Source organism: Vibrio algarum, assembly GCF_028204155.1.
Taxonomy (GTDB): domain Bacteria; phylum Pseudomonadota; class Gammaproteobacteria; order Enterobacterales; family Vibrionaceae; genus Vibrio; species Vibrio algarum.
The window spans coordinates 979,438-1,440,810 of the sequence record NZ_JAQLOI010000001.1 but is presented as its reverse complement, the minus strand read 5'-3'; the positions used below and the strand labels follow the sequence as shown (position 1 = coordinate 1,440,810).

The following is a 461,373-nucleotide window of genomic DNA, read 5'->3' as shown; positions in this document are numbered from 1 at the left end:
CAGTGACTCCCAAAAGTTTTCACTTCTTAACACTTCTAGCCAAAAGTCACGCTTGCATAATCATGCAGGCTTACTTGAGAAAATTATTCGCTTCTGGACAGAGTGAGCTAGGATCTTTGGATAAAATGACCTTTCGGATAGTTTTTCCCTTGTGGTCATCCAAAATCCATCAGGACCCGCTTTGATCTGTTTCTTCTGACTATTTGGACTCTTAACAAAACTGTACCATACATAGAAAGTCAGGATTAGATTCACCATTTTTAAGCAGGTATCTACCTTTACGCGCAGCCCTGATAACTTATCATCAACAATACTCATATTCACACCAGTTATACATGTCAACGGAGATACCAATGAGTCAGAAACTGGAAAACGCATCGAACCTTTATTTAGAAGGCATACGTGACGGAAATGCTCGTCAGGCAGTAACTAAATATACCGGTAGACGATATACCCAACACAGCACTGGTGTACGAAATGGCATCGAAGGTTTCGTAGAGTTTTTCGAACCTTTTATAGAGCGCTGTAAGGTCAGAGACATTCGTATAGCCCGTTCTGTCGTAGATGGGCAATATGTCTTTGTGCAGGCTTATCAGGATATCAATAATGGTGATGCTAAATGGGTAACGACAGATCTATTTGACACGGACAGTGATGACAAGATTATCGAACACTGGGATGTTATTGCTGCATTTGAAACTAAACCGGGTTCAGAAATAGATCAAATCAGCGGACCAGTGGAAATAGTTAGCCCTGAATCAACTGAAGATAACAAAGAGATTGTCCGTAACTTTATCTGTGATGTAATGATTCTTGGTCAGAAAGAAAAGTTCGCATCTTTTGTAGATAGTAGCACTCTGATTACTCACACCTCTTCAGAAGTTGAGCCTCTTGAAAACTATCAGGGGGCCTATGATCAGATCGTGAGAGTTATCGGCCAGGGCAATACCGTTGTCGCTTATAGCCGCGTTGTCTATAAAGAGCAGGAAATAGCCCGTTTTGATATTTTCAGAGTTGAAGATGGAAAAATCGTAGAAATCTGGGTCAATCAAGAATCCGTCCCACCAAAAGCTGAATGGGTAAATGGTGGCAAGTTCTAAAATATGCTGCTCTATAGTGAGAAGAGCTAGCTATAGCTGATCGTCGAATAGGATGGTGATAAATGTGTTGCCATCGTGGCGTGTCATCGACAATGAATAAAGTTGATATACCATCCCTAAAGCTTAGGGCCCCCCACAAATTTACGTCAAACTCTCATGACCTATAGCCGGCTCCGATAGCTGGCTAAAGACAAACACCAGTATCTATTCATCCGGACAATATCGCCCATAATCAATGACCTCCTTTCCAAGATATACGTATGATAATACTCTGCGCTTTTTCACAGTATTTGCTTAAAGTAAGCGAGATTGATTTAACTGGTCTGAGGCATATCCTAAGCTCCATAAAATGAATAAAATCAACGCTGCTACCAAGAGAAGGTTATCGTACCTTTCAGCACTTTTTGAATTTGTATACCCCAGTCCGATGCCAAGATGTTCATTTTTCTTATCCCTAAAACATTCCTCTATCTGCATGCGCTGCTTGTACATTTTGACCACTTTCCGGCCCGTTACGTTGAATGATTCCGGTTAGTTAAACATAATAAACCATGGTTCATTTGCCTTCTGTTGTTGGCTAGTTCAAGCCAGTAGCCACACCTTTCCCGGGAATATTAGACTCCCAACATGGAGTATCTTCTCCAATAGAATTTCGGACTGCATCCAAAAACAGGCGTGTACGCATCGACATGTCACGGTGAGGATAAACGGCGTAAAATGGGTTGTAATATGGTATTTTCAAATCTGTCAGAATGGGCACTAATTTTCCTGACAAAACTTCATCTCGGATATGAACAGCAGGGAACTTACAGTAAATACGACCAGAAAGTGCTTGTTGTACAACAAGATCAATATCATTTCCAAAGTACGCACAGTCCATAGGCATTGTTTGAACTTGATTCTGGACGTCAGTATATTTTAGTTCGCTAATACGAAAAGTGTCCGTGGCAAATCCTCCGACAGGAAGCTTTTGCAGATCTTCCATAGTGTCTAGTTTACCATATCTGATTAGATATTCTGGTGACGCTACCAATACGGAGCGATTCCGGGCCAAGTAACTAGCAATAAAAGGTGAATCTTGAAATTGCCCAGAGCGGAATACGATATCAAAACCTTCTCCGACAATGTCAACTAAGTGACTGTTAATGTGAACCTCAATAATTACTTCAGGATAAAGCTCCTGAAACTTATTAATGACGGATTGCAGAGCGTTCTTAGTAAATGATTCCATGGCCGTGTTTTTTAACAGTCCTTTGGACTCTGCATGAAAACTGTGTGCAGCCTGAATTGTTTCCCTTAATTCTTCACGCAATGCTTCTGCTTTGCGCTTTGCGCTTTGCCTTTATACCAGCAGAGGTAAGAGAAAGCGTTCGAGGAGAGCGGTTCAGCAACGTTATGTCCTTTTTCAGTCACTTGTTTAACGGCTTCAATCTTGCATTCTTCGGGATATCTTTTTCTGCTCATAGGCACCTCTCTGTTTGTCATTTTGTCTAACTAAAAGGCGTCCAACAAGTTAGTGGCGATTCAGATGTAGGGAGAAATAAATCACTCCCTACAATTAAGTAAGGTGCCTTTAATTACAGACTTAATCGCGCTTGTATGTTGCCTCAATCGTCACCGATTCAATCGTATATGCTTTGATCATGTAACCAGCCATAGCGCCGGAAGCATTCGGGGGTAGTTGTAAACCCTTTGTAGCGAGTGCATAGAGAGTAAACTGATAACGGTGTGCGTTTTGTCCTTTCGGGGGACATGCTCCACCATAGCCTTTTTCTCCCTTGTCATTTTCAATATGCATGCTACCTTCAGGAGCAAGGTTTTCTGTCGTGCTGCCAGCGTTAGCTGGTAACTCAGTAATATCCGCTGGAATATTAACAAGTTGCCAGTGCCACCAACCACTGCCTGTAGGTGCATCAGGGTCATATGCGGTAACAGCAAAGCTCTTGGTTCCTTCCGGAACACTCGACCACTTAAGATGTGGAGAATGATTACTGCCGTTGCAACCCGCGCCACTAGACTCTTGTTTGGAAGTCATAAGCTTTCCTTGCCCGATATCTTCGCTGGTCAGTTTTAGTGTTCCAGCAAAAGCAGGTAAGGCAAAAATGAGCGGTAGTGTAACAAGAATTTTTTTCATTAAACCAGACCTTATGAGGCGAACGTAATAGGGAAGTCGCAGTCTTTTGGAAGTAGCGAATGAGTAATTGGAGCGCCTTGTAACACAGTAAATGTGTTCCCTTCTGCGGTGCAAATCCTGATAAAGTCTTCCAGATAGTTGCCATCCATACACTCTGCGTAGTGTTTTTTCAGGCCTTCAAGATGTCTGTACACTTCGTGGATCACATAAACAATTCGATCCGTTGTTTCACCATTTTCTGGTTTCAGTGGATACTTCAGCTCCTTATGTTTCGCAACGGTGTACGAAACCATGCCCCAAGGGCCGTGAGTTTCTTTCAGCCATTTTTTATGTCGGTCCCAAACATCATCGGTTTCTTTTTCCATTTCTTGTTTAACGATCAATACCGTACAGACAGCAATGTTTCCTTCGTAACCTTCAGGGGTAACACTCGGTTGGTTGTCTTTGTCAGCTGATAGCGGCTTGTCTTGCGCAAAAGCATTTGAACTACCTACTACCGATGCAAGACCAAGGCCGGCTGCAAATTTTCCAAAATCCCGGCGTGACAGGGATGACTTGGTTTCTGTCGCATCTTCTACAGAAAGCGGTGGGTTAACGGAATGATCGTCCTGTTTAATTGATTTCATCTTTGCTCTCCGGTCTTTACTTGTCTAAATTTGTAGGTACTTTGGCCATTTGGTCTATCTTGATTGATTGCAGGAACTGCTTTTGTGCCTGTTCAAAGTATTTGTTTACCGAATCGGTTTGATTACCGAGACCAGACGGGTCAACCATAGTACGTAGAGGGCGTTTACCATAAGGTATTTCCAGTAGCTCAACGATGGCATCAGAAATCATCGTAGGAGAGTTATTAACCCAGGTATCTTCAATCAACGCCATAAATGCAGGCATCATTGGTTCCATACAAGCAAGTGTCTTGCCGTAACCATTCACCCGCTCCACATCTTCCGGGCCAGTTCCTTTAGCCATAATTCCGGTATTAAATGCACCCGGCTGGAAGATAAGGACTTCAATGCCAAGTGGAGCAAGCTCATAGGCATAGCTTTCTGTCAGACTTTCCAGTGCCGCTTTGCTAGCAACGTAATTGCCGCTTCCCGGCATAGGGAATTTGTTCGCACTGCTTGTAACGTTGATAATCGTGCCCTTACCTTGTTCACGTAAAGTAGGCAGAACAGCACGCATTACACGCAGTGGGCCGAAGGTGTTCACATTGAACATATCTTGACCTTGAGACACCGTAAATGCCTCATTCAGACCGCCGACAAAGCTACCCGCATTGTTAATCACTACATCCAAGATGCCTGCTTGATTAGCTAGCACTGTCGAAACGGCTTCTTCAACCGACTCATCGTTAGTCACATCTATTTCTAGTGGGATGATCTGACCGTGGAGGGTTGCTGACAAAGCCTTGAGTTCGTCTGCACTGGATTGGTTTTTGTCCTGTATACCTCGCATTCCAGCGTAGACAGAGTGGCCTAACGTAGCAAGAGCAATGGTCATCTCTTTACCAAAGCCGCTGCTTGTACCCGTAATTAATATATTCACCTTTTGATCTCCTGTACTAAGTATTCTCCACAAACATTAAGAGAGTTCGATGCTTGTTTTTTCAGCAATAATACGGAGGTTTGTAGTGCTTAAATAGCCTTGCAATGGAATTTCTACAATGCTAATTTGGCATTGTTATTACGTCAGACTAAGGGATTAAAGTGGATACAACCAGTCGGCTATTGTTATTTCTTGATGTAGCAGAGCGAGGATCTTATGGTAAAGCGGCAGAGCGTCGTAATATCGACCGTTCAGTAGTTTCAAAGCAGATATCGAAACTTGAAAAAGATCTGGAAGTCAGATTGTTAAATCGCTCCCCTAGAACACTTTCACTTACTGCGGCTGGTGTAGAAGTAAAACGTAAAGCAGAAACATTACGGGAGAGCTTAAGGCAAACCATTCAGGTAGCACAGAACTTCCATACAGAGCCAAAAGGACTACTAAAAATAACGGCAATAACGTCACTGACTAAGAATATACTGCAACCTGTTATTGAAAATTTTCAGGAGTGTTACCCTGAGGTTGTTATTGAACTCCACATGAATAACCGTTTGGTTGATGTTATCGGGGAGGGCTTTGATATCGCATTTCGAACCGGACAGCTTCAAGACTCGTCTATGGTTGCTCGCCACTTAGCCCGCAACCGGTCAGTGCTGGTTGCTTCTCCTGAATATCTGCGCAGATATGGTGAACCTCAATCCATTGAAGAGCTCGAACAGTTGCCCGCCGGAGGCTTTGCTACAGATACTTTTCGGATCACCGAATTAAGATATATCAATGACCAAAAGCAGGTTCAAACTATGTCTATGAATTGCACCTATTTGGGAAGTGATATTGATCTTGTTGTTCAAATGGCTCTTGCAGGACGAATTTACTGTAAGATCCCCTCAGTCCATATCCGAGATGAAGTATCGTCGGGTAAACTGGTACCCATAATGACTGATCTGAAGCTAGCTTCTTATAGCTCGTTCTACGCAGTCTATCCACATCGTGAAATGCCAATGCGTACACGCTTGTTCCTTGACGCTGTTAAAGACTACATTGGAGAAGGAACTCCATGTTGGGAGTCAAATATCCCAAAATTTGAAGAGATGTACGGGAACAACAATCGAAGTGAATGGGAGTTACCGTAAGTAGCGACCAATACAGTGCAATTGCCTGCCGATGCGGGCAATTAAAAATTAAGTTGCTTAGTTCAGCAGCTTTAAAAGCCCCCTCTTACTACTAATAACCAGCTCGTAATATCCATAGAAACCTTTTCGAAGCAACAGTAACCATGCCAATTCGGCATTATATAAATGCCACTCCAAGTCTGTTTAGGCGACATTAATGTTTGTAAGATTGTTGAAAAAACAAACAAAGCATTTCCTAACATTTCTGAATGGTGGTGCGTTGACTGGAAAGAGAATATGAACTCAGCAATGGATGAAAGCGGTATGATGAAAAGTGTTTTGATTACAGGTGCAAATGGCGGCCTTGGTAAAGAGTGCGCTCGCCAGTTAGCACTGCAAAATGGCATCGAGAAAATCTATTTGGGGTGTAGAAGTGAAGATAAGGCGATAGGTGCAAAGAAAGATTTAGAGGCTTCTACCGGGAAAAATATTTTTGACATCTTTCTTATTGATGTGTCTGACCTGAGTTCTGTACACCGGGCAATAGAGTCCCTGAAGAATCCGATTGATGCTCTCGTCATGAATGCAGGTGGTTGGGGAGGAGAAAACCCTTTAGCACTAACGGATGACGGGGTAACCAATGTATTTGCCGTGAATGTATTGGGGCATGCGCTGCTTGCAGAGGAACTGCTGAAAAGAGGTATGCTAACAAAAGTGGGATTATACGTTAGCTCGGAAGCGGCAAGGGGAATACCGGGAATGGACGAGCGTCCGGAATTAACCACATCTTCAATAGATGAGTTTGTATCGATTGCAGACGGTACTTTTTTTACTGAACGCTCAGATTCAACCAAACCGTATGCCCCAGTGAAATATACGGGTGCAATGTGGCTTTCTTCGCTTGCCCGTCAGTACCCATCAGTAAGACTTATTACGATGAGTCCGGGTGGAACGGCAGGGACAGAGGTAACAAGTTCCTCGTCATTAATCAAAACTTACATATTCAAGGCAGTAATGAGTGTGATGTGCCTGATGGGGAAAATGCACCGACTGGAAACCGGAGCAAAGCGATTTGTTGATGGCTTGCTGGATGAGTCATATCAAAGTGGCGTGTTCTACGCGAGTGTTGAAGGTATCACGGGGCCGGTTGGTGACCAGACGGAAATATTTTCTGATTTAGGTGATGAAACTTATCAGGACAATGCCAGAGCAGCGATTCGTCAATTTCTTTCGTAACCCGCTTAATATGACGCATCAAAGAAAGTTGGGAGTTAAACGTAAAACTCCCTATAGGAAAACCATGTCCAAGTTATTAAAACCCGCTATTCTTTCACTGTCTTTACTTACAGTGATGTCAGGAGCGGCTGTTGCTCCGGCACTGGCAGAGATTCAATCGGCATTTCCTGATACAAGCCAAACCACAATTAAGCTCATCCTTACTGTTCCTGCAATATCCATAATTATTTTTTCGCTGGTATCCGGGCGCTTAAGCCGAACTCTTTCAAAACGCACTCTTTTATTTATAGGGATATTCTTTTACCTTCTTGGTGGATTAGGAGGTGGTTTAGCTAACTCTATTGAAATGCTACTGGCGTTTAGAGCAGTACTTGGTATCGGTGTAGGGCTAATCATGCCTATGTCGACCGGGCTTATCGCCGATTTATTCTCAGATAAAGAAAAAGCCACAATGATGGGATACTCAACGGCGTCAAGTAACCTTGGTGGAATAATTGCGACACTTCTTGCCGGAGTTCTTGCATCTGTACATTGGCGTTATTCCTTTGGTGTTTATTCTATTGGATTGTTAGTATTTTCCCTTGTTTTTATCTCAATTCCGGAGACTCGGCGAAAGATAAACAGAGAAGGAATTTCATCCGGTATGCCTCTTGTGGTTTTCTGCTGGGCTGTAGCAACCTTTTTCCTGTCAATGACCTTTTACACTTTACCCGTAAATTTGGCGATTTATATTAAGGAAAGCGGTATGGGGAGTTCAACTGCCGCTGGGGTGGCCTTATCAGTCTCTACAGGAAGTGGATTTGTTGCGGGTATTCTGTATTCCAAGGTAAAAGTGTTGCTAGGCAGATTTCTTCCTGCTTTTCTTTGTGGCTTGATGGCTACGGGCTTTTACCTTCTTTCCTTTGTCGATAGCTATTCTCTAGTCTTAATGGCTGTCATGGTAGTCGGATTTGGATTGGGGTGGAGTATGCCAACGCTGTTTATGGGAGCAACAAAAGCAGGCGGGGAAGGAAATGGTGTCCAGACAATGTCTGTCGTCTCCAGTACGGCTTTTTTGGGGCAATTTATGTCTCCCGTTGTATTCGATTACTTAGGTAAATTGGCAGGCAACGACTCTATCCAGTTTACGTTCAGTAGTATCGCCATTTTATTTACATTCTTTTTTGTAGTTTGTCTGACATCCTTATATTACATACGTTCACCAAATCAAGAGGCTGCCTAAAGATTGCATTTATCAACATTCTGTTCCTGATTGGCACTTGCTAAATAGGAACAGACTCTCTCAGATACTAAACATTCCCATTATAAGTGACCTTAGCATAAGGGGCGTACTGAATACTTACTTATAAATAACACATAAAGTAAATCTAATTATACGGTTCGCTAGTGACAGTTTTTGTCCAGAACCTCGCAAACAGGCCACCGCTAGAAGTACGGTGGTCTTTTCATTTTTTGCAGCTCGGTAGGTAGATGTTGTCCGTAATACCAAACTCATTAATAAGATGGTACGCCCCACCCACACGCTAAACTTAACATTGTTAGGTTCAGTTAAATAAAGGTGACCATCATGACTACTATTCGCGTTATCGGCATCGATTTAGGAAAAAATACATTTCACCTTATCGGCCATGATTATTCAGGCAGAGAAGTCTTCAGGAAGAAGCTTAACAGACAAAAATTACTTCAATTATTATCCGTTCATGAGCCCGTTATTGTTGCGATGGAAGCTTGTGGTGGTGCTCATTGGTTGGCGAGACGGTGCGAGTCTTATGGGCATCAAGTTAAGTTGGTTCCTGCTCAGTATGTTAAACCTTACGTAAAAACAAACAAAAATGATTTCATTGATGCTGACGCAATTGCAGAAGCGTCAATGCGTCCAAATATGCGTTTTGTTTCTCCAAAAAGCGAATTAGCACAAGTGTGTACTGTTGTTCGTAAAATCAGAGCAGGTTATATCAAGGAAAGAACAGCATGCATGAATAGGATAGGTTCAATTCTTCTGGAGTTTGGAATAAGTTTTCCGAGAGGGCATCACAACATGAAGAACCTATTTCAGTATCTAGCCGACAATAAAGAACCCGTTCCACCAATGTTAGTTTTGGAGCTTAGAGATCAGTTAGATCATTACAATCAGTTGAATACATGGATTAAAGAGCAGGAAAAGAAATTAGAAAACTTGCTGAAAGATGATGAATTGTTATCTCTTTTACAAAGTGTTCCAGGAGTTGGGCCAATGACCGCATCTTGTTGTTTGTCAGCGGTTGTGAACCCTCACGATTTTGCTAATGGTCGTAATTTTGCCGCTTGGATTGGTTTAACCCCGCATCAATATTCTACTGGTGGTAAATCAAGAATGCTTGGGATATCCAAACGAGGAAACAAAGAGCTCAGAGAATTATTTGTCCATGCAGCTAGAGCTGTTATCTGGAGGGATGGGACGGCGGAACGTAACTTTGGCTCTTGGCTCATTGATCTGAAGCAACGCAAGCCATTCAATGTTGCACTTGTAGCTTTAGCAAACAAATTAGCTCGGATAGCATGGTCAGTAATGGTTACCCATAAAGCTTTTGAAGTAAGAGTTTAAATCAGATTTGCAGATGATATATAAAGATGACAAAACGGTTAGACCACCAGATTGAAGACCTGATGGACAGAACAGCAACATAGAATGCTTTCACGCTTTTGAGGACAATCTGGCGCGGATCTCATCGTGGAGCTGGGGCTAAAGAAAAAGTCTCAATTAGACTCCGAATACATTAGCGCAAACCAGCTCCGTTATTTTTGATTTATCATTTGCAAAAACGGGGCGTACCATACATTCTGTCCAAAAGTGTGCCAGTTGTTCAGTTATGCTTGGAAGGTTAGTAAGTTAATAAGTTCAGTAACTAACTTACTAACCTAACGCTATGAGGTAAATCGTCGGATTTATCTTGACGCTAAGCTATGAAGTGGGCTTTAATCTGTACCAGACAGATGACTAAATTGATTTTCTTGAAAGCTAGATAAGTAATTGTAAAATAATCGTATTTTTATTGTGGCCGTTGGGTTCAAATCCCTATCTCTCCGCCACTTCGTAATGAAAGCGGGCACCACATTAGTGGTGCCCGCTTTTGTTTTTGAGATTATGGATAGTAACACAAGTTTCGAACCTGACATTTCAACTTGATCAGTATTTACCTTTACTTCTCCCAAAATCTGCAAAAACAGAGCTTTTTTCGCTTCTTCATCTGACTCAGAAATTAATTGTCTCAGTGTATCAACGAAACACCCGATTTGCTTTTCTCCGAAGTTTTTTAAAGGAAGTCGGGTTTCTGCATTTTTAGCCTTAATTTTTGACTTAACATCTACTAGTTGCTTTTGCATGCTCGAAACAAAAGCAGCATAGGAATCGTCAATTAAATCCTGGCGTAATGATAATTGCTCGTAGATATTACCTAGCTTTTCTTCGATAGTTCTTTTCTTTCGTGACAACACTAACATTTCAAGTTTAGAGTCTTCTTTTTTGCCAATAATTTGCATTTTGACATCCCCTAGAATCTCTTGAATATATTCCCGCTTAAGAATTCTAGTAAGCACTGTTTCTTCTACCAAGCTGTCTAGCGCCTCTTTAGGCACCCATTTTGAATTACACGACTTGACGTTCTTTTTAAGCTTAGTAGCACACGCATAATAGCTGTAACGCCCAGATTTTCCGCTACATACATGCATACCAGCGCCACAGGAACCACATTTGACGATACCAGTTAATAAGCTTGTAGATCGAACAGATTTGGTATGTATATGTGCTACATCTCGTTCTTCTAGCGCATATTTAACTTGTTCAAAGATTTCTTTAGTTATGATAGGAGGCACAGGTACTATTATCGGTAATTTCCCTTTTTCTTTAGCCCCTTTCCTGAACAAAAACTCTCCGTAATATGTCGTAGAACTAAGAATACGGTGCAAACTGTTAATAGACCACTTAGATGTTCGATTCGTTAAACCCTTATCGTCTAAGTGCTTTGCGATAGCTTTAATCCCTAACCCTTTTCCGTTAGTTCCATGAAGGGACAATCGAAAAATTTCTCTAACTACCGCTGCTTCGTCTTCTTTGACTATTAATTTTTTCTTTTGCGTTTCGTGTCTTCTTGACAAGTTATAGACTCATATCCAAACGGAATCGGCCCTCCTGTGTAGTAACCTTGTTTTGCAGTTTGCTCTAATCTTGAGCGAACTATCATAGCATTTTGTTCGCTGTTCATTTCGTTGATTAAGCCTGTAAAAACACTCGTTAATTTAAAACCTAACCTGTCTTCAGGTAAATTTTCTGCTACCGATATGAGTCTAATACCGCTATCTTGAAGCTTTTTTACCGATGATAGTTGCATCAGTAAATCTCTTGCGAATCGGGATAAACTATAGACGACTACGCCCTGTACATCGAAGACGCCTGAAGTGACTTCTGTAATCATTTGTTGAAAAACGTGACGACGATGCCCTCTAAAAGCGGAGTTCCCCTCGTCAATGTATTCATTAACGATTGTATAACTTTGTTGTTCGCAATATTTTCGTAGGTCTTGTAGCTGACCTTCAAGCGAAAACCCTTCTTCAACCTGTCTCTGTGATGAAACGCGTACATATAAGACCACATTCATAATTTTCCTCTAATTTATCTAAGTTGTTAATTTATGGTCAACTACGCAAGTGAGTTCTATTACTTGGTGTTTAACTAGATGCCGATTTTTACCTTGAACTAAACGACACCATACCGAAGCTAGGTAAGCCAACAAATTGTGACTCATTAACGTAGATAACTGATTGTCTTCAGGAAAGCACGCCTAACTGCACATCCCATATCAAACAACATTTATACTCGGTAGTACCATAAGGAAAGGTGGTTTCTAATATGGATTGAAACTTCGCGTTGTTCTTCCTAAGCGTCTCTAGAAAGTAAAACATAATAAGTATATGTCTTATCGTTGGACTTAATTTGTGAACTAAAAGAGACTGGGCTTGCAAAAGCCCGCCATTATTCACTTGCAAAAGCGTTTTATGATGACCCCTGTTGAAGTTCGAGATTACTATTTCCATATGCCTTCGGATCATTTCACACACATTATCGTGAGGGTACTTCGATTCGTCATTGTTCTGATATACACATGTGGGAACCGAGTTGCTCACCCATGCTTGGTGAGCATATAAAACTATCTTCATTTTGATTTATCCTTTTGTAATCTGTTTCTAAAAATGAATATAAATCTTCTATTGTTCATTTCGATAAAATTCACCAAGCTAGATTCAATTCTTTTAGAATCATAAAATTTAGTATCTACAGTTGGTTCGTGCTTTGATTTTTTAATGTTCATATCTCTATCCGTAATTCACTTTAAATAAATTTAAGATCCTACTTAAAAATAATTCAAGTTGATTTATTTTTAAGGAAGGAATTTATATACGTTATATTAATAAGCACGGAACAGAGCAATTAATTATTATAATGAAAACATTTTAATATTCTTATGCTTAACAACTGCTTATTAAGAAATATATTATCACCGATATAATGCATTTATTTTTCGAATAATAATGTCGGGTGTTACTTATAACAGTAAGAGGATGTAAGCGAATTCTTATGAAAAATTGATATAAAAAGAGAAAGTTTTCTATAATCAATAATGTTATAAGTGCTCTAATAAAATTGTTAAAAAGGAATAACAACTGTGATATAGAGCAAGAAAAGATGCCCTATGGAAGATTATTCTAAATTAGCCTATAGTTATTTATGACGAAACTTTAGGGAAAACCCCATCATGTTCTGTATTCTTCCCGAAACACTAATAGAAAATGCTTGGAAATTGTCGTTAAAGATAATCAGCATAGACGATAAAATAGTAAGTGAATCCTACCTAACTAAGCTAGAAAAAATTGCTTTAACCAAAAATATCGATTTCTATTGTATAAACTTTGATGAACATGAATCGCTCAAGAAAACTCTATTGTTACCAAATAATAGGGCAGCTATAAGTGCTATTGAAAAATCAAATAAACCTACAATAGTTTTATTTAAAAACATAAATGTACTAGTTAAGGAGAGTAATATAGAAATTTTCTGGTTACGTTCTACTATAACAACACAACTAGATGACAATTTGGTTTGCATATTTTACGCCAGTAAATTTTCTATAGAATCACTATTTAATGATGAAAGCTCTCCTTTTTACCACAGCAATATTAACATTATGCGATAATGTTCTATTAGCGCTTATATATAATAAGCGCTATATAATTTAGTCTTTCAGTTCCGAAACTAATTTTTCATTATCGGAATCTATCTCTATTTCGTTGAATTCAGTAAGGTTGTTCGTTATAGCGTCTAGAGATATTTTCTGCTCTTCTTTGGTATCGTTATATCCCTTAGTGAACTTTGATATGGCGAGTATAATTTGTTTATTCTTCTTATTTTCAGCTAATTCAAGTAACTTAGACATCGAGTCTAAGCTCATAGCATGCTGGCCTGGTTCATCAAAAATTAAAATTCCTGGATGAACTTGTGACTTATCAAGAAGCGCTAGATAAAATGCCCATTCAGAACGTATAAAATCACTTGCTGAGGATGCTAAACGTATTGGTTGAGCACTTCCTGCTGAAGCATTATAAACACTTGGAAATGCTTTAAGAGGCTGCCTATTATTAATCTTAACGCGAAAAACTTCATTACTTGTATAGTGAAAATCACCCAAATAATTTCTGAATGTTTCTTGAAAACTTTTAATTATTTCATCGTCACTACTAAATGATTGATTTATATTTCTTATCCTAGTATCAATATTAACGATTTGCGTGTTGATGTCATTAACAGTGGTCTTAAAACTATCAAATTGTTCTTCTAAAATTATTAATTTATCTAATAAGTTTGATTTAATAATTTCAGCATGAATCTGTGCTCTTGAATCACTTAGGCTGGCATTTGAATTTAGATCTCGATCCAGATTAGAAATCTCAGTTCTAGTTTCAAAAATCAAAGAATCATAATAGTTGGAATCCTTTGTATATTCATCGTCATAATTACTGAAGCTTTGAATATAGCTACTAATCATGGAAATTTTACTATCTATGAACTTGAGCGAGTTATCGTAATCTGTGGAAGTAACGACTTTTTCGTCGGATATTATTTCTATTGTACTATCACATAGTGGACAATGCTCTGATGAAGTTAACTCACTTATTAATGCGTCAACTTTTCTTGCGCCTATGATATTTGATCTCTCTTCACTTAATCTATTTAGATGTTTCTCATAGCTATTAATCTTATATTTTTCAGTAGTATAAGCTCTATCTAATGATGACTTAACACGATTAAAATTTAGTAGTTTCATCTTAAGATCTTTTCTTTTTTCACTCAGTTCTGTCAGATCTTTTCTTTTTTCCGACTTTCTATTTAATTTTCTAATTTTCGTCAGTTCTTTTCCTACTGATTTTTTTGCAGTATTAATATCTATCCACTCAGAATCAATATTAATTTTTAACTGTAGTTTCAATAATGAGTCAATGCTAGACCTTTCGAACTTATTAGCTAAGCCATTAACTTTGTATGACAGCGCAAAATCAACACGTTCAAAATTCTTTACTGAATGAAACCAAGAATCTACTAATGAAGCTCTTTCGTTGGTCAATTTATCCTTTTCTATATCGTTGTCTAAACATTCTAGAGATAGAAGGTATTCTACTAATTTTTTCCTGGCATTTTTTATGTTAAATGATGGCATTTGAGACATAAAATCTGACCAGCCTTTAGTTTGCTCTATAAAGCAGCTAGAAAATACATTCTGTAGATATAAAGTGTTTTTGCCTGTCTCATTATCTCTAGGTAGTTCTATTCCTATAAATTCTTGTAACCATGAATAAAACCCATGTTTATGTGAATGATCTTTTATCGCATGCAAATAATACTTATCCGCACCTTTTTTACTATGAACTATGATAGTATTCTTGGCATCTTCTATCGGTGAAACAGCAGAGCGTTCTAGCAATACCACTTCACCTTCGTCGTTTTCAATCTCTAAATATATGGAGGATTGAGTAACACTATGGGTAGTGTCCTGATATATAAACTCACTAGTCAAACATTTATCCAATAGGCTCGATTTTCCTGTACTCATTCCGAGTAGTTGTTCCATTCCAAGATTGTAATAAATGCAAGATAGGATACTTGATTTACCTGATGAGTTTTGTCCTTTAATGATATTTAAGCCATTATCAAAGCTATATTTAAAGCCATAGTGCTTATTACTATCTTCAACTCGAATATCTGACGATACAAAATTTATCTTGAACATTAAAATATTACCTTTGACTTTTCGAACATCGTTTTTGTTGTAGTACTGGCTAAAGTTTGTGCTTTGTCTCTTATAGTAGATAGTTCTTCAATTTGTTCAAACTGCTGGACTATATTGAAACCTTCATCAGTTAATGAATATCTAACTTTATTCTGTTCAAAAGACTCACAAATAAGTCCATTTTTTGATAAGACTATCAGTTTATTTTTCAAATCTTTGTCTATATTCCAAGGTGGAATTGTAAACTTAGGAAAGCCATCGAGAGTTTGGTCGCAAATTAGCAGATCAAACAAAAAATGCAATTTGTTGATATATATATAATTTGCACGACCATTAGTAGAGTAAGCAATCAACATTAATATCGATGCAATTTGAAAGCTATCCAACCCTCTAGCTGAGATGAAGCTTTTATACGAAAGTTTTTTTATTAGAATACTCATTTAATTTCAAATCTCAAATTGCAAACAGCCATCCAAGTAGCAATATTATACTGTGCTATTTTACGTTTATCAGTTCTACTCAGCTCATATTTACTCAGATCGTCATTAATATATCTAAGGTGATTTTCATACACATTCTGATAATGTCCCAACGCTTCGGATCTAGTCGATACGTGTTTTTCCATCTTATCTCTTTCAGCAGTTTCTACAATATCTTGGTAGCTATCATAAAGCGTAGAATTTTTTTCAATTACATTCGTAAAACATTCATCACCTATCATGATTTTTTCTAATTCTTTATGTAGTTCAGCGTGAAAGTCTTCACCATGTATAGCTCTTAACTTTTTCACTAAATTATTGTAATAATCCTTATTTAAAGGTAATTCTTTCCATGCATCAACCCAATTATTGAATTTCTCTTTTTCAAATAATTTGCTATTAAACCTGATCAGTTTGTGGCTAGAATCGAATTCATCCCTATCATAAAACTCTATCTCGGCAATTAAATCCTTTAAAGGTAAAAGACTTCTTGCATCAATAAAATCACCGACACCTTTATTAGGTATTTTAGTCACTATTCCGTGAAAAACGATTGTATTATCCCATGAGCATAGAACTATTGGGCTTCCAGAAATACCTTCCATTGCTTCAGCGCCGTGTTCATCATCTTGAAAGTTACTAAAGGAATTTGCTTTCGTACTATACCTGATTATATTATCATCAAGTTCGTCATTGAATTTTATTATGTCCAAAAAGAAGGGATCAGAGAGAGTTGATGACTTCATATATGAAATTGAAAGTAATTTGCTATTTACAATACTTCTACACATTCTTACTTTATTAATATTTGAAATATCTTCGTATACCTTATAGAGTGCTAAATCATAATTTTTAGCAAAGGTAATATCTGACATTCGTTCTATTTTCTCTAATTTATTGTTATTGATGTCAAAAAAATCTATATTTCTCTCTTTATCAAATCTCTTTCCAAACACCACGTGACCAGCGGTTACACAGTAAGTCTCTTCGTTAACGTCAAATATAAACCCGCAGCCTACACTAACATCGTTACTTTTTAAATGTACAAAATTGCACTTAGTTTTATTTTTTAGTTCTATCATTAGACATTTATCGATTTGGAGTAAATTAAATTAACGTTAACGCATTTAGGCACGTTACGGAGGACAATGCGGTCTTTTACTTTTTCGTAGTTGAAGTAGATATTACAATCAGAAAATCCATGATATATACATGAGTGTATTAGCCGCACGATTGTTTCTGCATGAGGATGCCCGTAGCTGCGCGGCCCGTTTGTAGAAATAATGAATTTATTGCATACCACTTTCTTTAGTAATTCCATACTCGTATTATTCTTACTACCATGGTGTGATACTTTTACAATATTAAATTTTTGCTTCTTTTCCAATCTAGCGTTTATAGTCTCTGGTAAAGAATCAGAAAGGAAAAGAATACTCTCATTCATATAAGAAAGGATAAATGATAGTGATGATGCATTGACAATATCATCCTTTAAAGAAGTGATAGGCTCTTTAGGAATAACCGAGCAATCAACATCGATTGGATCGCTACAAACAAGACCTTCATCATGTTTTTCCCATTTTTGGTATAAGCTCGTGAGCAGCAGTTTCTCAGGAGATAAAATCTTAACTCCCACATCACAAATATCTATCTTTTGTCCAGAAACAACTTGTTCCAAATTGTAATCATACGCATCCAGAATAGATTTGAGGTCATTTCCATCTTCATACGTAACTAGACCAGACTCATCGCTAATTGCGTGGGCTAATTCAGGGTGGTTCATGTAGATTTGCACGCTTTTAGGTACATACTGACTAAAATGAGAGAAGAGTTTTACTATTCCACCGACATGATCTCTATCTACATGGCTTACGAAAATAGCTCTCAACTGGACGAAATTTGCGCTCTTTAAATACCTCTTAAGTATCTTTGCAACACTACGAGTTCCTCCATCCACAATGATACCAATATTTCCACATTCAACTATGAATGAATCTCCCGTTTTTGCTTCTAAGAGGTGAATCTTAAAACTATGTAGCATGTCAGATAACCTTAAAAACACTCCGTGATGTTTCAACATCACACATTAAGAGTGTTATGTCCATATATGCATAGTAATTTATTGATTTAAAACACTATTAATATAGTTGTTCGGTAACTAGAGCTTCGAATCTAGAACCAGATAGTAATGATATTTTAATCAGTTACTAAACGAAGTTTGAGCTGCTTCTTTCGAATAGTATTGGATCGAAGCTCATCGCATTCTTCTCGCTACTGCTGGTTGTAGAGTAATTGGGGGCGAATTTAAGACATATCTAACTAATTATATGAATTTAAAGACAAAATAACTTGCAAATGATAACATCTAGAATTATGCCACTTGGTGCATTTCAATAAGCGTATTCTGATATTCAAAGGTATTATTAATGGGTATTAAATCTATTAGGGTAAAAAATTTACTATCATTTAAAGATTTTGCTATTCAAAACTTTTCGGATATTAATTGCATCATAGGTAAAAATAATGTCGGCAAATCTAACTTACTGAAAGTATTAGATTTCTACTTTAAAGCACTCATCAATGAATCTCCTAAAAATTTACAGCTCCATTCTAATTACTCGAACCACGGTGAAATATCTATCGTTTTCGATACTAGCAGACTTGAAGATGTCATTAGAACAAACAAAGATCGTAGTTCTTACCAACGTCATATCTACAAATCTATGTTTAAAAGTGAACTAGATCAATGGGAATATCTATTTAGAAAAACAAAAAGAAAGGACTATTTACTCTTACGCTGAGAGTACATAAAAACAACTCTCTTACTTGGTCTGATTCTGATAGTGCCGTTCGAGAGATCATACATCGAATTTATCCATTCTTCTCGATAGATACTAGACGGCTTGATTTATATGATTGGAAATATTTGTGGAATGTAGTGACTAAGTTGAAATTCCTCAACACTAAGCATCTAACTAGAGACAAAATTATTGAGTTCATAGATCAGAATGTATCCAATAAAAGCAACTCATATAAAGACTACGTAGAGACAATTGGAACTATAACCAAAGCTACTCCATACGAATATCAAGATCTTTTGCTGAACTATATTAAAGTTGGTCTTCGTGGACATAAGTTTAACATTGATGGTTTTGACCTGGTTACACAATCTGATGGTACGAATTCACATAAGTTCCTAGAGATATTTCTCAACCTTTTAATCACTTTAACTCGCAGGGAATTTATTACACCGACGATATTTATAGATGAACCAGAAATTGGTTTACATCCTAAGAGAAGTGAAGAACTAATCGATAATCTTCATCAACTTTATAGAAGCTTGAAAAGCGACTCTTCAGAATGGGAGCGTGGTAAGTATAAAACACCTTACCCAAAAATAATATTTTCCACTCACTCTCCCAACGTACTGAAAACGATTGTAAAACAATTCAATAATACTGACGAACATAAGGTTTATCATTTCACTTCAGTTAATAATAAAATTACTTATTGCTCTCTTATGAATTCGTATTTTGAAGATAGCAGGTTCGTTAATGTCTTTAATGACAATGAAGCAAGACTCTTCTTTAGCAATTTTATATTGTTTGTTGAAGGAGAGACAGAACTGGAATTATTTGGCAATCTGAACCTAAGACGGTTATTCCCAAAACTAAACAAAATCGACGTATATAAAACTAACGAAGTGATGTTAAAAGCTATAAATCCTTCTAACTCTAATGTATCTATTCCTTATTTGGTTCTATACGATGCAGATAAAATGATTGATATAAATCCAAACACAGGTGCTATTAGTTTTTTATCTAAGGAAGTAAACATACGTTCCATTCGAGATAAATACAAAAAAGGGTTCTGGGGTTCAACACGTCGAGATTATTATGTACGATTAAATAATATACTAAAAATCGATGGTATCCCTCATGAGTTCAATGGATTTAAAACATCTTTTAAGAACACGGACATAGTGAGGTTAGTAAATAGAATTAATAATGTAATAACAAAATCGGAAAGAGTAAAGATAGCGCCAAATACAATTGAAGGATATTTATTAAATACGAATAGTATTAAACTATTTGTACGTTGGCTACTTACTGAGTTTGACAAACATGTGCAAGTTGGTTCTAAAGGTGACCCTAACAGAGTCATAGACTCGCATAGAAACCGTTATCCTCAGAATTTCAATGTTATATCCAGTTTTAATGCGATCTTTAACCAAAACATTTCTGACATTGAACTTTCTAATGATAATAAAAATTTTGCAAAATTAGTAAAGGAAAAGTATTTAAGGTATATTTTAAGAGAGTTTGTAAAGCTTAATATTACAAAAGAAGATAAGGTTATTATATTTAGAATTGCGTTCGAAGGTAAGTCTGATACCTTGTGTAGTAAAGAGAACAAAAACTACAAACAATTAATCGATCAAACCGCGAGAGACCTGGTTCTAATTATCAAAGATAGAATAATAGATAAATTGCCATACGGTGGTTCAAAAACTGGTGGTTGGGTGTCGAATTTCTTAGATTTTGCACTAACTGAGATCAAAACGAGTTCTGAAAATGACGTTGAAGCAGTGTTAACTTTTAAGCGTACATTTCCAGATTTATATAGTACAATCGAAGAGGTTTCTTCTTCGATAGACTAAGGGAACCTGCTTTGCAGGATGAAGCCTGGAGCTTCCTAGCCCTGATATGTGCTTGCACTGTGCCACTATATCACTAGTTGTACTTTTAAGGCACGTAAACGTGAAAAGACGTTCTTTGTGTCCAAGAAGGGATTTGTATGAAAAAGTATTCTCTGTCTTCAATCATTCTCGATTTGTTGAAAGAGTATAAGTACTACACAGATGGCGGAGGAGTTGCTCCTCTGCCGTCGTCTAGCATTCGCGAGTTAAAAATCGGCAAAAAGTTTGCATATAGCCTAGCTGGTGATATAAAAGATGTACACACTCATATATCTAAAGTCATATTTAAACAATATCTTTCTAAAATTCCTATTAATCAATCTGCGAAAGCTTATATAGTCGGAAAATCCTATTACGATTTTCTTGAGCCACACAGAAATAACTATTTTTTCTTACGTTTGGATCTAAAAAATTTTTTTCACTCGATTAAATCTGAAGTTGTTATGGATAATCTTTTAGATTATTTTTCTAGTGAAAAGATATCTGAAAATTGTGAACAGTCACACGCTTCTGCTATTTATAATCTCATTATGTATAAAATTGATAGCACTAGTAATAACTCTGTATTCTCTGATAAAGAAGTTCTCCCGATGGGCTTTCCTCTATCACCCCACGTATCTAACATAGTCTTCCGTAAAATAGATCTATTAATAGAGAAATTTTGCGACATTCATAATGTCACGTATACCAGATACGCAGACGACATGCTTTTTTCATCTAAAGGGAAGGTACTACCACGTCCTATATTTCGCCCGCTTAATGGTACAAAACTACAGACTCATGAATCACCGTTCTTACATTCAAATCGATTCTATGATGAAATTTCATTCTTAGTTGGTTTGGATGGATATAAGATAAATGATTCTAAAATAAAAAAAGCAGTCCACACAATATCTCTAAACGGATACACTATAGTTGGTAGTAATTATTCTGATATAAAAGGTGAACTTAAACTTTCAAATAAAAAAACGAAAATAATTCGCAAGCTTATATATGAACTGAATTCCAACAAACATGATACTGCTATATTTAAAAAGTGTTTTAAAAAAGACATGTTTAAACCGAGGTATCAGGAAGGAGCTAGAGAATTTTTAGATGAATTTTGTACTAACCAAATCAATAATAAACTTCTTGGCTACAAGTCGTATATACTATCTATAGTTAAATATGATAGTGACCGAGACTGCTGTAATACTGAGACAACAGAAAAATTTCAAAGTCTATTAGTCGAACTTGATGCGTGTATCGACAAACGTATTGGCTAATAAATATGTGGACTGCGACATGCCATAGCCGCAGTCTTAATACGCACCCAACGGTATTTTTACTAACTCTAGCGGAAGAGATGATGTAACGTATTGATTTTCCAGTGCCCATATTCGTCCTGTTCAGCCCGCCACATTGAAAACAAAAAAACCGTTGATTATTCAACGGTTTTTTTGTTTCTGAAGGGTGCTAAATTAAACCAATCGGATTGATTGAGGCAATGTACCTTTTAAAAGCTGTCCGCCATAACTACTACACCTGTATTTGCCGCCCCAAGAACTGTCGTGATAGAGGGTTCTCATTCGACCTAAATGTTTCACAACTAACAAAGAACCGTCGCTTGGCGTAATTACATAATCGAACTTTTGCTAAGACCTTTTCTATCGCTCAACATCTAAATACGGCTTATCCAAACATTATCTCATTTGCGTAACAAGTCGAACTCTCCTAACCTTTCCATATAGCATATGAAACGTAAACCTACGAGCAAAACTTAGTTACTATGCTCCTCCTATTTTAGTGTCGACTAGTAATACGCGACCAAAATTTACACAAGCCGTAAACGCACGTGATATTAGAGAGTTACTTTATTGACAAAAGAGTCTGTATGTTAGGAATCTCGCAAAAAAGAGAGAAATTATTCGTTCTTATATTGGCAGAACTTGTATCCGTTCTGGCGATGGTATTCCTTTCCATTTACTTATTGAGAATGCAAGCTGTTGGCCAGGATAGTTATAAGTCAGCGACAGAACTTCGTTATGAATCGTACTTACTTGCAGACCAACTTAGACAAAGCTCCGATGATCTAACACGCATGGTTCGCTCTTATGCTGTTTCAGGAAACAGCCAATTTGAGCAGTATTTTTGGGATATCCTATCTATTAGGGATGGTAAAAAAAATCGGCCTAATTATTACGAACGGGTCTACTGGGACTTTATGACCGTTTCCAATCCAGAGCCTCCATTTGATGATGGTAATAAAGCCCCACTAGAAGAACTTATGCGTTTGGCTGGATTTACCCCAAATGAATTTCAGTTACTTAGTCAGGCTCAACGAAACTCTGATGATTTAGTGCATTTAGAGCAAGTTGCTATGAATGCAATGATTGGGAAATTTCAAGATTCAGACGGTCAATTTAACATTCAGAAGAAACCTGATCCGATATTCGCACAAAACCTCTTATTTGGTGACAAATACCATGAGGCAAAAAAATATAATGAAACCTATCAATGAGTTCTTAGAAGCGATTGATAAAAGAACAGGAGAAAATGTTCATGACGCTGCATCATTGGTCATTTTTTACCATGTTGCATTAGGCGTTGTTTTTAGTGTACTGATAGCTACGGGTATCTTACTTTTCTTCACATTACAGCGATATCAGAAACTTGTGCTCACAAACCTTAAAAGTGCTATTCGAGACCAACAAGAAGAGCTTAGAGAGCGTAAGAGGGTCGAAAGTGAGCTAGAGGAAAAGAATGAGCAACTTAAGTACCTAAGTCGAATTGATGGATTGACTGGAATTTTCAATCGTCGTCACTTTAATAATTTATTAAAAAAAGAGTACGCAAGGCATTTACGCAATAAAAAAACGCTTTCACTACTTCTAATCGATGTGGACTATTTTAAAAAATACAACGACTACTACGGCCACATTATGGGGGATGAGTGTTTAATTAAAATAACCAAGCTTATTTCTGAAAGTATACTTCGTCCCGCAGATGCGGTTGCTCGCTTTGGTGGAGAGGAATTCGTTTGTATCCTACCTGAAACGAGTTTAGAGGGTGCGATTAAGGTTGCGAATAAAATCATGCTTCACATACGAGAATATGGTATTGCACATTACGGGACTGAAAAAGGCTATGTTACTGTAAGCATTGGCGCAGCCTGTTCAGAAGATCTACCTCGAGGCACAGAACATGATCTGCTTAGCAAAGCAGATGAGCTATTATACCTTGCCAAAAGTTTAGGCAGAGATAGAGTTGCCTATTTTTAGTGCTACAACTTTATCTCATCACAACAGATCTTTCTTATGCTTCTGACGTAAAAACTGGTACCAAGCCTCAACTTGTTCGCGATCTGACTGAGTTTTTGCTATTTCTCTGATACTTTTAGCTTCAATAAGTGCGTTATTATGCTGACCTAGCTTGTAATACGCGCGGACTTTAGCCAAAGCAATATCCGTTACGCTATGCGGTGATGCATTTTTATCAATTTTATATAATTGAGCCAGAGCCTTTGAGTAGTTACCTTGTTGACTCAGCAATAAAGCAGCGTTCCAATAATATTGACTGTCTTGTTTTGCTGCGATGAGCCAAATATCAACGGCATTGCTCCACTCTTTAGCATATTGCCAATATGTGGCTTGTTCGACGAGAAGTGCCACATCCGTATACGCTCCGTTCAATTGACTAATTTCGATTGCAGCGCGTTCTGGTATCCCTCGTTGAGCATAAAGCTGTGCCAACAGTCTTTTCTCAGAATCAGTAAGTTCTACCTTCTGTAGTTTGGCGAGCGCGAGCGTATCAAGAGCCTGGTTATTTCGGCTTAGCTTTAACTGTAAACTTACCATTTGACGCCACCAGTTAAGTTTATTTGGTTCTATTTCTATAAGCGCTTCTAGCGTCGGGATTGCTTGCTCCCATCGTTTGAGCTGTAGTTGAGAGCCCAGTTTTAAAGATAACTGCTGAGAACCCATCTTGCCTTGTGACGTTTGATACTTCGAAAGTGATGTTAACACCTTTGACCATTCAGATTGTTGGTAGTGAGATTGTGCAAGTCTAAGCCAAATTTCAGACGCATTTTGGTTATCAGGAACGAATTCGACTATTTTGTAATAATGACAGATGGCATTTATCGCCATGGTCGTTGCACAAGACACCGATTATATCTTTCTCGATGAACCCCTAAACAATCTCGATATAAAACACTCTGTTGATATCATGGCGACATTAAAAAAACTGGCCGATGAACACAACAAAGCGGTCGTCATTGTCATTCACGATATTAATTTTGCCTCTTGTTACTCTGATAATATTGTTGCAATGAAACGTGGCGAAGTGATCAAAAGCGGCCGTGTTATGGAAGTGATCAAAGAAGAGGTGTTGAGTGAAATATATGAAATCCCATTTCAGGTTCAACAAATAGATGGGAACAATATATCACTATACTACCGCAGATAATTAATCATCTGGGTCAATGAGATACCAGCCTAGCTCTTTCGAGTATTAAACCGAACGCAGGGTTAAAAACTAAAATCTCCGAACGCATAGCTTAACCAGATGTTTTTGCTATGCTTACAATCAGTCAATGGTGCGAACTTAGGTATATTAATGATTGATTACATTCAAGATAACGAGTTAATAAAACAAATTTTTATTGGGATATTGTTGGTAGTCGGGTTTCGCCTATTCAAAAATGTTATTCATCGCTGGCTTGAAAAACTAGCAGATAAAAAACAAGTTTCGTTACAAAGAAAACAGTTCATCGTCAAATCATTTAATGTTGCGTCATTAGGTTTGTTTGGTGCGATTTTTACCATTATTCTCGGAATAGGTTTTGGCGATATTTCTCTTTTCTTATCGTCCATTTTCGCGGTTCTTGGCGTTGCTCTCTTTGCGCAATGGTCTATCTTAAGTAATCTAACCGCGAGCATACTTATCTTTTTCGTATTCCCGTACCGAATAGGAGATATGATAAAAGTTGCTGAAAAAGACGCTGACGTCAGTGGCGAACTGATCGACATAACAATGTTTCACGTATTAATACGTCATGATGACGGGAATATTATCACGTACCCAAATAATCTAATTTTACAAAAAGGGGTGACCAAATTGCTGAACCACCCAAGTAAAACAGTAGAAACAGGTGATTAAGTGAGTAAGAGGACCTGAGTATAAAAATACACCCAGCGTATAACACACCATCTAAAACATTGACTAACTGGTGAGAGATATAAATGCAAAAAATAACTCGCTTTTCTTTTATTCTTGCTGCAATAGTTACGCTCACCATCGTGGGATGTCGAAATGCACCGAGTGACCCAAGCTATAGTACATCTGAATCTTTACCACTCTATACCCAGCCGAGTTTTGAACAGTATATTGAAGAAACGCAATTATGGATCAAAGAACATAGAGTTTTCGTTACCGATGATCGAGATAAAGAAGTTGCGGCCAACGCTCCCTATGAAATCAGGCCAGCACAACCAAATGGTCAAGCCGTTTTATTAGTGCATGGGCTTGGGGATTCTCCTTATTCGTTTGTCGATATTGCCAAGCACCTTGCAGAACGAGGCTATTTAGTTCGTACCGTACTACTACCAGGGCATGGCAGTAAAGTTGGAGACCTCATTTTACCAACACTGTCTGATTGGCAAGGTGTGGTCGAACATCATACAGACTTACTTAAGCAAGAATATGATTCAGTCTGGCTTGGCGGGTATTCCACAGGGGCAAATTTAGTGACGTCAGTAGCAATGAATGACCCATCAATAAAAGGATTACTGCTCTTTTCTCCCGCCTTTCAACCAAGATCATCCGTGGTTAAATACGCAGAGTTTGCGAGTAACTTCTTTACTTGGGCTGACCAAGACCCCGAAGACAATTATCTTCGGTATAACTCGTTACCGATGAACGGTGCTGCTGTATATTATCAGACCTCTGAAGTCGTACGCCAAAATTTACAACAAACCAACTATACAAAACCCGTATTTGTCATAATGAGTGAAGGTGACAGTGTCATTGATACTCAATTTGTACAATCTACATTTGCTAATAAACTAATTAACCCAAATAATCGTATGATTTGGCAAGGGGAGAAACCTCTAAAGGAAAGCCGTTCTATTCAACTGACGATGAAATTAGAGCAAGAAAAAATCTCTAATGGCTCTCATATGGGGCTACTTTTTTCCCCTAAAAATCCAGATTATGGAGTAAACGGGGACAAACGTATTTGTAGCAATGGTCAAACCGAAGAGGGCGAGGCTTCTTGTTTAAATGGCGACAATGTTTGGTATTCTGCATGGGGTTATCGTCAAGAAGGAAAAGTATTCGCTAGACTGACATACAATCCCTACTTTACTCAAACTATGCAGGTCATCGATCAAGTCATGTCTGACAATCTTTAGTTTTTATGTTCAACATTTCGCAGATTCATCGCTGTCTAACATAGTAATTTTTCACCAAGCAATCTAAATACCTTTCGGCTTTAGTATGTCTGAACTTTAACGGCTCAGATAATTCACCAAAGAGAGGTACGCCACCACCGAGAACAATTGGTATAGTGGTTATAATTAACTCATCGATCAAATCTTCTTTTAAGAAGTTCTGTATTGTAATACCACCGTCGATATAAAGGCGCTCATAACCCTTTTCATTAAGCGATAGAACCACGTCTTTAAGTTCATCTTTTACAAGAAAAACCTTGTCTTCATAGCCTTTCGGCACATTTTTTAACGTATTACTAAGAACAAAAACAGGTTTGGAATAAGGCCACTCACAATCAAAGCTCAATACTTTCTCTAACGTATTTCTTCCCATCACTAAAGCGTCAACACCATTCATAAGTTCAGCAAAACCAAGGTCTGAACCATCTGGGTTCGGAATGTCGTGTAACCAATCGATACTATTATTTTTGTCTGCTATATAGCCATCGATACTGGTTGCGATATAAACGATATTTTTCATAGCATTACTCCTTAAAGACTTTGTGACGAAAAGCCGAGGGATCTGAATTAAATAGCGCAACACAAGCGCTGCATACGCAAGATTTACGTTGCAGTTCAATTGGAACCAATTTTTGTAATTCGATGGGTACTTTTACCGAATTGCACCAGCACTCGCTTGGGGATGTCATAGCCATGCAACGGTTGTCTTTTTTACAAAACGGGCATAATTTATCATTGATTTCGTTCGACATTATCTAAGTACACTTTCGGCTTCTAATCATCACTAGACACTATCATCTACACTTATAGTTGCCAATGCTAAACAAATAATTGCCAATGCTAAACAAACACGGAAAACACTCGATGAACCATAACCCCTATCCTATTTTATACTCTTTACGGCAGTGCCCTTATTGCATTAGAGCTAGAATAGCGCTGTTGTTAGCCAATCAGACGGTCTTGATTCGTGAAATAGAAACGAAGAATAAACCAGAGGAAATGCTTGCCGTCTCTCGAAAGGGTACGGTTCCAATACTAAACCTTCCAGATGGAACCACAATCGATGAAAGCATCGATATTATGATTTGGGCGCTAACGCAGGATGACCCTAATGATTTGCTCTTACAAAACCACAAAGACGCCCTAGATGACATGACCGTTTTAATCAACCAAACTGATACCCAATTTGTGAACACATTGAACGCTTATAAAGCGGCCTCTCGATATCATGACGCTTCAGAAACTGAAAACAGGCAGCAATGTGAAGGTTTTATTGGGGAGTTAGAACATCGCCTAGCAGGTCAACGTTATTTGATGAGGAACGAACCTAGCTTAGCGGATTACGCGATTTTGCCTTTTGTTCGCCAGTTTTCCCGTGTAGACCGAAAATGGTATAGCAATGCGCCCTATCCAAACTTACAACGCTGGCTAACAGAGCATTACAACAACCCACTCTATGCGAAAACAATGACGAAATACCCAAAATGGCTCAATAGCCGAAAAGCTATGTTGTTTGAACCTTAGCCGTATACCTTACATTCATTATAAAAACCACAATAACCGCTAATACAAACGGCAATACATAGATGTTTAAGCTTTGCCAACCAACAGTAGATTCCAACCAACCAGAAAGCAGAGCAGTAAAAGTGACGCAGCCAAACACCATAAACTCATTAAATGCCTGTGCTTTAGGCTTATTATGGGCCTCATATGACTGGCTAAATAACCCCGTAGCCGAAATGAACATAAAGTTCCACCCTACCCCTAATAACACTAACGCGGCTCTAAAATGCCAAATTGATTGACCATGGATGTTAATAGCGATGCAAGCAACAAATAACACACTACCCGTTAATATCATTGTTCTCGCACCAAATTTTTCGATTAAACGCCCTGTAAAAAATGCAGGAACAAACATACCCAAAACGTGCCACTCTATAACACCAGCCGCCTTAGTAAAGTTAAACCCACAACCAATCATCGCTAATGGTGTCGCTACCATTAATATATTCATTACGGCATACGCAATCACCGCAGCAAACACAGCGATTAAAAAGTTGGGCCGGTTAATGATGAGCTTTAAAGGGTCTGATTTTATATTTCGAACGCTTAAATTGGGCTTAGGGAATTGAATGGTTTGCAGAATACCCAGTGCCAGTATGTTTAACACGATAAGTGCTGCAAACGCGCCGACGTAAAGTCCATTTTCAGACCAACTTTGAGATGCTATGGCAAGGTTTGGGCCCAAAATCGCAGCCAACACTCCCCCGCCATAGAAATAGAAATGGCGCGGTTTCTAACGCTTTCATCACACACTTCAATAGCTGCAAACCGATAAAGAGTGCCAAATCCAATGCCAACCCCTAATAAAAACGTCGCCACACAGAAGAGGGAGAAATTTTGAGTGTAAAGTGAAAATGTAGCTAAACCAGCCCCTGAAATCCCAACTATATTACCAATGCTAAAACCGCGTTTTCTGCCAAGCTTACCCATGATTAAAGATGCAGGAATAGTGGCCGCCATTAGCCCCAAAAACTGAAGTGCTACAGGCATAGTGATCATACTTTGGCTAGGTGCAATCTCTTTACCAATTAAGCCAATAACAGAGATAAGCAATATGTTTCCAGTCATAAGTAATGCTTGGCAAAGCGAAAGAAGCCAGACGTTTCTGTTCATTTAAAACTCACAACATGAAATCTAAATTAGAACCATACGCATTTAGTAATTAATGGTCAATGATACTGGTCATCAACTTTAAGTGCTGAAAGTGATTAATCATTCGCCAATTTAGTATCAGTCTTGCCAGAATTATCATGGAGTACATATCATTAATGCTAAATGTCTCGTTTAATGCAACCGCCCTATTTTGAGATAAAGTGCGACTGATAATACTTAGGTATAACCGCTAGCTTCTTTTTAAATTGTCTTTGAAGGTGGGCCTAATCCGAGAAGCCAAGGTCGAACGTAACTTTAGTAGTCCTTTTTACTCATTTCAATACTCTCGATTACACCAAACTAAAAACCACCTATACAATAAAAGCCAAATAAAACACCAATTCAGCTGAGGGCCTAATCAAATAAAAAGAAAATAGTCTACCTTTGTCACAAATGATAAACTCAACAATGTAAACGTTACCACTAATTGTAGTAACACGTTACTATTATATTGAAGACTAAATCAGTGAAATAAAGTTGGTAGCTATTATGTTTCGAGATTTGAAATTAAGTGTGAAAATTGGATTAGGATTTACTCTCGTTTTTGTCCTTCTTTCCGTTGTTCTAGGAGTTGGGATTAACGCGTTGCACAAGGCCGACGATGGTATTAGTACTTATCAACATCAAGCAAAAACGGTCATTTTATCAGGGCGTTTACAGGCTCTAATGTTGCAGGCAAACTCTAAAGTTAAAGATTACCTCATCACTAATAACCAAAGTGATTTCCAGCAGTATGAACAAAACATAGCTAGTTTATTTTCAACGCTAGACGAAGCTAAACAACAGATATCTGACTCGTCTAGGAAGGCCTATATACACCAAATCGATGAGTCAGTTGGTCGGTACCAAAGTACGTTTAATGAAGTCGTCGCACTTACCCAACAAAAAAATGAACTAACAAGCGGAGTTCTAACGCCGAAAGGGTTAATTATGCAGGAGTCCATCTCTTCAATAATTAATCAATCCTATCTTGAAAAAGACACTCAAGCTGCCTACTTGGCCTCTCAGGTTCTTGAAAAACTATTACTTGGACGCTTATATGTGGTTTCGTATATTCAAACAAGTCAGCAACAAGATTATGATGTCGCAATCTCCTATTTACGACAAGATCTCAAAGACGCCATCTCCGATTTAAGCGTATCTCTCAATGGTGATGAAAATCAGGCTTGGTTAGATGTTTTCTATGACGCTCATAGCGAATACGTTGACGGAATCAATACTATCCATTCTGTTATCGCATCGAGAGACGACCTGATTATCAATCATCTAAATGTTGAAGGACTTGAGGTTGAAAGCAATCTAGAAGAAATGAAGCGCTCGATTATTCGAGACCAAGAAACACTGGGACCTCAGCTTAAACAATCAACAGACAATAGTATCAACTTAACGTTAATTTTATCTGTTGCTGCTATTTTGTTGGGTAGTGGTGCTGCATTTTTACTCACGACAAGTATAACCAGACCAATAAAACAAGTGATGGCAGCCGCCAATCAACTTTCTGACGGCGACTTAACGGTTAATCTAGAACAAAAAGGCAATGACGAAATTGGCCAGTTACTTAATTCTATTCAAGTCACGGCAAATAATTTAAGGCATATGATTATTACTATCTCAGATGCTAGCCTCAACCTTACCTCTGCGTCACATGAACTGTCCGATATCACAGAAAAAAGTAGTCAAAGCATCCTACGTCAGGAAACAGAAACCGACATGGTAGCAACGGCCATCAATGAAATGACCGCTACCGTTCGAGAAGTAGCATCCAATGCTTCGCAAGCCGAATCAACCGCTCAAGAGGCAAACCAACAAGCAACGTCTGGGCAATCCATTGTCCAGCAGACAATCGATACTATCCATGAACTAGCAGAAAACGTCCAAAGCTCCTCTGAAAAGCTCCATGATGTTGAAGTCGAAACAAATAACATAGGTGGCATACTCGATGTGATTAGAGGCATCGCTGACCAAACTAACCTATTGGCTTTGAACGCCGCGATAGAGGCCGCTCGCGCAGGGGAACACGGTCGAGGTTTCGCTGTTGTCGCAGACGAAGTTCGTTCATTGGCGCAACGCTCTCAAGAATCGACCCAAGAAATACAAACGCTAATCGAACAGCTACAAACTGGCACTAAAAACGCAGTATCAGTGATGGCAATCAGTAAAAAACAAGCTGATGTCAGTGTCAAACAAGCCAGTGAGGCTGGTTCTGCATTACTATCGATTACCAATTCTATTTCTGTTATTAACGATATGAATATGCAAATCGCTACTGCTTCTGAAGAGCAAAGCTCGGTAGCAGAAAGCATTAATGAAAACATTGTCAACGTAAGAGAAATTGCTAATGAGAATTCCTCTACAGCGAACCAAACTCAAAATTCTAGTGGCGAAATAGACCAACTTGCCACTCAGTTGAAGCAGTTAGTTGATAAATTTAAGATTTAGCGTTTAATTCGATTAGGTGAGAACTTATCCGGCAATAACCATTGTTATTGTCGGTCTCGGGGTGTTTGGCACAGGTTCTTATTAACGCCCAATACCAAACTCTTCACGATAATAACGAGAGATAAGATGATTTTGATGTTTACTCTGTGTCTTATGCAACAACTGTTTTATTTGACTTCTAACGGTCTCTTTTGACACCCGTCTTCTAAACGCTATTTCTGAACCATCTAGACCCTCAACTAAATGGCCCAAAACCTCTAATTCTGTGCTAGTTAGTTTAACATTTTGATTGGTAGCAATTTTTTGGCTTAGAAGGCTTTGCTTGCACCTTTGCATGTCTAATTTAGCTATCCAATTATTGGCCCAATGGGTCAGGTAGCACCATAGATTATCGATTTCTAACTGTTGTTTTACAGATGGCTTTTGATAACTATGGCTACTTAAGATAAGAGAATAGTTATTAAGTAAGGGTTGAACACCACACATAGAATGGCGTATTTTCATTGTAGGTACTAACACATCCCAAAAAATTTCATTTTTAATTTGTTTATCAGGCACCAAATCTTGCAAATAGACAATTTGCCCAAATGCTTGATCATAAAGATATTGAGATAAATACACATCATGTTTTTGGTGAACAGAGTAAGTTTCTAGCTGATGTTCTTCAAATCCAAGGCTATATTCGTAGGCATAGTTCTGTTTCGGATCCAATATTACAAATACTGCTTGCTCAAAGCCGATACTAAACAATTCGGACTTGAGCGTTTCTTCCAACTCATCAATGTTAATCGTGGCCCTATTGCTTTGTACAATTGGTGAACGCACCCTATTAGACAACCTCATATTCTATCCATTCACCTTCAACCAATACCTACCCAGGATGAATTTAATATAATCAATTTACCTAGTGTATACATTGAGTTCGCTTGCATATATAAACGTGAACCTCATTCCAAAATTGACCCATCTCAATTTATCTAGAAAAATTCAATTTCATCACCCAAATGGGTGATGGAAGAAAAATAATCCCATGCAAAACTACTAATCGACGCAACACAAAAAAACTAAAAATATTATTACTTCGCCACAAGGAATGTCGTAATGAAACTAAATAGATTGTCTATCGCGCTAGGACTTATTGGTACTAGTGCACTTATGGGTTGTGGAGATAGCGATTCTGCTTCTACCACCACCCCACCTTCAACAGCAACACCTGCAGCCATCACCACATATGACGTAACAGCGATCGATGGTTATCTACAAAACGCAAATGTATGGTTAGATCTCAATTCAAACTACCTTCTTGACGAAAACGAACCCTTTGTTCGTTCTGGTGAAGGCGGTGTGGCAAAGCTTGACGTTTCTGACATAGAGAATTACGAAGATTATCCAGTTGTGGTACAGGCTATCGCTGGTGAAACCATTGATATTGGTACTGATGTCGACGCTCCTGAAAATAACCTAGTAAATACCTCTTATATGATGTCTGCCCCTGCTGGCGAAACTGATGTCACCCCTTTGTCTACACTGGTTCATGTCATTCTTGAGCAACAAATAGAAAACGCGACAAGTGGCCAAGGTTCAGATGGTTTGACACCTGAAGAACTGGACGCATTAAAAGAAAAAGCAAAAAGCGAAGTTGCAGATCAATTGGGTATTGATAAAGAAGACGTGCTAGGTGACTTTATCGATGAAGGCAATGGCGATGTTGCCTTTGCCGCTGAGAACATCGTTAACTCTAAAATTTTGCCAGAAAAACCTGAAGAGTTGGCGGCGGTAGTCGAAGAAGCCAAACAAGATGACCCTGACGACCACTCTAACGATTCGTCTTTCTTAGCTAAAACGACGGCAGCAACTAGCCAAATAAAATCGACCATTGAAGAAGTACAAAAAAACACGGCCAATGGCGAAGAACCTAATTTTGAAGAAGAGCAAGTATTTGACGGTTCTCAAGATGCTACAACAGATACCGATAATGACTCCGTTCCTGATTTTATAGATGCTTTCCCTAACGATCCTAGCGAGTGGGTTGATACCGATCGTGATGGTAGAGATGCAAACGGCGACCTTATCAATCCAGCAGGTGAAGACGAAGGTAGTGGCTACGGAGATAATTCAGACCTTGATGACGATGGAGATGGTGTCAATGATACTGTCGATGCTTTTCCTCTCAATAAACATGAATCTTCAGACAATGACGGCGACTTCGTCGGTGATAACGCTGACCCGGACGATGATAATGACAGCTATCTAGACGCAGATGATGGTACAAATAATCTCGTGGATGAATACCCATTAGATAACACCAGAGCTGGCGATCATGACAATGACGGAATTGATAGCCTTGATGACCTCTTCCCTACTGACGTGACTAAAGCGGGTGATTCTGACAGCGATGGGGTTGACCGTATTATCGACTTGTACCCTACTGACGCAACTAAAGCGGGTGATTTCGATAGCGATGGAGTTGATAGTATTATCGATTTATTCCCAACAGACGTAACTAAAGCCGGTGATATCGACGGAGATGGTGTCGATAGTGTTGATGATCTATTCCCTACTGATGGGACTAAAGCAGGTGATTCCGACGGTGATGGGGTTGATCGAATTATTGACCAATTCCCTGACGATGATACCAAAGCAGGTGACTTCGATGGCGATAATGTTGACTTCCTAATCGATGAATTTAGAAATAACCCTAACGAATGGGTAGATGCCGATGGCGACGGCTACGGTGACAACCTAGCTGATAAATTCCCAAGCGATGCCACCAACTGGTCTGATGCTGATGGTGATGGCTACGGTGACGAAACTGACGATGCTTATACCGATGACGCAACCAAAGCCGTCATGGATGTTACCACTTCTTCCACGTTTACCACCCCTTATGTGGATGACCTTGCAACGTCAGCTCAGATAGTTGATGCCAGCATCGACATTACCACCGAGCAATTCCTCGATAACACCGTCCAGACCACCACCACTATCGTCTACAATGTTGATGCTTTTACCTACGGTAGCGTCAATACGGTTGAAGTTGTCGATACTCAAACCGATACTTTCTCGCGAGTAACACACTATAGCTTCGACTATAATCTAGACGGTGACACCCAATTTGAAGGTAAGCTGCTAGAAATTGGAGAAAGACAAACTAACGGCGAAACATACTGGCGTTATATCGATGAAGCCGATGGTTCTATGGAAGGGGTCAACAATGGCGACGGTCGTGCATACCACGCTACTGACTTCTCTAGCATGTCTCATCCTATCGATCTTTCTAATATCGATACTATCCACAAAGTAACGGTTGAATATTCAGCATCAGGAGGAAATGTTGAAACAACCACAAACTACGACCAATTTGATGTCGGTGGTTTTGATTACCAAGATAACAATACTCAAATTGTTAACTTCAAACACTCTAGCGTAAGAACCGTTGACAGCAATGGTAAATTATTAGCCTATTCCAACCAGGAAGACTGGGAAGGTGATGGTACTAATAATGAACTACTGACCTTCACGCTTGATTCCGATACGACATATACATTCATCTATGAACGACCAATCTGGGCGAACCCTACAGATGAAATAATAGAAGAATACGCCGACTATAACTTCAATGCGAGCGACCTAAGTTCATATTGGTACAAAGAAGAAGCAAGATTCGACTTTGATACTGGTGATAATATCTACTTTGGTTATCGCTATGTACTTGACGAGCAGGCAATGGACAGTCCAAACGTCAAACTCGTTGATGATACACATCCTGATGGGTATTTGTTTAGTGAATGGGCTGCCTCTACTACCGACGTTGATGAGTATGAACATCGAGAATCGGCTACGTGGACTAATTACCACTTAGCAGACTACGACTTTACCGCCTCCTCTAACAGCACAGGACAAAATCACATCATTCACCTCAAGCAGGACGATGGTATTTGGCTATCTTACGTGTTTAGTGAATGGGGAAGCCAAGACATTACCCTCTTGGCAGATAAGGTAGATGCATTACGCTCTGGCGGTACTGACATTAATGACATCACGACTAGCAATATTACTGGATTGTCTAATATATCTATCAGTCCAAACGGTTCTTTCCGATATGACGATAATAATCAACCTATTCAATGGTATCTGGTAACCAACAACAGTGATCTAACAAACGGTGATTATGAAAAACTATCTGTCACCTTAACGGACGATGGCCTTACCAATGGCTGGCTGGTTTACAATACGAATAATCACCTATTTGTTGCCAAACCCGTCGACCCAAACAATGTCTGGAACTGGTGGGACGCTTATTCTAGAGAAGAAGTGACTATCAATGATATCAACACGAACCCGACTGAGTTTAGTTGGACCAGTAGTTTAGGGCAGTTCTTCTTGGATGAGTCGTTAGCGTCGATTCGTTTAAGTGAACTAAGCAATCAACCAGCTGATTGCAGCGATCTTTATTTAGAAGGAACCAGCGATTCACCTCTCGAATACAGCGAATTCGTAACCACTAGCACAGCTTGTGGCTATAGTCAGCTTGATACGGCTATGGTAGAAGGTATATCTCTATATCGTAAACGAAATGATTATGAATATAGAGGCTACATATTTAACAGTGATGGCACTGTTACTTACGACCGTTCAGCCGGTGATATTCGTACCTATCAGTGGGAGTTGACCGATCAAGGTATTATTAAAATTACCCATGACGACGGTGGAATCGAATATATCACGATTCTAGGTAGCGATGCGGATAGTTATTCCATCCTAGTTTTCGAGACATGGACCGACGATGACGGTGCTACTTATAGTGAGTTTTATGCTACAGAAAGAAGCAACACAGAACCCGTCATTATCGACCCAACAGACACCACTAACATCATCGATTTGATAAAAGATTCCGGAACGCTTTATTCTTTCTGGGAAGACGATGGGCATCTTTATCAAGAAACATTTACCACAAGTGATGATAACCTATCTCTATACGATGTCAGTGAGGTTTTACCAAGCAAATCTCTCGATCCACTAAGTTTAGATTTCGATCAAGACATTGTTTTGTCAGACAGTGGATGGGTACTACCGTTAGGCTATACATTTAACATGGCAAACGACCAGTTAAACGCTCACCCTGAAGGTGTTCCAGAAGCAAGTTATTCCATGACTGGTTTAATAGAAGCTCTCGATCGAGAATACATAATTGATGGTGTTGCTGGACTCGAAGCATTTGATTTTGAAGATTACGCTTATAATAACGATTTTAGTGACGGAGCTAAGCGCATTGAGTTGGAATTCACAAGTAATGACGATATCTACTACTTGTGGGATGACACTCCGTTTGTAAGACAAGTTGGTGAAGGTTACGACGATGACCTGGATGGAACGGCATCAACCTTAAATCAATTGTTTGTCTCAGCCCCTACAAGCACGACCATTGGGGAAATCATTCGTGACCCTGAACAACCAGATCCAGTCAATAACTATATCGATGGTGGTCCAGATGCTATCACTTGCATAGCAATCGGAGAAACTACTTGCGTAGAACTTGTTAACGCTAGTGGTATAAAAACCGCCTATTACTATCGTTTTGTTTACGAAGAAGGAGATATGTATAACACGGCCGAACTGCTTGCAGTAGGAGATTGGGATTTAATAAATCACCGAACTGAAGATATGATCACGTTCACCATTACAACCACTATTAGCGATGCACTGGAAGACGTTAACCCTGAAGATGGTGACGAACCCACGTTACTATTTAGTGTTTATGACGGACTTGTATACCGCGGCGAAATACAACCAGCTGGAACGCAAGATGATGAACCTTTATACCTATATGGTCAAACCGCTCGAGATGATATTTACAATAATATCATCGTCGAAGAGCCATCCGAGACGCCCGTGTTCCCGACATTAAGCGATATTAACGACTTGTCTTCATTTATAGCCGAGGTCGCAACCTATCAAACCGCTCTTGGTGAAACGCTACCAACCTTCGCTATGCGCTACCCTAATGGTTTTGTAGCGACCATGCCAACCGATGAAACAGCAATGACGTTCTACTTCAATGACGACAAGTCTTTGATGCTGTACGAAGACGATCTACTTGAAGTCATTGGTCAGTGGGTATTGGAAACTGAGTCCTATAATGGAATGGACTATGAAGTGCTTAAGATCAAGAGTTCGGACAGTACAACAACTTTCGATCAGATGGTACTTTTGCAAGACAATACCGACGTTATTTCAGTCGCGTACTACGTGACTGAAGATAGCGTAATCACCGGTAAAACACTTACTTTGCACGAAAGCATGAATCTAGATATAACGGATTGCAGTACAGGTAACGAAGAGTGGACTGCACCATCAGACGCTACGTTTATTTCTGTTGCAAGTTACTACGGTACCGCAGCAAGTTGTATCGTAACCGGTTCAAGCAATTTCCATTCTTTGCTGCCAACCGATGGCCAATTTGATACTAGGGTAACGTTTGCAGTCGGTAGCCTTGATGATAGCCGTATAAATAATAGTTTTACGGCTTTAGATGAGGCAATGATATTTAGAGGCAATGGTACTGGTGAGTTTAACGATGGCACTCGATTCAATTGGGTATTTAGTGATGATGCTGGTGTGACTGGGGCGATAGCCTTTACGATAGAGAACGATAATACTGCTGGCGGAATAATGACGATTACCGATGAACACAATGGCAGCTACTTTGCTATTAAAGCGTACTTCAACGATTCAACTGGAGGTGAAATGTATGATGATGTGTTTAGGTTACATTAACTTCTAAACTGGACGACTAAAGCTCCTCGTGGATACGGGGGCTTTTTTTACGACTTAACTTATAATTACGACGACTTTTCGGGCGCTCTACTTGAGGCAATCCTTGTAAAGAGCTAGGCACTGGATTGGTTTTTACCCCTTCCATCAACAACGCTAGTTTTTGCTCAAGGCCTAACATAAAAGGCTGATAGGCTTGGTTTCTTTCTGCCATGCCTTGTAATTGGTGTTCCCAATGTGCGGTCATGTCCGGAAACGTCGACTCATTTGGTAAGGCATGAATCAACCCTCTTCCCGCTTGGCTACCCAATATAGACTTACCCTGACGAATCAAAAGCTTTCGCTTAAAAAGCGTGTCTAAAATTCCCGCTCTTGTTGCTTCTGTCCCCAAGCCATCTGTATCTTTTAGGATTTTTTTCAACTCTTTGTCTTCGACAAAACGCCCTATGCCCGTCATCGCTTGAAGTAAAGTCGCTTCAGTAAAATGCTTTGGAGGTTCGGTTTTTTCTCTTGTATTGCCCCTTCTCGACAGATCAGTTGAGTACCTTTCTTTAGAGGAGGAACCATATCAAACCCTGACTCATCTTGACTGTCTTTGCCAATAAGCACTTTCCAGCCCGGTTCGACCAGTTTTCGTCCTTTGGCAATGAAACAACCACCCGCTATATCAAAAACCAGTTTTGCTTCTGCATACACCGCAGATGGATAAAACTGCATTAAATATTGCCTAGCTATCTGTTGATAAATCTTCATTTCATTGCCAGATAAACCATTTACAGACGCTTTTTTCGGTGTGGGGATAATGGCGTGGTGCGCTTCTACCTTTTTATCATTCCACGCCTTTGAGCGAATAGACAAATCAGCGCCAGTGACCGCACTCCCTAACTCTTTGGCGTTGTTCGCGACAGCCGAAACGACCGTAGCCGCTTGAACATAATGCTCTTTTGGTAGATAGCGACTATCGGACCGAGGGTAAGTAATAAGCTTATGTTTTTCGTACAAAGACTGGCAGGTATTTAATACATCTTGAGCGCTCATACCGTACCGTTTCGACGCATCAATCTGTAAAGCAGACAATGAATAAGGCAACGGCGCAGATTGCTTCGTTTGTTTCTGTTCGGACTCTGAAACAATGGCGGGTTGATTAGCTATTCTATTCGCGACATTCTCGACTAGTTTACGGTTTAAAACCCGACCTTCTTCATCTTGCCATGGTTGGCAGGCCTCACTCGGTTTCCAACGGGCTCTAATATCAATGGTTGAAGCAGTATCGCTATAAGGTATTAAGGCGTGCAAAGTAAAATAGTCTTTCGCGACAAAGTTTTCTATCTCTTCATCTCGACGAACAACCAAACCTAGTACTGGGGTTTGAACTCGCCCAACAGATAAAACACCCTGATACCCTGCTTTTTGGCCCAATAAAGTATAAGCGCGAGACATGTTCATCCCGTATAACCAATCAGCACGAGAGCGTGCTAAAGCAGAAACCGAAAGTGGGATAAATTCCTTGTTGCTGCGCATTTGGCTTAACGCGCGCTTCACTGCCGGTAAGTTCAGATCACTAATTAGCAGACGGTCAATCGAGGCCTTTTGGCTGGCGCTAACCTTAAGGTAATCTATAACCTCATCGACCAACAACTGACCTTCCCTATCTGGGTCACCAGCATGGACTATTTGACTAGATTCTTTGAGCAGTTTTCTTATTACGGTAAGTTGTTTACTTGCGGTTTTTCTCGGTCTTAATTGCCATTGATTTGGAACAATAGGTAAGTCGGCCAAATTCCATTTTTTGTACCTTTCATCGTAGGCGTCTGGCTCTACTTGCTCAAGAAGATGACCAATACACCAAGTGACGACATCGCCATTGCCGCAACGTATAAAACCTTGATCTTTTTTTGCGGGTTAGGCAATGCCGCTGCTATTGCTCTACCTAAGCTCGGTTTTTCAGCAATAAATAGTCGCGCCATTCACTTTTATCCACTACAAAAAATAAGAAGGGCTAGATTAACGAATCTAGCCCTTACAATGCAATAGTTACTGTCAATTCATACAGTGTTTTCGTTATTCTGGTTACAGATATTGTACAAATTTAGTCAAATCTCGCTCAGGTGCCTTCATTGGAGAGCAGCCTGGCGTGCCTAAATATAAAAAGCCGACAATTGCATCCCCTTCGCCTAAATCGAGAGCTTCGTGAACAGCAGGATGAAACATCCAAGGCCCTGAACGCCAAAAACCTTGAAATCCTTGAGCTACCGCTGCCATCTGCATCGATTGTGCTGCACATCCCGCAGACAAATACTGTTCAATTAGTGGTATTTTCTCGTGATCGGTTACCTTAGCAATAACTGTTATCACCATTGGCGCTCGAAAAGGGGCCTTCGCTAGTTTATCTAAAACCGACTGTGCACTATTTTCTGCCTTGGCCGCACTAACCAGTATATCCGCTAATTTTTGTAAGCCTTTACCCTGCGATATTACAAACCGCCAAGGCGTTAATCCACCATGGTCAGGCGCTCTTAATCCCGCTTTAATGATGTTTTCTAACACGGTACCGCTTGGGGCTGGTTCTGATAATTTGGCTATTGATCGACGGTTTAGTAATAACTCCAGTGCATCCATATACGCCTCTATGTTTTAAACAGAACAATGATTCAAAAGAACCACGGCTCTCATGAATCATTGTTAATGAGAATAGTTATTAATACTATTACACTCATTTCAGATTTGAATCAAGATTTAGATCTTCAATGCGACCTCTAACCCTTGACGTATTGCTCTTACTGCATCGAGCTCACCTGCTTTATCGGCTCCTCCGATAATGTGCAGTTTATCTTTCAGATCTGACCATTTATCTTCAAACGGGCGAACCGATTCTTGCCCTGCACAAATAACTATCTTGTCTGCGTCTAGAAGCTCTTTTTTCCCACGATTGTTTATCGTCAAGCCTTTGTTATCAATACTTTCGTAACTCACGCCCCCCATTAGGTTGACGCCTCTCTTTTCCAACGTACGCTTATGAATCCAACCTGTGGTTTTTCCAGGCCCTTTACCAACACGGCTCTTACGTCGTTGCAGTACCCAAACGGTCATATCACTAATAGGTTCTGGGTGAGGGTATAAACCACCAGAGTGGGTCAAGTCGGTATCTATGCCCCAGTCATGTAGCCAATCGTTGAGATCATGCCCCTGTGGTTCGGTTAGCATAGTCGCTACATCAATACCAATACCACCCGCACCAATTATGGCAACCTTATTACCCACCGGTGTCTTTTCTCTTATCAACGTTTGGTAATCAACTACTTTGTCTTGGTTATCTATCCCTTCAATATTAAGTTTTCTAGGTACAACTCCCGATGCCATAATAATTGCATCATAACCGGCTAAATCATCGAATTTCGCTTCACAATTGAGCTTGAGATTAACCCCTGTCTCGTCGAGTCGATTGGCAAAATATCGGATAGTTTCTCTAAATTCTTCTTTACCCGGAATCTGCATTGCCAGACGGAACTGACCACCAATACGATCGTTTTTTTCATACAGATCAACATGATGACCACGTTCTGCGGCTGTCGTTGCGGCAGAAAGCCCTGCAGGCCCAGCACCTATAACCGCTACTTTTTTAGCCGTATGAGCGGGTTGAATCTGAATTTCAGTTTCGTAACAAGCTCTTGGGTTCACTAGACAACTTGCTCTTTTGCCTTGAAATATATTGTCCAAACAAGCTTGGTTACAGCCAATACAGGTATTAATTAGATGCGCTTTATCTTGCGTCGCTTTAGCAACAAACTCTGGATCTGCCAAGAAAGGGCGAGCCATAGAAACCATATCCGAATGGCCTGCTTCAAGTACTCGTTCTGCATCTTCGGGGGTATTAATTCGATTACAGGCAACAACTGGGACTTTAAGGTGCGGTTTGAGTCTTTCCGTTACCCATGTGAATGCCGCTCTTGGAACTTGAGTAGCAATAGTAGGAATGCGCGCTTCGTGCCAACCTATGCCGCTATTAATGATAGTGACACCTGCGTCTTCTAGCGCTTTTGCCAACATAATCACATCTTCAAACGTGCTGCCTTCTTCTACCAAATCGAGCATAGAAAGACGGAAGATAATAATAAAGTCTTCCCCTACAACTTTGCGAATCGCTTTGACGATTTCTAATGGAAAGCGCATCCGTTTTTTATAGGTCCCACCCCATTCGTCGTAACGCATGTTGGTACGTTTACAAATAAACTGGTTAATCAAATATCCTTCCGAGCCCATCACTTCAACACCATCATAACCAGCCAATTGAGCTAACGATGCACTATTAGCAAAGGCTTCGATGGTCTTCTTAATCTGCTTCTCGTTCATTTCACTTGGCGCAAATTTAGATATCGGAGCTTTCATTCCTGAGGCACTTTGCGACAGTGGATGCATGGCATATCGCCCAGCATGCAATATCTGCAAAGCAATTTTCCCACCTTGTCTATGTACCGCTTCGGTCACGACTTGGTGTGCCTTAGCATGTTTAGGTTTACTAAACTCTGCGCTTAGCGGATGGAGCCTGCCGCGAAAGTTTGGCGAAAAACCACCTGTAACTATCAGTCCAACACCACCTTTTGCGCGCTCTTCGTAGAAAGCAGCTAGTCTTCCTAGCCCTTCTTTATGTTCTTCAAGGCCAGTATGCATAGATCCCATCAGTACGCGGTTTTTCAACTGCGTAAAACCTAAATCGAGAGGCTGTAATAATTTTGGATACATAATCGTTTCACTTCTGCTCATAGATGCGTCAACGGATGCTGCGCTCTGTTTTAATTATGGTCAAACTAGAATATTCACTCTATGATCAGAAATCAAACAACTGTTTACATTTGTGCAACATTGATCAATGTAAGATGTATTTTTTGTGATTATGACGTAGGATTAACGCACTCAACTTAACTCTTTGTAAGCATGTGCGAATTGCACCTGTGGGGAAGATATGAAAAAAATATTCAAATTTATCGGTGGCATCTTCAAATGGGTTTGGAAGATCATCAACTTCATTCGCCTTGCTATCTTTAATCTGTTTTTCTTTATTATTATTGGCGTGATCTATTTAGGTTACACTCAGTCAAGTCAAATAAGCGCTCCACCTCAAGTCAAAGAAGCCTCGGCTCTGGTACTTAACCTTTCTGGCCCTATAGTCGAACAGAGACGATATATTAATCCAATGGATTCGGTTACCGGTTCTTTGTTTGGTCAAGAGCTACCAAAAGAAAACGTGCTTTTTGATATCGTGGATACTATCCGTTACGCTGCCGATGATGACCAAATATCCGGATTGATTATTAGCCTTCGGGAACTACCTGAAACAAACCTTACTAAGCTGCGCTATATTGCTAAAGCAATAAATGCATTCAAGGAAACTGGCAAACCGGTTTACGCCATCAGTAGTTTTTACAACCAAAGCCAATATTATCTGGCGAGCTACGCCGATAAAATTTATATGGCACCGGATGGCGCTGTCATGCTTACTGGGTATGGCACTTATCCTCTTTACTACAAAACTTTGTTAGAAAAAATGGATGTCAATACGCATGTATTCAGAGTCGGTACATACAAATCAGCGATTGAACCGTTTATACGCGATAACATGTCCAGTGACGCTAAAGAGTCAGCTAGTGCATGGTTAACTCAATTATGGGCGGCATATATTGACGACGTATCTTCAAATCGAAACATAGATACAAAATCCATAAATCCGTCTATGGATGAATTTTTGGCCAGTCTTAAAGGGGTTAACGGTGATCTAGCCAAACTTAGCCAAAAACTGGGGCTTGTTGATGAATTAGCCACTAGACATCAGATCCGTCAAGCGATGGCCGACGCCTTTGGGGCAAAAGGAAAAGACAGTTACAAAGCCATTGGTTATTACGAATATCGAGACACCGTCACTCAAGAATACCAACACAGCTCGAATGACATCGCTATAGTCGTTGCAAGCGGTACGATAATGGACGGCAAACAACCTCGCGGTACAGTCGGGGGCGACACCACTGCTGCGCTACTAAGAGAAGCAAGGAATGACGACAACGTTAAAGCCGTGGTGCTGCGCGTAGACAGCCCTGGTGGTAGCGCCTTTGCTTCTGAGGTTATACGTAATGAAGTCGAAGCTATAAAAGCGGCAGGTAAACCCGTTGTCGTATCTATGTCGAGCATTGCAGCATCTGGAGGCTATTGGATCTCGATGGGTGCCGACAAAATTATTGCGCAGCCAACGACACTAACCGGTTCCATAGGAATATTCAGCGTCATTACCACCTTTGAAAAAGGATTAAATAAACTCGGTATATACAGTGATGGTGTAGGAACCACGCCATTTTCTGGGATAGGTATAACCCGAGGTATCCCAGACAAAGCTGGCGAGGCATTCCAGCTAGGTATTGAAAATGGTTATCAACGATTTATTGGGCTAGTAGGTCAGAGCCGTGGAATATCGGTAGACGATGTAGATAACATTGCTCAAGGGCGGGTATGGACAGGTTTTGATGCAATGAACGCCGGTTTAGTTGACCAGATGGGTGATTTTGATGATGCAATCAAGGTCGCAGCAGAATTAGCCAATGTTGAAGAGTACAATCTTTATTGGGTGGAAGAACCACTGTCAACAACAGAGCAGTTCTTGCAGCAATTGTCTGATAATCTTGGTGCATCGTTAGGTATTAATCTCTCAGCCATGTTACCAGAAGCTCTGCAGCCAATCTCTAATCAGCTTATAGCCGATACTGAGCTGCTAAGTACTTTAAATGACCCGAAAGGCTATTATTCACTCTGTTTAACCTGTGAAGTAAAATAGTTCTAATACTGCTTCGCTAGCATAGAAGCTGGATAAGATTCAATAGGTGCCTCGTGCACCTATTTTTATTTGCTTAACTTAAGCATATAATCCGCCACAACTCGTATCATAAAATTAAGAACGCAATGAAAAAACATATCTATATCGCCTATACAGGTGGCACGATAGGAATGCAAAAATCGGAACATGGCTACGTCCCAATTGCTGGGTTTATGGAAAAGCAACTTGCTGGTATGCCTGAATTTCACCGTGAAGAAATGCCGAGTTACACTATCCATGAATATGATCCCCTGATCGATTCCTCCGATATGTCTCCTGCTGACTGGCAGTTTATTGCAAATGACATAAAGAAAAACTATGACAAGTATGATGGTTTTGTCATTTTGCACGGCACCGATACGATGGCCTTTACCGCGTCTGCACTTTCTTTTATGTTTGAAAATTTGGCTAAACCCGTCATTGTAACTGGTTCACAAATCCCATTGGCCGAACTTCGTTCTGATGGGCAAGCCAACCTGCTGAACGCACTACATATTGCAGCTAACTATCCTATAAATGAGGTTACTCTCTTCTTTAATAATCAATTAATGCGCGGGAATCGAAGTACTAAATCTCATGCCGATGGCTTCAATGCGTTTACATCACCCAACCTCCCGGCACTACTTGAAGCTGGTATCAATATTCATGTTGGCAATGGAGTAACGGTTGATCTCAAGCCAGAAGGAGAGTTTAAGGTCCATAAAATCACACCTCAACCAATAGGTGTAATTACAATGTATCCTGGAATTTCTCATGAAGTTATTCGAAATACACTGAGGCAGCCTGTAAATGCTATGATTCTACTTACCTTTGGTGTAGGTAATGCTCCTCAAAATCCTGAACTATTAGCCCATTTAAAAGAAGCGTCAGACAGAGGTGTTATTGTCGTAAACCTCACTCAATGCCTAGCAGGAAAAGTAAATATGGGTGGGTATGCAACGGGCTGTGCCCTTGCAGAATCAGGGGTCATTAGCGGTTATGATATGACGCCAGAGGCAGCTCTAGCGAAATTGCATTATCTTCTTAGTCAGAATCTCAAATACGAAGAGATAAAAACTGAAATGCAAAAAGTGTTACGTAATGAAATGTCACTTTAACAATAAGCTCCTCACCTTTGTGTAAGACTGCTTAGTTAACACTTAAACACCTTTTCATTGCCGTGAAAAGGCAAATTTAATTGGCATTAGATCCCCACTTTCGTGGGGATAACACGATTTCTCATAGAAATGACTATAAAAATTAATCGTTCACGTTAACCCTAACAATATCTTCCTCACCTGAAGATAAATCTTTTTTAAATTCAGCTTTAGATTTGAGCTTTATTTCACCACCAGCAGCAACAGACATATGCTCTGGGTTAGTATTGTATTTCGCTTGATATAACATAACCGCTTGCATGCAGGAATCTCTTTGCTCCTGACTTAACAATGTACCTTCTGGCCATTTACCTGTCTCAACCGCATATTGTAATCTTTCATAAGCTTCGGGCGTAATAGCATCTAACAATTCTTGTGTATTCACAGCAATGATTTCCTTTTCTTGACTTTGCACAACACATCAAGTTAGCTACGCTTTATAGATAGTCAATCGTCAGTGGCTGAATTGTTGTAATTGATCACAAGCATTAAATATGAAAACAAAAAATAACATCGTATTGCTTTCTTCTTGCCTAGTTTTGTTCGGTTGCTTTGAAGGCAGAATAAACACGAATAAACTGTGTGATAAAAATCCAGACCTACGCTGCGATCAACTAAACATGGATGATGGTCAGTGTCGTGTAAACAGAACAGATTTGATTTGGCACCGTAAAGAAACTCTAGAGTCTCCTACCGATAGCAACATGATACAAGAGTTCCACTTCGTTAAAGCCTACCATAAGTGTCTGCAATTAGCGGCGCAAATTGAGCCTAGTAAAACAGGAGATAAAAAAGAAAAACGTTTCAATGCTCTATTGCACTCGATAGATGAAGAAAAACGCTTACTTGCTGAGTTATCAACACATGACTCTCCTGAAGCCCTCTATTTCTTATGGACCCAAGGTCAACAAAGTGCCATCCGTAAGTTTTTGCAACTAGAAAAGAGCGGTAAGCTCAATACCGCAGAACTGCAATACGCACTCGCCACTTATTACATCACTCGTGATAGAGAAAAAACAGTCAATCTATTAAACAACGCATTAAAACTGAGTGATGAGGAAACGCTCAACATAGAGATTCTAGAGGCATTAGCGAGCGTAAATCACGCACTCAAAAGATCTGAACGTGCTTATGTATGGGTTATAGTCAGTAAAGAATTTGGAGTACCTGTCGCTTCAGAAAGAGATCTTACGGTTCTCTATAACTTCTCCTCAGAGAAAAAAGAGCAGCTAGAAGAGGTCGCAGAAGAAATAATTGACGCGATCGAAGACAATAATTACAAGACATCTTTAATCAACAAAGTACCGAAAAGCACTTCTTAAATACCATCAATGACCATATAAACTCTAAATTGAAATAAAAATACAAAAAAACTGGCTTATTCAGCGTTTTTTGTATTTCTGGTGAAAGTTAACGACACTGAATTAACACAGTACCTTTCACCCGTTGTTTTCGGACCATCGGGAAAAACATGACCTAAATGGCTATCACAATCGGCACAGCGGATTTCCACTCGTTTCATACCATGACTCGTATCTTCTAAATATCTGATGGCCGAATCGTCTATTGACGCGTCAAAACTCGGCCAACCACAACCAGAGTCATACTTATTGTCTGAGTGAAACAGCGGTTTATTGCAACAAGTACAAAAATATTCTCCTGTTTCGCGATTATGCAACAGGACTCCAGAAAACGGTGCTTCTGTACCTCGCTGTCTACACACTTGAAACTCTTCTTCTGTCAATGAGTTACGCCACTCTTGTTCGGTTTTTACCACTTTGTTTTTCATAACAATTCATTTGACCTTTATTGGTTTTTTAACATTATTGATCGATTTTATAACAAAAACTTACCTTTTTGTTGCGTTGTAGCACATAAACTTTAACTTGAACTACCGCTCAGGGGGTTGCAATTACTTTCCGAGACCTTCATGATCGCATCCTAAGTAACAAATTTTTGTAAATTGGTAGCAAAAAGTAGTCGCTCATGAAACTAAGTTCAAAAAAGGTATTTATTTTTTGACTTTGAACAAGATAAGAACGATTATCTGTTGCAGATAATTACGGTATTCTGTAATTTTACAACCAGTTTATATTTCATCAGAAAAAAGTTGTGGAGCAACAAATAATGACTATCAAAGTAGGTATTAATGGTTTTGGCCGTATCGGTCGTTTTGTATTTCGTGCATCTGTAGAGCGCGCTGACATCGAAGTTGTTGGTATCAACGACCTTATCGACGTTGAGTACATGGCTTACATGTTAAAATACGATTCAACTCACGGTCGTTTCAACGGTACAGTTGAAGTTAAAGATGGCAACCTTGTTGTAAATGGTAAAACAGTACGTGTAACTGCTGAGCGCAACCCTGAAGATCTTAAGTGGGATGCAATCGACGTTGACGTTGTTGCTGAAGCTACTGGTCTTTTCCTAAATGACGAAACTGCTCGTAAACACATCACTGCTGGTGCTAAGAAAGTTGTTCTTACTGGTCCTTCTAAAGACGCAACTCCAATGTTCGTTATGGGCGTAAATGACAGCACTTACGCTGGTCAAGATATCGTTTCTAACGCTTCTTGTACTACTAACTGTCTAGCACCTGTTGCTAAAGTTCTTAACGACAAGTTCGGTATCGAATCTGGTCTTATGACTACAGTTCACGCTACTACAGCAACTCAAAAAACTGTAGATGGTCCTTCTGCTAAAGACTGGCGTGGTGGCCGTGGTGCTTCTCAAAACATCATCCCATCTTCAACTGGTGCTGCTAAAGCAGTAGGCGTTGTTCTTCCAGAACTAAACGGCCTTCTAACTGGTATGGCTTTCCGCGTACCAACTGCAAACGTTTCTGTTGTTGACCTTACTGTTAACCTTAAGACTGCTGCATCTTACGAAGCAATCTGTGCTGCTATGAAAGAAGCATCTGAAGGCGAGCTTAAAGGTGTTCTAGGTTACACTGAAGACGCTGTAGTTTCTCAAGATTTCATCGGTGAAGTTCAAACTTCAGTATTTGATGCTGCTGCTGGTGTTGCTCTAACTGACAAATTCGTTAAAGTTGTATCTTGGTACGATAACGAAATCGGTTACTCAAACAAAGTTCTTGACCTAATCGCTCACATCTCTAAGTAAGCATTAGTTTAAGGCTTTCTTTGAAAGCATAAGAAAAGGCGGCCATTGTGTCGCCTTTTTTGTTTCTATCATTCTAAGAAAGGAATCCCCAAATGGAAAAATATCTTCCTGTTATCGGCCCTCTAGCCGATCATGTTACTGTTGTTGAAAAAGGTGGGATTAAGATCATTCGTGTTGCTCACCCTAAAGCGACCGCTGACATATCTCTACACGGCGGGCATGTTCTTTCATTCAAGCCAACTGACCAAGCAGATGTTATCTGGCTTAGCGAAAAAGCCGAGTTCGATCCTGCCAAAGCATTTCGCGGTGGCATACCGGTATGCTGGCCATGGTTTGGTAGAATTGCGGCTCCTGCGCACGGCTTTGCCCGGACAAGTTTGTGGCATTTAGTTGAACACAGAGAAACAGAGCACGGGGTTATCATTTGTTTAGGTCTTGAAGAGAGCCAAGAAACAATGGCAATCTGGCCTTATACTTTCCAAGCTCGTCTATATGTGGAAATATCTGAGAAACTAAAAGTCACGCTCGAGGTAAGCAATACTGACAATAAAGCGTGGCAGTTTTCTGGTGCACTTCATACCTATTTTAATGTTGCTGATATTCGCGAATCTGTGACTACAGGTATGGGTCCAGAATATACCGACAGCCTTCAAGACAGTAAAGTATGTCAAGGTAGCACTCAACTTCAGTTAACGGATACCGTTGACCGTGTATATACGCAACCTGAAGATACTATCGAAATTACTGATCCCAAAAACAGCCGTACTATCGTGATAAAAAATAAGGGAGATAATTCAGCTGTAATTTGGAACCCGTGGGTAGACGGGGCTAAATCGATGGGTGATATGGCTGATGATGGTTACAACACAATGCTATGTGTCGAATCAACTTATCATGCAAGCAGTTTAGAAACAGGCAAAACACTTCAACCAGATGAAAGCTACCAACTAATAACGGAAGTGAGCGTAAAGTAATTTTTATGTATCTTGGTCCCCCCTCTTTTGGGGGGAACTTTCGTTTAATCATCGATAAGCTCGAAATAACTTGCTAGTAGCGTTACAATTCATAAATCCCCCTTAATTCAAGTCAATCATGCTTTATCAATGTCCACTTTGCTCTGAAAAACTGAATCTAGAACAACGGTTTTACCGGTGCGCTAATAATCACCAATTTGATATAGCCAAAGAAGGTTACGTCAACCTAATTCCTGCTAATAAAAAACGATCTAAAAATCCCGGAGACAACTCCGAAATGATGCAGGCGAGAAGGCGTTTCCTAAATAATGGTCATTACGCTAAGTTGCAGCAAAAAATCACACAAATCTGCAAAGAAAAACTAATCGACACAAATTATCAGATATTAGATATTGGCTGTGGAGAGGGTTATTATACAAATGAACTCGAATCTCAAATCACGAAATCAGGCCATAGCACAAATGTTTATGGTTTAGATATCTCCAAGGTGGCTATTCGGTATGCGGCAAAAAAGTACCCCCTTTGCCACTTTTCCGTTGCTTCAAGTCAAAACTTGCCTTTTGTAGACCAATCATTGAACTTGATCTTACGTATTTACGCGCCATGTAATATTGAAGAAATGAATCGTTGCATAGCCGACAACGGAGTTGTTGTTACGGTAACGCCTGCCGCAAGGCACCTGTACCAACTGCGTGCTCTAATCTATGATGAGGTACGCTTACATGAAGAGGCTCCTGAAAACATCGACGGCTTTAACTTAGAGCATGAAGAAAAGCTAAGCTATCAACTCAATTTAGACAATTCTGACTCCTTTGACCTACTGCAAATGACACCATTCGCATGGAAAGCAACCGACTCAATGAAACAACGGTTGCAGAATGAAACAATATTTACATGTGAAGCCGATTTCATGATAAGAATATATAGAAAAAATTAATACACTCTACATATTGGTCTATTTATTGCTTAAACATTATACATATAGAAAGTGGCAAAGTTATATTAAACTTTTTGCCGCTTATGTCGATACCTAATATACAAGCAGATTTCATTGAGGCCACCTATGACGCCAGTTGGAAATAATAATGCTTCTTCACTACACGCGACTCAAGTGAAAGCAACGAATACTCCATCTCTGCCATCTGAAGCAAAGGAGTCGTTCACGCCTTTAAAAGTGGAACAAAACAAAGTATCTCTTTCTGATGAAGGCAAAGCATTATTGTCTGCGCTACAGCAAATTGATAAGGAAGCAAAAGAAGCTGGCCTTGGTAAACCTACCACCGTTGAATCTTTTACCCATGGTGCGCTTGGTTTAGATCACCCAGAAAAAATCGAAGAAACGGAAGACACGAGCTACACTGCTGGCCAGTACCTCAAGGGTGCGCTATCTGCAGGGGCAATTTTACTCGCATTGCTTTAACACTGATTTAAGGGGAGTCGAGTTGAGCACATCCATTGTGCTACGCATACCCACGCCTAAAAATTGATCTGACCCAGCCAAATTCCAACAAAATACATCTTTATCATTGATAACTTTCCCATTTCTCCATACATGCCCTACACTTTTAGTTAACAACAATACAGTACATTAAGTCACTGTTTTCATAAGCACTAACGTGCCATATTTTGCTAGGTCAGACATGCTAGGTTTTATAAAAAAAGTATCTCTATAAGAGTTACTGTTGTTTTTGTGTTCGTATTCGGAACACTCATAACAGCAACGACAGCAATCTCATTACAATACATATTTTCTTCACACATGGCGAAAGACGCAGTGACGGCTTACGCGACTAGTTTCGCGCGAAACACTCAAGAAAATGTCACCGAGCTCAATTTTAAGGCCTCTCATTCCGTAGAGATATTAGCTCATAATGCTTCATTGACCCAAAACGGGAAAATAATCACCACGTCCGTTGATAGCTTATTTTTCAATTTACTTAGCAATAACAACGAATTTTATGCCGCTTACATAGGTTTAGACAACGGAGATTTTTACGAAGTTATTAACTTAGAAGCTAGCCCGTTAATTCGACAAAATTTGGGAGCATCGCTTACCGACCGATATGCAAAAGTGATTATTGAAGGATCCGACCAACAACGTTCAAAACGTACTATTTTTCTAAACGAAAAATGGGAAGCTAACCGAGAAGTAGCCGTTTTTAGCGAATATGACGCATCGGTTAGACCCTGGTTTCAGAATGCGAGTTCAATTAAAGCCACAAAGAGTAAGCCATACCTCTTCCAACACTTGCAGTCTCCAGGGCAAACCTATTCAATGAAAATTGATGGAACCAAACACGTAGTCGCGATCGATATCGCGTTATCAACGATGTCCGGTTTCCTTTCTAATCAAGTGAACCAAGACAAATCTATTGGTAAGAGCGAGGTGTACCTTTTTGATTCAATAGGTGTCATTACTGCTTCTAATATAAACAGCTCAATCGACAAAAATAGGATAATTCTTCCCACACCGTTATCTGAACAAGAACAGAAGTATATTGAAGATTTACCTGCGATTAGAGTTTCGAATGAAACTGACTGGGCACCACTTGATTATTCAATAGCCGGCAAACCTAGAGGCTATATTGTTGAGCAAACAGAAATGCTCGCACATAGCCTTGGACTCGATATCGAATATGTAAATGGTGTTTCTTGGGGCACTTTAGTTGATTATTTTCACTCAGGCGATATTGAAATACTGACACCCATATACAGGACAGGTACAAACAGCGATTGGGGACTTTTTTCAGACCCCATTGTGGATATGAAAATGTCTATAGCCACACTGAACGATACTCCCACGATTAGTAGCATGAGCGATTTAGAATACAAGAGCGTTGCGATACCAAAAGGGTGGTCGATCATTCCAGAACTCCGTAAGAGCTACCCGAATATTACCATTTTAGAAGTATCTTCCGTTTCAGACGCACTGAGTGCCGTACTTAAACGTGACGTCTATGCAGCTTTAGAGACCAATATTACCTTACGATATAGCCAAGGCATCTACCATTTGTCGGGGATAAAAATCACAGACGACATTAATATCCAGTCAGTGCAATTTGATAGTAATTTAAGGTACTTGTTTCACCCTAAACATAGTCAGTTACACGCATTAATGAATCGAGCGTTACGAAATTTCAGTGGTGACGATAAAGCGTATTTGGAAAATAAGTGGATTAATAATCTTTCTGGCTTAGCAAAAACACACTCCACCGTTGTCCCATACACTGAATTAATTACCTCTTCAAAAGACCCATTAATTTACGGGACATTGCAAGAGCGAGAAATAAATGGCAAAGAAAAAATGCTTTTTGTCGCCCCTCTATCAGGCGTAATAGAGCAATATTTTGCAATTGTACTCAATGCAGATGACGTGTTAGCTGATAGTAAAAAAGACGTTTATATTTCTACTGCAATCACAACTTTCATCGTTCTACTTCTCGTACCATTATGTTGGGTTCTCGCTAATCCTATTGTGCGACCGATCCGCGAACTCGCACTAGAAAATGAAAAAATCATGCTCCGAAAATATAATTCGGTAAAAGGCATCGGTCCTCTATTCGTGAAATAGACGACCTTTCTTCTTCATTAGTTAAGATGTCAAAAGCAATCGCTAAACATGCAGCGCAACAACAAAAGCTAATGGACTCTTTTGTCGAACTCATCGCTGAAGCTATCGATGATAAATCTCCTTACACAGGCGGACATTGTCATCGCGTACCCGAATTGGGATTAATGCTTGCTAATATAGCGAGCAAAGATACATCACCATACTTCAAAGACTTCACTATTGAAGATCAAGACCGACAGCGAGAATTTAAACTTGCTGCTTGGTTACACGACTGCGGTAAAATCACCACGCCAGAGCATGTCGTAGATAAAGGCAGCAAGCTCGAAACGAGTTATAACCGTATTCACGAGATTAGGACACGATTTGAAATTATTTGGAGAGATATCGAATTAGAGTACTACCAAAACCTAATCGAACAACCATCGAATATAGAGGAATTGGTTACCCAGTTAAAACAACGACAAAAATCACTTGCAGAAGATTTTATGTTCGTTGCCAAATGCAATATTGGTGGTGAAGAAATGCATCAAGACGAAATAGATAGGTTACATCAAATTGCACAAGTCACTTGGGTTAGGCACTTTGACGCTAGAGTAGGGCTATCACCTATTGAGGAAAGACGGTTAACCACAATTGATGCGGTGCTACCTGTCACTGAAAAGTTGATTGATGATAAACCTGAACACAAAATTAGTTGGGAAAGAATACCGAATTACGACGCTAAGTTTAATATAACGCTGCAGCCACCAGAGTTGCAAAATAATCAAGGTGAGCTCTATAACCTCTCCATTAGAAGAGGCACCTTAAACAAAGAAGAAAGATATCGTATAAATGAGCATACCGTCAGTACTATAAAGATACTAGAAGGACTCCCTTTCCCTCCTGAGTTAGCCAATGTGCCGCGGTTTGCGTCAACACACCATGAAACCCTGAAAGGAACTGGTTATCCGCGAGGTTTATCTGATAAGGACTTAACTATCGGCGAAAGAATATTAGTTATCGCGGATATTTTTGAAGCACTTACAGCCGATGATAGGCCCTATAAAAAAGCTAAGTCTTTATCTTCCGCATTAAGTATCATGAAAAACATGGCAGAAAATGATCACATTGATAAGAAAGTGTTCAACTTGTTTTTAAGCAGTAATACTCACTTGAATTACGCGAAACAATACCTTCTTGAATCACAGGTTGAAGATGTAGATATTGAGCAATTTCTTATTCGGGATGCTTAAACTCACCCTATTTCTTGGCAGAAATTTGTTTGAAGAATATCTTTTAACTGGCGATAATATTAGGCCATTTAGTAAAGGCACCCGTTCGCCTACTTTTGTAAAATGCGAACAGCAAACGGTGCCTTTGCCAAGTGAAAACGAAACCACCGAGAAAAACTCAATCCGCCCAAATTTATTACACCAATACCGGCTTGTTTCATAGCTGACGGATACGCCTGCTTCAGCGAGAAGATCTTCTCGCAAATCACGACCTGCCCTAATTAAAATTTCGTAGTAACGTCCCTCGCCCGTTTGAATAGAAAAATAGAATATATGTTCTAATCTGGTGCGCCAGATGACCCTAAAGTCTTTACACAGTGCAATTAAATCTAGTGAACCCTTATTCTACGGGGCTTTCTACTTGGCACTTGAATTGCATTCAATTATAAGCTGAGAGAATGCAAGCCTTTGATTTAAGCAATTAAATGATAATACATAAGAAGGACACAGGAGCAAACTTTGGCTAAAACCCCCGTTTGGGATGCACATACATGCGTACCTCTTTTCCCAGAGTACGATCTAGCATCATTAAAGCGACATATTGACTGTGGCGCATATTATATTTCTATCAATATAGGCATGGATTTTAATCCGCTGGAAGAGATTATTCAGATTATCGCGGGTTTTAGAAAACGTATCAACGAACTCGATTTTCTGATTCAAGTAAATAATTTTTCTGATGTGGAACGCGCGCAGCGTGAAGGAAAGCTGGCCATCTCTTTTGATCTAGAAGGCGGGATACCTTTGTGTGAAAGCCCTGCGATGGTGGGACTGTTCGCTCAGCTTGGAGTAAGGCAGATACATTTAGCCTACAACCGCAGCAACTCTCTAGCCGGAGGCTGTCACGATGACGACCCTGGTTTAAGCTCGAAGGGTCGAACAATTGTAGATGCCATAAACGCCAACAAGTTATTTATGGACGTATCTCATTCCGGGTATCGCACTAGTATGGATATTTTTGAGTACTCCACAAAACCCGTCATTATTAGTCACGGTAATCCAAAAGCACTGACGGAGCATGGACGTAACTATACGGACGAACAGCTTCATGCCTGTGCGGCAACTGGTGGTGTTGTCTGTATTAATGGAGTCGCTAGGTTTTTAAACTGCCCTCAGGCCAGTGCACAAAGCATGGTTGAAGCGATAGATTACCTGGTTCAGCTACTTGGCCCTCAGCATGTAGGTTTAGGGTTAGATTATGTCTACGATCCTCAATTAGATACCGGACCAAGTGGACTAGATCTCGGTTACTGGTGGCCAAAAGGACATGGTTATGACAATGAGAGTGATGGTTATCTGAACCTTTTATATGCTCCCCCAGAACACTTTCTTGAAATCGCTGGCTTGCTTGAAACACGAGGCTATACGCAGACCGATATAGAAGCCATTTTTGGTAACAATATGCGCTCACTAGCCAGAAAAATATGGGATTGAGCTGACTCGGATCTCTTCCATCATTATTCAGTTTCATAAGTACAGAATAAATATAAAGAACTAAACGCTGGGTATAGGTAAGGAACTAACAATACACAGTAATTTAGAGGTAGAAGTAAATTTCATGGCACAACAATAGCCAAAAATAACATGGATAGAATATTTCCGGAGGGAAAATGAAATTATTTTTAAATAGGATACGTCGGTTAACAGGAATAACATGTCTAGCATTAGCGATGACAGCAGGTACAGCATCAGCTAGCACTCCCAAAGACTCACTAGTCGTCGGCTGGCAGTTTGATGACATTATCACTTTAGACACAGCCGAAGTTTTTGAATTCTCGGGAGCTGAAATTGTGGGGAATAGCTATGACCGTCTGATTGGCTATGATCCTAACGATGTCTCTAATATCTTCGGTGTTGCTGCTGAAAGCTGGGAAGTCAGTGATGACGGCAAGGTCTTTACCTTTAAAATGCGTAAGGGAATTAAGTTTGCATCAGGTGGTGAGATGACAGCCGAAGATGCGGCGTTTTCACTTCAACGCGCCATTATCCTGGATAAGTCTCCAGCTTTTATCTTAACTCAATTTGGCTTCACAGCTGAAAATGTGAAAGACAAAATCAAAGCAGTTGATTTAGATACACTGACCATTGAAACAGATAAAGCGTACGCACCAACATTTGTTCTGTACTGCCTCTCATCAACCATTGCTTCTGTTGTTGACAAGGAAGAAGTGTTGAAGCATGAAGTAGACGGTGACTTGGGCTTTGCTTGGCTACGTACACATTACGCAGGTTCTGGTCCATTTAAAATCGAACAGTGGAAACCGTCTGAAATTGTTGTTTTAAGTGCTAACAAGGATTACTGGGATGGCGCACCAAAGATGAAAAATGTCTTTATTCGACACATCGGAGAATCATCAGTACAACAACTTCTGCTGGAAAAAGGGGATATTGATATTGCCCGTAACTTGGAAACAGAGCAGTTAAAAAGTGTTAGTAGTAACGACCATATCGACCTGCTGAAAAAAGGCAAGGGTGCGCTTTACTACTTATCAATGAACCTTAAAGACCCGATTCTGGCTAAACCAGAAGTACAGGAAGCGCTTAAATATCTGATCGATTATAAAGGTTTAGAAGAAACAGTATGGGCAGGTCGTGGGCAAGTTCAGCAAGCTTTCCTTCCTAAAGGCTTCCTTGGTGCTCTTGAAGACCAACCTTTTTCTCTTGATGTAGAAAAAGCGAAAAAGCTATTAGCAAAAGCAGGTTATCCGGATGGTTTTGATATCGAATTGATTGTACGAAATGCACCGATTCGTATTGATACAGCAAAATCTTTCCAGACAACTTTTGCGAAAGCAGGCATCAATGTTAAGTTGATTCCTATGGATGGAAAGCAGGTATTAACCGTCTATCGTGCACGTAAGCATCAACTGTTTTTCGGTGCATGGGGACCAGATTATCAGGACCCGCACACAAACGCCGATACTTTTGCTAAGAACTTAGATAATAGTGATGACGCAAAATCTAAGCCTGTTGCATGGCGTAATGCATACGCTCCAAAGGAAATGACAAAAGAGACATTATCTGCGGTACTTGAATCGGATGCTGCGAAGCGTGCCAGCATGTATCTGAAAATTCAGAAAGAACACCAGAAACAAGCACCTTTTGCTTTCATTATGCAAGAACAGGAAGTTGCTGGAGTTCGTGATGATGTTGAAGGATTTATACTTGGCCCATCCTTTGATAACAACTCATACAAAGACGTTGTGAAGAAATAATGGAGAAGTCTGTAACCAGGGACGGTGTTTCTACCGTCTCTTTTTCTCCCACGTCCTTAGCAAAGAAGGCAAAACCGTTTATTCACTTTGTCGGTATGCTAGCAATAACAGTTCTGGGCCTTTTGGTTCTTACTTTTGTTATCGGTCGTATGATGCCAACCGACCCAGTTATTGCAGTAATCGGTGATAAAGCGCCTGAAGAGCTCTACCAAAAAACTTACTTGGAAATGGGTCTGGATAAACCGATACCGGTTCAATTTATCTATTATCTTCATGGTGTGATTCAAGGGGATTTAGGCACTTCGGTACGGACAGCTAATTCGGTGGTTGACGACATTCTCAACTATTTTCCGGCTACTCTGGAATTAGCAACGCTAGCCACATTATTTGGGGTGTTGTTTGGCGTTCCTATTGGTGTATTTGCTGCTGTAAATCAAAATAAGTGGCCGGATAATTTGGCCCGAGTATTCGGGCTGATCGGTCATAGCGCTCCTATATTCTGGCTAGCAATGATAGGTATTGTGATTTTTTATCAGCATCTAGACTGGGTTTCGGCGCCTGAAGGCAGGTTGAGTGTCATGTATGAATATACTCTGCCTAAAGTGACCAATATGGTTCTGATTGATACGATATTAGCTAAAGACTGGGGCGCATTTAAGGACGCTTTCTCACACATCATCTTGCCCGCATCTCTACTTTCATACTACAGCATTGCATACTTAAGCCGTATGACACGTTCATTTATGCTCGAGCAACTCAAACAAGAATACATAATTACTGCGAGGGTAAAAGGGGTATCTGAACGGACAATCATCTGGAAACACGCATTAGGAAATGCGTTGGTTCCACTGATAACAGTTATCGCACTTACCTATGCAACCTTATTGGAAGGTTCTGTCCTGACAGAGATTGTATTTTCCTGGCCTGGACTAGGTCGTTATATCACCGATAGTCTGCTTGCTGCAGATATGAACGCGGTACTTGGCGGAACCATTGTTGTCGGTCTGGTATTTATTCTATTGAACTTAACCTCGGATCTTCTATACAAAGTTCTCGATCCAAGAGCCAGATAGACATATAAGGGTTTTTAATATGACAGATTTAAAGGGATGGTTATTAGCCGATACTCCTGACTCAAGAGCACAGGCTGCGCTTGGTCGCAGCTATGTAGGTTGGCTACGTTTCTTTCATAATCCGCTGGCAATGATAGGGTTTGTAATTGTTATAGCGTTAGTCTTGCTAGCGCTACTTGCTCCGTACCTCGCGCCAGAGGGGATAACCAGTGGCTTGACAGGGCAAGAGCTTAAAAATAACCGTTTTCAGCCGCCCTCAATGGAGCACTGGTTTGGTACAGACGGTCAGGCTAACGATGTCTTTAGCCGTATCATCATTGGTAGCCGCATTACTTTACTTATTGTCGGCATAGTTATTTTCACCGCGCCTATTTTGGGTTTTGTTATAGGGACCGTATCCGGTTATTTCGGTGGTTGGATAGATGTGCTATTGATGAGAATTACCGATGTTTTTCTTGCATTTCCAAAGTTAGTGTTGGCACTTTCTCTAGCGGCGGCGATGGGACGCGGACTAGAATCGGCCATATTTGCTATCGCGATTACTTCATGGCCTGCCTATGCACGCCTTGCTAGAGCAGAGACACTTACAATCCGTAATACAGATTACATAGCAGCAGCCAGATTACAGGGAGCTGGGCACTGGCGACTTATCTCAGGGCATGTTATGCCTCTATGTCTTTCATCCTTGGTTGTTAGGGTTACCTTAGATATGGCCGGTATTATTCTTACCGCTGCTGGCTTAGGATTTCTGGGACTGGGGGCACAACCGCCTATGCCTGAGTGGGGGGCAATGATAGCCGAGGGGCGCGACTACATTTTGAACTACTGGTGGTTAGCAACCTTTCCAGGACTAGCTATTTTTATAGTCGCACTAGGTTTTAATCTTCTGGGGGATGGGCTTAGAGACGTATTGGATCCAAAATCAGGAGGACAACATTGATGAGTCATTTAAACAAGCTTTACGGCAATCTGCTAGAAGTTGAAAACCTCAACGTAGAATTTCCTTCTGTTTATGGTGCAGTGCATGCTGTTCGCAATATTTCATTTAATATGGGACGCGAAAAAGTCGCGATTGTCGGTGAGTCAGGCTCCGGTAAGTCACAGGCCGGGCGAGCACTATTAGGACTGAGCCAAGGAAATGTCAGTGCTGACAAATTGCGCTTTGACGGTTTGAATCTGCAGAACCTGTCAACTCGCGCCTATCGGGAGATCCGCGGAAAGCGCATTTCTATGGTGATGCAGGACCCCAAGTATTCACTGAATCCGGTCATGACCATAGGCAAGCAGATGGTTGAGGCATGCCAGATTCAAATGAAACTTTCTAAAAAACAATCTTATAAACGTTGTATTGATATGCTGGAAGCGGTTCGTATTAGAAATCCTCAAAGAGTATTTAAAGCCTATCCGCATGAAGTATCAGGTGGGATGGGACAACGTATTATGATTGCTATGATGCTACTTTCAAATCCGGATTTACTGATCGCCGATGAACCGACATCTGCCCTTGATGTGACAGTCCAGTTACAGGTACTGGCGATAATGGATGATTTAGTTAAAGAACGGGGAATGGGGCTTATTCTTATTTCACACGATTTACCCTTAGTAGCTAGTTTCTGTGACAGAATTCTGGTGATGTACGCTGGACGGATTGTAGAGGAAATTGAGGCTAGTAAGCTTGAGCAGGCGCAGCATCCGTATACAAAGGGGCTACTCTCTTGTTTACCTAGTAATGTGGTTAAAGGACAACCGTTATCCACGTTACAACGTCAGGATAGCTGGCTAAATGCGACGTTGGGCTCACGAGGTGAATTGGTATGATGATGGAACAGCAAACTCAGATCACACCGGCAATAGAGCTTAAAAATTTATCGATTCACTTTGGCAGCGGAGATGACCTAGTCAAAGCGGTGAATCAAGTCTCATTTAGTGTACCTGCACAGCGATCTTTTGGTCTAGTCGGTGAATCTGGGTCGGGTAAATCAACGATTTTACGAGCGCTGGCCGGATTAAACCAGCATTGTGGCGGAGAGATGTTTCTTGATGGTCAGGTCTTAAATAATCAACGCAACAAAATTTTCTATAAAAAGGTACAGATGGTTTTTCAGGATCCGTATGCATCCCTGCACCCTAGACACACTATTGATAAAATACTGGCAGAGCCGTTAGCCATTCACGGGTTAAAGGATACTGAGCAGCGCATTACCCGGGTTATGGATCAGGTATCTCTTCCAAGTAAGTTTCGGTTTCGATATCCTCACCAGTTATCCGGTGGACAGCGTCAGCGTGTCGCCATAGCTCGGGCGTTAATTCTAGAGCCCGAAATTTTGTTGCTTGATGAGCCGACTTCCGCACTCGATGTCTCTATTCAAGCAGAAATTTTAAATTTGCTTAACAGGCTCCGCGATGAACTATCACTGACCTACGTTCTGGTCAGCCATGATCTCGCTGTGGTGTCATATATGTGCGAACAAGTTGCGGTGATGCAGCATGGAAAACTGCTTGAGTTGCTTGAGGTCGATCAATATGGAGAAACTCAGGCGCAACATCCTTATACCGTTCAGCTAAATCTAGCATCAAAGGGTTATGACCGTGAAGTGATATCGCGCTTTATTGATCATGACTGATGGAGTGAGAGTACCGTCAATTAATTGATCTCTGGTGAATCAACTCTAAAAACGTTGCAGGCGGGTGTAGAGGAGTGCGGATTCCGTCACTTGATTATGTTATTCCGTGGCTATATCTTCGCGCTGCTTCTCACAGTAGAGCTCTAGGTACTATTTAGATGTTGGACAAAAGAAAACGCAGCCGATTGTGTGAGTGTTTAGAGGTCTATGTTTTGTTGATTGGGTCTAATCTAGCTTTCAATGCTTCGCTGTCACCACCATGCCCCGTGAAATCACCTGACTGATTTGGCGGTGATGCCTGCACCAGCTGGATCACTCCAGGTGTATGGGTTAGAGTGACTTGCTGCGGTATCGGCTAATTGCTTAATGAGCTAAAGAAATAGCTAAAGGGACATACACTTTAATCTATTAGATACACTGATTCATAAGCGGATAGATTAGGTGAACGACTAAAGGAAGAATACTTAATTTATAGTAACCTTACCAACTGTATAAATAACGAATAGACCTATTGATATCGTCACTGTGACACTGGCTAACGTGCCTAACATTACGTATTCCGTTAATTTCTTATCTTGAGCTGCTGTCAGGTCTCCGAACCTAAAGACAGACTTTGCTGCTAGTAGAAAACCAATTACGGAATACTGGCTCAATAGTATAAAAGTGAGCATAAGGAACCGTTCGAAATACCCTATTTGTTGCCCTGCTGATTTAAGGGTGTCGGTGTCGTCTTCGGGTTTTAAATCTCTCGTCCATGGTTTTAAGATCATAGAGATTAAAACAGATGCTGGTTTAAAGATTGCTATATAAGCCAGGATATACAACGCATGCTTGTGTGAAAGGTTATCTATTGTCCATTGCTCTTTAAAGCTTTCAACTTGTCCCGTTACTACCAACCAAACAGCTATTAACACTCCAATATGTACCAACTGATCAACGAGGAAGTAGATTAACTGCCACTTCTGGCTATAAGATTTTATTAGATCTGTTGCGTAGTGTATCACTGATACTGCTACTACCACATACATGGCATTTAACACTGTACTGTTACTATTTAGTACATAGAAAATGGAGGCGGCCACAATTCCATGCAATGCAGAGTGTAATAAAAGTTCTATTGATTTGTGATGATGTTCGTTTTTCTTCTTTACCCATGAGTCTGGCTGAAAATAAAAGTCACATGCAACATGCCCTAGTATTAAAAACATAAGGAGGGTTATGTCTGACATTACTGATACTCCTCTTTCACACATTTTTCAAAGTGCCGTATGTATTCTTCTACTAGCTGGTAGTGGCTGGCGTTAAGTAGCTTAGTCGTGTTTCTGCGTTCTTTCCCTAGAGCATCAGCAACGTCTTTGTGCGATTTTTTTGTGAAACAAAATAGGACAGTAAGGCTTCTGTTTGTATCTTTGTTAGTCCACTTATATGTGCGTCTACAAACCTAGTCAACAGTTCAACTTTATCTTGTAACACTAGGCTATTTGATTGCACCGACAGGTGGTTGCTTTTTAATTTATCTAATCCAGTTCCAGAAAGTACAAACGCTTCCCCTGTAGAAGTTTTGGTATCCTTACCAAGGTACATAGCTTCACCAACACCGATACACTGCCTTGCATCTATTTGTAATTCAGACGTTTTAAGTGCGAGACGTATCTTCAACGCTGATAGTACTGCGTCAGCAGGTTTAAAAATACTATTTGGAAGGCATCCCCCCTATACATATCGAACCGAGCATCTGTTTGTTTGGTCAACTCAACTAAAGTGCTCTCTAAAATAGCAAGCATTTTCTGGTAGTTCTCTGGCGCTATCTTCTGAGAATCCACTATATCACCAGTAACTACACTAACAATTTGTCCTGACATACGTCAACCTACTCTACTTTTTAGCTTTCACCTATGTATGGTGATGGCTACCCTAACGTTATTATTACGAATCTCTTAAAGATATACTGTTACTAAGAGCTTTCGAGTAAGGTACTAATGAAAGTTCCTTTTGGGTAATGGTACCTCTTAGGGTTCCTATGGTCAACGAAGCATATATAGTTCTTATTTACACGGCACCGTTAGTAGCTCCTATTCCAATTACACGACTAGGAGTTACTTCCTTCATGATGCTACTAAAGGATCCTTCCTCGCACGGTACCACTAGAGGTTCCTTTTTAATATGGTACTACTAGGAGGTCCTATCTTACATCTTGCTACTAAGTGCCTTCCTCGCAGTCTGCTACTAAGATGTATGGACTCCCTCTCCTCGGAGAGTTACGTTTAAGTTGACCAAAACCCAACAAGAGTCCATATAATGAATAAATATAATATTATCGTCATTGATCTGGCAAAAAATGTTTTCAAAGTATGCAAAGTTAGCCCACAAGGAAAGGTTTTATTTAATCGGGAGGTAAGTCGGGCGAAGCTAAAACAGCTTTTAATCAAAGAAAAGCTTTCTTTTGTGAAATTCAAATGAAAGGCTTTAGTCTTTGGGGTGCAATGTCGCCGAACCTCATCGAATTAGAGCTAGGGAAATCACAGCAATACGAATTAGCTTATGCACTCGCTAAACTAAAAATACAGAGCGTATTATCTTTAAAAACATGTATTGCGCTAGATAAATTACACTGTATTTACGCTAATGGGATAGTGACGAATATTGATAAAGACAGTATTTAGTAACTACTTGATAAGTCTAGCTAACCCTTGTCTGGGCTGATTTCCACTGCATCTCTATTTGGGTGATTTAGGATGTGGTCTTCCCAGTTTACGACTTCAATCTCATACACGACTTTTCCACGTACGCTCTCACCTTCCGCATGCATAGCCGACTTAGAACCGGTAACCAATGGGTGCCATTTGGGTAGTGGCTTACCTTCAGAAAGCAGTCTATAAGAGCACGTTTCTGGTAGCCAATTAAACTCAGAGATTTTATCTCGGCTCAATTTTAGGCACTCTTCTCCGGATTTGAAACGATTGGGATAATCTTTGCAACTGCATGTTTTGCTATTGAGCCAACTACAAGCGACATTGGTGTAGTAAACTTCATCCGAATCTTCATCCATTAATTTATGTAAACAGCACTTTCCACATCCATCACAGAGAGATTCCCATTCTTCTTCTGTCATATCTTCTAGAGGTTTTTCTTGCCAAAATGGGTTCATCGTTAAAGTCTACTTAATTTCTATTTGGGTCAGACTTATACCTCCCTACATTCCAAAGTGCAAGAAATTAGTTGCTGAACATATAGGTGACTTTTGTTACTATCGCGACCCTTTTTACGTTTTTAAGGCTTATTATGGAATGTCGATTAGGTTGCGGTGCATGTTGTATTGCTCCGAGTATTTCTTCGTCTATACCGGGAATGGAAAACGGTAAGCCTGCAGATGTTCGTTGCATTCAATTAGATGAAAACAACCTATGTAAGCTGTTTGGTAAACCGGAACGACCAGACGTCTGCCACAACTTCAAAGCTTGCAATTCTATATGCGGTGATTCGCCCCAAAAAGCACTTGAGAATATACAAGAATTAGAACGCATCACTTAAACGCTATTTTAATAGATTAGATTGATTCAAAAAATCAACAACTGAGGCACAATTATTCTTATATGTTGGAATAAGAGCAAAGATTAGCATTAACTCTGACGTTATATTTGGTTTTGCCAACGTAAAACCGTCTATTCATGTCTATAGTCTTCTGGTTATTTACCTGAATTTAAAGGCTATTGTATGAATAAGTATATTGCAGAACTGTTTGGTACATTTTGGTTAGTTCTTGGTGGATGCGGTAGTGCTGTGCTAGCTGCAGCCTTCCCCGATGTAGGTATTGGTTTATTAGGCGTTTCACTCGCTTTTGGTCTAACGGTATTAACTATGGCTTATGCGATAGGTCACATCTCAGGTTGTCACCTCAATCCAGCGGTATCTGTTGGCTTGTGGGCAGGAGGCCGATTCGAAGCAAAAGAGCTTTTCCCTTACATCACTTCTCAAGTTATTGGTGCCATACTTGCTGGCGGTGTGTTGTTTATCATCGCTTCCGGTCAACCAGAGTTCGACGCAGCTGCATCTGGCTTTGCGTCAAATGGTTATGGTCCCCACTCCCCGGTCAATTTTCAATCACGTCCGCGCTCGTTACTGAAATTGTTATGACCATGATGTTCCTTATCGTTATTTTAGGCGCTACGGACACAAGAGCGCCTGCTGGCTTTGCGCCAATCGCGATTGGCTTATGTCTGACACTAATTCACTTAATCAGTATCCCTGTTACAAACACTTCCGTTAACCCCGCTCGAAGCACTGGGGTGGCTTTATTCGCTGGTGATTGGGCCATATCTCAGCTTTGGCTGTTTTGGGTAGCCCCTATTGTTGGCGCAGTTTTAGGAGCAATGGTGTATAAACTGATAGGTAAAAAAGAAGGCTAATTAAAAAAACCAAATAAGAAAGGTTAAACGACACTCAAAAAAGAAGGGTTGCGAATACGCAACCCTTTTTATAATTTTTGCCTGCCAAGTAATGAATGTGATAGCGTCGTGCCATCAACCAATTCCAACTCGCCCCCAACTGGGACACCATGAGCGATACGACTTGCATTAACACTATGAGCATGACACAGCTCAGCAATATAGTGTGCCGTAGCCTCACCTTCAACGGTCGGGTTAGTCGCAAGAATAACTTCGTTAATATTGCCTCTTTGTAAACGGTAATCCAGTACATCTAAACCGATGTCACTAGGGCCAATTCCGTCTAACGGCGATAAATGCCCCATCAATACAAAGTATCGTCCAGAGTATTGCCCTGTCGCTTCGACGGCTGCAATATCAGCTGGGCTTTCAACAACACATAACAGCCCATTTTCTTGGCGCTTAGCATTAGTACATATATGGCAAGTTTCTTCCTCTGTAAAGGTTCGACACTCGCTACAATGGCCTATTTCGATCATTGCTTTAGAAAGGGCGTCCGCAAGCTGCAAGCCGCCTTTTCTATCGCGCTGTAACAAATGAAACGCCATACGTTGTGCTGACTTAGGACCCACCCCAGGCAGACATCGTAAAGCCTCCATCAACTGTTCCAGCATTTGACTGGTTCGCATAAATATCTGCTACTAACTTATGTTTAGAACGGCATTTTCATACCTGGTGGTAATTGCATACCGCCAGTTACTGAGCCCATCTTTTCTTTTTGAGTTTCTTCAACACGGCGAGCAGCATCATTGAAAGCAGCAGCAATCAAATCTTCTAACATCTCCTTGTCGTCTTCCATCAAGCTTTCATCGATATCTACACGACGTACGCTGTGGGAGCCTGTAATGGTTACTTTAACAAGGCCAGCACCGGATTCACCGGTTATTTCCATGTTAGCAATTTCTTCTTGAAGCTTTTGCATGCGATCTTGCATCTGCTGGGCTTGCTTCATCAAGTTACCCATACCGCCTTTACCACCAAACATTTTGAATCTCTCTGGTTAAGTTGCTTTTCGTTAATTAACTTATCACTAAATATGGGGTCGAATACAGTATCTTCAACCCTTTAAATTGGTCTTACACTTTCAGCCACTAATTGTGCTGAAAATCGTGTTTGAATAAACTGAACATTTTTATCAGCTTCAAGTACTTGATGTGCCGAATTAAGTTTATTTTGATAGATCGCCTCCCTCAACTCAAGAGGTGTTTGGCCTTTTTCATTGACTTCAATTGTAAGGTGGCATTGCTCGCCTAAAGCCTTGTTTAGCGCATTCAGCAATTCACTTTGCGCCTTATCTTTATTAAGGTGGGCTTGGGAAGCCCGTAAATTCAACACGATTGTCGAGCCTTGCTTTTCATAAGAAGAATTGAGCGCTAATTGCTCTACTAACTTAGGAATATCAAGTTTCTGAATTAACGCTGCCCACTCATCTTGAATGACAGATTCGCGAATGAGCTTTTCGACCATCTCTGGTGTTTTAGTGTGCTCTAAAGCCTGTTTTATCTGCGTTGGTGTGAGATCTTTTTTCTCTTCTTCTACAACTTGAGGGGAAGAAGCTTTCCATTGATAAGGTTTATTATTCTCTGTCTCATCTACCACAGACTGGTCATTTAAATTATTAGGCGACACCAATTTTGTAACACTATGTTGTTGAGCTACCCGCTCAATAGCACTAGTCGGTGGTGCCGCTTTAGGCTTTTTTCCACTATTACTCGCAGTAGAGCTAGGCGTAGAAACCTGTGCTCGCTTAGATCGAAGTTGGTGTCGAAGCCCAATAATCGGTGATTTCTTTATAGTTTCGGGTTCTTCAACCTGTTTCGGTTGTACTGGAGTAACGCCAACAGGTTGCTCCGTGAGTTGGGATCGCCCTACGGGAACAGAAGGCTGATATATCTCATTTGGCACATAATCGACCGCAGGATCATCTCTCATCGGAGGATAATCGTCTTCTGATGGCATAGGAGGCATATCAGATTGATACACGGTAGTATCATTTACCGTAGGTATCTGGTTTTGCTCTGTTCGTACAGCAGAGTTATTCATTACATTGCTTGTTAGCACAGGGGCTGTTGCAGACTGAATAGGCATACTTTGTGCTGTTTTCGTAGTGTCTATCGATTGTTCTTGCTGCTGATTTGGCAGTTCAATAATGCTAGCGTTATCCGCTTTTGAAGGACGGAACGCCATCATTCTAAGCACCGTCATCTCCAGCCCTATTCTAGCAGTGGGTGCTAGCGGTAAGTCTTGCCTGCCTTTTAAAGCAATTTGATAAAATAACTGCACATCTTGAGGTGCTAGATATTGACCCAATAGCTCAATTTTTTCGGCATCTGGCGTACTCTTATCTAGCGATGCGGGAAGGGCTTGAAACATAGCAATTCGGTGTAACTGGCTCGCTAATTCTTGTAAAAGGTTGTCCCAATCGACACCATTTTCTGCCAGTAATTGAACAGAAGATAGGGCATTAGAAACTTGTTTGCTTGCCATGGCTTCTAATAAGTGAATGGCTTGATCGGTATCTAGAGCACCTAGCATGCTTGACACAATGTCAGTTGAGACCGTGCCGTTTCCCAGCGCTATCGCTTGATCCGATAGACTCAAAGCGTCACGCATGCTCCCATCAGCAGCATGAGCAATCATGCCCAACGCCCTTTGTTCAGTGGCTACACTTTCTTGTTGGAGAATAGTGTCTAGCTGCTCATGGATGATATCAACGCTGATAGGCTTGAGATGAAACTGCAAACACCTAGAAAGGATAGTAACTGGCAATTTCTGAGGATCTGTTGTTGCCAGTAAAAACTTAACGTATTCAGGTGGTTCTTCAAGGGTTTTAAGAAGTGCATTAAAACTATGCCTAGACAGCATATGCACTTCATCTATAAGGTAAACCTTAAAACGCCCTCGCGCTGGTTTATATTGAACGTTATCAAGTAGCTCTCTGGTATCTTCAACCTTGGTTCGAGACGCAGCATCAATCTCTAAAAGGTCAACAAATCGACCTTCATCAATCTCTTTACATGCGCCGCAATGACCACAAGGCTTTGCGGTAATACCTGTCTCGCAGTTTAACCCTTTAGCAAATAAACGCCCTATAGACGTTTTACCTACACCACGAGTACCACTAAACAAGTATGCATGATGAAGTTTATTTTGACTCAATGCATTTTCCAATGCAGTCAATACATGAGACTGCCCAACCACTTCATTAAAGGTAGTCGGACGCCATTTACGCGCTAAAGCTAAGTAACTCATTCAATATTTCCAGCTCAGATTATCTTAATGAATGTTGATCGAATTAATGACCTTCAAATTCACAGATGCTGTAAACATTAAGGCCAATGGCGGCAAGGCGAGCCTCACCACCAATTTCAGGTAGGTTGATTACAAACGCAGCATACTCTACATCACCACCTAATCGACGAATTAGTTTCGTTGTGGCTTCAATAGTACCACCTGTCGCGAGAAGGTCGTCAACGACAAGTACTTTATCACCTTCGTTGATAGCATCTGTATGAATTTCTAGCGTATCCATACCATATTCCAATTCATATGACTCTGCGATTGTGGCACGAGGTAACTTACCTGGCTTTCTTACTGGTACAAAACCAACACCTAACTCTAATGCTAATGGTGCACCAAATAGAAAACCACGCGCTTCCGTTCCAACAATTTTGGTAAAGCCCATCTCTTTGTATTTGTCTACGAGCAATTGAATGGTTGCTTGGTAAGCCGTTGCGTCTTCCATTAGGCTTGTTACATCGCGGAACAAGATACCCGGCTTTGGGTAATCAGGAATAGATTTAATACTTGCTTTAATTAATGTGATTGTTTCAGTAGTCATATTCATTCAAATTTTGTTGTGATTCGCTTGTACGATATAGCTGTAATCTATAATTATTATTGTTAGCACGACAAGCTAAGAAACTATGAACTGGTTTGCACTTTCTAGACAAACCAATACATAGAAAAACAAATGCCCACTCCGAAGAGTGGGCACACTTCCTCATTATGTTAGTGATTTTCTTCCCTATGAGCAACAAAGGAAAAGAAAGCAAACGTTCAAACCCGTCATAGTGTGCAATAAATCTACTTATTGATTTTTTTTCGCTGATAATTTGGCCACATTTAACTATTTTAAATCAGGTTTAATGTCCAAGCTGAAATGACTTACTCCTATATTGGCAATATTTAGCTTACCACCGCAAAGAATACTTAGGTCCTCTATAATTGTATTTTTTAGGCATCCCATCCCAAGTCGATGACCCGCTTCAATATGTACTTTCTTTGCTCCTTGAGTCCAAATCGCTTCCAATCCCGCAGGTAAAATACTCACTGTACCATCCGTCATGTCTGCTATACCTATTAAAGCGCTAACAGGTGAAACGCCATTAATGCACTCTAGCCCGCGTTCTAAATTCTCTGCAAAATCGGCCAACATAGCTTTACTCAGATTTTGCCTTCTTAAAGTATCATTAAACAATGCTCGAATTAGCAATGACGTTGCTACGCCATCACCAGCTTCTGTGGTTGAGTCAACGACATAAAATGCAAATTGACCATCTATCAACCAAGCATAATCAAAAACCAATGGCATATTTTCTAACGATTGGAGCAGGCTATAACTACATTTCCATTTCCCTTGCTTCGTATCTCTATCAGGTAGTAATGCATTTAACAAATCTTTCGCAGCACTAGGATTGTCTTTTAGATAGTCTAAATGCCAATATAATTCTTTATCGTCAGGAACATCCCCTTGTTCACCGACCCTAAACCATTGACTGGAAAAATCTCGAGAGGCATTACTATGCTTGTTTTCGTCCTCCAAGATAATTGATATCGCTGATAGCAAATGTTTTGGTGCGGATATAGGTTTAGTCAAAAAATCTTTGATACCAAACCGCAAAGCACGTGCAACATCTGACATATCGTCAGTTGCTGAAACAACTATCATAGGAACTTCTGGGTACTCCCAACTCACTTCTTCCGCGAATTCGATACCATTGAGTATCGGCATTGATATATCGCAAATAATAAGGTCGGGAACTTCTTCTCTTAATTTCTGTAGTCCATCCAAGCCATGTTCAGCTTCGATGACAAAGAATCCTTCTTTTTCCAATACTACTGACGTAAATCTACGAAAAATAGGATCGTCATCCACCAACATTATGGTCTGACTATCCATACGACTCTTGTGCTCCAATTGAGCAGAATCGACTTGAGTACTCATCATATAAACCTCACCCATCTAAGTTTGGGTTCTTCCTTTTTATTGTTATTTATCCCCCCTATAAAAGGTAGTTCTGATTCACGATTTATACAACATATGCGATCTAGTTGCGGAATTGTCTAAAAACAGGACCACATATTGACGTAAAGCAAATTCAGAATAAAGATAACAGTATAAATTGACTGAACAAGAAATTAGGAACTTTCCCTGTTGATGAAATTTGATGATCTAAATCTATTCCGACTGGTTGTCGAGAATGGTAGCTATACGGCAACTTCTCGAAAAACCCTTATCCCTGTCGCAACAATTACTAGACGTATTCAGGCACTTGAAGACTCGCTAAATTTACGGCTTTTGAATCGCCATGCTCGAAAGTTATCATTGACAGAAGCAGGAGAACGTTTTTATCAAGAATGTGCCCCTATTTTGAAAAACCTCTCGACTACGACAGAAGAAATAACTGACGATTGCCGTGGTGCCGCAGGAAAACTAAGAATATCAGCACCGTCTAATCTTACTAAACGCGTCATTCTTCCGATGCTTAGTGACTTTATGGCACTCTACCCTGATATCAACATTGAACTAACAATGAATAACGACGCGGATCAAATCGACCCGACCGAATGGGATATTATCTTTAGGGTTGGCCCTCAACGAGACTCAAGCTTAATCGCACGTAAAATAAATTGTGTTAAGGATGTACTTGTTGCTAGCCCTGAATACCTAAAAAACAATAAAGCACCTCTCAGCCACGCTGACGATCTATCCGACCATCCGTTGTTAAAAGGAAACCCTTTACTAAAGTGGCAATTGACCAGCGATACAGGAGAAACTGTCATTAATAGTGACAAAGCGAGGTTTGAGGCAAACGCTCTTAACGTTGTTCGACGAGCAGCAGCGAGAGGTCTAGGAATTACACTCATGCCCGACATCATGCTACAAGGGTATTTTGACAATGGAACCTTAGTTCGTGTTCTTGATAATTGGAGTGCGAATTCTCGTGATATCTATATGCTTTACAATCACAAAGATCATCAGCCAGAAAAGGTTCGTTTGCTCATCGATTATGTAACGCATTATCAGGACAAATAATACGAATGTACTAACCTGATGAAACAGTAATACATTCTAAAAATGAAAAAACCAGAGGCTAAGAAACACTCTGGTTTTTTCAGTTTAACGAATATGCTATTAAGCGCCTTCGTTATATAGTTCCAAACTGGCAAGGTCTGCCTGAATATCTTTTTGCAATTTGGTGTCATCGTTTCTGAGCGAATCTAAAAAATCTAAGTATCTCTGGTCAATATCACCAGTAACATATTCACCATTAAAGACAGATGTCTCGAATTGCTTAATATCGACATTACCTAAACCTACTGCTGATACTAAGTCTTCCAATGTTTGGAAAATAAGTGCATCTGCACCAATAAGTTTAGCGATTTCTTCCGCGTCACGACCATGAGCAATTAATTCGTTTGCACTTGGCATGTCGATACCATAGACGTTAGGAAAACGAATTTCAGGCGCTGCTGATACCATATAAACGTTCTTAGCACCGGCTTCTCGTGCCATTTCTATGATTTGCTCTGAGGTAGTGCCTCGAACAATAGAATCGTCCACTAACAGTACATTCTTACCTTTAAACTCAGAACGAATAGCATTCAGTTTGCGACGTACCGATTTTCTACGCTGAACCTGCCCTGGCATTATGAATGTACGACCAACATAACGGTTTTTAACAAAACCTTGGCGGTAAGGTTTGTCCATGATTTGTGCTATCTGAAGGGCGATATCACAGGACGTTTCTGGGATAGGAATAACAACGTCAAACTCCAGATCCGACCATTCTCTTTGGATTTTTTCACCCAGCTTTTTACCCATTTCTACACGAGCACTGTATACCGAAATTTTATCAATAAATGAATCTGGACGTGCAAAATAGACATACTCGAAAATACAAGGATTTACTTGAGGGTTATCTGCACATTGACGCGTAAATAATTGGCCTTCAAACGTAACGTAAATACCTTCACCCGGGGCGACGTCGCGCACAAAGTCAAACCCCACAGCATCTAACGCTACAGATTCTGATGCCACCATATATTCTGTTTTACCATCTGACTCTTTTTTACCTAAGCAGAGTGGACGGATTCCATGCGGGTCACGAAAAGCAACCATACCGTGACCGATAATCATCGCGGCTACCGCATAGGCACCTTTAATGGTTCTATGCACGTTAGTAACTGCTCGGAAGACATCTTCAGAAGTAACGTTACCTTTAACTGTATCAATCTCATGAGCTAATACATTCAACAATACTTCCGAATCCGAAGTAGTGTTTACATGGCGACGATCTTTTTCAAATAGCTTTTCGCGAATCTCAGCTGCATTTGTTAAATTGCCGTTGTGCGCCAAAGTAATACCAAATGGCGAGTTTACATAAAATGGTTGTGCTTCAGACGCACTAGAACTTCCCGCCGTTGGATAACGAACGTGACCAATACCCACGTTTCCCTGAAGGCGTTGCATATGCTTCGCTTCAAACACATCTCTAACTAAACCGTTCGCTTTCCGTAAACGAAAACGATTGCTTTCTATGGTAACAATACCAGCTGCATCTTGGCCACGATGCTGCAATACAGTCAATGCATCATAAATTGACTGATTGACAGGAGTTGTACCCACGATTCCAACAATACCACACATGTGTTAACCCTCAGTTTCTATAAAAATGGCACTAAATAGTGCCAGATAAAAAGCTCGATGTTTGTTTCAAATGGTCGAAAAATGGCGCGATAATCCGGCTAAACTCCGGTATCAACACTGAGTCTTTCCACCACTCAGAATTTGAGAATGCTGTAAATGCATCCATAAAAAACAGAACTGCAGCGATAATAAGTACACCTCTCAATGTGCCAAACACCACACCAAGTACTCTATCTGTGCCTGATAAGCCTGTTTTTTGTACCAGCTGAGCTATAACGTAGTTGACAATGGCACCGACAACTAACGTTGCGACAAAGAGCGCAGCTATTGCCGCACCTTTGCGAAACATATCATCTTCTATTCTGGAAAAGTACACGGCTAATTTTTCATAATATTGACTTGCTATGAAAAACGCACCGAACCAGATAACCAATGACAATGCTTCTTTAACAAAGCCTCTTACTAAACTGATCAGAGCAGAAAGCCCGATCACACCTAAAATTACAAAATCTATCCAATTCATTTGCTTTACATCTTTAAGTTGGCGCGCATTTTAACAGAAAAAATCGCGACGCAAACGTTTTCTTATGGGTTTAAGGGCTTAAATTTCAACAATTGACCTTTTGAGCCTGTAACTTTTTGAAGTTCTTTGATTTGTCTTTCTAATTTATCTTTCGAAGCATCAGGGCCAATGATGACACGAGTAAACTCATCTTCCTGCTTTATATGTGCCTGATAGCCGCGTTTTTGTAAATCATTAACCAGTGTTTTCGCGTTATCCGCATTTTTTAGCGCCATTAATTGAATAATCCAAGCACTCTCTTGATAGTCATTTTTTTCTATAACATCATTAATAACCACTTCAACTTCTTTCACTTCATCTTCATTCACCTCTGCGTCTATAACATCAGCGGTAATGCTCGATTTAGTAACAGGGCTATCTGGTAATGCAGTTTGAACGACAATAGGTTCCAGCACTTCAAATGATTCAACTTCCGTCCCCACATCTGGCTTAAGGGGAATTGCCGCTAGTTCTTCTTTGTAGTGCTTTTTTTCACCGTCTAAAACATCGGGCAGAACAATAACCCCGACAGCAACTAAGATAATAGTACCAACCAAACGGCTTTGGAATTTACTTGCCATTTGTACTCCTTTGCAACTGTAAATAAACTAATATTTCCGCAACGGTTCTAAAAGAGCCTACCACTAAAATAACATCTTCTTTGTGGACTTGGCGTAACGCCGCTTGATACGCAAATGTCGGTGATGAGTACGTAGTGCATTGCCCTTCAATATGTTCAACTAACTCATCGGCAGTGGCCGCCCTGGGTCCATCGAGTGAACTTGGATACCACGTTGTGATAGCTGGTTCCAAAACCCTCACGGTTTGGGCGATATCTTTATCATGTAGCATCCCTAACACGCAATGAATCTGTTTACCTGCATAACTCTTCTGTATCTGCTGCACTAAGTATTCTGCAGAATGAGGATTGTGAGCGACATCTAAGATAATGACAGGGGCACTACTGACCTTCTGCATCCGTCCTGACAGTTTTGCTTTCTTTAAACCATTGACAATATTAACGTCCGTAATATCAAGGTTTGCAACACCGAGCGCCATTATTGCGGTAGCCGCATTTGGCAAGGGTAAACTTGGTTTGGGGAGTTCAGTAAGGTCAAAAGCACCACTGTTCCAATTCCAAGATTCAACCCCTTCATCATATTGGTACTGTATTCCAACTTGATAAAGCTCTGCTCCAATTTCATCTGCGTATGCGGCAACCGTTATCGGTGAATTTGGCTGACCACATATCGCTGGTTTACCGGCCCTAAAAATACCGGCTTTTTCTTGAGCAATAACATTAATGTCATCGCCTAGCCAGTCGACATGATCTATCGCTAGACTAGTTATCACACTTACATCATGGTCAACAATGTTGGTTGCGTCTAAACGACCACCAAGACCCACTTCTAAAATAACGACATCAACCGCTTCTTGTTGAAACAAACGCAAGGCGGCAAGAGTGCCAAACTCGAAAAAACTTAAACTAGTTTCATCGCGTTGTGTTTCAATAAACGAAAAAGCCTGAGAGTGTTTGGCATCTGACAAAGTGGCTCCATTAATTCTCACTCTTTCATTATATCGAATAAGATGTGGAGAACTATAGACGCCTACAGAATAGCCTGCATCCAAAAGAATAGCTTCAAGAATGGCACAAGTGGACCCCTTACCATTTGTTCCGGCAACAGTGATTATTTTATTGGCTGGTTTAGTAAGGTTTGCTTTTTCTGCCACGATTTGAACACGCTCTAGTCCGAGATCTATAGCGCTGGTATGAATATTTTCTAAATAATCAAGCCACATCGGTAAGGACGATGTGGCTTGCGGTATCTTGCTTTGACTCATTAACTTACATCACGATTAAACGTCTAGGTTAACAAGTACTTTACTCTTTTTCTTCCGGTACTGGAACTTTATATTCAGGTTCTGTTGTTTCAGTTGGAACTTCTGGAGCATCGTCTACCGAAACGACCAACGGTGAACCGTGATTAGTCATTTTTGCAATTAAACTCGCAACGCGTTGGCGCATTTCGCGACGATCAACGATCATATCAATGGCGCCATGTTCTAATAAGAACTCACTACGTTGGAAGCCTTCAGGTAAGTCTTCCCGTACTGTTTGCTCAATAACTCGGCGTCCAGCAAATCCGATAAGCGCTTTAGGCTCACCGATATTTACGTCACCAAGCATCGCTAAACTTGCTGACACTCCGCCCATAGTAGGGTCCGTCATTACAGAAATAAACGGCAATCCTTTATCGGAAAGGCGCTCTAATGCCGCGCTGGTTTTGGCCATTTGCATTAATGACATAAGTGCTTCTTGCATACGTGCACCGCCACTCGCTGAAAAGCAGACTAATCCACAGTTTGCTTCCATTGCAGCTTCAACTGCTTTAACAAAGCGAGCACCAACAACCGAGCCCATGGAGCCGCCCATGAAAGAGAATTCAAAGGCACACGCCACAATAGGCAAGCCTAATACTTCACCCTGCATAACGACTAGAGCATCTTTTTCACCACTGTTCTTTTGAGCAGCGGAAATACGATCTTTATAGCGTTTAGTATCTTTAAACTTCAACTTATCTTGAGGTTCAAGATCGTTTGCAAGTTCAACGCGGTTATTTTCATCTAAAAACGTTTCTAGACGACGACGCGCCTTCATACGCATATGATGGTCACACTTTGGACAAACCTCCAAATTGCGCTCTAATTCAGCGTGATAAAGAACTTGTTCACATGATGTACATTTGGTCCATACACCTTCTGGGATTGAAGCTTTACGAGAGCTTACAATGTTACTTTTCGTTAATATTTTTTCAAGCCAACTCATGGAAGACCTTTTATTTTATTTCTACCGCCAAATGGCGAAAGAGTTATAATTCAATAATATGCGGACAGATTAAACCACAGATTTTTAGCGCTGTAGACAAAAAACTGGTTGTACCTATTTATAGACTAGCAAACAGTTTCAATAAATCACTAAGATTTGAGTATGTTAGCAATAAATAGTTCCATTGCAACTTCGATTTAGAACACGGCATCCGGCAAAAAGAGCGGTCCTAATGGCACTCTAGGAAGCTCAAATTTCTCAGGATAATCAACATCGACTAAGTATAAGCCATCGGGTTTAGCCGTTGCACCCGCTAAAGCGCGATTCTTTTCAGCAAGTAACCACTGTATCCACTCTGGATTTTGGTTACCCCTTCCAACTTCTATTAAACTACCTGCAATATTACGAACCATATGGTGTACAAACGCATTGGCTTTAATATCTAAAATGACATAACTACCGCTGCGCGACACATTCAGGTGGTGGATATTCCGCCAGGGACTACGTGACTGGCAATGGGTTGCGCGAAAAGAACTAAAGTCATTCTCACCTAATAAGAACTGACCCGCTTCATGCATTTTTACAGCATCCAATTCTCCGTGGTAATGGCTCACACCGTTACAAAGAATCGCAGGACGAAACGCATTATTAAAAATGATATACCGATAGCGTCGGGCAGTGGCTGTAAATCTTGCATGGAATTCATCAGGGACTTCTTTCGCCCAACGAACCGCAATATCTTTTGGCATATTAGCATTAGCACCCATGGTCCAAGCTATTAACTTTCTAGTCGAATGTGTATCAAAGTGGACAATTTGACCTGAGCCATGAACACCTGAGTCAGTTCTTCCTGCGCACTGAACTTCTATTGGATGCGCTGCAACGATAGACAACGCTTTCTCTAACTCCTGCTGCACGCTATTGACGTGCTTTTGTCTTTGCCAACCAGAATAGTTAGTACCGTTATATTCAACACATAAAGCTATACGCATGATATTTCCTAAGGACTTTCAATATGTCATGTTTGATAGATGGGCTATCAATTTTGGAGCTGGATTTTAGAGTCCAGATTAAAGATTGTCCAGAACAGACTTCTTAAGGGTAAACAAAGTGGCCTAGTAACCTAAGAGTGGAAACCCTAACCTGGTTACTAGACCACATGGTATTACAACGTAATAAGTCGCTACTATTTATCTATTTTATCTAGTAGCTCTTTTGCTTGAAGACGAATATCCTCTTCGCCATACAACAATGCTTCCTCAAGTAATCGTGTTGCACCATCTGTATCATTCATTTCAATGTAAATTTTGGCTAAATCCAACTTGCCTGCTGCTTCAGCGTTTGAATCGACATCAAACTGATCTACATCACCAATAACATCGGGAAATTCATTTAAACCCACATCCAATTGCAGCTCTTCTTCATCAGGGTCTACTTCGCTCTCATCAACTATATCTGCCTGTGCCATCAACTCATCAACGCTCATAAATTGTTGTTTATCTTCTATGGGTTCATCAGCGATTTCAGATTGTTCACCCCAATCCTCTTCTTTAACAACAGGTTCATCTACCTGCGTTCCCCATATGTCTTTCTCATCTTCTGGCGCTTCTGTTGGTATGTCCGCTTGCTGCTCTTGCGAAAGCGTAAACCCATTCCAGTCTTCACCACCAACATCAAGCATGGTATCTATATCCATACCTGCGCTAGCAATTGTTTTTTCATCTAAAGGCACAGCCTGACTAAGAACAGGAGATTCATCACTACTTAACAACTCAGCTAAAGTCTCAGACTCATCATATTGTCCGATATTGTTGTCATCTTTGGCGGTACTAGCTCTTTCCTCTATATCTCCTGCAGACGATACCTGTGGGTCATCCATCTCGGCAAAAAACTCATCGAATTCGTCTAGTGAGTCCTCCTCTGATGATGCAAGATTAGCTTCATTAAATGCACTAGGTTGCGACGGTTCTTCTTCTAATGCGGTATTATCAATATCATTAAGTAGAGCATCGAGCTCTGGTAACCTTTCCGACGTCGCCTCTTGAGCCTCAGTACCAAAATTAAGCGTTTCTTTTAACTCTTTCTGGTTTTCAGCGTTTTTTTCTTCAGGAAGTTCCGAATCTGAAATGTCATTGAGAAGCTCACTTAAAGCGTTCTCTTGATCTAACCCTTCCAGTCGTTCACTATTGGCTTCCAGAGATATCATCGGCTCATTTAGCACATCGCCTAACGCGCTCGATTCGTCGTATTCGCCAAGAGCGTCATCATTGACTTCCAATGGCTCTATCGGTGCTTCAAGCCCTTCAGGCTCTATTTCTGGCAACGTTTCTAGATCGGGTTCTTCTAGCACATCGCTTAAGGCGCTCGATTCGTCGTATTCGCCAAGAGCGTCGTCACTGACTTCCAATGGCTCTATCGGTGCTTCAAGCCCTTCAGGCTCTATTTCTGGCAACGTTTCTAGATCGGGTTCTTCTAGCACATCGCTTAAGGCGCTCGATTCGTCGTATTCGCCAAGAGCGTCGTCACTGATTTCCAATGGCTCTATTGGTACTTCAAGCGCTTCAGGGTCTATTTCTGGTAACGTTTCTAGATCGGGTTCTTCTAGCACATCGCTTAAGGCGCTCGATTCGTCGTATTCGCCAAGAGCGTCGTCACTGATTTCCAATGGCTCTATTGGTGCTTCAAGCGCTTCAGGTTCTATTTCTGGTAACGTTTCTAGATCTGGTTCTTCTAGCACATCGCTTAAGGCGCTCGATTCGTCGTATTCGCCAAGAGCGTCGTCACTGATTTCCAATGGCTCTATTAGTGCTTCAAGCGCTTCAGGTTCTATTTCTGGTAACGTTTCTAGATCTGGTTCTTCTAGCACATCGCTTAAGGCGCTCGACTCGTCGTATTCACCAAGAGCGTCGTCACTGACTTCCAATGGCTCTATCGGTGCTTCAAGCCCTTCAGGCTCTATTTCTGGCAACGTTTCTAGATCGGGTTCTTCTAGCACATCGCTTAAGGCGCTCGATTCGTCGTATTCGCCAAGAGCGTCGTCACTGATTTCCAATGGCTCTATTGGTGCTTCAAGCGCTTCAGGTTCTATTTCTGGTAACGTTTCTAGATCCGGCTCTTCTAGCACATCGCTTAAGGCGCTCGATTCGTCGTATTCGCCAAGAGCGTCGTCACTGATTTCCAATGGCTCTATTGGTGCTTCAAGCGCTTCAGGTTCTATTTCTGGTAACGTTTCTAGATCCGGCTCTTCTAGCACATCGCTTAAGGCATTCGTTTCATCATATTCGCCAAGAGCGTCATCACTGACTTCCAATGGCTCTATCGGTACTTCAAGCGCTTCAGGGTCTATATCTGGCCTTGATTCTAGAGCGGATTCTTCAGGTAACTCACTTACCAGCTCTTCCTCGACACTTTCATCTTTATCAAGATTCCAGTCATCATCTTGAGGAATACCAAATTCATTGGCTAATTCTGCATTGTCTGCTTGTAGTCCACTGTCATTAATGACTTTATTTTCTTCAGGCGTTTGAGGCACAGACTCTATTTGCGGATCATTAGTGGTTTCTTGTTTTCCCTGTTCAGGTTCTTGTACCTCAAAGTCTTCAATCTCCGATATATAGCTATCGATATCATCCAACTCTTCAACTTTATCGGCATGCTCAGAACCATCAATATGTGGAGAAAAATCAAAATCCCCAACATCAGAATCACCCACCTCATTAGGTAAAGTTTCAGATAGGCTGCTTTCACGGTTTTCGTCAGCGAAGTTACTTTCTGAATCCGTTTTCGATGAAACATCTTCTGACAACAGTTCATCCATTAGGTCAGTGGTATCTGCATCTAACTCGTCGCTATCGTTATCCGCATCAAACTCACTCGCAAATACCTGATCATCCAGAATTTCATCTAATAAATCGGTGCTGTTCTCATCGAGTTCTGATAACTCATTATCAGATTGTGGTTCTATACCAAACTCAGCTAATAGATCATCTGGGTTTGTACCAAATTCATCAACCGTTTCTTTATCTGTATTTTCTAATAGTTCATCTAAAAGTGCAGTGCTGTTCTCATCAACTTCGATATCATCAGAGCCATCCTCATTAACCGGTACATCATCAATTTCTGAAATTAACTCATCTAACAAGGAGGTACTATTATCTAAATCTAGACCCGATTCGTCAGAGTCAACATCAAAAAGCTCATCCAATAGCTCTGTACTGTTTTCTGCTAGTTCAGGAGTGTCGTCATCAGGCAACGCGTCATCACTAAGGAAATCGTCCAATAATGCTGTACTATCTTCCGATATATCAACAGAATTCTCTTCATCTTCTTCGAGCAATTCATCTAAAAGATCCGTGCTATTTTCTGCTATCAAATCATCAATTGATTCTTCTTCAACCGATTTACTTTCAGGTTGATAATCAGCAAGTATATCGTCTATATCATCTGACTCTGCCGCAGGTTGATAATCGGCGAGTATATCGTCTATATCATCTGACTTTGCAGTAGGCTGATAGTCAGCAAGTATATCGTCTATATCATCTGACTCTTTTACCGGCTGATAATCTGCCAATAAACCATCTATATCATCTGAGGAACGCTCTTGTATTTCTACATCATCACCACTCGATAGATCGAAGTCATCATCAGTATCCAACGATAAATCGGCGTTAGATAGCCCAGACGCTCCATCACTATCTGCTTTAGCACTATTAAATAGGTCATCAAGTACCGACTGATCGATATTATCCCCGTCTAGAACCTCAGAATCATCGTCCCCAGCTAGCAGTTCATCGAGATCGTCTTGTGACATACCTGCATTTTCTTCTGACAAATCAAACTCACTATCGAATTCATTAGATCCATCAGCTGATTCGTCATCTAGCGCTCGCTCCATCTCTTCAAGACTGAGGGCTTTTTCATCTCCATCAACACTAATACCGTTCGCACTTTGTTCAATTTGCTCTAGCTCTGTTTCAAAATCACCATTATCTGCAATACTAGCGAACGGGTCGTCTTCTCCATCATCGAGATTAAAGTCCATATCACTATCATCGAGATTAGCAAAGACATCGTCTTCAAGTGATGCGTCACTTTCATCATCTATATCAAAAATATTGTCTTCTGAAAGTTCACCAAATAGGTCATCTTCAATACCTACATCTTCGTCAATATCTTCGTCTAAATTAATCTCTGGAACATCATCGTCGTCATCCATTAATGAAATGACTTCAGGTCCTTGCGGTGCTAACTGTTCTTCTTGCTGTTCTGAGCCACCTTTTCTAGTCAGGATGAGCACAATAATCAATACAAACAGCAAACCAGGAATCAATGCTAATAATACGACAAACCATGTATTCGCCAATAAAACATCCAGTTGGCTCGGTTCAATTTGAGCAGTTTCGAGCGCTCTCTTACGCTCTTCATCAAGCAGTTTTTCGACTTCATTTCGAATTCGGCTTTCATCGCCAAGCTCATCTTTTAAACTGCCCACTTCATTTTGGACATCAGTCAACAATAGGCGCAGCTTGTGATTTTTTTCCTCTAACGCAGCCAACTCACCCTCTGTAGATGTAAGTTCTTGCTTTAGTTTTGTAACTCCCTCAGTCTGCTGAGGTTCAGTCTCAATTTCTGTAGTAGCCGCTTCAGTTATTTCCATCGACTTTGGTTGTTTAACTGGTTGCGGTGGAGTCAGGTCAGCCTCAACGATCGGTTGTGGATTAGCGACAGGGGTGGAAACTACAGTCGTTTTATTTAGTGGCTTATTACTGTGCGCTTGCATAATCCGTACAGCTTCATCAGTATTTTCTGCCTGAACTTGGTCTAAAGAAGGAACTCTTAGTCTGCTTCCAGGTATCAACTCATGAATATTTTGCTGTTCAAACGCTTGAGGGTTCAGTTTATATATTGCGAGTAAAGTCTGTTGTACGGAATATCGTCGTGATGGTCGTAACTTAGTTGCAATTGACCATAGGGTTTCATTATTGGCCGTTGGTCCATAAAAACCAGAACTGTTTCCTGCTTGATTTGAAGCTGGGTTATTTGAAGCTTGAGTCGTCTGCGGTGAAGATTGTACTTCACCATTAGGCCCAATGAGGCGAATAGAATCAGCAACAGCAGAATTTACTGATACCGTTAAAAGTAACGCTAAAGGCGTAATAAGACGCTTTAGGATTGGATGCATATAAGGCTCGTCTTTGTGCGTTAAAACTTATTTAATTAATATAGAGCAAATACCCGCAAGTAAATGAACTTATATCTCTAAAAAGAGGATAGCTTCTAAATATATCGGATATCGAAAGGAAAACTATAGGCCTCAGCATAAAAAATGTGGGTAAATCATCAGAATATCTCATTTTATTGCTAAATAACGGAGCCATGTGCATTGATATCAAAACTTATTCGGCTTTATAACCCAAAAGAAAGCCCTAGCGATAACTAGGGCCTTCTTAACTATAAATCTAAATATCAGCGTTAAATTGAGGCTAAAAATAATCTCGGATCAATAGCTCCGCAATTTGTACCGCATTGGTGGCAGCACCTTTACGAACGTTATCTGCGACAACCCACATATTGATGCCACTGTGATGACTGATGTCATTTCTTACACGACCAACCATCACGTGATCTTTACCGCCAGCATCACGAACTTGAGTTGGGAAATCTTGTTCTTGAAAAACTTCGACGCCATCTGTATTTTCCAGAATTTGTACTACTTGCTCTGCATCAATAGGGGCACTCGTTTCAATATGTATCGATTCTGCATGTCCATAAAACACGGGTACACGAACACAAGTAGGGTTTACCAATATCGAAGGATCATTAAAGATTTTTTGGGTTTCCCAAACCATCTTCATCTCTTCTTTCGTATAACCATTTTCCATAAAGGCATCTATTTGAGGAATACAGTTAAATGCAATCTGTTGGCTGAATGCTTCCGGTTCCGCTGGTGTCCCATTCAATAGTTTGGCAGTTTGACCGGCTAGTTCATCTATACCCGATTTTCCAGCACCAGATACCGATTGGTAAGTAGATACATTGATTCGCTCTATACCCACTTCATCATAAATAGGTTTAAGTGCAACTAACATCTGAATAGTTGAACAGTTAGGATTGGCAATAATATTTCGATTCCTAAAATCTGCAATCGCCTCTGGATTAACTTCCGGAATAACCAGAGGAATATCATAGTCATACCTAAACTGAGATGTGTTATCGATAACTACTACACCTTCATCTGCCGCAATAGGCGCCCATTTTTCTGATAACTCTGCACCAGCAGAAAACAGAGCGATGTGCACCTGAGACCAATCAAAGTCTTGAACATTTTCTACCAAGATTGACTTACCATTAAAACGATAGCTTTTGCCTTCACTTCGTTCACTGGCCAATAGATGGATATTACCTATCGGAAAGTCTCGTTCTTTTAGAACCTCCAGTATGGTCTCACCGACGGCACCCGTCGCACCCAATACTGCTACGTTAAATTCTTGGCTCATTTCTCTACCTCTATTTGAAAACCTAATTTGCTTAGTGGTTCTAGCTGGCATGTTTTATCACCAACTAAGCGAATTGCACTATATTCTCTTCTATCCCAATAGTTTTTACGCATTGCGTCAAATGCGCCGTTTTTCTCAATTTCGCGACGAAATATAGCGTCGTCATATCGTACATCATAAATTAACTGAATAAGATTCTGTAGAACCGCTTCATCCCATGGTCTATCAAGCGTAACTTGAGGGATGGGGGCGATTGGAAGTAAATCTGAAGCATTCGCTCTGTCTTGTGTTTCTAGGAACTCACAATAAAAATTGTAGATCATCGTCGTACCGCGAGCTTTTCCTTCTAGGCCGTAACCCGCTATATGCGGCGTAGCAAAATCTAGATAGGGTAAAAGTTCAAGGTCTACAACAGGTTCTTGCTCAAACACATCTAAAGTTGCACTGAATCCGTCTTGCTGCATCAAACGTTGTTTAAGAGCCAAATTATCGACGACTGGACCTCTAGCCGCATTTATTAATATCTGATCAGCTCGCATACTTTGTAGCTTTTGTGCATCTATCAAATGATGAGTTGGGTAATCACCTGTTTTAGTAATTGGTGTATGCAATGTAATAACATCCGCTTCTTTAAGAAGATAATCCAAGTCTACGAACGTTCTCGTATCTCCTTCTGCTTGCTTTATTGGGTCATTAAGCAATACATTGATACCGATACCTTGCAACGCTTCAGACAAGTAACTACCAACTTGTCCTGCTCCGACAATTCCAACTGTCTTATCAAAAACAGAAAAGCCCTTCTGTTGAGCGAGAATCATTAAAACGCTAAACACGTATTCCGCAACACCAACTTTGTTACAACCCGGTGCAGCAGTAAAGAAGATACCTTTGTCTTTAAGTAATAGCTGGTCTACATGGTCCATGCCAGCGGTTGCTGTACCTACAAATTTCAAACGATTTGCATGAGTCAAAAGTTCAGAATTAACCTTGGTGACAGAACGAATCATTAATGCATCTACGTCTATTAAATCTTCCGCGTTAATGTCTCGACCAGATTTCATCATTACTTCACCAAGCTGACTAAATAGCGCTTCAGCATAAGGCATAGCTTCATCAATTAAGATTTTCATAGGTAAGGTGGTTTCTCGTTTCACTAAGGAGGGGATTGTGGCGTAATACGTCATCATTCGCCAGCAAATTTTTAACAGATGCTGCAGTAACAGCAATCACACTAACCTAACTATCCATAAGACATAGCTTTGGTATAACTGGATATAAAAATGCCCGATCACCTAAATTAATAGATAACCGGGCAAATTCCAGAACAAAAGGATCACGTTCCGCTCTCAAAGGAACATGTTTGCGTCTGTGTGATCAGGCAAGCTGATCGATTCTGGAAACCTTTTCCGTCTTCCGTTTCAGATTAGGTTCTGAAACGAATTACGCTTCGTATTTCTTAATAACTAAAGTCGCGTTTGTACCACCAAAGCCAAAGCTATTAGACATTACTGTAGTGATTTCTTGATCGCGTCTTTCCGTTACGATATCGAGACCTTCAGCAGCAGCATCCAATTCATCGATGTTAATACTTGGTGCAATAAAGCTGTTTTCTAACATTAATGTTGAATAGATAGCTTCATGCACACCTGCTGCACCAAGAGCATGACCCGTCATTGCTTTTGTCGCCGAAATAGCAGGACTGTTACCACCAAAGACTTCTTGAATAGCCTCTAGCTCTTTACCATCACCGATAGGTGTTGATGTGCCGTGGGTGTTTACATAGTCAACACTGTCGACGTTCTGCATCGCATCTCTCATACAACGAGCCGCACCTTCACCAGAAGGCGCCGTCATATCATAACCGTCTGAAGTGGCACCATAACCTACAATTTCACCGTAGATCTTCGCACCACGAGCAAGAGCATGTTCGAGTTCTTCAACAACGACGATACCGCCACCACCAGAAATTACAAAACCATCTCTGTTAGCGTCATAGGTGCGTGAAGACTTTTCGGGTGTATCATTATATTTAGTTGATAGCGCGCCCATGGCGTCAAACATCATAGTCTGACTCCAATCGAGCTCTTCGCCACCACCAGCAAAAATCACATCTTGTTTGCCAAGTTGAATTAACTCTACCGCATGGCCGATACAGTGTGCTGAAGTTGCACATGCTGAACTCATCGAGTAGTTAACACCAAGAATTTTAAATGGTGTTGCCAAACATGCAGATACCGTAGATGACATAGTACGAGTTACCATGTAAGGCCCAACTCGACGAACGCCTTTTTCACGCAGTGTATCCACAGCCAGCGTTTGGTTTAATGCTGAAGCACCACCAGAACCCACTACAATTCCTGTACGAATGTTAGATACCTGATCATCTTTTAGATCCGCATCTTCAATAGCTTGTTCCATAGAAAGGTAAGCGTAAGCGGCTGCATCTCCCATAAAACGCATTTTTTTGCGATCAATATGTTCTGCTGGTTTGATCTTAAGATCGCCCCACACTTGAGAACGTAGGCCCATCTCTTTGAACTGTTCAGATTCGTTGATACCTGATTTGCCTGCTTTAAGAGACTCTAGTACTTCTTCAACGTTATTACCGATACTAGACACAATACCCATACCAGTGATGACAGCGCGTTTCATTTTACATTCCTATAAATTATAAAATTTTTAAGTTAACCGTACGATAATACCCAAGTTAACCATCAAAAGTGGTCAGCTTTCCTATAAAGCCGTACAATTTAGTCTAACCTTCGACTAATAATAAGCCAAACAGTTCAAAAACCATGACTTCTATTACCAATGCGAACCTCGAATGGAATGAGGCGGGGACACCCGTTTCCGAAAAATTTGACGATGTATACTTCTCTAATGTAAACGGCTTAGAGGAATCTCGATATGTATTTCTTAAACAAAATAATCTACCCGATAGATGGCATTCATATGAGCACCGTCGTTTTGTGGTAGCGGAAACAGGTTTTGGTACAGGCTTAAACTTCCTAGCAGTATGGCAGTGGTTTGAAAAATATCGAGAACAATTTCCAAATGCACCACTAAAAGAACTACATTTCATCAGTTTTGAGAAGTTCCCCTTAAACATTGAAGATTTAAAGAAAGCTCATCAAGCGTGGCCTGAACTAGAGTCATACGCTAAGCAACTCCAAGACTCCTATCCGATATCGGTTCCTGAATGTCACCGTATTGTATTGGCAAACGGGGCCATAACGCTTGACCTATGGTTTGGTGACATCAAAGAATGTCTACCCGCGGTGCCAACCAACGAAGCCGGTATTGTTGATGCTTGGTTCTTAGATGGTTTCGCACCAAGTAAAAACCCAGAAATGTGGAACCAAGATCTTTTTGATGGCATGGCTAATCTAGCAAAGCAAGACTGCACGTGCGCGACATTCACCGCCGCAGGTTTTGTTCGTAGAGGACTGATCGATGCTGGTTTCTCGATGAAAAAAGTTAAGGGATTTGGCCCAAAACGGGAGATGATTGCCGGTTTAATGGAGCATAAAAAACCATTTTCCAATCTACAACCTTGGTTTGCCAGGCCTAGTCAACCTACGGTAAATGACGTGGCAATCATAGGTGGGGGTATCGCTAGCGCTGCATTAGCCGCAACCCTATGTCAACGTGGAATAAAAGTCACTTTGTATTGTAAAGATCCGCAACTGGCTCAGAATGCTTCTGGAAATAGACAAGGGGCAATCTACCCATTATTGAATAGTAACCATAGTGGCGCATCTAGGGTTTATGCTCCTGCCTTTTTATTCGCTCGACAGTTTTTTGACAACGCTTCTAAACGATTTGATTATGACCATGACTGGTGTGGTGTTACTCATTTAGCATGGAACGATAAAGCACGTGATAAACTCAACAATATATTACTCGGCAATCATTCTACCGAGCTCGTAAAATCGGTTTGCGTAGAAGATATGGATAAACTGGTCGGCCTACCTACAAGCATGGCAGGAATAACCTATCCTATGGGTGGGTGGTTGTCTCCTAGTGAGTTCACTAAGAAACTGATTCAAGAACAAATGGATAGTGGGCACTTAACACTTAGATGTAATACAAAAATTAATCGCCTAGAACAAAATGAAGATAATCATTGGGCCCTACACAGCGATAACTCATATTTTCAACACGAAGTCGTCGTCGTTGCAAACGGCCATGAAGCAACCCAATTTAATCAGACATCTTCAATACCCCAATCCGCCGTGAAAGGACAGGTTAGTCACATCCCGACTTCACCGGTATTAAAGAAACTAAAAACAGTGCTTTGTTACAACGGTTACATGACGCCTTACAATCCTAAAAATCAATATCATTGTATCGGAGCGAGTCACGACAGAACGAATATAAACCATGCCTACGATGAACATGCGCAGCAGGACAACGCTCATAAACTTGTTAGAACGCTACCAGATAAACCATGGGTGAATGAAGTAGATATTCGAGAAAGTCTCGCAAAACAAGGTATTCGTAGTACCAGTCGAGACCATTTGCCATTCGTTGGCAACGTATGCAACTTTGAATCAGTAAAAATAGAGTATGCCAACCTACTCAAAGATAAAGACGTTGACCCCGTATCGGACTATAAAAATCTTTACTGTTTTTTGGCGCTAGGAGGGCGTGGACTGTGCTCTGCCCCTTTAATGGCTGAGGTGTTAGCTTCTCAAATTTGTAATGACCCCATCCCTCTACCAGTAGATAGTTTGGAAGGCATTCACCCTGCAAAAATGTGGGTAAGGAAGCTATTAAAAGGAAGGCCTGCAAGCCAATAGCGCTGTGATATTCACCTAAGAAGAAAGCAATTCAATAAAAATGCCTCTTATTAAAGATAATGCCGATCAGTTGGTGCTAAATACTTCGTCATTCCCGTGAAAACGGGAATCTTGGCTGTACTAGATCCCCATTTTCATGGGGATGACGTCGGTTTTCGTCGGGATTACAGGTTTAAATGACCTTAACCGAACAGCATTATCTTATTAAAGAGGCATTTTTTATGCGTCAAAATACAGATCAATATCTTTTATTGGCATGGTCGTACAGCTCTTCATATTCCATAGCTGTTAGGTGCCAAGAAAAATCCGTCTTCATCCCGTTTACAATCATCTTCTCAAACGCGGGTTTATCATTACGATAGATAGAGGCAGCCCAACGCATAGTGTCCCTTAATGCAGCTGGATATAGGTCATAAAACTTAAATCCCGTTGCCTGTTCAAGGTTACTAGCAGAATAATTATGTACTGTATCTTCGAGACCACCTGTGGATCTTACAATCGGTACCGTTCCATACTTCATACTGTACATCTGATTAAGGCCACATGGCTCATATCGAGATGGCATAACAAAGAAATCAGATCCAGCTTCAACCAAATGGGCAAGCTTGTTGCTATAGCCAATATGGACACCACATTTACCGGGATACGTTCGAGCAAAATTGCCCAACGCTGACTCTTGCCAACTTTCACCAGAGCCGACAATAACAAATTGAACATCATCATTCTTCAACATTTCATCGATACACTCGATAAAAACATCAAGACCTTTCTGAGTCGCTAGGCGCGATACAACACCATATACAGGAACGTCAGGTCTCACTTCTAAACCAAATTCTTTTTGAAGCTCAGCCTTACATAAAACCTTTCCTGATAGATCATTGTGCGAGTAATTATGAGGCAGTAATGCGTCAGATTCAGGATTCCATTCATGGATATCAATTCCATTAATGATACCTCGAAGCTTTCCTTTCACCGCTTTGTGTTGAAGTGCATTCTCTAAACTAAATCCATATTCCGGTGTTAAAATTTCTTCCGCATAGGTTGGACTTACCGTCGTAACCATGTCAGCAGTTAATACACCTGCTTTTAGGAAATTTAGTTGATCAAAAAATTCCAAACACTGAAAATTAAAATAGTCCCAAGTGAGTCCGGTAAAAGAGAGGTTAGACTTATTGAATACACCTTGGTAACCAATATTGTGTATCGTCATAATAGACTTGGTTTCTGCGAAGTTGCTATACGAGCGATATAAATCGCTTTTAACGTAGACATTACACAAAGCGACATGCCAATCATTTGCATGCAACACATCCACTTTAATGTCTAACGCGAGAACCGCCTGCATAACAGCGCGAGAGAGAAAAATAAAGCGCTCTGCATTATCTGCATACTCACTTCCACCCCAATCATATAATTTAGGACGATCGTAAAATTTGTCGTACTCAATAAAATAGAAAGAGAGGTTATCATTTATTTTGTGTTGCCTAATCGAAGCCCACTCTTCGTTACCATCACCAAAAGGAACACCTAACAACTCATAAACGCATTCAGTTTGCTCACATAACTCTCCCATAACTTGCGGATAATAAGGCATGATAACTGACACATTGTGTCCATTTTCTGCCATTGCATAAGGAAGCGAATACGAAACATCAGCTAATCCACCTGTTTTCGCATACGGGGCAGCTTCACTTGTAGCCCAAACTATATTCATTATCTATTACCTCAAAGACTAAATTACACGTCGAGTAAAGTGGTTCAAGTAGAACAACAAAAAATTTTAAAACCCAAACGCATTGATACACTCACCAAATAGTTTCTTGTAACATAAAGCTTTTATCTACTCCACCGCCAGTCCGCCAAAATAGAAAAGAGTTATATTTACTTATGAAAACCTTGAATGTCGTTAGATTTTTTTGTCGACAATTATGAATTTTTAAGCTGGTTCCATAGGTCTGCCACGATGGTTCTATCTGCAGGTGCTAATTCTGAACGCGCCGCTTCTAAACTTTGTTCAACCTTATTTTTAAATAGGTTCAAATCATCGATACCTTCGGCTTCACAATCCGCAGCTGAAAGGGATATATGCCCCCTAAGATATCCACCTGCAAAAAGTTCGTCATCTGACGCGCTTTCGACGGATGTATCGATCATTTCTAACCATTTTTCTTCATATTCAACAATCATTGGAATTCTCTATTTCACTTCAAACTGATCCAGTTCTAATTCTGGCGTGTGATAAAAACTACGCAGTGTATCCGACAGCAGCCTTACGCGATACGGTACACCTTCACTTAAAATTGTTTGCACTTCTTTATAAACCTTATTCATAAATGCCAATCTATCCGGTTCAAAGTCACCTTGTAAATTGTCGCAACTTACATTAAATGGAAAACCAGCGCTGGCAGCTAAAATCCACTCGTAAGCTTGGGGTCTAACCTCGACTTTTTCGAACTCAGCCTGAACATGTGCTGTTCTTCCATCCGGTTGATACCAATAACCAAAGTCTTCTAGTAATCGACGCTCCGGACCGGCAACACACCAATGTGCGATTTCGTGTAAGGCAGAAGCATAAAACCCACGAGCGAAAACTATACGATGGTAAGAAACATTATCATCGGCTGGCAGATATATAGGCTCGTCCCCACCACGCTCAAGCTTAGTATTAAACTCTTGATAGAAGGTTTGGTTGAATAACGTAATTATGTCTTGATAGCTATGTGGCATGATATTGGCAAACTTGAATATAAGAAGAAGCCACCCATATGGGTGGCTAGTTAACCGTTAAATTTTTGGAGTCTCAGTCGTAACACCGAAATTTTGTCCGCGATGACGAAGTAGATGATCCATTAACACAATTGCAAGCATTGCTTCTGCGATTGGAACAGCGCGTATGCCAACACAAGGGTCATGGCGGCCTTTAGTGATAAGCTCTGTTTTCTCACCGGCTCTAGTAATTGTCTCACCAGGAATCGTAATACTTGATGTTGGCTTTAGTGCAATATTAGCAACGATATCTTGCCCTGTAGAAATACCACCCAAAATACCACCGGCATGATTAGACTTGAATCCGTCTGGTGTGAGTGGATCTCTATGCTCACTGCCTTTTTGACTGACAACGTCAAATCCATCACCTATTTCAACGCCCTTTACAGCATTGATACTCATTAAGCAGTGAGCAATATCCGCATCTAAGCGATCAAAGATAGGTTCACCTAAGCCAACAGGCACATTGGTAGCAACCACTTGAAGTTTTGCACCAATTGAATCGCCTTGTTTTTTAAGATCACGAATAAGTTGATCGAGGTCAGCAACTTTATCCACATCTGGGCAGAAAAAAGCATTATTTTCTATCTCGTCCCAATCAATTTTTCCAATTGACACATCGCCCATTTGAGATAAATAAGCGCGGACTTCAACACCAAATTCTTCTTTTAGGTACTTTTTCGCAATCGCGCCTGCAGCGACACGCATTGCAGTTTCTCGCGCAGATGAACGGCCACCACCACGATAATCACGAACACCATATTTTTGATGATACGTATAATCAGCATGTCCCGGACGAAACTTATCTTTTATTTCTGAGTAATCTTTCGAGCGCTGATCCGTATTCTCGATCATCAGTCCAATTGAAGTTCCAGTAGTTTGGCCTTCAAAGACACCAGAAAGAATCTTTACTTCATCTGGTTCACGGCGAGCGGTCGTGTATTTAGAGGTGCCCGGTCTACGGCGATCCAAATCCTTTTGCAAATCAGCTTCGGTTATCTCAAGCCCTGGAGGACAACCATCAACAATACAGCCAAGTGCTATACCGTGACTCTCTCCAAATGTGGTTACTCGAAAGTGCTGACCAATACTATTTCCTGCCATTACATCCTCAACATTTCTTAACTCTGGTGTTAAGAATTCATCTCAGTTCTTCATTCTTTCATGTTCGCTTGATACGCAATGGATGTAAACCCTTTAGATACAAAAAACGCCAGTATTCACTGGCGTTTTTTGTATCTAAAGGATGCTTTAATCTTTATACAACGAAAATTCGTCCGCGCAATCTATCAGTTGTTCTCGCGTTAACGTGAATACACCGTGCCCACCGTTAGCAAACTCGACCCATGTGAATGGAATATCAGGATACTGTTCCATCATATGAACCATTGAATTACCGACTTCACAAATTAGAACACCACCTTCATTTAAATAATCAGGCGCATTTGCCAAAATTCTACGAACTAACTTAAGGCCATCCGTACCCGCCGCTAGGCCTAGCTCTGGCTCATGTGTGAATTCATCCGGTAGGCTATTCATATCCTCTTCATCTACATAAGGCGGATTTGAAACAATAAGATCGTATTTATCTAGATTCGGCAGGTCTCTAAATAAGTCTGAACGAATAGGGAAAACTTGTTGTTCCAAACCGTGGTCTTGAACATTTTGTTCAGCTACCTCTAACGCCCCCGCAGAGATGTCAATTGCATCGACTTCTGCATCAGGAAAAGCATAAGCGCAAGCAATCGCAATACAGCCACTACCAGTACACAAATCCATGATTCGATGTGGCTGTTCTTTCAACCATGGTTGAAATTCTGTTTCAATGAGTTCAGCAATTGGAGATCGTGGAACGAGAACTCTTTCATCAACAAAAAATTCCAAACCACAAAAATAAGCTTTGTTCGTCAAATAGGCGATCGGCGTACGGTCGTTAATACGCTTAATTACCCGATTAACAATGCGACTGCGTTCTGTTGTGGTTAACCTCGAATTAAGAATATGTGGGGGCACATCAATAGGCAGATATAAAGTAGGTAAAACAAGTTGAATCGCTTCATCCCATGAATTATCTGTACCGTGACCATAAAAAAGTCCAGCCGCGTTGAATCGACTTACAGTCCAACGAAGCATGTCCTGAAGGGTATACAACTCTGATACCACTTCTTCCACAAAAATCTTATCCAAAATTACCTCCAAAAAGCGCTACAATACCGCTACGAACCATCAATCTAAATATTATGAGTAACAAAGACCAAAACATAGACGATGACTTTTCCCTATTCCAAGACGCGGTAAAGGGCATAAAAAAGTTGCGACAGGATACCATACTCCAGAAACCAAACAGAGAAACAAAGCAAAAAGAGTTCAAACGCTCTTTTCGTGATGCAAAAGATAACGAGTTTTTCTTTTCTGATGAGTTTGTTCCGCACCTAGAAGAGGAAGGCCCTACTCGCTACGCACGAAGTGATGTCTCTAAATATGAAGTGAAGCGCCTACGTCGAGGTGTTTATGTACCTGACGTTTATTTAGATATGCATGGAATGACGCAGCAAGAAGCCAAAGCAGAGCTCGGTTCAATGATAGCCTACTGCCTAAAAGAAAATATCCATTGTGCTTGCGTTATGCATGGCATAGGCAAACACATCCTAAAGCAAAAGGTGCCTATTTGGTTAGCACAGCATCCTGATGTGATGGCCTTTCACCAAGCCCCATTAGAGTTTGGTGGTGACGGAGCCTTGCTTATTCTTCTGAGTATTCCAGAAAAGTAAGCAGCATTATTTAAGGGTGAATATGCCAAAGCAGTTCACCTTTTTGACTGTCTGGATCAAATTCTACACAAGCTAGTCCAGATGTTGGAAACATAGGTGGGGTTAAGTTTGTAACAAACTCTGCGGTTAAATAACCGACTAGAGGGAGGTGCGAAACTAACAATACGGTATCTAGATGCTTAACCTGAGCGAGTGCAGAAACGTACGAAGATGCCTCTTCAGAATCACCATACGGTGTAATTTCATCATATGTTTGCAATTCTCTTGCACAAAACAGTTCGGATATAGTTTCCCAAGTTTGTTGTGCTCTGATATATGGGCTAACTAATACCAAATCGAAGTCTTTAAACCCTTGTTTTTCACATGCTCTAGCAACCGCCGTAGATTGAGATCGACCGTGTTGTGTGAGTTCTCTCTCTGCATCACTTGCAGCATAGTGTGCAGCTTCACCATGACGCATTATGAATACTTTCATTTTCATGTTCCTTTATTGAGATTTTGTTTGGGCTCAATACTGTAATTATTTATATGTAGTGCCACGTTGTCTTAGCAAGGACAGATAAAGCAAAACCAAATTAAGTCAGACCACAGCTCTACTATTTAGCAAAGCAAATTATTATAAATATATCAATTACCTTACGCAAAAAGTCTGGCATTATAGTTTAGGTAAATCAAAATAAAGTAAGAAGTGTGAAAAGCGACCATTTTTCACACTTCTTTCCCAGAATATCTTGTAATATTGCACAGAAATTAAAAATTGTAAGTACTGCATTTACACCTATTCATATCAACACCATACTTAACCTACACGCTCTACTTGGAGATAGCTTGTGCATTTAAGCCCAAATGACAGCAATAATTACCGCTATGTAACATTAGAGAATGGGTTACGCGCACTCCTTATTGAAGACCTCTCTGCAACAAAATCCGCAGCTGCGCTCGCTGTGAATGTGGGCCATTATGACGATCCTAATGAGCGTGAAGGCCTTGCTCATTACCTAGAACATATGCTGTTTCTCGGCACTGAACAGTTTCCAAAAGTTGGGGAGTTTCAAAGTTTTATTAGTCAGCATGGTGGCAGTAATAATGCTTGGACAGGTACAGAACACACCTGTTTTTTTCGATATCGCCCCAAAACTTATGGAAAAAGCGCTAAACCGCTTTAGCCAGTTTTTTGTCGCTCCCCTATTCAATCCCGAAGCGTTAGATAAAGAGCGCCACGCCGTTGATTCAGAATATCAAATGAAACTTAAAGACGATATGCGCCGTCTGTATCAAGTTCATAAAGAAGTGGTCAATCCGGAGCATCCATTTGCCAAGTTTTCTGTTGGTAATATTGAGACGCTAGGAGATAGAAACGGAAAGTCGATTCGAGATGAGATTATTGCGTTTTATGAGCACAATTATTCTGCTGACTTGATGACGTTGACGATAGTTGCCCCATCGAAACTTGATGTAATTGAAAATTGGGTAAAAGAAAAGTTTTCACCAATTAAGAACCAAAACTTAGCCTCCAAAGCTCTATCTCAAGAACTCATAAGAGAGCAAGATAAAGGCATTTTCGTCAAAGTTAAGCCGGTTAAAGATTCAAAAAGACTTATTTTGTCTTTCAATTTCCCAAGCATGTCGAAACACTACAGTACAAAGCCTCTTTCTTACTTTGCTCACCTTCTTGGCTTTGAGGGGGAAGGTAGTTTAATGCTATTTCTCAAACAGAAGAAATGGATAACGTCCTTAGCGGCTGGTGGTGGTGTCAGTGGCAGTAATTTTAGAGAATTTACCGTAAGCGCTAATCTGACAGATCAAGGGCTAAAGCACACCGATGAGATAATCCAGACTATATTTGAATTTATCGAACTGATAAAAAAAGAAGGCGTTGCACAATGGCGGTTTAATGAGAAACAAGCTGTTCTTGAATCTGCATTTCGGTACCAAGAAAAAACGCGCCCACTCGATATGGTGAGTCACCTAGTCATGAATCTTCAGCACTACCCCGCAGAAGATGTGATCTATGGTGACTACAAAATGTCACATTTTGACGAAGAGCTGCTAACGGCGCAGTTAGATTATCTGACGCCGAAAAATTCACGTATAACCCTAGTAGCAAAAGGCGATGATTTCGATCGAGAAGCTAAATGGTATTTCACACCATACTCAGTGACGGCGTTTTCACCGCAACAATTCGAGCGTTGGAATCAACCTGCCCTCAATACTGAATTGAGCTTGCCTGAACTTAACCCATTTATCTGCTATGACTTAGACCCACAAGAATTAGAAACCAGTGCGGAAAACCCCGTACTTATCGATACACAACCTGGATTTAGGTTATGGCATCTGCAAGAAACGGAGTTTCGAGTCCCTAAAGGTGTTATCTATATCGCCATAGACAGCCCACACGCAGTATCAACACCAAGAAAAATTGTTAAAATGCGTATGTGTGTAGAGATGTTCTTAGACTCACTGGCCAAACGCACCTACCCTGCAGAAATAGCAGGGATGGGCTATAATATCTATGCCCACCAAGGCGGCGTGACGCTTTCCATCTCCGGATTTAGTCAGAAACAACCAGAATTACTCAAGATGATTCTGAGCCAGTTTGCTAAACGCGATTTTAAATCAGATAGCTTTAATTTAATCAAAAAACAGATGCTGCGCAATTGGCGAAACGCTGCGAAAGATCGCCCTATTTCTCAACTTTTCAATGCCATGACCGGCATACTGCAACCCAACAATCCGCCCTATTTAGCTTTAATCGAGGCTTTAGAAAGTATCGAAGTGGATGAACTCTCTAACTTTGTTGATGCACTTCTAGCGGAGTTACATATAGAGATGTTTGTCTATGGAGACTGGCTAAAAGAACAAGCGTTTGCCGTTGCCGACACCGTAAAAAGTGCTTTACGCATGCAGAACCAACAATACGAAGAATCTCTCCGGCCACTTATTATGCTAGGAGAAAATTCAGGTACGTTCCATCGAAATGTCTCTTGTGATCAAGATGACTCAGCTATCGTTGTCTACTATCAATCGCAAGATGTTAGCCCAAAAAGTATTGCGTTATATACATTAGCAAATCACTTAATGTCCGCTGGATTTTTCAATGAGATTCGAACTAAACAACAGATGGGTTACATGGTTGGTACAGGTAATATGCCACTGAATCGACATCCGGGTTTGGTTCTTTACGTTCAATCACCAAAATTTGCGCCAAAGGAACTGCTTTCTGCCATAGATGATTTCTTAAACGCGTTTTATATGGTTCTTCTTGAGTTAAATGAGTATCAATGGCAAAGCAGTAAAAAGGGGCTCTGGAACCAAATTTCTGCCCCCGATAACAACCTTCGAAGTCGCGCACAACGCCTCTGGGTGGCTATTGGCAACAAAGACCTCGATTTTGATCAAAGGGATAGAGTTCTTGAGCAGCTTAAAACTCTGTCAAGAGTCGACATGATTCGATTCGTAGTGAACATTCTTAAGCCGAGAACATCAACACGTCTAATTTTGCACTCTAAAGGCAATAAACACTTGGATGCAAATTCACTGAGTGTCGGTCACGAAATTGACTGCATCGATGAATTTCAATTAAGAACAAAAGATATGGATCTAGGTTGATAGGTAGCTTCATTTACATCGGCTAAAAATTTGCGGTACTGGGTCTCGTATTCGAAATCCAGTACCGCGTTATCTTATTTGGCCTGTCCTTTGGATAAGAAAGTCAAATAACCTTAATAAAAGCTTTCGTCATTCCCTGCTCGGTTGACAAGCCCATCACATGGTGCAAATCGATCACCATATTTCAAAGCAAACTCATTCATTTTTTCAACCAGATTTTTGATTCCGAACTGATCCATATAGCGGAATGGACCACCTAAGAATGGAGAGAATCCGATACCGAAAATGGCGCCAATATCACCATCACGAGCGCTACGAATAATCCCTTCATCTAAGCAGCGAACCGCCTCATTTAACATCGGAAAAACACAACGAAGCGCAATGTCTTTTTCATCCATTTTAGCTTCAGGTGTCAATTTCAGTAGTTTGTATACCGACTTATCGACTTCTTTCTTTTTGCCTTTATAGGTATAAAAACCTTTTCCACTTTTACGACCTTTACGATTGTCATTTAAAAGCGTGTCAAATACGTCAGGGCCTTGGAAACGTTCACCTAATTCTCCAACGAGTATCGGCATAATTTTGGCACCGATATCCACGCCAACCTCATCAAGGAGGGTAATAGGTCCTACAGGGAAACCAAAATCAAGCAATGCATTATCTAAAGATTCAATTGGCTCACCACTCATCAACACATGCGCAGCTTCATTCATATACGGTGCTAAAATCCGATTAACGTAAAAACCAGCTCGGTCTTTAACAACAATCGGTGTCTTACCTTGTTTACGAGCGAAATCGACCACAGTAGCAATGGTTTCATCCGATGTTGTTTCGTGAGGGATAACCTCAACCAAAGGCATTTTCTCTGCCGGACTAAAGTAATGAAGGCCGACGACATTTTCCGGGCGCTTGGCTTTCTCTGCTATTTTATGGATAGGAAGTGACGATGTATTAGTGGCAAATATAGTATCAAGCTTTGCATTCTCTTCTATATCACTGACCATTTTCTGCTTTAAGTCCAGATCTTCAAACACAGCCTCTATTACAACATCGGCTTTATTAAAGGTTAAAAAATCAGTACCACCGGATAGCTGTAGCATTTTAGATTGAAGCTGTGCATTAGATAATATTCGGCGTTTACGCTGCTTAGAAAACAGCTTGAAATTATAATTTAGCGCGTTAAGCACACCATCATTAGACACATCTTTGATTCGAACAGGAACCTTGGCCTTCGCTACACTAACGTGGCTAATACCCGCCCCCATTAGCCCACCGCCTAATACCCCAACCTTCGCGACTTTACGAGGAGAAGCATCAGAACCGTTATCTTTTTTCATTTCTGTTGTTGCAAAAAATATTGAACGAAGGGCTTTTGATTCACTTGTCATTACAAGCTTACCAAATTCTTGAGCCTCGAAATCTAAGCCTTTTTTTAGCCCTTTTTCCAAACCGAATTTAATTACGTTCAAAATCGCATCAGCCGCGGGATAATTTCCTCGCGTTTTTTGTCTGGTTTTCTTATTTGCTTGATCAAAGATAACTTTTCTGCCTAATCCATTTCTAGACATCAGCTTCTCTTTGCCTGTTGTTTTAATTTTACGCTTATTTTTTTGGGCAAATGTCTTCGCAACATCTAATAAAATAGACTGAGGAACGCTAGCATCGACCATTCCTAACTTAAGCGCTTTTTTCGCCCTAATTTGTTTACCCGTTAAAATAATATCCAAAGATGGAAGCAAACCAATCAAACGAGGTAAACGTTGCGTACCACCGGAGCCCGGTAAAAGGCCTAATTGAACCTCCGGTAAGCCAAGACGAGTTTTACCGTCGTCAGAACAGACGCGATAATCACAAGCCAACGCAAGCTCAAATCCACCACCAAGACAGACACCATGAATAGCAGACACGACTGGAAATTTTAAGGCAGAAAGACGATTAAATACTTCCTGTCCTCTTTGAGCCAGTACTTGGGCTTCACTTTCTGATTGGCACGCATCTAACATTTTGACATCGGCACCAGCAATGAAACTGTCTGGCTTACCCGAATAGATAACAGCGCCTTTGATCCCTTCAACATTGGCTTCAAAATCAGTTAGCAGAAACTCGATATCTTCTATCAAATCTGCTTTTAGTACATTCATTGTTTCGTCGGCAACATCAATGGAAAGCCACGCGATTTTGTTATCATCGATCGTTAACTGAAATGATTTATTCTCGCTCATTATTCAACCTCCAAAATCATCGCCGCACCAAGACCACCAGCCGCACAAGCTGTGTTTAGGCCTAATCCACCGCCTCTTCGTTTCAATTCTCTCAGTGTTTGTACCATCATTCTTGCCCCAGTGGCCGCAAATGGATGCCCATAAGCAATAGAGCTGCCTAGTACATTAAACTTATCCATATCTATTTCACCAATCGCTTTTGAACGACCGAGTTGTTCTTGTGCAAATTTATCGCTGGCGAACATCTTAACGTTCGCAAGAGTTTGGGCTGCAAACGCTTCATGCATCTCTATTACGTCGATGTCTCCCAGCGTCAATCCGGCTCTATCTAATGCCATTGGAGTCGCATAAGAAGGCCCCATCAGCAAATCATACTCAACTTGAATCGCAGAAAATGCATACGACCGAATGTAGCCCATAATTTCAAGACCAAGCTCTTTTGCTCTGCCTTCTCGCATTAGCATAACGGCAGCGCCACCATCGGTTAGCGGTGTACTATTCGCCGCGGTAACAGTACCAAATTTACGATCAAATGCAGGGCGTAATTTTGCATAACCTTCTAACGTAGAGTCATGACGAATATTATTATCTTCATCAATCCATTTTTTATAAGGTTCAGGAAATGCCGTCATGACTTCGTCACGGATCTTACCGTCTTTCCATGCTTGGGATGCCAGTGAGTGCGAACGATGAGCCAATGCATCTTGATCGGTTCGAGATATTCCATAGGTTTTAGCCATTTGCTCAGCTGTTTGCCCCATAGATATACCAGTAGAATATTCCGCCACTGCAGGCGGAATCGGAGCCAAGTCTCGAAGAGAAAGCTGCCGTGCAATTTTTAGCTTTTGGCTTAGCGTTCTTGCTTTACTAAGCGCAAGTAGGCTAGCAGCCAGTTTCTTTGAAACCCCTATTGGCAACACTGACGAAGAGTCCGCACCACCAGCGATTCCGATATCAATGCTGCCCGCCATAATGCTTTCTGCTACGTTTACAGAAGCTTGGAAACTCGTAGCACAAGCTCTGGTTACACTGTATGCATCCGTAGATACATTCATCCCAGTACCTAAAACTATTTCTCGCGCAATGTTAGGTGCCGTCGGCATCTGTATCACTTGCCCATAAACAACTTGCTCAATCAATTTTGGGTCGATTTCTGTTCGTGCAAGCATTTCGCTAACAACCATCTTACCCAAATCGACCGCAGGCACTTTTCCTAGTTCAGTGCTTTGTCGAGCGAATGGGGTCCGAAGCCCCGCTACTATTGCGACTCTTTCTCCGGAACGCGTTGTGACATCTTGTCGGCTCATTTTTTCTCCTTCACCATAGAGGTCTGACCTGAAAGCATTGTAACGAAAATGTTAAAAGTTTCAAACGCATGTTTAAATAAACGTGAAGCGTATTAACAATTAGCAAAAAGAGACACAGGGAAGGCAGAGAGTTTATATAGAAGATACAACCAATCATTTGCTACTTCTAAAGCGTCTTAAAGGCAGATAGAATGATGAGTATAAGAAGAGACAGTGTTAATTGAAAATGAAGTTAAAAACTTGCTTAAACTGATTTAAATTAGAAAATAGGCAAAAAAAACCACACTATATGGTGTGGTTGGAATGTTCATATAAAAACAATTAACTTACGCCAATTGAAAATAATCAGTTTCCTGATTAGGAGAAAGTAAAGTCAGCCTTCAAAAGGAAGTGTCACCTTGCTCAACACACTAGCCACAAGGGCTAGCTAGATGACAGACATTACTATAACTTGTTATGAAGGTAAGATTTTGAAGTAGATCAATTTATTGTTAATTAGGTCTACAGCCAATTACTGGCAAATAAACAAACAAAGAAGTTCGCTAAAAGACTCATATATAAACCCGTTTATATCTCATTTTATGTCTAGCATGACATATGGAAATTTACGAACGACAAAGAGCAAACGGAGGCTCGCATGTCGATAGTTAATCTTTTTGGAAAGAAAAAGTCCACTTCCACGGTCAACTTGGATATGGACAAAAATAGAAAATACGAAGCACTTGTGCGCGCTTACCATAAAGACCTATTTCGCTATGCTTATTGGCTATGCAAAGATAGGACGATAGCAGAAGATCTAGTACAAGAAACATGCCTTCGTGCATGGAAATCTTTAGATAGCCTGTTAGATGAAAAAGCAGCGAAATCTTGGTTGATCACCATTCTTCGACGAGAGAATGCAAGACGTTTCGAACGCAAACAACTAGAGCTCGTTGATATCGATGATTACGGCCACGAAGCAAAGGCCAGTGATGATCCACATCATCAGCAAGAATGGATTCAAGCGCAAATAATGAAGCTAGATACTGAGTATCGTGAGCCTCTGTTTTTGCAGGTTGTCGGTGGATTCAGTGGTGAGGAGATCGGAAATATTCTCGAACTTAATAAGAACACCGTTATGACTCGGCTCTTTAGAGCAAGAAACCAACTTAAAGACATGCTCGATGAATCAGACAATAAAATCACAAAGATAAGGGGGCTGAATAATGGATGATTTAGAATTTCGTCGAATGATACTTTCAGAGCCCAAGCTCCGTAATAAAGATATTAATGATGCAATCCAACACTCTGAGGCTAATCAAGTTTTTGCTGACGATATATTAAATTTAGACGCCAAGATAGAACAAGCGATGAAAGTCGATGTACCAGACGACTTAGCCGACCGTATTTTATTTAACCATAGTGCGCAACCGGAAAAAAAGAGCTTCACTAAACAAATGCTCGCCATGGCAGCTTCAGCCGCTTTCGCTGCTGGGTTAATTATTGGGCAAGTTAACTGGACTCCTTTGCTTATTGGCTCTGCAAATGCCAGTTTGGCAGACACAGCTGTAGAACATGTGATTCATGAGTCACCTTTCGTGAATAACCTAGACGAAAGTGTAAGTTCGACGCAAATCAACGCAAAGTTGCGACCATTTGCCTATCAATTTACAGAAACGTTCCCGTACCATGTTTATTACTTAAATCATTGTGGTTTTGGTAGTTCAAATGCTTTACATATGGTTTTTAAAGGTGAACAAGGTCGAATTACGCTTTTTGTTACCAACATAGGAACAGAGCAAGCTATTGATTTTAATAAAGATGGAATGTCAGGTGTCGTTGTTCCGATTGAAGGTTCTAGTGTTATTCTTGTCGGTGAAGAGGGTGAAAACATCCAAAAAATTGCCGCGAATTTGACATCAATAATCAAACCTACTCTGTAGTTCAATCAAAGCTCCCAGCCTTGGGAGCTTTTAAAAACCCATAATTTAACACGCCATTAACATATTATTAACTTTCAAACAAGCGTTTAGAGTGCATACTCTAAAAGAGCCCACTTTACGACAATTTCACGCCCGTTACCTACCATTTTTAGTATTTTCCTATCAAATTAGCCAATGGTCGGATTTCTAGTCTATATAATTGTGACTATCATCAGCCAACAAACTGAGCATTTGCTCTCATTAACAACCAAACAGAGCTACGACTCTGGATATAACGCCCATTAAAAGAGGCGATTTTTACAAAAGGGATTACTAATGAATAAAACGCGTCTGTTTAAAAAGTCTATCATTGCAGTCACTATAGCGCTTGCCTCTCAGCAAGCAGTAGCTGCGGGCTTCCAATTAAATGCACAATCCGCTACAGGCCTAGGCCGAGCATTCGCAGGGGATGCCGTTATCGCCGATAACGCGTCTTCTATGGCACGTAACCCAGCAACAATGGCTCTTTTCGATGAAACCGCAATGTCATTGGGTTTTGTCACCATTACTTCTATGATTGAAGTGAAAGATGCTACTTATACGCAATCATATCTAGATGCAACGGGCCAACCAATGTCCTCTAGCTCACAGAGCGCAAACTATGATGATGCGGGCGGTACTTCAGTCGCACCAAATCTACATCTTATCGTTCCTGTAAATGATAAATTTGCTTGGGGTCTTAACGCATATACTAACTTTGGTACCAAAACAGAATTTGATAGCAGCTATGTTGCTGGAGAGTATGGTGGGTCAACTGATGTTAAAAGTTTCAATTTGGGATTGGCTGGCTCATATCGAATTAATCAACAATGGAGCGTTGGTGCAGGGCTCGATCTAGTCTATGGTTCTGGAAAATTTAGTCGAGCCATGACAACATCAGGAACAAAACTGGTTGACATAGACGCAGATGGATGGGGTCTAGGATTTAATCTTGGTACTGTGTACGAAATGAACGAAAATAACCGTTTCGGCCTCGCATATCATTATAGCCCAGAGCTAGAAGCTGATGGTGATGTTAACTATGCTGGATATACAGGCGCTTCAGGTTCAATTAATGATACCTTACTTATGCCTTTACCAGATATTCTAGAGCTTTCTGGTTACCACCGTATAGAAGATACTAAATTTGCAGTGCACTACAGTGTTCAATGGATAGGTTGGAGCTCTTTTGACAAACTCGAAGGAAAAACCAGCGGTACCATTAATACTTACGAATGGCAAAATGGTATGCACTACTCGCTTGGTGGTACATATTACCTAAATGAAGACTGGACTATACGTGCTGGTTACATGTATGACACTAGTGCGCAAGATGAAGTAACGTCAATATCCGTACCTGACTCTGATCGTCAGTGGTTCTCGACTGGTTTTACATACCACATAACTCCTAAGTCAAACATCGACTTTGGCTTTACTTATCTGTTAGGTGATGATGTAAAAGTATCAGAAAGCACTACTTTACCAACAGGCCAGACTACGCCATACCCTACTTACTTGAATACCAATATGGAAGCAACTACTCACGCAGATGCTATCCTAGTCGGCTTACAATACAGCCGTACTTTCTAAACTTAGCTTAGAAAGTATCATAGTTAAAAAGGGTCGGATTTCCGGCCCTTTTCTGTTTTTTCCGTCCAGTACCCAACGAAATTCAGCGTACAGCTGTATCGATATCGACTAGTTTCATACCACGCATGTACGCTGAAAAACACAATGGTCAGACCACATTGCCAGAATAAAATACCATATATTCTAATTAATAAGATTAAAGATTCAAACCTTAACAATTTTGTAATTTTCATTATTAAAGTAATTACTCCATTCGTAAAATACTCCACTGCAAAATGTGTTGTCTAACTAATTCAGTGAATATAATAATGAAATTAAACAAAACTCTTCTCTCGGTTGCTATTCTAAGTGGCATAGCAACATACAGTAGCAGCAGCCTAGCGGCAGGCTTTCAGTTAGCTGAATACTCAGCAACAGGCCTTGGTCGTGCTTATGCTGGTGAAGCCGCAATGGCAGACAACGCTGGTTCTCAATGGCGTAACCCAGCTTTACTAACCTACCTAGAAGGGACGCAAGTATCAGGTGGTGTAATCTACGTTAACCCTAATATTGATGTCTCCGGTAATGTTAGTTATGGCAACAACGACTACGATGTCAACACCAAAGATTATGCAGATGACGCGGTTATTCCCAATTTTTATCTTTCGCATAAACTGAACGACAAGATCGGACTAGGTTTAGCTTTAGGCACTAACTACGGTATGACTAGCGATTTAACTGGTGATTACGCAGCGAGCCATTACGGTGATAGCGCAGAAGTGATAACCCAAGAATTGAACCTAAACATTGGCTACCAACTAACCGAAGCTGTCAGTATTGGTGGTGGTATCCGTTATGTCATGGCAGAAGGCCACTTTGGCGCAAGCGCCCCTACACACTCTGCAGCTTCACAATATTTGGGTGTAGATACGTTAAAATATATGGAAGGTGATACGACAGAGTGGGGCTGGCAAATCGGTACTGTTTGGCAAGTAAATGACCACCACCGCGTCGGTTTTGCGTATAAATCAGAAGTTGACCTCAAACTGGAAGGAACCGCTACTGGGTATGGTTTTTTCGGAGACACTACGACAAGCGCTTCCGGTTACTTACCTTTAACGCTACCGGCAACTGCCGAAATTGCCAGCATGTACCAACTTTCAGAACAAACGACGATCACCGCAAGTATTAACTGGACAGATTGGAGCAGCTTCGACAAATTAGAGGCTACTGTAGATGGTATCGGTACATCTAATGTTAAAGACGAAGGCTGGGAAGACAGCTACCGCTTTGCTGTTGGTGCAGAATACCAAATCGATTCAAAATGGTTAGTTAGAACGGGGGTCGCTTACGATACTTCGGCTGTAAGTGATCAAAACCGTTCTGCAACTATCCCAGAGACTGATCGTACATGGCTTAGCCTAGGTACTGGCTATACATGGTCACCGCAACTCACCTTCGATGCTGCGTTTACTTACATTATTGCAAAAGACGCCACTATTAGTGAGCCAAGAGGCTATGCTGACGACGATACGGCCGCAGCCGTTGGCGGAACATTTGAAGGCAAAACGACGGGCAATGTTTGGTTGGTAGGTGTACAGGCTAACTATCGCTTCTAGTTAGATCATTATAAAAAATCCCCGTTCACTCGAACAGGGATTTTTTATACCAGTTGCATTATTGATGTAATCAAAATGCATTCGACCTAATAAGCTAATTTATGGATTTAATGCCGTTCGGTTAGTGCTAAATACTTCGTCATTCCCGTGAAAACGGGAATCTTGGCTGTACTAGACCCCCATTTTCATGGGGATGACGTCGGTTTTCGTCGGGATTACAGGTTTAAATGACCTTAACCGAACAGCATTAAATTTATGGACTAGGTTTTATTTAAAACTCTTCATCGAGATAGTCATCCAGGAAATCTTCCTCTTCCTCGTCTAGCTCTTCTGGTTCTATTTGAGCTTTATAATCTCGGCGCTGCAAATAAACATCTCGCGTAAATGCATATGGATCGGGTGACGCTTCTAGCATCTGTTCCTGTGAAACTAAAGCAGCTCGACTCTCTAACCCCTCAAGCGCCCATTTACCGACAGCTCCCCAAAAATTCAGATAACTAAGTGGTAAATACATGCTATCAACTGTATCCGTCAATTCACGAGTAGTCAGCGGCCCATAAGCTGGTACCATCAAATAAGGACCATTACCGACACCATAGTGACCTATAGCATCACTGAACGCTCTATCATCTTCTACTATGCCTGCGGCACCTGCGATATCAAATAAGCCTAAAATACCAAACGTAGAGTTTATCCAAAACCGATTGAAATGATTTACCGCTTCTTTCCCATTACCCATAATAAGGTCATTGATCATACTTGATGGTTCATCAAGGTTAGACAAAAAATTGGAGATGCCTGTGCGTATTGGTGTAGGGGTATACTCCACATAAGCGACGGCAATTGGACGAAATAAGTACGGATCGACAAAATCATAATTAAATGACCACATTGCCCGGTTAAAGCCTTCAATTGGGTCATTTGGATGCGGTTCATTCGCCAGCACCTGCTGGTCAACTTCTGTGTCTAGTGCTGCTTGCTCTGGCGTGGAAGAACAGCCTAGGAGCAATATGGTGAAAAATACAACCAACACACCTTTCAAGCGTGCTATAAACATAATGAAATACTTATCCTTAAGTAACAGAAAAGAGGCTAACAAACGTTAGCCTCTACATATTCGACCAAGGGTATATTAATACTGTTTATCGATCACTAATGCAACTTGATCTCCCATTTTCACCGCTTGGCTCTCACCATACCAATCACCTTCTTTGGTAGTAACATTTCCATCAGTATCGATACGCGCTTTTACGATAAGGCTATCTAGTTGCGATATACTTTGCCCATCCATCATGACATTTGCATCATCAAGAACGACGGTACGAGGAAAGGTTCCAATAGGATAACGAGCAGCCGCTACAGGAATTGGAGTACCGTTAGCATCGTGTATAGAGACAACGAGCACGCCTTGTTCAGGCAATTGAACGTTTTGATCAACCGTAATAGTGATAGGCACACTTGTCGTCGTAACCGCTTTACCTAGCATTTTTTCCGCATTTTCTATGCTTCTGTTTAGCATAGAGTAGCGGCTATCATCGGGACCAATCAGTTTCTGCATAGTACGCCAGAATCGAATCGACTCTTCATAGTTTCCTCTTTGGTAAGCATTAAATGCCAGCAAAGAATAAACACGTAAGTCAACATAGTCGTCTTGTAATAAACCAATAAGAATCGAACGAGCAAATTGCTGTTGCGCTTCATTGTCTGACATCATCAGAGACTGTGCATATCCGAGCCTTACATCAGGATCTTTTGGATCGAGATTATGGGCTTTCTCCATTGCACCTGTAGCCGTATCTGCATCTCTGTCAGCTAAAGCTATTCTACCTAACAACAGCCAACCCTGAGCATCATCTGGTTGATAGTGTAACCTTGTGCGAAGGGCTAATTTGAGATCTTTTAGTTCATCTTCAGATAACGAATCTTGCTCTGGTGACATCAGTTTTTGTGTCAGCGCAGGTAATTGCTCGTTAATATTTTGCCAATGAGACACCTTATCTAAGCTACCAAAGACCGAATATGTCGCGTATGAAATTACCGCTAAAAGCAAAGCAGAAGAGCCAAACACAGTCATGGGAGAAATAGTAAACGACCCGATTTTTTTCTCATCAGCCGGTATATCCTCCAATAACGATTGCTTTAAATCGACGATCAAGTCATCTTGATCGACAACCACACCAGCATCCGTTTCATCTTCAAGTTCTTCTAAACGATCTTTGTAAAAAGCTTTGTTCAGTTCATCTCGACGAGCATCATCATCAAAGTTTTGCTTTCTGAAAAGGGGTAGCGCAATAAAAGCAAAACCAGCAATAGTAAGAATAACGGTAGATAACCAAAAAGTTGTCATTATTGTTTATCTCCATTTTTTTCGTCTAGCAGTGCCTTCAAACGAGCCTCTTTTTTAGCATCCCATTCTTCTGATTGCGTCACTTTCTGTGTTTTCTTTTTACTATTAAATATGATCACACTAAACCCAAGTAAAACAACAAATAGAGGCCCTAGCCAAAGAATAGATGTCGCAACAGTGAACGGTGGTTTATAGGTAACAAAGTTGCCATAACGTGCAATCATGTAATCCACAATCTCATCCTTTGACTTGCCTGCCTTCGTCATCTCGTAGACTTTTACCCTAAGATCTTTTGCAAGTTCAGCGTTGGAGTCACTGATTGTATTGTTTTGACATTTAGGACAACGTAACGTTTGACTCAGCTCTTTAAACTGTTCTTCTTGCTTATCATTATCAAACTCGAAAACATCGATAGCTGAAGACGCCGTAAAAGAAATCAATAAAGAACTAAATAAAACCAACAATAGCTTTTTCATTATTTAGCTTCCTCAATCATCTGCAAATACATTGGTTCTAAAACTTCAGCCCAATTACCCAAAGTAACATTACCAACGTGACGATAGCGGATGATACCTTTAGCGTCGATAAGGTAGGTTTCAGGTGCGCCATAAACTCCAAGGTCAAGCCCTAACATTCCATCACCATCAAACAGACTGATTAGGTAAGGATTCCCCAAGTCATTTAGCCACCCGGTCGCTTTGTTTCGGTCGTCTTTATAATTTAGGCCTATGATTTTTACGCCTTTGGCCGCCAATTCATTCAATGTTTGGTGTTCTGCATAACAGGTTGGGCACCAAGTGGCCCATACATTCAATAATAAAGGCTCACCTTTAAACACGGCCTGATCGTATAATTTACCTGGTTCAGCTAAATCTTCTAGGCGGAACTCCGGTACAGGCTTACCGACAAGTACAGACTCTAACTTTGTAGGGTCCTCGCCTTCCGCATTACGTGCCAATTGGATAACAAAGACGACCACAAGTGCGGTAAACAACGCCAGTGGTATAAATAAAATTTTCTTATTCATATTAGGCCTTCACATCCTTAGACTTACTTCTGAAGCGGTAACGTTTGTCACTCATTGCGATTAAACCACCTATCGCCATAAAAATGCTACCCGCCCAAATCCAACGTATAAACGGCTTATAATACAATCGAACTGCCCACGAACCGTCATCACCTAGCTGCTCACCCATTGCAATATATAAATCGCGAGTAAACCCAACATCCAGCGCAGCTTCAGTCATCATAGACCCTGCGGTCTTATAGAACCGTTTCTCAGCATGCAATGTGTTGATGTATTTGCCATCTTGTGTGATTTCAAAATCCGCCACATAACCATCGTAGTTCGGACCATCTTTGTCTCTTAGCCCTTTGAAGTAAAAGTTATAACCTTCTATTTCAAAGTTTTCACCAGGTGCTAAGCGTACATCTCGCTCAACACTATAGTTTTGTGTCATAGCAATACCGATAACAGTAACTGCTAGTCCTAAGTGCCCAAGCACCATTGACCAATGGCTCTTTGGTAATTTTCTAACACCCACTGAAAAACTATGCCTATGAGTTGCACGTTGGTGAACCTCATAACTAAGCATTGTAATAATCCAAAGTGCCATCACCCAACCAAGATAAGCCATCCCAGTGAACTTCTCTCCCAGAAGTAAGACAAACACAGCGGCAAACACAAGTGAAATAACGCCACAGACCAAAATAGGCTTAATCAATGAAGATATATCATCACGCTTCCAACGAATGAGTGGTCCAATACCAAGGATGAATGAGAATGGAATCATCAGCCAAGTGAACAACATATTGAAGAAAGGAGCACCTATAGAAACTGACCCCAAACCTATCTGTTTGTGAACGAGTGGTAGCAAGGTCCCGACTAATACGACAACCAGAGCAGCAATGAGTAGGACATTATTAGCAAGCAGCCCATTTTCTCGTGAAAACAGCGCAAATTCACTACGGACACGAATAGCCGATCCCTTGATGGCGAATAATAATAATGAGCCACCGATAACAAATATCAGGAACCCTAGAATAAACATACCGCGAGCAGGGTCAGATGCAAACGCGTGAACTGAAACCAAAATACCAGAACGGACTAAAAAGGTTCCGAGCAGACTCAACGAGAACGCGGAAATAGCCAACAAAACTGTCCACGCTTTAAACGTGCCTCGTTTCTCTGTTACCGCTAACGAATGCATTAACGCCGTACCTGCTAGCCAAGGCATAAATGATGCGTTTTCTACCGGATCCCAGAACCACCAACCACCCCAGCCTAATTCGTAATAGGCCCACCATGAGCCCAACGCAATACCAAGCGTTAGAAAAACCCACGCTGCCGTAGTCCAAGGACGAGACCATCTTGCCCATGCCGTATCTAGACGTCCTGTCATCAACGACGCAATCGCGAAAGAAAAAGCAACTGAAAATCCAACATAACCCATGTACAACATAGGCGGGTGAATAATTAGACCTGGATCTTGCAACAATGGATTGAGATCGCGCCCGTCGATTGGGAAGAATGGCAACGTTCTTAAAAATGGATTAGAGGTAACAATAATAAATAGTAAAAATCCAACGGTAATTATACCCATTACCGCTAATACACGGCTAATTGACTCTTGCGGCATACCACGGCTAAGTGACGCTACTGCTACGGTCCAACCGGCTTGAATGAGTACCCAAAGTTGAAGCGAGCCTTCATGAGCGCCCCAAACGGCAGTGAGACGATAATACCAAGGGAGAGCAGAGTTAGAGTTGCTCGCTACATAACTGATAGTAAAATCGTTAGTGTAAAAAGCCCAGAGTAGGATACAAAATGAAAGCAATAAGAATGAAAACATACCCCAAGACAACGGTCGAGCTGTAGCCATTAACATAGAGTTTTGTTTAGAAGCACCAACCAAAGGTAAAATACTTAGAAGTACCGCAAACCCTAGCGAAAGAATAAGGGCAAAATGACCAATTTCAGCAATCATTTAATTATCGCTCCCTTTTAATTGCTCTTCTGAATACCCCATTGGCTCATGTACTTTTTCCATCGCTTCTGCTATTTCTGGTGGCATATAATCTTCGTCATGTTTTGCCAATACTTCAAAAGCTTCTATTGATGTGGCTGTTGTTAAAATACCCTGCGCGACGATACCCTGACCTTCACGAAATAGATCTGGAAGTATCCCTTCAAATTCTATCGTTACTTGAGGACCAACATCCGCTAATTTAAAGCTCACTTTCAATGATTCTGGATCTCGTTTAACTGAACCCTCTACAACCATGCCACCAATACGTAGACGTTGCCCTACCTCAGGTTTAGAACCATCTGGCTTACCATAGACAAGTTCTGTTGGCGTGTAGAATAAGTCCATATTTTGATTTAATGCGTAAAGCACTAGACCTACCGTTGCACTAATACCAAAAAACAGCGCTAACAATAGACCCATTCTTTTTTTACGTCTTGGATTCATAAAGTATTCTCCAAATTTCTCGCAGCTTCTATTCGGGCTTGGCGTTCTTGTTTATTTTTTACATCTAGTATAATTTTTTTACCCGTTTTCAAACTGCTAATCGTTAGAATTAATAGTGATAGGAAGGTCATACCAAATGCACCCCATACATAGCCGGCATAACCACCCATAGCGATTAGGTCACTAAAACTGTCAAAATGCATAACTATTATCTCCCTGCAATTAGCGTCTGCACCCAAGAACGATGACTCTCCTTGGATAAAATCTCATTTTTAAATCGCACTAAAGTCAATGTCACAAAAAAGAATAAGAAGCCAAAAATATTTAATAACAACGCCCAGAGCATATCTCCTGCTATAGACGGTTTTGCAAATTTGGTGATGGTCGCACCTTGATGAAGCGTATTCCACCACTCTACCGAAAAGTGAATAATCGGAAGGTTAATGACACCTACGATGGCCAAAATCCCCGCTGCTTTTGCGGCTGTTTTTTGATCATCAAAAGCATGATAAAGCGCGATTACACCTAGATACAAAAACAGGAGTACCAATTCAGATGTTAATCGTGCATCCCATACCCACCAAGCACCCCACATAGGTTTGCCCCAAATCGCACCAGTAAATAATGCGATAAAGGTAAATACAGCGCCGATAGGCGCCATTGCTGCAGCAGCCATGTTAGATAACCTAAGTTGCCATACGATACCAATAAATGCTGCGATTGCCATCGACATATATGCGCCCATCGACCAAATCGCGGCCGGAACGTGGATATAGATGATTCTGAAACTATCGCCTTGTTGGTAGTCAGAAGGCGCAAAAGCCAGCCCCCACACCGTCCCTGCACCTAAAAACAATACCGTCAATACTGCAAAATAAGGTAACAATTTATTACATAAATTATAGGTCACTTCCGGCTTGGAGTAGGGATGAAGCCATTTCCACATAGTGATATCTCGCTCTTGATTCGTGTTTTTATATTATGTTTTTTTACTGGGCTAAATTAAAGGCAGCGCAAAGGATGATCGTATTCTCTACCACTTGCAAAACAATACCCACAAAGAGGTAGTTTGTCGTGCTAATTCACACTAACTCTAAGTGCTGCGCTAATTGCAAATGGTGTTAGTGTCATCGAGCCCACAAGCATTGCTGCCATTATAGCCAATTGACCGTTATAAGGCATTCCTAGGCTAGCAGCGTCTATAGCTGACGTTGCAAATATCAATATAGGTATATACAGCGGCAGAATAAGAAGGCTCAATAATACCCCCTTTTTGTAAACCAACGGTCAACGCTACACCGATCGCACCGATAAAGCTTAACGTGGGCGTTCCTATTAATAATGTCAGCACAACCGTTTGCCAAGTATAAAAATCCAAGGACAACAACACAGCTAAAAGAGGACTAATCAAAATCAATGGCAACCCGGTTAGCAACCAATGCGCAATCACCTTCGAAATAACCACTAACTGAAGCGGTATAGGCATTAACATCATCTGTTCTAAAGAACCATCTTGAAAATCATCCCTAAACAGCCTTTCCAAGGATAATAAGGCTGAAAGCAATGCCGCTACCCAAATAATACCAGCGGCAATGCGTGCCAAAAGGTTTGGTTCTGGGCCAATGCTTAGTGGGAATAGTGTAATAACAATGATGAAGAACCACAGTGGGTTAAAAATGTCAGCTTGACGACGGAAAGCGATGAGCAACTCTCGACGGATAATCATTAACATAGGCTGAATCATATTAATCACCCAACTTAATTTTGCGAAGTTTTGACGATTCGGTAAACATATCTTGATGGGTCGTTAGCACTACAATCCCACCCTCTTCTGCGTGTTTCAGAAATAGGTTTTCCAATACTTTAACGCCTTGTTTATCAATTGCAGTAAGTGGCTCATCTAAAATCCACAATACTTGCTTACTCAACCATAACCTTGCTAAAGCGACTCTTCGTTGCTGCCCTGCAGAAAGCTGCGCAACAGGTACGTCTTCTCGTCCAGCAAGACCGACTTGTGCAAGAGCAGACCAGATTTTTTCTTTATCTATTTCAGATTGATGGATAGATTGATAAAAAGAAAGGTTTTCGAAGCCTGTCAGTTCACGTTTTATACCTGTCTGATGCCCCAAAAATAGTAAATCCTGATGGAAAAGGTCACGACTATTTACCGTTACCTGCCCATTCCAACTTATATCACCACTTTCGCAGTCGCCAAGCCCTGCGATAATTCTTAGTAATGTTGTTTTTCCGGTACCGTTACGGCCTTCAATTTGAACGATTTCACCTTTGCCAATTTTGAACGACAACTCTTCAAAAAGAATTCTTTCATCACGGATAGCGGTGAGATTTAAAACTTCTAACATGATTACTACTATATATAAATTTAAAGGCCATATTAGCATAAGCTTTATCAGCCTAAGTAGGGTAGAAATAACAAGAATTTAATTTAGCAGCTCACCGTGTGTCACATAATGACAAAATTCTTTATACAATGCGGACGTCTGTTGACTTTTCATACAGCGCGCACAAAAAAAGAGAAGCGAATACGCTTCTCTTTTTTAAACAAATAAAACAATTTCGATTCTTGAGTTAGGCATTGATTAACTATTTTTTATTGCTCCGCCGCATAGGGGGGACCATCTCTTTTCCTGAGATTTTATTTTGTAACGTCATCATTAATTCAGCTTCAGCTTTTGGTAATTCGCACTCTTCTATTAATTCGTCAACACCCGCGCCCAGCTGTACCATTTTACTTGCTCGAGAATAGAGGCGACTATCAGAATCAACATGTTCTAATTCCGTGATTCTTTCAGACAGATGCTGAATAGTGTCTTGTTGTTCAGACATTTTTTGCCCTAGGCCAATGACAACAGAGCGAACCTCTAGTAATTGATTATTCGCTTTAGTTATCTCTTTTTCTAGGCTTCTAACGGTTTGTCTCTGGTGCTCAAAACCATTTCGCAACCGCTTACCGTTGCGCAGGAAAACAGCACCCATGATGAGAATCAATAACAGACTCCCACCAATAAGTGCATAAAGCGTCATAGCATCTAGCTGCTCAATCATTACAGATGTGCCATCTCGTTCCATTCGTCATCAGAAAGAAGTTTATTAAGATCAACTAGGATTAATAGTTTACCATCACGGTTACTAACACCTTGAATAAACTTAGCACTTTCATCCGTACCTACACTTGGTGTGGTATCAATTTCTGATGAACGCAAATAAACCACTTCCGCAACACTGTCGACTAGAATACCAATAACTTGGCGTTCAGACTCAATCACAATGATACGTGTATTATCCGATATTTCGCCTTGCATAAGACCAAACCTAGAACGCGTATCGATAACCGTAACTACGTTACCACGCAGGTTAATGATGCCCAGAACATAATCAGGTGCACCTGGTACAGGGGCAATTTCAGAATAGCGAAGTACTTCTCTAACTTGCATTACGTTAATGCCGTAAGTCTCTTCTTCGAGTTGGAAAGTAACCCACTGAAGCACTTCATCATTTGCTTGATCTTTTTTTAAATCTACTTCATTCACTTGAGACATGTCTTATCCTCTTTGTGTCGCTATCGACAAACCTTTTATCAACTATCTAAAGACTTTACGTCTAGTCCAGCGGTTATCATTGTTATCATGGCCTCGACGTGAATCAAAGCACACATTTTTTCTTTGACCATTCCAGCAAGCCACGGTCTTTTTCCTGCTTGCTCTCGCCAACGCACACTTTCTACATTTAGCGATTCTGTTCCTTTTAATTCTGTTGCCGCTAGGCCCCAATTACTGTCACCTAACATCACAATGTATTGATACGACTCTTTATGAGAATCATCTTTAAGTCTATCAGCCATGACCCATTTTGCAGTATCAACGACGTCATACTGATTGTCTTTATTTGTCTGTAGGCCAAGGTACCAACCAGGACGACCTATCAAGTGACTCATTTCACCTGTTTTGTGAATACCACCTAGTTCATCTAGTGGAACAGCAAACATAATGCCATTTACATCGAAATAGAGCACCTGAAAATCCACGCTTCTTTCTGTGCTTTTCCAATCATCAAATACCGATGGAGAGAACTCTGTTTGAAGTTCAGTTTCTACTTCTACGTCTTGTTCAACATCTTGAACGACATAAACCTGTGGCTCTTCTACTCTGGTTTCGCCAATTTGCGTATCTTGTACTTCTATTTCCCAATCTTGAACCTCGTCTATTTCCGGCTCGATTGCTTGCAATGGTACAACAACTGAATGCTCCTCATTAATAGTCGCGGTATTCTGCTCTATCAAAGTAACAATTTCTGGCTCAGCAGCAAGGTCGGTCGTTTCCATTTTATCCAGAAGCTTTTGGACATCTTCTAGATCTGGCACCTCATACTCGCTACGTTCCGATTGAGTATAGGGTACCTCATAATCGATTTTCACTTGGCGTTCTAATGTCGGTGCTATTTCTTGTTTTTGCCCACTTAAACTATCGGTAGCTGTCGAAGTAACCGAAGCTAAAGAAACCGTATCTATGTTTGGTTCGTCAGCAAAATCCCACTCTTCGTCAAGTAGAGCGGTGAAATACTCATCTAATGCTTCAGCACCAGATAATTTCTGTAGTGGTTTACTGCTCATCTAACGCTAACCTCTCTAAGTAGATTAACAGTTGCTTATAGGCAAACACACCGCGGCTTCCTTCTGCAAAATGAGAAGCGGGTAAATGCTTTAAACTTGCATCCCTAAATTTCGTATCAATGGGTACTGCAGAACTCCAAACATGATCTGGATAATCTTTTTTAAGCTGATTTAGTGTCGTTAAGGAAGCCCTTGTACGTTTATCGTACATTGTAGGTATGATCGTTGTTTTAAAAGCTCTATTGCGGGATTTTTGCATTATTGAAAGCGTGCGAACCATACGTTCTAAGCCTTTCATTGCGAGGAACTCTGTTTGTACAGGGATAAGGATTCGATCACTCGCGGCTAGCGCATTTACCATCATCACACCCAAAATAGGTGGGCAATCAATAAGCACATAATCATAGTCGCCATGCAAGGCAAGCAGCGCACGTTTTAATATCAATCCCATACCACTCCTATTACCCATAACCCTATCTAGAGTGGCAAGTGACATGTGTGCGGGAATAATATCGATATTTTCCACATCAGAAGTAAGAATAAGAGGTTTCACTGCTTCTTTGTTGATTTCTGACAACTGAAAAAGATCGAACAAGCTTTTTGGTACGGTGTCTGAATCATACCCGAGATAAGTGGTTAACGAGCCATGTGGATCCGTATCCACTAAAAGTACTCTATTCCCTTTTTTACTGAGTAAACCAGCAAGAGTAACGGTCGTTGTCGTTTTACCTACGCCACCTTTTTGATTTGCTACACTCCAGACAATCATACAACCACCTATGCCAAACCGACTTCGACAAGCATGCGCTCGGCGATACGATCTATAGGTAGGTCTTCTGTCGAAATAGAAGCTTTCGCAACGGCTTGAGGCATGCCATAAACGACACAACTTTCTTCATCTTGAGCCCAAATAGTAGCACCCGCTGTTTTCAGCATTCGTGCACCTTCTCTGCCATCTGCTCCCATGCCTGTTAATACCATTGATAATACTTTGTCATGGTATACCTTCGCAGCCGAACCAAACGTAACATCAACACACGGCTTGTAGTTCATCCGATCGCCACTATCTACGATACGCAACTTAGCGGCTCCCGGGCGACCTTCAATCATCATCTGCATGCCGCCTGGCGCTAAGTAAGCGACACCAGGACGTAACACGTCGCCATCAGCGGCCTCCTTCACCTGAATTTTACAAAGTGTATTGAGGCGATTTGCAAACGCGGCAGTAAATGTAGCTGGCATATGTTGAATTAATACAATAGGGTGCGGATAATTTGCTGGCAATTTAGTCAATATTTTTTGCAATGCAACTGGCCCGCCTGTCGATGTACCAATTGCGGTCAACTGATATTTTTTACCGCTAGACCTAAATTTACCAACGGGTTTTCTGTCTGCTATTGGTGTTCGACTTGCCGTTGATAATGCAGGATTCGCTGCACTCCCGGTCATTTGCTTACGCAACCCAGCACTTGGAGTAGATGCTGGTGTTGGTACTCTACGGCGAACTTGCATTTTTTTGCGAGAGATCTCTACAACTCTTTGCTGTAATAACTGAGTCGCTTCATCCCGATTTCGCGCGATATCTTCAAATTTCTTCGGTAGAAAATCCAGCGCACCCGCGTCAAGAGCATCTAATGTTGCACGAGCACCATCATGTGTAAGTGAGGAAAACATCAAGATAGGCGTAGGATTGACCTTCATGATCTCTCTTACTGCTGTAATGCCATCCATAATAGGCATTTCAATATCCATGGTGATAACATCTGGCTTAACCTGCGCAACTTTTTCTATTGCTTGCTTACCATTTGTTGCGACGTCAATGACCTCTAGACGTGGATCAGCATTAATGATCTCACTTACTCTACGGCGAAAGAAACTTGAATCGTCTACAACTAATACTTTTACAGCCATATTACCCTTCTTACATGCGAGAACGCATCGCGTACTGCTTCAATAAATTCGGTACATCCAATATCAATGCAATATGACCGTCGCTGGTTATCGTAGCACCCGCCATTCCTGGCGTACCTTGTAATAACTCATCTAATGGTTTTATAACCACTTCCTCTTGGCCAATTAAATTATCAACAACAAACCCAACACGTTGACTTCCTAATTGAACAATAACGACATGTCCGTGACCTTTACGCTGATCGACAGAGCCCGCCTTTGGTACTAACCAATTTTGTAAATAGAAAAGTGGAATTGATTTTTCACGGACAATAATCGTTAACTGACCATCAACGACGTTGGTCTTAGTCAAATCTAAATTAAATATCTCATTTACACTGGCCAACGGTAGTGCAAATGGTTGGTCACAAACACCGACCATAAGCGTCGGTAAGATAGCAAGTGTTAACGGAACTTTGATGGTTATCTTTGTCCCCTTGCCTAATTCAGAGTCGACATCTACAGAACCATTCAATGTATTTATGGCTGTTTTAACCACATCCATACCTACACCACGGCCGGAAATATCCGAAATTTTTTCTTTAGAAGAAAAGCCCGGTGCAAAAATAAGGTTAAAACACTCTTTGTTTGTTAAGCGAGAAGCCGCTTCCGCATCCATTAACCCGCGATTAACAGCAATATCTCGAAGCTTATCTGGCTCCATACCCCCGCCATCATCAACAATAGCAAGCTCAATATGGTCTCCTTCTTGTGAAGCAGACAATATTACTTTACCTGTTCTAGATTTACCCGATTTCTCACGGGCATCTGGCATCTCAATACCATGGTCGACAGAATTTCGGACTAAGTGAATAAGCGGATCAGCTAGTGCCTCAACCAAGTTCTTATCTAAGTCGGTATCTTCACCACGCATCTCAAGTACAATGTCCTTGTTTAGCGTTCGAGCTAAATCACGAACAACGCGAGGGAATCGACCAAAGACTTTCTTGATTGGCTGCATTCTAGTCTTCATTACCGCACCTTGAAGATCAGCGGTAACAATGTCTAGGTTAGCAACAGCTTTAGACATCTCTTCATCGTTTCGACTTAAACCTAAACTCACTAAGCGATTTCGAACCAATACTAGCTCGCCTACCATATTCATAATGATATCTAACGTCGAAGTATCGACACGAACCGTTGCTTCAGCTTGCGGTTTTTGAACCGCGGCTTTATTTGCCTTAGGCGATGCTTTTTCAGGTGCAGGTTGTTTAACCGCAGCCGTTGCTTTGACTGGTGCTTTTGCCGGAGTTGGCTTGGGTGCGACTGCCTTAGGTGCTGGTGTTGGATTTGGTTGAACGGCTTTAGGCTGCTCAGTTATCGGTTTGGTTGCTGCATCTAATTCTTCTGGTGATGGTCCCTTACCTGTGCCATGTAATTCATCGAGCAGTTTTTCAAACTCGTCATCAGACATGAGGTCTTCATCAATCGTGGGGCTACTTGCCACCGGCGCGACAGGAGTAGGTTCAGTACTGCCAGGAGCACTGCCCTTTCCGTGCAACTCATCAAGAAGCTTCTCAAATTCGTCGTCAGTTATATCGCCAGCACTTGCTGATGTTGATGGAGCCGGAGCAGGCGTTGGTGTTGGGGCTACTGGTGCTGGAGTTTCTGAACTACTCGCACTTGCTCCAGGAGCGGAACCTTTACCGTGCAATTCATCGAGGAGTTTCTCAAATTCATCTTGAGAAATATCGTCCAACGAACCATTTTGACTGCTTACTACTGGTTGGCTTTCGATAATCGGTTCTGGAGCCGCTTCGATAACTGGCTCTTCAATAACTGGTGCTTCTGACACCACTTCATCTTCGCTAGCTGGTCTGCTTAAACGATGAAGCTCTGCAATTATTGCAGGATCAGCAGGTGTCAAAGCTTCGCCATTTTGCACGGCAGAAAACATCACGTTTACTGCGTCGAGCGATTGTAAAATAGTATCCATTAACTCTGCGGTGACAGAACGTTGACCATTTCTTAAAATATCAAATACGTTCTCTGCACCATGACACGCATCGACAAGCTCTGTTAATGAGAGGAAGCCAGCTCCACCTTTTACTGTGTGAAAGCCGCGAAAAATTGCGTTTAACAGTTCTTTATCGTCGGGATTATTTTCTAGTTCAATCAGCTGCTCCGATAGCAACTCTAGTATTTCACCGGCTTCTACCAAAAAATCCTGTAGAATTTCTTCGTCTAATTCATAGCTCATAGTTTACCCTTAGAATCCAAGACTCGATAATAAGTCATCGACATCGTCCTGAGATGAAACCGCATCTTCCCGTTCGTGAGGATTTATTATTGGTCCTTCTGCCTCGGAAGATGATTTCTTAGTAACTTCAGATTCTTCGTTGATATTTTCCACCCCAAATGCGGTTAATATATCGACTAATCTCTCTTCAACCTCACGAACAAGTGTTATTACTCGAGTTATTATTTGTCCTGTAAGATCTTGAAAATCCTGTGCCATCAAAATTTCAGTTAATTGGCTACGAAGCTCTGTGCTATCGCCTTCTACTTGAGAAAGTAAATCATCAATATGAAGGCAAAGCGATTTGAATTCCGATAGCTCTATTCGGCCTTTCATTAATTCGTTCCATGTTGGCCTTACTTGGAGCAAGCTTTCATGGAGTTTGTCCGCGATAGGTAAAGAACGCTCAACCGCATCCATAGTTTTGTTTGCTGCGAGTTCAGTCTTGGCCATGACGTACTCGAGCCTATCACGCGCATCTGGTATCTCTTCATTTGCAATGACACTCATTCGAGGATCAAATTTAAACTGATCAAGTGCAGTATGAAGATCGCGTGTCAAAGCACCAACCTCATTTACAATGGGGTTTTCTCTTCCTTGTAAAATAGACATTACAATGTCGTTAGCATCTTCTTGCTTGCCATCTTCAAGTAGAGCAACGATTTTGTGCGCTTGTTCTAATGAAATCATGCTGAAAGTCCTATCTACGCTATTTATTATGCGTCATTTGCGTAAAACGACTTATAAACGCTCAAATATCTTGTCAAGTTTCTCTTTCAAAGTCGCAGCGGTAAATGGTTTAACAATGTAGCCATTCACGCCCGCTTGCGCTGCTTCGATAATCTGTTCACGCTTTGCTTCAGCAGTGATCATCAAAACAGGTAAGTGCTTTAGTTCTGCGTCGGCTCGAATATTCTTAAGTAGATCGATACCTTGCATACCTGGCATATTCCAATCAGTTACTACAAAATCAAACTCACCTTTCTTAAGCATGGGCAGCGCGGTCAAACCATCATCGGCTTCTTGGGTGTTATTGAAACCCAAATCACGTAAAAGGTTCTTAACTATACGGCGCATTGTTGAGAAATCGTCAACAATGAGGATCTTCATGTTTTTATTCAAAATTACCTCCACTGAGGTTCAATTCAGTGTATTAGTCTTCTTTTGTCCACTCGCTTAATTTTGCGCGTAAACGTTGCATAGATTGGCTGTGTATTTGGCTGACGCGAGATTCGCTAACACCCAACACTTCTCCAATTTCTTTTAGGTTTAGTTCTTCATCATAATAAAGAGAAAGAACCAATGCTTCTCTTTCTGGTAACGTTTTGATCGAATCGATCAAAGCATTACGAAAATTCTCGTCGGCAACGCCTTGAAATGGCGTATTTGAGTAAGAATCTTCGTGGGTAGAGATCACATCTTCAGATACACCCAAGTCCTCTATACCGACTAAACGCGAACAATTTATGTCCGATAATGCAGCGTGGTACTGCTCTATGGTCATATTTAAGTGTTTAGCAACTTCTATATCGGCAGGGTCTCGAGAAAGTTGAGCCTCTAATTCATTTATTGCTTGATTAATTGTGCGATTATTTCGATGAACTGATCGAGGAACCCAATCACCTTTACGAACTTCATCTAGCATAGAGCCACGAATTCTTATTCCGGCGTAGGTTTCGAAGCTCGCCCCTTTTGAATTGTCGTAGTTTTGTTGGGCTTCTAAAAGGCCAATCATACCCGCTTGGATTAAATCGTCGACTTGAACGCTAGGCGGTAAACGCCCCATTAAGTGATGCGCGATACGTTTGACCAAATTCGAATATTGCTCCAAAAAAGATTTTTGGCTATTTACATTTGCATGCTGGTCATAAGTAAGCGCCTTATTCACCAAATGATTCCCCTACCGGTTCACGTTTATTTAATAGTCTTTCAACAAAAAACTCTAAATGGCCGCTAGGTGTTTTAGGTATCGGCCAAGTTAGTGCTTTATTCGCTAATGAGCTTAAAGCTAAAGCCGCCGGTGAACGTGGGTACGCATCAACGACGATTCTCTGTTTCTTTACAGATTGTCGTACTTTATCATCTAAAGGGACACATGCGACGAGCTCAATACTAACATTCAAGAAGCGTTCTGTGACCAAGGTCAACTTTGCAAACAATTCTCGCCCCTCTCGGTAGCTCCTAACCATGTTGGCTACGATTTTAAATCGCTGTACACCGTGCTCCCGACTGAGAAGTTTTATAAGGGCATACGCATCTGTAATAGAAGTGGGTTCATCGCACACCACAACCAAAACATCTTGAGCTGCACGCGAAAAACTAACTACCATATCGGAAATACCGGCAGCTGTATCTATTAATAATACGTCGATTTCTTCTTCCAAAGAACCAAACGCGCGTATTAATCCGGCATGCTGAGCATGACTCAATTCTGTCATACTTTGTGTACCTGAGGTTGCCGGAATTATCTTTATTCCATGTGGTCCTTCGACCATCGCATCTTTTAGTTCACATTCACCAGCCAATACATGACCTAAGTTTCGTTTAACTCTAAGACCAAGCATGATATCTACATTTGCTAAACCAAGGTCGGCGTCTAAAACCATGACTTTCTTCCCTTGACGAGCCATTGATATAGCTAAGCTCAATGTAACATTAGACTTGCCAACGCCACCTTTACCTCCAGTGACGGAAATCACCTTGGTTAGAGTCGGTTGAGTCAGTCGGCGCAAGCCGCTTGCTTGGTCATGTATATTATTGTCTGTCATAATCTATCGTCACTCAGAATCCGTCAGATTCACTGGTCCAGTAGTGTGGTTCATCTTCAGTTGATTTCTCAAGTAGCTCGTTGGCTTTTGCAACCAGATACTTCGGTTGAGCAATCACTATGTCTTCCGGTACCCTTTGACCATTAGCCACGTAAGCTACTGGTAGTGAGTTCTGGACTATAACGCTTATAAATTCACCTAAACTTAACGATTCATCGATCTTAGTTAGGATACACCCGGATAGAGGTATACGCTTAAAATGGTCGATGGTCTCTTGTAATACTCTTCGTTGTGCTGTCGCAGGCAAAACTAGATAACTATTTATTACCGATCCGCTGTCCTGCATCAACGTATCCAATTGCTCGGTTAAACGCACATCACGTTGGCCCATTCCCGCGGTATCGACTAAAACCAATCTGCGATTACGTAACTGATAGATTACTTCGGCTAACTCATCGGAATCTTTCGCTATTTTAACTGGGCAACCCATAATCCTACCATAAATAGCGAGTTGTTCATGTGCACCAATTCTAAATGTGTCTGTTGTCACCAAAGCGACGTTATCTGGGCCATATTCCATTGCGGCTCGAGCAGCTAATTTTGCGATGGTCGTTGTTTTACCAACGCCAGTTGGCCCAAGCAATGCAACAACGCCTCCGCGCTTAAGTATGTCCGTTTTTGTTACTACAACTTGATCCGACACCAAAGATAACAGCTCTTTCCATGCTTGAGCTGGCGGCGTATCTTCTGAAATATAACAAGCGAGTTGGTCTGCCAGATCAGAAGATAATCCCATTCTTTCTAGTCGCTTTATTAACATCGCTCTCAAAGGTTCTCTACGCTCAACCTCCTGCCACATTAACCCCGAAACTTGGTGCTCGAGAAGACGGCGTATAGACATCATTTCTTCTCTCATTGAGTTAAGCTCTTGATTGGTTTCCTCTCCCATTTCAGATTGTCCGCGTTGACGGTCATATCGGGTAGGATCGAGCTTTGGTGCCGGTCTGGGATTTCGAGAATCATCAGAAATAAGCTTCGCTAATCCAGAATCTTGTGCGAGAGATGAAGAAATCACACCTCTTGGTGATTCTGGCGTGGTTTTCTGAGGGTCTGATTGCCGCTTTAATAATGCTGAAAGTGAATCGGCTTCTGTTGTTCTAGACCCACTATCTTCGTCGCTACGGCTATATTGCTTAAGCATATTTGCAAAGCGTTTAGTCGTTGAACCAGAGGCAGATGAAGCATTACTTTGCAAACTCACGCGGTCATCTTGTAAATCACGCTCATACTGACGGTTATCTGTTCTAGTTGAACTGGCTTCATAACGTGACTGTACACGAGAACCACCTTGAGAAGCGGTTCTATCTGTTGGTTCACCATCAATAGCCGCTACAATTTCTACCCCACCCGCTACCTTTTTGTTAGACATGATTACGGCTTCAGATCCAAGTTCTTCTTTCACTTGAAGCAGAGCTAATCTCATATCTTTGGCAAAAAATCGTTTTATCTTCAATGTATTCGTCCAAGGTTTATTGGCGTAGCACGCTTATTATTTGAGTTAAGACTCAACAGGTTAATTACCCACCGCTTGTACTATTCTAATCTGTTTCTCGTCGGGAATCTCTTGATAAGACAATACCCTTAAATTAGGAATCGTGTTCTTAACAAACTTAGCCAATGTCGTTCTTAACACACCTGATGTGAGTAATACAGCAGGCTCGCCTTTCAATTCTTGTTCTTGGGTTGCTTGACTTAAAGAAGACTGTAACCTCTCTGCTAACCCTGGTTCAATTCCAGTAGACTCACCACCGGATGCCTGCATAGTTTGATGCAATATTTGTTCCAGCTCAGGAATAAGAGTAATGACAGGTAACTCAGGCTCTATCCCATTGATTTCTTGAACAATAAGACGTTTAAGCGCGATGCGAACTGCTGCAGTTAAAATGTCAGGTTCTTGACTCTTACTCGCATATTCAGAAAGAGTCTGAACGATGGTTCGGATATCCCTGATTGGGATAGCTTCATTCAGCAAGTTTTGAAGTACTTTTACAAGCGCGCCTAACGGTAGTTGCTCAGGGACAAAACCTTCAACCAATTTAGGAGCCGAGCGTCCCAGCATCTCTAGCAAGTTCTGCACTTCTTCATGTCCAATGAGTTGAGAAGCATTATTCGTCAAAAGTTGACTTAAATGAGTGGCTAATACTGTAGCGGAGTCCACTACCGTATAGCCGAGCGCTTGAGCATGCTCTCGTCGATCTTCTTTAATCCAAACCGCCTCTAATCCAAATGCAGGGTCCATTGTCGGCTCCCCTTCAACCATACCGTAAACTTGGCCTGGATTTATTGCTAACTCTTGATCTGGGCGAATTTCTGCTTCACCAACAGCAACACCCATTAAGGTGATTCGGTAACTGTTTGGTGTCAATTCCAAGTTATCACGGATATGTACTGCGGGTATTAGAAATCCAAAGTCTTGAGAAAGCTTTTTACGAACCCCTTTAACCCTATCGAGCAACTCACCACCTTGCTCTTTGTCTACCATTGGAATAAGTCGATACCCTACCTCTAGCCCAATAATATCAACAGGTTGAACATCGTCCCAAGATAGCTCTTTTTGAGGTGCGTTTTCTGGCTCTTTAACGACAGGTAAGTTCTTTTTGTCGGCCTCATTTTTCTGTTTACGGTATAGGTAATATGCTCCTCCACTTGCTAAAAAACTCAATAGCAAAAACGCAAAATGAGGCATACCTGGAACAACACCCATAACTCCCATGATGCCAGCTGTAATCATCAAAGCCTTAGGGTTATCGAACAGTTGGAAGACCATTTCCTGCCCCATATCCTCGTCGGTGTTTTGACGAGTTACCATGATAGCAGCACCTATCGATAGCAATAATGACGGTATCTGAGCAACCAAACCATCACCTATCGTTAACAGTGTGTAGATCTTAATTGCATCTTGAAAAGACAAATCAAACTGCAACATACCGATGATCAAACCACCGATAATATTGATGAAGAGGATTAAGATACCGGCAATAGCATCCCCTTTAACGAATTTGGATGCACCATCCATGGAACCATAGAAGTCGGCTTCTTTAGTCACTTCAAAACGTCGGGTTCTTGCTGCTTCCTGGTCAATCAATCCTGAATTTAAATCAGCATCGATTGCCATTTGCTTACCTGGCAATGCATCTAAGGTAAAGCGAGCACTTACTTCAGAAATACGGCCCGCACCTTTTGTTACTACCATAAAGTTAATAATCATCAGGATTAGGAAGACGATTAAACCAACCGCATAATTACCACCAATGACAACACTACCAAATGCTTCAATCACGCTACCAGCTGCATCTCCACCTTCATGCCCGTAAAGTAAAACAACTCGAGTTGACGCGACATTCAAGGCAAGTCGAAGTAGAGTAGCCACTAGCAGCACAGTAGGAAACGCAGCAAAATCTAATGGTCTTCGGGTATAAATGGTTACCAGTAATACCACCATTGACAGTGCAATATTAAAAGTAAAAAACAGATCGAGTAGAAATGGCGGTATCGGTAAAACTACCATTCCTAATGTCGATAGAACGATTATCGGCGCACCTATAGCAGGGATTGCTTTAACCGGTATCGAAGGTATTCTTTCTGAAAATGGCAGGTTAAACTTCATAAATAGCAAGGCTTCAATTTTGATTGAAAAGGAAATAAATCAACACTTTGCTGTTACTATGCAAAAATTAGTCCATGGGAAAGAGTCAAAATAATGACTCTATAGATAGCCTCTAAATACTTTAATAGCATTTAGTATTTCAAGTCTGGTGGTATTGGCATATTTTCATCGTTAAGTGACGGTTTCTGCCCACCACGCTTTCTGAACTGTTTAAGCTGAAACACATACGCTAGCACTTGAGCGACCGCTGTAAAGAGACCATCGGGTATCTGTTGTTCAAGTTCAGTAGAGTGGTAAAGTGCTCGTGCAAGTGGGGGAGCAGGGATAATATATACATCATGCTCTCTTGCAACCTCACGAATTTTCAACGCCATATGATCAACCCCTTTTGCTACTACGATTGGGGCCTTATCTGTTGCTGTATTGTATCTAAGCGCAACAGAAAAGTGCTCTGGGTTGGTCACAATCACATCTGCAGTCGGTACATCGGCCATCATTCGACGCTGTGCGGCTTCTCTTTGCAACATTCTTATGCGCCCTTTAACTTCAGGTTTACCTTCTGTCTCTTTGTATTCGTCTTTGACTTCTTGCTTCGTCATTTTTAACTGATTAGCGTGTTGCCATATTTGAAAAGGTATATCGATAGCAACCACGATCAAGAGAGTACAACTAATTAACAACACAAAATTTAGCAGTATTTCGAGGGCGTGATAGATATTTTGCGGGAAGACATCCATGCTTAATTGAAAGAGGTCGACTTTCGATGCGTCTATGAGATAAAAAGCAGTCCCTGCAACTAGGGTAACTTTTAAGATTGATTTCAGAAGCTCAACCCAACTTTGCAAACCAAACATACGCTTAATGCCACTAAGTGGATTCATCTTTGACATTTTAGGCATCGCGGCTTCGACTGAAAAATTAACCCCACCAACACCTGCAGTACCAACCACAGCCGCAACAAATAAAGTAATTAGCACCATCAATAACGGCAAGATAAGCTGTGCTAGCGCACCTGATGCGATATCGAAAAGCTTACTTGTATCAAATATCTCATCACGGCTCAGCGTAAATAGCCGAGACATCAACGCCCAAAGACTCTTTGACAGACCTTCACCAAACATCATTAGAGAAACAGCGCCAACAATAAGTACAGAAACAGATGCTAACTCTTTAGAGCGTGCAATCTGTCCCTTTTCACGCGCCTGCTGTAACCGCTTGGGTGTGGCGTCTTCTGTCCTTTCTTGTCCGTCTGATTCAGCCATGAGACTCCTCTAACAATCTAACCGGATGATTCGACATATCTGCTGCTCACCTTCTACCCAGTAAAGCTCATAATGTCCATATAACCCAAGCATAATGTACCAACACAATAACAAACCCACCATGAGAGCGAAGGCAAAACCTAATGAGAATATATTAAGCTGAGGTGCCGCTCTCGTCATCACACCAAAAGACAGATTGACCGTAAGCAATGCAATAATACCGGACAACGACATACTCAACGCTGTCTTAAACATAGTACCTAACCAGAGGGAAAGCTCTCTATAATCAGTCGAGGTAAGAGAGCCACTTCCAATTGGCAACGTTTTAAAACTCATAACAACAAGATTAATCATCTTAAGGTGACCATCTGTTGCTAAGAAAAACATAATGGCGAGAAACATAAAAAGCTGACCAAGTACGGGCGTGTTCTGTCCATTAGCTGGGTCTACCATCGAAGCGAAACCTAAACTCGATTGCATACCCAATATTTGCCCTAACATAACGAAGGTTTGCACGATAAACTGTGTCACCATTCCCATCGCAACGCCAATAATAATTTGCTCAAGCGTAGTAAGAAAACCTTCAAATGAAAACAGTTCTATGGCCTCATTTACCGTCGGTATCGAAGGCAATACAGCAAAGGTGACAGCTAAAGCAAGATACAATCGAATTCGAGTAGAAACAAAACGGGCACCAGTTACCGTCATCACCATAAACATTGCCGAAATACGACTAAATGGCCAAAAGTAGTTAGCAATCCAATCTAATACTATGCTGGTAGGAAATTCCATTGCGTTACCTGCCTAGTACAGCACTTGAGGTAATCGTTCGACCATTTCGTAGAAAAATTCAATCATGGTCTGTGTCATCCAATGAGCACCAAACATCAATGCGAGTAGAGTAACAATTAAACGCGGAAGAAAACTCAATGTTTGTTCATTGATAGAGGTTGCGGCTTGAAAAACAGCCACGACTAAACCGATCATCAAACTGGGAATGATGATAGCGCAGACAAGAATCAAAACGATCCACAATGCGCTACGAAATATCTCAACAAAAATTTCTGGAGTCATTAGTTACCCTCACTACAACGCAAAACTGCCCGCTAGGGTAGAAAGTATAAGATTCCACCCATCGACTAATACAAAGAGCATTAGCTTGAAGGGTAACGAAACGATCATCGGAGACAACATCATCATACCCATTGCCATCAATATCGACGCAACAACCAAGTCAATAATTAAAAACGGTAAAAACAACATAAAGCCGATCTGGAAGGCTGTCTTCAGCTCCGACGTGATGAAAGCGGGTATTAAAACCGCCATCGATACATCTTCTGGGTTATCCGCCTCTGAACCCGAAATATTAACGAAGGTTTCGAGATCTTTAAGTCTAGTCTGTTTTAACATGAATGACTTCATCGGGGCTTGAGCGGTATCGAAGGCCTCTCGTGCCGTGATCTGCTCATTTAGATAAGGTTGAACCGCAGTTTGGTTTACTTCATCAATGACTGGCGACATGATGAAAAATGTGAGAAAGATTGCGATACCAATAATAACTTGATTGGATGGTGTTTGTTGTAGACCCATAGCTTGGCGAAGAATCGACATAACCACCACAATTCGCGTAAACGAGGTCATTAAGATCACCATGGCTGGCAAGAAACCAAGCATAGTCATCAGTGCTAATATCTGTAGATTTACAGAATAGTCTTCGCCACCATCTGCATTGGTCGTCATGGTAAAAGCTGGAATTCCAGTACCACCTGACACGCTCCTAGAAGCAACGGAACCCGAAGCGCCATTGTCTTTCTCAAGCGCCGTCACAGTAATACTTTCAGCGCCTAAAGCATTTGCTGCTATTGGGGTTTCTAGCTCTTCCTGAGCCGCAGATATCGGTGCGTACAGAAAAAACACAAACGCTGCTATAAGAGCAGCGAAAAGGTTATTTTTTATCATTTTTTTCAATAACTGGCTAAATTGAGTGGCAAACTGACTTGTTTCGGTTTGCTCATCCTCAATAGGTTTATCCAAGCGAGAAATGAGATTGATGGTTTGTGGGGTAATACCAACTAGAAATTGTTCTTCCCCAACTTTAACTACCGCAATACGTTCTCGCGTCCCTACTGAAACTTGTCTTATAACAGAAAGCCCTTTTTGATTCCCCATTACTGGCAAACGCATTTTTTTAAGCAGCCATGCTAACGCAAAAATAATAGCGATAACCACAACAAGAGAGCCCAAAGTAGTCAATAAGTCCAACGGTGGTGCTCCAGCGGAAAATACTGGAAATGCGACAAAAAAGAGAGTGCCTACAATCGTCCTGTTTTTCATCACTATGCTATCTAAGTTTTTTGATACGTTCAGTTTGGCTAATCACATCCGTTAAACGGATACCAAACTTATCATTTACAACTACGACTTCTCCATGAGCGATTAATGTTCCGTTAACCATTACATCTAATGATTCACCGGCAATTCTATCTAGCTCAACCACGGAGCCCTGGTTTAATTGTAGAAGGTTTCGAATACTAATTTGTGACCGACCCACTTCCATAGAGATCGTCACAGGTATGTCCATGATCGTATCAAGCTTACGACGCTCATCTTCTGATATAGGGGTTGATTGATCAGAAAGCTCTTCTAACGGAGCGACTTCCGGTTCATCGGAGCCCATTGCGGCTGGGTCTTCACCCAGTGCGGCTGCCCATTCGTCTGCTAGTTTTTGGTCGTCACTCGGTTCCATCGTCATCTACCTATAATTTTATTTACTTATTTTCTATTCTAATCATCGTCTTCATCAGACGAAGCATTGCCAATTTCAGACATAATATCTTTGCCTAAAAACGCGATATCGGTCTTAACGACATCAGGCCGTTTAATTTTTTCAGATACTTGAACGGCTAACTTCTCACTTGACCGTCCCATCTTCACTCGATAGGTAGGTAACTCTTCTACAAACATCGTGGCGTTTTCAGGCATATCAATGGGGATAACATCACCGGGCCGTAATTCCATAAGGTCTCTTAAGGAAATATTTTTCTCTAGCAAATTTACCCTAAAATTAACCGGTACATCCATGATTTCGTCTCTAAGTGCCGTACTCCAACGAATATCTGTTTCCATTTTGTCCGACTGCACACCAGCATCGAGCAATTCACGTATTGGTTCAACCATTGAATATGGCATAACAACGTGAAAATCACCGCCACCGCCATCGACTTCAATGTGAAAGGAACTGACAACAATAACTTCCGTCGGGCTAACAATGTTCGCCATGCTCGGGTTTACTTCTGAATCTAGATATTCAAATTCAACACCCATTACTGGAGACCATGCCTCTTTGTAATCCTCAAACACAACTTTGAGTAACAGCTGGATAATTCTTCGTTCTGTTGGTGTGAACTCTCGCCCTTCGATCTTAGCGTGAAATCGACCATCACCACCGAAAAAGTTTTCTACCAAGATAAAGACCAAGCGCGCTTCCATCGTAATCAAAGCCGTGCCTTTTAGTGGCCTAAATCTCACCATGTTCAAACTTGTCGGCACATATAATGTATTTTGGTATTCACCAAATTTCATCATCTGAACACCGTTAATCGAAACTTCAGCAGTTTTTCTTAGCATATTGAACAAACTGACGCGCATATGCCGAGCAAAGCGTTCATTAATTAGTTCTAGGGTCGGCATTCGACCACGAACTATTCTATCTTGCGAAGAAAAGTCAAAACTAACCGTACCTTCTACTTCCGTATCCAGTTCGTCTTCTGCATCATCTACATCATCAACTCCATGTAGTAGAGCATCAATTTCGTCTTGGGATAATAAGTCTGTCACTTGAAACCTATTGAATTACAAAATCAGTAAATAGCACCTTTTCGATTACAGGCTGCCCAACTAATTCCGTCATGGTTGCTCGAATATTTTCTGTTGCTTGGTCGCGTAACTGAGTTCGACCCGTCGGCGTTCTTAGCTGCTCAACCGTGGTTGAGCCCAATGTATTTAAAATAGTACTCTCAATTAAAGGAGAATGGTGCCTTGCTAAATCTTCGTTTTTTATACCCCTAACCATCACTTGGATCTTAATCTGTACTAACCTGTCTTTTTGTTTACCAGGGGCACTAAAGAGAAAGGGTTGTGGAATGTTTACATAAGATGCAGGTTCAGGTAACGCCATCTGATTTGCACTAAGCTGCTCTTGAGATGCATCAGAGTCTGATGAACCAAGAAAAAAGTACGCTGCACCACCACCTGCTGCGATTAACACCACCACAGCGATGATGATGATCATCATTTTACTTTTGCCTTTCGGTGCATCTCCACCGTCTACTTGTTGCTCGTCTGCCATAGTTATCTCAAATTATTCCATTTTCAAAGACTTATACACTGATAAATCTATCGGGGATACCAAAATATTAAGCGTAAAAACTGATTCCATCATCTTTTGATTTAATATTCACGTCAAGATTGATGCTTTCGTCAACATTTACATCTCCATCCCCTGACAATCCATTCAATCCACTCTTATTATTAGCATCATTCGAGGCATACTGCCCTTGCTGTTGACCAGAACTTTGTTGATGAACAGAGGAATCAGATAATTGTATACCTTGCTGCGCTAACATCTCTCTTAATCTTGGCATTGCTTGATCAACGATATCTTTTGCCTGCTGATTTGCCACCGTAAATTGAACCGCTGCTGTGTCGCCATTCATAGACATTCTAATTTGCATCCTTCCCAATTCAGGTGGATCAAGTCGAATATCAATGTTCTTGAGGTTTTTTGACAGCATCATTTGCACTTGTTCTGAAAGCTTTTCACCAGCGACATCACGAGATAACTGTAAAGGCGATTGTTGTACTGCTTGCTGCATATCTGCTTTTATCTGCGTTTGCTGTAGGCCTTGCTGCCCAGCAAGGCCAGAAAGCTGTTGAGATAAACCACTTTCTTTATTATCACTGTCCCCTGCTTTCATTGCGCCCGCGACTCCGCCCGTTGTTGGAGCCGTTTTCATCATATGCTGTTGTGAGTTTGCATTATTCGCGGCCATAAACTGCGTTGGGTTAAACGGTTGTGCTTGTTGCATCTGAGCATGGTTAAGTTCGGCAGCTGTCGTTGGTATCGGTGCTGTAAAAGCTGCTTTATCGGTAATTTGTGCCTGAGCCGCTTGTTGATGCAATGGCTGTGGCGTATGCAATTGCTGCGCTGCTGCTGTTGCTACTGCCGTTGGTCTAACCAACTCCGGCGACGTTTTTAGCTGTTCAGGCATTGCATTAGCTGTACTCATTTGTACTAGATATTCTAACTCTTCCGGTGAGAGGTCTTCTATCTCTACATCATTTAAGTTTAGTTGCGCCATGGTAGCTTCAATTTGTGCCCTATCGACTCTAGCTACCGGTGCAGTTGCCGACGGGCTTTGTAAAGGCCTATTGTCCAAAGAAGATTGCTCTAAAGGTGAAAGCAATGCGGCACTGCCTGCTACATTCACTAATTCATCTTCCGAAAGTAACGGCTCCTTGCTATGAGTTTGACTATCATTTGTTGCAATAACTTGTGCGTCTCTCCAGACAAGTTCATCTGTCACTTGCTGTTTAGCTTGACCTTCCAATTCAGCAGACAACATCACTTGCTCTCGTAACGCTTTTTCTGATTGAGGGGATACACTATTTTGCCCAACAACCTCTTTCTGACTTGGGTCAATAGCCATCGGCTCATCAACGACAGCCGTTCCTTTGTCATTGGCTACCTTGTTTGATTGCTCTTTATAGGACTGACTCATCAACTCACTTTCTGCAAGTTCTGCCTTGTATCCTTGATTTTCATTTTCGTTGGAAGCAACACGTTGCGAGTGTTCTTGTGAAGATGCACTTTGAGCGACACTTTCATCAGAAACTTGATTCGCCACTTTCACATCTTCCGTGCCGGACGTGTTTTGATCTTTAGCCGTAGGTTTTTCAATAAACCGGCTTATGGCCGGATCATCTTCTAAATTTTTGAGTGATTGTTCTGAATCTTTAGAGTCCTGAGGCAAGGATTTGCCGTCCTCTTTTTTGAGCGCTTGGTTAGACTCATCCAGTCTACCTAACAACTCATTACCCTCGTTCATGGTTTTCGCTGCTTTTTCCTCGCTACCTGAAGATTTACTCGTTGATTCATCTGAAGCGACAGAAGGTGACAACTGAGAACTGTCCGATTCAGCCTTCGCATCAGACGCATCACCTTCTTCTCCCTCTGTGGAAGTTTCGTCAGCGACAAGCTCATCAACACTTTGGGCAGATACTTCCGCTTCCGAGACATCCGCCTTCAACGCTTGAGTTTCGTCAGTGGATTCAGTTTCAGATTGGAAAATAGCCCCTAAGGCACTAAGAAAACTAGACGACTCATCGGATTCAGAAGAAGCCTTAGCGTCACTTGACCCTGTTTGCAGGAGTGCATTGGTTTTTCCAACATCACTTACAGATAAGGAGGTTTGATTCATATAAACAGTCTCTTGCGCGTTTTCTACAAAGGAACGGTAACGGGTTCCAACTTATGGCCAAAACGTCTTATTGCCACTTATCACTCTCAACTTAGTAGAAATGCAAAAATTAGACCAACGAGAACATATAGTACTCAACTAAACTTATGCAGATTACAAATGCGTTTTTCCACGAGCATATTGAAGTGTTGTAAATTCATCCATCTGCTTTTGTTCACGATAGTTTTCGATTTTCTGATTCTCTTTACGTTTTTTATCTATCATCCATTCATAAGAGCGTTTCTGCTTTCTTGTCTCTAACCAATGCTCTTGGCAATTGTCGACTTGAGACTTGAAGTGCTCTTCTGCTTCACGTTGCTTTTTTAACGTATTATCTAATTGAGTTAGAAAACGGTTAAGATGCCCATATTCACTGGCTGATAAGCCATTTTTCCCTCGGTCAATCAACTGCTGACAATAATCAAGCCGGTAACGCTCTATCTGAGCAACTTGTTGATAATATTCTTCTAGTTCTGTGCGCGCCTTATTTAACGCAAGTACGGCATCATTTTCACGCTCTGCTGCTTGTTCTAATAAAAAATCGAGTGCATTTTCCATTAATTACTCCCCGATGACTGCAGGATATTACGCAACATATGTACACACATGCTATATGGAACCGACTCTTTCATACTTTGTTGTAGATACTGATCGAGCGTTGGTTTTATAGTAAAGGCACCATCAATTGCTGGATCTGTACCCGGCTTATAAGCACCAATAGAAACCAAATCCTGATTTTTTCGACATATAGATAATACTTGTCGAACCGCCTTCGACATCAATATATGCTCGTCATCCGTTATCTGTGGCATAACACGGCTCACCGATTTTTCTACATCTATCGCCGGATAGTGGCCCGAATCAGCCATCTCTCTAGATAAAACAATATGCCCATCGAGAATCGCACGCGACGCATCAGCGATAGGGTCTTGTAGGTCATCACCTTCCGTTAAGACCGTGAAAAATGCGGTGATTGAACCTTGATCAGGGCTACCATTGCCAGCTCGCTCTACTAAAGCCGGTAATTTTGCAAAGACTGAGGGTGGGTAACCTTTTGTCGCGGGTGGTTCGCCAACTGACAATGCGATTTCCCTTTGAGCCTGAGCAAATCGAGTCAGTGAATCCATCAACAAGAGGACGTCAAGGCCTTGATCACGAAAGTACTCTGCAATGGTAAGTGCGGTTTGACACCCTTTTAGTCGCATCAATGGAGAAGAATCGGCAGGTGCCGCAACCACAACAGAACGTCTACGGCCATCTTCACCAAGTATTTCTTCAATAAATTCTTTAACTTCTCGTCCACGCTCACCAATAAGCCCAACGACAACAACCTGAGCGGTTGTCCCTCGTGTCATCATTCCAAGTGTGACGGACTTACCAACACCAGAACCTGCGAACAGCCCTATACGCTGACCTTTACCTACCGTCAGCAATCCATTGATTGCTTTTATACCTACATCTAGTGGCTCAGTAATAGGCTTACGTAGTAATGGATTCATTGGCTCAGAGGTAAAAGAGGCACGTTTTTCTGTATAGATTTCTCCTAGCCCATCGATAGGGTTGCCTACACCATCAATCACTCGGCCAAGCAGTTCCATTCCGACAGGTAATCCGCCTTCACTTGTAATTGGTGTGACTTTTGCTCCAGGTAAAATCCCGGCTATCTGCTCACTTGGCATTAAAAAGAGATTGTCACCGGAAAAGCCGACAACTTCCGCTTCCATAACACCATTTAAGGTTTCGACTTGGCATAGGCTACCTATTGGCGCTCGACAACCTGTCGCTTCCAAAGTTAAACCAACCACTCTCACCAGTTTTCCCGAGGCAATCGCTCTGGTAGTCAAACCATGTGTTTTGTAGTTTGTAAGACGCTCAGCTAACGCTAACATTACTCACTACCCTGAAAACGATTAACACCACAAAAAGACTGAATAACCGAACGAATACGCTCCTCAATTTTGTAACTAACGCTAGATTCTCCAGCTTCTATTTGGATATCCCCTCTATTGAGAGAGGGTTCGCTCAGCAATATCCAGTTACGACAATCAAGTTCTTCCTCACCGTAGGCTGACTTAATAATGGTGACGTCTTCTGGATTAAGCTTTAACGTAATTGAGTGGCCAGAAATAGGCAGTGCTTCAACGGATTCTTTGATGGTATCCAAAATGATTTGAGGATTGGTTTGTACTTCAACATGCACAACTTCTTTGGTTAATGTCAGTACCATTTCAACAAGTTGTTTCTCTACCTGTGCATTCATTAGCTCTAATGGCTGAGCAAACTGATTTGCAAGGTTCATGAAGTGCTCTACCTGTTGCTTTATAAACGCCTGACCTTCTTGAATGCCTTCGGTTTTACCAAGGTCCAAACCTTCGGCATGACCGTCATTTAAACCTTGTTCTTTGCCTTTTTCATACCCAGCATTAAAGCCGGCTTCTTGCCCCTGAAGATAACCTTCTTGATGAGCATTTTTCTTTATCTCTTCAATCGCAGATTCTGTGAGTTCAATTGGCGCTTCTGCGCTTGGCTCATCAAAGTTAGGAATCCAGCCTGGGTCATAATTAAATGCCGTCTCTTTGGCATCTTTATTCGTCTCTGAGGTGTAATCCGGCAAACCCCATTTCTCTGGTTTCACCTCTGCACCATCTTCGTCTGGACGCAAAAAACCTCTTTTCCGTTCAAGAGACATACATTACCTACTTTGTTTAATAACTATTATAAGAAATCGTCGGCACCGCCAGACAGCATAATTTCTCCGCTGTCGGCCAGTTTTCTTGCCACACCCAAGATCTCTTTCTGAGCCGCTTCCACATCCGCAACACGTACAGGAGGCATAGCTTCGATATCGTCGCGCATCATCTCTGCAGCACGTTTTGACATGTTGTTGAATATTTTCTCTCGTAACCCTTCGTCTGCACCTTTCAATGCTTTCTGCAGTACATCTTGTGGCACATCGCGCAACAGTTTCTGAACACCTTGGTCGTCTACTTCGATCAAGTTTTCGAATACGAACATCAAATCTTGGATCTGAGTAGCCATATCTTCGTCTTGATCTCGAATTTGGTCTATCAAAACACCTTCGACGCTGTTGTCCATGTAGTTCATAATTTCTGCCGCTGCTTTTAGACCACCAATCTTCGCAGCTTGAGCACCAGCTTGACCAGCAAACTGTTTCTCCATAATTTCATTCAATTCCGCTAGCGCTGACGGTTGGACTTCTTCAAGGTTGGCAATACGCATCATAAGATCAAGCCTAACTCGCTCTGGGAATTGAGATAAAATTTCTGCAGACTGATCCGCATCTAGATAGGAGAGCACAATAGTTTGAATCTGCGGGTGTTCATTAATAATGATGGTAGCAACCTGACGTGGATCCATCCATTTCAACGAATCTAGACCTTTAGAACCTGTGCCCAACAAAATTTGGTCAACTAAGTTTCCGGCTTTATCTTCACCCAAAGCAGCAACGAGTGCTTTACGCATAAAGTCTTCGCTACCCATACCAATATTGGTGTACTTTTGAATATCCTCTAGAAACGCTCGGTGCACAGCCGTTACTTTATCGTTGTTTAAGTCAGTTGCTCTCGCCATTGCACTACCAACGCGTTGCACCTGCTTCGGCTCTAAATGACGAATAATACCTGCCGCATCCTCTTCACTAAGACTCAATAACAGTATCGCTGCTCGCTCATCACCAACAATATTGGCTATATCAACAGCATCCGTTGTTGCTAGAGGTCCACCCTCTTCACTTTTTACAATTTCATCAGGCATCTTGTAACCAATTCTTCACAACCTGAGCCGCTAACTCAGGTTCATTCGCAACCAATGCTCTCACTGCTTTGAGCACATCTTCATCTTTATGTAGGTTAGGTAAATCGATACCAGACCCAAATTCAAATGCTTCACCACTTTCAATATCACTACCGATTAAACTGGTTTCGCTATTCGCATTAATTGGTAATCCATCTGGGCCATATTCCACTGCTTCTTCTTCATCATGTGGATTGAGAAGTTTCTTCATCGCAGGGCGTATCAGCACAACAATCACAATAATGATAACTAGAGCGCTGGCAGCCCAACGAACCCAGTCATTAAAGTTAGGATGATCCCAAATAGCCGTTTCTGTTACTTCTGCAAATTCAGGTTCAGCAAATTTAACACTTAACACATTCAACAAATCACCACGGGCTTCACTAAACCCAATTGTACCTATAAGTACTTGTTTAATTGCGTCAATTTCACCTTGTGACAAAGGTTGGTAGGTAACTTCGCCAGTATCTGGATTCGTAATAGCGCGATTTTTAATGGCAACTGAAACCGTTTGACGGTCGATAACACCCGTTTGTCGACGCTCGTGGCTAATGGTGGTATCTAACTCAAAGTTTCTAGTTGCTTCTTTATGTACGGAGCCTTGTCCGAGCATAGAGCCATCTTTCATTTGAGCAACGTCTTGTGGAATAGAAGCGTCTGCTGGGGGTTGATTACTCAATGCGCCCGGTACCCCAGCCACAACACTTCCGTTGTTGTAATCTTCTAAAGTATATTCACTTCTTGTCGCAGGTGTTTGTGGATCGTATTTTCTTTGCGTTTGCTCTATTGCACTAAAGTCGAGTTGAACATCCACTTGCGCTGTATAATTTCCAATCCCTAAAATAGGCATTAATACCGAATCTATTTTATCTCTAAGCGACTGTTCTTGTTTTCTTTCGATGTCTTGCTCTTTACGACGTGCCGTCGATAACGGGTCTTGAGACCCTGAACTTAACAAACGGCCATATTGATCGGTTACGGTAACGCGAGTTGGCTTCATACCTGGAACTGCACTTCCAACCATATCAACAATAGAATCCACTTCTTCTTGTTTTAAACTAGAACCAGTAGCTAAAGTCAAAAATACCGTTGCGGAAGCATCTTGATTATGGCGTACAAAAACACTTTGTTGTGGCAAGGCGAGTAAAACAGAAGCCTTACGTACTTGGCGCATCTGTTCAATAGCTTTAGCTAACTGCCTTTCTCGACTGAGTTTTAATCTTTCTTTTTCTAGACGCTGTGAGACACCAAAACCCATATCATTTAGAAGTATATCGTCTCCAGCTGCCGTCGTTTGATTCAAACCTGCTCGTGACAGATTTAGTTTTAACTGACTATATTCACTCACTGGCACAGAAATCGTATTGCCATTCAGTGTGTAATCTTGTTTTTGTTGATCGAGATAATCTAAAATCGGAATAAGTTCTTCGGTTTCGTATGAACCTAAAGGTCGTAATTCGGGCTCTTTTACCCAAAAGAAAAGCATCACAATTAAAGCTACGCAAATAGAAATAGATAGAACTAATACAACCTGACGAAGCAGATCAAGATCACCCATTCCGAAGTCAGTTTTTGCAGAACTTTTCTCATGTAAATCTGGATCTTGTATGGCGCTATCAAGGCCATCTGCGCCAGCCATAAGTGCGCTGCCACTAGAATCACTTACTGCCAAATCTGTTGATTGTTTATCGTCAGCCACTATTCTTCACCCAACCTAAACTGGCATATTCATTAATTCTTTATAAGATTCGACAAGCTTGTTTCTAACTTGGATGGTTGCGTCAAACGCGACACTTGATTTATTTTTCGCAATCATGACATCCGATAGAGACACATTTTCGTCTCCTCTATCGAAACGCATCTGAATATCGCTGGATGCTTTTTGGAGAGAGTTCACGTTGTTAATTGCAGAGCTTAGCATTTTACTAAAATCAGCGCTGACAGTTTGACCCGTAGCGGTTGCTTTAGTATTTGATGCTTCAAGCATCATTGCCTGCATTTCACCTTGAATTCCACTAATATTCATTTCATCCCCACAAGCCAATTTTTTGACTTTTTATTCTGACCTAATGTTAATTTTGCAATTAGCATGCCAGTAGAGCAATGTAATGAAAAACGCTAAGTCATTTCTATCAAAATGGCTTAGCGTTTCAATATAACTTAATGATTAACTAGGAAGTTCTATGCCTGCATCGCGCATTTTTGCAAGTTTATACCTGAGTGTTCTAGGGCTTATACCTAATTTTTCTGCTATCTCCTTTCGTCGACCATTACACTCAACTAAGGTTTCTAAAATTATCGCGAACTCTTGATCTCTTAACTCGTTTCCGAGTCCTTCTCCTGATAGAGAGGGCTTAGACACTGATGCTGCTACAGGAACGTCTGGATTTACTTCAGCGATTGGACGAACAGATGGTACTACTTCGCCCGCCTCTACAACACTTTGTAGGCTGGTAGCATCATGCCAATCGACGCCTTCAAGTAAAATATGGTCGTCTTGAATATCTCCGTGCTCACTTAGGATAAGCGCACGTTGAATAACATTATCTAACTCCCTCACATTACCCGGCCATGGATAACTCAACAACTTGACCATTGCGCTATTAGACATTGAGGGCACGGGCATACCGAGCTTTTGACAATGTCGCTCCGCCAAATGTTTGGCAAGTGGTTCAATATCGCCTTTTCTTTGTGTCAGTGGAGGCCAAGAGATTGGAAATACGTTTAGTCGGTAGTATAAATCCTCACGGAAATTACCTTCCGATACATACTGTTTTAAATCTCGATTACTGGTAGCAAGTACACGAACATCAAGCTTAATACTTTTTCGACTCCCAAGACGTTCAACTTCTCTTTCTTGCAACACTCGTAAGAGTTTTGCTTGTAGGCTTAGATCCATCTCACTGATTTCATCAAGCAGTATTGTTCCGCCTTGGGCTTGTTCGAATTTTCCCGGACAGGCTTGAATTGCACCTGTAAATGCGCCTTTTTCGTAACCGAACAAGGTTGCTTCTAACATATTGTCAGGGATAGCTGCACAGTTGATCGCAACAAATGGCCCATTTTTTCGATTGGAAGCGTTGTGAATATAACGAGACATGACTTCTTTGCCTGACCCACTCGGACCAAGAACCATCACATTAGCATCGGTTTTCGCAACCTTGTCTGCTAAAGATAGGAGTTTTAAACTTTTTTCATCCGCTACAATAGCGTCGCCATTATCATCATTTTTCACCGGAGCATATCGAGAGACCATATTTAGCAAAACTTCTGGTGCAAAAGGTTTCGCCATATAATCAATTGCACCTTCTTTCATCGCAGCAACAGCGTCTTCAATATTGGCATAAGCCGTCATAAGAAGAACCGGAAGATTAGGTCGCTGCTGTTTAATGTTTCTTAATAGCGCTAAACCACCCATGCCAGCCATCTGTACATCTGAAACGACAATATCAACTTCTTGAGATTTTAATTTTACAAGTGCATCTTCCGCACTATCAGCCTCTATCCACTCATAACCAGCTAAGGCTAAAGTATCTACTAACGCTTCGCGTAGACCTTCATCGTCTTCAACGATTAACACTTTGCTTTGAGCCATTATTCTTCTCCAGAGTTTATTTCAATAGGAAGGCACATTGTGAAGCATGCACCATCCCCTGCTTCTGATATTAATTCTAAGCGACCCTTGTGGGCACGACATACCATCTGAACAACAGCCAAACCAAGACCAGTGCCTTGAGAGCGAGTAGTAAAAAATGGTTCCATGATCTTTGCTTGTAGCTCTGCAGGGACGCCTGGGCCACTGTCTTGAACTGAAATTTTTAGTTCATTATTGACTGGCCGCAGAAATACATCGACTTGAGATTCTTTACCTGCAATTTGAATTGCATTGATGACGAGATTGCTTAACGCTGACGCCATCGCATTGACGTTACCAAGTAATTGGGTATCTTCGCTTTCAACTTCTAAAAAATAATCGATTTGGTTATTCTTTACTGCGGTTTCTATCATTGGTTGAAATTCAGAGACAAGATCACTCACTGTAAATGCATTCACCACTTTATTGTCACCGCCTTTTGCAAACAGCAACATGTCATTTACTTGCTTTTCTAGATCATGCAAACGATCCATTAACTTAGTCTGAAATCTTTCTCTTGTTGGGACGGGGAGATTGGCAGCACCGAGGTTTGATGCGTATAACATTGCGCTAGAAAGTGGCGTTCGAACTTGATGAGCTAATGAAGCGACCATGCGGCCTAGCGATGAAAGCCTTTGTAAATCACCCACTCTCGATTGCAGAAGGCGAGTTTCTGTCAGGTCGGTAATAAGAATAAGTTGCCCTGTCGATGACGCTGAAATAGCCAATCTAACCTTGCGGCCGTTTCTTAATGAAATCTCGTGTCCATCATCGTCTCTTGGTGCAAAGGCGTTTTGAATTACCGCGAACCACTTCTGTCCTACTAAAGGAACTTCCAGTAGTTTTTGCGCTTCAGGATTGGCCTCTTTCACTTCACCTTGAGTATCTAACAGAATCACTCCGGCAGGCATGACATCTAATACTTGCTTGTATCTTGTAACCTGATCTTCAAGTGAGCCTAAGTGAGTTTCGTTTTCCCCAATGGAAAGTGATGCCATGTTTATATCTCTTGTAAATAGAACAATAGCAAAGAATGCAATTAGCAGGCCAATGAATTACTCTATAATATCAAGATGTTATGGTTTATTTTGTGTGTCATATTATTGACGATAGCGAAAGACGTTATATCTAGTTCATTATCTCTGTAAATTGTATTTTTTCATTTTCTCTACCAAAGTGGTTCGCCTGATTTCCAACATATCCGCCGCCCTTGCAACCACACCATCGTGTTTATTTAGTGCCTGGCTAATAAGGTCGACCTCTAGATCAGCAAGATACTCTTTCAGGTTTAACCCTTCTTCAGGCAAACTGTAAGCATCCGACCCGTTCTTGGCACTTTCTTCTTCAGCAGAAAAGTTCGGAGAAAAAATACTGCTTAAAACATCACGTTCTTGTTCTTCAATACTATCGGAACTTGAAGTGTACTCTGGCTGAAATTCAGGAATATCACTATAGCGATACTTGGTCGGTAGATTCGTCACATCGACCAGTTTATTTGGGTAGAGAATGACCATACGCTCGACTAGATTCGCTAACTCACGAACGTTGCCAGGCCATGTATGATCCATAAGGGAATCAACCGCTCTCGGTGCAAATCGAATTGCAGGGCTTCCTTCCGCTTCCATTCTAGACATCAACTCAGTCAGCAATAATGGGATATCTTCGCTTCGCTCTCTCAACGCGGGCATTTCAATTGGAAAAACATTTAAACGATAGTATAAGTCTTCTCTAAAACCACCGTCTGTTATCATGTCGTCTAGATTTCGGTGAGTTGCCGCAATAATCCTAACGTTAACCTTAATCGTGCTATTACCACCTACGCGTTCAAAGCATCTTTCCTGCAACACACGTAACAGTTTAACCTGCATTGGCATTGGCATATCACCAATTTCATCAAGGAAGATAGTTCCGCCTTCCGCTAATTCAAATCGCCCTTTTCTAGCGGTAATTGCACCGGTAAAAGCGCCTTTTTCATGACCAAAGAGTTCACTCTCTAAAAGGTCTGCTGGTATAGCCCCACAGTTAATTGGTACAAACGGCCCTTTTCTTCTTGAAGAGTGATAATGCACGTTTCTCGCAACAACTTCTTTACCCGTACCGGATTCACCGAGGATTAACACATTTGCCTCGGTATTTGCGACTTGCTCAATGAGGTGGCGAACTTCTTTGATACCGGCACTTTCTCCAACCAAGCTTCTAAACAGCGTGCTTTTGCGTCCACTAACAAATTCACTGCTCTGTTTTCCTAAAAATACGGAACAATGATGAAGCGCATCGGTGAGTTGAGTGTAATTTAGAGGGGTACAAAGTTCGCCAATGAAATGTGGGAACTCGCACATTGTTCCCGTTTTTTTCCCTAAGGTAAGCGTTGGGATATGAATCGAATTCTGAATATGTTTTGCTACATTAGCCTCAGCTATTTCATCACTGATAGACCCCCAAATACAAGCAGACCATTCGGTGGTCCATTTTACCGAATCTAATTGTTCTGAATGTATAACGAGAGCTTGTTCCCCAATGAATTCCAGAATTATCGCTAACTGAAGTTGCAATTTTTCATCATCTTCAATTATCAACAGTTTGGCTAATCTATCCATAGCTTAATAAGGTGCCTTATGTATGTTCTTGTGTTTTATCAGCTTAGTCATTTAAACAACGTTAATTTAACGATAGCTAATTAGGGGAGAACAGCAACAAAAAAAGCCCACTAGGTAAGCGAACTTTTGTCTAATGGGCGTTATTTTATGGCATCTGTGAAATAAGGCAACTATCTATTATGACAGCAATGCCCGTATTTAAGGTAAAAACATCAAATTGATCACTGACCTAGCTCTGCAGCCGTAAGGTTATGATACTCATTGGGTATCTGATCCCACGCTGACTTTATCTCTCTTAAGATATCAATAACATCATCTATGGCTTGAGGGTTATTCTCCATATTTGCCACAGATATCTGGCTTATCATGAACTCATATAACTGGTCTAGATTCTGAGCGACGTCTCCGCCTTCATCCATAGAAAGACATGTTCTTAAACTGATAACAATATCGAGTGCTTTACCTAAACGCTCACCTTTAACGGCTATGTTACCTTGGGCCATCGCAGCTTTGCCTTGCACCAAGCGTTCAATCGCACCTGCCATCAGCATCTGAATCACTTTATGCGGAGAAGCCGCACTCAATTGACTATCTACAGATACCTTTTTATATGCTTGTAATGAACCGCGCATGGTATTCCTCTTCTTATAAAAACTGTTGGTAACGTTGAACCGATTTGTTACCGTGACGATACTTCTTAAGCTGTTCACCCAACTGATTAGATTCTGTTTGAAGCAATTTAACGAGCTGTTTCGTTCGTATAATCGCGTCTTGCCACTCTTGTGAACTTTCAAAACCGGGAACAGACTTAAATTCTGAATTAATTTCCTGCAATATTTGTTCCCTTTCATCTATACATGAAAGGATTTTTTCACTATCTACTTCATTTTGTTGAAATAGTTCTAACATTTTTTGATCTAACGCTTTCAAATTGTCTAATAATTGACTCAATGTATTATCCCAATGCGTTCATCATGCCAGATAGTTGACCCTGCATTTTGGCGGTTGCATCTTGCATCGCCATAAATTTATTTTTCGTTCTATCTTCTAAACTCACCATCCGACGGTCAAGTTCAGATTGTTGGTCGCTCAGTCTAAAATTTTGTTCTCTCAATGAATTTTCTCGGGTCCTAATGGTTCCCGTTACTCCTGTCATTGACTGAATAGCATCTTCTACCTTCTTGGCAAAACCATTATTGCCACCGAAGAACTCTTCAAGTTTAGTAAAGTTCTTGTTAAGTTGCCTATCGAGCATTTTATCATTAATTTCTAGTGTACCTTGTCTGGTACTAGTAATCCCGAACTCAGTCAAAGTTTTGAGATCTTCCGGTGCTTGTTCTACTGCCGTAGAAAAAGCCGTTTTTAACCGCGATTGAGCAGAACGGACAATACTGTCACCAGCTAACGGACCCGCGGCTCCCGTCTGTGGGTCGACAGCAGACAGGTCGCTAGAAATTTGGTGAAACTGGTTATATGCAGATACAAACTGTTCGATATCCTCTCTTACACTCTGCCTGTCATACTCAACACCAATCTCAGTTTTCTTTTCAGTTGGGTCTGTAACCCCTTTCACTGTAATATCAATTCCATCGATGGCATTTTCAATGACATTATTTTCGCTACTCAATTGAGCAATACCGTCAAGCATAACAACCGAATCTTGTGCCGTTTGTACTTCAGCCATACCGCTATAAGCAGCCATTGATTCTTGAGCGCTTTGCAGCGCGGCTTGTGTATTGTCGATATTTACTCTGCGCTCACGCTCTTCGGGTGGTAACAAGTCAAGCTTGGCTTGATAAGCCTGCTCTTCTGTTAAAGTCCCTTTAGCGACAGCGTCATCAATCTCTGCTCTTTTGTCTGCCAATTCAGCATCTTGTGCCGCTATCAGAGCGCTTGCTTCCGCATCTAATTGAGCAATCCTTTGTTCTTCAGCTGCCTGAGCCTCGCTAGGGGTAACAAAGGAGTCGGTTAATGTGCCAGAGGCGGTATTATTCCACCCTGGAACATCGCCCATTTTATTTAACGCTTTTTCATCCAATTCAGGTTCAGGTGGTTCATATGAATCAAGTAATGTACCCGATGCTGTTTCTGACCAACCAGGTATTGAATCTTCCGGCTTTGCAAAAGATGGGACAACGTTACCGTCTGCATCTTTTGTGGTTAACAGCGTTTCCGCGGCGGCCTGACCACGTGCTTGGTCTATTAAATCATCTTTAGACTTTTCTTTTTCTCCATCCAGCAAGTCTGAGCCCATTTGATTGGCAATTTCTTGCCCTAAAATTGGAACGGCAAGCGCTTTTTCTGCCGCGCTCCTTGCCACTTCGAGCGCTTTTACTCGTTCTTCAAGTGTTTTGTATTCGAAATTTTTGAGGGGATTACCAACTTCAGATTCAACCGATATTTTGATGTTATTTTCTGCACCAGATCTATCTGATGCAACAATCAACCGTTTGCCATTGGTATCATTAATAATCGAGGCTCTTACTCCAGGATTATTAGTAGTGCCATTGATGCCTCGCACAATATCGACCATGCTTGAGCGATCTTTTACATCAACAGTAAAATTTTCTTTTCCTAATGAAACTTGCAGCTTGCCCGGTCCAAATTCTACCTCTTCAGACATCGCTTCAGAGGCCACTTTATGGCTTTGAGCAAGCTGCAGCACATCGATAGCATACCTACCAGCGATAGCTTCTGTTGTCGCTGAGGCAGACACAACATCGTCATCGGTAGATTCTACGGTTCTCACCGCAAACGCTTTCTCTTGACGAAAGTTTGCCATCAGATTTTTCATCGTATCCAGTGACTCTCTGAGCCGACCGTATGCACTGATATCAGTACCAATTTGCGCACGATCATTGTCGATCCGAGCTTGCTTAGGCACACGCTCGGAATCAACAATTTTGCTGACCATGGAATTGATATCCATACCAGATGACATACCCAAAGGGCCTAAACTCATTCAACTCACCTATAAGACAGTTAAACTGATTCTTCTATAAAAAATCCAGAAGAAGCAGCAGCAGCTAAGCGCCTAAGTATAATTAGCATCTCTTCATCAGGGATCTGTCGTATTATGTCGCCAGTACTGGCTTCATAAATAGTAACGACATCTCTACCTAACTCCTCATCGACTCGAAACGAAAGTCCTTTATTTATAGAGTTAACGAATTCATCCATTTTCTCTACCATCTTTTCAAGCTGTACCTTGTTGAGATCAATTCGTTTTTGAACTAAATCCTCAACTGCTTTCGTTTTTTCCGCCATGTCGGATTCATTTAAAACTTTACCGACATCTTTTTGAGTAGACACTGATTTTTCAGTCGCGCCTGTACCATCAGAAGCAAGATTTATGCCACCAGCTTTACCGTCGGTATTACCAAACTTTCCGTAAGGTTCACCATACGGTTGGATGTTCGATGTGTATGCGGATATATCCATACCGATCTCCCTTCCACCTTGTTAGCAAGTGATTAATCACTTAACAGTAGACATAGGCTATTAGCCTAGCCTACTTATCCCAACAAACTTAACGCTGCTGATGGAGATTGCTTAGCCTGGGCTAACACAGATGTACTCGCATTTTGAAGTATTTGAGATTTAGTCATCTGAGTTGTCTCTTTAGCAAAGTCGGTATCCATAATGCGACTTTTAGACGCATTAACGTTTTCGTTAATATTATCTAGGTTACTAATAGCGTGGTTAAATCGGTTTTGGAATGCACCAAGACCTGCACGATGACTATCTACATTTTTCAATGCACCATCTAAAATAGCCACAGCTTGCTGCGATCCAGCCACTGTCGTTACGTCAATATCATTAACGCTTTGTACTTCTCCAGCACCAAGATTCAATTCGCCCGCTAGAGAGCCGCTAAAGCTCACATCACCATTTTGCACACTTTGGTTTGACGCAAAAACTTGAAGCTTACCTTCATCACCAACAGAGGCTTTAACGTCGCTGCTTTGACCATTGATATATGTGGCTAGTTCTTCTAAGTCGTCACCAGCTTTCGCATTAATAGTAATCTCTTTTGCTTCACCTGATTTATCATTATAGGAGATAACAAAATCATTTGAGCCTTCTTGTACAGCCCAATCACTACCTTTTCCCTCTGTTGCAGAATAGCTCTTGCCAGCCATATCGGTATCATCAGATCGCATGTTGCCCATAGACAAGCTAACAGCTTCACCAGAATCAGCCCCAATTTGGAACGATTTAGTACCGTATGAACCATTTAGCAGTTTGTTGCCACCGAATGAGGTCGTTTCCGCGATACGATTAAGCTCATCATTAAGAGCAGAGACTTCCTCTTGAATAGCGACACGCTCAGAACGAGAGTTTGAACCGTTAGAAGATTGTAAAGAAAGGTCACGCATACGCTGCATGATATTGGTTGTTTCTTTCATCGCACCTTCAGCGGTTTGAGCAATAGAAATACCATCATTTGCGTTTCGTACAGCGACATCTAAGCCGCGGCTTTGGGCACTGAGTCGGTTAGAGATTTGAAGACCAGCAGCATCGTCTTTCGCGCCATTGATCTTATAGCCTGAGGACAGGCGTTCCATTGATTTGTTTAGACCTTCAGCAGCACCCGACAGGTGTCGTTGAGCGGTCATTGCAGACACGTTAGTGTTTACATTAATTGCCATAATTGATCTCCTTAGGCATATGGGGTGATGGCCGTCGCGTCTCTCACCTCGCTAAAGCACATCAAATTTTATTTCTCTCGTCCCTTGTAACGGCTATTAGAGAAATACCTTTAGGAAATTTTTTATTATTTTTCTGAAAAGAACTGAGACGTGAAATCGATCACAAAGTGAACGATTTATGGAAAATATAAAAATACGTCGCTTTAAAACAACAAAACCCAGCCATAAAGGCTGGGTTATATTATTCAGCTAGGTAGCTGTCTGTATTAGCCTAGAAGGCTAAGTGCTGTATTCGGCGCTTGCTTCGCTTGTGCAAGTACTGATGTAGACGCCTGCTGTAGGATTTGAGACTTAGTCATCGCTGTTGTTTCTTTCGCGAAATCTGTATCCTTGATGCGGCTGTTAGACGCATTTACATTCTCGTTAATGTTATCTAAGTTATTGATTGCATGGTCGAAACGATTCTGGAATGCACCAAGTTCACTTCGGTGACTATCAACATATTTCATCGCTGCATCAACAACAGATACGGCTTCTTGTGCTCCACCTACTGACGTTACGTCGATAGTATCTACCGTAACCGCTGTCGCTGGGCCCATTCCAAGCTCGCCTGCTAGGCTGCCGCTAAAGGCTACTTCGCCATCAACACTATTGTTGCCTGCAAATACCTGTAAACGGCCTTCTTCGTCTACTGAAGCACTAACATCGCTTTGTTGACCATTGATATAAGTCGCTAACTCTTCTATGTCATCACCCGCTTTAGCATTGATAACATACTCTTGTGCGTCACCAAACTTATCCGTCAAGCTGATGGTCATACTCGCATCCTGAGCAACGGACCAATCTTTACCTTGACCATTTTCCGCTTTGTAAGCACTGCCACCCATCATAGCGTTATCTGAGCGCATATTTTTCAGGTCAAGCATCACCGCTTCACCGCTATCCGCGCCGATTTGGAATGATTTCGTACCGTGTGTGCCGTTAAGCAGTTTGTTACCACCAAAAGAGGTTGTTTCCGCTATTCGGTTTAATTCATCGTTAAGTGCCGTTACTTCTTCTTGAATCGCAACACGCTCTTGTTTTGAGTTAGAGCCATTCGCTGATTGTAGTGACAAGTCACGTACACGTTGAAGAATGTTCGACGTTTCTTTCATTGCGCCTTCAGCAGTTTGGGCAATCGAAATACCATCATTTGCATTTCGTACTGCTACGTCTAAGCCACGGCTTTGTGCATTCAAACGATTCGAGATTTGTAGACCTGCTGCATCGTCTTTTGCGTTGTTGATTTTAAAGCCAGAAGATAGGCGTTCCATTGAGCTGTTTAGGTCGCTCGCTGCGCTAGACAAATGACGTTGTGCTGTCATTGCTGCTACGTTTGTATTTACATTAACTGCCATGGTGATTCTCCAATTGATTTTTCGTTAAAGCGGTTTTCGACGTCTCGAAAAACCAAGTAGTTCTCTCAAAGTTACTTTCATTAACGGCTCGGTAGAAAAATCCTTTAGGGATTATTTGGTTTTTTTTATAAATATTTTTCATCAACTAAAAAAACGTGACCTCGCTCTTAGGTATAAAGACTCAAAGTACAAATTACTAAAGATTTCGTCAGGGCGGTCGAGGATATTTGGTTTGTCTATATTTGCGGTCAATCGATTTTAGCACTAAGGAAAGGAAGTTGTGCAGCGATAAGTCTCCGTTATATACAGCATTTTTATGACTGTGCCTCGTTATATTCCGACAGCGTTATTTCTCTTAAAAGCTTACAACGCACATTCGCTCGTTTTCTAGATAACATATTTTTATCTCTGCTCTAATAATTTTTGTGCGCTAGTGATATATATGGTTAGTAGACATCACTCGTTTCCCTTTGTACCAGAACGGTTGAATTTTATTGCATAGTAAAACAGTAATCCCATTTTTCAATTTTCCACGACAATTGCCACTTTGCTCAGTGTCTTATTTTTGATACAGTGCGCGTCGTTGGTTTCTCTCAAAGGTCACTAACACATAGCCCTGAACCGTTAATTCGGTTCGGGGCTTTTCATTTTCGGTCATAAATAGCCCCATATATTTGCATTTTCTCTTTAGATGAAATGTGTTCGATAGAACGAACATTAAAATAACCCCATGACTAAGCGTATATAGATGTTTTGACCAGTTTATGGAATCGAAAGATACCAATGCAACATCCTTCGCAAAAGTAACGATAGCGAAGCAGAGACGATGAAAGCATTAACGGATTTCAGAAAGGAAAAAGCCCCATTTCCTTTGAGAGAACTGGGGCCGGTTGCAAGCCAGATTGCCTATGTGGAGATCGAGAGAAATAACACATAACCGGCTTAGCGGTGCACTTTAAACTTCGGTCCTTTGGCAGTGAGAGTGAGAGAGCCGCCAGACTTCTATTTAAAACACGATTGCCAATATAACTTTACTCAACGTCGGTTCACGTCTGCGCCAACTAATGCAGAGTAAGGCCATATCTACAATATCGACTACTGAAGTAGTGACAATGCAGAGTTTGGCAATTGTTTTGCTTGGGCAAGTATGGAAGTACCTGCCTGTTGCAAAATTTGGTTTTTAGTAAGTTGCGTCGTTTCTTTCGCAAAATCAGTATCTTTGATTCGGCTCTTAGACGATTCAACATTTTCTTGAATATTAGACAAGTTATTAATGCTGTGACTTAGTCTGTTTTGCTTCGCTCCCAAATCAGCTCGCTGACTGTCTACATAGGTAAGAGCTGAGTCAATAACACCCACTGCGTTTTGAGAACCTTTAACAGTTGTCACATCAATATCTTGCGTAGTAGTAACTTGAGCCTCTGCGCCGGCAATACCTATCTCAGAAGCGAGTGAACCAGATACATCCAATCCACCAGCAATCTTCGGATTAGCAACGAAGAGTTGTAAGTTGCCGCCTTCACCGACAGATGCTGACAATCTGTCTGTTTGACCATTGATGTAAGTGGCTAATTCTTCTATGTCGTCACCGGCTTTTGCTTGGATATCGATAACAAGCTCTTCGTTCTTATCGTCCGCAGCAAAGGTGAATTTCAGATCAAGTTTATCCGCTGGAACACCCCAGTCGCTGCCTATTACTTTCCCTTCAGGAAGTTCAGCGTTAAAGGTTGCGCCTCCCATTCGAAAGTCATCAGCACGAATACTGGTTAGTCCCATAATCATCGCCTCACCCGAATTAGCACCTATTTGGAAGGCGGCTTCTCCGAACGAACCATTGAGGAGTCGGCGTCCACCAAAAGATGTTGTCTCAGCGATACGATTAAGCTCATCTTGTAACGCGGACACTTCTTCGTTTATGGCCACACGTTCTGACAAGGAGTTAGAACCATTCGCAGATTGAAGTGACAAATCACGCATACGGGTTAGAATTGCCGATGATTCATTCATCGCGCCTTCAGCCGTTTGAGCAATGGAAATACCATCGTTGGCATTACGCATCGCAACATCAAGACCGCGAGATTGTGAGTTCAATCGGTTTGAAATTTGTAGGCCCGCTGCATCATCTTTAGCACTATTAATTTTGTGCCCTGATGACAAACGTTCCATGGACGTATTTAGATTTTCAGTCGCTTTGTTTAAGTAGCGCTGGGACGTCATCGCCGCGACGTTAGTACTTACTGTTACAGCCATTTTTCTGCTCTCCTATTGAGTTCGCAAGCTTTCTGCGAAGCGGTCAGCTTTAGTCTCATTTGGATAAGCACTGACCGTATATTTACTTGCCGAACTAAGTTCCATTTTCACCGCTTAGTTCATTACGTATTCACTTCGTCTAATTACATACATTCAAGTAGTGTGCCACTTTTATATAATATTTGTATTAATTGTTTATATACTTAAAAAACAATTAGTTAATAATACTCATGGCTTTCTATCAATTCAACTTCTTACATTGAAGCTTTAACAAACGGCAATAATTTTCTGTCTATTTATAGTGTGACAACAATTGCCGCTTTCACTCATGTCAAATAACTGTTCACGCTGTCCGCACGTATGGCTTTGGCACATACGGCAATGGAAACTTAGATATAGTTAAATAATGTGAGGTCTTTCGTTTTACCAAAGGCTTTTTGCGATGCCTCTAGTGCAAGCGAGTTCTCGTTAAAATCGATAACCGCTTGTGAATAATCAAGATCTTCGAAGGCACTTTTAGACTTCGCAAGAGTTAACTTAAAGTCTTCATGCAGATCTGTTTGAATATCAAGTGTATTCAAACGAGCACCTACATCCGTCCTAGCTTTGCCAAGATGAATAAATGCCGCGTTGAACTCTTTCGTTAACCGATGCAGTTCTGCAGTGGCTGATGCGTCCGATACAGAAGCGTCTGATAATTCAATCACTTGTTTAAAGCTATCAAAAATATTCACTGTATCTTGCGGTTCGAGCGTTATAGAATCGCCCGCCGTTATCTGACCACGTATCTGTATCGTTAAGCCTTCGTATTTAATGCCTTCTTTAGGATCAAATTCTTCCGTTAATACGGCACTGCCATCTTTATCGAGCTGGTAACCAAATTTTCCGGTTCCCATATCTACAAAAGTAATCTGATATTGAGCATCATCTGTACTATCCAAATTTACCGCGCGCTCTAACAATAATTCTGAGGCGGCCTGTAACTGGTAGTTCGGTTTGTAATTACCAAATGGATTATCAACTTCCATATACAGCTTGCTACCAGGGTCATTTAATGGCATTTCGAGCTGATTAGAAATTTTCATCTTGCGCTGGTAATCATCACCGGAATAGGTGACATTCCCTTCGTTGTCTCGAAAGAAAGGTTGGTTCTTAGGCTTTGTCCCAGCAAAAATATAATTGCCTGATTCATCTTGGCTGTTTGCTAAGTTAAGCAAGTTACTAAAGATCTCTTGCATCTCTCTAGTTTTAGCGATTCGGTCTTCCTTCGAATGCGAACCGTTGATCATTTCCATGACCGTTCTTTTTGCCTGATCAGCATATTCTTCTGAGTTTGCAACCAATACTTCATGATGCTCTAGGCGATTTCGAGTGAGTACGATCGCATCCATGTATTGTCGGAGTTGTTCAGACTGCTGACCCAAATTTTGAATATAATGCGTTGCAAGTGGATCATCACTCGCATTCAGTAATTTTTTACCTGACGCAAGTTGAGCCTGGTTGTGGACAATTTTTGCCTCTTGCCTGCGAAGGTCATTCTGAACCGACTGGTAATTATGAAAACTTGATATTCTTCCAACCATCTAATTACCCTCCTACCGCAATGCCAAAATGGTGTTAAACGTATCGTTTGCTGCTTGCATAATACGAGATGAGGCCATATAGGACTGTTGAAACTTCATCATATTGGCGGCTTCTTCATCTAGGTTTACACCTGATATTTCGGCAACACGTTCTTGAGCCGATTCATTTTCTAGGCGTGCGACTTCTGACAACCTAGAGGCGGTAGACATCTTCAATCCCATATCCGTGTTGAGATCATGGTAAAGCTGTAAAATAGTAGAATTATTATCGTTTTGGGTTTTTGCCGTTTGCATGTCCTGCATTTTGCGCAAATTGCCGTTATCACCTTCTGACGGGGTAAGGTTTGCCGCAAACTTGTCGTTAGCAATGGCACCTGCGGTTAGTTCAAAGGTGGTTCCTTGGACAGTAACGGGTCCAGTTGGTGGATAGTCTTGAGGTGTAAGCAATACTTTGCCATTCATATCTAATACGGCAAACTGATCACCTTGCGGAGAGACAACAACTTGAAATTCCTTCAGCTCGCCCGCAACTAAAACATGGAAGTCAGCATCTCCTTGCTCAAAAGTCATTGAACTCTCATAGCTTTGAGCGGCAATTTTTGCCGGGTCATTCATGACCACTTTCATCTGTTCCGCACCAAAACGTACTGGTCGTAAAATTATTTTTTCACCTGCACGAGGAGAGTTGTTCATCTCAACACGCATGCCATCAACATAAAGGGCAGAATTTTTCGGTTCGACTTGGACGACCTCTCCGGTCGGCTTTATAACGGTATAATCGCTGCCATCATATCTAAGGTGATAATCACCGGCTTTCAACTTAGACATATCATCAATATAAACAGCTAAATCGGCTTGTGAGTTTTTCTCTAACGCCACTCGCGATTTGGCAACACGTTCTGAATTCACATCGGTAAACACATTTGAACCAATGTCACCTCGTAAGTCTAAACCTTGTGCCTGAAGCTCATTAACACCATAGGAAATAGATGTCGCAACTCGTCCAAGTTCATCCTGCACATAAGGGATAAATTCATCACGCATTCTGAACAAAGACTCAAGTTTGCCATCAATTCCGGTATGATTAATCGCTTTTATACCCTGACCTTCTATCAGAGCAAGCTGGCGCTGTTGTGGGTCTGGTGAACCATCAATCATCGTTAATTTGCTCGATTCTACGCCAGAAACTAAGTTGTGCCCGCTACCAATGTGAATATTAAAGCCTTCATTATTGTTGCGAGGCGTAACTGTCACTTTGGTGTACTGTGACAGTTCCTTCACTAACTTTTCATGCTTATCCATTAAGTCATTATGTGGACCTGGAGTGCGCATCATTAACCTATGTAGCTCTTTTATATCACTACCAATTTGGTTAACTCTTTCTACAGCAAGATCAAGTTTACGATTAACATTTGAGGACTGTTGACGAACGGTTTCATAAAACGTATTGAGGTTCTGGCTGATTAAGCCAGCCTTCTCTAATACCACTTTACGAGCGCCCATATCATTAGGTGAATCGGATAGTGTTTTTACTGAATCAAACCATTCATTTATATTCTCTGGTATTTTTTTCGATGCGAGAGAAGAGAGCATACTTGTTAGTTTGCCTAGGTTCTCTTCATCATCTTCACGTAGTGCTTTACTTGTCGTGGAAACATTTAGTTCATTGACGGCAAACTGATCCCAAGAGCGGCGAACATTTTCCACATGAACACCCATACCGTACGTCTCACCACCGTATTGACGAGGCGAATTCGTTCCTTGGATTACCGACTGACGGCTATAGCCTTCGGTATTCGCATTCGATATGTTATGACCAGTGGTGTTGAGTTGTCTCTGAGCGGTCAATACGCTCTGAGTACCAACATTCAACAAGTCCGACGCCATAATGCCCCCAGTGAAACTACTTAAAATGGATGTTTTTAATTAACTTATTGAGTATGTAGCAAGGTGTGTGCCAAGTTGAGTGTTTGAATGGAGGTGACAATGAATACGAGGTCTGATTGTTGATTGTTGAGTCTTGAGTCTTGAGTCTTGAGTCTTGAGTCTTGAGTTTCTAGATTCTAGAATAAAAAAAGAAGCGTCGCCGCTTCCTCCTTGTTACATATTGTCGATTCGTTCTTTTACCTGCAGTACTTTATCCGCATATTTAGGGTCCGTTGCGTAGCCAGCTTTGTGAATGCCACGAATAAACGATTCCGAATTATTATTCTGAGAAAGCGTTGCTTCATATCTTGGGTTTTGGTTAAGGAATCGAACAAAGTCGTTAAAGCTCTCTTCATAGCTATTGTACGAACGAAACGCTGCTTTTTCTTTTACAGGCACGTTGTCATGAAATTCTAAAGTTTGAGTAGCGACTTTCTCACCCTTCCAGCTTCTGTCTGCTTTAATATTGAAAAGGTTATTACTACTACCCAATGAGTTTTGAATAACCTTTTTACCCCAACCAGTTTCCAATGCGGCTTGTGCAATAAGAATTGAAGGATCAACACCGAGTGCTTTGGCCGCTCTATCTGCGTATGGTTGTAAAGTTTGTACAAATTGCTCTGGGCTATCAAATCGACTATTGGATTGGACCTTATTAGCCGCCATAACGGATAGTGCCTCATCGGCAAATTCACCTGCTTTTGATTGATCAACGGGCAAACTGAGTGACGTATCTAACGCAGCATTTCGCATGATTAGCTCACTATCATCACTTTCCGAACCAGCACTTAATTGAGCGACGATCATATCTGCAAGACCCAAAGAACCAGAAGCACTGAGCTCACTGGCCATTTGTTCATCTTGCATTTGACGATAAAAATCTTGATTCTGACTTTTCATTAAATCAGATTCAAAAGCAGAATTTGCGTCTCGCATTGATTTAAAAAGCATTGTGGTAAAAATAGACTCAAACTGCTTTGCCGCTGCTTTTAGAGCCTCTTTGTTGTCACTTTCATCACTACTAACAGCACTTTGACGCAGCTTGTCTAGACTAGCGATATCGTGAACGAAACCGATGTCATTCGAATTATTTATCATCACATTACCCTTAAATAATTATCAACTGACCTTCGATAGCGCCCGCTTGCTTTAATGCTTGTAAGATAGCCATTAAATCTGATGGTGCAGCGCCCACTTCATTCACCGCTCGCACTAAATCATCGAGTGTAAGTCCCGGTTGAAAGTTAAACATCTTGCCTTGCTTCTCTGTTACTTCAATATCTGAATCAGGCGTCACCACAGTGTCACCACCGCCAAAGGCGTTTGGTTGACTTACATTTAGGTTTTCTTTAATTGCAACGGTCATCCCGCCATGTGTAACAGCTGCGGCTTTTAATCTTACGTGCTGCCCCACAACGATAGTACCTGTTCTAGAGTTGACGATAATTTTTGCTGAGCCATCCGCAGGGTTAAACTCAACATTCTCTATAGCCGATAAAAACGCTACCCGTTGGCTTACATCACGAGGGGCTCGAACTCGAACGGAAGTGGAATCGATCGCGGAAGCCATATCAGGACCTAAGAATCGGTTAACGGCATCAGCCATCCGTTGAGCGGTAGTAAAATCAGATTCAACAAGGTTAAAGGTGATAAAGTCGCCACGGCTAAATGGGCTTGGAATCTCACGCTCAACCGTCGCACCACTAGAAATTAAACCAACCGTTGGATTATTACCTACAATCTTAGATCCATCAGCGCCTTCAGCACTAAACCCACTAACAACAAGGTTGCCTTGAGCGATTGCATAAACCTCACCATCTAAACCCTTTAAAAACGTTTGAACTAATGTTCCACCACGTAAGCTCTTTGCAGAACCAATAGATGAAACCGTTACATCTACCTTTTGACCCTGCTTTGAAAATGCTTTTAGTTCAGCAGTTACAATAACGGCGGCGACATTCTTCGTTTTGGGTTTGGTACCAGGTGGCAATTGTATGCCAAAATTTTGCAACATGGCGTTGAAGCTTTGATCCGTAAATGGTGTAGATTCGCCGGTTCCCGGTAGGCCTGTTACTAGACCATACCCGACCAATTGGTTACTACGAACCCCTGCGACCTCTGCGACGTCCTTAATTCGTGCGGCATATGCAGATGTTGCCATCATTGCCATACCCACTATCATTACCATCAATTTTTTCATCGCATTAACCTTATTTTCTGTCAAAACTTCGACTATCCCGCTTGATTAGAGAGAGACATTAAAGAATCGTGCCAAGAATCCAGGTTCTTGCATATCTTGCTGGGTTCCCGTACCAGAATAGCGAATTCTAGCGTTAGAAATTCTATTCGATGCGATAGTATTATCGAAACTAATGTCATCCGGTCGAATTGTGCCGCTTAAACGGATATATTCGTCTCCAGCATTTAGTGTTAGCCACTTTTCGCCACGAATAACCAAATTGCCGTTTGCTAATACCTCAATAACTTCAACCGTAATTGAACCGCTTAAACTATTGCTTTGATTTGCGGTAGCTTCACCACTGAAATTATTGTCATTGCTCATCTCATAAGAGAAGTTGTAGTCACCGATAGTTAGCGGTTGTCCACCTACAGATAGTGGATCCATAGTTGAATCATTACTCTTTGATAGATCCGCATCAGCACTCTTTGCTGCTTTGGTTTGCTCTTCCATCATCACAGTGACAATGTCACCGATACCATGGGGTTTGGAGTCGTCATATAGATTAGTCGCAAAGCCGGTGTTAAATAACGATCCTGTTGCAGCCGCGTAATGTTCTGGCTTGTGCGTAGGATGTATAGGCGCCCAAGCTGGATCTCCCGCTATAGGGTCACTCCGGGTTCTCAAAGAATCAATCAGCCCTGAATCTTCCACGTCAGACTGATCGCCTTCAACCGCATCAACTAGCGTTGTACTCTGTTCAACATCTGTCCCTTCGTCGATTGGAGACATCATCGAACAACCCGACATTGTCATGATTAAAACTAATCCAAATATACGTTTCATAGCGACTTACTCATTTCAATTTATGGTTGACGTTATAACTGCTGATTCACGAAACTCTGCATTTTATCAACAGCAGAAATTACTTTTGAATTCATTTCGTAAACACGTTGAGCCTCTATCATGTTTACCAATTCTTCCGTCACATTCACGTTGGATGTTTCTAACATCGACTGTCTAATAGATCCTAAGCCATCTAACCCAGGCACACCCTCTGTAGGGTCACCACTTGCTCCTGTCGGTAGGTAAAGGTTTTGACCAATAGGTTCTAAACCGCCAGGATTAATAAAGTCTACCGTTGTTATCTGGCCAACTACTTGGTTATCTTGCTGGCCTCTAAGTCGAACCGAAACTTCGCCGTCATTACCAATGGTAATAGAGATAGAGTCATCTGGAATGATGATTTCTGGGTCCAACGAATAGCCAGAACCAGAAGTAACAATGGCACCTTCATCATTTAGAGTGAATTGACCGTTACGGCTATACCCAATGTTACCGTCTGGTAATACTATCTGGAAAAAACCATCACCTTCGATCATCATGTCTAGTGAGTTGGTTGTGGTCTGCGCGTTACCATTGGTATGAATTTTTTGAGTTGCGACAACTTTTGAGCCTGCACCCAACATAAGCCCACTTGGTAGCTCTGTATTTTGTGATGATTGGCCACCAGGTTGATTGATGTTTTGATAAAAAAGATCTTCAAAAACTGGGCGGCTCTTTTTATAACCAATGGTTGAGGCGTTCGCCAAGTTATTTGATATCGTTGAGATGTTCGTTTGCTGAGCATCTAAACCTGTTTTACTTACCCATAATGCCGGATGCATAACTTATCCCCTTTACTTAATCTGTTAGCTCATACGTAGCAGAGAGTCAGAAGCTTTATCCATTTCTTCTGCACTGCTCATCAGTTTTACTTGCATTTCAAACTGACGTTGTATATCGATTAAACTTGTCATTTCGCCAATGGCGCTGACGTTACTGCCTTCAACAGCACCAGTCATAATACTTACACCTGCATCGGCCTCGAAAAACTGATTTGGATCTTTAGCCTTGAACAGGCCATTCGAATCTTTGAAAAGGTCACGATTATTTGGACGAGACAACTTAATGCGGCCCACCTCTTCCATCGCATCTGCCGGTGCACCTTTGGGTAACACAGAAATCGTACCATCACGGCCAATCTCTACCTTTGCTAAAGGAACAGGCAAGGTAATAGGTGCGCCAGATTCATCCAACACTAAATGACCCGTACCGTTGGATAAGAGACCTGATTCATCAATATGCAAGTTGCCGTTGCGAGTTAAGCCTTCTTTTCCTGTTTTATCTAACACAGAGATCCAGCCATCACCTTCTATCGTGACATCGAGATCACGGCCTGTGGTAATCACACTGCCTTGAGAAAAATTTTGTCCTGGACGCTCTGTCATACTAAAAACGCGGGATGGCAAACCATCACCATAAGCTTGCATCGATCGTGCTTGTGCTAGATCGGCACGAAAACCTGTTGTACTCACGTTCGCAAGGTTGTTCGCTCTAAGCTGCATCTCTTGCATATTTTGTTTAGCGCCACTCATGGCAAGAAACAGTGCACGATCCATAATTTCGCTCCAAAATTCAGTTACTGAACCTAATAAAGCAATAGATGTGCCAACTAATTTATAACTTATATAACAATGAGATAAGATGAATTACATTGAATTTGCCAATATATGGCAATGTTAAGAAAGGAAATTTGCCGCCAAAGCGGCAACTATACCAAACCGTTTTAGACGGTTTGGTACCTCAGAGAATTGCGTTAACGAATTTGCAAGATAGTTTGTTGAGTCTGATTATGTACTTCTAGCGAACGGGAGTTTGCTTGGAAGTTACGTTGCGCAGAAATCAAGTCGACTAATTCTTGCGTCATATCAATGTTTGACTGCTCAAGCGTACCGTTAGAAATCGTACCGTAAGAACCTTTGTTAGATTCACCCCAAATTTTCTCACCAGAAAATTGAGTTGAGTCCCACTGAGTGCCACCCTTCTTATCTAGACCTTGTTCGTTTGCGACTCGCACTAGTGCCACGCGTCCTAAAGTGACATTCTCACCATTAGAATAAGTGCCTAAAATACTGCCATTTTCGTCAAAATCTAACTTCGTAAGGAAACCTGTTGTCGCACCATCTTCATCAAACTTAGTCAATTCAAATGGGGCAGCAAACTGTGTTGCACCGTCCAGTTTAAACGACATTAATTGAGTTGGATCTGCACCATTCAAGTCTATAGCGTTTGGTCCTACACCTAACTGCTCAGTAACAATATTATTACCGCTGTTAATACTAGAAAGCGTTCCATCTGTATTGAACTTCATGGTATGCCCCATGTGACCGGTCGCATTCTGAGCATCACCACCAGTAACATTCAACGGCTTTTCACCGACTTTGTCTGTCACTGTATAATACGTTTGCCATGTATTCGGTTGAGTCATATCTTTCAAATAGTACGTCGACAGTTTGTAAGACTGGCCCATCGAATCATATATGGTTGAAGAGGTTGATCGGTTATATGTTTCTTTATCATTGAAATCAAACAGCGCAGGATCTTTTAGGTCACCATTCGCTGGTAGATTCACACCTACATCGACGTTCGCCGTCTGCTTGGGCTTTCCAAACTCAGGTGGAACTTGAAGAGGTGACGGCTCATAAGACAATACATCACCTGTATCCTTGTTCACCTGATAACCCAACAGAAACTCTTCGTTAGAGGTAACCATATAATTATCTTTGTTAAGGTGAAAAGCACCGTTTCGAGTCATTTCATTTTGCTGTGGAACCATACGATCTTTAGACACAGCAAAGAAGCCAGTACCACCGATACGTAAATCCATAGGGTTATTAGTGTATACACTAGAACCTTCATGAAATTGTTGAGCAACTTTGCTAGGTTGAACACCACCACCAGGGGTTGTCTTCGCATTAGTAAATACTGAACTCGAATACACATCACCAAACTCTGCACGAGACTCTTTAAAGCCGAAAGTGTTTGCGTTCGCAATGTTATTACTGGTTGTATTTAGATCCAATTGAGCAGCGGATAAACCGCTTAAAGCTACATATGACATTTCAATTTCCTCTTATCTAGCTAGCGTTCTACGCTTTGCCAACTTCTAGTACTTCAGCAAGTTTAACTGGCGATTCAAAGCCAGCCAGATTAAGCAGTACATTCCCATCACCTTTGCCTAAAAGAACACTATTCACATTCGCATAAGTCGAAACTTCAAACTCTGTGCTTTGTCCTTCTAATAGGCCACCCGCTTTTACGTTGTATTTGCCGGCAGGCATAGGAACACCGTTTTCGTCTTTACCGTCCCATTCAACACGGCTATCTCCGGCAGGCTTAGCACCAACATCAAGTGTTCGTACTAGTTGACCAAGTTCATTCTCTACTCTGACGAAAAGATTATCGACAGATTGAGGTAACTTAACCATCGCCGCCATACCGGCGTTATCCGCTTTAATGCCCGCAGCACCAGGTACCAACACATCTCGCCCTACTAGCGTTGAAGCTTGTAATGCTTGATTAGATGTCATCGATGAATTTAAGTTTTCAAACTGTCCATTCATCTGATTGATGCCGTCAACGGTCGCAAATGAAGCCATTTGCGCAATCATCTGGTCATTGCTGACCGGCTTAAAGGGGTCTTGCTGAGCAAGTTGCTTAGTGAGCAGTGATAAGAAATCCTCTTGCTTGAGTTCTTGCTTACCTGTTGTCTCAGTAGGCTTATTTTGCTCTTGAAGTGCTTTAAGCTGGTCTACATAGGACAAGCCGCTCTGACCAACGTTGTTGATTGCCATTACGCTATCTCCTTATCCCTATTGACCCATCTGCAGCGTACGCAGCAGCATTTGTTTACTTGCATCTGCAACCTGAACATTCGTTTGATATGAACGGGAAGCAGAAATCATGTTTGCCATTTCTTCCATTACATTAACGTTCGGCTTGTATATATAGCCTTCGTCGTTAGCAAGTGGATGATCGGGGTTGTATTCCGCCTGAAGAGGCTTATCGCTCTCTACAATACCTAACACTTTAACAGGGACATTATGGTCACCGTTAAAACGTGCCTTACTCAACTCTGCGCCAAACACTGCATGACGAGCTTTATATGTTTCTTTAGCTGAGCCACTTATGCTATCTGCATTAGCAAGGTTACTTGAGGTTGTATTTAGACGAACAGATTCAGCACTCATCGCAGAACCAGTCACATTGAATACGTTAAATAAGCTCATCTAGTTATTCCCCTCTAATTGCCTTAGTTAAGTTCTTAAATTTACCACCTAAGAAGTCTAGCGACGCTTGGTGTCTGATCTGGTTTTGCATAAACAAGTTACGCTCCAAATCCACATCTACAGTATTGCCGTCACCAGTATCGGGCTGTGTAGGAACACGGTATTTCACATCCCCAGTCACGTTGGATGAGGCAGCAATATGCCGCTCATTAGTACGGTTAAGACCAAAGTTTGCCTCTGACGTTGCCGTCTGAAGTGCTCTTTGAAAATCCATTCCTTTCGACTTATAGCCCGGCGTGTTCGCTTGCGCAATATTAGTAGAGATAACCTCTGCATTGCGCTCACGTGTACCAACAGTATGTTGGTGAATGCCTAAAGCATTGTTAAAAGAAATAGTCATGCCGTACCTCTACCATCAAAATGACTTACTACTGAAATAAAAAGCAATCTTCATGCCAATAAATTACAACACGTTAATTTCTTCTCTTTCAGTGACACAACGAATTGTTGCATGTAAACATTTGCATAAATTGAGCCAAATAGTTTTTACTTGTTTTGAAATGTCGATTTAAGAATAGCGGAAATTTTTAGTAGGGGCGATTTTTATGAGGAGGGGGTCGCGGTTAAAGTCATTCTCACCATCCTAAAACAATAAAAAAGGGCTTACGCCCTTTTTTATTGTTTTAGGATGGTGTATTACTTCAATTTATAAATAATACCTGGGTTACATCGTACCATTTCAAAACGATCAGTCAGCCCAGTTAACGATTCCGAAGCACCCAGTAATAAATAACCACCGGGATTTAGAGAATTTGCAATTGAGTTAAGCACCTGAGACTTCATATCAGGTGAGAAATAGATCAATACATTTCTACAAAAAACAATATCGAATTTCCCTAATAACGCATAGCTTTCCATCAAGTTTTGAGGCCGAAAATTTACAAATCGCTTAACGTTATCTTTAACCTTCATTCTTCCATCACCAGCATCTTCAAAAAAAGTGCGCCTACGTTCAGGAGAAAGGCCTCGGCCAAGGGCAAGATTATCGTAGACACCATTACGACACATATCGAGCATACTGGCGGAAATATCCGTCGCGGTAATCGAAACGTTCGGAATTAAACCTGGTTTCTTCTGTTGAGTCTCCAATATCGTCATTGCCATTGAATAAGGTTCTTGCCCAGAGGAACTCGCTGCTGACCAGATCTTAATCGGTCTTTTACGCGCTGCTGCCTCTGGTAACAGCTTTTCCGCTAGCACGGTAAAAGGATAGCCATCACGAAACCATAACGTTTCATTCGTAGTCATCGCATCGACCGCAGCAATCCGCAACTCGCGATTTCTGCCTGTGACCACATTTTTCAATAAATCAGATAACGAACCGAGTTTAAATTTATTGACTAACGGGCTCAAGCGACTGCGCACAAGATATTGTTTGCTGTCGCCCAATACGATGCCGCATTGTGATTCCAAAAATCGGCTAAACTCCCGGTACTCTTGATCACTTATCGTAATAGCTGTCATTAATGTCTCTTTATTATTTTACTACTGCTGCTTTTACTGCTGCGCCTAACTCGTCAGGATTAAACTTAGCAATAAATTCATTTGCACCTACACGTTCTACCATAGCTTGGTTAAATACACCACTCAGAGAGGTATGCAAAATGATATGTAGATCTTTCAGATCTGGATGCCTACGAAGTTCCGCTGTTAGTGTGTAACCGTCCATTTCCGGCATTTCTATATCAGAAATAACCAAAGAAATCTGTTCGTATATGCTGCCTTCCGAGGCCATTTCTACGAGTTTATCATACGCCTCTTTACCATCTTTAACTGCAACGGCTTCAAACCCAATAGACTCAACGGCTCTTTGTACTTGTTTTCTCGCTACGGTAGAGTCATCAGCAATCAATATGCGACGCACAATCTGCTTTTGGGATTCTTGCTCTGCATCGGCAATTTCTTGCGCGATATCTGTACTCATTTCCTCTTCTACTGGGGATATCTCAGCTAAAATTTTCTCTACATCCAATATCTCGACAAGCTCATTGTCTATATTTGTCACCGCAGTTAGATAATTGGCACTACCAGCACCGTCCGGAGGAGGAAGAATCGACTCCCAGTGCATATTTATTATACGTTCAACAGAGGTAACCAAAAAGCCCTGAACCGTTCTGTTAAATTCAGAAATAACCACAAAACACTTTTCTGGATCTGCGGTTGGTCGTCCACCAATCGCTAAACTTAAATCTATTACCGAAATCGTATTACCACGGATATGTGCAACACCAATAACAAGTGGGTTTAAGTTAGGCATCGATGTCAATCGAGGACATTGGAGTACTTCTTTCACTTTAAAAACATTTATACCGTATCTTTGACGTCCCATTAGTCGAAACGTCAGTAATTCTAGCCTATTTTGACCTACTAATTGTGTACGTTGATTTACTGAATCCATAATACCGGTCATAAACTCAACTCCATTTAAAAACTTCTGAATAAAAAAATGTTAACCTAATTGAGCCATTTTACAATAAAGCACAATATGGATGCTGTTATAAGGGAATTCTAATATGTATTTTATCTCTATATGTAAAGCTTTATACAATTCTCTTGATAAATCTATCGGTTTTGTCGTGTTTTTCTTTAGTTTTATTTCATATGCTGCGACAACTGAGCAAATAGAGTTAATTCAAAAAGCCGCTGAAGATCACGTAATTAGCGTTATGCAAGTCCCCATCGACGGCGCTTTAGTCGTTTCGGCAGCGAATATCGACTCAAGAATAAGAGCCACTAACTGCCCTACGCCCCTCACCACGTCCTCGACATCTAAAGGTCACTCATCAAGTAACATAACGGTCTTAGTAGAATGTAAGGAAGACGCTTGGCGAATTTATGTTCCTGTACGCACTAAACTCTCTTTACCATTGGTTACCGCGAACCGTTCACTCATCCGAGGTGAAATCATAAATAAATCTGATCTGACTATATCAATGATAGAACTGAATTCTTATCGCCGACAGGGTTTTGATGCAATAAAAAATGTAGCGGGCGCAAAAATGAAAAAAATGTCCGAATTGGAGAAGTAATTGAACGAAATGATATTTGTGTCGTATGTAGAAATGAGAAAGTGATCATCAAAGCCCTAAAAGGTGAACTTACTATTACCACCAAAGGTACAGCACTCTCCGATGGTTCCACTGGTGACCAAATAAGAGTGAAAAACGACAAGTCTAAACGTATCGTTGAAGGCGTGGTTACTGGAATAGCTGAAATTACAGTGTATTTTTAGTTCACTTTCTCGCAAACTGGCCGATATTAAATATAATAAGAAAATAATGAGAAAAAGGGCAACAAATAGTTAAAGTTCATGCTAAGTTGGCCGATACTCCATATATGACATTTACTAAATACGCGAAAAGGCTTCTATTATGGCAGGTATAGATAATATTCGTTCGAGCCACACAATGACCACAGGTCGTAGTACTGCTCGTACTGAATCTGGATCTTCTAACTCTGACTCAGTGAAAGAATCTAGAGGCAGTAAAGATTCGGTTTCCCTAAGCCAACAAGGAAAAGCCATCGGACAACTTCATCAAGATATGGCTTCTCAGCCGAGCTTTGATAGTGCCAAGGTAGCGGCAATCAAAGAAGCAATTGCAAATGGCTCTTACCGTGTTGACCCGGAGAAGCTAGCTGATAATATGATGAAATTTGAAAATGAATTAGGTGGGCTGTAACACAGCCCGACTTATCCCATGGCAAAACTTGTTGATTTAGTTAATTACCAATTAGAAAACGCACAGCATCTTTCTCTGTTATTAGAGAAGGAGAAAATCGCGATCACCTCACGCACATCTTCTGACATTGAAACGCTAGCAAAAGAAAAGCTTCAACTGATTACTCAACTTCAGCAAAGCGATGAACGTATCGCAAGCCATACAGATATCGAGCAATTAAAAACGGATGAGACACTAAAATCTAAGGTCGAATTAATTCGGTCTGTAATACATGACTGTCAACAAGCAAACGAAGTTAACGGTGAGGCTCTCCAACGCGCGCAACTGAGTTACAATAAACTCAATAATTTGATGCAGCAGAGCCGAGGGAAAATAGGAATGACTTATACTTCCGGAGGCCAAACATCAACGGTTTCCACACTCGGAACTAATATTAAAGCGTGATTTTCTTGTTGCATCAGTTAAAGCGAGAATACTGAAATCAAAAAAACGGCAAAGTCTGCCGTTTTTTTTGTATCTGGAGTTTGTGCAATTGATCAATAGAAAATTAAAAGAGTGTTTGCTGGCGCTTTGAAGGCACCTGCTGAACTTCACCATAATTTTTTAATCTGTCCATTTTAGTAATGTCTAGTTCAAGCTCTGTCACATAACTATCACCAACAGGATAACTACGAACCACTTCCGCTCCGCGAATAACGCCATCTACAGCGCCAGAGGTCAGCTCTGTTCCCAACCTTTGGTCTTGCAAGTTTGCTCGGCCACTGACACGCATACCGTAGATTTGTTCTGCCAATTCACGATAAGCATCAATCTTAGAAGCACGCATTGCTCTAATGCGTTTCTCTTCATTATTCTGACCTTTTTGCTCGCTAACGCTAGCATAACCTACCGCTGTTAGCACGTTGTCTCCGTCCATATCTTGAAGCGGTTGACATCCCGCAGCAATCAGCACAGAGGCAATTAGTAATAATTTTTTCAAAAACATAATAAGCTCCTATGGACGCAAAATGATGGTATTTTTAGATGTTCGCGTCGGATCTGAACGAATAATTAAACCGTCTTCCGTCCGAATAGTATTCAAGGTATCTAAATCCCGGCCAATACGGTCCGCAGGAAGGAAGCCTTGTGCCGTTGCTACAACGATACGGCTACGCATTGCCACTACTCTCGCATTAACTAACACGCCACCTTCTTGACGCAACATTGTGCCCGTCAAAACATAGGTTACCTGCTGCTCTTGAGCCAAATCTTGCCAGTCACGACTTAACGCGAAGTCGCCTTGCTGCGTAACTCTTATAGAACCAGTGGTTTTAAAGTCCACTACCTGAAAGCCACGTTGTTGAAGCTGGTATATAAATGCTTCAGACACTGAATTGCCGAGCCAACTAGATGTGTCTAATTGCTGCAGATCCACAAACGAAGTCACTGCTATAGGAGTTCGTGCAGAAATACTGGTGTTGGTTACAACTAATTCATCTGTCAAGCTTTCCACAAAGAAGTCCATCGTATGACGAGGGTTTTCCATCAGCATAAACCGACTTCCTGCATAAGGTTCTTTACCATTGTAAATGGGTGCGTATGAACAGGATGCTATAAGCATACTCACTACTGCAATAAACCATTTTTTCATTATCTTGATCTCCAGATATACTTGATGCCGTATGTTCTTCAACAATGTTTAACTCTCTTAAGCCATTGTGGAACAATCTTTGCTTTTCAATATTTGCCTATAATGAAAATTGACATCTTAAATCAGCTACCAAAACATTAGTTAGCTTACAAAACAACAAGCAAGAACTATACCCAAATGGGAAAACATAAATGAAAAAAATAAAATTTAAGTCGCTGGTCGTTTTAATATCGCTATTTTTTAGCCAGTTAGTGTTTGCAGAGTGGTATGAAGTTAATGGCTCTTCAACCTATGTATCTTCAGAGGAAACAGCTCGGGTCCATGCATTAGAAGATGCCATATACCAAGCGATGAAATTCTCTGGCGCAGATATTGGTTCACTCAGTACGCTAAGGCCATTCTTAGAAGAAAAAAGAGTGAATATCAATTTACTAACCATGAAGTCCGGTACATTAGGGTTCTAAGCTCCAAGTCCGATAACGGCAATATGGTATTGCGTGTTCAGTTAGATATCTACCCTTCGGCAACAGGTTGCCATGTCGACCAATATAAAAAGACATTCTTAGTCGGGAATATCGACCTACTTTCTCCACAACAAGCCGTCATGGGACAGATATACGACATTGGAGACGACTTCAGTCATGTGGTTAACCGTCAGCTTAGCCAAGAGTCGATCAGTTTTGTCTCTGTAGGTACTACGGACTACGAAATCGATAAGCGCAACCCTTCGATGCTTCAGATGATCGCTCAAGATTCCAATGCACAATATATCATTGGTGGTAAAGTAACTGACTTAACGGCAACGGTTGACCAAAAGCTACTTAGAGATGACGTCATCAACCGTCAATTTGCCTTAGAAATGCAAATCTATGATGGTAAAACTGGCCAAGAAGTCTATAGCCGTGCTTATCGAGAAGTAGCAGTATGGGGGTTTCCAAAAACCAGTCAGGTTGATACGCGAAGTGCTAGATTCTGGGCTTCTACATATGGTCAAATGCTGTTACGTGTGAGTCGCAATATCATGCTCGATCTAGAATCTGAACTCTCTTGTAAAATCACATTACCTGAAGTGGTAGATATTCGCGCTGACAAAGTGACTATAAATTTAGGCCGAGTTCATGGTGTAGAAGTTGGGGATAAATTGCAGCTATGGCACACAGGCTCCTTTATCGATCAAGCAGGGCTGCCTAGAAACAGAGTATCTCAGAGTGAAATAACGCTAACGGTCAACCGAGTCTTTGACCAAGAAGCGGAGCTAATTATCGATCAGCCACAGTTAGTACAGAGTGTTCAGATCGGTGATGTCATGCATAAAGAGATTCGTTAAGTTAACGTTGATAGCATAAATACACCTTAGCGTTCAGTGAGCTAAAATCATGAATACTAATGTTAAAACATTAAGACCGAGAAGACGTTAACCTCTTCTCGGTCATTGAAGTTATTCGGTTTTAAATTGATTAGACAAACTTTGTAGCTTATCGGCAAGCATCGTCTGCTCTTTTGCCGCCAAGGCAATTTGTTCGCCGCTACTCACGCTTATATCGACACTGTTACTTATGCTTTGAACATTAGAGGAAATATCCGAGCTCACAACAACCTGCTGCTCTGCTGCTGTGGCAATTTCTGTTGCCATTTGGCGGATTCGATCAATCGAAGCAATGACAGAATTTAATGTTTCCTGGACCTCTGAGGATTTAGTTACGCTCGACAGCGCAAGCCCTTTTGTACTGTTAACCTTTTCAAAAGCACTGTCACTATCTTGCTGAAGCTTTTTAACCATCGCCTCAATTTCTTGTGTCGAGTCCTGTGTTCGTTTCGCAAGTGAACGTACTTCATCTGCAACGACTGCAAAGCCGCGACCATATTCACCAGCTCGTGCCGCTTCTATCGCGGCATTTAAAGCAAGAAGATTTGTCTGCTCTGCGATCCCTTGAATAACATCAACAACACCCGAAATATTGCTGCTGCTTTCATGAAGCTCACTTATCGTAGAAGACACACTGTCTATTTGAACCGATACCTGATTGATAGACTCCGTTGACTCTTCAACTATTCGACTGCTATCAGAAATCAAATGATTAGCGTGATTAGCTTCGTCAGATGTAACATTAATATTTCGAGCAACTTCTTTAATTGAAACACTCATTTCTTCTATTGCACTGACTACCTGTAGTACTTGTTTCTGCTCTTCTTTAAGGCTAGCCGCACTTTCATTTACGATAACTTCAGATTCTTCTGCCGCCGTCGCCAACTGCTCACTAGAACTCGCGATAACATGCACTGCATCGGTTAGCGAATCCAACATTGTATTTAAGTTGTTCGCAATAGCGCCTAACTCATCGTTACTGGTTACTTCACTACGCAAAACCAAGTTCTTATCTGCGGCATAAGACATCGTGTTATTCAAACACAAAACTTGTTTCGATAACCCCCTCATCAGAGCCAAACTAAAATAACTCGTCACAACCAACAGCACTGTAGACAAAATAAGAAAAAACCAAAATGCACGATCTTCTGTATTTACTATTTTTACAGAAACTTTGAGTATTTCCGAAGTTAGCTTTTCTTCTTGTTCTTTTAACAGGTTGATTCTATTTGTCGAAGCGGCAAACCATGATTCCGCATTCTGATTTAAATCATTCGCGTAAGCTTTGGTTCGATATTCTGAAACATCTTTAAATGGTTGTTGTTTTTCAAGTTGCTTAAACGAATTTATATGTTCGTCTGTGGCGTAGATTTGAAAAGTAGCCAAATAACTATTTTGTTCACTGACTAGTTGGATGAATTTTTTAAACAGTCCAGGAGCGAACTCTCCCTGTCCAAACGTATTGCTTAATACCGCTCTTTCTATGCCTGCTCGCTCTTTACCTTGAAGAAACTCGTAATAAGCAGCTAGAGAACGACTGATATCTGCCACTTTCGATATACGCACAGCTAACCCCGGCACAGATAATAACTTTGCATTAAGAGTAGTGTAATATTTGAGAGCATCACCGATAGGAGTTGAAAGCGCGCTAATACCTGTTCTCATCGATTGAAGGCTCGCTATCATTTTATTGGCATCATCGACAACAGACCAGAGTTGCGAGTGTTTCTTCAAATTAATACTATTTTCACTAAGGTAGCTTTTCAAGTCCTCGAGCCTTTTATCTGTCTCTTTGCGCTGAGTCGGCAGATTTGAAACAAATTTTGCACCTTTAGAACCGATATAACCTGCAGACATACCTCTTTCTTTTTGTAGTTCATGTACAAGTCGGCTATTAAAAGCCGATAGTTCCACAAAGTTGTAGATATCTGCCGCTGAGTTTTTTGAGTCATTCGTTTTTATTATTTTTGTACCTGAAAAATAGCATAGTGCTACAAGCAAAGGCAGAATGACCAGCATAAGCTTTTGTCTGACGTTGAGTTGCATATAGTTTTCCACTGTTGTTCATTCAATTTTGTAACGACCGAATCTTAAATTTCATTAAAAGTTAAATTTAAAACGTGATATGTGTACCTTTTTGCTTCTCCAGCCTTGCATTGATACTGCAATTGCATTTTAGGTCAGTTCTTGAAAGTTTGCGTAAATCGCTCGTAATTCACGCACTTAAACAGTCAAAAACAACAAAGCCATAGAATTTATAAAAAATACTTATATAATCAGGGGATAACACGTCCCCTTAGTTCAGCTGGATAGAACAAGGACCTCCTAAGTCTTAGACACAGGTTCGAATCCTGTAGGGGACGCCACTTCTTTATAAAAAAATCAATTGATTAATTGAACCTCAATGACATTACCTTACCATCGATACTTTGCTGAATTGACAACATTATCATTGCTGAGAATTGACCAGAATAATACCAAATAGGTACTTGAACATTTATTTGATGTGTAATTTGTTTTTGGGGAGTTTATTCCAAATTTGATAACAAATAGTTTTCACGACTCATTCCAAACTGTCTACACCCATTAACATTTGCAATGTGACATAAAAAAAGCAGCTAACGCTGCTTTTTTTATGTCACATTTAACTTACCAATTAATCACTGCAAATTTCCGCTAAAGTATTAAGCCTTTTATCAGACTCTTTTACATAGGGGTTATTGGTATCCCAAGCATAACCCGCTAAAATTGCACAAATCATCTGCTTGATCCTCGGGTTTGCATTTTCATAAAAAATGACGTGTTGCAACTTACCCGAATACCAACCGTCCACATACGTTCTAAAGGCATCTACCCCTATTTTAAGTGGGTTAGAATACTCCATATCCCAGTCAACAATATGACCCAAACACTGCTTTTCAACACAGTCTGCCGCTAACTTGGCTGACTTCATGGCAATGGTTACACCAGAAGAGAACACAGGGTCTAAAAACTCGCCAGCATTACCTAACAAGGCAAACCTTTTCGTTGCAAGAGTACTTACATTCGCGGAATATCCGACTATTGCGTTGGCATCATTAACAAACGCTGCGTTAGATAATAACTCGGCTAACTCAGGTGCTTCACCAACCATTTTTTTCAACACACTAAGGTTATCATCACCATATCTTTCGAATATCTCGGGTTCTCCTACTACACCGAGTGAACAACACCCATTTGCGAAAGGAATTAACCAATACCATACATCTCTGTTATCCGGATGGACAGTCACTAGGATCTTATTCCTATCGTAATAAGGCTTGTTCAAACTACTATCAATATTGTCTTCGATATGAGTAAAAATTGCTTGTCTTGGTGGCAATCCTGACGGTGTTTCTAACGCCAATAACTTAGGTAAAACGCGGCCAAAACCGCTGGCATCTAACACAAAATCAGCATCAATTTGGTACATTTCTCCTAGTTCATTTGTTACTGACAAAATAGAGCATTCGTCCAATACTTCGATGGATTGCAACTCATGCAAAAATCGAATCTCTACTCCTTGTTTTTGAGCTTCATCGGCTAAGACCTTATCAAAGTTTGCTCTTTGCACTTGAAATGTCGTACCAGGGCCTTCGGTGAATTTATCTTCAAAATTAAATTCTTGATATTGATTACCCAATCGAAAGGCAGCACCATCTTTATACTGAAAACCGGCTGCAGCGACGGCATCCTCCATCCCTGCGAGTTCTATCAGTTCCATACAGGCCGGAAGTAGGCTTTCACCTATTGAAAAGCGAGGAAAAACCTCCTTTTCAATAACAACAATATCCAAGCCTTTCTGCTTAAGCAGGGATGCAGCTATCGAACCGGAAGGCCCAGCACCAATAATGACGACTTGTCTTTTTTCACTTTTCATTTCAGACGTTGCTCAGCTTTAGTTCATATTCGTTTAAGCGGCGACAAGTTTCAGCAACGTATGCCCAAGGCCAATATCGTCAGTACGTTTTTCAACAGCAAACCCTGCTTCTTGGACTATCTCCAAAAAGTCTTCACTACGATAAAAGCGGCTATTACCATTTGCTAAACAAGTAAAATAGAGTGACGTTGCATTCAAGCTATACGACGCAGCATCATACTTTTGTGCATCCCAAAACAACTCCAATATATAAACAGTCGCGTTTTGGTCCATTGTATTACGAACTTTCTTCAGAATATTCAGTATTTCCATAGGAGAAAAACAATCTAAAAATTGACTCATCCACCAAACGTCAGCGCCTGAAGGTAGACTCTGCTGCTTATCGAGCATATTCGCTGGGTATGGTGAGATTCGTTCTTGAAAACCATTTTCCTCAGCATTTTTCATGGCCATCTCAAGCTGTTGCGGTAAGTCGACGATAGTAACCTTAACCTCGCTGTCATAACGACAGCACTGCATAGCCCATTTGCCCGTGTTACCGCCAATATCAACAAGATGTTTTGGTTTAGCCGCAAAAACCGTATCTAACAATATTGGAAACGAACGATCTGAATAAAAATGGTCAAACGCAAACCAACTCTCTTTTGCTTTTTCAGGGAGTTTGGAAAGGCCTTGATAAATCGTCTCCCAGTCTCCTAACTCTTTCAACCCAGCAGGTGTACCTTCTTTGATTGCTTCGGTCAGGTGCATCATCGCTGCGTAACAAACATCCGCTGTAAAATCCAAGTTAGCATTAGTCATCCCATCATGAAAAATAAAGTGACCAAGGTTAGCCAAAATATAATTCGGTTTATTCCAAAGCACGATATTCGCGCTAATGGCCATATCTAACAATACCTTGACACCATATTCTGATACTTTCGAACGGTCCGCTATCGCAACAGCATCCAGTCCACTCTCTCCCGCATCATCGAGAACCTTGAGTATGCCCAAATCTCTTAATGTTCTTGCTGTGTGAAATACTATAGGCGCAAAAGCGAGTTTTTGAGCTTCAGTTTTCGCTTCTAGAGCGTTAAATGGATCTTTAGTAAAATTTGACACAAATAGACCTAATTAGTTACTTAATACAATGATAGAAATTTTGTTTAATTTGAATTAGCAATGACAGATATCTTCTTCTGAATATCAACGTTCAAATTATTTACCCACCGGTTATAATTGCGGTGAATATTTCCTTTAGCGTCTGCTTTTAAGTTCTCAGAACTAACATACAAGATAGAAAAAAACTTTTCCGAATATGGCACTCGGATGGTCGCTTTATGAGTACGAGCCATGAACTCGAGTTCAACTTCATTACTTTCTGCTTTTTTTACGACCCAACCGCGACTTACAGCTGAATCAATAATCGCCATCTTCACTTGTTTCTTTTGAAGATCATAAGCAACTGGGGTATTCTCAACGTCCATGATAGGCTGAACGCGACCACAGCCAGCAAGAACTAACACAAAGATTAGAGATACAAATATCTTAAGAAATTTCATCGTTACTACTCCTGTAAACCAGTCAAAAATTAAAAACATCAGGCATAGTATTAAGATAGTACCCACACAAATCAACAGTATATGACTAATAATAAAAATATTATCAATTTTACAGTGGACCAATATTATGCGCTTTGCGAAAGCCTCTCGTCAGCAGATGACTGGAAAGCGTGGTTAAACGATTCGGAGTTTAGTTCCTCTAACAAAACTCCCGTTAATCATATCCCTGCAATGATGCGCAGACGGATGAGTCCTCTGAGTAAAATAGCGGTTCAAGTGGCACTAGAATTAATAGAACAACACGATATTGGCTATATTGTTTTTTCTAGTCGACATGGTGAACTGCCAAGGACTGTGGAGCTAATAAAATCTATATTAGTTGGAGATGACGCATCGCCTATGGCATTTTCCCAATCCGTCCATAACACGGCAGCAGGATTAACGACTATTGCCACTAAGCAGGCTATCCCTGTCACTTCGCTTGCCGCAGGTCAAGATACCTTTCAGCAAGCATTAATCGAATCGTTCACCTATTTATCTGAACCCGAATTAACGAAGAAAAAAGTACTGTTAGTCGATTTTGATGCTCCACTGCCTAATGAATACAAAGAGTTTGAATCCGAGCTCTTTGCAACATACGCTGTAGGCTTGGTCATCTCAGCAGGTACAGCATTTAACGTGACATGGCAAAGCAACAATAATAACCAACTAACGACTAAAAACGATACTTTACTCCCTCAATCAATCGAATGCTTTAAGCATTTGCTAACCAACAGTCACTCATGGAATATCTATTCTAAACGCATCTTATGGGGTTGGCATAAAAGTGAGTAATTTGTTACATCAAATCTGGTTAAAAGTGGACCAGTGCTGGCGTATATTCAGTACTGGTTTTTGCTTTGCTCTTTTTGGCATTGGCGGACTTATTCTAAGTTTTATCTTAGTTCCTATCATCCAGTTGTTGTCCAAAAACAAACAATGCAGTGAGTCTCGGGTTCAACGCCTTATACAAATCACGTTTGATCTGTTTTGTAAGATTATGAAGTTTACTGGAGCTATTGATTATAAAATCACTGGAGCAGAAAAATTAAAACAAGATAAAGGCTGCTTAATTGTAGCCAATCACCCTAGTCTTATCGATTATGTTTTGATTGCTTCTCAACTAAAGCAATGCGATTGTTTAGTCAAAGCCGCAATATGGGACAACCCCTTCATAAAGCGTATAGTTCAAGCCGCTGGCTACATCCCAAACAAAGAGCCGGAAGAACTATTTGCACAGTGCAATGAGAAGTTCTCAAATGATAATGTTCTGTTAATCTTTCCCGAGGGTACAAGAACCATCCCAGGTAAACCATCTAAACTACAAAGGGGGCAGCGCAAATTGCCGTCCGTACAAAAGTAGATATGAGAGTCATTCATATCACTGTAAAACCCAGTTTTTTGACCAAAAATGCAAAATGGTACCAAGTTCCTACAACTAAGCCCTTTTTTCATGTCGAAGTGAGAGGTAAAATAGCGATTGGTCCATTTCTTCAACAGGCTAATTCCAATGCATCAGCCGCAAGAAATTTAAACAAACATTTTGAAGAAGTACTATTTGAAAAATAAGAGGATTTAATCCTTTAATCAATAATAAGCAGGTCATAGTGGAAAATTTACATACAGAAATTAAGCAATTAATTATAGACGCATTAAATCTGGAAGATATTGGAATTGATGATATTGAAATCGATGCGCCGCTATTCGGTGATGGTTTGGGTCTTGACTCAATCGATGCATTAGAACTCGGTTTGGCGATTAAGAAAAAATTTAACATTATCATAGATGCTGACGACAACAACACGCGCCAACATTTTGCTTCAGTTGCGAACCTGGCTTCTTACATTTCTTCTCAAACTCGCTAATTTATTGAAACTATTATGACAAACGTAACCAAACAAGATGTTTTTAATCAGGTAACAGACGCACTGGTCGAGCTGTTTGAAATAGATCAAACGGAAATTATACCTGAGGCTAAATTATACGAAGAGCTTGATTTAGATAGCATCGATGCCGTTGATTTAGTTGTTCACCTTCAAAACGTTACAGGTAAAAAAATCAAACCCGACGAATTTAAGGCCGTTCGAACAGTGCAAGATGTCGTAGATTCAGTCTACGAACTGCTTAAGGCAGAATAATGAAATTGCTGGCAATATTGTCAGCAATTTTGCTTCTAGCCTACCCATTTGCTGTCTACTTCGGTATTGAAAAGCTCGGGATAGAAGCAATCGCTGCCGTACTTATTTTCTTATTTATCATTCGGATTCTCGCCGGTTCAAAATCAAAGCTTAAAGAACTTAAGTACCTAGCATGGGCTACCGGCGGTGTTGGCATTGCCTTACTTTCACTCGGAGCATTACTGAATCAACAAGGATGGCTTACCTATTACCCGGTCGTAGTCAGTACCTGTCTCCTTACTGTCTTTGGGATAAGCTTGTTTCAAGAGCAAAGTTTGATTGAACGTTTTGCACGACTACAAGACCCCAATCTTGACCCAAGAGCAATCGTATATACAAGAAACGTCACCAAAATATGGTGTGTTTTCTTCATCATTAATGGCTCAATCGCGTTATCAACCTGCTTTATGCCTCTCTCATATTGGACTCTATATAATGGATTTATCAGCTATGTCGCTATGGGGTTACTATTTTCTATTGAGTTTATAATCCGTAAACAAGTACAAAAAAAGACAAAAGCGACCAAAACAGGCACTCATGAAAAATAACATCAAGCCATCACCTTTATGCTCAATCGCGACAGTATTGAAACAAGAACGCCAAACAGATGCTCTTTTTGCTTTTGGCAACGCAGGCAATAAAACGTGGATCAATTTTATCAGCGACGTAGATTCATTCGTCAAATTTTTCAATACAAAACCTAAAGCGCGATGGGCAATATGCATCCAAGATAGTTACTGGTTCTCGGTCATTTTCTTTGCACTTAGTTCCGCAAAAAAAGAATTAATCCTACCAGGAAACCAACAGCCTGAAGCTATTCGCGAGCTATCCTCTGAATTTGATGTCTTGATTCACGACAATGCGATTTTCTCATCTCAATCTATATCACTACAAAATACTGACGTAGTTAACCTTGAGTCTATATCGTTAACTTCAGTTGTAGAATCGACACTCTCTACTGCATTGATACTAAATGATGTTAACGTTACCCTTTTTACATCCGGCACTAGTGGCAAACCGAAAGCGATAAAGAAAACACTATTTCATTTCAATCATGAGATAACTCAATTGGAACAAATATGGGGAAGCGAATTAGCTAATTGCCGAATTCAAAGCACGGTTTCGCACCAGCATATTTATGGGCTTCTATTCCGGCTCCTCTGGCCAATTTGTACTCAACGCCCTTTTGCGAGAGAAAACCTAGATTATCCAGAACAAGTCATCAGCCACGCGGACAAGAATTCTATATTGGTAAGTAGCCCGGCTCTTTTGAAACGATTAGACCCAGAAACCACCTGCTGCAAATATAATACTGTTTTCTCTTCTGGCGGGCCTTTGTCATTAAAGGCTGCCGGACAAACGTTGGCCCTTTTTGAGGTTCTACCATATGAAGTCTTTGGCAGCACTGAAACTGGAGGTATAGGTTATCGGCAACAGCATAAGGAATCGACACCGTGGCAACTCTTCCCCGATGTCAAAGCAAAACTAAATGCTGAAGGTTGCATCGCGCTAAGATCCGGGCATATAGATCCTGAGAACTGGTATCAAACCACTGACCAGTGTGAGTTATTTGATGATGGATCCTTTTTATTAAAAGGCCGGACAGATCGCATCATCAAGATTGAAGAAAAACGAGTCTCCTTAGCAGAGGTCGAAAATAGCCTTCAGAAATTGGAATGGATAGAAGAATCAGCCGTAATAGCGCTTGAAACAGCAATGAGACTAGAATTAGTAGCCGTCATCACATTAAACGACTATGGCCGCCAACAACTTAGCGCTACTAGTCGAGGACAATTTTGGATTAAAATCAGAAATTCACTTAGGCAATGGCTAGAGCCTATTGCTATCCCACGCCGTTATCGTATTCTTGACGACATCCCCTTAAACAGTCAGGGCAAGCGTTTAGTTAAAGAGATTGAAGCTCTATTTCAAAGTAACCCGAACTAGGGTTTAGAACTCACTTTAGAACCGTGAATATAATGATGAAAAGAAAACCCCAAGTCTTGTCACACGTAATAGAAAACCATAGCGTGACGTTAGCATTAAAAGTGGACCGTGATATTCAAGATTTTGAAGGTCATTTTCCTACATTCCCTCTGTTACCAGGGGTAACTCAGATAGATTGGGTTCTTTATTATGCGGAGTATTACCTCAACTTATCTCTGCCTTTCATTGGAATGGAAGTCATTAAGTTTCAAGAACCCATCTTGCCAGAGGCTATTGTTAACTTGCAGATTAATTGGGACGAAACAAAAGGTAAGCTTCAATTTACTTATACATCAGCTCAAACCACAACTCATTCAACAGGCAAAATTAAACTAGGACGCAAGGAATAATATGTACAATGCTTGCTTTCTAATTCCTTGCTATAACCACGGTTCAACCGTCGCTAAAGTTGTGCAGTCACTTCGTATCCATAATATGCACATTATCTTAATCGATGATGGGAGTGAGCAAAAAACCAAAGTAACATTGCAAGAACAAGCGATTGAAAGTGATGTCACCCTTATTATACTGCCCGAAAATCAGGGGAAAGGGGTGCTGTCATGGCAGGTATCGAAGCTGCCAATGCACTTGGATATTCTCACGCCATTCAGATTGACGCTGACGGGCAACACGATATTGAAGCCCTCCCTGAGCTTATCGCAACGTCCCAGAAAAATCCCACTAACGTTATTTCCGGTAAACCTATTTATGACGACTCAGTTCCTAAATCAAGGCTCTATGGCCGATATGTCACTCACGTATGGGTCTGGATAGAAACCTTATCGTTTGAAATTCAAGATAGCATGTGCGGATTTCGTGCTTATCCAGTAGAAAGAACCGTGCAAGTGCTAACCAAATATTCGATTGGAAAACGTATGGATTTCGACACGGAAATCATGGTACGTATGTTCTGGGAAGGGGTGTCATTCAATTTCGTAGAGACGCGTGTTATCTACCCTGAAGGAGGAATTTCGCACTTTGATGCACTTTGGGATAATGTGAAAATTAGTACAATGCATACCAAGCTTTTCTTCGGGATGCTACCAAGAATTCCGAAACTGTTATCTCGTAAGCGTAAAATTCAATCTCATTGGTCCACAACTTCGGAACGTGGAACCTTAATTGGCATAAAATTGTTGCTCGCTATCTATTCATTCTTCGGCCGCCCAATATTCAACCTGATTTTACGAATGGTTATGAGTTACTACTATCTCACTGGTAGCGATGCTAGAAAATCGTCTGAACAATACTTAGCTCAACTTAAAGCTCACAGCCTGAACAAGGGGATATCTACACCAAAAAATCTCACCGCCTATAGGCATCTTCTCTCTTTTGGACAGACGATATTAGATAAACTTGCCGCATGGAAAGGCGATATTCCTTATAAAGATTTAGCGGTTTCTGGCTCGGAGCTCTTTGACGATATCATCAAAGAAAAACAAGGTATCGTCCTTTTGGGCTCGCATCTAGGTAATATTGAACTTTGCCGGGCGATGAGTCGAAAACATAAACACATTAAGATAAATGCACTGGTATTTACCGAGCACGCCGAAAAATTTAATTCCATGCTCAAAGCCGTTAATCCTAGTTCTAATTTGAACTTGATTGAAGTAAAAGAAATGGGCCCCGATACGGCAATTAGCCTACAACAAAAAATTGAACAGGGTGAATGGATTGTAATAGTCGGCGACAGAACCTCTGTAACCAAAGAAAAACGGGTTGTCTGGGCAAATTTTTTAGGTAAACCGGCACCCTTTCCACAAGGCCCTTTCGTGCTTGCATCGGTATTAAAAGCGCCTGTATTCTTACTGTTTGGCTTACGCGATGAAAGTAAACAACAACCTTATTTCAATGTCTATTTCGAAGCGTTTAGAGACAAGATTATATTGCCCAGAGGCAAACGTGAAGAAGCACTACAAGAACTAGTACAAGACTACGCGGATCGGCTAGAGCACCACACTATGAACGCACCATTGCAGTGGTATAATTTTTTTAATTTTTGGAAATTAAGCGACAACAATAATGACTAACACAGCTCAAAACAGAATTCAGTTTGGATTAGACCGTCTTACCATAGAGGACGTTGTTGCCATTTCTCAAGGCGCAAAAGCCCATCTGAATGATTCGGATGCTTTTACCGGAAAAATAAATAGAGGCGTCGCGTTCCTTGAACGGTTGTTAAAAGAAGAAGGCGTTATTTATGGCGTCACTACAGGTTACGGAGATTCCTGCACCGTTGCCATTCCAGCAGAATTAGTCGATGAACTACCTTTGCATCTCACGCGATTCCACGGATGTGGGATGGGTGAAATTTTCTCTAAAGAACAAGCAAGAGCGGTATTAGCGACTCGATTATGTTCTCTCTCTCAAGGGGTGTCTGGTGTTTCTCTCGACTTGTTAAATCAGATCATCACCTTAATTAATGAGGACATCTCTCCTCGTATTCCTCAAGAGGGCTCTGTCGGTGCAAGTGGAGACCTTACACCTCTGTCTTATTTAGCGGCTGCGCTAATTGGCGAACGTGAAGTTTTTTATAAAGGTGAAATTCGCCCAACAGCAGAAGTATTCCGTGAACTGAATATAGACCCGATAAAACTCAAACCTAAAGAAGGTTTGGCGTTAATGAATGGTACTTCAGTAATGACAGCTCTAGCCTGCATTGCATATAAAAGAGCAGAATATCTCGCTCAGCTAACGACTCGAATTACTGCAATGGTTTCCGTCGGTATGCAAGGCAACGATTTTCATTTCGACGAGGCGCTATTTTCAGTCAAACCACATCCGGGGCAACAACAAATAGCCAGCTGGTTACGCAGTGATTTACAAGCCGAACGCCCACCTCGGAATAGTGACCGTCTACAAGACCGTTACTCTCTTCGTTGTGCTCCACATGTTATCGGGGCCCTACAAGACAGCTTGCCGTGGTTACGCCAGATGATTGAGAACGAGCTCAACAGTGCGAATGACAACCCGATTATTGATGGTGAAAATGAACGAGTCCTACATGGTGGTCATTTCTATGGTGGCCATATTGCCATGGCAATGGATACATTAAAGACCGCTATTGCCAATTTAGCCGATCTACTCGATCGTCAAATGGCTCAACTAATGGACTATAAGTTCAATAATGGTTTACCTTTCAATCTAACTGGCGCACAAGGTGAGAGAAAACCAATCAATCACGGCTTCAAAGCGGTACAAATTGCGATATCAGCGTGGACAGCAGAGGCGCTCAAACACACTATGCCAGCGAGTGTGTTTTCCCGTTCAACCGAATGTCATAATCAAGATAAAGTGAGTATGGGTACCATCGCTGCCCGTGATTGTTTACGAATATTAGAATTGACCGAACAAGTTGCTTCTGCATCACTGCTTGCTGCTACCCAAGCGATAGAACTACGCAAACGACAAGATGAGTTAGATGAACATCATATGAGTGGCGCTCTAAAACAGATGCAGTCCGATATTCTTAGTGAGTTTGAGTTCGTTAATGAAGATCGACCATTAGAAGGTGACCTTCGTAAATTCATGGCATTTATTCAGCAGCAACATTGGACGCTGTATTAAGGATAAGTATGACGATGAGTACTCGAAACAATACCGATGAAACAGGCATTGCCAGCGAATTACACGCAACTTATTCATTAAACGCTGAAATTATTATCAAGCCTCTATTTCAAGATGCCGACCCAATGGGCGTTGTCTACCATGGCAACTACTTTCGGTTTTTTGAACAAGCTCGACATAACCTAATGGCAAAAATTAATTACAGTTATCTGGATATGAATGCATCTGGCTATATGTGGCCAATTATTGATACTCGGGTTAAATATATAAAGGCGATCCCTTTTGATCATGAGATTCGTGTTACCGCCAAATTGACCGAGTGGGAACACCGCTTAAGAGTGGATTACATTATCTACGACAACAACACGGGAGAACGAATGACAAAGGCGCATACCATGCAAGTTGCTGTAGATATGGCGACTCAAGAAATGTGCTTTGTTTCTCCTAAGCTATTCACTGATAAAGTGGAGCAATGGCATAAATACGGAGAACTGAATGATTAATCGTCTCACTGCGACCGTCTTGCTTTTGCTACTTTTTTCACCATTATTGCAAGCAAAAAGCCTACAAGAAATCCAAGCATTACTTGCTTCACAGAGCATTGTGCGAGGGGATTTTGAACAACGAAGAACAATGGAAATGTTCAGTCAACCACTGACGTCATCCGGTCATTTCATTATCCATAAAGAGAGCGGATTACTTTGGCAGCAAACGGCACCTTTTCCGGTGAATCTTATTCTCACCGACGAAAAGCTTAGCCAGAAAATAGGGAATCAACCAGCGCAGGTAATGACTGAAAAAGAGAATCCAATGGCGTTTTATTTCAGTCACATATTCCTTTCACTATTCGACGGCAACGCTCAACAGCTTGACCAACAATTTACATCAGAATTTAGCGAAAAGAACAACGATTGGACTTTAATGTTAACACCCAATAAAGCGCCTCTAAATTCCGTCTTCAGTAGCATAAGTATTTCTGGTGAACAATACGTTGACCAGATAGAACTAACGGAGCTTCGTGGAGACAAAACAACCATTCTATTTAGCAAACAAACTGAACAGCCAGAAAACCTGACCCCTGATGAAAGTGCCCTTTTCCAGTTCTAGCACTGGTTTATCCAGAAATCTCGCTCTCATCTGGCTGATCATCATGATTGGCTGCATCGCTGTACTAGCACAAAAATTAGCTGTTAATAAATCGCTTCCCATCGAAACCAATATTCTTGCTTTACTGCCTAAAAACCAGCAAGACCCCATTGCACAGCAAGCCTTTGATAAAATAGCAGAATCAATGAGCAACAAGGTTATTTTTCTGCTGGAAGGTAATGACAAAGCTCAACTAATCGATGCGGCCGAACAGTTTGAAAATGAGCTAACAACCCTCGACATGTTTTCGGACATTACTGGCAAAATCTCGGAGTCTGATCAGCAAGCCTGGGCTACTTTTTATTATCCTAAACGGTTTCAATTATTGACTGACACCCAAAGAGCGAGGCTAGCCTCCTCTACTAGCCTTCAGACACAATATGTACTGCAATCCGTCTACAACCCTTTTTCGGGTGTCACCGGACAAGAACTATCAAATGACCCATTCTTACTTTTCCGTGATTACTTAACCTCTCTCTCTGCTCTGTCCGGTGATTTCCAGTTGGACAAGGGATATCTAAGTAAAAGTGCCGGAAATAAACACTACGTTCTGATTGCGGCCGAACTTGCTGGTTCACCTTATAATCTGACTGTTCAAGCCCAACTCACCAAGTTAGATGATATTGAACAAGAACTAACCCAGCACTATAGCGTTGAGGTGATGCACACTGGCGTTGTTTTCTATGCGGCTTACGGCACCCAAAGTGCAAAATCTGAAATAAGCACCATTGGGCTAGGGTCGTTAGTGGGTGTTATCGTTTTATTATTGATGGTTTATAGAAGCTCTCTTCCGCTTGCATTATCTTTGCTTTCTATTAGTTGTGGGTTCATCGCGGCATTTGCTGGTTGCTTATTGATATTTGACAAAATTCATTTATTTAGCTTGGTATTTGGCACGAGCCTGATTGGTGTTTCAATTGATTATTCCTTTCACTACCTGACAGAAAGATTGGCTGCAGGGAAGTCATGGAATTCACATCGAGCGCTCAAAAAGATATTTGGTGCGATTACACTGGGTTTGATCACGAGCTTAGTTGGCTACTTGGGCCTGCTAATTGCTCCATTTCCCGGATTACAGCAATTGGCTCTGTTTTCAGCCATTGGCTTAACAGGCGCTTACATTACTGTCGTAGTTTGGTACCCTAAATTAGCTAAGCAACCACCTAAACAGCGCCGACTTCCCGCTGAAGATTTATCGCACAAATGGTTATCATTGTGGCAATCAAAATCGTTTAAAATTGTATTTCCTAGTTTAATGCTCATCACTGGTTGCGTATTTCTTTCTCAAACTCGCTATAACGATGACGTTCGCCAACTACAAGCCGCGCCAATGGCACTCAAACTAGTAGAACAAAAAATTGAACAGCTTTCCGGTGTCGATTCTAGTCAACAAATGTTACTCGTATCCGCCAGTAATGAACAAGCTTTGTTAGATAAGCTGCAGGATTTGAACCTGGAACTTGATGCTTGGGTTGATCAAGAGCTTTTATCCGGCTACCAAAATATTACTCAATACTTACCAAGTATCGCGCAACAAAAATCGAATTTTGGCCTAGTAACATCGCTTTATCAATCTCAAGCAATCGAATTACAAAAGGCAATACAACTTAAGCAACAGCCCATTTTAGAAGACGCTTTTATACCTATTTCTGTCGATGATTATCTACAGTCGAATAGTTCAAAACCTACTCGCTTTCTTTGGTTAGGTGACATTGATAATGAAAGTTACTCCATTGTCGTTCTTAAAAAAGTAACCCGCGCTCCAGAGATAAAAAACAAAGTAAAGGCTAGAGACGACATCCGGTATTTAGATAAAACAGATGAAATATCGACGCTATTCGGCGAGTACCGAATTAAAGTAACTGAATTACTGCTTGCCGCTTTAGTGGCTATTTGGTTTATTTTAGGTTGGCGGTTTACCTTCAGGCAAGCATGTAAAATGGTAACCCCGCCAATTATCGCCTCGATCTGCGCCTTAGCGATAACAAGTTTAACTGGCTCACCACTTAACCTATTTAACTTATTAGCACTTGCACTCATACTAGGGATCGGTATCGATTATACCTTGTTTTTTCTCAACCTAGGCACCATAAAAGCACCTTGTTAGCTATTACGTTATCGGCCATGACAACGATCCTTTCGTTCGGTCTTCTTGCCATGAGTAACACTCACGCTATACACAGTTTTGGCATAACGGTACTAACCGGTATTTTTGTCGCATGGTTACTTGCTCCAATTGCCATGAGCACAAACACAGAGGGTAAAGAATGACCTGTTTTCCTGCAAGTAAGCTCACCCTACTTATCTGTCTATTGATAAGCCTATTAGGTTGTACATCGCTGCAAACTCAACCAAGCACCTTTGTGGAAATAGCCCCCAAAACGACTGTTCAACTGCCTCTGCCCAAAGATCTGCAACAAATCATCACGGTGAACCAATTAATTACAGCCACATGGAATGAAAAAAACCATCAATTACCTGTTGTATTAGAAGTTAATGAGCACGCTGTTAAACTGGCCGGTTTTTCATCTTGGGGGACTCGTATCCTTAGCCTCGAATATACAGAAGACAATATTGAGACCGAAGTACTCTCTGGGTTAGGTGCATCCCTACCAGACCCGAAACAAGTATTATTTTATCTTATGATAACGCTATGGCCTGAAGAAGTATGGCAAGTTAAACTAGCAGATATCGGTTGGCAACTTACCGAAACACCTAGCCAACGTACGTTATTTGATAATGAAGGAAAAAAAGTCGTTATTATTCAGTATACTAATAAAGATAAATTGTCAGGAGATATTCATATGCAAAACACCATCTCCAATTATCAAATCACCATTCAGACGTTATCGTTATCAAATACAACTAAATAGCTTGGCTTTAAAGACAGAAAATGACTATAAGTAAACAATACCCTATTTATATCCAAGCCTGCGGTTTTCATTCCGCACTAGGCAAAAGCCAACAAGAGATACACAAAAGGCTCTTAGATAATAAGTCACCTGACATGGTGGTTGTGGACAATGTCCTCAATGACGGTTGCTCTACGGTAGTAGGTAAAGTGAATGATGCATTACCTGAACTACCAAAGCACCTTAAACATTTTAATAGCCGTAATAACCGTCTGGCGCTTTCCGCTTTGACGCAGATACATGATGATGTAATTAGAGCTATTGAAACTTATGGCAATGAAAGAGTGGCTGTTATTATCGGAACCAGCACGTCCGGTATCTCTGACGGTGAAAGTGCATTAGATACCCTATTCAAATCTGGTTCGTTTCCTGCTGAATACCACTATAGCAAACAAGAATTGGGCAATCCTGCAGAGTTTGTCTCCGAATATTTCAGCCTTGAAGGGCCCTGCTATGCAATATCGACAGCGTGCTCTTCAAGTGGTCGCGTTTTTTTATCCGCCAAAAGAATGCTAAAAGCAAACCTAGTTGATGCTGTCATCGTAGGAGGTGTTGACTCATTATGTAAGCTCACTCTTAACGGTTTTCGATGCTTAGATGCCCTTTCAACGACACATTGTAACCCCTTTAGTAAAAACAGAGATGGCATCAATATTGGTGAAGCTGCCGCATTCATGCTCCTTTCAAGAGAAGAGACCGATTCAAAAGTTGCACTTTTAGGCGCTGGTGATAGTTCTGATGCACATCATATTTCAGCACCACACCCTGAAGGAATAGGCGCTATAGAAGCGATGGGAAAAGCGTTAAACGACGCTCAGCTAGATGCAAGTGACATTGGCTATATCAATGCTCATGGTACTGCTACCCCACTAAATGATGCGATGGAAAGTAAAGCGATTTCTCGTGTATTTGACCATGTACCCGTCAGTTCAACTAAACCTCTGACTGGTCATACTCTAGGAGCCGCCAGCGCTGTTGAAGCGGCAATAAGCTGGCACATTTTAACCTATAATTTGCAGCTTCCAATTCAAATTAACGATGGTGAACATGATGATTTACCTATCCAACTGATCGAAGAACACCAATATTTAGCACCAAAAAAAGCAATATTAAGCAACTCTTTTGCCTTTGGTGGGAACAATATCAGCCTTATTTTTGGGTACGCGAATGAATAAATTACCACCAATTGAAACGCTAGTACCACACGCAACGCCCATGATATTCGTGGACGAAGCCGTTAGCATTGAAAAAGAGAGCATTCACTGCAGAGTAACCGTAAAAGAAAGTAACTTGTTTTTTAACCCAGAGTCTCGTTCAATTCCAGCCTATGTCGGTATCGAATTTATGGCTCAATCCATATCCGCTTGGTCTGGCTATCACGCAAGCCTAAAAGGTGATGACTCACCTATTGGTTTTCTATTGGGAAGTCGTCGCTACAATGTGTCTGTCGACCAGTTTTCCGAAGGCTCAATTCTTGATGTCTACGCGGAACAAATAATGGAAAATAATGGAATGGCGGTTTTTAGTGGCAGAATCGAGCATCAAGGCAACGAAATTGCTCATTGCCAACTCAATGTATATGTACCTAGCAAAGAAAAACTACAAGAAATGAAAATGAAGGATCGCACATGAGCAGACAAGTACTCGTTACAGGTGCCAGTAAAGGTATTGGCAAAGCAATCGCGGTTCAGTTAGCAAAAGATGGCTTTACCGTTGTCGTTCATTATATGGGCGATAAAGAGGGTGCACATGAAACGCTGTCATTGATTCAAGCGGCTGGTGGTGAAGGCCGATTAATACAGTTCGATATCAGTAACCGCCAACAGTGTAAATCTACATTAGAAGCTGATATCAACCAACATGGTGCCTATTATGGTGTTGTGAACAATGCAGGGATCACACGTGACACCGCCTTTCCTGCTATGACAGAAGAAGAGTGGGACGGCGTAATTCACACCAATCTAGACAGCTTTTACAATGTTCTACATCCTTGCGTTATGCCAATGGTTCAAAAACGAAAGGGCGGGCGCATCATTACCCTTGCCTCTGTTTCCGGCATTATGGGAAACCGTGGGCAAACAAATTACAGCGCAGCTAAAGCAGGCGTAATCGGAGCAACAAAGTCCCTTGCATTGGAATTAGCTAAGAGAAAAATCACAGTAAACTGTGTCGCTCCTGGTTTAATTGATACTGGAATGGTTGAAGAGACGGTTAAACAACATGCATTGCCACAAGTTCCTTTACGTAGAATGGGCGAGCCCGATGAGGTCGCAGGTTTAGTTAGTTACCTTATGTCAGATATCGCCGCTTATGTCACTAGACAAGTTATTTCTATCAATGGAGGCTTAATATGAGTCGTCGTGTTGTTGTCACTGGAATGGCGGGGGTTACTGCCTTAGGGAGTGATTGGAAAACCGTAGAGTCAAAGCTTAAAGCGTGCGAGAACGCCATTGTGTACATGCAAGATTTTGAACAATACGATGGTTTAAATACCAAGCTAGCCGCCCCAATCGAGAATTTTGAACTCCCTAAGCATTACACCCGTAAAAAAACACGTTCTATGGGACGTGTATCTAAACTTGCCACACTAGCCAGCGAGAACGCCCTTACTCAAAGCGGCTTACTGGGCAATGATATATTAACCAATGGACGAACCGGTGTCGCGTATGGCTCTTCAACGGGCAGTACCGATGCAGTCGGCGCGTTTGGTGTAATGCTAAATGAAAAAACAACCAAGGCGATTACAGCAACAACATATGTACAAATGATGCCACATACCACCGCTGTGAACGTTGGGCTTTTCTTTGGTCTTAAAGGCAGAGTCATTCCGACCAGTAGTGCTTGCACTTCGGGTAGTCAAGCCATTGGGTACGCCTACGAAGCCATTAAGCACGGCTATCAAACCGTAATGGTAGCGGGTGGAGGTGAAGAACTATGTCCTACTGAGTCAGCCGTCTTTGATACGCTATTTGCCACCAGCCTTAAAAATGACGCACCTAAAACGACGCCAAGACCTTACGATACAGACCGAGATGGTCTAGTAATCGGCGAAGGGGCAGGAACGCTCGTGTTAGAAGAGTATGAGCATGCCGTTGCTCGTGGTGCGAAGATCTATGCTGAATTAATTGGATTTGCTAGTAACTGCGATGCAGCACACGTCACTCAACCTCAGATGGAAACCATGCAGTTGTGTATGGAAATGGCACTTGAAGACGCTAACTTAGAACCAAACAAAATTGATTATATTTCAGCCCACGGCACAGCGACCGAGCGAGGTGATATTGCAGAAAGTAATGCAACAGCCAATATTTTTGGTGACGCTGCGCCGATTAGCTCTCTCAAAAGTTATTTCGGTCATACCTTAGGAGCATGTGGGGCAATCGAAGCTTGGTTAAGCATTGAAATGATGAATTCAGGATGGTTTAGCCCAACACTTAACTTAGAGAATTTGGATGAGCGTTGTGGAAAACTCGACTATATAACGGGAACTGGACGTGAAATGAAGTGTGAATACTTCATGAGTAACAATTTTGCCTTTGGTGGCATCAATACTTCTCTAATTTTTAAGAAATACAACTAATTGATTTATTTGAAAATAATAAAATGCCTTGTTAACAGCAAGGCATTTTTACTGTCTGTTACTTCATATTTCGCTCTGAATGACATACTATTTATAAATAACAGATGTATCATTAGATGCCAATATAATGAGTAAAAGTAATTTAACATCCAATACTGGTCACCGCTTTATTTCTAAAGGCAAGACCGCTTACAAAATCCATATCCATACACCGGACGATACCATATTGCATCGTTCAGTGGGCTTCATACGGATTGGAGAAAAAAAGCACTAGAAAAAGCGCTACAAAAGAGAAACGAGCTGGGTAAAGAAATGTGGGGAAGTTTTGGAATCGACTATTAAAAGACCCTTACTTAATGACTCGTCTCCCTCACGATCTAGAACCAAAAATCATCTACAAATCGAAAGACCCTGAAACAAGTCAAGGCTATTATATTGCCAAGTGGCGCGAATACTTAGGTGATGGAAAGTTCAATTATCGTAGTACCGTCTGCTCTATTGATAAGCACGGAAAACTCGCGGCCTATTCCAAAGCCAAACGGGCATTACTAGAAGCACACAAAGAGAATATTGATCTCCTGTTGTTTATGGGAAGATTAAACAGTATCGACCTGAAATAGTTTGGTTTCACTCAATACAAAAACAAACAAAACACCCTTTCGTCTCATATAAAAACACCTCACATTTGTGAGGTGTTTTTACTTATGACATTCAGCCTATCTAATACCAATCAAAAAAGTAACGCATCAGCAATGTGGGTGCCTGCGGAGCTACTTTCATATTGACCATAAACTGACTCATTTTGGTATTATTTATTGCGCGTTCGCTTCACGTTGGGCAATAAACGCTAACGCCATATTGATACGAGCCGTTACACGTTCCTTACCAATAAGCTGCATAACCACATCAACTGAAGGTGATTGACCTCCACCAGTTACCGCTACACGAAGAGGCATACCAATTTTACCCATGCCGATTTCTAGCTCTGCACATACTTGTTCAATAACACCGTGCAAATTTTCTGTCGACCAATCTTCAAGGGCTTCTATTTTGCTTAGCGCCAACTCTAAAGGTCCTTTAGCAACACCACGAAGGTGTTTTTTCGCTGCGCCAGCATCAAATTCTTGAAAATCTTCATAGAAATAGCGAGATTGGCTAGCAAGCTCAACTAACGTGTTGCAACGCTCACCAACCAACGTGATCACTTCTTCAATAGCTGGGCCATTTTCTTTATTGATGCCTTGGCTATTTAAATGCCACTGTAAATGCTCTGCCACATATGCAGGATCTGAAGACTTAATATAATGGTTATTTAACCAGTTTAATTTGTCAGTATTAAAGGCAGAAGCCGATTTACTGATTGCATCAAGGCTAAATAATTCAATCATCTCTTCTTGAGAGAAAATCTCTTGATCACCATGAGACCAGCCTAACCGAACAAGATAGTTATTCAATGCATTAGGTAAGTAACCTTCATCGCGATACTGCATTACGCTCACTGCGCCATGACGCTTAGATAATTTCGCACCATCGTCACCCAGAATCATTGCACAATGTGCAAAAGTCGGAATAGGAGCACCTAACGCTTCGTAAATATTAATTTGACGCGGAGTATTATTAATATGGTCTTCACCACGAACAACGTGTGTAATTCCCATATCCCAGTCATCAACGACGACACAAAAATTATACGTTGGGGAACCATCAGTACGACGAATAATTAAATCATCTAGCTGCTCGTTGCCAATCTCAATTCGGCCACGGATTTGATCATCAAAGACAACGCTACCAGTTTTCGGATTACGAAAACGAATGACACATGGGCCACCATCTTTAGCAGCTGCATTAACGGCAACAATTTTAGGATGATTGGCATCGTAGCGTGCCATCTCTTTATTTTCTTCCTGCTCCGCACGAATCTCATCTAACAATTCTTTCGATGCGTAACATTTGTATGCTTTATCTTCAGCAAGTAATTGATCAACCATTTCATTGTAACGGTCAAAACGCTTGGTTTGATAATAAGGGCCTTCATTCCATTCCAATCCCATCCACTTCATACCTTCAAGAATGGCATCAACCGCTTCTTGAGTAGAACGTTCTATATCAGTATCTTCAATGCGCAGAACAAATTCACCACCTTGGCTTTTAGCAAATAACCAAGAGTAAAGTGCTGTACGTGCACCACCAACATGAAGATAGCCTGTAGGGCTAGGAGCAAAACGAGTTTTAACCGTCATTAGTAATACCTTAGAAAATTAAAGGTGCAGCCAAAATGCTGCGTAGATAATTACCCAAAATAGTTGGTATTGCAGCTAGGCGACAAGCGAGCGCCATCAACAACGATGCAACTTCAAGTATGACGGGTAAAGACAAAAGTGGCGGTATTTTAGCACCGTGTGGCTATTCATCTCAATAATTCGTTTTGTCTACACGGCAGTTTAGCAAGGAAAGTGTTGACGTTACCTTAGGGTAAAGGTTTATCTTTAAGGCAACAGTTTGGATTTGGAAAGAATTATGACTCAGTTTACTATTCCTCTTAGCGGTTTAGGTTGCGGAAAATGCGTTAAAAAAGTCACCGATAGTCTGACACATTTGTCAGATACCGACATTTTGTCTATTGATAAAACATCGGTGTCCGTTAAGACCTCTAGGCCGTTACTAGATATCGTCACTGAGATAGAAAAAAATAAGTATCAAGCTGGCAACCAGATAGCTTTAAATCTATCTGGATTAAGTTGCGGAAAATGTGTCGGAAAAGTTCGTGAAAGCCTAGCGACAAATTCACAGATAGCCCGGTTTGAAGTATCAAAAGAATCGCTCGCTCTGCTTACCACTTTAGATCAAGATGCCATTATTGAGATAGTCGAAAGCCTAGGCTTTAATGCAACACCAAAAATCGACGAGCACAATATTCTAGAACTAGAAAAACCAACAGCCATAGGACCCGTTATAGCTAACGATATAGAAGTAACCAAAAAATCCAGTCAAGACAATAGGACGCAACCAGACAAAATACCTGCATCTTCACAATCCAATACCCTCAATCTTGTTTTGCAAGGAATGACCTGTGCAAGTTGCGTCGCTTCAGTAGAAAAAGCCTGTCTAGCCGTTGATGGCGTCCAAAAAGCGCAAATTAACCTCGCAGAACAAAGTGCCATTGTACTAACAAAAATGGTATCAACAGAGGTTGATGATACGATTCGCAGTTCATTATTAAAGTCCATCAAAGACGCTGGATATAGTGCCTCTATTATTGAAGACGAGGCCAGTCAACAAGCAGAACTCCAAGCTGCATACCTTAACGCTCAAACACACCACAAAAAAAGTGCCATTATCGCTCTGGCCGTTGGTGCTCCATTAATGTTATGGGGGCTATTGGGTGGCAATATGATGATACGAAACGCCACGGACCAAACGGCTTGGGGGATAATTGGCCTTATCTGTCTACTCTTGTTGGCAACAGCTGGTCGAAATTTCTATATCAATGCATGGCAATCGCTAATCCATAAACGAGCGACCATGGATACCTTAGTTGCTCTTGGAACGGGAGCCGCATGGTTTTACTCGATTCTTGTTGTTATTGCCCCTACATGGTTCCCTGCCGCGTCGAGACACGTTTACTTTGAAGCTAGTGCTATGATTATTGGTCTAATTTCACTTGGTCATTATATCGAAGCAAAAGCAAAACTACGCACCACAGAATCCTTACAATCTTTAATTGGACTTCAGGTAAAAACCGCCACCGTTCGACAGGAAGGTGAGGACATCCAGATGCCCATTGAGTCAATCAAACAAGGCATGCGACTTCTCATTAAACCAGGAGAAAGAATACCCGTAGATGGTAACGTGGTTGAAGGCGAATCATACGTTGATGAAGCGATGCTAACTGGCGAACCCATTCCCAAGCTAAAAGTTATCGGAGACAGCGTCTCTGCAGGTACCATAAACAATGATGGGAGCTTATCTATTCAAGCAACAGGCATTGGAAACCAAACTATGCTCGCTCGAATCATTCAGCTGGTTCGTCAAGCACAAAGCAGTAAACCAGCGTTAGCCAAACTTGCTGACTCGATTTCAGCCGTATTTGTGCCTGTTGTCGTATGTATTGCGATTCTTGCTGCTCTTGTTTGGTGGTGGGTCGGCCCAGACCCTAAAGCCAGTTATATGATGATCGTTTCTACCACTGTTTTGATCATTGCTTGTCCTTGTGCCCTTGGACTCGCTACCCCTCTATCAATTACTGTTGGTGTTGGTAAAGCCGCTGAGTTAGGCATATTAATAAGAGATGCCGATGTGCTACAAAACGCCAGTAAGGTTGATACCGTTGTCTTTGATAAAACTGGCACTCTCACACTAGGTAAGCCCTCTATTCAACGATTTGAAATCCTTAACAACATGGCTGAAGCATCTCTTTTACAATCTATTTATGCACTCGAAAGTCACTCTGAACACCCATTAGCTGGAGCCGTGTGTCAATTTGCTAAAGAGAAAAACACCGCATTAGTTGCTGCAACCGATATACAAAACTACCGCGGAAAAGGGCTAACCGGAAAAGTAGCGGGCTCCGCTGTTTCCGTAGGTTCGGTTAATTTTATCCGTTCACTAGGCACTAAAATTGATGAACAGCTCATCACCCCTTACCTATCCAAAGCCTGGACGATTATAGCCATCAGCATCGACCAACAGCTTGCAGGATTAATGGCGGTTTCTGACCCACTTAAAAAGGATTCACTTGAGGCCATCTCGCTTCTAAAATCGAACAAAATTAATGTAGTACTTTTGAGTGGTGACAACCAAGTAGTTGCTGAAAAAATCGCAAAAGAAATCGGTATCAAACAGGTAATTGCAAATGTTCTCCCAGATGAAAAAGCACAACACATTCAAAAGCTACAGTTATCAGGAAAGATCGTGGCAATGGTCGGTGACGGAATAAATGATGCCCCAGCTCTAGCCCAAGCAGATATTGGTATAGCCATGGGCAGCGGATCGGATGTGGCAATAGAAAGCGCTCAAATGACGTTATTAAATTCTTCACCTATTGCCGTCAACAGCGCAATTGAATTATCCAAAGCAACAGTGAAAAATATGAAACAGAACCTGTTTGGTGCCTTTATCTATAACTCAATTGGAATACCCGTTGCCGCTGGAGTTCTGTATCCTATATCTGGATTTCTACTAAGCCCGGTATTTGCAGGGGCAGCAATGGCTTTATCTTCAATTACCGTCGTAAGTAATGCCAATAGATTAAGGCTTTTCAAGGTAAAGTAGCCCTACTACAAACGAGACACTAAATGAGTACTGTAATTAAAACCTCGCTGACACTTCTTTCTCTACTGCTGAGCTATTCAGTAGCGGCAGAGCCACTCTATTTTAAAGCAATCAAGGGTGATAAAGAGTTAATGATACTTGGATCGATACATATGGGTAATGAGCAGATGTATCCTCTACCTAACGCTATCACCACATTCTTACAAAATAGTGACGCGGTTATTACCGAGATAAAGCTGTCCGATGAAACGCCTTCGCTTAACATTGATGCAAAATCAACTAACGAAGTTCTTAACGATGAGCAAAAAAAGCAGCTTGAAGAAATTAACCGCCAATTAGGCTTTGGTCCGAAAGCTTTTCTGGCAACGCCTGCCTGGCAAACCGCACTTACCTTACAAATCTCGCAGTTTAGTAAAATGGGATTCAGTCAACAGTTAGGGATAGACACCTACATTACAGAACAAGCGACAAACCTAAACAAAACAATATTGGGTTTAGAGTCTATTGAGTTCCAATTGGGACTTTTTACCAACGATCCAGAAGTAAGCCAGTTATTGTTAACCGATACGATTGAAAACTGGCAAGAGAATGTAAAAGTCAGTGAATGCTTGGTACAAAGTTGGCAAGCAGGTAATAAACAACAGCTTGCAGAATTGGCATTGCAAAGTGCTATCGGAGAAGAGCTCGGTGATCAATTTATTTACCAACGAAATCGTGACTGGGCCGACAAGCTCAACACAAGTTCGTTTATTGCCGATGGCCGCTATTTGGTGGTTGTGGGCGCCCTACACCTAGTCGGAGAAGAAAACCTAGTCGAGCTCTTATCAGAAAAAGGATTTACGGTTTCACAACTGTCGACAGAAAGTAATATCAATTGTTTTTAAGCCCATTAAACTACTGTCCTCTTTAACGAAACGTCCATACACTAGCGCTCAAGGGCAACAATATTAGAAAATTGGTCGGATGCAGCGGATTCGAACCGCTGACCCCTACTCCCCCAGAGTAGTGCGCTACCAAGCTGCGCTAGCATCCGATATAGGTTGAGATTATAAACTGACATTCTATGTCTGTCTTCTTCTTTGCCTACAAAATATTGACAACCATATGTAAAACGCTTTGTTTTAAAACGATATTACTCAAGGCACTAGAAGGTAATAATCCCCGCTATAAGAAGTAATGCCGGTCATGTAAGAGGACTAGAACGCTCTTATAGGTAATTCATAAGCGGTCTCAACATTTATCTGAGACCGCTTCCCAAATCTGAGTTTTATCGTGAATACAAGCTACCGCTTAACTGAACTATCCAGAATCATGGCGTGGAGCAGGACCAAATACTCATTGGCTAACCCCGATAAAAAGCAAAATCAGGTACGAAGTTGTAGAAGAGTTCTCTGAGTACGATAAGCTTATTAAGATGCCTGTATCTCCTGATGCGCAGAGAAAAAGCCCTCATCTACGGGATAGTTGGCAAGCTCGGTTGGTGCTAATTCCAGAGCATTAAGGGGAGGTTAAAGGATTTATTACTTCATTAGAATGCCCGATAACTTACCCATGGGCAGCAAATAAATTGTATACGCTTGGTCATTGGAACGGTGTCGAAACTATAGATGACCTATACCAACGAGGCTTGCATGCCTTTCGAGGAGCTTTTTTTACAATTGACCGCTTGGCAGTTGAATGGGTTAATCAACTGCAGTGAAGTGCCTAAAAATACGTTAAATAGCGTCTTTTTAAACGGTTAGATTAATTTGAATTAAACGAGCTTGTTTCTGACCGTTTTTGATCAACTGCATGATTAAGCGAAAGTAAAGCGTTGGTAACTAAACAGTTTGATACTTCTTTTATTGGTCGTCCTCTATCTGAGTTATAGTTTTCACCAAATGTCGAAAATCCAAATGTTATGCCAACCTTCTTGTCACCAATAATCAGTTTACTTTCTAACTGATTGCGTAATCTTTGTATCGGAATTGTCGTTGATTTGTTGTCACAGTTGTATAGTAAAACGGCAAATTTATCTTCTTCAAAGTAAGCTAAGGTATCACTATCTCTTAAAACTGACTTAATAAGATCCGCACTCTCTTTTAAAAGATTTTTCGTATCAGACAAACTGTATTCATCAACGATGTTATCATAGTCAATGTTAACTATTAATAAAGACACAGGCATGTGTTGTCGCCTTGCAATACAAAGTAGAGATGCCATAACCTGAATAAAGAGTGCTTTGTTATAAAGTCCCGTTAATGGGTCATATGCGCTTGGAATATCAGAGGAACTCTGTGACATAGATAATGTTTCATTAGTTGATAACATGCTAGTTCTCCGTAACGTTATACTTACAATAATTTTAGCCAATGCAACTCATTATTCAAATGACATTAATACCCCATTCGTTATTAGTAATGTTGAGTAATGGGTTCTTATATTCTTACTCTCCAAACACTCATATTGGATCGGTTATTAGTATAACTAGGGTGCTTGTATAGGCATATTATTTCTCCAATTACTGTGATTTCGATACCTTTTCGACACAAAGTGTATATGAGATCACTAACAACTGAACAAAACTACTAACAGGGACAGGCGCGATTATAAGTGCATGACACTCGCAACGTGCGTAAACGAATAAACGCAAAAAGCCCCGTCATAAGACGAGGCTTTTTTAAGATGGTCGGTGAAGAGGGATTCGAACCCCCGACCCTCTGGTCCCAAACCAGATGCGCTACCAAGCTGCGCTATTCACCGAAAATGTTTTGCTGTATGGATGCTGACCCTCTGGTCCGCTATTCCAAAACCCGAAATTCGCGACTAAACTACGCTATTTTCGAGTATCGTTTCGATTGCTTTTAACCGAGAACGGAAGCGTATATTACTCATTATTTTTTAAGACGCAAGCCATTTCGCACACTTTTTCACAGACTCAGTTCAACTGCTTACTTTAGCAACACCGTTAACTAAAATGTGACTAAAAACACAACAACAAAAACAACTCATTAACTAAATATCCACAATTGATCTAGATCAGGGCTTAACATTCACACAACCTATAACTTAACACTGTCATTGCTATTTTGTAGGAACGAACATGGATTTTTGGCTCGATCTCCTTTTTGGAAACGCGGTAGGACTATCTTCTATGATAGTGATATTCGTGACACTTAGTATCATGCTATTTTTCGGTGGCTATTTCATTTACAAAATAGTGAGCGACAAATCTCCTCACTAGATCGCTTAGCAATTTAAACTATTGCTCCGGGGTGAATACAATATTTACTCCGGTTTTTCTTTGCCTGTCGTTTTGTTCACGATGAATAGTTGATGACCTTCCATTTCCAACTGGTATACTCAATCCATTAGTATTAGCCAGAGTGAGATGCAATTATGTCTCAGGAAGATGACCTAGACCTATTCCAACAAATGATGGACGGTGTAAAACCTCTCGCACAAGATACCGCCGAATTAAAAAAAGACCACCATGTTTCTGATGCTCAATTAGCGCGTCGAGAAGCAGCAATGAGCCTAACTGAAGACCAGCCTGAATACCTTTCTCTTGATCACGCCCCAATGATAAAACCAAACGACATTATTGAGTTCAAGCGAAGCGGAGTTCAAGACGGTGTTTATCGAAAATTGAGACTTGGTAAATACCCCATTCAGGCTCGCTTAGACCTTCATAAGAGAACACTTCAACAAGCCCGAGATGAAATTGTGAAGTTTCTTCGACAGTGTTTACGTATGGATATTCGAAGTGTCGTTATTATTCATGGTAAAGGTGAACGCTCAAACCCACCAGCCATGATGAAAAGTTACACTGCAAGTTGGTTAGCACAAATCTCTGATGTTTTGGCTGTACATAGTGCGCAAACATTTCACGGTGGCACCGGCGCGGTATATGTCATGCTCAAGAAAAGCGCCGAGAAAAAACTCGAAAATAGAGAAAGGCATCAAAAACGTCTAGGTTAAATACAGATTAATGCTAAAATAGACCAATACACAGCAACGATATTATCGTTGCTGTTTTCATCGTTGTGAAACAGAGAAAACCATGTCAAAAAATACAACTCAAGATCCACAGGGCAAACGCTTAAACAAATTCATTAGCGAAACTGGTTTTTGCTCTCGTCGAGAAGCAGACAGACTTATCGATAGTGGCAGAGTAACCATTAACGGTATTATTCCTGAGATGGGCACTAAGGTATTGCTTGATGACGTTGTACTTGTTGATGACAAACCCCTCAAGCAAAAGCAGAAAGCCGTTTATATTGCACTGAATAAGCCTACAGGTATCACTTGTACTACCGAAAGAGATATCCCCGGAAATATTGTTGATTTTATCGGATTAAAGCAACGTATATTCCCAATTGGTCGTTTAGATAAACCTTCTGATGGCCTCATATTTCTGACCAACGATGGTGATATCGTCAACAAGATTTTACGAGCAGGAAATAACCACGAGAAAGAATACGTGGTACGCGTAGATAAACCGATCACCAAAGCATTTATTGAAAAAATGTCATCCGGCGTAGAGATCCTCGACACGATAACCCTACCTTGCAAGGTCACAGAAGAGACAAAGTATTCGTTCCGAATCGTACTGACTCAAGGGTTAAACCGACAGATCCGTCGTATGTGCGAGGCTTTAGGTTATGAAGTATTTAAATTACGCAGAGTTCGTATTATGAATATCACCATCGATGGAATTCCAAACGGAAAATGGCGTTACTTAACCGACGCTGAAGTTACTGAAATTCTAGAAATGAGCGGTGATTCAAGTAATACAGAAGAAGCATCAAAAGTAAATTCGGATGGGAAAAAGATCCGTCGTGCTACCGATGCAAAGCTATTTGATAGCCGAGAAGAGAATCAGCCTTCACGAGCAAGAAGAAATCAAAAACCAAGAACCTATTCAGGTAATAATGCTGACGAGTTTCGCCATTCCCCAAGAAAAAGAAATTCTATTTCACACTCAAACTCAAATAATCGAAGTGAAAACAAACCCGTTGAACGAGTAAAAGGCACACTTACTTTAAAGAAGTAATTCTGCATTAGGACCATTGCCAACTCATGTTGGTAATGGTCTGCAACATGACTACGCGGTCAATTCAGCCAACACGCCATCGGTTAGCTCTAACAAATGTTGTGGCGAAATCTCAATGTCTAAACCTCGTTTTCCTGCAGATACGTAGACAGATTCTTGTTTCTGAGCACTTATATCTATACAAGTAGGCAATATTTTCTTCTGGCCTAACGGACTAATTCCCCCTACTACATAGCCTGATGTTTTCTGTGCGATATTAGCATCGGCCATCTCTGCCTTTTTGGCCTTCATTACTTTGGCTGCATGTTTAAGGTTAAGTTTGCACTCTACTGGAATAATGGCAACTGCAAGATTCCTTGGCTCTCCATTGATACAAAACATCAAGGTTTTAAATACTTTATTGGGGTCTAGCCCAAGTACTTCAGCCGCTTCTAAGCCATAGCTTTCATGCTTTGGGTCATGCTTATACTGATGTAAGGTATGCGGTATTTTTTCTTTTTTAGAAGATTGATAGCTGGTGTCATGGCTTACTCAAGGAATTTTAATAAACAAAAGGCGATGCAGTAGCATCGCCTTTATCTTCAACTTTCCTTAAAGAATCGTCAAGCTGAAACCTTACTTGTAAACCATCTCACCTTTAGGCTCGAATTTGCTTACGTCTAGCGGCGTATTTGCTTCTAGGTAGGCTTTTAGTACTTCTGCGTCAACAAAACCAGTGTTTACATGGCCAGCATGACCAGTTAGCTTAGGATAGCCGTCACCACCTGCAGCATTGAAGCTTGGCACAGTGAAGCGGTATGTTTTGTTCATATCAAGTGGCATTCCGCCAACTTTAACATCACTCACTTTTCCATTTTCTACTGTCATTGAAATACCAGCGAATTGAGCATAAGCACCAGAATCAACGGGTTTCGTCGCAACAACGTTTAGGTAATCTAATACTTCACTACCTTTCATGTCGTTGTACGTAATTACGTTTGCAAATGGCTGAACGGTCAATACATCTTTGTAAGTAATATCGCCAGCTTCAATAGAAGCACGCACGCCACCAGAGTTCATGACACCAAAGTCAGCTTTCGCACGCTCCATATGAGCAGTTGCAATTAAGCGACCTAGGTTTGTCTGTTGGAAACGAACAATATTTCGCTCACCGATCAGATTTGCGTTGGACTCGGCTACTTTAACTGTTAGCTGCTCTTGACCTTTATCTTGATATGGCTGTAAGAAAGCGACCATTTCTGGATCTTGAGCGATCTCGTCCTGAATAAATACGCGAGTGCTCTTACCATCAACCTTGATTTTTTTCTTAAGGTTTACTGGGACTAGGTTATAGCTTACTAACTCTAACTCACCATTTTGGAATTCGAAATCAGCGCGGCCTACATACTTACCCCACTCGTGAGCCTGAACAATCCAAGCACCATTTTGGTTGTCTGGTTTACATTCAGCACCAGGCTTGAACGATTTGTTCATCACGTTAGGGCCTTCCATACAGACTGGCTCTTGCGAGTGACCACCAACGATCATATCTAATGAACCTTCGTCTAAGTAACGAGCTAGCGCGACATCACCCGGAGCATTCACACCACGATTACCATTTTCATAGTGACCCATATGCGTTACAGCAAAAATGAGGTCAGGTTTTTCGCTTTCTTCGATTTCAGCAATGAGTTTCTTCGCTTCTTCTTTCGGATCACGGAACTCTAATCCAGAAATAAATTCTGGGTTACCAATTTTCATTGTATCTTCAGTGGTTAAACCAATAACAGCAATCTTAATGCCTTGCTTGTCAAACATTTGATAAGCCTGGTATTTACGCTCACCTGTCTCTTTGTCGTAGATGTTTGCAGACAACATTGGGAAGCCACCCCACGCAATTTGCTGATCAAGAACAGAAAGCGCATTATCGAATTCATGGTTACCTAATGCCATTGCATCATAACCAAGTTTATTCATGCCTTTGAAATCTGGTTCAGCATCTTGAAGATCTGACTCTGGAACACCAGTGTTGATATCACCACCAGAAAGAAGCAGCACACTGCCACCTTCTGCTGCTACTTCAGCACGTAGCTCGTCGATCAGTGTTTTACGTGCTGCCATACCGTATTCGCCATATTTATTTGACCAGAAACGGCCATGGTGATCATTGGTATGCAAAACAGTTAGTTTATAAGTTTGGTCTTCTTCCCATGCTGGCCCCGTAGCGCAACCTGCCAACGTTGCTAGTATTGCTGCACCCAGCACAGATTTAAGTATTAAGCGTTCCTTCATCTTTAGTACCTTTCTTTTAATTTGAATTATCCACTGCCTTGAAGCTTTCGAATCATGACTTTTCAAGTAAAAACTTGAAGAAGTTTAGATTATTCGAAGAGAGCATTGATTACAATTTCATAAATATGAAATATAGATCACCTTTATATTACAGTTTTATTTGCACGAAAGTGATTTATTACACATAAAACCAAAAGTCGTCACAAGCAATCGGTTACCTATGATATCGATCTTAAATCAAGATTAGCAAACCTGTGAGTATGTAAATGCAATAATATTTATAAAAACACAAAAAAACCGCCAAATGAGGCGGTTCAATTGATTCGTTCTTGTACTTTACTTAATGTCTATATGGTCGAAACTTTTTATCATGTCATCTAGAGACTTCATCTGAGCGAGGAAGGGTTCTAATTTGTCCAATGGAAGCGCAGATGGACCATCACATTTCGCTTTATCAGGATCTGGATGAGCTTCGATAAATAAACCTGCAATTCCAGTAGCTAAGCCCGCTTTGGCTAGTTCTACCGTTTGTTCGCGACGTCCACCAGAAGCCGCACCAGATGGATCACGCATTTGTAATGAGTGAGTCACATCGAAAATAATTGGACTTCCGTTAGATACTTTCTTCATCACGCCAAAACCAAGCATATCAACAACTAAGTTGTCATATCCCATACAAGAACCACGCTCACAAAGGATGATTTTTTCATTCCCACACTCTGCAAATTTATCAACAATATTCCCCACTTGATCAGGGCTCATAAATTGAGGTTTTTTCACATTGATCACAGCACCCGTTTTTGCCATCGCTTCAACAAGATCTGTCTGACGAGCGAGGAATGCTGGTAGCTGAATAACATCAACAACGTCTGCAACGATTTGGGCTTGTGCTTCAGTATGTATATCAGTAATAATTTTCACGCCAAAGGTATCTTTGAGTTCTTGAAAAATCTTCATACCTTCTTCTAGGCCAGGACCGCGATAAGAATGTACCGAGCTGCGATTCGCCTTATCAAAAGAAGCCTTAAAAACGTATGGTATACCAAGCTTTTCTGTCACAGTGACATAGTGTTCACAGATTTTCATAGCGAGATCACGAGATTCAAGAACATTCATTCCCGCAAACAGAGTAAACGGCTTATCATTTGCTACTGGAATGTCACCAACATGAACAATTTTTTGTTCCATTTTCATCTCTCTATTTTTAATTAACTAGTGGATAGTAATAACATTTGAGTCCAATGCCCTTAGCTGACTTTTCAGCAACTCAGCAGCGGGGTCTTCCGGACATTGGTCAATAAAAAATTGATAATCAGACTTTGCTATCTGATGACAGTCGAGTTGCTGATAAATAAATCCTCGGTCTCTGATTTCATAAGGATCATCTGGAACAAAAGTTAACGCTAAATCAGTACATCTAAGTGCCAAAGTATAACGTTCTTCTCTTAATAGCGCGCTTTTTGTCACTGCCAACCAACGGCCAATAATCGTTGGGTGATCAGCGGTTTTGAGATGCTCTGGCTTCAACTTAGCCAAAGGACCTTCCTGCCCTATAAGCCACGCTGTCAGAATCTTTTTAGCAACATACTCTCCATTGTACGGGTTAATATATTGCACTTTTTCATCAGGCCATGCCAATTTCACCAAGAACTGAGTTGGAAAGGTAATTCCTTCAACCGGAAAGCCTAACTTACCAGCAAAATAAAGAAACAGAGCGCCAAGACTCACTGGGATACCTTTCCTGCGCTTTAATACTGTATCGATAAATACATTCTCAGATGAGAAATAAGCTTCACTATCGCCTTTAAACCCTAGATCATAATAAAAGTAGCGCACAAACGAATCAAATTTCTGTTTTTCATCGCTCTCATTTACCAATGCTAGTTCTATCTCACTCAATAGATTAGCTAACTCGGCTTTTACCCAAACTACGTCTGTATCGGAATTAATCGCATGATTGAGCGCTAAAGCCCCTTCAACAATGTCCATTCCATCTAAATCTTCATCGAATAATGTAAACACAACTTACCCCATTAATGCCGGTACTTTGGTTATCGCTATTTTACCTGCCATCAAAAGCCAGCCTAATGCGCCAAAAAAAGCAAAGGTTCTTAGTAGGCGATTCTTAGCCACATGAAGCGTAAAGAAACCCAATGCGAAATACGCTAATATACAGGTCACTTTTTCTGTAAACCACTCATTACCCGGTGAAAAAGGAATGAACCCTAAACTGAATATCAACCCAATACCAGAAAGCAATAAAACCGTATCAACAACATGCGGTGAAATTTTTAAGAACTTCTTCTCTATCATTGGAGAGTTTGCCATCATTAACGCATAACGAATAGATAATAAAATCGCGCTTATTGCGATAGATAGCATGTGGATGTTTTTTAAAGCAAAATACACTATGATTTCTCTTTATATTTATCAAATTGAACCGTATCGACCGTAGGTAACTCTGTCATTACCTGCATAATCTTGCTCAGTCGACACGTCGGTATACCCCAAAGATATCATTAACTCTCGTACATCATGAGCCTGTTCAAAACCGTGCTCAAACAGTAGCCAACCATTATCTTCTAAATGAACTAATGCCTTAGTCGCTATAATACGTATATCGGAAAAGCCTTTTTCTTCGGCAACCAATGCACTCATTGGTTCAAATCTTACATCACCAGAAACAAGGTGAGGATCATCTTTTTCGATATAAGGTGGATTGGAAACAATCAAAGCAAATTTTGTTCCACTGTCACTACACTTGTTTTCTAATGGCTCAAACCAACTACCTTGTAAGAACTCAACATTATCTATTGCCAGTTTCTTAGCGTTTTTCTCAGCCAACTCTTTTGCCTCAACACGGATATCGACCCCAGTTACTGTGTGCTGAGGGTATTCAAAGGCAATCGCAAGAGCAATAGCGCCTGTTCCTGTTCCTAGATCCAATATTTGGCACGGCTTATTAGACACTTTACTTAATGCTACTTCGACCAGACGTTCCGTATCTGGTCGAGGAATAAGAGTTGAAGGTGAAACCATCAAAGGTAGAGACCAAAACTCACGTTCACCTGTAATATAAGCAATAGGCTCGCCTACGAGACGTCTTTTCAAAAACAGATCAAACTGTTTTTGCATCTCAGCGGTCAGTTGCTTCTCTGGCCACGTTAAGAGATAACTGCGCGGTTTATCCAGAACATGGCAAAGTAATACCGCCGCATCTAAAGAAGGCGACTCACTTCCGCTTTCTGCAAGCTTAATGATTGCCGCCTTTAGTATTGCCTCAATAGACAAATTGCTCTTCATAGACAAGGTAAACCCTGGATTAATTTTGTTCTGCAAGAGCAGCTAATTGGTCTGCTTGGTACTCTTGAATTACTGGATCAACAAGGCTTTGTAGATCACCTTCCATTACTTCCGATAAACGGTATAACGTCAGGTTAATTCGGTGATCAGATACACGACCTTGAGGGTAATTATAGGTGCGAATTCGATCACTTCTATCGCCAGATCCTAGTAGGTTACGGCGAGTATCTGAAACTTCTTCAGCACGTCTTGCTTGCTCAGCTTGAATAATTCGTGCCGCTAAAACTGCCATAGCCTTAGCCTTGTTTTTATGCTGAGAACGCTCATCTTGACATTCGACAACTGTACCCGTTGGTAAGTGTGTAATTCGAATTGCAGAATCAGTTGTATTGACGTGCTGACCACCAGCACCGGATGAACGGAAAGTATCTATTTTCAGATCTGCCGATTTGATTTCAGGAAGGTCCGCTTCAGGAATTTCAGCCATTACCGCTACTGTACATGCGGACGTGTGTACACGGCCTTGCGATTCTGTAGCTGGCACTCGCTGTACTCGATGACCACCAGATTCAAACTTAAGCACACCAAAAGCACCTTCACCACTGACTTTAGCGATCATCTCTTTATAACCACCTTGCTCAGATTCATTCGAGCTCATCACCTCAATACGCCATCCCTTTTTCTCTGTGAAACGGCTATACATACGGAAAAGGTCACCTGCAAAAATGCCAGCTTCATCACCACCAGCGCCAGCGCGGATTTCTAAAAAGCAACCGCGCTCATCATTTGGATCTTTTGGTATCAATAAAATCTGTAGGTCATCAGCCAATTTTTCGATTGCTGCTTTAGACTCTTTAATCTCTTCTTGCGCCATCTCGCGCATTTCTGCGTCATCTTCCATCGCCATTTCTTCAGCAGCGACAAGATCTTCTTGGGCTTGTTGATACGCTTGGAAACACTTAGTGACCTCTTCTAATTGAGAATACTCTTTAGAGAGTGCGCGAAATTTATTTTGGTCACCAAGAACGTCAGGATCACCAAGTAAGTGCTGAACCTCTTCATAACGTTCTACTAGAGTTTCAAGCTTAGTCAAAATGGATTGTTTCATAATCTTCTTTAATTTTGTTGTAGGTCGTCTAGACCTATACTCTGCCTAATTACAGAAAGTTTTTCTGGATCACCTTGCTCCGCTGCACTTTGCAATGCTCGGGTAGGAGCGTGGATTAATCTATTGGTTAATTTATTGCTCAGTTCTAGTAATACTTTCTCAGGGTCGCTACCAGCCGCGAGTGACTGTAAGCTTTTCGCAATAAGTTCTTCTCTAATTTCATTAGCCGAAGTGCGAAACTCTCTAATACTATCAACCGCATGCAAAGAACGTAACCAAGTCATAAATGCGATACTTTCTTCAGAGACAATCGCCTCCGCTTGGATAGCTTCTACTTTGCGCTGTTCCATATTTTGCTGAACAATAGATTGTAAATCGTCGACAGTATAAAGATAAATATCGTTTAAGTCGCCAACTTGCTGCTCTACATCTCTAGGAACCGCTATGTCGACAATAAGTATCGGTTGACGTTTTCGTTTTTTCAACGCCGTTTCTACCATACCTTTACCAATAATTGGCAGAGGACTCGCTGTTGAACTGATAACAATATCGGCCCTATGCAGATGGTCTGGTATTTCTTCGAGGCTGATGACTTCGGCATTAAACTGCTTAGCTAAACCCAGCGCACGTTCTCGAGTTCGATTGGCAACAATGATATTTTCGCAGCCATTGTCGGAAAGGTGTTTTGCAACGAGTTCTATCGTTTCGCCTGCACCGACTAGTAGTACCGTTGATTTAGAAAGTGATTCGAAAATGTGTTTAGCAAGAGTACAAGCAGCATAAGCAACCGAAACAGCACTGCCACCGATCTCAGTTTCAGTTCGAACTCTTTTTGCCACAGAAAAGGTTTTTTGAAATAACTTTTCCATCGTCCCATCAACAGACTTAAGCTCTCTTGCACTTGAATACGCCTGCTTAACTTGCCCTAAGATTTGAGGTTCCCCTAATACCAGAGAATCTAAGCCACATGAAACTCGCATTAAATGCTTTATCGCAGCTTGGTCTTCATGGACATACAGACACGACTTGATCTCTTCAGGCTTAACCTGATGAAATTCAGTCATCCAATCAATCACTTTACCTCTACTTGCTGGCTTTACATCAAAATAAATCTCTGTTCGATTACAAGTGGAGACAATAACGCCACTTTTTATATTTGAATCTGCTTCCAGTTGCTTGTGAGCCTCAGCTAATTTCTCTGGGGAAAAAGCAACCTTTTCTCGCAATTCAACCGACGCTGTATTGTGATTGATACCAATAGCAAGCAAGGACATGGAATAAAGAATCTCAGGGTTAAAATACAAATTAAGGGGAAGAATTTTACTTGATGGGCCTACTTATTGAAAGAGCGGCAGAGCGATGTTTTTATGAGTTCGTGATTTAGATGATATAGTTACCCCTAAAGACTTACTAAATTTGCATGATTATTGACCAATAATGAAAATATTACATAAATACTTTGTCTGTACGTGCCTACTTTTTTTCGTTTCTGCTTGTAGCACCCTCCCAGAAAACTCAACCACTAATGTTGAATGGGAGAATCACAGTACACGCTTATCGAACATCCGTTCATTTCAAGCAACTGGAAAATTAGGTTATCGCGGGCCAAACGATACCCTTAGTTTAAATTTTTATTGGAAGCATACCGAAAACAAAAGCGAACTTCGTTTGATTAATCTGTTTGGATCTACCGTGTTAACACTCACTATGACACCTGATGGATCCAAAGTGGTTACCAGTGACGAACAAATTTACGAAGATAAAGATGCCAATGTCTTATTTTCTAGGCTCACAGGTTTGGAATTTCCTGTTTCCCAATTAAAATATTGGATAATTGGCCTGCCAACTCAAGCTGATACTTTCCAGTTTAACGAGACTAACACGCTAAATTCTTTACAAAAAAGAAACCGTAACCGTAATTGGACATTAGATTACACTCGTTATCAGGATTACAATGGCCTACCTATTCCTAATCAAATGACTCTGCATTCCACTGACACTCGAATTAAAATTGCGATTTCAAAATGGGTAATAAATTCATGATATCTCAGTCAACTTCGTGGCCTTCCCCTGCAAAACTAAATCTATTTCTCTATATCAACAGTAGAAGAGCAGACGGATACCATGAGCTCCAAACTTTATTTCAGTTCTTAGATTATGGCGACACATTAACTATCAAAGCCAATTCTTCTAACGAAATCACTCTGACACCGGAATTAGAGGGTGTTCCTGTAGAAAGCAATTTAGTATGGAAAGCGGCTAAAGCTCTTCAACAAAAAACCTCCGGATCTTATGGTGCAGAAATCCATTTAGACAAAATACTCCCTATGGGTGGAGGTATTGGTGGTGGTTCTTCCAATGCAGCAACCACACTTGTTGCATTAAATTTCCTATGGGACCTCAACCTCTCCTTCGATGAACTCGCAGAGATAGGTTTAAAGCTTGGTGCTGATGTCCCAATTTTTGTGAAAGGGTTCTCCGCATTTGCAGAAGGTGTGGGAGAGCAACTGCAAAAAGTAACCCCACTTGAAAAGTGGTATTTAGTAGTAAGGCCTGATGTAAGTATCCCTACCGCAGAAATTTTTTCTCATCCTGACCTGACTAGAAATACGCCAAAGCGAGCTATAGCGGAGTTGTTAACTAGATCACACGAAAACGATTGCGAAAAAATCGTACAATTACTTTATCCAGAGGTTGATAAGCAACTTTCATGGCTGCTACAATACGCGCCGTCGAGATTGACTGGTACGGGGTCATGTCTGTTTTCTGAGTTTGATAACAAATTCGAAGCAGAGAAGATTCGTGCTAAACTTCCTGACACTGTCTCAAGTTTTATTGCTAAAGGGAAAAACTGCTCCCCATTGCATGAGGCACTAACTAGCTACAAGAATTCTTTGACCAACAAATCCTAGAATAGAGTAACTGGTTTACACCCAACCTAATTTAAAAACTGGACGCAACCCTGAGGTTTCCACTGTGCCTGATATGAAGCTATTTGCTGGTAACGCTACACCTGAACTAGCCCAACGTATTGCTGATCGTCTCTATATTTCACTTGGTGATGCTACTGTTGACCGTTTCTCTGATGGAGAAATAGCGGTTCAAATTAACGAAAACGTTCGTGGTAGTGACGTATTCATCATCCAATCAACTTGTGCCCCTACTAATGACAACCTAATGGAATTGGTAGTAATGATTGATGCAATGCGCCGTGCTTCAGCTGGCCGTATTACTGCTGTAATCCCATACTTTGGATATGCACGCCAAGATCGACGCGTTCGCTCTGCCCGTGTGCCTATCACTGCGAAGGTTGTTGCTGACTTCCTTTCCAACGTAGGTGTTGACCGTGTACTAACTATCGATCTTCATGCTGAGCAGATTCAAGGTTTCTTTGATGTACCAGTAGATAACATCTTCGGCACCCCTGTTCTTCTAGAAGATATGGCAGCACGTGGTCTTGAAGATCCTGTTGTTGTTTCTCCAGATCTTGGTGGTGTAGTACGTGCTCGTGCTACAGCAAAAGCGTTAGGAAATATCGATATCGCTATCGTAGACAAACGCCGTCCAAGAGCCAACGTATCAGAAGTAATGAACCTAATCGGTGAAGTCGAAGGTCGTGACTGTGTTATCGTTGATGACATGATCGATACTGGTGGTACGCTTTGTAAAGCAGCGGAAGCACTTAAAGAACGTGGCGCTAAGCGCGTATTTGCATACGCAACCCACGCTGTTTTCTCCGGTAGTGCAGCTAAAAACATTAAGAACTCAGTATTAGACCAAGTTATTATTACTGACTCCATCACTCTTTCTAAAGAAATGGCAGCGACGGGTAAAGTCACTCAACTTACTCTATCTAGCATGCTTGCTGAAGCGATTCGTCGTATCAGCAATGAAGAGTCTATCTCTGCGATGTTTAGCTAATTTAGCGAATAACGGTGTTTAGTCGCTAACTAAACTATTTATTCGTTATAGTAAATAACCGTTAGAATTTTTAAAAACACCTCTTTTAAAGAGGTGTTTTTTTCTATTAAGAAAGCCGTATCTAGTACCTCGCACCTTGAAGCATTTCTATGCTACTATACGGCGCTTTTTGAAAATCCAAGAGAGATCTTAACCGTGAGTCAAGAGATAAAACTGCTCGTAGGTCTGGCAAATCCAGGTCCTGAATATGCAAAAACCCGACATAATGCCGGCGCATGGGTTGTTGAAGAATTGGCACGAGTCCACAATATCGCATTAAAGAACGAAGCAAAATTCTATGGTTATACTGGACGAATTATGGTGAACGGGGAGGATTTGCGTCTTCTCATTCCAACCACGTTTATGAACTTATCTGGCAAGGCAGTTGCAGCCGTAGCTAAGTTTTACCAAATCAAACCGGAAGAAATCATGATCGCTCACGACGAGCTAGATCTCCCTCCAGGTGTTGGTAAGTTCAAAAAAGGTGGCGGTCATGGCGGTCACAACGGACTCAGGGATTCAATCAGCAAACTAGGCAACAATAAAGAATTTTATCGCTTGCGGATTGGCATCGGCCACCCGGGGCATAAAGATAGAGTATCTGGCTATGTGCTGGGAAAAGCACCAGCAAAAGAACAAGAATGTATTGAAGCTGTCGTCGACGAATCTGTCCGCAGCTTAGACATCTTGCTCAAAGAAGGCATAGCCAAAGCACAAAATCGCTTACATACGTTCAAAGCAGAATAAGGTTTATATCATGGGTTTTAAATGTGGCATCGTCGGTCTACCAAATGTCGGTAAATCAACTCTGTTTAACGCACTAACTAAAGCTGGTATTGAAGCAGCAAACTTTCCATTTTGTACTATCGAGCCTAACACGGGCATAGTACCAGTGCCTGATTTACGTCTAGATGCATTAGCAAAGATCGTAAACCCTCAAAAAGTTCTACCTACTACTATGGAGTTTGTAGATATCGCTGGGCTAGTTGCTGGTGCATCTAAAGGTGAAGGCTTAGGTAACAAATTCTTAGCTAACATCCGTGAAACCGACGCAATTGGTCATGTTGTGCGCTGTTTTGAAGACGAAAACATCGTACACGTAGCCGGTAAAATATCTCCTTTAGACGATATTGAAATCATCAATTTAGAGCTTGCTCTAGCTGATTTGGATACTTGCGAACGTGCTATTCACCGCCAAGCAAAACGTGCAAAAGGTGGTGATAAAGACGCTAAATTCGAAATTACGGTATTAGAAAAGCTGCTACCAATACTGACAGAAGGTGGAATGGCAAGAACGGTTCAACTAGCGAAAGAAGAGTTAAAAGCCATTGGTTATCTAAACTTCTTAACGTTAAAACCAACCATGTACATTGCTAATGTTAGCGAAGATGGCTTTGAAAACAACCCATACCTTGAGCAAGTACGTCAGTACGCTGAAAATGAGAATAACGTAGTAGTGGCAGTATGTGCGGCAATTGAATCTGAACTTTCAGAATTAGATGATGAAGACCGTGCTGAATTCCTAGAGGATATGGGCATTGAAGAACCAGGTCTAAACCGTGTAATTCGCTCGGGTTACGATTTGCTTACACTTCAGACGTACTTCACTGCTGGAGTTAAAGAAGTTCGTGCATGGACAATACCTGTTGGCGCTACAGCTCCTCAATCCGCTGGTAAAATTCACACCGACTTTGAGAAAGGTTTTATCCGTGCTGAAGTTGTTGGCTATGATGACTTCATCCAATTTAACGGTGAAAGCGGAGCGAAAGAAGCCGGAAAATGGCGATTAGAAGGTAAAGATTACATCGTTAAAGATGGTGATGTAGTCCACTTCCGCTTCAACGTATAAACTCCAAACTGCATCTTTAGTAAATAAGCCACTTTTATCGAGTGGCTTTTTTTATTTCTGTGTCTCGATTTCTATCGTTAGTTTTTTCGATGTTAAACTCCCAATTTATTAGAGAAATGTTACTAGTTTTTAACCAAAAAAAGCCATCTTTGTTTAAAAAAGACGCGAACAATCTTTTTAGCCGGATTTATTCAAAAAATAGGTTGACGGTTTTCTCACAGATCCGCATAATGCGCTCCGTTCTCATCGCTGACCGTACGGTTAGTCAATGAGAGTTTGGCTACGTAGCTCAGCTGGTTAGAGCACATCACTCATAATGATGGGGTCACAGGTTCAAATCCCGTCGTAGCCACCATATTTTCTTTTCTAGATAGACTAATTCTACTATCTGGAAATTATAAAAAGATTTGCGGAAGTGGCGGAATTGGTAGACGCACCAGATTTAGGTTCTGGCGCCGCAAGGTGTGAGAGTTCAAGTCTCTCCTTCCGCACCATCTTTCTTTTGAAAGAACCCTGTTGGGCTATCGCCAAGCGGTAAGGCACTGGCTTTTGATGCCAGCATTCCCTGGTTCGAATCCAGGTAGCCCAGCCATATTTACAAATGGTTGAATTGACCACTAGATGAATTTTGATGCCAGCATCCCTGGTTCCCTTTAATTCAAAATCTAGCAGGTAGCCCAGCCATATTTAAAAATGGTTGAATTAACCATATTTTAAAAAAGTACTTTTTGTACTGTTAAAAGAACGAACTTTATATTATATTGTTTCGCTCGTTTTAGATGGCTACGTAGCTCAGCTGGTTAGAGCACATCACTCATAATGATGGGGTCACAGGTTCAAATCCCGTCGTAGCCACCATTTATTCAAGCTTGTTTGCTTTTACCAATTAGCAGATAAGTCTGTAGACAATTTGAGACGCGGAAGTGGCGGAATTGGTAGACGCACCAGATTTAGGTTCTGGCGCCGCAAGGTGTGAGAGTTCAAGTCTCTCCTTCCGCACCATCTCAATATTTTCTACAACAGATTTACGCGGAAGTGGCGGAATTGGTAGACGCACCAGATTTAGGTTCTGGCGCCGCAAGGTGTGAGAGTTCAAGTCTCTCCTTCCGCACCATATTTGTTGGGCTATCGCCAAGCGGTAAGGCACTGGCTTTTGATGCCAGCATTCCCTGGTTCGAATCCAGGTAGCCCAGCCATATTTACAAATGGTTGAATTGATCACTAGATAACTTTTGATGCCAGCATTCCCTGGTTCCCTTTAGTTCAAAATCTAGCAGGTAGCCCAGCCATATTTAGATGATTGTTAATGAGAGTAAATAACTCATTATAACAACCATATGAATTTGTTAAGTCCCTAGCTTAATGAGTACAACTTCTTTTTAGGTCCAATTCACCTAATTAGAATACGAAACATGCGGAAGTGGCGGAATTGGTAGACGCACCAGATTTAGGTTCTGGCGCCGCAAGGTGTGAGAGTTCAAGTCTCTCCTTCCGCACCATCTTTCTTTTGAAAGAACCCTGTTGGGCTATCGCCAAGCGGTAAGGCACTGGCTTTTGATGCCAGCATTCCCTGGTTCGAATCCAGGTAGCCCAGCCATATTTACAAATGGTTGAATTAATCACTAGATAACTTTTGATGCCAGCATTCCTGGTTCCCTTTAGTTCAAAATCTAGCAGGTAGCCCAGCCATATTTAGATGATTGTTAATGAGAGTAAATAACTCATTATAACAACCATATGAATTTGTTAAGTCCCTAGCTTAATGAGTACAATTTCTTTTTGGGTCCAATTCACCTAATTAGAATACGAAACATGCGGAAGTGGCGGAATTGGTAGACGCACCAGATTTAGGTTCTGGCGCCGCAAGGTGTGAGAGTTCAAGTCTCTCCTTCCGCACCATCTTTCTGTTGAAAGAACTCTGTTGGGCTATCGCCAAGCGGTAAGGCACTGGCTTTTGATGCCAGCATTCCCTGGTTCGAATCCAGGTAGCCCAGCCATATTTACAAATGGTTGAATTAACCACTAGATAACTTTTGATGCCAGCATCCCTGGTTCCCTTTAGTTAAAAATCTAGCAGGTAGCCCAGCCATATTTACAAATGGTTGACTTAATCACTAGATAACTTTTGATGCCAGCATTCCTTGGTTCCCTTTAGTTCTAAATCTAGCAGGTAGCTCAGCCATAATTTAGATATTAAGAATTTTAAACGCCTTAATATCGTCAAAGATTAAGCTGTAAGGCTTAATGTGATGGCTACGTAGCTCAGCTGGTTAGAGCACATCACTCATAATGATGGGGTCACAGGTTCAAATCCCGTCGTAGCCACCATTTATTCAAACTTGTTTGCTTTTACCAATTAGCCGATAAGTCTGTAGGCAATTTGAGATGCGGAAGTGGCGGAATTGGTAGACGCACCAGATTTAGGTTCTGGCGCCGCAAGGTGTGAGAGTTCAAGTCTCTCCTTCCGCACCATCTCAGATTTATCTACAAACATGTTTTGCGGAAGTGGCGGAATTGGTAGACGCACCAGATTTAGGTTCTGGCGCCGCAAGGTGTGAGAGTTCAAGTCTCTCCTTCCGCACCATTATAAAAAAAGCACTCATTGAGTGCTTTTTTTATGTCTGAATATTGTGTCTTCTGAAATAGCTAAAGCCCTAGCGCATATTTCAGTACTTTCTCTTTTATTGGTCCTGCCCCGTTCGCCAGTTTTAATACGGTATTCCGAGCTAATTTGAGAGGAGCGACATCATTACTGAATACTTTATAAAAGAAATCCATACCCGACTGCATAAGCATGTTATCAGGTCGCCTTCTTCTCTCATATTGGTTCAATGTATCTTCCGAACACCAATCTTCTGTGTTTAAAATATCCAGCAATACAGATACATCTTTAAATCCGAGATTAACACCCTGCCCGGCTAAAGGGTTAATCGTATGAGCAGAATCTCCAACTAAGATGCAGCGGTTCTTAAAATAACGCTGAGCGTGTCGACGCACTAAAGGGAAAGACCCTGCTTGCAAAACCTTTATATCCCCAAGCTCAGTTGGGAAATGGGTTAAAACTTCGGTTCGTAAAGCACCTTTACTCATAGAGGTAAGTTGTTTAATCCTTTTAGGTGAATCATACCAAACCAGTGAACCTTGATTTCCTTTAAGTGGCAAAAATGAGCGCGGACCTCGTGCTGTAAACCATTGCCATGTTATATCTTGCTGAGGCTTTTCGGTCTCAACATTAATCAACATACAATCCTGTCGATAATCCCATGCGGTAATACCAATGCCTGCGCTATCTCGCACTTTAGAATTCGCACCATCAGCACCAATTACCAGCTTCGTTTTTATATTTTTGCCCGATGATAGCTTGATTAAATTCAAAGCACTGCCAAATTCTATTGAGATTAAACTGTCTGGACAAAACGCTTCTACATTCTCACACTGATTAATTTGTTCCCATAACGCAAGTTGAATCAATCGGTTTTCAACAATATAACCAAGTTCATCTAACCCCAATGAATCCGCATCAAATTTTGTACGGCACTCTGAATGCTCCCACGTTTCCAGACGACGATATGGACAAACACGCATAGCTGTTATTTTTCCCCATACTTCTAATGATTTTAGAAGTTCGACAGATGCCTTAGAAATAGCCGACACGCGGATATCCATCGGTTGAGACTCATCAAATGCTTTCGGCTTTATACCTTCAACTAAGGCTATTTTTTTACCCTGCGTTGCAGCGCCTAAAGCAACCGCGGCGCCAACCATACCACCACCAATAATGACTAAATCGTATTGTTCCATTTCAGATACTTCTTCTCTTTTAAAGATTACTTTTCTATCTTATTCAATTAAACCAACAAACAAAGGCCCATCCAAGTGACCTTAAGGACTACAGGGTCTTTCCGCCGATTTCGAAATCATTTATTCAACCTCTAGTCAGGCGGTTTTTAAAGCAGTACAATACGCGGCTTGCCACCTTTTGGCACGATAAATGTGAGCACTTGGTTCACTAGATTGAACACTGAAAACGAGCGAATGTAAAATGAGTAAGAAACTGCTAATCAAAACTTGGGGTTGCCAGATGAACGAATACGATTCATCTAAAATGGCCGATCTGCTTAATGCCGCCAATGGTTATGAGCTAACCGAAATTCCAGAGGAGGCAGATGTCTTACTTCTAAATACCTGTTCGATTCGTGAAAAAGCGCAGGAAAAAGTATTCCATCAGCTTGGTCGCTGGAAAACCCTAAAAGACAAAAAAGAAGGTGTTGTCATTGGTGTAGGTGGGTGTGTTGCCACTCAAGAAGGCAAACATATCCGCGAACGAGCACCCTTTGTCGACGTTATCTTTGGTCCACAAACCTTACATCGTCTTCCTGAAATGATAAAAGCGTCACAAAGTGATGATGCTCCGGTAATGGATATATCATTTCCTGAAATAGAAAAATTCGACAATTTACCCGAACCACGAGCTGATGGTGCAACCGCATTCGTATCTATTATGGAAGGCTGTTCTAAATACTGCACATATTGCGTCGTTCCTTATACTCGTGGTGAAGAAGTTAGCCGACCTATGGATGACGTTCTGTATGAGGTCGCACAATTAGCAGAACAAGGTGTACGTGAAGTTAACTTACTCGGCCAAAACGTCAATGCGTACCGCGGTCCAACCTATGACGGAGACATCTGTTCATTTGCAGACTTATTGCGTCTTGTTGCATCAATTGATGGAATCGATCGTTTACGGTTTACTACCAGCCACCCACTAGAATTTACTGACGACATCATTGCGGTTTATGAAGACACGCCAGAGTTAGTCAGCTTTTTGCACCTTCCTGTGCAGAGCGGATCGGACCGAATTCTTACTATGATGAAGCGTCCACACACCGCTATTGAATATAAATCTATTATTCGTAAGCTTCGTAAAGCCCGTCCAGATATACAAATTAGTTCTGACTTTATTGTTGGCTTCCCAGGTGAAACCGATAGCGACTTCCAAGATACAATGAAATTGATCAAAGATGTCGATTTTGATATGAGCTTTAGCTTTGTCTTTTCTGCTCGTCCAGGCACACCAGCAGCGGATTACCCTTGTGATTTATCGGAACAAGTTAAAAAAGATCGCTTGTACGAATTGCAGCAACAGATAAATAGCCAAGCTATGCGTTACTCTCGTCAAATGCTAACCACAGAGCAACGTGTTCTAGTTGAAGGGCCATCGAAGAAAAACCTAATGGAGTTACGAGCTCGTACTGAAAATAACCGTGTAGTTAACTTTGAAGGCTCTGCCGACCTCATAGGTCAATTTGTCGATGTGAAAATTACCGATGTATTCTCTAATTCGCTTCGCGGTGACTTAGTACGCACTGAACAAGAAATGAACCTACGTGTTGCAACAACACCTGCCGAAATGATGTTAAAATCACGTAAAGAAGACGAGCTAGGTGTTGCAACATTTACACCTTAAGCTATCTTAAAAGTAAGCCAGAGCCCTTTCTAAACTGGGCTCCTCGCTAGCTCTCCTGCTAGCAGAGTAAAGGGCAACAATGAGAGGCAAAATTGAGCAATAAAATATTGACACTAGAGATAGATCTAGAACCTTCCGACAATCACCGTCTGTCAAGCCTTTGCGGCCCATTCGATGACAATATCAAACACATAGAACGTAGACTCGGCGTTGAAATTAACTATCGCGGTAACGCATTTTCAATCGTCGGAAAGTCACATGCAGCTGCAGCTGCACTCGATATAATCCGAACCGTCTATGTTAATACAGCACCAGTTAGAGGCTCCATCCCTGACATTGAGCCAGAACAAATCCACCTTGCAATAAAAGAATCTGGTGTGCTTGAACAATCAACCGAATCTACTATCGAGCATGGTAAAGAAGTCTTTATTAAGACGAAGAAAGGCGTCATTAAGCCTCGAACACCAAACCAAGCTCAATACCTGGTTAATATGGTGACTCACGATATAACCTATGGCATTGGCCCTGCGGGTACTGGCAAAACCTACTTAGCTGTTGCCGCCGCCGTTGACGCACTTGAGCGTCAAGAGGTTCGTCGTATTCTCTTGACTCGACCAGCAGTAGAAGCGGGAGAAAAACTTGGGTTCCTACCTGGGGATTTGAGCCAAAAAGTCGACCCGTACTTAAGGCCACTATACGATGCTCTCTTCGAGATGCTCGGGTTCGAACGTGTAGAGAAGCTTATTGAACGTAATGTGATAGAGGTTGCACCGTTAGCCTACATGCGTGGCCGAACGCTTAACGATGCGTTCATTATTCTCGATGAGAGTCAAAATACCACTATCGAGCAAATGAAAATGTTTTTGACTCGAATTGGCTTTAATTCTCGAGCGGTGATTACGGGTGACGTAACCCAGATAGACTTGCCTAGAGGGGCAAAATCAGGTCTACGCCATGCGATTGAAGTACTTTCTGAAGTCGATGAGATTAGCTTTAATTTTTTCATTGCTGATGATGTTGTTCGACATCCTGTTGTCGCTCGAATCGTTAACGCTTACGAAAAATGGGAAGCAAAAGACCAAAAAGTACGTAACGAGATCGAAAAACGCAGAAATGAAGAACGAGATGCTCGTCTTCTAGAAGCACAAAAGACCGAATAATTAGCCAAGAGCCCACAATGACTATCGAACTTGATCTTCAAATTGCTTTGACCGACGAGATTGGCCTGCCAAGTGAAAATGATTTCCAGCAATGGTTAGCCGAAACCGTGCGCCTTTTTCAACCACAGGCAGAAGTGACCATTCGCTTAGTTGATGAGCAAGAAAGCCAACAACTAAATAACGAGTACAGAGGAAAAGATAAACCCACCAATGTACTCTCGTTCCCCTTCGAGGCACCACCTGAAATAGAGATTGATCTATTGGGTGATCTTATCATCTGCAAGCAAGTAGTAGAAAAAGAAGCACTCGAACAGAACAAACCACTTTCTGCTCATTGGGCGCATATGGTTGTACATGGTGCACTTCATCTGCTAGGTTATGATCATATCAATGATGATGAAGCGGACGAGATGGAATCTCTTGAAACTGAAATTATGCAAAAAATGGGATTCGAAGACCCTTATATCGATGAAAAGTGAGCTATCACACATTTGATAGCGTTAACATATGAGAAACCATGAACGACGACAACGCTCCCAGTTCCGAAGGGAACAATGGGAAATCAGAAGGTCCGAGTAGAAAGTCCTTCTTTGAACGCCTAGGCCAAATATTTCAAGGTGAACCAAAAGATCGCCAAGAACTTGTAGATGTTATACGAGATTCTGAAATAAACGACCTTATCGACCATGACACCCGAGATATGCTTGAGGGAGTAATGGAAATTGCAGAGATGCGTGTAAGAGATATTATGATACCGCGCTCTCAGATGGTTACTGCTGAAAAAGAACATAATCTTGATGAGCTAGTCACCCTAATTACAGAAGCTACGCATTCGCGCTACCCTGTAATCAGTGAAGACAAAGACCATGTCGAAGGCATTCTGTTAGCGAAGGACTTACTTAAATATTTAGGCTCTGAAAGTGAAGAGTTTGAAATAAATGAAGTGATACGGCAAGCCGTGGTTGTTCCAGAAAGTAAACGAGTTGATCGATTACTTAAAGAATTCCGCGAGGAACGCTATCACATGGCCATTGTTGTAGATGAATTTGGTGGAGTATCCGGATTAGTCACAATCGAAGATATCCTAGAAGAAATAGTCGGTGAGATAGAAGACGAGTTTGATGACGAAGAAGAAGAAGATATCCGTCAACTTAGTAAACATACCTTCGCAGTTAAAGCGTTAACGACAATAGACGACTTTAACGATCGATTTGGTACCAGGTTCAATGATGATGAAGTAGATACCATCGGCGGTATGGTCATGACAAGTTTCGGTCATTTGCCATCGCGTGGTGAAACCGTTGAGATTAGCAATTATAACTTTAAAGTCGCTGCAGCGGATAACCGAAGAGTGATACAGCTACAGGTTACCATTCCAGAAGAAGATAGCTCTTCTAATACTGAAGAGTAAAATACTCACTTATAAGATTAGATGATGACAAACAAGTATCATCGCCTATTGCGGCCTATCTTGGCCGCTTTTGTTGGCGCTTCAACAACACTTGCATTTGCGCCTTACCAATTATGGCCAATGGCGATCCTCAGCCCTATCCTTTTTATTCTACTTATTCACAAAGTAAGTAGTAAAGCGGCTTCATTCATCGGCTTTATGTTCGGGCTAGGCCAGTTCTCCATCGGGATTAGCTGGGTACACATTAGCATCGATACCTTTGGTGGTATGCCTAAAGCTGCTAGTCTTTTCTTAATGATTTTATTGGTATCGTATCTATCGATTTACCCCGCTCTATTCGCAGGACTTACCAATCGACTATTCCCTACAGATAGTAAAACGCGATACCTATTCGCTATCCCGTCGTTATGGTTATTAACAGATTTAGCTCGTGGTTGGGTAATGACTGGCTTCCCATGGCTTTTACTCGGCTACAGCCAGCTTGAATCACCTCTTTCTGGTTTAGCGCCAATAGGTGGCGTTCAACTTATCACACTAGCCATACTGGTGTGCTCCAGTGCAATAGCTTGGGTATTTATAAAGCACAAACCCATCGGCCTTATACTTCCTTTCATCATATTCTTAAGTACTTACGGCCTTAAATCTATTGACTGGGTTACTCCTGATAAATCGACTCATACCTCGTTTGCTCTAATTCAGGGTAATATATCTCAAGAGAAAAAGTGGTTGCCAAGTGAACGCTGGCCAACGTTAATGAAATTTTTAGATCTGAGCAGAATCAATTGGGATGCAGATATTGTTATTTGGCCAGAGGCTGCTATACCTGCGCTAGAAAAAGAACTACCTAGCTTCTTACTCAATGTAGATAAAGCGGCTCGTATGAATGAAACCGCCCTGATTACTGGCGTCGTAACTCAGAATCAGTTAGGTAGCTACCATAACAGCGTCCTAACTTTAGGTGACACACCGTCTGGCGAATATAATTACGACACTCAGCCAAGATACAAAAAGCACCATCTGCTCCCATTTGGGGAGTTTGTCCCATTTGCAGACATACTAAGACCCATCGCCCCTTTTTTCAATTTGCCCATGTCTTCCTTTAGCCGTGGCGACTTAGTGCAAGACAATATTGTGGGCAAAGGTAGATACTTCGCTACTGCACTTTGCTATGAAATTATTTTTGGGGAACAGGTCAGAAAAAACATCGACCAAAATACAAATTTTATTCTTACATTGTCAAATGATGCGTGGTTTGGAGATTCTATAGGCCCGCTTCAACATATGGAAATCGCTCAGATGAGAGCGTTAGAAACGGGTAAACCTGTCATTCGAGCCACCAATAATGGCGTAACAGCAATAACAGATTACAAAGGCAATATCATTGCACAGATCCCACAATTTAAAACTGAGGTATTACGTGCCGAAGTAACGTCAAGCAAAGGACAAACCCCCTTCTTGACTTTGGGTCAGTGGCCTATGATTGTTTTTTTAATTGTTTCGTTAGTCGTTTCCCTCACTAATTTCGCATTACGCAGAAAATAAATATAAAAGTAGAGCCTCAATATCGAAGCTCTACTCTTTACGCATTTTCATGTCCGACTTCACTTATTTATGGCTTCAAAGAGACTCGTGTGAACTCATCTCCGCCGCATTTACTGCACGCTTGAATTGTTGTTGGATGGATATACTGCGTTTTTTGTCCACACTTTTCACAGATCAAATGACCCAAGCCTATTACGTCTCCTACTTGATAGATGCCTTGGTGTTCTAAGTCTTCAAACAACTCGACCCACTCGACCTTCGTGCGGTCGGTAATATCTAATAGTGCTTGCCATATGGAATCCGCAACCATAATAGAAAATGGGCTCTCTTTGCTTTCTTGGTAATTATCTGCAAATTCTTTCAAATCTGACTTCACATAAGCAGAAACAAGAGAGAGTTCATCCTTTGTCATATCACTTGCAGCTTGAGCCACCTCTCCTGAAGTCTCTAGTACTTTATTGATTTCCTCAGGGCTGTGTTTTAATACCTCAACGACCTCTTCAAACTTCTCTTCATAACCTAGTTTACGCTTGGGCATAGATTACCTCCGTTATATTCCGTCAATATCGTACGATGTTATCTTTATTGTAGCTTGTTGTACGTGCTTCCTTTAGGTATTCTATGCCGATCAATACAAATCTGATCGAACCGATCTCACATATTCCAAGATAACCGGATTTCATAGATGCAAGAGCAATATAACCCGCAAGAGATTGAACAAAAAGTTCAAAAGCACTGGGATGAAAATAAAACATTCGTCGTAACCGAAGACCCAAGCAAAGAGAAGTTTTACTGTCTCTCCATGTTCCCTTATCCAAGTGGTCGACTCCACATGGGTCATGTGCGTAACTACACTATCGGTGATGTAGTTTCTCGTTTCCAGCGTCTACAAGGTAAAAATGTTATGCAGCCTATCGGCTGGGATGCATTTGGTCTTCCTGCAGAAAATGCCGCAGTAAAAAATAAAACGGCACCTGCACCTTGGACATATGAAAATATCGAATACATGAAAAACCAGCTAAAGCTGCTCGGTTTTGGTTACGATTGGAACCGAGAATTCGCAACCTGTACTCCTGAGTACTACCGTTGGGAACAAGAGTTTTTCACTCAGCTTTATAATAAAGGATTGGTTTATAAAAAGACCTCCTCTGTAAACTGGTGTCCAAACGACCAAACTGTTCTAGCGAATGAGCAAGTTGAGGATGGTTGCTGTTGGCGTTGTGATACTCCGGTAGAACAAAAAGAGATCCCGCAGTGGTTTATTAAAATTACGGCATATGCTCAAGAACTACTAGACGAATTAGATAATCTAGATGGTTGGCCTGAGATGGTAAAAACCATGCAACGTAATTGGATTGGCCGTTCAGAAGGTGTAGAGCTTACCTTTAAAGTCGCAGACCAAGCAGACTTAGAGGTTTATACCACTCGCCCTGATACACTAATGGGAGTAACTTACGTAGGTATTGCTGCCGGACACCCGTTAGCCACTCAGGCTGCGCAAAATAATGCAGAACTAGCGGAATTTATCGACGAGTGTAAAAACAACAAAGTAGCAGAAGCAGAGCTTGCGACTATGGAGAAAAAAGGAATGGATACAGGCCTTAAGGCTATCCATCCTCTTAACGGCCGTGAAGTTCCTATTTTTGTCGCTAACTTTGTCCTAATGGATTACGGTACTGGCGCAGTAATGGCTGTACCAGCACATGATCAACGTGACTACGAGTTTGCAACCAAATACGCTCTGGATATAGTACCGGTTATTAAGCCCGCAGACGGCAGTGAGCTAGATATCTCAGAAGTAGCTTACACTGAAAAAGGCGTACTATTTGATTCAGGCGATTTTGATGGTCTTTCTTTCAAAGACGCTTTTGATGCGATCGCCGCAAAGCTAGAGTCTGAGAAAAAAGGCAAAAAAACCGTCAATTTCCGCCTTCGTGATTGGGGTGTTTCTCGTCAACGCTACTGGGGTGCACCTATCCCAATGGTCACAACTCAAGATGGTGAAGTTCACCCGGTCCCAGCCGATCAACTGCCCGTTATTCTTCCAGAAGATGTAGTAATGGATGGTGTAACTAGCCCAATTAAAGCCGACAAAGCATGGGCTGAAACCACTTTTAATGGTGAACCAGCTTTACGCGAAACAGATACTTTCGACACCTTTATGGAGTCTTCTTGGTATTACGCTCGATATTGTTCACCTCAAGCTGATGAAATGCTCGATCCTAAAGCAGCGAACTACTGGTTACCTGTTGATCAGTACGTCGGTGGTATTGAACATGCCTGCATGCACTTACTCTATTCTCGTTTCTTCCATAAACTTCTGCGTGATGCAGGAATGGTCAATAGCGACGAACCATTTAAGAAACTTCTTTGCCAAGGTATGGTGCTTGCTGATGCTTATCACTACACCACTGAAAAGGGTACTAAAGTATGGGTATCACCAACAGATGTTACGGTTGAACGTGATGAAAAAGGTCGCATTGTTAAAGCAGTAGACTCTGAAGGCAACGATGTCGTTCATACTGGCATGACTAAGATGTCTAAATCTAAGAACAATGGTATAGACCCTCAAGAGATGGTAGATAAATATGGTGCAGATACTGTTCGCCTATTTATGATGTTCGCCTCTCCTGCTGATATGACCCTAGAATGGCAGGAGTCTGGTGTTGAAGGCGCAAACCGCTTCCTAAAACGTGTCTGGAAACTTGTTAACGAGCATACGTCAAAAGGTGCAAGTGAACCACTAGACAACTCAACGTTAACTGGAAATCAGAAAGCGCTACGTCGTGACGTACATAAGACGATTGCTAAGGTAACGGATGATATTGAGCGACGTCAGACGTACAATACAGCGATTGCTGCAATCATGGAGCTAATGAATAAATTAGCTAAAGCACCTCAAGAGGTACCGCAAGACAGAGCTATTCTTGATGAAGCTTTGAAAGCAGTGGTAGCTATGCTTTACCCAATTACCCCACATATCTCTTATGAGCTATGGGAGATTTTAGGTGAGTCAGCAATGGATACGGCTACTTGGCCAACCGCTGATGACAAAGCAATGATCGAAGACGAAAAGCTCATTGTTGTACAAGTTAACGGTAAACTTCGTGCGAAGCTTACTGTTGCTGCAGATGCAAGCAAAGAACACGTAGAAAGCCTGGGGCTCAATAACGAAAATGTCGTTAAGTTCACTGACGGAAAGACCATCAGAAAAGTAATCTATGTACCTGGGAAATTACTTAATATAGTTGCGAATTAATTGATTCGAGAACTAAATTAAGATTTTAAGGTCAATAAACAGGATGTGTATTCATCCTGTTTATACTTATCTAATAAGAATTAAAGCGCCTGATTCTTATTAGATAAGTAAATTAATTTTAGCTAAACATAATAAAGCAGAGAGTATTTTGTGAAACCAATTGCCTACAAATTTTCAATCAAAGTTATGGTTGTTGTACTATTTTCAATGGCTTTATCTGCCTGTGGTTTTCACCTACGTGGGAATTATTTAGTACCAGAAGAGATATCAAAGCTATCTTTCACTAGCTTTGATAAATACAGTCAATTAACAAGAAATGTAGAAGCTCAGCTGAGGCTAAACGACATCGAAGTGGTTCCGCCTTCCCCTACTGTTCCAAACTTACATCTAATCAGTGAGAGCGTCAGTGAAAGCACTTTATCTCTCTATCAAAATAGTACTGCAGCTGAAAAAGCACTCACTTATAACACCTCTTTTCGGATAACAATCCCGGAACTGGGTACAAAAACTTACTCCAATACAGTCACTCGAAACTATCTGGATAATCCAAGTACCGCCTTGGCAAAATCCGTCGAAAAAGACATGATCGAAGATGAAATGCGCATACAAGCCGCCTCTCTAATCATGCGACAAATGGCCCGAGTGAAGAATCAAATTGAAGAAGGCAACATGCAGTTTGACGGTGACGAAAACCAAAACACCGATAATTCGAACCCAATGACCCCCCTTATTAACAACGAAGATCTGACTTCACCACAAACTAACACTATTAGCGAGTAATTGGACGATGCGCATTTTTGCGGACAAGCTAGTAGATCAGCTACATCGGCAGCTTCATAGCAGTTATCTCGTCTTTGGTAACGAACCACTGCTCGTTCAAGAGAGCCGCGACGCAATAATTGCCACCGCGAAAATGGCCGGGTTTGATGAAAAGCACAACTTTACCATTGATAATCAAATCAACTGGAATGAAGTGTACGACTGCTGCCAAGCATTAAGCCTATTTTCTAGTCGACAGATTATTGAGCTAGAGGTTCCTGAAACCGGTATCAATGCGGCCGCATCGAAGGAACTAGTCCAATTAACCGAAAGTTTGCACGCTGATATTTTACTTCTTATCGTAGGGAGTAAGCTGACAAAAGCCCAAGAAAATGCCAAGTGGTTTAAGACCTTAAACCAACAAGGTGTTTGGGTTAGTTGTCTTACCCCTGACATTCAGAGGTTACCTCAGTTTATTCAGAATCGTTGCAGAAAACTTAACCTAAAACCAGACGCGCAAGCGCTTCAGATGCTGGCACAATGGCACGAAGGTAACTTACTCGCACTGGCTCAGAGTTTAGAAAAGCTCGCTTTGCTCTATTCAGATGGCGACCTCAATTTGGTTCGCATAGAGGAATCCCTGAGCCGACATAATCATTTCACGCCATTTCATTGGATGGATGCATTATTGGCTGGGAAACCCAAAAGAGCTCAACGTATTCTTCGTCAATTAGAATTGGAAGGTATTGAACCCGTTATTTTACTTAGAACCTTCCAACGTGAATTGAACTTGATTACCAAACTAAAAAGTGAATTATCGCACACGTCCATTGGTGCCATTTTTGACAAGCATCGCATCTGGCAAAGTAAACGACCTCTATACAGTTCTACACTGCAAAGGTTAGAGTTTGCTCAGATTCGTCGACTATTTAGAGGTTTGAATAAAGCCGAGATTTCCACCAAAACTCAATATGACGATTCAGTATGGCCGCTAATTGCACAACTCTCGTTGGAGTTTTGTTCAGCAACCCCAGCCATATTTCCAGACCTGCCAATTCAAAGATAAAGAATGTTATCATTTGCATTGAGCACTTTTTAATTTAATGAGGTATTAATTTGTTAGGCGACGAACTAAAAACGTTTCTTGCGGAAAAAGCAGACGACATGAAAGCAGAGAACATTGTAACTATTAATGTAGTCGATAAATCTAGTGTTACCGACTATATGATAGTTTGCACTGGTAGCTCTAAACGCCATGTATCATCTATCGCGGATAATGTTGCAACCGAAGCTAAAAACAGAGGTTTAACACCATTGGGTATCGATGGTGAGAACGAAGGTGAATGGGTAGTATTAGATATGGGCGATGTGATGGTGCATGTAATGCAACAAGAACATCGTGAGCTCTATCAACTAGAAAAGCTCTGGAGCTAGCGTTGAAGATTCAGCTGATTGCGGTTGGAACCAAAATGCCTAAGTGGGTAGAAGAAGGGTTCAGCGAATACAAACGTCGTTTTCCTCATGATATGCCTTTGGAGCTGACGGAAATTTCCGCCGGAAAAAGAGGCAAAAATGCAGACATTGTGAGAATTCTGCAAAAAGAAGGGGAAGCAATGCTTGCCGCCATACCTAAAGGTAATCGAATTGTTACTCTGGATATTCCAGGAAAACGATGGGATACAGGGCAATTGGCACAACAGCTAGAGAATTGGAAACTAGATGCGAGAGATGTCTCGATCTTAATTGGTGGCCCTGAAGGTTTAGCTCCGGCTTGCAAGGCTGCCGCTGAACAAAGCTGGTCACTTTCTCCTCTTACACTGCCACATCCACTTGTTAGAGTTATAATGGCAGAGAGCCTCTACAGGGCTTGGAGTATTACCACCAACCATCCGTATCATCGAGAATAGAGTGACATGAGACGTAGACGCACTCAAATTCGTGATCATCAAGTCGAATCTAGACTATTCAAAAGTAGAGCGTTTATCTCTTTTCTTGGGATAATCGCTATGTTCACAGTACTGATTGGTAACCTATATAATATTCAGGTCAATCAGTACCAAGATTATGAAACTCGGTCAAATGACAACCGCATAAAAGTGGTCCCTATTGCTCCAAATAGAGGGCTAATATATGACCGAAACGGCAAGCTATTAGCCGAAAATAGGCCTGTTTTTTATTTAGAGCTCATTCCAGAAAAAACGGAAGACATAGATAAAACACTTGTTGAATTGCAGAAAATCCTCGATATTTCACCAGAAAAAATTGAAGCATTCCATAAGGAGCGCCGACGTACGAGACGATTTAAATCGATTCCTCTACTTTCTCAACTAACAGAAGAGCAAGTCGCCATTTTTTCAGTGAATCAATACCGATTTCCCGGCGTTGAAGTGACCGCAACTTTGAAACGATTCTATCCATACGGCTCCGCCCTAACACACGTTTTAGGCTACGTTTCGAGAATCAATGACCGTGACGTACTCAGACTTGCAAGAGAAGGCTTAGAGAGTAATTACCAAGCCACTCGCGACATAGGCAAGCTGGGTATCGAACGTTACTACGAGACTGTCTTACATGGTACTGCAGGATATCAAGAAGTAGAAGTAAACAGCCGCGGTAGAGTTATCCGTACTCTAAAGTATATCCCACCGATTCCTGGGAAAGATTTAGTCCTTAATCTAGATATCGACGTTCAATTGTATGTATATAAACTGTTAGATAATCGTCGCGGCTCAGCCGTGGTTCTAGATCCAAAAGATAACGGTATTCTAGCGATGGTGTCGACACCAAGCTATGACCCGAATTCATTTGTTCACGGTATCTCAAGTAAAGACTACAACAAGCTACTTAATAACAAAAACAGACCATTGGTCAATCGTGCTACGTTAGGCATTTATCCTCCAGCATCGACAGTCAAACCTTTCATAGCGGTTGCTGCACTTCAAGAGGAAATCGTCACTCCGTATACTACTAGAAACGATCCGGGTTTCTGGAAGATACCCAATTCAAAAACGAAACCATTTAGAGACTGGCTACGCTGGGGTCACGGAAGAGTTAACATAACTCAATCCATTGAAGAGTCCGTTGACACATTTTTCTATCAAATAGCCTTCGATCTGGGAATAGATAAGCTTTCCTCATGGATGATGAAATTTGGCTTTGGCGACTATACCGGTATCGATATATACGAAGAAAGCAAAGCGAATATGCCAAGTCGAGAATGGAAAATGTCCCGGCACAGAACCCCTTGGTATCAAGGGGATACAATACCTGTAGGCATAGGGCAAGGGTATTGGACCGCAACACCGATGCAAATTGCAAAGGCAACCTCTGTATTGATCCATAGAGGTGAAGTGATCCCTCCGCATCTGCTTAAAGCTACAATAGATAACACCACTGACGAACAAATCACCACGCCAGAACCAATCGATCTTTACCCACCAATTTCAGGCGTTCCTGACAAGTATTGGGACATCGCGATTAACGGGATGAACCTAGTTAATCATGGTAAAAAAGGAACGGCCCGTAGAGCATTTCAAAAGCTCGGTTATCAAAGCGGTGGGAAGTCAGGTACAGCTCAAGTCTTTGGGCTCAAAGAGGACGAAGAGTACAACGCAGAAGAGCTTGATGAGTACTTAAGAGACCACGCTTTGTTTACTGGATTCGCGCCTTTAGAAGATCCTCAAGTCGTCGCAACCATCGTGTTAGAAAATGCAGGAGGTGGCTCAACTAACGGGGCACCAGTAGTACGTAAGATTTTCGATAAGATAATACTAAACAAAGAAGAAGGAGCGGAAGAGTAATGAAAATAGATCCATCGACTGGAAAAAGCCGTATCTTTTTTGAAAGGTTTCACATCGATCTACCATTACTACTTGGTCTTATCGCTGTCATGTTATTTGGGCTCATTGTAATGTACAGCGCAAGCGGTCAAAACTTAGCCATGATGGATCGTCAAGCAATGCGTATGGTATTAGCGTTAGGCGTTATGATTGTACTCGCTCAAATATCTCCGCGAACCTATGAAGCCTTTGCACCTTTTCTATTCGTTGTTGGCGTTGTTCTTTTGTTAGGAGTACTCTTTTTGGAGAGTCATCAAAGGGTGCCCAACGTTGGCTCAATTTAGGTTTTATACGATTTCAGCCTTCAGAACTACTCAAACTAGCCGTACCATTAATGGTCGCAAAGTATATTGGTAAAAGACCGCTTCCACCCTCATTCAAAACATTGGTCATATCTTTAATTTTGGTTGGCGTACCAACTATTTTAATTGCTAAGCAACCAGATTTAGGAACCTCCATTCTTATTGCTGCGTCTGGTATATTTGTTATTTTTTTAGCTGGATTAAGTTGGCGTTATATTTTTTCAGCGGCAGTTACTGTAAGTGCATTTGCACCAATTTTATGGTTTTTCCTAATGCGGGAATACCAGAAAGTGAGAGTACGTACTCTCTTCAACCCTGAATCCGACCCTCTAGGTGCGGGTTACCACATAATACAGAGCAAAATCGCTATCGGTTCAGGTGGTGTGTCAGGCAAGGGCTGGTTACATGGAACTCAATCACAACTAGAGTTTTTACCAGAACGACATACAGATTTTATATTCGCGGTTATTGCTGAAGAATGGGGTATGCTTGGTATCCTAGCTTTATTTTCACTTTATCTTTTTATCATCGGCAGAGGCTTATATCTCGCCAGTCAATCTCAATCGGCTTTTGGTAGAATGATGGCTGGAAGTGTCATGTTAAGTTTCTTTGTGTACATTTTCGTAAACGTCGGTATGGTTAGTGGCATACTGCCTGTAGTCGGAGTTCCACTCCCCTTATTAGCTATGGCGGCACATCAATGGTTACGCTAATGGCAGGTTTCGGCATATTAATGTCTATTCATACTCACAGAAGCATGTTATCAAAAGCGACATAATGAAAATTAATAACACTCTATTTACTATCGTTTTAACTCTATTATTAGTGGCTTGTTCTAGCTCTGACAGCCGCTATTCGATTTCCAATGATGTTGGCCCAGATAAACCCATTCAACTCGATCATATCGAAGACGCGCATCCTGTCTATGAACCTTTCAGCCGTGGAGGAAATAGAGATTATAATCTTCGAGGTGGTTCATATAAAATCATCAAGAACCCAGATGGCTTTAAGCAAAGTGGGCAAGCATCGTGGTACGGAAAAAAATTTCATGGTCATCTCACTTCAAATGGAGAAATCTATGATATGTACTCTATGTCAGCGGCGCATAAAACACTGCCTATACCTAGCTATGTTAAGGTAACCAATAAAGATAATGGCAAAAGCACTATCGTTCGTATTAATGATCGAGGGCCATTTCACGGTGGAAGAATTATCGATCTTAGCTATGCCGCTGCGTATAAGTTAAACGTAGTTGACACAGGCACGGCCAATGTAGAGATCGAATACATCACGACAAAACCACAACCTTCAACATTGAACCCAACGAAGGCCTTATTGAGCTACAGTATTCAAGCCTCATCCTCAAATCATGAGGACAGAAGCAAAAGTTTAGCTCAAGATATAAACCAAAGTTTATCGCTAGAAACCTATATTGAACCGAACAACAGTAACTTCAGAGTACTCGTTGGGCCATTTTCAAACTACTCTGAATCAGAAAAAGTGTTACAAATGTTAAAAACAAACGGCTTTCCTCAAGCATTTATTAGAAAAAACAATCTTTAACATATATCATGCAGGACTGGCGAATTGTTAGAATATTTGTCATAGTGCTCCCAGAATTAATGTCGGATATCAAGATATAAGGTTTTCGACTCAACTAGTGTTATAACCAATAAAATTGATAATACAGATGAATAAATCAAAAATTACTTTTAGATCATTGCTTCTCACGACAGCTGCACTATCTGCGCCATTTTCATATTCAGCGCCTATTGTTGTTCCCGATGCACCTCAGATAGCCGCTAAAGGCTATGTACTTATTGATTTCAATTCTGGAAAAGTGCTTGCTGAAAAAGAGAAAGACACCAAACTTTCACCTGCAAGCCTAACTAAAATGATGACAAGTTATGTCATCGGACAAGAATTAGCGCGTGGTAACATATCGTTACAAGACAACGTTGTTATCAGTAAAAACGCATGGGCTAAAAACTATCCTGACTCATCAAAAATGTTTATCGAAGTAGGCACGACTGTTTCTGTCGAGGACCTTAACCGTGGCATAATTGTCCAGTCTGGTAATGACGCTTGTGTTGCGATGGCAGAACACGTGGCAGGCTCTGAAGACGCCTTTGTTGACCTTATGAATGCATGGGCTAACTCTATTGGTATGTCCCGCACTCACTTTGCTAATGTTCACGGCTTAGATCATGATGAGCTCTACTCAACGCCTTACGATATGGCTCTCCTTGGGCGCGCTCTAATCCGCGATGTCCCTGAAGAGTATGCTATCTATAGTGAAAAACAATTCACTTATAACGGCATAACACAATATAACCGTAACGGATTATTGTGGGATAAGAGCATGAACGTTGATGGCATTAAAACAGGCCACACAAGTAAAGCAGGATACAGCTTAGTAAGCTCCGCAACTGAAGGTAAAATGCGCCTTGTTGCTGTAGTAATGGGAACCAAGAGCGAAAACGCGCGTAAAGCAGAAAGTAAAAAGCTTCTAAATTACGGGTTTCGATTCTTTGAAACAGTTGCTCCACATAAGGCAGGTGAAACGTTCGTTAGTGAGCGTATTTGGATGGGTTCACAAGAAAATGTTGCCTTAGGTGTCGCCCAAGATACTTATGTAACACTTCCTCGCGGCCAATCGAAGAACTTAAAAGCAAGCTTTGTTCTAGAGAAAGAACTGACAGCACCAATCAGCCAAGGCGACGTAGTGGGCAAATTATACTACCAAGTCGATGGCGAAGATATTGCTGAGTATCCACTGCTGGCTTTAGAAGACGTTGAAAAAGGTGGCATTTTTAGTCGTCTTGTTGACTACTTCATCCTTCTTTTTAAGAGTTGGTTCTAAATAACCACCTTAATATTTCGCACTAAGGGTCACTTCAATGTGACCTTTTGTTTTTCTTGAGATTGATCTTTTTTGGGCGTAATATGCGCTGCTCAATAAAACCTCTGGAGTATTTCATGCAAGAACAACCAAAGCTTAAAGACCTGTTAGAGTTCCCTTGTCAGTTCACATACAAGGTTATGGGTTATGCAAAACCTGAGCTGCCAGAATTGGTTTTACAAGTGATTCAAAAACACGCGCCAGGCGATTACAGCCCAAGTATCAAGCCAAGTGGCAAAGGTACCTATAACGCTGTTTCGGTCACTATTACGGCAACATCTATCGAGCAGGTAGAGTCGCTCTATAAAGAGTTGGCTGAAATTGATATCGTTCGTATGGTTCTATAACAGAGCAAACCAGTTCATTACAAAAACAGCGGCTATTGCCGCTGTTTTTGATTCAGATTCATACCAAAAATCTAATAGTCGAAGTATCAAAAGAAGTTTATAATCTGTTTACTTTATTAACTATAATCGCAGGGCTGTTCGCTTGTCTAAAATCGAAGATCACCTCATCGTGCGAAACCTTGGTCTTAATGACTATGAACCAGTTTGGAAGGCAATGCATGAGTTCACCGATAATCGCACTGACGAAACCGTAGATGAAGTATGGCTAGTCGAACACAATCCGGTATTCACCCAAGGTCAGGCAGGGAAAAAGAGCATCTTTTGAACACCGGCGACATCCCAGTAGTTCAAAGCGATCGTGGAGGTCAAGTTACCTACCATGGACCAGGACAGTTAGTTGCATATTTTCTTATTAATCTACGCCGAAAAAATATAGGTGTACGAGAACTCGTTACTAATATCGAAAATCTCGTCATCAATACCTTGGACAAATATGGTATAAAATCATCGGCTCGCCCCGATGCGCCTGGAGTGTATACAGACGGTAAAAAAGTATGCTCTCTGGGATTAAGAATTCGCAAAGGCTGCTCCTTTCATGGACTCGCGTTGAACATTAATATGGACCTTTCTCCTTTTTTACGAATAAACCCTTGTGGATATCAAGGCATGGAAATGGTACAAGTAAGTGAGCTTGGCGGCCCAAATAATATAGATACTGTTAGTGCAACGTTAGTTGAAGAGCTTCTTTCTCTGCTTAACTACGAGCATGTCGACATAATAAAAGAAAGCAATTAATCATGAGCAAACCAATTCAAATGGAAAAAGGCGTCAAATATAGAGACGCTGATAAAATGGCATTAATACCAACGAAAACAGTGCCAGTTGAAAAAAGTGAAGTATTACGAAAGCCAGAATGGATGAAAATTAAGTTACCTTCTGACAGCAAGCGCATCCAAGATATTAAATCGGCCATGCGTAAAAATAAACTTCATTCCGTCTGCGAAGAAGCGTCTTGCCCCAACCTAGCCGAATGTTTTAACCACGGTACTGCGACATTTATGATCTTGGGTGCTATCTGCACCAGACGCTGCCCATTTTGTGATGTTGCCCATGGTAGACCAATCGCTCCAGACACTAATGAACCTAAACATCTCGCACAAACTATAAGCGATATGAAGCTTAAATATGTGGTAGTAACGTCAGTAGATCGTGATGATTTACGTGATGGTGGCGCACAACACTTCTCTGATTGTACTCGTGAAATCAGAGCAAAAAGCCCAGGCATAAAAATAGAAACACTTGTCCCAGACTTTCGTGGTCGTATGGACACAGCTCTTGAAGTACTAAAAGATAATCCACCGGATGTTTTCAACCACAACCTCGAAACCGCACCACGCTTGTATAGAAAAGCAAGACCAGGGGCAAACTATAAGTGGTCGCTAACATTACTTCAGAAGTTTAAAGAGCTCCATCCAGACGTACCAACTAAATCAGGCTTGATGATGGGTTTAGGTGAAACTAAAGAAGAAATCGTTGAAGTATTAAAAGATCTTCGTTCTCATGGTGTTACCATGCTGACACTTGGTCAGTACCTTGCTCCAAGCCGTCATCATTTACCGGTAGAACGTTACGTGCCACCTTCTGAGTTCGACGAGCTTAAAGAAATCGCTTTAGATCTTGGATTTACTCATGCCGCTTGTGGTCCTTTCGTACGTTCGTCGTACCATGCGGATATGCAAGCTAAAGGCGAAGAAGTAAAATAACTGAGACCAACATTCAAAAAGGTTGCTTAACTTAGTGGTCTTTTTTGTATTAGGGATATAAATTGTATATAAGTTCGTTAGCAATAAGTAACTTGTAGCATTTTAAAAAGGAATAGAGATATGCTGAAATTAGGTTTATTGGGGTTTTTATCACTGATCCTTGTAGGTTGTGCTCAACAAAATACACAACAAGATAACTATTTGGATGCATCGTTTGAACTATGTAATACCGAAGTTAGAACCTACTCTGTGAGTGATGATGGCCGCGTAAGAATTATTTGCGAAGATGACTCTAAATTCACTATGAACAGTGAAGACACACTAGAGATAATGCGTGACATTAATATCGACTACTGTACGGGTGAAGGTCTTTCTAAATTTAACGAAAGTCGCCGTTATTACTCATTTGAATGTAAATCAGGTACAACTCTGAGTATCAATAAAGAATAATGAAACAGTCGCCGTAAATAAAAACGCGAGCCTTTATTAAGCTCGCGTTTTTTTGTGCTCTAAAATAGGGTTATCGAAAACCCTACTTATGGTCTAAGCGTATACAGGTAGACGCTTACAAATTTCTAGTACTTTTTGCTTGGTTGCTTCAATGGTCGTCTCATCGTTGATGTTGTCTAGGACATCACACATCCAACCAGCTAACGCCTTAGCATCTTCCTCGGTGAAACCACGACGTGTAATCGCAGGAGAACCAACACGAATACCAGAAGTTACAAAAGGGCTACGAGGATCGTTAGGCACTGAGTTTTTGTTTACGGTAATGTTAGCGGCACCTAGTGCTGCATCCGCTTCTTTACCTGTAATGTCTTTATCAATTAAATCAACAAGAAATAGATGATTCTCAGTTGAACCAGAAACAATATTGTAACCACGTGCAATAAATTCAGAAACCATTGCTTTAGCATTAGCAACAACGCGAGCTTGGTACTCTTTAAACTCTGGTTCCATCGCTTCTTTAAATGCAACCGCTTTACCCGCGATAACATGCATTAGTGGGCCACCCTGACCACCAGGGAATACAGCAGAATTTAGTTTTTTGTACATGTCTTCACCAGCGTTTGAAAGAATCAAACCACCACGAGGACCGGCAAGTGTTTTATGAGTAGTTGTTGTAACCACATGGGCATGTGGTAATGGCGTAGGATAAACACCTGCAGCAATCAAACCAGCAACGTGGGCCATATCAACAAACAGGTAAGCATCTACTTTATCTGCGATTTCACGCATGCGAGCCCAATCAACAACCTGAGAATAAGCAGAAAAACCACCGATAATCATTTTAGGTTTATGCTCAACAGCCAACTGCTCCATTTCGTCATAATTAATTTGACCAGCTTCATCAATACCGTAAGGGATAACGTTATAATGCTTACCAGAGAAGTTAACTGGTGAACCATGAGTAAGGTGACCACCATGTGCTAAGCTCATACCTAATACGGTATCGCCCGGCTTAAGCAACGCCATATAAACAGCACTGTTTGCCTGTGATCCGGAGTGTGGTTGCACGTTAGCATATTCACATTCAAAAAGCTGACATGCACGATCAATAGCAAGTGACTCGGCTTTATCTACATATTCACAACCACCGTAATAACGCTTGCCAGGATAACCTTCTGCGTATTTGTTGGTTAGCTGTGAACCTTGAGCTTCCATTACTCGAGGACTGGTGTAGTTTTCTGAAGCGATTAGCTCAATATGCTCTTCTTGGCGAAGAGTCTCTTCTTGTATTGCAGCATATAGCTCTGCATCATAATCAGCAATGTTCATGTCACGCTTTAGCATCTGTATCTCCTGACTCAGATAATCTGAAATTCCTAAAAAACCACACAACCAACCAACGCAAACGTTTTCGTCGGTGTACTAAGTGGCGATATTCTACATAATTTGACCTATATCAGAAAGCAACTTAAGCAAAATAATCATGTGAATTTTTCATATTTCAGTTGAAATTAGTTCATACCAATAAATAGCGAAAGTTTGTCAACGTTAAACTGTCAACATCTTCCTTTACAGGGTGTAAATTGTCACTTACACGCCATACCTACAAATTTAGCCTCCAAGCTACCGAAAAACTCATTTTTTATCTACTATTCTGGCTACTTAATGCAACAAAAAAAGAAAAATGATGCAAAAACACTCAATCAAGGAAGACTGGATAGCGATACTCACTGGGACGTTTTTAACGGCTCAAGGCATATTTTTTCTACAATCGGCGAATCTTATTACAGGAGGTACCGCTGGACTTTCATTATTATTAAGTCAGTTAATACCATTTAGCTTTGGTACCTTCTATTTCTTTACAAATATCCCCTTTTTTATATTAGGTTGGCGCCGATTTGGTTTTCAGTTTGCAGTAAATAGTATTGTTTCTTGTGGCCTTGTATCTGTATTCGTGGACCACCTAGACATGGTGATAAGTATTGAGTCTGTTAATGCAATATACTGCGCTATCGCTGGTGGATTACTGATGGGGCTTGGTATGCTCATTTTATTTAGACACCGTTCAAGCTTAGGTGGTTTCAATATCTTCTGCCTTCTTGTTCAAGATAAAACCGGAATTTCTGTAGGTAAAACACAGCTTGGGATCGATAGCACTATTTTGGTGGCATCGTTCTTTTTCATCACTCCAACAATATTAGCCATATCAGTGCTTGGTGCGATTGTGCTAAATATCGTATTGGGTATGAACCATAAACCAGCACGCTATACAGTGACCTATAGTTAGCATTGCGTGTAACAAAATGGGATAGTATAGCCAAGCAGAATCAACCTATAAAAATAACACAATTGGATTAACCGCATGGATGCTACGTTAAACACGCTTTGTTTTGACCCGATCGAATTCAGAAAACAGTTGCACAGACAGCCCGAGCTATCTGTGCAAGAAAAACAAACATCAGCAATGATTTTCTCTCAACTAGAAAACTTCGGCTTATCCCCTACCGGTCACATCGGTGGATATGGCATCATCTGCATTGTAGACAGCGGTTATGACGGAGAAACAACCCTCTTTCGTGCTGATTTTGACGCACTCCCCATCAATGAGATAGCCACTCATGACCATGTGTCAGAAAATGTTGGTGTGATGCATGCCTGTGGGCATGATGGTCATACAAGTTCGCTGTTAATGGTAGCGGAACAACTTTCAAAATCGCCACCAAAAACAGGCAAAGTCATCTTACTGTTTCAGCCAGCAGAAGAGACCGGTACTGGCGCTTTATCCATGCTCAATGATAAAGCGCTCTCATCATTGAAGGTTGATAACGTTTTCGCCTACCACAACCTACCAGGCTATCCTCTCAATCAAATACTAATTAGAGAAGGTACATTCGCTTGCGCGTCTACCGGGATATCAATTGAGTTTGAAGGAAAAACTTCTCACGCTGCTAGACCTGAGAATGGCCTCAGTCCTTGCCTAGCGATGATCGAAACAGTTAATTACCTGCAAAGTATTCCGAATATGCACCCTGACGTTTTCAGCTTAGTCACCATAGTCCATGCAAGGCTTGGAGAAGAAGCATTTGGTATTGCTCCGGGTAATGCAAAAGTGATGGCTACCATGCGCAGTGATTGCAACCAAACCTTTTCGAATATGAAATCGAATTTACTTGCGATGCTAGATAAGTTACAACAAAAAACAGGCATTATCGTAAAAGTTGACTGGGATGAACCCTTCAATGCGGCTTTCAATTCGAGCAAACATTGTCAGATAATTAACCAACAAGCCAAACAGCTAGGTTTTACCGTTGAGAGCCTTAATGAGCCTATGCGTTGGTCGGAAGATTTTTCCGAGTTTTTACTGAAATGGAATGGTGCACTTTTTTGTATAGGAAGTGGGAATTCTCACCCTGAATTACACAATCCAGACTATGATTTCCCTGATGAGATACTGAAAACAGCCAGCCAACTATTCATTTCGATTGTTGACCAACTGCATTCTAATTAATACCCAGTAGGGTAATTAACTACAGGCGAGAAACCGTTGACTTACCTACTCCAGCGAGTTTTGCAATATCATGAATTGTCAATTTTCTCATGGTTATCAATTAGTAACCTGATCACAGTTTATGATGGTATCTGAGCCTAGGGTAACCATGGCACGTTTTCCTTTCAACCAAAGCATCAAATCACGCTCTGAATTTTCATACTTGCTACCGGACGCGGCTGGTACCTGTTGCAGTGAAATCCGTTTGTGCGCCATGACCATTTCAGCTGCTTGATCTTCAGTATGAGACACCGTGAACTGTGTTCCATTATTACAGGTATAAAGAGAATCTGTGGTTGAACCACATCCAACCAAAGCAAAAAAAATAGAGAAAAAAAGCCACTTAATATTCACAAGACATCCTTTACCGTTGTTTAAGATACTCTGGTACTTGTTTTATACTCTCTAAAACAACCGTAGCGAGAGACTCTCCCCTGTCTGTTACGGGCTTTCCTGTTCTAACGAGTATTTTTGTGCCAACACCAGCCGCTTCTGCTGCCATCATGTCTTCCGCTTTATCGCCTACCATGATTGAGTTCGCCATATCTATTTTCAAGAAGTCACGAGCAGAAATAAACATGCCTGGTTTCGGTTTGCGACAGTCACAATCTTGCTTGTAATCTCCGATACCGTGTTCAGGATGGTGTAAACAGTAATAAATACCGTCAAGTTCAACGCCATTGTCAACAAAATTCCAATCCATCCATTCCGTTAAAGAAAGAAACCTATCTTCGCTAAACAACCCGCGAGCAACACCAGATTGATTGGTCACTAGAACCAAAAGGTATCCCATCTGTTGTAATGTTTTCGTCGCTTCAAATACGCCATCGATAAATTCAAAATCATGTTCATCATGAACGTATCCGTGATCTACATTAATTACGCCATCTCGATCTAAAAACACAGCAGGTTTAGCCAAAGCCTTATCCTCAATAGAAATTTATAACGAAATTATTGCACGCTTTACACTGCTGATCATCATTTATCCTAAATTAACAAGTTTTTTCTTTCGCCGTTTTATAGCATTCAGAACTATTAAATATCCAAACAAAATAACCCAAATAGAGCTATGGACGTCTATACGTCAAGATACCTATTGACAAGGAAACGTGTTCACCATAGCATCGTCTACAGTTTAGAAAGTTAACCAGTACTTTATTCTGGTTATTCCAATTAGGTTTTATTAAATGATTGAAATTAGCAACGTTAACAAGGTTTTCTATCAAGGTGAAAAAGAAATTCACGCCTTAGTAGACATCAACCTGTCTATCTCACAAGGAAGTATTTTTGGTGTTATAGGCTCATCTGGTGCAGGTAAAAGCACACTTATCCGCTGTGTAAACATGCTCGAAGCTCCTACACAGGGTAGCGTTGTTGTGGATGGTGTCGATCTCACACTGCTTTCCAAATCAGAATTAAGTGAAGCTCGGCGTAATATTGGAATGATATTCCAACACTTTAATTTGCTCTCTTCTCGTACTGTTTTTAATAATATAGCCCTGCCCCTAGAGCTAGCAGGCATCAATAAAGAGACGATTAATACTAAGGTTAGCGAACTGCTATCCTTAGTCGGTCTTGCCGACAAACGTGATACTTATCCTGCCAATCTAAGCGGTGGTCAAAAACAACGGGTTGCTATTGCAAGAGCATTAGCGTCTGACCCTAAAGTATTGCTGTGCGATGAAGCAACCAGTGCCCTTGACCCAGCAACAACACAATCGATTCTTGAACTACTTAGAGAGATTAATCGAAAATTAAACATCACTATTCTTCTGATTACTCACGAGATGGATGTTGTAAAAGGTATATGCCATCAAGTGGCCATCATTGGTGACGGAGAATTGGTAGAACAAGGCACGGTAGGCGAAATTTTCGCTCACCCTAAAACAGAGCTCGCTCATAGCTTTATTCGTTCAACTCTGGACCTTTCAATACCGGAAGATTACCAAGCCCGGTTACAAACAAATAGAATCGAGGGATCTCATCCACTCGTGCGACTCGAATTTACCGGAGAAACAGTCGACGCACCACTAATGAGCCAAATCTCGCGCCAGTTTAATATCGATGTGAGCATCTTAAGCTCTGATCTTGATTACGCTGGTGGGGTAAAGTTCGGCATGATGGTCGCAGAATTATTCGGCTCGGAACACGATGACAACGCTGCCATCGCATTCTTAAAAGAGCACAAAGTAAAAGTAGAGGTACTTGGTTATGTCCTTTGATTCCATTGCTCAATGGTTAAGTCTTAATAGCAAATTGTTGTTAGGGGCCACAGGAGAAACACTTTATATGGTCGCGGTTTCCGGCTTTGTCGGATTTGCCGTTGGTATTCCATTGGGTGTTATATTACACATCACCAAAAAAGGTGGCCTCGCTGAAAATACGAAACTTAATAGCATTTTAGGAGCCATCGTAAACATTGGACGCTCGGTACCCTTTCTTGTCCTTATGGTAGCTATTATTCCAGTAACAAAGCTTCTTGTGGGTACTTTTATAGGAACAACAGCAGCCATCGTTCCACTGACCATAGGAGCGATTCCGTTTGTCGCACGCTTAATTGAAGGCGCTTTGCTTGAAGTCCCAAGCGGCCTTGTAGAAGCGGCACAATCTATGGGTGCAAAACCTACCCAAATTATCACCAAGGTACTACTCCCAGAAGCCTTACCGACCATAGTAAATGCCGTCACCATCACACTCGTTACCCTAGTCAGTTATTCCGCTATGGCAGGTACTGTTGGAGGTGGAGGTTTAGGTGATGTCGCTATCCGCTACGGCTTTCACCGATATGACGTTGTCATCATGGCCGTCACAGTCGTTATGCTTATAGTACTGGTACAAATAATTCAATCAATTGGCGATGCATTCGTCCGTCGTGTAGACCACAGATAATAATAAACACAACAATTACAGGAGATGTAACATGAAATTTAGCCTTAAAAATTTACTTATCACCGCAACGGCAGCATCAGCGCTAGTATTAGCTGGATGTGGTGACAAAGAAGTAGACACCAACAAAATAAAAATTGGCGTAATGGCTGGCGCAGAAGCTCAAGTCGCTGAAGTTGCAGCGAAAGTCGCTAAAGAAAAATACAACCTAGATGTTGAGCTAGTCACGTTCACCGACTACGTTACACCAAATGCCGCCCTCGATGATGGTTCTGTAGATATCAATGCTTTCCAACATAAACCATACCTTGACCAACAAATTTCAGACCGTGGTTACAAACTCGCTATTGCAGGCAACTCGTTTGTTTACCCTATTGCTGGCTATTCTAAGCAAGTTACTTCAGTAGACCAAATTGCCGATGGATCACGTATTGCCGTTCCTAACGACCCTACTAACCTTGGTCGTTCGTTGCTACTCCTAGAGCAACAAGGTCTAGTTAAATTGCGCGCAGATGTTGGCCTTTCTGGCACTATTCGCGATATCGTAGAAAACCCAAAAAACATTACTATTGTTGAGCTAGATGCCGCTCAGTTACCTCGCTCTCTAGACGATGTAGCGTTATCCATCATCAACACCACTTACGCAAGCAGCATCGATTTAACGCCAGAGAAGGACGGTATCTTCGTCGAAGACAAAGAATCGCCATACGTTAACTTAATTGTTGCTCGCACCGAGAATGTTGACTCAGAAAAAGTACAAAATTTTGTGAAAGCGTACCAAACAGACGAAGTCTACCAGGCTGCTTCAGAGATCTTTAAAGGCGGTGTAGTCAAAGGCTGGTAGTTTATCACTACTTGCGTCATTAATTCTTAGATTAGAATTCCTTAAACTACAATAAACAAAAGCCGGACTACGTATCCGGCTTTTTTATTTTAATTGTTTATTAAGCTATACACCTCAACTCTGCTCTGCAGATATAGATTGTAATATCTCACTCCAGCGATGATAGACGAGTAAATGACCCAAGTTGTCAATTTCATTAAACTTAGAATGTTCAATAAGACGATGAAACTTACGTGCCAACTGAACGGGAACATGTTGATCTAAACTGCCATGCCATATCGTTACAGGTGAAACGATATTTTCAAAATTGATATTCCAAAGACGGCTCAAAATGACCAAATCTTCGCTAAATGCAATTGGTCCCTGCCTCATCGCCTCTCTAAACGCCAATAAAAAGTTATCGGTCACTTCCGTTTCTGATAGAGCTGCAGCATCACTTTCACACAAATGTTGGTAGACCTGATCAAAATAGAGTTCATGGTCTTTCATCAGGTTATTGGTAATGATTTTTAACAATGGATGAAGAACTGTTGGGGCGCGCATCGCTATCTGAGCCAAAAATTTGTTGCTAGATTTGACACCATGGAACAAGTTAATGGGCTGAAAAGGCGTCACGGAACTCACTAAAGAGGTATGAACGATACGCTCCTTTAATACGGACGCTGTTGCTAACGCAAAAGGGCCTCCACCACAAAATCCAATCAACGAAAACCGCCCTATATTAAGGTTATCTGCTAATGCTTCAACATCGTAAGCAATACTCGTTAATGTTCGATTTGGATCTGCGGATGATAAACCAAACCCCGGCCGGTCAATAGTGATCAAACGGATATTATGGTCAAAAAGTACTTTATTATCGGGATGCTGCTGTAGCCTTGACCCCGTACTCGGTGGCAAAACAATGACAGGAACGCCGCTTGTTCTTCCAATATCGCTGAACCCCAGCTGTCGACCATTGCTTACTTCACAGACATGATGGTATCGCGCAGAGTCAAAAATAAACTTAGATTTTAACTGGCCATTATTGTCACAAACTTCCGAAGTAGAATTAACCAAAACAAGTTTCATCAACTCACTTTGTCGGTGACAACCTGTTTTCTGAAATACTGACTTTAACTGGGTTCGGATGGTATTGATTGATACGCCATGACTCTCACTAATTTCATTCAACGTTTTATTGTGAGCTAAGTTTTCGACCAGTTTTTGCTCCGCTTTGGTTAGCTCGTATTGTCGGCTAAATGCAGACAAATTGGGCTTTGTATCCACATTTTGATTGGCAAACAGTACCAAGATATTACTACCTAGCTGATATTGGTCATCTATCCGTGACAAACTGATACTTACCGGATTGGTTTGAAAGCTATCACGTAACCGCATCGTTGTTTCACGAACTTGGCCATTGGGTTCGGTTAGTTGAGATATCAGTTTATCGAACTGTCTCTGCTGAGAGTTATGATGAAACTTAATACGCTGATTATCAATCATAACTAAAGCGGTGGTTTTTAATAGTTCAGAGGCTAAGCGGTTTTGTTGCAGTATTTGCCCATTTGGCGCGCAAACAAAGGCTGGCAATGGTAAGAAGTCGAACAAACTAAGTTGTAGGTGCTCTTGTTCGTCGTTGTCTTTAATCCGATTACTAATTGCCGCGCTTCGTTCTAAATGCTCCACTATGGTAGATATCTGAGAAAGGCTTCGATACCTTTCAACTTCTTGCATAGATATACGTTGATTTACCTGTCGTGTAGCACTAACCATTTGTTCGGCTTCTATTGGAGGCAAGGTGGATGCTATCCGTTCCAATAATATCGGCCACTGGGTTGGATCTAGAGCGGTATCGTAGATCTGTGCAACCAGTTCTGGAGAAATCTGACCGTTCGCATCCATTATAGAGTTCTCTATGCTGCTGTAGGATTATACTTCTAACCACTATATTATCGTTCAACACCAATACAAACATTGACGGGAGTCACTATGGACTCTTTTCGTTAACGTATGAATTTGCTACACTCTTTCGGAAAATAAAATTTAGATATTAGTCGGGGAGCTAAGGGCCACAACCCAAAGCTGAGACCATTTCGATGGGACCCGTTGAACCTGATGCAGTTAACACTGACGTAGGGAACTAATAGCCATGCCAAGTTAGTGTCTCTACGTCCCGTAGTATTTCCCTCTATCTGGCTGCTGTTATTCCTATACGCTAACGTTTAGGAACCCACATGACAGCAAAGAACTCAACACCAATTGTCCTTACCATTGCAGGCTCAGATAGTAGCGGCGGCGCAGGTATTCAAGCTGATATCAAAGCTATTTCAGCAACAGACAGCTACGCCTGTTCAGTCATCACCGCCCTCACAGCACAAAACACTCAAGGTGTTTCGGGTATTTTCTCCATATCACCTGAATTTGTAGAACAGCAGATAGACGCCGTATTTAACGATCTCAATGTCCAAGCGGTAAAGATAGGGATGCTGAGTGACGTTCAAATAATAAAAACCGTTGCTAGAAAATTACGCCAATACAAACCTAAACACCTTGTCATTGACCCGGTCATGGTGGCAACAAGTGGCGACCTTCTTCTAGAAAAGCAGGCCATTACCACCCTTAAAACTCTACTTTTGCCCTTAGCTGAAATTATTACACCCAACCTTCCTGAAGCGGCCGCTTTAACAGGCGAGCCAATACCAAAAACTGAATCTGAAATGAATGCCCTTATAGGGAAACTCAGAGCGCTAGATACTCAAAATGTGCTACTTAAAGGTGGGCATCTAGAATCTGAAAATACCAGTACCGACCTATTGATAACAAAAGACAACGTCACTCGACTATCCACACCACGCATTCACACACAAAATACCCACGGAACTGGTTGTACACTGTCATCCGCCATCACCAGTTATCTCGCTCAAGGATATAGCCTTATCGAAGCAGTCCAACTCGGCAAGCACTATATTACCCAAGCTATTTTACACGCTGACGAATTGGATATTGGTTGTGGTCATGGCCCTGTCCATCATTTTTTCCATGGTTCTCAATTCATTCCATCCCCGACTCCACTTTCAATCCAAAAAATAATCACAAAATCACAAGTTGATGTCGAGCATGAATAATTCTGTACTCATAGAACTAAACAACACGGTTTTAGGTTACAAGGATGGCCACCAGCCTATAATTTCTGGGGTTAACATGCAGATAATGACTCGAGAATGGACCTGTATTTTAGGCAGAAGTGGTTGTGGAAAAACCACTCTTCTTCGTTTTCTCGCTGGCTTATTAAAAGATAATCTGATTTGGCAAGGAAACCTAATAACTCACCTTAATGGTGAACTCAGCCAACATGTTGCTTATATGGCACAACAAGACTTACTTCTACCGTGGTTAAATGTCTTGGACAACGTCTGTTTAAGTTTTAAATTTGCCTCTCAAAAATTGTCTGAACCAGAGCGTCAAAAAGCGGTTCTGCTTATCGAACAAGTCGGCTTAACCAAACATATCGAAAAGTTCCCTGATCAACTTTCGGGTGGTATGCGCCAACGGGTCGCCCTCGCCCGAACGCTGATGCAAGATAAACCCTTGGTTCTGATGGATGAACCATTTTCAGCTTTAGATACTGTCACCCGTCATCAATTACAAAACCTTTCCGCTACCTTATTGCGAAACAACACGGTGGTACTCATTACTCACGATCCACAAGAAGCGCTTAGACTGGCAGACAAGATCTATCTAATGCAAGGTTCTCCCTCTAAAACTCACTCCTTTCCCGTTCCAGATACAAAAGCACCCAGAAAACTCTGTGAGGAAATAGCTCAGTTACAACAGAAGTTAATAGAACAGTTGGAGCAAGAACATGTCGGAGATTAACTTAGATTTAGAGGTTACTGGAGCCCTTAAGGCCAAACCCGAAAACAGAATAAGACCTTTACTACAGGGCGTTATTACTATTTTGGTCATATTTGGACTGTGGCAGTTAGTCGTTATCGTTTTTAAGCTTCCAGCGTTTATTTTACCGTCACCTCAAGCAGTAGTAATAAAACTAATACAGCGAATCGATGTATTGGCTTTCCACACATGGATAACCATGCAGGAAATTCTTTTAGGCTTAATTTTAGGCTTAACAATGGGGATGGTTTTTGCATTGCAGATGCTTCTGTTTAAACCTCTCAAGCGGTGGTTATTACCTATATTGATTGCCAGTCAGGCTATTCCTGTTTTTGCCATAGCGCCAATATTAATGTTATGGCTTGGCTATGGCATCGCTTCGAAAGTCGTCATGGCGGCACTCATTATTTTCTTCCCTGTCACGACCTGCTGTTATGACGGACTTCGCTCTACTCCTACTGGTTATCTCGACCTAGCAAAAACCATGTCTGCCTCAAAATGGCAAACTTTACGACATATCCGCCTCCCAGCGGCATTACCAGCACTTGCATCGGGTATCCGTGTGGCCGTTGTCGTCGCGCCTATTGGTGCGGTAGTCGGAGAGTGGGTCGGTTCCAGTGCGGGATTAGGGTACTTAATGCTGCAAGCCAATGCGCGAATGATGATAGATGAGATGTTCGCCGCTTTATTTATATTGGCCCTATTTTCAATCACTCTGTATTTCATTACAGACAAATTTCTCAAACGAGCTATCCATTGGCAGCTCTAACCTCAACACATCAATATTTAAGGAAAAATAATGTTCACCAAAAATAAGAAAGGATCCATAGTAAGAAAAGGATGGCTGACTATTTTGCTCGCCTTCATTCCACTTGGCGTCATTGCAGAAGACAATAAAAGCATTACATTAATGCTAGATTGGTTCGTAAATCCGAACCATGGACCAATCGTTATTGCCCAAGAAAGAGGCTACTTCAATGAACAAGGATTGACTATAACGATTCAAGAGCCTGCCGACCCTAGCCTACCAGCCAAACTTGTTGCGGCTAACAACGTGGACTTAGCTATCTCCTATCAAACCAGTTTAACGATTGATGTCGCAGAAAAACTGCCACTGATCCGCGCTTCCACCTTGATATCAACCCCACTGAATACATTGATGGTATTAGACAACGGCAAGATAAATTCTCTGGCTGATCTAAAAGGCAAAAAAATCGGTATCGCAATTGCTGGCAACGAAGAAGCGACGGTCGGCACCATGCTTAAATCAGTGGGTGTTGCCTTTAATGAGGTAGAAATTATTAACATAGGTTGGGCACTATCGTCTTCTCTCGCCTCTGGCAAAGTGGATGCGATTTGGGGCGGTTTAAGAAATTTTGAAACCAATCAATTGGCGATTGAAGGCTATCCATCCAAGGCTTTTTATCCTGAGGAACATGGTGTACCAACCTACGATGAACTCGTGGTTGTCGCGAATGCAAACAACTATGACGCCGATGCGATACGCAAGTTTAATAACGCAATAGAAAAAGCGACAACCTATATCGTCAACCATCCACAAGATGCATGGGAAGAGTTTGTCGCATATTCACCAGACACGTTAAACAATGAGCTAAATAAACGAGCTTGGCGCGATACGTTAACTCGATTCGATCTTAGACCTGCAGCGGTAGATCTACAACGTTACGACCATTTCACTCAATTTTTATATGAGAACAAAATCATTAGCTCGGCACCAAAAGCTTCTGACTTTGTTCCAACACTTTAAAGTTAGTGAACTGAATTTATTGATCATCCGATCATTCTCAGCGAATGCACAGATGATTGACAAACCGACACAGCCCAGCCCCTTCCTTCATAAAAATCGAATGGGTGTTGCAATTTAGCAGCAAGGGTTAAACGCTGCGATTAAAAAAACAGGATATGAACATGACCAACTTAAATCAGAAAAAACAACAAATAATAGCGAATTTGAAAGCCGTTAGAGAACTAAAACCATTGGTAGTAAACATTACTAATTACGTGGTAATGAACAATACCGCGAATGCGCTTCTCGCCATTGGTGCATCACCTATTATGGCGCACAGTAAACAAGAAATGGCTGAAATGATGAGTTTTTCTGGCGCTTTGGTTATCAATATCGGTACGCTTGACAGCGTATGGACACCTCGTATGGCTTATGCCGTAGAGCAAGCAAATGCTAATAATAAAGTAGTGGTTCTTGACCCGGTAGGATGTGGTGCTAGTCAACTTAGAACAGAAACCGCACGAAATATTGTTCGTACAGCAAACAAACTCATCGTGCGTGGTAATGCTTCAGAAATTATAGCGTTAGCGGGTGAGCAGGCAAAAAGCAAAGGTGTTGATGCCTTAGATTCTAGTGACGCGGCATTAGACAGCGCGAAATTCTTAGCTAACGAATACAAATGCAGCGTTGTTGTTTCTGGTTCAACGGACTATGTCGTCTCAGAAACTGAGGTAGTACAACTCAATAATGGTGACACGATGATGCCATATGTAACTGGAATGGGCTGTACTCACACAGCACTTACCGGTGCTTTTGCAGCTATCGGGGATACGACTGGTCTAGCCTCGACTGCGGTATTAGGTATTGCAGGAGAAATAGCCGCAGAGAAATCGGCTGGACCGGGGTCTTTACAGTTAAACCTGTTAGACGTTTTATATCAGCTAGATGATGAAACCCTACTTAATCGGTTAAAGATAAGTTAGTTCGATTTAGGTCAATTTAACGAACCGTTCTCCACCTTTGTAGGCAATTGTTTAGAAAGATGGAGATAACAGGATAAGCGACAAGTGAACGTAAAAGTGAAAAACAAAATAAACCCATACCGACTTTATCTGGTCACTGATGACCAACAAGACATTGCCACCTTAAAGAAGGTAGTAAAGCAAGCTATTCAAGGAGGGGTTACCGCTGTTCAGATCCGTGAAAAACATGGCGACATACAAGCCTTTATTGCAAGAGCTACGGCTATTAAAACCATCATCCAAGGTACAGGTATACCGCTTATCATCAACGACCGAGTTGATGTTGCGCTTGCCGTTCAAGCTGATGGCATCCATTTGGGTCAAAGTGATATGCCGGTAGCCACTGCTCGACGATTAGTAGGAGACAAAATGATTATTGGCTTATCTGTAGAAGATGAAACTCAGCTTGCAGAATCTCAACATCTACCTATTGATTATATTGGCCTTAGCGCCATCTTTTCAACACCAACTAAAACCGACACCCTAAAAGAGTGGGGATTGGAAGGACTGAAACATGCTGTAAAAAAGAGTCAGCAACCTATTGTCGCCATTGGTGGAATCAACAAAACTAACATCAATGAGGTATCAAAAACGGGGGTCGATGGTATCGCTTTAGTCACAGCAATTTGCCATTCAGACAACCCTGAACTCACCAGCAAAGAATTATTGACGTTAATGCAATACTAGGTTTTCTCATCTTCGATGGATAAGGAACAAAAACACAATTCATTGATGGTTGTTCAGTCCTCCATATTCCCCGACTATTTAGGAAATATGGAGAGACTCTCAAAAACTATGGAATGTAATACGTCGCGGCACCCGGCCCAACAGGGAGTCCAAGTAAGAATACCCACACATAGAATAGCAAGCTCCAACCGACCATAAATATGAGTGAATAAGGAAGCATAGTCGCTATTAGTGTACCGATACCTAAGTTTTTCATATATCGGCTAGCTACAGCGAGAATCAACCCAAAGTAACTCATCATCGGTGTGATAATGTTAGTGGTGGAATCGCCAATTCGGTATGCCGCTTGAATCGTTTCAGGTGCATAGCCAACCAACATCAGCATAGGCACAAATATAGGGGCGGTTACCGCCCATTGAGCAGAAGCAGAACCTATCATCAAGTTAATAAACGCACACATCAAGATAAATGCGAAAAACAGCAGTGGTCCAGTGAGCCCAATACTCTGTAAGAAGTCAGCCCCTAATACAGCGGTCACTTGACCAAAATTAGTCCAGCTAAAGAAAGCCACAAACTGAGCAGCAAAGAAAACGAGAACAATGTACATCCCCATCGATGACATAGACTTAGACATCGCGTTGATTACGTCCCGATCGTTTTTCATTGTTCCCACAACTTTGCCGTAAACAAATCCGGGAATGGCAAAAAAAACAAAAATAAAAGCAACAATACTCTTCAAGAATGGGGAACCAGCTACCGCACCCGTTTCAGGATGACGAAGCACACCATTCTCGGGAACAATGGTAAGAGCTAAAATGGCAGAGACGGCAACTATAGCAATACCCGCAAATTTTAAACCTCGTTTTTCATCGTCACTTAGTTTACCCATTTTATCTTGTGATAAGTCTTCTGCTGCTTCATCTACATTGTATTGACCAAGTTTAGGTTCAACAATTTTCTCAGTGACAAATGCACCTGTAAAAGTAATGAAGAAAGTAGAAATAAACATGAAGTACCAGTTCACTTCAGGCCCAACCACATACTCAGGATCAAGCATTTGAGCGGCAGTTTCAGTGATACCAGAAAGAAGAGGATCGACAGTACCTATCAATAAGTTGGCAGAATAGCCACCAGAGACACCAGCAAACGCTGCCGCCAAACCGGCTAGTGGATGACGCCCTAGCGAATGAAATAGCATCGCAGCCAATGGAATAAGAACAACATACCCAAGCTCTGAAGCTGTATTAGAAATAATACCAGCAAAGATAACCGCAATGGTTACCATGCGCTTCGACGCGCCCATCACCAACCCACGCATACCAGCAGAAAGCATTCCTGAGTGTTCAGCAACAGCAACACCTAACATAGCCACTAAAACAGTGCCTAGAGGGGCAAAACCCGTGAAATTTGTGACTAGGTTCGTCACAATTAAACGTAAACCATCCGCATTAAGTAAGCTGACTACATGAATAATTCCATCAACAGAGCGACCTCGTGAACCTTCCGGTCTAGGGTCCATAACCGACACCTCAAAGTAACCGGCAATACCTGAAGATATTAAGATTGCTAAACAAAAGATAGCAAATAGAGTGATGGGATGAGGTAATAGGTTTCCAAGGTATTCCACACTATCCAAAAAACGAGTAAATAAAGGCTTTTGGGGGGGCTAATCTTAATTGAAGCTGATGAACTCATACTTCTCTCCTAAAGTTAGTAATTCGTCGTGACACAATCCATGTCATAAAGGAGGTGGGAGGCTACAGAAATAAGCGCAATGAGTAGTGGTTCCACACCTTAATTTTTAATTAATTTACCTAACTTTTACAAAGGCAGTAATATCACCAGGCCCTTATATAACGAGGCTATATGCCTAATCACCCGCATTAACGAACTCGTTACATTGCCGCGTCATTGGCCCTAATTATTAAAAATAAATTCTATCGGTTTATTTATGCTATTTTATCGGTACCAACCATTAACTGAATAAAAAGATGGATCACACGTTAGAGCCTATCGGTATCATTCATACCCCTTATAAAGAGAAGTTTGCTGTCCCTAGACAACCTCGTTTAGCCCCTAGTGCAACGGCAAAAATTCAATTAACTGGCCTATCTAATTCGCCAGAGGCCGTTCGTGGAATTGAGCAATTTAGCCACCTTTGGCTACTGTTTTTATTCGACCAGAACCTACATGCCGGTTGGACGCCAACAGTAAGACCCCCTCGATTAGGTGGTAATGAACGTGTTGGTGTGTTTTCTTCTCGCTCTCCATTCAGACCAAACGGTATTGGAATGTCAGCAGTCGAATTAAAGGGAGTGAAACAAGAAGAAGGACAAATTTGGATTGAATTAGGCAGCGTAGATCTCGTAGATAGAACACCCATTATTGATATCAAACCCTATATTCCTTATTCGGACGCAGTCTATGATGCGAACGGAGGGTTTGCTCAGACTGAACCAAAACTACTCAACGTTGTATTTTCTAATATTGCCGACCAACAACTTCGTTTCCATGCCAACAAAGGACAAGTGCGAGCGGTAATTTGCGAAGTATTAGGCCAGGACCCAAGGCCTGCTTATAAAAAGAATCAGGCAGACAACAAAGAATATGCCGTCAACTTATTTGATCTGAACGTTAAATTTAAGGTAAACGGCGATTTAGTTACCGTCACTGCTATTGAACGCTTTTGACTAAAGCAAATGGCTGATATCATATCTAGCTAAATTTTTAATAACCATGATGAACGGATACCATAAATGCGTACCAGTAAATATCTTCTTTCAACCCTGAAGGAGACTCCAAACGACGCAGAAATCATTAGCCATCAGCTAATGTTGCGTGCGGGTATGATTCGTAAGCTAGCTTCAGGTCTATATACTTGGCTACCTACAGGTCTACGTGTGCTGCGTAAAGTCGAAAATATTGTTCGTGAAGAGATGAACAATGCCGGATCTGTCGAGTTAATCATGCCCGTCGTTCAACCTTCTGAACTATGGGAAGAAACAGGACGTTGGGACAAATTTGGTCCCGAGCTGCTAAGAATTGCAGATCGACACGGCCGACCGTTTGTACTAGGTCCGACGCACGAAGAAGTGATCACGGATATGGTGCGTAACGAAGTTAAATCATACAAACAACTTCCTTTGAACCTATTCCAGATTCAAACCAAGTTTCGTGATGAGGTTCGCCCTCGTTTCGGTGTAATGCGTTCTCGTGAATTCATAATGAAAGATGCTTACTCTTTTCACCTAGATAAAGAAAGCTTAGTGGAAACATACGCTGAGATGCATCAAGCCTATTGCAACGTATTTAGCCGCATGGGACTAGACTTCCGTCCAGTATTGGCCGATACAGGCTCTATTGGTGGCAGTGGTTCACACGAATTCCACGTACTAGCTGAAAGTGGCGAAGACCTTATCGCTTTCTCGAATGAGTCTGAATATGCGGCTAACATCGAAAAAGCAGAAGCTTTAGCACCAACAACGCCTTTAGCCCAAGCAACTAAAGAGCTTGAATTGGTGGATACACCAAATGCTAAGACCATTGCCGAATTAGTCGAACAATTTGATCTACCAATTGAAAAAACAGTCAAAACACTATTTGTAAAAGCTTCTGAAGAAATAGACGCTGACTTAGTTGCCTTGCTTATTCGTGGGGATCACGACTTAAACGAAATCAAAGCAGAGAACTTAGCTGAAGTAGCCTCACCACTAGAGTTTGCTGAAGAAGCTGAAATCCGTGCACTGATTGGAGCTGGCCCTGGTTCACTTGGTCCTGTTGGTTTAGAGCTACCGTTTATTGTAGATCGTACCGTTGCCGTAATGAGTGATTTTGGAGCTGGTGCTAACGTCGATGGTAAACATTACTTCGGCATCAACTGGGGTCGCGACGTAGAACTTGGTAAAGTTGAAGACTTACGTAATGTAGTAGAAGGCGATCCTAGCCCTTGTGGTAAAGGAACCATCCAACTTAAACGCGGTATCGAAGTTGGTCATATATTCCAGTTAGGTAATAACTATTCAAAATCAATGAACGCTGCTGTTCTTGGTCCTGATGGTAAAAACCAAGTAATGGAAATGGGTTGTTACGGTATTGGTTGTACCCGTGTTGTTGCAGCTGCAATTGAACAAAATCATGATAAATTCGGTATCATTTGGCCTGAAGCCATCGCTCCTTTCCAAGTAGTGATCGTGCCAATGAACATGCACAAATCTGATCGAGTCAAAGAAGCAGCAGAAAAACTATACGCGGATCTAACCGCCCAAGGCATTGAAGTTTTATTCGATGATAGGAAAGAACGTCCGGGTGTCATGTTTAAAGATATGGAACTGATCGGAATTCCACATACCATCGTTATTGGCGATCGCAGTATGGACGAAGGAAACTTCGAATATAAGAACCGTCGTAATGGTGAAAAAATCGCTATCGCTATGGATTCTGTCGTTGAACATGTAAAAGCTCAACTAAGCTAAGCCACCGACAATATGGCTAAGGGCTGCTAACGCAGCCCTTTTTTATGGACGGATAATAAAATCAATCTTTGTCATCCTTTCTAGCGCTGTGTATATTATTGAGCATAAATATTAATTTGAAATGCTTGGATACTTAAAATGAAAATATACGACTGTTGCGATTTAGTTCGCGAACTTTATGCACAAATAGGCAGTGGCGATCAAGGGTACATCCCTCAAGCAATTACGTGCGTAATAAAAACGCTAAACGAAATTGCTGCAGATGAATCACTGACTAAAGAGACACGAGAAAAAGCCGCATTTGCTGCCGCTAACTTGCTTATCTCTGACTTTGAGGACTAAGTAATGGATTTATCAAAATTTGAAAGTATGGACACTATTATGTTGATGAGCATCGTTAACTTGAAACTTAGGGATGACTTTGATGGTGACTTAAATGAGCTCGTGAAATTTTATGACATTGATCGTATCGCTTTAGAGGCAAAGCTCGCGACGGCTGGGTTCGAGTTTTTAACCCAAGCAAAGCAATTTAGATAAGTGCACTTTCTCGGTTCGCCGCGATTCTCGTTAAACCGTCATGCTGTTCAGTTAGCAGCCAAACCTCGTCTTTCCCGTGAAAACGGGAATCTGGGTGGATTTAGATCTCCACTTTCGTGGAGATGACGTCGGTATCGTAAGAGATAACCCCGCTTCATAGAAATGACGAAAAGCTTATAAATGTTATTAAATGAACCACCATTACTACGATAGAAATAGTATGGCTTCTTACCAAACTTATCCCTCATGTAAGCTAAATCAAAAATACTTGGTAATCTTTAAGTTCAGGAATTTTCTCGTGTAGCATTTTTTCTTCTTCTGCCACCGCTTCTAAATCACCACAATATTGCTTAGCATCCTTCTCAATTTCTTTGGAATCAGCTTCTAGTTTCGTCGTTAAATTCGCTTGTAACTCAACCAATTTATCCTTCAATTCCGTCAAGTTTAGCCCACCTTCTGCATTCATCTGTTCAGATATAGCAGTAAACGCACTAGAGAAAAATTCGGCGTTGAATGTTTCTCTTGCAGCTGCAAAATCTTCTTTCCAAGTTGCTACCGCATCGCTAAAGGCCGCTTCTTGCAATATGAACTGTTCATCTTTTTGATAGCGCTGCGCCATCCCATTGAAAAACTCTTCTAATGCCTCTTTAACGCTATTAAAAGCTTCGGAATTATTAAAGCTAACGGCTATTTCATCTAACGCATTTTGAGCGAGTTCTAACCCATCACGTGCGATATCTAACACTTGAGGGACATATTTATTCATATGTTCTCGATAGCTTTCAATCGCGTCTATTTGTGCTTGGTTTAAGTCGAGCTTTTCACCATTAATAAACACATTATTATCTTGGTCAATAAGTACTTTAGACGCATCGGGTTGAACTATTTCAACTTGATGCCCATCGAGATGCACCTCATTTTTAATGTCAACGCTACATTGTTTAGCCGCTTGTGCTCCAACACTGAAGCAGAGCATCAAACTTATAACTATTTTTTTCATATCATCCTCGAAATCTCATCTCTTCAACCTAACCATAACAAATAACTACATTAACTCAGTCAATATTCGGTTAGCTTATATGGACTAGCTCGTACCAAATCTGCTTGCCCGCGATATTCAGGCTAATTTCATCACCAACTTGCTTACCTAATAAGGCCGTGCCTAAAGGCGCTTTAGAAGTCAGCAGTGACACCTCTTTACCTTGACACTCAACGGTGACACCACCAGCACATGGCCCCATAAAAAATAGAAACCTTCTATCCTTCTCATCGATTAACTCAACCAAAGCGCCTATTTTAACGTTATCAATTAACTCAAAGACTCTAACGGGTAGGCGCTTATATTGTTGAATGTCCGACTCACACTCTTGAACTCTTAAGGCTTGGCCATGGGCGAGATAAGAAGCCTCTAGAGCTAACGTATCGTATTTGTGTTCAGGTACTGTCTCATCATCTGTTGCAGCGTCTATCGCAGTTTGAGTCGCGCTCAATGCAACTTGATGTATTTTTTCGAGCTGCTCAATAATGGCATTAATTAGTATTTGTTTATCCACTATAGTTCCAAACTCAGTTGTTTCGTTTTCTCTTCTGGTTTTAGCATCACACTTAACCCTAAAAGCCGGATTTCTCTACCATTTTGGCGCTGAAGAATATCATGGAGTAACTCTTTAAAATATGACAAATCAAGTTGGCTATGGATATGCTCTATCGTTGTTTGTTGAAAGTCAGCAAATTTCATTTTTATGCCCTGCTTCATAATATCGCCACCAGGGTTGGCCTTTAACAAACGCTTTTCCAGTTCAGGGTACAACTTATGCTCAATGATTTGCCAACACTCTTCGTAACTCGATATATTTTTTGAGAAGGTTCTTTCCACTCCCACTGATTTTCTTTCACGCTCTGTTTCAACCTCACGAGCATCGATACCGTGGCTGCGTTTCCAAAGTGATGCTCCTAATCGTCCGAACTTAAGCAATAATTCACGATAGTCACTATTTTTTATATCTTCACAAACAAAAAAACCCGCCTTCTGTAATTTTTCTAAACTCACCTTACCGACACCTGGGATCTTCTCCAGCGGGAGCTTATCAATTACGTTTTGTACCTCATTGGGAGGTATAACAAATTGACCGTTAGGTTTATTCATATCCGAGGCTACCTTCGCCAAAAATTTGATTGGCGCGATGCCAGCAGAAGCAGTTAGCCCTAGTTCATTCTCGATATCTTCACGTATTGCTTGGGCTATTAAAGTTGCAGAACCATACAACATCTTACAATCGGTTACGTCTAGATATGCCTCATCGAGTGAAAGGGGTTCAATTTTTAATGTATACCTCTCGAAAATACTTCTTATCTGCTTAGAGACCTCTTTATATACTTGCATTCGTCCGGGAACTAGCCGCAGATGAGGACACAATTTCAAAGCCTGACCAGTCGGCATTGCCGAGCGAACACCAAACTTCCTCGCTTCATAATTACAGGTGCTGATCACTCCACGCTGCTTTTCACTGCCTCCAACCGCAAGTGCAACATTCTGGTACTCTGGAAAATCCCTCATTTCTACGGCCGCATAAAAACAGTCCATATCGACATGAATGATTTTTCTTTGTTTATCGACAGTTTCGGGCATTTTCATGCAAAATCTAATAGCTGTATAAAAATACAGTATAACGTATAAATTAATTCGACCGCATCTTTTTCTAAAACATGTATATATAGCATGGATTATTTCATATATATTTACATTGTGGTTATATGCAAAGCAGAGTCGGAAAATTGGGGTGTTAATTGAACAATCGAATATTAGTTGTCGAAGATAGCCGAAGCTTTAGAAACTATCTTAATAGCCAGATAAGTAAAATCAATATGGAAGTCGTATCTGCTGAATCACTGGTAGAGGCAACAGCTATATTAGAAAACGATACCGATTTTTTATGCGCTGTATTGGACTATTGTTTACCTGATGGACAAGAAGGTGAGGTTATTGATCTTGCGCTTTCTCATGATATGAAGGTGATTGTTGTCACCGGAAAATTTAATGAGCAGTTGCGTGACATTATGTTGGCCAAAGGCGTTATTGACTATATTTTGAAAGATAGCTTCGCATCTGTTTCTTACTTACTCCCTCTATTGACTCGCCTAAACCGAAATAAAAGCCACAAAGCGCTGGTTGTAGATGATTCGAAGACAGTTAGAAAACATCTGGTTCATTTACTTGACCATCACTATATCCGTTCTGTACAAGCAGAAGACGGCGTTGAAGCATTAGAAATACTTAAAAGTGATCCAGAAATAACGTTAATCATCACAGACAATACCATGCCAGAAAAGGATGGTATTTCCATGACGAGAGAAATACGCCTCACATACGACCGAAGTCAACTCGCCATACTTGGCATCTCAACTGCTGAGTCGAAAACCGTAACAGCGCAGTTCCTAAAAGCCGGTGCAAATGATTATCTAAAAAAACCGTTTAACCAAGAAGAGTTTTACTGTCGTATACAAAATCTATTAAACATGAAAGATATTAGTGACGATATGTTTAAATTGGCGAATCAAGACGCCTTAACTGGTTTGTGGAATCGCCGTTATCTGTTTTCTAATATAGATGAAAGCAAACCCCAGCGTAATGTTGCTATGCTAGATATCGATTTTTTTAAAAAGGTTAACGACAACTATGGTCATGAAGGTGGTGATCAAGCGCTCACTACTGTTAGCCATATTATCGCTATTTATTTTAAAGATGACCTTGCCGCACGCTTTGGTGGTGAAGAGTTCTGTATCGTCAATTACGGAGATTATGATGCCTTCGTCCAACGCTTAGAAAGCATGCGTCAACGAATAGAAAAAACAGCAATACCCTATAATAATGAGGAAATTAAGCTCACTATCAGCATAGGTGCCACAAAAGCGAAGAGAGATATAGATACAATGATCCGTATAGCTGACGAAAGGCTATACGCTGCAAAAATAAATGGCAGAAACCTAGTTATTTCAAAGGATGTTGATTAACTAACAGGGTTTAACGCGACATCCAACTCCAACACATTCGCCTCTATTTCATCTGGGGATAGAGGTGTATAAAAATGGTAACCTTGGAATAAGTCGCAGCCATTATGCACTAGAAAATCTAACTGCTCTTGGTTTTCAACACCTTCCGCGACGGTAATCAGTTCCAAGTTATGAGCTAAGCTTATAATCGCGGCGCATATTTTCGCGTCTTCTTTGACTCTGTGACATTCATCGATAAATGACTTATCAATTTTTATTACATCTATTGGTAGCCGTTTAAGGTAATTTAAAGAAGAATACCCCGTACCAAAATCATCGACAGAGATTGATATCCCAAGCTGTTTGAGCTGAGATAACACCTTGATACAGTGTGTTATATCCGAAACTAATACCCACTCTGTGATTTCGACTTCTATATTACTTCCTGCGATCTTATATCGCTCTAGCATAGAGGTTAAAAAGGGGATAAAACCCGGTGAGACTAATTGTTTGCCAGAAATATTGATCGATACTGGGACCAATCTTTTTCCTTTGTTCTGCCAGATACTTAATTGACTCAATGTAAGCTCTATAACTCGCTCACCCAACAAATTAATTAGATTAGATTCTTCGGCAACAGGAATAAAGGCGGCTGGTGATATAAAACCATCTTCTTTGTGAGTCCATCGACACAAAGCCTCTAACCCAATAACCTCTCCGTCCCTTTTAACTTTAGGCTGATAAACCAAGAAAAAACGGTCTGTATAAATATCATCTTTAAGGTCTTGTTCAAATCTAAAGTTTTGACTCACTTCTTGCGCCATCTCCAACTCAAAGAGCTGATAATTGTCCCGGCCTTTTAATTTCGCTTGATACATAGCAATGTCAGCATGCTGAATCACCTTATTTGCATCTATGTTTCCATCAGTGACAAGATGAATACCGATACTAGTAGGAATGTTAAGTGATTTTCCTTCAAGCTCTACGGGCATCCTCATGACTTCTAGAATTTCCTCAGCTTTATGACAAGCTATTGTTCTATTTAATTTACCTCGCATTAAAATAATGAACTCATCTCCTCCCCAACGAGATATCACGTCCTTTTCTCTAGTGACTTTAGTCAGCCGTTTAGCGACCTCACAGAGAAGAAGATCTCCAGCTTTATGACCGAGTGTGTCATTAATTCTCTTAAATTTATCTAAATCTAAAAAATAGATCGCAACAGTTTCATCGTCTTGCGCCATTTTTCTTAGCGCTTTCGTCATATTATCTATTAAATAAGCTCTGTTATAGAGCCCAGTAAGAGGATCACTGTAAGCCAGATTTTTGAGCCTTTCTTGGAGCTTTGTTTGACGCGTTATATCCCTAATATTTAAGACATATTCACCTGTTGCGTTGTTCAATAAATGAGAAAATGTAATTGAGATTTCAGCCGGAAATTGCGCACCGCTGTATCTCATTAGGTTTAAACGATTACGTCTATTGAGTAGTAGCCCTTCAGATGAGGCAAACCCATGTTCTAAGCTTTTTTTACGTAAGGTTGCGCCTCATCTGGGACGAATAACTGTATGAAATCTGAATTTTTGGCTCTTTGTCTGCTAGAGTCAAATGTCCTTTCTGCAGCAGGATTAAACTCAAGAATACGTCCTTTAATATCTAACGTAACAATGCAATCCATAGAAGAATCTAAAATGGCACTTTTGCGCTTCTCGCTCGACTTAAAGTTTTGAATGGCGCTATCCCTTGCGGATATCTCCGTTTGCACTCGCTGTATAACTTGATTGTATTCTCTAGCGACTAGGCCTACTTCAGTGAATGGATGTTCAGGTACTAACTCAGAAAAGTCACCCTTTTCTTTTTGACGATTCATTGATACTAGTAGATCTTTAAACTCAGTTGCCGCGTTATGTTCAGAAACATTAAGACCGTCTTCTTCCGCTTTTTGAGTGACTCTTAAAGGGACAAATTTATTTAGTATTGAGAAAAACAGAAAACTTACTGACACAGCCCAAACAACGATTACAGCAGTACCGAGTAACTGAACAGAAATCTGTTCTATTCTAGTATTGCCTGTTGATAACAAATCCAGATCACCGAATAACCCAACGGCAAACACACCCCATATCCCCGTAAATAAATGGGCAGGGACAACACCTAAAGCATCATCTATTTTTTTCTCGTAGATCCACTTTTCACCAAAATAAACCACGCCTCCAGACACGATTCCAATAAGCATTGCAGCAGCTGAACCTACGGCGTGACAACCAGCAGTGATCCCCACCAAACCACCAATGATACCGTTAAGTAGCATAGTGACATCAACTGATTTGTGATAAATATAGTAGATAAGTGAAGCAGAGATTCCTCCCCATGCAGCAGCAATACATGTATTGAGCAAAACGCTAGGAACTTGGCTATTAAAGACAAGTCCACTACCACCGTTAAAGCCAAACCAACCAAACCAGAGCAGTAGAGTTCCCAAAGCAGACAAAGGCAAATTACTACCTTGAGACAAAGCATTTCCATTTTCAAAACGACCGATTCTAGGTCCAATAATGATAACCGCCACTAAAGCGACGCAACCACCAACCCCGTGTACTATCATTGAGCCTGCAAAATCAACAAATCCAAGTTGCTGAAGCCAACCAACATTTCCTGTTGTAAACGAGCCAGACCAAGCCCAATGGCCAACAATAGGATATATCAAGCCACTCAATATCAATGCTGCGGCTAAGTAGCCATTAAAAGACATGCGTTCAGCGACAGCGCCAGACATGATTGTCGTCGCAGTACCGCAAAACATCATTTGGAAAAGAAAGAAGCTAACAGCCCAAGGAGAACGTAGTGAATCGAATAAGAAATCGGAGAAACCAAAGAGCCCGTATGTAGACTCACCAAACATCAATGCAAAACCGAACATCCAGAAAACGACAACTGAAATAATAAAATCAGAAATATTTTTTGCGGCTACATTGATGCTGTTTTTGCTACGTATACGGCCACTTTCCAAGCATAAAAAACCCGCTTGCATAACAAAAACCAATAGCGCACTTACAATTAACCAGAAATATTCATCCATGAATGTTACATTTTGTTTGGTTGACTACTTTGCCTATCAATGGCTTAGCATAGAAGATCTAAATGTAACATCACACTTGTGAAATAGATAGAGAGAACCACATCTACATCATTAACTATACCTCGAGGCGCCACACCCGAGGTACTCAATCATTAGAGTAATCTGTTTTTCTCCCACTCAGCCATTTTGGCTGCACGCGCGGCTTCTTTAGCCTCTCGACGCTTGCGAGCATCGCAAGGTTCTGGGCAATTGCATACTTTGTCTATACCGACTGAACCTAGACCACCACAGCTTCCTGCTACCACCTTCTTTTGGAATATATAGCCGACAGCCATAGAAGCTATTACTGCTAAGAATACGCCGAAGGTTATTAGAAAAGTTTCCACAAAATCACCTTTTTCATTCTTTATTTCTTTAAATATTGAGCAAAAGCGTCAGAGTAGACTTCTTTAAAGCCATCTTCCGTTTTAACGACCATAAATACCGCAAGATCATTCTTATTCGCGACGTCTATTCCTACCTTTTCGCCCAAGACCATGAGGCCTGTTGCCAAACCATCTGCCGTCATGCTTGATGCATGCAAAGCGGTAACGGATACAACCTTATGAGCGATAGGCTTTCCGGTTTCAGGATTAATGATATGAGAATAACGAATTCCATCATGTTCAAAATAGTTTCTATAATCTCCTGATGTCGCTATCGCCATGTCTCCTGGAGAGATAATTTCTTGTACTGTTCTTTCGTCAACAGTCGGTTTTTCAATAGCAATTCTCCACGGGACATTCTCGCGATTGGTCCCCTTAAGGCGCATCTCTCCACCAATTTCTACCATGTAATTTTGAATACCCTGAGACTCGATATAATTAGCGATTACATCGACGCCCCATCCTTTAGCAATAGTCGATAAGTCAACGTATAAGTCTGGAATATCTTTACGTAGACTATTGCCTTCTATGGTTAAATGACGAATACCAACATTGGCTCGACGCGCTGCCAACTCTTCATCTGTCGGAACGACATCAGGTCTTGCTTCTGGGCCAAACCCCCAAAGGTTAACCAACGGGCCTACAGTAACGTCTAATGCGCCTAATGTTAGCTCATTAAGCCTTATTGCTTCTCTTGTAACCAAAGCAGTTTCAGAGGACACAACAAAAGGGTCTGCCCCTTTATATTGGTTAAATCTACTCAGCTCTGAAGTTTTACGATAGGTAGACATCTGATCGTTTACCAACTCGAGTAATTTATCTACTTCTGTCTTTAATTTATCTGATGATGGAATAGCATCACCATTTATATATTTGATATTGTATGTTGTGCCCATTGTTGGGCCGGTAAGGTGAACTTGTTCTCGAGTATCACTACATCCAACAACTAAAGATATAGAACAGATAAACAACATAAAAAATTTCATCTGTTTAAAAATTTTTGAAGAACTAAGCGTCATTGCCCTTTCCTATTTTCAGTTTCTTAATTTACGACAAAAAAACAAATGGCTGACTCATCGAGTCAGCCATCAATTTTACATTAAGTTATTAAAACTTAACCACCAAAGTCATCGAGCAAGATGTTTTCATCTTCTACACCGAGGTCTTTCAACATTCCGATTACTGCAGCGTTCATCATTGGTGGACCACACATGTAGTATTCACAATCTTCTGGTGCGTCATGATCTTTCAAATAGTTTTCATAAATCACATTGTGAATAAAGCCTGTGTAACCATCCCAGTTATCTTCTTCCAATGGATCAGAAAGGGCGACGTGCCACTCAAAGTTCTCATTGTCTGCCGCTAACTTGTCGAAATCTTCTATATAGAACATTTCGCGCTTAGAACGAGCACCATACCAGTAAGTCATCTTACGCTTAGACTGCAGGCGTAATAACTGATCGAAGATATGAGAGCGCATAGGAGCCATCCCTGCACCACCACCGATGAAGACCATTTCATTGTCCGTTTCTTTAGCAAAAAACTCACCAAATGGACCAGAGATAGTACATTTATCACCCGCTTTAAGAGACCAGATATACGAGGACATAATGCCCGGTGGTACATCTGGATTATTAGGCGGTGGCGTTGCAATACGAACATTCAGCTTAATCAAGCCTTCCTCTTCTGGGTATGAGGCCATAGAGTATGCACGGATAGAATGCTCTTTAACAATAGACTCATAACGGAACAGGTTAAACTTGTCCCAATCTTCACGATATTCATCAGGAACATCGAAATCAGAATATTTAATGTGATGAGCTTCTGCTTCAATCTGAATATAACCACCGGCACGGAACGGTACTTCTTCACCCTCAGGGATCTTGAGTACCAACTCCTTGATAAAGGTCGCTTCGTTGTCATTAGAAAGAACTTCACATTCCCACTTCTTAACACCAAAGATCTCTTCAGGTAGTTCTATATCCATATCAGTTTTAATCGCTACCTGACATGCAAGACGTTCGCCTTCACGAGCTTCACCTTTTGTGATGTGATCAAGCTCTGTTGGAAGAATATCACCACCACCAGATTTCACTTTCACGCGGCACTGACCGCATGAACCACCACCACCACAAGCAGATGAAACAAAAATACCACTACCAGCCATAGCGCTCAGTAGCTTATCACCCGGAGACGTAACGAAACTTTTCTCAGGGTCGCCATTTACGGTAATTGTAACGTCACCTGATGGTACTAACTTCGATTTAGCCATTAATATGATTAAAACGAGTGCGAGTACAATCACGGTAAACATCACTACACCAAGAATAATGCTTTGCATTTACTATTCCTTATTTATTGTGTCGTTTACCCGACTTACAGTTGAACACCAGAGAAAGACATAAAGCCTAACGCCATTAAACCAGTTGTGATAAAGGTGATACCCAGTCCACGTAGACCCGGAGGCACGTCTGAATACTTCATCTTTTCACGAATACCTGCTAGTGCCACAATGGCCAACATCCAACCCACACCAGAACCAAAGCCGTATACGACCGATTCTGCAAAGTTGTAATCACGTTGAACCATAAATGATACTCCACCAAATATTGCACAGTTAACTGTAATAAGTGGCAAGAAGATACCCAATGCGTTATACAGAGGCGGGAAGAAACGGTCTAACACCATCTCTAGAATCTGTACTAACGCCGCGATAACACCGATAAAGGTAATGAAGTTAAGGAAGCTTAAATCAACACCAGAAACCAATGCGCTGTCTTTTAGGACAAGGTTGTAAAGTAAGTTGTTCACTGGTACCGCAATGGTAAGAACAACGATTACGGCAACACCCAGACCGAAAGACGTTTTAACTTTCTTAGATACCGCCAAGAAGGTACACATACCTAAGAAGAACGAAAGTGCTAAGTTCTCGATAAAGATCGAACGAACAAGCAAACTAATATAATGTTCCATTACGATCTTACTCCTTCGCTTCTATTTGTTCTGGTTTGATGATTCGGACAACCCAAATCATAAAGCCGATCAAGAAGAATGCCGATGGTGCTAGTAGCATCATGCCATTTGGTTGATACCAACCACCATCAGAAACAAGAGGAAGAACCTCCATTCCAAAGAGCTTACCTGAACCAAATAGTTCACGGAAAAAGCCGACAGTGATAAGTACGAAGCCATACCCTAAACCGTTACCAACGCCGTCTATAAAAGAAGGAATCGGTTCTGATTTCATGGCATACGCTTCCGCACGACCCATTACAATACAGTTCGTAATGATCAGACCAACAAATACTGAAAGCTGCTTAGATATATCATATAAATATGCTTTCAAGAATTGGTCCACCACAATTACCAATGAAGCGATAATCGCCATCTGAACGATGATACGTACGCTATTTGGAATATGATGACGGATAAGAGAAACAAAAAAGTTAGAGAATGCCGTAACAAAAATTACAGCGATTGTCATAACAAATGCTGTTTCAAGTTTAGTCGTAACCGCTAACGCAGAACATACACCTAGCACCTGAAGGGCGATCGGGTTGTTATCCATGACCGGAGCGAAAAGATTCGATTTCATCTCTTTAACATCAATAGACATTAGTTCAGACCTCCATCACGTACTTTAGTTAGGAAAGGACCAAAGCCCATGTCTCCCAACCAGAAATCAAACGTATTTTGTACGCCGTTTGCCGTTAGAGTTGCACCGGAAAGACCATCAACACCGTGTTCACTACCTTGTGGTGCGCCACCTTTAACAATCTTAATGGCTGGTTTATGACTTTCATCAAACAGTTTCTTACCAACAAACTGGCTACGCCAGCGTGGGTTTTCGATTTCACCACCAAGTCCAGGAGTTTCACCCTGTTCGTAGTATGTGATACCAGAAACAGTATTACCGTCTGTCTCAACAGCAATGAATGCATACATCATTGACCAAAGTCCATTACCATGAATTGGCAAAATAACTTTCGACACATCGCTGCCATCTTTAACAAGATAAACAAGGCCAGTGTTAGCACGGCGAAGAATCTTCGCGTTGTCTTGCTCGCCAGTCAATTTAACGGATTGTTGTGGGTTCTTAGCAGCTTGACGTTGGTCATACGTATTCGCATCACCATCAATAAAGTCACCAGAATCGAAATCAACCAAGCGCGGCTCAATGTACTGAGTAAATAATTCAGGAATAGACCCTTCTTTACCTTCTAGTCCAGCAACCGCTACGATGTTTTTCTGTTTATCAAGAACAGCATTTGCTTGTTGTTTGTCGCGTAAGAATACCGCAGCAGCAGAAACTACTACTGAGCACACCAAACTTATTGCGATAACAACAAACAGCGTTTTCTTAATGCTATCGTTATTACTTGCCATAGCGTGCTTGCCTCCGCTTAACGTTTTTCTCGATGACAAAATAATCGAAAAGTGGTGCAAACAAGTTAGCAAATAGAATCGCCAGCATCATACCCTCTGGGTACGCAGGGTTAACTACTCGAACAAGCACACACATCAGACCGATAAGGATGCCGTAAGCCCATTTACCTTTGTCGGTAAATGAAGCTGAAACTGGGTCTGTTGCCATGAAGAACATACCAAATGCAAAGCCACCAAGTACAAGGTGCCAATGCCACGGCATTGCAAACATAGGGTTTGTATCAGAACCAATTACGTTAAATAGGAAAGAAGTCGCTATCATGCCGATCATAACACCAGCAATGATACGCCACGAAGCAATACCCATATACACGATCATCGCAGCACCTAACATCAAGGCTAGCGTTGAAACTTCACCGATAGAACCTGGAATATTCCCTATGAATGCATTCATCCAAGAGATAGGTTCACCAGTAACATTGTGAATAAGAGCACCAGAGCCACCATGAGCCCATTGACTTAGCGCCGTTGCGCCAGAAAAACCATCAGCTGCAGTCCAAACCGCATCACCTGATATCTGAGCAGGATAAGCAAAGAATAGGAAAGCACGACCAGCAAGTGCAGGGTTTAGGAAATTACGGCCCGTACCACCAAAGATCTCTTTAGCGACAACAACACCAAAGGTAATACCTAGTGCAGCTTGCCAAAGCGGAAGCGTTGGAGGAACAATGAGGGCAAACAGTATAGAAGTAACAAAAAAGCCTTCGTTCACTTCATGCTTACGCACGATACAGAAAAGTACTTCCCAGAAACCACCTACAGCGAAAACAATGCCATAAATAGGTAAGAAGTATGATGCACCAAGAAGCATCTTAGTGCCCCAGCCCGCATCGGGCCCAAGGCTACCTGCGATGGCTTCTGTTAACCAGTAGTGCCAATCGCCTGAAATTACTTCGGCAAGCTGAGCACCTTCATACATATGGTTTAGGGCAACAATCGCTTGATGACCGGAATTGTACATCCCCCAGAACATAGCAGGGAACACAGCAAACCACACCATGATCATGATACGTTTCAAGTCAACGCTATCACGCACATGAGAACTGCGCTGAGTTACCGTACCTGGAGTATAGAAAAGTGTCGCTGTCGCTTCGTAAAGCGGATACCACTTCTCGTATTTACCGCCCGCTTCAAAATGCGGTTCGATATCCTCAATTATCTTTTTAAGCATGGATTACCCTTCCTTCACTATTGTATCTAGGCAATCGCGAAGCATTTCGCCAAACTCATATTTGCCAGGACATACATAGGTGCACAATGCTAAATCTTCTTCATCTAACTCTAAGCAGCCTAAACGCTGTGCGCTGTCAGTGTCTCCAGCACATAGATCACGAAGTAGCAAAGTTGGCTCCATATCAAGTGGCATTACTTTTTCGTAATTACCGATAGGTACCATTGCACGTTCACCACCATTTAAAGATGTTGTCATATTAAACAACTGACCTTTGAAAAGGTGACTCAGGAAAGATTTCGTCACAGAGAACTTATTCTTACCAGGCATAGCCCAGCCGAAAAACTCTTTGTCGCGACCTTCACGAAGTACAGAAATCTGTGTGTGATAGCGACCAAGATAGGCATGAGGACCCGCCGCATGAACACCAGTTAATATAGAACCAGAGATAACGCGGACTTCGCCAGGCATTAGTTCATTATCGACAACATCGTCAATGCACGCACCGATATGGGTTCGGACAAGGCGAGGGTTTGTAACGACAGGACCACCTAAAGCGACCACACGATCAGTATAAATTTCACCAGTTAGGAAAAGTTTACCGAAGGCAATAACATCTTGGTAGTTGATGCTCCAAGCAACATTATCTGCATTTACAGGATACAGGTAATGCATATGTGTACCGGCTAAACCAGCAGGATGAGGGCCATCAAACACATGCTCTTCAACATTAGGTTGCTCACTGCGAGGAAGGCTAGTGCCCTTCTTACAAACAAACACCTTACCTTCCGTTAGATTTGCTAACAGATCTAAGCCTGCAGAAAATGCTTCGGGTTGCTCTTTGATTATCACTTCGGGGTCGGCAGCCAACGGATTAGTATCCATTGCTGTAACGAAAATCGCCTTAGTGTTTGAATCAACGGCAGGGACCTTGCTGAACGGACGAGTACGCAATGCGGTCCACATTCCAGAGTCAATTAGCTGTTTCTTAATCACTTCGCGATCAAGGGTTGCTATTGCTTTGGAATCAAAACTATCGAATGTGATTTGCTCATCACCTGCCACTTCAATCACTACAGATTGAAGTACACGTTTTGCACCACGGTTTACTTCGATAACTTTACCACTTGCAGGAGAAGTAAATAGAACACCTAGATTCTTTTTATCTTCAAAAAGAACTTGGCCTTTCTTAACTTCATCTCCAACGCGAGCATGCATCGTAGGACGCATACCAACGTACTCTTCGCCTAGCAAGGCGACTTTTTTGATGGATTTACCATCATTAATCACCTGGGCAGGAGCTCCCGAAATCGGAAGATCTAAACCCTTCTTTATTGTAATCATACGCACTTGCACTATTTTATCGGGAAAAAGATTCTTTTTTGCGTGACATTAAAATACGACGTATTTTTGTCATTTTCCGACCGCTTACACTGGGTCGAAACTGCAACATTTTTTTAATTAACCCTTCACATAATTAATAGGGAGGGTTATCAGGTTCGACAGTTTAGCATTTTTTCGAGACATGACGCCATGGTCTTAAGTCCCAATGACTGTGATTTTTTTTACCCTAAGGGTCGAGAAATCGATCAAATATCAATAAGTTTGAACTTAAGCACAATTGTTAATATTCTCAGCAACAAATTGTCACATGATAGTTTGAAACTGAACCATTTTATTAACATTTATCTCAAATTGCCCTTTAGGGCTTGTTTAGCCATTCACTCACTTAGTTTCAATTCTCGCTTTTCTAACGATAGAACGGTCTGAGCAACCCTATGTGTCTACTGTACTTTTTTGCCACCTAAACAATCTGGTGATTTAGGTACCAATCCACTTTCTTGCAACCATTCAGTTTCTGTATAGGTGTGAATAGATAATGCATGTAACCCATTTTGCAATTCTTGAGCTAATACTTGGTTTACCTTGCGATGCCTTGCTATTAATCGCAGTTCATCAAATTCTTTACTTACAACAACAACCTTAAAATGGCTTTCAGAGCCCGCGGGGACATTATGCATATAGCTTTCATTGACAACTTGGAGGTGTTTTGGAGAAAAGGCGTCATGCAATTTGGTTTCAATTATTTCTTGAAGCATATCTGGTCTCTAATATTGATTGGAGTTCGCAGCCTCGCAAGCGCAAATATAATACTTGGCTGGACGAAGGACATTAATACCCAATAGGGGTTATATGGTAGCGTTTACATCACAAAAGGACTATTGAACCTCATGGTGAACTCTAACAATAGCAACTTACTCAACCATCTGCGATAATCTTGATTCATTTCATTGAGTCAAACAGCCTGCATAACTATGAGCGAAGCGAATACCCAATTATCATTATTGCAAAGAGAGCTAACTCTTTTCCGTTTCCCGAAACGATCAAAAGAAGCATTACAAGCTTGGGATGCTGGGGATGAATACATAATAAGATACGTGGAAGAGTTAAACCTTCCAGACAACCTCAACATTCTCATATTAAATGACAACTTCGGGGCTCTCTCATGTTGGTTCTCTGAAAAAAACCATGTCACCATGATGAGTGACTCATTTATTTCTCATCAAGCGACATTAAACAATATTGATCTGAACCAAACGAAATCAATCCAGTTTCTAAATGCATTAGACAATATTCCCGAGGACGTCGATCTCGTACTTATACAGATACCTAAAAATAATCGATTACTCACTTGGCAGCTAAGTCAACTTAGAGCCCGACTGACTAAAGAATGCCCTGTCATCGCGGTCAATAAAGCCAAAGAGATTCACACTTCCACACTGACCATATTTGAAAAGCACCTAGGCGAAACTAAAACGTCACTTGCTTGGAAAAAACATCGCTTAGTATTTTGCCAAGCAAACAGCCAACAAATCAACTCAGTTGATCCCATCACTGAATGGGCCGTTGATGATGAAGATTTTTCACTTAAAAATTATCCAAATACTTACTCTGGTGAAAGCTTAGATCTTGGAGCTCGATTTATGCTTAAACACCTACCCAGCAATCCATCTGTTAAAAATATCATTGATCTTGGCTGTGGCAATGGTGTGTTATCGGTAAAACTGGCTCAACTAAATCCACAAGCTGAAATCACATGCGTAGATGAAAGCTTTATGGCTCTAGCCTCTTCGAAACTAAATATAAAGAGCGCAATAGCGGAATCAAACCGCTTTAACTTTATTGCAAATAACTGTTTAGATGGGTTTTCACAAGAAAGTGTCGATTTAGTTGTCTGTAATCCTCCTTTTCATCAAAACAATGCGATAACGGATCACATTGCTTGGCAAATGTTCTGTGATGCGAAGCAAGTTCTACGCAATAATGGAAAACTTATCGTTATTGGTAACCGCCACCTAGGCTACGATGATAAACTTTCAAGATTGTTTACTCGTTCAAAAGTCGACAAAATAGCAAGCAATAGTAAATTTGTTATTTTACAAGCGACTAAGTAATTACTTATGATTGTAGATTCGACGTTTATTGCAACTTTTACTGCATAAACATTACAAGGACATCATTTATGAAAAAACTGTTAATCGCAGCATCCATATTAATATTGGCGGCTTGTTCATCTTCTCCAGAAGAGCCTCAAGTTAACTTTATTCCACAGACAACGACCAGCCAAAACAAAGTCGTTGATAACCTAATGTATTCACTAGACAGTAAGGACGTACGTTCTGCGCAATACGTTGCTTTGGTCGATAGCGGTCGCAATAACATCCAACCTATTCACGCGAAACAGAATATTAGAATTACCTTAGAATCTGCACTTCAAGAACAATTGCAGTCTAAAGGATTCAAAACATCAGTTAATAGTGAAAATAGTGTTTCTTTAGAAATTCAGCAACTGTTAGTGAATGTGCAGCACAGTGTCATGTCCAATGAAATGGATGCAAAAATTACACTACAAATCACTGCTGAAACACCAAGCGGAAAACTAGTAAAAACATTTAATGGCTCAGCTTCTAAGACTGGCACCTTTAGCGCATCCGATGCTCAAATTGAACAAATCGTAAATGATGTTACAAGCTTAGTACTGAGCGAAATAGCAAATGATGCTGAACTTAATAACTATATGAAGGAGCGCTTTTAATGCGTAATCTGCTTATCTCTTTAATCTGTCTTTTCAGTGCTGCTGTCATGGCAGCGCCAAATGTTGAAGTAGAAACATCAATGGGTAACTTTACTATTGAACTCGACTCAGACAATGCTCCTATCACTACTGCCAACTTTTTACGGTACGTCGAAGATGGTAGTTATGAAGGAACGGTATTCCACCGCGTCATCCGTGGGTTTATGGCTCAAGGTGGTGGTTTTGATACAGACATGAATCAAATTAAGACCTACGCACCTATTAAAAATGAATCAAGTAACGGTTTAAAGAATAATACAGCGACTATTGCAATGGCTCGAACATCAAACCCAGACTCTGCAACTCGCCAGTTTTTCATCAACTACAATGATAATGACTTTTTAAACCCTTCAGCAAAGGGCCCAGGCTACGCAGTATTTGGGAAGGTAACTAAAGGTTTTAAGGTTGTTGAAGAAATGGCAATGCAGCAAACCGCATCAATTGGTAATTACCATGATGTGCCTGTTACAGCAATTGTTATCAACAACGTAACGGTTCAAAAATAATCTCTTCTAATTTATAGGGCTGACAATATTCGGCCCTCTAGAGTCTCTACAAATTTACAAGGAATGTTGGATGTCAAATCAGATGACTTGGACTGAAACACTTAAAAGTTACCTAGATAAAAGATTGCTATGGGTAATGATGCTAGGATGCTCAAGTGGATTCCCTTGGGTACTGATCGGTTCCAACATGTCCGGTTGGCTAAAAGATGCTGGTTTGACTCGTGCGGCTATCGGATATTTTGGTTCCGTATTTGCCGTCTACGCAATTAACTTCTTATGGGCACCACTTGTCGACAGAGTTAAGCTCCCATTATTGCATTCAGCTTTAGGACAAAGAAGAAGTTGGATTTTTCTATGCCAATGTATCATTTTAATCTGCACACTCTTTATTGCCGGCGTAAATCCAGCTAATGACCTAATGCTAACTTCGATGATAGCACTTGGAATCGCGACGGCTTCCGCAACCCAAGATATTGCAATCGACGCATTCCGTATAGATACATTCCCAAAATCTGAAGAAAATAAGTTACCGCAAGCATCAGCGATGGCTGTTATCGGTTGGTGGACCGGATATTCATTGCCGGGATACCTAGCCTTTATTAATGCAGATAGCATTGGTTGGAATGGCGTTTATTACGGCATGGCTGCTGTAATTGTCATCTTGATGGTATTTACATTACTCGTAGGGGAACCAAAAACTAAACGTGAAGAGCTTCAAAATATCGCTCAGGAACGACATAACAAAGTCGTTAAATCCCGTGTAGCCGCGTGGATTAGTGTGACAGTGATTGAACCGTTCCTAGACTTTTTCAAACGAAATGGCGTTCAAGTTGCACTTACACTACTGCTGTTTGTTTTTCTGTTTAAGATTGGTGAAGCATTCCTAGGAAGAATGTCGATAACATTCTATAAAGAAGTTGGCTTTAGCAATGAGCAAATAGGTCATTATTCCAAGTTAATAGGTTGGTGGGTCACCATATTCTTTACACTCGTCGGTAGCATGTTCAATGTAAAATTTGGCATTGTGCGAGGTCTTATGATTGGTGGTATCGCTATGGCTTCAAGTAACTTGATGTTCGCCTGGATAGCGAGCGTTGGGCCAAGTGAGCACTTATTCTTAGCCACAATTATTGTCGATAACTTTACAACAGCCTTCTCTACTGTTGCTTTTGTTTCCTTCTTAACGGTATTGACAGGACAGGCATTTTCAGCGACCCAATATGCACTGCTAGCTTCATTAGGTAACTTTGGACGAACGACACTAGCCTCGTTCAGCGGTGAGCTTGCCGATTATCTTAACGATTGGTCGTTATTCTTTATTATTACTGCTCTAATGGTTATCCCAAGCTTAGTAATGCTTTATTCATTGCGGCACTATTTTAATGATTTACTCACTAAAGCCAGTAATAGAGAAGATTAAAAATTAGAATTTAAAATGTGAAGGGCTGCCGATTTATCTGCAGCCTTTTTTATTTACTCCAATTTACTCAAGCCTAACACTTGGATCTGTTGAGATTGAATGTGACTGAGGCTCACGCTTTAAAAAAACACCCATTTAATTAGCTATTTACACCACACTAACTACAACAAAAATGACAAACTTCAAATTAATAGAATTAATAATTGCTTTAGTTGCGATAATGCATATCAAAACAAGAATACAACATCAATAATATCAATTGATGTAATTTACGACATAAGGCCTTTATATATAAGGCATAGCAGCATTTACTAACTATTTATGTTGATTGAGTGAGAGCAATCGAATAAACACACACACACATAAATTAGTGATTTGGATCTCTTTATCCATGCAAAACGAATGCAACAAAACGCGGAGCGTAAAAAGTTCCGCTCTTTAGGTCATTAAGTAGATCTAGATCACAATAAAATTAGTAATTAAAAGCCTAACTCACTTTTAATTACTAATTTTATCGCTATCATCACGCCACTATGGAAATGAGCAGTCGACGGAATTGGCTACTACTATCTAAACAATAAAGAGAGTCACCCTTATGCGTAAATCACTTATTACTCTTGGTCTATTGGCCGCGACTTCAGCACCTGTTATGGCTGCTGATTATTCAAACGGCGATATTCATGAGAATGACTACAAATGGATGCAGTTTAACCTTATGGGTGCATTCAACGAGAAGCCAGGCAACTCAGATCATGATTATCTTGAAATTGAATTTGGCGGACGTTCAGGCATATTCGATCTATACGGTTACGTAGATGTATTCAACTTAACTAGCAGCTCAAGCAGTGATAAAGCCGATAGTGAAGCTAAAATGTTTATGAAGCTTGCTCCACGTATGTCTATCGATGGATTAACAGGTACTGATTTATCATTTGGTCCAGTTCAAGAACTATATGTTGCTGCAGAAATTAACTGGGATGGCGTTGCTACAACAGACGAAACATTTGGCGTTAACCAACAAAAAATTGGTCTAGGTTCTGATGTGATGGTTCCTTGGTTAGGCAAAATTGGTCTAAACCTTTACGCTAACTACGACTCTAATTATAAAGATTGGAATGGCTACCAAATATCAACTAACTGGTTTAAGCCTGTTTATTTCTTCGAGAATGGCTCTTTTATTTCTTACCAAGGTTATATTGACCTTCAGTTTGGCATGGAAACAGGTAAAGGATACGCTGCAGAAAAAACTGGCCTAGGTTGGTACAACGGTATTTATTGGCACACAGACCGCTACGCAGTGGGTTACGGTCTAAAAGTATATGACACAGTTTACGGCCTAGAAGATGGTGGTTTTGCTGGTGAAACTTCAGGTATTGGTCATTACGTTGCCGTAACATACAAGTTCTAAACTAACTAGTAGAAACAATTGCATAAAAGGCGCATTTTGCGCCTTTTTTATTTGGAATAATTTCATCCTATCGCTATTCTTAGATAACACTACTTTGGGATGAAAACGCTTTGAATATCACGATACTAGGCGCAGGATCGATAGGTTCACTTTGGGCATGTCACCTTGCTAACGCAGGTCATAATGTATCCATATGGTCTAATAAACCAGAAAAGTCTGAGACTTTGCTGATATTGGATAATCAAAATCCCAAACGATTTATAACAAACAGTGTTTTACAGCTCAAAAGTGCAGATGTGATACTTGTGACAGTTAAAGCTTGGCAGGTCAAAGGCGCTATCTCAGCTCTTTTAGAACACTTAGCACCAGAAACTATCATTGTCTTTATGCACAATGGTATGGGCACAATGGATGACCTACCAGTATCCCTCTATGAACACCCTATCGTGCTAGCAACAACCACGCACGGGGCGTATAAACCAAGCCAAAATAGTATTTGTCATACCGGTTTTGGAAGCACAACACTGGGCGGTTATAATAACTTAGGCCAGCGATGTCATTTCCTATCCGATGTATTTGAAAACGCATTACCCAGCGTGACTTGGAGTGATTCAATCAATAAAGCATTATGGGATAAACTTTCTATTAACTGTGTAATTAATCCATTAACTGCAATCCACCAATGCCTTAATGGTGATCTATTACAAGAAAAGTTTTCAACCCTTGTAGTTCAACTAGTTAGCGAAATATGCGCCGTTCGCCATGCAGAGAAATTTGAGATCAATTCAGATGTGCTATTAACTTCGGTACATCAGGTCATTAGCGCGACAGCCAAAAACCACTCTTCAATGCAGCAAGATATCTCACATAAAAAAATCACTGAGATAGACTATATAAATGGGTATTTATGTAAAGTTGCCCAGCGACATGGGATAAGCGTTCCCACCAATCAAGAGCTATACAGCCAAATAAAGAACATCGAACAGTCATGGAGTTAATATGACTCATAAAATATTAGTCCCGATCGCCCCTGGTACGGAAGAGATAGAAGCCGTCACTATCATCGATATTATGGTGCGAGCTGGATACGAAGTTACGGTAGCAAGTGCCGACTTTGATGGTTCGCTGTCAATGAAAGCCTCTCGTGGCGTAACCTTAACCGCAGATTGTAAACTCGTTGATATTGCCGACGAAGAATTTGATCTAATCGCCCTTCCTGGAGGCGTTCCGGGGAGTGAAGTATTTAAAGACAGTACCGTACTTGTAGAAATGGTAAAACAACAAAAATACGATGGTCGATGGGTAGCCGCAATCTGTGCGGCTCCTGCTTTAGTACTTCAGAGCCATCAGATATACCCCGAAGCCCTGATGACTTGCCATCCTTCGTTTCAGGCAGATATACCAAAAGACAAGTGGCGGGACAAAAGGGTCACTATTGATATTACAAACAAGCTTATTACTAGCCAAGGTCCAGGTTCGGCTTTTGAATTTGCGATAGAAATAATCATTCAACTTTCTGGAAAACGTCACGCTTGGTCTATTGCAGAGCCGATGGTTCCGTTACCAAACCTTCACTACAATATTTTAGGTAAAAATGATGTTTGATGCCTATCAGGTGCGCAAGCAGTTCCCTTCGTTAGCAAACCAAGATTCTTTGATTTATTTAGATAGTGCCGCAACAACACAAAAGCCAACAGCCGTTATCGACGCAATTAAGCACTATTACCAAACACAAAATGCCAATGTGCATAGGGGAAGCCATAGTTTAACGGCAAATGCCACATCAAAATTTGAAGCGGCAAGAAAAACGGTTCAGGCTTATATACAGGCAAAATCAGAGAAAGAGGTCATCTGGACACGCGGTGCAACAGAGGCGATAAACCTTATTGCCCAAACCTACGCCAGAACAAATCTCCAACCAGGGGATGAGATTTTAGTCAGCGAAATGGAGCACCATGCCAATATTGTTCCTTGGCAGATTGTCGCTCAACAAACAGGAGCAACGGTTGTTAAGGTACCTATCCATAAAGATTGCACATTCGATATGGAGGCCTTCAATCGGCTACTTTCACAAAAAGCAAAAATAGTCGCGGTGGCTCATATTAGCAATGTTACCGCCACCCGTAATCCCATCGAAGAGATTATTTCTCTTACCCACAATGTGGGAGCGATTGCGGTCATTGACGGCGCACAAGGTATCGTCCACGAACAAGTCAACGTATCTGAATTGGACGCTGATTTTTATCTGTTCTCTGGTCATAAACTTTACGCTCCAACTGGTATTGGGGTTCTATACGGAAAGCTAGATTTACTCAACGCGATGCCTCCTTGGCACGGCGGTGGAAAGATGGTCGAAAAAGTCTCATTTTCTGGTACTACATATTCTGAGTTACCGGGGAAATTTGAGGCTGGAACGCCGAATATTGCTGGTGCTATAGCATTAGCAGCCGCGATAAAATGGTTAGACAGCTTCTCGCGTATTGAAATCGAACAACACATCCACCGATTGCAAGAAATGACCTACAAAGTCTTATGTGAACTTGAGGATATTCGTGTAATTGGCTTTCAACCCCAAAGCTCGCTTATTAGTTTCATTATGGAAGGTGTCCATCATCAAGACATCGCTACCTTACTCGACCAACAAGGAATTGCCGTTCGTGCAGGGCATCACTGTGCTCACCCTTTAATGGATGCACTTGGACTTAAAGGAACGGTTCGTATTTCATTTGGGATTTATAATACGGTTGAAGAGGTAGAAAAATTGATTTTAGCCATTAAAAAGGCTATCGATATGCTTTAAAGGTGACAAGGTGAATGATGTCACTTCCTATGCTCTCGCTGATAACATCAAACGATGAAGCATAGGCTTACGTTATTGTCATTTTTATTGGACCTGTTCTTTTATCTGATCAACTATCGCTTTAAGACCATTCCCCCTAGAAGGGCTCAAATGCTGAATCAAGCCTAGTTGATCAAAGTAGCCTTCAATATCAAAAGCGAGTATTTCTTCACTTGAACAACCATCGAAAGCAGACATAACCAAAGCTATCAAACCACGTACAATGCGTGCGTCAGAATCGACACAGAAAAACCATTGCCCATTTCGCTGTTCGCTAACCAGCCAAACCTCACTTTCACAGCCAGCAACCGTCACCTGTGCAGTTTTAAATTCTTCTGGCATCTTGGGTAATAACTTGCCCCACTGAATAACTTGGCGGTACTTTTCTTCCCAACCTTTAAAGTTCTGCATGGTGGCAATAACATCAAACGTTGTTATTTCTTTTGTAAATGGTGTTGTAACAAAGCTCATACAATTCTCTTCACGTTTACTCAGTGTTAGTTTATATGCTTCGCAACGAGCTTCTCAACTATTTTAGCAACCGCAACAAAACCAAATGTCGCAGTGACAACCGTTGCCGCCCCAAAACCAGTAGCACAATCCATTCGTTTTGATCCTAGTGCTGTCGCCTTAGTTGAACATACGCTCCCATCGGCTTGAGGGTACTTTAATTGCTCAGTAGAAAATACGCAGTCAATTCCAAACTTTCGCTGAGGATTTTTACTGTAATTATAAAATCGACGTAGATTATCTTTAATTTTCTTAGCCAGAGGATCTTGAATTGTTCTTGCTAAGTCGGCGACCTGAATTTGAGTGGGATCTGTCTGACCGCCAGCACCCCCGGTTGTAATAACTTTAATTTTATTACTTTTACAGTATGCAAGTAGTGCGGTTTTAGGTTTTACACTATCTATTGCATCAAGAACATAATCGTATTCTTTCGATATATGCTGGGCTACATTGTCGACAGTGATAAAATCATCGATAAGGTTAACTTTGCAATCGGGGTTAATCGACCGCACTCGCTGTTCCATCACTTCTATTTTACTTTGTCCTACTGTTGCAGAAACTGCATGAATCTGTCGATTAATATTTGTAACGCAAACGTCGTCCATATCAATCAACGTTAGCTCACCTACTCCAGTTCTTGCTAATGCTTCTACTGCCCAAGAGCCTACACCACCGATCCCTACAACGCATACATGTGCAGCCCTTAAAATCTCTACTTCTTGGTTTCCGTATAAACGGCGTGTACCACCAAATCGTTGGTCATATTGGTCAGAAGAAGGCGTATTAAGATCGCGCATAAATTTGATTCCGGAACGAGGTTGAAAAAGAAAGAGTGCGTTTTATACGCACTCTTTTAATAAATGTCTAGATCAGCGTACGCTGAATAACACGATAGATATATTTATTGTTTTGGAAAACTAGATTCTAAATCACTTTCTGACATCCAAGGAGAAGAAGTTACCCCCTGCTCTAACCCTAATTTCCAGACTCGACCAAAATGTTTGTAGTGACCAGCTTCCGTTCCTGCTCTTGGGCCCATTCCATGATAGAGATCGAGATGATTTTCTTTCACAGCCCCACCAGTATCAAGCACAATAAGCAACCTAAGGGCATGCGCGCCACTCCAAGTACCATCGGCATTCAATAACGGAACTTCAGCCAAAATAGGCGTTCCCATTGGAAATAGATTTCGGTCCCCAGCAACAGAAGCCATAGGCAATAAAGGAATACCAGCAGACCCTCTCACAGCAGAATCATCACGCGGCGAGAAAAATACATAGGACGGATTTTGCTCGAGCAGCCTTTGAACCGTCAGTTCATCGTTACGCAACACCCATTCCTTGATCGCTTTCAATGACATATCTTCTCGCGCTACTTCGCCAGACTCAATTAAAATACGCCCGATACTGACATAAGATCGATTATTCTTCCCCGCATAGCCAAAATATTCCAAGCTACCATCATCTTCATAGTGGACAAATCCACTGCCTTGAACTTCCATTATGAATGGATCAATCATGTTGGCAGCGTATCCCAACTCCAAACCAAGGCCTTCTAAGGCACCATTATATATTTCCGTTCTTGTGGGACAGTCATCACTACAATCTGGCAAACCATAAACAGGGTACTTATAAGTGTCATCCGCCTCATGACGAAGCTCCATCACCGGTGAAAAATACCCCGTAAATAATACGTTGCCTTTTCGGTCGCCTCCCCCAACTGCGCTGTTTGAATACCATAAGTGGACAGCTCTGCTGGCTCACCACTTTGTACAACCCATGTGTTCAACTGCTCGTACAGTTCTTGGTAACGTTTCGCCATTGAAGGAGAATTTGAAATAACTTGTTCAGCTTGCATCGAGAATTTAGAAAAGTCTCTCGGTTTATTTGATTCAACTTCTGAGATTTGATTCAAATTGGCATCAAAAGTATCACCGTTATATTGCTGGGCTAAACTCGTTGATTGACCACAACCAACCAAAATAGAAAGGCAGGTAAGAGGAATAAAAACTCTCTTATTTTTTAAGATTCTGTAGCTTGATAACACTTATTATTTCCATTTTTTAGAAGATTTATTGATCTGAAAATTCTTCTTCTATTTGTTTGATTTTTCCACGTACATGAAAAACCGATTCGTAATGCGTTGGGGCAACTCTCTGAAGTTCAGTCACATGTTCATCTAATACTATATATTCAAAAATCTTACCTTCAAATTCATAAGTAAGTGTTGAACCATCAAAGGTATAACGGGTATCTACAATGCGTTCTTCAATATAAACCGCTTCTTCGCGTACTTCGAACCTATCTTGAGCAAATGAAGGGACATTCTGTTCTTCCCACACGCCATAAATAAGACCTTCCAAACGGGAATCATCGAGATAACGAGCGACTAAAACACTGGATAAGCCAATGATAAAAATCAATAAAAGAGAAACGACAACAATGATAGCTCGCTTGACTCTAAGCTGTTTTTTAACCAATCTATTGTTGTCTGAAATTGCCATATTTAACTTTTTTATTCTTGTCGGAACTAAATACTAAACTATAAAAGCAACGAAAGGGAGATCCGATAATTCCTATTTTACTTATAGTAGAAAAAACATTTGCTCAATAATGAATTTTAATTCATTATATTCATATAATAATTCAACAGTAGTCAAGCATGAAGATTCGCAACACGGCATTAGTTAAAGGATTTAGACAATCAACCCCATATGTGAATGCCCACAGAGGGAAGACAATGGTAATAATGCTCGGTGGAGAAGCGGTTGATGCACCAAACTTCACGAATATTATCAGTGATATTGCGCTACTTCATAGCCTAGGGGTCAAAATAGTTCTCGTACATGGAGCAAGACCCCAGATAAATAGAATTTTAAACCTGCAAAATAACACTTCGCCCTATCACAAAGGGGTGAGAGTGACAGACTCCTCAACACTAAACCTTGTTATGCAAGCCTCCGGACAGTTGCAACTTGCAATAACAGCCAGACTTTCTATGAGCTTAAATAACACCCCAATGGCTGGTACACAGTTAAACGTCGTCAGTGGCAACTTCATTATAGCTCAGCCTCTAGGCGTCGATGATGGCGTCGATTACAACCATAGTGGTAAAGTGCGTCGAGTAGACACCGAGGCAATAAATCAAGTTCTCGAACAAGGTTCTATCGTTTTAGTTGGCCCGGTCGCCAGTTCAGTAACGGGAGAATGTTTTAATTTACTTTCTGAAGAGGTCGCGACTCAAGTCGCTATAAGGCTAAAAGCAGATAAGCTCATCGGCTTTTGCTCAGAACAAGGTATCTTGGACGGCAATGGCAACGTCATTCCAGAACTATTCCCAAACAATGCAGAAAGTATTTTGCATAAATTGGAGTCTGACAATGATTTAACAACGGATGACAGCTCAGGCACCCTTCGTTTCCTTAGAGGCTCAATTTCAGCATGTCGAGCTGGAGTGAGAAGAAGCCATTTAATTAGTTACCATGTGGATGGAGCTCTCATTCAAGAGCTTTTTTCACTTGATGGTATCGGTACACAGGTGGTAATGGCCAGTGCAGAACAGGTTAGAAGAGCTAACATCGATGATATTGGTGGTATTCTTTCACTAATTAGACCTCTAGAAGAACAAGGTATCCTTGTACGTCGTTCTAGAGAACAACTAGAACAAGAAATACATCAATTTACTTTAATTGAAAAAGATGGATTGGTTATCGGTTGTGCTGCTCTATACCCTTATATAGAAGAGAAAATGGCTGAAATGGCTTGCGTGGCAATACACCCAGATTACAGAGACGGTAATCGAGGGCTTGATCTACTCAAACAAATGAAACAGCACTCACGCCGTATTGGTATCGAAAAGATTTTTGTTCTTACTACTCATAGCCTGCATTGGTTTAGAGAACAAGGTTTTCAGGAAGTAGAAGTATCGGAACTGCCAATGGGTAAACAAGACCTTTATAACTTTCAGAGAAAGTCTAAAATATTATTATTAGATATTTATTGAATGCATGTAAAAACAAAGATTTAATTAAATGGCTCATTTAAAGTCAGAACATTTCTATCAATAATGGTTTTCATTTGGAAATTTGGCTGTTAATATTCGCGGGTCCAGTTGGCTCAAGGATTCAGTTTTCTAGACTATTACAATATTTGAAAATTGAGGGATCATTCTGATGAGCATTAATTATGAGAACTATCATTTGTAATTCGGTACAGAGTTTTATAGACATGGCCGAGAATAATTTTCTTGATGGACTAAATGTACACTGCGTTTTTCCAGCGAACGAGAGTGTCAAGAAAATGATCATGCATTGTCAGAGACGACACAGCATTCGAAGCGTTTCCTTTTCGGAAACCGTTTCAGAGGATTTTAGAGACGACATTTCTAACTACCTCCAATTAATGGCCGAGCACAAGCTCGGCCATTAATGTTTATAGGTCTAAGAAACCTTTAATCTGTATTGAAGTCCGCTTAACCGTTTTGTTTTTTTCTTCACGCCCTTTAGTAACACTGTATTATCGGCCACTATCACTAATTTATTCCTCGCCCGTGTGACACCTGTGTAAATAATCTCTTTCGTTAATATCGGTGAATATGCACTAGGCAATATCATTACAGTGGTTGGAAATTCGCTCCCTTGCGACTTATGGATTGTCATCGCATATGCAGTATCATGTTCTGGAATTCTACTCGGAAGAACGGCTTTTACACTGCCATCAGGTAATTCAAAGTAGACCTTAATGTAGACCTGAGCCTCTCCATTATCATCTTTTTCTGAAACCAGCATAGCGATACCAATATCACCGTTAAACAACCCTAGAGAGTGATCATTTCGGGTAATCATCACTGGACGTCCAACGTACCAAAGATCATCCCCCTTTTGAATAAGTCCCGATTGGCTTAAGGCTTTCTCAATCTGTTGATTTAAGCCTGACAATCCAAAATCACCTTCTCGAATAGCACACAGCAATCTGCAGTTTGAAAATAGAGATAGCGCCTTCAATGCATGTGACTCAACCAAGGAAACATCCATACCCGAAGCATTGTGGACGCAATTTAGATAATCGGTATATTCACTAACAAGAAAGCCAATCATATTTTGGTAACTCTCTGTACTTAATGAATCAAATATTAGATCTGGATAACCGTGGGATAATATCTTTCGAACGCTGGCAACATCACTTGAATTGATTGCTTTAGCTAAAACACCGATACCTGAACTTTCATCAAACCGATAACTTTTTCTGAGCATACATAAACTATCAGATAAGCGAACCGTCTCTGAGTTTTGTTTATGTAAAGATAGTGAATTTGAACTGAATCCGGTTAGCCGAGAAAGTAACTTGCTTTGCTTGTCACTATAACCGTAGTCCAAGAAAGAGCAAATATCGCCAAGGACCGCTCCTGCCTCGACAGAAGCCAATTGATCTTTATCACCAAGTAATACTAATCGAGCATGTTTTGGTAGCGCTTCTAGCAATTTAGCCATTAACGGAAGGTCAACCATCGAAGCTTCATCCACAACCAATAGATCGAGATGCAATTGATTATCTCTATTGTGGCGAAACTCAGCTCGGTTTGGCACGGCCCCTAACATTCGGTGGATGGTGCTAGCATTATTAGGTATCAACAGTTTTGTTTCACTGTTAACTGACAAGGTTTTCACAGCGCTACCTATGGATTCTGTCAGCCGTGCAGCCGCTTTGCCCGTTGGTGCAACAAGTTTTATCTTCGGTACAGCTCCTTTTTGGAGCCCTTGTTCTATCAATGCTGACAGTAATTTAACTACCGTAGTCGTCTTCCCTGTTCCTGGTCCACCGGAAATGACTGATAACCGGCTAGATAATGCGACAGCTACAGCTACTTTTTGCCAGTTTGGCTCATCGAGAGATAAATCCGTATCGGGGAAAAGTTCGGAGAGTCGATTAGCCAAAACATCACACTCCTCATCAGTGAACTGTATTGGCTCCGCTAGCGAATTCAACTTATCCGCGAGAAACTTTTCATAATACCAATACCTCTGCAAATACAACCTCTGGCCATCATAAATAAGTGGCTGAGTTTGATTGTTTTGATCATCACCTACACAAGAAGCACTGCTTAAAACTGCATCCCAATCTACCCCAACTACTTTTTTCAATAGTACGTCTGCAGATTGTCCGTAAAGGCCTAGCATTTCGACAAAATCCAATTCCGTGATTCTGATACATATATGCCCTTTTGATAACTCGCTACTGAGTACACCAGCAATAAAAGCGACTTCATCTGCATGTTGTGTTTCTATTGAATGTATAAAGCGAGCAAATTGAGCATCCAACTGCCGTACACCGTTTTTAGCGCTTAAGGCCATCAAATCACTTAACATTTTCAACCTCAATGTGTTCACCATCGATCAAGCTATCGAAGCTGTTTAAAAATTCAGCCTCAGGTCTGTTGTAGAAGATACCATTGCCTTTTTCATCTACCCCTCGTAAGAATAAGTAATAAACACCACCAAAATGTTTATCGTAATGATAATCAGAAATGCGATTACGCAAAAACCGATGTAGTGCAAGTGCATAAATTTGATATTGAAAATCATATCTATGGTCAATCATCGCTTGTTGTAAAGCATCCCCTTTGTAAGCTTCTGCCTCATCTCCCAAATGGTTCGACTTCCAATCTAAGATGTAGTATTTCCCTTTATGAACAAATACTAAATCTATAAACCCTTTCAGCATTCCACTTACATCGCTAAAGCCTAAGTAATGAGCTCGACTAGTTAAAACATCATAGTGCCGACTTAAGTCGTTGAACAGCACTGAAGAAAGGTGTTGAATTGGCAATAAAAATTCCATTTCAACTAACTTCATTGAGTCATCCTTGTCACAGAGTCGCAACGCTTCACCATCTAAAGGAGTTGAAAGCACGGTATCAATCATATCGAGAATAACGGAGAGCCATTTTTCTTCATACTGTTCTACTTGCAGCAAATTCTGCACGATATCCGACGTTTCTTTACTCGTTGCAGGCAAAACAAAATCAATTTCTTCAAAAACTGTATGCAAGAATGTCCCTGGTCTCGCTCCCCGCGGAAAAGTAAAAATGGTGGGTTCTGGCTCTTCTAGTAATAATTCATTTTTATCTTCTGCAGAATCAGTATCTAACCCCGTAGATTGGCTTTCGATTTCAAATTGAGCACTTGTATCTTTGGTACCATGTCCTTGTTTTACAAGACCAGAATAACTTGTAATACGCCAGTTCTTGTCAATATGGGCATTCATTACACGAGCTTTTAGATCATCATGATCTTTTAGCTCGCTATTATCTAAATGGTTACCATCATCAAAAAGATCAATTTGTTCAATTAACTCCGTCCGAGGCCCTGAACTAATCGCCTCTGGTATTTGGGCCACAGCCATGATTTCTTGATGCTTTGATATTTGGTCGTTCGTTTTGCTTTCAAGTTCCGCCGTTGAACACTCTTCTCCATTTTGGAGAAGATACCCAACAGCACTTAAATGAGCGCTCGTTGGATCTTTTCTAGACCGCCCTTTTCGCAGTGGAGCTAACCCTATGAAACAACCATAAACTGCACGTGTAATTGCAACATAAAGCAGCCTTAAATCTTCAGCTAAACGTTCTTTATCAGATAGCTCAATAGAAGTTGGCTGCAACGTAATATCTAGGATGGTCGTTTCGGATTTTTCATCATAATACTGACCACTCTTTGATTCTCTATAAGCGGAAGAAAAAGGCAAAAAGACCAAATCATATTCCAATCCTTTGGATTTATGGATAGTCACTATCTGCACAAGGTTTCTTTCAGACTCTAGCCTTTGAATTTGCTCATCGGCGGCTGTACCACCATTTTGGATTTCTTGAATAGTTTCAGCAAACCAGCGAACCAATGCATGGTCACTATCTAATGTTAAACTTGCCTGTTGTAGTAACTCCGCTAAGTGCAGAAAATCAGTAATCAAACGCTCACCAAACTCTTGAGCTAGTAAATTTTCACCAATGTTTTCTGCAGACATGACAGCTCGAAGCATTGGCATGACACCCCGTTGTTGCCAAATAACCCTAAACGCCTTAAACGCATTAATTTTAGCTTCTAGTTCAACCTCGTTTTCATTTAGGTTATCCAGCACCTTACTGCTTTTCATTAACACATCAGACGCCAATGCAGCTCTAAGAATACGCTCTACTTCAGGATAAAGAGCGGCCTGTAGCAAGCATAATATCGCACTCGCCATCGAACTATTAAAGACGCTATCCCTGTTAGATAAATAGACACTTGCAACGCCTTTTTTAGCTAACTCTTGACGAACTATCTGCCCCTCACTGCCAGTTCTGACCAGTACGGCAATATCGCCTGCTTGTATCGGTTTTTTTGCCCTTGTGAATCGATGAAATAAGCTTGTTCATTATCACTACTATGCAATATCTGGCTGATCTTTTCTGCGGTTCCCACCGCCATACTATTGACATAATCACTCTTTGCAATTGGCTGTTCAGCGTCATGCAACCAATAAGTCAGTGCTTTTTGTTTAGACCCTTCAAGCCACCAACTACGTTTACCAGCGCTTGGACTCGAATGCACAGGATAAAACGGTATATCGTTATCATACATAAACGGAGAGTCTGCTTGGTTAAATACACCATTAGTCGCATTAACCATATCAGCGCTAGAGCGCCAATTGGTATCGAGGGTATAGTGATCAATGACTTCATTTCGTGCTCGAATATAAGTGAATATATCGGCCCCTCTAAAACCATAAATAGCTTGCTTAGGATCGCCTATCATAAACAAACCCGTTTCCGGATATTGCATGTAGATACGACTAAAAATACTGTATTGCAATGGGTCGGTATCTTGAAACTCATCAATCATTGCGATAGGGAACAACTGCCGTATTCTCTCTACCAATGCACCTTGCTCATCAGTATCAATAGCGGCAGAAAGGTTGGTTAATAGGTCATCAAATGAGAGCCAGTGTTTATCTTGTTTTATCTGCTGTAAATTATCTCTACATATGGAAATAGCATGAGCCAAAAGCGGCTCTCTAATACTGGGTTTATTAGCCCAAAATAGACTGACTTGCGAAAAGATTAAGTGTTCTGGAACAATTTTATTTTCCGGAGTTTTCTCTATTAAAAATTCCTGAGTAAATTTTTCTAGTTTGTCTGGGGCTTGATACCCGTTAGTTGGCTGACTTGCCCATGTCGATATTTCGTTGATCCAGGCAGGTAAGTTCTTCTTGGTAAATGAGCGCTTACTTACATCTGAATCATTTATTAGATTAGGTATTTCAGTAACACTTTCTTTCCATATCGCTTTGAAAGCATCTATCGAAGCAAGATTTTTTAGATGTAAGGCTTCTAATGTATCTTCCATCGGTTCTATGGTGAGCGTGACAGGGACACCAGTTAATTGGCTTGAAATTTCTTTAAGTAATACCTCGGGTTCACGCCATATAGACCGAACCTCATTGGCAAGCTCTGAAGTGAGCGAGTAAAAATTACGACGCCAATAATCCGCGACTACCTGCGCTTTTAACTTACTTTCATCGGTAACAAATTCGTTGTTAAAGCGACTACCTGACTCGAATGCATTTTGCGTTAACATTCGTTGGCAAAAGCCATGAATAGTAAAAATGGCCGCTTCGTCCATCTGACGTTCTGCATTAAGCAATACGCTGATCGCCCAGTTAGTATCGAAGACCTGCTCTAGTAATAACTTGATCACAGGATCGCTGCTTTCTTGCCTTAAAAAAGCAATTCTCGCAGCATGAATTTTGCTACGAATACGCTCTCTTAACTCTGCTGTAGCCGCTTCTGTAAAGGTCACTACTAGAATCTGGTCAACCGTTAGTGGCACAGCATGACGGCTTTCCGGTTCACCATGACCTAAAAGCAATCGTAGGTACAAACCGGAGATGGTAAAGGTTTTCCCTGTACCGGCAGAGGCCTCAATTAGCCTTGCTCCGTGTAATGGAAAACTCATCGTATTTAAGGTTTGTGGCATAGTTCGATTTCTCGGTTATCGGTTACAAATAGCGCGATCACTATCACGGTTAAGCGTACGGTTTACAGTTACTATCCTTGCAACGAATTTGTGGTCCCTCTGACCCTTGTGGCCGTACTGTAAACACCCTACAAATAATAATGATTTGCGGACGGCCACCCTACTTTTTCTTTACTCTTTTCTCGCTATATTTCAATATTGTCACTATCTTTTGTCTGCCTTAACAAGGCCAATAGTACATCTCTGGCGACCAATGACGTTTGTTGGGACAAGTCCTCATTCCACTCAGGCCATACTCGATGAATATAGCGGTTACTTCCCTCACCACTAAACTGATATCCATCATTAAATGTATTGGCCATTTTAACGTCGCCGTCTTCTTTTCCTAGGGCTAACCTTTCCATACCGACCAAAGCGGTTTTAGGGAAATAGGTGAGTGGTTGATTTAACCCCTTAAAATAATATTGAACCAGTTCAACCAACCATAATTGTGCCTGTTCTTTCTCAATCGGAAGAATCACTTTATGCTCTAGCCCTGCTTTATCGTTGAAACCCACAAGATGAGTCTTATTACTCTCTCCAACGACAGCCAAACAGAGATGGTCTATCCAAGCAAGTAGTAGATCTTGACTGCGGATTCTACCGCTGCGGTAGCGAACTAACCCTGATTGATAGTTCCCAGCTAACCAACCACTAAGGTTAATAGGCTCTTTCCAATCGGCTAATGTAATTTGTAGATCTATTTCTATATCGCCTAACGGCTTTTGGCAAAGAAACTGTAGTTCGTCCACTAAGGTATTGATTTTTTCTTTATTTACACTGAGTTCTAATTCCCCAAAAGCCCCCACTGGTAACCCACCTTTAGCCCGTTGCTGTTGGACAAAATTTTGGTAAACCGCTTGCTCATCCTGATGACTTAGCTTCGCCGCTAAAAGTGAATGCAATAGCTCGTCTCTTAAATGGAAGCTTTGTAAGTTATTGAGCAAAAATGGCTCATCATCCTCGGTGACAGAACCAAAATCTTCAAAAAACACCTTAAGTCTGCGATTAAAAAAATATTTAACCGGTAACCGCCAAAATCGCTGCAACTCCACTAAAGGAAGTTGTTCTGGCTGATCGGTTATTTCTCGGTAATCTGGTAAGGGTTGGATAAATGGCTCAGCCTTAAGCCCCTCTCTTTTAACGGAAGGTAACCATTCACTCGCATAACTTCTGTATTCATAGCCAAACGCTTTTTGACTAAAAGGAGCCATTGGGTAATGCGATGACAATTTGTTAATCAATGCACGAGCAGAGTCATCACTGTTCACGTCTTGGTCATCAACTAAACAAAAGTTTTGACCGCAATAATCCAGTAATTCAGAGACGAGTATAGAGGGGGAACGCTCGCTATTATCTTGAATAGAACGACCAACATAACTGATATAAAGTTTACTTTGAGCAGAAAGTAGTGCCTCCAAAAATAGGTATCTATCATCGTCACGTCTAGAACGGTCTCCTGCTCTAGCTCGTCTATTCATCAAATCTAAACCGTCTTGAGGCATCGCTCTAGGATAAACACCATCATTCATACCAAGAAGGCAAACCACGTCAAATGGTATTGAACGCATGGGCATTAGTGTGCAGAAATTAACTTGACCAGCAAGAAAACGTTGACTCACCCTTGAGGTCGATAATTTGGATTGTAAGTATTCCACTACGATGGCTGGGGAAAGATTGTGAGAATAAGCTGCATCGGTTAATTGGGCTGATAATTGCTGCAACGCGTCACGAATAGATTTGAGTGCGATTTCACCTTCTAGATCGACCAGAAAAAAATCATCAATCAGACGATAGAGTAACTCTTGCCACTCATCAACAGATTGAGTCAAGGTTAGCTCTCGACGATAAGAGGTAATACAGTCAATAAAGTGAGCGAATTTCCCTGCTATTTCTGCATCCATACCTTGAACTTCATTGTACGGTGCAAAAGATTGATTAGACGTGTGATAGACATCGATGCTGTCATGCATCGCGTACCCCAATAGCATACGCTGAATACCAAATAACCACGTATTTTGATTGGTTTCTGGCAGGTTAAATTCCGCTCCGGTAGTGTTATCAAGTCCCCATCGAATGCCGGTTTCTTCAACCCATCGCTTACCCTTCTCAAATTCCTTATCACTTAAAGAAAACCGGCTCAGGATCTCTGGTGTTTCAAGTAACTCGAGTATCTCAGACGCACCACAACGGCTATCTGGTAGTGTTAACAAACGAGTAAAGGCATTTAAGATAGGGCTCTCTTGAGACGCACTTCTATCAGAAATAGAAAATGGAATATAACGCTTACCCGGTGCATTACCGAAAACGGCTTGAATTGCGGCGCTGTATGCGTTGATATCAGCAACCATAACAATAATATTACGCGGCTTGAGTTCTGGGTTATCTTCAAACATTTCGAGTAACCGATCATGCAGAACCTCAACTTCCCGCATTGGGCTATGGCAAGCGTGCAGACTTACTGAGCTATCGTGTTTATCTATCTGTTTTTTATGGTGACTAGACAAGAGATTTTGATCATCCTGTCTTTCTTCAAGGTTCAGCATATCCGCTTGAATCTGATGCAATAAATTATCTCTTTTTACTTCAACAAACGCTTCTATTTCATTTGAAGAAAGTTGTGACAGTAAGTACATATTGTCACGTCCTAGTTTACCCATTGATGCTAATAAGCTATTACCAACAACCTCAGTATGCAGTGACTCGAGTGGGTCATATTCTATCGGTTGCTTAAATTGCGCTGATTCCCCATCAAGCTCATAGAGTTTGTCTGATTCTCGATTTTCTTTCCAGGCAATATGTTGGCGATTTTTCATCGCGAGCTTAGCAAGGTATTTTCTGTCTCTTACTTCTCCCCAATAATAACGGCTAGGATTAGTGAACATCAGATGCACATCCATATGCTGACCAAGTGCGGCTAACGCATCCATGTAGCGTGGTGGAATAGAAGAAATACCAAATACAAATAAGCGCTTAGGCATGGAGTCTAGTTGACCCGTATAATGATCTAATGTATCGATAAAGTGTTCATAAAGGTTAGCTCTATGATAGGGCGACTGGTTCAGTGCCACAGTGTGATCATAAAGCGCTTGCCACAACACTTTCTGCCACGGTTGCTCACCTTCCAGTTCAGCAACATCTTTGTCTTGTTCCCACATTGCTATCCATTCTGGCCGGTATACTAAATAGCCATCGAAGATATCTGCAATTTTTTCTGACAACTGATAAAGCTTAGATTGGTCGGCATCATCAATAAGGTAACTTCTTAGTTGAATAAAATCCGGAGATTTTAACAGCCCCGGCAATACCTGCATTATCTTCCAAGTCATCGACTCTTTATTAAATGCACTCTTGTTCGGAACTTCATCTAATACTTGTACAAACATGTTCCAAATAAATGTTGCTGGCAAAGGGAAATCTATATTTGCCGCCACACCTAGTTCTTTAGCCAATTCAATCTTAAGCCACTGAGACATACCAGGGCTCTGCACTAAAATCTGCTCTTTATCGAACGGATTTTCCAATGGATTTGCTCGTATTAACTCGGCAAGGAGAGACTTAAGAACATCGATTTGATTAGAGTGATAAACGGTAAACAAGGGAGGCCCTCTATCCATTAAAGCAGTTAAGTAAAGCTTGAATCAGATTAGCATAACTACTGCGACCAAGTAACCTCAAGATAACACTTCGAGTCAAAGGCTTGTCATTAACAATCAAGAAGATAGATATCTTCTAGCGATTTACCTTTGTCCATAATATAGTTTAATAATATTTAACCTCCCATCAATTAAAGTTAATAGAAATGAACGTATCATTAAAACAATTAAATGTGTTTGTTGCGATAACTCAGCACAGAACCCTTTCTTCTGCCTCGAAGTCACTTTTTTTAACTAAAGCCGCTGTCAGCCTATCGCTAGGTGAGTTAGAAAAACAACTCGGCCATACTCTTTTTGATAGAGTCAATAATCGTTTAGTTATCAATCAACAAGGTAGGTTATTGCTCCCGTTAGCGGATGAAATCATCAATCGAGCCAATAACATAAATCAACTATTCTCCTCTGAAAATGAACTCATCGGTGACCTACACATTGGTGCTAGCAACACTATTGGAAACCAAGTTGCACCTTACTTATTGAGTCAATTCCGAGAAGCAACCGGTCATTTAAATCAGACCTTAATCATTGCCAATACCGAAAAAATTGGCCAGAAGCTTGTAGATTTTGAATTAGATGTTGGATTGATAGAAGGAGAGCTAAAAGAGACTAGGCTCAACACTACACCTTGGTTTTCAGACAACATGGTCATTATTGCCTCTCCAAAACACCCATTAGCAACGCGGCAGAATCTAACGCTAAACGAATTGGAAAGGAGCGCATGGTTGCTCCGAGAACCCGGCTCAGGAACAAGAGAATATTTTACAAAGCACTTAGCGGCTCATTTAATCAATTGGGAAGAATCGTTTGAATTAAACACAACCGAAGCCATCATAAACGCAACGTCTGCAAATTTGGGGTTAGCATGCCTTTCTCAACTTTCTGTGCAATCAGCACTAAAAGATGGTCGAGTCGTCTGTTTAGATTTTCCTCTCACTACCAAGCGTGATTACTGGCTTATCATTCATAACGAAAAATACCAAAGTCCATTGGTAAAAAAATTCGTAGAGTTTTGTCTAGAATATCAAGCCATTTAAACTTTGATCTATTTATGATCTGGTGACCTTTAGTTGTTTATGTCCGAGTTTCATTATTCAACGCAAAGGGCAGAACTAGTGCTATGTCGATTAAAAGGATTTTTGTCGCTCTAAGTATTGAATTGGGGTTATTCCTCTATTTTTTTGAACATACGACTAAAACTTGCAACGTGAGTATAGCCTAAGCTCGTAGAAACTTGTTCAATCGAGTAGCCGCGACTAAACAAATTAACCGCTAGATTACTTAATACGTAACTGGAAATAGTTGTGAAATTAATATCTAGCGAATGAAGTCGTCGACTGAATTGCTGAGTAGACAAACCAAGCATTCTAGAGACGTTGCTGACATTAGGAACACCTAGGTGGCGGGAGTAATTTATGGTTTCGTAAATTACCTTTATTTCATCTGCAGGGTCAGGCATGTTTAATAGATCATCTAAATCCGAAAAACTCAATGCAAGCGGCCCTTTAGTTGATACATTGGTGTGAGCAAGTGTAAACCTTTCCTGAGCATTGAACCACACCTCTGCTTTGTTATGATTCCATCCAACATCACATTGAAAGAATGCTTGATATAACCCCTCGTTTTTACGCGACCCCGGCAGCATAATTCTTGTAGGATTAAAGTCAGGCCCAAGATAACGACGCAAAACTTTAGTCATAAAAATAGCAATTCGAACACTGTCGTGTGTTTTAACATTCGCTTCTATTGACGGATTTTGGTACACCCATTTAAGCAAATTCCCTACTTGCTCTCCGGCCAAAAAAGCCCCGGACTGCAAACAACTTATACCAGTATTTATTCTCCTAACCGTTGTTGCCAAATCGCTACCAGAAAAAAACCAATGACCAAGCGAACCAAGCTTATCCAGTTCCACATCCTTGACCATTTTTATGACTATGTCCGGATCACCGGTCATTGTTTCTAATTGCAAAAGCCATCGGCTAACTTCCGAAACTGGGATTAGATTCATTGGCTCAGCAAATACTTTAGCAGGTAAGTTAAGCTCATTAACTGATTGACCATAATGTTCTACAGCCCGTTGATAAAGCCCCAATAACATAACAGCTCGAGCAAAATAACGATTTTGCATTTTTGTCCCCAAAGAACGCGTAACAGATCAAATCAATAATAGCTTATTTTTGAACTAATCTGTCATTCTCCAAACGAATAACTTAGAACCAAGTCATTATATTTCCGTCCACTATTAAATAGGAATCGAGATGAGTCTACTGAGTGTCCCCTTCGTCGGTACAGGTGCTGATACCGCATTACACGTTATTGCAGGAATCGTACTAGTTGCAAGCGTTGCTGCAGCTGTATACGGTTTTTGGCGCTTTCACGAAATGCCTATCAATAAAGCACACAGCCGCAATCACCAACAAATAGGGTTAATTACTGCCCTCACTTGGATTGGGTTCATTTGGCACTGGGTCTGGGTAATAGCTGTGATCATAGCATTTGTTGATATTGAAAAAGCCGTAGCAAATTTAAGAGACACTTGGAAACAGTCACCTAACACCACAAAGGCAGAGGAACTTGAATCATGATTGAAGGTTTAGCTATTTGGGCACTGTTTATTTATCTCCTCCGTTTGGTCGGTATGCCATGGAACACATACTCTAAAACGTTTTCTTATTTAGGTGGTGTGGGTTGGTTAATGTTTGTTTGGGTTGGACTAATTAATTATACACCGATGGACTTATCTGGTGGTTCTGTAGTGCAGTCTCCACACATTCAACTGCGTCCCGATTCTCTTAATGTAAAGGGAAAAACGACTGCTATTCATATTGAGCCGAATCAAAAAATTGTAAAAGATCAGCTAATTTATGAAATTGATGACACCGCTTTCGTCATTGCATTAAATAAAGCAGAAGTTCAGCAAATTTCCGCTGAATCCGCATTAGATACTGCCATTCAAGAAGTAGTGATTGCGCAGGCGCAGTACTCTTCAAGTCAGCAAGAAATAGAAACGGCTGAATCACAAATTGCTGCCGCTGAAGCGGATCTAAAGCTACAAAATAAAACCCTTGAGCGCTACGTTGAACAGAACAAAGCAGTAAATCATACGATTACTGAAAGTGATATAGATAAACAAGCAACAGCCGTAGAGCTATCAAAACAAAAAGTATCGACTCTCATATCGCAATTGGTTTCAACAGAGCTAGAGGTGGTAAAAGCAAAACTCAACATAGACAAAGCCGAGCTTAACGTTGCAAGTCGCCAAGCTGACATTTCTGCGTCAAAAGAGGCCGTAGCACAAGCACAATGGGACTTAGATAGTACAAAGGTAAAAGCACCAACGGATGGTTTTGTAACAAATTTCATGTTACGTGAAGGGCAACGAGTTTCTGCAATGCCTCGTTTACAAATGTATACCAATGAAAAATATGTGTTAATGAGAGTAAACCATCAGGCCATTCGTAACGTAAAGGCTGGCCAACCTGCTGAGTTTGCTTCATCAGTTTACCCAGGAAAAGTTTTTTCAGCCGAAGTGGAAGGGATAGTAGAAGCGACGGGGGAATCTCAAGGCTCTCTGCTGGGTTTCGATGATTCGGTTCGAGCAACAACAGGTAAGAACCTACAAAATAAACATCACTTTGTCAGATTAAAAATAGAAGAACCAGATGGTTACGATATTCCTGTAGGTTCAGTCGGTTTAGCATGGGTAAGCGGTGAAAAGCCCATTGATTTCCTCTCATTTTTAGACCTCATACGAGGCATAATAATTAGAATGAAATCGCAAATTTACTATTTTTACTCTATCTAGTTATAAACGCGCCCAGAATTAGTACTCTGGGCGCGTTTGTTCAGGAATCGTTATAGGCTCTTCAATCCCCATTTCTCCGCCGTTTCTTGAAAGAAACCTTGTGTTTTCTTAAGCTCCACCCAGTGATTAATATAGTTAATCCAGACCTGATCATCTTGAGGTAAAAGCATCGAGATAGGGGTCGGTTTTCGAGCTTCTTTAACTGGCACAATCGCTAACTGTTTAAAACGTTTTACCAATGTCGCCGCTTCAACATTGGACGTTACTGATACATCTGCACGTCGAGCAAGTAACTCTTGAAAATCACGTGCCGGTGCTTCAATGACAATATGTTCAGCATTTGGGAAAAAGTCTTTGACCATTTTTTCTTGAACAGTACCTAAAGTAGCCGCCACTTTCACGTCAGATTTATCTATGTCATCCCAGTCATTAAATTTACTTAACGACTTTTTTTGCACTACAGGAACAAAGGCCAAATAAAAATAAGGTTGACTATAACCCGCCACCTTCGCTCGTGACATATTGAGTGATGCACTTCCCGTAATATCATATTTATTTGTTGTTATACCATTAACCAATGTTTTCCAATCTGCGGCGACATACTCAACTTTCACACCTAAATCTTTAGCCAATTCTGTCGTAATATCGATATCAAAACCTTTATAACTATTCGTTGTTGGATCTTTTACCGTCATAGGGTTCCAATCACCTGTCGTTCCAACTTTAAGTACCCCTGAATCTAAAATTTCTTTCAATCGGCTCGTCTCTGCCGCCACATTTCCAATGCTTAGCATTGTCGTAAAAATAAGTAAGATCCATTTATTCATTGTTATTCCTATTTAATGTATCAAAATCGATGCTGTAGTTGTTAACATAGCAGTAACAACAAGAATTTCTAGAAAAGTGACCATGCCATTTATTCATAAGCCATATCTAATTCTTATTTCGTGCCTATTTTTCCTCACAGGGTGTAGTGATTACCAATGGGGTTGGTATGTATTAAATCCAAATACCGAACAAGGGTCTGCTAACCTTAAATTTTTGGTGTCAGGATTTTACGATACAATCAGTATTTCCTTAATCAGCATGGCGTTAGCGATGATTATAGGGTTGTTCATTGCGTTTCTTGCTTTGTCGGACTCTCGCCTACTTCGTTTAATCAATCGCGTTTATGTTGAGGTTATTCGCTCCATACCTGTATTGGTTTTGTTGCTCTGGGTCTATTATGGAATGCCTACATTGCTTGAGGTTAGTCTGACTCATTTCTGGGCTGGTGTAATTACGCTGTCAATTGCTGAAAGTGCTTTTCTAGCGGAGGTATTTCGAGGCGGGATTCAGTCAATATCATCAGGTCAACATGAATCTGCAGAGTCTTTGGGCCTCACCTATTGGCAAAAAATGAGGCTCGTTATTCTTCCTCAAGCTGTCCGTCAAATGCTACCGCCATTAGGCAACCAGTTTGTGTATATTTTAAAGATGTCTTCTTTAGTCAGTGTTATCGGATTAAATGACCTAACAAGAAAAGCAAATGAACTTGTCGTGAATGAATATTTACCTTTAGAGATATATAGCGTCTTAGTTATTGAATATCTTGTGCTGATTTTATTTGTATCTCAAGGCGTTAGAATGCTTGAAAAGAAACTTGAAATCCCTCGACATTAACTCTTGCTTAGTCCAATAGGTCTATCACTTTCACTTCTCAAAAAATAGAGATCGTAGTGGACTTACATCGCAACAAACTGTATAAAAGCACAGTAGATATATTAACAACTTTTAAGGGATAACCATGGCTGTAATCGTCAAGTACGTGGTGGAGCGCAACGGAGAAGAAAAGATGACTTTTACCTCTAAGGCTGAAGCTGACGCTTACGACAAAATGCTAGATATGGCCGATGAGCTATTTGAGCTTATTGGCAAGAGTGAGCTTATTGATGATGAATCAAAGCAAGAAGAACTTTCTCTATTCTTGGCTCAAAACAAAGAAGAAATACTTTATGCTTTAGGAGCGAAACGTAAACCCGCACCTAAAAAGCCTAAAAAAGTAGAGGCGGTTGAAAATCCGCAAGAAGACGCAGCTTAAGAAATCTAAGCGCAGCAAAAGCTGCGCTTTTTTTGCCTTTCTGGTTTCTTTTAAAAGAAATGTATCTCTAAAAAGACAAGCCGTATCAATTTAAAGACTTTCTCTTGTTTGCCCCTTTCATCTCCTGGTCGCTGTCATTATGATGATTACAAAGTAAAGCGATAATCCGTTTCCGCTTATCTGCATCACGAGAAATTCTGACTTCAATTAAGTGAACGGTTTCTCGTTCGACACAATCAGACTATAAATTTGGAGATTCTCACCAATGGCTAATTTTTCTCTCGCATTCGGTACTGCTACAAAAAATCGTGACGGCAAAATAATTGAAGCATTCTTCCCTTACCCTATTTTAAACCCAAGTGATGCTCTAGTTACTGCATTAGGCCAAGTAAGCGGCTATCAAGGTGGCAACCAGGCTATCGAGGTTTCCAACGCACTGAGTGTCGAAATTGCCAATGCATTCGCAGCAAATGCCGATGTAGAAAACGCTTCTTTCGCTGAAAAAGCAGCCGCGTCAGAACAGCCACTTGTTCTTGTTATTCTTGAATCAGATGATAAACCTCAATCCGTTGCTGAAGGGTTCTTAAAGCTTCAACTCATTTCTAACCGTCTTGTCCAGCCACATGGCACCGTGCTCGATGGTATTTTTGGGCTTTTACATAACATCGCTTGGACAAACAAAGGTGCAATCGACTTACCAGAATTAGCAGAACGTCAAATAGAAGCTCGCCTTGCGGGAGAAACTATCAGCGTAGATTGCGTAGATAAATTCCCTAAAATGGTGGATTACGTTGTTCCGACTGGCATTCGCATCGCAGATACATCACGTGTTCGTTTAGGTGCGCACGTAGGCGAAGGCACTACTGTTATGCACGAAGGTTTCATTAACTTCAATGCTGGTACAAGTGGCGTTAGCATGGTCGAAGGTCGTATCTCAGCAGGCGTCGTTGTAGGGAATGGTTCTGACATTGGTGGTGGCGCATCTATTATGGGTACACTTTCTGGCGGTGGTACGGTAGTAGTTTCGATTGGCGAAAACAGTCTACTTGGCGCGAATGCAGGGCTAGGCTTCCCTCTAGGTGACCGTTGCACGGTTGAATCTGGTCTTTATGTCACTGCTGGGTCGAAGGTTCGTATGCTTGACTCACAAGGCCAAGAAGTAGAAGTTGTGAAAGCAAGAGACTTAGCTGGAAAATCTGATCTATTGTTCCGTCGCAACTCTGTAACAGGCCAAATAGAGTGCCTAACAAACAAGTCGGCAGTAGAGTTAAATAGCGAGCTACATAGCAACAACTAATTAATAGAGATTCACGTATCAATACTGAATAACTTTAAGGGCTGTTTACCAGCCCTTTTTCTTTTCTAACTATCGCGCTACTATCAATATCATCGCAATAACACTGTAAACGGCTCATTGTCATGTTTCTCGACCACCAGTTAGCACAACAAATCGTAGATAGAACCATGAACATCATTGGTAACAATATCAATGTAATGAATCACGCAGGTACGATCATTGCCAGTGGAGATACCAAACGACTTGGCGAGTTACACGATGGTGCTCTACTCGCAATTAAGCACGGAGATACCGTAGAAGTTAACCAGTCAAGTGCTCCGGCATTAAAAGGGGTTAAGCCCGGCATTAATCTGTTGTTAAAAGAGGAGGGTCAAGTCGTTGGAGTAATTGGTATTACTGGCGATCCAAACACTATTCGTAATTACGCCGCCTTAGTAAAGATGACGGCTGAGATGATTCTTGAACAAGCAAGGCTAGTCGAACAACTACAGTGGGACAGACGGCATAAAGAAGAGTTTATTACCGCGTGGATTAGCGGCAAGCTTTCTAATATAGAGCTTCAAAACATCTCATCTAGGCTAGATATCGATATATCAAAACCAAGAGTGGCTGCCGTTATTAGCTTCAATCAATCAAAGACATCGGTTACCCAGAATACTATTCGTCAAGTTGTTGAATTACTAGAATATCCAGAACGAGATAACCTAGTCGCGGTATTGTCGCTTACGGATGTTGTGGTTTTAAAACCTTATGTAGAAGGCGATACGCAGGGGTTTGATCATAAAGAGAACCAGCGAATTGATCAGCTAAATGATAGATTAGAGAAAAATGGCATCTACAATGTGAAAATTGCTTTAGGAAAGTATTTCTCTGGTGCCGACAATCTTCCATTATCTTTCCAAAGTGCGCTGCAAGTAATGTCTTACGGGCAACATCATCTAGCTAACAAAAATAAGTACCTATTTGATGATGTTCGGTTACCTGTATTGCTCTCACCATTAGCAAACATGTGGCAAGGGAAACAATTATGCGAGCCTTATTTACATTTGCTAAACAAAGACAAATCGGGCCAACTAACCAAAACCCTGCATTCATTATTTGAGCATCAAGGAAATTTGAAAGCCTGTGCAGAGTCACTCTACATCCATAGGAATACGCTCCGCTATCGATTAGACAAAATCGAGAAAATCACTCAAATTTCACCTCATCAATTTTCTGGGTTAGTCGAACTATACATTGCGAAGCAGATCTCTAAAAAATAGAAAATATGTTCGGATGAACAGTTTTTACGTTAAATATATTTATTTTTATGTTCAAAAGACCAATGAATTCTGTCTTTATAGTCCCGATAATAGTTATAGTTACTCATTTAAGTGATTGAGCTTAGCTTAATATTAAAATTCAATATTATTGGGAAGTCATATGAAAATTGTCATTGCACCAGACTCATTTAAAGAAAGCCTAACCGCGAAGGAAGTATGCCATGCAATCGAAAACGGCTTACGTCGTGTATGGCAAGAGGCGGAAATACTCCATGTTCCCGTTGCGGATGGTGGCGAAGGTACCGTGCAATCTTTGGTTGATGCGACTCAAGGTAAAATTATCGAACTCACCGCGACTGGTCCCTTAAAAAAACAAGTTGACGCTTTTTATGGCATTTTAGGCGATGGTAAAACCGCCGCTATTGAAATGGCAGCAGCCAGTGGTCTGCATCATGTAGACCACGCCCTACGCGATCCTAAGCTCACATCTAGTTACGGCACTGGTGAAGTGATACTTCATGCATTAGATAATGGCGCGACTAAACTGATAATTGGATTAGGTGGAAGTGCAACCAACGACGGTGGTACCGGTATGTTAGATGCGTTGGGTGTTAAGTTTTTTGATAAAGAGGGCCAGCGTATTGAACCAAATGGAGCTGGATTAAGTGAAATAGCAACTATAGACAATTCTGGCTTAGACTCTCGTTTTGTAAATTGTGAAGTATTGGTTGCTTGTGATGTAGATAACCCTCTTTGTGGTGAGCACGGAGCGACAGCAACATTTGGCCCACAAAAAGGGGCCACAGAACAAGATATAGAGTTCCTTGATGCTGGCATGCGAAATTTCGGTGAAAAAGTACAACAACAATTTGGTAAAGACATCATCAATGTGGCAGGCGCAGGTGCCGCCGGTGGTATGGGCGGTGCGTTACTAGGCTTTACCTCTGCTGAATTGAAACCAGGTATCGATATCGTTATTGAAACCGTTGAACTTGGTTCACAGGTTCTAGGCGCAGATTTAGTCATTACAGGTGAAGGCCGGATAGATTGGCAAACTGTGCACGGAAAAACACCAATGGGTGTTGCGCAAGAAGCCAAGAAAACCAACATTCCAGTGATCGCAATGGCTGGTTGTGTAGGAAAAGACTATCAAGCGGTGTACGACTATGGCATTGATGCAGTATTTGTTGCTATTCCTAGAGCCTTTGATTTAGCAACTGCATTTGCTGAAGCAGAGGCCAACCTTGCGAATCTCGCCGAAAACGTGGCTAGAACATGGAAAATCAGCAAATAACTTTTTGCTGAACCCTTTCACTTTAAAATACCGCCTTATTGGGCGGTATTTTATTAAATTATCTTCAATATCAAACATATAGATCCACCACATGTATAACGTTTACATGAAAACATCTAACTAAAAAACAACAACTTAATTACTACTTTTGTATTATGAGACACTCCGCATTGCGTTAGTTCCACTATCGTTGTTTAATTAAAAGTGGATGTAACTGAGGTGAAGTATGGCAACAATCAAAGATGTAGCGAGAGAAGCAGGTGTTTCAGTCGCAACGGTATCAAGGGTTATTAACAAATCCCCTAAAGCGAGCGCAGCCTCTGTAGACTGTGTAAAAGCAGCGATGAGCAAGTTAGGTTACCGACCAAATGCCAACGCAAGAGCGCTTGTCAATCAAACCACTAACACGGTTGGGGTTCTTGTTTCCGATGTATCAGATCCATTCTTTGGTACCGCTGTAAAAGCGATTGATAACGTAGCGCAGGATCATGGAAAACATATCCTTATATGTAACGGTTACCACGACCCAAAACTAGAACGAGATTCCATTGAACTTCTCATCAATAGCCGTTGCGAATCGTTAATCATCCATTCAAAAAGCCTAACCGACAAAGAGCTGATTGATTTTGCCAACGAAGTTCCCGGTATGGTGATCATTAACCGACACATTCCTGAACTAGCCGACAGATGCATCTCCTTAGACAACCGTAAAGGGTCCTATTTAGCCACCGAGTTTTTGATTCGTCACGGGCACACTAAAATTGCGTGTATCGCCTCTTCTCACGCCATCGAAGATGTCGAAGAACGAATCGAAGGTTTTTTGGCAGCAATGAAAGATAACAACCTAAAAGCACCAAAAAGCCACATTGAATATGGGGAACCCAACAGTGAAGGTGGTGAGTATGCGGCTACCAATCTTTTGGCTAAGTCTGTTCCTTTCACTGCCGTCGTAGCCTACAACGACTATATGGCAGCAGGTGCTATCTCTATATTTGAAGAAAACGGCATGAAAGTACCAAAAGAGATGTCTATTGTTGGCTTCGATGATGGGTTAATTGCACGTTATATTCATCCAAAACTAACCACCATACGTTATCCAATTCAACTTATGGCGGAAAAAGCGGCCCGACTTTCGCTCTCTCTCGCTAAAAAAGAGAATATAGAGCCTGAAGCAAATCGATTCTCTCCGACGATAGTACGCAGAGAATCGGTAGAAAAGCACTAATTAATCTGAACTCAGGATAATAAAACCCTGTGGTGGAGCCAAATGAAAAACAAACAAGCATCAGACTATTTCCACGGAGAAGACGGCTATAACTGTGCACAAGCTGTCTTAAAAGCTTTTCAACCTGAGTCTGGAATGCCAGAATTAGTTATTCGCTCTGCGACTGTAGCAGGTGGAGGCCGAGCTAAAGGAGGTACTTGTGGTGCACTTTACGCCGCTCAAATAGTGCTTGGCGAAGGTCAACACTCGGCTCAAGTAGCCAATGAGTTTTTGACTGCTTTTGGCTCGACGCTGTGCAGCGATATCAAACAGTCGGAAGGCGGATGTCGACATTTTGTTGGTAAAACAGCAGAATTTACCGAAAGGCATTTAGATAATATTAACACGCAGAACGATGACTACGTAAAAGCACGAGAAATTCGTGAAATAGACATGCTTAGCCAAGAAAAAAATAACCTCTTCCCTTTATACTTAGCAATAAAAAAGGTCACTTCTAAAGTGACCTTTTGCTATTTAAAACTCAAATAGATGCCGCGTTTGATAACTGTATTCTTCCCCAGGACGCAGAATCGAACTTTCTTGTGTCCATTCAGGATGATTGGGAGAATCAGGTAAAAACTGTGTTTCCAAAGCAACACCAGCGTACGATTTATACTCTTTACCTTTTCTGCCTTTTTCTCCAGCCAGCCAGTTTCCGGTATAAAGCTGAATAGCGGGCTTATTGGTATACACACTCATTTTAACTTTTTTGTCCGCCGTGGTGACCATTGCGGCACACCCACCTTCACGACATTCTGAGTTTAAAAAGAAGGAATGATCGTACCCTTGAGCAGGTTGCTGTTGCTCGTCGGCTAGTAAATCTTGTCCTATCGTCTTCGCTACGCGAAAATCAAATCCAGTCCCCATTACAGGTGCTAATGAACCTAGTGGTATGCCCGTATCGTTGGTTGGTAAATAAGAATCAGCATTAATTTGCAAAGAGTATGTTTTACAATCTTTGCCAGAGGACTCACCTTGTAGATTAAAATAAGCATGGTTAGTTAGGTTGATAGGTGTCGCTTTATCTGTTGATGCTTTATAGCTAATAACAACTTGATTATCTTCGCTCAGCTGATAGGTAACAAAGACATCAAGGTTACCTGGAAAGCCTTGGTCTCCATCAGGAGAAACTAAGTTAAATTGGACAAAATTGGTTCCCTGAGAAGCAATTTTCCAACGTCTTGCATTGAACCCTTCAGGGCCTCCATGCAGTGTATTACCAGCCTGATTGGTTAAAAGTTGATACTTTTTATCATCAATCTCAAATTGACCTGAAGCAATTCGATTGGCAAATCTACCTGCCGTTACTCCCATATATGAAGACATATTTTTAAAGTCTTCCATATTTGACGTCCCTAGCAATACCTCTCTACCCTTTTTACCAACGGGTAGAACACAACTAAGCCAAGTTGCACCAATATCCATTAGGGTAATAGACATTCCAGATTTGTTTTTAAGCTCAATTAACGACGCAGGCTGCCCATCAAAGGCAGCCTCTTTCGTCATAGTTTCAATTAGTGTGTCAGCCATGACAATTCATTACCTTTTTTCGTAGTAATGCTACTAAGCTAGTCCTGCTCCATCTTTTGCTTGGCACACATAGATAGACTCTTTAAGACCAGTTGCAGCTTCATATTTTTCTTCTATGGTTTCTTTTACGCTATCAACAAGTACAGGTGGTACAAGAGCAACAATACAACCGCCAAAGCCACCGCCAGTCATACGCACGCCACCTTGGTCACCGATAACTTCTTTTATCATATCTACCAGAGTATCTATCTCTTTAACAGTAATTTCGAAGTCGTCTCGCATAGAAGCGTGAGATTGGGCCATAAGTTCTCCCATTCGCTTCATATCACCGTTTCTTAATGCCTCAGCCGCTTCCACGGTGCGGTCATTCTCTGTGATCACATGTCTTGCACGATCAGCAACGACTGGGTCTAATTCTGATTCACGTGCTTTAAATTGGTCTATAGTGACGTCTCTTAACGCCTTCACACCAAATATACGTGCAGCCTCTTCACACTGCTCACGACGAGTGTTGTATTCACTATCAACTAAACCACGTTTTTTGTTAGAGTTAATGATAACGACAGACATATCCGTAGGCATTGAAACCGCCTTTGTTTCAAGTGATCGGCAATCGATCAATAAGGCGTGATGTTCTTTACCTTCAGCAGAAATAAGCTGATCCATAATTCCACAATTACACCCTACAAACTCATTTTCTGCTTGTTGACCATTTAATGCTATCTCAGCTTGGCTAATATCTAACGCATATAACTCTTTAAATGTTTGACCAATAACCACCTCTAGTGCAGCAGAAGAGCTCAAACCAGCACCTTGAGGAACGTTGCCACTAACAGATATATCAGCGCCTTTAAACTCATGGCCGCGCTCCATAAGGCATTTCACAACACCGCGTATGTAGTTTGCCCACATACGATTTTCTTGAAAGGCAATCTCTTTAGTTAAGTCAAATTCGTCGACTTCATTATCGTAATCAACGGAAATTACACGAACAATGTTGTCATCTCGTTTTGCTGCTGCAACAACCGTTTGATAATTAATAGCACAAGGAAGCACAAAACCGTCATTGTAATCCGTATGTTCACCAATAAGGTTAACTCGACCCGGAGCCTGAATAAGATGTGTAGCTTCATAACCTAGCACACTGCTAAATGAAGCCTTCACGCTGTTAGATAATGTAGTCATAGTCAATTTCTCTTTTAATTTTAGTTTGATTCTCAACTCGTCAATTTCGGGGAAAGTTGAGAACCATCATTCTTAATGGATAATTACTTCTGCTCTTTAAAATGAACATCGCTTAAATCACGAAGTTTTTTAGCAGCTTGCTCTGCGGTGAGATCACGCTGAGACTCAGCCAACATTTCGTAACCAACCATAAACTTGCGTATTGATGCACTACGCAGCAGTGGTGGATAGAACAGCGCATGAAGTTGCCAATGGTCGATATCCGTTCCCTCTTCAAAGAAAGGCGCATAATGCCACCCCATAGAGTAAGGGAATGAGCATTCAAACAAGTTGTCGTATCGACTTGTAAGCTTCTTAATCGCGACGGCTAGATCATCACGTTGTTCGTCCGTTAACTCACTCATACGACGAATATGCGTTTTAGGAAGTAGCATCGTTTCAAAAGGCCATGCCGCCCAATAAGGAACAACAGCTATCCAATGTTCTGTTTCAACAACAGTGCGCTCGCCGTCTTTCATTTCGGCTTCAACATAATCGACAAGAAGATTCGTACCCTGCTTTTCGTAATACTCTTTTAGGTTCTTCTCTTTACGTTCTATTTCATTTGGCAAAAAGCTATTGGCCCAAATTTGTCCATGTGGATGAGGTTGAGAACACCCCATCGTTTCACCCTTGTTTTCAAATGCTTGAACCCAAAGGTATTCTTTTCCTAATTCTTCAATCTGTTCGTTCCAAGTATCAATCACACCACGAATTTTATTCACTGGTAGTTCGGGTAGTGTTTTACTGTGATCTGGTGAAAAGCAAATAACCCTACTAAGACCGCGTACACCTTGAGTTTTAAACAAAGGATTATTAGATTCAGGAGCATCTGGAGAATCCGTCATTAATGCCGCAAAATCATTACCAAAAACGAACGTGCCTTCATAATCTGGGTTTTTATCACCAGAAATACGTGTGTTACCAGCACAAAGAAAACAGCTCTCTTCATAGTTAGGAAGTTCAGCCGTATCAGGCTTTTCATCTTGACCACTCCAAGGACGTTTTGCTCTATGCGGTGACACTAAAATCCATTGACCAGTTAAGGGGTTATAACGACGGTGAGGATGATCTACTGGGTTAAATTTTATTTCAGACATATAGGTTCTCGATAATATTTTGAAAACTAGATGCTCAATGAGCATCTAGTCATAGATTTAATTAATACCCTTGTGGGTTTTTAGATTGCCAATTCCAAGTATCAGCCGTCATTTCCACGACAGTTCGGGTAGCCTTCCAACCAAGGTCCTTTTCTGCCTTTTCGGTGCTAGCCCAACATTCTGCTATATCACCTGGACGACGTGGACAGATTTCATAAGGTACTGGCTTCTCACATGCTTGAGCGAACGCCTCTACCATTTCCAATACGCTAGAACCTTTACCTGTACCTAAGTTGTAAATATGAAGACCTGATTTTTTGCCTACTGAATTGAGTGCGGCAATGTGCCCATCAGCCAAGTCCATTACGTGAATGTAATCACGTACACCCGTACCATCTGGGGTTGGGTAGTCGTCGCCAAATACCGCTAGTTTTTCACGGCGACCAACGGCTACTTGAGCAATAAATGGCATCAAGTTATTTGGAATGCCTTGAGGGTCTTCTCCCATGGTTCCTGACGGGTGAGCCCCTACAGGGTTAAAATAACGGAGTAGTGTGATACTCCAATCTGGTTGGGCGTCAAAGAAATCGGTCAACACACCCTCAACCATATATTTACTGCGGCCATATGGGTTTGTTGTCGCACCTACTGGAGAGTCTTCTGTTATCGGAACGATTTCTGGATCACCATAAACAGTGGCAGAAGAACTAAATACTATGCTCTTTACACCTGCCGTGCGCATTGCTCTAGCTAAGACTAGGGAACCGTTTACATTGTTGTCGTAATATTCAAGAGGTTTTGCAACCGACTCACCGACAGCTTTTAAGCCGGCAAAGTGAATAACTGAATCAATCTGATGTTCAGAAAATACTTTATTCAAAAACGCTTCATCGCGGATGTCACCCTCATAGAATTCCGGACGAACATTCGTAAGCGCTTCTATTCGATCAAGTACGGCTGTTTTACTATTGCAAAGGTTATCAAGAATTATGGGCTCAATGCCTGCTTCCAACATTTGTACACATGTATGACTTCCTATGTATCCCATTCCACCAGTAACTAAAACTTTCACATTAGCCTCACTTTTCGCTATGTAGCGCAGAAATTAAAAATCTATAAGCACAGCCTATTAAGGAGAGCACTCTTATAGAAGATATATGAAGTGTAGAGGCTATCAGCCTCTGTTGCTGTGATCAAACTCAAATAGTGTAAACGTTTCCACAAAAAGTTTCATCACTACTATTTTTCTATTTTGTTAAAAATTTTAGATGGTTAGCGGCTGTATATCGAAAACTGATAAAGTGTAAACATCAGCCACAAGTCCTTTTCATGACTTGTGTTTTTGAAAACATAAAAAAACCCAAGCATAAACTTGGGTTTAAAGTGATGAAATCACTAACAGATTTCCTTAACGGCTTCCCCCTCAGGCATGAGCGCAAACGTTAAGTTCCTCTCAACTAGAGCGAACTCTAGAACAGACTATGTAGAGAAAGGACTCTACTTACCTACACTACGAAACATTCATATCTTTTTAAGGTGGACCATCAAAGCTGATTCAGGGTCAAGAATAGGAAGTGTCAAACCTATTTCTTTAAGATTATCGCCACTTAATGTTAACGTTTTATCTAGCCATTGTGGACGCTGCTTCATCAATTGGAAGCTTGTTTCAGGCATCTCAACTAATTTAACTTCATACGTTGCATCCACATCTATACAACTAATCCGCAGTGGCGTCGGTAACGCATATTCAGGCATCGCTAACTGACATACAGTAATAACCAACTCTTCATGACCTTTAACACCGTAAATGTGTTGGCGCTTGTCAGAGGCATTCAATCTAAAACTACGACCAGTATGCAATAGTTGACGAAACTCTTTATGCAATGCGATATATTTTGCAAACGCTAATTTCTCTTCTTCTGGTACTTTCACAGGATCAAGCTCAACTCCCATGTGACCAGAAAGTGCTGTCATGCCACGCATATTGATATGATGACAGCGGCGAGTCGTATGAGCTTCATCCGGCCCAATATGAGCTCCCATCACTTCCGGTGGAAAGAAATAGCTCATTCCACGCTGAATGGTCTGACGCTCAAGTGCGTCATTACAATCCGATGCCCAGAACCTATGGGTTCGTTTCAGAATTTCGAAATCAATACGGCCGCCACCAGACGAGCATGATTCAATCTCTACTTCTGGATGTGCCTCTAATAAACGATCTAGCAATCTATACAGTGCTTGAGTTTGACCATGTACCGCAGGACGACCTTCATGGCCCGGCTGTACTAGTTCACGGTTCATATCCCACTTTAAATACGCGATGTTATATTGAGATAACAATGAATCTAGACGTTCAAATAAGTACGCAAAACAATCCGGATTTTGTAGGTCAAGCACATACTGCCAGCGGCCCGATGGTTGATGATAACCTTTTAGTTCAAGCACCCAATCTGGATGGTTACGGTAAAGTATCGATTCTTTACTTATCATCTCAGGCTCAACCCAAAGGCCAAACTCCATCCCTTGATCATTCACGTGTTGAATAACGGGTTCTAAGCCTTCTGGGTACTTTTTCTCGTCTAAATACCAATCACCTAGCGCTGTTCGTTCTCCATCTCTTCCTATAAACCAGCCGTCATCAATGATGAAACGCTCCACCCCCATTCTCGAGGCTTCAGATGCCATCTCTTTGATATATTCAGGCTTATGGTCAAAATAAATACCTTCCCACGTATTCAGATGAACTGGACGAGGCTTGTTTACAGGGAATTTTAAAATATTAGTACGGACAAAGCGGTGAAAGCGATCCGATATGCCATTTAATCCTGAATTGCTATAACAGCCATAAAGCCAGGGCGTTGTATAGGACTCTTCTGCTGCTAATATTGACTCACCAGAAAATAGTAGTTCGCCTGCTTGTACAAAGCGTCGACCATCACTTTTAACGTCCGCCCGCAATTGATGATTACCACTCCAACCTAAGTGAAAGCCCCACACTTGACCCGATTGCTCGCTAAAATGATCATCACCAAGCATTAACCCAGGGAAGTTTTCATGAGAAGTGCGTCCACGACGGTTTTCTTGCATAAAACCACCATGACTAAATTCTTGCCTATGAGTTTGAAACTCTCGGCTCCAACGGCCATGAAAGCTCATCAACTTGGTGGCATGACGAGGCACCGGCAATGTTGATGATAATTTACTTAACGAGTATTCATCATGACCTATATTTGTGACTGTAATTCGTTTTTGTACCACGTCGGATTCAAAATCTAACTTAACGTCGATGACTAACTTGAGCTGAGCTATTGCGTCAGATAATGTAAATGTCGCGCTGTTTTCGCTAACATTCCTCTCAACGGTTTCAAATACCGGAGCCCAATCATTGCCATTACGATGCCCTTCTAGCCCTGGAGCATTAAAGTGACCACTTCCTAATTCTGGACATAGGCTTAAAGGCACATCTACATCTAATCGTGCTTGTGATATTGGCCTTTCTGTAGATAAAAGCATATCGGGATCTATTTGACGAATCTTAGGCCCCCAGTGCAAAATTTCTGGTACTCGACCCACTTTAATGATCAAACTGCAGTTTTTACTAATTAAATGTACTATGTTTTTCATAACGACTCACGTGTTTTCGTAAACATTTTGATGCATAATGAACAATTACACACAATTTGCTATAGTTTTATTATCCGTTAGTGATCCAGATCTAATTAAACATTCTATTTATGAGCGCTACCCCTCCCAATATAATGTTTCCGTAAACAGATATACCAATCCACACATGACATGCTTCAGTTATTACTTTCCAACAAGAGTATTGGCCTACCGAACAACTGAGATGCTAGTATCCTGTCAGATGCAAACATAAGGAAATAACGAACCATGAGTGTCACTTTTAAAGATGTTGCTGAATTAGCAGGTGTTTCGACTCAAACCGTATCTCGTGTCACTAATGATTCAAGTAATGTCGCGGAAGGTACGAGAAAAAAGGTAATGGAAGCGATAGAAAAACTTGGTTATGTGCCGAATAAAGGAGCCCAATTACTTAGTCGAGCTAAATCAAACGTTATCGGCCTAGTGACTTTAGATATAGGGCTTCATGGCGTATCTTTGATCGCTAATGGCATTAGAAGGCAGGCTGACAAAGAGGGTTTTGGTACTTCTTTTTCTGTCGTTATCGACCCAACCTTTGAAAATATTCTCAATAGCGTTAGAGACCTTAAATCTCAAAAGACTGAAACTATTATAATAAATGTACCAATGGATAAGCCTTCAGCAGAAGCTCTCGTCCAACAACACGGTGATATTCATTTTGTCTTTATTGATGTACCAGCATCAACCAAAGTAAACACTGTTTGTAGTGCACATTACACAGGTGGATGCCTTGCTGCGCAGTTAATGTTAGAAGACAAAAGAGAAAATCTACTTCTAATTACAGGGCCCAATGATTCTAGTGCTTCGCTGCAGCGTGTTGAAGGTTGGAAAGATACTCTTGCTGGCAGTACAGCCACAATACAAGCTATTTACGAAGGTAACTGGCAAGCGAGCAGTGCCTATTTGCATACACGTCAAGCGATAGCAGAAGGCATTGAGTTTGATTCAATTCTTGTTGCTAGTGATCAGATGTCATTGGGTGTGTTACGTGCGTTAGACGAGTTTTCTATTTCGGTCCCCAAACAAGTCTCTGTTATTGGTTATGATGACATTGCCGATTGCGCTTACTTCTCACCACCGCTGACGACAATAATGCAAGATTTTCAAACCATAGGCCAAATAGCGGTAGAGCTAGCCCTTGACGACTCAATGGACAATCGAAACAGTAAAAAACAGACTGTAAATACAGAATTAAAAGTAAGAAAGAGTACCGCGATAAAAGAAAAGTCGTCCTACGACAAAATAGCTATTCAAAAATTATTAGCAGACATCGACAAATTATTACCGTAATAGATCCTATCTTTCGTTGGTCAAATGATAGACGTCACCAAAAAAACGTACAGTTCTTTGGTGACGTCTGTGTTTACAATGCCGCTTTGACGGCTTTTGCTAGCCTCTCTGGCGCTTTGTTAGGGTCAGCGGCTTCATCGGTAAAGAACTCACTAATTACATCAATCATTGCGTCGCGGATATAACTGGTTGTTGACATATCAGCAGAAAGACTTGGCAAGAGATTCTTGCTCCCTTCCGCCATGGTAAAAGCTGTTTTTGATTGAAATGCGCAGTCATCAAACCTCGCCATAGAAACATCTGTTCTGGCCGGCAGTGAACCTTTGCTGTAGTTAAAGGCTTCTTGAAACGATTTTGACATTATCGTTTTAGCCAATTCTTTTTGCCCTTGCCCTCTAGAAGGATCATGGGATTTAAAGAATACAAAACTATCTACATTGTAACTAAACATACCATCTGTACCTGGTGCAGGAACACACACATAGTCTTCACCAGAGACTTTACCCGCAACAGTCAGCTCCCCTTTAACCCAATCTCCCATGATCTGCATTGCGGCTTCACCATTCATTACCATCTGCGTGGCAACATTCCAATCCCTACCTAGTGCATCGCCGTCAATATATCCCCGAACTTTCTTAAACGCGCTGAATACTTGCACCATTTTCTCACCCGACAAGACATCTAAATCCAACGCAACAAACGCCTTGTAATAATCATCTGCGCCTAACATCGCGAGCGCTATCGACTCGAATACAGTGGCGTCCTGCCAGGGCTGACGACCGTGGGCCAGCGGTATATATCCTGCAGCTTTGATGGCATCAGCCGCAATAAAAAATTCGTCCCATGTACGAGGAATTGAAACACCAACTTTTTCCATTACTTTCGGATTTACCCAAAGCCAATTGACTCGGTGGATATTAACCGGAGCGGCAACATAACGCCCTTCATACTTCATTGTATCGGAAATTGTCTTAGGCAATAGAGAGTCCCAATTTCCTTCTATTGCTATATCATCTAAGCTGGTAAGAAACCCAAGCTTTGTCCATTCTTGAATATCAAACCCTTTTATCTGAGCTGAAGTGGGAGGATTGCCCGATACTGCACGCGCTTTTAATACCATCATCGCACTCTGACCACCGCCACCAGCAACAGAAAAATCTTTCCAAATATGTCCTCTGCTTTCGATACCCTGTTGTAAAAGCTCAGCTGAACGCGCTTCACCACCAGACGTCCACCAGTGCAATACCTCTATTTCTGTTGCAAAGGCTGAGCTTATAGTGAACATAGCCCCCATAAGCGACAAAAATGAGACTACTCTATTGATGACGATTCTACCCATGTTAAATAACTTTGAACATTTTCTCATTTTAATGCTGCTCTTTGTAGGTCGACCTGCACCTGTAATCCGCCTTCCTCTCGGTTACACATGACCAGTTGGCCTCCAAGTGAATTGATTATGCTTCTCGATATACCAAGACCTAAGCCATGTCCTTCGCTATCTTTTGCTAAACGAAAATAAGGTTTAAACACATCTTCCATCCTTGATTCCGGAATACCTGGTCCTTGGTCAATAATGGTAATTCGAAGCAGTTTTTGATGCTCAGTAACTGTAACCGTTACTTTATCTCCATACTTAACACCATTGCCAACAAGATTGGACAAACATCGCTTAAGAGCCAAAGGTTTACACACTAATGGCTCAATTTCTGGCGATATTAAGGTAACGCGCTGTTGGTGAGCATTAAACTGCTCAGCAATACTTTGCAGCATATCGATGACATCAACTTGAACTAAGTTTTCGTGAATATCGGTGTCTTTTACCGTTTGCAGTGCACCTTTTACCATTAACTCTAATTCGTCCAAATCACGATTGAATTTTAAGCCTCTCTGATCATCTTCAATTAATTCAGAACGAATTCTTAATCGCGTAATAGGGGTTTTAAGATCGTGTGAAATTGCACTAAATAAGCGCTCTCTATCGTCTATATGCTTCTTTAAGCTTTCCTGCATCCTATTAAACGCACGGGTGGCCGTAACGAGTTCACTTGCCCCTTCCTCTATCAGCGGGGGTTGATTAATATCGGTACTTAACGCATTAGCCGCCTTTGCGAGGTTCTTTAACGGTTTAACTTGTCTTCTCACCATTGTATAAGTGAACGTCATTAGTAATGCAGTAATAAAGAAGATAAAAAACATCTGTTGGTTAGAAATGACTTCATCTTCAAGCAATGCATAAGGCGCAGGAAGTAACGCGGCAATATAAAGCCATTCATTTTCAGCTAGCTTAATCTGCACCACCAAAATAGGTGGGTTCAAGGGTTCAAGTATTAACGTATAGTGAGCCCAAGATTTAGGTAGATCACTAAGCAAGGTATCATTGGTTAATACATGTAAATTTTCCGGCCTGGAGAACTCTACTTTGATGTCATTGACGTCGCTAAGTTTTTCCAACTTCTGTGCCAGTACCTCTTTCACTACATCAATGGTGATGTTTTTCATTTCCCCACTGCGTGGCGAATCGATAACAATTTCTTCTTCATTAAATGACACGAAAAACCGAGTCCCACCGATGTTTCTAAGTTGATTTAATACCATGTGTCGATATTGCAATGGAAGAGACTGAAAAAAGTTGGCAGTCGATGCAAAGTTGTTAGCCATACTTGTCGCCGTCGATGTTAACCCTTCTATTTCTCTATCTTTCGATTGGGTGTACCAAATGGTAGTGGCAATTAATTGAGCTAGAATGACGGATAAAAGAGTAAGCCACAAAGTCCGAGAAACCAGTGACCTTGGCACCAATGCAGCACAACCCCCTAAGACACGGTTATAAGCAAAATAGAATTTATTCCTATTCAGCTCGTTAGTAGACGAATCAATCTTCATATATCACATCAGCCGAAAGTATATATCCGTCACCACGCATGGTTTTGATTAACTTTGGTTTTTTACCACTATCACCAAGTTGTTGGCGAAGACGAGATAATTGCACATCTAAACCACGCTCGGTTGGTAAGGCGTTTCGTCCTTTAATAACCTGAGAAATGCTGTCTCTGTCTAAAATTTGGTTCGGATTCTCAAGAAATAAATTCAATAACGTAAAATCTTTGCCCGATAATTCAAACTCTTCATTGTTTTCGAGGTTGGTTAAAGTATGCGACTGAACATGAAGTTTCCATTGAGCGAATTGAATGAATTTTGGTTTAGGTTTTTCATTAATCGCATCCATCGTTTGAGTGCGACGTAACATCGCTTTTATCCTAGCCGTCAATTGTCTCGGGCTAAATGGCTTTGCTACATAATCATCGGCTCCAATTTCTAATCCGACGATTTGATCAGTTTCGTCTGAAACCGCTGTCAGCATAATAATTGGCACATTAGAAGATTTTCGAACGTACTGACACAAGGTAAAACCATCGTCTCCCGGCATCATTACATCTAACAGTATAAGGTCTGGCTCAGCTTCAAGTAGGCGTCGTTTCATCTCCTCCCCTTCAGAAGCTAATATAACGCTGTATCCAGCCCTTGTTAAATATTCATCAAGAAGGTCACGAATTTCTTCATCATCGTCGACAACAAGTATTCGTTTGTTTGCATACATACTTCTAATCCTTCTATTATTATTGTTTGCTGTTGAGCTGTGACAAGATACTGCCCTGCAATTACAATATATCGCACCGTCATCGTAATAAACTTTTATAGATATGACTAAACACTATCTACAAAAACGTTCCATTTCTTGTTTGTAACTTGAATTTAGCACATTTTTACCTTGTCATTACGAAGGCTTTGCACTCTGTTACGTTTTGTTACGTTGAGCGTGACTGCTCCCTCGTTAAGCGTTAATACGACCAGTTAATATACTCCCCGTAAACAGAAAACTTATTTTTAACTCAGATGTAATTAATTAAATTAAATTTATGCGGCTAATACTCGCTTCCTTTTATTAATACATTTGAATAAATAACTATATTAATTTCAAACAGATTAATCTCGAAGTTAATATTCTAATATAATAATTGAACGGGGGTTCTAATGAACTTTTTCAGTACTATGCAAAAAATGGGTCGCAGCCTTATGCTTCCTGTTGCCTGTATGCCAGCAGCGGGTATTTTACTCGGAATTGGTGGTAACTCAGAAGTAGCAAAATTTTTACCTGAAATCGTAGCACAAATCATGACCGAGGCCGGTCTGGGTGTGTTTGCAAACATGGCGCTTTTATTCGCTATTGGTGTTGCTCTTGGCTTTACTAAAAATGATGGCGTTGCCGCACTTGCAGCCGCTTTAGGTTACTTAACAATGACACGCGTTTTAGGCGTTGTTGCTGAAGGCACTGACACTGGTGTGTTTGGTGGTGTTATTATGGGTCTGGTAGCCGCTGAGCTATTTAACCGTTACCATACAATCAAGTTACCAACTTACCTTGGTTTCTTCGGTGGTAAACGCTTTGTACCTATCGTAACCTCTCTTGCTGCGTGTATTGTTGCTGCTATTCTTGCTATTGTTTGGCAACCAATCGGAGCTGGCATTGCCATTTTCTCTGAGTGGGCTGCTTACCAATCTCCTGAAGTTGCATTCGGCATCTACGGTATCGTTGAACGTTCTCTTATTCCTTTCGGCCTGCACCACATCTGGAATGCACCTTTCTTCTACGAAGTTGGTGAATTCACTACAGCGGCTGGTGAAGTTGTTCGCGGTGAGATTCCACGTTATTTAGCTGGTGACCCAACTGCGGGCAACTTAGCTGGTGGTTACATGTTTAAAATGTTTGGTCTACCTGCTGCATGTTTCGCTATGTATGTAACGGCTAAAAGCGACAAACAAAAAATGGTTGCTTCAATCCTTGGCTCTGCTGCATTGACTTCATTCCTAACGGGTATTACTGAACCAATCGAATTTGCTTTCCTATTCGTTGCTCCATTGCTATATATTGTTCACGCACTACTAGCTGGCTCTGCATTTGTTGTGATGATTCTACTTGGCATTAAACACGGTACAACGTTTAGCCACGGTCTATTCGACTTCACATTATTGTTTGGTCAATCAACAAACGGCTGGATGTTACCAATTGTTGGACTTGTATACGCGGCTATCTACTTCGTTGTATTCGTTGCCCTAATCAAAGCATTGAACCTGCAAACTCCAGGTCGTGAAGATGAAAGCGAATCAAAAGTTCAAGCGAACACTAACACTGATGAGCTAGCAACAAACATCATGGCGGCATTCGGTGGCAAATCGAACATCAAAGACTTAGAAGCTTGTATCACTCGTCTACGTGTAACGGTTAACAATGCAGATCAAGTTGACACTGATAAACTAAAAGCGCTAGGTGCTGCAGGTGTATTCACTCGTGGTGATAACTTCCAAGCGGTATTTGGTACGCACTCTGAAATCATTAAAGGTCAAATGGAAGCACTAATCTAACCTTTAGTCCTTTCTCCTTTAAATTAGAATCCCGGGCAATAGCTCGGGATTTTTTTGTGTTCTCAAATGAGTAATTTCTTCCCATATAAAAGAGTCTCCATTTATATCAGCACCATCACACCCTGAGTATTAAACCGTTACTTTTCTTGATGGGGATAATATTCTTCGGTTACTACCCAAACCTTTGCTATTCACGTGAAAGCAAAAATCTAAACCTCCGTCATGTCATGAGACGGACATCTGGATGCGATTAGATTTCCACTTTCGTGGAGATGACGCTATTTTCGAGCAGATAGGGCTATTTCCCCAAGGAAGTAAGTCGTTTATGGAAGTAGGTGGTTTTGTGGTGATAGGTGTTTTTTCATAAGGGAAAGAGTAACGCATTATTTATAACTGGCGTCGTTGGTAGCTCTGAAAAAAACGCTCCACTAGGGAGCGTTTTATAACGATACTTAACAATTAAGAAAAGGTTAATTGATATCGAAATTTTTTATCTTCAATCAAAAACTCTTTGTGAACACTCGGACTCCAAGAATCATCACCACCAACGCCCATATGTTTGTGGTCGATACGAAGATACACCGCGTTATCGCCTTCTAACTCATTTGGGTGCTTGGCTTCGGCAAGTTTATGTTGATCGTATTGATTTACCGCAAAGTTAAATTCACCAGTAACTTTTATTGCCCCTAATTCAACGCGACTTGTGTTACAACGCAAACCACTTTCAGACGGGAAGATATAACGGGTAAACATCTGATCAAGGGTAGCTTTGTAATAACCTGTCCGTGCTGCAGATAGACGATCCGGATAGTTTTCAAACGGACCTAAACCATACCATGTTACATCATTTTCAATAACCGTCGGGTTCAGCGCAATCTCTATACCAATACGTGGTAACGGTGGTAAATGCTCACTCACCTCTACTTCTATATCCAATGTCAGTTCATTGGCGGAATTTAAAATATAAGTCCACTTGGTTACTGCCATTAGCTGCTCTTGATATTGGTAAGCAAATCGGCTTGTTATTTGAACTTTAGTACTTAACTGTTCCATTTCAGTAGAAAGGCAGGTTTTATCCCAATCGCCTAATCCAACTTCTCCCCAAAGTGTCACTGGCGCATTAGGATCAACAAAATCGGCTTCACTTGTACCGATATCATTATCTAACGGTGCTCGATAGAAGTTGTCTTTCATCGCGTTGACAAGCAATGAACGTCCTTCTTTGGTCCAACTTTCTAGTTCACCAGTCAGTTTGTTCCAGACGTACTCGCTTTCTGCCACTTTAACAGCCCAATGATTAGGCTGATCAGTAGTCGATAATTCAGTTGAGTTACTAGAGCGTCCATCAATACTCAAACTATTTTTGTTCGCCACTTTGAACTGTTCCGTTGCAACAATATGCCCAGCTTCTGCCCAAGGACAATCAGAACTTAACTTCGCATCTATATTTAGTAAATAGTCACAACCTGGCTTCAATTTATAGTCACATTTAATCAACCACTCTAAGTCAGAGTCTGCACCAATGTGTAACTCCGAAGAGTCTAATGACACTGGCATACCATCTTCCAATAGCGTCCACATAAACGCGTCATCTTCACTGGAACGGAATAACAGCTCGTTGGTTATCTTCAATTGCCAAGTTATAGACTGCTCTTGTTCCTTACTGTCTAGTATTTCTATTTGATAAGGTTGTTGACAGTACTTCACTTCGAAAAGTGTAGGATGCGGTGTCCTGTCTGGAAAGATAAGGCCATTGATACAGAACTGACGGTCATTGTTGGTATCTTCAAAATCACCACCATAACCCCAATATTCTGTACCATTTTTATCTTTCTTGGTGATGCCTTGATCAACCCAATCCCAGATAAAGCCACCTTGTAAACGTGGATATTGACGAAATGCTTCCCAATACTTATTGAAGCTACCAATACTGTTACCCATGGCATGTGCATACTCACACAAGATTAATGGGCGATTTTCACCGGGTAGGCTTATCCACTTCTTAATTGCCCACTTAGGTACGGCAGGAAATGGCTGATCTTGATCTACTCGTGAATACATAGGGCAAATAATATCGGTAGCCGTGGTATCTGCACCGCCACCTTCATATTGTACCGGACGAGATGGATCTCTATTTTTAGCCCAAGCATACATCGCGTTGTGGTTACTTCCGTGCCCCGACTCATTACCAAGTGACCAGATAATAATGCTAGGGTGGTTTTTATCTCGCTCAATAAGCTTAGTAAAGCGCATCATGTATGCGGCGGCCCATTGTGGATCCGCAGATAAGCGTTCCATTGGGAACATTCCGTGCGTCTCAATATTAGCTTCGTCGACTAAATACAGTCCGTACTCATCACACAATTCATACCAACGAGGATGATTTGGATAATGCGCTGTACGTACGGCATTAAAGTTAGATTGCTTAAGCAGTTTGATATCTGCCAACATGCTCTCTTCGCTAATAGCGTGACCGTTATCTTGTTCGTGTTCGTGACGGTTCACACCTTTAACAAGCAGTGCCTTACCATTCACCAACAGCTGACCATCTTTAATTTCGATGTTTCTAAAGCCGATGTCATAGGCCTCTACATCAACAACATCACCACTCTTATTTAACAAGGTAACGACAAATCGATACAAATTAGGGGTTTCTGCCGTCCAATGCTTAGGCTCTTTTACATCAGCAGATAAGAAAACCTTGTTATCCCACCCCTTTTTCGTCAACGATTTTATTTTGAACCTTACCAATTACCTTTTGTGATACAGGGGTAACACCATCAAATACTTGGATTTGAACCTGGCTTTCAATCGGGTTTGCTAACGTAATTTCAGCTTCGATTAAACCATCTCTAAAGCATGCATCAAGCTTGGGCGTAACGAAGACATCTGCAATATGGGCTTTGGGCTTAGATAGAAGTGTCACGTCACGAAAAATTCCGCTTAGCCACCACATATCCTGATCTTCTAAATAACTACCGTCACTCCAACGAATCACCATTATTGATAAGGTGTTAGTACCAACGTTGAGATATTCCGAAAGGTCAAACTCTGCAGGTAAACGGCTATCTTGAGAATAACCAACCCAAACGCCATTGCACCACAGATGGAAAGCAGAATTCACACCATCAAAAATGATACGATTTTGCGATTCCAAGTCCGCTAGGCTTACCTCGAATTCAGTACGGTAACACCCCGTTGGGTTATCTTGAGGAACAAACGGGGGGTTGACCTTAAATGGGTATTTAACATTTAAGTAGATAGGATTATCTATTTTTCCGCCTTCAGAACCTTCTAGTGCGTTTAATTGCTCACCTTGTAACTGCCAATTACTCGGCACCTTGATTGAGTTCCATTTGGAATCGTCAAAATCGATATCTATAAAACTGGCAGGTACCATTTCTGGTTGAGCAAACAGCTTGAACTTCCAATTACCATTCAGACTCACTTTCGACTGATTTTGTTTAGATAACGCATCTTCAACACTAATAAAGTGATTAAGTGGACTATGAGCTTCAATCTGATTTGCCTGAAATGATTGAGGATTCTCCCAATCACGACGAGCAATTAGCGCTTCAAATGTAATCATTACTCTGTTCCTCTACACAGCTTTAATGCTGATTAGCATTGCTGTTTCTGGGTCTTGAATTGGCATCGTTAAGCCAACCTTATTCAATAATTCACCACTAAAAATTGACGAATTATCCATCCATGACGGATTCACCTTCATTAGTTTTCTGCTCGCAGCAGGAAAATCAACGACCTCAACTTGATACATTTTCTCTGCGTCCAGATACCCGAAGCGGATCGGTTCTGCACTGGCAAAATCAGGCATGGCCAGCTGACAGACGGTTAAGAGCATTTCATCTGGATTTTTAACCCCATAAACATTTCGAGTTGTATCATTTGAATCCAAATAGAAAACTTCACCCGAATGCAACAATGACCGAAAACGTTTATGCAATTCAATATAATGTGCAAAGCGAGACTTCTCTTCGTCACTCTCTTTAACGGGATCTAATTCAACGCCCATATGACCACCTAGAGCGGTGATACCACGCAGGTTAATATCATGACGGCGACGTGTAGTATGACTTTCATAAGGCCCAATATGAGCACCCATTACTTCTGGTGGGAAAAAGTAACTCATCCCTTTTTGTATCGTCTGCCTTTCAAGCGCATCATTACAATCCGATGTCCAGAATCGATGTGTTCGCTTAAGCACCTCAAAATCAATTCTACCGCCACCAGAAGAACAAGATTCAATCTCAACTTTCGGGTGTTTTTTGCTTAGTTCGTCAATTAAACGGTAATAGGCTAGGGTTTGTCCTCTTACAGCCGGAGCCCCTTCATGTCCCGGCTGAACTAATTCTCGGTTCATATCCCATTTAAAGTAGCCAATGTTGTAATCAGTCAACAGGGCATCTAAGCAATTAAATAAATAAGTGAAGCAATCGCTATTTTGTAGATCAAGTAGATATTGATATCGACCACTCGGTTGGTCGTAGCCATCAATACCTAGCATCCACTCAGGGTGTTTTCGAAATAAGTTCGAATCAGGATTCACCATCTCTGGTTCTACCCATAAACCAAATTCCATATCGAGTTGATTAACATGCTCGATAACAGGTTCTAAACCGTCAGGGTATTTTTTCTTGTCTAAAAACCAATCTCCAAGCGCGGCACGTTCGCCATCACGTCCTATAAACCAACCGTCATCAATTATAAAGCGCTCGACACCTATTTTTGCAGCTTCTGTAGCCATCTGTTTTATGTAATCAGGATCGTGCTCAAAGTAGATTCCTTCCCATGTATTGAGATGAACCGGTCTTAACGCTTTATTCGGGAAATTCAAGATTTCACTACGCACTAAACGATGAAACTGGGTACGAATACCGTTTAACCCTTTATCGCTGTAACACGCATAAAGTTCTGGAGTGCTATAACTCTCACCATTTTTAAGTGATGTTTCTCCGGCTAAAAGCAGTTCGCCCATTTGAGCAAAGCGTCGACCATCACTCTTCGTTTCACAACGAACATGGTTGTTACCACTCCACGCTAAGTGAAACCCCCAAACCTCGCCAGTTTGCTCGGAGAAGCCTGAACTACCAACCATCATGCCGGGGAAATATTCATGGGAGGTTCGCCCACGGCGATTGTCTTGGCTAAAGGCCCCATGTTCTAAAGAAACACGCTGAGTTTGAAACTCTCGGCTCCAGCGACCATGAAAACTCATCACTTCATTGGCTCGATGTGGCAGAGGCAACGTATTAACAAGGCGGCTCAAGTGATAGGGTTCTACTGCCAAGTTTTTTACTGACAGTGATTTGCGTAACACACCTGATGTATCGAGATATAAAGCAATTTTGAGCTCTAACTTGGCAATATCATCAATACAGGTAAAGCTTGCGCTAGTATCGTCAAATTCAACCTCTGTTGTTTCGAATACTGGAGCCCAATCGAGATTTCTACCATCAGCACTAATTCTAAATCCTTCTATCCCTGCTGTACTAAACAGCCCTCGACCATTTTCAGGACAAAGTGTTACTGGAATATCAATATCAAGACGTGCTTGAGATACTGCTCTCTCTGTTATTAGAGCAACAGTCTCATCAAAATGGTTAAGTTTTTCACCCCAATAAAGAATTTGAGGAGCGGATTTAGAAAGGATTACAACGCTAGTGTTAGCGCTAAATAGATGAATAGTGTCCATATTCAATCGCCTGAGAGTTATATCAATTGGAATAAGCAACTTTAGTTATAGAGCAACCTTAATTCATTATTCCAATGGATATATAGCTGAGGGAAAAACCGCAGCTATAGTAGCTGCGGTAGATTCTTTACTTAGTTCATTCTAAATAGAGACTATTTAAATTCTCTTTGACGCACTTTTTCAAGACGCTTAAGAATTGCATCTAGACGCTCAGGTTTAACCATAAACTCTTGGAAACCTTTCATGCCTTCTTTCGCCATTGCTGGAGTAGTATCACGGTCGTAGAACTGTGCAGTACCCGCTGCATCCGCAAGCATTTTCACACCGATGTTCAAGAACTCATTGTCAACCGTTGGCGCTTTGCTGTTCGTAGGGATCTGAAGCATAGTGTCGTTGATAAGTTTTTGAATTTCAGGTTTTGCAACAAACTTAAGGAATTTACGTGCGTCTACTTTGTTCTTCGCTTTAGAAGGAATGTGAACCGTATCCATTGGTGCATCTTCAGCCATTGGTACAGCTGGGTCGATCACAGGGAACTGGAAGAAGCCCATTTTGTCTTTTACTTCTTCAGGGAAGTTAGGCGCAATGAAGTTACCAATTAGGTACATTGCTGCTTGACCATTGTATAGGAATGGTTGTGCTTCCTGCCAAGAATAAGAGGCGTGGTTTTCTAGGTAGTAACCTGGTTCTACTAGCTCTTTCCAGTTTTCAAACGTTTTCTTAACACGTTCATCAGTATAAGGAACTTTACCGTCCATCAATTGAATGTGGAAGTCTAGGCCGTTAGTACGCAAATTGAGGTAATCAAACCAACCTGCAGCAGTCCATAGGTACTTAGTACCGATAGCAAATGGTGCAACTTCGTTTTTCTTAAGTGTTGCAGCCGCCGCTTTCAACTCATCAAATGTTTTTGGCTCAGTGATGCCATACTGTGCAAAGATATCTTTACGGTAGTAAACACCCCATTGGTAGTATGTGTAAGGTACACCGTATTGCTTACCATTCACTGTCATTGCTGGAGCAGCAGATTTAAAATCTTGCATCATGCCTTGCTCTTGCCAAATGTCACTAACGTCTTCAATTAAGCCGCGATCAACAAAAGTTTTCATACGATTACCAGCGTACCAGTAAACTACATCCGGTGGAGAAGTTACTAGCCAGTTACGAATCGTAGTTTTATACGCTTCTTTATCGTAAAGGTTGTATTTGATCGTGATATCAGGGTTTTCAGCTTCAAAAAGCTTGATTATTTCAGCCCAAGCAGCTTTAGGAGCAGGGTCGGCCTGGTCAGAGTTGATGACTAGTTCGCCTGCAAAAGCTGTTGCTGATAGGGTGGCAGTCAGCATTGCAGAGGTAGCAATATGTTTCACATATTTCATTATTGAGGTCCTTTTTATTTAAGCCGTAGCTTAGGGTGGTCCGATGACTAATTATAGTTTTAGCTTATTTCTCAATTTTGTTAAGGGATTGATTTAGATTACGTTACTCAGAACAATCGTTCATTGAACTACATCTCAATCTGGTACTTTAACTAATAATGCTGCCTTGCAAGCAAACCTGCAAAACAGCATTTTTCAGTTACCCTTTGGTAGCACCTAAGGTTAATCCGGCAATAAAGTGGCGTTGCATGGTAAAGAACAATATAACGGGAGGTACGGCCGCTACTACTGCACCAGCAGATACAAATTGCCATGATGCCGTCCACTGTCCTTTCAGAGCACTAAGGCCTGCAGTTACTGGACGAACTTCATCACTTTGTACTAGCACCAATGCCCAGAAGAAATCATTCCAGATAAAGGTAAAGACTAATACTGAAAGTGCTGCTAACGCTGGTCGAACTAATGGTAAAACAACATGCCAGAAGATCTTCCATTCGTTTACACCTTCAACGCGTGCAGCTTCAATGAGGGCGTCGGGTATACCAACAATGAAGTTACGCATAAATAGAGTACAAAAACCTGACTGGAAGGCGATATGGAAGAATATCAGCGCCCAGTGAGTATCGTATATTCCAAAGGCAATGGTTAAATCACGTACAGGAATCATAAGGATCTGGAATGGTACGAAGTTACCGGCGATAAATAGCGCAAAAATCCAGATACTTGCTTTAAATTTATACTTTGCCAACGCAAATCCAGCTAATGTTGAAAGTGCAACGGCACCAGCAACAGCAGGTAACGTAATCAATAAGCTATTGATTAGATACTGCCCCATAGGCGTTTGTGTAAATACTTGAGAATAGTTGGCGATAAACTGGATATCTGTTGGCATACCCCAGTAGTTACCGGTATTTATATCCTCTAGAGAACGTATTGAGGTCATCATTACCGCAGCAAGTGGTAAAAGCCATAGCATTAGAGATATAGGCAGTGCTACTCGATAACTTATATTGACAAAGCGTCCTGATTTTTCTATCGGTTTCGGAAACATTATTTTTCACTCCTCAACATACGCCACAAGAAGTAAGCGATATAGATATCCATGATTAAGAACAGCATTACAGCAACGGAAGCACCGTAACCCATGCGGTAGTTAAAGATTGACTCTTCATACATTAAGTAAGCTAGAACCGTCGAACTGCCCCACGGACCACCGGTTGTCATTACAGCAACAAGGTCAAATGAACGTAGTGCACCGATAACGGTCACAACAATAGCGATGAAGGTAGCCGGTCTCAGTTGAGGGATAACCACATACCAAAGCATCTTAAATCTCTTAGCGCCGTCAAGACGAGCCGCTTCAAGTTGCTCTGGATCTAAGTTATTTAAGCCTGTGAGGTAAAGAATCATACAGTAAGATATTTGCGGCCATAAACCTGCTGCAATAATACCGTAGGTCACTAAATCTTCATCTGCTAGAATCGAAATAGGCTCCATACCAAACCAACCAAAGGCAATATTTAGTAGGCCAAAGTTAGGATCATAGAACCAAGAAAAAACCAGACCCACAACAACTTGTGAGATTACAAATGGGAAGAAGAAAAGTGATTTAACAACACGAATACCTCTCACTTGCTGGTTCAAAAACAGGGCTATCGCCATTCCAATCGGTGGGGCTAACATGAAGAAAATTAACCACAGCACATTGTTCTTTAGCGCGGTATAGAATGCTTCTGAATTGAATAATTCTTGGTAGTTGGATAAACCAACCCAAACTTTCTCACCAAGTCCATCCCATTCGTAGAAACTCAACCATATACTGCTAAGGATCGGGTAAACCACATATATCAAGAAAACTATCAATCCGGGTGCGAGGAACAACCACGGGGATAGCTTCGAACTGATTCGCCTTTTCTTGCTTACCGAAGGCATACGGTTCTCTGGGTAGATCGTTTTCACTGAAGGCTCCATTTGTCCGACACTCCCACTAATTATGTCGTGCATTTGCCATGTTCGATTGCTCAGTTAAAAACCTTCGAATGGGGACTCATAGCTATTAAGCACGACCGCTTACCAATTTATAATAGATCTAAGGACGGAATTTTGCACAACCAAGATGTCGTTTTGTAAACGTTTCCACAAAAATAGCTTAAATTCGTGTGAGAAATATGACTAAGATCAACTATTCAAATTTCATTACTAACAAATTCTGCCAAAACGAGTATGTTTTATACAAACGAAAGTACGAATTGCAAAATTCATGCAAATAGAAATTCAGCCGAGCTGTAGCAAAGGAGTCAGTAATGGCAGACATTACGCTAAAAAAAGTCATTAAACGTTTTGGTGACGTGCAAACAATCCATGGTATCGACTTAGAAATAGAAAATGGTGAGTTTGTTGTATTTGTTGGACCATCAGGTTGCGGTAAGTCAACCCTACTACGCCTAATAGCAGGATTAGAAGAGATTACTGAAGGTGAAATCAACATTGACAACGTTCTAGTCAATGATGTTGACCCGGCTGAACGTGGCGTCGCAATGGTATTCCAATCATACGCACTTTATCCGCATATGACCGTTGAAGATAACATGGGCTTCGGTCTTAAAATGAACGGTGTACCAAAAGAGCAAATTGAAAAACAAGTAGACATTGCAGCTAAAACTCTTCAACTTGACCATCTCCGCAAGCGTAAACCAAAAGAGCTATCTGGTGGTCAGCGTCAACGTGTTGCTATTGGCCGTGCTATTGTTCGCGATCCGAAAGTATTCCTATTTGATGAACCACTTTCTAACCTTGATGCTGAACTGCGCGTAGAAATGCGCTTACAAATAGCTAAACTGCACCAAGAGCTTGAAAATACGATGGTCTACGTAACGCATGACCAAGTAGAAGCGATGACCCTAGCAGACAAAATAGTGGTGTTACGCGACGGCCGAATTGAACAAGTTGGTTCCCCACTCGATCTATACCACCGCCCTGGTAATCTATTTGTTGCAGGTTTCATTGGCTCTCCTAAAATGAACTTTGTGCCAACGACGGTAACCGAAGTAACGGCTGACAACATTACGTTGAAAGCAAAAGATGACTCTGTTTTTGTAGTCCCATTCAACAAAAAACAACTTTCTGTTGGCGATGAAATTACCTTTGGTATTCGCCCAGAGCACCTACTTATCAATGAAGAAGCAGACATCAAAATAATGTTCCAAAGTGAAGTGGTAGAGCGCCTTGGTAACAGTACTTATATGTTTGGCCAGTCATCGGGTACAGACGGATTTAAAGTTCATCTACCTGGCGACCAAGAAGTGAAGAGCTTCCAACAAATTGCTTTAAGCTGCGCAGCATCCGATGTTCACCTATTTGATGCAGACGAAAACTGTATTACAAGTAGCTTATAAGCAACCAATATAGAAAATTTCTCTACGTTTTTGGCGAACCTTTGGGTTCGCCTTTTTTGTTTCTAAACTGGTTGTTTTCTCTCTTAATATGCACGCTGTATATACTTTTAAAAAGATTTGGTCATTAAATGACTGAGCAGCATGAATACAGATGCCAATTCTCGATAAGAGACTTTACAGAGCTAATTATCCTGTATTTTTTTATAAAAAAACGCAGCTATCTAAGCTGCGTTTTCATACTTTAATCCGTATTTAGTTTATTGGAGACTCATCAACAATATCTACGCGACGGTTTTTAGCTCGTCCATCTGACGTACTATTACTGGCAATAGGTTCACCTTCCCCTTTTGAAACCATAAGGAAGTTATCCCCATCAGCACCACGGCTAAGCAAATAATTTTGTGCGGCTTCTGAACGCTTTAACCCAAGAGCAAAGTTATAATCTTTTGAGCCTGTATTATCGGTATGTCCTTCTACGATAAGTTCTGATGGATTTTTCTCAACCACATTGGCTACAACACCTAGTATATATTTTGATTCATCCGTAAGATTAAACTTATCAAAATCAAAGTAAACGCGAGCCATTACATTACCTTGCTCGTAACCTTGCAGGCGACTGTGTGTCATCAGGTATTCTGCGCAGTCTGGGTCGATGCCGATACCAATCAATTCGTTAGAAATCATATCTAATGTCACTTGAAAATCACTTTTTGATTCAACCAAGTAGAATGAGCCACTATTAAGATTAACCTGCCGACTTTGACCTATTGAAATCGTTTGCTCTGTATTAACATCTGATTTAGAACAAAAATACTTAATCTCCTGATTCATCTGCTCGCTCGCATGTAAAACACTCGTGAATAGCATTCCTGCTGCCATAACTAGACAAGCTACGATGGTACTTTTCTTTTTTATACATATGCACTTCCATTTTTTGTCCAATTAATCCTAGTTATTTTAAATGTCCAATTTCTTCACTAATTAACTCTAAAATTTTATTTAATATATCGTCAGTATTTTCAGCTTTAAATACGTTTGCACTACCAGCGCATGTCTGAAGCGCCGTATTATTATTGACTTCATAATCAAAACCAATAACTGCAATTTTAGACGTTACATCATCGCCGGCGGAGGTTATTTTTGTATCGAGCGTATTTCGGATAGTAGAACACATACCTGCGTTCACTAAACTTGTAGTTGTAGACGAGCTATTATCATTACCATCGGATAGCAATATTATTAATCTACGTGGATTATCGCCTTTTGCTACGATCTGAGCACCTCGAATCAAACCTTGGTAGGACGCGGTACCTGAGTCAGGATAGAAGGCTGAGATCGTATTATTAAAACTGGTGAAATCGGAGGTTAAGTCAACATCATAAAAATAGGCATCATCTCCGTCACTATTATAATCTTTATCTAAAACTATTCGTTTCTTTGTTGAATTACATGCTTTTTCAACAAATATGTTATTAACCGCTTTACTCCAATCATTCCCATAAAGTTGATTATATTCACACATTTCAATGACGGTTGTACCTCTGTAAATCCAACGTCTATTATTACCAAAATAAATATATTGACTCGATGATAGCTCTATAGATGAATGAAATTTCCGGGACAAACTGTTAAAGCCAACATAGCCCACCGTATTGTCATCCATATTAACTAAGCCGTTAAACTTAGCTAGCTCTACCGTTACTTTGTCAATCACGTCCACTAGATCCAAATATTTTTTCTTTGTTCCTCCTCCCCACGTGTTATCCATAGACCCAGAAAAGTCGGAGACAAAAACAATATCCACCGCATGATTTTGATACTTACGAGATTTACCATTCGAATTAACATCGTAATTATTTACATTAGTATATTCTGTACCAAATACCACGTCGTGATTCGTTGTTGCGGTTACTTGATACTCAAAGAATCGAGGTTCACCATTTTCGATTCCCGTTACACACTCTGGAATATCTTCACAATTCAACTTGGCAATTTTTACCGACGAAATATTCTTCAAATCCTTATGCATATATTCTGAAATATAGGCTTTGGCTAATGTTTGATTAAAATTACTACCAATTCCAAATTTGCCATCATCCACACCATCATCGTTGTCATCATTCGGATCATTAGCCGCTGCTACCGCAAGGCTTGCAGCTTCCAAAGCGTCGTTAAGGCGCGCACCATTTTGCATCATCAAGGCGGCATCGGTGCCTATGGTAAAAAACCCAACATAGGTACCAATACCAATATAAACATCAACGCAGCAGCACCTTTCTGTCTTCGTATTGGGCGCATATTTTACCTACCTAATATAACGGAACTAGAGGTTACCCGAGTAAATCCGCTCCCTAAAGCAAAACCAATTAACCAGTTTTCTGTTTCATAACACAGCGTCACTCGATATAAGGTACTTTTTCGCCCCCAACTAGTGGTAACGGCGAGATTACTTTCAATTTGAGATAAATTCTCAGAAACACTACAGGTGATTCCACCCGTTGAATTCCACGTAACCAAAGCGTTCGTTACTCCACTTGTAGAATAAGTCTGCTCTTCATACAACATACCGAAATCAGCTTGACTGTAATTGGTATAAGTTCTCTTGAGAGATTTTGCCATCACATCATAAATATCATTAAGTTGTTGATTCGACATCTTATAGTCTTCGCTATACAGCTGTGTACGCTCCTTTGCCACACTGGCGGCAGAAAAAGACAAGCGGTCTAATTTACCTTTCATCGATATTTTTGCTACTAGGTCTCCTGCAAACATTAGCATCATCACAAAAGCCATAGAAACAATAGACATTTCTATGGCAAAGGTTCCCCGCTGCTTAGATCTAAATCTGGAACTTATCTCTTTCATACTCTTGTATTACAATTATCTCGCGACTAAATATGGTTTTGGTATCGAAAAAAACCGTGAAAATACTATCGAATTCATAATCGACATAATAGATTGCTATTGCACTATCCGATTCAGTACCACATGTTGTTACACTGCCGCTAGAAGCTGGTAAACAGGTATTTTCTATTCCATATAAATCATCCAAACTTTTAGCGTATTGCACACTCGCCCGTATCTTAGAAGTATCAACAAATTTACTCCAAACACTATCACTAGCCGTAAGTGTCGCCTTAAACGTGTCGATATAGTTCGTCGTTTCTTTTTTCGACGTTCTCGCAGCTTCAGATATAGCTAAATCACCCATAGCGGAAATATATCCCATATAGCTAATTTCCATCCATGCCGCCATCATGAGCAAAAAAGCGCCAAAGCCGATAGAAAACTCTATCGCGACGACACCAGTCTGCTTATTTTTGGTTTTTCTAATCATACTCCTCTCCTTTCACCACTTTGATCCGTTTTTTTGTTAAGGGATCTAAATCCGTGGTAAGGCTTTCAGTAGTGGCTAGACGAGCAAGGTGACTGTTCGCTTCTCTAAGTGCGATAAAAATGGCCTGTATCTGTTGTTCCTTGTATCCTTGTTTCTTCAGTATAGTTTCTACTTGCTTGTACTGCCCTTTTTTCGTTAAGGCAAAGATGAGATTTGATTGAATTTTCCTATCCGCGTTCCCGGCAACATAAATAGGGTCCAAACGCTTAATCACCGCGTCATAATTGCCATGAATAAGGTCTAAAACCGCGAGATTATTGCTGATAGTGATATCGTCATGGTAATGGCGTCTAGCTAATAGAAAATATTCCCTAGCTTTGTCAAATTCACCTTTCTCCGCAAGAATCAATCCCATCAAGTTTTCTGCTTCTGGGTATTTATCACGTTGTGACAAAGCGGTTTGGCAGTTGGCATAGGCCTTATCAACTAAGCCCTCTTCTAGGTAAACCTTGGCTCTTAAAAACACCACTTTAGCCACATTGTCATCCGTTACATCTATCGTTCCAAGATGAAACGAAGCAAGTTCCGTATTCCCATTTTGAATATAAGCATCTATCAGTTTTATCTTTATCTCACTGCTCTCTTCTCGCGCCAATTCATTCTTATAAAACTCAACCAAACGCTCTTGATTGCCGGCACTGATGATCATCTTCTCTCGAGATTCAAACGTCGCTTGCTCTGCCAACTCTTCTTTTGAAAGATTACCGTTGGCTGCACACCCACTAAGTAAAACAACAAAAATAAGCCATTTAAAAGGTAAATTACGCAATTACATCATCCTCATTACGCCAGGTGCTGCGGTGAGTATTACTATCGGGAACATGATGAAAACAATCAGTGGGATAGACATTTTAGCAGATAGCTTGCCAATCTTTTCTTCGAGGCCGAGTATCTGTATTTCCCTGATATCCATGGCCAGCCGAGTCAATGTCTCATATATAGATGACCCATATCTAAGGCTTTGACTTAATGTCATAACAAAACTCCGAAATTCAGGAGTTGGTACTCGAATATAAAGCTCTTCTATTGCCTGCTCTAACCCCACCATATGGGCTCTTTCATTGGTACGCTTAAGCATGTGCGCCATATCCACGTCAAACCCTATCATCTCTTGAGCTAAATAAGTCATGGATGACTCAATAGTCATGCCGGTTTGAACACATACGCCCATCATATCGAGAAGGTAAGGTAATTGACTGGATAGCTTTCTTTTTATGCCATTAGCGCGAAAGGCTAAATAGGCATCAGGCACTATGATGATGAAAACCCCCACATGAGAGCCCAGACGAGATACTGTTGCAATTCCAACTCTAAATGCATTCCAAGCGTTACGGCTAGTGCAACACCTACAACTAATAACAAGTATTTGAGAGGAACAAATAGATAAGCAAATTTTGTATTATATATGCCTGACGCGATAAATTTGTCGGCAATTTCATTGTCTGATGCCGCGACAAGTTTAGATATTTTTTTGCCGATTGACTCTAGATTTTGCTTCCTTTTCTCTTTGTTGTGCTCGTGTTCGGACAAACCGAACTTACTAAGCTGGTTTTTCCTTCTTATCTGTTCATACAAAACATAGGCAACGGTAGCCACCCCCACCACTAAAAACCAAAGGGATAGTACAGTATAAATTTGTTTGCTCTCTAAAAGTTCCATCTTATCTCACACTTCGAAGCAGCATAGATATAATAATCATACCGATAGTTTCACTAATCAGGACATAGTACAAAATGGGTTTTCCCTCTTCACTGAACATAATAAACTCATAATTTAAAGGGCTGATATACTGCATTAACAACAGAAATAGAAAAGGAATAGCTGCGACAATTTTGGCTGACGCACGCGCTTCTGCGGTAAGCGCGAATTTCTTTTTATCGATTGCTCGGGCATCGAACATAAGTCGATTTAACCGAGTGATGACATCTTTAAGTTGTCCCCCACGATGCATATTCGCTCGAAGGGTAATAACAAAAAAGTAGAACGAAGGATAAGGAAAGCGTTTACAAGATTTTCTAAACACATCGTCGGGGGCTTCCCCCATCTGTAGGCGATCTCCCATCACTTTAAACTCGGCACCCACATCACCATCTAGGTTTTTACCCACATACATGATGGCGTGCATAATACTCTCCCCAGAAGAAACCGCACTGGCTAATATATTCAACGCATCAGGAAAAGCTTCTTCAAACTGCGTTCTTTCTCTTTTTGTAACCATAAATAACCCACTATCAATCCTGCAATAACGGTCAATACTTCGACATAGATGAGGTTGACACGTAAAAACCGCTGATTAATCTCATTGCCCGCAATGAGTAATAGAACAACAAGCACCATTATTTTAATAACAGCAAAAGCACCAATCTGTTTTTTTAGATTACTAAACCTATCCTGCAGAGACTGCCAAAAAGTTCTATCCGATAAGGTATTAAAGTCCACCGCTTCGTCATCACCACTGAGTGAATAAACATGAACGGTTTTGTTGTACTCTTCCAAATAATTATGTTTTTTTCTGTCCGCTGCTACCGAAAAAATGATAAGTACAACGCCCAAAATAACTAAAAAAAGATACAGCACTATCGCCTCCTATTACTCTGAAACAGGACGTCTAACTGTTCATCTAGACCAAAGAAGCGCGCTTTTTCCACTAAGACAGAGCGTTTCATCAAGCCTGCCGTAACAAAATTCCCTTGTACTTTTTCTGCATTAATGTCTCCGTGCCCTGGTCTAAACTGAAAAATCTCTTCCATAACGACACTAGAGCCTTCTAAGCCCACCACCTCAGTAATACTCATCACTTTCCGGCTACCATCATGTAGACGACTAATTTGAATAATAAGATCAACTGCGCTGACTATCGTTCTTCTTATTGCTTCTAAAGGTAGGTTTGCAGTTGCCATCATCACCATTGATTCGACACGAGCTAGCGCATCTCGTGGTGTGTTGGCGTGTAGTGTAGACATTGAACCATCATGTCCGGTATTCATTGCTTGCAACATTTCAAATGCTTCGCTACCGCGACACTCACCAACGATAATTCTATCTGGCCGCATACGCAGTGCGTTGATGACAAGATCGCGTTGATGGATAGCACCGGTATTCTCAATACCAGCAGTGCGTGTTTCTAGCCGAACAACGTGTGGTTGCTGTAGTTTTAATTCTGCGGCATCCTCTATGGTAACAATCCGTTCTTTTTCTGAGATAAATTGAGACAAGGCATTCAGCATGGTGGTCTTTCCTGAACCAGTACCACCAGAAATCAAAATATTAAGTCTGCACCTTGCTGCAATCATCAAGATTTGAGCCATTTCAGGGCTCATTGCTCCAAAACCAACCAATTGAGAAAAATCGATCGCTTGCTTTTTAAACTTACGAATGGAAATAGAAGTGCCATCCAACGCGATAGGAGGAATTACAATATTTACGCGACTACCGTCAGCTAACCTTGCATCACACAAAGGTGAAGAATCATCGACACGTCGTCCAACCCTACCCGCTATACGTTTCGCTATTTCCAAAACTTGAGCTTCATCGACAAAATTAACAGCGACTTTCTCGACAAGCCCTCCTCTTTCAATAAACACATGCTCATGTCCATTGATCATAATATCCGTGATAGAATCGTCTTCCATCAAAGGCTGCAGCGGTCCAAGACCATGCAACTCATCAACTAAACTTTTTACAAACTCATTGCGTAGTACTAAAGGGACTTGGAGGGCATCTTTTTCAACAAGCATGTCAACCGCTTTTGACAACTGCTGAGCTAGTTGGTCGTCCGTCAACCGATTTATTGCTTCTGGATCTAGAGCGTCATAAATCTGTCTTCGTATGTTTACATAAATCTCTTTAGTTTCACTCATCCGTTATTTCCTACGAAAAAACAATGAAAAACCCTTTTTTCATCTTCACCCACAATGAGTGCAACTAGTTTACGCAACGCTTTTTCTGTCTTACCACCTATTTTCGAAATTCTTTTACGCTCTAATATGTATGAATCTAACCGTTTAACAAAAGGTATGACTACGTCAACGTCGGTTCGAAGAAATTTTTCTACCTCTTGTAATGTTACCGTTGCCGATGACGTTGGAACACAATAATTAAGAACGATAAACATACGCATATTGCTTTCTTGGTTTTCATCTTCTAACTGTTGTTTGATTCTTGCTGCATCCCTTAAAGAAGAGACCGTTGGCTCTAATACAAGAATGACACTATCCGAAAGCTCAACAACTTCCTCTTTATTGAAATTTTGCCTAGCAATAGAAGAAAGGTCATCGATAATAAAGTTACTGTCTGCTGCAATGTGCTCTACAACCGTTTTTGTATATTCTTTTATCTCTGAGTTAGAGAGCGATGTAGATGTAAGTGAAAGGACTGATAGTAACTTATTATACTTAACCAGCATGCCTTGAGCGGAGGTATTGTCTAATGTGGTCGCAAACGCACCCGGCCTAATTTGACGTTTTTCAAATTTTTCCATCCCGAGCATTATGTCGACATTCCCCCCTTGATAATCATTATCAACCAGTACACACGAGGACTTCTTATCATCAGACAGTAGATGGGCAATTTCTGTACATATTAACGTTGTGCCAACCCCTCCTTTTGAGCCGATCACGCTTATCTGCTTCGCTTTACGTTTTTTACCCAAGCCCTTATTTCTATTTCTGTTCTCATGCACACTCAGAACAAACTCTATCAGTTCATGCTTGGTAATAGGCCAAAACAGATAGTAAAAACCCATCCCCTTTAAATTTCGTATTGTGGAAATAGCGTCTTCACTGCCAATAACAATTACCGAGGCATCATTTGGAAGAAGATGGCTTATCCTCTCCGCATCCTGACTAATATTTCTACTTTCATTTAATTCAACGATAACAATTTCGATACTTTCGTTTCTAACATGCTCTTTAATATTTTCATCGTTATTTTGAACAATTGCAGGAGTGACTAACCCTTCAAAACGATACGCTTCTTTTACCAAAACTTGACATTTATTAGTCTGATAAAAGAGCACCGATGTTATTTCATTTTTCGGACTATCGTCTCCGCTTACGCTGTCTTTCTTAAGAATATCAACTAAATCAAACATTCTTACTCATCCTATTTATTGATATTGTCTGTGAGCATTTTTTCTGGATTGACCATTGACTGCCACCGTGCACTTTCCGCGTAACAACCACCTACAGAGTTGTCAAAAGTACCACTTTTCTCGTAACCACAAACTTCTGAAAACACCTTATTGACAATAATTTCAAATTTCAGATCTTTGGTCATGTCTTCCTGAAGAATCCCTTGAGATAGGGTTATTTGATTTCTGTTTATCCCTTTGGAAAGCAGGTGCTTTTGATAGTCCTCAGCTAGTTTTTTACCTGTATCTGAATACCAAGTAAACGTCAGCTGTTGGCTCACTATCTTTTCCCAGTTATTTTCAACATATTGATCAAGCTCTCGCCATGCTGCGTCGTTTTTCTCTTTCTTCACACTAAGATCGAGTGAATAAGTGATGGGTACTACTTGTAATTGAACCCCATTTCGTTCAGCGATTTTATCGACACAGGCACTCAGGACTAACGCAGAAAAAATAATAGTCAAAGGTTTGATGTGTTTTAGTGGCTTCATTGTTTGAACCCTCCAGCCGCGAGTATCTCGTTAGCCCATTTTTCATCTGCTTTTTTATAACTCCCTTCTATACCAAAAAAGCGATGCAAATTGGAGGTTTTCTCCATTGTAGGTATTTGAACCTGAGAGGCATGAATTGGTTGAACTAGGTTGACGGTCGCGATAATGAGTAGCTCAGTTTTCGTCCGAGTTGTTTCAGTGTGACGGAAGAGTGCACCAAGAATAGGTATGTCCCCAATATAGGGGATACGTCTGAGTGATTCGGTATCTTCAGAATTAAGTAACCCTGCCAGTACAAAGCTTTGACCATCGCCAAGCTCTACTGTCGTTCTTGCCCGGCGAGTTCTAAGCGCTGGTACATTATAAGTATCATCGCTGTAGAAAACTTCGTCTAAAGCGCTGACTTCTGGCATAAGAGAGAGCTTAATTTTATCGTCTCTTAATACTTTAGCCATGAGTTCAAGTCTAACACCATACTCCTTGTACTCTACGCTCGTTGCACCATCAACATAAGTGACAACCGGCAGTTCACCACCGGCTAAAAAGCTAGCGGTTTCACCGGATATTACTGACAAATTTGGCTCTGCCAGTATCTGCCCTACGTTATCATCACCAATAGCGGTAATGACCGAGATAATGTCGTCTGCACTAAAATTGGTTAGATAATCAACAAATACACCAGCAGATTGTCCACTGCTGCCAAGTTGAATACCAAACTCTTCCATAAACGAGTGAGAGACCTCAGCAATGGATAACTTAACGTTCACCTGTTTTGTTATTGCCACTTCGATATTATTAACCAAGCCTGGGAAACGGTATTTTCGCATGAAGTCCATTTCGTACTGGTTATCACCTAAATCCCACTCTACTGTTGTAATCTCCGCATCTTTGGCCAGCAACTCGCCAACAAGATTATAAATATCTTCTTTCTCTTGATCGCTGGATACTAGGCCACTTAACACTGCCTGATCACCCAGGTTATATATATTCACGTCGACGTCAGGGTAGCGAAGTTGTATCTGCTGCTGTACATGTACCATGCTTTTATTGACAACAAGTATTCTGGAAACCAGCGTTTTTCCATCTTCATCAAATATAATCAGCGATGCGTTGCCAATTTTTTTACCAAAGAAAACCACTTTGGTTTTGTCTATTACCTGATAGTCAGCAACTTCGGGATTTGAAATAAACACTGATCCGATTTCGTCATTAACCGTAACGGTTTGCGCATCCCCTTCAGACAAATTAACAATACGTGCGCCAAAGACAGAAAAACTAAAAAGACATGCGACACATACTAACCACTGGCACAACCTACGACTATCCATACCACTATACCTTTCATTATTTTATATGTACGTCACCAGCACGAAACTCTTTAATCGCTTGATAGCTGGGTAAGATATCGCCTGAATTGGCTTGGAGTAACTCTGCTTGCTCCGCACCCACTGACTTATGATATTCTAACTGTGATATTTTTTTTGCTATAACCAACTTAGCTAACTGTTTGCGTGTCAGTTCTAACACCAGACTGACTTGCGTATCATCATTGAGCACACTTTGTTCTACTTTTAATACTTTGACCGCAATAAGAATAGGCGATAGGAAGACAGTTTGAATGGGTTGGACTTTGTCGCTTGACGCTAAGTTCTGGTTAATAGAGGAGAGAGCGACAACATCAATTAGGCTACCGTGAGTGATAACACCGCCGATGATCGTGTCTGAATCAACCTTAACACCGTAAGGCACCATATTATCTTTTATTATTAAATCGATATAACCATCTTGCTCAGGTCGCACAAGATCGAGTTGAGTCACCCAAACGTCTGCACTCATATCTTTTGAGGCGATAGCGCCACGTACAAACTCGATTTCGACATCATCAACAATGCCGTTTTGATTTGCTTCAGATTCTGGTACTCGCTCAACATAAAACTGCTCTCGAGTGACCATATCTCCTTGCTTGATATCTTGCTTGGTTTTCCAGATAGTGATCATATTGACGTCTTCAATAGCCTCGACCACTGTCTGCTCTACATCTTGGTTTATTAAACTGCCTGATAAACCATAGAGCCCGGCACCAATAGCGATAAGTGCTACAGGTATCAATATTTTAAAATTCATTTTTATCCCCCTAAGGGATTGAAGCTATTACCCCTAACCAACAACCTATCGAAATTGGCACACCATATGGGACATGCTTATAAGTGTTTCTCGTCGTTAACCGTGAAAGAACCCACATAACAATTGCCAAGATACCACCGAAACAAGCTATCAATAATAAAACAGAAGCTAGGTGGTTTAGCTGAATCATTGGAACAATTGCAGCTAATAACTTAGCATCTCCGGCCCCCAAATACCAATCTGCCATAGCAGAAAACCAAATATAAAAACCGGAATAACAACAAGTAATTGCGTCCAATAACCAAGCAGTCCGCAGTACAGCATCGAATTTACAAATAGCAAACCCGACGCTGTATTCGAGATTTTTCTAGAACGGATATCACTTAGCGCCACATAGACAAGAATCACCGTTGCAATTGTGACAATCACATTGATTACAGTCACAGCAACAATCCTTACTTCTCTACTCTATCGATTACAAAAAACAGAACCGAAAAAGAAATAAATTCGATTTACGTCGCTGGTGCTTAATCAAATATAGCTGCTACATCACCAAGTAACCCATCTATTACATCGAATAGAGGTCCTTCCGTCCCTGAACCAAATACAACAGCAACAACCGTGGCTACCGCAACTGCTACTACCGCATATTCAATCGCAGTTACACCACGCTCATCATTTTTAAACTCTGTTAACAAGCTTTGTACTTTTACATAAGTTGAAAGAAACATAATAGACTCCACATCATATCTAATCATTATTACATTGCTTTAATCACCAAAATCAAAGCATGCATTTAGGTTGTAAATAATTGTCCGTTGGGGATGTGAACATTTAGCTAGCAAAAAGATCCCCTAAAACAACTTTGAGAATATCACACCGTTTAAGAATGACATCCTGTAAAACCGTAATATCGCTTTATTTAGGCGATTATTGGTCATACAATATACCTAGCTTTCAGATCATTAAATTGAGCTAATTAATAAATAAAATTCAAATGAGAAATATATTTATTTACCTATTATTAAACAAGATAACCTATCCAAAAAAATTAAACTAATTGAAAAATATGACTTTTTATTAACTGATAATGAATCAAACCCCAAATAACAATATCACTCAATAATGTTGCTACCTTTTTTGTAGATTTCAAAATAAGTCCTAACAATCAATCAATTAGGTTTAAATTATAAATTCGAATGCACAACCTAGCATAGTTTTTCTTTATATAAAGTACCCCTACTATTTGTAGAGCTTATAGTCTCAGAAACTAGACACATTTCTAGCTTATTTCGTGATCTTGTTCACAAACGAAAAATATTTATTCATTCTCATTATTGAGACGGTTTTTTTCTTACTTTCCTGAACTAAGATCACTTTACTACCTTGGTATTTTAAACGTAGCTTACCTGCAGGACTTGTCAATCAACAAATATCAAATATATTGTTGTGTACTCTCTTATTTTATTTAAACATCAAATATGGAATCAACCCCACAATATTATGGTAGACCATACTATTGACACATACATTATTAAGGTTAAGGGTTTTTAGTGTTCTAACTTCAATATCTACGACTATAGTGCTATTCAAACGCTAGTTTAAAAACTATCATTATGTTATCGATATGTTACAATTAAGTAGCAAAATGATAACAATGAGAACGTGAAAATATGAGCCTAACAACACATGCAGCTGTAGATTCTTCTATAGACCATAGCCGAGCAAAAGACATGCCTGTCTGCTCTTTGCCACCGCCAAATGAGTTAATACTTAAGTGGGCAGACTCTAGACCAGACGAGATATACCTTAAGCAAATTATTAACCGACAGTTTGTTACCTATACCTATTCTCAGGTTGCCCAGATGGCACTTAAGCTTGTTACCGCACTCAGAGAACAAGGGCTGCAACCAGGTGATAAAGTGGCTTTGATATCTAAAAACTGTGCGGAATGGTTTATAACTGACCTAGCAATAATGATGGGCGACTTTGTAAGTGTTCCAATTTTCCCTACCGCCGGAGCAGATACCATTGACTACTGTATCAATCACAGTGAAAGCAAAGCTGCTTTCATCGGTAAGTTAGATAACCCTACCGCCGTGGAATCAGTTATCAATGGTAGACCTGAGCTTTTAACGATATCTTTACCTTATGAAAATACACCAAAATGCAACCTCGATTTTGGTAGCTTAATAGACCAACATTTGCCGAGTGAAGAACGCCCTAAACATTATGATGATAAACTTATGTCACTTGTTTATACCTCTGGCACATCGGGTACGCCTAAGGGAGCGATGCTTACCTACGGCGCGTTCAGTTGGTCTGCTCAACGTTTAGTTGACCATCTCAGTATTAACAAAACCGATCGCGCATTCTCTTACTTGCCACTAGCGCATATCACTGAACGCGTCTATATCTTTGGAGCATCAATAGCAGGTGGTGTTCAAGTTGCCTTTCCCGAGTCATTGGATACATTTATCGAGGATGTAAAGATGCAAAGGCCGACTCTCTTTATTTCAGTGCCTCGTTTATGGGCTCTCTTCCAACAGCGTATTCAAGATAAAATGCCTCAGAAGAAGCTAAATTTCTTACTGAAAATCCCATTTGTGAATTCAATCGTCAAAAAGAAAATTATCGAGGGCCTTGGATTAGATCAGGGACGTGTTTTAGGCTGTGGTTCTGCTCCTGTATCTCCTGCACTTCTTCAGTGGTATCACAGTGTAGGCATTAATATCACTGAGGCATGGGGTATGACGGAATCTTTCGCATACAGTACGCTTAACTACCCATTCAGAGCTGATAAAATTGGTACGGTGGGTAATGGCGGCCCAGGCATTGAACTGAAGATAGCTTCCGACGAAGAAATTATGGTCAGGAGCAAAGGGATTTTTTCTGGCTACTATAAAAATGACCAAGCAACAGAATCTTCGTTTGATAGTGATGGCTGGCTACATACTGGAGACATAGGTTCTATCGACAGCGAGGGTTACCTTTCTATTCAAGGAAGGAAGAAAGATACCTTTAAAACAGCGAAAGGTAAGTTTGTCGCGCCTGTCCCTATAGAGAAAAAACTATACGAATATAGCCGAGTAGAAATGATGTGCTTGGTTGGTTTAGGCATGCCAGCGCCTATTCTCCTAGCCGTACCTCATCAGTTCCCCAACTTTGACAAAGAACGATACCAAAGGCGTGCAGAACGGGTCATTAAGCGAATGAACCAAGACTTAGAATCGCACGAGAAAATTAAAGGGGTATTGATGATTAAAGACCCTTGGAGTATAGAGAATGGTATTCTTACTCCAACGTTAAAGATAAAACGTCATGTGTTAGAAAAAAATACCATGATGTAGGAGTAAACTGGCCAAAAGATAAGGTCGTTATTTGGGAAGATTAAGGCTATAAACTTTGCTCTTTATTATTCATGACCTTATATTGCAAGATATGAGGTCTTTTTTCTCACTCTAATAACCCTATTCATCGCTACTGAAAACAACGTTAAACCTTCTACAAACTAACACCATATCCTCTGAGTGTTCAATTTCCTTTTTCAAGTTATCTTTCGATAGCAGATATAACGTATAATAACGGCAAAATTATCTGATAGGTACATTATGACTCAACTCAACAACCCACTTCATGGGGTTAAACTTGAAAAACTGCTCACTGATCTGGTCGAACATTATGGCTGGGAAGAATTGAGCCATATGGTAAACATAAATTGTTTTAAAAAAGACCCTAGTATTAAATCTAGCTTAAAGTTTTTACGTAAAACTGAGTGGGCAAGAACAAAAGTTGAAGGCCTTTGGCTTGATATGCAATAACGTTAAATTTAGCGAATAAAAAAACCCGAAAGCGCAAACTTTCGGGTTTTTTGTTAATTCAGAAAAAAGAAATTATTTCTTATCTTTCTCTTTTTCTTCTTTAACTTTTGCAATTACTGCTTCAGCAACGCTATTCGGACATGGTGAATAGTTAGCGAACTCCATAGAGAACTGACCACGACCAGAAGTAATTGTACGTAGGTGACCGATATAACCAAACATTTCTGAAAGAGGAACGTCTGCTTTAATACGAACACCAGTAACGCCAGCTTGCTGATCTTTGATCATGCCACGACGACGGTTAAGGTCACCGATAACATCACCAACGTGATCGTCTGGAGTAAACACGTCAACGTTCATGATTGGTTCAAGAAGTTGCGCACCAGCTTTAGGCATAGATTGACGGAATGCGCCTTTCGCTGCAATTTCAAATGCGATTGCAGATGAATCCACTGCGTGGAAGCCACCATCAAATAGTTCTACTTCAACGTCTAGTGTTGGGAAGCCAGCAAGAACACCGTTTTCCATCATACCAGCAAAGCCTTTTTCTACTGCAGGCCAGAATTCTTTAGGTACGTTACCACCAACAACTGTTGATTTGAACGAGAAGCCTGAACCAGCTTCACCTGGTTTGATACGGTAGTCAATTTTACCGAACTGACCAGAACCACCAGACTGTTTCTTATGCGTGTAGCTATCTTCAATTGCTTGAGTGATAGTTTCACGGTAAGCAACTTGAGGAGCACCAACTGTTAAGTCAACGCCGTAAGTACGCTTAAGAATGTCTACCTTAATGTCTAGGTGAAGTTCACCCATACCTTTTAGGATAGTTTCGCCAGTCTCTTCGTCTGTCTCAACTTGGAATGAAGGATCTTCTGCAACCATTTTACCAATTGCGATACCCATTTTCTCAGAACCACCTTTATCTTTAGGTGATACAGCAATCGAGATTACTGGAGTTGGGAAAACCATTGGCTCAAGTGTTACTGGGTGCTTAGGATCACAAAGAGTGTGACCAGTTTGCACGTTCTTCATACCAACAATCGCGATGATATCACCAGCTTGTGCGCTAGTTAGTTCATTACGGTCATCTGCTTGCATCTCAACCATACGGCCAACACGTTCTGTCTTACCAGTGAACGAGTTAAGAATGGTGTCGCCTTTGTTCAATTTACCAGAGTAAATACGAACGAAAGTTAGTGCACCAAAGCGGTCATCCATGATTTTGAATGCAAGTGCTTTAAATGTTTCGTCTGCAGAAACGATAGCGTAATCGCCAGTTTCTTCGCCTTCTTCATCCATAAGAGGTTGAGGATCAACTTCAGTTGGAGAAGGTAGGTAGTCAACAACAGCGTCAAGAACGATTTGAACGCCCTTGTTCTTAAATGCTGAACCACAGAACGTAGGGAAGAATGCAAGATCACGAGTACCTTTACGGATACAACGCTTGATATCTTCGATAGAAGGTTCTTCACCTTCCATGTACGCTTCCATTAGGTCGTCGTCTTGCTCTACAGCAGTCTCGATTAGCTCTTCACGGTACGTTTCAACGTCATCAACCATATCTGCTGGGATGTCTTGAATTTCGTAGTTTTCAGGAAGACCAGTGTCATCCCAAACGTATGCTTTGCGAGTTAGTAGGTCTACAACACCAACGAAGTCATCTTCGCGGCCGATAGGTAGAACCATTACAAGTGGCGTAGCGCCTAGAACTTTCTTAACTTGGCCTACAACGTTAAAGAAATCTGCACCCATACGGTCCAGTTTGTTAACGAAGATCAAACGAGATACTTCAGATTCGTTAGCATAACGCCAGTTAGTTTCTGATTGTGGTTCAACACCACCAGAACCACAGAACACACCGATGCCGCCATCAAGTACTTTAAGAGAACGGTAAACTTCTACTGTGAAGTCAACGTGTCCAGGAGTATCGATAACGTTTAGACGGTGATCGTTCCAGAAACAGCTTACTGCCGCTGACTGAATGGTAATACCACGTTCAGCTTCCTGATCCATGAAGTCAGTTGTAGATTCGCCATCATGAACTTCACCAGTCTTATGAATTTGACCAGTCAGTTTAAGGATACGCTCAGTTGTAGTAGTTTTACCCGCATCAACGTGCGCGAAAATACCAATATTTCTGTATTTTGATAAATCAGTCATTGTCTTACTCTGTTAATAAGGTATAAAAATGCGCGCAGAGTATACCACAATCCCTCAGGACTGATACCCTAACGTGCGTTGGTTCTGTAAAAAAAGTGGCTCATCTTACCACGTAGATCCAATTGTGGTTAGAAATTATTTGCTGTAAAGCAGAGAATTCACTTTTATGACACATGTGTTCTATTAAACACTAAATCTCGTCAAACGCATCTATTGCTTCAGATAATTTTTTCACACCGTGAATCTGCATACCTGCAATACCTTCTTTAGGCATGTTAGCGGAGGGAACTATCGCTTTTTTAAATCCATGTTTAAAAGCTTCCATTAACCTTTCTTGCCCGCTTGGCACAGGGCGAATTTCACCAGCTAGCCCAACTTCTCCAAAAACCACAACATCTTTTGGCAATGGCCTATCTCTAAAACTGGACAACAATGACATTATCAACGCTAAATCCGCACTTGTTTCTGTCACTTTTACACCTCCGACAACATTCACAAACACATCTTGGTCTGCCATCTGCAATCCACCGTGTTTATGAAGCACTGCAAGCAGCAACGACAGTCGGTTTTGGTCTAAACCGACTGCGACTCTTCTTGGGTTTGCTTGTTGGGAATAGTCAACTAAAGCTTGTATCTCTACGAGAAGTGGGCGAGTGCCTTCCCATACAACCATAACCGAGCTACCAGATGTCTCTTCTTCACCACGAGAAAGAAAAATTGCTGAAGGGTTAGTGACTTCTTTCAACCCCTGTCCCGTCATAGCAAACACACCAAGTTCATTGATAGCGCCAAAACGGTTTTTGTTACTTCGCAATGTTCGAAAACGACTGTCCGTTCCACCATCAAACAGAATAGAACAATCAATAATGTGCTCTAACACTTTTGGACCAGCCAATGACCCATCTTTTGTCACATGCCCAACTATGAATACCGCAACATTATTCTGTTTTGCATAACGAGTTAACGTTGTGGCTGATTCCCGGACTTGGGCAACACTGCCTGGGGAAGATTGAACATCAGAAACGTGCATTACCTGAATAGAATCGATAACCATAATTCGAGGCTGCTCTTTCTCTGCAACTTGACAGATTTTGTCTACATTGGTCTCAGAGAGCATTTTTAGGTGGTCTTTTGGTAAACCAAGACGAGAAGCCCGCATTGCTACTTGCTGGAGAGACTCTTCTCCTGTCACATATAACGTCGGCATTTGTGAAGACAGTCGGCACATCGTTTGCAAAAGCAATGTGGATTTCCCTGCTCCTGGGCTACCACCAATCAAAATTGCCGCACCAGGAACGACACCGCCACCTAACACTCTATCAAGTTCTTTGAAGCCACTTGTAAAACGAGGGACTTCTTGTAGATCAATTTCTGACAACACTTGTACAGTGGATTCTACCGCACCAGCATAGCCCACTAACCTTTCGTTTCTTGCCACTTGAGGGGAAGCAGCAAGACGTACCTCTGTTATTGTGTTCCAAGCCCCACATGCATTACATTGCCCTTGCCATCTAGGGAAATCAGCTCCACAATCGTTACAAACGTAGGCTCGTTTTACTTTTGCCATGAATCCTCAATAAGTTATAGCTAATCAGTTAGTGGGAAATCTACGTACTTTACGTAGAAATTAATAAATTAAAGTAAATCGTTAATTAGCCGATAGTTACTTAATATACTCAACAGAACACACTCTATCAGAAAAAATGCAGCAATCTGAAATACTCTCTTTAGTAGAAAGATTAATTCCAGTTTATGGTGCTCCAGATTTTAATATCGTATTAGAGCAACTAACACACGGTGAGCCTGCGTCAGCAAAAGTCATCGCAAAAATGGAATTAAATCGCCTGATGGCCCCTTGTACTAAGTCAATTGACTTAAGAGGGAGAGTTCAGGGTGAGTGTAGAAAATACAAACTAGATGGGCGTACCCATTGGTTAGATGATGTTGCAATTAACTCATACCACAAAAAGATCAAGCGTTTTGGCAGCTACACCGAAGGCGTCTATGAAGCGATGGTTAACACCAGAAATAACTTTCGTGTAATGCACCAAAATACACAGCTAAACTCCGGAACCGATCTTACCAGTCCAGAAAGCCCGTTTGAAGTGGAACCAATCAAGTTAGGTTTAGTACTTAACAGGCAAGAAAAACGCTTAAAAATGTCTTCACAGGTCAACATTAAACTGAAAAATGGACAGGAAATTCATGCTACCAGTGTTGATTTGTCCAATTCAGGTGTAAAACTCAAGGTACCTAGTGCATTCGACTACAACCTTGGTGAGTCAGTCGGAATGCATTTTGTTCAACTAGAAAAACAGAGCAAACTGAGTGAACTTAGTAAATCTCTCGATTATCGTATCATCGGTATAGAAGAGTGTTATGAAAATGATAGTATCCGATGGCTACGCGCGCTAAGGCTCACCGATAGTAACATCATAGGTAGAGCGATTGATGTCATGTTAAATAGCCACGTAAAGAAAGCCAATCATGATAATCAAGACAAAGTATTACAAGCCAGAACCCATGGCTATGAACACACGTATATCAAATACACTCGCAACCTCCCTCTTTTCTTTTCTGGAACAGAGTTAAAATTTGCTTTGCTTAATGATTTTAATAAAGAGATTTGGGATTATTGGCATGATGAACGCTATCAGCAAACGCTAAGTTCTTTATTTAACACTTCTCGCATGGATGAGCTAACTAAATTTGGTGCAAAGCATTCTAGTAACGTTGTTTATACGTTTGTCCATGAACACCAAGGTAAAGCACTACACTATTCATTAATGCTTCCTGAAGCAAACCGTTCTGAAAGACAACTCTTCTGGCACACAGGTGCGCGCAGGAGCAGTTGGAAAGTATTTCGTATTCATATGTATGAGCTTAGCCCAGAAGAAAAAAACTGCCTCACAAATGAACATACACAGGTAGGTGACGATATAACCCACTTCGGATTGCTGCAGGAGATATCTAACTTCGATTCGGTCAGGGATTATCAACTCACAGAGAAGCCTTCTTTGAATTCAACTATATTGAATAAATTTAGGCATTCTCGAAAAATATCAAGCAATCCTACTGGCATGTACTTTGATGCAACCTCGCGTCGTAAAGAACAACGTTATCAATTTCGCTCTCCTATTGATTTGACTGTTGATGGTCAACTCTCTATCGCCGGAGAAACCGTTAACTTCTCTTCCTGTGGATTATACGTTTCATTATCTCAGCCTTTACTTTGCAAGGTTGGTGATTCCCTAAAGGTTAGCTTAAAAGAACTTCAGCAATATGACCTGTCAGCGCCACTAACACAAATTCCCTACTCTGTTGTGTGTATCAGCCCTGAAGGTTCAAAAATACACCTAGTGCTAGAAGAAAATAGTACTTCAGCGAAGGCTATCAGTTTTCTAAAAAACTCATTACACACAATAAAAACAAATTACAAATAACGGACGAAAACTTACCAAGCATTGATCTCTTACATGCAATGTATGACACAATACTGCCTAGACTAGTGAGCACGCCATTTTATATTTCAAAATTGGATAACGTGCTTCAACCAATCGCCATCGGTCTAAACTACCCACTAGCCCCGCACTTAAAAATTCTACAAAAATTGGGACATAAGAAAGACTTCTCGTTAGAGCCAATTTTTAAAAATAGGAGCGCAAGGTTACTCAAAGAACCAACTCGTCCGGTTCCTGGAGCGATGCCGATTTATCACGATATATATATCGCCGTTATCAAAAACGCCGACGATGTAGTGGCTATATACACAAAACTTTATGAAGAGTTTCCAACCCTCCAGGAGAGGTTGAGGTTTGTTAAGAAATCAAAACAATTAGGGGAGTTTTACGCTTTACGAATTAATGGTGTTCCAGTTGCAAGTGCATCAACAAAAATCTTAATCAAAAAATTAGGTGAATTGGCATCTTCAACCTTTCATCATGCAAGGGCGCTAGAAAAAGAATTTAGTTCAATCGTTGGATTCGGAGAAATTATCGATATTACGGAAGAAGTACTTATTCGATTAGAACTGACTTAATAAGCCTTTCCTTGCCCCAACAATATTAGTCAGGGCAGATAGAACTATTCATACTATCTTAAAAAGTAATTTTACGCTGTTTAGCTAACAGGCCTGATAAAATACACATTACACCACCAAGCCCCGCATACCTTACCGATGTCTGAGCTTGTTGCTCCACTTTAGGCTTTGCATGATAAGCAATACCTAACCCTGCAACGCTCATCATGACAAGATCATTGGCACCATCACCAACCGCGACCGTATTTTGAGAGTTTACGCCATATTCTTTAGCCAACGTCTGAAGAATGTCCGCTTTAGTTTGCGCAGAAACAACGCTCCCAACAACTTCACCGGTTAACTTACCATCCACGATCTCTAGCGTATTCGATTGCGCGTGGTCAAGGTCCAACTCCTGTTTCAAGTAGTCTGAAAAGTAGGTGAAACCGCCGGAAGCAATCGCCGTTTTCCAGCCATAGTCATGCAGGCTAACGATAAGTTGTCTCAAATCTGGCATAAATGGTAATGTGGATCTAACTTGTTCTAATATCGCCTCATCGGCGCCTTTCAATGCAAGCACTCGTTGTCTCAGGCTCTGTTCAAAATCTAATTCGCCTTGCATCGCCCTTTCGGTTACTTCAGATACTTGCTCACCAACACCCGCTAATATTGCAATCTCATCAATACACTCGATTTCTATAGCGGTTGAATCCATATCAAAAACAATAAGCCCCGGCTTAGTTAGATCAGGTACGTTGGTAAGAGATGCATAATCTATACTAAGCTCTTGAAGTATCTTCTCATGGTCACTTGTCAATGAACCGGACATAAGGGCAACTTCGTAATGCCCTACTTTCCAAACATCGAGTACAGCATTATTCGTTCCCGTATAAAAATCAATATCTTCAAAAACACGAGAAGAGAGAGAGTTCGAATAAACTATCCAGTTGGCGTCTTTTTTATCCAAAGGGCTTGAAAACCTGGTTTCAGGTAATCGTTTAATAAGGTTAATCTGCTTTTTTATTGGTAAAGTTTTCACTGCGTCCGTGCCTACTAAATTCAGTTAAGCTAAACGTTACCCTATTGCAATTTCAAAAGGCAAGCGCCAATATGTAATTACTTTAAAAAAGAAAGAATAATGGTTAGATATGAAACACTCTCTTTTCTCTATAAGTCTATTTTTAAAAGGCATAGCCATCATTCTTTTGCTAGTGATGTTTGGTTACATTGCTCAGAATAGTTTTGTGATTAGCAAGGGTAACGAACAGATCCAGTCTCGTCAGTTAGAAACATTAACCAAAGTGTTAGTTTCCCAAGCCTCTCTTTCTGCCAGCGATATGATTACAAACAGTGATCAAGAACGATTACTTAATCTAACCAACCAGTTAGCTAAAGAACGGTTGGTTTTTGACGCAACCATTTATGACTCAGAAGGTATCAAGCTTGCCGCTAGTCAAGATGCAAAATCAACTAGAGAAGTTCTGGGATTAGACACCCCTTTAGAGACATCAAGCATCGGCCGCCTTCAGCTTGTAGAGCCTATATTTCACGATAACAACCTTATCGGATACGTTCGAATGACCTTCGAGAAAGGCATGGTTACAGCGATCTCAGACCACCACTACAGAAACAGTGATCGCTACATGTACATAATGATCATAATGAGCTTCATCAGTGGGATGCTCATTATGTTAATTTTGATAAGAAAGCCGAGGAGTAAACAAGAGAATTTGCTGGTGAAGGAATTAAACTCATAGGGCCAAGCGATACCCATTTTTAAAATAATCGATAAACATAAAAAAAGCTCTGACTTAACCATCAGAGCTTTTTTAGTTTGAACCTTATAGGTTCATTAGTCTTTATCACCCAGTAGAACTGAGTCTAACGCTATTTCCATCATCTCATTGAACGTGGTTGCACGTTCTTCCGACGTGGTTTGTTCACCCGTTTTAATATGATCCGATACAGTACAGATAGCTAATGCTTTTGCGCCATACTCTGCTGCAACACCGTAGATACCAGCCGCTTCCATTTCAACGCCAACGATACCGTACTTATCCATTACATCGAACATATCCGGATCTGGTGTATAGAAAAGTTCAGCTGAGAATAAGTTACCTACTTTAACGTCAATGCCACGAGCTTTTGCTGCTTCTTCTGCAGCCTTCACCATTTTATAGTCTGCTATTGCCGCAAAGTCATGACCTTTGAAACGAATACGGTTAACTTTAGAGTCTGTGCTTGCGCCCATACCAATAACAACATCACGAACCTTGATGTCTTCACTTACTGCGCCACAACTGCCGACACGAATGATCTTCTTAACACCAAAATCTTTTATTAATTCAGTCACATAGATAGAACATGATGGGATACCCATTCCATGACCCATAACTGAGATTTTGCGTCCTTTATAGGTACCCGTGTATCCAAACATGTTGCGAACATCACAAACCTGAACAACGTCGTCTAAAAACGTCTCAGCGATGTACTTTGCACGTAGCGGATCACCCGGCATTAAAACAACATCAGCAAAAGCACCCATTTCAGCATTAATATGTGGAGTGGCCATTAATTTATTCCTTCGTAGTCTTTAGATAGCTCCGGTGCGTTAGATTAATAATTTAACACGCCGTAACTCATAAGTATTAATTGCTAATGAGTTACTCTAACAACTCATTAGCTCTTTGTTACAAAAGCTTTTCCCATAGTCCATATCAGAGGTACCAAAGTACTCTGCTAGGCTCTGGCCAATATCGGCGAAAGTTTCACGTCGACCCAAAGAGCCAGCCGGAATTTTCTTACCATATACGAGAACAGGTATGTGCTCGCGAGTATGGTCACTTCCTGGCCAAGTTGGATCACAACCGTGGTCAGCGGTTAAGATCAAAACATCATCCTCTTCAAGGATCTCAATCATCTCTGGCAAACGCTTGTCAAAATATTCGAGTGCTGCAGCATAACCTGCCACATCACGACGGTGACCATATGATGAATCAAAATCAACAAAGTTTGTGAATACAATCGTATTGTCGCCCGCTTCTTTAACTTGTTCTAGTGAAGCATTAAATAACTCTTCAAGGCCGGTTTTTTTCACTTTCTTCGTAATACCACAGTTCGCATAGATATCGGCTATTTTGCCAATCGATACGACTTCACCACCCTTCTCTTCAACAAGTTTCTGAAGAATAGTGGTTGCTGGTGGCTCAACAGATAAGTCTCGACGATTCCCAGTACGTGCAAATTCACCCGCTTTGGCGCCAATAAATGGTCGTGCTATTACGCGGCCAATATTATAATCTTCTAGCTCTTCACGAACTATTTGGCAAAGCTCTAATAAGTTATCTAAGCCGAACGTTTCTTCATGACAGGCGATTTGGAATACAGAGTCTGCCGAAGTATAAAAAATCGGTTTACCTGATGCCATGTGCTCTTCACCTAAATCATCTAGTACAACCGTGCCTGATGAATGACAGTTTCCTAGGTAGCCGGGTAAATTAGCGCGTTTTACAATCTTGTCCAAAAGTACTTCAGGAAAACTGTTGGTTTTGTCAGAGAAATATCCCCAATCAAACAGCACAGGCACACCAGCTATCTCCCAGTGACCAGATGGTGTATCTTTACCGGAAGATAGCTCTGCAGCATGGCCGTAGGCACCGATAATTTCCGCATTTTCATCCAAACCTTCAGGAAAGCTCCCTGTCGATTCTTTAGACGCTAAGCCAAGTCCCATCTTAGAAAGATTAGGTAAGGTTAATGGCCCTTTGCGGTTTTCATTATCGGCCAACCCTTTTGCACAATGTTCAGCGATATGACCAAGGGTATCAGAACCCACATCACCAAATTTATCAGCATCAGCAGTAGCACCAATACCAAATGAATCTAATACTAAAATAATTGATCTTTTCATTTTACTCTCCATCAGATGAGCTAAGAAATGTGTTTAGCTATCACACATCTTCCGCGCGTATTTGGCGGTAAACATCTGGCGTTGAAATATAAGGTTCACTACCTACTACAATAGCACTCTGTAACGCGGTTGCGGCTTCTTGCCATTGCTCTTCGTTTCGTGCGTGAATAACCGCTAAAGGAGTTTGATCGTTGGCTGTTTCTCCTAAACGAATAAAGCTATCAAAGCCTACAGCATAGTCGATGGTATCCGTTGCGACGCGACGACCTCCGCCCATTCCAACAACGGCCATACCGATAGCACGGGTATCCATAGCTGAAACGACACCACTTTCTTTAGCATAAACTGGCTTAATAATTTCGGCTTTGTCTAAATAGTTGTCGTAGTTTTCGACGAAATCACTTGGACCACCTAGACCCGCTACCATTTTGCCAAAGCGCTCTGCTGCACTACCGTTATCGAGTACCGCTTGTAGCTTGTTACGTGCGTCATCTTCATCTGTTGCCAAATTCGCAAGCACCAGCATTTCAGCACACGATGACATGGTTACTTCAAATAATCGAGGATTTCGATATTCACCAGTTAAGAACCGAACGGCTTCACGCACTTCAACCGCATTTCCTGCAGAAGAAGCAAGAACTTGGTTCATATCCGTTAATATTGCGGTGGTTTTCGTTCCCGCGCCATTAGCTACAGCGACGATAGATTTTGCCAATTCTTCAGATGCTTCATAGGTAGGCATAAAGGCACCGGATCCGACTTTCACATCCATAACTAAAGATTCTAACCCTGCGGCTAATTTCTTCGATAGAATAGAAGCGGTAATCAACGAGATATTGTCTACTGTAGCGGTAATATCGCGAGTGGCATACACGCGCTTATCTGCAGGTGCTAGATCGCCTGTTTGACCAATAATGGCAACGCCAGCATCTTTAGTTACTTGACCAAAGACTTCGTTGGTAGGAGTAATATTATAGCCTGGAATGGATTCAAGCTTGTCCAATGTTCCACCAGTATGACCAAGGCCTCGACCTGAAATCATTGGGACGTACCCACCACATGCAGCCACCATAGGACCAAGCATTAGAGAAGTAACATCACCTACACCACCGGTAGAATGTTTGTCTACAATTGGACCATCAAAGTTCATATGAGCCCAATCAATAACCATACCTGAATCTCGCATTGCACAAGTTAGCGCAATGCGTTCAGGCATAGTCATTTCATTAAAAAATACCGCCATGGCAAAAGCGGCAATTTGACCTTCAGATACCGTATTTTTAGCCACGCCCTGAATGAAGAAATTAATTTCTTCATTGGTCAATACTTCACCATCGCGCTTTTTACGGATAATTTCTTGTGGTAAATACATTAGAGTTGTCCTGCTTTATTATCAATTAAGTAAACGTAGCTCCCAAAGAAAAAATCATTGCAATTAGCTTTCTTTGAGAGCGTTTTCTTCTACTTAGTAAGCGTTTGGATCTGCAACCTCTTGGGTTACCTCTAATGTATTAAGCAAGCTAGTCAATAGGCTTGAAGCACCAAAACGATAGTGCATATTGTCAGCCCAATCCGAACCAAGGATTTCGTCAGCCATTGCTAGGAAAGCGGCTGCATCTTCGGCTGTACGCACGCCACCTGCAGGCTTGAAGCCAACTTTTTCAGCAACACCCATATCGCGAATAACTTTCAACATTATTTCAGCAGCTTCAGGTGTCGCATTCACCGGAACTTTACCAGTCGACGTTTTAATAAAGTTAGCACCCGCTTCAATTGATAGCTCTGACGCACGTTTAATTAGCGCTTCTTCTTTCAGTTCACCGGTTTCGATAATCACTTTAAGTAGAATATCACCACATGCTTCTTTACATTGCTTAACCAGTTCAAAGCCTGTTTTTTCATCACCAGCAATCAGAGTACGGTATGGGAATACTACATCTACTTCGTCTGCACCATAAGCAATAGCAGCTTTGGTTTCAGCTACAGCTATCGCAATATCATCATTGCCATGTGGGAAGTTAGTTACGGTTGCAATGCGAACATCTGGAGTACCTTGTTCACGAAGTGTTTTCTTAGCAATAGGAATAAAACGCGGGTATATACATATTGCAGCGGTATTGCCTACTGCTGTTTTCGCATCATGACAAAGGGCAATCACCTTTTCATCAGTGTCGTCGTCATTTAACGTCGTTAAATCCATAAGTTTAAGTGCACGTAGAGCTGCTGCTTTTAAATCGCTCATTTCTATCTCCGATCAAAATATTCAATTTGTTTACCAAGAAGCGCCATGAATCCAATCAATTATAGTTGGAAGTATGAAATTCGCTTTTTGGTTACGAAATGAACGGACTTGGTTCCCTGAAGACTTAATAGTGATTTCGTTGAATCAATCTATTAATTGCTATCCCTGTCACCGCACAGTACCAATTTGCCTAATGGCACAACAATCTGTGATTGCGGTGTCTATCTAATGTAATACATCGTGTATTACAGACTGGAAACACATGACTTATATGCGCTCTCATTTGTCTGTTTATCTAGCGATATCTGCATCGCAAGATAATACGTTTACCAGATGTATGTATTATAGTCATTTCAACGAAATGTGATAGAGGTTACATTTAACGCAAACGTTTTGTATCTCAAAAAAGTCTCAAAAACGCTAATTAATTCATCTCATACTTAAATCTAGTCTGATTTAAGTAAAAAAACACCGCAGTAATTTCTTACTACGGTGTTAATTCAGCGTTGTCTGTATGTTCTTTATATTGCTACAAACTTAAAATGCAGCAAGAGAGATACAGAAACCAGCAATAGTTGCTGCCATTAAGTTAGACAGTGTACCAGCACAAACCGCTTTGATACCCATGCGAGCAATATCCTGACGACGTCCTGGAGCAATACCACCTAGACCACCTAGTAGAATCGCAATAGAAGACAAGTTAGCGAAACCACATAGTGCGAATGAAATAATCGCTGTTGTTTTCTCAGACATTACTTGACCTGTTGCCGCGACTACTTGAGCGTTTTCACCAACGTAAGGTACAAAGTTAAGGTAAGCAACGAATTCGTTAACAATTGTTTTCTGACCGATGAAAGAACCTGCAAGCGTTGCTTCTTCCCAAGGCACACCGATTAGGAATGCAAGAGGAGCAAAGATCCAACCAAGGATAAGCTCAAGGCTTAATGATTCCATGCCGAACCAACCACCGATACCACCAAGCATACCGTTAATTAGTGCGATAAGACCGATGAAAGCAATAAGCATTGCACCAACGTTAAGAGCAAGTTGCAGACCAGCAGATGCACCACCAGCAGCAGCATCAATAACGTTAGCAGGTTTATCGTCGCCGCCGTCTAAAGCGTCTTGGATATCATCAGCAAATTCTTCAGTTTCAGGTTTGATGATTTTAGCAAACAACAGACCACCAGGTGCAGCCATGAACGATGCCGCTACTAGGTATTCTAGAGGAACACCCATCGATGCATATCCAGCAAGTACACCACCAGCTACAGAGGCTAAACCACCACACATAACTGCAAACAGCTCAGATTGAGTCATTTTAGGAACAAACGGACGAACCACTAAAGGTGCTTCAGTCTGACCTACGAAAATGTTAGCTGCCGCAGACATTGATTCTGCTTGAGAAGTACCAAGGGCTTTTTCTAATGCACCACCCAGAATCTTGATAACCCACTGCATCGCACCGATGTAGTAAAGTACAGAAATGAGTGAAGAGAAAAAGATTAATGTAGGCAATACTTGGAAAGCAAAAATGAAACCAAGACCGTCTACTGAAAAGCTCACTAGGTTACCGAATAGGAAACTAGTACCGCTTTTACCAAAATCGATAACGCTAGCGACACCGCTAGAGAAACCACCGAGTAAATCTCTTCCCCAAGGAACATAAAGTACGAATGCACCTAGTAGGAATTGGATAGCGAAAGCGCCACCCACAGTTCTTATATTAATTGCTTTGCGGTTGTCGGATAGAAGTACTGCGATTGCAATGAGTACTACCATGCCGATTAGGCTCATAAACAGGCTCATGGTTTATGGCTTCCTTATTTAGTTAAGTGGCGTGTGACAAAATTGGTGCTAAAAAGCGAGGCGATTATAAACAGACCCTAGGATAGAAAGTAATATACAAGTCACACTTTTGTACTGCACTCATTAAACATTCACTCAAAAGTGTGACCGCAATCGCATTCCCATCAGTAAACGTTCACTATTGAAACATTTTATTATGTTTTCATTCACAAATTGTATACATTGATTTGCTATTTTTAAAAACCTGATCTGCAATCGTTTGCTTGTCTTCACTTCGAAGCACGTTCAATTCATTTAGTATAATCTTTAGATTTTTAGGGTGGTTATTTTCACCTTGATGACCAAAAATCGGCATATCAGGCGCATCTGTTTCTAACACAATAGAACTAAGTGGTATTTGAGAAATGGTCTGACGAGTTTTAGTCGCTCGAGGATAAGTAATCGATCCCCCAACACCAATAAAGAACCCTAAGTTAATATAATCCATTGCTTGCTGAACACTTCCTGTAAAAGCGTGGATAACGCCCCCACTAAGAATATTATTTTGTCTTAGCATTTTGATACTTTCTTGATGAGCCTTCCTTGAATGGAGTATTAAGGGTAGGTGATATTTATTTGCAAGTTGTATCTGTTTAGCGAGTAGCGTCTTTTGACGCTCTTCAGATTCGCGAGAATGATAAAAATCTAAGCCACACTCTCCTACCGCAACACAGCGACTATTTTTACGAGATAACAACTGATCCAACAAATTTAAGTGTTCATCTAAATGTTGCTCAATAAAGTATGGATGTAGGCCTAAAGAATAAAACATGCCACTATTACAATTACAAATTGACTCTATTCTTTCCCAATTGAATGCCCCACAACCAGGAATGAGAAACATCTCGACTCCAAATTGTTTAGCGATAGAAATTTCTTCATCTATTTTGTCTGAAAATTCATCTCTATCAAAATGGCAATGAGTATCAAAAAGCCTAAAATGAGCTTCACTCATTTTTTTCTCTTTCGATTCAAAAATATCTTCTTTTTTAATCGGCACACAGCAACGTTTTTGCTCTGGAGTTAAACCTAGAGACTTACACCATTCATCGTATCTTTTGAGCGCTTTTTTCAGATAATCCAACATCTATTAGGCACCTTTAACATTCATAACCTTTAAATAATATCAATTAGAGTCTCATAACGAACAATTTTTGCTCTAATTTTTTATAAAATACATCAATATAAAAGAGCAACCTCAGAGCATTCGCCAAAAATATGTGACATAGATCTAATTTTTTATTACTACGATGTCGTATTACCTAGTTTACCTGTGAGCAAAACGCTTTTTTTTGCCAAGCAAACGATAAACTGGCGGGTGATAACTGTTTATGTGTACACACTTGCACAAGACCATCAATACAGTTGCATATAAATATAAATGGCACTCAATTTATTCGTTTTGAGTTTGGGATAAAAATATAGGGATTCATACAGTGAAAAAAACTACTCTTAAGCTAACTGCATTAGCGCTAGCAGTATCTTCATTCAGCGTGTTCGCAGCACCGAAACCAGCAGTTATTTATGATACAGCAGGAAAATTTGACAAATCTTTTAACGAAGCTGTATATCAAAATGGCGTTAAAGTACTAGAAGCTGAAGACGGCATTAAAGTTCGTGAATTTGAGCCACAGAACGAAGCTCAACGTGAACAAGGCCTTCGTCGCTTGGCAAGTCGTGGTTTTAGCCCAATCGTTGCGGTTGGCTTTAACATGGCATCAGCAGTGGAAAAAGTGGCTACTGAGTTCCCAGAGATTAAATTTACTATCATCGATATGGTCGTTGATAAGCCAAACGTTCAATCTATCGTGTTTAAAGAGCATGAAGGTTCTTTCCTTGTTGGTGCTATTGCAGCAAAAGCTTCTAAAACAGGCACAGTAGGCTTCATCGGTGGTATGGATATTCCACTTATCCGTAAATTTGCTTGTGGTTATGAGCAAGGTGCTAAATACGCTAACGCTGACGCAACTGTACTTCAAAACATGACAGGTTCAACACCTGCGGCATTCGCTGACCCTGCAAAAGGCTCAGAGCTTGCTAAATCACAGTTTTCTAAAGATGCTGACGTAATCTATGCTGCTGCTGGCGGTACAGGTTTGGGTGTCTACCAAGCGGCTAAAGATGCTGGTAAATACGCTATAGGTGTTGACTCAAACCAAAACCACCTACAACCTGGCACCATGCTAACCTCTATGGTTAAAAGTGTTGGTGTAGCAGCTAAAGAAACGTGGAGAGCAGACGTTGCTGGCGCTTGGAAACCAGGTATCAAAGCTCTTGGCTTAAAAGAAGGTGGTGTATCTTGGGCTCTCGATGCGAATAACGAAAGCCTAATCACTCCAGAAATCAAAGCTTATGTTGAAGCTCTTGAAGCCGACATCATCTCAGGAAAGATCTCTGTACATGACTACATGTCAGATAATACTTGTAACTACTAATCATAAAGTTATCAGTATTTAGATGATCTTTACGCCGTTGTTTTTAGTTTCGAAACTTTAAGCAACGGCGTACTCATTTTATTTTGCAGTTCAGGAATTCTACGTGACTCAAGATCAAAATTTTGCCATTGAACTAAAGCAGGTAAATAAGCGTTTTGGAGCAGTACATGCCAACCGCGATATTGACCTGAAAGTTCCCGCAGGCACCATTCACGGTATAATCGGTGAAAATGGCGCTGGTAAATCCACTTTAATGAGTATCATATATGGCTTTTACACTGCCGATACTGGCACGATGCTCGTTAATAATAAAGACTACCAACCATCAAATTCTCAAGAAGCGATTAGTGCAGGAATTGGCATGGTTCATCAGCATTTCATGCTGGTCGAAACTTTTACTGTATTAGAAAATATAGTACTCGGTGCTGAAAATGGATGGAAGCTGGAAGATAGCTTAAGCTCTGCTCGCAAAAAACTAATTCAAATCGAAAAAGATTACGGCCTAGAGGTTCCGCTTGATGCCATTGTTGGCGAGCTACCGGTAGGTTTACAACAACGCGTTGAAATTCTAAAAGCATTATATCGTGATGCCAAGATACTTATACTTGACGAACCAACAGGTGTTTTGACTCCACAAGAAGCTGACCACCTTTTCACTATCCTTGATAAGCTTCGTACACAAGGTACTACGGTTATGATCATCACGCACAAATTGCGTGAAGTATTAGCCATCACCGATAACATTTCTGTCATGCGTCAAGGCACTATGGTTGATCACGTCGTGACAGCAGAGACGAATCAAGATCAGTTAGCTGAGCTGATGGTTGGACGTAAGGTTCGCCTTAAAGTAGAAAAGGAACAAGCCGAACCGAAACAGACGCTCATCAAAGTAGATAAGCTCAGCTATTTCGATGACAGTAAAGTTCAAAGAATTAAAGAGATCAGTTTTTCAGTACGAGAAGGTGAAATTGTTGGTATTGCCGGCGTTTCTGGCAACGGTCAATCTGAAATTCTCGGTCTACTGTCCGGTATATTGAAACCAGCATCAGGAAGCATTGAGCTGAACGGCAATAGCGTTACTCCTGAAAATCCAAGTGACCCTCAGCAAGTTCGTGCTATGGGTGTCGGTCATATTCCTGAAGATAGACATAAACAGGGATTAATCAATAAATTTGAAGCACAAGAAGCCTATATTCTTGGTTACCATAATTTACCAAAATACAATAAAGGGCTACTTCAAAACAAAGAAACCATCAAAACACTTTGTCAATCTAGTATGGACAAGTGGGATGTTCGTCCTAATGATGTCACTCTTAAGACAGCTAATTTTTCTGGTGGTAACCAACAAAAACTCGTCATTGCGAGAGAAATGGAAGAGAACCCAAATGTTCTACTGGTTGGGCAACCAACTCGTGGGGTCGATATTGGTGCGATAGAATATATACATAAACAGATCATAGCGAGTCGTGATGAAGGTAAAGCCGTTTTACTCGTATCCGTAGAGTTAGACGAGATCTTAAGTTTGGCTGATCGAATCATTGTGGTTTTCGACGGCAGCATCGTTGGTGAAGTCCAAGCAGACCAAGCTGATGAAAAAACATTAGGACTCATGATGGCAAACATTATGCCTGATCATCTTAAAGACAACGCACAAACTCAAGGAGACGCATAATGAGCCAAGTTAAGGTTCCTGCTTGGGTAACCGTAGCATTGTTACCCGCAGTTAATGTATTAGTCGCTTTTTTAGTTTCAGCATTGTTATTTATATATATTGATATAAATCCAATAGACGCTGCAAAAGTCATGTGGACAGGCGCGTTTGGTTACGCAGAAGGTTTTGGCTATACACTGTATTACGCTACTGGTTTTATTTTTACTGGATTAGCCGTTTCTGTCGCATTCCACGCTGGGTTATTTAACATTGGTGGTGAAGGGCAAGCATACATAGGAGGCCTGGGTGTTGGACTCGTTTGCCTTACTCTTGGTGAATATGCCCCATGGTATATCGTATTTCCTATCGCCATCATAGCAGGTGGTCTATTTGGTGCTGCCTGGGCATTTATACCTGCTTACCTTCAAGCCAAAAGAGGTTCACATATCGTAATTACTACGATCATGTTCAACTTCATTGCTGCTTCTTTAATGGCTTACCTTTTGGTAGACGTACTTAAACCAGACAACACCATGGCAACAGAAAGTCGTGTCTTTGCAGTAAGCAGTTGGTTGCCAAAGATGCACGAAATGCTTTCTGTTTTTGGTATTGAAATGGCGGCAAGTCCACTGAATTTAAGTTTCTTCTTTGCATTATTCTGCTGTCTTTTTGTCTGGTTATTTATCTGGCATTCGCGCTGGGGATATGAAATTCGCTCTGTAGGTGCGAACCCTTCAGCAGCAGGATACGCAGGGATCAATTACATTAAAATCGTAGTCCTCACCATGATTATTTCAGGTATGTTGGCGGGATTTTTCGGCTTGAACGTATTGCAAGGTGAACTGCATCAAATAAAACTGAACTTTGTAGAAGGTTTTGGTTTCACCGGTATTGCCGTCGCGTTGATGGGACGTAATCACCCTATTGGTGTGCTTCTAGCAAGTTTACTTTTTGGCTTTTTATATCAAGGTGGAGCAGAGCTCAGTTTTGAATACGGTGTAGACCGAAATATTGTTGTGGTACTTCAAGGGTTGGTGATTTTGTTCTCTGGTGCTTTAGAACATATGTTTAGACCAACTTTAGAACGCACATACCTAAGACTGTTTGCTAAATCTGAAAACGGAGCGGCTTAATCATGTTTGAAACGATTATTTTAATGCTTGATGCAACAATACGTGTTGCCACTCCCCTTATTTTGGCATCACTTGCAGGTATGTTTAGTGAACGTTCAGGCATAGTGAACATTGCGCTAGAAGGTAAACTATTGGCCGCAGCATTTACAGGAGCGGCGTTAGCTCATGTAACTGGCTCGGCATGGCTCGGCCTTATTGGTGGTGTTACTGTATCGGTTTTATTGGCATTACTGCATGGCTTTGCCTCTATAACTCACCGTGGTGACCAAGTAGTCAGTGGTATGGCGATCAATATACTTGCGGCTGGCTTAACGGTAACACTTGGCCGTCACTGGTTCCATCAAGGTGGTCAAACACCTGCGTTATCTGGTGATGCTCGTTTTGCACCAATTCATTTGCCTGGTGCTGAATCACTAGCAGACACACCAGTCATTGGTCTTTTGTACTCCGAGTTACTTAGCGGCCACTCAGCACTTGAGTATTTAGTTGTACTCATTGTACCGTTAGCTTGGTATGTCATGTTCAAGACTCGTTTTGGCCTTCGTTTACGTGCCGTAGGTGAATCTCCGAGCGCTGTTGATACTGCTGGTATTTCCGTGGTTAAAATGCGTTATAGCGCAATGGTCATTTGCGGTATTTTAGTGGGTATCGGTGGGGTTTACCTATCTGTTGGTCAAACAGCACAGTTCATTCCAAACATGAGTGCAGGTAAAGGCTATATGGCTTTAGCCGCGCTGATATTCGGTAAGTGGAAACCATTTACCGCAATGGGTGCCTGTTTGTTATTTGGATTCTTAGATGCCTTAGCAATTCGCCTACAAGGTGTAAGCATTGGTGACTTCCCTATTCCAGTACAAGCCATCGAAGCGATTCCATATGTGCTAACTGTATTCCTACTTGCAGGGTTTATCGGCAAAGCGATAGCTCCAAAAGCAGTTGGTGTACCTTATACTAAAGAACGTGAATAACGACATAAAAAAATGGAGCCATTCGGCTCCATTTTTTTAATATTCATACACTTTGATTAGTGCTCTCGTGTCGCCCTAAACTGAATATCAGGGAAACGCTCTTGAGCCAAGTTTAGATTTACCATTGTCGGAGCGATGTAAGAAAGGTTATCGCCACCATCAAGAGCCAAATTCGCTTGCCCTTTACGTCTAAACTCATCCAGCTTCTTTTCATCATCACATTCAACCCAACGAGCAGTCGCGACATTAATGCCTTCATAAATCGCTTCTACGTTGTATTCTGACTTCAAGCGAGCAACAACCACATCGAACTGTAGAACACCTACTGCACCTACGATAAGGTCATTATTTTGTAAAGGACGGAATACTTGAACAGCACCTTCTTCAGAAAGCTGAACTAATCCTTTGAGCAGTTGCTTCTGTTTTAAAGGATCACGTAAGCGGATACGACGGAATAATTCTGGCGCAAAATTAGGTATACCAGAGAACTTAAGCGCTTCACCTTGAGTAAAGGTATCCCCTATCTGAATGGTACCGTGGTTGTGTAACCCTATGATGTCACCTGCATAAGCATGTTCCGCGCGAGAGCGGTCACCGGCCATAAACGTCACCGCATCAGAAATATTAATCTGCTTGCCAAGACGAACGTGGTTCATTTTCATCCCTTGAGTATAGGTACCAGAAACAATACGCATAAAAGCAATACGATCTCGGTGCTTTGGATCCATATTCGCTTGAATCTTAAATATAAAGCCTGAAAACGCCTCTTCCGTAGCATTTACTTCACGTTCATTTGCTTGGCGAGACAGAGGTTGTGGAGCCCATTGAGTTAACCCTTCTAGCATATGATCTACGCCAAAGTTACCAAGAGCCGTACCAAAAAATACTGGGGTCAGTTCACCAGCAAGAAACAGTTCTTGATCAAACTCATGCGATGCACCAATTACTAACTCCAATTCATCTCTGAGTTGTTCGGCTAACTCATCACCGATAGCAGCATCAAGTTCTGGATTATCTAACCCTTTAATTATGTTCTCATCTTGAATCGTGTGGCCTTGACCCGTCGAATAGAGGATCGTTTCGTCACGATGAATATGGTAAACACCTTTGAATTCTTTACCGCAGCCGATTGGCCAAGAGATAGGCGCACAAGCCATATTCAGCTCACCTTCAACCTCATCAAGCAGTTCCATCGGATCTCGAATATCCCGGTCCAACTTGTTCATAAAAGTAACGATAGGTGTGTCACGCAGACGTGTTACTTCCATTAGTTTACGAGTTCTGTCTTCGACACCTTTTGCTGCGTCTATAACCATCAGGCAAGAGTCTACAGCGGTTAAGGTACGGTAGGTATCCTCAGAAAAGTCTTCGTGTCCTGGAGTATCTAGAAGGTTAACTAAGCAATCATTAAATGGAAATTGCATTACAGAGGTTGTAACCGAAATACCACGTTCTTTTTCCATCTCCATCCAGTCTGACTTAGCATGCTGGTTAGACCCACGGCCTTTTACTGTTCCCGCAGATTGAATAGCACGTCCGAAAAGTAACACTTTTTCGGTGATGGTTGTTTTACCTGCATCTGGGTGAGAGATGATCGCGAAGGTTCTACGCTTAGAAACTTCACCTATAAAAGGGCTATTTGACATGGGTATGGATCTTCTAAATTGCAATACAAAACCGCTTAAAACAAAATGTAAAAAGCTAGCTTTGAGTAGTTAATCGAAATTGGCGCCTATTTTGTCCGATCTTGTCTCTTTAAACAATAAAAGTGTGCATAAAGCAGACTAACTTTTGTAATTAGAGAAAGGAATGTTCGAAATTAAAGGCATATTCAAGCTTATAAGCTAAGGGACAGTATAGAAACATCAAAAAAATAGATAACTCATGATTACTGCGTCTTCTTTACCTTTTTTACTTGGGTAATAATTGAACCGTCTATCGACTTCATTAAAGCCAAGAGATTCATACAGAGAACGGGCTTTGTGGTTACTTTCTCGAACCTCTAGCCAAGCGCTATCAGCCTTCGCTAATTCACACATTTCTAAAAAATGTTCAATTAGTTCTCTACCCAAGCCCCGCCCTTGTTTTTCTGGGTCTACAGCGACATTGAGTAAGGTTACTTCTCCGACAATGTTCTGGGCGTAAAAATATCCCGCCACTTTTTCATCGCAAAGTAATACATGGTGACAAGCGCCTCGGCTAGACACATCATTAATCATAGTTTGCGACCAAGGATGGCTGTGTGATGCTTGCTCTATTCGCCACACTTCCCGCAAATATATATCTACTAAAGGTTCTATTTTATTTTTCATAAGAACAGATTTGTTGCCACAAGTTTCGGCGCTCTAGGTTATTACCTTCTATTTCCTTTAAAAGAGGAGAAAGCAGTGTATTTATATCGAGTATTCCTGATTTCTCGCATCCAGAAAACCAGATCCAGCTCAGTTGATGTGACCCCAAAGAGACAACCTGTTCGGGGAAAATGTGCATTGTTTTCGATAAATCTAATCCCATGCTTCTCAACACTTTCTCAAACATGAATACAATGTCACCTTCTGGTTTCTCGGGCGAAACCAACAACAACCGACAAGAGTCAGGAAGATCAAATGTCTCCGTAAGATAGCCAGTCAGTCGGGAGGCATGAAGCAACTCCCAACTTTGAATATCCATTTCTTGAAGATATAGCAGGTCGGATTTATTATTTTTCATAAATTAAACTAGAGTTGGGAGAATTCAGGGCTGTATTCTATCAGGCCTTGCTTGCCTGAAAACTCATTCTCTGCGAGTTCTTTAACACGGAATGCGCCTTCTGGCACCTCCCAGATTGAACGCATATTAAATAAGTTAGAGTCTACGAAACCGTATCGACTATAAAAATCCGGATCACCCAAAACAACACAGCCTAAATAACCAAATTCATAAAGAGAGTCTAATCCTTCTTTGATCATATTGCTCGCGATACCTTGATTGCGAAATTCTTTTTTTACCGCAACTGGTGCTAAACCTTGCCAACCCAACTGCTCTCCATTGAGAGACACAGGAGTGAAAAGAGCGTATCCAATAAGTTCTCCCTCATCTGTACATGCAACAAGTGAGAGTGTAAATCGGCTATTTTCCCTTAGTGTCATCACTAATTCAGCTTCTGCATTGGTTTCAAAAGCAGATTTAAGTAAATTATTTATAGGTAAAATATCTGCTGGAGCTTCGGTTCTAATAAGCATTTGCTATTCCGTTTTGATCGTTTTCGCTACGCATACCTTTGTAAACAAAGTCTGCTAACTCATTGATGAGTATCTGAAGGGGCCTTGGTAATGCATCCAGATCAACACTGTCCATTAAATTCTTAACCTCTAAACCCAACTCCGTGTCACCTTCAATTCTTAGACGTCTTTGGAAAAACAGCGTGTCTGGGTCTTCTTTTCTCCCAGCGATGAGTACTAAATCGTTCAAATTACCTGCAAAACTAACATCCTCAGAAATCGAGTTTTTCGCGATAATTAATTCATCATTCTCATAACTTATAAACCACTGAAGGTTCAAATCTAAAATAGTGATTTTCAACCACTTATCTTGCAAAAACTCGAAGTCACCATCCTCCAAGGCTTCATGGAAAACCTGTTTTAGCCCTTCAAATAACATCTTATCTTGTAGGGGCTTAGGTAAAAGTTGGACTGGAGATCTCAAAATTTGAGCTGCGTTTTGCACTAATTGAGTTCGAAGCTTGTTTAACACTACAGAATTCCGATACTTTATTTAATCATTCTCGCCATGATAGTGGATATCAAATGATAATTCCTGTTATGTATCATAAAAAGCACACCTGATACTCAGATCTCTTTTATATCCGGTGTTTCACGGTTATAGTAAATAATAATCTCAGATAAAATGAATGTTATTCATTCAGTTGCTTAATATAGAGCGGTAGAAAATTAATGCCAACAAAGCAGTTACAGCACTGGTTTTCCAAACTCACGGATGCCAGTCCATTTCTCTTTGCTATTTTAGATAAAGAGCATAACTACGTTAGCGTCAATGAACGGTATTGTGAGATTGCAGGCCTGTCAAAAGATGAACTCAAAGGGCTAAATGACTCAAAAGTCCTAGGTGATCGATTTTACAAAACGCTTGAGCCTTTTTATGAGCGCGCATTTGACGGTGAAAGTATAGAAACGGAAATCACACTGAATGACGACGAACACGATACTAGCATTCATTTTAGTGTTTCTCCGGTTATGGTTGAAAACAAGGTTGGTTTTATTTGTTTTCACGCTATCGACACGTCAGAAAAGCAAATTCTTACTCGCTCCCTAGCAGAGTCCGAAGTTAAATTTTCTACGCTATCTGATCTATTGCCAGACGGCTTAATACTTGCTGAAAACAACACTATTATTTCAACCAATCCAATAGCCTTACGTTTATTAGGATTTTCCGAGGTAGAGGATTTATTAGGTGAACAAATTAATCGCCTATTTTTAGATGAAAATTCCAAAACTATCTTTAATGAATCATTTACTGATCAACTAGTAAATGAACCCATTGTTTGCTTAACCAGTGCACGCTGTGGTGTTGAGCGTAAAGTTCGATTAAGCGCGGCAAAAACCACTATTTTAGGCAGCGATTCAATCATAATTATTATCGAAGACGCCGAGGTAAACCATTCAGGGTCAACAGACGATCGACACGACTCCCATTATGATTCGTTAACCAAACTTTATAACCGTTATGGTTTTACAAGACGTCTCGAACATTTTATCGACAATGATATTCCCTTAGTGATGCTTTATCTTGATATCGATAATTTTAAAAACATCAATGACTCTTTAGGGCATCATATCGGTGATAAGGTCATCAAAGAAGTCTCTTCTCGATTGCAAAGGTTACTTCCTTCACAAGCTATTTTAGGGCATTTAGGAGGCGATGAATTTGGTATTATACTGCCTGAACCAGAACATAATAGAGCAACGGAATCTCTAGCTGAAAAAATCATCTCACTTATCAATCAACCTTTCGATCTTCACCACTTTAGTAAACGCCTGGCCTGTTCCATCGGTAGCGTAATGTTTCCTGGTGATGGAAATGACGCTCGTGTTTTATTACAAAATGCCGATACAGCGATGTATGAAGCGAAAGACAGAGGTCGCAATCGTCTAATCAAGTATCATGACCAGATGAACAAAGAAGCGCGCATGCGCTTATGGCTTGAGATTGAATTACAAAAAGCGCTACAACAAAATGGTTTAGAAGTTTGGTATCAACCTAAAGTCAACGCCCGAGATTTCAGCATAAACGGTGCTGAAGCTCTTATCCGATGGAAACATCCAATTGAAGGTTACATAAGCCCTGCGGCTTTTATACCTGTGGCTGAAAAGGCAGGGCTAATAGAGCATTTAGGTCGAGTCGTTATGCGCGAAGTGTTTGCTACAGTTAAGCGGTGGAAAATTCAAGGTATCTTACCAGGACGGGTAGCAATCAACCTTTCTCCAGAGCAATTCGGTAATCCTAAGTTAATTGATTATATGGAAAAACAGTTGCGCACAACCGAGCTCGATCCTAGTTGCATTACCTTTGAGTTAACAGAAAGCGCAGTAATGAGCGATAGTGAACACACACTTCAGATGCTTAAAGCGATCAAGAATTTAGGGTTTGCACTCTCTATTGACGATTTCGGAACCGGTTATTCTTCACTGTCCTATTTGGCTAGATTCCCTATCGACGAACTAAAAATTGATCGGGCGTTCATTAATGATATCGATAAATTACCAAAACAAGTGACGGTAATAGAAAATATCATCAATTTGGGACGTTCGCTAAATCTGACGGTCGTAGCTGAAGGAGTGGAAACCAGACAACAAGCAACACTTCTTTCCAATTTGAACTGTCATTCAATTCAAGGCTTCCATTTTTATCGTCCACAGCCCAAACATGATATTGAAGAATTACTCGCACAAAATCGAAGACACAAAAATTAACAAAATTAGAGCAAATTTTATACATTCGTGTGTATTTCTATAGGCAGAGTCATACAAACCTGCCTTATATCAAACTTATCCCTAAACATAATCCATAAAATGCAACAATCAAGAATTATTGGTTGGCTCTGATGGAACTATTATGCCCTGCAGGTAACTTACCTGCACTCAAAACTGCTGTCGACTGTGGTGCCGATGCTGTCTATATAGGATTTAAAGACGATACAAACGCAAGGCACTTTGCAGGCTTAAATTTTACAGGTAAAAAATTAGAAAGAGCCGTACAGTATATTCGTGACCACGATAGAAAACTTCATGTTGCCTTAAACACCTTTGCCCACCCTGACGGTTTTGAACGTTGGACTAAAGCTGTGGACAATGCCGTTGCATTGGGTGTAGATGCTCTGATTATTGCAGACGTCGCGATTCTAGAATATGCAGCAACGACCTACCCTGACCTAGAGCTACACCTTTCGGTTCAAGCGTCTGCAACCAATGTTGCTGCTGTTAATTTTTATAAACAAAATTTTAATATAAAACGGGTTGTGCTACCGCGCGTATTATCTATTCACCAAGTAAAGCAACTCTCTCGCACTATACCTGAAGACGTCGACCTAGAAGTTTTTGCCTTTGGCAGTTTGTGCATAATGGCGGAAGGACGATGTTATCTTTCCTCCTATATGACTGGTGAATCACCTAATACCGTTGGTGCATGCTCACCCGCAAAGTATGTCCGATGGCAGGAAACAGCGAATGGACTCGAATCTCGTCTGAATGAAATATTGATTGACCGATATAATGAAGGTGAAAACGCAGGCTACCCAACTTTATGTAAAGGCCGATTTGATGTTAATTTGGATGGTGACGACAAGCGTTACCACGCACTAGAAGAACCAACCAGCTTAAATACATTATCTTTATTGCCTGAACTATTCGCTGCTAATGTCGCCTCCGTTAAGATTGAAGGCCGCCAACGAAGTCCAGCTTATGTTGAACAAGTAACTCGAACATGGCGTACAGCGATTGATCGGTACAAAGCTAGCCCAGAAACATACCATGTTGAAGACCAATGGAACCAAGCCCTTGCCAACGTTTCTGAAGGCACTCAAACAACGCTCGGTGCTTACCACCGTAAATGGCAGTAATTGGAGATAAGCATGTCTAACGAACTACAATATGCCCTTGGCCCTTTACTCTATTTCTGGCCAAAACAAGATGTTGAAAGCTTCTACGAAAAAGCAAAAACATCTAACGTTGATATTATTTACCTTGGTGAAGCCGTATGTTCAAAACGGCGGTTAATCAAACCTAAAGACTGGTTGAGCCTCGCTAAAGAGTTATCCGCTAGTGGGAAACAAGTCGTACTATCTACTATGGCCTTACTTGAAGCGCCTAGTGAAGTAAACGTTATGAAAAAATACATAGATAATGGCGAATTTGCCATTGAAGCGAATGACGTTTCCGCAATCCAACTAGCGCACGAGCATAAGGTTCCTTTTGTTGTTGGCCCTGCCGTAAATACGTATAACGCACAGACACTCAACCTATTCCTTAAAAAAGGAATGACGCGTTGGTGTATGCCAGTTGAACTTTCAAAAGAGTGGTTACAGCAAGTATTAGTGCAATGTGATGCGCTTGGCATCAGACATCAGTTTGAAATAGAGGTTTTTAGCCACGGTTATTTGCCCCTAGCTTATTCAGCTCGATGCTTTACTGCCAGAGCCAGAAATAAACCCAAAGATGAATGTGAAACCTGCTGTATCGATTACCCTACTGGGCTACTGGTGAATAGCCAAGAAGGGCAATCTGTATTTAATTTAAACGGTATTCAGACACAATCAGGTTATTGCTACAACTTGATCAACGATTTACAAGGAATGAAAGGGTTAGTCGATGTAGTCAGGTTGAGTCCACTTAATATTGAAACATTCAATAAAGTCGATCAATTCCGTGAGAACGAAAACGGCTCTAACCCAGAGAAACTAGAAAACTTTCAATGCAACGGATATTGGCATCAATTGGCTGGCTTAGAAAGGACGTGAAGATAAGGGGCACTTTGCCCCTTTTTTTCTTTATCATATAAATTAGTGCTGCACTTAAAACGATATTCGAAATTGGATATGCCAGCCATACGCCTGTTAACCCAAAGGATTTTGGTAGAACATATAAAAAAGGCAATTGCACAACCATATTTCCTATTGTTGTAAACATCGCTTTCTTGCTGCAGCCTATCGCCTGGTAGTAAGCTGCAACAACGACAATAAAACCATCAAGAAAAATAGCAAAAATATGAAGCCTAATTCCTATAATAGCTTGCTCCATAAACTCTTTATCATCGTTATTAAAAACCCCAACAATTTCCACTGGGTAAAGGTTCAATACAACGACAAAGAAAATACCCAACAAAATAGCCGTCCAACAAGCGATACTAAATAGCTTTTCTACCGCATCGTATTTTTTCGCACCATAATTAAAACTGACTAAAGGTTGCATACCATTTGCTATCCCCTCAGCGACCAAATAGTACATTGTGACGATGTAGCCTAATACAGCATAAGCACCAATAGTAAGAACCGTGCCATATTGTATGAACATCCAATTATGTACTGCAACCATAAAAGCGCCATAAATGTACATGAACATGCTTGATGACCCTATTAAAAAGATCTGAGGAACATAAGAAAACCGAAAATTAAATTTAAATAAAGAGAGCCTCATATTTGCGTATTTAGTAAAGAAATAGCCAATACCCAATAACGTCACTACAACTTGGGCGATCATTGTGGCTATCGCTGCTCCTCTAAGTTCCCAACCAAAAACCCCTATAAATAGGTAATCAAGTCCAATATTAACAAGAGCACCTAATATCATTAAGAACGTAGCGTAATTAGGGCTACCGTCATTACGTAATAAAAATGGAATCGCTATCGAGCCTAAAGAAAACAAACTACCGATGATTAAAACATCCAAATACTGCTGCCCAAGTTCAAGCACTTTACCTTCAACACCCTGTGCTAGCATAAAGAACTCAGAATATTGCCATAGGATCAGAGCAATAATTGGAAACAGCATCATGATCAGAGCTAAGCCAGTACTGATTGCTTCTTTGGCTCTTCTTTCGTTTCCTGCACCACTGTTAATAGAAGCAATGGCTCCAGTCCCCACTCCAATCATCATTCCTATACCAAGCACTGTTGCGAGCATTGGCCATGCAATGTTTATCCCTGCTAATCCATCAGCTCCCATATAACGACCGATAAATATCCCATCGACAATTTGATATAGCCCATTAACCAACATCGCGGCCACGGTTGGTAATGTATATTTCCAGAACTGCTTATAAATAGGATCGATCATTCTCTTTCACTCTGTTAGCCAGGCTAACTAAATTGGTAAAATTTTTCTTTTTATTTGAGCATCTTAGATAAGATGCTTACTAGTTGCTCTGACTCTTGCTCAGAAACCTTGCTCTCAAGCTTCTCTGTTACAATCTTATGGACCTTATCTTCAAGCGATAAAGCTTCGACTGCTTTCTTTGTTAGTACCACTCTTTTCGCTCTCGCGTCTTCCGAACAAGCTACTCGCTGCACTAACGACTTCCTCTCCAACCTTACCACCATATTGGATGCAGACGGTTTAGTTACCATCATCTCAATCGCTAAATCGGTAATTCGAATAGGTTCAGGTGAATACTGGATGACTTTAAGATAATCAAATTCGTTGAAACTCAATGATGACAAAGGATCATCTTTAGCGTGTACCCGCCATTCCTTCGACATGAAGCGCTCTAGCTCGATCAAACAATTTTGAAATGACATTTGGGATTCAATTATAGTTAGTCAAGCTAACTATAATAATGCGAATATGTAATTTTGCAAGAAAAAACGCCAGACTGAAAGTCTGGCGTTTTCTGTGTCTCGTAATTGAAAGTCAACTTCCTTCTATTACTTCAACTTTATTCTCTTCGACTTTCTTAGCTTCTTCTTGCATTGCTCGAACTTCATCATATATACGCCCAAGCTCTAGAAAGGAGTACCTATGTTCTACGTACTCATACACATTAAATGATAATGCCAGTTTATAGAGGGCAATCGCATCAGCATATTCCCCTGAAAATTGATGCCTCTTACCTAAATAAAAGTAAGTCTCTGTTAAACGCTGCGCTAGCATTACGTTATCTCTCGTACCATTTAAGACCGCTTTAAAAGCTTGCTCTTCACTCACGTCATCGAGCATTATGGCAACTAAAACCCATCCCCATCCTTGGTTTTTATCGGCATAGCGAGCTCTTAAGTTTTCTTCTGCTTTTACTGGATCAACTTCACGTTCAATGATATACAGCCATAACGCGCGGAAAGGATCTTCAGGGTTATCCAAATAATGCGCTTGCATCTCTTCGTAAGAGAGATCTATTCTATCTCCATAATAAAGGGCAATGGCCATATTACGTTCGGCATATTCGTTGGTAGGGTCGAGCTCTAAAGTCGAATCAAAAGCTTCATAAGCTGCATCATATTCACCGACCTGAGTAAAATAAACACCAAGCAAATTAAATATATCTGGTTGAGCAGGATTAAGGCTTAGTGACTGGTTGAAATCTAATCGAGCCAAATCACGCAGGCCAACGCTATCATAGTAACTGCCTCGCTCATAAAACATTTTAGCCCTAACTTCATTTTCTAAGTCTGGACGTATTAGTAATTGGTTTAACCTCGCTATCTGTACTTCCTGCTGAATGCTCGCTTGCAGTGGTACAGCCATAGGTGGATAAACCCATTGGTTAGACTCATTAGTGTTGGTAGCACAACCTGAAAGTACCATCAGTAATCCCAGACTTGCCATTTGAAACCATTTCACAGACGCATATCTCCTTTTGAACTCAACAATTTCTACATAACCATTCACTAATAAAATAAGAAAAGGGGGAACAATCATGTTCCCCCTTTTATAACACGCTTTATGCTAAATGCGCTAGAAAAGCCATTATCTCTCAGAGATCTATATTCCCAGAAGAGGGGCTTAACTAGCTAAGATACAGAGCTTACTCAGCTTCTGGAGCTTGTGCTTCTTCAGCTGGTTTGTCTTGTGCTTCTTTCATACTTAGACGTACACGACCTTGACGGTCAATTTCCAGTACTTTAACTTTAACTTCTTGCCCTTCACTTAGGTAATCTGTCACTTTCTCTACACGCTTGTCTGCGATTTGAGAAATGTGTACTAGACCATCTTTGCCAGGAAGAATCGTTACGAATGCACCGAAGTCTGCTAGACGAGCAACTTTACCAACGTAAATTGTTCCTACTTCTACTTCAGCAGTTAGTTCTTTAATGCGATTGATTGCATCTTCAGCTTGTTCGCCAGAAGTTGCTGCAATCTTAACAGTACCATCGTCTTCGATTTCTATAGTTGTACCTGTTTCTTCACAAAGAGCACGAATAACAGCGCCACCTTTACCAATAACATCGCGGATTTTATCGGTATTGATCTTCATTTGGTGAATACGCGGAGCAAACTCAGAGATATCGTCACGAGCGCCAGAAATAGCTTCATCCATTACAGAAAGAATGTGCTTACGTGCACCTTGAGCTTGGTTAAGCGCAATTTGCATGATCTCTTTAGTGATACCTTCTATCTTGATATCCATCTGAAGTGCTGTGATACCTTCGTTAGTACCTGCTACTTTAAAGTCCATATCACCTAGGTGATCTTCGTCACCAAGGATGTCAGAAAGGACAACAAAGTCGTCACCTTCTTTAACAAGACCCATTGCGATACCAGCAACAGAGGCTTTAATTGGAACACCAGCGTCCATTAACGCTAGAGATGTACCACATACTGAAGCCATAGAAGAAGAACCATTAGACTCTGTGATTTCAGATACTACACGAACCGTATACGGGAACTCTTCAACAGAAGGCATAACCGCTTGGATACCACGCTTAGCCAGTTTACCATGACCAATTTCACGACGCTTAGGAGACCCAACAAAACCAGTCTCACCTACACAGTATGGAGGGAAGTTATAGTGTAGAAGGAAGTGTGATTTCTTCTCACCAGTTAGTTCATCGATAATCTGAGCATCACGTTGTGTACCGAGCGTAGCTGTTACCAATGCTTGAGTTTCGCCACGAGTAAATAGTGAAGAACCATGGGTACGTGGTAGAACACCAGTACGTACGTCTAGTGCACGAACCATGTCTTTTTCACGACCATCGATACGAGGGTTACCGGCAATAATACGACCGCGAACGACGTTTTTCTCTAATGAACCAAGCATTTTTTTAACTTCGTTCACGTCTAGATCTTCGTTTTCAGCAGTAAGCGCAGCCACTACATCAGACTTAATTTCGCCAACTTGCTCATAACGAGCCATTTTTTCAGTGATTTGGTAAGCTTCCGTAAGACGAGCTTCCGCTAGTTCAGCAATCTTAGCTTTAAGATCAGCATCAACCGTTGGTGCAACCCACTCCCATGCAGGAGTAGCTACTTCTGCTGCAAATTCATTAATTGCAGAGATAACAACTTGTTGTTGGTCATGACCAAACACTACTGCTGATAGCATCTCTTCTTCAGTTAGGTTGTCTGCTTCTGATTCAACCATCAGTACAGCACCTTCAGTACCAGCAACAACAAGATCTAGCTTAGATGCTTCTAATTCTGTATTACTTGGGTTTAGTACAAGCTGACCTTCGATGTGACCAACGCGAGCAGAACCGATAGGACCGTTAAACGGGATACCAGAAATAGCAAGAGCTGCAGAAGTACCAATCATTGTAACAATGTCAGGTTGAACATCTGGGTTTACAGATACAACAGTCGCAATAACTTGAACTTCATTTTTAAATTCGTCAGGGAATAGTGGACGGATTGGACGGTCAATTAAACGCGCAGTCAATGTCTCACCTTCAGATGGGCGACCTTCACGTTTGAAGAAACCACCTGGAATTTTACCAGCAGCGTATGTACGCTCTTGGTAGTTAACTGTTAGAGGGAAAAAGTCTTGTCCCTCAACTGCTGCTTTTTTACCAACAACAGATACAAATACAGCAGTATCATCCATTGTTACCATAACAGCAGATGTTGCTTGGCGTGCAATTACGCCTGTTTCAAGAGTGACAGTGTGGTTACCGTACTGGAATGTTTTTACGACAGGATTCGCGAACATTATATTTCCTTTCATATAACTGGATTCTGAACTATCAGAATCACATAGTGAATACACCTTTCTGTATTACCAATCGCGACTAATAAAAAATATCTTGATTAGATAGTTTTCATTAGTCGCGACCTTATGGCCGGCTACGCTGACTGTAATACTCGATAAAGTGCAAATTGACTAAGCTAAACTTAGTTGGGCAGTAGTATAGATGAAAAATGGTGATATGTGCAGGTAGAAGCTAGGAAAAAATCTTAGAAAAGAAAAAAGGGGGCTATAAATAGCCCCCTTTTCCAACAAACTGATCTTAGCGACGTAAGCCTAGACGTTTGATAAGGTCTTGGTAACGCTCTACGTTCTTACCTTTAAGGTAATCTAGTAGTTTACGACGGCTAGAAACCATACGTAAAAGGCCGCGACGGCTGTGGTGGTCGTGTTTGTGGTTAGCAAAGTGACCTTGAAGGTGGTTGATAGAAGCAGTAAGTAGTGCTACTTGTACTTCTGGTGAACCAGTGTCGCCTTCAGATTGTGCATATTCTGCTACGATAGCTGCTTTTGTTTCTGCATTCAGAGACATAAATCTCTCCTAAATAAGAGTTGCGTTAATAAAGTGTGCCGCCAATCTCTGATTCAGCCGGCACGAAGAGCGCGTATGTTACTTTGCCACGCATATGATCGCAAGCGATATTTGATAAACAAAGCAGGATAATTAAAATCCAGTACCTAGCTCTCTTCATCCCTAAAAACAACCAAGCGCTTTGGAGCTACTCTACCATCATCATCTATTTCACCAATGCCGATAAATAGCTTTTCTTCACCGCTAGTCATCCGCACAATACCATCAGTCGGTGCACCAAACACCTGTACAGGTTGGCCATGTTGAATCATATGTGTGAGATCTGGTATAAGATTCACTTCAGGTAAATCTTGTACAGCTGAGTCCATAGGCATTAGTAATGGGTCAAGTAGTTCTCGAGGAGCTATATCTTGCTCGCGAGCTTTCTCTAACAGTTCTTCTAACTGCTCGATTGTCACCATTTTTTCATAAGGATAGTGCGAAACACCTGTGCGACGGAGATAGGTAACATGAGCGCCACAGCTTAGCATTTCACCCAAATCATCGACAATTGTTCGAATATACGTTCCCTTAGAACAGTGCACTTCCATTTCAACTTCAGTACCTTCAAAACGCAGCAATTCAATAGAGTAAACGGTGATCTTTCTCGATTCTCTAGGTACTTCTATCCCTTCTCTTGCATATTCATACAAAGGTTTCCCTTGATATTTCAATGCAGAAAACATAGATGGGATCTGATCTGTTTCACCACGAAACTTCGCAATACATCGCTCTAATTGACCTCGATCGACTTTAACATCACGAGTCTGAACAACTTCTCCATCAGAATCCGATGTGTTCGTTCTTTCGCCGAGTTTAGCAATAACTCGATAACGCTTATCCGAGTCGAGTAAAAACTGAGAAAACTTCGTGGCTTCGCCAAGGCAGATAGGCAACATACCCGTTGCTAAAGGATCTAGCGCACCGGTGTGGCCAGCTTTTTCTGCAAAGTAGATTCTTTTTACTTTCTGAAGCGTATCATTCGAAGTAATACCGGTTGGTTTATCCAGTAAAATAACACCATCTACAGGGCGGCCTTTACGACGACCTCTACGACCCATTACTCTTCTTCCTCTTCACGACCTGATTCATGTGCGCGGCGTTTATCTTCACTAACCACTTCACTTACCAAGTTTGACATACGCATACCTTCAACCAAGGTATTATCGTAAGTGAAACGGACTTCAGGAGTGAGTCTCAAACGAATTCTCTTACCTAAGATCATACGTACATGAACTTCATGTTCTTTTAACGCTGCAAGGCTCTTTTCTGGTGTTTGTTCTCCAACACACAAGAAAGTAACAAAAACTTTCGCATATGCAAGGTCACGAGACACTTCAACATCCGAGATAGTTACCATTCCGATGCGTGAATCACGCACTTCTCGCTGCAATATTAGCGCGAGCTCTTTTTGTAATTGTTGCGACACGCGTTGCGTGCGGCTAAATTCTTTTGACATTTTTTCTCTCTTAGAAAAAATGAGGGGCTAAAGCCCCTCATGGTGTATTTAACAACCCGCTTTAAAAACGTTAGTCAATATCTGTTAGTCTAAAGTACGTTTAATCTCAATCGTTTCAAATACTTCAATCTGGTCTCCAGCGCGAACATCATTATAGTTCTTAACGCCAATACCACACTCGTAGCCATTTTTAGCTTCTTGTACGTCATCTTTAAAGCGACGCAGAGATTCGAGCTCACCTTCGTATATAACAACGTTTTCACGTAGTACACGAATAGGAGCATTACGTTTGATAACACCCTCAGTAACCATACAACCAGCGATAGCGCCTAGTTTAGGTGATTTAAATACTTCACGTACTTCAGCAAGACCGATAATTTCTTGTCTGAATTCTGGAGCAAGCATACCGCCCATGGCTTGTTTAACTTCATCAATCAATTGATAAATGATTGAGTAGTAACGCAGATCCAAGTTTTCGTTTTCAATCGTACGGCGAGCAGAAGCATCAGCACGAACATTGAAACCAAGAATGATGGCATTAGAAGCAGCAGCAAGTACAGCATCAGTCTCTGTGATACCACCAACACCTGAACCAACCACGCTTACTTTAACTTCTTCAGTTGAAAGTTTGTGTAGTGAATCAGTGATAGCTTCAACAGAACCCTGAACGTCGGCTTTAAGCACAACATTTAGCTCTGCAACTTCACCCGCTTCCATGTTAGAGAACATGTTCTCTAGTTTCGATTTCTGCTGGCGTGCTAGTTTCACTTCGCGGAATTTACCTTGGCGATAGTTAGCAACTTCGCGAGCTTTACGTTCGTCACGTACTACTGTTGCTTCGTCGCCTGATGCTGGAACACCAGAAAGACCGATGATTTCAACAGGAATTGAAGGACCTGCAGAGATAATTTCTTTACCGTTTTCGTCGCGCATTGCACGAACACGTCCATACTCTTGACCGCAAAGTAAGATATCGCCTTTGTTCAAAGTACCAGACTGAACAAGAACTGTTGCAACTGGACCGCGTCCCTTATCAAGACGAGATTCAACAACAACACCTGAAGCCATACCATCTGCTACAGCAGTTAACTCTAGAACTTCAGATTGAAGAAGGATAGTTTCTAGCAACCCTTCGATATTTGTTCCTTGTTTAGCTGAGATGTGGACGAACATGTTCTCGCCACCCCACTCTTCAGGAATAACATCATATTGCGCCAGTTCGTTTTTAACGTTATCTGGGTTTGCACCTTCTTTATCGATCTTATTCACAGCAACGATAAGAGGCACACCCGCCGCCTTTGCGTGCTGAATAGCTTCTACTGTCTGAGGCATAACACCATCATCAGCAGCAACAACGAGTACAACAATATCTGTTGCTTGAGCACCACGAGCACGCATTGCGGTAAACGCGGCGTGTCCAGGAGTATCCAAGAATGTAATCATACCGTTGTCAGTTTCAACGTGATAAGCACCGATATGCTGGGTAATACCACCCGCTTCGCCAGATGCAACGTGAGCCTTACGAATGTAATCAAGTGTCGATGTTTTACCGTGGTCAACGTGACCCATGATAGTAACTACTGGAGCACGTGGCACTGCATCTTCAGTTCCATCACGATCAGAAAGAATTGCTTCTTCAAGCTCATTCTCTTTACGTAAGATAACTTTATGACCCATTTCTTCCGCAACTAGAGCTGCAGTTTCTTGGTCAATAACTTGGTTAATCGTTGCCATTGCACCCATTTTCATCATTGTTTTGATGACTTCAGTGCCTTTAACTGACATTTTATTTGCTAGTTCAGAAACAACGATTGTTTCACCAACAACAACATCTTGCTTAGCGACTGTCGCTGATTTATCAAAACCATGTTGCTGCATTGATGTCGGTTTAGCCAATTTACCTTTACGGCCTCTGCCACGTTGGTTGCGACCACCGCGACCCTGAGCTTCATTGCTTTCAGGTGCTTTTTTCTTACGCTTACGACGGTTAGGACCAGGAGCGGCAGCTTGACGATCCGCTTCATCTTCCGCTTCACGAGCGTGAGTAGATGTAGTCACGTGATAGTCAGTTGTCTCTTCTTGTGCCTTTTTCTTTTTCTCTTCTTCCGTCCAGCGCTCTTGATTCTCTTCGGCTAGCTTACGTGCTTCTTCAACTAGTTTAAGCGCTGTTTCTTCAGCTTTTTTCTTTGCTTCTTCTTCTTGTCGACGTTTTAACTCATCGGCTTCTTTTTGAGCTGCTTCTTGCTTAATCTTTTCTTCTGGATTCATTTTTGGCTCTGCTTCACGTTTTGCTTTTGCTTCTGCTTCACGCTTCGCCTTCGCTTCTGCTTCACGTTTTAATTCTTCTTCACGTTTTGCTTTCGCTTCGGCTTCACGTTTAGCTGCCTCTTCTGCTTCACGTATTGCTGCTTCTTCAGCTTCACGTTTCGCAGCTTCTTCAGCTTCACGTTGGGCATCTTCATCTACTGCTGTACGTTTAACGTAAGTTCGTTTTTTACGTACTTCAACCTGCACATTTTTACTTTTGCCACCACTAGCTGCGACACTCAGTGTGCTGCGAGTTTTGCGTTGTAAAGTTAGACGTGTAGGTTCTGTTTCACCCGATGTGTCGCCATGTTCTTTTTTAAGGTGAGTAAGAAGGTGTGTTTTCTCCTCATCCGAAACATTGTCGTTGCTGGTCTTTTTCATACCGGCATCAGCAAGTTGTTCTAACAAGCGTTCAACCGGTGTGCCGATTTCTTCGCTCAGTGCTTTAACTGTAAGTTGCGTCATGCGCTACCTCCTTGCTGAAATTAATCTTCGTCGCTAAACCAACAGATATTACGAGCAGCCATAATTAGTTCGCCAGCTCGTTCTTCTGTTAAACCTTCGATACCCTCTAGGTCATCGATGCCTTGTTCAGCTAAATCTTCTAATGTTGCAACGCCTTTGGCTGCAAACTTAAATGCCAATTCGCGCTCTAAACCTTCTAGACCTAATAGGTCTTCAGCAGGTTCTAAGCCTTCGAATGACTCTTCTTGTGCAAGCGCTAATGTTGTCAAGGCATCTTTTGCACGGCCACGTAGTTCTTCAACGATATCTTCGTCAAGACCAGAAACTTCTAGTAGTTCGTTTACTGGTACGTATGCCACTTCTTCTAATGTTGAGAAGCCTTCTTCGACAAGCATTTCAGCGAAATCTTGCTCTATATCGAGATACTTCATAAAGTTTTCGATAGAAGCAACGGATTCTTCTTGGTGCTTTTTCTGTAGCTCTTCGACAGTCATTACATTAAGTTCCCAACCGGTTAGTTGAGAAGCTAAACGTACGTTTTGACCATTACGACCAATTGCTTGAGCCAAGTTATCCGCTTCAACAGCAATATCCATTGAGTGAGCATCTTCATCAACAATGATTGATGCGACGTCAGCAGGTGCCATTGCGTTAATAACAAATTGTGCCGCGTTATCGTCCCAAAGTACGATATCGATACGCTCACCACCAAGTTCACCAGATACCGCTTGTACACGTGCACCACGCATACCAACACAAGCACCAACAGGGTCAATACGACGGTCGTTGGTTTTTACTGCGATCTTAGCTCGAGAACCAGGATCACGCGCTGCACCCTTAAGTTCAATTAACTCTTCCGCTATTTCTGGCACTTCAATACGGAATAACTCAGTCAACATCTCAGGTTTAGAGCGAGTGATGAACAACTGAAATCCACGCGCTTCAGGGCGCACTGAATATAGAAGACCACGAATACGGTCACCCGGACGGAAGTTTTCACGAGGAAGTTGATCATCACGCATGATAACAGCTTCGGCGTTGCTACCTAAATCGAGAATGATAGTTTCACGGTTTACTTTTTTCACAACACCAGTAACAAGTTCACCTTCGTTATCGATAAACTGTTCAACTACTTGTGCACGCTCAGCTTCACGTACTTTTTGCACGATAACTTGTTTAGCAGTTTGAGTCGTAATACGGTCAAAAGTAACGGATTCAATATCATCTTCGATATATCCGCCAATTTCGATAGTTTCATCTTCGTATTTAGCGGCATCAATAGAGATCTCTTTCGTTGGACTCTCTACTTCTTCTACAGCCATCCAACGACGGTATGTATCAAAGTTGCCTGTTTTACGGTCAATTTCTACACGAACTTCAATTTCTAATTCGTGTTTTTTCTTCGTTGCTGTTGCTAATGCAATTTCTAACGCTTCAAATATACGCTCACGAGGAACAGCTTTCTCGTTAGAAACAGCTTCAACAACTGCTAAAATTTCTCTGTTCATTACTCTAGCCTCTCAAGACTTAAAATTTAGGGATCAGGTTAGCTTTAGAAATATTGCTTAATGCAAATTCTTCATTTTGTCCTTCAGCGGTGATAACAATCGTTTCACCTTCAACTGCTTGAATAACACCTTTCCATTTACGGCGGTTACCCATAGCCATTTTGAGAACAATATTGACCTCGTGACCAATAAATTGTTGATAATGTTCTGCTTTAAAAAGTGGCCTTTCCAGACCAGGAGAAGATACTTCTAAGTTGTATGCAACCGAAATTGGATCTTCAACATCTAGTACCGCACTTACTTGACGGCTTACTTCAGCACAATCGTCAACGTTAATGCCGTTTTCACTATCAATATAAATACGTAAGGTTGAGTGTTCGCCTGCGCGAATAAACTCAAGACCGACTAATTCGTAGCCTGAGGCTCCTACAGGAGACTCCAGCATTTCAGTTAGTTGCCTTTCTAAACCAGTCATTTAACCACTCCAGAAACAAAAAAAGGGCTCAGAGCCCATTCTAAATCCCAAGCAATAACACTGCTCTTCAACCAAAATGGCGAAGTACAGATAATAAAAAACCCCGATATAGTCGGGGTTTATTATTGCTGGACCCTGATATAACTAAACAGCAACTAAATATAGTTATCGTTTAGTTCATAGTTAATGTGACTCTGTAAATCGCCATTAACTATGAAAACTTATAAATCAGACTCGATGAGTATTGGTTGCGGGGGCCGGATTTGAACCGACGACCTTCGGGTTATGAGCCCGACGAGCTACCAAGCTGCTCCACCCCGCGTCCGACTGTCGAGCATTATACCCTCAACAGATTGATTTACAAGTTACATCAACCTAATCCTGATATTACTATCAATCTTAAATTAATGGTGCCGAGAGAGGGACTTGAACCCTCACACCCTAAGGCACTAGCACCTCATGCTAGCGTGTCTACCAATTTCACCATCTCGGCATAAAAACTTTTTACTTTTCAGGAACATCGCTTACAAAAAAACAAGGTCCACTTGAAAATATTTCTTATTGAGGAATTTCGTCGCCGCTTTTCTCGGCTGGAATTTCACTCGGTACGTCTGTAGCTGCTTCTTGGATTACTTGACCTTGCGTAGGGTCAATCCATTGAGACTCAGTTTGGTGCGTTGCTAAATTACCAAAAACTAGAGCTACAGCGAAAAATACAGTTGCACATATTGCAGTCATTCGGGTTAGGAAATTTCCTGAGCCACCAGCACCAAACACTGTGTTTGAAGCACCGGCACCGAAAGAGGCCCCCATATCTGCGCCTTTACCTTGTTGAATCAATACTAGGCCAATTACACCAGCAGCAGCCAACAGGTAAATCACAAGTAGAATAGTAGTCATTTTTCCACCTATGTTACTATTTGTCGAACCAGCGCCGCCTAAGATACTCAGAGACAAAGCTAGCGGCCTCCAATATCGAAGGCCGAGCAATACTATAGGATTGGTATTGGGCTGACAAGTAAAAATTTACACTTAAGTTCTAAGTGGTTAATTATGCGTCAAAGCTTGCTTTGACCGCATCTGCAATCTTCAGTGCTGACGCCTTAACAAGAAGCTCGTCTTCACCTTCAACCATCACACGAATTAACGGCTCCGTACCTGATTTTCTCAAAAGGACACGCCCTTTTGAACCAAGTTCTTCTTCTACTTCGTTTGTTGCAACAATCACAGCTTGAGCCTCTAAAGGGTTTGAGTCGCCGCTAAAACGAACATTTTCTAATACTTGCGGGTACAGGGTCATGCCCTCTGCAAGTTCCTTAAGAGACATCTCACTGCCGATAACCGAAGCAAGAACTTGCAATGCAGCAACAATTGCATCACCGGTTGTCACTTTATCAAGCAAAATCACATGTCCAGAGTTCTCTGCACCAATCAACCAACCTTTTAGTTGTAGTTGTTCCATCACGTATCTGTCGCCAACAGCCGCTCGAACAAATGGAATACCTAACTGCTTTAGACCATTTTCCATGCCTAAATTAGTCATTAATGTGCCTACAACGCCACCCTTTAATTCCCCACGTCTCAAGGCGTCTCGTGCAATAATGTAAGCAATTTGGTCACCATCTATCTTTTTACCTTCATGGTCGACCATGATGATGCGATCGCCATCACCATCAAATGCTAATCCCAGATCGGCTTTTTCTGCTATTACACGCTGTTGCAAGGCTCGAACGTCGGTCGCGCCAACTTCAGCATTAATATTAATACCATTGGGCTCAACCCCTATTGCTATGACTTCAGCACCCAGTTCTTTGAACACTGAAGGGGCAATATGATAAGTCGCACCATTGGCGCAATCGATCACGATTTTAAGCTTTGCTAGATTAAGTTCTTTAGGAAAAGTGCTCTTGCAAAATTCTATGTACCTTCCCGCTGCATCTGCTAGTCGAGCCGCTTTTCCAAGCTCAGAGGATTCTACGCAAACTAATTCTTTGTCTAACTCAGCTTCAATCGCTAGTTCAATATCGTCAGGTAGTTTCATTCCTTCAGAAGAGAAGAACTTAATACCATTGTCGTAATAGGGATTATGTGATGCCGAGATTACAATCCCTGCTTCTGCTCGAAAAGTCTGCGTTAAATAGGCAATCGCAGGCGTAGGCATAGGACCCGTTAGCGTTGCGTTTAGTCCTGCCGCAGCAAGCCCGGCTTCTAAAGCAGACTCAAGCATATAACCAGAAATTCGAGGATCTTTACCAATAATAACTTGTTTGGTTCCTTGCTTAGCCAGGACTCTCCCTGCCGCCCAACCAAGTTTTAATATAAAGTCGGGAGTAATTGGGAATTGACCAACTTTGCCACGTACACCATCGGTACCGAAATAACGTCTTTCTGACATAGGTTTATCCTACTGTTTATATTTATTTTCATTTAAACATTGAACGATTTTTAGTGCGTCTAATGTTTCTTCAAAATCATGTACTCTTAAAATTTGAGCACCTTTTAACGCAGCAATTGTTGCACAAGCGACACTCGCTGCCATCGTATCTGACGGTTCTTTATCTAACAATTTAAACAACATCGACTTACGAGACATACCTGCAAGTATAGGAAAGCCAAATAGATGGAAGTGTTCTAGGCTATCAAGAAGTTGATAATTATGTTGTAGTGATTTGCCAAAGCCAAAACCTGGGTCCAATATAATCTGTTCTCTTGCTATCCCAATCGCTTCACAAGCTGCTACTCTTTCGCGCAAAAAATCACCGACATCAGCGATAAGATCATTATAGAGAGGGTTAATTTGCATCGTTCTCGGCTGGCCTTGCATATGCATTAGACAGACCGGTGCTTTAAATTGAGCCGCGATTTCCATCGCACCAGGTTCACTTAATGCACGAACGTCATTGATGATATCAGCGCCAGCTTCAAGCGCTTGACGCATGACCTCGGGTTTGCTCGTATCGATAGAAATCCATACATCGTGTTTTTTTCTAATGGCTTTGATGACAGGGATGGTTCTTTCAAGCTCTTCATCTAAAGCCACATCTGGCGCACCAGGACGAGTAGATTCACCACCGATATCGATAATAGCAACACCTGCGTCAATCATTTTTTCAGCGCGTAACAAAGCATTATTTAGATCATTGAACTCGCCTCCATCAGAAAATGAATCAGGCGTTACATTCAAAATGCCCATTACTTTAGTTGTATCGAGATAGAGTTCTTTGTTGTTAGATTTTAATTTCATCATTAAGCAGTTTTGATATACAAAAAGACCCCGAAAATATCGAGGTCTTAGTTTTATTTATTCAGAAATTACTCAGATTTGTTGTCTTTCTCAACGTCACTTTGTTCATCTGCTTTTGCTTCTGGAGCTTGTTTGACAGTTTCTTCTGATTTAGCTTCTGTGTCATCGCTTCCATTAATCGCAGCGTTCGCTTCGTCGCGAGATTTCTTCACTTTATCTGCAGAGTCAGTTGTCCAACCTTGTGGTTCGCGAATATCAGCTTTGCGAGCCATCAAGTCATCAAGCTGACCAGCATCAATGGTTTCATATTTCATCAATGCATCTTTCATTGCATGCATGATATCCATATTTTCTTCTAAAATTTTCTTAGCGTGTAAGTAGTTTTTATCAATGATCAAGCGAACTTCATCATCGATTAACTTAGCTGTATCGTCAGACATATGTTTCGTCTGAGTTACGCTACGACCAAGGAACACTTCGCCTTCTTCTTCTGCATACAGAAGCGGACCAAGTTTTTCAGAGAAACCCCACTGCGTAACCATCTTGCGAGCGATATCTGTTGCGCGTTCGATATCATTAGATGCACCAGTCGATACTTTATCCATACCGTAAATGATTTCTTCTGCAAGACGTCCACCATACAAAGTCGCGATAGACGACTCTAATTGAAGACGCGACATGCTGATGCGATCTTGCTCTGGTAAGAACATTGTCACACCTAAAGCTCGACCACGCGGGATAATTGATACCTTGTACACAGGATCATGGTCTGCAACCAAAAGGCCAACGATAGCATGACCAGCTTCGTGGTAGGCTGTCGATTCTTTTGATTCTTCAGACATAACCATTGAATGACGCGCTGCGCCCATCATGATTTTATCTTTCGCAAGCTCAAACTCAACCATAGATACATTACGTTTATTGCCACGAGCAGCAAATAATGCAGCCTCATTAACAAGGTTCGCTAAATCTGCACCTGAGAAACCAGGTGTACCGCGAGCGATAAGCGACGGTTCTACATCACCTGCTAAAGGTACTTTACGCATATGTACTTTTAGGATCTGTTCACGACCTCGTACATCTGGTAAACCAACCATTACTTGGCGGTCAAATCGTCCAGGACGTAACAACGCAGGGTCAAGAACATCGGGACGGTTTGTTGCAGCAATGACGATGATGCCTTCATTACCTTCAAATCCATCCATCTCAACAAGCATTTGGTTCAGTGTCTGTTCACGTTCATCGTGTCCACCACCTACACCAGCACCACGTTGACGACCCACTGCATCAATCTCATCGATGAAGATGATACAAGGCGCGGCCTTTTTCGCTTGTTCAAACATGTCACGCACACGAGATGCACCAACACCAACGAACATTTCAACGAAATCAGAACCTGAAATAGTGAAGAATGGAACCTTAGCTTCACCAGCAATTGCTTTAGCTAAAAGTGTCTTACCTGTACCTGGAGGACCTACCAACAGTATACCCGTTGGTATTTTGCCACCCAGCTTTTGGAATCGACTTGGATCACGTAAATAATCCACAAGCTCTTTCACATCTTCTTTGGCTTCGTCACAACCTGCTACATCACCAAATGTGGTTTTGATTTGCTCTTCGCTCATCATACGAGCTTTACTCTTGCCAAAGGACATAGCGCCTTTGCCACCGCCACCTTGCATTTGACGCATGAAGAAAATCCATACACCAATTAGAAGGATCATTGGGAACCAAGAAATAAAGATAGAGCCAAGCAAGCTTTGCTCTTCAGGTGGAGACCCTTGTACCTTAACTTTCTGGTTTATAAGGTCATCAAGCAACTTATTGTCATAGAAAGGCATATAAGTAACGTTGCGAGAGTTATCGCGACGATAAAATACGATTTCTTGATTATTAAATGTTGCTTCCCGAATTTGGCCTTGGCCAACTTCTTGCACAAATGTGGTGTAGTCCACCGTTCTGCCGTTACTTTCACCAGGTCCAAAACTCTGGAATACCGACATCAAGACAACAGCGATTACCAGCCACAGAATTAAATTTTTTGCCATGTCACTCAAGGTGTCAGCCTCTCGATAACTAATTGTAATTAAAAGTAGAGTACTACAGATCGTTGTCCGTAGCTACAGCGTAATAGTTAACCTTTATACCCAGTGGCAACTATGTAGACCTCTCGAGAACGAGCTCTCGATGAGTCTGGTTTTCTTATTCTCACGACTTGGAACATGTCGCGTACATCTTTCACGTATTGGTCAAAGCCTTCACCTTGGAAAACTTTAACAACAAAACTACCATTAGGAGATAGAACCTGTCGACACATATCAAGCGCAAGCTCTACTAAATACATAGCTCTTGGTTGATCAACTGACAAGTTACCTGCCATATTAGGTGCCATATCAGACATTACCACATCAACCATATCTGGTTGAATTCTCTCTAAAAGTGCCTCTAAAACTGAATCTTCTCTAAAGTCACCCTGGAGAAAGCTCACACCCGCTATCGAATCCATTGGCAAAATGTCACAAGCTATTACTTGACCAGCATCACCCACGATTTCAGTCGCATATTGAGACCATCCTCCTGGAGCAGCACCTAAGTCAACAACCGACATACCCTGTTTAAGCAATTTGTCTTTTTCTTGAATTTCTTCAATCTTAAAGATAGCACGGGAACGATAACCTTTTTTCTTTGCTTCATTAACATATTTGTCATCGAAGTGTTCTTTAAGCCAACGTCCTGAACTTGCTGAATGTTTCTGTTTACTCATTCTATTCCTAGTAGATTTAGACAAATTACCAAATAAGTATGGTAGAAAAATTAGTCTTCGTGATTAGATGGCGTTAAAATACGGTTTTTCAACCCCGAATCCGTTTAACTTTCATAAATTATCATGCTTTTTTTGATATTTGAAAGTTGGGCACTTTTAACAACTAACATAATTGGCCACGTAATGAATCTAAGCACCAAGCAAAAACAGCACCTTAAAGGCCTAGCACACAACTTAAAACCCGTTGTGCTAATGGGCGCAAATGGATTAACCGAGGCTGTACTAGCTGAAATCGAACTGGCTCTTGATCACCACGAATTAATCAAAATTAAAGTTGCGTCAGAAGACAGAGACACAAAACAACTTATTATTGATGCGATTGTTCGCGAAACTAAAGCTGAAAAAGTTCAGACGATAGGTAAAGTTTTAGTACTTTATCGTCAATCTGAACAGAGAAAAATTGAGATACCACGTAAGTAAATAGCCAAACTAGCTATTACCACTAATAAAAAAGGTCGCAACTGCGACCTTTTCAATTATCTACCTGACGAAAAACCGTTAGATATATTCAACTTTATCAATTTCGTAATCTTTATCTCCACCAGGAGTCGAGATTATAACTTCGTCGCCTTCCAACTTACCAATAAGACCACGAGCAATTGGTGAACTTACAGAGATACGGCCAGCTTTAATATTCGCCTCATCTTCGCCAACAATCTGATACCTTGCTTCTTCATCGGTATCCATATCAATCAACGTCACTGTAGTGCCGAAAATAATTTTACCCGTATTTTCCATTTTCGTCACATCAATAACCTGCGCTACAGATAGCTTATATTCGATATCTCTAATCTGTGCTTCACAAATGCCTTGCTCTTCACGAGCAGCATGATATTCCGCATTTTCTTTCAAGTCACCGAGTTCACGAGCCTCTGCAATTGCAGCAGAAATAAGTGGACGGCGCTTTAATAACACTTCTAACTCTTCACGTAGCTTCTGTTCGCCACGTAAAGTCATTGGGACTTTTTCCATTATAAACCTCTAAGACCAAAGTTAGCTTTGGACAAAACAAACCCTCTCAACATGGGCTGAGTGGGTCTAGTTACAATTCAATTTCGTTTAGTGTAAACAAAGATTAGTGATTAATCATCTATATTCACGTTTTGTATCACAAAAACAAAACTAGACAGCAATTATATGTATCACAGCCTAAATTCACACCTGAAGGCATATAAAAAAACCTAAAAATCATCATCATTTTCGCAATTCACCTAAATAGAAAAAACACCAATTAAAATATACAAAACAAAAACTTAAACTTAAATGCACAATGTTCGATTGTGAGTTTTATATCATTTTACTAACGCGTTGGGGAACTTACACGGTACAAATTTGTTCACGAGGAAACACAACAATTTGGAATTTATACAAAATCTAAGCTTCTAGTTAGGTGCTGTATAAGATCTACGTTTAAACCGAAAAATTATTTTCCCCTTAAATAATTGTTAGATTAGGAATAATCAAAAATGAATAAGACAATTTTAGCTTTAGCAGTATCTGCAGTAACCATTTCAACAGGCGCATTCGCTTCAGCTGACGGCAAGCAAGCTGGTTCAATTGACGGAACAACCGTTTATAGTGCTAATGGCAACACATTAGAAATTGGCGGTCGTGCTGAAGCACGTATGTCAGTTAAAGACGGCACTGCTGAAGACAAATCTCGTGTTCGTTTAAACTTCTTAGGCAAGACTCAAATTACTGACGATTTCTACGGTGTTGGTTTCTACGAAGGTGAATTCACTTCTTCGGACAATGGCGGCCCAACTGACTCAGACAGTGACTCCATTACTAACCGTTATGCTTACGCTGGATTTGGTGGTGCTTTTGGTGAAATCACTTATGGTAAAAACGATGGTGCTCTAGGCGTTATCACTGACTTTACTGATATCATGGCTTACCACGGCAACAGTGCAGCAGACAAAATCAACGCTGCTGACCGTGCAAATAACATGGTTTCTTACAAAGGTGCTTTCTCTGACCTAGCCGTTAAAGCAAGTTATCGTTTTGCTGATTCTGAAAAAGATGGCGTAGATAGTGCTTATAAAGACAATGACCAAGACGGCTACTCTCTATCAGCTATCTACACTGTTGCTGATACAGGCCTTGCTTTAGGTGCTGGTTACGCAGACCAAGACAAAAATAACGAGTACATGCTTGCTGCATCATACAAAATTGGTTCTTTCTACGTAGCTGGTAACTTCACAGACGGCGAAAAAGATTTCGACAACCAATATGAAGCAACTTCAGGTAATATGACCAACTTCTCTGGCATCCAAGATTATACTGGTTACGAGCTAGCAGCAGCGTACAAGTTGGATCAAGTTGTATTCACAACGACATACAATAACGCAGAAACAGGTAACCATACTTCTGCTGATAACGTAGCTATCGATGCAACGTATTACTTCAAGCCGAACTTCCGCACTTACATCTCATACAACTTCAACCTTCTTGATGAAAACGATCAACTAGGAACAGGTACTGTTGGTAAAGTTGGCGCTGAAGACGAACTAGCTCTAGGTCTACGCTACGACTTCTAATCCATTTTAGGATTTACAAATCGTATCAAATATTAAGAAACGCCTGCTTTTGATAGCAGGCGTTTTTTTTAATCTATATACTAAAATTCCTTTGGTACCTTCGGTTCGGTGACTATGCGCGTATTTATTACATTTCTTTGTATTGGTTTCTCATTTTACGTTTCCGCTTATGAACCGATAAACAGCTTACCTACAGGTAGTCGTGTCAGCCTGTTAGTAAAAAATCCGACAGAAACAGCTTTATCTATCAATACTAAACAGCTCTTCCCACCAGCCAGCACACTTAAAATCATAACCGCCTTAGCAGCCAAATTGGAGCTAGGTGACGATTTCAGATTCGAAACTCAATTAGAGCAAAAAAACAAAGATATCGTCATACGTTTTTCAGGTGATCCCACACTAAAAACGCAAGATTTAGATAACTTGTTTAAACAGGCATCTAATCAAGGCATTAAGAGTATCGAGGGTAACATTTGGTTAAATGATAGTATTTTCACTGGGTATGAAAGAGCTGTCGGTTGGCCGTGGGACATTTTAGGCGTTTGCTATAGTGCCCCCTCGAGTGCAATAACTCTCGACGGTAACTGCGTACAAGCCTCTATTTATACTAACAGTGATGGTTCAACTCGAGCTCACGTACCAGAACATCAACCAATTATTGTTACAAATGACGTAATCACCGTCACTAAAGAGGTTCAAAAAGAGAGACAATGTCAACTGGAGTTGCTCACTTCAGATAACAATAACTATCACTTATCTGGTTGTTTAATAAGTCAAAAAAAACCATTACCGCTAAAATTCGCAGTACAAGACACCCAAGAATATACCTCTTCAATAATAAAAAATTTACTGGCTAAACATCGTATTTCTTTCAGTGGCAACATTGCTTCACGCAATGATATTCAAGGCACACCGATCGCGACTCATTTATCGGCTCCATTAAATGATTTAGTGGAGTCGATGTTAAAGAGCTCTAACAATCTCATTGCTGACAATATTACTAAAACGCTTGGGGCTCGGTTTTACTCCCAACCGGGCAGTTTCAATAATGGTACTGAAGCTATCAAACAAATCATTTTCTCAAATAGCCGTATCAATTTAAGCGCTTCTCAATTCGCCGATGGATCAGGTCTATCAAGAAACAATAGAATGACAGCAGAAGATATGAACAAAATACTAGAATATATCTGGAAAAATGAATCAACCCTTGGCGTGATTAAAATATTGCCAAAATCAGGCGAGACTGGCACCTTGAAATACAGACGAAGTATGCGTCAAGTACCTATCAAAGGGCAATTACAAGCAAAAAGTGGGTCGGTCTACGGCAGCTACAATATGGCAGGTTATGTATTGAACGGTAACGGACAACCTAAATCTACCTTCGTACAATTTATCAGTGACTATTTCCCTAAAAAAGAGGAGAGCGAATCAAATTCACTCTCCCCTCTTTTTAAGTTTGAAAAAGCTTTTTATCAAGATCTTATCAAGCTATCCCCAAAAAATAGTTCACTACAGTGAAATAGATCCACATTCCTGTAATATCAACGACTGAGGCAAGTACTGGGCTAACTAAAACAGCAGGGTCCAGTTTACATGCCCTGGCTAAAATGGGTAACAATCCACCTAGCGTTGTAGACAAAGTGACTTGAATAAACAATGCGATAGCAATAGCCAGTGCGATAACATTGATGTCAAACCCCGCAGTAGATACGGAGTCACTAAAAAGTAAAATTCGAGCCACAATAACCACAGCGACAACGAACGCTAAGCAAATCGCGATTCGACTCTCTTTTAAAAAGACCTTAAACCATTGTCGTTTTTTTAGCTCACCTGTTGCTAGCGCTCTAATCACCAATGTTGCAGCTTGTGAGCCTGTATTTCCGCCCGCTGCGGCAATAACTGGCATGTATATCGCTAACAATACCAACTGACTCAATGTGTCTTCATATTTTGAAATAATAAGACCAGACACTATACCGAGTAGAGCAAGCATCACTATCCATCCCACGCGTTGTTTCACGTGTTCAATTACGCTAGTAGTAAGATATCCATTGGTGGGTTCTGCCTCCGAGCGTATAAAACCCAATCTATTCGCATAATGTCGTGCTTGTTTATCAAAACCTTGTAACTCTAACTGTTGAATTAAATGTTGTACGTACCCTACAGTACAATGCTCAAGAATCGCTACCGCTTCTTCAATTGGCATGACTGTCAGTAGGTGAATTTGCTGTACTTCTTCATATTTTAAAAAAGCATTTCTTGCTGCTCCAATTTCTTTATACGAAAAAGAAGCAGTTGTATCTAAATATTCATGGTTTATTACCGTCACGGCGAATCTCCCGATTAGCTAGACGACCATCATTACCACATAACTAAACCATGAAAACCAGGCATAGCGATACCTTACTTCCATTCAGTATGGGGTAATATAATTAATATCTGGAGAAAAATTGAGAGGGGTTAAACAAAGGACCTCCTACTGCAGAGTAGGAGCGGAGTTCGCCAATACCGAAGCAGTTATTTTTCTCCCTTGATACTAGGAGGATGGTCGGTATTGTTCATAAAAATCTCCAAGGTTACTGCGATTTGCAGCGAGCGTATTCTATCCATAAGTGAACACTTTTGCACGAAAAATTGATGTAAAAAAGGCGCTATAAAAGCGCCTCTTAGTTATGTTCATCAAGCATTCACTAGCTTAATGTTACGCGAGCAAACTTCCGTTTGCCTACTTGATACACTGCCGTCCCCGCTTCAGGTACGAGTTTTGTATCTTCAATTTTATTACCGTCAAGTTTAGCCGCACCTTGGCGAATCATACGCATGGCATCTGATGTTGAATTCACTAACCCTGCTTCTTTAAGTAAATTACCGATGGCAATGCCTGCTTCAAACTCAAACTCAGGCATTTCATCTGGCATTGCACCTTTTTGGAAACGGTTTATAAATTCTTGCTCTGCCGCTTCTGCGTCTGCTTCCGTATGGAAACGGGCAATGATTTCTTTCGCTAGAAGTATTTTAACATCACGCGGGTTTTTTCCAGCTTCAACATCAGCCTTAAGTTGTTCTATCTCAGCCAATGGGCGGAATGATAATAGTTCATAATAGCTCCACATTAATACATCCGATATAGACATGAGTTTGCCGAACATATCATTAGGTGCATCACTGACACCAATGTAGTTGTGAGCCGACTTAGACATTTTCTTTTCGCCATCAAGACCAACAAGAAGTGGCATCGTGAGTACACACTGCGGCTTCTGACCGTTTGATTTTTGCAATTCACGGCCCATTAGCAGGTTAAACCTTTGGTCCGAACCACCTAATTCAACATCCGTCTCCATTGCAACGGAGTCGTATCCTTGAAGCAGTGGATACATAAATTCATGTATCGCTATAGGCTGGTTGTTCGAATAACGTTTTTTAAAGTCATCGCGCTCTAACATTCGAGCAACAGTCTGGTTTGACGCTAAACGAATCATTCCTTCCGCACCAAGTTCAGATAGCCATTCAGAGTTAAACTGGATTTTGGTTTTAGCAGGATCAAGTATCTTAAACACTTGTTGCTTATAGGTCTCTGCATTCGCTAACACATCTTCGCGAGTCAATGGCGGTCGTGTTGTATTTTTACCAGACGGGTCACCAACCATACCAGTAAAATCACCGATCAAAAATGTGACATCGTGGCCTAATTCTTGGAACTGGCGTAGTTTGTTTAAGATGACCGTATGCCCAAGGTGTATATCTGGAGCCGTTGGATCCGCACCTAACTTGATACGCAGAGGTCGGTTCTCTTTCAACTTTTCAATCAGTTCTTCTTCCGGTAGCAATTCGTCTATACCGCGTTTTATCTCAGCCAGTGCTGTTTCGATACTCGCCATTCTTGTTAACTCCCACAGATTTGGCAAAAATTAATAGTTGTACAGTTTACTTGAATAGCTATGTATTTTGAAACCAGTTAAACTCCGTATTGCCAAAATTCATCAAAATTAATAATTATCGACCATGCTTTCTACTTTTTTCGACTTCCCATTATTCATCGCTCCTTGATTCTGATTTTATCAGCGCTTATTTCTGCGGCTCTGTTTCTTCCCGATAGCGAAGACTTGGCTATAGATCAAACGACACTAGAGGTTGGTCAGCATTATCCCGTTGCCATAAGTATGGAAACATTAGAAACGAAAAACAGCATTCTTCCCGATTCTGTGGTTCGTTGGGAAAAATATAAAATTGCCTCAGGAGAAAGCGCAGCAAAGTTATTTAATAGGATTGGGTTATCAGCTCAACTGCTACATCAACTAATAACAAGTGATAAAGAGATTAATAATCAACTTTCACGTTTACGCGTCGGTGAAGAACTCTCTTTTGGTTTTGATGAAAATAACGAACTATTGCAAATAAAGCGAGTTATCACTCCATTTGAAACCTTTCGGATAACTAAAGCTGAGAACGGTTATGCCGCTGCATTTGAAACAAAAACCGTTGATATACAATTTAATTATACAGAAGCTGAGATCACTTCTAACTTCTGGAATGCGGCACTTTCTGCTAATTTAACGCCCACCCAAATAATGGAACTTGCTGGTATCTTCGGTTGGGATATTGATTTTGCTCTCGATATTCGATCTGGGGACAGTTTTAAAGTCTTATACGAAGAGAAAATAGTAGAAGGTGAAAAAATGGGACGTGGCCGAATTATTGCGGCTATTTTTTCAAACCAAGGTGAAACATTTAAGGCCATACTCGACGATAATACCGGTAATTATTTCGACGAAAATGGCAGAGCGATGAAAAAGGCATTCTTGCGCTCACCAATAGACTTCAGACGAGTAACATCCAATTTCAACCCCAAAAGGCGACATCCTGTGACAGGAAAAGTCACCGCGCACAGAGGCACTGATTACGCGGCTCCTGTTGGGACACCTATATGGGCAGCTGGAGACGGCATTGTCGATAAGTCTGGTTACAACCAATTTAATGGCAACTACGTGTTTATACGTCACAGCAATACCTATATTACTAAATATCTTCATATGAAACGTCGCTATGTTAAAACTGGGCAGCGAGTAAAACAGGGGCAGTCAGTCGGTACATTAGGTGGGACAGGACGAGTAACAGGACCCCACCTGCACTATGAATTCCTCGTAAACGGTGTCCATAAAAATCCAAGAACCGTTAAGCTACCTCAATCTAAGTCACTTAAAGGTGCAGCCAAAACAGAGTTCATGACAAACGCGAACGATAGGCTCGTCAAACTTGAGCAGTATGGACGACTACTATTTGCTAATCAGCATTAATCCATCCTATATCCTAGGGCACTGATTTTTTTGTCAGCGGTGCCCTTTACCTCTCAGAATCACGCTTTACATATCCCACATGCCACATGACCACTCAAAAAATAAAATGTCGTACGCAAACATACAAATTAATAAACAAAATACCACACCAAGCCTTTAAAATAGGTAGCAAATAAAATGAAGACAAAATAATCACGAAGATAATTAATATTTATGTGATCGCAAACAAAATTATGACAATAAACCACCACTTTTAGGTAAACGTTTCCACTAATAGTATGTAGATCACGGAATTAATAATAATGCCAACGTATCCTCACCGCATCAAACTTACAGAACTGTTGAATACAAAGACTTTCAAGGCCATTTTTTATTATCCAATATATCCACCGCCTTGTGTAAACGATTCCAGTTCGATATTTTTTTAATTTAATCAAAAGGTGAAAGATATGGATTCGGCCATTCAGCTAATCGTATTTCTTGGTCTTACGGCTCTAGTTGGTTACCTGACTTACCGTAAGTGTGCAGAAGCAGGTCCTCGTGGTGAAGGCGCTAAAGATTACTTCCTTGCAGGTGGTGGGCTTTCTTGGGTATTTATCGCAGGTTCAATTACACTAACTAACTTAAGTACTGACCAATTGGTTGGTATGAATGGTAACCAAATGGCACTTCTTGCTCTTTGGGAACTTTGTGGGTTCGTCGGCCTAATCATTCTGGCCAAAGTATTTGTTCCTATATATTACAAGTACAACTGTACAACAACGACTGAACTTTTAGAACGTCGATACAACAGCAAGCATATCCGCGCAACAGTAGGAACTTTATTCCTATTAGGTAACATCTTTATTTACCTTCCAGCTATGCTTTATGGTGGTGCGCTGTTCATGCAAACCATGTTTAATGTTGAAATCGGTCTTATGCCAATTGCTATCATGTTTGCCGTTGTTGGCTCTGCTTACGCTATTTTTGGTGGCTTACGTGCCGTTGCAGTATCAGATACTTTTAGTGGTGTCGGCCTACTTCTAATGGCAGTATTGATTGTATATCTATCTCTTAATGCCATTGATTTTGACTTCTCAGGTATTCCTGAAGAGCGCCTAACGTTGATAGGCGGACCTGACTCGCCTATCCCATGGCCTACGCTGTTAACTGGTATGTTATTTATCCAGATATATTACTGGAGTACTAACCAAACCATCACCCAACGCGCCATGGCAGCAGAAAACGTTAAAGAAGCACAAAAAGGAGTTCTAGCCGCTGCTTGTATCCGTATCCTTATTGTTCCTGCAATCGTAATTATTCCGGGTATTGTCTCTTACAAATTGTACGGCGACATTGGTGACCAAGCATATGGTCGTATCGTTGGTGATCTACTTCCAAGCTATCTATCAGGTGCATTTGCAGCGGTAATGGCAGCAGCAGTATTAACAAGTTTTAACTCTGTACTGAACTCCTCTGCTGCTTTGTATGTTTGTGACATTCACCAGAAGTATTTTAATCCTGAACCAAACGTTAAACGTCTAAACAATGTGGTATCAATTAGCTTCGTATTGATCGCTATCTTATTGGTTCCTGCATTCGCAACAGCCGATAGCTTGATTAACTTACTACAACAGCTAAATGGTTTACTAAGCATGCCTATCTTGTCGGCATTTATTACTGGCCTAATGTTCCGTAACGTACGTGCTGAATCAGTAATTTTATCAGTGGTATTTGGTACAGCGCTATATGGCTACTTCACATTTGGTACTGCTCCATTTGGTCTACACTTTATTCACTTAATGGCGATTACATTAATAGCTTGTGTTGTATTTGCTCTAGCAGTGAACAGAATCGTATTTAAAAATAAAGCGGTATTCGTCGCTTTCAAGAAAGACCAGAATGACGAATTAAAAACAGCAACAGAATCAAACTAATTCTTTGTTTCGACAACTTTGAAAAATAGGGTCAACCCCCACTATCTGTTAACTTGGTAATTATCAGATAGGATCCTTAATCAAAAGCCCTCTATCCATATGAATAGAGGGCTTTTTTTAATTACTCTAGGCTAGCGCAATACAAAAAAGCGAGTATTAACCTCGATGGATGGCGTCATTAGCTTGCTTAAGCAGGTTTTGACTTTCATTCATAAACTGCTGTGAATAATCGCCAAACCAATCACTAACCTTCTCAAAGCTTTCCACAAACCCGGCCTTATCATGGCCTTCCAATACATTTATAGCTTCACCAAAACTGGTGTGAAATCGTTTTATCATCTCGATATTTTCTTCTGATGACAAAATAATATCCGCATATAGGTTTGGATCTTGCGCAAACAGTCTTCCTACCATGGCCAACTCTAAACGATAAATAGGCGAGCTCAGTTGAAGCAATTTATCTATATTAGGGTTCTCACGGCTTAAATGAAGACCATAAGCAAATGACGTAAAGTGACGTAACGCTTGTATTAGCGTCATACCATGATCGTGCTCTTTCGCATCAATATTACACAGACTCGCACCCCAAATACCGAATTGCTTCAGTAGCCACTGGTACTCTTCATTGCCTCGACCATCACAATAAACAATAACTTGCTTTGCTAGACTTGGAACATCAGGTCCAAACATCGGATGCAAACCGACCACTGGCCCTGAATGCACTTTTAACATCTGCTCTAATGGCTTCGACTTTATCGACGTAAGGTCACAAAGAATACAATCATCTGGTAGCCTGTTTAATTTATCTATTACGTTTGCTGTTAGGTGTATTGGAACGGTGACCACCACTAATCCTGCATCATGCAACAATTCGTCAGCGTTATCCCAATCTTTACTGCCTAACACTTTCACTTCATATCCAGAAAGCGTAAACATACGTCCAAACAAACTACCTAATTGACCATTACCACCGACAATAACAACTGGACGCAAAGAAGGATTTAAGCATTTGAAACCGGAATCTTTTTCACTTGCGTAAGACTCGCGCATGGTTCTACGCAAAATATCTTCAATTAACTGAGGCGGAATTCCACGCTTTTCTGCTTCTTGTCGACGAGATGCTAGCATTGCAGCTTCTCTATCCGGAGCATAAATGGGCAGACCGTGCTCACTTTTTACTTCACCAACTTTTTCAACAAGAGATAAGCGACGAACTAACAGCTCTATCATCTGCTTATCTACTTCATCAATTTGATCACGTAACTCATTTAACTCAACGGCCATCAAATTTGCCTTTATCTTTGTTAATTAAATAAAAAGTGAAGCAGCTAAAAGCGGCTCCACTGTTCGTTAAAACTCTGGTTTAAGATTATACCTTAAATCAAGGGTTTATTACTCAACCTGAACTCTATCTTGTAGGAATGGCACTAATTCTTCATGGGCATTACATAATAATGTCTCAGTTGACTGCCAATCAATACATGCATCAGTAATAGAAACACCATACTCCATTTGATCTAACGGAATATCTGATGATTGATTCCCTGCATTTAAATGGCTCTCAATCATTAACCCAATAATCGATTTATTCCCCTCCCGTATTTGAGAAATAGCATCCTCAGCAACCAAAGTTTGACGACGATAGTCTTTACGTGAGTTGGCATGGCTGCAATCTATCATCAATGCGGCATCAAGTTCATATTTAGCTAATTCTTCTTCACACTCAGCAACTGAAACAGAATCATAGTTAGTTTGTTTACCACCACGCAATATCACATGACCATTACTGTTTCCTTGCGTAGTAAGAAGAGCAACCTGTCCCTCAGTATTAATCCCCATAAAACGGTGGCTAGACGATGCTGCTTGCATCGCGTTGATCGCAGTCGAAAGGCTACCATCTGTCCCATTTTTAAAGCCAATCGGCATAGAAAGGCCACTTGCCATTTCACGATGCGTCTGAGATTCAGTAGTTCTTGCGCCAATTGCTGCCCAGCTAAACGTATCAGAGAGATATTGAGGGCTAATAGGATCCAATGCTTCCGTAGCCAATGGAATTTCCATTTCAGCTAAATCTACCAATAGCTTTCTACCTACATGTAACCCATGTTCGATATCAAAGGTACCATCTAACTGAGGGTCATTGATAAGACCTTTCCAACCCACCGTAGTACGTGGTTTTTCAAAGTAAACGCGCATTACAATGTATATTTGGTCATTCAGTTGAGCAGACAGGGCTTTAAGACGTTTTGCATATTCCATGGCTGCGTCTACATCATGAATAGAGCAAGGACCACAAACAACCAATAAACGGTGGTCTTTCTTATGTATAATATCTGAAATCGTTTGACGAGATTCCTGAATAAACTGCCTCGCATTTTCGCTAAGAGGTAATTTTTTCTTTAATTCACTTGGTGTGATTAAAACCTGTTCATCACTGATGTTGATATTACTTAATGTACTTTTTTTCATCTTTAATTCCGTAAATAATTTTTTACAATAAATTTCGTCAGTGACTCAAAACAGCTAACTTAACGCATAAAATACCAGTATAAATAAAAGTTTCAAGTGTAAATAAATAAAAACATTAACTGTAAACTTATATTTACATGCAAATATTGTCAGCCAAGTGTTATAAATACGATCTAGATTCTACTCAATTTTTCTAATCTCGCATAAGATGGCGTTGCTATGACTTATACTGGGCTAACTGTATGGAATTAATTCTCTCTTTATTACAACAAATGTGCGTATATCTGGTTTTAGCTTATATGCTCAGTAAAACACCTGTCTTTTTGCCCTTATTAAATATTTCAAATCGCCTTGAAAACAAGCTTAACTGTTACGTAATTTTTTCACTGTTTTGCGTAATGGGAACCTACTTTGGATTGCAAATCAATGACGCTATCGCTAATACTCGTGCGATTGGCGCTGTAATGGGCGGTATCTTTGGCGGCCCAATCGTTGGCTTTGCCGTTGGTTTTACTGGTGGTATTCACCGCTACACTTTAGGCGGTTTTACCGATATAGCTTGTGCCATATCAACTACGGCTGAAGGTGTTATTGGCGGCGTATTACATAGTTATTTAGTCAAAAAGAACAAACCTGAGCAGTTATTTAACCCTAGTGTGGTTTTTTCAATTACTCTTTTTGCTGAAATCATTCAGATGTTAATTCTGCTTATCGTCGCAAAACCCTTTGATCAAGCTTATACCTTAGTTTCAGCTATCGCAGCACCAATGATTATTGCCAACTCAGTTGGGGCTGCGCTCTTTATGAGCATTCTACAAGATAGAAAGACTATCTTTGAAAAGTACTCAGCTACATTCTCCCGAAGGGCTCTTAATATTGCGGAGCGATCCGTTGGTATTTTGAATACTGGTTTTAACTCCAAAAATGCGGCAAGAATAGCTCGTATTGTTTATGAAGAAACCAATGTAGGTGCTGTAGCAATAACAGATACGAATAAAATACTGGCTTTTGTTGGTATTGGTGATGACCACCATAAACCGAACACTCCTATTTCTTCACAATGTACCCTTGATGCCATGGAAAAAAATGACATCATTTATTTAGATGGTAAGGATAATCCATATCAGTGCTCTCTTTCTGAAAACTGTAAATTAGGTTCTGCACTCATTATTCCATTAAGAGCAGGAGACAAAATTGTCGGAACGATAAAGCTATACGAACCAAAGAGAAAACTGTTTTCTACAATCAATATGTCCATGGCTGAAGGTATAGCCCAATTGCTTTCTAGTCAGATCCTTTATGGCGATTATCAAGAGCAACAGATGCTATTGTCTCAATCAGAAATAAAACTCCTGCATGCTCAAGTAAACCCTCATTTTTTATTCAATGCCCTTAATACTATCAGTGCTGTTATCCGTAAAAATCCGGATAAAGCAAGAGAGCTAATTCAGCACCTCTCGCATTTTTTCCGCAGTAACCTTAAGCAAAACATTGAAACTGTGACGCTTAGAGAAGAGTTAGCCCACGTTAATGCCTACTTAACCATCGAAAAAGCACGCTTTAGCGATCGATTAGAGGTTCAGGTAGATATAGACTTAGAGCTACAGGATAAAAAGGTACCCAGCTTTACCCTGCAACCTTTAGTGGAAAATTCAATAAAGCACGGTGTCTCTCATATGTTAGAGGGTGGGAAGATCAAAATTTACAATCAATGTAACGAATTAGGGTGTGAAATAATTGTTGAGGACAACGCTGGTAGCTATGTTGAACCCAAAAAAGACCACGAGGGTTTAGGTATGCAAATTGTGAGCAAACGCTTATCTAATTACTTTGGGCGTGACGGGGAGCTAAAAACTCACGTAGAAAAAAACCAATTAACTCAAATGAGCTTTATCATTCCTAATGAGAAATAACACAATAAGGGATAACAATGCTTACTGCATTAGTCATAGATGACGAACAACTTGCTCGCGAAGAACTGTCAGAGTTATTACGTGACACAGATAATATTGACGTCATCGGGCAAGCAAACAATGCTATCGAAGGGCTCAAAAAAATAAATACTTTAAAGCCTGATGTTATTTTTTTAGATATCCAAATGCCTCAGGTAACAGGCATAGAGCTGCTCGCAATGCTGGACCCAGATACGATGCCAATGGTGGTATTTGTTACTGCATTTGATCAGTATGCCATTCAAGCATTTGAAGACAACGCGTTTGATTACCTATTAAAGCCTATTGATATTAAACGGTTAGACAAAACAGTCTGTCGATTAGTAAAGCAGCATAATAAAGCCATAGCCAAACACGATCTGTCTATACTCGCCCCTGCGCGCTTAGAACAGATCCCCTGTATTGGTTTAAATAGGATAATGATCATTTCAACTCAAGATGTTGAATATGCATTTAGTGATATAAGTGGCGTACATATTCGAAGCGCTGAACAAACCGCCTCAAGTCAGTTAACGCTCAAAGTGTTAGAAGAAAAGACGGATCTTCTTCGATGTCACAGACAGTACTTAATTAATACCAAAGCAATTAAAGAAATAAAATTGTTAGAAAACGGCTTAGCGGAAATCATTACGCTACATGATCTTACTGTACCGGTCAGCCGTCGATACTTAAAATTACTAAAAGAAAAATTGGGAATCGTTTAATAACGTCTTTTATCCAATAACCCTTTTCATCGCTTCACTAGCATCTTTCCATTCTCGAGATAACTTTAACTCGGATAATGTAAAACTCTGCTTCTTAGCTAAGGATTCACCAACTAAAGACGTTGTTATTGGCAAACTATCCAAAATTTCCACGCTACGGTTTCGATTGTTGCAAAGCAACAGCATGTCGCAACCAGCTGCAAGAGCTTGTTTCGCACGTTCTGCCGCAGACCCCATGATCGAAGCACCTTCCATGTTCAAGTCATCTGAAAAAACCACACCAGAAAAACCCAATTTTTTACGTAATATGTCTTTCAACCAATAGGTTGATCCACTTGCAGGCTCTGAATCGTAATGCGGGTAAATAACGTGAGCAGGCATCATTGCATCTAAAATTCCAGATTCAATTTGAGACTTAAAGATAGCCATATCCGTTTCAAATATATTATTTCTATTATCATAAGGCGTCTCTAGATGTGAATCGGCGATGACTCCGCCATGACCAGGAAAATGTTTGCCTGTCGTAGCCATTCCTACTTGCTTCATGCCTTTCATGTACGCTGAGCTATAGGTCAATATAGTTTGAATATCTTCACCAAATGCACGACTTCGTATTGCTTTACATTCATGCCCTTTATCTAAAACAGGAGCAAAACTAAGATCTATGTTATGAGCGATTAATTCAGCAGCCATCAGCCAACCAGCTTGCTGGGCTAATTGGGTTCCATTTTCCAATTGTGAGAATGATTGTGCTGCTGGAATAGGCGTAAATCCATTACGAAATCGTTGAACTAAACCACCTTCTTGGTCGACGCCAATAAGCAGGCGATGTTTACTTACTTTTCGGATCTCATTACATAAAGCTAATAACTGCTCATTATCATGGAAGTTCCTAGCAAATAAAATTAATCCACCGACAGTTGGATGCTGCAAAATCTCTCGATCTTCCGCATCTAATTCATATCCTGAAATATCAATCCAAAGTGGACCCATTTACACACTCCCGAAAATGTTGATGTACAATCAAAAAAAGATTATAACCTTAAGTTACTTAGATATAATAAATTTTCCAGCATGTTGTCCAATTGAAATATTTTATAGCAAGGGCAGATATTTATATGAATAAAAAGGCACTCTATATCGGTGTAATGTCAGGGACAAGCCTAGACGGGATTGATACTGCATTAGTAGAAATTAATGACAAAGAAACAACATTGATTGAATTCGATAGCTTCTCTATTCCAGAAGAGACAAAGGCGGGCATTCTTAGCTTCGCCACTGGCCAGCCTACGGATATCGTTAAAATTGGACAGCTTGACACTTCGCTAGGTCACCTATATGCCGATGCAGTAAAACAACTTTTACGAAAAGCATTTGTGAACGCAACAGATATTATCGCTATTGGAAATCATGGCCAAACTGTGTATCACCTTCCTACTGGTGACTCTCCATTTACGATGCAGCTTGGTGATGCCAATATCATTTCAGCTAAAACCGGAATTACGACCGTTGCTGACTTTAGACGTAAAGATATGGCATTAGGTGGGCAAGGAGCGCCCTTAGTTCCCGCTTTTCATCGAACCATTTTTCAACCTGGTCATTCTAGTGTGGTTGTTTTGAATATTGGTGGTATTGCCAATATTTCGGTACTTAGGCCTAACAGGCCCACTATAGGCTATGATACTGGTCCGGGTAATATGTTGTTGGATGCTTGGATTCATCAACATACAGGTAAAACCTATGATAAAGATGGCCTGTATGCCTTATCAGGTAAAGTAATACCAGAACTGTTAGAACGCTTGTGCGCAGACAGTTATTTTACTCAAAGCCCACCAAAAAGCACGGGCAGAGAGCGATTCAATATCGAATGGCTAATGGAAAAACTAAATCAGTTCGACACTCAATTTCTCCCACAAGATGTCCAGGCAACGTTGACAGAATTCAGTGCAATGACAATATGTCAGGAGTTAAATCATTATAAAACAGGAGAAAAGCCTGAATTATTAGTATGTGGCGGAGGTGCCAGAAATCCGGTACTCATGAATAACATTAGTTCACATCTTCCCGATTGGACCGTCTGCCCAACCGATGATAGAGGAGTAAATGGTGAATATATGGAAGCCATTGCATTTGCTTGGTTGGCTTACAGACGAATAAATGGATTACCAAGCAACTTACCGGAAGTGACCGGAGCCTCTAGATACGCCTCACTAGGTGTTATCTACCCAGCAGAGTAATCGGAGCACTCTTATGACCAATGAAGCACTAATGTCCGCCTTATCTCAGTTAGTATCAGAAGGCCGAAATCCTAAAACTATGGATATCGATCTGCTTTCTTCTGTTGAGATTGTAAAAAAACTCAATGAGCAAGATAAACTCGTCCCTTGCGCTGTAGAAAAAGTTATACCGGAAATCGCGAAAGCCGTCGATGAAATCACACAAGCCTTCAAAAGCGGGGGGCGCTTGATTTACATGGGTGCGGGAACAAGTGGCCGTCTTGGGGTACTCGATGCCTCTGAATGTCCTCCAACTTTTGGGGTCACTAGTGACATGGTCGTTGGCTTAATAGCTGGCGGAGAACAAGCTATGTTTAAAGCCGTTGAGGGCGCTGAGGATTCTTCGGCACTAGGTAAAGATGACCTCAAAGCCATAAACCTTAATAATAATGATGTTGTTGTTGGCATAGCAGCTAGTGGCCGAACCCCCTATGTGATAGGTGGCCTAGAGTTAGCCAACGAGTTCGGTGCAACAACCGTCGCCATTTCATGTAATCCAACGTCAACTATCGCCGAAATTGCCAAAATAGCGATTAGCCCCGTAGTTGGTCCTGAGGCCTTGTCCGGTTCAACTAGATTAAAATCAGGTACAGCTCAAAAGCTTATACTCAACATGTTAACCACTGCAAGTATGATTCGACTAGGTAAAAGCTATCAAAACCTAATGGTAGATGTAAAAGCGACCAATAAAAAGTTAATAGCAAGAGCCGTTCGAATTGTAATGCAAGCAACAGAATGTGACGAATCAATAGCTAAACTGACTCTATTGGATACGGACTATAATGTGAAACTGGCGATATTGATCCTGCTGACAAATATGGATAAACAGCAAGCACAAATACAGCTTAAAAAACAAAATGGCTTTCTAAGAAAGGCCGTGGAAGGATAAACTATTTTAAACCTGTTATTTGTTATCGAATCTAAACACTGTGATGATAACGAAGGGAAAAATGTGATCTCCCATACCGGAGATCACTACTTTTAATTCGATTCGTTCCAGCCTCTTTGCCATTCCATACGAAACCGTTGAGCTTCTTTTGTACCCTCACATACGCCTTCGTAATATTGGCCATTAAGGCCTATTTGGTAAGCAAAATTAGGGTTGCAGTATTCTTCTAGCCCTCCCACATAACCGTGCTCATATTCAGCTTGGTTTGCCTGACCTAGTTCTTGTAATTCATTAAAAGAACGAGCATGTCGTCCATTTATGCCGTCAGAATAACCGATCCCATGCCAATCACCTTTCTTCGCCAGATCGATGTCACTCGATGAACATGCTACGATCAAGAGTGACACTACAAATACAGCGAATTTTTTAAACAACATTAGTATTCCTTACTCAAAGAGTTGTGCACTATCAAAATGGTCCATATTACTTAGGAAGTCAAACACCTATCGTATCCATTTTTCATATTGGCTATGCTGCCGATAGTAAATATATTTTTCTATTAGTTAATAGTTAAAACCATTAAATCCTCACAGAAACCACTTAAGTACGGATATTACCACTCAGCGAAGAAGGGAGTGAACCTAGTATTTACCTAATTTAGTATTGACGATGAACTATACAAATTACTAATAAAAGTGGGACGAATATTATGATGTGGTTTCTCTTCTGTGTCGCAGCCTTAATTGGCGGATACTTTATCTACGGTGCCTTTGTTGAAAAAGTTTTCGGTATTAACGAAAACCGCAAAACTCCAGCGCACACAATGCAAGACGGTGTCGATTTTGTACCAATGTCGACACCAAAGGTTTATTTAGTACAGTTGTTAAACATTGCCGGTGTTGGTCCAATTTTTGGCCCAATTATGGGTGCTCTATATGGGCCAGCGGCGTTATTATGGATTGTGCTCGGTTGTATCTTCGCTGGTGCTGTTCACGATTACTTCTCTGGTATGCTGTCTGTGCGCAATAACGGGGCATCTGTACCCACGCTCACAGGTCGTTACCTAGGTAATGGTGCACGCCACTTTATGAACGTTTTTGCTATCATTCTTTTACTTTTAGTAGGTGTTGTATTTGTTTCCGCTCCTGCTGGCATGATCACAAACCTTGTGAATGAGCAAACGTCTTTCGAAATGTCTAAAGTATCGATGGTTGTTTTAATCTTCGCATACTACATTATTGCAACGATTGTTCCTGTTGATAAAATTATTGGCCGTTTCTATCCGTTCTTTGGTGCACTGCTCGTATTTATGTCTGTTGGTCTAATGGCTGCGGTTGCATTCTCTAGCGAGCACACAGTAATGGGTGGTTTCGCTATCAGTGACATGTTCAGTAACATGAACCCGAACAACCTTCCTTTATGGCCTGCACTATTCATTACGATTGCTTGTGGTGCTATATCTGGTTTCCACGCTACGCAGTCACCGCTAATGGCTCGATGCATGGAAAATGAAAAGAACGGCCGCTTCGTCTTCTATGGAGCAATGATTGGTGAAGGTATTATTGCTATTATCTGGTGTACGCTCGCTCTATCATTCTTCGGTTCAGTCGAAGGCTTACAAGAAGCAGTGAAAGCTGGTGGTCCAGGTAACGTTGTATACAGCGCTTCATTTGGCCTTCTTGGTGTGTTCGGTGGTATTTTAGCTTTCCTCGGTGTAGTTATCCTACCTATCACATCAGGTGACACTGCTTTCCGCTCAAGCCGCCTCATCCTTGCTGAATACTTCAATGTAGAACAGAAAACACTACCAAAACGTCTTCTTATGGCTATTCCACTATTCGTAGTAGGAGGTATCTTAACTCAAGTAGATTTCGGTATAATTTGGCGCTACTTCGGTTTCGCGAACCAATCTACAGCAACGATTATGCTATGGACCGCGGCAGCTTACCTACTTCGTCACAATAAACTACACTGGATAGCGACTGTTCCAGCAATGTTCATGACGACAGTGTGTATCTCATTCATCATGAGTAGCGCTAAGCTAGGTTTTGGCTTACCTATAACTATCTCAACTATTATCGGTGTTGTCTCTGCTGTAGGCGCTGCAGCTTATGTAATTACAGTATCTAAAGGCAAAGGTGAAACTGATTTATTAGATGAAGATGATCCTAAAGCACCAGCTAAAACTGCTTAACGTATTTACTGAACAATAAACGATATCTCGTTTTAAAAGCTAAAAAAGGGTTCCTAGTGGGAACCCTTTTTCTATAATATCTAAGGACAACGAACTCTAATCAAGAAAATAGCGATTCATCTTATATTGACCACAATGACAGCGAGTTAGTCACCACTTATTAAGTGATATTTTTAATCTGTAGCTCTTTAGGAACCTCGAAGAACATATTTTCTTCTCTCCCTTGAATTTCCTCGACTTCTTTTGCCCCTAATTCTTGAATCTTATTTAGTATCTGATCGACCAGTTCTTCTGGTGCAGAAGCACCCGCAGTTACACCAACCTTAGACACATTTTCGAACCATTCAGCTTTAATATCATCTGGCGAGTCTGTCAGATAACCTTTAGTACCTAATTTTTCAGCAAGTTCTTTTAATCGGGTGGAGTTAGACGAGTTTTTTGACCCCACGACAATAAGGGCGTCGACTTCAAGAGACAATCCTCGCACCGCATCTTGTCGATTTTGTGTCGCATAACAAATATCATCTTTTCGAGGCCCTTGTATTTCAGGAAAAACCTCTCGCAATCGTTTTATAACACTGGCTGTTTCATCGACCGATAATGTTGTTTGACTGACATAATGTAGACTGCCCGGATTTTTTACCACGAGTTTATCAACGTCATCAGGTCTTTCAACGAGGTACATTCCACCGTTATTGCTTGAATACTGTCCCATTGTTCCTTCAACCTCTGGGTGACCAGCATGGCCGATAAGCACAACCTCCATATCTCTTTTACTCGCTCTAGCAACTTCCATATGCACTTTAGTCACTAGTGGGCAGGTAGCATCAAAGACGGTCAAAGCGCGAGACTTAGCCTCTTCTCGTACAGCTTGCGATACACCATGGGCGGAAAAAATAACAATGTTGTCATCTGGAACTTCATGGATCTCTTCAACGAAGATAGCTCCGCGCTGTTTAAGCCCTTCAACTACAAATCGATTATGTACAACTTCATGTCGCACATAAATTGGTGATTGGTAAAGATCCAACGCTCGTTCAACGATACTGATAGCGCGATCTACACCAGCACAAAAACCTCTGGGATTGGCGAGTAATACTTTCATGTTATTTGCTCTTGATATCTCTTTATTGTCTATTCTACAGATATTATTTCGACTTCAAAGGTAACATCTTGTCCTGCTAAAGGATGATTGAAATCAACCGTTACCGAATCACCCGCTATTTCTGAGATTATCCCTGGAATTTCCATGCCATCAGGTCCTGAAAAAGCCATAATAGTACCGACCTCAACTGCAGCATCACCTACAAATTTTGAACGATCCATATGATGTATATTATCAGGGTTAGCCGCCCCAAATGCATCTTCAGCTGGTAAGTCTACTACCTTGCTATCACCTGAAAATAGGCCTATTAAATGGCTCTCAAAATTTTCACTAAGACTGCCATCACCAATAGTCAAACGAGCCGGTTTACCCATATTATGAGTTGAGTCGGCAACAGAGCCATTGCTTAGCTTAATAGTAAAGTGGAGAGTAACTGTGCTATTTGATGAAATCGGATAACTATTTGAAGTGGTGTTGATTTGGTTTTGAGACATGGTGTTAGATATTCCTTAGTGAAAAATAAAGACCTTCCGTTTGCCTCTATTTAACCACCAAGTGACGATATTAAAAACCACAAGTTTATTCAGGACGTAAGAGTTGTGAGAATGAACGACGTTAAATGCCCATTAATTCATTGAAGAAACGACTTTCGGTATCAGCAAAAAGCATCTCATCATTCTTTGCTTCATCCTTTGGAACTCTAATTTGAGAAGAAGCACTATTCCCATACATACAAGACTCTAGTTGTTTCGCTTTTAAGTGAAACGGTATATCACCTTGTTCAACTACAGATTCAGTAAATAGAGTCAATGCTTCACGTGGAGTGAGTCCAGCATCTTGGCATACTTTAGCAAAAGCGGCTTTTGTCTTACTATCAACAGGAGTAAGTTTTAAATTGTCATTGCGCATTTTCGGCCCCTCTTATAAAGAATTCTGTCATTTGTTTTATTCTAACTCGAATCCACACAGAATCCCATACCATTAAATAAAATAAAATACACCCGTAAAACTGTATCATTTTTGAGAATAATGACAAATAATACAGATAATAAAGTGTTAGAAGCCTTTCTACACCAATAAATGATATCTCGTAACTATATTTAATTTAAATAAATGTGATCTAGATCGGTAAACTTGAGGGATAAAAAAACATCAGACCAATATGATCTGATGTTTTTTAAAATATTTAGCAACTGGAATGCTACTCGCTATTCAATCTTTTTATTTCTAAGCCCATCTAAAATAATCATAGCTGCACCTACACATATGGCGCTATCTGCTAGATTAAATGCCGGCCAATGGTAACTGCCCCAAAAGAAATCTAAATAATCGATAACGAAACCATGAACGATTCTGTCAAAAACATTGCCTATCGCTCCACCGATTATCATGGCGTAAGCTACATTATTCCATTTTTCATTTGCTGGAAGCTTACTCATCCAAAAAGTCAGCAGCCCACTAACAAAAAACGCAATACAGGCAAAAAACCACCTTTGCCAACCCGACTGGTCGCTCAAAAAACTAAATGCGGCACCGTAGTTATGTACATAAAGTAGATTAAAGAAAGGCATTATCTCTATTCGATTTGCCCAACCGTAACCCATATTGTCCATAACTAAATACTTAATACCAATATCAAGTATAAATACTAAAGCCGCTAGCCAAAGCCAGCGAACTCCAGATTGTCTAAGTGTCAGAGATTTTTCGTTCATATTAATCATTAATTAAGCGAAGTGACGCTCTTCTCCATCACCTTCAACGTTTGTAGCACAACGACCACAGATTTTCTCGTGTCCATCCACAGTGCCAACATCCGCAACATGGTGCCAACAACGTTCACACTTCTCTGCTTCCGAAGCCTTAACTTCTACAAATAAGCCTTCTACTTCTGTGGACTGAGCTGCATCGACTTTGTCTTCAATAGATTTAACTTCTGCTTTTGACGTTAATAGAACGAAGCGTAACTCATCTTCCAGTTTATTCAGTTTCAGTGCTAGCTCGCTATCTACATAGAGGGTGACTTCAGCTTGCAAAGCACCACCGATTACTTTTTCTTTACGTGCTACTTCAAGAAGTTTATTAACGGCACCACGAACGGCTTGAACATCATTCCAGAATTCGTCATTTAACTCTTCGCCTTCAGCTAAGCCAAATAACCCATCAAACCACTCTTCAGTGAATACATACTGGCTGCGCTTACCTGGCATTTCATTCCAGATTTCATCTGCAGTGAATGACATAATCGGTGCCATCCAACGAACTAACGCTTCTACAATATAATATAGTGCCGTCTGACAACTACGTTGAGCGTTACCACCCTGCTTAGCGGTATATTGACGATCTTTTATGACATCAAGATAGAATGAGCCCATTTCGATAGAACAGAACTGCATCAAACGCTGTGTTACCGCATGCGTGTTATATTCCTCATAAGCTTTTTCAATTTCAACTTGTGCTGCTTTAGCACGCCCTACAGCCCAACGGTCAAGTGCTACCATCTCTTCTACTGGAACCAAATCCGTTTCTGGATTAAACCCATTTAGGTTAGCTAAGAAAAAGCGCGCTGTATTTCGAATACGTCGATAAGCGTCTGCACTACGTTTTAGAATTTCATCCGATACAGCAACTTCACCGGTGTAATCAGTTGAAGCGACCCACAAGCGTAGGATATCCGCGCCTAAACGGTTAGTAACGTCTTTTGGTGCGACAACGTTGCCAATAGACTTAGACATCTTACGACCATTTCCATCAACCACAAAACCATGGGTCAATACTTGCTTATAAGGCGCAATACCTTTCATGGCAACTGAAGATATCATTGATGATTGGAACCAGCCACGATGCTGATCAGAGCCTTCAAGGTACATATCTGCACTATGGCCATTGAACTCTTCTCTATTATCTACAACCGAATAGTGAGTTACGCCAGAATCAAACCATACGTCCAAAGTATCGAGTACTTTTTCATATTTCGTTGCGTCATCATCGCCAAGTAGATCTGCAGGATCAACATCCCACCATGCTTGAATGCCTTTTTCTTCTACCAGCTTAGCTACTTTTTCAATAAGCTCTGCTGAATCAGGATGAAGTTCTGAGGTCTCTTTGTGCACAAATAAGGCAATCGGAACACCCCAAGTACGCTGACGAGAGATACACCATTCTGGACGACCTTCTATCATCCCTTCAATGCGACTTTGTCCCCAATCTGGGATCCATTGAACACCTTTAATTGCTTCCAATGCTTTTGCACGCAAGCCAGCTTGATCCATAGAGACAAACCATTGAGGTGTTGCACGGAAAATAATAGGTGTTTTATGACGCCAGCAATGTGGGTAGCTATGCTCATAAGCGTGATGATGCAATATCGCACCACGTTCTTTCAGAACGTCTAAAACTGACGCATTTGCTTTGAATACGTGTTGACCTGCAAACAGTTCTGTATCAGGAAGAAAAACACCATTTGAGCCAACTGGATTCGCTGTTTCAAGTCCATATTGCTGACCAACTGCAAAGTCTTCTTGACCATGTCCTGGCGCTGTATGTACAACACCTGTACCAGCTTCTGTTGTTACGTGATCACCAAGGATGACGGGAACGTCAAAACCATAAAAAGGGTGATTAAAACGAACTAATTCAAGATCTGCACCGGTAGCAAAGCCAAGATTATGATAATGCTCGATACCTGCTCGATCCATTACATCTTTAGCTAATTCAGAAGCCACAATGAGACGCTGAGGATTGTCACCTTCAACTTGAATAAGCACGTATTCTAGATCAGCTCGAACAGCGACAGCACGGTTAGCCGGCAATGTCCATGGTGTCGTAGTCCAGATAACGATAGATACATCACCTTGGCCCTGATGATCTTTAATAAGAGAAAATTTCTCGATAATCGTAGCTTCATCTTTCGCCGAAAATTTAACATCTATCGACGGAGATACTTTATCTTTGTATTCCACTTCTGCTTCAGCTAATGCGGAACCACAATCTGTACACCAGTGAACGGGCTTGAACCCTTTCAATAAATGGCCTTGATCAGCAATTTTTCCTAGCGCACGAATAATGTTAGCTTCTGTACCAAAATCCATGGTGCGATATGGTTTATCCCACTCACCCATAATTCCAAGACGCTTGAAACTCTCTTTTTGTCCTTCAACTTGCCCAGCAGCGTATTGACGGCATTTTTCGCGAAATTCAGCCGCTGTTACTTTTTGGCCTGGCTTGCCTACTTTCTTTTCTACCATAAGTTCGATTGGTAAACCGTGGCAATCCCAACCCGGTACATACGGGGCATCATATCCAGAAAGAGTTTTAGATTTTATAATAATGTCTTTAAGAATCTTATTTAATGCATGACCAATATGGATATCCCCATTCGCATAAGGAGGACCATCGTGCAATATAAAAGATTTTTTGCCTTTCTTAGCTTTACGGATTTCACCGTAAAGATCTTCTTTATACCAACGCTTTAGCATTTCCGGCTCACGATTAGCCAGGTTACCGCGCATCGGAAACCCTGTTTCTGGTAAATTCAGGGTATCTTTATAGTCTGTCATTGATTCTTAATTCCGTTATCTTGGGCGAGCGTTAGACATTATTTAGCCTATATTTCGGCTAATTCTCGAGCTGATGCAGCCACACCCTTGCTGCCTCAGCATCTAATTCAATTTGTTTTTTCAGTGCTTCGAATGATTCGAAACGTTTTTCATCTCGAAGTTTCTTTAGTAATGACACTTCGAGCTGTTTTCCATATAAGTTATCACTAAAGTCAAATAGGTGTACTTCTAACTGTTGCCGTACACCATCTACAGTAGGTCGCTGACCAATATTAGCAACACCGCCAATTGTTTTTTTGCCAATACCGTGTACCTGTACAACATATACCCCAGACACTGGAGATACACGTCGTTTCAACGGTATGTTTGCCGTAGGAAAACCAATCGTTCGACCTAATTTTTGTCCGTGAGACACTCGACCATTAATACTATAAGCTCGGCCCAGTAACATTTCTGCTGCCGCTATATTATCGTCATTCAGAGCTCGTCGAATAGCGGTACTACTGACTCTCTGTTCTTTTACACAAAAGCTTTGTGTGCTCACCACTTCAAATCCGTACTTTAAACCGGCTTCTTGAAGCATAGCGAAGTTTCCTGCTCTATTTTTACCAAAGCAAAAATCATCACCCACGACCAAAAATTTAACCCCTAGCCGTCTCACCAACAAATCACTAATAAATGACTCTGCTGGCCATTCGGCAAAGCGCTTATTAAAATTAACACACAATAAACGATCAACGTCCAACTTCTTCAGTTGAACGTACTTATCTCTTAAACGACTAAGCCTTGCTGGTGCATTATCTTTAGCAAAAAGCTCCATTGGTTGGGGCTCAAAAGTCATTACAACTGAGTCAAGATCCAAAAACTTTGCTTTATGAGCAACCTGAGCGAGTACTTTTAAGTGTCCTAAATGGACCCCATCAAAATTACCAATCGTCAGAACACACCCTTTATGGTGCGCTTTAATATTGTGAATGCCTCGAATCAGTTCCATTGGATCAATTACAAACTCAAATTTATTAATATCATTAGTGTGAAACCGACGGATTATATACCAAACATCCTTAGTCCGTAACTGCTTTTATGATGAACCAAGGTAACGGGCCATTGTTACTTCAAAGGTAAGAATATTGGAATCACCTATTTTTTAGGAACGTCCACTTATTTGGTTGGGGATAAATGCCTAACTCGTACACCCAATATGATAGCTACAATTAAATAAGTTACACCTCCAGCCCCTATCAGCGCAGCTAGAACCAATATACGGTCCATTAACGACCACTCGAGCCACAAAGATAACTCCGGTAATTGCCAACGAACCATATACACCATTACACCACCAGCAACGACTAAACGCAGTACAAACATCAATGTCTGCTTGGAGCACTTATACACATCGGCAATATGTAGACCTCGATAAAGCAGTGCCATATTCACAAAAGCAGATAGAGCGGTCGCCATGGCCAAGCCTACATAGCCATAAAAATACGCAAAGATAGCATTAAAAATCATATTTGAGACCATCGCTATGATACCGTATTTCACCGGGGTTCTTGTATCTTGTCGTGAATAGTAACCAGGAGCTAATACCTTGATTAACATAAAATTAAGCAAGCCCGATGCATACGCAAACAAAGAGAGTGAAGCTTGTTGAACATCATGAACCGAAAACTCACCGCGCATGAAAAGTACCATTAACATAGGCTTTGCTAATACCATTAAACCGAGCATTGCGGGCAAGCCTAGCAACACAACCATACGCACTCCCCAGTCCATTGTATTTTTAAAACCTTCGCTTTGCTCATCTACATGACTACGTGACAGTGAAGGAAGAATGACAGTCGCAATTGCAATACCAAACAAACCCAAAGGAAACTCTAATAGGCGGTCAGAGTAATAAAGCCAACTAATGGACCCTGTGCCTAAAAAGCTGGCAATAAAAGTATCCAACAGAAGGTTTATTTGACTAACCGAAACACCGAATAAAGCGGGAATCATTAAGGTACGAATCTTAACAACACCGGGATCTCGCCAACCCCATTGAGGTTTAACTAATACTTTCTCCTTTAATAAAAAAGGAATTTGAAACATGAATTGAACCGCCCCCCCAAGAACACCCCAATGGCGAGTCCGATCTCTGGTTGCGCTAGGTTTGGTGAAATAAATAGCGCGGAACCAATAATCATTACATTGAGAAATACCGGAGTAAATGATGATACTGCGAATTTCCCTAAGGTATTAAGGATCGCTCCTGATAGAGCAACGAAAGTAATAAACCATAAATACGGGAAAGTGATTTTTAACAAGAAACTCGCTAACTCAAACTTGTTTGCAGAAGGACCATCATTAAGCCAATCCATAAACCACCCAGCACCGAAGATCGCAGTAACCACTCCAGAGCCGACTATCCCTAAAAATGTAACTATTGTGACTAAAACCCCTAATGTACCGGATACCTTTGCAATTAATTGACGAGTTTTGTCTTGGTCACCCAACGCTTGATATTCGGTAAGCACTGGTACAAATGCTTGGGAAAACGCACCTTCTGCAAACAGGCGTCTTAAAAAATTTGGTATTTTATTAGCAAAGAAAAAGACATCGGCACTGGCACCTGCCCCCATAAGATTCGCAACAACTACGTCACGAACTAAGCCCAACACGCGCGAAATAAGCGTCATCGCACTAACGATTAAGCCGGACTTTAAGAGTCGTTTGCTCACAAATACCTCTTTTAAATAGATAAATAGGGAAGTTATATATCAGAATTCTACAACCATTCATATTGGTTAGTATATTTAATGGCATTGGTATAAAAATACTGTTAGAATCCCGCCATCTTAACCGCGTTAACCTAACTATTCCAAATTTGTGTGGATTAGCTGGGTTTTTGCACAAATCATTTGACATATCGGCGATAAAGAGGCATATTCCTCCGCCTTAAATTGTCACCGAACTAAGTTTTTGGGAGTTAGACCCTTGGCAAACAGTAAATCTGCTAAGAAGCGCGCTATCCAAGCTGAGAAACGTCGCCAGCATAACGCTAGCCGTCGTTCTATGATGCGCACTTATATGAAAAAAACAGTCTCTGCTATTGAAGCAGGCGACAAAGAAGCTGCAACAACTGCATTTGCAGTAGTTTCACCTATCCTAGACCGTATGGCGAATAAAGGCGTTATTCATAAGAATAAAGCTGCGCGTCATAAGTCTCGTTTCGCTTCTGCAATCAAAGCTCTTTAATCAACCCTCGGGTTATTCAAGAATTGATTTAAGCGAAAAAAAACCGGCAACCGCCGGTTTTTTTATATCTGCAATTTGAGTAATTAAATCTCAAACCCCGCAATACAATGAATGAAGCAAACGAATCATCTCTTTTACTTCACGACTGTACAACGAATAATATACTGTCTGTGCTTCTTTTCTTGTCGAAACAAGCCCATCTCGCCTTAACCATGCTAAATGCTGGGACAAAGCTGATTGGCTTAGGCTCAATTTAGTACACAGCTCGCCTACAGATAATTCCTGATCATGCAAAATACAAAGGATTTGTAACCTTCTCTCATTCGCCATCGCCTTTAATAAAGCAACAGCCTGAGCAGAGTTTTTTTCCATATCCTGTAAGTTCATTTCGCTATCTCCATCAAACTTATACTCGCTGGGAATGTTATCGGTTTACTCATTTTTTCTTGTAATTGATTCATCATATTTACAAGAATGGCGATATAAACTAACGCTATATGATGCTTTCGGCAAGCATCTACACAAGAATACTCTAATTTAGTCAAACAAATTACTAAAATCTGCCTCACAAACGCTTTTTACTGCCGGGTGTTGAATCATCCTTTCCGCAAATATAACGTAGTACTCTTCTTTAAGTTCGTTCACATTAGCAATAAGTTGGAAAGGTAGTCCCTCTGATATTTCAGAAAGATACAAATTTGGAGCGAGAAAGATAACGTCTTTATGATACCGAGCAAAAGCTTTCATTAATGCAACATCATCAAATTCACCTAGAATATTAGGCCGAAGCCCTTGCTGATCAAACCACTGAGATACTTTTCTTCCCATTGATGTTCGACTTCCAGGTACTAGTATTTTCCTTTCTTCTAATACTGCAGGGAAATCAACCTCTTTTATATTGTCGGAACTAAAAAAACTTAATGAACATTCACCTAGTTTTCTACTATAAAGGCCGGGGCTTTGGGTTGAATCTACAGGACAATCAGAAAGAATCATATCGAGCTTATGCTGTGAAAGTTGCTCTAAAAGTAACTCATGGGTAGATTCAAAACATCGTAAATGAATACTGTTATCTTCTGGTATCGTCGTCATGAGTACCTTGCTCACTAAACGTTTAGAAAGTGCATCTGCAACACCGACATCAAACAACACATTCGATCTCTGGCTATAATTTACGATATCAAGCATCTCATAACTTAATCCAAACATTCTATCTGCATATTTATAAATAAGCTGACCTAGTTCCGTCGGTTGGACGCTACGACCATTTCGCTTTGTTAATTTTCCTCCAACCCTTTCTTCCAGTGCTTTTATTTGGCCTGTTACCGTTTGCGGGGTTAAAAATAGAGCGTCAGCTGCCTTTGAAACCGAGCCTTGCTTACAGACCATCCAGAAATAATAAAGATGGTTGTAATTTAAATGCGACATAAAATCTTCCCGTATTCTTTTTTTATATTACTCCAAACTTTTTATGAAAACTATTATTCGTTATATCCGATAAAAACAAACAAAAAGAATGATTTTTCCGAACATCGATTTAACAACCATGACAACAAAACAGTGAAAATTAGAACTTTTTTGTCAATCTGCTATCCAGCATTCATGTATTAAATCAAGAGATTGGAATTAAAATCCCTTACAATCAAAGACATAAGGAAAAGCATAAGCTAGACAAACGTTTACTTAGAAACTATAAATAAAATCATCATTTTTATAAAAATGTAATATTAGTGAAATATTCATTCTCTACTATGCCGAACAGATAAGTAAACTGACTTCTTATAGTCCTGGAGAACAAAATGAACCAAGCGACAACGAAGGCTTCACCGCAGCAAAGCTCTTTTAAAAATTTGATGCGATGGACAAACTTGGTATTCATGCTTTATTTACTATTACTTGCCGTATCTATGGTCGGTGGTGGCTTTAAACTCGCAACAGGAGAGCAAGCTAAAACATTATTTGAATTTGCCTCTCACCCCGTTGCAGGGCTCATGATAGGCTTAGTTGCTACCGCTCTTATTCAATCGTCTAGTACAGTAACGTCTATCATTGTTGGCTTAGTTGCAGGTGGTTTACCTGTGGAAACAGCCATTCCTATGATCATGGGTGCCAACATTGGTACCACCGTAACCAATACGCTAGTCAGCTTAGGGCATATGCGTTGCAAAGATGAGTTTAAGCGTGCCTTTGCAAGTGCCACTATTCACGACTTCTTCAATTTGCTTGCGGTCATCATCTTCTTACCACTTGAAATGATTTTTGGTATCTTAGAGAAAATTTCTCACTGGTTGATTTCTCCAATGCTCGCTACAGGTGATATGAGCATTAAGGGATTTAACTTTATTAAACCAATCACTAAGCCTGTCATTTCCGCTCTTAAAGAACCTCTAGGTGCATTTAGTGATGTTATTGCAGGTATCACGCTCATTGCCTTAGGCATAACCATTATTTTTATAGCGATTACCGTTATGGGTAAGTTAATGAAGAAACTAATGGTTGGCCGTGCAAAGGACATCCTTCAAAGTGCAATAGGTAAAGGTCCATTGCACGGTATTGTGTCGGGCTCTATTGTTACTGTATTGGTCCAGTCTTCATCAACAACCACAAGCTTAATGGTGCCGTTAGTCGGTACTGGTGTTCTTAAGGTAAGAGATATCTATCCATTTACCTTAGGGGCAAATATCGGTACTTGCATAACCGCCTTGCTTGCAGCAACCGCTGTAACAGGTGAGTTCGCTGTATTCGCATTACAAATAGCGCTTGTACACTTAACCTTTAATATTCTTGCGACTGTATTTATTTTCGGTATCCCATTCTTACGAGAGCTTCCTCTTAAGGGCGCTGATATTATTTCAGATATGGCAATGAAAAATAAATCAGTCGTTGCTATCTACTTAATTACAGTTTTTATTGTCATGCCGGGAACAATCCTAGCGTTAACAACTTAGAACTTATGCCGTTCAAAAAGAGTAACTAAGCGGTAATGAGAATGCGATGGTACAAATATCGCATCCTCATAAATTTAACGGCATTGACCTAGACGACATAAAAAATCCCCAGACACCTAAAGTACTGGGGATTTTTTATTTTTATCAACTTTGTATATTTATCAAACAATTAGGTAGAGTCATACCGAAAAAGGGTATTTAATAGCTTCATGGCTTTCATAACCAATCACTTCAAAATCATCTAACGTAACCCAAGTTTCTAAATCTTCTAATGTTTTAATATCAGGATTAATTTTCAATTGTGGGGCCGATAAAGGCGCTCTTTTCAATTGAACATCTCTCATTAGCTCCAATTGATCTTCATAGATGTGTCCATTAACTATCTTATGATAAGCCAACCCCGGCTTTTTGCCGGTAATCTGAGCCATAATAGCCAAGAATACGTATACCTGAACCATATTGAAATTTAACCCAAGCGGAACGTCACAAGAACGCTGAGTACTATTCAAATATAGTGTATCGCCTAACAATGAAAAATGATGGCTGTACATACAAGGTCTTAAGCAACCCATATGAAACTCACCAGGATTATAAAAATTTAAAATTTCCCCTCGATCATCGTTACCGTTCGATAAGTCATCAACTATCTTTCTGAGTTGGTCAATATAACCGCCATCAGGTTTTGCCCATGCGCGACCCTGAACACCATATACTCGGCCCATATCATCCTCACCTTTTCGGTAAGGGTTATTTAACCAAGCTTGATTTAAGTTTGCATTTGCATCCCAGGTTTTTGTACCTAACTTACGAAAATCATCTGCATTATCATAACCTCTAATGTAGCCGAGAAGCTCAGCAACAGCAGCCTTCCAAAAACTTTTCCTTGTTGTAATTAGGGAAACTGATTGTTGCCAACATCATAAGTTAAGTCAGCATTAATAACGGTTAAGCAACGCTTCCCAGTGCGGTTATTTTCAATCCAAACACCTTCATCAACAATCCGTTGGCATAAATCTAGATATTGCTTCACTTACTTAACCCTTATTTTTCTTTGCATGGTTATCTGTTCTATAGGCCCAAATCATCATCATCACACCCAGTATAACCATTGGCGAAGAGAGTATTTGTCCCATAGAGATAAAGTCGCCAAATAATCCTAAATGTTCATCTGGCTCTCGGAAGTACTCGACAATAAAACGAAACGAGCCATACCCAATTAAAAACAACCCCGACACAGCTCCAGCTGGACGTGACTTTCTAATAAAAATATTCAGAATAAAAAATAGTATGACACCTTCTAGAAAAGCTTCATACAATTGCGATGGATGCCTTGGAAGATAACCTCCGCTAGGGAATAGAACTCCCCAGGAAACGTCTGTAACACGCCCCCAAAGCTCATCATTCATAAAGTTACCTACACGACCTAACCCAAGACCAAATGGAACAAGCGGAGCGACAAAATCGGCAACGCTGAAAAATGTACGATTATGTTTATACCCATACCACGCCATAGCAGAGATAACGCCAATCAAACCACCATGAAATGACATCCCTCCCGTCCAGACTTTGAATAAATACAGAGGGTCATCCAGAAACAGATCAAAATGATAAAACAGCACGTAGCCAACTCTACCACCCACCACTACGCCTAAAAAGCCTGCAAACAATAGATCTGAAACCTGTTCTTTCGTCCATCCACTATTAGGTTTATCGGCTCTTCGATTGGCCAACCAGATAGCAAACATAAACCCAAATAAGTACATTAACCCATACCAACGGACGGAAATAGGTCCAATAGAAACAAGGATGGGGTCAATCTGTGGAAACTCAATAAAGCCTTGAGTCATAATAATTTACTTCCTTAAATGCGCTTTCAAATAAGCTAATAACAGCATTTTACCTGCGATAAGCTGCAAAAATACAGCAAAGTCTTTTCGAAGTTGCATCTTAAGACAACTTTGTTTCTACACGAGCCCTTTATAAAAGTTATAAACATTGGTGTACCGAACAAAAAAGCATCTTTGAACTGAAACTAATTCGAGAAGACTATTATTGTTTCCCTGCACGAATAAAGCCAGCAAGGTTTCTATTTTCTAAATATTTCAACATCATAGTATAAGTATCTTTGCTGTAATGCATGGTTAATGCTTTATTAGAAAACGCTTCCAATTCCGTTACACTCGCTTGCCTTAACAGATATTTTACGCGCGCTACGTTAGAGGTATTCATACTTAACGATCTATACCCTAATCCTACAAGTAATAGAGCCCCAACAGGATCACCAGCCAACTCGCCACATAGACTGACAGGAATCTTATATTGATTACACGTATCTAGTATCTGCTTCAAAGCCATGATTACAGCAGGATGAATAGACTCATATATATCAGCCACACGAGAATTATTTCGATCCACTGCTAACAAATATTGTGTTAAGTCATTACTTCCTACTGATACAAAGTCAACCTTATCCGCAACCATAGGAAGAAGGTAAATCATAGAAGGCACTTCAACCATAATCCCTACTTCAGGCCTGATAACTCTAGGGTCTACATTTTTCACCTCGCTAAACGCCTGTTCTAAAAGCTTTAACGTTTCGTCTAGCTCTTGACAACTTGTAACCATAGGTAACAATATGCGTAAATTATCTAAGCCGATACTTGCCCGTAGCATTGCTCTTAGTTGAATAATAAAGATATCAGGATGATCTAACGTAAAGCGTATGCCGCGCCAACCAAGAAATGGATTATCTTCTTCAATCGGTAGATACGGTAGCGGTTTATCCCCACCAATATCCAAGGTACGCATGACGACTTTCTTCTCAATATAAGCCTTTAGCACGCTTCTATATTGTTGCGCTTGTTCGTCTTCGGATGGAAATCTATGCTGCAGTAAAAACTGTATTTCTGTCCTATAAAGTCCTACGCCATCTACCCCTTTGTTAATCGCAATATTACTGTCTGCACTCAACCCTGCGTTTAACAATACTTCGATCTTAGTGCCATCAATAGTGCTGGCTTCTTGGTTCAGTTCATCCTCAACCATCTGAGAAAGTTCTGACTCTTCACTTTGTAAAGCTCTATATTCTTGTAACAGTTGTTCATTGGGTTCGACTAAGATCTTGCCACTGTACCCGTCAACAATCCCCATCCGCCCGTGAATGGCCTCAGGCGACAAGTTTGCTCCCATAATGGCAGGAACACCTAATGCTCTAGATAAAATGGCAGCATGTGAATTAGCCGCACCTTCTAATGAAATAACAGCTAATAATTGATCTTTAGGAATCCCCGCTAATAAGGATGCGGTAAGTTCTCTAACAACCAAAATGACAGGTTTTTTTAAGTCTATTTGACCAGACTCTGAGTTATGTAAAAAATAGAGTAATCTTTGACCCAGTTCTTTAATATCCTGGGCACGCTCACGCATATACACATCGCTCATTTGAGCAAATCTATGAGAATAGGTCTCGACTACTTGTCTCAACGCCCAATCTGCGCGATCACCTTTATTTATCTGTGCTTTAAGATCGGCCCGCAACATAGGGTCATTAAGTAGATGAGTAAATAAATCAAAAATCGCCAACGCATCTTTGTTTAGTTCACCATCAAACCTTTTACGCATGCGTCGAAAGTCAGTAATTGCATTTTCGACTGCCAACATCAACCATTCGTGCTCTTGTTCTGTGTTTACAGCAGAGGCGGGTAAAACATCAGAAAGATCTGGCTGCGTGTTGTCCCACCAAAAAGGGCCAATAGCTACGCCTGGAGAAGCAGCAATACCCGATATACTCTCTGTTTTCTGGTCCGAAAGTAACCAATGTCCTTGAGCTTGAGCATGAGCAATAATGACCGCGACTTGTGCGGCAAGCGTCACCAAAAATGACTCTTCCATTTCGCTAAACAATCGGGGTGATTTTTGTTGGATAACTAAAACACCGAGAACCTGCTTGCGATGAATGATTGGAGTACCAAGAAATGAATGGTAAACCTGCTCACCCAATTGAGGAAAAAATTTATAATGTGGATGTTTTGATGCTTCCGCAAGGTTCAACGGCTCAGCACTACGACGCACCAAACCAACAAGCGCTTCGGTATAATCGATATGAATGGAGTTACCTTGTAATTGCAAACCTTGAGTTGCCATTAACTCAAGTCGCTGCTTTTCATCATTAGCTAAATAAACTGTACAGCAGTCTGTTTGCATTGCGAGGCATGTTTCTTTGACCAAAAGATCTAAAGCTTGATGTACATCATCAAGCTTTATCACTTTTTCAACTATATCCCTCAGTTGAGTTAGCATTGCTACCCTCTACGATTTTTACGTTTACCTTTCGTCTTTCGCTCCTTAAAAGGCATAGCTAAAGAAGCAAATTCTTTCATCGCACGCCTATACACATCACGTTTAAACGAAACAACTTGCCTAACAGGGTACCAAAAACTCACCCAACGCCAACCATCAAATTCAGGGGTATTGCCACGTTGCATGTTTACTTGCGATTCATCGCAAATCATACGCAGCAAAAACCATTTCTGTTTTTGCCCGATACAAACAGGTTTAGAATCCCAGCGAACAAGACGCTTTGGTAGGCGATACCTTAACCAATGACGACTTGTTGCTACTATTTTTACATCCTGTTTAGTGAGGCCAACTTCTTCGTATAACTCTCTGTACATAGCTTGTTCAGGAGTTTCTCCATCGTCAATTCCCCCTTGAGGAAATTGCCAAGAATGTTGCCCGTATCGTTTAGCCCAGAATACCTGACCATGGTTGTTACAAATCACGATTCCCACATTTAAGCGGTAACCATCGCCATCGATCACTGGCCAACCTCTAAAAAATTCTTGTTGGTATGATTTTTCCACATATCCCTACATGTCGCAAACTTACAGTGTAAGTTTAAGTAATATTTATTAGCCAACACTCACTTTTGAATAATCTCTATACAATAAAATAGTTATCAACACTATCTGGCCCTGAACCTCTAATTTATTCACTTTTTCTGTGAATAAGTTTGTGAAGAATTAAGGTGAAGTCAATCAACTTGCTTATTCATCACTCAACAAAGTAAGCTAGCTCGCTATTACAAAATAAAATTAAATTTTATATAACAGATACTTATTAGTAAAAATCTAAAACCGACGACACCGTAAAATGGGAAGGATCCTTATCTTTATTTGATCGGTCAAAGATCAACCATAGTGCTTGTTATCCACATAACTAATACTAGGTTTCAGTAATTCACGACAAATTCAACTCTAAAATGGTACTAAAAACACTGTTAATTGATCCAGTCTCAAAAAATATCAGCCTATTTAAAAAAACCTGTGGATAACTAAAAAGCAATCGATTAAACGGACGTCCATACTCAAAGAGCCTCCTCGGTATAACTATAATTTGTTATCATGATTCTTTTAAATAAGTGACCATCATGAAGCCAGAACCAAAAACTGAAGCTGAGCTCTTGCAAAGAGCTCGTGATATTGCCGGCCTGTCATTTTTCGAATTAGCTGAAACAGCAAATATGATCGTCCCTGCAAATTTAAAACGCGACAAAGGTTGGGTTGGCCAATTACTTGAATGGCACCTAGGTGCCGTGGCTGGTAGTAAACCACAGCAAGACTTCCTAGATCTTGGAATAGAACTTAAGAGCATTCCTATTGGGCACACAGGGAAACCACTTGAAACGACATTTGTATGCGTCGCCCCACTTATTGGTGTGCATGGCTTAACTTGGGAAAAAAGTCATGTTCGTCAGAAGCTATCTAAAGTACTTTGGATTCCCGTAGAAGGTGAGCGTGAAATCCCCCTTGCAGCTCGCAAGGTAGGATCACCTATATTATGGTCTCCGAATGACGAAGAAGAAAATGCACTTCAACAGGATTGGGAAGAATTAATGGAAATGATCGTTTTAGGCCAAGTAGAAAAAATAACGGCGAAACATGGCGAGGTTATGCAATTAAGGCCTAAAGCAGCCAATAGCCGTGTTTTTACAGAAGCCTATGGAGCAACGGGAAAATCCATAAAAACGACTCCTAGAGGCTTCTATCTAAGAACTCAATTTACAAATCAAATAATAAAGCGGTACTTTTCCTAGTTCCGCTAAATCCACCATTTACCCAATTTCTGCAAGTGGCAGCCAATCTACTTTAACCCCTGCTTGAAGAAACATATCTTGGCTAACACTAATTTTGTCCCCCCAACGAGACAAGAAGTCTTCGGTTTGTTCAGGACAATGCACACTAGCGATACCTGTTTGAATAATTTTCGCAGCACAATTTGGACATGGAAAGTGGGTTACCCATATATCACATCCATCTAAATCTCTTTTTGCAAATAAAATCGCATTTTCCTCAGCATGGAGAGTCTTTAAATATTTCATATCTCGATCATCTGTACTAGCGCTGTCTGATACACCGTGTGGGTAGCCGTTAAAACCAACAGAGACAATACGGTTTTTCTCGGTAATTACCGCTCCTACTTGTGTTGATGGATCTTTACTCCATGATGCTACTAATTCGGCCATTTGATAAAAACGTTGCGCCCACTTTGAAATCATTCTAACTTCCTCAATTATCGATCGTTTATCCAATAAGAAATCATTGGCCAACAGATCTTGCTCTTACTATCTCAAAGATAAAAAGAACCAGCCAAATCAGAAAGATAAGGCTAGCTCATTTGGTATGCAAGTGAAACTTATGTTTACTCGAGTAAAATCCTAATATACTGGTTAATGCGTCTGCAAGGACATCTCTATATCATGGTACGGTACGGACTCACCCAAAGCACTGCATTCATCATCAGTGTTATGTAAGCGTAAATAAACAGAATCCACCCCCAGCCTAGAAAGCACATCTTTCACTTGTTCAAGAGATGAAAAGTGCATCGGCTCACCATCTTTATGTACAGGTTCTAATTTGTGCTTATATTCCACCGCAAGCAGATAGTCGGATAGATCTTCACAACTGATAACATACAATTTAGGCGAGACATTTTTCCCTGAATGATCAGCATGTAACCAATGATCGAGTTGAATCTTTTGCATAGGATCCTCCTTTATTACTAATAAGCTTAGACCAGACTGACACATTTTCTAATCATTCTTATTCGCATTTAATTCAGTCACGTCTACATCCCTATAAAGAAAACCAATGAAAAAATAAAATATAAATATAGAGTTGGTCAATTTTTCACTTGCAAAGAGGTCATATTAACGAGTGTAAGTAGGGTTTATAAATAAATGATAAGATCATGAATAAATTGATATTTTTATCAACTATCACATTGAAATTAGACATGCGAGATTCAGAATTCAAGAGAGTGTGTGGGTTTGAAATTTACAAAGATGAATGCTAATCAGGCCATAGAATCCAGATAAAAAGTAACTACATAGAAAAGCTGGTAAATGAGACTAAAGTTGTATGAGGATTAAATACTTAGATTTATAATTCCCGTTTCTTAAGTCAAAAATTCACGCGTATATTAAATCAGGGGAAGCCCATTGAAGAGCTTCCCCTGCCTCTACGTGACTATTCTTGACCGGTGTACACGACGAAGATGACGAATACGACGTTCAACGGTTACATGATGAGGTTCGGTAAACCCAATAGTACGTCCATCCGTTTCAAGGCCAATATCTCTCAAAAGGTGAGCATTGTGCCAAGGAATATCATGAACTGTACGACGTAATTTCCGTTTCCAGACTCTTTCTTCTCTTTTTAAATCTGCTTTAACTAGAAGGACAGCTAGGTGTAAATATATAGAACGACTCATATTTTTTCTCCAGAATTTTACTGGGAAAAGTAGCGTCTAAAAAAGGAGTAATCGAGAGGTTCCCTATTTAGCTGCTAGATTTCCGCAGCCTTATAAGGTGACGGACTAGTTAGTTATCAGATAGATCGGTTCGCAAATCAGCTGCGTTAGCCGCTGGCATGGTTTGCATTTTCAAGATCACAGAAGCACGACAAAAATGAATTCGTTTTGAATGTTTCATATAGCGCCTCCTATCTAACTAATTAATCCTATTAAGAAATTTGTGAATTTGGATTCACGGTCAAATTGTAACCAAACTGTTTATATTTTCAAGCTATATTTAATACAATGATGGTATATATATTAAAAATCTATACTTTCGATGCATATGCCGCCAAATATACAAGATTAAACGATCGTCTCATTACGGTTTTTAATAAAAAGAAACATTAGACATTATTAATATATAAGTTTGAGTAAAAAAATAACGCACCTAAATGCGTTATTTATAAAAGAGTAAGTAAACTTTACATGACATCTGTTATTAAGTTGTGTTTATTGAGTAATCGATACATTGTTGCTCTCGACACCCCCAATTCTTTTGCAGCAGGTGAAACTTGTCCGTCATACGACTCTAGGACATATATAAGCGCATCTCTTTCTGCATTTTCTCTAATCACTTTAAGGCTGCGTTTTCCATTAGAAATTTGAGGCAAATCTAATTGAGGCAATTCAATGATATCACTGTCAGACATTAACACTGCGCGCTTAATCTGATTCATAAGTTCTCTTACATTTCCAGGCCAATGGTATTGTGCCATCGCCTTTAGAGCCTCATCTGAAAAGTCTTTCGCTTGAGCGTTATACTCTTTGGAATACTCTTGTAAAAATTGCTTTGCTAAAATACTAATATCTCCCGATCTTTCTTTAAGACTAGGTACATTAATCCTTAGGACATTGATATAATGATAAAGCTCATCATTAAAATCTTTATCAACTAATGCTTTTTCTATATCAGAGCTGTAAGCAGCCAATATTCTTACATTTAATTGCTTATTACCTTCCATCGAGTCTATCTTACCTTCTTGCATAAACCGCAAAAGATTACGCTGCTGCGTTCGCGGCAAAGTTAAGATGTCATTAAGAAAAAGTGTACCTTCATGTGCTTTTTCTAAAAAACAAACGCTCCCTTCTTCTGCACCTATACCAAAGATATCTTCTTGCATTCTTGCTTCAGAAAGCGCGCCACAATTAACCGTTATAAATGGCTCTTTAGAACGTGCTGACATAGTATGTACCGCTTTTGCTACGCTCTCTTTCCCTGAACCATTTTCACCGTAAATTAGAATGCTTACATCAGTAGAACTAATTCGTCTTACCTGTTCTCTCAAACGTTTAATAGAGACTGATTCTCCAGATATTCCCATATCCTTAGTACTACCGAAATTAGGCCATACTTTCTTTTCTAATTTGAGCATACCTAATTGGTGGCCTATCGTACTCATAAGTTGTGCATCTGGAATAGGTGAAGTAAAAAAATCAATACAGAAGTTAACTATGAATTGGCAGATAGTGTCTGAACCAATTTGCGACTCTCTAATAAAAGCAATCCAACGTACATGCTTATGACTGCTCACTAGATTTGCAATGCCATTTAGACTAAATTCATCTTGGCTTAAATCGACAATACCGATACACGGGCCTATCTCATGTAAAAGTGTATCAGCCCTGCGCAAGTCGCCACACCTCTGACATTGCCAACCAGCTTGTTCTAAAACAGACAACCAAGGTTCATGCTTACCGCTTACCACTACGAGTGAGCCGGGGACAGAATCCATACGGAATTGAGTTCCCATCAAAAAGTCCTTTATTGTTTTATGATAATAAAATTCAAACAAAATGTTAGAAGTTCGAACCGCTAACCAACCGTTACATTATCAAGACATTCGAACCAATTTACTGTCTCAATATTAAGACATAGCACATGTAAGCGAACCGTCAAGTTATGAGACATTTTTTAGAACTAACTTCACATAAAAAAACCCGCTCTAATGAACGGGTTATAAATGACTAACGTATTGATCAAGCTGGTTCTTGGAAGATTACCGTGTCTGCTTTATCAGTATATTGACTCATTTTATGGAAATTTAGATAACGGTATGTATCTGCCGCTGTCGCGTCTAGTTGTTTAGCATATTCCAAATATTCTTCTTTAGTTGGAATTTTACCTAAAATAGCCCCAACAGCCGCTAATTCAGCCGAAGCTAAATAAACGTTAGCACCTGTACCTAATCTATTAGGGAAGTTACGCGTAGAAGTAGATATTACTGTCGCCTTATCAGCGACTCGTGCTTGGTTACCCATACAAAGAGAACAACCTGGAGTCTCTATACGCACACCAGCTCGACCAAAAATACCGTAGTATCCTTCTTCTGTCAGTTGATCTTTATCCATCTTAGTTGGAGGAGCGATCCACAATCGAGTATCGAGTTGCCCAGTATAATTGTCTAAAAGCTTACCTGCAGCGCGGAAGTGACCAATATTGGTCATACATGACCCAATAAATACTTCATCGATGTCAGTGCCTTGCACGTCTGATAGCATACGAGCATCATCAGGATCATTAGGTGCACAAAGAATCGGTTCGTTGATATCCGCAAGATCAATTTCTATAACATGCGCATATTCTGCATCACTATCCGCTTCCATCAATTCAGGGTTAGCTAACCACTCTTCCATTGACGTAATACGACGTTCTATTGTACGACGGTCTCCGTAGCCCTCAGAAATCATCCATTTAAGCATCACAATATTTGAGCTTAAGTACTCAGAAATAGAATCCTTAGACAACTTAACTGTACACCCTGCAGCTGAACGCTCAGCAGAGGCATCAGATAATTCAAATGCTTGCTCTACAGAAAGATGTTCTACACCTTCAATCTCAAGAACTCGACCTGAGAACTCATTTATTTTGCCCGCTTTTTCTACGGTCAATAAACCCTGCTTAATTCCGTAATATGGGATGGCATGTACAAGATCACGTAGCGTAATCCCCGGCTGCAAATCACCTTTAAAACGAACCAAAATAGATTCAGGCATATCTAACGGCATAACGCCCGTTGCTGCTGCAAACGCAACTAGCCCAGACCCCGCAGGGAAAGAGATGCCAAGTGGGAAACGAGTATGTGAATCACCACCTGTACCAACAGTATCAGGAAGGAGCATACGGTTTAACCATGAGTGAATGACACCATCTCCAGGACGCAGAGACACACCAGCACGATTCATTATGAAGTCAGGTAACGTATGGTGAGTATTGACATCAATCGGTTTTGGATAAGCCGATGTATGACAAAATGATTGCATGACGAGATCAGCAGAGAAACCTAAACACGCCAAATCTTTGAGTTCATCACGCGTCATTGGACCGGTTGTATCTTGCGATCCAACTGTCGTCATTTTAGGTTCGCAATAAGTACCTGGACGAATACCTTCTACACCGCACGCTTTACCAACCATTTTCTGAGCTAAGGAGTAACCTTTACCAGTATCTGCGACCTCTACAGGACGACGGAATACACTCGAAGGCTCTAAACCCAGAGATTCACGAGCGCGATCTGTTAACCCACGACCAATAATAAGAGGGATACGACCACCCGCTCTAACTTCATCGATTAATACGTCGGTTTTCAATTCAAACTCAGCCAAGACATCGCCATTTTCATGATTCTTAACTTTGCCTTCAAAAGGATAAACGTCTATCACGTCTCCCATGTTTAGTTTTGAAACATCGACTTCAATTGGTAACGCACCGGCATCTTCCATAGTGTTAAAGAAAATCGGAGCAATTTTGCCACCAAGACAGTACCCGCCAGCCTTTTTGTTTGGCACATTAGGGATATCGTCACCCATGAACCAAAGTACCGAGTTAGTCGCCGATTTACGTGAAGACCCTGTACCCACTACATCACCAACATAGACTAATTGATGACCTTTCTCTTTAAGGGATTCGATCTGCTTAACCGGACCAATTGAACCTGCAACGTCTGGTTCTATGCCTTCTCGCACATTTTTTAACATCGCTAATGCATGTAGAGGGATATCTGGACGAGACCACGCATCTGGTGCTGGTGATAGGTCATCCGTGTTCGTTTCACCTGTTACTTTAAATACAGTTAGAGTGATTTTTTCTTGCAGTTCTGGTTTCGACAAGAACCACTCTGCCTCAGCCCAAGAAGTAAGCACCTGTTTTGCATATTCATTGCCTGATTTTGCTTTTTCTTCAACATCATAAAAAGAATCAAACATGAGTAAGGTATGCGATAGGGCATCCGCAGCGATTGAAGCTAATTCGGCATCGTCTAGAAGCGCGATAAGAGATTCAATGTTGTATCCACCTTGCATGGTTCCGAGCAATTCTGTGGCTTTTTCTTTACTAATTAACGGAGAAGATACCTCTCCCTTAGCCAATGCAGTTAAAAAACCAGCTTTTACATAAGCGGCTTCATCTACACCTGGCGGAATTCTGTTTTCAAAAAGGTCTAGAATGATGGATTCTTCACCTGTAGGTGGGTTCTTTACAAGTTCTACTAGCGCAGCAACTTGCTCAGCATTTAGGGGTTGTGGAACAACTCCCTCAGCAGCACGCTCTTCGACGTGTTTACGATAGGCTTCAAGCACGACTTTTTCCTCTCATTACGGTTTGTATATAAAACACAAACATCCTTGGAAATATGGCTTACCACCGTTTTATTGTTGATTTATCCCAAAATATCAACAGTGGCAATGGCCAAACTGTGCGTGGAGAATAGCAAATTTAACGAAAAATTAAAATCTAATCAATTTGACCAACATAGCAAGTTACGACTAAAGTTCTAGATAAAATCATTAAGAAACTTAAAACCTTAAAGAACAATACGTTGTTAAAATGTATGACCGACAATTAAGTAATACGACTCATGGCTCTCTTCTGTCATTCCATACGCAAATACGATGGGTCCAATTGGCGATGCAACCCCAGCAAAAATTGACCCTGCCGTATAAAGTGGAGCGTCCGAAACTGAAAGGCTAGTATCTGACCAAACACCGCCATATTCTATTGAGGCGCCAAAATACACTGGGGCGGTAAATAGTCCGAAATCATTTTCGAACCATTTGTATCGATAAACAATGCTACCAAATAGCAAATTTTCGCCCACCAAACTATCTCTGGAAATACCTGACAACCTTAAAAATCCGCCAAGCTCTTTCGGTTGTATAGGCGGATTTTCACTACTTTTATCTTCTACCACACCATATTCAAGCCCACCAACCAAAGTGTGCTTATCAAAACTGACTGCACCACGAACTTTAGTTGAAATTTCATGAACGACGTCATTACTATAATTGACATCTTGATTACTGCCATCGCTTGAAATTGAATTTCCACTCACAGAATCATCAGAAACAAAATACTCTAAATCAACAAGAAACCCAGAAGTCGGTAAACTATAATCATCCAATGTATCAAGACGATAACGGGTAAATAAGCCTTGCCGTTTATAGTCTGCATCCCCAAAAACGGGCAAGCTAGTCAAATTAGCTTTACCATCAATATACCTAACACCAAAATATGCAGATTGCCAAAATTGAGGCTGATATCCTACAGCTGCCTCAAAGGTCCAATCGGTATATGTCGTCGACAAGGAATTATCCGTCATATCTAGCGAACTGCCTGAACTGAAGCCCTCGATTGGTGTGTGTTTTTGATCTTTGCTGTAAGTAATACTGGCTAAATTAACTAAGTTAGAATTAGACAGAAAAGGAGATGACCATACCGCTGAAATTCTTCGGTCGGTCCCTAAATCAAAATTGAGCTTTAATTCTGCACCAGCCCTATTCAAGCCTGTAAAATTGGTAGATACCCCAAGAGAATATTGGCTATCGGAACTAAAATCTTCCTCTAGAAAAAACCGAAAATTCATATAGTTGGGCCCCCACTCTTTCTCCTTAACATCGACAACTAAATTGGTTTCATCGTTATCGGTTTCAAAGTGGTAAGTGACCGTTTCAAATCGATCGATGGCGTAAAGATTACGAACTTTTTGTTCCATTAATTCTGTAGGTACTGCTTCGCCAGTTTGAATATCTAACTTATTCAGGACAACCTGATCATCGAAATGTGAATGGTTATTTAAGGTAATACGGTCAATGACTAATTCATCACCATAAATCAGCTTTCTTCTAGCCTCTTCTTTATGATCGATATAGTCTTGGTACTGAGAAGTGGATACAGAATAACGGGATAACTTTTCTTTTTCCTTGAAGGCAACCTCATAACCCCAAGCATAAGCCTGCGGCATTTTATGGAACTCCATTGTATCCATGTTACCCACGGAAGGACTTAATAGTGTATCTTCATCCGTCAATAAATTTATCTGTTCGTCCGTTGTTCGACGAACAAGATAATTAGAAAGCTGCCCACCAACCGCTACAAAATTTTCTATCTGCTCTGTATCTAAATACTCGCTGCTAATATCAACGGCAATAACAATATCTGCACCCATTGCTTTTGCAAGATCAACAGGCATATTGTTAGTTACTCCACCATCCACCAATAGCTTACCGTCAATTTCATAGGGTGGTAAAGCGCCTGGTACCGACATACTTGCCATCATTACATCGGTCAATAGCCCTTTATCTAGAACTACCTGCTCAAGCTTTACGATGTCAGTCGCAACAGCGCGATACCTAATCGGAAGTTGATCAAAAGAGTCAAATTTAGGTAGGTTACCAGAGGTTTCTCTCAGTAGAGTCATCATTCCTTGACCTTGGACAACCCCTTTGGGAGAACTAAGCCCATCTAAACCGACACCAAGATCAGTATTGATTTGATAGTGGTCTTCATAAATCTTTTCAATCACCCGTCTTTCACTTCGATCAACTCTATCTCTATAGCCACTATTCCAATCCGTAGAATAGATAAGAGATTCAATTTCATCAGCACTCATACCGGTAGCATAGAGGCCTCCTACATAAGCGCCCATACTAGTACCAGTCACAATATCTACTGGTATAAACATATCTTCTAATGCCTTGAGTACTCCGATATGCGCAGCACCTTTTGCTCCGCCCCCTGCCAATACAACAGCAATAATTGGACGACTTTCTTTAATCACTACTCTTTCATCATTGGTTATGACTTCACTGTCAGACATAGCCAATGGTGAAAATAAAATAACTATCGTAATTAAGAAGGTTGAACGATAAAGCACCCGCATTTTTTCCACATTAAATCCTTATAATTTTAGGAAAATCAAATGATAATCAATTCAATATAAAACATTTCATTATTAATCAAAAAGATTCTTTAGCCACTGTGTAGCTGAACTCTCACAAGATTTATTTAGTGCTCCGGTGACATCCCATACAGGAAGCTTAAACTCGTTACCGCAGTCTAACTTTAGGCTACCACTTTTCTGTGTCATGTAACCCATTGTCGTAATTCCTTTTGGCCAAGGCAGTTGTAATCTCTGAGGTATCCTAAAAGACAAATACTCACTATAAACACGCAATGCACCTGTAGAACCCGTTAATTTCGTTGGTTTATTATCGTCTCTACCGACCCATAACGTCACAACTTCTCGGCCATCAACGCCTACGAACCAACTGTCTCGGCTATCATTGCTTGTACCTGTTTTTCCGGCGAGAGCTGCCCAAGCATATTGGTTTTGCAGGTATCGACCTGTTCCTTCAGATACTGCTTTTTTCATAGCATAAGTCGTTAACCATGCAGCTTGCTCATCAACCATTGATTGCTTTATTGGCATGGACTGATAATGCACTTCGTTATTAAGATCTTTAACAACTCTCAGCGCGCTAAGAGGGGCTCGTTGCCCAGAGTTTGTTAATGTTTGATACATCTGCGCCACCTGATAAGGCGTTAAAGAAAAAGAACCTAAAAACATGGAGGGTACTGGTCTAATTTCTTGCCTATCAACACCCAATGCTTCCAAGGTACTCGTTACCTTAGGAATACCCAATTGTAAGCCTAATTTGACTGTAGGAATATTAATAGACTTGGCCATTGCTTGATAGAGTGGCACATCTCCTCGGAATTTATTATCAAAGTTTTTCGGTTTCCAAACAGTCCCTTTACTACCTTTTAATTGAATTGGCTCATCTTTTAAAGTCGTGGCAAGACTGTATGCGGAAGGGTTTGATAGTGCGGTTAAAAATACAGCAGGCTTAACAAGAGAACCAATTTGTCGGCTAGCGTTTAATGCCCTATTAAACCCATCATATCCTGTACGTTTCCCTCCAACCATTGCTCTAATTTCGCCTGTTTTCCTATCCACCGCAATTGCAGCGGCTTCAAGCCCTGCTCCACTTCTTTTTCCAGATCTGGTAATTTTTTCTCTATCGCTTTCTCGAGCATAGTTTGAGATACCGGATCTAAAGTGGTAAATAGAGTTAAACCTGAAAACGAATGGAACTCATCACCCATTTTTTCGGTTAATTCGTTTTTTAGTTGCTGAAAGTAAGCCGGTTGTCGACTGGCTATTCTAGGATTATCTTGAATGTCTAGATTTCGGCTAACCGCTTGATCATATTGACTTGCCGATAAGTATTCTTGTTGCATCATCAACTTTAAAACTAGGTCTCTTCGTTTTTTCGCTCGTTCAGGGTTTTTAATTGGGTTGTAATAAGATGGTCCTTTGACCATTCCAACAAGAAGAGCTAATTGATCATATCTAAGCTCTTGAACTGGTACACCAAAATAAAGACGAGATGCTAAACCAAAACCGTGGACAGCAAGTCCACCACTCTGCCCTAGATAGACCTCATTCAAATACGCTTCTAATATCCTGTCTTTGTCATAACGGTAATCAAGAATGAGCGCAATATACGCTTCACGGACCTTGCGCCAAATTGTTTTTTCTTTTGTCAAAAACAGATTTTTAGCGAGCTGTTGGGTTAGCGTGCTCCCTCCTTGTACTGTTCTTCCTGCTTTCACATTTGCTGCTAAAGCTCTTAAGATAGAAGTAGGTGATACACCATCATGCTGATAATAATCTCTATCTTCGGTCGTCAACAAAGCATCGACTAGAAACTCTGGAAATTGATTACGCTTTAAATATAATCGAGTTTCACTAGCCTTCTGTTCAAGCATACCGAGCATCTTTGGTTCAATGCGTAAAAAACCCAGATCCCCTTTTTTCTCTAACGATTGAATTCGCTTAAGCCCCAAATTGTCAAAGTGCAACATGACATGTCTATCTGGTTCTGGGCCATCCTCAAACTCAAATGGACGACGAACCATTTCTATTTTTGTTGATGAGGCGGAATACTCACCTGAATGTCTAGGGTTTCTAACCTTCTTATAAGCTAAGGCCTCCAACTCTTGTTTCATCTCATTGATGCTGAATTCCATGCCTGGAGAAAGGTGTAATACTCGAGCATAAACGACCGTAGGCAAATCAAAAATTTGACCTTCAAAACGCTCCTTAACAATAGAATCAATATAAATGCCAACAAAGATAATTATTGCAGCCCCTGCCACAGTGCTTTTCCAAGCTAAACTCCACAAACGTCTTAACCAACTCTTAGGCTTTGATGTCTTCTTACTTGAGGCTCTACTAGACTTTTTCTTTGCGGTACTGCGCTTTGCTGCCACCTTTTTGGGGGACACGTTTTTTTTCACCGGTGTTCGTTTTTTCTGAACCATTTCTTTCTTATTTATCATGACTTCAACTGTCGTTTAGTTTTGGTTGTAGCAATATGATTAGCAGGGTCATCTGGCCACGGATGCTTAGGATATCTTCCCTTCATTTCCTTTTGCACTTCTTTGTAACTCCCTATCCAAAAGCTGGCTAAATCTGATGTTATTTGTAATGGTCGATGCGCTGGAGATAGCAACTCTAATACAATCCGTTTTCGCCCATCAGCGATAAGAGGTGATACTTTTGCACCAAATACTTCCTGCATGCGGATAGAGACCATTGGGTCCACACCAATTTTGTAACTTATTTTTTTGTACTACCAGAAGGAGCCTTGTAATAAATAGGCAATAATTTGTCTATTTCATTATTCAATGGCCAACCAATATATGCATTTAAAGCCTGGCAAAGATCAACGCGTTGCAGGCTTTTTACACTCAGCTTACCAATCAAAAAAGGTTCTAACCATTTATCCAGATGTTCCAGTAGACCATGCTCACTTAAATCCGGCCAAGCTTTCTCACTAAACCATTCAGAACCACAGCGCATTCTTTCCAAAAGATCCACACTAGCTGAATTCCAATTCAAACATGAAAGCCCTTTTCGTCGAACAAAATTCAGTAGGGCTTCTGTCATTTTTTCAACATCTGGTTGCGACAAGACTTGTTTTTCAATGACTAACCTTCCTATCTTCAATTGCTTTTCGGCGACAAGCCTTCCTTTGTTTTCATCCCAATCTATAGATTCAATAGAGTCAAACATTGAAGGATTAAATTGATATAAACGCGCGATATCTATGCTTGCAGCAGAAAATACTCTACTGGTATCTTGTCGACTGCGCATAAGATCAATCGCTATAAGATAATCATTGGCAGACAAAGGCTCCATGTTGTCAATTGAAGCACCATGTCCATTAGCCAATAAGAATTGACCATCTTGTCCTTTTCTCTGCTGTGCAATTCTATCTGGATAAGCTAAAGACAAACAAAGCCCCGCCTCCTCTTCTTTTATACTGCTTAGTGAAAAGTCCACACCAATCTTTTGCGCTAAATGCCTGGCTCTGCGTTCAACCACACCTTGCGTTCGATACCGTTTATGTTTTAAAGAATAAAGTGATTTAGTTATATCTAAGTTTGCTTGTGTCGACTCTTCAACGATCGGTATCAAACCTAATACGGTAGATAATAACGTCTGGTCCGTCGCATTTACTTTAGATAACATAGCCGCAAGCCTAGGCTCAATACCTAACTTCTGAGCTTCTTTTCCAAGTGGGGTTAGCGTTCGATCACCAGAAACGAGCCCTAATCTTACGAGCAGTTCAAAACCCTGCTCCAAACTTGTAGATAAAGGTTTATCTAACCAACGAAGTTCGTCTACTTGTGTTGCGCCCCACAGAATCAATTCCAGACATAACGTCGAGAGATCAGAATGACGTATTTCTGGTTCAGGCACGATAGCAAACTGCTTAAATTTCTCCTCACTATAAATACGCATACAAATACCGTCTTCAAGGCGCCCAGCTCGACCTGCCCGCTGAATCGCTGATGACTGTGCAATTTTGACTTCTTCTAGCTTCGTAATTCCTGTTTTCAAATCAAATTTAGCCACTCTCTCTAAACCAGAATCAATAACGATGCGTATACCTTCGATAGTTAAGGAAGTTTCCGCAATATTGGTGGCTAGAACGATTTTTCTATGTCCGTATGAACAAGGAGCGATCGCTTGCTCTTGTTGCAGAAAAGTCAAACGTCCATAAAGAGGGTAAACATCCGTTTTATCCCCTAAATTAGTAAGCTCTGACTCCAATTGCTTTATTGCACCGGCACTTGGAAGAAAAACTAAGATAGAGCCTTGTTCATTTTGCAATGCCTGTCGAACAATTCTAGCTGTACTTGGGATCAGTCGCTCGTTGACACCTGTCGGAAAATAACGATATTCAATGGGGAAACTTCTACCTTCAGACTCAATATATTTGGCTCGTGGTAACAAACCTTGCAATGCACATTGATCTAAAGTTGCTGACATTACGACTATTTTCAAGTCATCCCTCAATGCGTCTTGTACTTCTAAAGCGAACGCAAGAGATGTGTCTGCATGAATACTCCTTTCATGAAACTCATCAAATATAAGCAGATCAACACCTGATAATTCAGGATCAGATTGAAGCATTCTAGTCATTATCCCTTCAGTGACTATTTCTAACTTCGTATCTGCACTCACTTTTGTTTCACCTCGAACCCTAAAGCCAACTTGCTCTCCAACTTTTTCTCCTAACTGCTTAGCTAAGAAATTGGCGATATTTCTCGCAGCCAGACGCCGAGGTTCCAGCATGATAATTTTACCGTTAATTATCTTATTCTTAAGAAGCTGAAGAGGAAAGTAAGTAGACTTTCCAGCACCCGGCTGAGCTTTAAGGATGACTTGATCATTCTCTTCTACACGAGTTAACAGTTCTGATATGACAGACTCAATTGGTAGTTGTGACAAGGTAAAGCCTTATGATTTACTAGATAACCAAGATTGTAATGAAAACAGTGAACTTATGCACTTTGAACCTAAGCTTGAATCGGCCAGATTGATCAAACGCTATAAACGCTTTTTAGCCGACATAGAACTTCCTAACGGAGAAGTTCGTACCATCCATTGTGCAAATACCGGTGCAATGACGGGTTGTGCGGATTCTGGCAATACTATTTGGTACTCCACTTCAGACAACCCTAAACGGAAATACCCAAATAGCTGGGAGTTAAGTCAAAACTCTGATGGTGAAATGATCTGCGTTAATACCGCAAGAGCAAATAATCTTGTCGTTGAAGCGATAAACGCCAATGTAATTGAGGAACTTTTGAACTACGATCATCTAAGAACAGAAGTTAAATATGGTAGTGAAAATAGTCGCGTTGATATCTACTTAGAAAGCCCAGATAGAGTGCCGTGTTACGTAGAGGTAAAAAGCGTCACATTATTAGAAAAAAACGGCCACGGTTTCTTTCCTGATTCTGTGACAGCCCGTGGACAAAAGCATCTGCGCGAACTCACAGAAATGGTCAATAGTGGCAAAAGAGCTATACTTTTTTTACTGTTTTACATTCAGGCATTGAAAAAGTGTCCGTAGCACACCATATAGATGCAAATTATTCACTATTACTAAAACAAGCAAAAGAAGCTGGTGTTGAAATACTCTGTTATAAGGCAGACTTATCAAACAGTGAAATTAGCCTCATGTCATCAATCGAGTTCGTCGATTAATGAAAAAAAATGATGCCGACTTCACACAGAAAGCAAATAGGATTTTTCAGTGTTTGCTTCCAGCATTTCTTTCTGCTATAGATACCCGCCTAAAATTAACTACAAGTCAGTTGATGTTGGTGTAAGTAGGAGACGCGGTATGCCAGAAAAGAAAAAAGCGCTAGGCATCCTAGCCATAGCAGGCGTTGAGCCTTACCAAGAAAAAGCTGGTGAAGAGTACATGTCACCAGAACAGATGGCTCATTTTTCCAAGATCTTAGGAGCTTGGCGTGACCAACTTAGGGATGAAGTTGAGCGAACTGTGCACCATATGCAGGATGAAGCTGCAAACTTCCCAGATCCAGTAGATAGAGCTTCTCAAGAAGAAGAATTCAGTCTTGAATTACGTAACCGAGATCGTGAGCGTCGTTTAATCAAAAAAATTGAAAAAACACTCAATAAGATCGAAGAAGATGATTTTGGATTCTGTGAATCATGTGGCGTTGAAATCGGCATCCGCCGATTAGAAGCTCGTCCTACAGCCGATCTTTGTATCGACTGTAAAACTCTTGCTGAAATGAAAGAAAGACAGATGCAAGGTTAAGCTAAAAGCAATAATAAAAGGGAGCCTTGGCTCCCTTTTTCTTTTACTGAACAGAGTTAATAGTTATTGATTATGAGCTATATTGGCCGCTTTGCACCTTCTCCTTCTGGCCCACTACATTTTGGTTCACTTGTTGCCGCACTTGGAAGCTACTTCCAAGCACGGTCGAATAAGGGACGATGGCTGGTAAGAATGGAGGATCTAGATCCACCAAGAGAAATGCCAGGAGCTGCTCAACTAATTTTAAATACGCTCGAAGCATATCACCTGTATTGGGACGGTGATGTGTTATACCAGAGCCAGCGTCATGAAGCATATCAAGAAAAAGTCGATGAGTGGTTACTCACTGAAAAAGCCTATTTTTGCCAATGCAGCAGAAAACAGATCAAAGCTCTGGGTGGATTTTATTTAGGTACCTGTCGACATAAAAAATTAACGTGCGAGAAAGAGTGTGCGGTGAGGCTACGAGTAGATAAACCGATAACACACTTTGACGATAAAATAAGAGGTCGAATCGAGATACCGCCTACTTTGGCTGCTGAAGATTTCATCATTAAGCGCCGAGACGGGCTTTTTGCCTACAACTTAGCGGTTGTGTTAGATGATATAGAGCAAGGTATAACGGAAGTAGTTAGGGGCTCAGACCTTATAGAGCCCACAGGGCGTCAAATTGGCCTCTACCAACTTCTAAATACGACTCCTGTTGATTATCTGCATCTACCATTGGCTATTGATGAATTCGGGCATAAACTGTCGAAACAAAATCACGCAGAAGCCATTGATTTACAACATCCAAAGCCTACGCTTATTCAAGCGATGAGATTCCTTGGTTTTGTTATTCCTAAAGAGATCCAAGAAGCAAAACTGGATGAAATTTTAGCATGGGGATGCTCAAACTGGTCGATAAACGAGCTACCATTAAAGATCGAGATCACAACACCATTCTCAAACGGTGCTCTGTAGGCTATTATTAGCACCGTTTTTAGCATGAACGTATACAAATTTAGTCAAATTAGCCTCTAATTAATATACAAAAGCGAATTGGCTAACAGTAAAGTAAGTTAACAATGGCAAACAAAACCATCCAACTGACAATCATAATATTGGAGAGATCAAGCTGAACATTATCACTCGAAATGAGCACGGGGTTTCCCGTAAAGACATTAGTGACAATGCATTGAAGGTGCTTTATCGCCTTAGCAATGCAGGGTTTGATGCATTCTTAGTTGGTGGTGGAGTAAGAGACTTACTTTTGGGTCACAAGCCAAAAGACTTTGATATAGCAACAAACGCAACACCAGAAGAAATCCGTGCTTTATTCAAAAACTGTCGTCTAATTGGCCGACGATTTCGCTTAGCCCATATCATGTTTGGCCGTGAAATCATCGAAGTCGCAACATTTCGTGGTCACCATCAAGAGCCAGCAAAAAATGTATCGGCACAATCTGATGAAGGTATGCTGCTTAGAGACAATGTCTACGGCACAATAGATGAAGATGCAGAACGTAGAGATTTTACAATCAACGCGATGTATTACAATATTGCCGACTTCAGTATTCAAGATTTTGCCGAAGGCAAAGAAGACCTTGATGATGGTTTAATCCGCCTTATTGGTGATCCTGAAACTCGCTACCGTGAAGATCCTGTTCGGATGCTAAGAGCGGTTCGTTTCGCTGCTAAATTGGACATGGATATATGTGCTACGACGGCAGACCCTATCCTTGACCTTGCTTACCTGCTTGAAGATATTCCTTCAGCTCGTCTTTTTGAAGAATCACTTAAGCTACTTCAATCAGGACAAGGGCTCGAAACTTATTTACTAATGAGAGATTACGATCTCTTTAAACCACTATTTCCACTTGTTGCTGAAGATTTTACCGACGAAGGTGACTCAGAAACCGAACATATGATCGAGCTTGTTCTAGAGTCAACAGATAAGCGCGTAAACGAAGGCAAGCGAATTAATCCCGCCTTTATGTTTGCTGCTCTTCTATGGTATCCACTGAATCGTGTCGCTCGTAAGATGATGGATGAAAAAGGCATTGCTTATTACGATGCTATTATGGAAGCAAGTAATGTTGTGCTAGACCAACAGGTAAAAAGCATTGCGATTCCAAGAAGGCATACAGCAACTATTAGAGAAATTTGGCAGCTTCAATTAAGGCTACCAAGAAGAAGTGGCAAACGAGCAACTCGCCTAATGGAACTAAACAAGTTTCGTGCAGGCTTTGATTTCTTAGAGATGCGTGGTGAAGTAGAGCAAGGTGAAACCAAAGAGCTAGCAAAATGGTGGCAAACCTACCAAAACGCAGGTCGAAATATGCGCCAAGCTATGAGCAATGATTTAGGGCAAGACAAACCGAGCTATCGTCGACGCAAAAACTATCGCAGTAATAAAAGTAAATCTAATTCATGATAACGGTCTATATCGCGATTGGCAGTAATCTAAATGATCCTGTCAATCAAACGAAAAATGCTATAGAAGCCTTGAAAAATTTAACAAAGACCCAATTTTTACAGGCATCGTCACTATATAGCAGTGCTCCTATGGGGCCTCAAGATCAACCCGACTATATTAATGCTGTTGTCGAGATACAAACCGAGTTGACGCCTATCGAGTTACTAAATCTAACTCAGGCGATTGAATTAGAGCATGGTCGCGTCCGTAAAGGTGAACGTTGGGGTCCTAGGACTCTAGATTTAGACATTCTACTTTATGGCAATGATGTAATACATTCCGAGCGTCTAGTCATTCCTCACTACGGAATGCATGAAAGAGAATTTGTTCTCTATCCGCTCGCTGAAATCGCACCAAATTTGAAACTTCCAGGTGGAATAGAGCTATCGAATCTGCTGCTTAAAGTGGATAAAAATGGCCTAAGTGTTTGGCAATAATAGTCAGCTCTACCTGAAAAGGATTACACATGAAAAAAATCACTATCAACGATCTGATTACTTGGAAAAGAGATGGTCGTAAATTTGCTTCATCAACTGCTTACGATGCAAGCTTTGCTCAACTTTTTGAGCAACAAGAAATGCCAGTACTACTTGTTGGAGACTCTCTTGGGATGGTACTCCAAGGGCAGGACAACACTTTGCCGGTCACTATCGAAGATATGGCTTATCATACCCGTAGTGTACGATTAGGAAGTCCAAACAGTCTATTAATGGCAGACATGCCATTCATGAGCTACGCCACGCCAGAACAAGCAGGCCAAAATGCGGCAAAACTGATGCAATCAGGTGCAAATATGGTTAAGTTGGAAGGTGGTAAATGGTTAGTCGACACGGTCAAGTTTCTAACTGAACGTGCCGTTCCTGTATGTGCGCATCTAGGTTTAACACCTCAGTCAGTCAATATATTTGGCGGGTATAAGATTCAAGGTCGAGACCAAGAAAAAGCCGACCAGATGGTGAGTGATGCTATCGCAATGCAAGAGGCTGGAGCTCAAATTGTTCTATTAGAATGTGTGCCCGCCGAACTAGCAAAAAGAATTACCAAAGCGGTTGATATCCCAGTGATTGGAATAGGGGCAGGAAGTGATACCGATGGTCAAATTCTAGTCATGCACGATATGTTTGGTATTTCAGCCAACTATATGCCGAAGTTCTCTAAAAACTTTTTAGCTGAAACCGGAGACATTCGCAAAGCGGTTTCTCTATACATTTCAGAAGTACAAGATGGCACTTTCCCTGGCTCTGACCACACCATCGCTTAAGGTATAATTATAATGCAAACAATCTCAGATATTTCCTCTTTGCGAGAGCAAATAGCACTGCTAAAACGTGAAGGTAGAACCATTGCTTTAGTACCAACTATGGGCAACCTTCATGAAGGGCACTTAACGTTAGTACGTAAAGCAAAAGAGCATGCTGACATTGTTGTAGTAAGCATCTTTGTTAACCCAATGCAGTTTGAACGTGCAGATGATCTTAACAATTACCCTCGTACCTTAGACAACGACCTAAGTATACTAAATGGTGAAGGGGTTGAACTCGTATTCACACCAACACCTGAAATAATGTATCCGGATGGCCTAGATAAGCAAACATCTGTTGAAGTTCCGGGTCTTTCGCATATGCTTGAGGGGGTTTCACGTCCTGGTCACTTCAAAGGCGTTGCAACTATAGTTACTAAATTATTTAATATCGTTAGACCTGAGTTTGCTTGCTTTGGTGAGAAAGACTTCCAACAACTTGCTGTTATCAAGCAAATGACTGAAGACCTCTGTTTCGGTATTAAGATTATCGGTGTTCCTACCGTCAGAGAACTAGATGGCTTAGCCATGAGCTCTCGTAACGGCCTTCTCACCATGGATGAACGGCAACGAGCACCAGTGTTAGCAAAAACAATGCGCTGGGTCAGTAGCCAAATCCGAGGTGGACGAAATGACTACAGTTCTTTAGTGGAAGATGCAGAGGATCAATTAAGAGCAGCGGGTCTTCATCCAGATGAGATATTCATTAGAGATGCAAAAACTCTTCTAACTATCGGCGAAGAAACCTCTCAAGCAGTCATACTGATATCAGCATTTTTAGGTAAAGCAAGATTAATCGATAATCAGGTACTTGAGTTGGTTGTAGAAGAAAAAGAACAAGAGCAAGTATAGTTTTATCTTACTGATTATTTTTCATTGCTATAATTTATTAACGACTAAAAAAGAGCTATCAGCAATGACTGATAGCTCTTTTTATTTAGAAGAAGGTCTTAAGATCTCAGACCAATGCCTTTGGTCACTAAATAATGAGCGACTGAGTACAACACCACCACGAAACCAATAAGCACAGAAAAGGAAGTCACGATATCCACATCAGATACGCCTAAAAACCCATACCTAAAAGCATTAACCATATATACAATTGGATTGATTTTTGACACCCCTTGCCAAAATTCTGGCAGAAGATTGATGGAATAAAACACGCCGCCTAAATAAGTCAGAGGAGTAAGAATAAAAGTAGGGATAATCGAAATATCGTCAAAGGTTTTTGCAAATATCGCATTAATCAAACCACCGATAGAAAATACAACTGAGGTCATAAAGACCGTCGCGATTATTATCCCCCAATGCTCCACCTGTAAATCCACAAAGAATAAAGAAACAAAAGTAACAATAGTGCCAACAGCAAGTCCGCGAGTCACGCCGCCCATAACAAAACCAGCAATAATGATGTAATTCGGAACAGGCGCGACTAACAACTCTTCAATGTTTTTTTGAAATTTTGAGCTATAAAATGAAGATGCTACGTTTGAATAAGAGTTAGTGATAACCGACATCATGATCAAACCAGGAACAATATATTCCATATAGCTGAAACCATTCATTTCACCTATTCTCGAACCAATAAGGTTGCCAAATATAATGAAGTAGAGTGTCATTGTAATTGCTGGAGGTACAAGCGTTTGCACCCAAATTCGCATGAAACGATTGATCTCTTTCGATAGTAAGCTTTTAAAGGCCGTCCAATATATTTGATACATGATTAATTATTTCCCGCTTTGATCTCGAACAATACCGACAAATAGCTCTTCTAATCGATTCGCTTTATTTCGCATAGACAGAACATTGATACCCTGTTCTGTTAACTGGCTAAACACAAAATTCAAACCTTGTGATTTATCTATTTCTATTTCTAAAGAGTCATTATGAAAAACGACAGAGTTTACCCCATGAAGTTGAGGTTTCGGGCTACCCGCATGTAAATCCAGAATAAAGGTTTCAACATGAAGCTTATTGAGTAAATCCTTCATGCTTGTATTTTCAATTAACTCGCCACGGTTAATAATACCGATATTACGACACAACATCTCAGCTTCTTCTAGATAGTGTGTCGTGAGAATAATGGTGATGCCTTCGGCGTTTATTTTCTGTAGAAAATCCCACATAGAACGACGTAGCTCAATATCTACTCCAGCCGTAGGTTCATCCAATATAAGTAGCTTTGGCTCATGCATTAACGCTCGCGCTATCATTAGGCGACGTTTCATACCACCAGAAAGAGTGCGGGCTCGCTCTGAGCGTTTTTCCCAAAGGTCCAACTGTGTGAGGTACTTCTCCGCCCTCTTTTTCGCTAACTCTTTAGACACACCATAATAACCAGCTTGTTGAATAACAATCTGCTCAACGGTTTCAAACTGGTTGAAATTAAATTCTTGCGGAACTAACCCTAAATACTGTTTTGCCTGCTCTAGGTGAGTATCTATATTGTAGCCAAAAACCTTTACGCCACCTGAGGTTTTGTTTACCAAAGAAGAAATTATGCCAATGGTGGTAGATTTACCCGCACCATTTGGCCCCAAAAGCGCATAAAAATCCCCTTTCTTAACCTGTAAAGTGACACCTTTTAGGGCTTCAAAACCGCCGGAATAGGTCTTTTTCAAATTTTCTATTTCTAATGCGTACATCGTTATAATCTTATTTAGTGGCTAGTAAGCTTTGTTTCGAAACAATAATAGCAAAATGGTCGTTAGGTTAAATGGGGGCAAATGCATATAAAAGCAACGCTTCCTTGCTAGATATTTTTTGCTCACAAAACCTTCCCTCAATTATTAAGAATAATATTAACCACTACTCTTACCAGTGATGATTTTTAAAAAAATTTTTGATTATTATAGATAGCTATCAGTTTGCTTGTGTATAGTAGGTCTTATACAGAGGGGAGATAAATGCCACATATTAAAGAACTATTTGAAAAAAATGCTGAATGGTCAGATCGAATGACTTCAGAAAGCCCAGAATATTTCACTAAATTGGTAGAAAGACAAAGCCCAGATTACCTATGGATAGGGTGTTCAGACAGTCGCGTACCAGCAGAGCTATTAACAGGATTGGATTCCGGAGAACTTTTTGTTCACCGAAATGTAGCTAATCAGGTCATTCATACCGACTTAAATTGCCTCTCAGTTGTTCAATACGCCGTCGATGTATTAAAAGTTAAGCATATTATCGTTTGTGGTCATTACGGCTGTGGTGGCGTTAATGCATCCATCGACAACCCACCGTTGGGTTTAATCAATAATTGGATTCTTCATGTACGAGATCTTTACCTGAAGCATCGTAATTGGTTAGGAGACTACCCAAGGGAAGAATGGGGCAACAAGCTTTGCGAGGTAAATGTAGCCGAACAGGTATACAACTTAGGCAACTCAACTATTATGCAAACTGCATGGGAAAGAGGTCAACACATCGACCTTCATGGCGTTATTTATGGCATAGATGATGGGAAATTAAAAGATCTGGGTATGCGTAGCCACAGCAGAGAAACATTAGAGATAGCCTACCAAGGTGCTATTGCTAAACTAACCAATCATGGTGAAATCTAATTAAAACTTGCAGATCTCAGTATCTAGAGGTTCCCTCAACCATAGGAACCTTTAGGAATAGAGATCTGCTTTCATTTTACTCTTGTGGTACTACCTTTCCAATGTAAGGCAAGTGACGATAATTTTGCGCATAATCGATACCAACACCAACAACAAACTCATCAGGAATAGAGAAACCAATCCATTTAACAGACACTTCAACTTCTCTACGCGAAGGTTTATCTAGCAAGGTGCAAATCTCTATCGAGTTCGGTTCACGTATTGATAAAATCTCGCAGACTTTACTTAATGTATTCCCAGTATCAATTATATCTTCTACGAGTAATACGTCTTTACCTTTAATATCGTCATCTAAGTCTTTTAATATACGTACATCACGAGAGCTTTCCATCGTGTTTCCGTAACTAGATGCGGTCATAAAATCGACAGAGTGATTTACTTTAATTGCTCTCGCAAGGTCTGCCATAAAAACAAAAGAGCCTCTTAAAAGCCCAACCATGACTAAATTTTCGGAATCTCTGTAATGTTCTGTAATTTGCTGACCGATTTCTTTCACTCGTTGCTGAACCTCTTCTTCAGAGATCATCACTTCAACTGTATGTTTCATACTCTTCTCAATTATCTAGTTAAGTTATATATACGAAATATACAACCAAAAATCTTGGCGCATTCTAACATTACTCTTGTGATAGTGGCTAACTTAGATCTAATGGTTCTAACACTGTTACTGCTAATAACAATTATGTCAGTGCTATTAATGAAATCTTAGATTTCCGATAGTTTTATGGGGGGATCTCAAATTAGTGACATAATTATTAACTGTATAAATTGACGTCATTTATATGCACTTGTACACTCATTAAGCGTCATAAAAAATCATAATAAATATAACTATTAAATAAATAATCAACGATTTGGCAAGGTAAACACGTTATGGATATGATACAAAAACGTCCTCGGACTCGATTGTCCCCACAAAAACGAAAATTGCAATTGATGGATATTGCGCTAGAAGTTTTTGCCCGCCGTGGCATTGGTCGTGGAGGTCACGCTGATATAGCTGAAATTGCACAAGTTTCAGTTGCTACCGTTTTTAACTACTTTCCAACTAGAGAAGATCTAGTTGATGAAATACTGCACCACGTTGTTCGTCAGTTTTCTGCTTTTCTTAATGAGAATATTGACACCTCTTTGCATGCAAAAGATAACCTTAAGAACACCGCAGACAAAATGTGTGAACTAGCTTTACAAAATGAACATTGGCTGAAGGTATGGTTTGAATGGAGCGCCTCAGCGCGTGATGAAGTTTGGCCTCTTTTTGTTTCTCTAAATAAAAACAGCCGTTTACTGATAGAAAGCATGTTTTCTCAGTCTATACAACGCGGCGAAATATGTGAAAAACAGAACCCAGAAAACTTAACTAAAATGTTCCATGCTATCTGTTATGCAATCTATTTAGAAGCCAACAGGATCAATGATAAACAACATCTAGATGAGTTTACCAACAGCTTCTTAAATATGCTTTGTATCTACAAAGAAGAATAAAATAATAACGTTAATTGGCAAAAAGCAAAAAGCGATGGTTCACCATCGCTTTTTTATAACCAAAAAAACCGCCAATGAAGGCGGTTTTTATAAAGATAATAGAGCTACTTTTTCTTCGCTTTTCGGTTTGGAAGATCGGTAATCGTACCTTCAAACACTTCAGCAGCTAGTCCAACAGATTCGTGCAACGTTGGGTGAGCATGTATTGTCAGTGCAATATCTTCTGCATCACAACCCATCTCGATAGCTAAACCGATTTCGCCCAAAAGCTCACCGCCATTAGTACCAACAATAGCGCCACCGATAACTCGATGAGATTCTTTATCGAAGATAAGCTTAGTCATCCCGTCAGAACAATCCGATGCAATAGCACGGCCAGAAGCAGTCCAAGGGAAAGAAGCAACTTCATAGTTAAGCCCTTCTTCTTTTGCTTCTTTTTCTGTTTTACCAACCCAAGCAACTTCCGGCTCAGTATAAGCAATAGAAGGGATTACCTTAGGATCAAAGTAGTGCTTCTTACCAGAAATAACTTCGGCAGCAACATGACCTTCATGGACCCCTTTATGGGCAAGCATTGGTTGACCAACAATATCGCCGATAGCATGTATATGAGGTACATTGGTACGCATTTGCTTATCTACATTGATAAAGCCACGATCATCAACTTCTAAACCTGCTTTCTCGGCATCAAGTAGCTTACCATTTGGTACTCGACCAATGGCAACTAACACTGCATCATAGCGCTCTGGTTCAGCTGGTGCTTTTTTACCTTCCATAGAAACGTAAATGCCGTCTTCTTTTGCTTCAACTGCTGTAACTTTGGTTTCTAGCATCAGATTAAACTTGTTTTTGATTCGCTTGGTATATACCTTCACGATATCTTTATCTGCCGCTGGAATAACTTGATCGAACATTTCAACAACATCGATCTTTGAACCTAAAGAGTGATAAGCCGTACCCATTTCTAGACCAATAATACCACCACCCATTATGAGTAGCTTTCCTGGTACTTCTTTAAGTTCTAGAGCATCTGTAGAATCCCAAATTCGAGGATCTTCATGTGGGATAAATGGCAGCTTAATTGGGCGAGAACCAGCAGCAACAATCGCATTATCAAAGTTTACTGTCGTTTTACCGTCTTCACCGTCAACCTCAATCGAGTTCGGGCTGGTAAACTTACCGTAACCATTAACAACAGTAACCTTGCGCATTTTAGCCATGCCAGCGATACCAGTCGTTAACTGTCCAACTACTTTTTCCTTCCACAAACGAATTTTATCAATATCTGTTTGTGGCTCACCAAATACAATACCGTGCTCAGCAAGCGCTTTCGCTTCTTCAATTACTTTAGCTACGTGCAGCAATGCTTTCGATGGAATACACCCAACATTTAAGCATACACCACCTAACGCGCTATAACGTTCAATTAGTACGGTTTCCAAACCTAGGTCTGCACAACGGAATGCAGCTGAGTATCCACCAGGACCGGCACCAAGTACGACAACTTGGGCTTTAATTTCTTTGCTCATTGTGACCTCTTGTAGTCATTATCCCTAACAGGCTAAATGTCGATAGTTATTAACTTCTTTTTCTTTCAGACCTCAACAGTTTACAAACTTGTTAACGAAGTGAAAAGAAATTCCATTTAGCCTGTGAGCTATGTATTAATTTATAAAACAAGAAAGGCGGCAACGTTGCCACCTTTCAGTTTTTATTACAGTACTAATCGGCGGATATCTGATAGACAACCGTTTAGATAAGTAATGAAGCGAGCACCTTCTGCTCCATCAACCACACGGTGGTCGTAGGAAAGTGACAATGGCAGTTGTAAGCGTGGTACAAAGTCTTGACCATTCCACACTGGCTTCATCTCCGACTTTGACACACCTAAAATTGCAACTTCAGGCGCGTTAACTATTGGAGTAAATGCCGTACCACCGATACCGCCTAAACTTGAAATAGTGAAACAACCACCCTGCATATCCGCAGCCGTAAGTTTACCTGAACGTGCTTTTTTAGACACAGCCATTAGCTCATCTGATAGCTCGTAAATGCCTTTTTTATTCACATCTTTAAAGACAGGAACAACTAAGCCATTTGGCGTATCAACAGCAATACCCACATTGACATATTTTTTCAGTATCAAGCTTTCGCCATCTTCACTTAATGAAGAATTAAACGTAGGGAAGGCTTCGAGCGCTTTCGCTACTGCCTTCATTATGAACACTAGAGGCGTGATCTTAACACCTGAGTCTTTCTTCGCTTCTACCGCATTTTGTTCTTTTCGGAATTTTTCTAACTCGGTAATATCAGCATTATCCCACTGTGTAACGTGAGGTATCATTACCCAGTTACGATGCAAGTTAGCACCAGAAATTTTCTTAATGCGCGATAGCGGTTTAGTTTCAATGTCACCAAACTTGCTGAAATCAATCTTCGGCCAAGGAAGTAGACCAAGTGCACTTCCGTCTCCTTTACCTGCTGCGGCTGCTGCACCAGATTCGAGACGTTTCAATGCTTCTTTAACGTAGCTTTGAATATCTTCTTTCAAGATACGGCTCTTACGACCCGTTCCCTTAACTTTCGCTAAGTTTACTCCGAATTCGCGAGCAATACGGCGTACAACAGGAGAAGCATGAGAATAATCGTTATTGACCTCAAATTCATCCGTTGCTGGCGCTGTTTTAGGAGCCTCTGCTTTAACGACTGGAGCGGGAGCAGAAGGAGCAGCGGCAACTGGTGCTGCTACTGGTGCAGATGCAGACGTTGTCTCAAACACCATAATCAAAGAACCAGTGGTTACTTTATCGCCTTCGGCTATCTTAAGTTCTTTCAATACACCAGCAAACGGAGCAGGTACTTCCATCGAAGCTTTATCGCCTTCAACAGTAATCAGTGACTGCTCTTCATCAATAGCATCACCTACCGCAACCATAATTTCAGTGACTTCAACTTCATCGCCACCAATATCAGGTACTGTAATCTCTTTGAGTTCAACAGCTGCTGGAGCTAAAGCTACAGGAGCAGCATCAGCGACAGGCGCGGCACCACCTTCAGACACTTCAAAGACCATGATAAGCGAACCTGTAGTGACCTTATCGCCTTCAGCAATTTTAATTTCTTTTAAAGTACCTGCGAACGGTGCAGGTACTTCCATTGAGGCTTTATCACCTTCAACAGTCACAAGAGATTGCTCTTCTTCGATAACATCGCCAACAGCAACCATAATCTCAGTGACTTCAACTTCGTCACCACCGATATCCGGTACATTGATCTCTTTCAGAGAGAGGCTAACAGGGGCAGCAGACTCGACTTCAACAACTGGGGCAGAAGCGGCAGATGCTCCTTCTTCAGCTGCTTCAAAAATCATAATCAACGAACCCGTCGTCACTTTGTCGCCTTCAGCAACTTTAATCTCTTTTACAATACCCGCTTGTGATGCTGGTACTTCCATTGAGGCTTTATCGCCTTCAACACTGATAAGGGACTGTTCTTCTTCAACCTTGTCGCCTACGCTGACAAGAATCTCAGTAACTTCAACCTCATCCGCACCTATATCCGGTACATTAATTTCGATTGCCATTATTCTGTCCTACCTTTATGCGTATAACGGGTTAGTTTTATCTGCGTCAATGTCGAATTTCTTAATTGCATCTGCAACAACAGACTTATCAACATCACCACGGTTTGCCAACTCATTTAGAGCAGCAACGACTACGTAACCTGCATTCACTTCAAAATGACGACGTAGATTCTCACGGCTGTCTGAACGACCAAAGCCATCAGTACCAAGTACTTTATAAGATTCAGCAGGGATAAATGCACGAACTTGTTCTGCATAATTTTTCATGTAATCCGTTGCTGCTATTGCTGGCTCGGTACCCATCACATCAGCAATATAAGGGACTTTAGACTCAGCTTCTGGGTGAAGCATGTTGTAACGATCGACTTCTTGTCCATCACGCGTCACTTCATTGAATGACGTTACAGAATAAACATCAGAACCAACGCCGTACTCTTCACTTAATATTTCAGCGGCTTTACGCACTTCATTCATGATAGTTCCTGAGCTTAGCAACTGAACCTTACCCTTCGTACCTTCATGAGTTTCTAATTTATAAATACCCTTACGAATGCCTTCTTCAGCACCTTCTGGCATCGCTGGCATCGCGTAGTTTTCATTCATTAACGTCAAGTAGTAGAACACGTTCTCTTGTTCACCATACATGCGACGAATACCGTCTTGTACAATAACCGCAACTTCATAAGCAAACGTTGGGTCATAAGAAATACAATTTGGTACGGTACCTGCCATAATATGGCTGTGACCATCTTCATGTTGAAGACCTTCACCATTGAGTGTTGTACGTCCTGCCGTTGCGCCTAATAAGAAACCACGCGCTTGTTGGTCACCAGCCATCCAAGCCATATCACCTACACGTTGGAAACCAAACATAGAGTAGTAGATATAGAAAGGAATCATTGGCAAGTCATTGGTACTGTATGACGTTGCTGCCGCAACCCATGAAGACATCGCACCTAGCTCATTAATACCTTCT

382 protein-coding genes, 19 tRNA genes, 33 pseudogenes and 1 riboswitch (1 of these 435 only partly in view) are annotated in these 461,373 nt (G+C 41.0%); of the genes and pseudogenes, 180 read left to right on the top strand and 254 right to left on the bottom strand.

Annotated elements, in window-relative coordinates; translation table 11 throughout:
* Positions 1–60: 60 nt before the first annotated feature.
* Positions 61–318, bottom strand: coding sequence for a hypothetical protein (locus PGX00_RS06980; RefSeq protein ID WP_272133968.1), 258 nt, complete (start codon positions 316–318; stop codon positions 61–63).
* A gap of 35 nt (positions 319–353) precedes the next feature.
* Here PGX00_RS06980 and PGX00_RS06975 point away from each other — a divergent pair, with 35 nt between their 5' ends.
* Complete coding sequence (locus PGX00_RS06975) at positions 354–1,100, top strand: nuclear transport factor 2 family protein (RefSeq protein WP_272133967.1); 747 nt, start codon at positions 354–356, stop codon at positions 1,098–1,100.
* 577 nt (positions 1,101–1,677) lie between these two features.
* On the opposite strand, the gene PGX00_RS06970 is transcribed toward PGX00_RS06975, so the two are convergent.
* The 5 genes and pseudogenes from PGX00_RS06970 to PGX00_RS06950 form a co-directional block, all read right to left on the bottom strand.
* Positions 1,678–2,412 carry a substrate binding domain-containing protein gene (locus PGX00_RS06970; protein ID WP_272133966.1) on the bottom strand — a complete coding sequence of 245 codons (735 nt, stop codon included), beginning with the start codon at positions 2,410–2,412 and terminating at the stop codon, positions 1,678–1,680.
* Between the two features lie 71 nt (positions 2,413–2,483).
* A pseudogene (locus tag PGX00_RS06965) lies at positions 2,484–2,564 on the bottom strand (transposase); the annotation flags it as partial.
* Positions 2,565–2,685: 121 nt separating this feature from the next.
* Positions 2,686–3,234 carry a YbhB/YbcL family Raf kinase inhibitor-like protein gene (locus PGX00_RS06960; RefSeq protein WP_272133965.1) on the bottom strand — a complete coding sequence of 183 codons (549 nt, stop codon included), beginning with the start codon at positions 3,232–3,234 and terminating at the stop codon, positions 2,686–2,688.
* An 11-nt stretch (positions 3,235–3,245) separates the two neighbouring features.
* Positions 3,246–3,860: a hypothetical protein gene (locus PGX00_RS06955; RefSeq protein WP_272133963.1), complete on the bottom strand. Its 615-nt coding sequence runs from the start codon at positions 3,858–3,860 to the stop codon at positions 3,246–3,248.
* 16 nt (positions 3,861–3,876) lie between these two features.
* Positions 3,877–4,779, bottom strand: coding sequence for an SDR family oxidoreductase (locus PGX00_RS06950; protein WP_272133961.1), 903 nt, complete (start codon positions 4,777–4,779; stop codon positions 3,877–3,879).
* Between the two features lie 161 nt (positions 4,780–4,940).
* On the opposite strand from PGX00_RS06950, the gene PGX00_RS06945 reads away from it, so the two are divergent.
* The 4 genes from PGX00_RS06945 (at position 4,941) to PGX00_RS06930 (ending at position 9,711) form a co-directional block, all read left to right on the top strand.
* Positions 4,941–5,912, top strand: coding sequence for a LysR family transcriptional regulator (locus tag PGX00_RS06945; protein WP_272133959.1), 972 nt, complete (start codon positions 4,941–4,943; stop codon positions 5,910–5,912).
* 165 nt (positions 5,913–6,077) lie between these two features.
* Positions 6,078–7,127 carry an SDR family NAD(P)-dependent oxidoreductase gene (locus PGX00_RS06940; protein WP_272133956.1) on the top strand — a complete coding sequence of 350 codons (1,050 nt, stop codon included), beginning with the start codon at positions 6,078–6,080 and terminating at the stop codon, positions 7,125–7,127.
* A gap of 64 nt (positions 7,128–7,191) precedes the next feature.
* A complete protein-coding gene (locus PGX00_RS06935) occupies positions 7,192–8,349 on the top strand; it encodes an MFS transporter (RefSeq protein ID WP_272133954.1) in 1,158 nt (385 codons plus the stop codon).
* A gap of 345 nt (positions 8,350–8,694) precedes the next feature.
* Entirely contained in the window at positions 8,695–9,711 is a 1,017-nt protein-coding gene (locus PGX00_RS06930; RefSeq protein ID WP_272133953.1) for an IS110 family RNA-guided transposase, read from the top strand.
* Between the two features lie 371 nt (positions 9,712–10,082).
* Here the strand turns inward: PGX00_RS06930 and PGX00_RS06925 are convergent, their stop codons facing one another.
* Together PGX00_RS06925 and PGX00_RS06920 are read right to left on the bottom strand one after the other, a co-directional pair.
* Entirely contained in the window at positions 10,083–11,261 is a 1,179-nt protein-coding gene (locus tag PGX00_RS06925; protein ID WP_272133952.1) for a recombinase family protein, read from the bottom strand.
* Complete coding sequence (locus PGX00_RS06920) at positions 11,225–11,761, bottom strand: recombinase family protein (RefSeq protein ID WP_272133950.1); 537 nt, start codon at positions 11,759–11,761, stop codon at positions 11,225–11,227. Before PGX00_RS06920 ends, PGX00_RS06925 begins: the two co-directional genes overlap by 37 nt.
* 1,155 nt (positions 11,762–12,916) lie before the next feature.
* On the opposite strand from PGX00_RS06920, the gene PGX00_RS06915 reads away from it, so the two are divergent.
* Entirely contained in the window at positions 12,917–13,354 is a 438-nt protein-coding gene (locus tag PGX00_RS06915) for a hypothetical protein (RefSeq protein WP_272133947.1), read from the top strand.
* A 39-nt stretch (positions 13,355–13,393) separates the two neighbouring features.
* Here the strand turns inward: PGX00_RS06915 and PGX00_RS06910 are convergent, their stop codons facing one another.
* From PGX00_RS06910 to PGX00_RS06895, 4 genes are read right to left on the bottom strand one after another with little or no spacing between them, the layout of a single operon-like run.
* On the bottom strand, positions 13,394–15,442 hold the full coding sequence (locus PGX00_RS06910) for a P-loop NTPase family protein (protein ID WP_272133944.1): 2,049 nt from the start codon (positions 15,440–15,442) through the stop codon (positions 13,394–13,396).
* A complete protein-coding gene (locus PGX00_RS06905) occupies positions 15,442–15,882 on the bottom strand; it encodes a hypothetical protein (RefSeq protein WP_272133942.1) in 441 nt (146 codons plus the stop codon). The genes PGX00_RS06910 and PGX00_RS06905 overlap by 1 nt, the downstream gene beginning before the upstream one ends.
* The gene (locus PGX00_RS06900; protein WP_272133939.1) at positions 15,879–17,003 is read right to left on the bottom strand and encodes a hypothetical protein; all 1,125 of its coding nucleotides are present in this window, start codon (positions 17,001–17,003) and stop codon (positions 15,879–15,881) included. Before PGX00_RS06900 ends, PGX00_RS06905 begins: the two co-directional genes overlap by 4 nt.
* A complete protein-coding gene (locus tag PGX00_RS06895) occupies positions 17,003–17,962 on the bottom strand; it encodes a ComEC/Rec2 family competence protein (RefSeq protein ID WP_272133937.1) in 960 nt (319 codons plus the stop codon). The genes PGX00_RS06900 and PGX00_RS06895 overlap by 1 nt, the downstream gene beginning before the upstream one ends.
* A gap of 385 nt (positions 17,963–18,347) precedes the next feature.
* Here PGX00_RS06895 and PGX00_RS06890 point away from each other — a divergent pair, with 385 nt between their 5' ends.
* The 5 genes from PGX00_RS06890 (at position 18,348) to PGX00_RS06870 (ending at position 23,880) form a co-directional block, all read left to right on the top strand.
* Positions 18,348–18,722, top strand: coding sequence for an AAA family ATPase (locus tag PGX00_RS06890; RefSeq protein WP_272133934.1), 375 nt, complete (start codon positions 18,348–18,350; stop codon positions 18,720–18,722).
* Positions 18,719–20,581: a retron Eco8 family effector endonuclease gene (locus tag PGX00_RS06885; protein ID WP_272137967.1), complete on the top strand. Its 1,863-nt coding sequence runs from the start codon at positions 18,719–18,721 to the stop codon at positions 20,579–20,581. The genes PGX00_RS06890 and PGX00_RS06885 overlap by 4 nt, the downstream gene beginning before the upstream one ends.
* A 137-nt stretch (positions 20,582–20,718) precedes the next feature.
* On the top strand, positions 20,719–21,885 hold the full coding sequence (locus tag PGX00_RS06880) for a reverse transcriptase family protein (protein WP_272133931.1): 1,167 nt from the start codon (positions 20,719–20,721) through the stop codon (positions 21,883–21,885).
* A 608-nt stretch (positions 21,886–22,493) separates the two neighbouring features.
* Positions 22,494–23,120, top strand: a complete 627-nt coding sequence (locus tag PGX00_RS06875; protein WP_272133928.1) for a hypothetical protein — start codon at positions 22,494–22,496, stop codon at positions 23,118–23,120.
* Complete coding sequence (locus PGX00_RS06870; RefSeq protein WP_272133926.1) at positions 23,104–23,880, top strand: GGDEF domain-containing protein; 777 nt, start codon at positions 23,104–23,106, stop codon at positions 23,878–23,880. The genes PGX00_RS06875 and PGX00_RS06870 overlap by 17 nt, the downstream gene beginning before the upstream one ends.
* 18 nt (positions 23,881–23,898) lie before the next feature.
* Here the strand turns inward: PGX00_RS06870 and PGX00_RS06865 are convergent, their stop codons facing one another.
* Positions 23,899–24,765, bottom strand: a complete 867-nt coding sequence (locus PGX00_RS06865; RefSeq protein WP_272133923.1) for a tetratricopeptide repeat protein — start codon at positions 24,763–24,765, stop codon at positions 23,899–23,901.
* Here PGX00_RS06865 and PGX00_RS06860 point away from each other — a divergent pair.
* The 3 genes and pseudogenes from PGX00_RS06860 to PGX00_RS06850 form a co-directional block, all read left to right on the top strand.
* Positions 24,728–25,066, top strand: a pseudogene (locus PGX00_RS06860) (siderophore ABC transporter ATP-binding protein); the annotation flags it as partial. The gene PGX00_RS06865 and the pseudogene PGX00_RS06860 sit on opposite strands and share 38 nt — an antisense overlap.
* 150 nt (positions 25,067–25,216) lie before the next feature.
* Complete coding sequence (locus PGX00_RS06855) at positions 25,217–25,759, top strand: mechanosensitive ion channel family protein (RefSeq protein ID WP_272133921.1); 543 nt, start codon at positions 25,217–25,219, stop codon at positions 25,757–25,759.
* A gap of 83 nt (positions 25,760–25,842) precedes the next feature.
* Positions 25,843–27,012, top strand: a complete 1,170-nt coding sequence (locus PGX00_RS06850) for an alpha/beta hydrolase (RefSeq protein WP_272133918.1) — start codon at positions 25,843–25,845, stop codon at positions 27,010–27,012.
* Positions 27,013–27,037: 25 nt separating this feature from the next.
* Here the strand turns inward: PGX00_RS06850 and PGX00_RS06845 are convergent, their stop codons facing one another.
* Both PGX00_RS06845 and PGX00_RS22895 read right to left on the bottom strand, forming a co-directional pair.
* Positions 27,038–27,571 (bottom strand): dihydrofolate reductase family protein, encoded by a 534-nt coding sequence (locus tag PGX00_RS06845; protein ID WP_272133916.1) that lies wholly within the window; start codon positions 27,569–27,571, stop codon positions 27,038–27,040.
* A gap of 4 nt (positions 27,572–27,575) precedes the next feature.
* Entirely contained in the window at positions 27,576–27,803 is a 228-nt protein-coding gene (locus PGX00_RS22895; RefSeq protein ID WP_407702342.1) for a cysteine-rich CWC family protein, read from the bottom strand.
* Between the two features lie 112 nt (positions 27,804–27,915).
* Between PGX00_RS22895 and PGX00_RS06840 the strand changes: the two genes are divergently transcribed.
* Positions 27,916–28,575 carry a glutathione S-transferase gene (locus tag PGX00_RS06840; RefSeq protein ID WP_272133914.1) on the top strand — a complete coding sequence of 220 codons (660 nt, stop codon included), beginning with the start codon at positions 27,916–27,918 and terminating at the stop codon, positions 28,573–28,575.
* Here PGX00_RS06840 and PGX00_RS06835 read toward each other — a convergent pair.
* Positions 28,556–29,727 (bottom strand): annotated as a pseudogene (locus tag PGX00_RS06835) (MFS transporter). The gene PGX00_RS06840 and the pseudogene PGX00_RS06835 overlap by 20 nt on opposite strands.
* Positions 29,728–29,912: 185 nt before the next feature.
* Positions 29,913–30,014: pseudogene (locus tag PGX00_RS06830) on the bottom strand (AraC family transcriptional regulator); the annotation flags it as partial.
* A 241-nt stretch (positions 30,015–30,255) separates the two neighbouring features.
* Here PGX00_RS06830 and PGX00_RS06825 point away from each other — a divergent pair.
* A complete protein-coding gene (locus PGX00_RS06825) occupies positions 30,256–32,205 on the top strand; it encodes a methyl-accepting chemotaxis protein (protein ID WP_272133912.1) in 1,950 nt (649 codons plus the stop codon).
* Between the two features lie 81 nt (positions 32,206–32,286).
* Here PGX00_RS06825 and PGX00_RS06820 read toward each other — a convergent pair whose 3' ends face one another.
* Entirely contained in the window at positions 32,287–33,048 is a 762-nt protein-coding gene (locus PGX00_RS06820; protein ID WP_272133910.1) for a helix-turn-helix transcriptional regulator, read from the bottom strand.
* A 258-nt stretch (positions 33,049–33,306) separates the two neighbouring features.
* Between PGX00_RS06820 and PGX00_RS06815 the strand changes: the two genes are divergently transcribed.
* On the top strand, positions 33,307–38,982 hold the full coding sequence (locus PGX00_RS06815; RefSeq protein ID WP_272133908.1) for a hypothetical protein: 5,676 nt from the start codon (positions 33,307–33,309) through the stop codon (positions 38,980–38,982).
* A 16-nt stretch (positions 38,983–38,998) separates the two neighbouring features.
* Here PGX00_RS06815 and PGX00_RS06810 read toward each other — a convergent pair.
* From PGX00_RS06810 to PGX00_RS06800, 3 genes and pseudogenes are all read right to left on the bottom strand, one after another.
* Positions 38,999–40,946: pseudogene (locus tag PGX00_RS06810) on the bottom strand (DNA topoisomerase III).
* Between the two features lie 103 nt (positions 40,947–41,049).
* Positions 41,050–41,598 carry an NAD(P)H nitroreductase gene (locus tag PGX00_RS06805; protein ID WP_272133906.1) on the bottom strand — a complete coding sequence of 183 codons (549 nt, stop codon included), beginning with the start codon at positions 41,596–41,598 and terminating at the stop codon, positions 41,050–41,052.
* A gap of 117 nt (positions 41,599–41,715) precedes the next feature.
* Positions 41,716–43,719: an NADPH-dependent 2,4-dienoyl-CoA reductase gene (locus PGX00_RS06800; RefSeq protein ID WP_272137965.1), complete on the bottom strand. Its 2,004-nt coding sequence runs from the start codon at positions 43,717–43,719 to the stop codon at positions 41,716–41,718.
* A gap of 220 nt (positions 43,720–43,939) precedes the next feature.
* Between PGX00_RS06800 and sppA the strand changes: the two genes are divergently transcribed.
* Entirely contained in the window at positions 43,940–45,796 is a 1,857-nt protein-coding gene (gene sppA / locus PGX00_RS06795; protein ID WP_272133903.1) for a signal peptide peptidase SppA, read from the top strand.
* 125 nt (positions 45,797–45,921) lie between these two features.
* Positions 45,922–46,932: an asparaginase gene (gene ansA, locus PGX00_RS06790; protein WP_272133901.1), complete on the top strand. Its 1,011-nt coding sequence runs from the start codon at positions 45,922–45,924 to the stop codon at positions 46,930–46,932.
* A 142-nt stretch (positions 46,933–47,074) separates the two neighbouring features.
* Here the strand turns inward: ansA and PGX00_RS06785 are convergent, their stop codons facing one another.
* The gene (locus tag PGX00_RS06785) at positions 47,075–47,356 is read right to left on the bottom strand and encodes a YeaC family protein (protein WP_272133898.1); all 282 of its coding nucleotides are present in this window, start codon (positions 47,354–47,356) and stop codon (positions 47,075–47,077) included.
* Between the two features lie 109 nt (positions 47,357–47,465).
* Here PGX00_RS06785 and PGX00_RS06780 point away from each other — a divergent pair, with 109 nt between their 5' ends.
* Entirely contained in the window at positions 47,466–48,293 is an 828-nt protein-coding gene (locus PGX00_RS06780) for a DUF2989 domain-containing protein (RefSeq protein WP_272133895.1), read from the top strand.
* A gap of 56 nt (positions 48,294–48,349) precedes the next feature.
* On the opposite strand, the gene msrB is transcribed toward PGX00_RS06780, so the two are convergent.
* Complete coding sequence (msrB, locus tag PGX00_RS06775) at positions 48,350–48,760, bottom strand: peptide-methionine (R)-S-oxide reductase MsrB (RefSeq protein ID WP_272133892.1); 411 nt, start codon at positions 48,758–48,760, stop codon at positions 48,350–48,352.
* A gap of 338 nt (positions 48,761–49,098) precedes the next feature.
* On the opposite strand from msrB, the gene gap reads away from it, so the two are divergent.
* From gap to PGX00_RS06715, 12 genes are all read left to right on the top strand, one after another.
* Complete coding sequence (gap, locus tag PGX00_RS06770) at positions 49,099–50,094, top strand: type I glyceraldehyde-3-phosphate dehydrogenase (protein WP_272133889.1); 996 nt, start codon at positions 49,099–49,101, stop codon at positions 50,092–50,094.
* Positions 50,095–50,186: 92 nt separating this feature from the next.
* On the top strand, positions 50,187–51,068 hold the full coding sequence (locus PGX00_RS06765; RefSeq protein ID WP_272133887.1) for a D-hexose-6-phosphate mutarotase: 882 nt from the start codon (positions 50,187–50,189) through the stop codon (positions 51,066–51,068).
* Positions 51,069–51,186: 118 nt separating this feature from the next.
* Entirely contained in the window at positions 51,187–52,005 is an 819-nt protein-coding gene (gene rlmA / locus PGX00_RS06760) for a 23S rRNA (guanine(745)-N(1))-methyltransferase (RefSeq protein WP_272133884.1), read from the top strand.
* 126 nt (positions 52,006–52,131) lie between these two features.
* Positions 52,132–52,488: a hypothetical protein gene (locus PGX00_RS06755; RefSeq protein WP_272133881.1), complete on the top strand. Its 357-nt coding sequence runs from the start codon at positions 52,132–52,134 to the stop codon at positions 52,486–52,488.
* A gap of 270 nt (positions 52,489–52,758) precedes the next feature.
* Positions 52,759–54,639 (top strand): transporter substrate-binding domain-containing protein, encoded by a 1,881-nt coding sequence (locus tag PGX00_RS06750; protein WP_272133879.1) that lies wholly within the window; start codon positions 52,759–52,761, stop codon positions 54,637–54,639.
* 26 nt (positions 54,640–54,665) lie between these two features.
* Positions 54,666–55,871, top strand: a complete 1,206-nt coding sequence (locus PGX00_RS06745; protein WP_272133877.1) for an HD-GYP domain-containing protein — start codon at positions 54,666–54,668, stop codon at positions 55,869–55,871.
* Between the two features lie 498 nt (positions 55,872–56,369).
* Positions 56,370–57,344, top strand: coding sequence for a dipeptidase (locus PGX00_RS06740; RefSeq protein WP_272133876.1), 975 nt, complete (start codon positions 56,370–56,372; stop codon positions 57,342–57,344).
* A 236-nt stretch (positions 57,345–57,580) separates the two neighbouring features.
* Positions 57,581–59,125: an ABC transporter substrate-binding protein gene (locus PGX00_RS06735; protein WP_272133874.1), complete on the top strand. Its 1,545-nt coding sequence runs from the start codon at positions 57,581–57,583 to the stop codon at positions 59,123–59,125.
* Positions 59,125–60,198 (top strand): ABC transporter permease, encoded by a 1,074-nt coding sequence (locus PGX00_RS06730; protein ID WP_272133872.1) that lies wholly within the window; start codon positions 59,125–59,127, stop codon positions 60,196–60,198. Before PGX00_RS06735 ends, PGX00_RS06730 begins: the two co-directional genes overlap by 1 nt.
* Positions 60,199–60,217: 19 nt before the next feature.
* Positions 60,218–61,138 (top strand): ABC transporter permease, encoded by a 921-nt coding sequence (locus PGX00_RS06725; RefSeq protein ID WP_272133870.1) that lies wholly within the window; start codon positions 60,218–60,220, stop codon positions 61,136–61,138.
* Positions 61,138–62,016 carry an ABC transporter ATP-binding protein gene (locus PGX00_RS06720; RefSeq protein ID WP_272133869.1) on the top strand — a complete coding sequence of 293 codons (879 nt, stop codon included), beginning with the start codon at positions 61,138–61,140 and terminating at the stop codon, positions 62,014–62,016. Before PGX00_RS06725 ends, PGX00_RS06720 begins: the two co-directional genes overlap by 1 nt.
* Entirely contained in the window at positions 62,013–62,822 is an 810-nt protein-coding gene (locus tag PGX00_RS06715; protein WP_272133868.1) for an ABC transporter ATP-binding protein, read from the top strand. Before PGX00_RS06720 ends, PGX00_RS06715 begins: the two co-directional genes overlap by 4 nt.
* A gap of 464 nt (positions 62,823–63,286) precedes the next feature.
* Here PGX00_RS06715 and PGX00_RS06710 read toward each other — a convergent pair whose 3' ends face one another.
* From PGX00_RS06710 to PGX00_RS06700, 3 genes are all read right to left on the bottom strand, one after another.
* Positions 63,287–64,051, bottom strand: coding sequence for a DUF3307 domain-containing protein (locus tag PGX00_RS06710; RefSeq protein ID WP_272133866.1), 765 nt, complete (start codon positions 64,049–64,051; stop codon positions 63,287–63,289).
* Positions 64,052–64,157: 106 nt separating this feature from the next.
* Positions 64,158–64,481 carry a hypothetical protein gene (locus PGX00_RS06705; RefSeq protein ID WP_272133865.1) on the bottom strand — a complete coding sequence of 108 codons (324 nt, stop codon included), beginning with the start codon at positions 64,479–64,481 and terminating at the stop codon, positions 64,158–64,160.
* The gene (locus PGX00_RS06700; RefSeq protein WP_272133863.1) at positions 64,478–64,684 is read right to left on the bottom strand and encodes a hypothetical protein; all 207 of its coding nucleotides are present in this window, start codon (positions 64,682–64,684) and stop codon (positions 64,478–64,480) included. The genes PGX00_RS06705 and PGX00_RS06700 overlap by 4 nt, the downstream gene beginning before the upstream one ends.
* A gap of 594 nt (positions 64,685–65,278) precedes the next feature.
* Here PGX00_RS06700 and PGX00_RS06695 point away from each other — a divergent pair.
* A complete protein-coding gene (locus PGX00_RS06695; protein WP_272133862.1) occupies positions 65,279–65,485 on the top strand; it encodes a hypothetical protein in 207 nt (68 codons plus the stop codon).
* Between the two features lie 20 nt (positions 65,486–65,505).
* Here PGX00_RS06695 and PGX00_RS06690 read toward each other — a convergent pair whose 3' ends face one another.
* A complete protein-coding gene (locus tag PGX00_RS06690; RefSeq protein ID WP_272133861.1) occupies positions 65,506–65,970 on the bottom strand; it encodes a YcgN family cysteine cluster protein in 465 nt (154 codons plus the stop codon).
* Positions 65,971–66,104: 134 nt separating this feature from the next.
* Between PGX00_RS06690 and PGX00_RS06685 the strand changes: the two genes are divergently transcribed.
* Together PGX00_RS06685 and aqpZ are read left to right on the top strand one after the other, a co-directional pair.
* Positions 66,105–66,353: a YkgJ family cysteine cluster protein gene (locus PGX00_RS06685; protein WP_272133860.1), complete on the top strand. Its 249-nt coding sequence runs from the start codon at positions 66,105–66,107 to the stop codon at positions 66,351–66,353.
* Between the two features lie 183 nt (positions 66,354–66,536).
* A pseudogene (aqpZ, locus tag PGX00_RS06680) lies at positions 66,537–67,228 on the top strand (aquaporin Z).
* Between the two features lie 68 nt (positions 67,229–67,296).
* Here aqpZ and recR read toward each other — a convergent pair.
* The 5 genes from recR to PGX00_RS06655 all read right to left on the bottom strand — a co-directional run bounded on the left by recR (position 67,297) and on the right by PGX00_RS06655 (position 72,497).
* Entirely contained in the window at positions 67,297–67,896 is a 600-nt protein-coding gene (recR, locus tag PGX00_RS06675; RefSeq protein ID WP_272133859.1) for a recombination mediator RecR, read from the bottom strand.
* Between the two features lie 23 nt (positions 67,897–67,919).
* Positions 67,920–68,252 carry a YbaB/EbfC family nucleoid-associated protein gene (locus PGX00_RS06670; RefSeq protein WP_272133858.1) on the bottom strand — a complete coding sequence of 111 codons (333 nt, stop codon included), beginning with the start codon at positions 68,250–68,252 and terminating at the stop codon, positions 67,920–67,922.
* 80 nt (positions 68,253–68,332) lie between these two features.
* The gene (gene dnaX, locus PGX00_RS06665; RefSeq protein ID WP_272133856.1) at positions 68,333–70,519 is read right to left on the bottom strand and encodes a DNA polymerase III subunit gamma/tau; all 2,187 of its coding nucleotides are present in this window, start codon (positions 70,517–70,519) and stop codon (positions 68,333–68,335) included.
* 43 nt (positions 70,520–70,562) lie between these two features.
* Positions 70,563–71,108 carry an adenine phosphoribosyltransferase gene (gene apt, locus PGX00_RS06660; RefSeq protein WP_272133854.1) on the bottom strand — a complete coding sequence of 182 codons (546 nt, stop codon included), beginning with the start codon at positions 71,106–71,108 and terminating at the stop codon, positions 70,563–70,565.
* 288 nt (positions 71,109–71,396) lie between these two features.
* Positions 71,397–72,497 carry a response regulator gene (locus PGX00_RS06655; RefSeq protein ID WP_407702341.1) on the bottom strand — a complete coding sequence of 367 codons (1,101 nt, stop codon included), beginning with the start codon at positions 72,495–72,497 and terminating at the stop codon, positions 71,397–71,399.
* 210 nt (positions 72,498–72,707) lie between these two features.
* Here PGX00_RS06655 and PGX00_RS06650 point away from each other — a divergent pair, with 210 nt between their 5' ends.
* On the top strand, positions 72,708–73,586 hold the full coding sequence (locus PGX00_RS06650; protein ID WP_272133853.1) for a LysR family transcriptional regulator: 879 nt from the start codon (positions 72,708–72,710) through the stop codon (positions 73,584–73,586).
* A gap of 99 nt (positions 73,587–73,685) precedes the next feature.
* Here the strand turns inward: PGX00_RS06650 and purF are convergent, their stop codons facing one another.
* From purF to fabB, 11 genes and pseudogenes are all read right to left on the bottom strand, one after another.
* Positions 73,686–75,200 carry an amidophosphoribosyltransferase gene (gene purF, locus PGX00_RS06645; RefSeq protein ID WP_272133852.1) on the bottom strand — a complete coding sequence of 505 codons (1,515 nt, stop codon included), beginning with the start codon at positions 75,198–75,200 and terminating at the stop codon, positions 73,686–73,688.
* 31 nt (positions 75,201–75,231) lie between these two features.
* Positions 75,232–75,723: a CvpA family protein gene (locus tag PGX00_RS06640; RefSeq protein ID WP_272133851.1), complete on the bottom strand. Its 492-nt coding sequence runs from the start codon at positions 75,721–75,723 to the stop codon at positions 75,232–75,234.
* A gap of 62 nt (positions 75,724–75,785) precedes the next feature.
* A pseudogene (locus PGX00_RS22890) lies at positions 75,786–76,070 on the bottom strand (SPOR domain-containing protein); the annotation flags it as partial.
* Between the two features lie 57 nt (positions 76,071–76,127).
* Positions 76,128–76,343: pseudogene (locus PGX00_RS22885) on the bottom strand (cell division protein DedD); the annotation flags it as partial.
* Positions 76,333–77,607, bottom strand: a complete 1,275-nt coding sequence (gene folC, locus PGX00_RS06630) for a bifunctional tetrahydrofolate synthase/dihydrofolate synthase (RefSeq protein WP_272133848.1) — start codon at positions 77,605–77,607, stop codon at positions 76,333–76,335. The pseudogene PGX00_RS22885 and the gene folC, both read right to left, overlap by 11 nt.
* A 40-nt stretch (positions 77,608–77,647) precedes the next feature.
* A complete protein-coding gene (gene accD / locus PGX00_RS06625; protein ID WP_272133847.1) occupies positions 77,648–78,592 on the bottom strand; it encodes an acetyl-CoA carboxylase, carboxyltransferase subunit beta in 945 nt (314 codons plus the stop codon).
* 197 nt (positions 78,593–78,789) lie between these two features.
* The gene (gene truA / locus PGX00_RS06620; protein WP_272133846.1) at positions 78,790–79,584 is read right to left on the bottom strand and encodes a tRNA pseudouridine(38-40) synthase TruA; all 795 of its coding nucleotides are present in this window, start codon (positions 79,582–79,584) and stop codon (positions 78,790–78,792) included.
* A gap of 194 nt (positions 79,585–79,778) precedes the next feature.
* The gene (locus PGX00_RS06615; protein ID WP_272133845.1) at positions 79,779–84,773 is read right to left on the bottom strand and encodes a FimV/HubP family polar landmark protein; all 4,995 of its coding nucleotides are present in this window, start codon (positions 84,771–84,773) and stop codon (positions 79,779–79,781) included.
* A gap of 301 nt (positions 84,774–85,074) precedes the next feature.
* Positions 85,075–86,088 (bottom strand): aspartate-semialdehyde dehydrogenase, encoded by a 1,014-nt coding sequence (locus PGX00_RS06610; protein ID WP_272133843.1) that lies wholly within the window; start codon positions 86,086–86,088, stop codon positions 85,075–85,077.
* Entirely contained in the window at positions 86,085–87,218 is a 1,134-nt protein-coding gene (locus tag PGX00_RS06605) for a 4-phosphoerythronate dehydrogenase (RefSeq protein ID WP_272133842.1), read from the bottom strand. The genes PGX00_RS06610 and PGX00_RS06605 overlap by 4 nt, the downstream gene beginning before the upstream one ends.
* Before the next feature lie 310 nt (positions 87,219–87,528).
* Positions 87,529–88,740: a beta-ketoacyl-ACP synthase I gene (fabB, locus tag PGX00_RS06600; RefSeq protein WP_272133840.1), complete on the bottom strand. Its 1,212-nt coding sequence runs from the start codon at positions 88,738–88,740 to the stop codon at positions 87,529–87,531.
* Positions 88,741–88,883: 143 nt separating this feature from the next.
* Between fabB and mnmC the strand changes: the two genes are divergently transcribed.
* Complete coding sequence (gene mnmC / locus PGX00_RS06595) at positions 88,884–90,890, top strand: bifunctional tRNA (5-methylaminomethyl-2-thiouridine)(34)-methyltransferase MnmD/FAD-dependent 5-carboxymethylaminomethyl-2-thiouridine(34) oxidoreductase MnmC (RefSeq protein WP_272133839.1); 2,007 nt, start codon at positions 88,884–88,886, stop codon at positions 90,888–90,890.
* A 238-nt stretch (positions 90,891–91,128) separates the two neighbouring features.
* On the opposite strand, the gene glgA is transcribed toward mnmC, so the two are convergent.
* The 5 genes from glgA to prmB all read right to left on the bottom strand — a co-directional run bounded on the left by glgA (position 91,129) and on the right by prmB (position 95,843).
* Entirely contained in the window at positions 91,129–92,604 is a 1,476-nt protein-coding gene (gene glgA / locus PGX00_RS06590) for a glycogen synthase GlgA (RefSeq protein ID WP_272133837.1), read from the bottom strand.
* Between the two features lie 212 nt (positions 92,605–92,816).
* On the bottom strand, positions 92,817–93,077 hold the full coding sequence (locus tag PGX00_RS06585) for a YfcL family protein (protein WP_272133834.1): 261 nt from the start codon (positions 93,075–93,077) through the stop codon (positions 92,817–92,819).
* 9 nt (positions 93,078–93,086) lie between these two features.
* A complete protein-coding gene (locus PGX00_RS06580; protein WP_272133832.1) occupies positions 93,087–93,617 on the bottom strand; it encodes an elongation factor P hydroxylase in 531 nt (176 codons plus the stop codon).
* Between the two features lie 57 nt (positions 93,618–93,674).
* The gene (aroC, locus tag PGX00_RS06575; RefSeq protein ID WP_272133830.1) at positions 93,675–94,760 is read right to left on the bottom strand and encodes a chorismate synthase; all 1,086 of its coding nucleotides are present in this window, start codon (positions 94,758–94,760) and stop codon (positions 93,675–93,677) included.
* Positions 94,761–94,907: 147 nt separating this feature from the next.
* Positions 94,908–95,843: a 50S ribosomal protein L3 N(5)-glutamine methyltransferase gene (prmB, locus tag PGX00_RS06570; RefSeq protein WP_272133828.1), complete on the bottom strand. Its 936-nt coding sequence runs from the start codon at positions 95,841–95,843 to the stop codon at positions 94,908–94,910.
* Positions 95,844–95,896: 53 nt separating this feature from the next.
* On the opposite strand from prmB, the gene smrB reads away from it, so the two are divergent.
* Positions 95,897–96,427: an endonuclease SmrB gene (smrB, locus tag PGX00_RS06565; RefSeq protein WP_272133827.1), complete on the top strand. Its 531-nt coding sequence runs from the start codon at positions 95,897–95,899 to the stop codon at positions 96,425–96,427.
* Positions 96,428–96,437: 10 nt separating this feature from the next.
* Here smrB and sixA read toward each other — a convergent pair whose 3' ends face one another.
* Complete coding sequence (sixA, locus tag PGX00_RS06560; RefSeq protein WP_272133826.1) at positions 96,438–96,902, bottom strand: phosphohistidine phosphatase SixA; 465 nt, start codon at positions 96,900–96,902, stop codon at positions 96,438–96,440.
* Positions 96,903–97,257: 355 nt separating this feature from the next.
* On the opposite strand from sixA, the pseudogene PGX00_RS06555 reads away from it, so the two are divergent.
* Positions 97,258–100,036 (top strand): annotated as a pseudogene (locus PGX00_RS06555) (insulinase family protein).
* 113 nt (positions 100,037–100,149) lie between these two features.
* On the opposite strand, the gene fadJ reads toward PGX00_RS06555, so the two are convergent.
* Positions 100,150–102,258, bottom strand: a complete 2,109-nt coding sequence (fadJ, locus tag PGX00_RS06550) for a fatty acid oxidation complex subunit alpha FadJ (RefSeq protein ID WP_272133824.1) — start codon at positions 102,256–102,258, stop codon at positions 100,150–100,152.
* Entirely contained in the window at positions 102,258–103,565 is a 1,308-nt protein-coding gene (gene fadI, locus PGX00_RS06545) for an acetyl-CoA C-acyltransferase FadI (RefSeq protein WP_272133822.1), read from the bottom strand. The genes fadJ and fadI overlap by 1 nt, the downstream gene beginning before the upstream one ends.
* Before the next feature lie 637 nt (positions 103,566–104,202).
* On the opposite strand from fadI, the gene PGX00_RS06540 reads away from it, so the two are divergent.
* The 4 genes from PGX00_RS06540 (at position 104,203) to PGX00_RS06525 (ending at position 108,693) form a co-directional block, all read left to right on the top strand.
* Positions 104,203–104,778 (top strand): sigma-70 family RNA polymerase sigma factor, encoded by a 576-nt coding sequence (locus tag PGX00_RS06540; protein ID WP_272133821.1) that lies wholly within the window; start codon positions 104,203–104,205, stop codon positions 104,776–104,778.
* The gene (locus PGX00_RS06535) at positions 104,771–105,487 is read left to right on the top strand and encodes a DUF3379 family protein (RefSeq protein ID WP_272133820.1); all 717 of its coding nucleotides are present in this window, start codon (positions 104,771–104,773) and stop codon (positions 105,485–105,487) included. The genes PGX00_RS06540 and PGX00_RS06535 overlap by 8 nt, the downstream gene beginning before the upstream one ends.
* Before the next feature lie 315 nt (positions 105,488–105,802).
* Positions 105,803–107,095 (top strand): outer membrane protein transport protein, encoded by a 1,293-nt coding sequence (locus PGX00_RS06530; protein ID WP_272133818.1) that lies wholly within the window; start codon positions 105,803–105,805, stop codon positions 107,093–107,095.
* Between the two features lie 308 nt (positions 107,096–107,403).
* Positions 107,404–108,693: an outer membrane protein transport protein gene (locus tag PGX00_RS06525; protein ID WP_272133817.1), complete on the top strand. Its 1,290-nt coding sequence runs from the start codon at positions 107,404–107,406 to the stop codon at positions 108,691–108,693.
* 271 nt (positions 108,694–108,964) lie between these two features.
* On the opposite strand, the gene PGX00_RS06520 is transcribed toward PGX00_RS06525, so the two are convergent.
* The 60 genes and pseudogenes from PGX00_RS06520 to PGX00_RS06225 form a co-directional block, all read right to left on the bottom strand.
* Positions 108,965–109,750, bottom strand: coding sequence for an MlaA family lipoprotein (locus PGX00_RS06520; protein WP_272133815.1), 786 nt, complete (start codon positions 109,748–109,750; stop codon positions 108,965–108,967).
* Positions 109,751–109,825: 75 nt separating this feature from the next.
* Positions 109,826–111,040: a c-type cytochrome biogenesis protein CcmI gene (gene ccmI, locus PGX00_RS06515; protein WP_272133813.1), complete on the bottom strand. Its 1,215-nt coding sequence runs from the start codon at positions 111,038–111,040 to the stop codon at positions 109,826–109,828.
* The gene (locus tag PGX00_RS06510; protein WP_272133812.1) at positions 111,040–111,516 is read right to left on the bottom strand and encodes a cytochrome c-type biogenesis protein; all 477 of its coding nucleotides are present in this window, start codon (positions 111,514–111,516) and stop codon (positions 111,040–111,042) included. Before PGX00_RS06510 ends, ccmI begins: the two co-directional genes overlap by 1 nt.
* Complete coding sequence (locus PGX00_RS06505; RefSeq protein WP_272133810.1) at positions 111,516–112,067, bottom strand: DsbE family thiol:disulfide interchange protein; 552 nt, start codon at positions 112,065–112,067, stop codon at positions 111,516–111,518. The genes PGX00_RS06510 and PGX00_RS06505 overlap by 1 nt, the downstream gene beginning before the upstream one ends.
* Before the next feature lies 1 nt (position 112,068).
* Positions 112,069–114,027, bottom strand: coding sequence for a heme lyase CcmF/NrfE family subunit (locus PGX00_RS06500; protein WP_272133809.1), 1,959 nt, complete (start codon positions 114,025–114,027; stop codon positions 112,069–112,071).
* Entirely contained in the window at positions 114,028–114,513 is a 486-nt protein-coding gene (ccmE, locus tag PGX00_RS06495) for a cytochrome c maturation protein CcmE (protein ID WP_272133807.1), read from the bottom strand.
* A complete protein-coding gene (gene ccmD / locus PGX00_RS06490; protein WP_272133806.1) occupies positions 114,510–114,716 on the bottom strand; it encodes a heme exporter protein CcmD in 207 nt (68 codons plus the stop codon). Before ccmD ends, ccmE begins: the two co-directional genes overlap by 4 nt.
* A gap of 5 nt (positions 114,717–114,721) precedes the next feature.
* Positions 114,722–115,459 carry a heme ABC transporter permease gene (locus PGX00_RS06485; RefSeq protein ID WP_272133805.1) on the bottom strand — a complete coding sequence of 246 codons (738 nt, stop codon included), beginning with the start codon at positions 115,457–115,459 and terminating at the stop codon, positions 114,722–114,724.
* 131 nt (positions 115,460–115,590) lie between these two features.
* Positions 115,591–116,257 (bottom strand): annotated as a pseudogene (gene ccmB / locus PGX00_RS06480) (heme exporter protein CcmB).
* Position 116,258: 1 nt separating this feature from the next.
* Positions 116,259–116,876: a cytochrome c biogenesis heme-transporting ATPase CcmA gene (gene ccmA, locus PGX00_RS06475; RefSeq protein ID WP_272133804.1), complete on the bottom strand. Its 618-nt coding sequence runs from the start codon at positions 116,874–116,876 to the stop codon at positions 116,259–116,261.
* A 241-nt stretch (positions 116,877–117,117) separates the two neighbouring features.
* Positions 117,118–117,510, bottom strand: coding sequence for a DUF2802 domain-containing protein (locus PGX00_RS06470; RefSeq protein WP_407702383.1), 393 nt, complete (start codon positions 117,508–117,510; stop codon positions 117,118–117,120).
* Between the two features lie 68 nt (positions 117,511–117,578).
* On the bottom strand, positions 117,579–118,073 hold the full coding sequence (locus PGX00_RS06465) for a chemotaxis protein CheW (RefSeq protein WP_272133801.1): 495 nt from the start codon (positions 118,071–118,073) through the stop codon (positions 117,579–117,581).
* Between the two features lie 38 nt (positions 118,074–118,111).
* Entirely contained in the window at positions 118,112–119,143 is a 1,032-nt protein-coding gene (locus tag PGX00_RS06460; protein WP_272133799.1) for a chemotaxis protein CheW, read from the bottom strand.
* Complete coding sequence (locus PGX00_RS06455; RefSeq protein ID WP_272133797.1) at positions 119,133–119,912, bottom strand: ParA family protein; 780 nt, start codon at positions 119,910–119,912, stop codon at positions 119,133–119,135. The genes PGX00_RS06460 and PGX00_RS06455 overlap by 11 nt, the downstream gene beginning before the upstream one ends.
* 8 nt (positions 119,913–119,920) lie before the next feature.
* Positions 119,921–121,054 (bottom strand): protein-glutamate methylesterase/protein-glutamine glutaminase, encoded by a 1,134-nt coding sequence (locus tag PGX00_RS06450; protein ID WP_272133796.1) that lies wholly within the window; start codon positions 121,052–121,054, stop codon positions 119,921–119,923.
* Positions 121,055–121,064: 10 nt separating this feature from the next.
* A complete protein-coding gene (locus PGX00_RS06445; RefSeq protein WP_272133794.1) occupies positions 121,065–123,293 on the bottom strand; it encodes a chemotaxis protein CheA in 2,229 nt (742 codons plus the stop codon).
* Between the two features lie 9 nt (positions 123,294–123,302).
* A complete protein-coding gene (locus tag PGX00_RS06440; protein ID WP_272133793.1) occupies positions 123,303–124,022 on the bottom strand; it encodes a protein phosphatase CheZ in 720 nt (239 codons plus the stop codon).
* 51 nt (positions 124,023–124,073) lie between these two features.
* Positions 124,074–124,442, bottom strand: a complete 369-nt coding sequence (gene cheY, locus PGX00_RS06435; RefSeq protein ID WP_137357623.1) for a chemotaxis response regulator CheY — start codon at positions 124,440–124,442, stop codon at positions 124,074–124,076.
* Positions 124,443–124,485: 43 nt separating this feature from the next.
* Positions 124,486–125,220, bottom strand: coding sequence for an RNA polymerase sigma factor FliA (locus tag PGX00_RS06430; protein ID WP_272133792.1), 735 nt, complete (start codon positions 125,218–125,220; stop codon positions 124,486–124,488).
* Positions 125,213–126,100 carry a MinD/ParA family protein gene (locus PGX00_RS06425; RefSeq protein ID WP_272133791.1) on the bottom strand — a complete coding sequence of 296 codons (888 nt, stop codon included), beginning with the start codon at positions 126,098–126,100 and terminating at the stop codon, positions 125,213–125,215. Before PGX00_RS06425 ends, PGX00_RS06430 begins: the two co-directional genes overlap by 8 nt.
* A 13-nt stretch (positions 126,101–126,113) precedes the next feature.
* Positions 126,114–127,583 (bottom strand): flagellar biosynthesis protein FlhF, encoded by a 1,470-nt coding sequence (flhF, locus tag PGX00_RS06420; RefSeq protein WP_407702382.1) that lies wholly within the window; start codon positions 127,581–127,583, stop codon positions 126,114–126,116.
* Between the two features lie 90 nt (positions 127,584–127,673).
* Positions 127,674–129,767: a flagellar biosynthesis protein FlhA gene (flhA, locus tag PGX00_RS06415; protein WP_272133787.1), complete on the bottom strand. Its 2,094-nt coding sequence runs from the start codon at positions 129,765–129,767 to the stop codon at positions 127,674–127,676.
* 131 nt (positions 129,768–129,898) lie between these two features.
* Entirely contained in the window at positions 129,899–131,029 is a 1,131-nt protein-coding gene (gene flhB, locus PGX00_RS06410) for a flagellar biosynthesis protein FlhB (protein WP_272133785.1), read from the bottom strand.
* A gap of 9 nt (positions 131,030–131,038) precedes the next feature.
* Positions 131,039–131,821, bottom strand: coding sequence for a flagellar biosynthetic protein FliR (gene fliR, locus PGX00_RS06405; RefSeq protein WP_272133784.1), 783 nt, complete (start codon positions 131,819–131,821; stop codon positions 131,039–131,041).
* Between the two features lie 12 nt (positions 131,822–131,833).
* Positions 131,834–132,103 carry a flagellar biosynthesis protein FliQ gene (gene fliQ, locus PGX00_RS06400; protein WP_272133783.1) on the bottom strand — a complete coding sequence of 90 codons (270 nt, stop codon included), beginning with the start codon at positions 132,101–132,103 and terminating at the stop codon, positions 131,834–131,836.
* Positions 132,104–132,115: 12 nt separating this feature from the next.
* Positions 132,116–132,988, bottom strand: coding sequence for a flagellar type III secretion system pore protein FliP (gene fliP / locus PGX00_RS06395; protein ID WP_272137959.1), 873 nt, complete (start codon positions 132,986–132,988; stop codon positions 132,116–132,118).
* A 3-nt stretch (positions 132,989–132,991) separates the two neighbouring features.
* Positions 132,992–133,363, bottom strand: a pseudogene (gene fliO / locus PGX00_RS06390) (flagellar biosynthetic protein FliO); the annotation flags it as partial.
* Between the two features lie 7 nt (positions 133,364–133,370).
* Entirely contained in the window at positions 133,371–133,775 is a 405-nt protein-coding gene (gene fliN, locus PGX00_RS06385) for a flagellar motor switch protein FliN (RefSeq protein WP_272133781.1), read from the bottom strand.
* 38 nt (positions 133,776–133,813) lie between these two features.
* Entirely contained in the window at positions 133,814–134,866 is a 1,053-nt protein-coding gene (gene fliM, locus PGX00_RS06380; protein ID WP_272133780.1) for a flagellar motor switch protein FliM, read from the bottom strand.
* A 7-nt stretch (positions 134,867–134,873) separates the two neighbouring features.
* Positions 134,874–135,377: a flagellar basal body-associated protein FliL gene (gene fliL, locus PGX00_RS06375; RefSeq protein WP_272133778.1), complete on the bottom strand. Its 504-nt coding sequence runs from the start codon at positions 135,375–135,377 to the stop codon at positions 134,874–134,876.
* 67 nt (positions 135,378–135,444) lie between these two features.
* The gene (locus PGX00_RS06370; protein ID WP_272133777.1) at positions 135,445–137,508 is read right to left on the bottom strand and encodes a flagellar hook-length control protein FliK; all 2,064 of its coding nucleotides are present in this window, start codon (positions 137,506–137,508) and stop codon (positions 135,445–135,447) included.
* A gap of 153 nt (positions 137,509–137,661) precedes the next feature.
* A complete protein-coding gene (fliJ, locus tag PGX00_RS06365; protein ID WP_272133776.1) occupies positions 137,662–138,105 on the bottom strand; it encodes a flagellar export protein FliJ in 444 nt (147 codons plus the stop codon).
* Positions 138,105–139,436 carry a flagellar protein export ATPase FliI gene (gene fliI, locus PGX00_RS06360; RefSeq protein WP_272133774.1) on the bottom strand — a complete coding sequence of 444 codons (1,332 nt, stop codon included), beginning with the start codon at positions 139,434–139,436 and terminating at the stop codon, positions 138,105–138,107. The genes fliJ and fliI overlap by 1 nt, the downstream gene beginning before the upstream one ends.
* Positions 139,436–140,236 (bottom strand): flagellar assembly protein FliH, encoded by an 801-nt coding sequence (fliH, locus tag PGX00_RS06355; protein ID WP_272133773.1) that lies wholly within the window; start codon positions 140,234–140,236, stop codon positions 139,436–139,438. Before fliH ends, fliI begins: the two co-directional genes overlap by 1 nt.
* A 26-nt stretch (positions 140,237–140,262) precedes the next feature.
* Positions 140,263–141,321, bottom strand: coding sequence for a flagellar motor switch protein FliG (gene fliG, locus PGX00_RS06350; protein ID WP_272133772.1), 1,059 nt, complete (start codon positions 141,319–141,321; stop codon positions 140,263–140,265).
* Entirely contained in the window at positions 141,314–143,059 is a 1,746-nt protein-coding gene (gene fliF / locus PGX00_RS06345; RefSeq protein ID WP_272133771.1) for a flagellar basal-body MS-ring/collar protein FliF, read from the bottom strand. Before fliF ends, fliG begins: the two co-directional genes overlap by 8 nt.
* Before the next feature lie 15 nt (positions 143,060–143,074).
* Positions 143,075–143,386, bottom strand: coding sequence for a flagellar hook-basal body complex protein FliE (gene fliE / locus PGX00_RS06340; RefSeq protein WP_272133770.1), 312 nt, complete (start codon positions 143,384–143,386; stop codon positions 143,075–143,077).
* 141 nt (positions 143,387–143,527) lie between these two features.
* Entirely contained in the window at positions 143,528–144,955 is a 1,428-nt protein-coding gene (locus PGX00_RS06335; RefSeq protein ID WP_272133769.1) for a sigma-54-dependent transcriptional regulator, read from the bottom strand.
* Positions 144,955–145,992, bottom strand: coding sequence for a sensor histidine kinase (locus PGX00_RS06330; protein WP_272133768.1), 1,038 nt, complete (start codon positions 145,990–145,992; stop codon positions 144,955–144,957). The genes PGX00_RS06335 and PGX00_RS06330 overlap by 1 nt, the downstream gene beginning before the upstream one ends.
* A 138-nt stretch (positions 145,993–146,130) precedes the next feature.
* Positions 146,131–147,591, bottom strand: a complete 1,461-nt coding sequence (locus PGX00_RS06325; protein WP_272133766.1) for a sigma-54 dependent transcriptional regulator — start codon at positions 147,589–147,591, stop codon at positions 146,131–146,133.
* 221 nt (positions 147,592–147,812) lie between these two features.
* Positions 147,813–148,223, bottom strand: coding sequence for a flagellar export chaperone FliS (fliS, locus tag PGX00_RS06320; RefSeq protein WP_272133763.1), 411 nt, complete (start codon positions 148,221–148,223; stop codon positions 147,813–147,815).
* A 13-nt stretch (positions 148,224–148,236) separates the two neighbouring features.
* Positions 148,237–148,542 (bottom strand): flagellar protein FliT, encoded by a 306-nt coding sequence (locus PGX00_RS06315; protein WP_272133760.1) that lies wholly within the window; start codon positions 148,540–148,542, stop codon positions 148,237–148,239.
* A gap of 4 nt (positions 148,543–148,546) precedes the next feature.
* A complete protein-coding gene (gene fliD, locus PGX00_RS06310; protein WP_407702381.1) occupies positions 148,547–150,505 on the bottom strand; it encodes a flagellar filament capping protein FliD in 1,959 nt (652 codons plus the stop codon).
* A 68-nt stretch (positions 150,506–150,573) separates the two neighbouring features.
* The gene (locus tag PGX00_RS06305) at positions 150,574–151,032 is read right to left on the bottom strand and encodes a flagellar protein FlaG (RefSeq protein ID WP_272133756.1); all 459 of its coding nucleotides are present in this window, start codon (positions 151,030–151,032) and stop codon (positions 150,574–150,576) included.
* Between the two features lie 74 nt (positions 151,033–151,106).
* A complete protein-coding gene (locus tag PGX00_RS06300) occupies positions 151,107–152,243 on the bottom strand; it encodes a flagellin (protein WP_272133754.1) in 1,137 nt (378 codons plus the stop codon).
* 266 nt (positions 152,244–152,509) lie between these two features.
* Positions 152,510–153,640: a flagellin gene (locus PGX00_RS06295; protein WP_272133753.1), complete on the bottom strand. Its 1,131-nt coding sequence runs from the start codon at positions 153,638–153,640 to the stop codon at positions 152,510–152,512.
* Positions 153,641–154,735: 1,095 nt separating this feature from the next.
* Entirely contained in the window at positions 154,736–155,890 is a 1,155-nt protein-coding gene (locus PGX00_RS06290) for a flagellin (protein WP_272133751.1), read from the bottom strand.
* A gap of 389 nt (positions 155,891–156,279) precedes the next feature.
* Positions 156,280–157,473 (bottom strand): flagellar hook-associated protein FlgL, encoded by a 1,194-nt coding sequence (gene flgL, locus PGX00_RS06285; RefSeq protein ID WP_272133750.1) that lies wholly within the window; start codon positions 157,471–157,473, stop codon positions 156,280–156,282.
* 12 nt (positions 157,474–157,485) lie between these two features.
* Positions 157,486–159,360 (bottom strand): flagellar hook-associated protein FlgK, encoded by a 1,875-nt coding sequence (flgK, locus tag PGX00_RS06280; protein WP_272133748.1) that lies wholly within the window; start codon positions 159,358–159,360, stop codon positions 157,486–157,488.
* 213 nt (positions 159,361–159,573) lie between these two features.
* On the bottom strand, positions 159,574–160,497 hold the full coding sequence (flgJ, locus tag PGX00_RS06275) for a flagellar assembly peptidoglycan hydrolase FlgJ (protein WP_272133747.1): 924 nt from the start codon (positions 160,495–160,497) through the stop codon (positions 159,574–159,576).
* A 10-nt stretch (positions 160,498–160,507) separates the two neighbouring features.
* A complete protein-coding gene (locus tag PGX00_RS06270) occupies positions 160,508–161,587 on the bottom strand; it encodes a flagellar basal body P-ring protein FlgI (RefSeq protein ID WP_407702380.1) in 1,080 nt (359 codons plus the stop codon).
* A gap of 57 nt (positions 161,588–161,644) precedes the next feature.
* Complete coding sequence (flgH, locus tag PGX00_RS06265; RefSeq protein ID WP_272133743.1) at positions 161,645–162,424, bottom strand: flagellar basal body L-ring protein FlgH; 780 nt, start codon at positions 162,422–162,424, stop codon at positions 161,645–161,647.
* Between the two features lie 32 nt (positions 162,425–162,456).
* The gene (gene flgG, locus PGX00_RS06260; protein ID WP_272133742.1) at positions 162,457–163,245 is read right to left on the bottom strand and encodes a flagellar basal-body rod protein FlgG; all 789 of its coding nucleotides are present in this window, start codon (positions 163,243–163,245) and stop codon (positions 162,457–162,459) included.
* A gap of 24 nt (positions 163,246–163,269) precedes the next feature.
* A complete protein-coding gene (locus PGX00_RS06255) occupies positions 163,270–164,019 on the bottom strand; it encodes a flagellar basal body rod protein FlgF (RefSeq protein WP_272133741.1) in 750 nt (249 codons plus the stop codon).
* Positions 164,020–164,216: 197 nt separating this feature from the next.
* Positions 164,217–165,521 carry a flagellar hook protein FlgE gene (flgE, locus tag PGX00_RS06250; protein ID WP_272133740.1) on the bottom strand — a complete coding sequence of 435 codons (1,305 nt, stop codon included), beginning with the start codon at positions 165,519–165,521 and terminating at the stop codon, positions 164,217–164,219.
* 28 nt (positions 165,522–165,549) lie between these two features.
* Positions 165,550–166,254, bottom strand: a complete 705-nt coding sequence (locus tag PGX00_RS06245; protein WP_272133739.1) for a flagellar hook assembly protein FlgD — start codon at positions 166,252–166,254, stop codon at positions 165,550–165,552.
* Positions 166,255–166,272: 18 nt separating this feature from the next.
* A complete protein-coding gene (gene flgC / locus PGX00_RS06240) occupies positions 166,273–166,689 on the bottom strand; it encodes a flagellar basal body rod protein FlgC (protein ID WP_272133738.1) in 417 nt (138 codons plus the stop codon).
* 4 nt (positions 166,690–166,693) lie between these two features.
* Positions 166,694–167,089 carry a flagellar basal body rod protein FlgB gene (flgB, locus tag PGX00_RS06235; protein WP_272133737.1) on the bottom strand — a complete coding sequence of 132 codons (396 nt, stop codon included), beginning with the start codon at positions 167,087–167,089 and terminating at the stop codon, positions 166,694–166,696.
* 296 nt (positions 167,090–167,385) lie between these two features.
* Positions 167,386–168,213, bottom strand: coding sequence for a CheR family methyltransferase (locus PGX00_RS06230; protein ID WP_272133735.1), 828 nt, complete (start codon positions 168,211–168,213; stop codon positions 167,386–167,388).
* 13 nt (positions 168,214–168,226) lie between these two features.
* Positions 168,227–169,159 (bottom strand): chemotaxis protein CheV, encoded by a 933-nt coding sequence (locus PGX00_RS06225; protein ID WP_272133733.1) that lies wholly within the window; start codon positions 169,157–169,159, stop codon positions 168,227–168,229.
* Between the two features lie 103 nt (positions 169,160–169,262).
* On the opposite strand from PGX00_RS06225, the pseudogene flgA reads away from it, so the two are divergent.
* From flgA to PGX00_RS06210, 3 genes and pseudogenes are all read left to right on the top strand, one after another.
* Positions 169,263–169,981: pseudogene (gene flgA, locus PGX00_RS06220) on the top strand (flagellar basal body P-ring formation chaperone FlgA).
* A 139-nt stretch (positions 169,982–170,120) separates the two neighbouring features.
* Positions 170,121–170,429, top strand: a complete 309-nt coding sequence (gene flgM / locus PGX00_RS06215; RefSeq protein WP_272133732.1) for a flagellar biosynthesis anti-sigma factor FlgM — start codon at positions 170,121–170,123, stop codon at positions 170,427–170,429.
* An 18-nt stretch (positions 170,430–170,447) separates the two neighbouring features.
* Complete coding sequence (locus tag PGX00_RS06210) at positions 170,448–170,873, top strand: flagella synthesis protein FlgN (protein ID WP_272133730.1); 426 nt, start codon at positions 170,448–170,450, stop codon at positions 170,871–170,873.
* 103 nt (positions 170,874–170,976) lie between these two features.
* Here the strand turns inward: PGX00_RS06210 and PGX00_RS06205 are convergent, their stop codons facing one another.
* A complete protein-coding gene (locus PGX00_RS06205; protein ID WP_407702340.1) occupies positions 170,977–171,414 on the bottom strand; it encodes an LPP20 family lipoprotein in 438 nt (145 codons plus the stop codon).
* A 9-nt stretch (positions 171,415–171,423) separates the two neighbouring features.
* The gene (locus PGX00_RS06200; RefSeq protein WP_272133729.1) at positions 171,424–172,059 is read right to left on the bottom strand and encodes a FlgO family outer membrane protein; all 636 of its coding nucleotides are present in this window, start codon (positions 172,057–172,059) and stop codon (positions 171,424–171,426) included.
* Positions 172,060–172,250: 191 nt separating this feature from the next.
* On the opposite strand from PGX00_RS06200, the pseudogene PGX00_RS06195 reads away from it, so the two are divergent.
* Positions 172,251–173,386: pseudogene (locus tag PGX00_RS06195) on the top strand (flagellar assembly protein FlgT).
* A gap of 111 nt (positions 173,387–173,497) precedes the next feature.
* Here PGX00_RS06195 and PGX00_RS06190 read toward each other — a convergent pair.
* On the bottom strand, positions 173,498–175,471 hold the full coding sequence (locus PGX00_RS06190) for a methyl-accepting chemotaxis protein (RefSeq protein WP_272133728.1): 1,974 nt from the start codon (positions 175,469–175,471) through the stop codon (positions 173,498–173,500).
* Positions 175,472–175,715: 244 nt separating this feature from the next.
* Between PGX00_RS06190 and PGX00_RS06185 the strand changes: the two genes are divergently transcribed.
* Positions 175,716–175,791 (top strand) — tRNA-Arg (locus PGX00_RS06185).
* Between the two features lie 290 nt (positions 175,792–176,081).
* Here the strand turns inward: PGX00_RS06185 and PGX00_RS06180 are convergent.
* Genes PGX00_RS06180 through PGX00_RS06170 form a run of 3 tightly spaced genes read right to left on the bottom strand, consistent with a single transcriptional unit; the run spans position 176,082 to position 178,864 of the window.
* The gene (locus tag PGX00_RS06180; protein WP_272133726.1) at positions 176,082–177,323 is read right to left on the bottom strand and encodes an NAD(P)/FAD-dependent oxidoreductase; all 1,242 of its coding nucleotides are present in this window, start codon (positions 177,321–177,323) and stop codon (positions 176,082–176,084) included.
* A gap of 33 nt (positions 177,324–177,356) precedes the next feature.
* Positions 177,357–178,424: a methyltransferase gene (locus PGX00_RS06175; protein ID WP_272133725.1), complete on the bottom strand. Its 1,068-nt coding sequence runs from the start codon at positions 178,422–178,424 to the stop codon at positions 177,357–177,359.
* Positions 178,425–178,468: 44 nt separating this feature from the next.
* Positions 178,469–178,864 carry a hypothetical protein gene (locus tag PGX00_RS06170; RefSeq protein ID WP_272133724.1) on the bottom strand — a complete coding sequence of 132 codons (396 nt, stop codon included), beginning with the start codon at positions 178,862–178,864 and terminating at the stop codon, positions 178,469–178,471.
* Between the two features lie 81 nt (positions 178,865–178,945).
* On the opposite strand from PGX00_RS06170, the gene PGX00_RS06165 reads away from it, so the two are divergent.
* The 18 genes and pseudogenes from PGX00_RS06165 (at position 178,946) to PGX00_RS06080 (ending at position 194,891) form a co-directional block, all read left to right on the top strand.
* Positions 178,946–179,698: a beta-ketoacyl synthase chain length factor gene (locus PGX00_RS06165; RefSeq protein ID WP_272133723.1), complete on the top strand. Its 753-nt coding sequence runs from the start codon at positions 178,946–178,948 to the stop codon at positions 179,696–179,698.
* 13 nt (positions 179,699–179,711) lie between these two features.
* A pseudogene (locus PGX00_RS06160) lies at positions 179,712–180,472 on the top strand (lysophospholipid acyltransferase family protein).
* Between the two features lie 38 nt (positions 180,473–180,510).
* Complete coding sequence (locus tag PGX00_RS06155) at positions 180,511–180,768, top strand: phosphopantetheine-binding protein (protein WP_272133721.1); 258 nt, start codon at positions 180,511–180,513, stop codon at positions 180,766–180,768.
* 15 nt (positions 180,769–180,783) lie between these two features.
* On the top strand, positions 180,784–181,041 hold the full coding sequence (locus PGX00_RS06150) for an acyl carrier protein (protein WP_272133719.1): 258 nt from the start codon (positions 180,784–180,786) through the stop codon (positions 181,039–181,041).
* Positions 181,038–181,628: a COG4648 family protein gene (locus PGX00_RS06145; protein WP_272137956.1), complete on the top strand. Its 591-nt coding sequence runs from the start codon at positions 181,038–181,040 to the stop codon at positions 181,626–181,628. The genes PGX00_RS06150 and PGX00_RS06145 overlap by 4 nt, the downstream gene beginning before the upstream one ends.
* Entirely contained in the window at positions 181,618–183,027 is a 1,410-nt protein-coding gene (locus PGX00_RS06140) for an AMP-binding protein (RefSeq protein ID WP_272133717.1), read from the top strand. Before PGX00_RS06145 ends, PGX00_RS06140 begins: the two co-directional genes overlap by 11 nt.
* A gap of 32 nt (positions 183,028–183,059) precedes the next feature.
* Positions 183,060–183,416 (top strand): ApeI family dehydratase, encoded by a 357-nt coding sequence (locus PGX00_RS06135; protein ID WP_272133715.1) that lies wholly within the window; start codon positions 183,060–183,062, stop codon positions 183,414–183,416.
* 1 nt (position 183,417) lies between these two features.
* Positions 183,418–185,096 (top strand): annotated as a pseudogene (locus PGX00_RS06130) (glycosyltransferase family 2 protein).
* A complete protein-coding gene (locus PGX00_RS06125; protein ID WP_272133713.1) occupies positions 185,089–186,633 on the top strand; it encodes an HAL/PAL/TAL family ammonia-lyase in 1,545 nt (514 codons plus the stop codon). The pseudogene PGX00_RS06130 and the gene PGX00_RS06125 overlap by 8 nt, the downstream one beginning before the upstream one ends.
* 14 nt (positions 186,634–186,647) lie before the next feature.
* Positions 186,648–187,136 carry an acyl-CoA thioesterase gene (locus PGX00_RS06120; RefSeq protein WP_272133712.1) on the top strand — a complete coding sequence of 163 codons (489 nt, stop codon included), beginning with the start codon at positions 186,648–186,650 and terminating at the stop codon, positions 187,134–187,136.
* Positions 187,129–187,740 carry an outer membrane lipoprotein carrier protein LolA gene (locus PGX00_RS06115; RefSeq protein ID WP_272133711.1) on the top strand — a complete coding sequence of 204 codons (612 nt, stop codon included), beginning with the start codon at positions 187,129–187,131 and terminating at the stop codon, positions 187,738–187,740. The genes PGX00_RS06120 and PGX00_RS06115 overlap by 8 nt, the downstream gene beginning before the upstream one ends.
* A pseudogene (locus PGX00_RS06110) lies at positions 187,715–190,050 on the top strand (MMPL family transporter). The gene PGX00_RS06115 and the pseudogene PGX00_RS06110 overlap by 26 nt, the downstream one beginning before the upstream one ends.
* Positions 190,047–190,652, top strand: a complete 606-nt coding sequence (locus tag PGX00_RS06105) for a DUF3261 domain-containing protein (protein WP_272133710.1) — start codon at positions 190,047–190,049, stop codon at positions 190,650–190,652. Before PGX00_RS06110 ends, PGX00_RS06105 begins: the two are co-directional and overlap by 4 nt.
* A gap of 20 nt (positions 190,653–190,672) precedes the next feature.
* A complete protein-coding gene (locus PGX00_RS06100; protein ID WP_272133708.1) occupies positions 190,673–191,866 on the top strand; it encodes a beta-ketoacyl-[acyl-carrier-protein] synthase family protein in 1,194 nt (397 codons plus the stop codon).
* On the top strand, positions 191,859–192,323 hold the full coding sequence (locus PGX00_RS06095; protein ID WP_272133707.1) for a hotdog family protein: 465 nt from the start codon (positions 191,859–191,861) through the stop codon (positions 192,321–192,323). The genes PGX00_RS06100 and PGX00_RS06095 overlap by 8 nt, the downstream gene beginning before the upstream one ends.
* On the top strand, positions 192,320–193,045 hold the full coding sequence (locus PGX00_RS06090; RefSeq protein WP_272133705.1) for a 3-ketoacyl-ACP reductase FabG2: 726 nt from the start codon (positions 192,320–192,322) through the stop codon (positions 193,043–193,045). Before PGX00_RS06095 ends, PGX00_RS06090 begins: the two co-directional genes overlap by 4 nt.
* On the top strand, positions 193,042–194,271 hold the full coding sequence (locus PGX00_RS06085) for a beta-ketoacyl-ACP synthase (protein ID WP_272133704.1): 1,230 nt from the start codon (positions 193,042–193,044) through the stop codon (positions 194,269–194,271). Before PGX00_RS06090 ends, PGX00_RS06085 begins: the two co-directional genes overlap by 4 nt.
* 127 nt (positions 194,272–194,398) lie before the next feature.
* A pseudogene (locus tag PGX00_RS06080) lies at positions 194,399–194,891 on the top strand (Fe3+-citrate ABC transporter substrate-binding protein).
* Positions 194,892–195,083: 192 nt separating this feature from the next.
* Here the strand turns inward: PGX00_RS06080 and gltX are convergent.
* Entirely contained in the window at positions 195,084–196,511 is a 1,428-nt protein-coding gene (gene gltX, locus PGX00_RS06075) for a glutamate--tRNA ligase (protein ID WP_272133703.1), read from the bottom strand.
* A gap of 277 nt (positions 196,512–196,788) precedes the next feature.
* Here gltX and PGX00_RS06070 point away from each other — a divergent pair, with 277 nt between their 5' ends.
* Both PGX00_RS06070 and PGX00_RS06065 read left to right on the top strand, forming a co-directional pair.
* On the top strand, positions 196,789–199,542 hold the full coding sequence (locus PGX00_RS06070) for a heavy metal translocating P-type ATPase (protein ID WP_272133702.1): 2,754 nt from the start codon (positions 196,789–196,791) through the stop codon (positions 199,540–199,542).
* Positions 199,543–199,565: 23 nt separating this feature from the next.
* The gene (locus PGX00_RS06065; protein WP_272133701.1) at positions 199,566–200,426 is read left to right on the top strand and encodes a TraB/GumN family protein; all 861 of its coding nucleotides are present in this window, start codon (positions 199,566–199,568) and stop codon (positions 200,424–200,426) included.
* 72 nt (positions 200,427–200,498) lie between these two features.
* Here PGX00_RS06065 and PGX00_RS06060 read toward each other — a convergent pair.
* The 3 genes from PGX00_RS06060 to PGX00_RS06050 all read right to left on the bottom strand — a co-directional run bounded on the left by PGX00_RS06060 (position 200,499) and on the right by PGX00_RS06050 (position 202,284).
* Positions 200,499–200,575 (bottom strand) — tRNA-Pro (locus tag PGX00_RS06060).
* Between the two features lie 710 nt (positions 200,576–201,285).
* The gene (locus PGX00_RS06055) at positions 201,286–201,852 is read right to left on the bottom strand and encodes a GGDEF domain-containing protein (RefSeq protein WP_272133700.1); all 567 of its coding nucleotides are present in this window, start codon (positions 201,850–201,852) and stop codon (positions 201,286–201,288) included.
* A 355-nt stretch (positions 201,853–202,207) separates the two neighbouring features.
* Positions 202,208–202,284: transfer RNA gene (locus tag PGX00_RS06050), tRNA-Pro, on the bottom strand.
* A gap of 340 nt (positions 202,285–202,624) precedes the next feature.
* On the opposite strand from PGX00_RS06050, the gene PGX00_RS06045 reads away from it, so the two are divergent.
* The 3 genes from PGX00_RS06045 to rluF all read left to right on the top strand — a co-directional run bounded on the left by PGX00_RS06045 (position 202,625) and on the right by rluF (position 204,577).
* Complete coding sequence (locus tag PGX00_RS06045; protein ID WP_272133698.1) at positions 202,625–202,765, top strand: DUF3149 domain-containing protein; 141 nt, start codon at positions 202,625–202,627, stop codon at positions 202,763–202,765.
* A 155-nt stretch (positions 202,766–202,920) separates the two neighbouring features.
* On the top strand, positions 202,921–203,502 hold the full coding sequence (gene smrA, locus PGX00_RS06040) for a DNA endonuclease SmrA (RefSeq protein WP_272133697.1): 582 nt from the start codon (positions 202,921–202,923) through the stop codon (positions 203,500–203,502).
* Positions 203,503–203,584: 82 nt separating this feature from the next.
* Complete coding sequence (rluF, locus tag PGX00_RS06035; protein WP_272133696.1) at positions 203,585–204,577, top strand: 23S rRNA pseudouridine(2604) synthase RluF; 993 nt, start codon at positions 203,585–203,587, stop codon at positions 204,575–204,577.
* A 51-nt stretch (positions 204,578–204,628) separates the two neighbouring features.
* On the opposite strand, the pseudogene ybaK reads toward rluF, so the two are convergent.
* The 8 genes and pseudogenes from ybaK to hemA form a co-directional block, all read right to left on the bottom strand.
* Positions 204,629–205,101, bottom strand: a pseudogene (gene ybaK, locus PGX00_RS06030) (Cys-tRNA(Pro) deacylase).
* A 91-nt stretch (positions 205,102–205,192) separates the two neighbouring features.
* Positions 205,193–206,848, bottom strand: a complete 1,656-nt coding sequence (gene ushA, locus PGX00_RS06025; RefSeq protein WP_272133694.1) for a bifunctional UDP-sugar hydrolase/5'-nucleotidase UshA — start codon at positions 206,846–206,848, stop codon at positions 205,193–205,195.
* Positions 206,849–207,184: 336 nt separating this feature from the next.
* A complete protein-coding gene (kdsA, locus tag PGX00_RS06020) occupies positions 207,185–208,036 on the bottom strand; it encodes a 3-deoxy-8-phosphooctulonate synthase (protein ID WP_272133692.1) in 852 nt (283 codons plus the stop codon).
* A gap of 24 nt (positions 208,037–208,060) precedes the next feature.
* Entirely contained in the window at positions 208,061–208,870 is an 810-nt protein-coding gene (locus PGX00_RS06015; RefSeq protein ID WP_272133690.1) for a SirB1 family protein, read from the bottom strand.
* 3 nt (positions 208,871–208,873) lie between these two features.
* A complete protein-coding gene (locus PGX00_RS06010; RefSeq protein ID WP_272133688.1) occupies positions 208,874–209,257 on the bottom strand; it encodes a SirB2 family protein in 384 nt (127 codons plus the stop codon).
* 21 nt (positions 209,258–209,278) lie between these two features.
* Positions 209,279–210,151, bottom strand: a complete 873-nt coding sequence (gene prmC / locus PGX00_RS06005) for a peptide chain release factor N(5)-glutamine methyltransferase (RefSeq protein ID WP_272133687.1) — start codon at positions 210,149–210,151, stop codon at positions 209,279–209,281.
* A gap of 19 nt (positions 210,152–210,170) precedes the next feature.
* Complete coding sequence (prfA, locus tag PGX00_RS06000) at positions 210,171–211,259, bottom strand: peptide chain release factor 1 (RefSeq protein ID WP_272133686.1); 1,089 nt, start codon at positions 211,257–211,259, stop codon at positions 210,171–210,173.
* Between the two features lie 8 nt (positions 211,260–211,267).
* Positions 211,268–212,533, bottom strand: coding sequence for a glutamyl-tRNA reductase (hemA, locus tag PGX00_RS05995; protein ID WP_272133684.1), 1,266 nt, complete (start codon positions 212,531–212,533; stop codon positions 211,268–211,270).
* 163 nt (positions 212,534–212,696) lie between these two features.
* On the opposite strand from hemA, the gene lolB reads away from it, so the two are divergent.
* The 19 genes from lolB (at position 212,697) to PGX00_RS05900 (ending at position 219,652) form a co-directional block, all read left to right on the top strand.
* Positions 212,697–213,302 (top strand): lipoprotein insertase outer membrane protein LolB, encoded by a 606-nt coding sequence (gene lolB, locus PGX00_RS05990; protein ID WP_272133682.1) that lies wholly within the window; start codon positions 212,697–212,699, stop codon positions 213,300–213,302.
* Complete coding sequence (ispE, locus tag PGX00_RS05985) at positions 213,299–214,171, top strand: 4-(cytidine 5'-diphospho)-2-C-methyl-D-erythritol kinase (RefSeq protein ID WP_272133670.1); 873 nt, start codon at positions 213,299–213,301, stop codon at positions 214,169–214,171. The genes lolB and ispE overlap by 4 nt, the downstream gene beginning before the upstream one ends.
* Before the next feature lie 64 nt (positions 214,172–214,235).
* Complete coding sequence (locus PGX00_RS05980) at positions 214,236–215,180, top strand: ribose-phosphate pyrophosphokinase (RefSeq protein ID WP_272133669.1); 945 nt, start codon at positions 214,236–214,238, stop codon at positions 215,178–215,180.
* A gap of 195 nt (positions 215,181–215,375) precedes the next feature.
* On the top strand, positions 215,376–215,966 hold the full coding sequence (pth, locus tag PGX00_RS05975) for an aminoacyl-tRNA hydrolase (protein ID WP_272133667.1): 591 nt from the start codon (positions 215,376–215,378) through the stop codon (positions 215,964–215,966).
* Between the two features lie 10 nt (positions 215,967–215,976).
* Positions 215,977–217,068 (top strand): redox-regulated ATPase YchF, encoded by a 1,092-nt coding sequence (gene ychF, locus PGX00_RS05970; protein WP_272133666.1) that lies wholly within the window; start codon positions 215,977–215,979, stop codon positions 217,066–217,068.
* Between the two features lie 278 nt (positions 217,069–217,346).
* Positions 217,347–217,423, top strand: a tRNA-Met gene (locus PGX00_RS05965).
* A 54-nt stretch (positions 217,424–217,477) separates the two neighbouring features.
* Positions 217,478–217,562 (top strand) — tRNA-Leu (locus tag PGX00_RS05960).
* A gap of 23 nt (positions 217,563–217,585) precedes the next feature.
* Positions 217,586–217,660: transfer RNA gene (locus PGX00_RS05955), tRNA-Gln, on the top strand.
* A gap of 189 nt (positions 217,661–217,849) precedes the next feature.
* Positions 217,850–217,926, top strand: a tRNA-Met gene (locus PGX00_RS05950).
* Between the two features lie 59 nt (positions 217,927–217,985).
* A tRNA-Leu gene (locus tag PGX00_RS05945) sits at positions 217,986–218,070 on the top strand.
* Between the two features lie 27 nt (positions 218,071–218,097).
* Positions 218,098–218,182 (top strand) — tRNA-Leu (locus PGX00_RS05940).
* A gap of 7 nt (positions 218,183–218,189) precedes the next feature.
* A tRNA-Gln gene (locus tag PGX00_RS05935) sits at positions 218,190–218,264 on the top strand.
* Between the two features lie 218 nt (positions 218,265–218,482).
* Positions 218,483–218,567 (top strand) — tRNA-Leu (locus tag PGX00_RS05930).
* 23 nt (positions 218,568–218,590) lie between these two features.
* Positions 218,591–218,665: transfer RNA gene (locus tag PGX00_RS05925), tRNA-Gln, on the top strand.
* Positions 218,666–218,882: 217 nt separating this feature from the next.
* Positions 218,883–218,967: transfer RNA gene (locus PGX00_RS05920), tRNA-Leu, on the top strand.
* A gap of 23 nt (positions 218,968–218,990) precedes the next feature.
* A tRNA-Gln gene (locus PGX00_RS05915) sits at positions 218,991–219,065 on the top strand.
* Positions 219,066–219,319: 254 nt separating this feature from the next.
* Positions 219,320–219,396, top strand: a tRNA-Met gene (locus PGX00_RS05910).
* Between the two features lie 59 nt (positions 219,397–219,455).
* Positions 219,456–219,540, top strand: a tRNA-Leu gene (locus PGX00_RS05905).
* Positions 219,541–219,567: 27 nt separating this feature from the next.
* Positions 219,568–219,652, top strand: a tRNA-Leu gene (locus PGX00_RS05900).
* Positions 219,653–219,714: 62 nt separating this feature from the next.
* Here PGX00_RS05900 and PGX00_RS05895 read toward each other — a convergent pair.
* Positions 219,715–220,869 (bottom strand): 2-octaprenyl-3-methyl-6-methoxy-1,4-benzoquinol hydroxylase, encoded by a 1,155-nt coding sequence (locus PGX00_RS05895; RefSeq protein ID WP_272133665.1) that lies wholly within the window; start codon positions 220,867–220,869, stop codon positions 219,715–219,717.
* A 241-nt stretch (positions 220,870–221,110) separates the two neighbouring features.
* On the opposite strand from PGX00_RS05895, the gene miaB reads away from it, so the two are divergent.
* The 5 genes from miaB (at position 221,111) to lnt (ending at position 226,648) form a co-directional block, all read left to right on the top strand.
* A complete protein-coding gene (gene miaB / locus PGX00_RS05890; RefSeq protein WP_272133663.1) occupies positions 221,111–222,535 on the top strand; it encodes a tRNA (N6-isopentenyl adenosine(37)-C2)-methylthiotransferase MiaB in 1,425 nt (474 codons plus the stop codon).
* Between the two features lie 92 nt (positions 222,536–222,627).
* Entirely contained in the window at positions 222,628–223,695 is a 1,068-nt protein-coding gene (locus tag PGX00_RS05885; protein ID WP_272133661.1) for a PhoH family protein, read from the top strand.
* 17 nt (positions 223,696–223,712) lie between these two features.
* Positions 223,713–224,174: an rRNA maturation RNase YbeY gene (gene ybeY / locus PGX00_RS05880; RefSeq protein WP_272133659.1), complete on the top strand. Its 462-nt coding sequence runs from the start codon at positions 223,713–223,715 to the stop codon at positions 224,172–224,174.
* A 38-nt stretch (positions 224,175–224,212) separates the two neighbouring features.
* Complete coding sequence (gene corC / locus PGX00_RS05875) at positions 224,213–225,106, top strand: CNNM family magnesium/cobalt transport protein CorC (protein ID WP_272133657.1); 894 nt, start codon at positions 224,213–224,215, stop codon at positions 225,104–225,106.
* Positions 225,107–225,127: 21 nt separating this feature from the next.
* Positions 225,128–226,648 (top strand): apolipoprotein N-acyltransferase, encoded by a 1,521-nt coding sequence (lnt, locus tag PGX00_RS05870; protein WP_407702339.1) that lies wholly within the window; start codon positions 225,128–225,130, stop codon positions 226,646–226,648.
* 67 nt (positions 226,649–226,715) lie between these two features.
* On the opposite strand, the gene PGX00_RS05865 is transcribed toward lnt, so the two are convergent.
* Positions 226,716–227,186 (bottom strand): zinc ribbon-containing protein, encoded by a 471-nt coding sequence (locus tag PGX00_RS05865; protein ID WP_272133653.1) that lies wholly within the window; start codon positions 227,184–227,186, stop codon positions 226,716–226,718.
* A gap of 147 nt (positions 227,187–227,333) precedes the next feature.
* Here PGX00_RS05865 and leuS point away from each other — a divergent pair, with 147 nt between their 5' ends.
* From leuS to PGX00_RS05800, 13 genes and pseudogenes are all read left to right on the top strand, one after another.
* On the top strand, positions 227,334–229,907 hold the full coding sequence (leuS, locus tag PGX00_RS05860; protein WP_272133651.1) for a leucine--tRNA ligase: 2,574 nt from the start codon (positions 227,334–227,336) through the stop codon (positions 229,905–229,907).
* Positions 229,908–230,093: 186 nt separating this feature from the next.
* On the top strand, positions 230,094–230,687 hold the full coding sequence (locus PGX00_RS05855; protein WP_407702379.1) for an LPS-assembly lipoprotein LptE: 594 nt from the start codon (positions 230,094–230,096) through the stop codon (positions 230,685–230,687).
* Between the two features lie 7 nt (positions 230,688–230,694).
* The gene (gene holA / locus PGX00_RS05850; protein WP_272133649.1) at positions 230,695–231,732 is read left to right on the top strand and encodes a DNA polymerase III subunit delta; all 1,038 of its coding nucleotides are present in this window, start codon (positions 230,695–230,697) and stop codon (positions 231,730–231,732) included.
* Between the two features lie 50 nt (positions 231,733–231,782).
* The gene (rsfS, locus tag PGX00_RS05845) at positions 231,783–232,100 is read left to right on the top strand and encodes a ribosome silencing factor (protein ID WP_272133647.1); all 318 of its coding nucleotides are present in this window, start codon (positions 231,783–231,785) and stop codon (positions 232,098–232,100) included.
* Positions 232,101–232,102: 2 nt separating this feature from the next.
* Positions 232,103–232,573, top strand: a complete 471-nt coding sequence (gene rlmH, locus PGX00_RS05840; RefSeq protein WP_272133645.1) for a 23S rRNA (pseudouridine(1915)-N(3))-methyltransferase RlmH — start codon at positions 232,103–232,105, stop codon at positions 232,571–232,573.
* A gap of 6 nt (positions 232,574–232,579) precedes the next feature.
* Positions 232,580–234,466 carry a penicillin-binding protein 2 gene (mrdA, locus tag PGX00_RS05835; protein WP_272133643.1) on the top strand — a complete coding sequence of 629 codons (1,887 nt, stop codon included), beginning with the start codon at positions 232,580–232,582 and terminating at the stop codon, positions 234,464–234,466.
* Positions 234,466–235,585 (top strand): annotated as a pseudogene (rodA, locus tag PGX00_RS05830) (rod shape-determining protein RodA). The gene mrdA and the pseudogene rodA overlap by 1 nt, the downstream one beginning before the upstream one ends.
* The gene (locus tag PGX00_RS05825; RefSeq protein WP_272133642.1) at positions 235,585–236,370 is read left to right on the top strand and encodes a septal ring lytic transglycosylase RlpA family protein; all 786 of its coding nucleotides are present in this window, start codon (positions 235,585–235,587) and stop codon (positions 236,368–236,370) included. The pseudogene rodA and the gene PGX00_RS05825 overlap by 1 nt, the downstream one beginning before the upstream one ends.
* Positions 236,371–236,497: 127 nt before the next feature.
* Complete coding sequence (locus tag PGX00_RS05820) at positions 236,498–237,670, top strand: serine hydrolase (RefSeq protein WP_272133640.1); 1,173 nt, start codon at positions 236,498–236,500, stop codon at positions 237,668–237,670.
* 116 nt (positions 237,671–237,786) lie between these two features.
* Positions 237,787–238,056, top strand: a complete 270-nt coding sequence (gene ybeD / locus PGX00_RS05815; protein ID WP_272133638.1) for a DUF493 family protein YbeD — start codon at positions 237,787–237,789, stop codon at positions 238,054–238,056.
* Between the two features lie 151 nt (positions 238,057–238,207).
* Positions 238,208–238,851: pseudogene (gene lipB, locus PGX00_RS05810) on the top strand (lipoyl(octanoyl) transferase LipB).
* A 2-nt stretch (positions 238,852–238,853) separates the two neighbouring features.
* Positions 238,854–239,819 carry a lipoyl synthase gene (lipA, locus tag PGX00_RS05805; RefSeq protein WP_272133637.1) on the top strand — a complete coding sequence of 322 codons (966 nt, stop codon included), beginning with the start codon at positions 238,854–238,856 and terminating at the stop codon, positions 239,817–239,819.
* A 120-nt stretch (positions 239,820–239,939) separates the two neighbouring features.
* A complete protein-coding gene (locus PGX00_RS05800) occupies positions 239,940–240,269 on the top strand; it encodes a hypothetical protein (RefSeq protein ID WP_272133636.1) in 330 nt (109 codons plus the stop codon).
* A 93-nt stretch (positions 240,270–240,362) separates the two neighbouring features.
* Here PGX00_RS05800 and glyA read toward each other — a convergent pair whose 3' ends face one another.
* On the bottom strand, positions 240,363–241,613 hold the full coding sequence (gene glyA / locus PGX00_RS05795; RefSeq protein ID WP_272133635.1) for a serine hydroxymethyltransferase: 1,251 nt from the start codon (positions 241,611–241,613) through the stop codon (positions 240,363–240,365).
* Positions 241,614–241,956: 343 nt separating this feature from the next.
* On the opposite strand from glyA, the gene PGX00_RS05790 reads away from it, so the two are divergent.
* Positions 241,957–242,556: a YitT family protein gene (locus PGX00_RS05790; protein ID WP_272133634.1), complete on the top strand. Its 600-nt coding sequence runs from the start codon at positions 241,957–241,959 to the stop codon at positions 242,554–242,556.
* A gap of 75 nt (positions 242,557–242,631) precedes the next feature.
* A complete protein-coding gene (locus tag PGX00_RS05785; RefSeq protein WP_272133631.1) occupies positions 242,632–243,777 on the top strand; it encodes an amidohydrolase in 1,146 nt (381 codons plus the stop codon).
* 19 nt (positions 243,778–243,796) lie between these two features.
* Here the strand turns inward: PGX00_RS05785 and PGX00_RS22880 are convergent, their stop codons facing one another.
* Genes PGX00_RS22880 through gmhB form a run of 3 tightly spaced genes read right to left on the bottom strand, consistent with a single transcriptional unit; the run spans position 243,797 to position 244,735 of the window.
* Positions 243,797–243,868 (bottom strand): LacI family DNA-binding transcriptional regulator, encoded by a 72-nt coding sequence (locus tag PGX00_RS22880; protein ID WP_407702378.1) that lies wholly within the window; start codon positions 243,866–243,868, stop codon positions 243,797–243,799.
* A 5-nt stretch (positions 243,869–243,873) separates the two neighbouring features.
* On the bottom strand, positions 243,874–244,170 hold the full coding sequence (locus tag PGX00_RS05780; protein ID WP_272133629.1) for an MliC family protein: 297 nt from the start codon (positions 244,168–244,170) through the stop codon (positions 243,874–243,876).
* Between the two features lie 10 nt (positions 244,171–244,180).
* Positions 244,181–244,735, bottom strand: a complete 555-nt coding sequence (gmhB, locus tag PGX00_RS05775; protein ID WP_272133628.1) for a D-glycero-beta-D-manno-heptose 1,7-bisphosphate 7-phosphatase — start codon at positions 244,733–244,735, stop codon at positions 244,181–244,183.
* 268 nt (positions 244,736–245,003) lie between these two features.
* Here gmhB and metN point away from each other — a divergent pair, with 268 nt between their 5' ends.
* Genes metN through PGX00_RS05760 form a run of 3 tightly spaced genes read left to right on the top strand, consistent with a single transcriptional unit; the run spans position 245,004 to position 247,546 of the window.
* Complete coding sequence (gene metN / locus PGX00_RS05770) at positions 245,004–246,038, top strand: methionine ABC transporter ATP-binding protein MetN (protein WP_272133626.1); 1,035 nt, start codon at positions 245,004–245,006, stop codon at positions 246,036–246,038.
* Entirely contained in the window at positions 246,028–246,705 is a 678-nt protein-coding gene (locus tag PGX00_RS05765) for a methionine ABC transporter permease (RefSeq protein WP_272133625.1), read from the top strand. The genes metN and PGX00_RS05765 overlap by 11 nt, the downstream gene beginning before the upstream one ends.
* Positions 246,706–246,736: 31 nt before the next feature.
* Positions 246,737–247,546, top strand: a complete 810-nt coding sequence (locus PGX00_RS05760) for a MetQ/NlpA family lipoprotein (protein ID WP_272133624.1) — start codon at positions 246,737–246,739, stop codon at positions 247,544–247,546.
* 114 nt (positions 247,547–247,660) lie between these two features.
* On the opposite strand, the gene PGX00_RS05755 is transcribed toward PGX00_RS05760, so the two are convergent.
* Positions 247,661–249,430 (bottom strand): alpha/beta fold hydrolase, encoded by a 1,770-nt coding sequence (locus tag PGX00_RS05755; RefSeq protein ID WP_272133623.1) that lies wholly within the window; start codon positions 249,428–249,430, stop codon positions 247,661–247,663.
* A 143-nt stretch (positions 249,431–249,573) separates the two neighbouring features.
* Positions 249,574–249,684: riboswitch (TPP riboswitch) on the top strand.
* 78 nt (positions 249,685–249,762) lie between these two features.
* Between PGX00_RS05755 and thiD the strand changes: the two genes are divergently transcribed.
* The 6 genes and pseudogenes from thiD (at position 249,763) to thiE (ending at position 254,878) form a co-directional block, all read left to right on the top strand.
* A complete protein-coding gene (gene thiD / locus PGX00_RS05750; protein WP_272133621.1) occupies positions 249,763–250,653 on the top strand; it encodes a bifunctional hydroxymethylpyrimidine kinase/phosphomethylpyrimidine kinase in 891 nt (296 codons plus the stop codon).
* Positions 250,646–251,404: an ABC transporter ATP-binding protein gene (locus PGX00_RS05745; RefSeq protein ID WP_272133620.1), complete on the top strand. Its 759-nt coding sequence runs from the start codon at positions 250,646–250,648 to the stop codon at positions 251,402–251,404. The genes thiD and PGX00_RS05745 overlap by 8 nt, the downstream gene beginning before the upstream one ends.
* A gap of 79 nt (positions 251,405–251,483) precedes the next feature.
* Positions 251,484–252,191, top strand: a pseudogene (locus PGX00_RS05740) (ABC transporter permease); the annotation flags it as partial.
* 30 nt (positions 252,192–252,221) lie between these two features.
* On the top strand, positions 252,222–253,190 hold the full coding sequence (locus PGX00_RS05735) for an ABC transporter substrate-binding protein (RefSeq protein WP_272133618.1): 969 nt from the start codon (positions 252,222–252,224) through the stop codon (positions 253,188–253,190).
* 161 nt (positions 253,191–253,351) lie between these two features.
* Positions 253,352–254,152, top strand: coding sequence for a hydroxyethylthiazole kinase (thiM, locus tag PGX00_RS05730; protein ID WP_272133617.1), 801 nt, complete (start codon positions 253,352–253,354; stop codon positions 254,150–254,152).
* Between the two features lie 108 nt (positions 254,153–254,260).
* Positions 254,261–254,878, top strand: a complete 618-nt coding sequence (gene thiE / locus PGX00_RS05725) for a thiamine phosphate synthase (RefSeq protein ID WP_272137954.1) — start codon at positions 254,261–254,263, stop codon at positions 254,876–254,878.
* Between the two features lie 106 nt (positions 254,879–254,984).
* On the opposite strand, the gene PGX00_RS05720 is transcribed toward thiE, so the two are convergent.
* Positions 254,985–256,514, bottom strand: coding sequence for an AbgT family transporter (locus tag PGX00_RS05720; protein ID WP_407702338.1), 1,530 nt, complete (start codon positions 256,512–256,514; stop codon positions 254,985–254,987).
* 355 nt (positions 256,515–256,869) lie between these two features.
* On the opposite strand from PGX00_RS05720, the gene tsaA reads away from it, so the two are divergent.
* The 4 genes from tsaA (at position 256,870) to PGX00_RS05700 (ending at position 259,887) form a co-directional block, all read left to right on the top strand.
* Positions 256,870–257,568 carry a tRNA (N6-threonylcarbamoyladenosine(37)-N6)-methyltransferase TrmO gene (gene tsaA / locus PGX00_RS05715; RefSeq protein ID WP_272133615.1) on the top strand — a complete coding sequence of 233 codons (699 nt, stop codon included), beginning with the start codon at positions 256,870–256,872 and terminating at the stop codon, positions 257,566–257,568.
* 66 nt (positions 257,569–257,634) lie between these two features.
* The gene (locus PGX00_RS05710; protein ID WP_272133614.1) at positions 257,635–259,350 is read left to right on the top strand and encodes a proline--tRNA ligase; all 1,716 of its coding nucleotides are present in this window, start codon (positions 257,635–257,637) and stop codon (positions 259,348–259,350) included.
* Positions 259,351–259,488: 138 nt separating this feature from the next.
* Positions 259,489–259,692 carry a YaeP family protein gene (locus tag PGX00_RS05705; RefSeq protein ID WP_272133613.1) on the top strand — a complete coding sequence of 68 codons (204 nt, stop codon included), beginning with the start codon at positions 259,489–259,491 and terminating at the stop codon, positions 259,690–259,692.
* Positions 259,693–259,695: 3 nt separating this feature from the next.
* On the top strand, positions 259,696–259,887 hold the full coding sequence (locus PGX00_RS05700) for a DUF4250 domain-containing protein (RefSeq protein ID WP_272133612.1): 192 nt from the start codon (positions 259,696–259,698) through the stop codon (positions 259,885–259,887).
* Positions 259,888–260,140: 253 nt separating this feature from the next.
* Here PGX00_RS05700 and PGX00_RS05695 read toward each other — a convergent pair whose 3' ends face one another.
* The 3 genes from PGX00_RS05695 to dinB all read right to left on the bottom strand — a co-directional run bounded on the left by PGX00_RS05695 (position 260,141) and on the right by dinB (position 262,516).
* Positions 260,141–260,887 carry a DUF2884 family protein gene (locus PGX00_RS05695; protein WP_272133610.1) on the bottom strand — a complete coding sequence of 249 codons (747 nt, stop codon included), beginning with the start codon at positions 260,885–260,887 and terminating at the stop codon, positions 260,141–260,143.
* Positions 260,888–260,957: 70 nt separating this feature from the next.
* Positions 260,958–261,440: a GreA/GreB family elongation factor gene (locus PGX00_RS05690; protein WP_272133608.1), complete on the bottom strand. Its 483-nt coding sequence runs from the start codon at positions 261,438–261,440 to the stop codon at positions 260,958–260,960.
* The gene (gene dinB, locus PGX00_RS05685) at positions 261,440–262,516 is read right to left on the bottom strand and encodes a DNA polymerase IV (RefSeq protein WP_272137952.1); all 1,077 of its coding nucleotides are present in this window, start codon (positions 262,514–262,516) and stop codon (positions 261,440–261,442) included. The genes PGX00_RS05690 and dinB overlap by 1 nt, the downstream gene beginning before the upstream one ends.
* Before the next feature lie 158 nt (positions 262,517–262,674).
* Between dinB and PGX00_RS05680 the strand changes: the two genes are divergently transcribed.
* Entirely contained in the window at positions 262,675–263,898 is a 1,224-nt protein-coding gene (locus PGX00_RS05680) for a diguanylate cyclase (protein ID WP_272133606.1), read from the top strand.
* On the opposite strand, the gene PGX00_RS05675 is transcribed toward PGX00_RS05680, so the two are convergent.
* The 11 genes from PGX00_RS05675 to PGX00_RS05625 all read right to left on the bottom strand — a co-directional run bounded on the left by PGX00_RS05675 (position 263,895) and on the right by PGX00_RS05625 (position 275,097).
* The gene (locus tag PGX00_RS05675) at positions 263,895–265,337 is read right to left on the bottom strand and encodes a putative bifunctional diguanylate cyclase/phosphodiesterase (RefSeq protein WP_272133604.1); all 1,443 of its coding nucleotides are present in this window, start codon (positions 265,335–265,337) and stop codon (positions 263,895–263,897) included. The two genes, PGX00_RS05680 and PGX00_RS05675, sit on opposite strands and share 4 nt — an antisense overlap.
* A 59-nt stretch (positions 265,338–265,396) precedes the next feature.
* Entirely contained in the window at positions 265,397–266,956 is a 1,560-nt protein-coding gene (gene amt, locus PGX00_RS05670) for an ammonium transporter (protein ID WP_272133602.1), read from the bottom strand.
* A gap of 152 nt (positions 266,957–267,108) precedes the next feature.
* Positions 267,109–267,342 (bottom strand): (Na+)-NQR maturation NqrM, encoded by a 234-nt coding sequence (gene nqrM / locus PGX00_RS05665; protein ID WP_272133600.1) that lies wholly within the window; start codon positions 267,340–267,342, stop codon positions 267,109–267,111.
* A 20-nt stretch (positions 267,343–267,362) separates the two neighbouring features.
* The gene (locus PGX00_RS05660; RefSeq protein ID WP_407702377.1) at positions 267,363–268,355 is read right to left on the bottom strand and encodes an FAD:protein FMN transferase; all 993 of its coding nucleotides are present in this window, start codon (positions 268,353–268,355) and stop codon (positions 267,363–267,365) included.
* Positions 268,356–268,495: 140 nt separating this feature from the next.
* The gene (gene nqrF / locus PGX00_RS05655) at positions 268,496–269,722 is read right to left on the bottom strand and encodes an NADH:ubiquinone reductase (Na(+)-transporting) subunit F (protein ID WP_272133598.1); all 1,227 of its coding nucleotides are present in this window, start codon (positions 269,720–269,722) and stop codon (positions 268,496–268,498) included.
* Between the two features lie 35 nt (positions 269,723–269,757).
* On the bottom strand, positions 269,758–270,354 hold the full coding sequence (nqrE, locus tag PGX00_RS05650; protein ID WP_272133596.1) for an NADH:ubiquinone reductase (Na(+)-transporting) subunit E: 597 nt from the start codon (positions 270,352–270,354) through the stop codon (positions 269,758–269,760).
* Positions 270,355–270,361: 7 nt separating this feature from the next.
* Positions 270,362–270,976, bottom strand: a complete 615-nt coding sequence (locus PGX00_RS05645; RefSeq protein ID WP_407702376.1) for an NADH:ubiquinone reductase (Na(+)-transporting) subunit D — start codon at positions 270,974–270,976, stop codon at positions 270,362–270,364.
* 20 nt (positions 270,977–270,996) lie between these two features.
* Complete coding sequence (locus tag PGX00_RS05640; RefSeq protein WP_272133592.1) at positions 270,997–271,767, bottom strand: Na(+)-translocating NADH-quinone reductase subunit C; 771 nt, start codon at positions 271,765–271,767, stop codon at positions 270,997–270,999.
* Positions 271,757–272,998 carry an NADH:ubiquinone reductase (Na(+)-transporting) subunit B gene (locus PGX00_RS05635; protein ID WP_272133591.1) on the bottom strand — a complete coding sequence of 414 codons (1,242 nt, stop codon included), beginning with the start codon at positions 272,996–272,998 and terminating at the stop codon, positions 271,757–271,759. The genes PGX00_RS05640 and PGX00_RS05635 overlap by 11 nt, the downstream gene beginning before the upstream one ends.
* 3 nt (positions 272,999–273,001) lie before the next feature.
* Positions 273,002–274,342, bottom strand: a complete 1,341-nt coding sequence (locus PGX00_RS05630; RefSeq protein WP_272133589.1) for a Na(+)-translocating NADH-quinone reductase subunit A — start codon at positions 274,340–274,342, stop codon at positions 273,002–273,004.
* A 440-nt stretch (positions 274,343–274,782) separates the two neighbouring features.
* Positions 274,783–275,097, bottom strand: coding sequence for a BolA family protein (locus PGX00_RS05625; protein WP_272133587.1), 315 nt, complete (start codon positions 275,095–275,097; stop codon positions 274,783–274,785).
* A 216-nt stretch (positions 275,098–275,313) separates the two neighbouring features.
* On the opposite strand from PGX00_RS05625, the gene PGX00_RS05620 reads away from it, so the two are divergent.
* The 8 genes from PGX00_RS05620 (at position 275,314) to csdA (ending at position 283,267) form a co-directional block, all read left to right on the top strand.
* Positions 275,314–276,453, top strand: coding sequence for a methyltransferase (locus PGX00_RS05620; RefSeq protein WP_272133586.1), 1,140 nt, complete (start codon positions 275,314–275,316; stop codon positions 276,451–276,453).
* A gap of 68 nt (positions 276,454–276,521) precedes the next feature.
* Entirely contained in the window at positions 276,522–277,094 is a 573-nt protein-coding gene (locus tag PGX00_RS05615) for a YajG family lipoprotein (RefSeq protein WP_272133584.1), read from the top strand.
* On the top strand, positions 277,094–277,639 hold the full coding sequence (locus PGX00_RS05610) for a peptidylprolyl isomerase (protein WP_272133582.1): 546 nt from the start codon (positions 277,094–277,096) through the stop codon (positions 277,637–277,639). Before PGX00_RS05615 ends, PGX00_RS05610 begins: the two co-directional genes overlap by 1 nt.
* Positions 277,640–277,709: 70 nt before the next feature.
* Positions 277,710–279,059: an AmpG family muropeptide MFS transporter gene (locus PGX00_RS05605; protein ID WP_272133581.1), complete on the top strand. Its 1,350-nt coding sequence runs from the start codon at positions 277,710–277,712 to the stop codon at positions 279,057–279,059.
* A gap of 595 nt (positions 279,060–279,654) precedes the next feature.
* Positions 279,655–280,467, top strand: coding sequence for a nucleoside-specific channel-forming Tsx family protein (locus PGX00_RS05600; protein WP_272133579.1), 813 nt, complete (start codon positions 279,655–279,657; stop codon positions 280,465–280,467).
* A gap of 110 nt (positions 280,468–280,577) precedes the next feature.
* Positions 280,578–281,465 (top strand): 2-dehydropantoate 2-reductase, encoded by an 888-nt coding sequence (gene panE, locus PGX00_RS05595; protein ID WP_272133578.1) that lies wholly within the window; start codon positions 280,578–280,580, stop codon positions 281,463–281,465.
* Between the two features lies 1 nt (position 281,466).
* The gene (locus PGX00_RS05590; RefSeq protein WP_272133577.1) at positions 281,467–282,072 is read left to right on the top strand and encodes a DJ-1 family glyoxalase III; all 606 of its coding nucleotides are present in this window, start codon (positions 281,467–281,469) and stop codon (positions 282,070–282,072) included.
* Positions 282,065–283,267 (top strand): cysteine desulfurase CsdA, encoded by a 1,203-nt coding sequence (gene csdA, locus PGX00_RS05585; RefSeq protein ID WP_272133575.1) that lies wholly within the window; start codon positions 282,065–282,067, stop codon positions 283,265–283,267. Before PGX00_RS05590 ends, csdA begins: the two co-directional genes overlap by 8 nt.
* Positions 283,268–283,351: 84 nt before the next feature.
* Here csdA and PGX00_RS05580 read toward each other — a convergent pair whose 3' ends face one another.
* The 4 genes and pseudogenes from PGX00_RS05580 to PGX00_RS05565 form a co-directional block, all read right to left on the bottom strand.
* On the bottom strand, positions 283,352–283,777 hold the full coding sequence (locus PGX00_RS05580; protein ID WP_272133573.1) for a SufE family protein: 426 nt from the start codon (positions 283,775–283,777) through the stop codon (positions 283,352–283,354).
* A 26-nt stretch (positions 283,778–283,803) separates the two neighbouring features.
* Positions 283,804–284,613: a tRNA cyclic N6-threonylcarbamoyladenosine(37) synthase TcdA gene (gene tcdA / locus PGX00_RS05575; protein WP_272133571.1), complete on the bottom strand. Its 810-nt coding sequence runs from the start codon at positions 284,611–284,613 to the stop codon at positions 283,804–283,806.
* A 104-nt stretch (positions 284,614–284,717) separates the two neighbouring features.
* Positions 284,718–285,844 (bottom strand): annotated as a pseudogene (mltA, locus tag PGX00_RS05570) (murein transglycosylase A).
* A 43-nt stretch (positions 285,845–285,887) separates the two neighbouring features.
* Entirely contained in the window at positions 285,888–286,319 is a 432-nt protein-coding gene (locus PGX00_RS05565) for a DUF2850 domain-containing protein (RefSeq protein WP_272133570.1), read from the bottom strand.
* Positions 286,320–286,477: 158 nt separating this feature from the next.
* On the opposite strand from PGX00_RS05565, the gene argA reads away from it, so the two are divergent.
* Complete coding sequence (argA, locus tag PGX00_RS05560) at positions 286,478–287,818, top strand: amino-acid N-acetyltransferase (RefSeq protein WP_272133568.1); 1,341 nt, start codon at positions 286,478–286,480, stop codon at positions 287,816–287,818.
* Between the two features lie 436 nt (positions 287,819–288,254).
* Here the strand turns inward: argA and recD are convergent, their stop codons facing one another.
* From recD to recC, 3 genes and pseudogenes are all read right to left on the bottom strand, one after another.
* Positions 288,255–290,180: an exodeoxyribonuclease V subunit alpha gene (gene recD / locus PGX00_RS05555; protein ID WP_322107860.1), complete on the bottom strand. Its 1,926-nt coding sequence runs from the start codon at positions 290,178–290,180 to the stop codon at positions 288,255–288,257.
* Positions 290,170–293,822: pseudogene (recB, locus tag PGX00_RS05550) on the bottom strand (exodeoxyribonuclease V subunit beta). Before recB ends, recD begins: the two are co-directional and overlap by 11 nt.
* Positions 293,823–294,007: 185 nt before the next feature.
* Positions 294,008–297,460, bottom strand: a complete 3,453-nt coding sequence (gene recC, locus PGX00_RS05545; RefSeq protein ID WP_272133565.1) for an exodeoxyribonuclease V subunit gamma — start codon at positions 297,458–297,460, stop codon at positions 294,008–294,010.
* 203 nt (positions 297,461–297,663) lie between these two features.
* Here recC and PGX00_RS05540 point away from each other — a divergent pair, with 203 nt between their 5' ends.
* On the top strand, positions 297,664–298,551 hold the full coding sequence (locus PGX00_RS05540) for a LysR substrate-binding domain-containing protein (protein WP_272133563.1): 888 nt from the start codon (positions 297,664–297,666) through the stop codon (positions 298,549–298,551).
* A 90-nt stretch (positions 298,552–298,641) separates the two neighbouring features.
* Here PGX00_RS05540 and PGX00_RS05535 read toward each other — a convergent pair.
* A pseudogene (locus tag PGX00_RS05535) lies at positions 298,642–299,645 on the bottom strand (AraC family transcriptional regulator ligand-binding domain-containing protein).
* Positions 299,646–299,775: 130 nt separating this feature from the next.
* On the opposite strand from PGX00_RS05535, the gene PGX00_RS05530 reads away from it, so the two are divergent.
* Positions 299,776–300,102, top strand: a complete 327-nt coding sequence (locus PGX00_RS05530; RefSeq protein ID WP_272133561.1) for an MFS transporter — start codon at positions 299,776–299,778, stop codon at positions 300,100–300,102.
* The gene (locus tag PGX00_RS05525) at positions 300,099–301,322 is read left to right on the top strand and encodes an HlyD family secretion protein (RefSeq protein WP_272133559.1); all 1,224 of its coding nucleotides are present in this window, start codon (positions 300,099–300,101) and stop codon (positions 301,320–301,322) included. The genes PGX00_RS05530 and PGX00_RS05525 overlap by 4 nt, the downstream gene beginning before the upstream one ends.
* Positions 301,323–301,372: 50 nt before the next feature.
* Here PGX00_RS05525 and PGX00_RS05520 read toward each other — a convergent pair whose 3' ends face one another.
* Positions 301,373–302,149, bottom strand: coding sequence for a transporter substrate-binding domain-containing protein (locus PGX00_RS05520; RefSeq protein ID WP_407702337.1), 777 nt, complete (start codon positions 302,147–302,149; stop codon positions 301,373–301,375).
* Between the two features lie 82 nt (positions 302,150–302,231).
* Between PGX00_RS05520 and PGX00_RS05515 the strand changes: the two genes are divergently transcribed.
* From PGX00_RS05515 to PGX00_RS05485, 7 genes are all read left to right on the top strand, one after another.
* Positions 302,232–302,984: an amino acid ABC transporter permease gene (locus PGX00_RS05515; RefSeq protein ID WP_407702336.1), complete on the top strand. Its 753-nt coding sequence runs from the start codon at positions 302,232–302,234 to the stop codon at positions 302,982–302,984.
* Positions 302,985–303,108: 124 nt separating this feature from the next.
* Positions 303,109–303,402, top strand: a complete 294-nt coding sequence (locus PGX00_RS05510; protein WP_272133558.1) for a YebG family protein — start codon at positions 303,109–303,111, stop codon at positions 303,400–303,402.
* 265 nt (positions 303,403–303,667) lie between these two features.
* A complete protein-coding gene (gene dapD, locus PGX00_RS05505; RefSeq protein ID WP_272133557.1) occupies positions 303,668–304,699 on the top strand; it encodes a 2,3,4,5-tetrahydropyridine-2,6-dicarboxylate N-succinyltransferase in 1,032 nt (343 codons plus the stop codon).
* Between the two features lie 122 nt (positions 304,700–304,821).
* Entirely contained in the window at positions 304,822–305,961 is a 1,140-nt protein-coding gene (locus PGX00_RS05500) for a sugar diacid recognition domain-containing protein (protein ID WP_272133556.1), read from the top strand.
* 160 nt (positions 305,962–306,121) lie between these two features.
* Entirely contained in the window at positions 306,122–307,255 is a 1,134-nt protein-coding gene (locus PGX00_RS05495) for a glycerate kinase (protein WP_272133554.1), read from the top strand.
* 226 nt (positions 307,256–307,481) lie between these two features.
* Positions 307,482–308,480: a substrate-binding domain-containing protein gene (locus PGX00_RS05490; RefSeq protein WP_272133552.1), complete on the top strand. Its 999-nt coding sequence runs from the start codon at positions 307,482–307,484 to the stop codon at positions 308,478–308,480.
* A gap of 42 nt (positions 308,481–308,522) precedes the next feature.
* A complete protein-coding gene (locus PGX00_RS05485) occupies positions 308,523–309,008 on the top strand; it encodes a C-GCAxxG-C-C family protein (protein WP_272133551.1) in 486 nt (161 codons plus the stop codon).
* On the opposite strand, the gene galM is transcribed toward PGX00_RS05485, so the two are convergent.
* From galM to PGX00_RS05460, 5 genes are all read right to left on the bottom strand, one after another.
* Entirely contained in the window at positions 308,994–310,055 is a 1,062-nt protein-coding gene (galM, locus tag PGX00_RS05480) for a galactose-1-epimerase (RefSeq protein ID WP_407702375.1), read from the bottom strand. The genes PGX00_RS05485 and galM overlap by 15 nt on opposite strands.
* A gap of 27 nt (positions 310,056–310,082) precedes the next feature.
* A complete protein-coding gene (galK, locus tag PGX00_RS05475) occupies positions 310,083–311,234 on the bottom strand; it encodes a galactokinase (RefSeq protein ID WP_272133549.1) in 1,152 nt (383 codons plus the stop codon).
* Positions 311,235–311,317: 83 nt separating this feature from the next.
* Positions 311,318–312,373 carry a UDP-glucose--hexose-1-phosphate uridylyltransferase gene (locus PGX00_RS05470; RefSeq protein WP_272133548.1) on the bottom strand — a complete coding sequence of 352 codons (1,056 nt, stop codon included), beginning with the start codon at positions 312,371–312,373 and terminating at the stop codon, positions 311,318–311,320.
* 61 nt (positions 312,374–312,434) lie between these two features.
* The gene (gene galE, locus PGX00_RS05465; protein ID WP_272133547.1) at positions 312,435–313,445 is read right to left on the bottom strand and encodes a UDP-glucose 4-epimerase GalE; all 1,011 of its coding nucleotides are present in this window, start codon (positions 313,443–313,445) and stop codon (positions 312,435–312,437) included.
* Positions 313,446–313,894: 449 nt separating this feature from the next.
* Entirely contained in the window at positions 313,895–315,997 is a 2,103-nt protein-coding gene (locus PGX00_RS05460; RefSeq protein WP_272133546.1) for an alpha-galactosidase, read from the bottom strand.
* A gap of 267 nt (positions 315,998–316,264) precedes the next feature.
* Between PGX00_RS05460 and PGX00_RS05455 the strand changes: the two genes are divergently transcribed.
* Complete coding sequence (locus PGX00_RS05455) at positions 316,265–317,326, top strand: LacI family DNA-binding transcriptional regulator (protein ID WP_272133545.1); 1,062 nt, start codon at positions 316,265–316,267, stop codon at positions 317,324–317,326.
* 73 nt (positions 317,327–317,399) lie between these two features.
* Here PGX00_RS05455 and PGX00_RS05450 read toward each other — a convergent pair whose 3' ends face one another.
* The 3 genes from PGX00_RS05450 to PGX00_RS05440 are packed head-to-tail and all read right to left on the bottom strand — an operon-like array spanning position 317,400 to position 320,924.
* On the bottom strand, positions 317,400–318,656 hold the full coding sequence (locus tag PGX00_RS05450) for an ABC transporter substrate-binding protein (RefSeq protein WP_272137944.1): 1,257 nt from the start codon (positions 318,654–318,656) through the stop codon (positions 317,400–317,402).
* A gap of 32 nt (positions 318,657–318,688) precedes the next feature.
* Positions 318,689–320,209, bottom strand: a complete 1,521-nt coding sequence (locus PGX00_RS05445; RefSeq protein ID WP_272133544.1) for an ATP-binding protein — start codon at positions 320,207–320,209, stop codon at positions 318,689–318,691.
* Positions 320,199–320,924 carry a response regulator gene (locus tag PGX00_RS05440; protein ID WP_272133542.1) on the bottom strand — a complete coding sequence of 242 codons (726 nt, stop codon included), beginning with the start codon at positions 320,922–320,924 and terminating at the stop codon, positions 320,199–320,201. Before PGX00_RS05440 ends, PGX00_RS05445 begins: the two co-directional genes overlap by 11 nt.
* 434 nt (positions 320,925–321,358) lie before the next feature.
* Here PGX00_RS05440 and ptsG point away from each other — a divergent pair, with 434 nt between their 5' ends.
* Positions 321,359–322,747, top strand: coding sequence for a PTS glucose transporter subunit IIBC (ptsG, locus tag PGX00_RS05435; protein ID WP_272133540.1), 1,389 nt, complete (start codon positions 321,359–321,361; stop codon positions 322,745–322,747).
* A 244-nt stretch (positions 322,748–322,991) separates the two neighbouring features.
* Positions 322,992–323,114, top strand: coding sequence for a hypothetical protein (locus tag PGX00_RS05430; protein WP_272133538.1), 123 nt, complete (start codon positions 322,992–322,994; stop codon positions 323,112–323,114).
* 92 nt (positions 323,115–323,206) lie between these two features.
* Here the strand turns inward: PGX00_RS05430 and PGX00_RS05425 are convergent.
* The 5 genes and pseudogenes from PGX00_RS05425 to PGX00_RS05405 all read right to left on the bottom strand — a co-directional run bounded on the left by PGX00_RS05425 (position 323,207) and on the right by PGX00_RS05405 (position 331,810).
* Positions 323,207–326,336: pseudogene (locus PGX00_RS05425) on the bottom strand (beta-galactosidase).
* A 12-nt stretch (positions 326,337–326,348) separates the two neighbouring features.
* Complete coding sequence (locus PGX00_RS05420) at positions 326,349–328,460, bottom strand: alpha-galactosidase (RefSeq protein WP_407702335.1); 2,112 nt, start codon at positions 328,458–328,460, stop codon at positions 326,349–326,351.
* Positions 328,461–328,612: 152 nt separating this feature from the next.
* Entirely contained in the window at positions 328,613–329,839 is a 1,227-nt protein-coding gene (locus PGX00_RS05415; protein ID WP_272133536.1) for an ABC transporter substrate-binding protein, read from the bottom strand.
* A 199-nt stretch (positions 329,840–330,038) separates the two neighbouring features.
* Positions 330,039–330,890: a carbohydrate ABC transporter permease gene (locus tag PGX00_RS05410; RefSeq protein ID WP_272133534.1), complete on the bottom strand. Its 852-nt coding sequence runs from the start codon at positions 330,888–330,890 to the stop codon at positions 330,039–330,041.
* Positions 330,890–331,810: a carbohydrate ABC transporter permease gene (locus PGX00_RS05405; RefSeq protein WP_272133532.1), complete on the bottom strand. Its 921-nt coding sequence runs from the start codon at positions 331,808–331,810 to the stop codon at positions 330,890–330,892. Before PGX00_RS05405 ends, PGX00_RS05410 begins: the two co-directional genes overlap by 1 nt.
* A 332-nt stretch (positions 331,811–332,142) precedes the next feature.
* Between PGX00_RS05405 and PGX00_RS05400 the strand changes: the two genes are divergently transcribed.
* Entirely contained in the window at positions 332,143–333,234 is a 1,092-nt protein-coding gene (locus PGX00_RS05400; RefSeq protein ID WP_272133530.1) for an ABC transporter ATP-binding protein, read from the top strand.
* Between the two features lie 252 nt (positions 333,235–333,486).
* Here PGX00_RS05400 and PGX00_RS05395 read toward each other — a convergent pair whose 3' ends face one another.
* The 16 genes and pseudogenes from PGX00_RS05395 to PGX00_RS05325 all read right to left on the bottom strand — a co-directional run bounded on the left by PGX00_RS05395 (position 333,487) and on the right by PGX00_RS05325 (position 345,108).
* Positions 333,487–334,101: an OmpA family protein gene (locus PGX00_RS05395; protein ID WP_272133528.1), complete on the bottom strand. Its 615-nt coding sequence runs from the start codon at positions 334,099–334,101 to the stop codon at positions 333,487–333,489.
* An 85-nt stretch (positions 334,102–334,186) separates the two neighbouring features.
* Positions 334,187–335,434 carry a vWA domain-containing protein gene (locus PGX00_RS05390; RefSeq protein ID WP_272133525.1) on the bottom strand — a complete coding sequence of 416 codons (1,248 nt, stop codon included), beginning with the start codon at positions 335,432–335,434 and terminating at the stop codon, positions 334,187–334,189.
* 101 nt (positions 335,435–335,535) lie between these two features.
* A complete protein-coding gene (tadF, locus tag PGX00_RS05385) occupies positions 335,536–336,042 on the bottom strand; it encodes a tight adherence pilus pseudopilin TadF (protein ID WP_272133524.1) in 507 nt (168 codons plus the stop codon).
* Positions 336,043–336,073: 31 nt separating this feature from the next.
* Positions 336,074–336,571, bottom strand: a complete 498-nt coding sequence (locus PGX00_RS05380; protein ID WP_272133523.1) for a TadE/TadG family type IV pilus assembly protein — start codon at positions 336,569–336,571, stop codon at positions 336,074–336,076.
* On the bottom strand, positions 336,564–337,400 hold the full coding sequence (locus PGX00_RS05375; RefSeq protein ID WP_272133521.1) for a tetratricopeptide repeat protein: 837 nt from the start codon (positions 337,398–337,400) through the stop codon (positions 336,564–336,566). The genes PGX00_RS05380 and PGX00_RS05375 overlap by 8 nt, the downstream gene beginning before the upstream one ends.
* Complete coding sequence (locus tag PGX00_RS05370; RefSeq protein WP_272133519.1) at positions 337,401–337,904, bottom strand: type II secretion system F family protein; 504 nt, start codon at positions 337,902–337,904, stop codon at positions 337,401–337,403. It abuts the gene before it with no gap.
* Complete coding sequence (locus PGX00_RS05365; protein ID WP_272133517.1) at positions 337,883–338,290, bottom strand: hypothetical protein; 408 nt, start codon at positions 338,288–338,290, stop codon at positions 337,883–337,885. Before PGX00_RS05365 ends, PGX00_RS05370 begins: the two co-directional genes overlap by 22 nt.
* Before the next feature lies 1 nt (position 338,291).
* Positions 338,292–339,208 (bottom strand): annotated as a pseudogene (locus PGX00_RS05360) (type II secretion system F family protein).
* Positions 339,208–340,491 (bottom strand): CpaF family protein, encoded by a 1,284-nt coding sequence (locus PGX00_RS05355; RefSeq protein WP_272133515.1) that lies wholly within the window; start codon positions 340,489–340,491, stop codon positions 339,208–339,210. Before PGX00_RS05355 ends, PGX00_RS05360 begins: the two are co-directional and overlap by 1 nt.
* A complete protein-coding gene (locus PGX00_RS05350) occupies positions 340,488–341,723 on the bottom strand; it encodes an AAA family ATPase (protein WP_272133513.1) in 1,236 nt (411 codons plus the stop codon). The genes PGX00_RS05355 and PGX00_RS05350 overlap by 4 nt, the downstream gene beginning before the upstream one ends.
* A gap of 11 nt (positions 341,724–341,734) precedes the next feature.
* A complete protein-coding gene (locus PGX00_RS05345) occupies positions 341,735–342,253 on the bottom strand; it encodes a hypothetical protein (protein WP_272133512.1) in 519 nt (172 codons plus the stop codon).
* Positions 342,250–343,581 (bottom strand): type II and III secretion system protein family protein, encoded by a 1,332-nt coding sequence (locus tag PGX00_RS05340; protein WP_272133510.1) that lies wholly within the window; start codon positions 343,579–343,581, stop codon positions 342,250–342,252. Before PGX00_RS05340 ends, PGX00_RS05345 begins: the two co-directional genes overlap by 4 nt.
* Positions 343,582–343,597: 16 nt before the next feature.
* Positions 343,598–344,377 carry a Flp pilus assembly protein CpaB gene (cpaB, locus tag PGX00_RS05335; RefSeq protein WP_272133509.1) on the bottom strand — a complete coding sequence of 260 codons (780 nt, stop codon included), beginning with the start codon at positions 344,375–344,377 and terminating at the stop codon, positions 343,598–343,600.
* A 10-nt stretch (positions 344,378–344,387) separates the two neighbouring features.
* Positions 344,388–344,675 (bottom strand): A24 family peptidase, encoded by a 288-nt coding sequence (locus tag PGX00_RS22875; protein ID WP_407702334.1) that lies wholly within the window; start codon positions 344,673–344,675, stop codon positions 344,388–344,390.
* The gene (locus tag PGX00_RS05330; RefSeq protein ID WP_272133507.1) at positions 344,582–344,821 is read right to left on the bottom strand and encodes an A24 family peptidase; all 240 of its coding nucleotides are present in this window, start codon (positions 344,819–344,821) and stop codon (positions 344,582–344,584) included. Before PGX00_RS05330 ends, PGX00_RS22875 begins: the two co-directional genes overlap by 94 nt.
* Before the next feature lie 83 nt (positions 344,822–344,904).
* Positions 344,905–345,108 (bottom strand): Flp family type IVb pilin, encoded by a 204-nt coding sequence (locus PGX00_RS05325; protein WP_272133506.1) that lies wholly within the window; start codon positions 345,106–345,108, stop codon positions 344,905–344,907.
* Positions 345,109–346,110: 1,002 nt separating this feature from the next.
* Between PGX00_RS05325 and PGX00_RS05320 the strand changes: the two are divergent.
* A pseudogene (locus PGX00_RS05320) lies at positions 346,111–347,771 on the top strand (AMP-binding protein).
* A 217-nt stretch (positions 347,772–347,988) separates the two neighbouring features.
* On the top strand, positions 347,989–348,198 hold the full coding sequence (locus tag PGX00_RS05315) for a VF530 family protein (RefSeq protein ID WP_272133505.1): 210 nt from the start codon (positions 347,989–347,991) through the stop codon (positions 348,196–348,198).
* Positions 348,199–348,270: 72 nt separating this feature from the next.
* On the opposite strand, the gene fusA is transcribed toward PGX00_RS05315, so the two are convergent.
* Entirely contained in the window at positions 348,271–350,361 is a 2,091-nt protein-coding gene (fusA, locus tag PGX00_RS05310) for an elongation factor G (protein ID WP_272133503.1), read from the bottom strand.
* Between the two features lie 190 nt (positions 350,362–350,551).
* Positions 350,552–351,928 carry a DNA repair protein RadA gene (radA, locus tag PGX00_RS05305; protein ID WP_272133501.1) on the bottom strand — a complete coding sequence of 459 codons (1,377 nt, stop codon included), beginning with the start codon at positions 351,926–351,928 and terminating at the stop codon, positions 350,552–350,554.
* Positions 351,929–352,064: 136 nt separating this feature from the next.
* Between radA and PGX00_RS05300 the strand changes: the two are divergent.
* Positions 352,065–354,400 (top strand): annotated as a pseudogene (locus PGX00_RS05300) (PilZ domain-containing protein).
* A gap of 58 nt (positions 354,401–354,458) precedes the next feature.
* Here PGX00_RS05300 and serB read toward each other — a convergent pair.
* On the bottom strand, positions 354,459–355,442 hold the full coding sequence (serB, locus tag PGX00_RS05295; protein WP_272137939.1) for a phosphoserine phosphatase: 984 nt from the start codon (positions 355,440–355,442) through the stop codon (positions 354,459–354,461).
* 85 nt (positions 355,443–355,527) lie between these two features.
* On the opposite strand from serB, the gene PGX00_RS05290 reads away from it, so the two are divergent.
* A complete protein-coding gene (locus PGX00_RS05290; protein WP_272133500.1) occupies positions 355,528–356,136 on the top strand; it encodes a YtjB family periplasmic protein in 609 nt (202 codons plus the stop codon).
* 95 nt (positions 356,137–356,231) lie between these two features.
* On the opposite strand, the gene deoD is transcribed toward PGX00_RS05290, so the two are convergent.
* The 6 genes from deoD to PGX00_RS05260 all read right to left on the bottom strand — a co-directional run bounded on the left by deoD (position 356,232) and on the right by PGX00_RS05260 (position 363,466).
* Positions 356,232–356,951 (bottom strand): purine-nucleoside phosphorylase, encoded by a 720-nt coding sequence (gene deoD / locus PGX00_RS05285; protein WP_272133499.1) that lies wholly within the window; start codon positions 356,949–356,951, stop codon positions 356,232–356,234.
* 96 nt (positions 356,952–357,047) lie between these two features.
* Positions 357,048–358,289, bottom strand: a complete 1,242-nt coding sequence (locus tag PGX00_RS05280) for a phosphopentomutase (protein WP_272133497.1) — start codon at positions 358,287–358,289, stop codon at positions 357,048–357,050.
* Between the two features lie 40 nt (positions 358,290–358,329).
* A complete protein-coding gene (gene deoA / locus PGX00_RS05275; RefSeq protein WP_272133496.1) occupies positions 358,330–359,661 on the bottom strand; it encodes a thymidine phosphorylase in 1,332 nt (443 codons plus the stop codon).
* Between the two features lie 93 nt (positions 359,662–359,754).
* Complete coding sequence (deoC, locus tag PGX00_RS05270; RefSeq protein WP_272133494.1) at positions 359,755–360,531, bottom strand: deoxyribose-phosphate aldolase; 777 nt, start codon at positions 360,529–360,531, stop codon at positions 359,755–359,757.
* 537 nt (positions 360,532–361,068) lie between these two features.
* Positions 361,069–362,340: a NupC/NupG family nucleoside CNT transporter gene (locus PGX00_RS05265; protein WP_272133493.1), complete on the bottom strand. Its 1,272-nt coding sequence runs from the start codon at positions 362,338–362,340 to the stop codon at positions 361,069–361,071.
* A 202-nt stretch (positions 362,341–362,542) separates the two neighbouring features.
* Positions 362,543–363,466 carry a TatD family hydrolase gene (locus PGX00_RS05260; RefSeq protein ID WP_272133491.1) on the bottom strand — a complete coding sequence of 308 codons (924 nt, stop codon included), beginning with the start codon at positions 363,464–363,466 and terminating at the stop codon, positions 362,543–362,545.
* A 349-nt stretch (positions 363,467–363,815) separates the two neighbouring features.
* Here PGX00_RS05260 and PGX00_RS05255 point away from each other — a divergent pair, with 349 nt between their 5' ends.
* From PGX00_RS05255 to PGX00_RS05240, 4 genes are all read left to right on the top strand, one after another.
* On the top strand, positions 363,816–364,814 hold the full coding sequence (locus tag PGX00_RS05255) for a BMP family lipoprotein (RefSeq protein WP_272133489.1): 999 nt from the start codon (positions 363,816–363,818) through the stop codon (positions 364,812–364,814).
* A gap of 103 nt (positions 364,815–364,917) precedes the next feature.
* A complete protein-coding gene (locus PGX00_RS05250; protein WP_272133488.1) occupies positions 364,918–366,486 on the top strand; it encodes an ABC transporter ATP-binding protein in 1,569 nt (522 codons plus the stop codon).
* The gene (locus tag PGX00_RS05245; protein ID WP_272133486.1) at positions 366,486–367,598 is read left to right on the top strand and encodes an ABC transporter permease; all 1,113 of its coding nucleotides are present in this window, start codon (positions 366,486–366,488) and stop codon (positions 367,596–367,598) included. The genes PGX00_RS05250 and PGX00_RS05245 overlap by 1 nt, the downstream gene beginning before the upstream one ends.
* A 2-nt stretch (positions 367,599–367,600) precedes the next feature.
* Positions 367,601–368,566, top strand: a complete 966-nt coding sequence (locus PGX00_RS05240) for an ABC transporter permease (protein WP_272133484.1) — start codon at positions 367,601–367,603, stop codon at positions 368,564–368,566.
* Between the two features lie 56 nt (positions 368,567–368,622).
* Here the strand turns inward: PGX00_RS05240 and prfC are convergent, their stop codons facing one another.
* From prfC to ubiT, 5 genes are all read right to left on the bottom strand, one after another.
* Positions 368,623–370,212 (bottom strand): peptide chain release factor 3, encoded by a 1,590-nt coding sequence (gene prfC / locus PGX00_RS05235; protein WP_272133482.1) that lies wholly within the window; start codon positions 370,210–370,212, stop codon positions 368,623–368,625.
* Positions 370,213–370,431: 219 nt separating this feature from the next.
* On the bottom strand, positions 370,432–370,878 hold the full coding sequence (gene rimI, locus PGX00_RS05230) for a ribosomal protein S18-alanine N-acetyltransferase (protein ID WP_272133481.1): 447 nt from the start codon (positions 370,876–370,878) through the stop codon (positions 370,432–370,434).
* Positions 370,868–371,275, bottom strand: a complete 408-nt coding sequence (locus PGX00_RS05225; RefSeq protein WP_272133480.1) for a DNA polymerase III subunit psi — start codon at positions 371,273–371,275, stop codon at positions 370,868–370,870. Before PGX00_RS05225 ends, rimI begins: the two co-directional genes overlap by 11 nt.
* An 8-nt stretch (positions 371,276–371,283) precedes the next feature.
* On the bottom strand, positions 371,284–371,787 hold the full coding sequence (locus PGX00_RS05220) for a GNAT family N-acetyltransferase (RefSeq protein ID WP_272133478.1): 504 nt from the start codon (positions 371,785–371,787) through the stop codon (positions 371,284–371,286).
* On the bottom strand, positions 371,777–372,298 hold the full coding sequence (gene ubiT / locus PGX00_RS05215; RefSeq protein ID WP_272133476.1) for a ubiquinone anaerobic biosynthesis accessory factor UbiT: 522 nt from the start codon (positions 372,296–372,298) through the stop codon (positions 371,777–371,779). The genes PGX00_RS05220 and ubiT overlap by 11 nt, the downstream gene beginning before the upstream one ends.
* A gap of 200 nt (positions 372,299–372,498) precedes the next feature.
* Here ubiT and PGX00_RS05210 point away from each other — a divergent pair, with 200 nt between their 5' ends.
* The 3 genes from PGX00_RS05210 to PGX00_RS05200 all read left to right on the top strand — a co-directional run bounded on the left by PGX00_RS05210 (position 372,499) and on the right by PGX00_RS05200 (position 376,577).
* Positions 372,499–374,535, top strand: coding sequence for a sensor domain-containing protein (locus PGX00_RS05210; RefSeq protein WP_272133474.1), 2,037 nt, complete (start codon positions 372,499–372,501; stop codon positions 374,533–374,535).
* 131 nt (positions 374,536–374,666) lie between these two features.
* Positions 374,667–375,680 carry a ubiquinone anaerobic biosynthesis protein UbiU gene (gene ubiU, locus PGX00_RS05205; protein WP_272133472.1) on the top strand — a complete coding sequence of 338 codons (1,014 nt, stop codon included), beginning with the start codon at positions 374,667–374,669 and terminating at the stop codon, positions 375,678–375,680.
* Positions 375,681–375,692: 12 nt separating this feature from the next.
* The gene (locus tag PGX00_RS05200) at positions 375,693–376,577 is read left to right on the top strand and encodes a U32 family peptidase (RefSeq protein ID WP_272133471.1); all 885 of its coding nucleotides are present in this window, start codon (positions 375,693–375,695) and stop codon (positions 376,575–376,577) included.
* Here PGX00_RS05200 and PGX00_RS05195 read toward each other — a convergent pair.
* The 17 genes from PGX00_RS05195 to rlmE all read right to left on the bottom strand — a co-directional run bounded on the left by PGX00_RS05195 (position 376,504) and on the right by rlmE (position 394,529).
* Complete coding sequence (locus PGX00_RS05195) at positions 376,504–377,892, bottom strand: MATE family efflux transporter (protein ID WP_272133470.1); 1,389 nt, start codon at positions 377,890–377,892, stop codon at positions 376,504–376,506. The genes PGX00_RS05200 and PGX00_RS05195 overlap by 74 nt on opposite strands.
* 50 nt (positions 377,893–377,942) lie before the next feature.
* Positions 377,943–378,353 (bottom strand): MarR family winged helix-turn-helix transcriptional regulator, encoded by a 411-nt coding sequence (locus PGX00_RS05190; protein ID WP_272133469.1) that lies wholly within the window; start codon positions 378,351–378,353, stop codon positions 377,943–377,945.
* Between the two features lie 112 nt (positions 378,354–378,465).
* Positions 378,466–379,392, bottom strand: coding sequence for a lipoprotein NlpI (gene nlpI / locus PGX00_RS05185; protein WP_272133468.1), 927 nt, complete (start codon positions 379,390–379,392; stop codon positions 378,466–378,468).
* Between the two features lie 184 nt (positions 379,393–379,576).
* A complete protein-coding gene (pnp, locus tag PGX00_RS05180) occupies positions 379,577–381,700 on the bottom strand; it encodes a polyribonucleotide nucleotidyltransferase (protein WP_272133467.1) in 2,124 nt (707 codons plus the stop codon).
* 298 nt (positions 381,701–381,998) lie between these two features.
* Positions 381,999–382,268, bottom strand: a complete 270-nt coding sequence (rpsO, locus tag PGX00_RS05175) for a 30S ribosomal protein S15 (protein WP_272133466.1) — start codon at positions 382,266–382,268, stop codon at positions 381,999–382,001.
* A gap of 146 nt (positions 382,269–382,414) precedes the next feature.
* Positions 382,415–383,368, bottom strand: coding sequence for a tRNA pseudouridine(55) synthase TruB (gene truB / locus PGX00_RS05170; protein WP_272133465.1), 954 nt, complete (start codon positions 383,366–383,368; stop codon positions 382,415–382,417).
* Positions 383,368–383,766, bottom strand: a complete 399-nt coding sequence (gene rbfA / locus PGX00_RS05165; protein WP_272133464.1) for a 30S ribosome-binding factor RbfA — start codon at positions 383,764–383,766, stop codon at positions 383,368–383,370. Before rbfA ends, truB begins: the two co-directional genes overlap by 1 nt.
* A gap of 84 nt (positions 383,767–383,850) precedes the next feature.
* Positions 383,851–386,538 (bottom strand): translation initiation factor IF-2, encoded by a 2,688-nt coding sequence (infB, locus tag PGX00_RS05160; RefSeq protein WP_272133462.1) that lies wholly within the window; start codon positions 386,536–386,538, stop codon positions 383,851–383,853.
* A 20-nt stretch (positions 386,539–386,558) separates the two neighbouring features.
* Positions 386,559–388,046, bottom strand: coding sequence for a transcription termination factor NusA (gene nusA / locus PGX00_RS05155; RefSeq protein WP_272133460.1), 1,488 nt, complete (start codon positions 388,044–388,046; stop codon positions 386,559–386,561).
* A gap of 19 nt (positions 388,047–388,065) precedes the next feature.
* Positions 388,066–388,521: a ribosome maturation factor RimP gene (gene rimP / locus PGX00_RS05150; protein ID WP_272133458.1), complete on the bottom strand. Its 456-nt coding sequence runs from the start codon at positions 388,519–388,521 to the stop codon at positions 388,066–388,068.
* Positions 388,522–388,766: 245 nt separating this feature from the next.
* Positions 388,767–388,843 (bottom strand) — tRNA-Met (locus PGX00_RS05145).
* Positions 388,844–388,929: 86 nt separating this feature from the next.
* Positions 388,930–389,014, bottom strand: a tRNA-Leu gene (locus PGX00_RS05140).
* A gap of 65 nt (positions 389,015–389,079) precedes the next feature.
* Positions 389,080–389,421: a preprotein translocase subunit SecG gene (gene secG, locus PGX00_RS05135; RefSeq protein WP_272133456.1), complete on the bottom strand. Its 342-nt coding sequence runs from the start codon at positions 389,419–389,421 to the stop codon at positions 389,080–389,082.
* A 151-nt stretch (positions 389,422–389,572) separates the two neighbouring features.
* Positions 389,573–390,916: a phosphoglucosamine mutase gene (gene glmM / locus PGX00_RS05130; protein ID WP_272133455.1), complete on the bottom strand. Its 1,344-nt coding sequence runs from the start codon at positions 390,914–390,916 to the stop codon at positions 389,573–389,575.
* A 9-nt stretch (positions 390,917–390,925) separates the two neighbouring features.
* Positions 390,926–391,765, bottom strand: a complete 840-nt coding sequence (gene folP, locus PGX00_RS05125) for a dihydropteroate synthase (protein WP_272137937.1) — start codon at positions 391,763–391,765, stop codon at positions 390,926–390,928.
* Positions 391,766–391,833: 68 nt separating this feature from the next.
* Positions 391,834–393,813: an ATP-dependent zinc metalloprotease FtsH gene (ftsH, locus tag PGX00_RS05120; RefSeq protein WP_272133454.1), complete on the bottom strand. Its 1,980-nt coding sequence runs from the start codon at positions 393,811–393,813 to the stop codon at positions 391,834–391,836.
* Positions 393,814–393,899: 86 nt separating this feature from the next.
* The gene (rlmE, locus tag PGX00_RS05115; protein WP_272133452.1) at positions 393,900–394,529 is read right to left on the bottom strand and encodes a 23S rRNA (uridine(2552)-2'-O)-methyltransferase RlmE; all 630 of its coding nucleotides are present in this window, start codon (positions 394,527–394,529) and stop codon (positions 393,900–393,902) included.
* A gap of 183 nt (positions 394,530–394,712) precedes the next feature.
* Between rlmE and yhbY the strand changes: the two genes are divergently transcribed.
* Positions 394,713–395,009: a ribosome assembly RNA-binding protein YhbY gene (gene yhbY / locus PGX00_RS05110; protein ID WP_272133451.1), complete on the top strand. Its 297-nt coding sequence runs from the start codon at positions 394,713–394,715 to the stop codon at positions 395,007–395,009.
* A gap of 78 nt (positions 395,010–395,087) precedes the next feature.
* On the opposite strand, the gene greA is transcribed toward yhbY, so the two are convergent.
* The gene (gene greA / locus PGX00_RS05105; RefSeq protein ID WP_272133450.1) at positions 395,088–395,561 is read right to left on the bottom strand and encodes a transcription elongation factor GreA; all 474 of its coding nucleotides are present in this window, start codon (positions 395,559–395,561) and stop codon (positions 395,088–395,090) included.
* A 494-nt stretch (positions 395,562–396,055) separates the two neighbouring features.
* Between greA and PGX00_RS05100 the strand changes: the two genes are divergently transcribed.
* Both PGX00_RS05100 and dacB read left to right on the top strand, forming a co-directional pair.
* Entirely contained in the window at positions 396,056–397,129 is a 1,074-nt protein-coding gene (locus tag PGX00_RS05100) for a porin (RefSeq protein WP_272133449.1), read from the top strand.
* A 114-nt stretch (positions 397,130–397,243) separates the two neighbouring features.
* The gene (gene dacB, locus PGX00_RS05095; RefSeq protein WP_272133447.1) at positions 397,244–398,647 is read left to right on the top strand and encodes a serine-type D-Ala-D-Ala carboxypeptidase; all 1,404 of its coding nucleotides are present in this window, start codon (positions 397,244–397,246) and stop codon (positions 398,645–398,647) included.
* Here dacB and PGX00_RS05090 read toward each other — a convergent pair.
* Both PGX00_RS05090 and tyrS read right to left on the bottom strand, forming a co-directional pair.
* Positions 398,613–399,458 carry a magnesium transporter gene (locus tag PGX00_RS05090; RefSeq protein WP_272133445.1) on the bottom strand — a complete coding sequence of 282 codons (846 nt, stop codon included), beginning with the start codon at positions 399,456–399,458 and terminating at the stop codon, positions 398,613–398,615. The two genes, dacB and PGX00_RS05090, sit on opposite strands and share 35 nt — an antisense overlap.
* Before the next feature lie 361 nt (positions 399,459–399,819).
* The gene (tyrS, locus tag PGX00_RS05085) at positions 399,820–401,007 is read right to left on the bottom strand and encodes a tyrosine--tRNA ligase (RefSeq protein ID WP_272133444.1); all 1,188 of its coding nucleotides are present in this window, start codon (positions 401,005–401,007) and stop codon (positions 399,820–399,822) included.
* Positions 401,008–401,124: 117 nt separating this feature from the next.
* Between tyrS and PGX00_RS05080 the strand changes: the two genes are divergently transcribed.
* Positions 401,125–402,423, top strand: a complete 1,299-nt coding sequence (locus PGX00_RS05080; RefSeq protein ID WP_272137935.1) for a peptidoglycan DD-metalloendopeptidase family protein — start codon at positions 401,125–401,127, stop codon at positions 402,421–402,423.
* Between the two features lie 449 nt (positions 402,424–402,872).
* Positions 402,873–404,339, top strand: a complete 1,467-nt coding sequence (locus PGX00_RS05075) for an SLC5 family protein (RefSeq protein WP_272133441.1) — start codon at positions 402,873–402,875, stop codon at positions 404,337–404,339.
* A gap of 156 nt (positions 404,340–404,495) precedes the next feature.
* On the opposite strand, the gene tyrA is transcribed toward PGX00_RS05075, so the two are convergent.
* Both tyrA and PGX00_RS05065 read right to left on the bottom strand, forming a co-directional pair.
* The gene (gene tyrA / locus PGX00_RS05070; RefSeq protein WP_272133440.1) at positions 404,496–405,623 is read right to left on the bottom strand and encodes a bifunctional chorismate mutase/prephenate dehydrogenase; all 1,128 of its coding nucleotides are present in this window, start codon (positions 405,621–405,623) and stop codon (positions 404,496–404,498) included.
* Between the two features lie 108 nt (positions 405,624–405,731).
* Positions 405,732–406,808, bottom strand: coding sequence for a 3-deoxy-7-phosphoheptulonate synthase (locus tag PGX00_RS05065; protein ID WP_272133438.1), 1,077 nt, complete (start codon positions 406,806–406,808; stop codon positions 405,732–405,734).
* Between the two features lie 242 nt (positions 406,809–407,050).
* On the opposite strand from PGX00_RS05065, the gene PGX00_RS05060 reads away from it, so the two are divergent.
* Both PGX00_RS05060 and btsR read left to right on the top strand, forming a co-directional pair.
* A complete protein-coding gene (locus PGX00_RS05060; RefSeq protein ID WP_272133436.1) occupies positions 407,051–408,721 on the top strand; it encodes a sensor histidine kinase in 1,671 nt (556 codons plus the stop codon).
* A gap of 17 nt (positions 408,722–408,738) precedes the next feature.
* On the top strand, positions 408,739–409,464 hold the full coding sequence (btsR, locus tag PGX00_RS05055) for a two-component system response regulator BtsR (protein ID WP_272133435.1): 726 nt from the start codon (positions 408,739–408,741) through the stop codon (positions 409,462–409,464).
* A gap of 9 nt (positions 409,465–409,473) precedes the next feature.
* Here btsR and nagZ read toward each other — a convergent pair whose 3' ends face one another.
* Positions 409,474–410,457 (bottom strand): beta-N-acetylhexosaminidase, encoded by a 984-nt coding sequence (gene nagZ / locus PGX00_RS05050; RefSeq protein ID WP_272133433.1) that lies wholly within the window; start codon positions 410,455–410,457, stop codon positions 409,474–409,476.
* Positions 410,458–410,582: 125 nt separating this feature from the next.
* Between nagZ and PGX00_RS05045 the strand changes: the two genes are divergently transcribed.
* Positions 410,583–411,701: an anhydro-N-acetylmuramic acid kinase gene (locus PGX00_RS05045; protein WP_272133432.1), complete on the top strand. Its 1,119-nt coding sequence runs from the start codon at positions 410,583–410,585 to the stop codon at positions 411,699–411,701.
* Positions 411,702–411,714: 13 nt separating this feature from the next.
* Positions 411,715–412,629: an N-acetylmuramic acid 6-phosphate etherase gene (gene murQ / locus PGX00_RS05040; protein ID WP_272133430.1), complete on the top strand. Its 915-nt coding sequence runs from the start codon at positions 411,715–411,717 to the stop codon at positions 412,627–412,629.
* 92 nt (positions 412,630–412,721) lie between these two features.
* Here murQ and PGX00_RS05035 read toward each other — a convergent pair whose 3' ends face one another.
* A complete protein-coding gene (locus PGX00_RS05035; RefSeq protein ID WP_272133428.1) occupies positions 412,722–413,066 on the bottom strand; it encodes a DUF2799 domain-containing protein in 345 nt (114 codons plus the stop codon).
* Positions 413,067–413,338: 272 nt separating this feature from the next.
* Between PGX00_RS05035 and PGX00_RS05030 the strand changes: the two genes are divergently transcribed.
* Complete coding sequence (locus PGX00_RS05030) at positions 413,339–414,823, top strand: carbon starvation CstA family protein (protein WP_272133426.1); 1,485 nt, start codon at positions 413,339–413,341, stop codon at positions 414,821–414,823.
* A gap of 160 nt (positions 414,824–414,983) precedes the next feature.
* Here PGX00_RS05030 and ispH read toward each other — a convergent pair whose 3' ends face one another.
* The 7 genes and pseudogenes from ispH to murJ form a co-directional block, all read right to left on the bottom strand.
* A complete protein-coding gene (ispH, locus tag PGX00_RS05025) occupies positions 414,984–415,928 on the bottom strand; it encodes a 4-hydroxy-3-methylbut-2-enyl diphosphate reductase (RefSeq protein ID WP_272133424.1) in 945 nt (314 codons plus the stop codon).
* A gap of 29 nt (positions 415,929–415,957) precedes the next feature.
* Positions 415,958–416,422 carry an FKBP-type peptidyl-prolyl cis-trans isomerase gene (fkpB, locus tag PGX00_RS05020; RefSeq protein ID WP_272133423.1) on the bottom strand — a complete coding sequence of 155 codons (465 nt, stop codon included), beginning with the start codon at positions 416,420–416,422 and terminating at the stop codon, positions 415,958–415,960.
* 121 nt (positions 416,423–416,543) lie between these two features.
* Positions 416,544–416,837 carry a type II toxin-antitoxin system RelB/DinJ family antitoxin gene (locus tag PGX00_RS05015; RefSeq protein ID WP_272133422.1) on the bottom strand — a complete coding sequence of 98 codons (294 nt, stop codon included), beginning with the start codon at positions 416,835–416,837 and terminating at the stop codon, positions 416,544–416,546.
* Between the two features lie 299 nt (positions 416,838–417,136).
* Positions 417,137–417,640, bottom strand: a complete 504-nt coding sequence (lspA, locus tag PGX00_RS05010; protein ID WP_272133420.1) for a signal peptidase II — start codon at positions 417,638–417,640, stop codon at positions 417,137–417,139.
* A gap of 12 nt (positions 417,641–417,652) precedes the next feature.
* Positions 417,653–420,484 (bottom strand): isoleucine--tRNA ligase, encoded by a 2,832-nt coding sequence (ileS, locus tag PGX00_RS05005; RefSeq protein WP_272133417.1) that lies wholly within the window; start codon positions 420,482–420,484, stop codon positions 417,653–417,655.
* Positions 420,485–420,542: 58 nt separating this feature from the next.
* Positions 420,543–421,478 carry a bifunctional riboflavin kinase/FAD synthetase gene (ribF, locus tag PGX00_RS05000; RefSeq protein WP_272133415.1) on the bottom strand — a complete coding sequence of 312 codons (936 nt, stop codon included), beginning with the start codon at positions 421,476–421,478 and terminating at the stop codon, positions 420,543–420,545.
* Between the two features lie 167 nt (positions 421,479–421,645).
* A pseudogene (gene murJ / locus PGX00_RS04995) lies at positions 421,646–423,204 on the bottom strand (murein biosynthesis integral membrane protein MurJ).
* Between the two features lie 256 nt (positions 423,205–423,460).
* On the opposite strand from murJ, the gene rpsT reads away from it, so the two are divergent.
* On the top strand, positions 423,461–423,721 hold the full coding sequence (gene rpsT / locus PGX00_RS04990; RefSeq protein WP_272133413.1) for a 30S ribosomal protein S20: 261 nt from the start codon (positions 423,461–423,463) through the stop codon (positions 423,719–423,721).
* 90 nt (positions 423,722–423,811) lie between these two features.
* On the opposite strand, the gene PGX00_RS04985 is transcribed toward rpsT, so the two are convergent.
* Positions 423,812–424,108, bottom strand: a complete 297-nt coding sequence (locus PGX00_RS04985) for an ArsR/SmtB family transcription factor (RefSeq protein ID WP_272133411.1) — start codon at positions 424,106–424,108, stop codon at positions 423,812–423,814.
* Positions 424,109–424,258: 150 nt separating this feature from the next.
* Complete coding sequence (gene nhaR / locus PGX00_RS04980; RefSeq protein WP_272133409.1) at positions 424,259–425,149, bottom strand: transcriptional activator NhaR; 891 nt, start codon at positions 425,147–425,149, stop codon at positions 424,259–424,261.
* A 371-nt stretch (positions 425,150–425,520) separates the two neighbouring features.
* On the opposite strand from nhaR, the gene PGX00_RS04975 reads away from it, so the two are divergent.
* The gene (locus tag PGX00_RS04975) at positions 425,521–426,669 is read left to right on the top strand and encodes a Na/Pi symporter (RefSeq protein WP_272133408.1); all 1,149 of its coding nucleotides are present in this window, start codon (positions 425,521–425,523) and stop codon (positions 426,667–426,669) included.
* 179 nt (positions 426,670–426,848) lie between these two features.
* Here the strand turns inward: PGX00_RS04975 and PGX00_RS04970 are convergent.
* The 4 genes and pseudogenes from PGX00_RS04970 to rppH form a co-directional block, all read right to left on the bottom strand.
* Positions 426,849–427,699 (bottom strand): annotated as a pseudogene (locus PGX00_RS04970) (thymidylate synthase).
* A 4-nt stretch (positions 427,700–427,703) separates the two neighbouring features.
* Positions 427,704–428,516 (bottom strand): prolipoprotein diacylglyceryl transferase, encoded by an 813-nt coding sequence (gene lgt, locus PGX00_RS04965; protein WP_272133407.1) that lies wholly within the window; start codon positions 428,514–428,516, stop codon positions 427,704–427,706.
* A 202-nt stretch (positions 428,517–428,718) separates the two neighbouring features.
* Complete coding sequence (gene ptsP, locus PGX00_RS04960; RefSeq protein WP_272133406.1) at positions 428,719–430,968, bottom strand: phosphoenolpyruvate--protein phosphotransferase; 2,250 nt, start codon at positions 430,966–430,968, stop codon at positions 428,719–428,721.
* Between the two features lie 2 nt (positions 430,969–430,970).
* On the bottom strand, positions 430,971–431,489 hold the full coding sequence (gene rppH / locus PGX00_RS04955; RefSeq protein ID WP_272137933.1) for an RNA pyrophosphohydrolase: 519 nt from the start codon (positions 431,487–431,489) through the stop codon (positions 430,971–430,973).
* A 608-nt stretch (positions 431,490–432,097) separates the two neighbouring features.
* On the opposite strand from rppH, the gene mutH reads away from it, so the two are divergent.
* Positions 432,098–432,763, top strand: a complete 666-nt coding sequence (mutH, locus tag PGX00_RS04950; RefSeq protein ID WP_272133404.1) for a DNA mismatch repair endonuclease MutH — start codon at positions 432,098–432,100, stop codon at positions 432,761–432,763.
* An 18-nt stretch (positions 432,764–432,781) separates the two neighbouring features.
* On the opposite strand, the gene PGX00_RS04945 is transcribed toward mutH, so the two are convergent.
* The 8 genes and pseudogenes from PGX00_RS04945 to hrpB all read right to left on the bottom strand — a co-directional run bounded on the left by PGX00_RS04945 (position 432,782) and on the right by hrpB (position 446,576).
* Positions 432,782–433,225, bottom strand: coding sequence for a dCMP deaminase family protein (locus PGX00_RS04945; protein WP_272133402.1), 444 nt, complete (start codon positions 433,223–433,225; stop codon positions 432,782–432,784).
* 171 nt (positions 433,226–433,396) lie between these two features.
* Positions 433,397–433,711: a DUF6482 family protein gene (locus tag PGX00_RS04940; RefSeq protein WP_272133400.1), complete on the bottom strand. Its 315-nt coding sequence runs from the start codon at positions 433,709–433,711 to the stop codon at positions 433,397–433,399.
* Positions 433,712–434,187: 476 nt separating this feature from the next.
* Positions 434,188–434,439: a DUF1127 domain-containing protein gene (locus tag PGX00_RS04935; protein ID WP_272133399.1), complete on the bottom strand. Its 252-nt coding sequence runs from the start codon at positions 434,437–434,439 to the stop codon at positions 434,188–434,190.
* A 506-nt stretch (positions 434,440–434,945) separates the two neighbouring features.
* A complete protein-coding gene (locus PGX00_RS04930) occupies positions 434,946–436,274 on the bottom strand; it encodes a sigma-54-dependent transcriptional regulator (protein WP_272133398.1) in 1,329 nt (442 codons plus the stop codon).
* A gap of 226 nt (positions 436,275–436,500) precedes the next feature.
* Positions 436,501–439,098, bottom strand: a complete 2,598-nt coding sequence (gene acnB / locus PGX00_RS04925) for a bifunctional aconitate hydratase 2/2-methylisocitrate dehydratase (RefSeq protein ID WP_272133397.1) — start codon at positions 439,096–439,098, stop codon at positions 436,501–436,503.
* Positions 439,099–439,340: 242 nt separating this feature from the next.
* Positions 439,341–441,677, bottom strand: coding sequence for a patatin-like phospholipase family protein (locus PGX00_RS04920; protein ID WP_272137931.1), 2,337 nt, complete (start codon positions 441,675–441,677; stop codon positions 439,341–439,343).
* Between the two features lie 72 nt (positions 441,678–441,749).
* A pseudogene (gene mrcB, locus PGX00_RS04915) lies at positions 441,750–444,124 on the bottom strand (penicillin-binding protein 1B).
* A 14-nt stretch (positions 444,125–444,138) separates the two neighbouring features.
* Positions 444,139–446,576: pseudogene (gene hrpB / locus PGX00_RS04910) on the bottom strand (ATP-dependent helicase HrpB).
* Positions 446,577–446,658: 82 nt separating this feature from the next.
* On the opposite strand from hrpB, the pseudogene sfsA reads away from it, so the two are divergent.
* The 7 genes and pseudogenes from sfsA to panC all read left to right on the top strand — a co-directional run bounded on the left by sfsA (position 446,659) and on the right by panC (position 452,558).
* Positions 446,659–447,365 (top strand): annotated as a pseudogene (gene sfsA, locus PGX00_RS04905) (DNA/RNA nuclease SfsA).
* A 139-nt stretch (positions 447,366–447,504) separates the two neighbouring features.
* On the top strand, positions 447,505–447,948 hold the full coding sequence (gene dksA, locus PGX00_RS04900; protein ID WP_272133395.1) for an RNA polymerase-binding protein DksA: 444 nt from the start codon (positions 447,505–447,507) through the stop codon (positions 447,946–447,948).
* Between the two features lie 72 nt (positions 447,949–448,020).
* Complete coding sequence (gene gluQRS / locus PGX00_RS04895; protein ID WP_272133393.1) at positions 448,021–448,911, top strand: tRNA glutamyl-Q(34) synthetase GluQRS; 891 nt, start codon at positions 448,021–448,023, stop codon at positions 448,909–448,911.
* Between the two features lie 139 nt (positions 448,912–449,050).
* On the top strand, positions 449,051–450,364 hold the full coding sequence (gene pcnB / locus PGX00_RS04890) for a polynucleotide adenylyltransferase PcnB (RefSeq protein ID WP_272137929.1): 1,314 nt from the start codon (positions 449,051–449,053) through the stop codon (positions 450,362–450,364).
* Complete coding sequence (gene folK, locus PGX00_RS04885; protein WP_272133391.1) at positions 450,361–450,843, top strand: 2-amino-4-hydroxy-6-hydroxymethyldihydropteridine diphosphokinase; 483 nt, start codon at positions 450,361–450,363, stop codon at positions 450,841–450,843. Before pcnB ends, folK begins: the two co-directional genes overlap by 4 nt.
* 29 nt (positions 450,844–450,872) lie before the next feature.
* The gene (panB, locus tag PGX00_RS04880) at positions 450,873–451,667 is read left to right on the top strand and encodes a 3-methyl-2-oxobutanoate hydroxymethyltransferase (RefSeq protein WP_272133389.1); all 795 of its coding nucleotides are present in this window, start codon (positions 450,873–450,875) and stop codon (positions 451,665–451,667) included.
* Between the two features lie 12 nt (positions 451,668–451,679).
* Positions 451,680–452,558, top strand: coding sequence for a pantoate--beta-alanine ligase (gene panC / locus PGX00_RS04875; protein WP_272133387.1), 879 nt, complete (start codon positions 451,680–451,682; stop codon positions 452,556–452,558).
* A 98-nt stretch (positions 452,559–452,656) separates the two neighbouring features.
* Here the strand turns inward: panC and PGX00_RS04870 are convergent, their stop codons facing one another.
* On the bottom strand, positions 452,657–453,427 hold the full coding sequence (locus tag PGX00_RS04870; protein ID WP_272133385.1) for an ABC transporter permease: 771 nt from the start codon (positions 453,425–453,427) through the stop codon (positions 452,657–452,659).
* A 6-nt stretch (positions 453,428–453,433) separates the two neighbouring features.
* Positions 453,434–454,351 carry an ABC transporter ATP-binding protein gene (locus PGX00_RS04865; RefSeq protein WP_272133383.1) on the bottom strand — a complete coding sequence of 306 codons (918 nt, stop codon included), beginning with the start codon at positions 454,349–454,351 and terminating at the stop codon, positions 453,434–453,436.
* Positions 454,352–454,612: 261 nt separating this feature from the next.
* On the opposite strand from PGX00_RS04865, the gene can reads away from it, so the two are divergent.
* Complete coding sequence (gene can / locus PGX00_RS04860; protein ID WP_272133381.1) at positions 454,613–455,269, top strand: carbonate dehydratase; 657 nt, start codon at positions 454,613–454,615, stop codon at positions 455,267–455,269.
* Between the two features lie 76 nt (positions 455,270–455,345).
* On the opposite strand, the gene hpt is transcribed toward can, so the two are convergent.
* Positions 455,346–455,876: a hypoxanthine phosphoribosyltransferase gene (hpt, locus tag PGX00_RS04855; protein WP_272133379.1), complete on the bottom strand. Its 531-nt coding sequence runs from the start codon at positions 455,874–455,876 to the stop codon at positions 455,346–455,348.
* Between the two features lie 326 nt (positions 455,877–456,202).
* Between hpt and PGX00_RS04850 the strand changes: the two genes are divergently transcribed.
* On the top strand, positions 456,203–456,814 hold the full coding sequence (locus PGX00_RS04850; protein ID WP_272133377.1) for a TetR/AcrR family transcriptional regulator: 612 nt from the start codon (positions 456,203–456,205) through the stop codon (positions 456,812–456,814).
* Between the two features lie 104 nt (positions 456,815–456,918).
* On the opposite strand, the gene lpdA is transcribed toward PGX00_RS04850, so the two are convergent.
* The 3 genes from lpdA to aceE all read right to left on the bottom strand — a co-directional run.
* On the bottom strand, positions 456,919–458,343 hold the full coding sequence (gene lpdA, locus PGX00_RS04845) for a dihydrolipoyl dehydrogenase (RefSeq protein ID WP_272133375.1): 1,425 nt from the start codon (positions 458,341–458,343) through the stop codon (positions 456,919–456,921).
* A gap of 185 nt (positions 458,344–458,528) precedes the next feature.
* Positions 458,529–460,397: a pyruvate dehydrogenase complex dihydrolipoyllysine-residue acetyltransferase gene (aceF, locus tag PGX00_RS04840; RefSeq protein ID WP_272133374.1), complete on the bottom strand. Its 1,869-nt coding sequence runs from the start codon at positions 460,395–460,397 to the stop codon at positions 458,529–458,531.
* A 15-nt stretch (positions 460,398–460,412) separates the two neighbouring features.
* Positions 460,413–461,373 carry the end of a pyruvate dehydrogenase (acetyl-transferring), homodimeric type gene (aceE, locus tag PGX00_RS04835; RefSeq protein WP_272133372.1) on the bottom strand. 1,703 nt of this gene lie beyond the right edge of the window, so only the last 961 of its 2,664 coding nucleotides appear in the window; its start codon lies off the right edge, out of view — the gene reads right to left on this strand; it ends in the stop codon at positions 460,413–460,415.

Coding starts and splice junctions, on each gene's coding strand:
- PGX00_RS06200 (WP_272133729.1), bottom strand. CDS start 172,059: ATGAAAAAATGGTTTATTGCAGTAGTGAGTATGCTTATAGCATCCTGT.
- PGX00_RS05590 (WP_272133577.1), top strand. CDS start 281,467: ATGACTCATAAAATATTAGTCCCGATCGCCCCTGGTACGGAAGAGATA.
- PGX00_RS06305 (WP_272133756.1), bottom strand. CDS start 151,032: ATGGATATATCCGCATACACATCGAACATCCAACCGTATGGTGAACCT.
- PGX00_RS06530 (WP_272133818.1), top strand. CDS start 105,803: ATGAATAAAACGCGTCTGTTTAAAAAGTCTATCATTGCAGTCACTATA.
- PGX00_RS06755 (WP_272133881.1), top strand. CDS start 52,132: ATGACGCCAGTTGGAAATAATAATGCTTCTTCACTACACGCGACTCAA.
- mnmC (WP_272133839.1), top strand. CDS start 88,884: ATGACTTCTATTACCAATGCGAACCTCGAATGGAATGAGGCGGGGACA.
- fliL (WP_272133778.1), bottom strand. CDS start 135,377: ATGGCAGACGAGCAACAAGTAGACGGTGGAGATGCACCGAAAGGCAAA.
- ptsG (WP_272133540.1), top strand. CDS start 321,359: ATGAACTTTTTCAGTACTATGCAAAAAATGGGTCGCAGCCTTATGCTT.
- PGX00_RS06800 (WP_272137965.1), bottom strand. CDS start 43,719: ATGTATCCAAAATTATTACAGCCTCTCGATTTAGGTTTTACGCAGTTG.
- panC (WP_272133387.1), top strand. CDS start 451,680: ATGCAAACAATCTCAGATATTTCCTCTTTGCGAGAGCAAATAGCACTG.
- PGX00_RS05240 (WP_272133484.1), top strand. CDS start 367,601: ATGTTTGAAACGATTATTTTAATGCTTGATGCAACAATACGTGTTGCC.
- PGX00_RS05280 (WP_272133497.1), bottom strand. CDS start 358,289: ATGAAAAGATCAATTATTTTAGTATTAGATTCATTTGGTATTGGTGCT.
- PGX00_RS04975 (WP_272133408.1), top strand. CDS start 425,521: ATGAACCAAGCGACAACGAAGGCTTCACCGCAGCAAAGCTCTTTTAAA.
- tsaA (WP_272133615.1), top strand. CDS start 256,870: ATGGATCACACGTTAGAGCCTATCGGTATCATTCATACCCCTTATAAA.
- PGX00_RS06440 (WP_272133793.1), bottom strand. CDS start 124,022: ATGATTTCATTAGAACAAGCGCACAAAATCGTTGCTCTACTTGAAGAT.
- lpdA (WP_272133375.1), bottom strand. CDS start 458,343: ATGAGCAAAGAAATTAAAGCCCAAGTTGTCGTACTTGGTGCCGGTCCT.
- PGX00_RS05365 (WP_272133517.1), bottom strand. CDS start 338,290: ATGGAACTTTTAGAGAGCAAACAAATTTATACTGTACTATCCCTTTGG.
- PGX00_RS06230 (WP_272133735.1), bottom strand. CDS start 168,213: ATGACAGCTATTACGATAAGTGATCAAGAGTACCGGGAGTTTAGCCGA.
- PGX00_RS05350 (WP_272133513.1), bottom strand. CDS start 341,723: ATGTTTGATTTAGTTGATATTCTTAAGAAAGACAGCGTAAGCGGAGAC.
- nqrF (WP_272133598.1), bottom strand. CDS start 269,722: ATGCAAAGCATTATTCTTGGTGTAGTGATGTTTACCGTGATTGTACTC.
- PGX00_RS06780 (WP_272133895.1), top strand. CDS start 47,466: ATGAAAACAAAAAATAACATCGTATTGCTTTCTTCTTGCCTAGTTTTG.
- PGX00_RS05660 (WP_407702377.1), bottom strand. CDS start 268,355: ATGTTGTTTATCTGTTCTATATCTTTAGTTGTTGGATGTAGTGATACT.
- PGX00_RS05405 (WP_272133532.1), bottom strand. CDS start 331,810: ATGGAGCCTTCAGTGAAAACGATCTACCCAGAGAACCGTATGCCTTCG.
- folC (WP_272133848.1), bottom strand. CDS start 77,607: ATGAGTCAAAGCAAGATACCGCAAGCCACATCGTCCTTACCGATGTGG.
- PGX00_RS05470 (WP_272133548.1), bottom strand. CDS start 312,373: ATGTCTGAAATAAAATTTAACCCAGTAGATCATCCTCACCGTCGTTAT.
- PGX00_RS06905 (WP_272133942.1), bottom strand. CDS start 15,882: ATGAGTATTCTAATAAAAAAACTTTCGTATAAAAGCTTCATCTCAGCT.
- PGX00_RS05510 (WP_272133558.1), top strand. CDS start 303,109: ATGGCTGTAATCGTCAAGTACGTGGTGGAGCGCAACGGAGAAGAAAAG.
- prfC (WP_272133482.1), bottom strand. CDS start 370,212: ATGTCAAATAGCCCTTTTATAGGTGAAGTTTCTAAGCGTAGAACCTTC.
- PGX00_RS06895 (WP_272133937.1), bottom strand. CDS start 17,962: ATGCTACATAGTTTTAAGATTCACCTCTTAGAAGCAAAAACGGGAGAT.
- fkpB (WP_272133423.1), bottom strand. CDS start 416,422: ATGTCTCAAAACCAAATCAACACCACTTCAAATAGTTATCCGATTTCA.
- secG (WP_272133456.1), bottom strand. CDS start 389,421: ATGACTACTATTCTACTTGTGATTTACCTGTTGGCTGCTGCTGGTGTA.
- PGX00_RS05060 (WP_272133436.1), top strand. CDS start 407,051: ATGGAATTAATTCTCTCTTTATTACAACAAATGTGCGTATATCTGGTT.
- PGX00_RS04865 (WP_272133383.1), bottom strand. CDS start 454,351: ATGTACGCATTAGAAATAGAAAATTTGAAAAAGACCTATTCCGGCGGT.
- tyrA (WP_272133440.1), bottom strand. CDS start 405,623: ATGGCCGTTGAGTTAAATGAGTTACGTGATCAAATTGATGAAGTAGAT.
- truB (WP_272133465.1), bottom strand. CDS start 383,368: ATGGGTCGTAGAGGTCGTCGTAAAGGCCGCCCTGTAGATGGTGTTATT.
- PGX00_RS05190 (WP_272133469.1), bottom strand. CDS start 378,353: ATGTCATTTCAAAATTGTTTGATCGAGCTAGAGCGCTTCATGTCGAAG.
- PGX00_RS05410 (WP_272133534.1), bottom strand. CDS start 330,890: ATGTTTCCGAAACCGATAGAAAAATCAGGACGCTTTGTCAATATAAGT.
- PGX00_RS05015 (WP_272133422.1), bottom strand. CDS start 416,837: ATGCGCAATGACAATTTAAAACTTACTCCTGTTGATAGTAAGACAAAA.
- PGX00_RS06520 (WP_272133815.1), bottom strand. CDS start 109,750: ATGTTTATAGCACGCTTGAAAGGTGTGTTGGTTGTATTTTTCACCATA.
- PGX00_RS06210 (WP_272133730.1), top strand. CDS start 170,448: ATGGCAAAACTTGTTGATTTAGTTAATTACCAATTAGAAAACGCACAG.
- PGX00_RS06445 (WP_272133794.1), bottom strand. CDS start 123,293: ATGAGCTATGAATTAGACGAAGAAATTCTACAGGATTTTTTGGTAGAA.
- btsR (WP_272133435.1), top strand. CDS start 408,739: ATGCTTACTGCATTAGTCATAGATGACGAACAACTTGCTCGCGAAGAA.
- PGX00_RS06510 (WP_272133812.1), bottom strand. CDS start 111,516: ATGAAAAAGCTATTGTTGGTTTTATTTAGTTCTTTATTGATTTCTTTT.
- PGX00_RS05420 (WP_407702335.1), bottom strand. CDS start 328,460: ATGGACACTATTCATCTATTTAGCGCTAACACTAGCGTTGTAATCCTT.
- PGX00_RS06500 (WP_272133809.1), bottom strand. CDS start 114,027: ATGATTGCTGAAATTGGTCATTTTGCCCTTATTCTTTCGCTAGGGTTT.
- PGX00_RS05485 (WP_272133551.1), top strand. CDS start 308,523: ATGAAAAACAAACAAGCATCAGACTATTTCCACGGAGAAGACGGCTAT.
- PGX00_RS05455 (WP_272133545.1), top strand. CDS start 316,265: ATGAGTGTCACTTTTAAAGATGTTGCTGAATTAGCAGGTGTTTCGACT.
- fusA (WP_272133503.1), bottom strand. CDS start 350,361: ATGACTGATTTATCAAAATACAGAAATATTGGTATTTTCGCGCACGTT.
- flgE (WP_272133740.1), bottom strand. CDS start 165,521: ATGTCATATGTAGCTTTAAGCGGTTTATCCGCTGCTCAATTGGATCTA.
- PGX00_RS05695 (WP_272133610.1), bottom strand. CDS start 260,887: ATGAAAAAAATAGTTATAAGTTTGATGCTCTGCTTCAGTGTTGGAGCA.
- PGX00_RS05035 (WP_272133428.1), bottom strand. CDS start 413,066: ATGTTGTTTAAAAAATTCGCTGTATTTGTAGTGTCACTCTTGATCGTA.
- PGX00_RS06325 (WP_272133766.1), bottom strand. CDS start 147,591: ATGGATAGATTAGCCAAACTGTTGATAATTGAAGATGATGAAAAATTG.
- PGX00_RS05820 (WP_272133640.1), top strand. CDS start 236,498: ATGAATAAATCAAAAATTACTTTTAGATCATTGCTTCTCACGACAGCT.
- PGX00_RS06695 (WP_272133862.1), top strand. CDS start 65,279: ATGAAAGGCTTTAGTCTTTGGGGTGCAATGTCGCCGAACCTCATCGAA.
- PGX00_RS05400 (WP_272133530.1), top strand. CDS start 332,143: ATGGCAGACATTACGCTAAAAAAAGTCATTAAACGTTTTGGTGACGTG.
- flgC (WP_272133738.1), bottom strand. CDS start 166,689: ATGAGCTTATTTAACGTATTCAATGTGACTGGTTCTGCGATGAGTGCT.
- glyA (WP_272133635.1), bottom strand. CDS start 241,613: ATGCTAAAGCGTGACATGAACATTGCTGATTATGATGCAGAGCTATAT.
- PGX00_RS06850 (WP_272133918.1), top strand. CDS start 25,843: ATGCAAAAAATAACTCGCTTTTCTTTTATTCTTGCTGCAATAGTTACG.
- PGX00_RS05315 (WP_272133505.1), top strand. CDS start 347,989: ATGACTCAACTCAACAACCCACTTCATGGGGTTAAACTTGAAAAACTG.
- PGX00_RS05495 (WP_272133554.1), top strand. CDS start 306,122: ATGAAAATTGTCATTGCACCAGACTCATTTAAAGAAAGCCTAACCGCG.
- PGX00_RS05515 (WP_407702336.1), top strand. CDS start 302,232: ATGCCATTTATTCATAAGCCATATCTAATTCTTATTTCGTGCCTATTT.
- PGX00_RS06295 (WP_272133753.1), bottom strand. CDS start 153,640: ATGGCAGTTAATGTAAATACAAACGTAGCAGCAATGACAGCACAACGT.
- PGX00_RS06370 (WP_272133777.1), bottom strand. CDS start 137,508: ATGAATCAAACCTCCTTATCTGTAAGTGATGTTGGAAAAACCAATGCA.
- ychF (WP_272133666.1), top strand. CDS start 215,977: ATGGGTTTTAAATGTGGCATCGTCGGTCTACCAAATGTCGGTAAATCA.
- PGX00_RS05345 (WP_272133512.1), bottom strand. CDS start 342,253: ATGAAGCCACTAAAACACATCAAACCTTTGACTATTATTTTTTCTGCG.
- prfA (WP_272133686.1), bottom strand. CDS start 211,259: ATGAAACAATCCATTTTGACTAAGCTTGAAACTCTAGTAGAACGTTAT.
- metN (WP_272133626.1), top strand. CDS start 245,004: ATGATTGAAATTAGCAACGTTAACAAGGTTTTCTATCAAGGTGAAAAA.
- hpt (WP_272133379.1), bottom strand. CDS start 455,876: ATGAAACATACAGTTGAAGTGATGATCTCTGAAGAAGAGGTTCAGCAA.
- PGX00_RS06955 (WP_272133963.1), bottom strand. CDS start 3,860: ATGAAATCAATTAAACAGGACGATCATTCCGTTAACCCACCGCTTTCT.
- rimI (WP_272133481.1), bottom strand. CDS start 370,878: ATGAAAAATAAAATAGAACCTTTAGTAGATATATATTTGCGGGAAGTG.
- nusA (WP_272133460.1), bottom strand. CDS start 388,046: ATGAACAGAGAAATTTTAGCAGTTGTTGAAGCTGTTTCTAACGAGAAA.
- flgG (WP_272133742.1), bottom strand. CDS start 163,245: ATGCATCCGGCATTATGGGTAAGTAAAACAGGTTTAGATGCTCAGCAA.
- PGX00_RS05755 (WP_272133623.1), bottom strand. CDS start 249,430: ATGGATGCGAACGGTCAGATTTCTCCAGAACTGGTTGCACAGATCTAC.
- fliR (WP_272133784.1), bottom strand. CDS start 131,821: ATGGAATTTCCTACCAGCATAGTATTAGATTGGATTGCTAACTACTTT.
- ccmA (WP_272133804.1), bottom strand. CDS start 116,876: ATGTTAGAAGTTTTAAATCTCACCGCTATCCGTGATGAAAGAATTCTT.
- PGX00_RS05760 (WP_272133624.1), top strand. CDS start 246,737: ATGAAATTTAGCCTTAAAAATTTACTTATCACCGCAACGGCAGCATCA.
- PGX00_RS04945 (WP_272133402.1), bottom strand. CDS start 433,225: ATGATTTCAAAGTGGGCGCAACGTTTTTATCAAATGGCCGAATTAGTA.
- dapD (WP_272133557.1), top strand. CDS start 303,668: ATGGCTAATTTTTCTCTCGCATTCGGTACTGCTACAAAAAATCGTGAC.
- tcdA (WP_272133571.1), bottom strand. CDS start 284,613: ATGCGCGATCTTAATACGCCTTCTTCTGACCAATATGACCAACGATTT.
- flhB (WP_272133785.1), bottom strand. CDS start 131,029: ATGGCTGAATCAGACGGACAAGAAAGGACAGAAGACGCCACACCCAAG.
- PGX00_RS05700 (WP_272133612.1), top strand. CDS start 259,696: ATGGATTTATCAAAATTTGAAAGTATGGACACTATTATGTTGATGAGC.
- folP (WP_272137937.1), bottom strand. CDS start 391,765: ATGAAATTAAAATCTAACAACAAAGAACTCTATCTCGATACAACTAAA.
- PGX00_RS06140 (WP_272133717.1), top strand. CDS start 181,618: ATGAAAAATAACATCAAGCCATCACCTTTATGCTCAATCGCGACAGTA.
- ispH (WP_272133424.1), bottom strand. CDS start 415,928: ATGAAAGTATTACTCGCCAATCCCAGAGGTTTTTGTGCTGGTGTAGAT.
- PGX00_RS06845 (WP_272133916.1), bottom strand. CDS start 27,571: ATGAAAAATATCGTTTATATCGCAACCAGTATCGATGGCTATATAGCA.
- rimP (WP_272133458.1), bottom strand. CDS start 388,521: ATGACTGGTTTAGAAAGGCAACTAACTGAAATGCTGGAGTCTCCTGTA.
- PGX00_RS06605 (WP_272133842.1), bottom strand. CDS start 87,218: ATGAAAATCTTAATTGATGAAGCTATGCCTTATGCTGAAGCGCTATTT.
- PGX00_RS06580 (WP_272133832.1), bottom strand. CDS start 93,617: ATGCCACATAGCTATCAAGACATAATTACGTTATTCAACCAAACCTTC.
- PGX00_RS05790 (WP_272133634.1), top strand. CDS start 241,957: ATGCAAAAACACTCAATCAAGGAAGACTGGATAGCGATACTCACTGGG.
- tyrS (WP_272133444.1), bottom strand. CDS start 401,007: ATGGCGAGTATCGAAACAGCACTGGCTGAGATAAAACGCGGTATAGAC.
- thiM (WP_272133617.1), top strand. CDS start 253,352: ATGACCAACTTAAATCAGAAAAAACAACAAATAATAGCGAATTTGAAA.
- PGX00_RS05225 (WP_272133480.1), bottom strand. CDS start 371,275: ATGAAAAATAATAAATCCGACCTGCTATATCTTCAAGAAATGGATATT.
- PGX00_RS05635 (WP_272133591.1), bottom strand. CDS start 272,998: ATGCTTAAAAAGATAATTGAGGATATCGAACCGCATTTTGAAGCGGGC.
- sppA (WP_272133903.1), top strand. CDS start 43,940: ATGAAAAAAATATTCAAATTTATCGGTGGCATCTTCAAATGGGTTTGG.
- PGX00_RS05445 (WP_272133544.1), bottom strand. CDS start 320,209: ATGAAGATTGATTCGTCTACTAACGAGCTGAATAGGAATAAATTCTAT.
- flgL (WP_272133750.1), bottom strand. CDS start 157,473: ATGGTTGGAAGAATATCAAGTTTTCATAATTACCAGTCGGTTCAGAAT.
- PGX00_RS06815 (WP_272133908.1), top strand. CDS start 33,307: ATGAAACTAAATAGATTGTCTATCGCGCTAGGACTTATTGGTACTAGT.
- PGX00_RS06135 (WP_272133715.1), top strand. CDS start 183,060: ATGATGAAAAGAAAACCCCAAGTCTTGTCACACGTAATAGAAAACCAT.
- PGX00_RS05500 (WP_272133556.1), top strand. CDS start 304,822: ATGTTTCTCGACCACCAGTTAGCACAACAAATCGTAGATAGAACCATG.
- deoA (WP_272133496.1), bottom strand. CDS start 359,661: ATGTATTTACCACAAGAAATTATCCGTAAAAAGCGCGATGGTGAAGTA.
- PGX00_RS06335 (WP_272133769.1), bottom strand. CDS start 144,955: ATGGCTCAAAGCAAAGTGTTAATCGTTGAAGACGATGAAGGTCTACGC.
- PGX00_RS05290 (WP_272133500.1), top strand. CDS start 355,528: ATGAAACACTCTCTTTTCTCTATAAGTCTATTTTTAAAAGGCATAGCC.
- ubiU (WP_272133472.1), top strand. CDS start 374,667: ATGGAACTATTATGCCCTGCAGGTAACTTACCTGCACTCAAAACTGCT.
- yhbY (WP_272133451.1), top strand. CDS start 394,713: ATGAATCTAAGCACCAAGCAAAAACAGCACCTTAAAGGCCTAGCACAC.
- PGX00_RS04850 (WP_272133377.1), top strand. CDS start 456,203: ATGGATATGATACAAAAACGTCCTCGGACTCGATTGTCCCCACAAAAA.
- PGX00_RS05490 (WP_272133552.1), top strand. CDS start 307,482: ATGGCAACAATCAAAGATGTAGCGAGAGAAGCAGGTGTTTCAGTCGCA.
- PGX00_RS05265 (WP_272133493.1), bottom strand. CDS start 362,340: ATGAGCCTGTTTATGAGCCTAATCGGCATGGTAGTACTCATTGCAATC.
- can (WP_272133381.1), top strand. CDS start 454,613: ATGCCACATATTAAAGAACTATTTGAAAAAAATGCTGAATGGTCAGAT.
- PGX00_RS06915 (WP_272133947.1), top strand. CDS start 12,917: ATGTTCTGTATTCTTCCCGAAACACTAATAGAAAATGCTTGGAAATTG.
- rlmA (WP_272133884.1), top strand. CDS start 51,187: ATGCTTTATCAATGTCCACTTTGCTCTGAAAAACTGAATCTAGAACAA.
- ribF (WP_272133415.1), bottom strand. CDS start 421,478: ATGGAACTGATTCGAGGCATTCACAATATTAAAGCGCACCATAAAGGG.
- PGX00_RS06615 (WP_272133845.1), bottom strand. CDS start 84,773: ATGCATCCAATCCTAAAGCGTCTTATTACGCCTTTAGCGTTACTTTTA.
- recR (WP_272133859.1), bottom strand. CDS start 67,896: ATGCGAACCAGTCAAATGCTGGAACAGTTGATGGAGGCTTTACGATGT.
- fliJ (WP_272133776.1), bottom strand. CDS start 138,105: ATGGAAAATGCACTCGATTTTTTATTAGAACAAGCAGCAGAGCGTGAA.
- PGX00_RS06465 (WP_272133801.1), bottom strand. CDS start 118,073: ATGTCTCAAGTGAATGAAGTAGATTTAAAAAAAGATCAAGCAAATGAT.
- PGX00_RS06910 (WP_272133944.1), bottom strand. CDS start 15,442: ATGTTCAAGATAAATTTTGTATCGTCAGATATTCGAGTTGAAGATAGT.
- PGX00_RS05640 (WP_272133592.1), bottom strand. CDS start 271,767: ATGGCAAGTAATAACGATAGCATTAAGAAAACGCTGTTTGTTGTTATC.
- PGX00_RS06180 (WP_272133726.1), bottom strand. CDS start 177,323: ATGAAAAGTGAAAAAAGACAAGTCGTCATTATTGGTGCTGGGCCTTCC.
- fliD (WP_407702381.1), bottom strand. CDS start 150,505: ATGGTCAGCAAAATTGTTGATTCCGAGCGTGTGCCTAAGCAAGCTCGG.
- PGX00_RS06095 (WP_272133707.1), top strand. CDS start 191,859: ATGAATAAATTACCACCAATTGAAACGCTAGTACCACACGCAACGCCC.
- pnp (WP_272133467.1), bottom strand. CDS start 381,700: ATGTTCGCGAATCCTGTCGTAAAAACATTCCAGTACGGTAACCACACT.
- ileS (WP_272133417.1), bottom strand. CDS start 420,484: ATGACAGACTATAAAGATACCCTGAATTTACCAGAAACAGGGTTTCCG.
- PGX00_RS06045 (WP_272133698.1), top strand. CDS start 202,625: ATGGATTTTTGGCTCGATCTCCTTTTTGGAAACGCGGTAGGACTATCT.
- PGX00_RS05065 (WP_272133438.1), bottom strand. CDS start 406,808: ATGAAAAAAAGTACATTAAGTAATATCAACATCAGTGATGAACAGGTT.
- PGX00_RS05855 (WP_407702379.1), top strand. CDS start 230,094: ATGGTTGTTGTACTATTTTCAATGGCTTTATCTGCCTGTGGTTTTCAC.
- PGX00_RS06085 (WP_272133704.1), top strand. CDS start 193,042: ATGAGTCGTCGTGTTGTTGTCACTGGAATGGCGGGGGTTACTGCCTTA.
- PGX00_RS04870 (WP_272133385.1), bottom strand. CDS start 453,427: ATGTATCAAATATATTGGACGGCCTTTAAAAGCTTACTATCGAAAGAG.
- PGX00_RS06880 (WP_272133931.1), top strand. CDS start 20,719: ATGAAAAAGTATTCTCTGTCTTCAATCATTCTCGATTTGTTGAAAGAG.
- thiD (WP_272133621.1), top strand. CDS start 249,763: ATGACAGCAAAGAACTCAACACCAATTGTCCTTACCATTGCAGGCTCA.
- rpsO (WP_272133466.1), bottom strand. CDS start 382,268: ATGTCTCTGAATGCAGAAACAAAAGCAGCTATCGTAGCAGAATATGCA.
- PGX00_RS05800 (WP_272133636.1), top strand. CDS start 239,940: ATGCTGAAATTAGGTTTATTGGGGTTTTTATCACTGATCCTTGTAGGT.
- fliH (WP_272133773.1), bottom strand. CDS start 140,236: ATGTCTCTTGAACGGAAAAGAGGTTTTTTGCGTCCAGACGAAGATGGT.
- flhF (WP_407702382.1), bottom strand. CDS start 127,583: ATGAGATTAGCTCTGCTTCAAGTGAAAGAAGAACTTGGATCTGAAGCC.
- PGX00_RS06640 (WP_272133851.1), bottom strand. CDS start 75,723: ATGAATTGGATAGATTTTGTAATTTTAGGTGTGATCGGGCTTTCTGCT.
- PGX00_RS06820 (WP_272133910.1), bottom strand. CDS start 33,048: ATGAGGTTGTCTAATAGGGTGCGTTCACCAATTGTACAAAGCAATAGG.
- flhA (WP_272133787.1), bottom strand. CDS start 129,767: ATGAAGTTTAACCTGCCATTTTCAGAAAGAATACCTTCGATACCGGTT.
- PGX00_RS05380 (WP_272133523.1), bottom strand. CDS start 336,571: ATGATTAGAAAAACCAAAAATAAGCAGACTGGTGTCGTCGCGATAGAG.
- PGX00_RS06290 (WP_272133751.1), bottom strand. CDS start 155,890: ATGGCTGTAACAGTAAGTACTAACGTCGCGGCGATGACGTCCCAGCGC.
- ansA (WP_272133901.1), top strand. CDS start 45,922: ATGAAAAAACATATCTATATCGCCTATACAGGTGGCACGATAGGAATG.
- PGX00_RS05735 (WP_272133618.1), top strand. CDS start 252,222: ATGTTCACCAAAAATAAGAAAGGATCCATAGTAAGAAAAGGATGGCTG.
- PGX00_RS06425 (WP_272133791.1), bottom strand. CDS start 126,100: ATGACAGACAATAATATACATGACCAAGCAAGCGGCTTGCGCCGACTG.
- PGX00_RS06585 (WP_272133834.1), bottom strand. CDS start 93,077: ATGATTGTTGAATATGAAGAAAAATGGTTAGAAATGATCGATACATCC.
- PGX00_RS05395 (WP_272133528.1), bottom strand. CDS start 334,101: ATGCTATTCACGAGTGTTTTACATGCGAGCGAGCAGATGAATCAGGAG.
- PGX00_RS05825 (WP_272133642.1), top strand. CDS start 235,585: ATGAAAATTAATAACACTCTATTTACTATCGTTTTAACTCTATTATTA.
- purF (WP_272133852.1), bottom strand. CDS start 75,200: ATGTGTGGTATTGTTGGAATCGTGGGTACAACTCCTGTCAATCAGTCA.
- ispE (WP_272133670.1), top strand. CDS start 213,299: ATGATATCTCAGTCAACTTCGTGGCCTTCCCCTGCAAAACTAAATCTA.
- fadI (WP_272133822.1), bottom strand. CDS start 103,565: ATGAGCCGACAAGATGTCACAACGCGTTCCGGAGAAAGAGTCGCAATA.
- leuS (WP_272133651.1), top strand. CDS start 227,334: ATGCAAGAGCAATATAACCCGCAAGAGATTGAACAAAAAGTTCAAAAG.
- PGX00_RS06870 (WP_272133926.1), top strand. CDS start 23,104: ATGAAACCTATCAATGAGTTCTTAGAAGCGATTGATAAAAGAACAGGA.
- PGX00_RS05260 (WP_272133491.1), bottom strand. CDS start 363,466: ATGTTGGATTATCTGAAAAAAGCGCTCAAAAGATACGATGAATGGTGT.
- PGX00_RS05200 (WP_272133471.1), top strand. CDS start 375,693: ATGTCTAACGAACTACAATATGCCCTTGGCCCTTTACTCTATTTCTGG.
- ptsP (WP_272133406.1), bottom strand. CDS start 430,968: ATGCTAACTCAACTGAGGGATATAGTTGAAAAAGTGATAAAGCTTGAT.
- PGX00_RS05030 (WP_272133426.1), top strand. CDS start 413,339: ATGATGTGGTTTCTCTTCTGTGTCGCAGCCTTAATTGGCGGATACTTT.
- PGX00_RS05460 (WP_272133546.1), bottom strand. CDS start 315,997: ATGAAAAACATAGTACATTTAATTAGTAAAAACTGCAGTTTGATCATT.
- PGX00_RS06120 (WP_272133712.1), top strand. CDS start 186,648: ATGAGTACTCGAAACAATACCGATGAAACAGGCATTGCCAGCGAATTA.
- PGX00_RS05415 (WP_272133536.1), bottom strand. CDS start 329,839: ATGAAATATGTGAAACATATTGCTACCTCTGCAATGCTGACTGCCACC.
- flgK (WP_272133748.1), bottom strand. CDS start 159,360: ATGGCGTCGGACTTGTTGAATGTTGGTACTCAGAGCGTATTGACCGCT.
- PGX00_RS06730 (WP_272133872.1), top strand. CDS start 59,125: ATGGAGAAGTCTGTAACCAGGGACGGTGTTTCTACCGTCTCTTTTTCT.
- PGX00_RS06100 (WP_272133708.1), top strand. CDS start 190,673: ATGACTATAAGTAAACAATACCCTATTTATATCCAAGCCTGCGGTTTT.
- PGX00_RS05580 (WP_272133573.1), bottom strand. CDS start 283,777: ATGAGCTTTGTTACAACACCATTTACAAAAGAAATAACAACGTTTGAT.
- PGX00_RS06940 (WP_272133956.1), top strand. CDS start 6,078: ATGCCACTCCAAGTCTGTTTAGGCGACATTAATGTTTGTAAGATTGTT.
- PGX00_RS06650 (WP_272133853.1), top strand. CDS start 72,708: ATGAAATTTGATGATCTAAATCTATTCCGACTGGTTGTCGAGAATGGT.
- argA (WP_272133568.1), top strand. CDS start 286,478: ATGAAGATTCGCAACACGGCATTAGTTAAAGGATTTAGACAATCAACC.
- PGX00_RS06540 (WP_272133821.1), top strand. CDS start 104,203: ATGTCGATAGTTAATCTTTTTGGAAAGAAAAAGTCCACTTCCACGGTC.
- truA (WP_272133846.1), bottom strand. CDS start 79,584: ATGCGTATAGCTTTATGTGTTGAATATAACGGTACTAACTATTCTGGT.
- PGX00_RS05540 (WP_272133563.1), top strand. CDS start 297,664: ATGAACGTATCATTAAAACAATTAAATGTGTTTGTTGCGATAACTCAG.
- PGX00_RS06255 (WP_272133741.1), bottom strand. CDS start 164,019: ATGGATCGTGCACTGTTTCTTGCCATGAGTGGCGCTAAACAAAATATG.
- PGX00_RS06090 (WP_272133705.1), top strand. CDS start 192,320: ATGAGCAGACAAGTACTCGTTACAGGTGCCAGTAAAGGTATTGGCAAA.
- infB (WP_272133462.1), bottom strand. CDS start 386,538: ATGACGCAACTTACAGTTAAAGCACTGAGCGAAGAAATCGGCACACCG.
- recD (WP_322107860.1), bottom strand. CDS start 290,180: ATGTTAAGTGATTTGATGGCCTTAAGCGCTAAAAACGGTGTACGGCAG.
- PGX00_RS05220 (WP_272133478.1), bottom strand. CDS start 371,787: ATGCTTATTAGAACCGAAGCTCCAGCAGATATTTTACCTATAAATAAT.
- PGX00_RS06890 (WP_272133934.1), top strand. CDS start 18,348: ATGGGTATTAAATCTATTAGGGTAAAAAATTTACTATCATTTAAAGAT.
- PGX00_RS06070 (WP_272133702.1), top strand. CDS start 196,789: ATGACTCAGTTTACTATTCCTCTTAGCGGTTTAGGTTGCGGAAAATGC.
- PGX00_RS06855 (WP_272133921.1), top strand. CDS start 25,217: ATGATTGATTACATTCAAGATAACGAGTTAATAAAACAAATTTTTATT.
- gap (WP_272133889.1), top strand. CDS start 49,099: ATGACTATCAAAGTAGGTATTAATGGTTTTGGCCGTATCGGTCGTTTT.
- PGX00_RS06685 (WP_272133860.1), top strand. CDS start 66,105: ATGGAATGTCGATTAGGTTGCGGTGCATGTTGTATTGCTCCGAGTATT.
- accD (WP_272133847.1), bottom strand. CDS start 78,592: ATGAGTTGGCTTGAAAAAATATTAACGAAAAGTAACATTGTAAGCTCT.
- glmM (WP_272133455.1), bottom strand. CDS start 390,916: ATGTCAGAAAGACGTTATTTCGGTACCGATGGTGTACGTGGCAAAGTT.
- PGX00_RS06765 (WP_272133887.1), top strand. CDS start 50,187: ATGGAAAAATATCTTCCTGTTATCGGCCCTCTAGCCGATCATGTTACT.
- lgt (WP_272133407.1), bottom strand. CDS start 428,516: ATGACTCAAGGCTTTATTGAGTTTCCACAGATTGACCCCATCCTTGTT.
- cpaB (WP_272133509.1), bottom strand. CDS start 344,377: ATGAATTTTAAAATATTGATACCTGTAGCACTTATCGCTATTGGTGCC.
- fliP (WP_272137959.1), bottom strand. CDS start 132,988: ATGATAAAAAATAACCTTTTCGCTGCTCTTATAGCAGCGTTTGTGTTT.
- PGX00_RS06330 (WP_272133768.1), bottom strand. CDS start 145,992: ATGGCATCACTTTCCATTGGGGAAAACGAAACTCACTTAGGCTCACTT.
- PGX00_RS05630 (WP_272133589.1), bottom strand. CDS start 274,342: ATGATTACAATAAAGAAGGGTTTAGATCTTCCGATTTCGGGAGCTCCT.
- corC (WP_272133657.1), top strand. CDS start 224,213: ATGAACGACGACAACGCTCCCAGTTCCGAAGGGAACAATGGGAAATCA.
- dnaX (WP_272133856.1), bottom strand. CDS start 70,519: ATGAGTTACTTAGCTTTAGCGCGTAAATGGCGTCCGACTACCTTTAAT.
- PGX00_RS05355 (WP_272133515.1), bottom strand. CDS start 340,491: ATGAGTGAAACTAAAGAGATTTATGTAAACATACGAAGACAGATTTAT.
- deoC (WP_272133494.1), bottom strand. CDS start 360,531: ATGAGCGATTTAAAAGCAGCAGCTCTACGTGCACTTAAACTTATGGAT.
- PGX00_RS05045 (WP_272133432.1), top strand. CDS start 410,583: ATGAATAAAAAGGCACTCTATATCGGTGTAATGTCAGGGACAAGCCTA.
- PGX00_RS06725 (WP_272133870.1), top strand. CDS start 60,218: ATGACAGATTTAAAGGGATGGTTATTAGCCGATACTCCTGACTCAAGA.
- apt (WP_272133854.1), bottom strand. CDS start 71,108: ATGACTACTGAAACAATCACATTAATTAAAGCAAGTATTAAATCTATT.
- sixA (WP_272133826.1), bottom strand. CDS start 96,902: ATGAAAGTATTCATAATGCGTCATGGTGAAGCTGCACACTATGCTGCA.
- PGX00_RS06455 (WP_272133797.1), bottom strand. CDS start 119,912: ATGATTGTCTGGAGTGTAGCAAATCAAAAAGGTGGCGTAGGTAAAACG.
- PGX00_RS06935 (WP_272133954.1), top strand. CDS start 7,192: ATGTCCAAGTTATTAAAACCCGCTATTCTTTCACTGTCTTTACTTACA.
- lipA (WP_272133637.1), top strand. CDS start 238,854: ATGAGCAAACCAATTCAAATGGAAAAAGGCGTCAAATATAGAGACGCT.
- PGX00_RS06485 (WP_272133805.1), bottom strand. CDS start 115,459: ATGTGGAAATGGCTTCATCCCTACTCCAAGCCGGAAGTGACCTATAAT.
- fabB (WP_272133840.1), bottom strand. CDS start 88,740: ATGAAACGCGCTGTCATCACTGGTATGGGTATTGTGTCTAGTATCGGT.
- radA (WP_272133501.1), bottom strand. CDS start 351,928: ATGGCAAAAGTAAAACGAGCCTACGTTTGTAACGATTGTGGAGCTGAT.
- PGX00_RS06535 (WP_272133820.1), top strand. CDS start 104,771: ATGGATGATTTAGAATTTCGTCGAATGATACTTTCAGAGCCCAAGCTC.
- lspA (WP_272133420.1), bottom strand. CDS start 417,640: ATGAACGAAAAATCTCTGACACTTAGACAATCTGGAGTTCGCTGGCTT.
- cheY (WP_137357623.1), bottom strand. CDS start 124,442: ATGAAGATCCTCATTGTTGACGATTTCTCAACAATGCGCCGTATAGTT.
- PGX00_RS06270 (WP_407702380.1), bottom strand. CDS start 161,587: ATGGTAATGATAGTGGGTATGGCAATGATGGCAACATCTGCATATGCC.
- PGX00_RS05895 (WP_272133665.1), bottom strand. CDS start 220,869: ATGGAACAATACGATTTAGTCATTATTGGTGGTGGTATGGTTGGCGCC.
- amt (WP_272133602.1), bottom strand. CDS start 266,956: ATGGATGAATATTTCTGGTTAATTGTAAGTGCGCTATTGGTTTTTGTT.
- PGX00_RS06150 (WP_272133719.1), top strand. CDS start 180,784: ATGACAAACGTAACCAAACAAGATGTTTTTAATCAGGTAACAGACGCA.
- gltX (WP_272133703.1), bottom strand. CDS start 196,511: ATGACGGTTAAAACTCGTTTTGCTCCTAGCCCTACAGGCTATCTTCAT.
- galK (WP_272133549.1), bottom strand. CDS start 311,234: ATGACTACATTATCTAACAGCGTGAAGGCTTCATTTAGCAGTGTGCTA.
- PGX00_RS04985 (WP_272133411.1), bottom strand. CDS start 424,108: ATGAACTTACAGGATATGGAAAAAAACTCTGCTCAGGCTGTTGCTTTA.
- PGX00_RS05865 (WP_272133653.1), bottom strand. CDS start 227,186: ATGCCCAAGCGTAAACTAGGTTATGAAGAGAAGTTTGAAGAGGTCGTT.
- flgJ (WP_272133747.1), bottom strand. CDS start 160,497: ATGATAAATAATTCGAATGACATCGGTTTCGTTCACGATATCGCTAGT.
- PGX00_RS06960 (WP_272133965.1), bottom strand. CDS start 3,234: ATGAAAAAAATTCTTGTTACACTACCGCTCATTTTTGCCTTACCTGCT.
- PGX00_RS05340 (WP_272133510.1), bottom strand. CDS start 343,581: ATGGATAGTCGTAGGTTGTGCCAGTGGTTAGTATGTGTCGCATGTCTT.
- PGX00_RS05530 (WP_272133561.1), top strand. CDS start 299,776: ATGAGTCTACTGAGTGTCCCCTTCGTCGGTACAGGTGCTGATACCGCA.
- PGX00_RS05600 (WP_272133579.1), top strand. CDS start 279,655: ATGCGTAAATCACTTATTACTCTTGGTCTATTGGCCGCGACTTCAGCA.
- msrB (WP_272133892.1), bottom strand. CDS start 48,760: ATGAAAAACAAAGTGGTAAAAACCGAACAAGAGTGGCGTAACTCATTG.
- lnt (WP_407702339.1), top strand. CDS start 225,128: ATGATGACAAACAAGTATCATCGCCTATTGCGGCCTATCTTGGCCGCT.
- PGX00_RS05765 (WP_272133625.1), top strand. CDS start 246,028: ATGTCCTTTGATTCCATTGCTCAATGGTTAAGTCTTAATAGCAAATTG.
- PGX00_RS05075 (WP_272133441.1), top strand. CDS start 402,873: ATGGATTCGGCCATTCAGCTAATCGTATTTCTTGGTCTTACGGCTCTA.
- ccmE (WP_272133807.1), bottom strand. CDS start 114,513: ATGAATCCAAGACGTAAAAAAAGAATGGGTCTATTGTTAGCGCTGTTT.
- PGX00_RS22895 (WP_407702342.1), bottom strand. CDS start 27,803: ATGTCGAACGAAATCAATGATAAATTATGCCCGTTTTGTAAAAAAGAC.
- PGX00_RS06610 (WP_272133843.1), bottom strand. CDS start 86,088: ATGAGCCAAGAATTTAACGTAGCAGTATTGGGTGCGACGGGTGCCGTC.
- dinB (WP_272137952.1), bottom strand. CDS start 262,516: ATGCCCGAAACTGTCGATAAACAAAGAAAAATCATTCATGTCGATATG.
- dksA (WP_272133395.1), top strand. CDS start 447,505: ATGCCAGAAAAGAAAAAAGCGCTAGGCATCCTAGCCATAGCAGGCGTT.
- PGX00_RS06700 (WP_272133863.1), bottom strand. CDS start 64,684: ATGTCAGGACAAATTGTTAGTGTAGTTACTGGTGATATAGTGGATTCT.
- rluF (WP_272133696.1), top strand. CDS start 203,585: ATGTCAAAAAATACAACTCAAGATCCACAGGGCAAACGCTTAAACAAA.
- PGX00_RS05645 (WP_407702376.1), bottom strand. CDS start 270,976: ATGAAATCGAATCTTTTCGCTCCGGTCATGGATAACAACCCGATCGCC.
- flgB (WP_272133737.1), bottom strand. CDS start 167,089: ATGACTATTTCTTTTAACAATGCTTTAGGCATTCACCAACATACTGTT.
- PGX00_RS06505 (WP_272133810.1), bottom strand. CDS start 112,067: ATGAATAAGAAAATTTTATTTATACCACTGGCGTTGTTTACCGCACTT.
- rlmE (WP_272133452.1), bottom strand. CDS start 394,529: ATGAGTAAACAGAAACATTCAGCAAGTTCAGGACGTTGGCTTAAAGAA.
- mutH (WP_272133404.1), top strand. CDS start 432,098: ATGAAGCCAGAACCAAAAACTGAAGCTGAGCTCTTGCAAAGAGCTCGT.
- ybeY (WP_272133659.1), top strand. CDS start 223,713: ATGACTATCGAACTTGATCTTCAAATTGCTTTGACCGACGAGATTGGC.
- PGX00_RS05525 (WP_272133559.1), top strand. CDS start 300,099: ATGATTGAAGGTTTAGCTATTTGGGCACTGTTTATTTATCTCCTCCGT.
- PGX00_RS05710 (WP_272133614.1), top strand. CDS start 257,635: ATGCGTACCAGTAAATATCTTCTTTCAACCCTGAAGGAGACTCCAAAC.
- nqrE (WP_272133596.1), bottom strand. CDS start 270,354: ATGGAACATTATATTAGTTTGCTTGTTCGTTCGATCTTTATCGAGAAC.
- ccmD (WP_272133806.1), bottom strand. CDS start 114,716: ATGCATTTTGACAGTTTTAGTGACCTAATCGCTATGGGTGGTTATGCC.
- PGX00_RS06460 (WP_272133799.1), bottom strand. CDS start 119,143: ATGAGCAGTAAACCACTACAGAAATTATCTGGTGCTGAAGCATTAGAT.
- PGX00_RS05100 (WP_272133449.1), top strand. CDS start 396,056: ATGAATAAGACAATTTTAGCTTTAGCAGTATCTGCAGTAACCATTTCA.
- mrdA (WP_272133643.1), top strand. CDS start 232,580: ATGAGACGTAGACGCACTCAAATTCGTGATCATCAAGTCGAATCTAGA.
- PGX00_RS06190 (WP_272133728.1), bottom strand. CDS start 175,471: ATGCAACTCAACGTCAGACAAAAGCTTATGCTGGTCATTCTGCCTTTG.
- PGX00_RS06735 (WP_272133874.1), top strand. CDS start 57,581: ATGACAGCAGGTACAGCATCAGCTAGCACTCCCAAAGACTCACTAGTC.
- PGX00_RS05620 (WP_272133586.1), top strand. CDS start 275,314: ATGAGCGAAGCGAATACCCAATTATCATTATTGCAAAGAGAGCTAACT.
- PGX00_RS06055 (WP_272133700.1), bottom strand. CDS start 201,852: ATGTTATCAACTAATGAAACATTATCTATGTCACAGAGTTCCTCTGAT.
- aceF (WP_272133374.1), bottom strand. CDS start 460,397: ATGGCAATCGAAATTAATGTACCGGATATAGGTGCGGATGAGGTTGAA.
- PGX00_RS06975 (WP_272133967.1), top strand. CDS start 354: ATGAGTCAGAAACTGGAAAACGCATCGAACCTTTATTTAGAAGGCATA.
- PGX00_RS06670 (WP_272133858.1), bottom strand. CDS start 68,252: ATGTTTGGTGGTAAAGGCGGTATGGGTAACTTGATGAAGCAAGCCCAG.
- hemA (WP_272133684.1), bottom strand. CDS start 212,533: ATGTCCTTGCTTGCTATTGGTATCAATCACAATACAGCGTCGGTTGAA.
- PGX00_RS06115 (WP_272133711.1), top strand. CDS start 187,129: ATGATTAATCGTCTCACTGCGACCGTCTTGCTTTTGCTACTTTTTTCA.
- PGX00_RS05565 (WP_272133570.1), bottom strand. CDS start 286,319: ATGGCAATTTCAGACAACAATAGATTGGTTAAAAAACAGCTTAGAGTC.
- fliS (WP_272133763.1), bottom strand. CDS start 148,223: ATGCGCGGTTCATTACAAGCATATAAAAAGGTATCTGTAGATAGTCAA.
- PGX00_RS05325 (WP_272133506.1), bottom strand. CDS start 345,108: ATGTTTCTTTCAACTTATGTAAAAGTACAAAGCTTGTTAACAGAGTTT.
- miaB (WP_272133663.1), top strand. CDS start 221,111: ATGAGTAAGAAACTGCTAATCAAAACTTGGGGTTGCCAGATGAACGAA.
- PGX00_RS06105 (WP_272133710.1), top strand. CDS start 190,047: ATGACCTGTTTTCCTGCAAGTAAGCTCACCCTACTTATCTGTCTATTG.
- holA (WP_272133649.1), top strand. CDS start 230,695: ATGCGCATTTTTGCGGACAAGCTAGTAGATCAGCTACATCGGCAGCTT.
- csdA (WP_272133575.1), top strand. CDS start 282,065: ATGTTTGATGCCTATCAGGTGCGCAAGCAGTTCCCTTCGTTAGCAAAC.
- PGX00_RS06205 (WP_407702340.1), bottom strand. CDS start 171,414: ATGTTTTTGAAAAAATTATTACTAATTGCCTCTGTGCTGATTGCTGCG.
- PGX00_RS06655 (WP_407702341.1), bottom strand. CDS start 72,497: ATGATGAGTACTCAAGTCGATTCTGCTCAATTGGAGCACAAGAGTCGT.
- aroC (WP_272133830.1), bottom strand. CDS start 94,760: ATGGCAGGAAATAGTATTGGTCAGCACTTTCGAGTAACCACATTTGGA.
- tadF (WP_272133524.1), bottom strand. CDS start 336,042: ATGTCTATTGTTTCTATGGCTTTTGTGATGATGCTAATGTTTGCAGGA.
- PGX00_RS06710 (WP_272133866.1), bottom strand. CDS start 64,051: ATGTCAGACATAACCCTCCTTATGTTTTTAATACTAGGGCATGTTGCA.
- PGX00_RS06245 (WP_272133739.1), bottom strand. CDS start 166,254: ATGGCAATCAACAACGTTGGTCAGAGCGGCTTGTCCTATGTAGACCAG.
- PGX00_RS06980 (WP_272133968.1), bottom strand. CDS start 318: ATGAGTATTGTTGATGATAAGTTATCAGGGCTGCGCGTAAAGGTAGAT.
- PGX00_RS06065 (WP_272133701.1), top strand. CDS start 199,566: ATGAGTACTGTAATTAAAACCTCGCTGACACTTCTTTCTCTACTGCTG.
- ftsH (WP_272133454.1), bottom strand. CDS start 393,813: ATGGCAAAAAATTTAATTCTGTGGCTGGTAATCGCTGTTGTCTTGATG.
- fliQ (WP_272133783.1), bottom strand. CDS start 132,103: ATGACTCCAGAAATTTTTGTTGAGATATTTCGTAGCGCATTGTGGATC.
- PGX00_RS06920 (WP_272133950.1), bottom strand. CDS start 11,761: ATGAATGTGGTCTTATATGTACGCGTTTCATCACAGAGACAGGTTGAA.
- PGX00_RS04920 (WP_272137931.1), bottom strand. CDS start 441,677: ATGCGGGTGCTTTATCGTTCAACCTTCTTAATTACGATAGTTATTTTA.
- fliE (WP_272133770.1), bottom strand. CDS start 143,386: ATGAATATTAGTGGAATTCAAGGTGAAATGCAGGCAATGATGCTTGAA.
- PGX00_RS04940 (WP_272133400.1), bottom strand. CDS start 433,711: ATGCAAAAGATTCAACTCGATCATTGGTTACATGCTGATCATTCAGGG.
- PGX00_RS05430 (WP_272133538.1), top strand. CDS start 322,992: ATGCGATTAGATTTCCACTTTCGTGGAGATGACGCTATTTTCGAGCAG.
- PGX00_RS06470 (WP_407702383.1), bottom strand. CDS start 117,510: ATGGGTGCTGTTTTCCTGCGCAACGGTAAGCGGTTGCGAAATGGTTTT.
- PGX00_RS06450 (WP_272133796.1), bottom strand. CDS start 121,054: ATGGCTGTAAAAGTATTAGTTGTAGACGATTCAAGTTTCTTTCGCCGT.
- rbfA (WP_272133464.1), bottom strand. CDS start 383,766: ATGTCAAAAGAATTTAGCCGCACGCAACGCGTGTCGCAACAATTACAA.
- PGX00_RS06690 (WP_272133861.1), bottom strand. CDS start 65,970: ATGAACCCATTTTGGCAAGAAAAACCTCTAGAAGATATGACAGAAGAA.
- PGX00_RS06720 (WP_272133869.1), top strand. CDS start 61,138: ATGAGTCATTTAAACAAGCTTTACGGCAATCTGCTAGAAGTTGAAAAC.
- smrB (WP_272133827.1), top strand. CDS start 95,897: ATGAGTAACAAAGACCAAAACATAGACGATGACTTTTCCCTATTCCAA.
- PGX00_RS06170 (WP_272133724.1), bottom strand. CDS start 178,864: ATGAAATTTCTTAAGATATTTGTATCTCTAATCTTTGTGTTAGTTCTT.
- fliN (WP_272133781.1), bottom strand. CDS start 133,775: ATGGAACCGAGTGACGACCAAAAACTAGCAGACGAATGGGCAGCCGCA.
- PGX00_RS05210 (WP_272133474.1), top strand. CDS start 372,499: ATGCCAACAAAGCAGTTACAGCACTGGTTTTCCAAACTCACGGATGCC.
- greA (WP_272133450.1), bottom strand. CDS start 395,561: ATGGAAAAAGTCCCAATGACTTTACGTGGCGAACAGAAGCTACGTGAA.
- flgH (WP_272133743.1), bottom strand. CDS start 162,424: ATGAAACGTATATTTGGATTAGTTTTAATCATGACAATGTCGGGTTGT.
- PGX00_RS05675 (WP_272133604.1), bottom strand. CDS start 265,337: ATGAGATACAGCGGTGCGCAATTTCCGGCTGAAATCTCAATTACATTT.
- PGX00_RS06930 (WP_272133953.1), top strand. CDS start 8,695: ATGACTACTATTCGCGTTATCGGCATCGATTTAGGAAAAAATACATTT.
- PGX00_RS06225 (WP_272133733.1), bottom strand. CDS start 169,159: ATGACCGGTATTATGGATTCAGTAAATCAACGTACACAATTAGTAGGT.
- PGX00_RS05520 (WP_407702337.1), bottom strand. CDS start 302,149: ATGAATAAATGGATCTTACTTATTTTTACGACAATGCTAAGCATTGGA.
- fadJ (WP_272133824.1), bottom strand. CDS start 102,258: ATGAGCGAGAATAAATCATTTCAGTTAACGATCGATGATAACAAAATC.
- PGX00_RS05440 (WP_272133542.1), bottom strand. CDS start 320,924: ATGTATGCAAACAAACGAATACTTGTTGTCGACGATGATGAAGAAATT.
- PGX00_RS06805 (WP_272133906.1), bottom strand. CDS start 41,598: ATGGATGCACTGGAGTTATTACTAAACCGTCGATCAATAGCCAAATTA.
- PGX00_RS05615 (WP_272133584.1), top strand. CDS start 276,522: ATGAAAAAACTGTTAATCGCAGCATCCATATTAATATTGGCGGCTTGT.
- PGX00_RS05785 (WP_272133631.1), top strand. CDS start 242,632: ATGGATGCTACGTTAAACACGCTTTGTTTTGACCCGATCGAATTCAGA.
- PGX00_RS06900 (WP_272133939.1), bottom strand. CDS start 17,003: ATGATAGAACTAAAAAATAAAACTAAGTGCAATTTTGTACATTTAAAA.
- ushA (WP_272133694.1), bottom strand. CDS start 206,848: ATGAAGGAACGCTTAATACTTAAATCTGTGCTGGGTGCAGCAATACTA.
- smrA (WP_272133697.1), top strand. CDS start 202,921: ATGTCTCAGGAAGATGACCTAGACCTATTCCAACAAATGATGGACGGT.
- PGX00_RS06745 (WP_272133877.1), top strand. CDS start 54,666: ATGTCAAAAGCAATCGCTAAACATGCAGCGCAACAACAAAAGCTAATG.
- PGX00_RS05625 (WP_272133587.1), bottom strand. CDS start 275,097: ATGCTTCAAGAAATAATTGAAACCAAATTGCATGACGCCTTTTCTCCA.
- PGX00_RS06125 (WP_272133713.1), top strand. CDS start 185,089: ATGACTAACACAGCTCAAAACAGAATTCAGTTTGGATTAGACCGTCTT.
- fliI (WP_272133774.1), bottom strand. CDS start 139,436: ATGTTAGCGTTAGCTGAGCGTCTTACAAACTACAAAACACATGGTTTG.
- PGX00_RS06525 (WP_272133817.1), top strand. CDS start 107,404: ATGAAATTAAACAAAACTCTTCTCTCGGTTGCTATTCTAAGTGGCATA.
- glgA (WP_272133837.1), bottom strand. CDS start 92,604: ATGAATATAGTTTGGGCTACAAGTGAAGCTGCCCCGTATGCGAAAACA.
- deoD (WP_272133499.1), bottom strand. CDS start 356,951: ATGGCCACTCCACATATTAATGCTGAAATGGGTGCTTTTGCTGATGTT.
- prmC (WP_272133687.1), bottom strand. CDS start 210,151: ATGAAGAGCAATTTGTCTATTGAGGCAATACTAAAGGCGGCAATCATT.
- PGX00_RS06300 (WP_272133754.1), bottom strand. CDS start 152,243: ATGGCAATTAATGTAAACACTAACGTGTCTGCAATGACCGCTCAACGA.
- kdsA (WP_272133692.1), bottom strand. CDS start 208,036: ATGGAACAAAAAATTGTTCATGTTGGTGACATTCCAGTAGCAAATGAT.
- murQ (WP_272133430.1), top strand. CDS start 411,715: ATGACCAATGAAGCACTAATGTCCGCCTTATCTCAGTTAGTATCAGAA.
- ybeD (WP_272133638.1), top strand. CDS start 237,787: ATGCAAGAACAACCAAAGCTTAAAGACCTGTTAGAGTTCCCTTGTCAG.
- PGX00_RS06840 (WP_272133914.1), top strand. CDS start 27,916: ATGAACCATAACCCCTATCCTATTTTATACTCTTTACGGCAGTGCCCT.
- fliG (WP_272133772.1), bottom strand. CDS start 141,321: ATGCCTGATGAAATTGTAAAAAGTGAAGAGGGTGGACCTCTAGCAACA.
- PGX00_RS04930 (WP_272133398.1), bottom strand. CDS start 436,274: ATGGGAACTCAATTCCGTATGGATTCTGTCCCCGGCTCACTCGTAGTG.
- PGX00_RS05195 (WP_272133470.1), bottom strand. CDS start 377,892: ATGATCGATCCTATTTATAAGCAGTTCTGGAAATATACATTACCAACC.
- dacB (WP_272133447.1), top strand. CDS start 397,244: ATGCGCGTATTTATTACATTTCTTTGTATTGGTTTCTCATTTTACGTT.
- ccmI (WP_272133813.1), bottom strand. CDS start 111,040: ATGACAACTTTTTGGTTATCTACCGTTATTCTTACTATTGCTGGTTTT.
- folK (WP_272133391.1), top strand. CDS start 450,361: ATGATAACGGTCTATATCGCGATTGGCAGTAATCTAAATGATCCTGTC.
- PGX00_RS06825 (WP_272133912.1), top strand. CDS start 30,256: ATGTTTCGAGATTTGAAATTAAGTGTGAAAATTGGATTAGGATTTACT.
- PGX00_RS06715 (WP_272133868.1), top strand. CDS start 62,013: ATGATGATGGAACAGCAAACTCAGATCACACCGGCAATAGAGCTTAAA.
- PGX00_RS05745 (WP_272133620.1), top strand. CDS start 250,646: ATGAATAATTCTGTACTCATAGAACTAAACAACACGGTTTTAGGTTAC.
- gluQRS (WP_272133393.1), top strand. CDS start 448,021: ATGAGCTATATTGGCCGCTTTGCACCTTCTCCTTCTGGCCCACTACAT.
- PGX00_RS06165 (WP_272133723.1), top strand. CDS start 178,946: ATGACTAATAATAAAAATATTATCAATTTTACAGTGGACCAATATTAT.
- PGX00_RS05610 (WP_272133582.1), top strand. CDS start 277,094: ATGCGTAATCTGCTTATCTCTTTAATCTGTCTTTTCAGTGCTGCTGTC.
- flgM (WP_272133732.1), top strand. CDS start 170,121: ATGGCAGGTATAGATAATATTCGTTCGAGCCACACAATGACCACAGGT.
- panB (WP_272133389.1), top strand. CDS start 450,873: ATGAAAAAAATCACTATCAACGATCTGATTACTTGGAAAAGAGATGGT.
- PGX00_RS05605 (WP_272133581.1), top strand. CDS start 277,710: ATGTCAAATCAGATGACTTGGACTGAAACACTTAAAAGTTACCTAGAT.
- PGX00_RS05705 (WP_272133613.1), top strand. CDS start 259,489: ATGAAAATATACGACTGTTGCGATTTAGTTCGCGAACTTTATGCACAA.
- nagZ (WP_272133433.1), bottom strand. CDS start 410,457: ATGGGTCCACTTTGGATTGATATTTCAGGATATGAATTAGATGCGGAA.
- PGX00_RS05245 (WP_272133486.1), top strand. CDS start 366,486: ATGAGCCAAGTTAAGGTTCCTGCTTGGGTAACCGTAGCATTGTTACCC.
- lolB (WP_272133682.1), top strand. CDS start 212,697: ATGAAAATATTACATAAATACTTTGTCTGTACGTGCCTACTTTTTTTC.
- PGX00_RS06875 (WP_272133928.1), top strand. CDS start 22,494: ATGTTAGGAATCTCGCAAAAAAGAGAGAAATTATTCGTTCTTATATTG.
- PGX00_RS04935 (WP_272133399.1), bottom strand. CDS start 434,439: ATGAGTCGTTCTATATATTTACACCTAGCTGTCCTTCTAGTTAAAGCA.
- nhaR (WP_272133409.1), bottom strand. CDS start 425,149: ATGTCGCATTTAAATTACAACCATCTTTATTATTTCTGGATGGTCTGT.